This window comes from Dyella sp. AD56 (genome assembly GCF_002878475.1).
Lineage (GTDB): Bacteria > Pseudomonadota > Gammaproteobacteria > Xanthomonadales > Rhodanobacteraceae > Dyella.
This window is the reverse complement of record NZ_NRDP01000001.1, coordinates 1-461373: the sequence shown is the minus strand read 5'-3', so window position 1 is coordinate 461373 and position 461373 is coordinate 1. Positions and strand designations below refer to the sequence as shown.

Genomic DNA, 461373 nt, shown 5'->3' with positions numbered 1-461373 from the left:
TGGCGCGTTTGGGGCAGGTCCGACATCGACAGGAGGGGGATAGTGCACGCGGCCTGGCATTACTCGATAGCGAAACACGCGAGACGTTGGGTCGCAGGCGTTGGCGCCAGCCGCCACTAACACGCGCCGCGCTGGCGCTAGCGCTGAGCTTGGTATTGGTCCTGCACGTACTGTTTGTGCTGGCACTGTGGTACGAGATGAAGCCGAAGCCGCTGCAACTGGCGGTGACGAAGACCGATATCGGTCAAGCGTTGATCGTGCGTCTGATCGATCATCGCAGCGAGCCGCGCCCCGCGCAGGCACCTGAACCGCCTGAACTGCCCGCTCCGCCCCAAAAATCGGCTCCTCCGCGGCAAGTGTTGGCTCCCCGCGTTAGCCCAGTGACGCAAGAGAAGCCCCGTCGTGATGCCATGGTCGTGCAGGATCATGGAGCGTCGCCTGCGCCAGCAACCTCCGTGGCTACGCCTTCCGCCGTAAGTTTGTTCGGGAAAGATGGTTCGATCCGACTGCCATCAGCGACGGGAACCACCCCGGCAACAGCAAGCACGGATACCGGGCAGGCCAAGCCTGCGGATGATCGTCAGATCATGCAGCACGACAGCAACCGGATGCATTACAAGGCCACCCGTTTCGAGAAGTATTTTCCGCCACCGAACGAGACTGCCGGTGGTGCGGTGGGGCGCCATATAGGCGACGCGATCAAAGATATCGTCAAAAGCACTTGCGACCCCACCAAGAGAAGTACGGCTACCAACTTGCTGTGCGGCGTACCTCCTGTACCACCTTCGCCCATGAATAAGGATGAGCGCCTCAACCTGCCCCCGCATCCCCTGGCCGACAATCCGAACCCTCCCACGGTGCCGCCACTTTCAAGCTGTATTGCCGAGTACAAAGATGGCAAGCCGCTGTCGTACGGCTGCCCGATAGACACGCCTGATCTGGCCTTCAAGGCGGAGATGCGGGAGTGCATTGATCTTTATCGAGCGGGTAAGCGCCTCAAGACATGGTGCCCTCTGGATACGCCTAAGCGCGCGGCAGAGGAGTCGCCGCAGCCGGCGGATTCTTCGAGCGTTGGGGCGCATTGAGCAACGTCAGTTTGTTGCCAGTGCTTCTCGTATTTGTCTCGCCCGCTCCGCCGACCATTGTCGCCACCCCTCGGTGGCCAGCTCCTGCCGGGAGGTCTCTTCCCAGATCTCGGCAGCGATCAGCATGGCGTCGATATCGCTGGTCTTGAATAAAGGTTGCGGTGCCAACGCCGGCACGACGTTCTGTGCGCCTACGGGCACCCATCGCATGGGCGTCATGTCGTAAACCGGCGCCACCTGAAGTGGGTGGGGCCAGCCATCGCCGACGATGAAACTCAGGTTGCCCATGTGCATGTCGGTATTCAGCAGCAACTGGCCGATGGTGGCGATGTGGCGCACGTTGGCGACAGCCTCCGGGCGGAGTGCACCCCGCCTTTCCAGGTGTTCCACCGCTTGGATCCAGCCGTTGGGTGGCCCCTGGTAGTGGTAGCTGGTGGCCAGCGCGCGCAGGGACACCATGCCCCGACGGCCATGCGCGCCGATACGATCGAAGCGCGTCGTTTCCAGCCACATGCGATCGTCATGCACCCAGAGCTCAGTGGCTGCCGAGTCCAGCCCGTGGATGGCCATGACCTGCTGCGCCATGGCTTCGGTGAGCATGATGTCTCCCCAGCGCCGCGCAGCCGGGTCACCTGTCATGCGGGGAGAGAACTTCACCAGCACCGGGCGCTGTCGATCGCTTTCCGCAACGATCGCAGTGAACTTGGGCTGCTCGCCGTCTGCCGAGGCGCCCACCATGACGCCGTCGAGCACGAGGTCGGCACGCTTGGCGTACTCCGCTTTGCGATCACCAGTGGCGACAACGCTGTTCTCTATGTCGTGGAACGGGCCTAGCGACAGGTCGCCCCGCCAGTCCCACGGCACTTGCTGCGCAGCGGTGAGGATCTGGTCGTCCGTCCAGGACTGGATGTCCAACGACCAGCCATGCGCGTCGGCGTGTTCGCGCACCCATGCACGACCGAGGAAGCCCGCGGGCCGAAACGCATCCATGAACCAGGGAAGGCCTTGGTAGACCGGCAGGGTTTCGCTGAGTTGGGAGAGCCGTGCCCACCGCTGTTCGGTGCCGCTGGCATCCCAGGTCCACTGGCCGGCTTCGAGCGCCAAGAGATGGCCGAGGAAAACATCATCCCCCTCCTCGTTGCGCATGTAGACCGGCGACGGGGGCCTCTCGGGTCGGGCAAGCGCATATCCGCGGTTACGCTTGGATCCGAGGCGAACGAGGTTTGGGGTGTCGCTCAAAGCGCGCTGGAAGCTGCGCTCGCTGCCGAACTCGTCTTGGACCTTCTTGTATAGCTCTTGGGAGGACAGAGCTCCCCAGCGGGCCAGGGTGGCGGCGATCGGCGATGTTCGTGGCTGATTCACTGGCGGAATTGACCCACATTTATTCTGTTGTAAATCTGAAGCTTACGCGCTATTTGGCGGATATCTTTCGATGCACAACTTATTTATTCAGTTTTTATTTATAAAAAGAACGCCTTCACCTGGCGGAATACTTCGAGTTAATTTCCTTTTCAATCAAATCATTACGACACATTTGGCGAATATGATCGACGCTAACCAAAGAAAATTCAGCATCTGTTTATAAAAAAGCTAGCCCACGCGACGGCAAGGTGCTGTGGCGGTTGTTGCTAGACCTTGAACGACGGCGCCCGCGCCAGCGCCCAGACATCCACCCGCTGCACACCCGCTCGCTTCAGCATGCGCGCGCACTCCATGAGTGTTGCGCCGGTGGTCATGACGTCATCAAGCAGGACGACGTGTGCCGGCCATGCGGTGTGTTCCCGTGTGATGAAGGCGCCACGCACATTACGGCGACGCGCCACGGCGCCGAGCTCGGTTTGTGCCGCCGTGGGGCGCTGACGAAACAGCACGTTGAAACGCGAGGTGAGGCCAAGGTGTTTCGCCAGAGGTCGAGCCAGCTCCCGCGCCTGGTTGTAGCCACGCTCGCGCAGGCGCCCGATATGCAGCGGCACAGGCACGACCCACACGGGAAGCTCGGTAGGCGGCGGCTCACGCAGCCATAGCGACGAGAGCACGCGGCCGCACGCCAGATTCGCACTGAACTTGAAGCGCGATTCCAGCCGGTCCAGTGGCCACGCGTAACGAAATGGCACCCACGCCGTGTCCCACGGTGGTGGGCGGCGCTGGCACTGCCCGCAGAGTGCGGTGGGTTCGGGCAAAGGCAGGGCACAACGGGCGCAACAGGTGCGGTTGCGCGGGAGTTCGCGGGCACAGTCGCGGCAGAGATCCAGACCGTCGTTGCCGGCGCCGCCGCAGAGCAGGCATCGGCAAGGCAAAACGAAGCGTTGCAGTGAGGCGGCCAGGGGCCGCGCGAGAGAAAGCGCGTCCATGCGCGGGGCGTCAGGCCTTGGGCTTGAACATCGCCGCGTCGAGGATCGACCACAGGTGGATGATCCAACCCAGCCAGACGATCCACAGGATGGCCGCCAGCACGAACATCACCAGCGCGATCCAGAAACGGCCTTGCACCAGTTGACCCAGGCCGGGGATGAAGAAACTGCAGATGGCCGCGAGCACGTTGCCCGTGCTGCCTTGTCCCGCACTCATGCCGACAACTCCCGCTCGGTGAATGGCCCGATGGTAACGGCAGCCATACGTTCGCGCATCGTCAACCAACGCCAATCATTCAAAGTTGACAAGAAAGGCGCCGCTGTCAGACTGTCGCGCATCCCCAACCCCAGAGCTGTCGCCATGGCCCAACCGATCCGCCACGACTGGACGCGCGATGAAGTCGCCGCGCTGTTCGCGCTGCCCTTCAACGAGCTGCTGCACCGCGCGCACTCCGTGCACCGCGAACACCACGACCCGAATGCGGTGCAGGTGTCCACCCTGCTCTCCATCAAGACTGGCGGCTGTCCGGAAGACTGCGCGTATTGCCCGCAGGCCGCGCGCTACGACACCGGCGTGCAAGCGCAGAAGCTGATGAGTGTGGACGCCGTGTTGGCACGCGCGCAGGCCGCGAAAGACGCTGGCGCCAGCCGTTTCTGCATGGGCGCCGCTTGGCGCAGCCCGAAGGACCGCGACGTGGAGAAGGTTGCCGAGATCGTGCGCGCAGTGAAGGGCCTGGGCCTGGAGACCTGCGCCACGCTGGGCATGCTCAACGGCACGCAGGCCACCACCCTCAAGCAGGCGGGCCTGGACTACTACAACCACAACCTGGATACCGCGCCAGAGTTCTACGGCGAGATCATCCACACGCGCCAGTATCAGGACCGCCTGGATACGCTGGAACACGTGCGCGAAGCAGGCCTGAAGACCTGCTGCGGCGGCATCGTGGGCATGGGCGAAACGCGCGACCAGCGCGCCGGCCTGCTGCAAACCCTGGCCAACCTGCCGGAGCACCCCGAATCGGTGCCGATCAACCAGCTGGTGCAGGTGGAAGGCACGCCGCTCAACGGCACCGACGCGATCGACCCGTTCGACTTCGTACGCACCATTGCGGTGGCGCGCATCCTGATGCCGGCTTCGATGGTGCGTCTGTCCGCCGGCCGCCAGCAGATGGACGACGCGGTACAGGCGTTGTGTTTCTTTGCCGGCGCCAACTCCATTTTCTACGGCGAAAAGCTGCTGACCACCGGCAACCCGGACGTGGAGCACGACCGCCAGCTGTTCAAGCGATTGAACCTGCACGCGCTGGAAGTGGTGGAGACGTCCGCAACGGTACACGCGGATATCGTGGAGCATTGCGCGGCCTGAGTGCCGCGCGTTCGCGACGGTAGGAGCGCACGTGTGCGCTCCTACAAGATAACGGTGCCCCACCATGCGTACAGACCTGCTCGCTCGCCTCACCGCCCACGCGCAACAGCGCGAACAGGCCGGCCTGCGCCGTCGCCTGCATACAGTGACGCGCGCGAACGGCATGTGGGTGGAGCGTGATGGCCGTCGTCTGCTTTCCTTTTGCAGCAACGATTACCTTGGCCTGGCGCAACATCCGGCGTTGGTCGATGCACTCAAACGTGCGGCCGAGACTGATGGCGTCGGTAGCGGCTCGGCCCACCTGATCTGTGGCCATCGTTCCGCGCATGCCGCATTGGAAGAGGCGCTCGCCGAATGGACAGGACGCGAGCGCGCCTTGCTGTTCTCCACCGGCTACATGGCGAACCTCGGTGTGATGCAGGCGTTGCTACAACGCGATGACCTGTGCGTGCAGGACAAGCTCAACCATGCCTGCCTGATCGACGGCGCGCAGTTGGCCGGCGCAGAGCTGAAACGCTACCCGCATGCCGATGTGGAAGCTGCATCGCGCCAGTTAACCACGCGCCCGGAGCCCGGTGCGCTGCTCGCCACCGATGGCGTGTTCAGCATGGATGGCGATATCGCACCACTGCGCGAACTCGCCACGCTTTGCCGCCATGAGAACGCAACCTTGATGGTCGACGATGCGCATGGCCTGGGCGTGCTCGGTGCGCATGGCGAAGGCAGCGTCATAGACGCCGGGCTTTCCTCCTGCGACGTGCCCGTGCTGATGGCCACGCTGGGCAAGGCGCTGGGTTGCAGCGGCGCGTTTGTGGCCGGCTCCGCTGAACTGATCGACGGGCTGGTGCAGTCGGCACGTACCTATATCTATACGACCGCCATGCCACCCGCGCTCGCCGCCGCGACGCTGGCCGCCGCGCGGCTGGCGCAGTCCGAAAGCTGGCGGCGCGAGAAGCTCCGTGCGCTGATCGTCCATTTCCGTGCGGGCGCATTCCAGCTCGGCCTGCCGCTGATGCCCTCGCCCACGGCCATCCAGCCACTACTGCTAGGCGATGCGGCAGCGGCTCTGACGGCCTCCGAAGCGCTTGAGCGGGAAGGCTTTCTGGTTACGGCGATCCGGCCGCCGACCGTGCCGCAGGGCAAGGCCCGGCTACGAATCACGCTGTCTGCCGCCCATGAGGAAAGCGACGTTGGCCGGCTGCTGGATGCCTTGTCCCGGCTCCCCATGGCTCGCCCCGTATAATGGCGGTCTTGCCGTACCCATCCCCGCTTATGTCCATCATCAATCTTTCCGCCTACCGCTTCGTCAGCCTGGACGACCTACCGACGCTGCGCGAACGCATTCTGGAACGCTGCGAGGCGCTGGCGCTCAAGGGCACGATCCTGCTGGCGCCTGAGGGTATCAACCTGTTCCTTGCCGGCACGCGCGAACCCATCGACGCCTTCATGAGCTGGCTGCGCACTGATACGCGCTTCGCCGATCTAACGCCGAAGGAATCGATCTCGGATGCCGCGCCGTTCGGCCGCATGCGCGTGCGCCTGAAGAAAGAGATCATCACCATGCGCATGCCGACCATTCGTCCCGAAGGCGGACGCGCACCTTCCGTTGCGCCGGTAACGCTGCAACGCTGGCTGGCACAGGGGCACGATGATGACGGTCGCGAAGTTGTCCTGCTCGATACGCGCAACGACTACGAAACCGACGTGGGCCTGTTCCGGAACGCGGTGGACTATCGCATCGCCAGCTTCACCGAATTCCCCGCCGCTCTCGCCGCCGACCGCGCGCGCTACGAGAACAAGACGGTGGTGTCGTACTGCACGGGCGGCATCCGCTGCGAGAAAGCCGCGCTGCACATGCAGGACATCGGCATCGATCACGTGTATCAGTTGGAAGGCGGCATCCTGAAGTATTTCGAGGAAACCGACGGCACGCACTGGAACGGCGATTGTTTCGTGTTTGATGAGCGCGGGGCGGTGGATAAGGGCTTGGCGCCATCGGTTCTCTCTCCCCAACGGGAAGAGGGAGCAAATCAGGCATGAACCTCCATATCGAAACCCACGGCCACGGCGAGATCCCCGTGGTGATCCTCCACGGCTGGGCCATGCATGGCGGCATGATGGAGCCGCTGTGCGACGTGCTGGCCGATCGCTGCACTATGCATGTGGTCGATCTGCCGGGCCATGGCTATTCGAGCGATAGCACGTTGCCGCTGGAACCTTCCATCTGCGTGCAGGCTATTGCCGAGCGCACGCCGCCGGCGATCTGGATCGGCTGGTCGCTGGGTGGACTGATCGCGATGACTGCCGCCATCGAACACCCGCAGCATGCGCGCGCGCTGGGCGTCATTGACGGCACGCCCAAGTTCTCGCGCGGCGAGGACTGGCCCCATGGCAGCGATCCCAAGCTGGTCCGCCAGCTCGCAACGGACCTGGAAACCGACTACCACGGCACGCTGGAACGCTTTATCGCGCTGGAGGCGATGGGCAGCCGCGACCCGATGGCGGAAGTGCGTCACCTGCGCGCGCTGATCTTTCAACGCGGTGAACCCAACCTGCGCGTGCTGCAGGAAGGTATCCGCATTCTCGAAACCGCCGACCGTCGCGCCGACCTCGCTGCGCTCTCCGTACCGAGTGCGTGGATCGTGGGCCATCGCGACTGCATTGTGCCGCCCGCCGCCATGGCATGGTCGGCCGAGCAATCGCGCGGTAGCTACACGGAGATCGCGCATGCCGGCCACGCGCCATTCTTCGGCTATGCGGGCGACGTCGCGAACGCACTGACGCCGCTGCTGGACAGTTTTCAATGACCGACTCGCATTTCGACCGTCAGCAGGTGCGCCGTAATTTCGGCCGCGCGGCGAACACGTATGAGCAACACGACGCTTTGCAGCGCGAAGTGCAAACGCTGCTGCTCGATCGCCTGGGCTTCTACCTCGAAACACCCGAGCGGGTGATTGATGTCGGCGCCGGCACCGGCCGCGGCACGGCGTTACTGCGCAAGCGCTACCCGAAGGCGCAGGTGGTCGCGTTTGACCTGGCGCTGCCCATGTTGCGCGCCGCAAAGAAGAACATTAGCTGGCTAAAGCCGTTCCAACGCGTGTGCGCGGAAGCCACGTCGCTGCCGCTGCCTGACCATAGCGTGGACGTGCTGCATTCCAACCTGTGTTTCCAGTGGATCGATGACCTGCCAGCGCTGTTCGGCGAATGTGTGCGCGTACTCAAGCCCGGCGGCCTGCTGGTGTTCTCGACCTTTGGCCCCGATACCTTGAAGGAGCTGCGCGCGGCATGGGCCGAAGCCGACCAGCAGCCGCACGTGAGCCGCTTCCTCGATATGCACGACCTGGGCGATGCGATGATCAACGCAGGCCTACGCGATCCGGTGCTGGACGTGGATCGCTACACGCTGACCTACAGCGAGCCACGTCTGCTGCTCAAGGAACTGCAGGGGCTTGGCGCGACCAATGCCGACCGCGAGCGCGAGCGGCACCTGCTAGGCAAGAAGCACTACCAGCGCATGCTGGCCGCGTACGAAACCATGCGTGTGGATGGCCGCATCCCCGCGACGTGGGAAGTGGTGACGGCGCATGCATGGGGACCGCCGACGGGGCAGTCCCGTCGCATGGCCGGCGGTGGCGAGATGGCGAGTTTCTCCATCGACAGCCTGCGCGGTTCGCGTAGGCGCTGAATCGCGTAAGCGCACCAGGCAGCCATCTGCCGATGATCGTGCCGAGCAGATATCGCTGATCGCGCCAGCCTGCCGAACAAAGCTTTCCGCAATGCGGCTCGCTTTTGCAGTCGGGGTTAGCTAGATTTTCTTGCGACCGCGGGAGAGATTTCATGCGGCCAAGCGATGCAGGCCAATGGCTTGCATCCTTACACGACATCGAAACAGGGGAAAAACGTGAAGAAGATCCAGCTCGCCCTTCTGGGCGTGGTGCTTGTGCTGTCCGGTTGTTCGACCATGACACCGGCGCGATACTCCGTGTCAGTCGACAACGACATGATCCTCAAGACTTATCAGGGCAAGACCCTTAATCTCTCCACTCTGGAGGCACCTGCGAGCTACGACGCGAGCTGCCGGCTGATGGGACCCATCAAGGCCTCCGACGGCGTCACTATCCCCGAGTTCGTTCGGAAGGCTTTCAACGATGAGTTCAAACTCGCTGGCGTCTACGGCGACGGCAACGCCGTGCTCACTGGGCGCATGGACAAGATCGCGTTCTCTTCTAGCGCAGGGCTGACCAGCGGCTGGTGGGATCTATCCATGACGCTGAAGTCAAACAACGGACAATCGCTGGCCGTTGAGAACAAGTACGAATTCAAGAGTGGCTTCGACGCCATCACGGCCTGCAACCAGACAGCGCAAGCCTTGGGACCCGCCGTGCAGGACCTGATCAAGAAGGCGATCTCCGATCCCCGCTTCAAGACGCTGATGAATTGATGATCGAACCGCTGGAGGCCTTCTTGAAGGCCTCCAGCGAATTGCTTCCAGCCAGCTTTATGGTCTTGCCAAAGCCTGCCAGTGCTCCTACACCTGTTTGTAGCGGAAGCAGCTCACCGTGTGGTCGTTCACCATGCCCGTGGCCTGCATGAAGGCATAGCAGATAGTGGTGCCAACGAAGCGAAAGCCGCGCTTCTTCAAGTCCTTGCTCATGCGGTCGGATAGCGGCGTGCTCGCAGGCACGTCGCCCTGCCCAGTCCAGCGGTTGCGGATGGGCTTGCCGTCTACGAAGGACCACAGGTAGGCGTCCAGCGTGCCGAATTCGTCGATGACCTGCATCGCCGCAGCGGCGTTGTCGCGCGCGGCATACACCTTGAGACGGTTGCGCACGATGCCGGGGTCGAGCAACGCCTTCTCCAGCTCGCGATCCTTCATGGCAGCGACGCGAACAATGTCGAAGTCGTGGAACACGCGCCGATAGTTGTCGCGCTTGAGCAGGATGGTGCGCCACGACAAGCCCGCCTGTGCGCCTTCCAGGCAAAGGAATTCGAACAGCATCCGGTCGTCGTGCAGCGGTGCACCCCACTCGCTGTCGTGGTAGTCGTGCATGTCCTCGCTATTGCCCCAGGGGCAGCGCTGTTTTGCTTTCGTCGCCATATCGTCAATCCGCGGCTTCGTCGCCACGCTCCTTGCGAAAACCGATGATTGCACCTGCCGCCGCAGCGGCAATGGCGAGCCAGTGCCAGAAGGACAGCGCCGCATGCAGCCATGACATGCCCAACAGAAGGGCAATGGCCGCGATGGCAAACGTCCAGCCATGCTCGGGCCTGCGGAACAGCAGAAGCATGCTAGCTAACAACAGCAGCAACACACCCGCGAGTGTCGGCACCAACCGGAGCCATGAAAGCTCCCCGCTAGACACCATCGGCAAAAGCACGGACAGAGGAAACAGCATGCCGAGGAAAGCCAGTAGCCCTATGCAGGCCACGGCTACATTCCTTGAACGCGTTGCTGTCATGCCAATCGCCTGTAAGCTCGCGGGAGAGCCACGACGCTATCCCAGCCCCGCACGCGGGACAAGAGCAGCGTGTGATCTTCCACGCCATTTGCGGACTTCCATGACTCCAACGCCCTCTTCACGTGGCGCCGTGCTGGCCCTGCTTGCCACCATCATCATCTGGGCCTACAGCTGGGTGGTGATGAAGCAGGTGTTGCAGCATGCGGGGCCGTTTGATTTCGCGGCCATTCGCTATGTGCTGGGCGCACTGGTGCTGTTTGGCGTGTTGCTGGTGACGAAGCAGTCACTTCGCCCACCGCCGCTACTACCCACAGTGCTGATCGGCCTGTGTCAGACCACGGCGTTCCAGGGTCTGGGCCAGTGGGCGCTGGTCAGCGGTGGTGCCGGGCACGTCGCCCTGTTGGCGTACACCATGCCGTTTTGGGCGGTGCTGCTGGCATGGGTGATGCTGGACGAACGCCTCACGTCCCGGCGCTGGTTGGGCCTGGGCCTGGCGGCGATCGGGCTGACCTGCGTCATCGAGCCTTGGCATGGACTGGGTGGTGTTCGCAGCACCTTGCTCGCCATCGGCGCGGGCTTCGCCTGGGCCATGGGTACCGTGTTGAGCAAGCGCGTATTTCAGCGCCATGCGCCCTCCCCGCTTTCGCTCACGGCGTGGCAGATGTTGTTCGGTGCACTTGGCTTGGTCATCGTGACTTTGTGTGTGCCGCAGCGGCCCATCGACTGGACGTGGGGCTTTATCGGCGGCCTGGCTTACAGCGTGGTGTTCGCCTCGAGCATCGCCTGGGGACTGTGGTTGATCGTGTTGCACCGCTTGCCCACCGCCGTGGCCAGCATCGCCAGCCTAGGCGTACCCATCGTCAGTGTGCTGCTGGCCTGGGCGATCCTGCACGAACAACCCACCAGCATGGAAATCCTCGGAATCGCATTCATCCTGCTCGGACTGGTCGCCGTAAGCGGCATCCGCCTACGCGGCGTACGCGTCGCGAGGAGTTAAAATCCCACGTTTGCAACGATCGGGAGACCCCATCATGAACGTCAAGGACAGCAACGGCGCGGTACTCGCGGATGGTGATTCGGTCCTGGTCATCAAGGACCTGAAGGTGAAGGGTTCATCGCAGACGCTCAAGCGCGGCTCGGTGTTCAAATCCATTCGCGTGGATGAGGACAATCCGGAGGAGGTCGAATGTCGTGATGGGCGTTCGACGTTGGTGTTGAAGACGTGTTTTATCAAGAAGGTTTGAGTGGCGAGGGGTGGGTGCTCGCCGCACCGTTTCGATGAAACCGTCATCCCTGCGTAGGCAGGGATCCAGTAGCCGTGAGTGTGGTTGTCGCCTCGTGCGCTACCGCGATCAGGCCGCTTACGCAGCGGGCGTTTCGATCGTCTGCCGACGACGCGAAGCTAGTCCCGTGGGACGCTCGAGTCACTTTTCCTTGCTTGCCCACGCACGCGCAGGAGCGCGTGCGAACGGCGAAGCCGGCCCGAAGGGCGAAGGGCAGGATGCCCGGAGTAAAGAAAAGTAACCCAAAGAAATGGCCTGACTAACCAACGCCCGCAGCATTCCGTAGGGATAAGCCCGAGCGCTTGAGGAGGGTTGTTGCTTGGCAACCTTCGCCTCTACACAGCGAGTACTTCAATGCGCTTCGCAACGCGCCGTCGCTGAGAGGACTTAAAGCAGGCTTCGCTACGCTTCCCGATCGCTGAGGCTAGGGAAAGAGGACGCTACGCTTCCCTACTGCTGTGGAGAACTCGCCACATAACGGCATCGTCCGTCTGCCTTAGCTTTGTGCACTTGGAGCAGGAGCAACGCGACCTGCGAGTGCGATGTGCGGCGAAGCTGCACGAGCCGTCCGCTCGGCGCTTTTGACCATCGGGCCCCCTGTGTGGCGGTGAGGGGTGGTCGATCAGGCCCGCAGGGGGATCGGCAGGACGCCGATCCCTTTTCGCCAGGGCAGGAAGCCCTGTCGAAAAGCCCGGCCACCCCTCACGAACTGGCCGGCACAGCCGGCCAGCGCCAAGTGGGGGTGCCCTTTCTTTGGGTTACTTTCTTTGGGCAAGCAAAGAAAAGTGACTCGGCCTCCGGTAGGAGGGCGAAAGCCCGCCGCAGGCGAGCCAAATCGCGACGACGCGACAACCAAGCGATACAGAAACTGGATCCCTGCCTTCGCAGGGATCACGGCAAAGATGAAACGTCGAGGCGAGTGCCCACCCCTCACCCCAACCCTCTCCCCAAAGGGGAGAGGGAGCAGAACTGGAGCGACGCCCAACCTCACCAAGGCAACGCGTCGATATCCACATTGCCCCCAGTAAGGATCAACCCCACCCGCTTCCCCTTGAACCGCTCCGGCCGCTGCAACACCGCCGCCAGCACCGTCGCGCTCGATGTCTCCACCACGATCTTCAACTCGTTCCACAACAACTTCATCGCAGCGATCACTTCCGCGTCGCTCACCGTCGTCACCTCGACACGATGCATCTGCAGCGCCTCGAAGTTCGTTTCGCCGATCAGCGTGCGAAGGCCATCGCAAATCGTATCCGGCACAAAAGGCCCTACGCGTACACCAGCAGCGAGTGATCGCGCGGCATCGTCCGCCCCCATGGGTTCGGCGCCATGAATGAGCACTTGAGGCGCCACGCCATGCGTAGCGATGCTCGTGCCTGCGATCAACCCACCACCGCCGATCGGCGTCACCACCAAGTCAACGCCACCGGTCTGCTCCAACAGTTCGAGCGCTGCCGTGCCCTGCCCGGCTATCACGCGGGTATCGGAGAATGGGTGCACCAACTCAGCCCCCGTGGCGCGCTGCACTTCATCTGCTTTCGCTTCGCGCGCGGCCTGCGTCGCCTCGCAACGATGAAGGATGGCACCGGCGCGTTCGATGGCCTGGAGCTTCGTGCGCACGGCGCCGTCCGGCACGATTACATGCGCGGGAATGCCGCGCGTTGCCGCCGCCATCGCTAGCGCGTTGCCATGGTTGCCCGACGAATGGGTGACCACGCCCCGCATGGCCTGCTCATCATCCATGGACCAGACAGCATTGCAGGCACCGCGGAACTTGAACGCGCCGCCCCGCTGAAGGTTCTCGCATTTGAAATGAAGTTCCGCGCCGGTCAGCGCATTTAATACCGCGTTACGCAGCACGGGCGTGACTACGGCATATGGAGCAATACGCGCAGCGGCCTCCTGCACCTGTGCAAACGTCGGCAGGGCAGCACGATTCGATGAAGCGCTCATGGACCTTCGATCTCCACTCCACAGGAAAAACGGCGCTCGGCGCCGGGTTCGAGACGGATGACATCAGCGCAATCGGGACGATTGAACGCGTCCGCCCAGCTTTCCATGGGCTCGAGCGCCACCGAGCGACGAACATCGCGCGTCACCGTGTCGGCGGTGAACGCGAGCATGACGCCGGAAGGCTGCCATACCGCAATGGCGAGGCCACTTTCAGGGTCACGTAGTCGCGTACGTGCGCGGCCATCGGTGTCGCAACGTAGGTCGACGAATGCGTGATTGAGCTCGCGTGGACCGATCTTCTGCCACTGGCGAAAGTCGAGTTCGGGCCGCTCAGACAGCGGTACGCGAGCACCTTCACCCGCGATGGGAATGAACTCCTCGTCGGTACGCACCACGCTGTCAGCGGGAATCTGTAGTTCCCAACCCTCGATGGGCTGGTCCGATAATTTGAAATAGGGGTGCCAGCCGAAGAAACACGGCGCAGCATGCTCACCCACGTTGCGCATGACCGCCTCGATGGTGAGGCCTGCTGCGTCGAGTGTGTAGTTGACCGCCAGATCGATGGCGAAAGGGTAACCCTGGTGAGCCCCCGGGCGTATCGCCTGCGTGACGAAGCTCGCCCGCGCCCCCTGTGCGTCGGCGGCAAGCTCTGCAACATGGAAGTCGACGCCGCGCACGAAACCATGCCGTGCCGCACGCGAATCGCCCTCGACACCCGGTTGCAAATCGTGGGGCTCACCATCGAAGACATAGCGGGCATCGGCAATACGATTGGCAAACGGCACCATGATCGCGAAGCGGGAACTGGGCCGGGTGTCCAGCTCGCCGGCATCCCGATAGCCGTCGGCGATATTCCATGCGCCCCGCGACGATGGCACCTCAAAGCTCAGCAGGGTCGCTCCTCGGCGCGCAATGCGAACACGGCGCCCCCTGGCGATGTCGCTTAGCACCACGACGCCATGGCTGCCGACCAGCCCGCGTTCCGCAAGATACTCTGCCATAGAGCCTATCCTTGTCCTGCCGGGAAAGAACCGCATGTTAGCCTGAGTCCTCTTTCGCTTCCGCAGTCCCGGCCGTCACCATGATCCAACGCAACGATACGTCCTCTCCCCTGATTCGGCTCAGCGACTATCGCGCGCCCGCCTGGCGCGTGGCCAAGGTCGAGCTCACCTTCGATCTGGGCATCGACAGCACGGAGGTGACGTCGCGACTGCATCTGCAGCGTGACCCGACACAACAGGCAGCGCTGCGGCTGGATGGCGAAGAGCTGGAGCTGCTGTCGATCGCACTCGACGACCAGGCGCTTCCCGAGAGTGCATGGCGCTACGCCGACCATGTGCTGGAAGTGGATGGTGCCCGCGACGGCAGCGTGCTGGAGACCCGGGTGCGTGTGAAACCCGCAGCCAATACAGCGCTGGAAGGCCTGTACCTGTCGGGCTCGCGCGAAGCAGGCTTTCTGCTGACGCAGTGCGAGGCGGAAGGTTTCCGGCATATCACGTTCTTCCCCGATCGCCCGGACGTGTTGGCCAGCTACACGGTGACGCTGCGTGCCGATCGCGAACGTTTCCCGGTGCTGCTGGCCGGCGGTAATCCCGACGGCAGCGGCGAACTCGACGGTGGCCGCCACTGGGCGCGCTTCGTTGACCCACACCCCAAGCCGAGCTACCTGTTTGCGCTGGTAGCGGGGCGCCTGCAGAAGATCGAGCGCGATTACGTCACCGGCAGTGGACGCAAGGTGCGGTTGGTGATCTGGGCCGAGCCCGATGCCATTGGTCAATGCGGTTACGCGATGGATGCACTCGAGCGTTCCATGAGCTGGGACGAGGAAACCTACGGTCGCGAGTACGATCTCGACGTGTTCCACGTCGTCGCCACGCACGATTTCAACATGGGTGCGATGGAGAACAAGGGCCTCAACATCTTCAACGCGAAGTACCTGCTGGCCGATCCCGATTCGAGCACGGACGACGAGTACCGTGCGGTGGAAGCGGTGGTAGCGCACGAGTATTTTCACAACTGGAGCGGCAACCGCGTGACGTGCCGCGACTGGTTCCAGTTGTCGCTGAAGGAAGGTCTCACGGTATTCCGTGAGCAGCAGTTCTCGGCGGACATGAACTCCGCGCCGCTCAAGCGCATTGAAGACGTTGCACTGCTGCGACGTGCGCAATTCCCGGAAGATGCCGGTCCGCTGGCACATCCTGTGCGTCCGGCGCAGTACAGCGAGATCAACAATTTCTACACTGCCACCGTCTACGAGAAGGGCTCGGAGTTGGTGCGGATGGTTGCAGGCAGGCTAGGCCGCGAAGGTTTCCGCCGTGGCATGGATCTGTATTTCTCGCGCAACGACGGACGTGCCGCGACGCTGGAGGATTTCCTCGGCGCGCTGGGCGAAGCCAACGGCATCGACCTCACGCCCTATCTCGCCTGGTACTCACAGGCAGGTACACCGCGGCTCAGCGCGCGTGGTCGCTATGACGCGGCACAACACATCTACACGCTCACGCTGTCTCAGCACACCGCACCCACGTCCAACCAGCCGACCAAGCGCGCGCTACCGATTCCGGTGAAGCTGGCGCTGTTTGATCGCAACGGCCGCATGCTTCCGCTACGCATGGCGAACGATCCGGCCGATGCGGCCAGCGCCAATGAACGCGTCGTTGTGCTGGATCAGGCAGAGCAGTCATTCGTGTTCGAGCGAGTGACGGATGCTCCGGTGCCTTCACTGTTGCGAGGATTCTCCGCACCGGTGATCCTCGAATGCGATTACTCCCCCGATGAATTGGCGCTGTTGCTGCGCCATGACGTCGATGGCTTCAATCGCTGGGAGGCCGGCCAGCAGCTCGCGGCGCGCGCCTTCGACAACCTGCGCGATGGCGACACTACCGAAGCGCTCGATGCCTGCGCCCAGGCCTTGGCGGCCTTGTTTAACGACACCATCATCGATGATGCCCTGCTCGCCGACCTGCTCACGCCGCCGGGCGAGATCGAACTGGCCGAACGTGGGCGTTCGGTTGATCCATCGCATGTGCACGCCTTGCGCGTGAAACTGCAGGAACACCTGGCGCTACGTATTGGACGCGAAGTGCTGCAGCGTCGGTACGACGCGCTCGCGGCGCATACCAACATGGAACTCGATGCCGCCAGCCAGGCGCGACGTCGCCTGAAGCGGCGCGTACTGGACCTGATCGCGACCATCGATCCGTGGGGCGCACACACCCTGGCCACGCTGCAGTACGACAACGCGCCAAGCATGACCGACCGTCTTGCGGCGCTGTCGGTGCTGGTGCGAGGCAACGCACCGCAGGCACACGCCGCGCTGCTGCATTTCCGTGAGCGCTATGCGGACAACCCGCTAGCGATGGACAAGTGGTTCTCGGTGCAGACGCTGTTGCCGGGTGATGTCGTGCTCGAACGCGTGCAGTCGCTGCTACAGGATGGCGCGTTTACGCTGAAAAACCCCAACCGCGTCAACGCGCTGTTCGGCACGTGGGCACGCGGCAATCCGGATGGCTTCCATCGTGCGGACGGCAGCGGCTATCGCCTACTGGGCCACTGCCTGCAGCAGCTGGACGCGATTAATCCACAGGTGGCCGCACGACTTGCCACGGCCTTCAATGGCTGGCAGCGCCTGGAACCTATTCGCCACGCCGCGGCACGCGCCGCCATCGACGCGCTGGCTGGGCAGCCGAATCTCTCCCGCAATCTGGGCGAGATCGTGCGCAGCATGCAGCACGGTTAAGAGTCGCCAACAAAACGTAGCGAGCGGCCGTCAGGCGGGTGCGGGCGGCGCGCAGGAACCGGAGGGTACTTGCGCGTACATGAGGATTCCGAGCACCGACCGCACCCGTCTGACGGTCGCGCAGTAGTTTTGTTTGCGGCTCTAAGTCCTCTCCATAAAGAAGCGCCCGAGTGCTTACCGTCTTTGGACGGGGCACCCGGGCGTAATTTTGTTTCAACGAGAGGATGTACCTTGATGAAGCAGACTTGCCTTACCTACGGACACCCAACCCCTTGGATATCCGCTGACGCCAGCCACCGCGAGGGCGGCGGCTAGACCTTCAGGCGCTCCAGTTCGTCGCGCAATCGGTCCAATCGCGAAAGCAGGCGCGGGCGCAGGGCCTGGCGTTCGCTCTCGCTACGTTCTTCCAGATGATCCATGGCCATTTCAACGCGGCCAAGTTCGATCAGTAGATCGTGATGCGGGTAAACCGGTTGAAGATCGACGCTCAGTTCCATGACGTTACGCCCCCAAATCCATTGCCTTTGTCCTTCATGGAGGAGCGAAGCAACGGCCGTGCCAGCAACGTGACCGATATCACATTCATTTTGGGGATGGATCACGGAATGACGCTGTGCGTCACGAGGTGCCAACTCTCGGCACAAACGAGCGTTTTAGTCACTTCACGTTCACGCGTCGGGCGTAAATATCCCACTCAACACGCAGCATCAAACGGCTGCTGGTAAACCATTTCGGTTTCTGGCGCCCGGCAACACGGTCATCCTGGATTCCCCCTGTTCCTGAGACCGCCGGGCGCCAGATCTTATTCAGAGCGCTTGAAAGCTCTTCAAAGCTCAGAAAAGGCGACGGCGCCCCGAGGGGCGCCGTCTTGCTTCCTCTTCCCGGCACGCGATCGAACCCCTGTCGCTCGATCTCGGCGCGCTGAATCGCGCAGCTTCTGCCCGTGAAAAGTGCACCGGAGGCAAAGCAGAAAGCATGCCAACAGCTGAAGCGTCGTAACGGCGCTACCATAAGCGTCCACTTGGGTCCAAACCTGCGCTTTCAGGTCAGTTCTTATGCTTTTCCATCCGATTTCCTACGACGTGATCGTGGTTGGCGGCGGCCACGCCGGCACCGAGGCCGCATTGGCCTCCGCCCGCACGGGTGCGCGCACGCTACTTTTGAGCCATAACATCGAGACGATCGGCCAGATGAGCTGTAACCCAGCCATCGGCGGCATCGGCAAGGGGCACCTGGTCAAGGAAATCGACGCGCTGGGCGGTGCCATGGCGCACGCGGCCGACCTGGCTGGCATCCAGTGGCGCACGCTCAATGCATCCAAGGGCCCGGCCGTACGCGCCACGCGCTGTCAGGCCGACCGCGGACTCTACAAAGCCGCCATCCGCCGGCTGGTGGAAACCCAGCCGAACCTGGAGCTGTTCCAGCAGGCCGTTGACGACCTGATCCTGGAAGGCGGCCGCGTCACCGGCGTGGTCACCCAGATGGGCCTGGCCTTTCACGCTCGCGCGGTGGTGTTGACCGCCGGCACCTTCCTGGCCGGGAAGATCCATATCGGGCCGGCCCAGTACGCCGGTGGTCGCGCCGGCGACCCGCCCGCTAGCGCGCTCGCACAGAAGCTGCGTGAACTGCCGGTGGCGGCCGATCGCCTGAAGACCGGCACGCCGCCCCGCATCGATCTGCGCAGCATCGATTTCACCGGCCTGGAAGAGCAGCCGGGTGACAACCCGGCGCCGGTGTTCTCGTACCTCGGCTCGCGCGACGAGCACCCGCGCCAGGTGAGTTGCTGGATCACGCATACCAGCGAGCACACGCATGAGCTGATTCGCGGCTCGCTCGACCGCTCGCCGCTGTACAGCGGCCAGATCGAGGGCGTGGGCCCACGCTACTGCCCTTCGATCGAGGACAAGGTGGTGCGGTTCGCTGAGAAAACCTCGCACCAGATCTTTGTCGAGCCGGAAGGGTTGGATACGTTCGAGGTGTACCCCAACGGCATCTCCACGTCGCTGCCCTACGACGTGCAGCTGGCGCTGGTGCATTCGATCAAGGGCTTCGAGAAAGCGCACATCACGCGCCCGGGCTACGCCATCGAATACGACTATTTCGACCCGCGCGGCCTGCATCCGTGGCTGGAAACCAAAACCATTCCAGGCCTGTATTTCGCGGGCCAGATCAACGGCACCACCGGCTATGAAGAAGCGGGCGCGCAGGGGCTCATCGCCGGCCTGAACGCAGCGCTGGCTGTGAAGGGCGCGGCGCCGTGGTATCCGCGCCGCGACGAGGCTTACATCGGCGTGCTGATTGACGACCTCACCAGCAACGGCACCATTGAGCCGTACCGCATGTTCACCTCGCGCGCGGAATATCGCCTGCACCTGCGCGAGGACAACGCCGACCTGCGCCTGACCGAAACCGGGCATCGCCTCGGCGTGGTGCCGCAAGCGCGCTACGACGCCTTGCGCGCCAAGCGTGACGCGGTGGAGCGCGAAACGCAGCGACTCGGCGCCATCTGGGCCGCGCCGGCCAACGCGCTGGGCGCCACCATCGCGCAGCAACTGGGCATCACGTTGAGTCGCGAGACCAACGCGCTGGACCTGCTTCGTCGACCGGAGCTCGACTACGCAATGTTGACGACGGTGACCGGTATTGGCCCGGCGGTGGACGAGCCTGACGTCGCCGCACAGGTGGAAGTGCAGACCAAGTACGCCGGTTACCTCGAGCGCCAGCGCGAGGAGATCGCGCGGCAGCGCCGCCACGAACAGACCGCGATTCCCAGCAGCTTCGACTACGACAAGGTGCGGGGTCTTTCCGCCGAAGTGTTGCTCAAGCTCAAGCGCGTGCTGCCGGAAACTATCGGCCAAGCGGCGCGCATCAGCGGCGTCACGCCGGCAGCGATCTCGCTGCTATTGGTGCATCTCAAGCGCCGCGACGCGGCCTGATTCCGCTCATTCATTGCACCAAGATGCCTCGCCCGCATGGCATCATGCGGCCCTGACGGTTCTTCTCGGAGTACACCAATGGAAGTCTGGATCGGTCGGGACGGCGAACGGCACGGCCCGTACAAGGAAGTCGATGTGCGCCAGTGGCTGCGCAGCGGCCAGGTCAGCCCCGATGATCTGGGCTGGTATGAAGGCATGGCGGACTGGACACCGCTGTCGACACTGTTTCCCGACGAGCGCAGTGCCGAGCCGCCGGCGTTTTCTGCCACACCCCCGGCACCGCCCGCATACGCCGCAGCCCCCATCGCGTCGAACGGCAGCGCCGTTGCCGCGCTGGACGACTATGCCGGCTTCTGGAAGCGCGTGGCCGCTTACATTCTTGACGCGCTGGTGCTGTGGATTCCAAACACCATCCTGAGCACCATGCTTGGCGCGAGCAAGGCCGCCGAAGCATATATGCAGGCGAAGCTGGCCGCCGGCGATGACCCGCAAATGGCGCTGCAGGCGTTGGACGCCTACATGCATGCGCTGTGGCCCGCGCTGATCGCGCAGACCATCGTCTCGTGGCTGTATTTCGCGTTGTGCGAGAGCTCGGCCTGGCAGGGCACGATAGGCAAGCTCGCACTGGGCATCCGCGTCACGGACATGGATGGCAAGCGTATCGGCTTCGGGCGCGCCACAGGCCGCTATTTCGCCAAGATCATCAGTGCTTTCACGCTGTGCATCGGCTTCCTGATGGTGGCGTGGACGCAGCGCAAGCAGGGCCTCCACGACCTGCTCGCGCAGACGCTGGTGCTCAATGGTCGCGCCAAGGACGTTGCAACGAAAGTCCAACGTACCGACCAGGACAACAGCTCGTTCAACGCATGACATCGCGCGCCATACGACGCGAGGATGGTTTGATCATGCGACGCGCCGCCGTGAATGCACGGCGGCGCTGACGTCACGGGAACATTACGTTCACGCACTCGTCGCATCTGCGTGGCACGCTCTCCGAACCCACCATCAACAGCGCACAAATGGACGTCGATCCGTCTGCAGCCGTGCATTGCGTATGCATGCGCAGGTTATGACCTATGGCGGATGCGATCTACTGTGCAAGAGGCGCATGCTCTAACGCACAGGGGGCCGCGCACCAGGCAAGGTCATGGCCCAATCCCTCCCCGATTGCGGCTGGATTTACCAGTGCGACGACATCGTCGTCGAGCCGCGCGCGCACCGCCTTGAGAGGGCGGGCACGTCGATTTCCGTGGAGCCGAAGGCTTATGCGGTGCTGGTGGTTCTGCTGCAGCAAGCAGGCGAAGTCGTCCGCAAGGACGCGCTGCTTGACGCGGCGTGGGGGCATCGTCACGTCACCCCCGGCGTGCTGACTCGCGTCATTTCCCAACTGCGCCATGCACTCGGTGACTGCGCATCACAACCGCGTTATATCGCCACGGTGCACAGTCTGGGCTATCGCTTCATCGGCGACGTGCACCGCATGCCGTCCGCCGCATCTCCCGCCAACGAGCCGATGCCGGACGTGGCGAGCAACGACGACCTTGCGTCCGCTTTGGACGCGCCAGCACCTTCGCGCCGGCCGCCATCTCCGCAAAAACGCTGGGTGGCAGCCGCCATCACCTTGGCGGTAATCGTCGCCATGATGGCGGCCGCACACCTATGGCACACGCCCAATGGCCACCCGTCCGAGCCGCTGATGACCCCACGGCCCGCCCTTGCGGTGATGCCAGTCGCGCACGAACAGGAAGTGCGGCCGCTCCATCCGCACCACTGGCCGCGCTACCGCCGCATTGCCACGGAGTATCCCGGCGACCGCGACGATGTCCCCTCCGAACTCCGTGCTGCGGGCTATCTGGCGCTGCGCCCTGAACAGGCGCCCGCTGCGCGTCAGTAGACCTCGGCACCGACTTGCTATGATCGACGGCCCGACGGATCGCGAGCCGATCCGTCGTCTTGTCGAACAGGAATCGTCTCAGCCTCATGCTCAGCATCGAACAACGTATTGCCCAGGACATCGCCGCCAAGCCGGACCAAGTACACGCCGCGGTGGATTTGCTCGACGGCGGCGCGACCGTGCCCTTCATCGCCCGCTACCGCAAGGAAGCCACCGGCGGTCTCGATGACACGCAGCTGCGAATGCTGGAAGAGCGCCTGCGCTATCTGCGCGAGCTGGAGGAACGCCGTAGCGCGATCCTCGCCAGCGTCGAGGAACAGGGCAAGCTCAGCGATGCGCTGAAAAACGACATTCTTTCGGCTGATACCAAGGCCCGCCTGGAAGACTTGTACCTGCCGTACAAGCCCAAGCGTCGCACCAAAGCGCAGATCGCGCGCGAAGCTGGCCTGGAGCCGCTCGCCACGGGTCTGCGTGAAGACCCCACACAGACGCCGGAAGCCGTTGCCGAATCGTTCGTCGATGCGGAGAAGGGTGTGGCGGATGTGCGTGCTGCGCTGGATGGCGCCCGCGCCATCCTGATGGAGAGCATTGCCGAAGACGCCGGCTTGCTCGGCGAGCTGCGCGATTGGCTATGGGACAAGGGCCAGATTCGCGCAAAAGTGGTCGCGGGCAAGGAGAACGAAGGCGCGAAGTTCCGCGACTACTTCGATCACGTGGAACCGATCGGCAAGATTCCCTCGCATCGCCTGCTCGCGCTGATGCGCGCGCGCAACGAAGGCGTGCTCGAGCTGGAGCTGTCGCCCACGCTGGATCTGGAGCAGGGCCACGTTGAAGGCGAAGGCCGCGTGGCTGCACATGCCGGCATTCTCGATCGCGGCCGCGCCGCCGATGCGTGGCTGCGCGAAACGGTGCGCCTCACCTGGCGCGTGAAGCTGCATCTGCATCTCACGCTGGATCTGTTTGGCCGCGTGCGTGAAGGTGCGGAAGACGAAGCCATTCGCGTGTTTGGCGACAACCTCAAGGATCTTATGCTCGCCGCGCCGGCTGGCGCGAAAAGCGTGATGGGCCTGGATCCGGGCATCCGCACTGGCGTGAAAGTGGCGGTAGTCGATGCCACCGGCAAGTTGCTTGCCACCGACACCGTCTATCCGCACGAGCCGCGCAAACAGTGGGATCAGTCGATCCAGCGCATCGCGCTGCTCTGCAAGGAGCACAAGGTGGATCTCATCGCTATCGGCAACGGCACTGCGTCGCGCGAAACCGATAAGTTGGCTGGTGAAGTGATCAAGAAGCACACGGACCTCAAGCTCTCCAAGATCGTGGTGAGCGAGGCTGGCGCGTCGGTGTACTCCGCTTCGGAAATCGCCGCCAAGGAATTCCCTGATGTGGATGTGAGCCTGCGCGGCGCTGTGTCCATCGCGCGCCGCCTGCAGGATCCGCTCGCCGAGTTGGTGAAGATCGAACCCAAAGCCATCGGCGTGGGCCAATACCAGCACGACGTGAACCAAGTGAAGCTGGCGCGCGCGCTGGACGCGAAGGTCGAGGACTGCGTTAACGCCGTTGGCGTGGATGTGAACACCGCCTCTGCCGCGCTGCTCTCGCGCGTGGCGGGCCTCTCCGCCAGCGTGGCGGAAAATGTAGTGAAGCATCGCGATGCCAACGGCCCCTTCGCCAATCGCAAGGCGCTGCTGAAAGTGCCGCGCCTGGGCGACAAGGCGTTCGAGCAATGCGCGGGCTTCCTGCGTGTACCTAACGGCGACAATCCGCTCGATACGAGCTCGGTGCACCCGGAAGCGTATCCGGTGATCGAACGCATCATTGCCCAGTGTGGCCGCGAGGTGCGCTCCATCATCGGCGACACCAGTTTCTTGCGCGGCCTCAAGGCTGAGCAGTTCACCGACGAGACGTTCGGCGTGCCGACGGTGCGCGACATCCTCAAGGAACTGGAGAAACCCGGCCGCGATCCGCGCCCGGAGTTCGTGGCACCGAGTTTCGCCGAGGGCGTGGAAGACCTGAAGGACCTACGCCCTGGCATGGTGCTGGAAGGCCGTGTGACCAACGTGGCGGCGTTCGGAGCGTTCGTGGATATCGGCGTGCACCAGGATGGCCTCGTGCACGTCTCCGCGCTCTCGCACACCTTTGTGAAGGATCCGCGCGACGCGGTGAAGGCGGGCGATATCGTCAAGGTCAAGGTGATGGAAGTCGACCTGCCGCGCCAACGCATCGGCCTGTCCATGCGCCTGGACGACGAGCCGGGCCAGCAGGTCCGTGGTGCTCGCCCGGCGGGTGGCAACGATGCTGCTCCCCGTGGCGGTCAACGCGACAACCGCGGCCCCCGTCCTGGTGGCGGCACGCCTAAGCCGGCCCCTGTGCCGACCAACAGCGCGTTTGCAGACGCCTTCTCCAAGGCTAAGCAGCGCTAAGTAGCGACAGGGAAATCGGTTGCGGGGCGTAACGCCGATAGGCGGCGCCCCGCAACGCGATTGTCAGGACCTTGGACACTTGTTTCCGGGCGCCCATTTTGATGGCCCCGGCAGGTTCTTTCGTTCGCGGTGCGGCGCAGCATGCGCTGACGTATGGGCATGCATTACCGTAACGAGGAGATAACAAAGAACCGCCCGGTCCAAGGAGTGTTACCGACATGCCCCGTACTCGTACTATCGCAGGCGCCATCGCCGCCGCGCTGCTGATCAGCTCCCCGGCCTTCGCCGCCAAGTCCCAGTTCGACAGCGTTGTCGTGTTCGGCGACAGCCTGAGCGATGCCGGCAACATTTCCCTCGCCACCAACCCGGCCATTCAGCCGCCGCTGGAATTCACCACCAACCCTGGCGCGGTCACCGTGCAGAACGTGGCCGGCCATTACGGTTACAACCTCAGCGCCTCGCTGGCGGGTGGCACCGACTACGCCTGGGGCGGCGCCGGTGTACTGACCAATTCGCCGGGTACCCCGTCGGCCGTGCCGACCATCACCACCCAGGTGAACGCCTACCTCGCGGGCGGCAAGTTCGACAGCAAGGCGCTGTACTCCATCTGGGGTGGCGCCAATGACATCTTCTATGCAGCAACGGCCGCTGGTGCTGGCGCGACTGCGCAGCAGCTGATCCAGCAGAACGTAACCGCCACACTGGGCCAACTCGCCGCCAGCGGCCAGTACACCCAGGCGCAGATTGCGGCACTGACCCCGGCCATCACCCAGCAGGTGACGGCACAGGTAACCCAAGCCGTGCTGGCCAAGGCTGGCGTGTCCGGCTTCATGACCGCTGACCAGGCCGCTGGCTCCATCGCCGCCGCCGCCCAGCAGGAAGTGAAGCTGATCGGCCAGATGCAGGCCGCCGGCGCCAAGAACATCCTGGTGTTCAACCTGCCCAACATCGGCCTGACCCCGTCTGGCCTGGAGCAGGGCGCCAGCGCTGCCTCGTCGCTGACCAGCCTCAGCCTGGTGTTCAACGGCACGCTCAACGCGGGCCTGGGCCAGCTGGGCAAGGGCATCGTCCCGGTCGACACCTACAGCCTGCTCAACGAAGTCATCGCCAACCCGACCGCGTTCGGCTTCACCAATGTCACCAACGAAGCCTGCGGCGTGGGCTCGAGCTCCGTGCAGTGCGGTCCGCAGGGTTCGGGCCTGCCGTATACCTACGCACCGGGCACCAACCAGACCTACCTGTTCGCCGATGGCGTCCACCCGACCACCGCGGCTGACGTGATGCTGGGCCAGTATGTGGTCTCCATCCTCAGCGCACCGGGCTACGCCTCGCTGCTGGCCGAAGCGCCGCTGGCTTCGATCCAGGCCCAGAACCGCGCGATCCGCAAGCAGATGCTTGATGACGGCCAGGGTAGCGACACCCGCGTGTTCGCCAACGTCGACTACGGCGACCAGCGCTTTGACGGCAGCAGCAGCTCGCCGCGCACCAAGAGCAACAACGTCAACCTGACCATGGGCGCGGACGTGCGCTTCAATGACAACTGGTCGGGCGGTGTGGCCATGAACATCGGCCAGCACAATGCCGATTACGACGGCGGTGGCGGCTACAAGCTGCAGGACGTGTCCGGCCTCGGTTACCTCACCTGGCACCAGGGCGGCGGCTACGTTGGCGGTTACGTCGACTTCGGTCAGGACAACTTCTCCGACATCGAGCGCAAGATCCAGATCGGCTCCCTGCTCCGCACCGAAACCGCCAAGGCGGACGGTAACCATGTCGGCGCCGGCCTTACCGGCGGCTACTGGTTCGAGATCAACGCGCTGCGCACCGGTCCGTTCGCTACGGTCGAGTGGCAGACGGTCAAGGTCAACAGCTTCAACGAATCCAGCAGCGACAGTACCGCCATGTGGTTCGGTAGCCAGCAGCGCGACTCGCAGGTGTCCACCCTCGGTTGGCGTCTGGAAGGTCAGTGGCAGGCCGGCAACACCATGCTGAAACCGTATGCCGAGCTGGCGTGGAACCACGACAGCAAGGCGGATCCGCGCGAAGTGACCGCTGGCCTCAACGGGATGCAGGGCTCCTTCGCCCTCGTCGGCTTCACCCCGGATAAGACCTGGGGCACCGGCGACATCGGCCTGAGTGCACAGTTCAACCAGGCCCTCAGCGGCTGGCTCGGCTACAGCGGCCGCTTCGGCGACAGCAGCCAGAAGTACAGCAGCGTCAACCTGGGCATGAAGTACGCCTTCTAAGGTCCACGTTGGTTCTGCAGAAAAGCCGTCCGCGTGAGCGGGCGGCTTTTTTGTTGGGTGCGAAGCACATGCGATGCGCAGCTCCGCTGCACGAGCCGGCGGCTTGCCGCTTTTGACCTTCGGGCCCCCTGTGCGGCGGTGAGGGGTGAACGACAAGGCCCGCAGGGGAATCGGCAGGGATGCCGATTCCTTTTCGCCAGGGCAGGATGCCCTGTCGAAAAGTCCGACCACCCCTCACGAACTGGCCGGCTTCATCGGCCAGCGCCAAGTGGGGGTGCCCTTCTCTTTGGTTACTTTCTCTTGGGCAAGCAAAAGAAAGTGACTCGGCCTCCGGCAGGAGGTCGAAACGCCCGCCGCGTAGGCGGCCAGATCACCGCCACGCGACAATCAAACACCGGGGCTCTGGACCCCTGCCTGCGCATGGGTAACGGCTAAAGATGAAACGCTGAGGCGAGCACCCGACCTTTACCCCCTTTTCGGGGCTCACCCCAACCCTCTCCCCGAAGGGGAGAGGGAGAAGAGCGCGCCTTTCCGCCGACCCAATCGTTTGGACGTCCATACACCCAAACGCCAGACAAGAAAAAAGCCGCCAGCTTTCGCGGGCGGCTTTTCTCGAATTCGGAAACCGCGAGGGCTTACTTGCCCTTGCCGTTCGTCGCCAGGCCAAGAATGGTCTGCGCCTGCTTCTGCAGGCTGGCTGCTTCGTCGTCGGCCAGCTGCGAGCTCTTGCCGCCCTGGTCGTTGGTCTTCAGCACCAGGGTGCCATCGGAGATCCACGCCGCACGCTCGGTCGAGGTCGGCTTGGCATCCTTGCTGGACTTCTTCTGCTGCACGACCACCCACGGCTTGCCGTCCTTGTAGGCGTAATCGGTGCTGGTGAAGCCCTTGTCGCCGTAGTCGACTTCTTCGCGGATGAACTTCACATCACCGGCCTGGCGGAACACCTGCCAGCCACGCGATACCTTGTCTTCCAGCTTGGTGCCGCTGCTGATCTTCATGCCACCGATCTGCTTCTGCACGGAAGTGAAGGCTGCCAGCTCCTTCTCGCCCGGGGTCTGCTCGGGGAAGAGTTGCACATTCAGGCCGGTGGACGGCTTGCCATTGAGCACCGGCGTCTGCAGGCGCGGCTTATAGGTACGCTCGCCGTCGGTCAGCACGGCCTGGAGCACGTACACGCCAGCCGGGTTCACGTCAGCGGCATTGAACGGCAGCTCGAAGGAAATCGGCAGCGTATTGGCCGGCTCGACCGTCTTGGTCGCGAGCGGCTTGCTGTCCTGCTGGCTCACGTCGATCAGGGTCAGGTCAAGCTTGGCGGCCGCCGAAACGCTGCTGCCTTCGGGCACGGACACTTGCCCGGTGACCTGATTCGCCTGTGCCGGCGTCTGGGCGGCATTGCCACCTTCGGCGCCACCTTGGGACGACTGGGAAGAATTACCGCAGCCGGCGAGAGCCAAAGCGGCGACCGACATCAGCGACCAAACAAGACGGCGCATGGGAAACCTCTATCGAATGTCAGGGCTAGCGCGAGAACCAACAGGCGCCCAACACGCCTCGTGCTCTACACGGGGGAAGTTATCAGGATAGCCCAAAGGTAAGGCCTTGTAAAAGTTGGCTCCATGCGCTTGCGTATGCAAAAGCGAATGGCCGCCCAAATGGCCCGTGAACAAAAAGGGCGGCCCGGTCTGGGCCGCCCTTCGTGGTTGCATCGATGTCGCTTAGAAACGCTGCGAGTATTTCAGGTAGTAGAAACGACCGATGTCAAAGCCGCCGTAATACACGAACGAGCTGGCTGGCTTCGTGTACATGATGGGTCCCTGCTTATCGAACACGTTGTTAGCGCCGACCGAGATGATGCCCTTCCACGGCAGCGTCCAGCGGAACTGCACGTCATTGAACGTCGTGCTGCCCACGTGGCGCATCGGCGAGGCACCGTTGAACGGATCGACATGGTTCGGCTCGTTGCACTCGGTCGTGAACGAGCACTTCTCGGTCATGCCGGAGTAGTAACGCACCGTCCAGGTCGCGCCGAAGATGCCCTTGCTCCAGTCCAACGTCACGTTGGAGCGGGTGCGGAAGGTAACGCCGGCGCTGTTAGCCACGCCCACGAACGGCTGCACCTTGGTGGACGGGTTATCGTCCGCCTTGATGTTGAGGTAGTCGACGTAGGTGGTGTTCCAGCGAGCCACGAACTGACCGATCGATTCCAGCGAGAAGCGGTAGTTCACGCCGAAGTCGTAACCGGCTGTCTTCTCCCAACCCTTGTTGGTCAAACCGTAGTACATGTTGGTGATGGCGCCGGTGGACGGATCGCGCTGGAAGCTCGTGCAACGCGAAGCGATGCCGCCGGAGTAGCAGTCATCCAAAATGTTCTGCACGGTATCGGCCGAGATCAGGTTCTTGATGTCGATCCGGTACCAATCCAACGAGACGTCGAAGCCTTCGATGTAGTGCGGGCTGTAGATCATGCCCAGCGTACGGGTCGTGGCGGTTTCCGGCGTCAGGTTGGGGTTGGAGCCGTTGGTGAACTGGTAGTTCGACTGGCACGGATACGTGGTGCACGGCACCAGTGCCTGGCCAAGCTGGTGGAAGTTCGCAGCCACCGTCGGCTGGCCACCAAAGCCCGAACCGCAACGTGCCGCCACCGCCGGGTTGCCTTTGGCTGAGCCACGGGTGGCATCGCACGGGTCGATATACGACTCGAAGCTGCCACCGACGCCGCCGTAGAGGTCGGAAATGGTCGGCGCGCGGAAACCCTGTGCCCAGCTGCCGCGCACCAGCAGGTCATCAATCGGCTTCCACTTGAGGCCGAACTTGCTGTTGGTGGTGCTACCGAAGTTGTTGTAGTCGGAGTAACGCGTGGCCACGTTCACCGATAGCTCGCGGGCCATGGTCATGTCACGCAGCAGCGGCGCGTCCAGTTCCAGGTAGGCTTCATTCACCCGGTACTTGCCAGACGTGGTGGTCGCCGCCAGGCCCGAGCTGAGGCCCGCTTGGTTGAACGCGTCAGGCACGAAGCGACCTTCTTCTTCACGATACTCCACACCCGCAGCGATACCCAGGTCGCCACCCGGCAGCGAGAACCATGTGCCCGCGATGTTGGCGGTGTAGTCGACCGTGGTGGTCTTGCCGGTGTCGTGGTACTCGGGGAACAGGAACTTCTGCAGCGCCGGATCCGACAGCGAACCCGCACCCGCCTGACCGTAGGCCAGCAACGGATTCCACGGCACGCAGCCGGCAATCGCCTTGCCGTTGGTGCCGCAATGCACCTTGCCGTCCGAACCCAGGAACGACGGGCCCAGCGCCGAGCCGGCGTTCACCAGGTTGAAGTCGCCGTGGCCGATCTTCAGCATGTTATTGCGATTGGTCATCGCGCCCACGTCCCAGTTGAACGTGTGACCGCCTAGATCAAAGTAGCCTTCGAACCCCGCCGTCCAGCGATAGGTCTCCAGCTCGCTGTCGGTCGTACGGGGCATTTCCCAGCCGCGACGGGTGAAGTTGGCGGTCTTGCCCAGCGGATTGAAGTAACTGCCGGCATCCAGCGGTGTGCCGAACGAGCTCGACTGGTAGGGATAGCCCGCGATCTGCTGTTCCGTCTTGCGCTTGTTGTAGAGGAAGTCCGTCTTGAACGCGATGTTCTCGTCCAGGTTGTACTTACCCGCGACGAACAGCGAAGTGCGCTGGCTACCCGTCTGCAGCATCATCTGCTGGTTCGAGTTGGCGTACTGGTCCGTCGTCTGCGGGCGGTAGTTCGCGAAATTGCGCGTATCGCTACCCGGGGTCGGCACGCAGTTCGGGTACTTCTTGGTGCTCGCATTCAGCGGGCCGCACGGGGCGTTCACGAGGGCGCCGTACTGACTCACCGCACTCCAGCCGGCCGTCGGCTGCGGGTGGTTCGGGCCCGAGGGGTATTCGCTGAATTCGCGATCCTTGGCCCATACCGGGTCTTCCTTCACGTACTGCGCGCTCATCATGAGCGAGCCGCGGTCGTTGGCGGTGCCCAACGTGAAGTCGTAGATCTGCTTCTTGCCGTCGCCTTGGTCGTACTCGCCCACGTAGGCGTTTGCTTCAGCGCCGGTGTAATTGCTGCGGGTGATCACGTTCACCACGCCTGCGATCGCGTCTGAACCGTAGATCGAGGAACCGCCGTCCTTCAGCACTTCGATGCGCTCGATGGCGGACATCGGAATCTGGTTCAGGTCCTGCAGGCCGGTGGTGTTCGCGCCAAGACGCTTGCCGTTGACCAAAACCAGGGTGCGGTTGGGACCGATGTTGCGCAGGTCGACGTAGTAACCGCCTACGTTTTCACCCGAGGACAGCGCATTGGCGCGGCTGATCGGCGGCGAACCCACCTCCGTGAGGTTCTGCAGGACGTCGGCAACCGAGGTGAAGCCCTGGTTCTCCAATTGCTTGCGGTCGATCATGATGACCGGCTGCGCCGTTTCCACGTCGACGCGCGGAATGCGCGAACCGGTGACGGTGACGGCTTCCAGCTTCTTGGCTTCACCCGGGATAGGACCGGTAGCGTCCTGCGCCAGGACCGGCGCCGCCACCACGAAGGTACCTACGGACAGTGCCACACGCACGGCCACCGTAAGTTTATTATCAACTTTCTTGCGGAACTGCATATTTACTCCCCAGTAAAAGACGTCGGCCCCAACCGACGCCAAAAGGCCGCCTTGCTATGCAAGTGGCAGGTTCTGAAGGCGTTGCACCTCAGAACTTGCTGTCTGCCAGCTGAACAAGCCGGCGGATTCGTGATTACCAATTCGCAACCATTGCGTTCTTGATCTCGGTAGAAGTTGCTCCTTGTGAGCCACAACTACCAAGAACTTACGACCTTATGGGAAAATTCTTGCGAATGTCAACGCTTTCGTAACGCTTGCTTCACGTTGAGATTCGGTTTTCAAGGCCACGCTCCTACTCACAAGTCGCCATCCGCCAGGAAAATGCGATGAATATGCAAAAAATTTCGACCAACGAGTCCTCATCCACCTTCGCTGACCGCATCAAAGTGCTGATCCAGCGGGTGGGCAGCGTCACCGAGATCGCAAGGATGTGCGGGTTCTCCGAAGGTGTCGTGCGCAGCTGGCGCGACGGCAACACGGACCCGTCGCGCGCACGTTGCGTCACGCTGGCTAAGACCCTGGGTATTTCCCTGGTGTGGCTGGTGGCTGGCGAAGGGCAGATTCAGGTCACGGACACCATGGCCTCGGGCGAAGACCTGCCGAATGCGGAAGCATCGGCCAACCGCCATCGGTCCAAGCTGCGCACCGCGGCAGACACCCTGCATGCCAGCGGCCTGGCTATGGATCCGAGCCGCCTGAACACGGCGCTGCGTATCCTGCAGTCGGAGCTGGATCTGGCCGAGAGCCGCCTGACCTTGGCGGACAACGCCGACATGCTGGCTGACCTTTACGAAATCCTGGGTCCGGGCGGCAACGACGTCGACGCCACCGCCATGGTGTCGTTCAATCAGCGCCTGCACGAGCGCGTGAAGCGCGGCCGTCAGATCGTTGCATAAGGTGCTGACCGCGCTCCTGGCATAAAAAAACGGCAGCCGCCTGGCTGCCGTTTTTTATGGGGCGATGACCCGCCGCGTTACAGGCGGGCGATGTCGGCGATGGCACCGAATTGCGCCTTGAGCTGACCCAGCAGGGCCAGTCGGTTGGCGCGCACGGCCGGGTTGTCTGCGTTCACCAGCACGCTGTCGAAGAAGGCATCCACCGGCGCCTGCAACTGGGCGAGGCGCGTTAGCACCGCGGCGTAGTCGCCGGCCTGCAGTGGCGCCACCGTATCGGCGCGGGCTGCGTCGAGCGCGGCATGCAGTGCACGCTCGGCATCTGCCTCGAAATGAGCCGGATCCACCGAAGTGCCCACCGGCACGGCATCCGCCTCCTCAGCCTGCTTGCGCAGAATGTTGGCGACGCGCTTGTTGGCGGCGGCCAGGCTCAGCGCTTCCGACCGGCGGCCAAACTCGCCCACCGCACGCAGGCGGCGATCGAAATCGACCAAACTGGACGGTGACACGGCGAGCACGGCCTCGAACTGTTCGGTGGTGAAGCCCTGCTCGGCGTAATAGCCGCGCAGGCGATCAAGCACGAATTCCACCAGTTCGTCGGCAAGCACCGCCCGACGCTTGCCCGCATCGAGCGCGGGCGCTTTGCCGTCCTTGCCCGGCTTGAGGCCGGCCGCGAGCGCGGCTTCTGGCAACAATTCCAGCGCCTCGACGAAACTGCCGCGCAGGTCGAGCTCGAGACCGCCTTCGACCAGCGTACGCGCAAGACCGAGCGCAGCGCGGCGCAACGCGAACGGATCCTTGTTGCCGCTGGGCTTCATACCGACGGCAAAGATGCCTGCCAGCGTGTCGAACCGATCCGCCACGGCGAGCACCTGGCCAACCTTGCCAGCCGCGATGGCGTCGCCGGCGAAACGGGGCTGGTAGTAGCTGTCCAGCGCGTCGGCCACGTCCTTCGCCTCACCGTGGTGCGAGGCGTAGTAACGGCCCATCACACCCTGCAATTCGGGGAATTCACCGACCATACGGGTGAGCAGATCGCATTTGCTGAGTGCCGCCGCACGCGTCGCCGCGCCGGCATCCACGCCCACGCGACCGGCGATGATGCGAGCCAGCTCGGCCGCGCGCACGCTCTTGTCCCACAGGCTGCCCAGCGCCTGCTGGTAGGTCACATTCTTCAGCTGGTCCTGGTAGCTGGCCAGCGGCTCCTTGAGATCTTCGTCCCAGAAGAACTTGGCATCGGCGAAGCGCGGACGGATCACGCGCTCGTAGCCCTTGCGGATCTCCGACGGCTGCTTGCTCTCGATGTTGGCGATACCGATGAAGTGCTCGGTGAGCTTGCCGTCCTCATCGAACACCGGCACAAATTTTTGATTGGTCTCCATGGTGGTGACCAGGGCTTCCGGCGGCACGGCGAGGAACTCACGATCGAACGTGCATGCAATCGCCACCGGCCATTCGGTGAGGTTGGCGATTTCGTTGAGCAACGCGTCGTCGAGCTGCGGTACGCCACCGGTTTCCTTGGCTGCGCGGGCGACTTCATCGCGGATCTTCTGGCGGCGCTTGGCCGGATCGGCCAGCACCTTCGCCGCAGTCATCGCATCGAGCCAACTGTCGGCATCGGCGACATGCACCGGCTGCGTGTGCATGAAGCGGTGACCGCGTGACTTGCGCCCGCTGGTCAGGCCCAGCACGGACCCATCGACGATGTCCGAACCATGCAGGATCACCAGCCAGTGCGCAGGACGCACGAAGCTGTAATCGTGATCGCCCCAGCGCATGGGCTTGGGAATGGGCAGGCCCTTGAGCGCCTCGTCGACGATCTCCGGCAGCAACGCCGCGACGGGCTGACCCGGTTTCACCGCGCGGAACACGAACCACGAACCCTTATCGGTTTCGAGCTTCTCCAACTGCTCCACCGTGACGCCACACGACTGCGCAAAGCCTTGCAGGGCCTTGCTCGGCTGGCCATTCGCATCCAGCGCAGCGTTGACGGCAGGGCCACGACGCTCGAGGTTTTGCTCCGGCTGGTTCACCGCCACCGAAGGGATATGGACGGCCAAACGGCGAGGCGAGGCATACAGCTTGGCCTCATCCAGGCTGGCTTCAACACCACGCTTAGCCAGGCCGTCGCAAATGCCGCGTGAGAAGGCTGCGGCCAGTTCGTCCAGCGCCTTGGGCGGCAGTTCCTCAGTGCCCAGCTCAATCAACAGCGGCTTGGTGGCGGCGCTCATGCGGCCTGCTCCTTGAGGTTCTTCTTCAGGCCCGGGAAGCCGAGCTTTTCACGTTGTGCCACATAGGCCTCGGCCACTGCGCGGGCCAGCGTGCGCACGCGCAGGATGTAGCGCTGACGTTCGGTCACGCTGATGGCACGGCGGGCATCAAGCAAATTGAAGGTATGGCTGGCTTTCATCACCTGCTCATAGGCTGGCAACGGCAGGCCAACGGCGATCAGCTTGTTGGCCTCGCCTTCGCACACGTCGAACCAGCGCAGCAATTCCGGCACGTTGGCGTGCTCGAAGTTGTACGTGCTTTGTTCCACTTCGTTTTGATGGAACACGTCGCCATAGGTGACCGTGCCGTGCGGGCCTTCGGTCCACACCAGGTCGTAGATGTTGTCGACGTTCTGCAGGTACATGGCCAGGCGCTCGAGACCGTAGGTGATCTCACCGGTCACGGGACGACACTCCAGGCCACCGGCTTGCTGGAAGTAAGTGAACTGGGTCACTTCCATGCCGTTGAGCCAGACCTCCCAACCCAGGCCCCAGGCGCCCAGCGTGGGCGATTCCCAGTTGTCCTCGACGAAGCGCAAGTCGTGCACCAGCGGATCCAGGCCCAACTCCTTCAGCGAACCGATGTACAGGTCCAGGATGTTGTCCGGATTGGGCTTCATCACCACCTGATACTGGTAGTAATGCTGCAAGCGGTTGGGATTTTGGCCGTAGCGGCCGTCGGTAGGACGGCGCGAGGGCTGCACATAGGCCGCCGCCCACGGCTCGGGACCGAGCGAACGCAGGAAGGTGGCAGGGTGGAAGGTGCCGGCGCCGACCTCGGTATCGAGGGGCTGCAGCAAGACACAACCCTGCGCCGCCCAGTAGCGGTTGAGGGTCTGGATCACATCTTGGAAGGTGCGCGCGGACATGGCTTTCCGTGGGCTTGAATAAAGCGGGTTAGTATAGCCGGGACCGCATTCTCCGCTGGATTCCGGCGAAAAATGCCCACCAGGAGAGATCGCTGCATGGCCGCTTCGCCGCAATCCGTGTCCCTGCTCGGCCGCCATAACCGGCTGGTACTCGACGACATGCTGGCCACACTGGTGGTTGATGGGTATTTGCTGGCCGAAGATGCCAAGCAGGTCCGCATGGGATCCCGCAGTGGGCGCAGCACGGTGGAGCTGCATCCGTTGGTGCTGGTGGCGAATGCCAAACTGCCCAACCAGCGCGATCCGGGTCGCCCGCTGAGCCTGGAGGCACTGACCGAGTGGCTGGCACGTCACGCCCAGCTGCCGTACCTCAAGATCGACCCGATGAAGATCAACGCAGCCTCGGTGACCCAGGTGGTCAGCCGTGCTTACGCGGAGCGCCATCGCATCCTGCCCGTCGCTGTCACGTCGGGCGAAGTGACCTTCGCCACCTGCGAACCGTTCGATAACGGCTGGGCGCCTGATCTGTCGCACATGATTCGCCGCGACGTGAAGCGTGTGGTGTCCAATCCGATCGACATCAATCGCTACCTGGCCGAATTCTATGGGGTGCAGCGCTCCATCCAACTGGCACAGGACGCCAAGGGTCAAGGTACGCCGTCGGGAATTCTCAACTTCGAACAGCTGCTGGAACTGGGCAAGAGCGGCGAGGTTGGCGCGGATGACCGCCACGTTGTGCATATTGTCGACTGGCTGCTGCAGTACGCCTTCGAGCAACGCGCCTCGGACATCCACCTGGAGCCGCGCCGCGACGCAGGCCTCATGCGCTTTCGCATTGACGGTGTGATGCACAAGGTGTTCGAGCTACCGCCGCCGGTGATGACTGCGGTGACTGCACGTATCAAGATCCTTTCGCGCATGGACGTAGCGGAGAAGCGCCGGCCGCAGGATGGCCGCATCAAGACGCGCTCCTCAACCGGCCGTGAAGTGGAACTGCGTATCTCCACCATGCCGACGGCGTTCGGCGAAAAGGTGGTGATGCGTATCTTTGACCCGGACATCGTCGCCAAAGACTTCTCGCAACTGGGTTTCTCTGCGGAGGAAAACGACTCGTGGCGCACGATGGTCGAGCGGCCGCACGGCATTGTGCTGGTGACTGGCCCCACCGGTTCGGGCAAGACCACGACGTTGTATTCCACGCTCAAGCACCTCGCCACACCCGAACTGAATGTATGTACGGTGGAAGACCCGATCGAAATGGTCAGCCCCGAGTTCAACCAGATGCAGGTACAGCCGGCGATCGATCTGGACTTCGCGATGGGTGTGCGCACGCTGCTCCGACAGGATCCGGACATCATCATGGTGGGCGAAATCCGCGATCTGGAGACCGCACAGATGGCGGTGCAAGCCTCGCTTACAGGCCACCTCGTGCTATCAACGCTGCATACCAACGATGCGCCTAGCGCAATCACGCGCCTGCTCGATCTTGGCGTGCCGCATTACCTGATCCAATCGACGTTGACGGGTGTCGTCGCGCAGCGACTGGTGCGCACACTATGCGCGCACTGCAAACAGGAAACCGAGCAGGATCCGCACGAGTGGACCGCCCTTACACACGGCTGGTCGGTGCCTTTGCCCGGTAAGGTGTTCAAGCCGGTTGGCTGCCTGGAATGTCGCAACACCGGTTTCATGGGACGCACCGGTATCTATGAGATGTTGCCGCTGACGTCGCGGCTGCGTGGTTTGATTTCGGCACAGCTGGACCTGGGGCATTTTGGCCACGCAGCCCTGGCCGAAGGCATGCGCCCGTTGCGTATTTCCGCCGCAGCCCAAGTGGCCCGCGGAGTCACCACGGTGAAGGAAGTCCTGACCGTGATTCCACCGATTGAACATGGCACCGTCTGAAGCTGTCTAACCGTCTCACCTTGCACTCGTATCGCATGAAGCCTGTACTGATCATCCGCACCGGTCGCGCCCCTGATTCCATCCGAGCACGGCACGGTGATTTCCCTCATTGGTTTCGCCTTGGTGCGCAACTTTCTCCCGAGCGCATGCGCGTGATCGATGTAGAGGCAGGCGAAGAGCTACCGCCGCCGAGCCAAGTGGCCGGAGCGTTGATCACCGGCTCTGCTGCCATGGTCACGGAGCGTAGACCGTGGAGCGAGCGCACTGCAGGGTGGATCCGCGATGCCATGGATCTGGAGCTGCCCCTGTTCGGCGTGTGTTACGGACATCAGCTGATGTCGCACGCGCTCGGCGGCCGCGTCGACTATCTGCCCGGCGGCCGAGAGATCGGTACCGTATCGCTGAGCGTACTTGACGTAGCGAAGAACGACCCGCTTGCGAGCGCGTTGCCATCCACCTTCCGCGCGCACGCCACGCATGAGCAGAGCGTGCTCGAACTGCCCAAAGGCACGACGGTGCTGGCGAGCTCGGACCGCGATCCGAACCATCTCGTGCGTTATGGCAAGAACGCGATGAGCACGCAGTTCCATCCCGAGTTCAACGCCGACGTGATGCGCGCTTACATTCATCGCAAGCAGCACGACATGAAGCGCGAGGGGTTTGATCCGCACCACACCTTCAGGCAAGTCGCACCCACACCGCTCGCCCGTCGCCTGTTCCGTCAGTTCTCCCGACATCACGGATTGGCCACGGGCTGACGCGGTTGTCACGGGCGGGGTCTAGAATGATCTATAGGTGAGCCGGACGAATCCGGGCGCCGCCACACGGATAGACATTATGGGTCGACAACCGCATGTGCACCGAGCGTCCGTGATTGCGATACGCCTGGTCGACATCGCCGACACGATCGACCTCACCGCAGCGGAATCTCTATGGGTGCAGCAGGCGCGCACCGCTGCCGCGCGCAGCCGGTTGGCGACAGCGCCGCCCAAGGCAATGACGTTCGGCGTACCGCCAGTGGAACTCACACTTGGCGCCATTCAGGTCGACATTGCCGGACAAACGGTGCAGGCGACGGCGCTGGCAAGACTGTACGAATTCGGTGTGGCGGCCTTTTCCATCCGTGTGCCTGCCGATGACTTGCCATGGCCGGACTTCAGTGCACGCGTGAATGCGGTGGATGCATCGCTCGGCATCGCATCGGGTACCGACCTGTGGAACCGGCTGGTGGTGCAGATCACAGGCATCATGCGCCCGGCACTGTTGAGACCCAACCAAGCGCCGCTGCATGAGGACTATCTGCTAGGACTCGTGCATTCACTGGAGGGCGTCACCAGTACAGCGGCATTGCACGACGAGCTTGATTTGGTGCCCCTGCTAGCCGGCGAGTCCAGGCCACTTTCGGAGCAGGCGCGCCAGGAGTTGCTACGGCAGCGCTTCTCCTATTACACCGATGACCTCGCGGTGCTCACATGGGATCGTGCGTTCATCTATGAGCCGCGCGACGACTCGGACGTCGCCGATGTGCTTGAAGTCGCCAACGCGCAGCTACTGGAACTTCGTTATTACGACGAGCTGCTGGATGCTGAGCTGCCGCGCATGTACGACCTGGTGGAAGCGACCCATCACGTGGCGAACCCCTTTGCTGCACGGCGTTATGCAGACCTTGCTCGCCATCTCTACACGCTCGTGGCGGAAGTCACCGAGATAACGGAGAAAGTGGATAACGCGCTGCAGGTCACCGAGGACGTCTATCTTGCGCGCGTCTATGCCGCTGCGCTGGAGTTGTTTCGCGTTCCACACGTGAGCAAGGCGGTGGATCGCAAGCTGTCCATCATTCGCGACAGCTATTCGGCGCTTTACGAGGAAGCTTCAGGCAAGCGTGGCGAGCTGCTCGAGTTGGCGATCATCGCGCTGATCGTGGTGGAAATCGTGATTGCTGTTATCCGCCACGTCTAGCGAAAGGCTCATCGACCGCGGGGAGGCATGGGGAAAGGCGTGATCTTCTGGCCATCGCCAGCGTCGCGAATCACCAGTGCCCCCTTGCTCTCCACTTCTTCGATGCGCACGACAGACTGCATGGGCAAATGAAGTACGCGCGTATCTTTGAATTCCTCGCGTAGCTTTTCTTCGGTGGGATCCACCAGCAGCCCCTCTCCGACCGGCTCGAATACCAATTCGCCGACCTCGGTAAACCCCCAAAGGCTGCTAGAAGCCACATGCCGGGCATAGAGCTCGTAGCACTTGCCCAGGTGGAGGAAGGTCACCTTGTAGAGTTTCTTGTTGCGCATACGCCTATTTTAGCCGCGCAGGCGCCGTGCAATGGCGCCTCGTGAGAACAGTGCGAATACGAGGCCGAACAGGAAACCGGCGATGTGCGTCCACCAGACCACCGCGCCATAGCTCGGCCCGACGTAGCTGAAGAGCAGCTGCAACAGGATCCAGATGCCAATCAACAGAAAAGCCGGGACGCGTACGAACTCCAGGTAAAAACCGAGCGGCAAGACCAGACCCAGCCGTGCGCGGGGAAAAAGCGCGATATACGTGCCCAATACTGCCGATACAGCACCGCTGCATCCAATGATCGGAGAACGAATACCGACCAATGACAGCGCACCAACCAGATTGGCCACCATGCCGCCAAGTACAAACAGCAGCAGGAAACGAAACGAGCCTAGCGCTCGCTCTGCCGGCAGGCCGAAGATCACCAGAAAGAGCAGGTTGCCAAGCAAATGCAGCCAAGCGAGATGGATGAAAAGCGCGGTGAACAGCCGGAGCAGAGAGGGATCATGCAGCTGCGGCAGCAGCGGGGCCTTCGGATCGAAAATGTCCGCCGGCACCGTACCCCATTCCAACCACATCGACATGCGCTGTGGCCCCGGCATCAACGCCAATCCGACGAAACTGATCACGCATACGACGACCAGGAGCACGGTAGCCCACTGAACGTGTCGGCGGCGGTGGGTTTCGACATGGACAAACACAGAAGCGCTCCGCAGGATGCAGGCAGGGTTGACCTTGCATCATAGGCGATAAGTTTTTCCTGCACAGGGGAAACTCATACGCACCGGGTGCGATGACATCTCGATCTGTGTCGAGCGCTGACTTTCCTTTCGCGCAAAAACAAACGCCTTCCCGGATGGGAAGGCGTTTGAGGGATAAAGCCCCTGGCGGTGACCTACTCTTGCATGAGGATTCACACTACCATCGGCGCAGCTGCGTTTCACTTCCGAGTTCGGGATGGGATCGGGTGGGACCACAGCGCTATAGCCGCCAGGGAAAGGGTGGGAACAGCGCATAAATGCGCCAGTTCCGCAGAGGGTGTAAACGAGTGACAAGCGTTTGGTGAAATTCGAACTAGATGTTTCGTCGAGACGATAATGTCTGCGAAGCGTCTTGGGGTTATATGGTCAAGCCTCACGGCTCATTAGTACGCGTAAGCTCAATGCATTGCTGCACTTCCACACCGCGCCTATCAACCACCTAGTCTTGATGGTGCCTTAAGGAGACTCGAAGTCTCGGGAGATCTCATCTTGAGGCGCGCTTCCCGCTTAGATGCTTTCAGCGGTTATCGCTTCCGTTCGTAGCTACCGGGCAATGCCATGGGCATGACAACCCGAACACCAGCGGAACGTCCACTCCGGTCCTCTCGTACTAGGAGCAGCCCCTCTCAAATCTCCAACGCCCACGACAGATAGGGACCGAACTGTCTCACGACGTTCTGAACCCAGCTCGCGTACCACTTTAAATGGCGAACAGCCATACCCTTGGGACCGGCTACAGCCCCAGGATGTGATGAGCCGACATCGAGGTGCCAAACACCGCCGTCGATATGAACTCTTGGGCGGTATCAGCCTGTTATCCCCGGAGTACCTTTTATCCGTTGAGCGATGGCCCTTCCATACAGAACCACCGGATCACTAAGACCTACTTTCGTACCTGCTTGATCCGTCGATCTCGCAGTCAAGCACGCTTATGCCTTTGCACACAGTGCGCGATGTCCGACCGCGCTGAGCGTACCTTCGTGCTCCTCCGTTACTCTTTGGGAGGAGACCGCCCCAGTCAAACTACCCACCACACACGGTCCCTGATCCGGATTACGGACCTAGGTTAGAACGTCAAGCACTTCAGGGTGGTATTTCAAGGATGGCTCCACCGAAACTAGCGTCTCGGTTTCATAGCCTCCCACCTATCCTACACAGAAGAACTCAACGTTCAGTGTGAAGCTGTAGTAAAGGTTCACGGGGTCTTTCCGTCTTGCCGCGGGAACGCTGCATCTTCACAGCGATTTCAATTTCACTGAGTCTCGGGTGGAGACAGCGCCGCTGTCGTTACGCCATTCGTGCAGGTCGGAACTTACCCGACAAGGAATTTCGCTACCTTAGGACCGTTATAGTTACGGCCGCCGTTTACTGGGGCTTCGATCAAGAGCTTCGCCTTGCGGCTGACCCCATCAATTAACCTTCCAGCACCGGGCAGGCGTCACACCCTATACGTCCACTTTCGTGTTTGCAGAGTGCTGTGTTTTTGATAAACAGTCGCAGCGGCCAGGTTACTGCGACCCTCCAATGCTCAGTCACGCACGTGACCACATCGGAGGGCGCACCTTCTCCCGAAGTTACGGTGCCATTTTGCCTAGTTCCTTCACCCGAGTTCTCTCAAGCGCCTTGGGATTCTCACCCTGCCTACCAGTGTCGGTTTACGGTACGGTTTCTCTGTAGCTGAAGCTTAGTGGCTTTTCCTGGAAGCGTAGTATCAGTCACTTCGTCCAAAAGGACTCGTCTCGGTGCTCGGCATAAAGAGGGCCGGATTTGCCTAACCCTCATGCCTACCGCCTTTCCCCGGGACAACCAACGCCCGGTAGACCTAACTTTCTCCGTCCCCACATCGCACTACAGACAAGTGCTGGAATATTAACCAGCTTCCCATCGACTACGCATTTCTGCCTCGCCTTAGGGGCCGACTCACCCTGCGCCGATGAACGTTGCGCGAGGAAACCTTGGGCTTTCGGCGTGGGGGCTTTTCACCCCCATTATCGTTACTCATGTCAGCATTCGCACTTCCGATACCTCCAGCAAGCTTCTCAACTCACCTTCACAGGCTTACGGAACGCTCCTCTACCGCGCACACAAAGTGTGCACCCCGAGCTTCGGTGTATAGCTTAGCCCCGTTAAATCTTCCGCGCAGACCGACTCGACCAGTGAGCTATTACGCTTTCTTTAAAGGGTGGCTGCTTCTAAGCCAACCTCCTGGCTGTCTATGCCTTTCCACATCGTTTTCCACTTAGCTATAACTTGGGGACCTTAGCTGCGGGTCTGGGTTGTTTCCCTTTTCACGACGGACGTTAGCACCCGCCGTGTGTCTCCCGTACATTCTGTCCTGGTATTCGGAGTTTGCCATGGTTTACTAAGCCGCGATGGCCCGCTAGCCATAACAGTGCTCTACCCCCAGGAAGATTCATACGAGGCGCTACCTAAATAGCTTTCGAGGAGAACCAGCTATCTCCGAGTTTGTTTAGCCTTTCACTCCTATCCACAGCTCATCCCCATCTATTGCAACAGATGTGGGTTCGGTCCTCCAGTGCGTGTTACCGCACCTTCAACCTGGCCATGGATAGATCACTCGGTTTCGGGTCTACTGCCAGAGACTATGCGCCCTATTCAGACTCGGTTTCCCTTCGCCTCCCCTATACGGTTAAGCTTGCCACTGACAGTAAGTCGCTGACCCATTATACAAAAGGTACGCAGTCACCCTTGCGGGCTTCCACTGCTTGTACGTATACGGTTTCAGGGTCTATTTCACTCCCCTCTCCGGGGTTCTTTTCGCCTTTCCCTCACGGTACTAGTTCGCTATCGGTCAGTCAGGAGTATTTAGCCTTGGAGGATGGTCCCCCCATGTTCAGACAGGGTTTCTCGTGCCCCGCCTTACTCAATTTCATCTCTAATGCCCTTTCGCCTACGGGGCTATCACCCGCTATGGCCGGCCTTTCCAAACCGTTCGGCTAAAACACTAGAAACTTTTGGGCTAGTCCGCGTTCGCTCGTCGCTACTGACGGAATCTCGGTTGATTTCTTTTCCTCCGGGTACTTAGATATTTCAGTTCCCCGGGTTCGCCCTGCATGACTATGTATTCATCATGCAGTACTCCTTGCGGAGTGGGTTTCCCCATTCGGACATTGCCGGATCAAAGCTTGTTGCCAGCTCCCCGACACTTTTCGCAGGCTGCCACGTCCTTCATCGCCTCTGACTGCCAAGGCATCCACCGTATACGCTTGGTCGCTTGACCATATAACCCCAAGTCGCCTCGGGGCCGATAACGCATCACTTACGAGGTAATGATTATCGATGTCCAAACAACGCGTTCGCTTAATTGCCTCAACGACACATCTCGGTTCGGTTTCGAACCAAAACGCTTGTCACTCGTTTACTTTGTCAAAGAACACAAGAACGGCCACAATGCCGCCTCGTTTCTAAATCTTTATGTGTGCGCTGCCTTCATTTCACGTCGTGCCACCAAAATGGTGGAGCCAGTCAGGATCGAACTGACGACCCCCTGCTTGCAAAGCAGGTGCTCTCCCAGCTGAGCTATGGCCCCAAGTGATTCAGTGGTGGGTCTGGGAGGACTCGAACCACCGGCCTCACCCTTATCAGGGGTGCGCTCTAACCACCTGAGCTACAGACCCGGGAACCTTTGCATCAACAAAAAAACCTCGCCGACGACGTTACCGTCGAAGCGGGGTTTCTTTGAAGAAACCGACCAGGGATGGCCGGCCTTGCTTGTCGCGGCAAACATGCCGCGTGAAGCAATACTTCGCGTGAAATAAAGTGCAGGTGTCTTGTGTGGACGTCTTGCGGGGAGAAGATGTCGTTCTCGAAAGGAGGTGATCCAGCCGCACCTTCCGATACGGCTACCTTGTTACGACTTCACCCCAGTCATGAACCACTCCGTGGTCGTCGTCCCCCTTGCGGTTAGACTAACGGCTTCTGGAGCAACTCACTCCCATGGTGTGACGGGCGGTGTGTACAAGGCCCGGGAACGTATTCACCGCAGCATAGCTGATCTGCGATTACTAGCGATTCCGACTTCATGGAGTCGAGTTGCAGACTCCAATCCGGACTGGGATCGGCTTTCTGGGATTGGCTCCACCTCGCGGTATTGCAACCCTCTGTACCGACCATTGTAGTACGTGTGTAGCCCTGGCCGTAAGGGCCATGATGACTTGACGTCATCCCCACCTTCCTCCGGTTTGTCACCGGCAGTCTCCTTAGAGTTCCCACCATTACGTGCTGGCAACTAAGGACAAGGGTTGCGCTCGTTGCGGGACTTAACCCAACATCTCACGACACGAGCTGACGACAGCCATGCAGCACCTGTGTTCTGATTCCCGAAGGCACTCCCGCATCTCTGCAGGATTCCAGACATGTCAAGGCCAGGTAAGGTTCTTCGCGTTGCATCGAATTAAACCACATACTCCACCGCTTGTGCGGGCCCCCGTCAATTCCTTTGAGTTTCAGTCTTGCGACCGTACTCCCCAGGCGGCGAACTTAACGCGTTAGCTTCGACACTGATCTCCGAGTTGAGACCAACATCCAGTTCGCATCGTTTAGGGCGTGGACTACCAGGGTATCTAATCCTGTTTGCTCCCCACGCTTTCGTGCCTCAGCGTCAGTGTTGATCCAGATGGCCGCCTTCGCCACTGATGTTCCTCCCGATCTCTACGCATTTCACCGCTACACCGGGAATTCCACCATCCTCTATCACACTCTAGCTATCCAGTATCCATTGCCATTCCCAGGTTGAGCCCGGGGATTTCACAACAGACTTAAATAACCGCCTACGCACGCTTTACGCCCAGTAATTCCGATTAACGCTTGCACCCTTCGTATTACCGCGGCTGCTGGCACGAAGTTAGCCGGTGCTTATTCCTCAGGTACCGTCAGCCCCACCGGATATTAGCCGGTAGTATTTCGCTCCTGATAAAAGTGCTTTACAACCCGAAGGCCTTCTTCACACACGCGGCATTGCTGGATCAGGCTTGCGCCCATTGTCCAATATTCCCCACTGCTGCCTCCCGTAGGAGTCTGGACCGTGTCTCAGTTCCAGTGTGGCTGATCATCCTCTCAGACCAGCTAGCGATCGTCGCCTTGGTAGGCCATTACCCTACCAACTAGCTAATCGCACATCGGTTCGTCCAACCGCGCAAGGCCCGAAGGTCCCCTGCTTTCTCTCGTAAGACGTATGCGGTATTAGCGTAAGTTTCCCTACGTTATCCCCCACGTTTGGGTAGATCCCGATGCATTACTCACCCGTCCGCCACTCGCCACCCATAGAGCAAGCTCTACTGTGCTGCCGTTCGACTTGCATGTGTTAGGCATGCCGCCAGCGTTCAATCTGAGCCAGGATCAAACTCTTCACTTAAGTTTTCGACCTCATGACCACCCGAAGGCAACCACTCGATCTATCTTTCTGAAGCGTTAGTCCTAACCATAAAACGTCAAGCTTTTGAATTGACTCTTAGGTTAGACGCTTGCATATATGGACATTCAATCATCCACGCAAGACGCCCACACAAGTCACCTGCGCACACTGTCAAAGATCTCAATCACTTGCGGTCCGTTTCCGTTTCCGCTTCGGAACATTTCGTTCCGAGTGAGCCGCTCATCTTACATCGTTTTTCCTGTCCGTCAACACCTTCAGCGAAATCTTTTTGCTTCAGGCTTTTCGGCAGAACCCTGTGAGGAAGAGCTTCTCGTCAGGGCAGGAGCGGAATAATAGCGTGGCCCCCCCAGGGTTGGGAAGGGGGGGAAGCACGTTTTTTTTCACATTGATGACACACGCCCGCGTGTGGCGTTCGTAAGCGCACGTGCTACCAAGGTATTTCTGAAATTGAGCGCTCGTATGACAACGGGCCGAGGGCTTAAATGCGGTCGTCTCCGCCCTGGTTCACATGAAATCCAGGCCATGGAGCTCCGTGATCAGCGCCTCTCCTTATATGGAGTTCGCCATGATCGACGCGGCCCCTATACCGTTGCCATAGAAGTCAGCTCCGTCGGGAAGCCGAGTCTCAACGTGCTTTTCTGGCAGCCAAGAGCATCGTGCACGTAACAGGCTTGCATAGAGTGGCGAAGAAAACGGCCAGCGGATCCCGGCGAAGGACGCAGCCGCTATTGGGCGCTCCCTATCGGGGCTTTATGTCCCCGAGCGCCTGGGCGGGATGGTGGCGTGCATTGGCGCCCGAGTCGTGAACGTCGGCGCGGCCGGCTCGGCGTGGTGGTCGTTGGCCGCCAAGTCATGCCGGCATGGAACGCCGACATGATAGGGAATGAGGTCTTCGGGACTGAGCCTGTCCAGGATGTCCCACTCATCTTCGAACGGAATGAACTGCTGCATGGTGCTGCTCCTGCCTGGGTTGCCCACCTTTTCCGGCTTGCAGGAGCATCTAAACAAACGGCCCGGTCCGTACGATGACGGAATCGGGCCGTTTCAGGGCAACGCGAGGATCAGGATCAGTCGATTTCGATCATCTCGAAGTCTTCCTTCGTCGCGCCGCAGTCCGGGCAGGTCCAGGTATCGGGAACATCGGCCCAACGGGTGCCGGGCTCGATGCCTTCGTCGGGCAAGCCCAGGGCCTCTTCATAGATGAAGCCACAGACGACACACATCCATTTGCGCAGGGTGCCGGTTTCGTTGGTGCTCTGATTCATCGTGAACTGCTTGATATGGACAATAAGAGGTTCATTCTCGCAACTCCCCCGCCGATGCGAAAGCGTATGGCGCCGCTTTTCCAGGACTGATTGGCATGCATACAAAACTCCAGGGCCGAGGCCTTTATGTCATTACCGACGGCCCTCGCCGCGATCTGCTCGAAACCGTGGCGCAGGCGCTGGCCGGCGGGGCCCGGTTGCTGCAATACCGGGACAAGACGACCGATCATTCGCGCCGGCTCGATGAAGCCCGGGCGCTCCGTGCCCTATGCGCTGCCCGTGACGTCCCCATGATCGTCAACGACGACGTGGAGCTGGCGCGCGCGGCAGGTGCAGCAGGCGTACATCTGGGCGAAGACGACTGTAATGTAGCCGCCGCCCGCGCAGTACTTGGCGAGAGCGCCATCATCGGCGTGTCCTGCTACGACTCGTTGGAGCGCGCCCGCGACCTGGCTTCCGCCGGTGCCGATTACATTGCCTTTGGCGCGTTCTTTCCATCGCCCACGAAGCCGCATGCACGCCGTGCTTCGTTCGACCTGCTGCGGCAGTCCGCCGCGCTCGGCGTGCCGCGAGTGGCGATCGGCGGCATCACACCAGACAATGGCGGCTCACTGATCGATGCCGGCGCCGATTACCTGGCCGTGATCTCGGCCGTCTTCGGCGACCCGGACGTCCGCGGTGCCGCCGAACGCTTCGCCCAACTCTTCACTTCGCATTGAGATCCCCACGATGACCACCAATCACGAACTCTTCCAACGTGCGCAGCAACTGATGCCCGGCGGCGTGAACTCGCCGGTGCGCGCCTTCAAGTCGGTGGGTGGCGAACCATTCTTCACCGCGCGAGCGGATGGCCCGTATCTGTGGGACGTCGAAGGCAAGCGGTATATCGACTACGTCGGTTCGTGGGGGCCGATGATCGTGGGCCATAACCACCCGCACGTGCGTGAGGCCGTTGAGAAGGCGGTGAAGAACGGCCTCTCGTATGGCACGCCCTGCCCCGCCGAAATCACCATGGCGGAAACCATCACCCGCCTGATTCCGTCCATCGACATGGTGCGCATGGTCAATTCGGGCACGGAGGCCACCATGTCGGCCATCCGTCTGGCCCGCGGCGCGACGGGGCGCAACCTGATCGTGAAGTTCGAGGGCTGCTACCACGGCCACGGTGACAGCTTCCTGGTGAAAGCCGGCTCGGGCGCGCTCACTTTCGGCGTGCCGACCTCGCCCGGCGTGCCGAAGGCCAATGCTGACCTGACCCTCACACTCACCTATAACGACCTCGACGCCGCGGTGCGCTTGTTCGACGAGCACGGCCACGACATCGCCGGCCTGATCATCGAACCGGTGGCAGGCAACATGAATTGCATCCCGCCGAAGGACGGCTACCTGCAGGGCCTGCGCGAGCTCTGCACCAAGCACGGCGCGCTGCTGATTTTCGACGAGGTGATGACGGGCTTCCGCGTAGCGCTTGGCGGCGCGCAGGCGTATTACGGTGTGACGCCGGATCTAACCACCTTCGGCAAGATCATCGGCGGTGGTATGCCGGTGGGCGCGTATGGCGGTCGCCGCGACCTGATGCAGCAGATCGCACCGGCCGGTCCGATTTACCAGGCGGGCACGCTATCGGGCAATCCGGTGGCCATGGCGGCAGGCTTGGCCATGCTGGAGCTTATCCAAGCACCGGGTTTCTACGACCAGCTAGCCGCACGCACGCGCCTGCTCACCGACGGCCTTCAGGCGGTGGCGGACGGCGAAGGTGTGGCGTTCAGCACCAATCGGGTGGGCGGCATGTTCGGCCTGTTCTTCACCAAGGAAAAGGTGGACAGCTACGCACAGGCCACGGCAGCGGACACCACCATGTTCAACCGCTTCTTCCACGGCATGCTGGAACGTGGTGTCTATCTCGCTCCATCCGCCTTCGAGGCAGGCTTTGTCTCCAGCACCCATAGCGAGCAGGACATCGCCGATACGCTGGAAGCCGCCCGTGGCGCCCTGCGCGCGGCGCGTGCTGGCTGAGGTGACGCTGCGCTGCCTCCTGTTCGACTTGGACGAGGTCCTGGTGGACTACGACCGTTCGGTGCGCGTGAGTCATCTGGCTCACGCCATCGGCTGCGCGTCGGAGGCCGTACAGGAGGCGATCTACGGCTCGGGGATCGAGGATGCCGCCGATAGCGGCATGCTGACGGCGGCGTCCTATCTCGATGCACTCAGTGCACATCTCGCTCGCACCGTCACGGTGGACGCATGGACGGCCGCGCGCCGGGCTGCCACGCAAGTACGGGGCGACGTATTGGGACTAGCCACTGCACTAGCTACGCGGGTCACCGTGGCGATCCTTACCAACAACGGTGTGCTGATGGCGGAACAGCTGCCGCGGATCGTTCCGGCGCTGTTTCCACTCTTCGAGGGGCGTGCCTTCGCCTCGGCACAGTTCAGCGCCCGCAAGCCGCAGGCACAGGTCTACACGAGGTGCCTGGATCGGCTCGGCGTGCCAGCCAATGCGACGCTGTTCGTCGACGACAATCGAGACAACGTTGACGGCGCTCGTGAGGCGGGGCTGGTGGCGCATCACTATCGCGACCTCACCGGGCTGAAGACCGCGCTCGCCAACTTCAGCCTGATCTGATCCAGCCTTCCCGATGCGGGCGCTATGCTGCCTCCCATTGCGACAGGGAGCCCGCCGCATGAGCAAGCAACCGCCCTTCCCCTTCGATTCCGTCGTGGCACCAGCTACAAGCACAGGCTGGCGTGCCCGCTGGTTCCACATCATCTTCGGTCATGACGATGCACCGGGTCGCCTGTTCGACCTGATCCTGATCGTGGCAATCCTGTCGAGCATCATCGTCACCATGCTCGATACCGTGATGGACCGCACGCTCGGTTTGCGCATCTGTTCTACGTGTTGGAGTGGGTCTTCACCGTGGCGTTCACGCTGGAGTACGCGATGCGCCTGAGCGTGGTAGCGCAACCGCGGCGCTACGCCTTCAGCTTCTTCGGTGTCGTGGACCTGCTCGCGGTATTGCCGACCTACGTGAGCCTGATGGTGACAGGCAGCCAGTACCTGATCGTGATCCGGGCGGTGCGCATTCTGCGCACCTTCCGCGTGCTTAAGATGACGCGCTACGTCGGTGAGGCGGATCTGCTGTGGGGCACCCTGGTTAAGGCGCGACGGAAGATTTTCATCTTCATCAGCACGATCCTTACCCTGGTACTGATCTTCGGTGCGCTGATGTATCTGGTCGAGGGGCCAGAGAACGGCTTCACCAGCATCCCCCGCGCTATGTACTGGGCGGTGGTGACCATGACGACGGTGGGCTTCGGCGATATCACCCCGCACACCACCCTGGGTCAGATACTCACCTCTCTGATCATGCTGGTGGGCTACAGCATCATCGCGGTACCAACCGGCATCTTTGCAGCCGAACTGGCCGCGGGCATTCGTGACGCCCGCCAACATTCCGCTTGCCCGGCATGCAACCTACAGGCGCATGAGGTGGATGCGAAGTTTTGCCGGAGGTGCGGAGAATCGCTGGCGGGACCGATGCAGCCCAGCACCGCGGATGAACACGCAGGCCAGCAATAAGCGCAGAAACTTATTGCGCGAAGAGTGCACTTCTCCTGGGGAAGCGCACCGCCGACGGGTCGTTCAGCCCGCGATGAAACTGCGCAATGCGGTCTCAAGACGCTGCAGACCTTCGGTGACATCCTCGTCGCTAATGTTGAGCGCGGGCACGAAGCGCAGCACATCCGGACCCGCCTGCAGCACGAGCAGGCCGTGTGCCGCCGCGTGATCAAGGATGACGCCGGCTTTGCCCTTGTTCGCCTCATTGAGCACGGCACCGAGCATCAGACCACGCCCGCGCACCTCGTCGAACAAGTGCAGCGAGGCATTGATGCGCTGCAAGCCATCGCGCAAAGCCTGCGACTGGCGCGCGACATTGGCCAACAGTTCCGGTGAGGACAGCTTACGCAGCGCCACGCGCGCCACCGCAGCCCCCAGCGGGTTGCCACCGAACGTGGTGCCGTGCGCACCGAACTGCATCACGTCGGCCACCTTGGGGCCGGCCAACATGGCGCCGATGGGGAAGCCGCAGCCCAACGCCTTGGCCAGGGTGACGATGTCCGGCTTCACACCGTCTTGTACATAGGCGAACAACGTACCCGAACGCCCCATGCCGCACTGGATTTCATCCAGCACCAACAGTGCGTTGTACTGATCGCACAGTTCGCGCACGCGCTGGACGAACCCGGGCGCTGCCGGTAGCACGCCACCTTCGCCCTGCACAGGCTCGAGCATCACGGCGGCCACGTCGCCGTGTGCGAAGGCAGCCTCCAGCGCCGGCACGTCATTGAAGTCGAGATAGCGGAAGCCACCGGGCAGCGGCTCGTACCCCTCTTGATACTTGGGCTGCGCCGTCGCCGTCACCGCCGCCAGCGTGCGGCCATGGAAGGAGCCGCGGAAAGTGATGATGACGCGCTTGCCCGCCTCGCGCCCTTGCGACGTAGCCCACTTGCGCACCAGCTTGATCGCCGCCTCGTTGGCTTCCGCGCCGGAGTTGCAGAAGAACACGCGCTCGGCAAAACCGGAGGATGCCACCAGCTCTTCTGCCAGGCGCAACGGCGGCTCGCTGTAGAACACATTGCTGGTGTGCCAGAGCTTATGTGCCTGCGTGGTCAGGGCCTCGAGCAAGTCAGGGTCCTGATGACCCAGCGCGTTCACAGCGATGCCCGCGCCGAAATCGACGTAGTCGCGACCCTCTGTATCCCACACGCGCGCGCCTTTGCCGTGGTCCAGCACCACATCGCGCGGTCGATACACCGGCAGCCAGTAGCGCTTGCCGAGATCAATCAGGGATTGGGCGGACGGGTCTTGCGCGTGCATGTCGTACTCCGGGCATCGTCGCAGCCGACGACACCATGCTTGAGATGGGATGGGGTGGGGACACGTCACCAGGGGCGGCGTCCACGCATCGTAAGCCCTGGGGGGCGGCTTTGCACGATTGTCACGCCTCGCACAAACGCTGCTGCGTGCGGCCGCCTATGGCAGGCACGCGTATGGCCTGCGCATATCCGGGCCTGCCCTCGCTCGACAGCCCGCGAATGGCAGGTGTGACATTTCCCCTGTCCGCTGTAACTCGATTGATACAGCTCCCCGGAAACGGCGCTGCAACAGGTGTTAAGCACCGTTCGCGGCATCCATAAAGGGCGACCGCTGTAACGCCTTTAGCACGGTTCAAAATTGGCGGGGTGGTTCACGCACCCCTAAAACCCAAGGTTTTCAGCCCTTGTCCCGTGTTGGCACGGTGATTGCTCGCTTTACACCGTACAGGCGGGAAAGGGGGAAGGGCCAGCTGCGACAACGCGCCGAACACCGCGATACGGACTGTCTCGGCGACAGGATGGCAATGCCCTTGGATGGCCCAGGGCTACGTCGGCACGAAGCTCGCAGCTGGCAACCGGATCACTCACTCCCGCCCCAAGCTTGGCGGGAAGAACGTCGAAAAGCATTCCGCCGCAAGGCGGTCATGAGGGCGGTAACCCGGCAACCCCTGTGGCCGGGGCACCAATGGAAGCCCCCGACCCGACCCCTGCGGGTCGGGGGCCTTCCTTTCTTTTTCCAGCAGACAGCATTCCCCACGGTCGGCTAACCCCGTCCGGGGCGAGCGGCGGGTGCTTGCAATCGAGTGACTGGGCTGGCGCCCAACCAGTCATGCAGAAGCGAGCATCCGCCAATCGCCCCGGACGGGGCAGTCAGCAACGAGATCCGGGATGGCCCCTGCGGCCTATGGATGTCCGATCAGCGAAGCTCGTCGAGTGCGAGCTGGTGCTTCTTGCACAGGCGGTAGATGGTCACGCGCGACACCTTCAGCCGGCGCGCGCATTCGCTCACGTTGAAACGGCTTTCGCGCAGGCAGGCGATGACGGCGTCGCGCTCGGCCGCCACTCGTGTGCTGCCCAAGCTTGAGCGCGCCGCCTGCTTGGTCAGCACGTCAGCCAGGTCGAGGTCGTTGACGCCGATGAGCGCATCTTCCGCCACCACCGCGGCGCGCTGCACGCGATTGAGTAATTCGCGCACGTTGCCCGGCCAGGTAAAGTCCAGCATGGCGCGACGCGCGCTTGCGCTGAAGGCGCGTGCGTGGCTGGTGTGCTGCTCGCGGAACGCATCGAGGAACTTCTGCGCCAGCACTACCACGTCATCCTCACGCTCGCGCAGCGGGGGCATACGTAGGCGCAGCACATTGAGGCGATAGTAGAGATCCTCGCGGAAGCGGCCCTGCTCCACTGCCTTTTCCAGGTCCACGTGGGTCGCAGCCAGCACGCGTACGTCCAGCTTGATGAGTAGGCTGCTGCCGACGCGCTCCAACGTACCTTCCTGCAGGAAGCGCAGCAAACTGGTCTGGGCATCGAGCGGAAGATCGCCCACTTCATCGAGAAATACAGTGCCACCGGCTGCCGTTTCAAAATGGCCGATACGGCGTGCATTCGCACCGGTGAACGCGCCGCGCTCGTGGCCAAACAATTCGGACTGCACCAGGTTCGGCGGCAGCGCACCGCAATTGATCGCGGCAAACGGGCGCTCGGCACGTGCGGAAAGGCTGTGCAAGGCGCGCGCAGCTACTTCCTTGCCGGTGCCGGTTTCGCCAGTAATCAGCACCGGCAGCTCCACCGGCGCGTACTTGCGCACGCTCGCCACCACTGCACCGATGGCTGCACTACGGCCCGTCACGCCGACATCACCGGGATCGGCAGCGCGCGGCTGGTCGCCACCGATGCGGCCCAGCGCTTCTACCAGGCGTTCGACATCCACCGGCGTGGAAAAGTATTCGATGCTCGCTTCGAGGATGCGGTCGATCAACGGCTCGTGCGTCGGCACGTCGGGCGAGATAAGCGCCACCCACGGCAACCAGGGATGATCAGCCATGAGTTGCGCCATGGCGGGAGCAGACGCAGGGTCGCCATGCCGAAGGTCAGCCAGCGCTACCACGGTGTCGTTGTTACGCATGCCGACACCACCCTGGGTTCCGGCATCGGCCACGCGGATGATCCATCCCGCCGCGGCCAGCACTGCCCGCTCCTCACCGGCAGGCTGCCCGAACCAGACGACGCATCGCCTGGCTTCCTCCCTCAATACAGCCATGGTCCCTCCCCCAACCCCTCTAAGGGTTACAGGTATCGGCCGGTCGCTGCCACGTCCTATGGCACCCCCCGGCTACCACGCCCGTCGCACCAAGCTAGCCCGCGACCGCTACAAAAGTGTGATATGGGTCACACAATATACAACTCCGCTGGTCACGGTCACCCCACAAATGGCGCAAATAGCGTCGAACATGAAGCCGGAGGCTATCAGGCGAGCTAGCACCTATGGCCTAGGGGCCTCCTCGCCGGGCTGCGACCGGATTGGGGGTCCCAAACGCAGCGCTGTGATGCCGTCGCGCTTACCAGACACCCGTATTAGGCATGGATGCCCACGGCTCCTGCGGCGGGAGGTGCCCGTCCTGCAGCAACTCCACCGAAACCAGGTCGGGAGAGCGTACGAAAGCCATGTGTCCATCGCGTGGCGGCCGGTTGATGGTGTAGCCCATCGACTGCAGATGAGCACAGGTGGCGTAGATGTCATCCACGCGGAAGGCTAGATGGCCGAAGTTGCGGGCACTTCCATAATCCTCGGTCGAGCCCCAGTTGTAGGTCAGCTCGACTTCCGCCTCCGGTGAACCCGGCGCGGCGAGGAACACCAGCGTGAACTTGCCCGCGGCGTTTTCCATGCGGCGCATTTCCTTCAGGCCCAAGCCATCGCAAAAGAAACGCAGGCTTTCGTCGATGTCGCTTACGCGGATCATGGTGTGCAGGTATTTCATGGGGACCTCGGGGGCATGAATACGCCATCGTCGTACGTGAAGAAGCGCCGGATACGCAGCGCCATGTCGTCCAGCTCGATACGGCGAGAAGGAGCCGGCACGCCGTCGGCATACACCCGTAGCAAACCGTCCGCCACCCGTCGCGGCTGCACATGCAGATGAAAGTGTGGCACTTCCTGGCCACCGGCCTTGCCGTTGGACTGCCACAGATTGAGCCCGGGTGGGTGAAACGCTTCGCGCAAAGCGCGCGCCACACGCACACCCAACTGCATGACCTCGCCGGCCAATCCGGCGTCGATCGCATAGATGTCCTCGACATGCGCCTTCGGTATCACTAGCACGTGGCCGGATACGGCTTGACGAAGATCGAGGAACGCCAGCGCGCGCTCCGTCTGCGCGACCACGCTAGCGTCGAGACGACCGGCGACGATCTCGCAGAACGGACAAGCCATTGACCTTACCCCAGGAAGAGATCGGGCAGCGGCTCCTGCGAGGCATCCATGGCGTACCAGGTGAAATCGGTGACGCCCGCCTCGTGCAGCACCTCGTCATCGATGAGGAAGTGCCCGGCAAAACCCTTGGCCTCGCGCGTGAGCACCGCGTGCGCGGCGTCGGCGACGATGGTTGGCTTGCGACAACGCTCCAGCGGCACGCCCGGAATCATATTGAGCGCATCCGTGGCAATAATCGTGCGCGGCCACAGCGCATTGACGGCTATGCCCTTGCTGCCGAGTTCACCCGCCAGTCCGAGCGTCACCAGGCTCATGCCCATCTTGGCCAGCGTGTAGCCCGTATGCGGCGCCCACCACTTCGGGTCCAGCGACGGCGGCGGCGCCAGCGTGAGGATGTGCGGGTTGTCGGACTTGAGCAGGTGCGGCAGACAGGCTTGCGCGCAGAGAAAGCTGCCGCGCGCATTGACTTGCTGCATCAGGTCGAAGCGCTTCATCGGCGTCTCCGCCAACCCGGCCAGCCAGATCGCGCTCGCGTTGTTCACCAGGATGTCGATGCCACCGAAGCGTTCCACGGTCGCGGCGACGGCGGCCTTCACCTCGTCTTCTTCGCGAATGTCGCACTTGATCGGCAAGGCCTTGCCACCAGCGGCTTCCACTTCCTGCGCGGCGCTGAAGATGGTGCCCGGCAGCTTGGGATTGGGCACGCTGCTCTTAGCAACGATCGCCACATTGGCGCCGTCGCGCGCTGCGCGCAATGCAATCGCCAGACCGATGCCGCGCGAGGCGCCGGTGATGAAGAGGGTCTTGCCGGCCAGGCTGCTCATGAAAGTGTCACCTCGATCGTGGGTGAATCAGTGTAGAAGCGCGCAGTACGAGCGCAAGGTGCAGAACAGGCCAACCGGCGCACGCGCCAAGTTTCACGCGCGTTGGAAGCGCGGCAGGATATCCCGCAGATCGGCCAGCCGTTGTATGGGATCGGTGATCTCCAGCAAACGCTGCTGCTCGTCCACCTGCAAAGGCAACAGCTCCGACAGCCGGAAACCCAGCCAACTGGCGTCATCGTAGAGATCACGCGGCGCGTGTCGCCACTGCGGCGCCATGTTTTCGATCAGGCGCTCCAGGATCACCTGCAGCAACGCGAACTCCACCGGCACATTGTGGGTCGGCTCCGCCGGCCAGGGCTCCACATCGCCGCGCACGAGACCGTCGGAGCGCACCCGCGTGCGCACCACACGGAAGCGCTCATCGCCCTCGGCAAGAATGCCTAGCAGCCCATCTTCCCGGTTGTGGAAATCGACGATACGCGCCAGCGTGCCGATGGCGGCGGGCAATGCCGGCGCACCAGCCTCCTGTCCATCCAGGATCAGGCAAACACCGAACGAGGTCCCGGTGCGCGCGCATTCCCGGATCATGTCGAGGTAGCGCCGTTCGAAAATGCGCAGCGGCAGCTGGCCACCGGGATAAAGCACGGTGCCGAGGGGAAACAGCGGTAGGTCGAGGTAGGGGGACTTGGCGGCCATGCGAGGAGTCTAATCGCGCCAGCTCCCCTCCTAAAACAATAAGAAGGCGGTCAGGATTTGATCGCTTCGGCGAAACGGCGCGGCGCGCCTTCGAAACCGCCGTTGGACATGAAGACCACGTGATCGCCTGCGCGCACTTCACTACGCAGCGCGGCAATCAACGCGTCCACCGTCGGCACGGCGCTGCCTCGGCCGTTCAATGCGCCGGTCACGCGCCCCGCATCCCACGGAAGTTCAGGGCGATGCAGGAACACCACGGCATCGGCATCCGCCAGCGACGGCGCCAGCGCTTCGGAATGCGCGCCCAGCCGCATCGAATTCGAGCGTGGCTCCAGCGCTACCACGATACGTGCCTTGCCGACCTTGGCGCGCAGACCCGCCAGGGTCGTAGCAATAGCGGTTGGATGGTGTGCAAAGTCGTCATACACACGCACGCCATTCGCTTCGCCCACCACCTCCATGCGGCGCTTGACGCTCTGGAAGCTGGCGAACGCAGGCAACAGGGCGCGCGGATCCGCTCCGGCAGCGGTCGCTGCCGCCAGCGCGGCGAGTGCGTTCATCACGCTATGGTTGCCAAGCAGGGACCAACGGATCTCGCCGATCACCTCGCCACCGCGTCGTACCGTGAAAGCAGAACCATCGGCCTCGATCAGCTCAGCCTGCCAGTCACCCTGCCCGATGCCGAAGGTTTCCACCGGCGTCCAGCAGCCCATGGCCAGCACTTCCGCCAGGTGATGGTCGTGCGCGTTGACAATCAGACGCCCATTGCCTGGCACCGTACGCACCAAGTGATGGAACTGGCGCTGGATGGCTGCCACGTCGGGGAAGATATCCGCGTGGTCGTATTCAAGGTTGTTGAGGATCGCGATACGGGGACGGTAGTGCACGAACTTCGAGCGCTTGTCGAAGAAGGCGCTGTCGTATTCGTCCGCCTCGATCACAAATGGCTTGCCACGGCCCACACGCGCTGACACGTCGAAATTACCGGGTACGCCGCCGATCAGGAAGCCGGGCGACAGGCCCGCGCTTTCCAGCAGGTGCGCCAGCAGGCTGGTGGTCGTGGTCTTGCCGTGCGTGCCGGCCACAGCCAGCACCTCGCGCCCCGGTAACAGCGTTTCGCCCAGCCATTGCGGGCCGGAGATGTAGCGCAACTGCTCGTCGAGCATGTATTCCACAGCAGGATTGCCGCGCACCATCGCGTTGCCCACCACGACCAGGTCGGGCGCAGGCTTGAGGTAATCGGCCTTGTAGCCGTCCATCAGGCGAATGCCCAGCGCTTCCAGCTGTGTACTCATGGGTGGATAGACGTTGGCGTCGGAACCTTCGACGGTAAGGCCGAGCTCGCGCGCCAGCGCGGCGACGCCGCCCATGAAGGTGCCGCAGATGCCGAGGATGTGCAGACGCATGGGTAATCCGTTCGATGGAACATGGACGACGCCTTGCGCCGCCCCAAAAGCATCGGGCCGCCTTGCGGCGGCCCGGGACATTAGCCGTTCGCGGCGGCCGATTCGCTGGCGAGCGCACGCTTGACGCGCGCGGTTACCTCGTCGAGCTCACCCACGCCGTCGACCACCTGCAGCTTGCCGCGGCGAGCGAAGAAATCGGCCACCGGCGCCGTCTGCTCGGCGTAGACCTTCAGGCGGTCACGCACCACGACCGGATCATCATCCTTGCGGTGCTCGGCAGCAAAGCGGATTTCGCAGCGGCCGATAATCACTTCGTTGGGCACGTCGAGCTTCACCACGGCATCCAGCGGCTGGCCGATCTTGGCCAGCAGATGATCCAGTGCGTCGGCCTGGGCCAGGTTGCGCGGATAGCCGTCGAGGATGAAGCCACCCTTCACGTCATCCTGCGAGAGGCGCTCTTCGAGCATGGCCAGCAGGATGTCGTCCGACACCAGCTTGCCTGCATCCATCACGGCCTTCGCCTTCAGGCCCGTCGGCGTGCCGGCAGCCACCGCCGCGCGAAGCATGTCGCCGGTCGAGATGTGCGGAATGCCAAGTTCCACCTTCAGACGCGCAGCCTGGGTGCCTTTGCCCGAACCGGGCGGACCGAGTAGGACGAGTCGCATAGTGCTCCAAGGTATCCACGAACCGCGCACGCTGCGGGCCCGTCGGATGCAAGAAAAGTGGCGTTCAAATTAGCTTCTGCGAGCTTTGGCGTCAAACCGAGAAAGCAGGTGAAAAACGGCAAGTACTTGTTGCCAAAAGGGTTAACCATGACACGCGAATGTCACAGGGACGCCGCCGTCGGGCCGGATTAAGCTCTGCCGATCCCTTTCGAGGAAAGCGCCGTGTCCACACCACAGATCCATATCGTCACACTGGGTGTCAGCGACCTGGCCCGTTCACGCCAGTTCTACGAAGCATGGGGTTGGAAGGCCTCTTCGGCCAGCAACGACAACATCGTGTTCCTCAAAGGCAGCGCGGGCGTGCTTGCCCTGTACGGGCGCGAAGCCCTGGCCGAGGACGCGCTGGCGGAAGACCTACCAACGGGCTTTGCCGCCGTCACGCTGGCCCGAAACGCCGGGTCGAAGGAAGAGGTCGACGAATGGTTTACGGCCGCCCTCGCCGCTGGTGCGCGCGAACTGAAGACGCCGCAGGAGGCGTTCTGGGGTGGCTACTCCGGCTACCTCGCCGATCCCGACGGGCACCTGTGGGAGTTCGCATTCAACCCGTACTTCGTGTTTGATGGAAACGGCAACCTCGCCCTACCGGATTGAGAAACCCATGGCAGTGAAATCCAAGTCCAAGCCTGCAGGCCGTCTGCTCTACGCCCAATCTGGCGGCGTCACCGCCGTGATCAATGCCACCGCAGCTGGCGTGATCGACGCGGCGCGCGCCAAGGGCGTGCCCGTCTACGCCGCGCATAACGGCATTCTCGGCGCCCTGCGCGAAGAGCTGATCGATACGGGCAAGGAGTCGAAAGCCGCCATCGCCGCGTTGCGCCATACGCCAGGCGGCGCATTCGGTTCGTGCCGCTATAAGCTGAAGTCGCTGGAGGCCAATCGCGCCGAGTACGAACGGTTGATCGAGGTCTTTCGCGCGCACGACATCCGTTGGTTCCTCTACAACGGCGGCAACGACTCAGCCGACACGGCGCTGAAGCTCTCGCAGATCGGCAAAGCGATGAACTACGACATCCGCTGCATCGGCGTGCCGAAAACGGTGGACAACGACCTGGCGGTCACCGACTGCTGCCCGGGCTTCGGCTCGGTCGCAAAGTACACGGCCGTCTCGACGCTAGAAGCAAGCCTGGACGTAGCCTCCATGGCGGATACCTCGACCAAGGTCTTCATCCTCGAAGTGATGGGTCGCCACGCAGGATGGATCGCCGCGGCCGCCGGTCTCGCTGGCGAAGGCGCGGACGCACCGCCGCACATCATCCTGTTCCCCGAGCGCGCGTTCAATGAGGCGGCTTTCCTGGCCAAGGTGAAGGCGACGGTGGAGCGCGTCGGCTGGTGCACCGTGGTCGCCTCTGAGGGCCTGCTCAACGCGGAGGGACAATTCCTCGCGGAAGCCGGCACGCGGGACGCGTTCGGCCACAGCCAGCTCGGCGGCGTGGCACCGGTGCTCGCGGCGCTGGTCAAGGAGAAGCTGGGCTACAAGTACCACTGGGCCCTGCCCGATTACCTGCAGCGCTCCGCGCGCCACCTTGCTTCCAAGACGGACGCCGACCAGGCCTATGCCGTCGGCAAGGCCGCTGTCGACTACGCGCTGGCCGGGATGAACGCGGTGATGCCGGTGATCGTGCGCACCAACGATGCACCGTACCGCTGGAAGATCGAGCCTGCGCCGCTGTCGAAAATCGCCAATCGCGAGAAGAAGATGCCGGCAGGCTTCCTCACCCGCGACGGTTTCGGTATCACGGCGGCCGCCCGGCGCTACCTCTCTCCGCTGATTCAGGGCGAAGCGCCGCTGCCCTATGGCAAGAACGGCCTGCCGCAATACGTGACGCTGAAAAACGCCAAGGTTACGCAAAAACTGGAGCCGTTCGGCCGGTAGGCATCATCGTAGGAAACGCTCCAGGCTCACCTGATAGTCAGCGTGATCCTGGATGCTGTTGTGCCCGGCGTCCGCCACCACCTGCAACGCGGGCGTCTGCCGGAAAGCGTGGACCAGTACCAGGGTGCGTGCGGCAGGAACTACTTGATCATCCTCTGCCTGGACCACCAGCACAGGGCAGTGGATATCGTTGACGTAACGCCATGATTCGAAGCGATCGCGCATCAGCACGTTCACGGGCAACCATGGAAAGTACCCCTCAGCCACGCGCACCAGGCTGTCGAATGGCGTCACCAGCACGAGGCGCTCCACCGGTCGCTTCGCCGCCAATTGGACAGCGACGCCGCTGCCCAGGCTGCGCCCGATCACCGCGACCTGTTCATGGGTCTGCGCCGCGCGATCGAACAGGGCTGACGCATCAGCCATCAGCGCCGCCTCGCTCGGCTTGCCTCCGCTCGCGGCATAGCCACGATAGGGCAGCAAATAGATCGTGCGATCCGGAAACCAGCGCGCCAGCTCTTCGCGTGAATCCTCGATGCGTTATCCATTCCCACCGAAATAAAGCAGCGCCTTCCGCTGCCCGGGGTTCATGACCCAACCACGCAGGCGGACGCCCTCATCCACCAGTTCGAAATCGGGCGCCTGCTGCACGCGCCAAGTCGTTTCGGGGTGATAGATCTCCTGCCGCTGTCCCAGATAGAGGGACACGCAGATGCCCGCATAGAGCACTACGGCCAGCGCCACCAACCCCAGCATCGCCCGCAAGAACATGAACGCCTCCCCAAGGATCCCTGTACATCGGTTCAGATGGATAAGCCAAGGCTGAAAGCTTGCACGACGCCTACGAAAAAACACATTCGACGTTCAGACGCAGATTTTTACGATGTGCTTGCCCGATACATCTGACGCATGGCGACGGCGGGCACTCCGAGGATGATGCGATGAAAACCCTTTCCAGCGTGTTCGTAGCCCTGGCATTGCTCGCCAGCAGTGGCGTGGTGTCGGCCGACCCTGGGCACGATCATGACCGAGGCCGAGGCCATTACGACGATCACGGCCGCGGGCACGACCGTGACCGTCACGGCCCATGGGAGCATCGCTACTACAGCGATCGTGGCTACTACGGCCGTCCACACCGCTGGGAGCGCGGTTACCGCTATGACGGCCCGATGTATATCGTGAACGACTATCGTGGCTATCGCCTTGCACCACCACCCTATGGCTACCGCTGGGTGCGCAATGACAGCAATTACCTGCTCGTCTCGATCGGCGACAACATGATTCTGGACATGGTCATCCGCTGATCGACAGACGCCACCTGCCGCCCTCTATCGTGCGAATCGTTCATGCTCACCCGCGGCGCTCATCGCCATGCGAAGACACTGACGATTGCGGCTTACCTCCTCGGACGCTCCTTCGCTCGCCTCCCAAGTGCCATAGCCCTGCTTCCAAAGGGCTACCAAGGCCATAGGCAGGTGACCACCAGCTCGCCACGCCTGCTCCGCGAACGAGCAACCGCTGCGGTGTTCGCGAAGGCGTAACGCGCTTTCAGCCAACAGCTGCAGCGCCCCTGCGTCGTTCGGCCCGGTCATCATTTCCAAGCATTTGGCGTAGACCGGACGATCATTTACCTCGTCAAGGGCCAGTAGCGCCTCGACCATGCATTGCAGCGCGCCGCGCATGAAGGTCGGCGTTCCCGTCAGTGGGCGGCTCAGTTCCACCGCGCGCTGGTATAGCGGCAAGGCTTCTTGCCGCCCCTTGTGCCGCGCCCAGGCCAGCACGGCGCGGCACGCCTGCAAGCGAAGATCCGGGTGTTGTTCGATGAAAGGAGCCAGAATCGATTCGACCTCCTCCAAGCGGGAGGTTTGCGAGGTGCCGTGTCCCAGTTCTGCGCGACCCAGCGCGACCAGAGCGAAAGCGCGCGCGTAGGTCACCTCCTCGTTCTCGCAGGATCGCAGACGTGCCAGCAAGGCATCAGCGTCGGCGTAGCGTTCCAGCGCAGCCTTCCCCACCGCCATGCCGGCCATCTCACAGAGCAACTCGATGCACACCCCAAGCACGGCGGCAGAGTGCTCGACCTTCATCGTTTCGGACCACGCTATGTGCAACCCTCGCAACCTCAGGCGACGCTCACTGGCGTTAAGGGCGGACACCTGGACGATCTGCAGTTCGGTCTGCAGGAGTGCTGCCCTCCAGTTCGGCGCCAAAGGCGACGACGCCCCACCCCGGACCAACAAAGCTCGAGCTTCCTCCAGGCGCTCCAAACTCCATGCGTCGGATCGTTCACGCAAGACCACACGAAGGACGCTTTGGAGTTGCCAGGCCGCTTCGGACTGCGGCCGATCGTCGTCCGCGAGAGCGGCACGCAAAATCCCTTCGGCCTCGAGCAAGAGCGCTTCATCCACCTCGGGGCCGATAAGCGCACGCACACGACACGCCTCGCCTAGTTGTAGGCGGGCCGCTGTGCCACGCTCAGCCGGTGGAATGCCCAACAGCGCATGGATGCCGGCGTCCATCATGCCTGCACGAATGGCTTCGTCCGGCTCCTCGTTGGCTTCCGCAAAAAGCTGAAGGCCAAACACGCGCTTTGCTTCCACATCATCAGGGTGGCGCTGCAAATGCGCTTCCAGTGCTTCCAATGACGCAACGGCGCCATCATTACCCGCACGCGGCAGACTCATCTGAGTATCTGGAGATTTGCCAGTTGGCTCGCGCGCAGCCAGTTCGTCAGCACCCAGCACCTTGAAGGCAAATACAGCGGCCGACGTTTGCGCCCCCGGACAGGGAAGGCGCGCCCACAGAGGCCACTCGAGATTGCCTGGCAACTTGAAGGAAACGCCGTTTCCTTCGCCCGTATCGACGGCAGCCCGGATGACTGATCTCTGGTGTCGCAAAGCGTCACCAGCCGGCCAAGTAGCACAGGCGCCACCAGGCGAGTTAAGTGCGTTGAACACCCGCACGGGAAAGTCCCCATCTTGGTCAATGGGAGGAGGGGTAAAGGCTACTGCCGGTACGGCATCGTGATCACGTAGGGAAGCTTCCATCTCCGCTTCGCCTCCATGCGAAGGTAGCACTGGCGTCGATGCGTCAGGCGTCGACACACCGTCCCAGCCAAGCGCCAGCACGGCAATTTCCTTATCCCTAGACTGCGGTTTCCGCGCCATCCTGTTGCCCCGCGCACCTTTGCGTCTCCCACGCGACTGCAGCCAGATACCCAGCAAAAGCGCCACAAATACCGCGATCCACAGACCGCGCTCTTCTACCAACCAAGACATCGAGAACGGTCCTTCCGAATGGATGCTCCTTTGCCCTGTGCGACCGTTTGCGACACCACCACTGCGTGCGATCTCAGTGGCAGCGACCATCGTCAACGCAGGCGCCTTTGTCGTTGCCAAGACGTCAGGAGTGTTTGTCGATACCGAAGGCTCTTCCGCCGATATCGGCCCATCGGTCATATACGGGTGTTCCGAGTCTGCGGCCCATGGCGCAAAACGCAAACGCGACGCGGGCAGCGAGTGCTCCCGGGCGGCGCGCTTTCTCCTTGCTGGCAACGGCGGGCCATCGGCTATAGCCACTCCCGCCGTACCGCCGGCAGGAGCTGGCCGCACGGCAACCGGAGCTGTCTCGACGAAAGGCACCTCGAGAGGCAATACGGTGGCTCTCACATCGGCCCGTTTGACTCCCGAACATGCCACCAGCAGTGCGCAAGCCGACACGATCATGCCTCCGACCAGCGACTCTCGCCGCGCCACGGCCTCGCTGAGGCGATCGTAGACCGGCGACGCTCGCTTCACCTTGCTCAGAGCTCGTGCAGGTGGACGAACTCTGCTGCTGCATCGCGATGCGTCGCGATGACATTCTGGCTGACCCAACCGGGGAAGATGTTGGATCGGCTATTGGCGAAATTGCCGGCGCTGTACAAATACGGCAGGTGAGACCAGCAGCGATATCCCCTGGACTTCAACGCGTCGATCTCCCGCGTGGCCAGGTCAGCATTGGATAGACGGAAATAGATCGTGGGGTTGTGCGTGCGCAACGTGCCTTCGGCACCCGTAAGCATGGGCAGCAAGCCGCCACCACGATTGACCTTGATGAGATGCAATTTATCCAGTCGCAGGTTGTCCACAGATACCTCACGGCTGACTTCCTCGGACTGTTCATCCGAAGCCGCGAAAGTAACCGTCGCCCCTCCGCTCTCGCCAAGTGCGGCATGAACCGGATACACATTGCGAAGACCGTTGAGCGCCAGCGTGGAGCAAAGCTCAATGTGTTCATAGCGGCGCGGCTCGACCACATGCACCTGGCCGGTGTCGCCGACTAGCTTGGAGAGACACAGAGTATGTGCTCCATATTCCGCGCCGTACTCGAGGACGACCTGACCCTCGTCGATCAGTGCGCCAAGGGTATCGAGCTCCTGCTCGACCCATTCACCATAAGTGGACAACGAGCGCGCCACCGTGTCCTTGGCGCCATTGTCGAGCACAAGGCCGTACCGCGTATGCCAGAACGTCGGCTTTGCTTCGCGGTTGGATCCAGTGGGTGCACGTGCGGGTTTTGCAGAAGCCGGGATTGCGGCGGCAATGTCGGAATTAGCCTGTTCTTCGTTCATGACGTTCTCTTCAGAATACAAATGATGAATTTGACCCCGAGAGTATTGAGCGAAGAACCGCTCGAATTGATCTAAGGGATTTCTGAAAAGTGATGTAACGCCACCCATCCGTGTGGCGCGTCCGCCCACCTCATGTTCTATCGGAACGCTGTAGACCAGCGAGGCGATGAAGGGTCCCCAGAAGGGCTCATCCAGATCAAAGCCTATTCAGGGGCAATAGCAGGACTTCTCGGATGGCAGCATTTCCACGAGAAATGCCCCAGCGCTGCGCCGCACAACATAGAAATTCACATCCGTTGCCTATACTCACCCGAGACCGCCCCACAGGGGCGGCCGCCGTGTCGGGGTGCCGGTGGCGGCCCCGACCTATGTATTACCACTCATGGGGAGGCTCCGATGCTGCAGCAGTATGGCGTGTGGATCGTGCTGGCATGTGCGGTTCTGGCGGTTCTCTACGGCGCACTGTCCGTGCGCTGGATCTTGGCTAAATCGCCGGGCAACGCACGGATGCAGGAGATCGCATCGGCGATCCAGGAAGGTGCGAAGGCGTATCTCAATCGCCAGTACGCCACCATCAGTGGCGTAGGCGTAGTGTTGTTCTTCGTCATCGGCTTTGCCCTGGATTGGGGTACCGCGATCGGCTTCGCGATCGGCGCGGTGCTGTCCGGTGCGACCGGCTATATCGGCATGAACGTCTCCGTCCGCGCCAACGTGCGCACGGCGGAAGCCGCACGCCATGGCCTGGCATCCGCGTTGAACGTGGCCTTCCGCGGCGGTGCCATCACCGGCATGCTGGTGGTGGGTCTGGCCCTGCTGGGCGTCACGGGCTACTACGTGGTGCTGGGGCACATGGGCTACGAGACCATGCGCGCGCTGCATGCACTGGTGGGCCTGGCCTTCGGCTCGTCGCTGATCTCGATTTTCGCACGTCTGGGCGGCGGCATATTCACCAAGGGTGCGGACGTGGGCGCTGACTTGGTCGGTAAGGTGGAAGCCGGCATTCCCGAGGATGACCCGCGCAATCCTGCCGTGATCGCCGACAACGTGGGCGACAACGTGGGCGACTGCGCCGGCATGGCCGCCGACCTGTTCGAAACCTATGCGGTGACGCTGATCGCCACCATGCTGCTCGGCGGCGTGATGGCTGAGCAGACCGGTAGCAATGGGGTGTTGTATCCGCTGGTGCTGGGCGGCGCCTCCATCGTGGCGTCGGTAATTGGCACCTTCTTCGTGAAGGCGCGCGGCCCCAAGATCATGAACGCGCTGTACGCCGGCGTGGCGGTCTCCGCGGTACTGGCCGCCATCGCGTTCTGGCCCATCACGAGCCAATTGATGGGTGAATCCGCTTACGGAGTGAGCCGCCTGTACGGCTGCGCGATCATCGGCTTGGTGCTGACGGGCGCGATGGTGGTGATCACCGAGTACTACACCGCCACCGAGTACAAGCCGGTGCAGCACGTGGCGCAGGCGTCCACCACGGGGCACGCGACTAACATCATCGCGGGCATCGGCGTGTCGATGAAGTCCACCGCGCTACCGGTGCTGGCAGTCTGCGCGTCCATCTGGGGCGCGTATCAGCTAGCTGAGCTATATGGCATCGCCATCGCCGCCACGGCCATGCTGAGCATGACGGGCATGATCGTGGCGCTCGATGCCTATGGCCCCATCACCGACAACGCCGGCGGCATCGCCGAGATGGCCGAGCTTCCGCCGGAAGTGCGCGCAGTGACCGATCCGCTGGACGCGGTGGGCAACACCACCAAGGCGGTGACCAAGGGCTACGCCATCGGCTCTGCCGGCCTGGCGGCGTTGGTGTTGTTTGCCGACTACACGAATAACCTCAAGCAGCATCTCAACGTCACCGACTTCCGCTTCGACCTGTCCAACCCGTACGTGATCATCGGCCTGCTGATCGGCGGCCTGATCCCCTACCTGTTCGGCGCCATGGCGATGGAGGCCGTGGGCCGTTCGGCGGGCGCGGTGGTCGAGGAAGTGCGCCGCCAGTTCCGCGAGATCAAGGGCATCATGGAAGGAACCACCAAGCCCGATTACTCGCGCGCCGTGGACATGCTCACCAAGTCAGCCATCAAGGAAATGCTGATTCCCTCACTGCTGCCCGTACTGGTACCCGTGGTCGTGGTGTTTGGCTTCAAGTGGCTGGGCGGCCCCGAGGCAGGGGCACAGGCGCTGGGCGGCGTACTCATCGGCACCATCGTCACCGGCCTGTTCGTGGCCATCTCCATGACCACGGGCGGCGGCGCTTGGGACAATGCCAAGAAGTACATCGAGGACGATCATTTCGGCGGCAAGGGCTCGGACGCACACAAGGCGGCCGTGACCGGCGACACCGTGGGTGATCCGTACAAGGACACAGCGGGCCCAGCAGTAAACCCGTTGATCAAGATCATCAACATTGTCGCGCTGCTGTTGATTCCGCTGCTGTAACTGCAGGCGTTCGACACACCGGCCCCTTTCCGCCCAAGGAAAGGGGCCGGTGCGTTTTAGCCGCACCACGGCCCTGACTTTAGTCACGCGCGCCATGCCGCAGTGCCGGCCACACTCGGGCTTTCGGCCACTCACACCCAAGGACAACGCATGACATCCAAGACTCCGCTCTGGCTGGCACTCGCGCTGGGCATCACACTAGGCGGCATGACGCACGCAGCCGACACCATCAGCCCCGCCGCCAAAGATCCCAACCTCTGGCTGGAAAACATCGACGGCACTAAGCAACTCGACTGGGTCAAGCAACAAAACGCCACCACGGTGAAGAAATACGCCGACAGCGCTGAGTTCAAGCAACTCGATGCGCGTCTGCTCGAGGTGCTCGATTCGCATGACCGCATCCCCATGGTCAGCAAGATGGGCGACCACTTCTACAACTTCTGGCGCGACAAGGAACACCCCAAGGGGCTGTGGCGCCGCACGACGCTGGACGAATACCGCAAGGACAGCCCGGCGTGGGAAACGGTAATCGATCTGGATGCGCTCTCGGCCACCGAAAAGGAAAACTGGGTGTGGCACGGCGCCGAGTGCCTGAAGCCCGAATACCGCCGCTGCACTGTGTTTCTCTCGCGCGGCGGCGCGGACGCCAGCGTAATGCGCGAGTTCGACCTCAAGGACAAGCAGTTCGTAAAGGGCGGCTTCGAGCTTCCCGAAGCCAAGCTGAGCGTGGACTGGATGGATATCGACCACCTCTACGTCGCTACAGACTTCGGTCCGGGCTCCATGACCAAGTCGAGCTATCCGCGCATCGTGAAGGAATGGAAGCGCGGCACGCCGCTCTCCAGTGCAACCACGGTGTATGAGGCCAAAGAAGACGACATGTCGGTCTCCGCGGTGCGCGACCAGACGCCTGGTTTCCAGCGGGACCTGGTGACCCGCCAGATCGCCTTCTACGACAGCGAGACCTTCTTGCGTGGCAAGGACGGCAAGCTCACCAAGATCGACGTGCCCGACGATGCCAACGTCGATGCACATCGCGAGTGGCTGCTGGTGGAGCCGCGCAGTGACTGGACGGTAGGCGGCAAAACGTACAAGTCGGGCTCGCTGCTCGCCGCGAAGTTCGACGACTACATGGCAGGCAAGCGCGACATCACCGTGCTGTTCGAGCCCAGCGACACCACCGCACTCGACGGATACTCGTGGACGCGTCACCACCTGATCCTCAACGTGATGGACAACGTGGTCAACAAGCTCGAAGTGCTGACGCCCGGTGATGGCGCGTGGAAGCGTGAGCCACTGGGTGGCGCGCCAGCGCTCTCCACGATTGCTGCGGGTGGTGTGGACGACGACACCAGCGACGACTACTTCCTCACCGTGTCCGGTTTCCTGCAACCCACCACGCTCTACTACGGCACGCTTGAGCAGGGCGACGCGCAGGCCATCAAGCACAGCCCCAGCTTCTTCGATGCATCGAAGTACACGGTGAGCCAGCATTTCGCCGCGTCGAAGGACGGCACCCGTGTGCCGTACTTTGAAATCGCCTCGAAGAACCTCAAAGCGGATGGCAAGAACCCCACCCTGCAGTATGGCTACGGCGGCTTCGAGGTGTCCTTGCAGCCCGCCTATAGCGGCAGTGTCGGACGTGCCTGGCTCGAGCAGGGCGGCGTGTACGTCATCGCCAACATCCGTGGCGGCGGCGAGTATGGCCCGCGCTGGCACAAGGCAGCCTTGAAGGCCGACCGTTTGCGTGCCTACGAAGACTTCGCCGCGGTGTCGCAGGATTTGTTCCAACGCAACATCACCTCCCCGCAGCACTTGGGCGCGATGGGTGGCAGCAACGGTGGCTTGCTGATGGGCAATATGCTCACGCTGTACCCGCAGCTCTATGGCGCTGTCGTGAGCCAAGTGGCCCTGCTGGACATGCAGCGCTACACGCACCTGTCGGCGGGCGCCTCCTGGATCGCCGAGTACGGTGACCCGGACAAGCCGGCGGAATGGGCATGGATTCAGAAATTCTCGCCGTACTTCAACGCCAAGGCCGGGCAGAAGTACCCGCCGGTGCTGTTCACCACCTCCACGCGCGACGACCGTGTGGGCCCGGTGCACGCGCGCAAGATGGCCGCGAAGCTCCAGTCGCTCGGTTACGACGCCAGCTTCTACGAGAACATCGAAGGCGGTCACGGCGCGGCGGCGGACAACAAGCAGGCCGCTTTCATGAGTGCGCTGGGTTACACCTACCTATGGGATCACGTGAAGTAAGCGACGCTCCTGCGTACCATGGTGCGCTGGCATAAGCCGGCGCACCATGTGGGCCTGTTGACGCTATAGGTGTAACTCGCGTTGCTTGTCCGAGGTCGTTCAGTGGTAGCGCGCGGCGCAGCCCTGGCTGGTGGCCAGGGCAAGACGTGGGCTGCCGCTGGGCGGCCTCGGACAAACAACCCTCCGGGCCGGGTCTTTTTGCCCACCATACGGCGTCATCACTCAGTCGTGTACGGACGTACACTCCTTCACTCTTCCTTGTCTGGCGCGCAAAAAGATCCCGGCGCGAGTCACACCTATAGCGTCAACAGGCCCTTGCATGAGCAACCTCACGATCCGCCCCGAACTACGCGAATGGATTCTTTCCACCAGCCGCTCTGGCTGCAGCCTCAGCGACCTGCTGAAGATGCTCAAGGATGCCGGCTACGGTGGTGAGCAGAGCCGCCAGATCGTCGCCCGCGTGCTGAACTTGCCCTTGGCCGCGGTCATCGCCGCAGCGAAGAACAAGGTGGTCGGCGCACGAACCCGCCACCCGCAGGCGCCTTTGCAAACGGTCGGCGACCATCCGGTGAAGATCACCGTCAGCACCGATGCGCCAGTGGTGCGCGTGCTGGAGAACCTGCTTACGCCCGAGGAATGCGACGGGCTGATGGCCGAAGCGACACCCCGCCTGGCCCGCTCGCTTACCGTGGACGTTGACGGTCGTCACCAGACCGACCAGCGACGCACCAGCCAAGGCATGTTCTTCGGCATCGGCGAGACGCCCCTCGTGCAGCGGATCGAGCAGCGCATCGCCGACCTGCTCGCCATTCCCGTCAACCACGGCGAAGGCCTGCAGATCCTGCATTACCAGGCGGGCCAGGAATACGAGCCACATTTCGACTGGTTCAACCCCGAGCAGCCAGGCTTCTCCGCCATCACGGCGCGCGGTGGTCAGCGCATCGCCAGCGTAGTGATGTACCTCAACACGCCGGAGGAAGGCGGCGGCACGGCCTTTCCGCGCATCGGCCTTACCGTTACGGCCATGCGCGGTTCAGCCGTCTATTTCGCCTACGACACCGGGGACGAAGCGTCGCTGCATGCGGGGCTGCCCGTGATCAAGGGCGAAAAATGGATCGCCACCAAATGGTTACGGGAACGCCCGTACCAAGCCTAAGCACCGCCGAGGGCCCGTCTCACGCTGAACTGCAACCGGGCCACGAGGCGGCCAAACTGCTGCGATGCACCACCTTTTGCCGTAGAATTTCAAGTCTTTGCACTCACTACGCCTAAGGACACGCACATGGGTCTGCACCTCGTACCCGCCGGCCGCAAGGTTCCGGACGAAATCAACGTCATCATCGAAATCCCCAAGGATGCGGAGCCCGTCAAGTACGAGGTGGAGAAGGAAAGTGGCGCGATCTTTGTCGACCGCATCCTGTCCACGCCGATGCGCTACCCGTGCAACTACGGCTACGTCCCGGGCACGCTCGGTGGCGACGGTGACCCGCTCGACGCGCTGGTGATTCTGCCGTTGCCGCTGGTGCCGGGCTCGGTGATCCGTTGCCATCCGGTCGGCATGCTGAAGATGACCGACGAAGCCGGCAGCGACGAAAAGCTGGTGGTGGTGCCGGTCGAGAAGATCTTCGCGGGCTACGCGCATATCAAGGACATCAAGTCCGTCTCGGGCCACTGGCTTGAGCGCATTGGTCACTTCTTCGAGCATTACAAGGATCTCGAGAAGGGCAAGTGGGTAAAGATCGAAGGTTGGGTCGGCGCCGACGAAGCCAAAGCTGAGATCCTCAGCGGCATCGAGCGCTACAAGGCCGACAATAAGGCCTGAGTCTCACGCGCAGCATTAAAATGAAACGCCGCCCTCGGGCGGCGTTTTTTTGTGCCCTATGTCAGGTCGTTGAGGCATCCGCGGTTGCGGTGGCTGCCTGCCCCGGGAAGGAGCCGCCATCATCCATGCCAGTCACCCACCACATCACGGCGCTGGCCAGCAGGACGCCTAGCGCCAGGGTGGCGAGCACGGTGCTGAGAATCACATGTCCCTGGCGGGCGTTGTCTGGTGTCGACATGACGCGTCTCCTGGTGCCGATGTGATTATTCCAACGCGCGTGTCGTCCTTCCGATGACCGAGGCGTGCATGCCCAGTGTCTTTCAGGCAACGGAAAACGGCCGGGGTTCAAGCCGGCCGTCGGTCGCGTCGCAAAATACTTCGGCCAGGCACATCCCTGCGAAGCACATCGCGCGTTGTTCCGGCAGCCCTGTCGCTACCGGAACAACGCCAGCTCGTCGTCAGGCCTTGTGATAGACCTCAGAGCCTTGCTGACGGAACTCGGCGGACTTCTCCGCCATGCCTTCTTCCAGTGCGTTCTCTTCACCCGTGCCGTGCTCGGCCGCGTAGTCGCGCACGTCCTGCGTGATCTTCATCGAGCAGAACTTCGGACCGCACATGGAGCAGAAATGCGCGCTCTTGTGCGCATCTTTCGGCATCGTCTCGTCATGGAATTCCTTCGCCTTTTCTGGATCGAGGCCAAGGTTGAACTGGTCATCCCAACGGAACTCAAAGCGAGCCTTGGACAGTGCGTTGTCGCGCACCTGCGCACCCGGATGGCCCTTGGCTAGATCCGCCGCGTGTGCGGCGATCTTGTACGCAATGATGCCGTCGCGCACGTCCTGCTTGTTCGGCAGGCCCAGGTGCTCCTTCGGCGTCACGTAGCAGAGCATGGCCGTGCCAAACCAGCCGATCATCGCTGCGCCAATAGCGGAGGTGATGTGGTCGTAGCCCGGTGCGATATCGGTGGTCAGTGGCCCCAGCGTATAGAACGGCGCTTCGTGGCACTTCTCCAGCTGACGCTCCATGTTCTCCTTGATGAGCTGCATGGGCACATGGCCGGGACCTTCGATCATCACCTGCACATCGTGCTTCCACGCGATCTGCGTGAGTTCGCCCAGCGTGTCCAGCTCACCGAACTGCGCGGCGTCGTTGGCGTCGGCAATGCAGCCCGGACGCAGGCCGTCACCGAGGCTGAAGGACACGTCGTACGCCTTCATGATCTCGCAGATGTCTTCGAAGTGCGTGTAAAGGAAGTTTTCCTTGTGGTGCGCGAGGCACCACTTCGCCATGATCGAACCGCCGCGCGAGACGATGCCCGTCACACGCTTAGCCGTGAGCGGCACAAAGCGCAGCAGCACGCCCGCATGGATGGTGAAGTAGTCGACGCCCTGCTCCGCCTGCTCGATCAGCGTGTCGCGGAAGATCTCCCAGGTGAGGTCTTCGGCCACGCCGCCGACCTTCTCCAGCGCCTGGTAGATCGGCACCGTACCGATCGGCACCGGCGAGTTGCGGATGATCCACTCGCGCGTCTCGTGGATGTGCTTGCCGGTCGACAGATCCATCACGGTGTCGCCACCCCAGCGGATCGACCACACCAGCTTTTCCACTTCCTCGGCGATGCCGGAGGACACCGCGGAGTTGCCGATGTTCGCGTTGATCTTGGTGAGGAAGTTACGGCCGATGATCATCGGCTCTGCTTCCGGGTGGTTGATGTTGGCCGGGATGATGGCGCGGCCGCGGGCCACTTCATCACGCACGAATTCCGGCGTGATCAGCTTGGGCAGCGCGGCGCCGAACGACTCGCCCGGATGCTGGTTGCGCAGCGCGCTTTCATGCAGCGCCTCGATGCGCTGGTTCTCGCGGATGGCGATGTATTCCATTTCTGGCGTGACGATGCCCTGTCGCGCGTAGTGCATCTGCGTAACGTTGGCGCCGGCCTTGGCGCGATGCGGGGCGCGCGTCGCGGTGAAGCGGAAGGCGTCGAGCTTCGGATCGGTGGCGCGCTGGCGTCCAAAGGCCGAGCTCAGGCCAGTCAGCTGCTCGGTGTCGCCGCGCTCGGCGATCCAGGGCGCGCGCAGGGCCGGCAGGCCGGTAATCAGGTCCACTTTGTAGTCAGGGTCCGTGTACGGGCCCGAGGTGTCGTACACGGTGATCGGCGGGTTCTCTTCGCCACCGAACAGGGTAGGCGTCTGCGCCTGGCAGATCTCGCGCAATGGCACCTTCAGGTCGGGGCGGCTGCCCTGCACGTAGATCTTGCGCGAGCCCGGGATCGGGCGCGTCACGGCTTCGGAGAGTTCCTGCGCGGCGCGCGCGAGGTCATTGGGCAGGGCATTCATCGGCAAGATCCGTCGGGGCTAAAAGCCATGTCCCCAGAAGGGACGTGCTTTTGTTGAGGAGTCCGCACAGGGGTGTGCGGGGTGTTGCGAATGGATTCGCATACCAACAACAGAAGCGACGGCGCCCAGATATGCCCTAGGGCATACGGGCGAAGCTCCCTACAGCGGTACTAGCCGCATCAGGTTCGAAGGGACTCTCTCAGCCGGTTATTCCGGCACCCCCGCTTCACGCCTCTATTTGAGCACGAAGCGGAGGAGGCCGCGAGTGTGGCGGCCTCGGCGGACCCGGAAAGGGCTCCGATCAGCGGGGCAGATAGGCCCGCAGGAACATGTCCACACCGTCGCGGGCGGTCTGCTCCAGCTCCGCGGTGTAGGACTGCACGCACTCTTCGCAGCCGAACATGCGGCGCATGAGCATTTCACCCTTGATCAGGGAGATGAACTGGCCCGCGGCGCGGGTGATGTTGGCGATGTCCAGCTTGCTGTCGTCAACCGCCTGTTGCAGGAGCCGTTTCATGAGGCCCTGGGTGCGATCGGGACCTTCCTCCCACAGCAGCTTGCCGTAGCGGGGGTTGCCCTGACGGCAATCGCTGAGGATGGCGCGGAAGGTGCCGACGTTCTGGACGTCACAGTCGAGGCGCACGTGGTGGAGGGCGATGCGCTGCAGCGTCTCGCGGATGTCCTCGGCCGGATCGTAGTGGTAGGTGTCCTCGGGAATGAGGTCCTGGATACGGGCGCGGATGACCTCGCGGAACAGGTTGTCCTTGTCGCCAAAGTGGCTATAGACGGTGAGCTTGGATACACCCGCTTCCGCCGCCACGGCGTCCATGCTGGTGCCGGCGAAGGCGTTGCGGATGAACAGGGCCTTGGCGGCCTCAAGGATCGCCGCGCGCTTTTCCATGTCCTTGGGACGGCCGGGCCCCTGAGGCTTGGTCTGCGGGATCGTGCTCATGGCTATACCTTCACAAATGGCTTCACAAATGGGTAACGCCCGTTTAGTATACGCGGCGGTTTAGTTATTTTCCATGGCCAAGATACACGGCTTCGTTCATGTCGACCACTATCGCCGAACTTTCCCTTAGCCCAGCCTACCGCCTTGCTCAACGTGCGCTCGCCCTATGGCTTGAGCATGCGGCTGGAGGCGCGCGGCAGGCGGCCTTTTTTGGCGCGAACGGCCCTATTCGGGCTGGACGCAGTCGAACGGGCCCGTATCGCCCGATGGCTGGCCTGGCTGGAGGTGGCGGCGCAGAGCCGCGCCCTCGCCTCGCCGGCAGCTCGTATCCAGCGCCTTGACGCATCCTTGCATCAGGCTATGCAAGATGCATTAGCGCGCCTGCCCAGTCAGACGGCTGTCGCACACAAGGGGAACCATAGGCGCAGTGCCCGAGTGTTTTATGGCTAAGTGTCCGCGGACACCGCGCCACACATGACTTCCGTCAACCGAGTGCGGTGACTTCCGGCACTTCGTAGCGTATGGACGAGACTGCAGGCTTTGCACATTGTCGGAAGATGGCTAAGCGCTTATGATTTTTAGCCTTTTTCCGATTCAAATTGGGACGTAGCAACATGGCGATGAACTTCGAACAGGCGCGAGTGAACATGGTGGAGAACCAGGTGCGCCCCTGGGAGGTGCTGGATGCCCGCGTACTCGATGTGCTGGGCACCGTGCGCCGCGAGGATTTCGTTGCCCCGGAGCACCGCAAGCTGGCTTTCGCCGACCTCTGCCTGCCGCTGGGGCATGGCGAGGTGATGATGAAGCCGGTGCTTGAGGGCCGCGTGCTGCAGGCGCTCGAGTTGACGCCGAACGACCAAGTGCTGGAAATCGGCACGGGTTCGGGCTTCCTTACCGCATGCATGGCCAAACTCGCCGGCCACGTCACCAGCCTGGACGTTCATGCCGACTTCGTCACCGCTGCCGGCGCGCGCCTGGCAAATGCGGGCATCAGCAATGTGAAGCTTGAAGTGGGCGAGGCTGTGAATGCATGGCAGCCGACCGGATTGTTTGACGCGCTGGTAGTGACCGGCGCGGTGTCCCAGATTCCGCAGCGCTTCCTGGGCTGGCTGAAGCCGGGTGGCCGTATGCTGGTGGTGCGCGGTGAATCGCCGGTGCAGCACGTGCTACTGCTGACCCACGAAGGCAACGGCCGCTATCGCGAAGAGTCGCTGTTCGAAACCGACCTGCCGTATCTGAAGCACGCCGAGCCGCCGCGTCGCTTCGTTTTCTGACCTTATTTCCCTATACATGAGGCAACCCATGCGCTTGAAGCTTCTGACCCTTGCCCTGGCCCTGTCGGCGTTCCCGCTGGCCGGCCACAGCGAGGATTTGCTGGATGCATACCGAGAAGCCCGCGCCAATGACCCGGTGCTGTCGCAGGCGGAAGCCACGCGCCTTGCCATCGGTGAAGGCGTCACTCAGGCGCGTGCGTTGATGCTGCCGCAGCTCAATGGCAGCTTCGGCCTGACGCAGCAGTCGACCGGCAGCCAGTCCAGCAACGGCCTCATCGTCAGCGATACCGGCCATTCGCGCACACGCTCGGTGTCGGCCACGCTGACGCAGTCGATCGTGGACCTGAGCCAGTGGGCCAACCTGTCGGCTGCCAAGTCGCAGGCCTCTTCACAGGACTCCGCCTACGACGCCTCGCTGCAGAACCTGTACGTGCGCGTCACCACGGCCTACTTCGGCGTGCTGACCAGCCAGGATGCGCTGGTGTTCGCCAAGGCCAATGAAGACGCTTACAAGGAGGCCTACGACCAGGCCGACCAGCGCTTCAAGGTGGGCCTGTCCGCCATCACGGACGTCTACCAGGCCAAGTCGTATTACGAGCTGGCCAAGGCCCAGACGATCTCTGCGCAGAACACGCTCAACGACGCCAGGGAAGCGCTGACGCAGATCACCGGCAAGCCGGTAGGCGATCTGAAGAAGCTGCGTGAAGACCTGCCGCTGACGCCGCCGAATCCGGCCGACCCGAACACCTGGGTGCAGGCTGCGCTGCAGTCGAACGCCACGATTCAGTCCAACCAGTACACGGTCCAGGCTGCCGAACACAGCATTGATGCGGCACGCGCTGGCCATCTGCCGACGCTCGACGCGTCCGTGCAGCGTGGCAAGAGCACGAGCTGGTTCGAACAGGCCAGCGCAGCTGGCCTACGTGGCAACGGCCAGTACGGCACGACGGTCGGTCTTTCGGTGAACATCCCGATCTTCTCTGGCGGCGCCACCCAGTCCAAAGTACGTCAGTCGATCTACCAGCGTGACGAAGCGCAGGATTCCCTCGAATCCACCCGCCGCCAGGTAGTCCGCGACACGCTCAACTATTACCGCTCCGTGATTGCCGGCATCAGCCAGGTGGAAGCCAACAAGGCCTCGGTTGATTCCGGCCAGAAGGCATTGGAAGCAACGCGCGCCGGCTTCGACGTGGGCACGCAGACCATGCTGAACGTGCTCAATGCGATTCAGACGCTGACCCAGGCCGAGAGCAGCTACTCCCAGTCCCGCCACCAGTTGGTGCTGGATCAGTTGGAGCTGAAGCAGTCGGCTGGCTCCATCGACGTGAAGGACATGGAACTGGTCAATACGATGCTGCAGTAAGACAGCACCCCGCTACACGCAAGAATGACGAGGCCGGGCTAGTCCCGGCCTCGTTGCATTCGGCATTTGGATCGGCAGCCGCCTGGACGTCTATTCCTGTAGCAGGCCGTCGATCATCCCCATCACGCGCTTGACCGCGCCACGCTCGCTGTCGAACACGATACGAGCCGCCTCACCCATGCGTTTGCGCTGGGGCGGATCACGCAGGAGCTGGAGCAGGGCTGCGCCGAGATCCTGCGGGGTATTCACGCGCGATGCCCCGCCCTCGCCGATCAGGGTCAGCGTGATCTCTTCGAAATTGAAGGTATGCGGCCCCACCAGTACAGGGGTCGACAACGCGGCAGGCTCCAGTACGTTGTGTCCACCGATGGGCACAAGGCTGCCGCCGACGAACGCGAGATCGGAGCCCGCATAGAACGGCATCAACTCGCCCATCGCATCGATCACGAACACCTGGTGGGCGGCGGAGGGCACGCGATCAGCGCTGCGCGTCCCCACCGTAAAGCCCAGGCTGCGCGCCGAGCTTTCGACCAACTTGAAGCGCTCGGGGTGGCGCGGCGCGATCAGCAGCAACGCGTCGGGCAAGCGCGTGAGCACCTCCAGATGCGCCTCGAGCACGGGCAGCTCTTCACCTTCGTGCGTGCTACCAGCGATCCACACAGGACGCAGGCACCCCCATTGCTGGCGCAGTTCCTCACCCTTGCGCTCGGCGTCGTAGGGGACGGGCATGTCGAACTTCAGGTTGCCGGTGACCGTGATCTTCTCGCGGTCTGCGCCAAGTTCGCGGTAGCGCGCCGCATCGGTGCGCGACTGTGCAGCGATCTGATGCACGCATCGGAGCGCCTGCGCCACCAGGCCACCCATCGGCTTGTAGCCGCGCAGTGAGCGCTCGGAGAGCCGCGCGTTGACGATCATCAGGGGAATACTGCGACGCCGGCACGCAAAGTACAGATTCGGCCAGATCTCGGTTTCCACGATGATGGCTAGGCGCGGCCTTACCCGCTTAAAGAATCGCGAGACCGCAAACGGCAGGTCGTAAGGCAGGTAGACATGGAACACGCTGTTGCCGAACAACTGCCGCACACGCTCCGAGCCGGTGGGCGTGACCGTGGTCACCACCAACGGGGCATTCGGATAGTCCGCCTGCAAGGCTTTGATCAGCGGCTCGGCGGCATTGACCTCGCCCACCGACACCGCATGCACCCACAGGCTGCCTGTGAATCCAGGTGCTTCGAAGAAGCCGAAACGCTCGCGCCAACGCTTGTGGTAGTCGCCATAGCGCACGCCACGCGCCAATAGCCGCAGCATGATCAGCGGCGTCACCAGATACATGGCGAGGGTGTAGAGATAGCGCAACGGCAAGCCCATCGGATGCGGTGGGCCAGTATATCGGCTCGCGCCCCGCGTCCCCGTCATAGCCGTGCGGCAAGGAAATCACCGCGTGGCGGCTCGCCTCGCTTTCCCCACTTCCCTACAATGCTGGCGATGCCTGGCATGCCCCGTCCCACGTTTACCCGCTCCCTGCTCGCTCCGATGCACTGGCCCGCCTGGCTGGGAGTTGGCGTGATCTGGCTCATCGCCCACCTGCCGCGCTCGTGGCTGATGGGGCTTGGACGCGGCCTGGGCTGGCTGGTGCAACGCGTGCCCTCCCCTCGACGCCATATCGCAGAGGTGAACATCGGCCTGTGCTTTCCGGAATTGTCCGCAAAGGATCAAGCCGAGCTGGTGGATGCGCACCTGCGCGACATTGGCCTGATGATGATGGAGTTCGCCCTGGGATGGATGGGGAGCGAACGCGCCATCGCCAAAGTGCCGGTGACCATTGAAGGCCTGGAGCACCTCGAAACCGCACTGGCGCAGGGCAAGGGCGTGCTACTCGTAGGCGGCCATTTCTCGCACCTGGAGTTGTGCGCGCGACTGGTCTCCCAGCGCATCCGCATTTCGGGCATGTATCGCCGGATGGATTCGCCCGTGTTCGAGTGGGCCGTACTGCGCGCGCGGCTCGATTACGCGGAAGCCATGTTCGAGAAGGACGACATCCGCGGCACGGTGAAGCACCTGCGCAACGGCGGCACGCTCTGGTATGCACCCGACCAGGACATGCGCAGCAAGGACAACGTGTTCGTGCCGTTCTTCGGAGTATCAGCGGCCACCATTACCGCCACTCATCACCTGGCCCGGCTGTCGGGCGCGCGGGTGATCCCGTTCTACCATCGCCGACTGCCCGGAAACGCAGGCTACGCGTTGAAGTTGGGCGCACCGCTCGAACAGTTCCCAAGCAAGGACACGCTGGAGGACACCGCTCGCGTCAATGTCTGCATCGAAGACATGGTGCGCGCCGCTCCCGAGCAATACCTGTGGGTACACAAGCGTTTCAAGACCCGGCCCGACGGCGCGACATCGGTCTACTGAAGGCCCTACGTCGAACGACAGGGCGCGACGACAGATTGATGACAGTCTGTCCGTGTAAAAACATACGAATCTTTTTCCCACGATTCACCCCACATGACTTTCCGGCTGTTTCTGCGCTCGCTGCGCCAACGCCGCGATTGGCGTGGCTCGCCCTCAAAGTGCCTCGCCGCCGGCCTGAAATACATCGCCCGTAGTGCCCGCATGGCGCGTCGGCAAGCCTCATGGCTGGCCGAGCTGTATGGCTCGCCGCGATTGACCTCCATCCTCGCGCACGACCCTCGTCTGCACGAACGCTGGCACCATCACTACATCAATCGCCGCATGGGGCGAGGTGAGCGCTTGGCTATCATTAGCCAGCACTACCGCTTCGCCTTCCAGCAGCTACCGCAGGCGATGATCGATGACGTGTATTTGCACGGTCGCCATACGCTCGGCGCACTCACGCTGAAGGACGGCAGCGAATTGCTGCTGGAGCTGCGTCGCCCGACCGGCCGCAGTCGCGAAGGCGAGCTGGCGCTATGCCTCGCCAACACGCAGGGCCAGATCCTTTCGTCCGCCATCTTCAGCATCGCTGACGAAGGCAAGGCCCTGCTGATCGGCTGCCTGCAGGGCGCAGCCGCCGAGCTGGGCCGCGAAGCGGTGCGCGAACTCACCAAGCAATGCTACGGCCTGCGGCCGAAGAACCTGTTGTTCTCGTTGCTGCTGGCCTTCGGCTCGTTCACGGGCGCCACGCGGATCTACGGCGTGAGCAACCTCACGCATCCGTTCGCCGGTGAGGCCGACAAGATCAAGGCCGACTACGACAGCTTCTGGGAAGAATGCCAAGGCGTGCTGCAGCCGGACGGCTTCTTCGCATTGCCTATCTCGGAACCGGAACGCGACGAGTCGCAGGTGGAAAGCAAGCATCGCTCCGCCTTCCGTCGCCGCGAAATGCTTCGCCGCGAAGCCTGCGCGCGCCTGCTGGCGGCGCTGCGCGATCAGCCGCTGCCGTTGTCACAGGCCGCCTGACGCCGTTCGCCGCGACATCCCCGGCACGCACGCCGGGGATGTCTTGGTGACGCTTACTGCACGTTGACGAAGGCCTTCCAGGCCTTGAGCAGGTTATTGGCGTCCACTGAGCCGAGGCCCGACGCAAAACTCCAGCCCTGGCGCGCCGCGAACGCTTCCGTGGTCGCGTTGTACTTGCTGGTGCTGGTCGAAGTCAGACCCAACTGGATCGGTCCCAGGTACGAGTTCGGCAACGCACCGTAGTAGTAGCAGTCCGGCGTGACCACGTTGGGCAATTGCTGCACGCACTGTGTCGCGATGCTGCCCCGCGTGACATTGTGGAACACGCACTTGCTCGTGCCCTTGGTGCCATTGTCCGCATTGCACGCAGCCAGCGAGGCCGGCGGTGCGCCCTTCGCGCCGCCGTACTCATCCGAGGCGAGCACATACAGCGTCGGCGCAGCATTACCCTGGTTCGGCGACAGTCCCTTCGCCGCCAGCCCCTGGTCGATCAATGCCTGGATACCCGCAAACATCGGTGACGACAATGACGTACCACCGATCAACGCGGTGCTGCCGGTAAAGCCCGGCGTGCACGGGTACGCCTGTGCGCACACGATCACCCAGGTTGAACCGCCATAGGAACCGCCAAACAGCGCCACGTCTGGCACATCGCGCGACTGGTCCTTCGCCGCGTTATAGACCAGCCGCTGCCATACCGGTTTCGCATCCACCGACGATGGACCACCGCTGCCCGCTTCCGACGTGATGTAGTAGCCGTTCGGATCGAAGCTCAGGTACGCCTTGCAGAATGCCAACGACGTCGCGTAACCGAGCGACTTCGCCGCCACTTCGTTGCCGCACGACTGGTTCCACGGGATCTCCGGTACATACGACAGCGCCGAACCGTAGACCGCGTTGTACGTCGAGCTGAAGTACTTCTTCGTAGTGCCGTCGAGAATATCAGCCGTATCGGTACCGCCGACTACGGTGTCGTTCGGCGACGTGCCGAAGGCATTGGCGTCAATGCCCACACCATTGATGAAGCCGCCGTTGAAGCTCGGGTTGGAACCCGAGTCGCCGCTGGATACGAACACGGAAATGCCTTCCGCATCCGCCTGTGCCCACATCAGGTCGATGGCATGCTTGCTGGCCGCATCGGTAAAGCCTTCGCCGTAGCCATAGCTTGCGCTGATGACGTTGGGACGAGTGGTTCCGTTGATCAAGTTGGTCGCGGCGGTGAATACGCCACCAAAGAAGTTGCTGGAATTGGAATCGTCGCAACTGGCCAACCAGATGTTGGCACCAGGAGCCAACGCAGTGGACCACTCGGCATCGAGCAAGGCCTCGAAGTCGTCCTCGCCAGGAACAGCGATGGTCGGATCAATGCAATTGGTAAAGCCCGTGGCTTGCGGCTGGAACTGCTTGAACGTGCCGCCGTAGCTGGTCAGTGCAAACTGACTTACGAAGTTGCTCCAGTCACTCGGCACCATGGAGCTGTCTTCGACCAAGGCGATGGTAATGCCCGAGCCGGTCAGACCAGCTGCATAGAGCTTGTCGGTACCGTAGATCTTGGCCATGTCATACGGCACCAGGCCACGCGCACCGTTGGTGAAGTTCACCGCCTGCGGCGTCACGCCGATGGCATTCGTCTTCGGCTTTTGCACATCGAAGCGCTGCGTGCTGGCATTGAACTGCCCGTACGTCGGCTTGGTGTGCTGTGCCTGTGGGTGAACATCGTTGAGGCCGGCGACACCTACCACCACGCTCTGTAGTGCCTGCGGAATGCTGATATCACTGGCATTGGCAATGTGCGAGGCATTGTTGATCGTGTAGCGGTTCATCTGCGTGTGGAACGCCCGCTTGACTTGACCCGCGTTACCGCTGAAGTCGATCTGCGTCTTGTTGGCGTACACGCCGTTGACAGTGAAGCCCTGCGACTTCAGCCATCCGCTGACGGCCGCGATGTCCGCATCGGAAATGCCGAAGGTCTGGCCAAACTGCTCAGGCGTTACCCATTGGCGGAACTTGGACGACGACGGATCGTGTTGCGCAGCGATCAGCGTCTCAAGGGCGGCCTGCCGCTTATCACTACGCTGCAGGATCAGGTTCATATGGTTCATGGGGGTCGCGTCATCCACGGCTTTCGTGGCGACCGACTTGTCGACGATGCTCAGGTGGCTCTGCTGCAGTGTCGATGTCACGCGGCTATCGACGGTTTGCGTCACCCTGGACGCTTCCGCTGTGTTGAGGCCGGCGAGCGCTGCGTTCTGTGCAGTGCCCGATTGTGCCGACGCGATAATCGGCGTACCCGCAAGGACCAGGCTAATGGCCGCAAGCAGACTCAGGTGCTCGTGTTTCATGCAATGTCTCCGTGATGTGATCCATTGAGAACAAACAAGCTCCCCCTGTTCTGGTAAAGACCACCGATGCTTCCTTCCTACCCTCCTTCCCGATTCGCGCTATGCATCAGACACACACGCCCGTCGCGCCACCGTGCCGGCGACACGCTTCATTGCTGTACAGAAAAATCACCCTAACCCCGCACGGGAAAGGCATCCGTTGCCCATCCGCCGTGATACCCAACCAAGGACGGCGAGTGTAGAACGCGCATGCAATGCCACAACAAGAACAAACGCCAAAACGTGCTGTTCGGCGTGAACGATTCATCGAAACGATTCAAATCATGGCGTTGCCGCGTACTTCCGCGTTGTATCAACAACACACGGACCATGACCGTACTAACGCAACTTCATTCGTCCAAAGTTGAAATTGACGGTCGCTTCACGACGCAATGGCTTCATTGCTCAAGCGTTCTTCGATGCAAGTAATTCCGGCCATGCAAGAGCTTGCGTCTCGCTGTACCGCGATCTAAACGCGCACTGAATAACGCAGCACCGCGGATGACGCAAATTGCGCTACCAAACGCTTAGCGCGGTGCTTTCTTGGACTGTCGCTCGGCCTGTTCACGAGCCTCGTGCAACTTGGCGTATTTCAGGAATGCGTAGAACGCACCGGTAACGCTGGCGATAAACCCGGCCCAGCCATTAAGGAAGTAGCGCTTACCGATGTACTGGCGCAGAAAGAACACCGGCGGATAGAACACCATGCGCAGGCCGGTGAAGCGCTGCTGCTTGCGCAGTTTGTACGCCACCATACCGGTGGTGTAGCGGTTGATCTTCTCCACGCGGGTAGCGATGTCACCGTCGCCGTCGTTGACGAAATCGGCACCCCGAAGCGTTTTCACCGGGCCGTGCACTTCAACGGCGGCGTGCACCTCGACGTCGTTCATACCGCCGCGACGGCGGTCGAACAATCGCAGGTGTCCGTTGCGCCAGCTCCAGCGGTGCTGCACGGTCCAGAACATGCGCTCGCGACGCGGCAGGCGATAACCTGCATAGCGTGGCTCGCTCAGTGCGCGCTCGATCTCCTCGCGGGTGCCCGGCGAGAGAATCTCGTCCGCGTCCAGGTTGAGGATCCAATGGTGGCTGGCCATGTCGTAGGCGCGCTGCTTCTGCGGCCCGTAGTCATCGAACGGATGTACGGCCACGCGCGCACCATGCTTCCGAGCAATGGCGACGGTATCGTCCGTCGAGCCCGAATCGAGCACGACGATTTCCTCGGCCCAGTCCACCTCATTGAGGCATGCGTCAAGCGTGTCGGCGTTGTTAAAGGTAATGACCACCACAGACAGCGGCTCGCGCGTCATGCGGCCTCTCCCTGCCGCGCCGGAAACACGTAGAGCGCCGCGCACCAAAGGCCCAGCAACCAGGCAAACAGCAAGCCCCACCAGGCCGAATAGAACGCCAGGTGCGTGTTGAGTGGAAACAGCATCACGGCCAAGGCCAGCGTGACCGGGAATGCGCGCTCGCGAGCGCCCTTCCCCACGCGACGCCATGCACGAAGTGCGAGGCCAATAGCGGCGAGCCAGCACAGCATGCCAAGCACGCCGGTTTCGGTGAGCACTTCCAGCAACCACTGATGCGCGTGACACGCACCCTCGCCGGGCCCACACGCCTCGAGCGAAACCACGAAATGATCGTCAGAGGGTGCGTAGTGTGGATAGGCATAACGGTAGGCGCGGACGCCAACACCGTTGATGGAATGCGCTTCGAACATCGCGATGCTGGTACGCCAGATGTCTAGCCGCCCGCTCAACGCCATGTCCACCGACTGCCCCGAACCGCCCAGCGCCTGCAGCGAGCGATCCATACGCAACTGGAATCGCTCGGAGGTTTTCCAGGCGATACCACCGGCAAGCAGCACCACCACCACGAGGCCACTCGCGAGCGCCATGAAGCGAAGCGGTGAACGCGCGATGCGCCACGCGAAGCCCAGTGCCACCAGTGCGTAACACAGCCAGGATGCACGCGACCCCGACATCAGCACCGGCCCGAGCAGCAGGAAAAAAGCGGTGAGCACGCCCTTCGTTCCCCAGCGACGCTGCGCCGCCCACAACACAAAGGGCGCGAGCACCGACAGGCTGGGCCCGAGCTTCAGGTTGCCTGCGCCGAAGATCCCCGAGATGCGCTCAGGCTCCGCATGTCCCCCGAGGCTCCAGCCGGTCAGGATCTGCACCCATGCATCCAGCGCCCATAGCGCCAGCACCACGGCCACGGCCTGATACAGAGCATCAAGCTTGTCCTCGCGACGAATGGCGAAGCAGGCATAGAGGCCCAGCGGGGCATAGCGCAGCAACGAGGCCACCGTGCTCCAACTCTTGCCTGGAGCGACCGAATCCACGGCGGAGATGAGCGCCGCGCCAACGTAGCCGGCCAGCAGCCACAGCAACAGACGGGCGCCTTCATGCTCACGCAACGCAGCGGGATGTCGCACGAACAACATCACGGTGCCCAGCAGGCACAGCAACGTGCCTAGCTCGGCGCTGCGCCCGAAGGGCAGCAAGGCGATCACCAGCCAGAACGGCAACAGCGGAGAGCGCAGCCAGGCCTTCAGGGATGCAGCGATAGGACTCATGCGTGGGTCAACAAGGGCGATCCGCGCATTGTAGGTGAGCGCGTCGACCGGAGCGCTGCGTCAGGCGGCGGTGAGCTCGTCGTACAGGGCCAGCGTGGCCTGCTGCATATCGCTGAGGCGATAGCTCTGCAGCATCGGGATAGGCGGAGCCACGCGCAGCAGCTCGGCTGCGCGCTCAACCAGTCGCTCGCGGTCCGCTGGCGGCACGCGGCCGGCCGGGTACAGTTCGGCCAGCAGCTCGCCCACGCCGCCGTGCGCGTAACCCAGCACGGGGCGGCACAGCGACAGCGCCTCGATCACGGTGCGGCCGAACGACTCGGGTTTGTTCGACAGCTGCAGCACCAGCGAGGAAATGGCGTAGATGTCGCGCACGTCGCTGCGGGGTGGCGTCATCACCACCTGCGCGTCCAGGCCACGGGCCCGGACAAGGTTGCGCAGCTCGTCCACGTAGGCTTCGCGGCCTGGCTCGATCACACCCAGCAAGAGCAAGCGCACGTCGATGCCGCGACGCTTCAGCTCAGCGACTAGTTCGATGGCGTCGTGGTGGCCCTTCAGGCGCGTTCCACGTCCCGGCAGGGTCAGCAAGGGCGCGCCGGCCAGGGCCGGAAATTCGGCGAAGAACGCCTTGCGCCAGCCGTCGTCGGGCCGATGCCCATACGGAAAGGCGTCCGGATCGATACCCCGCGGAATCACCCGCACGCGGCCCGGTTCCAGCCACGAGTAATGGCTGAGCATGAAATCGCGCAGGGTCTGCGAAACGGCAATGACGCGCTCGCCCCGCAGCAGGATCGCGCTGTAGCGCCCCGGCGAATTGAGCCCATGCACCGTGGTCACGAAATGTGGCGCCGGCTTCATACCCTTGAGGGCCCACCAGCCCAGCCAGGCCGGCAGGCGGGACCGCGCATGCACGATGTCCGGCCGGAGCTCGCGCAGCAGCTTGCGCAACTGGCCTACCTTCATGAAGGTACCGAGCGACTTGCGGCCGATATCCAGGGTGATATGACGGCTACCCTCGGCTTCCAGCTGGGACACCATGCGGCCACCGGCAGAAATGACGATGGATTGATGCCCCGCCTGAACCAAAGCACGCGCAATCTCCAGCGCAGACCGTTCCGCCCCGCCCGAGTTCAGGGCGGGGATCAGCTGAACGATGGTCAGTGACCTCGCTGGTGTGGCGATTGCTGACATGATTTGTTCAAAAGGAGCCTTCATTCCTAGAGGCAAGCAGCAATCGTGCCTAAACCGGCGCGCTAGATTGTTTCAGTTGTAACGGATGGTGTTTGAATCAGTCCCGCAGCACGTAATGCGCGCCGCAATAAGGACATGTGGATTCACCGCCGTCCTCGACGATCGGCAAATAGACCTTCGGGTGGGAGTTCCACAGCGTCATGCCGGGCATCGGGCAGGACAGCGGAAGGTCCGAGCGCGTCACTTCGTAACGATTTTCGGCATTCGCCGGGATCAACGGGGCAGCCGCAGGGGAACGCGACATGGGGTCAAACTCCATCAGGACACCAGACCGCCCATGTTAGCAGGCCGGCACTGGAATCCGCCGACATAGGACATAGTGCTAGCGACCAATGTCGGGGGCCTTCGTAGCGGCCGAGAATGCCCATCGGCCCGAATCAGGCGGGGGGAATCGAAGGGCTCGCAATCCGACAGTCCGTGGATGGCGGGCGCGTGCCCATTCTCGTACAGAGATCGTCATGGACTTCGCCAAAATCGTCGGCCGCATCAAGGCCATCCTCGGCTCGCCACGGACCGAATGGCCCGTCATCGCCGCAGAACCCGCCACCATCGGCGGCCTCTTTCGCAACTACATCTGCATCGTCGCTGCGCTGCCTGTCGTCACCCAGTTCATCAGGGGCACCCTGATTGGTCACGGCGGCTTCGGCGTGCACGTGCACACCCCACTGGGCATGGGCCTGCTCGGCATGATCCTGCACTACGCACTGACCTTGGTGGTGACGTACGTGGCGGCTCTCATTGTCGACGCACTTGCCCCCACCTTCGGCGGCACCAAGGACCCGGTGCAGGCGCTAAAGACGGTGGCCTATGGCTGGACCGCGGGCTGGGTGGCCGGCATCGCCATGATCATTCCCTGGCTAGGCTGGCTGGTCGCCATCGCCGGCCTCATCTATGGCATCTATCTGCTCTATCTTGGCCTGCCGCACACCATGCGCTGCCCTACCGACAAGGCGGCTGGATACACCGCAGTCACCGTGATCGCCGGCATCGTGCTGAGCTGGATCGTTGCCCTCGTCGTGGGCGGAATTTTCGGCACGGCGGCGCTCACTGGTGCGTCGACCACCGGCATGCACGTCACTCGCAGCGATGGCACAACGGTAACGGTCGACCCGGACAGCGCACTCGGCAAGTTTTCCGCCATCGGCGCCAACACGGCTCGTGCCGCAAAGGATTTGGATAACGCGCAAAAGACCGGCGACGTAGCCGCGCAGCAGACGGCCATGGGTAAGCTGATGAGCGGCGACGGCAAGACGGCAGCGACATCGCTGTCACCCCAGACGCTGCAAGGCTTCCTGCCCGACGAGCTGGACGGTATGAAGCGCAGCGACTTCAACGCCCAACGTTCCGGTGCCATGGGTATGCAGATCTCCACGGCGCGTGCTACCTACAGCGACGGCCGCGTCCGCACTCTGCAGATGGAAGTGGCAGACGCGGGCAACGTGCGCGACATGGCCGCCGTGGCCAGTCCGGCAACACCCACCACGGAAGACCAGACTGACCGCAGCTACGATAAAACCTATACCGACCACGACCGCCTGGTGCACGAATCGTGGGATGTGCAGACCAAGAGTGGCGAGTTCAGCGTCGTGGTAGCCGATCGCTTCACGGTCAAGGCAAGCGGTAATGCCGAGGACATCGACGAACTCAAGCAGGCGGTGAACGACCTGGACCTGGGCAGGCTCGCCCTGCTGAAGAACGCGGGCATCGGCGATCACTGATCCCATAAAGAAAAAGCCCGCGCTCATGGCGCGGGCTTTTTCACTTACGACGTTCGTGCTTACTTAGCGGCGTCGGCCTTCGGCACCGATGCTTCGGTGGTGATGTGCACCTTGATCTCGTCGCTCACATTCGGCACGTAGGCACCCATGCCGAAGTCAGAACGCTTCAGCGTGGTGGAGGCGTCGAAGCCCACCGTCTGCACCTTCATCATCGGGTGCTCACCGCTCTTGTTGAGCGTAGCGTCCAGCGTCACCGGCTTGGTCACGCCGTGCACGGTGAGATCACCCGTGACCTTGTACTTGTTGCCACCAGCGGCCTGCACCTTGGTGCTCTTGAAGGTGATGGTCGGGTACTTGTCGGCATCGAAGAAGTCCGGCTTCTTCAGGTGCTCGTCGAGCTTCGACACGTGCGTATCGAGGTCGGTCAGCGGCAGGGTCACGTCGACGGAGGACTTGGACACGTCCTTGTCGTCGAACACGATGGTGCCGTCGCCGATGCCAAGGTTGGCGGTCGGGTTGGAGAAACCGAAGTGGTTCCAGCTGAACAGGACCATGGTGTGGCCCGGATCCATCTTGTAGGTCACCGGGGCGGCCTGGACGGACACGGCGGCGCTGACGAGGCCGGCGAGAACGAGGTAACGAAGTGCACGCATGGGTTGAATCTCCACAGGGTTGGGGGTTGGCGAACCGATGACGAACAAAGCGTCAGGCGATCCGGCAAGCTTCGTCGAACGAGAGGCGCGGGCTGCGCGGGAACAGGTCGCGGCTGGCATCGCCGTAGCCGAGGTTGACCAGGAAGTTGGACTTGACCGTGGTGCCGGCAAAGAAGGCCCCGTCCACGCCGGCACCGTCGAAGCCGGACATCGGGCCGCAATCCAGGCCCACCGCACGGGCAGCCATCATCAGGTAGGCACCCTGCAACGAGCCATTGCGGAACGCGGTGACATCGATCAGCGCCTGGTTACCCACGAACCAGCTGCGCGCGTCGGCATGCGGAAACAGCTGCGGCAGCTTTTCGTAGAACGCGTGGTCGGTGCCGACAATGGCAGTGACCGGCGCGGCCAGGGTCTTGGCACGGTTGCCGTCAGACAGGAAAGGCGCAAGCTTTTCCTTGGCCTCCTTCGACTTCACGAACACCACGCGCATCGGCGAGGAGTTGGCGCTGGTCGGACCAAACTTGGCGAGCTCGTAGAGCTGGCGCAGCTGCTCGTCCGTCACCTCTTTCGGCAGCCAGGCGTTGTACGTACGGGCCGTACGAAACAGTTGATCGAAGGCGGCCTCGGAAAGCTTCTCGCTCATGGGTATCCTTTGGGCATAGGGACGCAGCGCGCCGGGATCGGCGCAATGGCGTGCAGTGTAAGCGCGGTCGCGGGAAAACAGGACACAGGCCAATGAAACGAACTGTGCTGTCCAGGGAAACAATGCGGTGGACAGACGCATGCTGAAACTGCATGGCGATTGCTGGGTCATCACCGACGGCGCCGCCGGCAACCAGCGCCAGGCACTGGCGCTGGCCGAGATGCTGGGCATGCCGGTCCGCCACCTTCAGCTCGAACCCGCCGCACCCTGGTCCTGGCTGGCGCCCCGCCTGGCCCTGGGCGCGCGACTCGCGCTCGATGCCACCCAGCGCCGCCAGTTCGCCGCGCCCTGGCCGACCGTGGCCATCGGCTGCGGCCGTACTGCCGCGCTGTATACACGGTTGCTGCGCCCGCTAAGCGGGGGCACGTGCTACACGGTGCAGATCCTCGACCCACGCGTGGATCCCAGGCACTGGGACACAGTGATCGCCCCGCAGCATGATCAGCTCACTGGCCGCAATGTCATCCGTCCGCTGGGCTCGCTCAATCCGGTGGATGAGGTATGGCTGCAGGACGGCCGCGACGCGGACCCCGCATTCGCCAGCCTGCCCCAGCCCCGCGTCGGCGTGCTGCTGGGCGGGCCACGCAAAGGGGTGACCTTCAACGAGAGCTACATCGACCAGTTGATCCACGGCCTGCACGCACGACGTCGCCTGGAGGGTGGCAGCCTGCTGGTGATGGCGTCACGGCGAACACCTCCGGCGCTGGTAGAACGCATGCGCCAGGGGCTAGGCGATGTCCCCGGCCTTGTGTGGTCGGGACATGACGACGGCAGCAATCCCTATCCGGGTGTGCTGGGTTGGGCGGACCGCCTGGTGGTCACGCCCGACTCGGTCAACATGCTGTCTGAAGCCTGTGCCGCAGGTTGCCCCGTACATACGCTCGTGGTGGGCAGCCTGCCGGACAAACTCGAACGGTTCCACAAGGCACTGCGCGGAGCGGGCCTGTTGCATTCGCTCGACGCGACGGACACACCACCGGTCCCGCCGCTACGCGTGACAGCGGCCATCGCCGCCACGCTGCACGACCTTATCGCGCTGCGGCAGGGCGAAACGGACCGAGACTAGTCAGAACAAGAAACCCAGCTCCGCCGTCACTTCACGCACATGGGCACTTAGCCGCTCCAACTCACCATCTCGCGGCGCAAGGCGCGAACGCAGGTCGAGCGTGCAGGCGAGTGCGCGATGCAACAGCTCCGCATGTGCTTCGGCGAACAGACCCGCCTGCCGGCCGTCGAGCAGACCGGCATTTCGGCACGCTTCGATCAATCCGGCGTTGGCGGTGATGCTCAACAATGCAGGGCGTTCCGAAGCATGGGCGAGCACCAGCCCCTGCAAGGCAAACTCAATATCCAGCAGGCCGCCGTGCCCCTGCTTGAGATCGAACCACTGCGCATCCGAGCGATCGCGCTCTGCACGCCAGCGCTGACGCATGCTGCTGACTTCGTGCAATACCGCGGAGCGCTCACGCGGCACCGCCAGCACCTCGCGACGCACGACGGAGAGATCCGCATGCAACGAGGCATCGCCGGCGATCGGTCGCGCGCGCAACAGCGCCTGATGTTCCCAGGTCCACGCACGGCTCTTCTGGTACGCCTCGAATGCATCGAGGCTACTGACCAGCAAGCCCTTGGAACCATCGGGACGCAAACGCGTATCCACTTCGTACAAGCGCCCCGCGCGTGTCAACACGGTCAACCAGTTCATCACGCGCTGCGCGAGACGCTGATACCAGCGCGAACCTTCCAACGGGCGAGGGCCGTCGCTCATGGCGTGTGCGCGCTTGCCGTCGTAAACAAACACCAGGTCGAGATCGGAGGCAAATCCCAGTTCCTCGCCACCGAGGCTGCCGTAGCCCAGTACCGCAAAGCCGATCCCGTCGCCGGGCAAGCGGCCATGTTGTGCAGCCAGTTCACGCTCAGCCAGCGCGGTGACGGCCAGCACGATCGATTCGGCCAGCACCGCCAGGCGCCGTGCGGTCGCCACCGCATCCGCCCTTCCGTCACTGAAGGCCAGGCCCAGGCGGAACGCCACGCTGGCCTTGAATTCGTTGAGGCGCTCCAGTTCCGCTTCCGCCTCGCGATCGTCCAGCGTCGCCAGTACACGCGTGATCTCGGCACTGATGTCGGCCCGCTTGAGCGGCAGCTGATCGATCCGCGGGTCGAGCACGTCGTCAAGCAACAACGGTTGCACGATTACTCGCTCTGCAAGGAAAGCACTTTCGGCGAACAGCTTTGCCAAACGCAACCGCGCCGCTGGCTGCTCTTCAAGCAGAGCAAGGTATGACGAACGCCGCGCCACCGCTTGCACCAGTCGACACAGACGCAACAGACAGGCCACGGGTGCCATGCTGTTGCGCGCCACGGCGATCAATTGCGGCATCAGGCGATCGAGCTGCTCGCGCGAGCGCTGCGACATAGCCCGCACCGATGCGGCCTGTGAAAGCTTCACCAGCGTCTCGGCCACGTCCACGCCCGGCGCGAAACCCGAGGATTCCATTACGCCTGCGTCGAGCGTCTCCGTGCAGGCACGCTGCCACAACGCAACGTCGACCACCGGCGCCGTCGCGGTGCGGCCGCCCTGCGGCATCAACACTTCGGCGAATTCTTCGCTGACCTTCGCGCGATGTTGCGCGAGTTGCTCTTCCAGTTCTTCCCACGAAGCATGGCCCAGCCCCAGCGCAATGCGCTCTCGGCTGAGCGAGTCTTCCGGTATATCGTGCGTCTGCGCGTCGCGTAGCATCTGCACGCGATTCTCCACGCGGCGCAGGAATACATAGGCTTCGCGTAACTCACGTGCGCGCGCTGCGCTGATATGTCCACGCGCCTCGCAAGCCGTGAGCGCGGGAAGCAGGCCGCGCACACGCAGGCTGGGCTCGCGGCCGCCGCGAATCAGTTGCACCAACTGCACCACGAATTCGATCTCGCGAATGCCGCCGGGTCCCAGCTTGAGGTTATCGGCCAGATCCTTCCGGGCAACCTCCGCATCGATCAACGACTTCATCTCGCGCAATCCCGCGAAGGCGGTGTAGTCGAGATACTTGCGGTAGACAAACGGGCGCAGCAGATCCTGCAGCTGTTTGCCAGCGTTGCGATCACCCGCCACGGGGCGGGCCTTGATCCATGCATAGCGCTCCCAGTCGCGCCCTTCGCTCTGGTAGTACTGCTCCATCGCCGAGAACGGTAGGGCCAGACGGCCCGCATTGCCAAACGGCCGCAGGCGCAGGTCTACCCGTGCGCAGATACCGTCGACGGTGGGCTCGTTGAGCAGGCGCACCAATTGCCGGGTCAAGCGTACGAAGTACTCGCTATTGTCGAGCGATCGCGCACCGTCGCTTTGCCCACCGTGCGGATAGGCGAGCACCAGATCGATGTCAGACGAGAAATTGAGCTCACTGCCGCCCAACTTACCGAAGCCCACCACCACCATGCGTTGCAGTTCACCTTCATGGCCCCGGCTATGTCCGTAGCGCGCGACCAGCGCTTGCTCGGACCAGCGCAACGCCGATTCCAGCAGCACCTCGTACAGCACACTGGTCGCCGACAAGGTCTCGGGCAGTTCATCGAGACCATTTACGTCGCGGAAGACCAGACGCAGCGCTTCGGCATGGCGAAAGCGCCGCAGCTCCGTAAGACAGACGGTCTCGTCGGCCGAAAGTCGAAGCGCTTCGATACGTGCACTGGCATCGCTACCGGAACGAAGGCGCTCAAGGCCTTGCGGCGCAAGCAACTGCGGCTGCCTGAACCAGGTATCGAAAGCGAAGTCACTGGCGAGCAGCGTACGTCGGATGCGTTCGGCGACACCGGCGTCGTCGTGCAGCGGTACGCCCATCTGGCGACAACGCGCGATCAGCTCGCTGTAGCGATCGTCGATCAGCGCACGCAGTGCCGGGGATTCCGTGGGCTTGGTCATGACAGTCATCCGTCCATTCTGCCGCAGTGCCACATGTATTGCTGCGCCCGCACACGTTCAGCCTGCGGCGCAACATGACCGCTACGTGACCAGAGGCCGGGTTAGCGTGCACGTCCGCGGCGCGTGACGCGTTGCTCAAAGTCAAGCCATTCCGCCACGCGCCAAGGCGGCTCTCAACAAATGGTTCAGATCCGGGCCATTACATTCCTGTGTCCGAGCCATGACAGCCATCCACTAGGGTGCCATGACCCCGTCAACGACTCCGCCAGCGCCTCGCGCGCGCTCCATGTCCGCCCGCCTCGCGCTGATCGTCGCGTTGGGGGCGCTGTTCACGCTGCTGACCGGTGTGGTCGACGGCGGTATTGGCGTGAGTCCGACTCAGGCCCTGAGCCAACCGATCTACCTCATCGCCAATGCATTGCCGGGCCTGCTGTTTGCCTCGCTGCTGCTGGTGCTGAGCCGACGAGTGTTTCTTTCCTTCGGGCTCGCTTTCCTCACGCAGACGGTGGTCTATGCCGTCAATGCGCTCAAGGTGAGCAATCTCAATACGCCGCTGATGCCTGCGGATTTCCGCATGCTGGGCCAATTGCGGCGCGGCGGATTGAAGCTGCTGGGAAGCTATCTCCCAGCGAGCCCGTGGCCCTACCTCGCATTGGCAACCGCCGTCGCCGTCATCGTGATCGCGTGGCGCATCGAACCACCGATGTTCGCCCGGCGCACGCGCGGCAAACGGCTCGTCTCCGGCGTGGCCCTGCTCGCCCTGATCGGCACCCTGCTTGCCGGCATGCCGGGATGGATGAAGATTTACGGCGGACACCACCTGTGGCTGGAACCGTGGTCGGCTACCGCCACCGCCGAACACTCGGGCCTGGTCAGCTCGCTCATGATGTTCCACCTGAATCAGGGCCATGCGCGCAAGAAGCCCGACACGGCGGCGGCGCAACAGTTGATCGATCGCTCCGATGTCGCCCTGCGCGAACGGTTGCAGGCGCCTGTGCGCAACACCGGCGAAGCGCCCGACATTGTGGTGATTCAGAGCGAATCGTTCTTCGACCCGTCGATCATGAAGGGTTACGAGAACACCGACCTCACGCCGAACCTGCACCGGCTTGCTGCACAAGGCGAAAGCGGCCCACTGCACGTGCCCACCTATGGCGGCGGCACCATCCGCACTGAGTTCGAAGTGCTCACCGGTTTGTCGCTGCGCTACTTCGATGATCTGCAGTTCCCGTACTTGCAGATGAATCACAAAGTGGTCCCCAGCATGGTGCGCGTGCTGCGCTCCCACGGCTACGAGACCATCGCACTGCACGGCAATGATCCCGGCTTCTGGAACCGCACCACGGCCTTCCAGGCCATCGGCTTCGATCGGTTCGTGTCGCGCTCGTCCTTCCCGGCCAACGCCGCTTCGGACGGTCAGTACATGGCCGACAGCGCCATGACGGACGAGATCATGGCCCAGCTGAAGAACGCCGGCCCGCCGCAGTTCCTGTTTGCCATCAGCATCGAGGCGCATGGCCCCTACGACGTGCCGCCTGCCAACGCCGCCGAGCGCGACGCCATTCCCGTGCCCGAAGGCATCACTGGCAAGAACAAGCTGGAACTGCAGAACTACCTCTACCACATGCGGCACGCCGATCAGGAACTCGGCCGGCTGGCGGAACTGATCTCGCATCGCGAGCGCCCCACCCTGCTGTTGTTCTATGGCGACCACCTCCCGGCACTGACGGATACCTACCGCACCACCGGCTTTGTCGACGGCAAGGACATGCTCAGTCAGGCCGGCACCTGGTTGCTGATCGACCCGCGCAATCCGATGCAGGCAAAGCGCGAGTCGCTGGCCTCGTGGATGCTGCCTGGACGCCTGCTGGAACAAGCCGGCGTACACGACGACGCGTACTTCGCGCTGACCCAGGTGATTGCGCCGCAACTCGCTGCACTCACCCATGCTCCGGGTGCACCGCTGGAAGCGGAAGACCACTCCGAGCAACAGGAAGACGACGACATGGCCAACGTCGCCCTGCTCCGCATGAAGGGCAAGCTCGGCCCGATGCTGCCCAAAGCCGCGATGCAGACCGCTGGCTTGCTGGAAGATGCCCGGCTTTTCCCCGTAGGCGAGAACGAGCCAACCGGGGCCAACCAATAACGACATCCTAACGGACCTATTGGAATGGACGTCCAAACGAAATGAGCGCGGCGGCGGTTTCGCGGGTTTTTCAAGCGGTCGAAACCCGTTTTTCCACGCATGAAATAACGTGGATTCATCGATCTGTCTGCTCGCTTAAGGGAGACAGTTTCGTTCAGGTTCGGTAGAGCGATGGGCGTCTAGCTTGGATCCCAGCCAGGAAGCAACGCCTTCGCTGGCATCCCCACATTGGAGGTTCACCTCATGCGTAAGACCATGCTTGCCGCTCTCCTCGTCACCGCCGCTTCCGTCCTGACTGTCCCGGCGTTCGCGCAGGACGCCGCTCCGGTAGCGAAGACCGAAGCCAGCGCGACCACCGCGGGTGCGGCAGCGAAGGACACGGCCAAGTCGACCACCGACGCCGCCGCCACCAAGGCCACAGAAGCCGGCCACAAGGCTAAGCACAGCAGCCATAAGGCCAAGGCCGCCGCCACCGACGCCACCAAGACGGACGCCACCAAGGCAGACGCCGGCGCACCGGCCACGCCGAAGCAGTAAATCGTTCCGCACGAGTGAACCCAAACCCCCGGGAGGCGACTCCCGGGGTTTTTCGTGTTCGTGTATCAGAAGTCGTAGGAGCCCGAAAGAACTACGCTGCATCGCGTGCGCAGCGGCAAAAAGGTTTCGTTGAAATCCGGGGCGTACAAAGTGCGCGAAAAAAGATTCTTCACGCCTAGCGACATGCGCCAGTGATCGGTGCGATACGACACGTTGGCATCCACCTCGGCCTGCCCCGGCGAGGGGAAGTAAGTGGAGTAGTCCAGGCTTTGCCCGAACGAACGGCTGCGCGCCTGCACGCCGCCAGCGATACCCCAGCCTTTCAGTGCCTCGCTCTGGAACCAGTAGCTTGCCCACAGGTTGAAGCGCTGGCGCGGCGCGCCAGTGGGCGCAGTGCCGTCGTGGTTGCTGATCTCCGCATTGGTATAGCTGCCGGTGATATCGAGGCCCGGCATGACCCGTCCGGCGAACTCGACCTCCAAGCCCCTGTTGGTCTGCCCCGGTCCGAAGCTCGCGACGTTGGGGAACGTTTCGAGGAACAGGTAACTGTGGTCGAGCATGATGCGGTAGAGCGATACCGACAGCCACGCCTGCTGATGGAACAGGTTGAGCTTGGTACCCACCTCCAACTGGCGCGAAAGCGCAGGCACCAGCGGCCGCCCGTTCTCGCCGAGGTAGGACAAGGGCTGAAAGCCATTGCTCGTGCCAGCATAAAAGGCAACGTCAGGGGTGAGCTTGTAGACGACACCCGCGTTCGGCACCCACTTCGTGCGCCGCGGCGTCCACGGATTCCCCTGCATATCAGTAGTCGATACCTCGTAGTACGAACGACGCACCGCCAACAACATGTCCCAGTGCTCGCCGAGCGACAGCTGATCCTGCAGAAACAGGCCGCTGTTTACCGACCAGGGCGTGCCGGCGATGGGCACATTGTCTTCCGGCTGCATGACAGCGGATACACGCGGCAGAGCCGGACCTGTAAACAGGTTGTACGTATCCTCGTCATCGTGCACGAAATCATCGGCGTGTCCGACGCGCGAACGTGAGTAATCCATGCCCAGGGTGACCGTGTGCGTCACCGGCCCGGTACCGAAAACGCGGATCAAATCGTTCTGCAACGAGTAATAGGCGTCGCTGTACTTATAGGCTTCGGCTTGGGGGAATGCATCACCGGAAGGCGTGGGGTTGTATAGCGTCCAGCTTTGCGCATCGTTGCGCTGCTGGACAAATTGCCCGCGGCTACGCCAGGTCCATGCATGCCCCAGCTGCTGGTCGAGCAAGTAATACAGACGGTTGGTCTGGTACTCAGCGTAGTCGTAGGCATTGCCGGTCAGCAGACTGAACGGCGTGGCCGTGCCGACCGTATTACCCAATATCACGGCATGGTCGGGCATAGGCAGGCGATCGACAATGCGCTGCACGCCCACGACCAACTGCGTGCTTGACCCGGTCCATCCGATGGACGCTGCCAGATAGCCGCTGCGACGGTTGCGATAGCCCTGCGGCGAACGGTCAGCGTAATCGCCTGAGACCACCAGCCGATAGGTGAGTCCCGAGCCTTGCTTCAGCGGACCCGCCAGGTCCAGCGCTGCCTGCGCTCGCCCGTTCTCGCCCAGTGTGTAGCTAAGCTCACGCACCGGCTCGCTCTGCGGCTGCTTGGTGGTGACGTTGATCAGGCCACCAAAGCTGTTGCCATTGGAGTCCCCAAGGATGGTCTGCGGCCCCTTGATCACCTCCACGCGCTCCAACCCCACCAGCGGAGGAAAGTCGCCCGAGCCCACGTTGCTGTTGGGCATACCGTCGATGAGGCCTTCGCCGGTATTGAAGCCGCGGATCTGGAACAGCGGCAGGCCGCTCGAGTCTTCGGCGTATGACACGCCGGCCACATTGCGTACCACGTCCTGGACGGTAAGCGCCTGTTGCGAGGCCATCAGGTCGCGTGTCACCACGCTTACCGATTGGGGCACGTCGATCAGCTCAGCATCGTTGCGCGAGCCGACGCTGGTCAGCGACGCCTTGAAACCGACATCGCGCCCGACCAAGGCATCGGCCTCGACCGCCGTCAGCTCCTTGATCTCGTCCTGTGGGTCTGACGACGACGCTTTCTTTCCTGGCGCAGCGGGCGCGGTCACCACGACTGTGCCCTGACCGGTGAACTCATAGGAAAGGCCGGTCCCGTCCAATAGACGGGCAAGCGCGGCATCCGCCGTCAAACTGCCGGTGGCGCCCTGCGAACGGAAGCGTGCGACGGTGCTACCCGCGGTCAACACCTGCACGTTGGCCTGCTTGCCGAAAGCGATCAACGCCGTGGCGAGCGGCTGCACGGGAATCGCGAAATCGATGGAGTGCGCCGGCGGCGAAGGCTCCTGGGCGGCGCGCGGGCCAGCGAGGCAGCTGCCCGGCACGGCCAGACAGACCCACGTCAACAGGCTGCCGGACAGCAGCAGCGCCGCACCTTTCCTCATAGCCCCCGTTTCTCGCCGAGCGAAAGTCGCGAGTGTGACACGCGTCGGGGACGTTGTGTGTCTATGGCAACCGAATGAACGCTATCTTTCGAGGAGCTGTCAGTTCAGTCCACTGGGATCAATGTGGCGCCGCCTTGTTGCGCGTATCGGAAAGCACGGTTTCACCGCTGACGTTGCCCACCTGCAGCGGCAACACCTGCGGCAAGGCATGCAGCCAGTCGTCGATAGCATCGGCCCTGACGGTACCCGTAAACGTCAGCGAGTTCAGGTCGGTATCCGCAACACGCAGTGGCTGCGCGCGATAGCGATTGATGTTGGCCACCACCACCGACAGCGGCTCGTTGTCGAACTCCAGCCGCTGATTGCGCCAAGCCGCGGCATTGGCCGGATCACTGGCGGTGACGTTCATGGCCGCACGCGACGGATCATAGGTCACCGACTGGCCTGCCACGGCCTCCAGGCTATTGTGCGAGCCGCCGGTGGCATCAGCCACGCGCACGCGGCCCTCCGCCATGGCGAGGGTGACATAGTCGCCGGTGCGACGGACGTTGAAGGCCGTACCGATGTCCTCGATGGTCACGCCGCCCGCATGCACCACAAACGGCCGCCCCGCATCGTGCACAACTTCGAAATAGGCCTCGCCGGAGGAGAGATCCACTTCGCGCTGGCCATGGCTGAAGCGCGTGGTGAGACGCGTGGCGCCGCCGAGCGTAATGCGCGTGCCGTCATCCAGCACCACGCTGCGTTGCGTGGCAATGGCACTGGCATACGCCTGCGTGGTGACGCTGCCGGAGGTTGCATGCCAACCCACGTAGCCGCCCACGGCCAGTATCACGGCGGCCGCAGCCGCGGCCGGGATCCACCAGCGCTGCGGCGCCACCCGCGGCGAAGCGAACTCCGCCATCAACCGCTCGCGCGACACCTCACCCAGCATCTGCAGGCGCATGGCCAACTCGGTCACGCGCTCGAACGCCGTGAGGTGTGCGGGATCTTCATCGGTCCAGGCCAGCCATTGCGCGGTTGTCCGTTCCGTCGCAGCGGGATCGCGCAGTCGCACCCACCAATCGGCGGCGACGCGCAGGTTTTGTTCGTTCAATGTGTTAGCCATCATGGCATCTCCAGTTCGTCTACCCGCGCCCGGCAATGAGCCAGGGCGTTGGCGACGTGATAGCGCACCATGCGCTCACTAATTTTCATGGCCCGCGCGATAACGCTGATCTCGCAGCCGTCGATGACATGCATGACAAAAGCACGTCCGGTCTTGGCAGGTAATTCACGCAGCGCTTTGTAGAGCTCCTGCAATTGCCCCGTGGCATGCACATGGCGCTCAGGAATAGGCGCAAGGTGCAGGTCCTCGTCCGGAATCTCCACCGGATGCTCGGCACGCACCTGGCGCGCGCGCATCCGATCTACCGCCAGGTTTGAGGCAACGCGAAACAGATAGGCACGCAACGACTCCACCTGCTCGGGGCGATCCATGGTCACCAGGCGCACATAGGCTTCCTGCGCAACCTCCTGAGCATCGGATAACGAATTCAGGCGGCACTGCAGGAACGCCACGAGCGCACGGTTGTGCTCGCGGAACAGATCAGCGATGCGCAAGGCAAACGCCGGATCGAGATTCACGCCCGGATGGGTGGGCGCGGCTACAGGTCTATCCACTTAGGCTGCCCTGGTCACGTCGGCAAGCGGCGGCAAGGCTTCCATGGCTGCCGACGCCTCTGTCGCATCGCGCCACCACGTTACCGGGCGCAATGCGTCGTTCAACAGTTTCACTGCGTCCCAGCGTAATTCCGCGCGCGCCTGAACAAGGCGCGGCGCTTACTTTCCAGTTCCGCTTCCGTCCGGTGGTGCAACGTGGCCGGCATCAGGAACCAACCATCATCGATGGCGACGCCACCCTGCTCTAGCCAGTAGGCATCGTAATCGGAGAAGAGTCGTGCCCGCCCCAGCAACGGATGCGCCACGTTCCCCACGGCAAGGATACGCCGCAAGCCGCACTGACCTGCAAACGCATAGGCCAGCACCAGCATCAGCTGCTTCGGGCGCATGCCATGCATGTTCTTGGTGAGTTCGCGCACTACCTCGCGCGCATCCTCGCCAGACGGCCCCTGGATGCAGCCGATGGCCAGCGTATCGTCGTCGATGAGCGTCACCACCAGGCGATACAGCGTGCGGTCGTAGGCGTCGGTCAGCTCAAGGGTGAGCTCGCCCTCGCAATTCATATGCGCGGGAGCGCGCAGATGAAGCCCGACCTCGCTGCCGTCCTTCAGCGTGATGAAACCCAGGGTGGCCCGACCCTGCACGTAGACACCCTCAAAGAGATCCGCCGACCAACGCTCCAGCAACAGGCGATAGTGCGTCTGCACTGCACGCAAGCGGTCCGCGCGGTGCCAACGCCGATTCACGAAGCGGTGGTGATGGCGCTCCAGCAGGCGCGGATCCGCCTCAACGCAGGCGCGCAGCGAGGGATGCGAAGCCAGGAACGCCAGATACTGATGATGTCGCACCGGCATACCCAGCGCGCGCACCAGGTACTTGCCGGCCATCAAGGCCAACCTGCCCGGATCGTCGGACCAGTCGGTGCGTCCACACAGCGAGCGCCACCACAGCGACAAGCCGGGTTGGCCGTCCGTGGCCGGAAGTTCCCTGCGTCCAGTCACCTGCGGGCTGGTTATCCCCACCCACTGCAATTCGCGCTCCAGGGAGCGTTGCGCCGCGTAGGCGCAGCCGCTTGCGGCGAACACCAGATCGGCGTCCAGGGGTTCCTCCCCTGGCTGAAGATTCCGTTCGTTCAAGGCTCGCCAACCCGCTGATGACTGTGACATTAGTTAAGACGTGCGTGCGGGGGAAAACGGAAATGGCCGGGCGAAAAAATTTACGCTGAGGGTTGGCAACGCCCGCTACAGCTTCCGGGCATGGCCCCTGGGATAGGGCGGACTGACCGCTTCCATCCTGAGCGCCAGGCGGGGAAACACAGCCCCTTCACCCAAGACCTCCCAGGTGATGACCATCGCGCCCCGGCACCGCCGTTGGACGCGCCGGTCACAATCCGGCACCTTTGCCAGGTCGTAGATCCCAGCCATACCCATGAACCAAGGGTGGTTACAGATGGACAGCATCGCGGGCTATCGCATCGGGAACTGGCAGGTCGAACCCGCCCTGGGCCGAATCTCGCGCGATGGCGAACTCGTACGGGTGGATGCGCGCACCATGCGGCTATTGATGTGCCTCGCCGAGCGCGCTGGCCAGGTGGTGAGCATCGACGAACTGCTGGATGAGGCCTGGACCGGGGTCATCGTTACGCCCGATTCTGTGTACCAGGCCATCGCCACGTTGCGCCGACAGCTGGGCGACGATCCCAAGCAACCTGCGTACATCGCTAACGTGCCGCGTCTCGGCTATCGACTGATCGCGCCGGTGGAAGTGCTGCCCCACCCTCCGGCCACGGTATCCGCCGGGCCGGTGGTGGCGGAGCGCTTGCCGCAAACGCCCCGCCGTTCGACGCATCGCCCACTGATCATCGCGGTAGTTCTGCTGATCATCGCGGGGGTCATCGGCGGGTTAGCCCTACGACAAGAACGTCCCCACTCGTCAACGGCAACGGCGCAACCTCCTGCCCGCTCCGTTGCCGTACTACCTCTGCTGGATCTCACCGATGAGATGAACGAAGAGCCCTTCGCAGACGGGATGACCGAGGAATTGATCGACAGGCTGAGCCAGGTGCCTGGCCTGCGCGTGCCGGCACCCACCGCATCGTTCTACTACAAGGGCAAGCAATTCACGGTCAGCGACGTTGCGCGTGCGCTCGACGTCGCCTACGTGCTCGACGGCAGCGTACGCAAATCAGGCACCACCTTGCGGGTCGCGGCGCGCCTGGTGCGCGCCGATGACGGCTTCGTCGTCTGGTCGGAAACCTATGACCGCAGCTGGGACGACAAGCTGATGATCCAGGACGACATCGCCAGTGAAGTCGTCAAGACCCTGAAGGCTTCTATCGATGGGCCGCCTGCGGCGCTCCCGGATCAGGCCCAACCGCGGCCTCGAGCTGGATCTGTACCTTGATGTCGTCACCCACCAGGTCGCTGTAGCCGTCGATACCGAACTCGGAACGCTTGATCGTCGTCGCTGCCGAGAATCCGACGGAGGGCTGCTCCGATACCGCGTTGATGCCCACCTTGTTGAGCTGCAGCGGTAGTTCCATCGGATGCGTGACACCGCCCAGGGTCAACTCACCGTACAGAGTGCCGTGGGTGTCGTCCTTCTTCTCCAGCCGGGTACTGCGAAACGTGATGGTTGAATGGCTGAACAGGGGCATCCACTCCTTGTCGCCACGGATCTGCTGGTTCCAGTGGGCATCGCCCATGTCCAGCGTGCTGGTCGGCAGAGTGACGTTCACCTGCGACTTTGACCAATCCGCTTCGTCGAACGTGAACGTGCCTGGCGCCATCCTCAGCGTGCCGAACAATTGAATGAAGCCCTGATGCTCGATGGTGAACGATACCCGCGAGATCTTGGTGGCCACCGTATACGTCACTGGCATCGCATGGGCGGCACCTGCCATCAGCAACCACGCCGCCAGGGCGATAAATCGCAAACGTTTCATACGCACTCCTTTGAAGGGGAAATCGATTCGCTGCCGACCGGCCACGCCGTCGCCAACGAGTCACCTTGTAGGCGTCGCCCCGCTCCAAAGTCCTGATTCCGGCGCTGAATAGCCCTGAATTGTTCTGATACAGAGCTGCGGGCATGGCCTGCTGTCTGCCGGGTTTTCCGCGCCCAAAAGAAAACCCCGCACAAGGCGGGGTTTTCTGGTGTTGCGATGCCTGGAAGGCGTGGACTTAGAAGTCCATACCACCCATGCCGCCCATGCCGCCCGGCGCACCGTGCGAATGGCCTTCGTCCTTCTTCGGCACTTCGGTCACGGCCGCTTCGGTCGTGATGATCGAGCCAGCCACCGAGGCAGCGAACTGCAGGGCCGAACGGGTCACCTTGGTCGGGTCCAGGATGCCGAAGGCAATCATGTCGCCGAACTCACCGGTGGCAGCGTTGTAGCCGAAGTTGCCGTTGCCTTCCTTCACCTTGTTCAGGACGACGGACGGCTCGTCACCGGCGTTGGCGACGATGGCGCGCAGCGGGGCTTCCAGGGCGCGACGGGTGATGGCGATGCCCAGATCCTGGTCAGCGTTGGCACCCTTCAGGCCTTCGACGGCCTTGAGCGAACGGATCAGAGCGACACCGCCGCCCGGGACCACGCCTTCTTCCACCGCAGCGCGCGTGGCGTGCAGGGCGTCTTCGACGCGGGCCTTCTTTTCCTTCATCTCGACTTCGGTGGCAGCGCCAACCTTGATGACGGCGACGCCGCCAGCCAGCTTGGCCACACGCTCCTGCAGCTTCTCGCGGTCGTAGTCCGAAGAGGTCTCTTCGATCTGCGCCTTGATCTGGCTGATGCGCGACTGGATGCGCTCAGCTTCGCCAGCACCGTCGATGATGGTGGTGTTTTCCTTGGTGATCACCACGCGCTTGGCGCGGCCCAGATCGGTGATGGTGGCCTTATCAAGGGCCAGACCCACTTCCTCGGAGATCACCACACCGTTGGTGAGGATGGCGATGTCTTCCAGGATGGCCTTGCGGCGATCACCGAAGCCCGGCGCCTTCACGGCGGCAACCTTGACGATGCCACGGATGGTGTTGACCACGAGGGTGGCCAGCGCTTCGCCTTCCACTTCCTCGGCGACGATCAGCAGCGGCTTGCCGGCCTTGGCAACGGCTTCGAGCACCGGCAGCAGTTCGCGGACGTTGGAGATCTTCTTGTCGTGGATGAGGATGAACGGGTCGTCCAGTTCAACCTGCTGCGACTGCTGGTTGTTGATGAAGTACGGCGACAGGTAGCCGCGATCGAACTGCATGCCTTCGACGACGTCGAGTTCGTTCTCGAGGCCCGAGCCTTCTTCGACCGTGATCACGCCTTCCTTGCCGACCTTCTTCATCGCGGTGGCGATGATTTCGCCGATGGCGGAGTCGGAGTTGGCGGAGATGGTGCCGACCTGGGCGATAGCCTTGTCGTCAGCGGTCGGGTTGGAGAGCTTCTTCAGCTCAGCCACGGCAGCGGTGACGGCCTGGTCGATACCGCGCTTGAGGTCCATCGGGTTCATGCCGGCGGCAACGGCCTTGAGGCCTTCCTGGATGAACGCCTGGGCGAGCACGGTGGCGGTGGTGGTGCCGTCGCCAGCAACGTCGGAGGTCTTGGAAGCAGCTTCCTTGACGATCTGCGCGCCGATGTTCTCGTACTTGTCGGCCAGTTCGATTTCCTTGGCGACCGAGACGCCGTCCTTGGTGACGGTCGGAACGCCGAAGCTCTTCTCGATCACCACGTTGCGGCCCTTCGGACCCAGGGTGACCTTCACGGCGTTGGCCAGGGTGTTCACACCCTTGAGCATACGAGCGCGAACGTCTTCGCCGAAGCGAACTTCTTTAGCTGCCATAAAATTTTTGCCTCAAAAATTTTGATTAAAAATGGGAAAGCTCGCGACGGGGTTTCTACAGAGCGCGTCTGTCGCGCTTAAACCCCAGCGGACTCAAATTAGGCTTCGATGACAGCCACGATGTCGTCTTCCTTCAGGAAGACCAGCTCTTCGCCGTCAATCTTGATTTCCTGGCCGGCGTACTTGCCGAACAGCACGGTGTCGCCTTCGTTGACGGACATCGGGCGGACCTTGCCGTCTTCCAGGATGCGGCCGGTACCGGCAGCGATAACCTTGCCGCGGGTCGGCTTTTCGGTGGCGCTGTCGGGGATGACGATGCCGCCAGCGGAGACACGCTCTTCTTCGAGGCGCTTGACGATGACGCGATCGTGCAGCGGACGCAGTTTGCTCATGGGTGGGCTCCAGCTTCGGTTGAATGGTTGAACAGGATTCGGGACCCCGGAGCGGCGCCTATGTCGGCGCTGTTAGCACTCCCCGGAGGTGAGTGCCAATAATAACGACGCAAAAGCCCCCTGCAAGAGGCGTCCGTCCGATGGCTGAAACTTGGAATGGGGGAGCGGCCAGAGGCTTTCAAGAGCCGGGAGCGCCGAAATTCGCCTTTCTGCCACTATCGACACCCGGACCGGGACCGACCACCATGCCCGCCTGCACCCCATCGGGACCCACCCGTGAGCGATGAGCTGACGCTACGCCAGGACCTTGTCCTCCAAGGCGCCAAACTGGCCGCCTCCGGCCTCAGCCAGGGCACCTCTGGCAACCTAAGTGCCCGCTGCGGCGAAGGTTTTCTGATCACGCCCAGCGGCACACCGTATGAGGACATCACCCCCGAGGGCATCGTTCTCGTCGACCGCAACGGCCATTGGCCGGCAAGCCAGCGCCCTTCCAGCGAGTGGCGCTTCCACCGGGACATCTACCTCGCCCGCCCCGACGCCGGGGCGGTCGTCCATGTGCATCCGCCCTACGCCACGGCGCTGGCCATGTGCCGAAAGCCGATTCCGCCGGCCCACTACATGATCGCCGTGGGCGGCGGCGACTCCATCCGCTGCGCGGACTACTACACCTACGGCACCCAGGCGCTGTCCGATGCGGTGCTGGCCGCACTGGAAGGCCGGCTGGCCTGCCTGATGGCCAACCACGGCATGATCGCGCTGGGCAGCACGCTAGCGCAGGCCATGTGGCGGGCCGTGGAGGTGGAGAATCTGGCCCGGCAGTACGCGCTGTCCCTGCAGATCGGCACGCCGGTGCTGCTGACGGACCAGGAAGTGGCCGATGTGCTCGCTAAATTCGCCAACTACGGGATGATGTCGAGGTCCTAATGTCCGATACCGTCCTGCTCTGCTACTGCACCTGCCCCGACGTCGCCAGCGCGCAGAAGCTGGCCGAAGCCCTGGTGGGCGAACACCTGGCTGCCTGTGTGAACCGTATCCCCGCGGTGGCGTCCACTTATCGCTGGAAAGGCGAGGTGGTCACGGACAGCGAGGAGCTATTGCTTATCAAGACCACCGCCGCGCGCTTCCCCGCGCTGAAGGAACGGCTGGTCGCATTGCATCCCTACGAACTGCCCGAGCTGATCGCCGTTCCCGTGGCCGAGGGTCACCGCCCCTACCTGGATTGGGTGCGCGACCCGGGCTGATCCGCGGCCTGTTCACAATCTCAACGCGGTCTCGCCATGACCTCACCGTCATCCCCGCGAAGGCGGGGATCCAGCGGCTTTTGTCTCTGTGGCGCTTAAAGGCACTGGATCCCCGCCTTCGCGGGGATGACGGTGAGGGATGAATGTCGTTCCACTGCAAAGTCAAACGGAGGCCGCGAACAGGCTCCAACCAGCACCATCGGCAGCGCCCAAAGCGCGCGAGACATCTCATCCGCCGCGATTGACTAGACAGTCCACCGCGACTGTCCGTATCCGCGTCACGGGCGCGCCATCGCCACTGGTCAGCATGCCTCCCCATCACGGGAGGCGATATGACGTTCGAACTGGCAGTTTTCGATATGGCGGGCACCACGGTGCACGATCCGGATCTGGTCGTGCAGGCGCTGGGCGACGCGCTGGCACAGGCCGGCTGCAATGCGGCCGTGCCCGAACTGCGCGCCTTGATGGGCTACACCAAGCCCGCCGCTATCCGCAGCATGCTCGCCGCGCATGATCTGCCGGCAGACGATGCGCAGGTCGCTCTTGTACACGACGACTTCGTGCAACGCATGCTCACCTGCTACCGCACGCATGAAGCGGTGCGCCCTATGGCAGGCGCCGAGGACACGTTCGCCTGGTTGCATGAGCGTGGCATCAAGGTGGCGCTCAACACCGCGTTCTCGCAGGACATCGCCGAATGCCTGATCGAGCGCTTCGACTGGCGCGAACGCGGCCTGATCGATGCGGCGATCTCGGCAGATCGCGTGCCCCAGGGCCGCCCCGCGCCCGACATGATCCGTGCATTGATGGCCGAGTGCGGCGTCACCGATGCCGCGCGCGTGTTCAAGGTCGGCGATACCGAGGTGGACATTCGCGAAGGCCGCGCCGCAGCCTGCGGCCTGGTGGTGGCGGTGACCACCGGTGCGTACACCCGCGCCGAGTTGCTCACGTATCGTCCTGATGCAGTGCTCGATGGCCTGCAGGAGCTGCACGCGCTACTTGATCGTTCCGCCCCATCCCGCGTGGCCTGACGCCGGCCATGAATCCACTCTCCTCTTCCTCCGGGCCCACTTCCCGCTGGTCATCCAAGCTGTTGCCGCTTGTCGCCGGCATCGCCGCGTTCTGCGTGTATTCGTGCATGTACGCCTTCCGCAAGCCGTTCAGCGCGGCCAGCTATGAAGGCATGAGCTGGCTGGGCATCGACTACAAGATCTGGCTGGTGATCGCCCAGGTGCTGGGCTATGCACTGAGCAAGCTTTGGGGCATCCGCATGGTGCCGGAGCTGCAGCCTTCGCGGCGTGCGAGCGCCATCCTGTGGCTGATCGGGCTGTCATGGCTGGCCCTGCTGGGCTTCGCGCTGGCACCGCCTGTGCCGGGCATCGTGTTCCTGTTCCTCAATGGCCTGCCGCTGGGCATGGTGTGGGGCCTGGTGTTCGGTTACATCGAAGGCCGGCAGGCGACCGAGCTGATGGGCGCCATCCTCGCCTCCAGCTTTATCTTCGCCTCAGGCGTAGTCAAAGGGGTGGGCAAAGCCATGTTGCTGGCTGGCGTCAGCGATCACTGGATGCCGTTCCTCACCGGGCTCGTGTTCGTACCGCCCCTGCTGTTGTCGTTGCGCGTACTTACCCGTATACCGCCACCCAGCGCTGAGGACATTGCTGCACGCGCACCGCGCGGCCGCATGGATCGTGAAGCGCGTCGGCAGTTCATGCGTCGCTTTCTGCCCGGTCTACTGTTGATCGTGCCGCTGTACGTATTGCTGACTGTGCTGCGCGACTTCCGCGAGAATTTCGACACCGAAATTTTCCGCGACCTCGGCTTCGGCCGCAGCGCCCTGGTATTTGGCGAAGTGGATACGCCCATCGGCATCGGCGTGCTGATGCTCACCGCATCGCTGTCGCTGGTGCGCGACAACATGCGTGCATTCATGCTTAACCATGCGCTGATCGCCGCCGGCCTCTGTTGCGCTGCGCTGAGCACCCTGTTGTTCGCGCACCACCAGTTGCCGCCATTGACCTGGATGACGCTGGTGGGTTTTGGCCTCTATCTCGGCTACATCCCGCTCAACGGCATGTTCTTCGAACGCATGATGGCGACGTACCGCGTCGCCGGCACCGTCTCGTTCGTGATGTACCTCGCCGATGCCTCCGGCTACCTAGGCAGCGTTGCAGTGCTGCTGGTCAGACAGTTTCTCGCCCTGCAGCTCAACTGGACGCAGTTCTTCGAACGAGCCGTGCTGATCAGCAGCCTGCTCGGCCTCGTGCTTATCGCACTCGCCGCGCGCTGGTTCTGGTGGCATGGCCGCCAGAACGGACATGCGCCGGCACCGTTGTCACCTCTGAAGATGGAAAGCAGCCGTTTATGAGTAAGTCGCAAACACGCACCGCGATCGTGGTCGGTGCAGGCATTGTCGGGCTGGCCATGGCCCGCGCGCTCGCCGAAGCCGGTTACAAGGTCACGGTGTTTGATCGCCATGAGCGTTCGGTAGGCGCGTCGGTACGTAACTTCGGCACCATCTGGCCGATCGGCGTGCCCAATGGCTCGTTGTATGCGCGCGCGTTGCGTTCGCGCGAAGTGTGGCGCGAGTTCTGCAACGCCACCGGTACCTGGTCCGCGCCCAGCGGCAGCTTGATCGCCGCGTATCACGACGACGAGTGGGCGGTGATGAACGAATACGCGGCGATGAACGAGGGCATTCGCCCGTCGCGCACGCTCAACCCCGCGCAGGTGCGCCAACATGCACCCGGCGTCGTGGCAAACGGTCTGCGCGGCGCCCTGCTGAGCACCGACGAGCTCGTGGTGGATCCGCGTGAAGCCATCCGCAACCTGCCCGCATGGTTGGCCGAGCGCTACGGCGTGGAGTTCCATTGGCGCCAGGCCGTTACGCGCATCGAACATCCGTGGGTGTGGAGCGGCCGGCGTCGCTATGGCGCCGACCTTATCTACGTGGCCGGCGGTACGGATTTCGAAACGCTTTATCCCGAACTGTTCGAGCGCCTTGCAATCACCAAGTGCAAGCTGCAAATGCTGCGACTGGAAGCACAGCCCACGCCGTTCCAGCTCGGCCCGGTGGTATGCGGCGGCCTCACCATGGCCCATTACAGCGGCTTCCATGCCACCCCGAGCATCGGGCGCATGCGTGAGCGACTGTCCGAGCAGTACGCCGATCTGATCGCGCTAGGCATCCACGTGATGGCCGCGCAGAACGGGCTGGGCGAAATCACCATCGGCGACTCGCACGAATACGGCCACACGCACGAACCCTTCAACGAGAGCTCGATCAATCGCAAGATTGTCGACTATCTGCGCAGCGTGCTGGATCTGCCGAGCTGGAACGTCAAACAGAGTTGGCACGGCATCTACGCCAAGCTCACCGACGGAAAGCGCAGCGAGCTGGTGATCGAGGCAGAACCGGGCGTCACCATCGTCAATGGCATCGGTGGCGGCGGGCTGGGCATGACGCTTTCGTTCGGCCTTGCCGAGGAAGTGGTCAGCGGTCAGCTAAAGGCCGAGACCGCGACGCCGATGGTCGCCACCGCGCACTGAACATCAGCGCTCGCTGGTGGAAAGCACTAGCTGCACACGTTCCGCCGCAAAACAGGTCAGCCCGTACTGCACGGGCTGATTCTGTCCGTCCACATTGAGCGATTCGACTTCCAGCACGGGCAGGTCTGGCGATTGGTCCAGCACCATGCCCGTGGCGGTGCCAGCAAGACGCGCCGTTACGCGGGTGTAGCTGCGGAAGTAATCAGAGATGCCGAACTCCGCCAACGTGCGGCTCACCGAGCCCGTGCGCTGGAACACCTCGCCAAGGCGCGGAAAACGCGCCGCCGAGAACCATGCCTGGCCATGGTCGAGCACACGTCCTTCTGCGTAGGCAGATGACTCGATCCACCACGCCCGCTCCCCACGCGCCAGCGCCAGCGATTCGGCCACGCGCTGCGGCGGCATCACCAGCGCAGTACCCAGCACCTTATTGCCCGACGTCACGTTGAGGTTGTTCATGTTGCGGCTGAAGCTAGTGCGCCGGCCGATGGCGTAGTCGTAGCACTCCTCCCGCACGCGCAGCCCGCGCGCCGGATCGCCATGGATCGCACCGCGCTCCTCCAGCGCATCGAGCGCGCGCCGAACGGTATGTCGGTTCACGCGCAGCTGCCGTGCCAGTTCCAGTGCGGATGGCAACTTGGCGCCACCGCGAAGCTGGCCGCTACGGATCTGCTGCAACACTTGCTGTTCGATCTGTCGCCATACCGGCACATCGCATGAACGATCCGGCGGCTGGAAGAGGATTGCCATCATTCCTGCATTTTCCTGGCCCACACTGGCTGGCGGTGGTTGAGATCGGATAATGAGTATGGGTAAGCCAGTTTTCGGGGGGATGACATTGGCGCACGGTGATACATGGCGCATTGCGCGAGCGCGTCTGGTCCTGTCCGATCGGGTGATCGTGGGCGGCGCCGACATCCGCGGAGACCGCATCGAACGGCTCTGGGCCGGCGATGAGCTGCCGGATGGCGCCATCGATTTCGAGGGCGATTTCCTGCTGCCCGGCCTGATCGAGCTACACACCGACAATCTCGAGAAACACCTACTCCCACGCGCTGGCGCGGCATGGCCCGCCCTGCCGGCCATGCTCGCGCACGACGCCCAACTGGTGGCCGCCGGCATCACCACCGTGCTGGATGCGCTATCGCTGGGTGACTTGGAACAAGACGGCGGTCGTATCGACACGCTACGCAACGCCCTGGTCGCGCTTGACGAGGCGCGGGATCACGACCTGCTGCGCTGTGAGCACTACCTGCATCTGCGCTGCGAACTGAGCTGGCCGGGCCTGCTGGAGCTGGCCGAACCACTGATGATTCGCAAGGACCTGCGCTTGCTGTCCGTGATGGATCACACGCCAGGCCAACGCCAGTACCACGACGTGCGCCAGTACCGCACGTACTACGGCCGCAGCGGGATCAGCTGGAGCGATGAAGAGTTTGCCGCGGTACTGGCGGAACGCCGCGAACAGCAGAGCCAGCATCGCGACCTGCAGTTGGCCGGCGTGATGCGTCTGGCGCACCGCCATGGCCTGTTGGTCGCCAGCCACGACGATACCGACATTGCCCATGTGGACGAAGCCGTCGCCGTGGGCGCGCGCGTCAGCGAGTTCCCCACCACTCTGGAAGCTGCACAGGCAGCCCGGGAACATGGCCTGCACATCGTCGCTGGCGCCAGCAACCTGGTGCGCGGTGGCTCGCATGCCGGCAACGTTGCGGCGATCACGCTGGCGCGCGCGGGTTGCCTGGATATTCTTTCTTCCGACTACATGCCGACCAGCCTGTTGCAGGGCGCCTTCATCCTGCATGATCAAGCCGGCTGGACACTGCCCGAAGCGGTGGCGACGGTCACCAGCACGCCCGCTGACGTGCTGGGTTTCGGCGACCGCGGACGCCTTGGCGAAGGACTACGTGCTGACTTGCTTCGCGTGCGCATGCATCGCACACAATCCGTGGTCCGTTCCGTATGGGTCGCGGGCGCGCAACGGCTCTAGGCGCTACGGACGGCCAAACGTCTGCCATACGCCGTAGCTGACGCCGCGCTGTCAATGTTGCGGCCAGCATAAACATCGTAAGTTCTATCGCCACTGACGCGCATAGACAACGGGCAATAGTTGCCTAGTCCCAGTCATTCGCATTTCACCCGCCCTCCCTAGCCTGCGCCCATCGCAGCAATCGACCGGCCGACGCCGTTTGGCCATTTCACGTTTCGGGGAGACAGTCTTGAAGATCAATCCAATCACTTGCGCGGTGCTTGCCGCGCTTGCGGTCGCTCGTGTGTCTTATGCCGACGATGCCACGCCACCGGCAGCGCCGCCCCCGGCGCCGACTGCGGATGCATCTGTATCCACGCTCGGCGCGATCACGGTGACGGCGCAGCATGCCAACGAAGACATGCAGGATGTGCCGATCACCATGCAGGCGTTCACCGGAACGATGCTGAAACAGCTCCACGTCGACACCTTCGACGACATCATCCGGTATCTGCCCAACGTCACGTTCGCAGAGAACGGTCCGGGCCAGGGCAATATCTACATGCGCGGCCTCAGCACGGGTTTCCTGGGCAACCAGTCGAGCGCATCCATCGCGCCATTCCCCAACGTCGCTGTCTACCTCGACGACCAGTCGATGCAGTTCCCGGCACGCAACCTCGACGTCTACATGGTAGACATGGAGCGCGTGGAAGTGCTCGAAGGCCCGCAGGGCACGCTGTTCGGCGGCGGCGCTGAAGCCGGCGCGGTTCGCTACATCACTAACAAGCCGAACTTGGACAAGGTGAGCGGCAACGTGCAGGCGAGCACCGGCGTGACCGCTGGTGGTGACCCGAACAACTCGGCCAACGCCGTGCTCAACCTGCCCATCATCCCGGGCACCTTTGCGCTGCGTGGCGTGATCTACAACGACCATCGCGGCGGCTACATCGACAACGTGCCGAGCACGTTCACCCGCAACAACAACGATGGCGGCAACTTCTACGCCAACATCAAACCGACCGGCGGCCTGTGCCCGAACGGCCAGGGCACCAGCACCGGTTACTGCGCTGTGCCCGGCAGCCCGACAGCCAACAACAACTCCGTGGCGCAGAAGGACTGGAATCCGGTCGATTATCAGGGCGCCCGCGTGTCCGCGCTTTACAAGATCAATGACGATTGGAATGTGCTGATCGCGCAGAGCTATCAGGAGATGGATGCGCAAGGCCAGTCGTCGACCTATCCGATCGGTTCGGATGGCCAGAACCTGCAGCCGCTGCAGACCACCGCATTCGCGCCCGCCTGGGACAAGGACCGCAACTCCAACACCGCGTGGACCTTGAACGGCAAGATCGGTGACGTCTCGATGGTGTACACCGGTGGCTACACCGACCGTCACATCAGCGAACAGCAGGACTACACCAACTACGCCCGCGCCGCAGGCGGCTGGTACTACACCTGCTCCGGCGGCTCCGGCCTGGGCGCTGGCACCAAGCCGACTTGCTACTCCCCGATCGGCTACTGGAACGACCAGGTCAAGAGCACGCACCTGAGTCATGAGCTGCGCTTCAGCACGCCGGAAGAAAATCGCCTGCGCGCCATCGGCGGCCTGTATTACGAGGATTTCCAGATCCTCGACGACATGAACTTCAACTACAAGACCATCCCGTCCTGCACGCCGCCCAACCTGTCCTCGGCGCTTGCTGGCGGTGCACCGTGCGTGGCCAACGTGGTGCCTTATCCGGGCACGGCGAAGATGGACGCCAGCCAGCGAAGCGACAGCACGGCGTTCGGCGAAGATGAGCAGCGTGGCTACCGGCAGATCGCTGCGTTCGGCTCGGTGTCGTACGACATCATCCCCGAGGTGCTCACCGCCACTGCCGGCACGCGTTACTACCACTACTCCGAGTACCAGCGCGGTTCGCAGTACTCCACGGGTTCCAACTGCGTGAACGTGCCCAACGGCCAGTGCGTGGGCGGCGACGCCACCAGCATGACTGCAGAGAACCTCAACGCCGCATACCACGGCTTCCGTAGCCGCGCGAACCTGGTCTGGCACGTCACGTCCGACGCGATGGTCTACTACACCTTCTCGCAGGGCTTCCGCCCGGGTGCGTTCAACCGCACCACCAAGGATGTGGCCAAGGGACCGGACGGCCCGCAGTACAGCAAGCCGCTCAGCTACGCGCCGGACTCCCTCACCAATAACGAGATCGGCTTCAAGACCACGTTCTTCGACGATCGCCTGCTGCTCAACGGCTCGCTGTACCACATGAAGTGGGACAACGTGCAGATGCAGTTCTTCAACCCCCTGGTGCTCGGCAACACCACGTTCGGCGTCAACGGCCCGAACTACAAGGTGGACGGCGTGGAACTGCAGTTCGAGGGACGTGTCACCGACGGCCTGACGTTGATGGGCTCGGGCTCGTTCAACAAGTCCAAGCAGACCAATTCGCCGTGCCTGGTGGGCAACATCCCGAACACACCGTCCTACGGCGCGTGTATCACCCAGGTGCTTATCGCCGGCCAAGGCGTGCAGCCATTCGCGAACCCGTTCGGCGCTTCCGGCAGCGAGCCGGCCTTCTCGCCCCGCTCGCAGTTCAACCTGCGCGCCCGCTATGACTGGACCTTCAACGGCAACTACAAGGCCTTCGCCATGGTCGGCGCCAGCCATACCGGCTCCATGTACAACCAGCCGGCCACCTACCCCAGCGGCGAAGGCGTGCTGTACCCGACCACGGTGGACTTGCGCTACCTGCAGGCGGGCTACACGACCTACGACGCCTCCGTGGGTATCGCGAAGGATGCCTGGGACCTGTCGCTCTACGGCACCAACTTGAGCAACAGCCACGCCAGCGTGTTCACCTCGTCGGCCCAGTTCATCCAGTCACAGGTGCCCCTGCGCCCACGCGTGGTCGGCGTGAAGTTCGGATTCAAGTTCTGACATCTTGCCGTCGCAGATCGGCACATAGCATGGGGTGGGCCTAGGCCCACCCCTCTTCCGTTCTACCGTGGGCTTAGCCCCCCTCATCCGTTCTACCCATCGATAACGCATGAACGCCGTCGTAGCCGAGCCACCTCAGATGTCCGTCGAACAGCAAGTCCAGCGCGTACGCCAACTGCAGGGTATGGGGGAGCACGCGCAAGCGCTGACGCTGGCGCAATCCCTGTTGCCTGACGTGCCGGAGAACCGCGATGCGCTCCACCTTATCGCCCGAAGTCAGCGATACCTTGGACAAGTCGATGAAGCACTGAACACGCTCATCGATCTCGAACGGTGGCATCCCCATTTCAGTCGACTCCACGAGGAACGCGGCCACTGCTACGTCGTCCAGCGCGATGCTCCGCAGGCAATCGACGCACTGCTGCGCGCGGTCAACCTCAACCCCGCGCTGCCTTCGAGCTGGAACCTGCTCGAAGGCCTTTACCGCATGACCGGCGACCACGCCAACGCAGCCACGGCGGCCTCACACGTCGCAACACTCAAGCGCCTCGCGCCCGAAGTGGTGCAGGCCACCAGCCTGGTCTCCGACGGTGAGCTCACCCAGGCCGAGCAGCTCATCCGACCTTACCTGCAGCGCACGGGCCACGATGTCGAAGGCATGCGCCTGCTGGCGCGCATTGCCGCCGCGCGCGACGTGCTGGACGACGCCGACACCCTGCTCACTGCCGTGCTTGAAATCGCACCCGACTTTCATGCTGCCCGCTTCGACTACGCCAAGGTGCTGTTCGAGCGCCACCAGTACCAGCGCGCATGCGAGGAGATGGAGAAGCTGTTGGCCATGGATCCGCAGCACCTGGACTACCGCACCCTGCACGCCAGCGCCTGCGTCGGGCTGGGCGAGCACGAACGCGCGATCGGGCTGTATCGCGCCCTGCTGCGCGAAGTACCGGGCGCTGCAGACCTGCACCTGTCCCTCGCCCATTCGTTGAAGACGCAAGGCCAGCGCTGCGACGCCATCGATGCCTATCACGCCGCCATCGCGGCAAGGCCGCACTTTGGCGATGCGTACTGGAGCCTGGCGAATCTCAAGACGTATCGCTTCAGCGACGACGAGATCGCCCGCATGGCTGCAGGGGAAGCGGCAGCGGACACGCCAACCGTGGATCGCTATCACCTGTGTTTCGCACTTGGTAAAGCGTTCGAGGATCGTGGCGACCATGACGCTTCCTGGCAGCACTATGCCCGTGGCAACGCGCTCAAACGCGCGGAAAGCCGTTACCGTCCGGAGATCATCGAAACCAATACGCGCAGGCAGATCACCGTATGCACGCGCGAGTTCTTCGCTGCACGCGCCGGCGTTGGCGACCCCAGCCCCGACCCCATCTTCATCGTCGGCCTGCCGCGCGCAGGCTCCACGCTGCTGGAGCAGATCCTCGCCTCGCATTCGCAGGTCGACGGCACGCAAGAGCTCGCCGACATCCCCCGCATCGTGCTCGAACTGCAAGGACGCGAGCCGGACTTCGACGACCCGCGTTACCCGGCCGTGCTCGCCGATGTGCCCTTGGAAGCTTTCCGTGAGCTAGGCGAACGATACCTTCGCGACACTCGCATCTATCGCGGCAGCGCGGCCCGCTTCATCGACAAGATGCCGAACAACTTCCGGCACATCGGCCTGATCCACCTGATGTTTCCCAACGCGAAGATCATCGACGCGCGTCGCGAACCCATGGCCTGCTGTTTCAGCAACCTCAAGCAGCTATTTGCCAGCGGCCAGGAGTTCACCTACAGCATGGAAGATATCGCGCGCTACTACCGCACGTATCTCGACCTGATGGCGCACTGGGACAAGGTGCTACCGGGCCGCGTGCTGCGCGTACATCACGAAGACGTGGTGGACGATCTGGAAGGCAACGTTCGACGCATTCTCGATTTCTGCGAGCTTCCGTTCGAGGCTTCGTGCCTGGACTTCCACAAGACGGAGCGCAGCGTACGCACCGCCAGCTCGGAACAGGTGCGTCGCCCGATCTTCCGCGACGGCCTGGACCAGTGGACGAAGTACGCGCACCATCTCACTCCGCTTAAAGAGATGCTCGGCGACGCACTCCAGCGTTATCGCCCGGTTTGAGTTCGCTGCGCACCCACGAACACCACCAGGAACGTGGCCGGCTCGCTATCGCTGGCGTTGGCGCTGACCAGGTGGCGTGCGCCGGCCGGCTCGAACCAGTTCTCGCCGGCCGCGAACACGCGCAGCGGCTGGCCTTCAACTTGGTTGCGCACGTGACCTTGCAGCACATAGACGTAAGCATCGCGATCATGCGAATGCGGCTTGGATGATTCACCTGGCGCATAAGTGACACGCAAGGCTTCGATGAATTGACCTGGCGCGCGCGTCAACGCCGCCGTCAGCAGCGACTCGTCGTGCGTCGCCATGGCTGGCATCGTCAGGGCAAGCGCCGTTATCCAAACGAGAATGTGAGCGGCGCGCATGATCAGCGCACCGTGACAGCGGACTGCTGCGAGGGCAGCGCGGCATCCACATCTTCGCTACGGCGAAGCACCTTGCCCTGCTCATCCAGCACGATCACCGTGGGTACGTGCATCACCCGAAAGCGACGGAACAACGCGCCTGAGTCGTCCAGTGCCAGCGGCATGGCGATGTGGTGTTCGCGCTGGTAGTCGGCCAGTACTTCGCGACTGGCCCACAACCCTGAGGCGATGCCCAGCCACTGCGCATGGTTGTCGCGTGCCAGCACGTCAGCGCGTTCACGCGCCGCGCGGCAACTCTGCGCCAACGCCGGGCGACTCGTGGCGATGTATGACTCGCACCACGGCGAAAGGAATAGCAGCACTGTGGGCTTCCCGGCTTTCGCGCCGAAGGCCGGTAGCGACGCGCCACTCAGCGTTTGCACGTTGAATGCGGGCACGCGATCACCGACGTCGTAGTGCGGCTCGTCCTTCGGCGCGGCAGCCGAGGCCATCTGCGCCGATGAGCGGCTGCGTGCTTGCGCAAGCGCGGCATCCAGCTTGTCGTTCGCCTCGTGCCCTACGTACAAGATGCGGCCGTCGCGACCGATCACCACATGCTGAGGCGTAACGCGCAGATGAAAGGCTTCGCCCAGCGACCCATCATCGAACACGATCGGCATGCCAAGCCCCAACTGTTTCTGCGCCTTGCGTACTTCCTCGACGCTGTCATCGAAGCCCACATCGATGGCGATCACGGCCATATCGGGGCCGGCCTGTTCATAGGAACGCTCGAAGTGCGGCATCTGTTCGCGACACGGCACGCACCAGGTGGCCCAGAACTTCAGATAGACAGCTTTTTTGCCGTAGAGCGCCCCCAAGTCGATGGTTTGACCGTCGATAGTCTTGACCACCACGCGCGGCGCCGGTTGGCCAATCAGGCTGCGCCCGGCCATCTCAGCGCGTGACTGACCAGACTCAGAGGCATACGCCACCATGCAACACACGAGCAGACAAAGCAGGGCGAAGTAACGCACGGCGAGCATCCTTGGCTGGGAGAGCTCGCATGCTCCTCCGCTGCCCAACGGTCGGACAGGTCCAGTTGGCGCAGAAACGAGGGAACCAGCGTCAGCGCGGGAGGTGTTCGTGGAGCAAGCGCGCGAGAAGGCGTGTCGCTTCGTCCATGCGCGTGGCCGGTATACCGCCGAGACCGAACACCAAGCCGTTGGGCTTGTGCTCGCCGATGGCGTAATCGCCCAGCGCTTCGATACGCATATCTTTCATGGCGGCGTCCCTGACCAGCCGGCTCGCGTCGACCGGCCACCTCAGTTCGGCGGCGATATGCAGACCGGCGTCCGATGCCAGCGGGCGCAGGGCCTCACCGGCATGTCGCGACAGGCCTTCCAGCAAGGCGTCGCGGCGTTCCGCGTAGATGCGCCGCATCTTGCGCACATGTCGCGCGAGATGGCCTTCGGTGATGAACCAGGCCAGCGTGTCCTGGGCGAGCAGATCACTGTGGCGATCCACCAGTTGGCGCACTGCGCCCAGTGCCGCCATGGCCCAGCTCGGTGCCACGACGTAACCCTGGCGCAGGGTCGGAAACAGGCTCTTGGAGAACGTGCCGACGTAGAACACCGAGCCGTCGCGATCCAGCGTCTGCAGTGCGTCGAGTGGGCGCCCGCCGTATCGAAATTCGCCGTCGTAATCGTCTTCAATGATCACTGCGCCCTGTTGCCGCGCAAAGTCGAGCAAGGCCACGCGCCGCGCCGGTGACATCACCATGCCGGAGGGGAACTGATGGGATGGAGTGACATAGATAACGCGGGCGTCAGGTGGAGTGCGCTCCACGATGAGGCCCTCCTCGTCGATCGGCACGGGCGTCACGCGGGCGCCGGCGGCTTCGAAGGTCGCGCGCAACGGCGGATAGCCGGGATCTTCCACCGCGACCACCGTGTGGCCGGGCGTCACCAGAATGCGCGCCAGCAGGTCGAAGGCTTGTTGCGCACCGCCCGTCACCATGACGTTGGCCGCACTGCAGGTCACCGCGCGCGCAAACGACACATGCCCCGCAATCGCTTCGCGCAATGCCTCGCGCCCCTCGACGGCGTCGTAAACGGACATGGCTCGCGTGAGCGTACGCAAGGCCCGGGCGGACAGCTTGCGCCACGCCTCGAAGGGAAAGCGCGAGACATCGGGCATCCCCACGCGCAGGTCATAACGTGATGGTGGCAAGGCGGTCATGGGCGCCGGAGCGATCGCATCGCGCCAGCGTGGCTGCAACCGCATCTCGCCTCCAGCACTCGGCGGCGGAGCGCCCGCCTGCGTAGGGCCGGCATGCGCCACCACGTAACCCGCGCCTTGTCGCGAGACCACGTAGCCTTCACTGAGCAAGAGGTCGTACGCGGCCACCACGGTGTTCCGTGACACGTTCAGCGAGGTCGCCAGGGCTCGGGTCGAAGGCAGGGTCTGCCCGGTGCGCAGTCGCCCGTCCAGAATGGCCGCTCGCAACTGCCCATGCAGCGCCTGCAACCGGCCGCGCACGGGGATGTCCAACGGGAAAGCCAGGGGGTGGTCCATGCCGGCATCCGGGTGGGTTGACTGGTCCTAAAGAATTCCCTTGACCTGGATCTTTTTCAAGACCAGTGAAACCGGGACACTGCTCCACGTCATCTCACGGAGATCCGCCATGATCGAGCTGTACTTCGCCGCCACGCCCAACGGCCTGAAGATCAAGCTGTTCCTTGAAGAGGCAGGCCTGCCCTACTTCATCACGCCGGTGAGCCTGAGCAAGGGCGAGCAGTTCAAGCCGGAGTTCCTGGCCATTTCGCCGAACAACAAGATTCCCGCCATCGTCGACCATGCACCCGCCGGCGGCGGCGAGCCGCTGGCCGTGTTCGAATCCGGCGCGATCCTGCTTTATCTGGCCGAGAAGATTGGTCGGTTCATCCCCAAAGACACGGCCGGCCGCATGGAAGTGCTGGAGTGGCTGTTCTGGCAAGTCTCCGGACTGGGCCCAATGGCGGGCCAGGTCGGACACTTCAATGTGTATGCGCCGGAGAAAGTGCCGTACGCCATCGACCGCTATACGCGCGAGGTGGCCCGCCTCTATGGCGTGCTCGATCGCCAGCTGGCAGGGCGCGAGTTCATTTGCGGCGAGTTTTCCATCGCTGACGTTGCCTGCTACCCGTGGATCGTGCCGCACGAGGCGCACGGCCAGAACCTGGCGGACTTCCCGCAGTTGGAGCGCTGGTTCATCGCCATGTCGCAGCGCCCCGCCACGCTGCGCACGTACGAGGGTGTAGAGAACGCCTACCGGCCCAAGCAGGCGCTGACCGACGAGGAGCGCCGGGTGCTGTTCGGGCAAGGATCGAAACCTGAAGCGTGAAGTCTGCTGACAGGTTCTGACACTATGGGCGGCTAGCCTTCCATATCACAGACCACCTCTCACATTCGTCATTCCGGCGGAGGCCGGAATCCAGTTTCCGTAGTGGCAGGTTGTCGCGAGACCGATGATTGTCTTTCGCGAAGATCCAACGACTCTCTACTGGATTCAGGCCTACGCCGGAATGACGAGCAAGATCTACAGAGCCAAAACCATGAAAACCTCCGACATCGCCGCACTACTGTTGCTGGGAGCCATCTGGGGCGCCTCGTTCCTGTTCATGCGCATGGGCGCCGATGAGTTCGGCGGCATGGCACTGGCGGGCATGCGCGCCATTGGCGCGGCGATCTGCTCGATCCCGCTGCTGACACGTGTGCGGCTGGTCGAGATGCGTACGCATTGGCGCGATATCGCCATCGTCGGCATCGCCAATTCGGCGCTGCCGTTCGTGCTGTTCTCCTTCGCGGCAAAGAGCCTGCCCGCGGGTGTCTCCGCCATTTCCGACGCCATCGCGCCGCTGCTGGTGGCGCTGTCGGGCTGGATGCTGCTGGGCGAGAAGCTGAGCCCCATACAGGCCAGTGGCCTGGTGGTGGGCTTCAGCGGTGTGGTGTGGCTGGTGGCCGGCACCGTGGGTTTCAGCGGTGGCGCGCATGCGATGGGCTGGGCGATGGCCGCCTGCCTGGGTGCCAATGTCTGTTACACCTTCGGCGCGCACTACAGCCACCGCCGCTTGCGCAGTGGTGTCACGCCGCTCAGCGTCGCCACCGGAAGCCAACTGGCCGCCGCGCTGTTATTGCTGCCTTTCACCGTCTGGATGTGGCCCACCCAGACGCCGGGATGGGCGTCGTGGCTGGCCGTGCTGGGCCTGGCGGCTATCTGCACCTCGCTTGCCTATGTACTGTTCTATGGCTTGATGGCCCGCGTGGGCGCATCGCGCAGCATGGTGGTGATGTTTCTGATCCCGGTATTCGGCGTGATGTGGGGGCTGCTGTTCCTGCATGAGCCGGTGACGCTGGCGATGGGCGGCGGCTGCGTGGTGATCCTGCTGGGTGTGGCGCTGACCACCGGTCTGGTGGGGCTGCGTAACCGCAGCGGCACCCCGAGCGAAGTAATGACGGAACGCGCCTGAGCGGCGACGGTCTCTCTCCGGTGAGCCTGAAGGTGCGGGCTGCGCCATAATCCCCTTTCGCCCTGCGCCTTGGCGCGGGCTTCTCCCATGCCGGAGCCGCAATGCGCCTGATTCACCCCGGCCGGTTGGCCGCACGCTTCCTCACTCTGCTCTGTCTGCTGCTCGGTGCGCTGCCCGCGCTGGCGCAGGACGACCTTGACGGCCTGCTGCCGGTCACCGAAGCCTACAAGCTCACCGCCGATGCCTCCACGCCCGGCGTGGTGAAGCTGCACTGGACCATCGCGCCCGATTACTACCTCTACCGCGGCCGCATGAAGTTCAAGCCCGGCGACGGCGTGACGCTGGGCGACGCGCAACTGCCCGATGGCGAGAAGCACCACGACGAATACCTGGGCGATGTGGAGACCTACCACCACAGCGTCGACGCCACCCTGCCCTACACAGTCGCGGCCGGCACCACCGAGCTGAAGCTCAGCGTGCAGTACCAGGGTTGCCACGAGGTGGATCCGAAGATCTGCTACCCGCCGCATACCGAACAGCTCACGCTGCCGATCCCTGCGTCGGGAGCACCGGTAGCTGGCGCGGCCGACTCGCTGGGCGCTGCACTGGGCAAGCTGGGTTCCAACCGCGGCGCTGGCGATGGTGCCTCCCTGCCCGCCGAACAGGCCTTCCATCTGGAAGCACTGGCCAAAGACCGCCAGCACCTGTTGCTGCGCTGGACCATGCCCAAGGGCTATTACCTGTATCGCGACCAGACCGCGCTCAAGCTCAAGGATGCCGACCTCTCGCTGGCCAAGCCCGAATGGCCGGCTGGCGTGGAACACGAGGACGCGCACTTCGGCAAGACCACGGTGTTCTTCGACCAGGTCGAGCTGCCGGTCACCATCGAAGGGAATACCGCCAGCCTCAAGACGGTGAATCTGGAAGCCGGCTTCCAGGGCTGTCAGGACGGTGGCATCTGCTATCCACTGATGACGCGCGCGCTGTCGATCGACCTGAGCGGTGCAACTCCGACCAGCGGCACCGTCGCGGAGCCCGCGCCGGAGATGCCGCCGGCACGGACCAGCGAAGTAGGCCTGGGCATTGCGCTGCTGTATGCGCTGCTCGGCGGACTCATCCTCAACCTGATGCCGTGCGTGCTGCCGGTGCTTTCGATCAAGGTGGTATCGGTGATCGAAAGCGGCGAAAGCCCCGCGCGTCGCCGCAGCCATGCACTGACCTACAGCGCCGGCGTGCTGACCAGTTTCGTTGTACTCGGCGTCGCTGTGGTGGCGCTCGCCAAGGCCTGGGGCGCACAACTGCAATACCCGCTGTTGGTCGCCGCACTGTCGCTGGTCATGCTGACCGCCGGCCTGTGGATGTCCGGTGTGGTGCAGTTCGGCGGATCGCTCGGCAACGTCGGTAGTTCGCTGGCAAACCAGAAGGGCTGGCGAGGCGATTTCTTCGTCGGCGTGCTCGCCGTCGTGGTGGCCAGCCCGTGCACCGGCCCGTTCATGGGGCCGGCGCTGGGCTATGCATTTGCGGCACCGGCTGCACAAGCGATGCTGGTGTTCTTCACGCTGGGGCTGGGCCTGTGCCTGCCTTTCCTTGCGATCGGCTTTGTGCCCGCGCTGGCTCGCCTGTTGCCGAAGCCGGGCGCATGGATGGAGACGCTCAAGCAGGTGCTGGCCTTCCCCATGTATCTGGCGGCCGTCTGGCTGGCATGGGTGTTGGCTAACCAGCGTGGCGCGGACGCCGTGGGCTTGTTGCTGGTGGCCGCGGTGCTGCTCGCGATGACGCTGTGGTGGTTTGAAAAGAGCCGCTGGAGCGGTAGCGCCAGTCGTTCGTGGGTGATCGTGCTCGCCCTGCTCACCGCCATTCCGCTCTACGCCCTCGTCCGCCTGCCAGCAGCGGCGCCTGCCGCTCAGAACGCCGTGAGCGCGAACGGCACGGTGGCCTTCACCCCGGCGAAGCTGGCCGAACTGCGTAAGGCCGGCACGCCGGTATTCGTAGACATGACCGCCGACTGGTGCGTGACCTGCAAGGCCAACGAGCATGCCGTGCTCGACACCGACGCCTTCCGCGACCTGCTCAAGAAGACCGGCGCGGTCTACATGAAGGGCGACTGGACCAATGAAGATCCCGCCATCACCGCCTTCCTGCAGGAATACCACTCGCCCGGCGTGCCGCTCTATGTGGTGTTTCCCAAAGACGGTGGCCACGGCAACCGCCTGCCGACGGTGTTGACCTCTTCGCTGGTGGAAGAGGCCCTGACCAAGGCTGCGGGCACACCGGTCGCCACCAACCCATGATGAGTCGCAGCAATTGGATCATCCTGGGTGCCGCCGTTCTGGCCGCTGCTGCCGGCGGCTGGCTGCAACACGCCAGCCAGCGTGCCCGTGTGCCCGCTGGCGTACATGTGGCCGAAAAGGGCGAGATCGCCCCCGATCTGGCGCTGGCAGGGCTGGACGGTAAAGAACATCGCTTGTCCGAGTACCGCGGTCGCCGCGTGCTGCTCAACTTCTGGGCAAGTTGGTGCGGCCCCTGCCTGCAAGAAATGCCCGCATTGGTAAAGGCGCAGGCCAACGTCGGCGAACACGCCGACAAAAGTGGCCCGATCATCATTGGCATTGCGATGGACGACCCGGCGCAGGTGCGCGCATTCCTAAGCACCCACCCCGTGAACTACCCCGTCCTGCTGGGCAGCCTGGACAGCCCCAGCACGTCGCTTCGATTAGGGAACGTCGGCGAAGTGCTGCCGTACAGCGTGCTTCTGGACGAGAACGGCCACGTGCTGTTCAGTCGGCGCGGCATGCTGGACGCGGATGACCTCAAAGCCTGGGCCGCGCCAGCCGCGCCCTGACGCGGTTTTCACGGCCATACGTCGCCGCACGGTTTAACCTTGACTTCTCCTTCAAACATCGCCGAACTGCGCCGAACTGGACAACATCCGCCGGGGCGCGCACACTCCGCGCCGGACGCCGGCCTCGCCGGTGCAATCTGGATGCTGGCGTGGCGAAGGTTCTGGTCCTGCACGGGCCCAATCTCAATCTGCTGGGCGTACGTGAGCCGGAAGTTTATGGCCGCGACACCCTGGCCGATATCGACGCTGAGCTGACCCAGCGCGCGCAAGCGGCGGGACACAGCGTGGAAACGCTCCAGTCGAATGCCGAACACGCGTTGATCGACCGCATCCACCAGGCCCGCCTGGACGGCACGGCGATCATCCTGATCAACCCGGGCGCCCTCACCCACACCAGTATCGCCCTGCGCGACGCGCTGGCTGGCGTGGCGATCCCGTTCATCGAACTGCATCTTTCCAACGTGCACGCCCGCGAGGCCTTCCGTCGCCACTCCTATCTCTCGGACATTGCCGTTGGCGTGATCTGCGGCTTCGGCGCAGACAGCTACCGGCTGGCGCTGGATGCCGCCCTGAACCGGTTGGACCGCGCGGGCGCGTCCGCCTCCTGATACCGGGCTTTCTGCCCACGATTTTCCATTTCGGCCCCTCTGGCGGCCTCAACGAAAAGGTTTGAAACATGGACCTGCGCAAGATCAAGAAGCTCATCGACCTGCTCGAGGAATCCAACCTCGCGGAACTTGAGATCAAGGAAGGCGAAGAAGTGGTCCGCCTGTCGCGCGTGCCCAAGGGCACCGTGACGATGGCTCCCGCGCCGGTGGCCATGCAGCCTGCGCCAGTGGCCGCCGCGCCCGTCGCAGCACCTGTCGAAGCCGCCCCGGCTGAGGCTGCGCTGCCCGCCGGTCACGTAGTAAAGGCGCCGATGGTCGGCACCTACTACGCCTCGTCCAGCCCGGGTGCCGCCGCGTTCGTTAAGGTCGGCCAGCAGGTCAAGGCCGGCGAGACGCTGGGCATCATTGAAGCGATGAAGATGTTCAATCAGATCGAGGCCGACGTGGCCGGCACCGTGAAGGCCATCCTGCTTGAGAATGGCCAGCCGGTGGAATTCGACCAGCCGATGTTCGTGATCGGCTAAGCCCGGCCACCCTCTATGCCCATGCTCGAAAAAGTCGTCATTGCCAACCGTGGTGAGATCGCGCTGCGCGTGCTGCGCGCCTGCCACAGCCTTGGCATCAAAACCGTGGCGGTGCACTCCACCGCCGACCGCAACCTTAAGCACGTCGGCCTGGCCGACGAGTCGATCTGTATCGGCCCCGCGCCGTCCGTCGACAGCTACCTCAATATCCCGCGCATCATCGCTGCGGCGGAAATCACCGACGCCCAGGCTATTCACCCGGGTTACGGCTTCCTCTCCGAGCGCGCCGACTTCGCCGAACAGGTGGAGCAGTCCGGCTTCATCTTCATTGGCCCGACCGCCAATGTGATCCGCCTGATGGGCGACAAGGTGGAAGCCATCCGCGCGATGAAGGCCGCCGGTGTACCGTGCGTGCCGGGCTCGGGTGGTCCGCTCGGCGACAATGTGGAAGAGAACATCCGCATTGCGCGCGACATCGGCTACCCGGTGATCATCAAGGCCGCCGGTGGCGGCGGTGGTCGCGGCATGCGCGTGGTTCGCACCGAAGCGCACCTGGGCAACGCCATCACCATGACCAAGCAGGAAGCGAAAGCCGCTTTCGGCAACGATCAGGTGTACATGGAGAAGTTCCTGGAGAATCCGCGCCACGTGGAAATCCAGGTGCTCGCCGACGGCCAGGGCAACGCCATCCACCTGGGCGAGCGCGACTGCTCCATGCAGCGTCGCCACCAGAAAGTGGTGGAAGAAGCACCCGCGCCGGGCATCACGCCGGAATTGCGCGAGCAGATCGGCAAGGTGTGCGTGGACGCGTGCATCCGTATCGGCTATCGCGGCGCTGGCACCTTCGAGTTCCTGTTCGAAGACGGCCGCTTCTACTTCATCGAGATGAACACCCGTATCCAGGTGGAACATCCGGTGACGGAGCTGATCACGGGTATCGACCTGGTGCGCGAGCAGTTGCTGATCGCCGGCGGCGAGAAGCTCTCGATCCGCCAGGAAGACATCAAGATCAACGGCCACGCGATCGAATGCCGCATCAACGCGGAAGATCCGGATAACTTCCTGCCCTCGCCGGGTACGGTGAAGCGCTTCGAGGCACCGGGCGGTCCGGGTGTGCGCGTGGATACGCATCTGTACGACGGCTATCGCATTCCGCCGAACTACGACTCGATGATCGGCAAGCTGATCGTGCACGGCCCGGATCGCGAAACCGCCATTGCGCGCATGCGTCTGGCGCTTGCCGAAACGGTGATCGAGGGCGTGAAGTGCAACATCCCGTTGCAGCAGCGCATCATGGCTGACGTCGGTTTCCAGCAGGGTGGACAGAACATCCACTACCTGGAAAAGCGCATGGCCGAGCAGAAGGAAAAGGCCGCCACTGGCGGCTGATGCTTGACCGGCGAGCTGCTTCAGCAGCTCGCCGGCGTTGCCTTCGACGATGTCCGCACTACTCACTCTCCGCGAAGCCATCGACGCCATCACCGACGCGTTCGATGAAGGCGACGGCTGGGACCGTTACGCCTGGGTCTATATCCACGGCCACGTGACCGACCCCACCTGCCGGCTGTATCTCTCGCACGTTGCCGACGAAGACGACGCGCTGATCGCCGACCACGGCGAAGCCCTGCCGCCTTTCGCCGCGCAACACCATCTGCGCCATTTCCTCGAAGCAGCCGATTTCGCCGAGGTGCTGTTCGTGCAGCGCCGGCATCATCCATCGTCCACGCTGGACGACTTGGCTCGCGCGCTGGATCACTACCGCAAGCACGATAGCTTCCTCGGCGTTCCGCCGGAATCGCTGTAACCACGCGGGCTGGCGCCGTGCACCACGCCGGCCACATCGGCGACAATGCGCGCCTGAACCGCAGGATTATCCCCATGCCCTGGCTCGAACTCTCGCTCACCATCCGCGCCGATCAACAGCCTCGCGTCGAAGAAGCGCTGGATGACCTCGGCGCGCTGTCCGTCACGCTGCAGGACGCCGATGCGGAGACGCCGGACGAGCAAGCCATCTTCGAACCGGGCGTAGGCGAGTTGCCACTGTGGCCGACCATCACGCTCAACGCGCTGTTCGAGGCCGATACGGATCGCCGCGGCCTGGGCGAAGCACTGGGCGACTTGCTGCCCTGGCTGGAGCCCGACCACATCCAGTTCCGCGACATCGCCGACCAGGACTGGGAACGCGCCTGGATGGATCAGTTCAAGCCGATGCAATTCGGCCAGCGCCTGTGGATCTATCCGTGGAATATCGAGCCGCCGGCCGGTGAGGACATCGTCGTGGTGCGCCTGGACCCGGGTCTCGCTTTCGGCAGCGGCACGCACCCCACCACCGCGCTGTGCCTCGCATGGCTCGACAGCCTGGATCTGAAGGGTAAGAGCATCACCGATTTCGGCTGCGGCTCCGGCATCCTCGCCATCGCCGCGCTCAAGCTTGGCGCCGCCAGCGCAGTAGGCGTGGACAACGACCCGCAAGCTCTCACGGCCTCTGCGGACAATGCCGAACGCAACGAAGTGGCGGACCGCCTCGCGCTTTATCTACCGGAAGATTTCGCGGCCTCGGCCGCTCCTGCGCATCCTGCGCCCGCGGCACTAGCGCATCCCTGCGCGTCGCCTGCCGACGTCTTCATCGCCAACATCCTCGCCGGCCCGCTCGGCGAACTGGCGCCCACCTTTGCTGCTGCTGCCAAACCCGGCGCACCATTCGCCATCTCCGGCATTCTGCAAGGCCAGGAGGACGAACTGCTGGCACGTTACGCCGAGTGGTTCGACGAGCTCCGCGTGGAGGCACAGGAAGACTGGGTCCGCATCAGCGGGCGACGCAAGAGTGGCTGATAGAGCGGCTCTTGTTTCATCACGCTCCACATCACCGTAACTGAGTGACCATTCACGATCTGGGCTCATGCGCGGGTGATTTGTCGCGCGCGGTGCACTAGGCTTGCCGTCGAGCCCGATCATTACGGTCCGCATGTACGCCCAATGCCCCGACTGCCTCACCGTGTTCTCCGTGAACACGGAAACGCTTGCGCAGGCGCGCGGCGAAGTCGTGTGCGGACATTGCGATGCGATCTTCGACGCACTGGCAAGCCTCTGCGACCAGTTGCCGCCGGAACCTTTCCAACAGCTGCCGCCACGCACGCTGGACTTGCCGCCTCGGCTCGACCTCGCGGTCTATCGCCCACCTGCCGAGCTTCCCGCCGTCGCGGAGGCACCAGCTCCGCACGATGTGCTCGACGAGTTCGCCGACCTCGTGGTGGCACCGCGTTTCGCGCGCCGGCCGGAGAAAAAACGCCGCTGGCCATGGATCACCGCCTGTACGCTGCTGCTGCTCGCGCTGGCCGCACAGGTCGCCTGGGCCAAGCGCGACGTATTGATCGCCGACGATACTGCCGGCCCGCTGCTGCGCAACGCCTGCGCCACGCTGGGCTGCCAACTGCCGCCGGTGCAGGACACCTCGCGCCTGATCATGGTGGCGCGCGACGTACAGGCCCACCCCTCCGTGCCTGGCGCGCTGCTCATCACGACGAACCTGCGCAACGACGCACCGTTCGCGCAGCCGTATCCCACCGTATCGATCACGCTGTCCGATGCCAACGGCAACCGGCTCGCCATGCGGCGCCTTCGTCCCACGGAATATCTCAGCGACAACGCCGTGCTGCAGGCAGGCATACCGCCCGGCGGCAGCGCGGCGCTGATGCTTGAAGTGGAAGATCCGGGCGGCAAGGCTGTCGCCTTTGAATTCGGTTTCGAATAGCCATCCATTCGATCTATTGCCGAAAAAGTGCAAGTGAGCGCACGGTTCTTATCGTCAGTTTCCGCACAGGCACAGGTCGTGCCATCAATGCAAGTGCATGTCCATAGGACATTTTGTTTTTGAAGGCCAGATGCCCTCTTACGAACCGGGTACTTAAAATTCTCGGCACGCGAGGGTAAACTCGCTCCTTCGTCTTGTGCTGCACCCGGCGTTCCATGCGAGCCGCCGCCCGCGGTATTGCCATAAACATTGCGGTGGCCTACGTAGCCGCCGTGTCAGAACGTGAGGGGAAATGCCCGTGAACGCCGTAAGACTGCCTGCCAGCGAGTCTCCCAAAGAGACGTCGTCGCAGAGCGCCTTGAGCGAATGCGTCAGCCGCACCGTCCGCCGCTATCTCGCCGACATCGGCGATACGGAATGCGACGAGGGCCTGCACGCGCTCGTCATTCGCGAAGTCGAAGGCCCCCTCCTGCGCGAAGTGCTGGCCTGGCACGACGGCAACCAGAGCCGCGCCGCTGCGGTGCTCGGCATCAATCGCGCCACCTTGCGCAAGAAATTGGCCGCACACGGCCTGCTCTGAAGGGACGCCGCTCGCTCGCGCACGGAATCGCGCGACTGGATCGAAAGCCATGACCCTGCCCATTTCGATTCGTGCCGCATCGGCGGCCGACGAACCCCGCATCACGGAAGTGTGGGAAGCGGCAGTTCGCGCCACACATGATTTTCTTGCGGAAGAGGACATCATCTTCTTCCGCTCCTTCCTGCCGCATATCTTTGGACGGCTAAACGTGCGCGTGATCGAACGCGACGGCCACGTGGAAGGCTTTATCGCCACTAACGGCCACCACGTCGAAGCCTTGTTCGTAAACCCCACGCTGCACGGCCAGGGCCTGGGGCGTCGCCTGCTTGATCAGGTGATCACCGAGGCCCCCTCGCACCCGGCGTGGACCACCGACGTAAACGAGCAGAATCCGCAGGCGGTACGCTTCTATCGGCGCTACGGCTTCGTGGAGATGGGACGCTCCGAACTGGACGGCAGCGGGCGCCCATTTCCGCTGTTGCACCTGGTACTGCGCGCCTAAAGAAGGCCAAACCGCGCGCCCGAGAGCGCTGGGTCTATAATTGAGGTCTTTCCCTCTAGGAACATGCCTCATGTCCGCCGCGTCCCCGGCACCGATTCGCCGTGCCTTGCTTAGCGTCTCCGATAAACAGGGCCTGCTCGATCTCGCCCGCCGCCTGTCCGCCAAGGGCGTGGAGCTGCTTTCCACCGGCGGCAGCGCCAAGGCGATACGCGATGCAGGCATCCCGGTGAAGGATGTGAGCGAACTGACCGGCTTTCCCGAGATCATGGACGGTCGCGTCAAGACGCTACACCCCAAGGTGCATGGCGGCCTGCTGGGTCGTCGCGGCGTCGACGCCGGCGTGATGGCGGAACTGGACATCGCGCCGATCGACCTGCTGGTGCTCAACCTCTATCCGTTCGAGCAGACCGTGGCCCGCGCTGACTGCACGCTGGAAGACGCCATCGAGAACATCGACATCGGCGGCCCGGCCATGCTGCGCTCCGCCGCGAAGAACTGGAACGACGTGGGCGTGCTTACTTCGCCTGACCAGTACGACGACGCGCTGGCGGAGATCGAAGCGCACGGTAGCCTCTCGCGCGCCACGCGTTTCAAGCTCGCAGTCGCCGCGTTCAACCGCGTGTCCAACTACGACGGCGCGATCAGCGACTACCTCTCTGCACTCAAGCTCAACGACGACTTCGACGCCATCGCTGGCCACGACCCGTTCCCCGCGCAGACCAATGGCCGCTTCGTCAAGCTGATGGACCTGCGCTACGGCGAAAACCCGCACCAGCAGGCTGCGTTCTACCGCGACCTGTATCCCGCGCCGGGCACGCTGGCCACGTTCCGCCAGCTGCAGGGCAAAGAGCTCTCCTTCAACAACATCGCCGACTCTGACGCTGCGTGGGAATGCGTGCGCAGCTTTACCAAGCCGGCCTGCGTGATCGTGAAGCACGCCAACCCGTGCGGCGTGGCAGTGAGCCTTGACGGCATCGGCCACGCCTACGACCTGGCTTACCAGACCGATCCGACCTCCGCCTTCGGCGGCATCATTGCCTTCAACCGCATCGTGGATGCGGCAACCGCAAAGGCCATCGTTGATCGCCAGTTCGTCGAAGTGGTGCTGGCGCCGGGTTATGAAGACGACGCACTCAAAGTCTTCGCCAAGAAAGCCAACGTGCGCGTGCTGGAAATTCCGGCACCGGCCGATGGCGACCTCACCAAGGCACATCCGGGCAACGACTCCCGTCGCGTAGGCTCGGGCTTGCTGATCCAGACCGCCGACCGCGCGACGGTGAAGCCCGAAGACCTGAAGATCGTCACCAAGCGCGCGCCGACGCCCGCCGAGATCGACGACCTGATCTTCGCCTGGAAGGTAGCCAAGTACGTCAAGAGCAACGCCATCGTGTACGCGAAGAACCGCCAGACCATCGGCGTGGGCGCAGGCCAGATGAGCCGCGTGTACAGCGCGAAGATCGCTGGCATCAAGGCCGCCGACGAGAAGCTGGAAGTGCGCGGCTCGGTGATGGCATCGGATGCGTTCTTCCCGTTCCGCGATGGCATTGATGCTGCGGCTGCGGCGGGTATCAGCGCGGTGATCCAGCCGGGTGGCTCGATGCGTGATGCAGAGGTGATTGCTGCGGCGGATGAGCATGGTATGGCGATGGTGTTTACTGGGATTCGCCACTTCCGCCATTGATCGCGTTTGTGTCGTCTCTCCTTTTGGGGAGGGTTGAGGTGGGCGGTCAATCTGGTTTCGGCGGATTCGTGAATCCTGCGTGGATCGGGCGAGTGCGGCGCTGAAGGAACGCCTCAGGTCTACTCCCTCTCCCCTTCGGGGAGAGGGTTGGGGTGAGGGGTGGGTGCTCGCCTCATGGTTCCATCTTTAGCCGTCACCCCGGCGCAGGCCAGGGTCCTGAGCCTCGGTGTTTGATTGTTGCGTTACCGCGATCTGGCCGCTTACGCAGCGGGCGTTTCGCCCTCCTGCCGGAGGCCGAGTCACTTTTCTTTGCTTGCCCAAAGAAAAGTAACCCAAAGAAAGGGCACCCCCACTTGGCGCTGGCCGGTAAAGCCGGCCAGTTCGTGAGGGGCGGCCGGGCTTTTCGACAGGGCATCCTGCCCTGACGAAAAGGGATCGGCATCCATGCCGATCCCCCTGCGGGCCTTTTCGTCCACCCCTCACCGCCGCACAGGGGGCCCGGAAGGTCACAAGCTCAAAGCTGACGGCTCGTGCAGCTGCGCTGCACATCGCATCGCGGCAGCAGGTCGCGTTGCTCCTGCTCTAGGGCTCAAAGCCAAGGCAGAAGAGAAAGACGATCTCGTTAGGTGGCGCGTTCACCATACCGGTAGGGAAGCGTAGCGAAGCCTGCTTTAAGTCCTCTCCGCATCGGCGCGTTGCGAAGCGCTTGGAAGTACCCGCTGTGTTGAGGCGAAGGTGGCCAAGCAACACGATTCCTCAGCCGTTCGGGCTTATCCCATCGAAATGCCGCGGGCGTTGGCTTTACGGCCATTTTCTTTGGGTTACTTTTCTTTTGGGCCAGCAAAAGAAAAGTGACTCGAGCGTCCCACGGGGACTAGCTTCGCGTCGTCGGCATACGATCGAAACGCCCGCTGCGTAAGCGGCCAGATCGCTGTAACGCACGAGGCGACAGCCAATCACTGACGCCGCGGGATCCCGGTCGCCACCGGGATGACGGCCAAAGATGAAACGGTGCAGAGAGCACCCGACCTTTACCCTCTTTTCGGGGCTCACCCAAGAACAGCAAAAGAGCCCCTCAGCTCGCCACCTGCGCCTCCTCCGACCCACCACCACACTCAAGCTCCACCGGCCTCGCCGCATACTTCCGCGCCAACACCGCACACGTCATCAACTGAATCTGATGAAACAACATGATCGGCAACACGATCGTGCCAAGCGGATGCCCCGCGAACAACACCTTCGCCATCGGCACACCACTCGCCAAACTCTTCTTCGAGCCGCAGAACACAATGGTGATTTCGTCCTCGCGGCTGAATCCCAATGCGCGCGAGCCATACCGCGTGATTAGCAGCGCAATCGCCAGCAACACCGCATTGACCACCAGCAGGCCTCCAAGCACAGGCAGCGGGATCTGCTTCCACAAGCCCTGTAGTACCGCTGCGCTGAAAGCCGTGTAGACCACCAGCAGGATCGAACCCTGGTCGACGTATGACAGCAGCGCCCGATTGCGCTCGACCCACCGACCGATCCAACGTTGCGCTACCTGACCGGCTACAAACGGCACCAGCAGTTGCAGCACGATGGCACCAATGGAATCCCAGTTCATCCCATTCTGCCCGTGCGATTCCAGCATCACGCCGACCAGCAGCGGAGTGATAAAGATGCCGAGCAAGCTCGATGCGGAGGCCGAACAGATCGCCGCGGGTACATTGCCGCGCGCCATCGAAGTAAACGCGATGGACGACTGCACCGTCGACGGCAGCGTGCACAGGAACAGCACGCCCAGATAAAGCGACGGATTCACCAGCGGCTGCAGCACAGGGCGCAGCAACAAGCCCAGTACAGGGAACAGCACGAAGGTGCTGGCCAGTACGGTCAGGTGCAGGCGCCAGTGCGTCATACCGGCCACCACCGCTTCACGGGACAGCTTGGCGCCATGCAAAAAGAACAACAGTGCGATCGCCAGATCGGTAAGCACGTTGAACACGCTCGCCGTGGTGCCGCGACAAGGCAGCAGGCTGGCCAGCAGCACGGTGATGATCAGGGCGCAGGTAAAGCGATCGGGCAGGAAGCGACGCAGGAACATGGCCGTAGGGAACGCATCGGGGAATTGCCGCTATTGGACCGCTAGGTCATTGATAAATCAAATCGTTTTATCTGATTCACTGATACCATATAGGCATGAATATCAGCCTGCGCCAGCTTCGTGCCTTTCTCGCAGTGGCTCGCCAGCAGCATTTTCGCCGGGCTGCGGAGAGCCTGCATCTGAGCCAGCCCGCCGTGAGTCGCTACATCGCCGACCTGGAGGTCGAGCTGGGTATCCGTCTGTTCGACCGTACCACCCGCGAAGTGGTGCCCACCGACGCTGGCCGCTACCTGGAAAGCGCCATCGGCCGCGTGCTGGACGAACTGGAGGGCGTGCTTTCGCATGTGCACTCAGAAAGTGAGCGCAAGCGCGGCAAGGTGCACGTCGCGTCGGTCCCCACCCTCTCAGCAGGGCTGATGCCCACCTGCATTGCAGAGTGCGCCGCGCTCTATCCGGAGCTCACCATCCAGTTGCACGACCAGGCGCAGACCCTGGTGCTGGACAGCGTGCGCGGTGGCGAAGTGGATTTCGGCGTCGCCATCGATCCGCCCCTGACCGGCGAATTCGATACCGAGTTGCTGCTGCGCGATCCGTTCGTGCTGGTTTGCCGTCCCGAGCATCCACTGGCCCAACTGGACCGCGTGCCCTGGCGCAAGCTGCAGGGGCAACCGCTGATCCTGCTCGACTACTCCTCGGGCAGCCGCCGCCTGATTGACCACGCATTCGCCAGCCGCGGCATTGAGGCGAACGTTGTGCAACAGACCGGCCACACGCTCACGGCCTTCCGCATGGTGGAAGCCGGCTTGGGCATCAGTGTCAGTCCGGCGCTCGCTCCACCGCCGCCCACGCTGGCAACGCGCCCACTGACACCACAGGAAAGCCGCGAGGTGGTGCTGATCAAGCGCAAGCAACGCTCGCTGTCGCCCTTGGCCGCGCTGGTGTGGGAGCAACTGATAGCGTTGAGCAAGGGCGCACCACCCCTGTAGAACCACATCCGCCGCTCACGCTTCCTTGAATGCTCGCCGCCTAGCCTCGGCGTTTTCCACGAAGGCTTTCGCCATGCGCTATGAGCTCTACTACTGGACCAGCATCCAAGGCCGCGGCGAATTCGTCCGCCTTGCCTTGGAAGACGCAGACGCGGCCTACACCGACGTCGCCCGCGTGAAAGGCGATCACGCCATCATGCCGTTCCTGCGCGGCGAGCACCCTGGTGCCCTGCCCTTCGCACCACCGTTCCTTCGTGCCGGACGCCAGGTCATTGCGCAGACGGCGAACATCCTCGCTTTTCTCGCACCGAGGCACGGCCTGGTACCCGCGTCCGCAACTGGTCAGGTCTACGCGATGCAATTGCAGCAGACCGTTTCCGACATCGTCGCGGAAGTGCACGACACGCACCATCCGATCTCAGTCGAGGAATACTACGAAGAGCAACGCGCCGAGGCGCGCAAACGCGCGGCAGCCTTCTGCACGCAACGCATGCCGAAATACCTGGGTTACTTCGAGCAAGTGCTCGAGCGCGGCGATGGGCAACATGCCATCGGGCGCAAGCACTCGTACGTGGACCTGTCGCTGTTCCAGCTGATGTCCGGGTTGGACTATGCGTTCCCCAACACCATGAAGGGTCTACGCCGCCGCACCGCCCGACTGCGCGCACTACGCGGCCGCGTGGCGGCGCGACCGAACATCGCCGCCTATCTGGCGTCGGATCGACGCATTCCGTTCAATGAAGATGGCATCTTTCGCCACTATCCCGAGCTGGACGAAGGCTGAGGCTCAGAACACCGCGATGATGATGGCGCCGGTGACGATGAGCCCGCCGCCAATGGCCAGCGGCCAGCTCAGCTGCTCGCCCAGCAGCACGATGCCAAGCACGATGGCGATGGCAACGCTCAGCTTGTCGATGGGCGCCACCTTGCTGATCGGCCCCAGCTGCAGCGCGCGGTAATAGCAAAGCCACGAGAGACCCGTGGCGATACCCGAAAGCACCAGGAATACCCAGCTGCTCACCGGCAGGCCCGTCGGGCGTACCCATTCGTTCCTCAAACTCAAAATGCCGGCCGTCACCAACAGGATCACGATGGTACGAATGAAGGTGGCGAGGTTGGAGTTGATCCCCGCCACGCCCATCTTGCCGAACAGTGCCGTAAGCGCCGCGAAAAACGCCGAACCCAGCGCGAAGAGCAGCCAGCTCTCGCGCAGGTTCATGCCAGCTCGCTCGGCAGCGTGGTCATGCGCGGCTGACTAACCGCCACTGTCCTGGTCACTCGCCGGGCGGCTCTTGCCCCACTCGATGACCTTGTACATGACCGGCTTTACGTGCTCACCGGCCTGGTTCGTCCACGCGCCCTTCTGGTCGACCATATAGGTCTGCGGAATGCCGCCCTTGGGCGTCACCACGACCATATAGACCTGACCGCTGCGACTGTATTCCTGGATCGTCTGGTCGCCTTCGGTGCGCACCTTTACCTGCGGCGGCGCGTTGCCGTTCGGATCACGCGGCTGGGCGTCGGAGGTGGCCGGCGTGGTCGTGGCCGGCTGGCTCAACGTCGCTTCCGTGTCGGCAGATACCTGGCCGGATTTGGAGGCGGACGAGGCGGAGGACTTGGACGGCACCTTGGGTGCCGGCGGTGGCGGCGTGGCCTGCACACCCGGATCGTTCATGCCCGGCGGCGGCGGTGCCGGCGGGAACTGACTGGGAGACGACTGGGCAAGCGCATTCGACGCGACGGCCACACCAAGAACAGCGAGCAGAACAACGGGTTTCATGATGACGGCCTCCTGTGGGAAATGGAGCATAACAGCGCAAAACCGCATGGCTTGTGAAGCGGCCGTATGCCTCACCCAACGTCGTCGATGGACGACACGGGCCACACCAGCCCGGCCTGAACGGAGGGCGCCCTCAGCCCGGCACGCATGCGAGAATGCCGCATGGCCAAGCTCATTCTTATCGACGGTTCGTCGTACCTGTACCGCGCTTTCCACGCGCTCCCGCCGCTCACCAACTCGCAAGGCGAGCCCACCGGCGCCCTGTTCGGCGTAGTGAACATGCTGCGCTCTACGCTGAAGGCGAAACCCGATTACGTCGCCTTCGTCAGCGACGCCCCCGGCCCCACCTTCCGCAACCAGCTCTACGACCAGTACAAGGCCAACCGCCCGCCGATGCCGGACGATCTGCGCGCACAGGTGGAGCCCATGCTGGCCATCGTCGGCGCGCTGGGCTTTCCTATCCTGCGCGTGGGTGGCGTGGAAGCAGATGACGTGATCGGCACGCTGACCGAACAGGCGCATGCGCAGGGCATCGAGGTGGAAATTTCCACCGGCGACAAGGATCTTGCGCAGCTCGTGCGACCGGGCGTCACCCTGATCAACACCATGACCAACACGACCACCGACAGCGCTGGCGTGATGGAAAAGTTCGGCGTCGAGCCCACGCAGATCATCGACTTCCTTTCGCTCACCGGTGACACCGTCGACAACGTGCCGGGCGTGCCCAAGTGCGGCCCGAAGACCGCGGCCAAGTGGTTGGCCGAGTACCGCACGCTCGACAACCTGATGGCAAACGCCGACAAGGTCGGCGGCAAGATTGGCGAGAGCCTGCGCGCCGCACTGCCGCAGCTACCGCTGTCGCGCGATCTGGTGACGATCAAGATCGATGTGCCGCTGGATCAGTCCGTTGCCGAATTGAAGTTCCATGAACGCCACGTCGAGCAATTGCGCGAGTTGTATGCGCGCTATGAATTCAAGGCGGCGCTGAAGGATCTCGAGGCTGAAACCAACGGCACGGCAGGAGCACAACCCGCGCGCGACACGAGTTCGCCGAATGCCTCATCCGAGACCGGTCGCGCACAGGGCGCGCTCCTGCTGGAAGCCAGCACACAAGACCTTTCGATGGCCGGTCAGTACGAACTGGTGACCACGCAGGCACAGTTCGACGGCTGGCTGGCGAAGATCGCCACAGCGCCGCTGGTGTCGTTTGATACGGAAACTACCTCCATCGATTCGATGCAGGCGGACATCGTCGGCCTGAGCCTGTCGGTAGAGCCGGGCCATGCGTGCTACGTGCCGCTTGCTCACGACTACCCGGGCGCACCCGCGCAACTTTCGCGTGAGCACGTGCTCGCTACACTCAAGCCCTTCTTCGAGGACGCCAGCCGCCCGAAGATGGGTCAGCACGCGAAGTACGACATCAACATCCTGTCGAACTACGACATCCATCTGCAGGGACTCAAGCACGATTCCATGCTGGAGTCATACGTGTGGAACGCCACGGCGACGCGCCACGACATGGATTCGCTAGCCAAGAAATACCTCGACGTCGACACCATCAAGTACGAACAGGTGGCCGGCAAGGGCGCCAAGCAGATTCCGTTCTCGCAGGTGGACCTGGATACCGCCTGCCGCTACGCCGCCGAAGACGCTGACATCACGCTGCGCCTGCACCACGCCCTGTGGCCCAAGCTGGAAAGCGAACCGACGCTGCGCTCGATCTACGAGAACATCGAGATCCCGCTTATCCCCGTGCTCGCTTCGATGGAGCAGCGCGGCGTGCTGATCGACGTGAGCGAGCTGCGCATGCAAAGCCAGCAACTCGGCAAGCGCATGCTGGAACTACAGCAGGAAGCTTGGAAAAGCGCCGGCCACGAGTTCAACCTCGACTCGCCGAAGCAATTGCAGGCCGTGCTGTTCGACGAATTGGGACTACCGGTCAAGGTGAAAACACCCACCGGCCAGCCGTCCACCAATGAGGAAGCGCTCGAAGCCATCGCGGATGATCACGCGCTGCCGCGCCTGATCCTCGACTACCGCGGCCTCGCCAAGCTGCGCTCCACCTATACCGACAAGCTGGCGCAGATGGTCAATCCGCGTACGGGCCGCGTGCACACCAGCTACCACCAGGGCTCGGTGGCGACGGGCCGCGTGTCCTCGTCCGATCCCAACCTGCAGAACATTCCCATCCGCACCGAGGAAGGCCGCCGCATCCGCCAGGCTTTCGTCGCTCCGGAGGGTTGGGTGGTACTGGCGGCCGACTATTCGCAGATCGAACTGCGCATCATGGCTCACCTGTCCGGCGATGAAGGCCTGCTCAAAGCTTTCCACGAAGGCGGCGACGTGCACCGCGCCACCGCCGCCGAAGTGTTCGGGCTCAAGCCGGAAGAGGTCAGCGCCAACCAGCGCCGCGCCGCCAAGGCAATCAACTTCGGCCTGATGTACGGCATGAGCGCCTTCGGCCTGGCCCGCCAACTGGGCGTGGATCGCGGCGAAGCCAGCGACTACATGGCGCGCTATTTCGCCCGCTATCCCGGTGTGCATGCCTTCATGGAAGCCACCCGCCAGCAAGCTCACCGCGACGGTTACGTGGAAACGCTGTTTGGTCGCCGTCTCTATCTGGAAAACCTCACCGCACGCAATCAGGCGCTGCGCGCGGGCGCCGAGCGCGCCGCGGTGAACGCGCCGATGCAGGGCACGGCGGCCGACATCATCAAACGCGCCATGATCACCGTGCACGATTGGCTACAAACGCGCGCCGACGACGCTCACATGCTCATGCAGGTGCACGACGAACTGGTATTCGAAGTGCGCAAGGATGTGGTGGACGAGGTGCGCGCGGGTGTCATCGAGCGCATGTCCAGTGCGGCGACGCTATCCGTGCCGCTACTGGTGGAAGCCGGCGTGGGAGCCAACTGGGGTGAGGCGCATTGATCAAACCCCGCCGCCAAGTCGCCATGTAAAGCGACATCCATGATCGCTCGCCTTCAGATCGCGCCAGGGACGTCGGCACGTATCGCATGCCTTGCGAGTATCGGCGCGTGGTTGTGTTTGCTCACTGGCTCGTGGATGGCTTGGCGCAAAATGCTTGGAGATTCCGCCTGGGATCTCCTGCTGAGTGCGTGGAATTTCTTCGGAAACCTACTTGACCTGATGGTCGACGGTCGCTGGAGCGGTAACGCTTCCGTCTCCGGAGGAGTCCTTGAAATACTTTGCCTGGGATTGGCGACGGCAGGTCTGTGGCTAGCGCGGCGAAACCGGCGTATTCCGATGGCAAACATCGCCATCGGCCTGAGCGTCGCATTGCTTGGACTGGCCCTGGTTTCGATAGCGCTCCAGGTCGTGCTCTACGTTTGGCTAAAGGACGCGCACTGGCGTTGAAGGCCAGCCGTTAACATTTCATCAAATGAACCATCCCTAACCAAAATCGGCCTGACGTGTGCAACTTTTGCTCCGTCCTGCGTTCTTAGTTATCGGATGCACGCAACGGCGTCCTCGGGTTCGCCACCTCCCTGGACGAACCCAACCGGTCAGCAAACCTCTCCCCTGGGTTTTGCTGCCACCCCGGCCCCGAGGATTCCCCCCTAATCCTCGGGGCTTTTTTATGCCTGCTGCCCGGAACACCGAAGCGAAAGGACAGCGAGCACTCAAGCGGATAGGATTTGCGCCAACCAACCGTCGGGCCACACGGACCGCGGTCGGCACTGCTCAAGGGTCATCTCGGCGTGCAGATCAAGGGAAAAGTCACTTCATTCGATATCGCTCACTTGGCCGGGGTTTCCCAGTCCACGGTGTCGCGCGCGCTGCGCGGCAGTCCGCTGGTCAACGAGGAGACCCGCCGGCGCATCCAGGCGGCGGTCGATGAGCTGAACTACAAGGTCGACAAGAACGCCTCTGGGCTGCGCGCCAAGCACACCGGCACGCTCGCCCTGTTGCTGTTCGAGGACCCAACCGCCGACGAGTCGCACATCAACCCGTTCTTCCTGTCCATGCTGGGCTCGATCACGCGGGCCAGCGCGCAGCGTGGCTACGACCTGCTGATCTCGTTTCAGCAGTTTTCGCGCGACTGGCACGCCGACTACGCGGACAGCAAAAAGGCCGACGGCATCATCCTGCTGGGCTACGGCGACTACCTCGCCACCCGCGACAAGCTGCAGAAGCTGGTGGATCAGGGCACGTGCTGCGTGCGCTGGGGCGCCGTGCTGCCCGACCAGCCGGATGTCTCCGTGGGCTGCGACAATGTCAGCGGCGGCCGGGACGTCACCCTGCATCTGCTGGACCAAGGCTGCCAGCGCATCGCCTTCCTCGGCGACGCCTCCAGCCACTATCCCGAGTTCTTCGATCGCTACCGCGGCTATGCGCGCGCGCTCAACGACGCCGGCCTCGATGCCGAACCGTTGCTGCAGGTGAACGCCGAAAGCACCGAACAGTCCGGCTACAACGCTGCGGAAACACTGATGGCGCGCGGCGTGGCGTTCGACGCCGTGTTCGCCGCCAGCGACCTGATCGCCATCGGCGCCATGCGGGCCCTGGCCGACCACGGTCTGCGCGTGCCCGACGACGTGGCGCTAGCCGGCTTCGATGACATTCCGGTCGCCAGCTTCGTCAATCCACCGCTGACCACCGTGCTGCAGGACACCCATCTGGCGGGTGAGATCCTGGTCGACAACCTGCTGGCCCTGATCCGCGGCCAGCCGGCGGAAAGCGCGATGCTTCCTGCAAAACTGACCGTACGGAAATCCAGCCTCAAACCCCGCTGATGCCCCAGCTTAGTCGGCGTCGCTGTTTCAGGACGCCTCGGCTGCCGATAACTGCGCCGAAGGCTCTGCCACGCGCAGCGTGCACAAGCCAGCAACGACGAGGCTCGCACCGCCCATCGCCAACGCCCAGATCGGCTGACCGTGAAAGAACAGGCGCAGCAGCAGCCCCAACACGCTCGCCGCCAGCAGTTGCGGGATCACGATGAAGAAATTGAAGATGCCCATATAGACGCCCATCTTCGTCGCCGGCAGGTTGTCCGATAGCAACGCATACGGCAGCGACAGAATGGACGCCCACGCAAAGCCCACGCCCACCATCGACAGCAGCAACCAGTGCGGATCGCGGATCAGCAGGAACGAGAGCAGGCCCACGCCGCCCAGCCAGCAATTGACGAGGTGGCTTGCGCGCAAGCCCCACCGACGTACCATCCAAGGAATAACCGCCGCCGCGACAGCGGCAAAACCGTTGTAGGCACCGAACAGCACACCCACCCAATTCGCGCCCTCGTTGTAGAGCGCCGAATGCGTGTCGGTGGTGCCGTAATGCACCGACGTCACCGCGGCCGTGGTGTAGATCCACAGCGCGAACAGCGCGAACCATGAGAAGAACTGCACCACCGCCAGCCGCCGCATGGTTTCCGGCATACCGTAGAGATCGCCCATGACCTGTCGGAGCATGCCGCGGGTACGCGCCACCGACAGCCACGAGAACAGCGCGCCGAACAGAGCCAATCCGCCCGCGAGCAGATAGAGCTCCTTCTCCAGCCCGTAGTAGCGAATGGCCACCAACAACACGATGCCTGCCACGATCAGCGCAGCGCCGAGGCGCCATGCGCCCGAGGCTTCCGTCTCGCCCGCATCCACCGGATTGTCGGTAAAGGCCTCCAACTCACCAGGCGGGTACTCGCGCGTGGTCAGCACCGTCCACAACACCGATCCCAGCAGCACCACGCCGCCCAGGTAGAACGCGTATTTCACCGTGTCGGGAATGGCGCCCTCGCCCGCGACGTTGCTCACGCCGAGCTTGGCGAGCAGCCAAGGCAGCAACGAGGCCACCACCGAGCCCACGCCGATGAAAAAGCTCTGCATGGCGTAACCCACCGGGCGCTGGCGCGGCGGCAGCTGATCACCCACGAAGGCGCGGAACGGCTCCATCGAAACGTTGATCGAGGCGTCCATGATCCACAGCAAACCTGCCGCCACCCACAGCACCGGCGAATTGGGCATGCACAGCAGGGCCAGCGTGGTGAGCACCGCGCCGATCAGGAAGTACGGGCGCCGACGCCCCAGTCGCGTCCACGTGCGATCCGACAGGTAGCCGATGATCGGCTGCACCAACAGACCGGAGAACGGCGCCGCGATCCATAGCGCGGGAATGTCGCCAACATCCGCGCCCAAGGTCTGGAAGATGCGGCTGACGTTCGCGTTCTGCAGCGCAAAGCCGAACTGGATGCCAAGGAAACCAAAGCACATATTCCAGATCTGCCAGAACGAAAGTTCGGGCTTGCGCGTCATGGTGCGGAAGATCCCTGTGGCGCAGGCGACACCAGCATCGCTTCGACAGACGCATTGTTCACCGGGCCGCCCGCCCCACCTTGCTCGCCGGTGTAATGCGCGTTATGGCGCAGATCACTCATGTTGAACCCCTGGTCCAGACGGAAGCGGCAGGCCGCTCCTCCCTGGGCCATAAAGGTGGCGGTGGTGGAGCGCTGCATCCCCACACTATGCGGCATCACGACCGGCACGCGCTGTGGCGCTGCACCATCGCACGAGACGTCGAGCATCTTCACCGCCGCCGTCACGCCCGTATTGATGGGGCCGTGGTCGTTCGCGTAGTCGAACGAGACCGCGAAACGGCCGCTGCGCGCCGGAGCCCATGTCCAAGGCCCGTGTCCCGCCACACGCACTTCCTCACCCTTGCAGGTTGGCAGGCTGGGCAGTGATTCCAGACCACCATCACCCACACGTGTGAGTTGGAAGCACTGCCGCGTCACGCCCTTGGGCACCGTAAGGCTATCGTCGATAGCACCAACCCGGCGACCATCCAGATAGAGCACACCCTTGCCGGAGAAGCTGACCTGCCAGCCGTTCGGCGTATCGGCTACGGTTGGTGCATCTGGCATGTCGGGACCAAACAGCGGTGCGTCGGTACGCAGGAGCTTCGCGCCGGAGTGAATCGCCTTCAACTGGACGACGGTTTCGCCGCCCTCGCGATGTTGCGACTGCGCCACTAACAGGTCGCCATCGACCTTGGCGGGCCGTAGCAACGTGATGCGCTGGTCGCCAAGATTCAGCGTGATCCTGGCTTGCTGCCCAAACAGTGGAGCGAGCCATGAGGCCGGCAATTTCGGATCGATGCGGCCATCGTCGCCCACGCCAAAGACGCCGTTGACGACCATGTCGAGATAGCCCGCCACGGACCACAACTGCCGCGGCGAATTCACCACCGGGCCGCTGAGCTTGCCCTCGTCGACGTGCACCGCCTGCGAGACCAGCTCGTAGTTCTCCATATTGGACGAGGCAAGCGCGGCGCCGCGCAGCAGCGACTCCATCTCGTGCGCGATGCGCGGCGCATCGTTCACCGTGCGCGCGGCACGTAGTGAATAGGCGCTCACGAACGGCCAGATGGCGCAGTTGTGATAGACGGGCTGGTCCTTGCGCTCAGGCCAGATCACCGGACTGCCGGCCGACCACGCGGGATAGTTCGCCAGCGTCTGCTTCGCCCTTGTTGTATCGGCCACGCCGCTGGTCACGGCCAACGCGATAGCGAGTAGGTCGTAGCTATCGACCGGCATCGCCCCGGCTCCGATGTAGCTCATGTACATGCCGCGATCGGCGCGCCAGAACCGCGTATTGATCGCCTGCTTCAGCGCTTGTGCCTGCCCGCGATAATCGGCGGCGCCTGCGTCGTGTCGCTGCTCCGCCATCTGCGCAGCGAGCTTTAACGCCTGGTAGTGCAACACATTGGTGGACAGCGCGAAGGACTCGCCAATGAAGCGTACGTCCTTCTCCGTCCACGCTGGATAGGTTTGCTCGCGCCAATCAAGGAACGAGGTTTCACCGCGATACAGACCCAGCGCAGAGTCAAAGATGTAAAGGCGATCCTGCGCCAGCGTGTCCTTCAACGCCGTCCAGGTATCGTCAGCAAAGGCCTTGTCGTCGAGCAAGTGGCGCGCGCCGAGGAACCACACCACGCGATCGGTGCTGATCGGCCAGCTGCCACCGGAACCGGTGTCCTGCATCACGTACAGGCCCTGCGGCACGGAGGGCTCGCGCACGTCGGACAGCTTGAAGCGTAGCGAGTTGCGCGCGCGGTCCGCATCGATGCGCCACAGCGCGAGGTCGATGGAATACGACACGTCGCGCGTCCACACGTACGGCCACTTCTCGCCCGTGGCGTAGCACACGCATGGAATCTCCTGCCCGTGGTCGTAGGCGCCGTCCTTGATGGCGGACACCGCGTCGTGACTCAGGTCGTCCTGCGCCATGGCGAACAGGCCATCGAACAATGGGCTCGCAGTGTGGACTGTCATCTTCTGCGCGGGAATGGCGCGATCACCCGCGGGGGCGTGCAACACGAAACCACCATCGGCCTGCGCACTCATGCTGGCGACCTTGCCCTGCCAACTCACGTTGCCCTGCGGGGTGATCGCCTCTGCCTGCACAGCGCCGACAATCAGCCATGCCGCGCAGGCCAGCGCGATGCGAGTGCGATGCATGGAACGGCCGCTCACGGCTGCACCGCCTGCGTCGACAACTGGATGTTCTTAGCCTTGCCTGCTTCGATCTTCACGTAGGTCACCTCGCCAAACCGATCATGTCCACGTGTCCAGCCTTCGCCGCTCGACGCGCGCAACGCGTCGAGACTTGCGGCCTGCGGCAGCGCTGAACCATCGCCGCTCACCGTGGTGGAAGGATGGCCGTGGATGGCCAGCACATAGTCGTGCACCACGGGCTTGAAACTACCGACCGGTGCCGCGACACGGAAGCTCACCACCTCACCCTGACGACGCACGAACAACGACTGCAGGAAATACGCGCCCTTCTCGTAACCGTAGGTCTCGCCATCATCGTCATAGACGTCGAAATGCGTTTCGCTATCGGATGGGAATACCTGCACATCCAGCGCCGTCACCGGCTGCTGGCCGACGTAGTCCATCACCGGCTGCTGCGGGATGATGGCGCCCTCGCGTACGAACAGCGGGATGTCACTCCAGCTAGCAGCGTCAACGGCAAGCGTGATTTCCTGATTACCCTCGTACGCCTTGCCGTCGAACCAATTGATCCAGTGTCCCTGTGGCAGACGCAGGCGCTTGGTCGTCTGCCCTTGCTCCACCACCGGCGAGACCAGCAGGTAGTCGCCGAACATCCAGGCATCCACGCGATCCCGCTGCGCCGGGTCCTGCGGATAGGCGAACTGCAGCGGGCGTACCAGTCCCACGCCGTTCGCGTGCGCCTGGTATTCGTAACTGTAGATGTAAGGAATCAGCGAGTAGCGCAGGCGAATCGCGTCCGTCGCGGCTTTCTCCGCGATCGGGCCATAGACCCACGGCTGACGCTTCTGGCCGAAGTCACCGTGCACACGGAACACGGGCGTGAAGGCGCCAAACTGGATCCAGCGCGCATAGTTCTCGTCAGTGGGGCGAGGCGCCTTAAAACCGCCACCGTCCATCCCCCAATGCATCGCACCCACGTCAAACGCGGCGAGCATGCGCTGGCGCTGCGCGGCCATGCTGGCGAAGCCGCTCTGGATATCGCCCGACCACACGCCATAGGCGTAGCGCTGCGAACCCAGGTAGAAGTTGCGGTTGATCGACCACACGCGCTTGTCGCTGATAGCGCGCTGGCCGTCATACATCGCGCGCTGCATATTGAGGAACTGGGTATCGACGCCGCTATCGTCGGCTTCATCATTCCACCAGCCCACGATGCCGGTGTCGAACGAGTGCTTCAGCGCATCGTTGAAAAACCATGCACGCACTTCCGGCTTGTCGAAGTCCACGTCACGCACTGGCTTGTGCGAGAAGTAGTCAGGTGCTTCCTTCGACTGCGCCAGCCAATAGCCTCGCGCCGTCGCCTCGCTGCCTTCCACCGTGTTCACGTGCACACGCGGCTTCATGATGCCGGTCATGTGCATGCCACGCTGGTCCATCTGCTGTTTCAGCTTGCCGTCGGGACCGTCCGGGAATTTGTCGGTGTTCCAGCGAAACTCGCCCATGTCCTCGCCCCACGCCTTCCAGTCGAAGTCGAAGGTGAAGTTGTCGATGGGGATGTGCTTGGCGCGGTAGGTATCCACCAGCGTCAGCGCTTCCTTCTGGTCGATGCCCCACTGGCTGTTGGTAAAGCCCATGGCCCACTTGGGGAACATCGGCGAAGCGCCGCTGATCTGGCGCAGTTGGGCAAACAGTGCGTCGGGCTCACCGACGAGCAAGTAAATCGTGTGCACCGGCCGCTCCTGCGCATCCTGCGCTCGCGGCACTGGCACATCCGTGTGCGTCGCTTGCTGCTTTGACTGGATCTCGATATCCGTCGCGCTGAGATTGAACTGCGCCGGTTCCGCATCAGCGAGCACACCGTAACCGGCCGTGCTCCACACGAAGGGCGCTCCGGTGTGCCCTTGCTTGCCAGCAGTGGCGATCTGTTTGCCCTGGCGAATCAGATCGCCCGTTTCGGCATCAAACGCGTTAAGGCCGCCAATGCCGTACTGCGGATCGTCCTTGGCATGGCGCAGCGACCATCGACCATCCGTCGCGCGCGAAAGATCGGCACTGAGCAGAAGGTGGCCGGCTGCGTCTTCTATCTTCAGCTCCGCACGATGAGGATTCCAGCGCACGACAAGCCGATCCGAACGCAGGAACTGTTCGTCACCCTGCGTCTCGCGCTTCACGTCCACCGGTTCGAAGCTGGCCTGCTCATCGACCACCGGCGTGGCTGGCTCGCGTGTGCCGTCGATGCGCAACTGCACGATGCCCGGCGCCAGCAGGCGCAGCTCAACCTTGCCCTTGGGCAGGGTCAGTTCCATGCGGTCGGCGCTGGCATCGTTGCGCGCCGCCATGATCGCCGGCGTGGCAGTCATGGCGGACAACAGCGCCAGCGCGAGCAGCCTTGTACGCATCAGCGGATCACCACAGTGCTATAGGCAGGAAGTGTGAGGTTACCGTTGTCCAGCGCGGCTTGTGGCTTGGTAGTCATCAACACGGCGGCGTCCTTGGGCAGGAGATCCGCCTTAGGTTTCCACACCGCGGCCTTACCGGAAAGGTTATGCACCACCAACAGCTTCTGCTTGCCGTCGTTGCGCCAGTAGGCGAGCAGGCCCGGCTTGCCGGTAGCCAGCACAGTGAGGTCTCCGTCACGCAGTGCGCTGTTCTGCGCACGCCAGCCGATCAGCGTGCGATAGGTGGTGTACAGCGAATTCGGATCGTCCTGCTCCGCCTGCACGGACACGACGCCGCCCTGATTCACGCTTGACGGCTTCCAGCGCGATTCGCCCGGACCTGCCTCACGCGTCCAGCGCATCGGTTCGCGCAGGTTCTCGTCCGGCTTCTTGCCTTCCATGCCCAGCTCTTCGCCGTAATAGATATACGGCCGGCCCGGCAGCGTCAGCAGCATCGCCGCCGCCACACGCATGTGATCGAGGTTGCCCTTGAGGCGGCTCATCACACGTTCCTGGTCGTGGTTGGACAGGAACGTGGAATCGATGTGCGGTGTATCGCCCGCCACCTTGTATGCATCGACCGTGGCCTTGAGCAACGTCGCCAACGGCGCGGCGTTTTCGCTCTTGGCGCTGAGGATCATTTGCTCGGCCAGCGGGAAATCGAAGATGGAACCCAACGGCTTGAGATACGGCGCAAGCTCCTTGGGAGACTTGGCGCTCACCTCGCCCACCAGCGTGACGTTGGGATGCGTCTTGGCGAGTGCGTCGTGGTACTCGCCCCACCACTGCACGTTCTTCGCCAACGCATTGGGGTTGCCGACATCGGTCTTGAAGTCGACGTAGATGTGCTTGGCCGCATCCAGTCGGAAGCCGTCCACACCCTTATCCAGCCAGTACTGCCCCACCTTGACCATCTCGGCGCGAACCGCCGGGTTGTCGTAGTTGAGATCGGGCATGTGACCGCCGAAATCGCCGATGTACCAGCCCTCGTTGCCGGCGTGCCAGATCGGCGTGTCCGTGGCGCTGAGCGTTTTCAGGTTCGGCTGTTTGGACGTCCAGGTGTACCAATCGCGATGCGTGTCGCTGGGGTTCTGCGCTGCCACAAACCACGGGTGCTCTTTCGCCGTGTGGTTGATCACCATGTCCATGGTCACGGCGATGTCGCGCTTGTGCGCTTCGGCCACGAGCTTTTCGAGGTCAGCCGTGCTGCCGTACTGCGGGTTGATGCCGTAGTAGTCGGTGATGTCGTAGCCGTGGTAGCTCGGCGAGCTGTTGATCGGCATCAGCCAGATGCCACTGATGCCCAGCTGCTTGAGGTAATCGAGCTTGGCGGTGACGCCGTTGAGGTCACCGATGCCATCGCCATTGGTGTCGTACCAGGCGCGCACGAAGATTTCGTAGTAGACGCCAGAAGGCTGCGCGTTGGCCACCGGGGCCGGTGCGGCAGCTTGCGCGCGTGCGTCAGCGAGCGTGCCGGTGCCCAGTACAAGGGCCACGAGAAGAGCGAGAGGTTTAAACAGACGATTCCGCGACATGCCGTTCTCCATGCTGGGACGCTAAACCCAGTGGGGAACGGTACACGAATGCGGACTTCGCTTCGGACCGGTGACCGCCACGCCGGGCCTCGCGGTGTGTAAATGCTGCGCTGGCAGCACCCAAAAGCATCGCGCCGGCCCCTTGCGGGAGCCGGCGCGATCGTGGCTTACAACTTGAACTGCACGCCGAGGTAGCTGGTGCGTCCGAAGTACTGGATCGTACCGGTCTGCTGCGGGTTGCCGCCGAAGTACGTCCGGGTCGGCTGGTTGGTCAGGTTGAGCATCTGATACACCACCTTGAACTGGTTGGTGATGTCGTACGATGCCTGGAAGTCGTACACCGTCTCGGCCGCGAACGTCACGAGCTGGTTGGTAACGGCAACCTGCGTGTCGGACAGGAACGACGAGCGGTAGTTGCCCGACAGACGCGCCGAGAACGGACCGTAGTCGTAGAACAGCGCCGCGCTGGCCACACGCTTGGACAGACCCGGCAGGCCGACGTAGGTGGTCGGTCCACCCAGGTTGGTCGGGTTGCGCACGGTGCTGTCGGTCAGCGCAAAGTTCGCCTGCACACCCAGGCCAGCCCAGATGCCGGGCAGGAACTTGGTCTTCGAACCAGACAGTTCCAGACCCTTCACCAAGCCACCATTAGCGTTGTATGCCGTCTGGTACTCACCGTTGAGGTACGGCTTGCCGGTGGTCGGGTCAGTCGGCACCGTAATGCCGGCTGCAGCGAAATCGAAGTTGTTCAGGGTGACGTCCTGCACGAACGACTTCACGTCCTTGAAGAACACGCCTGCCGTGACCAAGCCCGACGAATCGTCGAAGTAGTGTTCGTAATCGAGGTCATATTGCGATGCACGCAGCGGGTCGAGCAGCGGGCTGGTGCCGCCCCACACGTTGTACTGTCCATTCGACACCCACGAACCCGAACCCGCCAGCATCTTGTCGATCGGCGGACGCGACAGCACCCTGGAGGCCGAGAAGCGCATCAAGTCGTCGTCGGTGAGGTGGTAGATCAGGTTGAGCGACGGCAGGTAGTCGGTGTACGTCTTGCCGACCGTGAGCGGCGCGTAGTTGTAGCTGGTATAGCCGTTGCCGTCGGTGATCGGAATGCCGGCGTTGTTGCCCACCTGCTGCAGGCCCGTGCTGTACTGCGACTGGTGCGACACGCGGATGCCGAAGTTGCCGGTCAGCTCGTGGCCGAACACGTTCTGCGCGTCGATATCGCCCATCAGGAAGATGTCGCGCGTCTTCTCGTCCACCTGGCCGCTCTGGATGTACGTCCAGCTATTGGCGTTGATGTCCTTCACCGGGTTGGCGGTGATGCCGTGCGAGGCGAGGATGGCCGGACCATTGAGCGTCAGGAAGCACGGGAAGCCGGAGAACTTGCCCTTCCAGCAGGTGACCTTGGCATCGCTGGCCGGGATGCTTAGCGGCGGCTCGCCCGCCACCGGCGAGGTGTTCCACTCCGAACCGTACACGTAGGCCTCGCGATCGGCGTTGTACGTGTGGTTGTTCATGTACACGCCAGCTTCGATCGCCGACAGCCACGAGCTGTTGGGCAGGTCGTACTTCACGCTGGTGCGGAAGGCTTTCATCTTGTCGTGGTAGATGTACGGATACACGCCGTAACGCGACAAGCCCATGTCGTTGACGTTGGTGTACAGACCCGGGTTACCGAACTGCGCCGAACCGATCTGGCCGCCGCGCAGCTGGTAGTTCATGGACTGCGCCATCAACTGTGGATTCGCCGTGCCCAGACCGGAGTACGGATCGGCCGTGGTGTCGACGTTGATCTCATTGCTCGACGCGCGCGACAGCGAGAGGTCGGCGTCGACGTGCCAGTTGCCGTGGTTCCACTTCAGGTTCAGGCCACCGGAGAAGATGCTGGTGTTGGTGGTGTAGTTGTCCGCCGTGGTCTCGTTGGAGAACTGATTACCGTACGAGCCATTCGTGCGCGGATCGGTGCCGGTGGTCGGGTTGCTGGACACCGTGCCGCCGACCAGCGTGCCGAGCGAGCTCCACGACGGGTTGGTGATCTGCGTGTTGTTGCCGTAGAAGTTCTGCGAGCGGAAGCCGTAGCCGAACGACTCGTTCTTGAACTTGGAGTAGAACGCGTCACCGGTGAGCTGCAGTTCGTCGGTGGGCTTCCACACGATGGTGGCGATCTCGCCGGTGCGGCGCTCTTCACCGCCGTTCTGCTGCAACTGAATACCTTGTGGCAGGTAGCCCGTCGCCGCACCCGGCTGCGAGTTGATCGAGTACTTCGAACCGTCCGAGGCTTCGCCCACGAACTGCTCCGCCACGTGCGGCTGGTACATCTGCGCCACGCCCAGGCCCACGCCCAGCGTGTTGTCGAGGAACTTGCCCTGGTAGGCCGCACTCAGGCGGTAGCCCAGCGCGTTGGCGCCGGCCACATCATGCGCCTGGCCGTCGTAGCTGCCGCGCGCATCGATGGCGAGGTTCTGCTCCTTCGGCGCTTCCAGCGGGTTCGCCGTTTCCATCGCGATGGTGCCGCCCACGCCGCCGGTGACCAGCGAAGCCTGCGAGGACTTGTACACCGTCGCCATGTTGATCAGCTCGGACGGGTACTGGTCGAACTGAATGTAGTTGCTGCCGCTGGTGGACGGCTGCTCGCGACCATCGAGCGTGGTCTGGATGAAGTTACCCGAGAGGCCGCGGATGTTGATCTGCGACGCCTGGCCGGCAATGCGTTCCGCGGAAATGCCCGGCAAACGGGTCAGCGCGTCGGCGATGGACTGGTCCGGCAGGCCGCCGATGTCGGCCGAGGTGATGACGTTGGTGATGGTGTTCGAGTAGCGCTGGTAGTCGATCGACTTTTCCATGCTCTGGTTGTAGCCCGTCACCGTGATGGCGCCCAGGCTCTTGGCCAGTTGCTGGTCCTGTGTCTCTTTCGACTTATCGTCTTTCTTGGCGTTCGGGTCGCTCTGCTGCGCAGAGGTGTCCTGCGTAGCAGGGGCGGTGGCAGGAGCGGCGGCAGTACCGGTCGCGTTCGCGCCCGTATCCGTCGGCGCCGCATGAATACTTGCCGTCAAACAAAGGCCGGACGCCAGCGCCAGGGCCAGCACATTACGTTTCAGTTCCACCGTCTTCCCCTCCCACGGGTTTGCACTTCATCTTTGGTTTTGTAGTTGCCGCGGCAGTCCCCACAGACCGCCGCGGGCTACGCGCCAGTGCAAGCCGAGAAACATCCGGAGGGCCCCGTCGCGTGGCGGCCATGGTAGGGCTGCAAGAAAAGGCAAAGAGGCCTATGCATACGTATTCATGGCCCGGTTTTTTTGTGCACCTTTGACAAAATTCTAATGGCAGCGCGTCGCACGCCATCCCGCGACCGATATCCGCTTACGGGCACTGCCGTGCACTGAAAGTGCGATAGCTCAGCGGTTTTCCCCGCACGCACACGCATCGCCTGCCACAAGATTTTCTTGCAGGAAACGAGCCTGCTGCATCGCAATATCCCGGTTTTTTGAATACGTATGCAAACGAAGCCTCCGCTTCGCACTCTGCCTTTAAGCTGCCCCCGCGCTCTGTTCGGACCTGTCGTCCTGCATGCGGCGCTCGCTATTGGGTGGGAACGGGAAACGCGAATGAGTCAGGCACCTTGGTGGCGCGGAGCCGTCACCTATCAGATCTATCCACGCAGCTTCATGGACACCAACGGCGATGGCGTCGGTGACCTGCCCGGCATCGTCGACAAGCTCGACTATGTCGCGAGCCTTGGCGTGGACGCGATCTGGATCTCGCCCTTCTTCCGCTCGCCCATGGCCGACTTCGGCTACGACATCGCCGACTACCGCGAAGTCGACCCGCTGTTCGGCACCAACGACGACTTCGACCGCCTGCTGGCCAAGGCGCATGCGCTGGGCCTGAAGGTGATGATCGACCAGGTGCTCAGCCACACCTCGGCGGAGCACGCCTGGTTCAAGCAGAGCCGCGAAAGCCGCGACAACCCCAAGGCCGACTGGTACGTGTGGGCCGATGCGAAGGACGACGGCACGCCGCCCAATAACTGGCTTTCGCTGTTCGGCGGCTGCGCCTGGCAGTGGGAACCGCGCCGCGGCCAGTACTACCTGCACAACTTTCTGACCTCGCAGCCGGACCTCAACTATCACAACCCCGAGGTGCGCAACGCGGTGCTCGGAGAGGTGAAGTACTGGCTGGACAAGGGCGTCAACGGCCTGCGATTGGACGCGATCAACTTCTGCTTCCACGACCGCGAGCTGCGCGACAACCCGCCAAAGCCCGAGGAAAAGCGCGTCGGCCGCGGCTTCAGTCCGGACAACCCGTACGCCTTCCAGTACCACTACTACAACAACACGCAGCCAGAGAACATCGCGTTCCTCGAGGAACTGCGCGCGCTGATGGATCAGTACGAGGATGTCGCCGCGATCGGCGAGATCTCCTCGGAAGACTCTCTCGCCACCACCGCCGAGTACACGTGCAACGGCCGCCTGCACATGGGCTACAGCTTCGAGTTGCTCACCGACGATTTCAGCGCGGACTACATCCGCGGCACGGTGAGGAACCTCGAGGCACAGATGCTGGAAGGCTGGCCGTGCTGGGCCATCTCCAACCATGACGTATCACGCGTGCTCACGCGCTGGGGCAATGGCGACGCCTCGCCCAAGCTGGCGAACCTGCTGAGCGCCATGGTGTGCTCGCTGCGCGGCTCGGTTTGCGTGTATCAGGGCGAGGAACTGGGCCTTACTGAAGCTCACGTGCCGTTCGAGTCGCTGCAGGATCCGTATGGCATCACCTTCTGGCCGACCTTCAAGGGCCGCGATGGCTGCCGCACGCCCATACCCTGGGACAGCGGCGTCAACGCCGGCTTCAGCGTCGGCGAGCCGTGGCTGCCGGTGCCCGCCGAGCATCGCGCGCTTGCCGTGACCCTGCAGGACGCCGCGCCGCAATCGGCCTTGAACGGCTTCCGCCAGTTCATGGCCTGGCGCAAGACCCAGCCCGCGTTGCGCTGGGGTGACATCCAGTTCATCGACACGCCCGAACCAGTGCTCGCCTTCACCCGCAAGCACGGCGACGACACGCTGCTCGCAGCGTTCAACCTGTCGAAGCAGCCGGTGGAATTGCCGCTAGCCGTGGGCAAGCTCAGCGCGGTCAATGGCCACGGGCTCAGCCAGGGCGCGGCCACCGCCGACGGCATCAGCCTGCCGGGCCACGGTGCGCTGTTCGCCAAGGTCGACTGAATATTCGCTTACCTCCCTCGACGGCGGCGGATATCCCGCGTGATGCCGCCGTCGACTTTTCCCTCTGCCTCGTGCTCCTATGATCGGTATCCCGATTCGTAGGAGCTTTCCATGCGTGCAGTGCTGATCCTTCTGGGCCTCGCCCTTCTGGCCGGCGGTATCTGGGTATTGGCCGGCCACGGCAGCTACCAGACCACGGACACGCTCGTGCAGATCGGTTCGGCCAAGGTCACCGCCACGCGCGACAAGGCCTTTCCGCAATGGGCGGGCATCGCCGGTGTCGCGGTAGGTGCGCTGCTGGCGCTGGCGGGTTTCCTCAAGAAGGGCTGATGTTCTCGACCGTCATTCCGGCCCCTGTCCCTTTTCGGGGTCCGCCGGAATGACGAGCGTGTAGGCTTGCGACATTCTTCCCCGCCCCGGGACACCGAACCATGGAACGACGCCATTTCCTGCGCCAGGCCGGTACGACGCTTGCTGTCGCATCCACCGCGGGGCTCGCCGCCTGTGCGGGACCGCGGGTGGAATCCCGGCCCACGACGACAGGTGGCACTTTTTCGCTGCCGCTGATCCGCGCCAGCACGGATCGCATCACCGGCATCTACGTGTGCACACGGCCCTATCGCGCGGAAGGTCCGCGCATCGAAACGCAGAAACTGGGCAAGAAAACCGTGGTGCACAACTACGGCCACGGTGGCAGTGGCTGGTCGCTGTCGTGGGGCTCGGGCACGCTCGCCTTGCAGATGGTGCAGGCCACGGGCACGAAGGAACTCGGCGTGATCGGTTGTGGCGCCATCGGCCTGACCACCGCCCTGCTGGCGCAGCGCGCGGGCCTATCGGTGCGTATTTACGCCAAGGCCTTGCCGCCGGATGTGTTCTCCATGCGCGCCTCCGGTTTGTGGACGCCCGATTCGCGCATCTGCGATGCCACGCATGCGCCCGCGTTGGCGGATCGTTGGGAAATGATGACGCGCATTTCCTATGCGCGATACCAGAGCCTGCTCGGCCTACCGGGCAAGCCGGTCGAATGGATCGATGGCTACTCGTTGTCCGACGCGCCGTTCGGCAAGTTCCATGGCGACGTACCGGACGAGCCCGAGTACGGCGAGTTCGGAGACCGTGTACGCGACCTCACGCCCCGCCCGGTCGAGCTGTCGCCAGGTAACCATCCGTTCCCGGAACCCTATGTGCGCCGTTACACGACGCTGATGTTCAACATCAGCAGCTATGCCAGCTACCTGATGAACGAATACCAGGCGGCCGGCGGCAAAATCGAGATCCGCGAGTTCGAACACCCCGAACAGTTGCAGCAACTACCCGAACACACGCTGGTCAATGCCACGGGTTATGGCGCCCGTGCACTGTTCAACGATGAATCAATGATTCCCGTGCGGGGGCAGACGGCGCGGCTGATTCCTCAGCCCGAAATCACCTACGGCCTGCGTGCACAAGACATCAGCGTGGTGCCACGCAGCGACGGCATCATGGTGCAAGTGATCGGTGATACCGGCAATTTCAACAATGCGGATATCACGCCACACCGCGAAACGTCAGAAGCCGCCGTGCGGGAACTGGCCGACGTCATGGCCAAGATGAAACGCGCCTGAAACGACATGCCAGGCTGAAAGCCGGCTGACGCGCGTTGACGCGACGCAGACGCCGAGCCACGGGCGGCGCGGCATACTTGCCGCTCGCCCCCGCACCACACCCAGGAGTCCCCCATGCTCGCCATCGCATCTGCCTTGATGAGCAGGCTCTCATGGCGCAGATGTGCCATGGCGCTGTTGCTGGCACTGCTTCCGGCCATGCTGTGGGCGCAGGCGACCATCCAGATCACACCGCTGCCCGAGGCCAAGCACGCCGCCGTCACCCCACTGGGCGCGACGGATCTCAGCGCCAGCGACGTGCAGCCCTGGCTTGATGCCGAGATGAGCGGCGTGATGCAGAAGGGCTCGGTGACTGGGGCGGTAGTCGTCGTGGTGCGGGATGGCCAGATCCTCTTTTCGAAGGGTTACGGCTACGCTGACCCAGACGAGAAGAAAGCGATCGACCCTGCCACCACGATGTTTCGCGTCGGCGCGATGTCCAGCGTAGTGACGTCGACGGCTGTCATGCAGCTGGTCGAGCAGCACAAGCTTGAGCTCGATGCCGACGTCAACCGCTATCTCGATTTCACCATTCCGCCGCGGGACGGAAAGCCGGTCACGCTGCGTGATCTGCTGACGTACACGCCCGGTTTTGAGGACGTGACCAAGGATCTCTACATCACTGACGCGAAGCTCGTCGACAGGGACGAGATGGGAATTCAGCGCGGGCAACGAGTGCCTGCGAGGATCTATCCGGCTGGTGATGTACCTGCGTATTCCACCTATGGGATGGGGCTTGCGGGATACATCGTGCAGCGGGCGTCGGGGCAGCGTTTCGACGAATATGCCGAGCGGCATATCTTCGAGCCTATGGGACTGCACCGCACAACGTTTCGCCAATCAAGGGCATTGTGGGCCGGTAAGTCGACTGAAGCCGATGTCGCTGGTTGGCCGGTATCCGCAACCAAGTTGATCATTCCAACACCCGCGCTCGGGCTTGCCATCAGTGCCGAGGACATGGCACGGCTAATGACTGCCTACCTGCAGTACGGACGTGCTGGCAATGCTCAACTGCTCGAACAGGCGACTGTGCAGCAAATGCTGGGATATCGAAAGACAACCATTCCCGGCCTGCCTGGCATGGCCCTCGGTTGGGCTCAAGTATCTTCGGGAGAGCCTGCCATGCTCGGCCACGCTGGTGATTTCGATAACTCCCACAGTCTGCTTGCGCTGATCCCCGAACACCACTCCGGCATCTTCATTGCGACGGCCGGTGGCGACGCGAAGCCGTTGCTGCGTCCCTTGATCGAACGTTTCTCCGATCGCTACTTCCCGCCATTGCCACAGCTGAAACAACCAACGCTCGGCACGGACAAGCAGCACGCTGCACAACTCACGGGCCGCTACACCTCCAGCATCACGTCGCAGAGCAATGTGCTTGCGCTACGCGACCTGTTTCACCAAGGCGAGATCAGCGTGGCTGCAGATGGCTCGCTCCTCGCGCCCATGTTCGGCGCAGCCCACTGGCGCGAGGTGAAGCCGTACCAGTGGGTTGACGACGGCTCGGGCCGCAGGCTTGCCGCCATCGTTGGCGACGGCAAGGTACGCATGGTTTCCACGGATGTGCTGTCGCCCACGGAAGTCTATCTGCCAGCCACCGGCGCCTCTCCCCACCGCGTTGCGAGCATGGTGTCACTACTTGTCACGATATTTGCCCTAATCGGATTGTCTTGGCCGGTCATGGCGTGGCTGGGTCGCCGCCACGCCTCGCTAGCGCCACCGGAGCAGGATGTGCGGTGGTATCGCCTCAGTCGCCTCACCGCCCTGCTCTACCTGCTGTTCGCTGGCGGTTGGTGTCTCATCCTGCCGCGACTGGGCATGCCGCATCTCGAGATGCGCCTGGCTTTGCTTTTCCTGGTCGGCTCACTGGCCGTGCTCGGTACCGTGCCCGCAGCCATGGAGACATGGCGCGCATGGCAGGGCAAGGTGTGGTGGCGCAGGATCAGCAGCACGATGCTGTTGCTGGCCTGCCTCGGCGCGATCGCTTTCATCGCCTCGTGGCACCTGCTGAGTTTCGATCCCAGCTACTGACGCGGCCCGCGCCTCCCGGCGGATAGGTGCCATTCGGGACCGATCCGGCCTCGCCCGCTACAATAGGCAGGATGGATGTCTCCCACCTGATCGACAAGCTCAACGACGCGCAGCGCGAAGCCGTCTGCGCCCCGCCCGGCCATTACCTTGTGCTCGCTGGCGCAGGCTCTGGCAAGACGCGCGTGCTCACCCACCGCATCGGCTGGCTCACGCAGGTGGAAGGCATATCGCCGTGGGCGATTCTCTCCGTCACCTTTACCAACAAGGCCGCCGGTGAAATGCGCGCGCGCCTGGATCAGTTGATTCCCGGCGGCACGCAAGGACTCACCGTAGGCACCTTCCACGGCATCGCGCACCGCCTATTGCGCCGCCACTGGCGCGAGGCAGGCCTGCCGGAAGGCTTCCAGATCCTCGATGCGGATGACCAGCAACGCATCATCAAGCGCGTGATCGCCGGCCTGGGACTGGATGAAGCGCGCTTCCCACCGCGTCAGGCTACCTGGCAGATCAACCAGTGGAAGGACGAAGGCAAGCGCGCGGACACCATCGAGCATCGCGATCATCCGATGACGCGCACGATGGTGCAGATCTACCAGGCGTATGAAGAAGCCTGCCGCCGCGCCGGACTGGTCGACTTCGCGGAGCTGCTGCTACGCGCGCACGAGTTGTGGCTGAACAACCCGGCCGTTCTCGAACACTACCGCGACCGTTGGCGTTACCTGTTGATCGATGAATTCCAGGACACCAACACGCTGCAGTACGCGTGGATCCGTGTGCTCGCCGGCCAGACCGGCCAGGTATTCGTGGTGGGCGACGATGACCAGGCCATCTATGGCTGGCGCGGTGCGAAGGTGGAGAACGTGCAGCAGTTCCTGCGCGACTTCCCCGGCGCGAAAACCATCAAGCTCGAACAGAATTACCGCTCCACTTCCACCATCCTCAAGGCCGCCAACAGTGTGATCGCCCGCAACGGCGGCCGCCTCGGCAAGCAGTTGTGGACAGACGGCGGCGAAGGCGAGCGCATCGCGCTTTACTCCGCTTACAACGAGCAGGACGAAGCGCGCTTCGTGGTGGAGCGCATCCGCGAATACGTGGCCGAGCACGGCCAAGCGCGCGACTGCGCCATCCTGTACCGCTCCAACGCACAATCGCGCAACTTCGAAGAACAGCTGATGCAGCGGGACATCCGCTTCCGCGTGTACGGCGGCCAGCGCTTCTTCGATCGCGCGGAAATCAAGGATTCGCTTGCCTATCTGCGCCTGTCCTCCAACCGTCACGACGATGCCGCCTTCGAGCGCGCGGTAAACACGCCGCCGCGTGGCATCGGCGATCGCACGCTGGACGTGCTACGCCGTCGCGCGCGCACCGAAAACAGTTCGATGTGGGACGCTGCCCTGAGCGAATTGAGCGGCGGCAAGGAACTGGCCGGCCGTGCAAAGAATGCGGTGAAGGCCTTCCTCACCATGATCGAGGAGATGGCCCGCGCCTTTGCCGGCACAGGCACGGGCGACGCGCTCGCGCTCGCCGAACAGATCGACCACGCCATCACGCACACTGGCCTGCGCGACTTCTACGAAAAGGACAGTCGCGGCAACGCCGAATCGCGTGTGGAAAACCTGGACGAACTCGTCAACGTGGCCAGCCGTTTCGAGCTGACACCGGATGACGAGGAAGCAGGCCTGAGCGAACTCGCTGCGTTTCTCTCGCACGCGGCGCTGGAAGCCGGCGAAGGCCAGGGCGAAGCCTGGGACGACTGCGTGCAGTTGATGACGCTGCATTCGGCCAAGGGCCTGGAGTTTCCTGTCGTGTTCCTCGTCGGCATGGAGGAAGGCCTGTTCCCCAGCCAGCGCTCCGTCGAAGACGAGGGGCGCCTTGAAGAAGAGCGCCGCCTCGCCTATGTCGGCATCACCCGTGCACGCGAACGCCTGTTCATCACCTGCGCCGAATCGCGCCGCATGCATGGTGTGGAAATGCTGGCGCGGCCCTCACGGTTCCTTGCCGAGATTCCGCCCGAGCTGATCGATGAAGTACGCCCGCGCGTGCAGGTGAGCCGGCCGCTGTATGGCGGCCGCCCGAGCGGCGGCTCCATCTCGCTGGAGGAGAGCATGCCGTTGAAGCTCGGCCAGCGCGTGAGCCACCCGAGCTTCGGCGAAGGCACTGTGGTGAGCGCGGAGGGCAGCGGTGCACATATGCGCATCCAGGTGAACTTCTCCAGCAACGGTAGCAAGTGGTTGGTCTACGCGTATGCCAACCTGACACCGTTGTAACCATCGACGGCGAACGACCATGAGCGACAAGCCATCGCTACGCGACAACCTCCGGCAACTGTTCGACGTGCAGCAGGGCATGGCGTTCGTCTATCGCCATTTGCCGTGGACGCATCGCTTGATGCAGGGTGCGTGGTTCGCGCTGCTGGCCTTGCTGGCCGCCAGCGCCGCGTATGGTCTTGGCCTGCTGCTGCATACCCAGCAGGCGTTCTGGGCTGCATTGACCGCCATCGCGGTCACACAACAGAACTACCTGGACACACGCTCGTCCTCGCGTGACCAGATCATCGGTGCTTTGGTGGGCAGCGTGGCAGGCTTTGGCGCGGTCTTGCTGCTGGGCGAGCACTACGGCGCCTATGTGGTCGGCATCGTGGCAGCTATCGGGGCCTGCTGGCTGCTGGGCGTGGGCAGCGCGGCACGGCTGAGCGCCAGCACCACCACCATCATCATGCTGGTGCCGCACACCGGTTCGTTCTGGCTGATCGCGCTCACTCGCGTAGGTGAGGTGGCGCTGGGTATCGCCTGCGCGCTTGCGGTGGTGGCCGTGGCCGAGCGCGTGCAGCACTGGTGGGTGGGGCCCGGTGAGTGAGCCGGATATGAACGCACGAAGCTTCGACCGGAACCGGCACCCCACGCTGGGGCTCCTTGTTTCCAGGCATCCGACACAGGCCACGCCATCATGAACACCCCCTCCGGAGACACCGCCGACACCGCCCGCGCACGCCTGGACCACGATATCTGCGTGCACATCTTCACCGCCTCGGCCGCCATGGTCGGTGTGTGCCTGACGGTGATCGGCATCCTTCGCGTGGTGATTTCGCTACGCAAGGAAGACTTGCTGGGCGACGACCTGCTCGCCGTCAATTCCATGCTCTACCTGGCATCCTGCCTGTTGTCGTACTGGGCACTGCGTACACGCAGCATGGGGCGCAACCATCGACTGGAACGCATCGCCGATGCGATCTTCCTCGTCTCGCTGGTATTCACGGCAATCAACGCAGCCTTTATCACCTGGGCGATCTCTGCCAGCTGACGGTGTGACTCGCGCGCCAGCACGCTAGCCATATCGACGTATGGCCAATCCCCAGCTCGCGCAGCTGGGGATTCAAACCTGAGGTCTTATTCCGGCAAGCGCGGCACGCCGTGCTCGCTACGCTCTTCCATCGCGATGGGACGGGTATCCAGTCGCGTGGAACGCGTGCTCTGCGGCAGCGGATCGACCGCCTCACCACGGGCAAGCGCCAGCGCATTGCGATAGCAACGCTGCGCCAGTGCAGCATCGCCTTGCCCGGCATGCACATCGCCGAGGGCCTCCCACGCGCCGCTGCTTGGCGACAGCGCAAGCGAGCGCTCCAGATACTGCGTGGCTTTGCCCCACAATTCCTGCCGCGCGCACATGCGGCCGAGTGTGAGCAGCAGTGCGGCATCGTTGGGGTGGGCATCAAGCCATGATTCGGCACGGCGCAACCGCGCCTCGATGTCATCACCGCCCAGCGCCCCATAGGTTTCGATCAACAGCGGCGACCACTCACGACGCAAGGCGGATTCCACCTCGTCCATGGCGGGCAGCATCATGCCGAACGCGGCAGCCTGGCGCGCATAGGCATCGATCGCCGACGGCACGCGGCGCTGCGCCTTAGGCAACTGCGACCACAGCGTGTTGAGTGCAGCGGCATCCGGAGCGCCGCGCAGCGATGCCGTGAGCACCTGTGCTTCGAGCGCCGCAAAGGTTTTTGTGCTGAGCGCACCGCTCTTCTGCAATGGCTCGAGCGCTTGACGCGCACGACGTGTGTCGCCACTGGCAAGCGCCGCCAGCGCCAGCTCGCGCCAGCCACCAGGAGTGAGGCTGCCGGCATCCGCATCGGCGGCCAGCAAGTTCACGGACTCCGACGGGCGGCCTTCGCGACGCAGTACGCGGGCACGCAGCACGCGCGCCGCGCGCGGTGCGACCTGTGCCGCCTCATCGAGCGTGGCCAGCGCGCGGCTGTTCTCGCCGCGTCGCGAGGTCGCTTCGGCCGCCGCCAGCAACGCGGGGCCGCGCAACACGTCCAGGCGCGAGGCGCGATGCAGATCGCGCTCCGCGTCGCCATGGCGACCTTCCATCAGCGCGAGCAGGCCTTCGCTCATCTTCTTGCGGCTCAGGCGACGATGGCGACGCGTGAACGCGCCGAACGGCCAACGCACCGCAAACCACACGGCACTGAGCACAGCCCAGGCAAGCAGCAGGATGACGATGGCGGCAAGCACGGTGGTCTCAGCCTGCCAGCCACGCAACTGCACCATCACGTAGCCTGGATCCTCGGCCACCCAGTGCCAACCGAAGGCGGCCAGCGCGGCCACGATCACCAGCAACAGAATCCAGCGCCACAACTTCATGGCTTGGCTCCGAGCGAGCTGCTGCTCGCGGGCTTCAGCGCATGCACGGCACGGAGGTTACGCAGTTCGCTAAGTGCCGCACCGAGCTGCACGGGTGCACCCGGGGACTCGGCCATCAACGCCGCCAGTTGCGTGCGCGCCTGCTGCACGGGTGCGGCACTGGTGTCGAACTGCGCAGCGATACCCGCGTCGGCACGCTTGAGCGCGGCAACGTAGGCATCGCGATCGGAGGCGAGCAAGGCGGCCTGCGCCTGTGCAAGATCAATCGAGGTCAACTCGCGCGCGAAGCGTGCATCGGCGACGGAAAGCGGGGCACCGTTCGTGCGTTGCACTTTCACCACGCCATTGAGCGCGCCCACGATGCGCGACCAGCTGCTTGGCGTGGTACCGGACGATGCCGTGTCCAGCGGTTTGAGCGGCAACTGCATCATCGACGCACGCAGATCACTCAGCGTGGTCAGCGACGCATCGAGATTGACCGTGCGGCTCTTGGCCAGCGCCTCGCGTTCCGCGCCCATGCTCTGGCGAAGGCCGGAGAAGGCGCCATCGTTGACGGCAGCGAGCGCCTGGTCGGCCAGCGCATACGCGGCGAGGGCGCCCTGCGCGTCATGGAACAGGTCGTAACGTTCCTTGGCCATGCGCAGCAGCGATTCGGTTTCATCGAGCAGCATGGCGTCGTGGCCGGACAGCGTCTTCTCGGACAGCTTGGCGACGGCATCTTCCAGATTGCGCGTGCGCTCGGCCTGGCTGAGCACTTCCTCGCGCAGTGAGCGGTTCACCTGGTCGGCGTCACCCAGGCGCTGGCGCAGCAGGTTGCGCTCGCTATCGCCCGCACTGGCGGCGCTTTGCAGCGCATCAACCTGTTGCCTGAGTCCGTCGAGCGCGGCGTTGCCCGCCACACTGCCCTGCTCCTGCTGCCACTGGCGCCAGCCCACATAGCCGGCGCCACCGACGGCAACCAGCGACAGTAGTAGCGCGACCGCCAGCGTGCCGCTGCCGCGACGCGCGGGCGGCGTGGCCCGGGCCGCGCGGGAAGAGGTGTCGGAACGCGCGCCCGCAGGCGCACCACTTTCGGGGAGGGAGTCGTCTTGGCTCATGCGAGACATGCTAACAGCCCGCGCCGGCCGCCTCGCATCAAACGGGCGTGAAAATCGCCGATTTCGCGGCAAATGGACTAAGGACGCGCTGCCGCGGCCAGCAGGTGCTCGGACAGCGCCGAATCCGCGATCACCACTCGCCGGAAGCCGGCCTCACGCGCCGCCACCGCGATGCGCTCGCTACTGGCCACGGCCACGCTGCGGCGTAGATGCGCAAACACATCCGCGGGCAGACCCTGCCTCAGATTGTCGAGCGCCTCCGCACTGGACAGCAGCACGCGCGCCTCGGCCGGCAGCCGCATCACCGCATCAAGCTGTCGACGCTGCCAGCGCGGCGCGCCACGACGATAGACGTGGACCTCACGCAAGTGCGCGCCACGTTCCGCCAGTTCGCCGCGCAGAACGCCACGTCCGCCCGGCGCGCCGATCAGGGCCACACGGCGACCTTGCAGGCCGGCAAGCGTGGGATGCTCGAGCAAGCCCTCGCTATCCTGGCTCCCCGCCGGAGCCAGCGCCGGGATGCCAAGACGCGCCAACGCCCTGGCCGTGCCCTTACCCACCGCCAGCACCGTGGCCCGGGTATCCAACGGAGTCAGCCGCGCGGCGAAACGCACGGCCGCCGGGCTGGTGAACACCAGCAATTCGTCGTCCAGTGCCGCTCGTAGCGCGGCGGCGACCTCCGATCCGTCCACACCACGCAGCGACAGGCCCGGTAACAACAGGGGCAGTCCACCCATGCGGCGTACCCTGCGCGCCATCGGCGAGCCGGTGCCCGCAGGGCGCGTGATGACCACGGCGCGCCCGTCCAGCGTGTGCTCGGCAGGGATCGGGGGTCGCGCAATCATGGGCCGCTCCGGGGAATGCCATGGAGTGTAACGGCCATGCGCCTGCGGATGGTCTGCCCTCGTGCGTACACTACCCATTCCCCCTTGGTTAGCACTCCCCATGAGCACCACCGAACGGCATACCCTGGCGCGCAAGCTGGTCAATTTCATGCGCGATGAAATCCCACTCGCGCAGACCATGGACCTGAACCTGCACGAATGCGACGAAGAGCACCTGGCGCTGGTCGCGCCGCTCAGCCCGAACATCAACGACAAGGGCTGTGCGTTCGGCGGCAGCCTGGTCAGCGTGATGACCCTCAACGGCTGGAGCCTGGTCGAGCTGGAGCTGCGCATGCGCGGGCTGGAGTGCGACGTGTTCGTGGGCGAATCCACGGTGCGCTACCTGGAACCGGTATGGAGCGACTTCGTGAGCGAGGCGCGACTGGCCGACGGTGCGGACTGGCGCACATTTTTCAGCACGCTGGCCACGCGCGGCCGGGCGCGCATCGAGGTGTCGTGCCGCGTGCCGGGCACCAGTGAAAAGCCTGCGGCAACGCTGGAAGGGCGTTTCGTGGCCAAGCGGCGGTCCCCCGACGCCGTATGAAATCGTGGGCTTCGGCGGGTACTTACCCCGGAGTCGCGCGGAGACTTTGCAAAGGCTCTTGGGCACAATGCTGGCCTCACCCAAGGGGAAGCCTCATGCGTCGCATCCTGATCCCGCTCGTCACGGTGTCCTTGCTTGCGCTCGGTGGTTGCGCCACCGACAAGCGCAACGATGCGCTCACTACCACGCTCAACGCCTATGCCAGCACGGTGCGCTGGGGCGATTTCAACAGTGCGTTGAAGTTCGTCGACCCCAAGGTGCTCGAGGCACACCCGATCTCACCGCTGGAGATGTCCCGCTACCAACTCTACAAGGTGAGCGGCTATGACGAAGGCAACGGCCCCGTGCCCAAAGGCCAGTTCGAGGTGCGCCAGACGGTGCAGATCAACCTGGTCAACGTGAACACCCAGTCCGAGCGCACGGTGACCGACCACCAGGTCTGGCAATACGACGAAGCCAGTAAGCACTGGTACTTGGAAAGCGGGCTGCCGGACATCAGCAGCCAGCCGTAAACCGATTCGGGGCCTCGGGCGGCGCGGCCCCGCGGCAAACCGTATAATCGCCCGTTCTGTTCACTTCACGCGGCCCATGGCCGCGTCTGCGGAAGCCCAACGAATGAGCGATGTCCTGCACAAGCTGCCCGAGTTCATCGGCCACAATCTGGCGCTCGCCGCGCTGTTCCTCGTCCTGCTGCTCGGCCTGATCGTCACGCAACTGATGGTGATGCTGCGCAAGTACAAGGAACTCACGCCAGCCAGCCTGACCCTGCTGATCAACCGGGAAGGCCCGCTGCTGATCGATCTTTCCGCCTACGCGGATTACGAGAAGGCGCACGTACCGGGCTCGCGCCACGTCGCGCTCAGCCAGTTCGATCCCGAGCACAAGGACATCGCCAAGGCCAAGGACGTCCCTGTGGTGCTGATCGATAAGGACGGCCGCGGCGCCAGCGACAAGGCTGCACAGCGTCTGGTCAAGGCCGGCTTCGCCAAAGTCTTCACCCTCGGCGGCGGCGTGCTGGGCTGGCAACAGGCTCAGCTGCCGGTGGCCAAGGGCAAGAACCCGGGTTGATGATGATTCGCCAGGGCGGGGGTGCAACACCCTCGCCCGTCGTGATGCGTCGGCCTCAAAGGCCGACGATGCCCGCCCGGTTGCCCAGTATCTGCGCCAGCACGTCCGGCGCGTAATCGAATGAATCGTAGTAGAGCCGTTCTTCCGGCAATCCCGCGCCGATAAAGAGCTTGCGCCCCGCGTCGATCATCGCCGGCGGACCGCTCATGTACACGTCGTAGCGAGAGAGATCGGGGTGATCCTCCAGCACGGCCTCGTGCACGAGGCCCATGCGGATGCCACTGGCCAGCGCCTGTTCTGCATCGGAGATCACCGCGTGGAAATGCAGGTCGTGCGCGACCGTGCTCCAGCGCTGCGCCTGCTCGCGCATGTACAGATCCGCGGCATGTCGTGCACCCCAGTACACATGCATCGGCCGGCGCGTACCCAGCGCAATGAAGTGATCGACGATGGCTTTTACCGGGGCAAACCCGGTGCCACCCGCCATGAAGATCATTGGCCGCTCGGCATCTTCGCGCGGCACGAAGGTGCCCAGCGGGCCTTCGATGCGCAGCACATCGCCAACTTTCAGCGTGTCGCTCACCCACGAAGTAAAGCCACCACCAGCCACGTGACGCACGTGCAGCTCGATGGTGCCATCGGCCTGCGGATGATTGGCGATGGAGAACGGCCGGCGGCGACCATCCTCCAGCAATACGTCGAGATACTGGCCCGGTAGCCAGTTGAGTCGCGCATCGGCAGAAGCAGGCTTCAGGTGCAGGCCGATCACGTCGGGCGCGAGCATCCATTTGCGCGACACGACCACGTCCAGTTGCCGTCGGACGATGTCCTCCACCGAGGTGACTTCGCGGGCCTCAATGGTGAGGTCGCTACGCGGCACCGCCTGACAGAGCAGGATCGCGTGCTGCGCCGGTGAGGTACCGCTCAGCGCCACGGGCGGGTTGCGTGGGTAATCGCAATGTCCAGCGATCAGCGTGGCCTTGCAGCTGCCGCACACGCCCGCACGGCACGAGTACGGCAAGGCGATGCCGGCCCGTTGGGCGGCTTCCAGCACGGTTTCGCCGGGCGCTGCCGGGAAATGGCGGCCGGTAGATTGAATAGTGACGGTAAACACTAGGGGTGCTCTGTTCTATGCAATGCGGGTGTCACCGGCTCTGTCTGCCCGCCGCTGCGTGTTGCGGCGGTGAAGGCAGGCTGGCCGCCTGTCGAAGCGACGCGGCGCGCAGCGGCGGGCAGACAGAGCCGGCCCTCCGGGTGATGTCCAGAAAGGCCGCAGCCCGCGGGCCGCGGCTTGCGCAGGCAACCAGCCTGCGCTGCTCCGCACCCCACATCCTGCGGCCTTTCTGGACATCATGCCACCCACATTGCATAGAACAGAGCACCCCAAACATTGTCGCGGGGTAAGCGTCAGCCGACAATGAGGGCCTTACTGCGGAGATTCAACCTATGACCATCTGGAAACAGGACACCTCGCTCGAGCGCATCAACGGCTGGAGCGCCAACACCATGATGGAAACACTGGGCATCCGCATCACCGAGATCGGCGATGACTGGCTGCGCGGCACCATGCCGGTGGACCACCGCACCCACCAGCCGTACGGCCTGCTGCACGGCGGCGCCTCGGTGGTGCTGGCTGAAACGCTGGGCAGCACGGCCGCCATGCTCACGCTGGATGCCACGCAGGAAGTAGCCGTGGGCCTGGACATCAACGCCAACCACATACGCGGCGTGCGCAGCGGCACCGTCACTGGCACCGCGCGCGTGGTGCATATCGGCCGCACCACGCAGGTGTGGGAAATCCGCATCGAGACGGATACCGGTGAACTGGTGTGCATCTCGCGCATCACCATGGCGGTGATCCCTGCACGCGTGGTAGCTCCGCGTTGAGTATCGAGGCGCCGTACGCATCACTCGATCCCGATCGCGTTCTTGATGCCGTGACCGCCTGTGGCCTGTGGCCGGACGGCAGGCTGCTTGCACTCAACAGTTACGAAAACCGCGTGTGGCAGGTGGGTATCGAGGACGACTCGCCCGTCATCGCCAAGTTCTATCGCCCGCATCGCTGGAGTGATGCGGCGATCCTGGAAGAACACGCCTTCGCCCGCGAACTCGCCGACGCAGATATTCCCGTCGTCGCGCCACTGGTGTTCGGTGGCCGCACCCTGCTGCATCACGACGGCTTCCGCTACGCGCTCACGCCGCGTCGTGGCGGGCGCGCACCGTCGCTGGAGTCGTCAGAACAACTGGAATGGCTGGGGCGACTGATCGCCCGTATCCATAGCGTCGGCGCACGGCAGCCGTTCGAGCATCGCGGGCGCATCGATCGCGCCACGCTGATCGAACAGCCGATGCGCGCAGTGCTGTCCTCATCCCTGCTACCGCCTTCACTGCACGCGAATTACCGCACAGCGGCGGAGCGCGTGGACCAAGCGGTCGCCCATCGTTTCGAGGCCGTGGGCCCCGTGCGCCAGCTACGCCTGCACGGTGACTGCCACCCGGGCAACGTCCTGTGGACCGACGGCGGCCCGCATTTCGTCGATCTCGACGACGCACGCATGGGCCCGGCGGTGCAGGATCTGTGGATGCTGGCCAACGACGACAAGGCGATGAGCGCCCTGCTCGACGGCTACCAGCAGATGCGCGATTTCGACTTCAGCGAACTGGCCCTGGTGCCCGCGCTGCGCGCGATGCGCCAGCTGCACTACGCCGGCTGGATCGCCGCCCGCTGGCACGATCCCGCGTTTCCCGCCGCGTTTCCCTTCGCCGCCGAACCGCGCTGGTGGGAGCAGCACATCGCCGACCTGCATGAACTGGCCGACGAACTCACCTAAGAAGTTCGCAGGTACAGCGAGCTGTACCTGCCCCAACGAACTGCCAAACCATCCAGGCAACACCCACGCCGCAATCCGCTAAGCTCCCGGCTTTCGACCCGGGGCCTCGCACGTGCGCATTTTCCTCTTCCGACTGATTGGCATCCTCGAAGTGGCGGGCGGCTTCTTCGGTTTAGTGAACATGCTGCGCCGGCTGCTGCCGTTCGGCACACACGACTCCATCGTCGCGCTGATCGGACTGGCCTTCTATGCGTTCGTGATGGTGGCCGGCGCGCTGCTGCTGGAAAACAGCGAGCGCGGCATCACCTTCTCCAGCTGGGCGCAATTGATGCAGCTACCGCTGCTCGCCACGCCCCTCATCAGCTATGGCTTCCACTGCGGCGCGTTCGTGAACATCTACGCCAGCCTGCACCTGCCGGTGCAACTGGGGCTGGACTGGCACGTCGGCAGCGAGGGCTTTCTGCTGGCCGTGGCCGGGCCATCGACGTCGCGCGTGGGCCTCAACTTGCTGGCCCTGTTGTCCTGGCTGGCGCTGCGCTTCCGCTGAGCGAAACCCCATCCGCAGCGCGGTATCGATGCCGCGCTGCGGTCGCGCACAGGGTGCGCTCCCACGAAAAACGGCAGAGCGGAGCCTCTCACCGGGTATCATGGGCGGATGAACAGCCCCGCTCCCCTCCCCGTCATCCGCCTCAAAACCGACCGCACGCCCGGCCACCCCTGGGTGTGGTCTGCCCAGGTGCACAAGCCTGAAACCCGCGTGCCGCCCGGCAGCGTGGTCGATGTGGAGGACGCCAAGGGCCGCTTCGTAGGCAGGGGTTTCTGGAACGGCCACGCGCGCATTGCGCTGCGCCTGCTGACCAGCGACCCGACTGAAGCCGTCGACGCCGGATGGATCGAGACGCGCATCGACCGCGCCGTCAACCTGCGCAAGGAGCTGTTGGAACTCGACCGCGTCAGCGATGCATGGCGTGTGGTGCACAGCGAAGGCGACGGCCTTTCCGGCCTGGTGGTCGATCGCTATGCCGACATCCTGGTGATCGAATACTTCGCCGCGGGCATGTGGCGCTTCCGCGAAGCCATCCACGCCGCGCTGCTGCGCCACTTTCCGGGTGCGCGCCTGTACTGGTTCGCCGAGAGCCATGTGCAGAAGCAAGAGTCCTTCGACTGTCGCTCGCCAGAAGCGCCTGCACCGGCGGAAGTACACGAGCACGGCCTGCGCTTCCACGCGGCGCCGGGCTACGGCCACAAGACCGGCTTCTTCGCCGACCAGCGCGAGAACCGCCATCACTTCGCGCGTCTCGCCAAGGGTCGCCGCGTGCTCGACCTCTGCTGCAACGCCGGTGGTTTCGCCGTGCATGCACTGGCGGCAGGCGCACAGTCGGCCACGGGCGTAGACATGGACCCGGGCATCCTGGAGATCGCGCGCGCCAATGCCGAGGCCAATGATGTGCCCGCTGTGTTCGAGGCCGCCGACATCTTCGACTGGCTGCGCGCGGCCATCGCGCGCGGCGAGCAGTACGACGCGGTGATCCTCGATCCCGCCAAGCTCACCCGCGACCGCAGCAAAGTGATCGACGCGCTGAAGAAATACTTCGCCATGAACCGCCTCGCGCTGGACGTAATCCCGCCCGGCGGCCTGCTGCTGACCTGCTCGTGCACGGGCTTGGTGAGCGAAGCAGACTTCCTGGAGATGCTGCGTCGCGTGGCACTCAATGCGGGTCGCGAGATTCAGGTACTGCACACGGCCGGCGCGGGCGCAGACCATCCGTTCCGCAGCGACGTGCCGGAAGGCCGTTATCTGAAGGCGGTGTTCTGCCGGGTCATGTAAGGGAGAAGTGACGTGCTCGATGTTGTTGATGTCATCCGCGATTACAACACCGGGCGCGATCCCGAACGGCTGCAGCGCAAGTACACCGCGATGCGGCACGATCCCTTTACCTTCCTGCGCGGCACCTGCCACCTGTTCTATGCGCAGTTGCCGCCGGCCAAGGCCTTCGACAAGGCACCGGCTACCTGGGTGTGCGGCGACCTGCACTTGGAGAACATGGGCAGCTACAAAGGCGACAACCGGCTCGTCTATTTCGACCTCAACGATTTCGACGAAGCCGCGCTGGCCCCGTGCACGTGGGAGCTCATTCGCCTGCTCACCAGCGTGCACGTCGCCGCCGCCAGCCTGGACCTGAGCCGCGACCAGGCCAACCAGCTCTGCCATCGCTTTCTCGACTCGTATACCAGTGCACTGCGACTGGGCAAGGCACGCTGGATCGAGCGCGATACCGCCGCCGGCATGGTTGGCGACCTGCTCGGCAGCCTGCGCGGCCGGTTGCGTCCACACTTTCTGGACGGCCGCACGGAGCGCAGGGGCAAGCACCGCAAATTGCGCCTGGATGGCCGCCGCGCCCTGCCTGTGACCGACAAGCAGCGCGAGAAAGTCACGGCGCTCATCCAGAAGATCGGCGCCAAGGAGTCCGATCCGGGCTTCTATACCGTGCTCGACGTGGCGCGCCGCATTGCTGGCACAGGCAGCCTTGGCGTGGACCGCTTCGCCATTCTTGTCGAGGGCAAGGGTTCGCCGGACGGCAACTACCTGCTGGACCTCAAGCAGGCGCTGCCGTCTTCCCTCGCGCCGCATCTGGACATCGCCCAACCCGACTGGGGCACGGAAGCCGAACGCGTCGTCGCCGTGCAGCGACGCATGCAGGCCATCTCGCCGGCTTTCCTGCGCGCCGTGAACATGGGACGCAAGTCGTACGTGTTGCGTGGTCTGCAGCCCACCGAGGATCGCGTCGCGCTCACCGACTGGCGCGGCAAGCTGGAACGCCTGGAGGGCGTGCTGGACGCCATGGGCAAGCTCTCGGCGTGGGCGCAACTGCGCAGCAGCGGCAGGCAGGGTTCCGCCACCGCCGACGAACTGATCGCCTTCGCCGAGAAGCGCCGCTGGGTCACGCAGTTGCACGAACTGGCGCAGGACTGCACACGCCAGGTTCGCCGCGACTGGAAGGCTTACTGCAAGGCCTATGACAAAGGCGCGTTCCCAACCTGAGGCACGCTCAGTCCAGGCTTCTGAGACGCCAACGCGTACACTGGCGACCTTGTGTCATCTGGAATCGTTATGTCCTTTACCGAAATCCTCCTGATCGTGCTTGTCGTCGCCGTGCTGGCCATGGTGGTGCTGCAGGTCATGAGTCTGCTGCGCGGACGTGAGGACGCCGGCCTCACCGCGCGCCTTGATGCGCTCAAGGACGACAACCGCCACCTGCGCGAAGCGCTGACACAGGAGCAGCGGGCCGGTCGCGGCGAGATCACGCAATCGATCGGTCAGTCGCTCGGCCAGTTCCGCACGCTGGTGCAGGAACAACTGGGCGGCATGAGTACGCAGCAGCAAGAACGCATCGGCCATTTCGGCCAGCGCCTGGACGTGCTTACCGAACGCACCGACACCGGCCTGCAATCGCTGGCACAACGCCTTACCGAAGATGCACGCCGCAGCCGCGAAGAACTCACGCTGACGCTCAACCGCTTCGGCGAGCAGCAACAGCAAGGCCTTGCCGCGCTTACCGCCGACAACGAGAAGCGCCTCAACGAAGTGCGCGCGACGCTGGAAACCAAGCTCAAGGCGATCCAGGACGACAACGCCGCGAAGCTGGAACAGATGCGCGCCACCGTGGACGAAAAACTGCAGACCACACTGGAAACGCGCCTGGGCCAGTCGTTCGCCCTGGTGTCCGAACGCCTCGAACAGGTGCAGCGCGGCCTCGGCGAAATGCAGAACCTCGCCGCCGGCGTTGGCGACCTCAAGCGCGTGCTTACCAACGTGAAGACGCGCGGCATCCTCGGCGAGGTGCAGTTGGGCGCCTTGCTGGAACAACTACTCACCACCGATCAGTACGACGCGAATGTAGTCACTATTCCCGGCAGCAATGATCGCGTGGAATTCGCCGTGCGCATGCCGGGCGCTGGCGAGAACGCGCAGCTCTATCTGCCCATCGACGCGAAATTCCCGATAGAGGACTACCAGCGCCTGCTCGACGCGCAGGAAGCCGCTGATGCCGATGCTGCCGCACTCGCCGGCCGCGCACTGGAAATGCGCGTGCGCGAAGAAGCCAAGCGCATCCGCGGCAAATACGTGGCGCCACCGCACACCACCGACTTCGCCGTGCTGTTCCTGCCCACCGAAGGCCTGTACGCCGAAGTGATCCGTCGCCCCGGTTTGTTCGAAAGCCTGCAACGTGACCACCACGTCACCATCGCCGGCCCCACCACCCTCACCGCCTTGCTCAACAGCCTGCAGATGGGTTTCCGCACGCTCGCCATCGCCAAGCGCAGCAGCGAGGTGTGGACTCTGCTCGCCGCAGTGAAGACCGAATTCGGCAAGTTCGGCACGGTGCTGGAAAAGACCCGCAAGAAACTCAACGAAGCCAGCAACGTGATCGAACAGGCCAGCGTGCGCACGCGCGCCATCGAACGCAAACTGCGCGGCGTGGAAACCTTGCCGGGCGAAGAAGTCCAGCAGTTGCTCGGCGACGCGCCAGCTATTGAAGACAGCGCGGACGACGACGTCGAGGTCTAAGCGTCAGGCCGACGCGCTGACGAGCGAACCGCCGCTGCTGCCGCCTTCCGCCAGCAGGGCGGTGGCGAGCGCGGTGACGGCAGATGCGAGCTGGCCGTTGGTGGTGGTGACGGCGGACTGCAAGGCGGATATCTCGGCCATGCTCCCCGCATCCGTCGCTCCCTTGTTCCGCTGATTGGCGGCGCGCAGTGCCTGCTCTTCCTGCGCAAGCATCTTTTGCAACTGCGCAATCTCGCGCTGCAGTGCCTGCACCGTCGGGCTTGCGGCGCTGCCGCTGCTGCCCGAATCCGCGGATGCGCCGGCGGCGGCACCGGCGCCCTTCACGGCCACGGTCGTCTTGCCCGATGCCGATGCATCCGTTGCCGTCGATGCAGCGGCCGACGAACCGCTGATGGTCACCGGGAGGGTGGAGGTGTCCAGATGGATGCCGATGCTCACGTGCGAATCCTTTTGTACGTTTACCGTGCCATCGACCGGCACCGAAAAAACTTGAGCCCGACAAGCGCTGGGCGCTAACCCCTTTTGGCCGCCTCCGTCGTTCCACTGTATGCATCGGCCATCGATGCCTGCCGGAGTCGTTGCCATGAACACCCTTGGGAAAGCGGTTCTCGCTCTCGCCACGCTCGCGGCCAGCGCGCACGCGAGCGCCGTGGGCCGCCTGGTAGACCTGACCGTCTACGACCGCACCACGCAGCAGGAGCTGCCGGTCTATCGCCATGACGGCCGCTACTACGTCGCCGGGCAACCTGGGCATCGCTATCAGATCCAGCTCCGCAGCCAGGAAGACTCCCGTGCGCTCGGCGTGCTGTCGGTCGACGGCGTGAACGTGGTGTCGGGCGACACCGCCGACTGGTCGCAAAGCGGCTACGTATTGCAGCCTTATGACGCCACCGATATCCAGGGCTGGCGCAAGAGCCTGTCCGAAGTGGCTGACTTCGTGTTCGCCGACGCCTCGCGCAGTTACGCCGCGCGCACCGGGCGTCCGGAGAACGTGGGTGTGATCGGCATGGCCATATTCCTGCCGCGGCGGATGATCCGGCCCATGCCCATGCCCATGCCCATGCCCATGCCCATGCCTACGCCCATGCCTGCGCCGATGAGCGCGCCGCAGGAGTCGATGACCAGCCGCCGGATGGCGGCGCCACCACCAGCACCAACGGCACCGATCGCTGAAAGTGCGATAGCCCCATCTCCCGCCAAAGCACTTCCCGGTGGCCCGCTGGGCACGGGACACGGTGCGCGGGAAACCTCGGAGGTGACCTATACGGATTTCGAACGCGCTTCATCCACGCCCAACGAGGTGATCACGGTGTACTACGACACGCGCGAACGGCTGATCGCCCAGGGGGTGATACCTGGCGACACCCCACCGGAACGGACACGCCCCGACCCGTTCCCCGGGCATTTTGTTCCCGACCCGCGTTGACATCGAAGCAACCTGCGTTCAACTCGCGGCCAGCCAAAACGTGACACCATCCGGCTCGTCACCGCGGATCTGTCACGCCATGCTGGAAGAACTGCACACCATCGTCTGCGAAGCCGAACAGGACCGCTCACTGGAGCGGCCTGAGCAATTGCGCGAACGTATCCACGTCATGGACCGGCTGGAAGACGTGCTGCTGTACGAGCCCGTCAGTGTTTCGCCAACGTGCAAGGCGACGATGGATGCGCTTCGCCACCGCGCACAGGTGCGGCATGCCGCGCTCGCCGATATCCAACGACACCTGTGTGACGCCGTCCGGCACGCCATCGTGCATGGTGCCGGCGTGCATGCACTAAGCGGATGGCTGCATCGCGACGACCTGCGCGAACCATGGGGCTACGACCATCTCGACGCGTTGATTGGCGATGTGCTGTCGCTCGAAGAACCGAGCTCCCCCATCGCATCGCTCGAGAACGACATGGTGTTCTACCAGCCGACGCCGGTGCGCCATGTGCTCGACATGATTCACCGTACGCGGCTGGGCGGCGACGACGTGGTGGTCGATCTGGGCTCCGGTATGGGTCACGTGCCGCTGCTGGTGTCGATCTGCACCGAAGCGTATGCCTGCGGCGTCGAGCGCGAGAACGCCTATGTGGAAAGCGCGCGCCGTGCAGCGGAAACCCTGCGGGTCGATCGCGCCACGTTCATCGCGCAGGACGCGCGCGATGCGGATGTATCGCGTGGCACGGTGTTTTACCTCTATACGCCGTTCACCGGCGGCATGCTGCGGCACATGCTCGACCGCCTCCACGACGAAGCGCGGCAGCGCAGTTTCCGCGTAGTCACGCTCGGCCCCTGCACACCTGCTGTCGCAGGTGAACCGTGGCTGCAGGCCGCCAGCGAACCCAACGCGGACCGCATCACCGTGTTCCGCTCCGTCGCTTGATCGGCAGGTAGCTCAGGCGCCGCCGAGCGGTGTAACCAGTTGCAGCCGTGCGTCGCCCGCGCCCACATCGCCTTCGGACATGGCATCCGGCGACTCGCTGGCCAACGCCTTGCCGATCCACGGTGGCGTCTGCCGCGGCCCTGGAATATAGGCCTCCCATTCGCCATAAGGATGCTTCTGCTGCGGCGCGCCCCATGCCCGCAGATTGAAATTCACCGGTACGCGCACGACCCAGTAGGGGTTGTCCTTGTCGGCACCACTTGACGGGGTGTTGAAGGTCCAGCCTCGTGCGGCTTGTAGCGAGGCATCGGTGAGCCACTTGCGGTAGCGTTCCATGGCCGCGTCCCGGTCGTACTGATCCAGGTTCACCTGCTCGGCAATGGCCTCTTGCACGGCACCGTCGCGCCCGACCCGCAGCACTAGGTAAACCGTACCGCTGACGCGCGCATTGATCGCGGCCTGCGGATAGAGCGGACGGGCACGATCCTTGGAGGAAACCTGATCGCTGCGCGCGCCCGGTTCACCGAACGAAGAACCTTCCACAGCCACCTTGAACTGGCCGTCCCCCAAGGGCTTAGCCACAACGCGAAGACTCATCTTGGTCTTCAGCACGTCCGTGATCGGTCCGGAGAGCTTGAACTCCCAGGACGAGACCGTCTTGCCGACTACCTCGACCACCACCGGAGGCAGCTTCTCGGGCTCGTCCAGGGCATAACCATGGAGTGATCCGTTGGGATTCACCTCGACCGTGCCCGTGACCAGCATGCCGACCTCGGCCGTCTTACGGACCTGACTGGCCGTCGCTGCATCAGTGACGCCCACCGCACCAGCAAGCAGCCAGCCACACAGCCAGACAACATATATGCGCTTCATAACCCCTCCTTGGTTTGGCGTGGAAGCAGTCTAGCCCGCCCACGACCCGGACATAAGGGAGCCCGGGATATTCCCTGAGCATCACAACCCACTGATCCCATTGGTTGCGCGCCCCCATGCGGGGCCAAATCTTGACGAGGGCGTTACACTGACAGGTCTGTAAGGCGTATCCGAAGGAACCCGCATGAGCGAGCGTCACGAACCGACCGAAGTCACCCGCGAACAGGCCGAGGAGGCCGTGCGCGTCCTGCTGCGCTGGTCGGGCGAAGACCCCAGCCGGGAAGGCCTGCTCGACACGCCCAAGCGCGTGGTGAAGGCCTATAAGGACTGGTTCTCCGGTTACACCACCGACCCGGGTGAGTATCTGCGCCGTACCTTCGAGGAAGTGGCCGGCTACGACGAAATGGTCGTGCTGCGCGACATCGAGTTCGAAAGCCACTGCGAGCACCACATGGCGCCGATCATCGGCCGCGCGCACGTCGGCTACCTGCCGACCAACCGTGTGGTGGGCATCAGCAAGCTGGCCCGCGTGGTGGACGCTTATGCGCGCCGCTTCCAGGTACAGGAAAAGCTGACCGCGCAGATCGCGCAGTGCATCCAAGACAACCTGCACCCGGCCGGCGTGGCGGTGGTGATCGATGCCAGCCACGAATGCATGACCACCCGTGGCGTGCACAAGCGCGGCGTGTCGATGATCACCAGCCAGATGCTGGGCGCGTTCCGCGATGACGCGCGCACGCGCTCGGAGTTTCTGCAGTTCATCGGCATCCACGGCGCGGGCCGTTGATGCAGGGACTGGAAGGCACCGACGCCGACGAGCGTCTGCAGGACGTACTACGTGAAGGCATCACCGCCGAGGATCTCCCGGCGGTGTTTCCGTTGTTGCGCGGCCGCTCGCTGCTGCGCGCCTTCAGCGCGCTGTTCCATGGCAGTGAAACCCAGGTCGTGCTGCGCCTGCTGGTGTTGCGCACACTGGGCGCACGCGCTCATGCGCCGGAATGGACACCTGCGGAAATCCGCGACCAACTCGCCTTCGTCGAGCCGGTGAAGCTGGAAACCGTGGTGCAGCGTCTGAAGGAACACGAGCTGCTCACCTGGGACAACGAGACGCTGCGCTATCGCGTGAGCCCGTTGGGCCGCAAGGCGCTGGCCGCCGTGTCCACGCTATTGGAATTCGAGCGCGACGACGAGGATGGCCTGGGCTACATCACCGCACAGCTTGCCGCGGGTCAGGCGGTTGGACGCATTTCCGCCGATGAGCTCGGGCATTTGCTGTCGCGCCTGTCGGAGCTGAAGGAAGATTTCGACCGCGCCGTGCTATCCGGCTCCGAGCACCGCATCCGACGCGCCGCCCAACGCCTCGACGCGGTGTGGACGTGGGTGGAGAAAGGCACGGAAGTGGTCAGCGCCATCGCCGACAGCGAGGACATCGATCCGGCTACGCATCGGCTCGCGCAGGCCGTGGGCCGCGCGCAGAGCTCGCTGCTGCGACAGGCGGGCGTATTCCAGCGCGAACTCAACAAGATCGACCAGCATCGCGTGCATCTGGGGCGTACGGGCCTGTCGTCGTCCGACCTCGTCGCGTGGCTGCGTTCGCTCACGCCGGACGCGCTGGCCCAACACGCGGACGAAGCCGCGCAGTTGCCTGTGCAGCCGCCCTTCCTGCTGGATCAGATTGCACTGGATGTGGCCGAGTACGAATTGCTGGAGCGCGAGCGTGCGGCTGCTGAAAACACCGCACTGCCGGATGCCGAAAGCAACCCGACCACCCATGACCTGCCCATCGATGAGGAAGATCTCTCGCCGCTGTTGACATGGCACGGCGAGCTGGCTGCATTGACCCAACCGATGGAACTCAGCGATGCCTTGCGCGGCGACGATTACGCGTTGAGTGCGTACCGACTCTCGCTGCTTGGACTCGTCGGCGACCCGGAGTCCTCGGCGCTGCAAGGCCCTACTGCGGATCTCGCGCGCCTACCGTTGAAGCTGGAAATCGAACCACGCCTGATCGATCCAGGCCTGGCGTTGATCGCGCTGGTAAGCGCGGGACGCCTGCACCCCCGCAAGGAAAAGACCACTGATGCATGACGAAACCGCCGCGCTCGTCGCGCGCCTGCTTTCACAACGCTGGCTGCCGCGTCACGACACACAGGCGCGCAAGGCGCTGCTCGACGAGGCGTTCCGCGAGGAACTAGATCGCCGCCTCGCCGCCGTGGGGCTGGAACTGCGCGAGCACCCCTATTCGGCTTACATCGGCGTCGCCGTGGCGCGCGCCAACGAAAAGCACGTGTTCGGCGGCAGCGACAGCTGGATCTCCAATACGCTGCAGTTGGACCGTGATGCTGTCGCGTTGCTGGTGGTGCTATGGGCGCTGATCGTGCTGCCCAAGCGCCAGCGCCAGCTCGAACGCCAGCAGGCCGAGGCCGATGCATCGCAGACGCTGATGTTCGCCGAGGGCAAGCCGATCTCGCGCGATGCCTCGCTATCACCCATCGTCGCCGAGCGCACCTTGCTCGCCGACTTCGGCGACAGGCTGGGTGGAAAGACGCGCGTCAACTTCAACCTGGGCCTGCTTTCCCGCCATGGTTTCATCGCGCGCCGCAAGGGTGAACTGGCCGAAGGCCCCTTGCTCGATCTCGTCTTCGATTACGAGCGCACGGCGCGACGCATCCTCGATGGCGCGCTGAGCGACCTGCTCGCCGGGCTTACACCGCGCGACGATATCGGCTCCGATGACGAACCGCTTTATGACGACACCGACGACGACGTGAATGAAATCAGCGAAGACAGCGAAGTGATCCACGATGTTTGATTTCCGTAGCCTCGAAGTCATCCACTGGGACTACTGGCAGCGCTTCAGCCTGCCGCTGGATACCAACATCGTCACCGTGGTCGGCCCCAACGGCTCGGGCAAAACCACCCTGCTCGATGCGTTGCGCACCCTGCTCACCATCGACTGTGCAGGCAACCGCGACTACAAGAGCTATCTGCGCCACAACGGCAAGCCATTCGCTTGGTTGCGCGCCCGCGTGGGCAACATACCGGGGCCGCGCGGCGAGCGTCCGTTCTTCCCGATCATGGACAGCGAAGTGACGCTGGCTGTGCGTATTCAGAAGAAAGGCGGCGAATGGCAGCGCCAATACGTCGTGATGGGCGGCGACGTCAGCGTGGACGAGATCGAAGCGCGCAACGACTTCATGGGCCTGCGCGAATACCGCGTGCGACTGGAAGGCGCGGGCCTCTCGCAGGCGATCCGCCGCGTGCTGACGCTGGAACAAGGCGCCACCGACAAGCTTTGCCAGTTGCCGCCCAAGTCGCTGCTGGATCTTGTTTTCGACGTCTTCGGCGACAAGGTCGTGCTGGAGGACTATCAGCGCGCGCGCAATGAACAAGCCGAAGCGGACCGCGAACTGCACGGGCTCGAACACCAGCTATCGCTGATTGGCGTAAGCCTGCAGGAAGCCGAAGGTCGCGTACGCTCCTGGCAGGAGTGGGATGCGCTCAAGCACGAGCACACCGATCTCGTCGCTGAAACATTGCCACGCACCGAGCTGGCGGAACTGCACAACGCCATCCGTGGCGCGCGGCCGCAGTTGCTCGGCCTCAAGCGCAAGTGTCGCGATCTTTCCGCACGCGACGTGGAACTGCAGCTGGGGCTGCAAACGCTCGATGCAGGCGAGGAATCACTGCGCGGCGAACAGCACATCGCGGACCAGTCCCGACAGCAGGCCAAGCAGCAGTTAGACGAAGCACGCCGCGCCGAAACCGAGAACGCCACTCTGCTCAAGCAGGAAGCGCATCTGCGCAAGCTGGTCGCCGAGCAGGACGGCGCCGATCACGAAAAACAGGGTAAGCAACTGGTCGAAGCACGCAGCCAGCTTGGCCGCCTGCAGAACGAAGAATCCCGCCTGCGCGAGCAGCTATCCACGCTCACGGCGCAGTTGGGCGCGTGGCGCCGGGGTCAGCGCTACACACCGGAGTTCGAGCAATCGTTCCGCCGCGCGCTGGACGATGCAAGCATCGGCCACAGCATGCTGAGCGAGATCGTGGAGATCACGGAGCCGCGTTGGCAGGCCGCGGTGGAAGCGGTGCTGGCAGGCTATCGCCACGTGGTGCTGCTGGATCATCCGCGCGATCGTGAAGCGGCATGGCGCCTGGGCGAACAACATCGCTACAAGCACTTCGTCGTCGCCGAACGCGCGCCGACTACGTCGCCCACGCGTGGCTCCCTGCTGGAAGTGGTCGACTTCACCGCGCCAGCGCCGGAATGGCTGCTGCGCCAGCTCGATCGCATCCGCCGCGTCGAGGACGTGGCCGATGGCGCGAAGCTGGGCAAAGAGCAGGACTGGATCACGCCGCAGGGCTATTTCCGCGAGCGTCGCGGTGGCCGCCATCTGGGTGTGGACGACGTTTACTTCGGCAGCGCCGCCCGCGAGCGTCAGCTGCGCGAGGGCGAAGACCGTCTGCAGCAGATCGAGAAGCAACTGCGCGCCATCGGCGACAAGCGCAAGACTTATCAGGAACAGGCCAGCGACGCGGAAAGCCTGCTGCGCGGTGCCAACGCCAGCGGCCAGTTGGCCGACCGCGCCGATGAATTCGCCGTCGCGCACGAAGCACAGGCTGCCCTGCAGGATGACGTGCAACGCTGTGCTGACAGCTACGCCGCCGCCGAGGCGCACTACGAATCGATGCGCGAGAAGCGTCAGCTGAATTCTCGCCAGCGCGATAACGAGGCGCGCGAACATCGGCAGGCACAGCAGCAACTCGCCGATACCGCACGCCAGTTCACGCAGGCACGCAACGAACAGATCGACCGTCTCAAGGCTTTCCGCCACAAGCGCAGCCACGTGCGTCCTGCCCACCGCACACGCCACGCCATGACGGAGCTGCGCGAACGCTATGAATCGCCCGCCGCTGCCCGTCGCGAGATCGATCGCATCGAGCGCCGCCTCAACGAGGGCCACTGGGAAACCGATGACGGCGTGCTGCCCTTGCGCGACAAGTACGCCAACGACCACGGCGGCCTCAAGGAAGATCTGCAGCGTCGCCGCGTGCACCTGGAGCGTGCGGGACGCATCACCAGCGAAGCGCGTGGGGCCTACCTCAACGTGCTGCGCAATACGGTGAAACGCTACGCGCGCAACCTGAAGGTGCTGGCGGACCTTGCCGGTATCGGCGTGGAAGTGGAGCTGCCGGAACTGTCGAACGAAGACCTCGCGCTGGCACAGGCCGGTCTCAACGTGCGCTTCGAGTTCGACAAGAAGGGCTGGATCGGCATGGACGACGGCGAGGCGTCGGGTGGTCAGCAGGTGATGAAGTCGCTGCTGTTGCTGGTGGCCTTGATGCGCGACGAAGATCGCCCCGGCGGCTTCGTGTTCATCGATGAACCGTTCGCGCACTTGGATATCTTCAACATCGACAAGGTGGGTGCCTTCCTCAAGTCCACCCGCGCCCAGTACATTCTGACCACCCCGGCCACGCACAACATCAACGTGTTCCAGCCCAGCGACCTGACCCTCGTCACCAGCAAGCGCCGCCCCGGCGCGACCTGGGCGCAACCCCTGGCCGTTCTGCGTCGCCGGACCGAAGCCGCATGATCGTGCGCCGGCCCATCCCTGCCTCCATACGGGCGGGTGTGACGCTGGCCGGCCTGCTGCTTGCGCCCCTGCTTGCATGGGCGCAAGCCACCCCCGCTGAGTACCTGCGCGAATTCGATACCGATGGTGACGGCCGGGTCAGTGAGGCGGAGTACGTGGCCCACCTGAGCGAAGGTTTCCATCGTCTCGACCGCAATGGCGATGGCGTACTGGAAGCTGACGAGTTGCCCGGCGGGCATGGCAAACCGATCACCCTCAAGCAGTTTCAGGACAACCTGCGCCGGCAATTCCACAAGCTGGACCGCAATCACGACGGTTACCTGGACGCGCGCGAACTGACGCAGCCACCGCAGAGCTGACGACTCGCCCCTGCGCGCTCCAAGGGGCGCCTGCCCGTCTTCCGCACTGCACACACAACGTCCCCTGCGATCGGCTATCGTGCGCCTCTTGCCGTCGGTCACGTCCATGGATCAGACAACCCAATCCGAGCTCCATCCCCGTCGCCGAGCCGCCTTGGCGTTCATCTTCGTTACCGTCGTGCTGGACATGCTGGCATTCGGGATTGTCATCCCGGTGTTGCCGCACCTGATCGAGCAACTCGCCGGTGGCGGCATCTCCAACGCGGCATGGTGGGTGGGGGTGTTCAGCACGGTGTTCGCCATCGTGCAGTTCGCTTTCTCGCCGATACAGGGGGCACTGTCCGACCGCTTCGGGCGCCGGCCGGTGATCCTGATTTCCAACGCGGGGCTTGCGATCGATTTCTTCGTGCTGGCCCTGGCGCCGACGTTGTGGTTGCTGTTTGTCGCCCGCGTGGTGCTGGGCATGACGGCGGCGAGCTTCACCACCGCGAATGCGTACATCGCGGACATCACGCCCAAGGAAAAGCGCGCTGCTGCCTACGGCATCCTCGGCAGCGCGTTCGGCCTGGGTTTCATCATCGGCCCTGGCCTTGGCGGCCTCCTCGGTGACATCCATCTGCGCCTGCCGTTCTGGGTGGCGGGTGGACTGGCGGCGTGCAATTTCCTGTATGGCCTGTTCGTGCTGCCGGAGTCCCTGCCCAAGGAACGCCGTACGCCCAAGTTCGAGATCCACAGCGCGCATCCGCTGGGTTCGCTCAAACTGCTCATGCGCTATCCACTGGTGCTGCGACTGGCGGTGGTGATGTTCCTGGTGTTTCTGTCGCACTACGTGTTGCAGACCACTTTTGTGCTGTACGCGGACTACCGCTACCAGTGGGGTCCACGCGCCGTGGGCTACGTGCTGATGCTGGTGGGTGCCTGCGATGGCCTGGTGCAAGCGGTGCTCACACGCAAGCTCGCACCCATTTTCGGCGAACGTCGCTTGATGCTGGGCGGCATGGTGTTTGGCATCGGCTCGTTCCTGGTGATGGGCCTGGCCAACACCGGAGCAGTGTTCCTGCTGGGCATCCCGCTGATGGCGCTATGGGGGCTGTCGCAGCCACCCATCCAATCGCTGATGACGCACGAGGTGGATCCACACGAACAAGGCCGCCTGCAGGGCGCGATTGCCAGCTTGCAGAGCTTCGCGGGCATCTTTGGCCCGTTCCTGTTCGCGCAGGTGTTCTCGTTCTCGATCTCGCCGGCCTCGCCGTTCCATCTGCCGGGACTGGCTTTCGTACTGTCTGCCGTGCTGCTTGCCATCGGCGCGTACATCGCCATGCGCGCGACGCGACAGGTGCAAGACCTCGCCAGGGCCGCCGCGCCCGTGCCGAACACCATTCCGGGTGAACCGTCCTCGGTCGTCCCATTGCAAGCTGCCATTACCCCCACCGAACCACCGGAGCAATCCCCATGACTTTGTCGATGTACCAGGCGTCCGTTCCTGTCTTCCTGCGTGCCTTGCAGAACCTGCAGCACGTGCTGCGCAAGGGCGAGGCGCACGCGGAGGCGCGCAAGTACGAATCCACCTTGTTGCTGCAGGGACGCCTGACGGTGGACATGCTGCCGCTGACGCGTCAGGTGCAGATCGCCACCGACATGGCCAAGAACGGTTGCGCCCGCCTCGCCGGCGTGGATCCGCTGAAGTTTGAAGACAACGAAACCAGCTTTGCTGAACTGCACGCTCGCGTTGAGCGCGCCATCGATTACATCAAGAGTTTCAAGGTCGACCAGATCGATGGCAGTGAGACGCGCGCGGTGACAATCAAGACCCGCAGCGGCGAGCAGCATTTCGAGGGCGAGGGCTATCTGCTGCACTTCGTGATCCCCAATCTGTTCTTCCACTGCACCACCGCCTACGCGATCCTGCGTGAGGCCGGCGCGGACCTGGGCAAGCCCGACTTTATCGGCAAGCCGTAAGCGTCACTGGCGCGAAGCCCGTCATTCCGCTGAACGCAGGAATGACGGGGCTTCTCAAGCGCGGCGCGGTACTTGATACCGGGGTCTTCCGCTCCCACTAGTGGGAGTTCAATTGCCCGGAGCCAACGTCATGACCGCCCCCACGCCCATCAAGATCGACTTCGTCTCGGACGTGGTGTGCCCCTGGTGCGCCATTGGCCTCAAATCGCTGGAACAGGCGCTAGAGAAGCTGGGCGATGACGTCACAGTGGAACTGCACTTTCAGCCGTTCGAGCTGAACCCGCAGATGGCGCCCGAGGGCGAAGACATCGGCGAGCATCTGGCGCGCAAGTACGGCAGCACGCCGGAGCAGATGCGCCAGAACCAGGAGGCCATCCGCGATCGCGGCGCCGCCCTGGGCTTCACCTTTGACATGAATAAGCGCAGTCGCATCGTGAACACGTTCGATGCGCACCGCCTGCTGCATTGGGCCGCCCTGAAAGGCAGCCAGGTCGAACTCAAGCAAGCCCTGCTGGCGGCCTACTTCACGCAGGGCCGCGATGTCAGCTCGCGCGATGTATTGGTGGACGTGGCCGCCTCTGTGGGGCTGGACGCCATCGAGGCGCGGCACGTACTGGACGAGAACCGTTATGCGCAGGACGTGCGCGCGCAGGAGCAGTTCTACCAGGCACAGGGCATCCGTGCGGTGCCCTCGGTGATCGTCAACGACCGCTACCTGATCCAGGGCGGCCAGCCGGCGGACGTGTTCGAGCAGACGCTGCGGCAGATCGCGGCCGAAGCCTGAGGGCTCACCCGATGAGCCCCTGCGGGTAAGGCGCCTGGGGCGGCCCTGGCATGCGAAAATACCCGGCCGCCGCCCTTGACCGCCCTGCCGCATGATCCGACTGACCGATATCAAGCTCCCGCTGGACCACGCCGACGGCGCCCTTGAGGCTGCCGTCCGCGCGAAGCTGGGGCTGGGCAAGGACAGCCTGCGCGGCTTTAGCGTGTTCCGCCGCGGCTATGACGCACGCAAGCGCGGCGGCATCCTGCTCATCTACACGCTGGACGTGGAGGTGGCCGACGAGGCCGATGTCCTCCATCGCCACGCCGATGACAAGCATGTGCAGCCCACGCCGGACACCAGCTACCACTTCGTGGCGCAAGCACCGCAGGATCTGAAGCAACGCCCCATTGTGATCGGCTTCGGCCCCTGCGGCCTGTTCGCAGGCCTGCTACTGGCGCAGATGGGCTACCGGCCGATCATCCTCGACCGTGGCAAGGCGGTACGCGAGCGAACCGTGGACACCTGGGGCCTGTGGCGCAAGCGCCAGCTCGAACCCGAATCCAATGTGCAGTTCGGTGAGGGCGGCGCAGGCACGTTCTCCGACGGCAAGCTGCACAGCCAGATCTCCGACCCGCATCATCACGGCCGCAAGGTACTCACCGAGTTCGTAAAGGCTGGCGCGCCGGAGGAAATCCTCTACGTCAGCAAGCCGCACATCGGTACTTTCCGCCTTGTGTCGATGGTGGAAACCATGCGCGAGACTATCCAATCCCTAGGCGGCGAGATCCGCTTCAGCGAGCGCGTGGACGATCTGCTGGTCGACACCGCCGCCGACGGTACGCGGCAGTTGCGCGGCGTGGTGCTGTCCAACGGCGAGCAGTTGTTGAGCGATCACGTGGTACTCGCCGTGGGTCACAGCGCCCGTGACACGTTTTTCATGCTGCACGACCGCGGCGTCTACATGGAGGCCAAGCCGTTCTCCATTGGCTTCCGCGTCGAGCACCCGCAGTCGATCGTCGATCAGGCGCGCTTCGGCCCGCAGGCCGGACATCCCATGCTCGGTGCCGCCGACTACAAGCTGGTGCACCACTGCAAGAATGGTCGCTCGGTGTACAGCTTCTGCATGTGCCCTGGCGGCACCGTGGTCGCGGCTGCATCGGAGCCCGAACGCGTCGTCACCAACGGCATGAGCCAGTACTCGCGCAACGAACGCAACGCGAACGCGGCCATCGTGGTCGGCATCGAGCCCAAGGACTTCGCTGCCTTTGACGACAGCGGAAGCCCCTTGGCTGGCATCGCGTTGCAGCGTGCGCTCGAATCGCGCGCGTACGAACTGGGTGGCCGCGACTACAGCGCACCGGGGCAATTGGTGGGCGATTTCATCAAGGGCAAAGCATCCACCGGGTTCGGCAACGTGCAACCCTCGTACAAACCGGGCGTGCATCTCACCGACCTCGCCCCCGCCCTGCCCGACTACGCCATCGAGGCGATCCGCGAGGCGCTTCCCGCCTTCGAGCGCCAGATCAAGGGTTTCGCCATGCACGATGCCGTGCTGACCGGCGTGGAAACCCGTACGTCCTCGCCGGTGCGCATCCGCCGGGGCGAGGACTATCAGAGCCTCAACACGCGCGGCCTCTTCCCCGCCGGCGAAGGCGCAGGCTATGCGGGCGGCATCCTCTCCGCAGCCGTCGACGGTATTCGTGTCGCGGAAGCAGTCGCCAAGGACATCAACACGTCCCGTTGACATGCCTTGGTGATCTGACCCCAGGCCCTCCGCGCCCTCCTCCCGGCACGGACATAATCCTTTGATATCGGCCGCTTAGGCGAAAAATCGCCGCGTTCGTGCGGTGCCGCGCGCGTGGATCACGTCCGCCGAGGCCCATGACCTTCGACCTATATTCGTAAGAAAAAGCTGATTTCGTCAGCTTTGCGTAAGTTACTTGTGATCTTATCGCAACAACTTGCTAACAAAGACGTAGCAAGTTGCGAACCTCAAGCTGATGCTTGTTTACCCGGCAACCGGGGACGTTGCAGGGCGTCAGCGCCAAAAAAGACCCAACCGTAGGGAGGCGGTCTATGAAACTCACTCTGTCGTACACCCGTAATTTGCTCGCACTGGCATGCTTGGCAGCACTCGCTGGCCCGGCCATGGCGCAAGATAATGCCGATACCGGCGCAGCCGACGCCAAGAAGGCGGCCAATCTCGAAACCGTGACCGTCACCGGTTCACGCATCTCCAACCCGAACGTGATCTCGCCCACGCCCGTCAGCGTGCTGACGGCGGCCGAGATCAAGGCCACGGGCGCCGTCAATATCGGCGATATCCTGACGACGCTGCCGCAGTTGGCAACCACGTTCACCATGGGCAACTCCACCCGCTACATCGGTACGGCCGGCGTATCGTTTCAGGATCTGCGCAACCTCGGCACCAGCCGCACGCTGGTGCTGGTGAACGGTCGCCGCTTCGTCGGCGCCAGCGCGGGCGACACCGCGGTGGACACCAATCTGATCCCCGCCGACTGGGTCGAGCGCGTGGAAATCATCACCGGTGGCGCATCGGCCGTATACGGCGCCGACGCAGTGACCGGCGTGGTCAACTTCATTCTGAAGAAGAACTACCAGGGCGCCAACCTGCACGCCCAGTTCGGCAGCTCCGAGCACGGTAATTTCAACAAGGGCATCGTCTCGCTTACCGGCGGCATGAACTTCGCCAACAACCGCGGCAACATCGCTGCCTCGGTGGAGCACTCCGAGCAGGACGAGCTCATGTTCCCGGACCGCTTCGGCAACAAGTCCTATGCGTCCATCCTGACCCCGGACGGTCCGTACGATTCAGCGCTGTACAACAACGCTGGTGGCTACACCAACGTAGCCGCCGGCACGTTCTCCACCGGCAGCTCGACCGCTATCAACAAGCGCTACGTGTTCAATCCGGATGGCTCGGTACGCCACCAGTACTTTGGCGGCCCGTATGACAACACCGGCCGCTGCAACGACTGTGACCGTCTCGATGCGAACCAGGTGCTGCAGCTGCAGCCGAAGTACAAGCGCACCACGATCAGCAGCGTCGCGTCGTTCGACATCACGCCCGAACAGCACCTGTATGCCGAAGGCACCTACAGCCATGTCGACGTGACCAAGTCCGGCCAGCCGGCCTTTGGTAGCGGCGCCAGCGCGTACACCATCACCCGTGACAACGCCTACATGACCCCGTCGTTGGCGGCCGTCATGGATGCGAACAACCTCAAGTCGATCAAGGTTGCACGCTTCGACCTCGATGCTGGCTTGCGCGGTGAAGACACCAAGCGCAACACCACGCGCGGCGTCATCGGTGCCAATGGTGTGATCACGGGTGACTGGGAATACGACACCTCCCTGGTCTACGGTTGGACGGACGAAACCCGTCACAACCTCAACAACCGCATCAGAGATCGTTTCAATGCCTCGATCGATGCGGTCAAGGACACCAACGGCAATATCGTCTGCCGTTCGACCCTCAATCCCAATTCGGTGAACCCCAACGCCGGCGGCGTGCTCGACCCGATTGCCCTGGGCGGCGGCTGCGTGCCGACCAGCATCTTCGGTGCGGGCGCAATCAACCCGAAGGCGGCGCAGTGGTTCAACACCACCACCACCACCACATCTCGCCTGACCCAGTTCGTGGGTGGCGGTACGGTGACCAACAACAACTTGTTCCAGATGCCGTTCGAGGCAGGCGCTGCCAGCCTTGCGACGGGCGTGGAATTCCGTCGTGAAAGCAGCCGTCAGATCACCGACCCGTTGGATGTGGCCGGCCTGACCTTCCTCAACGCGATTCCGCCGTCCAGCGGCGCGTACAACGTCAAGGAAGGCTATATCGAGACGGCCATGCCGTTGCTGTCGGGTCGTCCGTTCGCACAGAACCTGACGTTTGACGCCGCTGCTCGCTTCTCCGACTACAGCACCATCGGCCACACCAAGGCGTGGCGCTGGGGCCTGGACTGGGCCATCGACGGCAACATCCGCCTGCGTGGCACCGTGTCCAGCGCCGTGCGCGCACCGAACATCGGCGAGTTGTTCGGCGGCCAGTCGCAGAACTACTTCACCATCGTCGACCCGTGCTCGCAGAAGCAGTTGAAGAATGCGCCGAGCGAGGCCGTTCGTACCGCCAATTGCTTGGCGCTGGGTATCCCGCCCAAATGGACGTCCACCAACACGGCCACGATCGGCGGCATTTCGGGCAGCAACCCGGATCTGAAGCCGGAGCAGGGCCGCACGTGGACCGGCGGTCTCGTCTTCACGCCGGAGTTCCTGACAGGGTTTGGTCTGACCCTCGACTATTGGAACATCAAGCTGACCGACGCCATCAGCGCGCCCAGCGGCACGGACATTGCCAACCACTGTGTTGATTCCACCACCGGCATCAACAACGTGTACTGCACCAATGCTCTGCGTGGTCCGGATCACGAGTTGAACTTCATCAACTCGATCAACCAGAACATTTCCGCGCTCAGCACCTCGGGTATTGACCTCGGCACCTACTACTCGCACGAAATCGGTGCGGGCAAGTTGGGCCTCAACCTGGACGTGACCAAGGTCATCGCCTACACCGAGCATCCGTTCCAGGACGATCCGAGCAACACCGTCCAGTACAACGGCACCACCACCCTCAGTGGTGCGTTCCCGAAGTGGAAGGGCTCGCTGCGCGCGAATTACTCGCTGAACAACTGGCTGTTCAATTGGAACATGCGCTACTTCTCCTCGATGCTGCGCGTGAGCAACGAGAGCTATGAGTCCAATCCGTACCAGACCACGCCGATCAGGGCGGGTGCCGGCTTCTTCAACGACGCGAAGGCGAGCTACACCTTCGGGAAGAGCGGCTGGCAGGCGTATGCGGGCATCACCAACGTGTTCGACCGCGATCCGCCGGTGAACCTGTTCGGTTCGGGTGCATCCAGTGGCATCTACGACGCCATCGGCCGCGCCTACTACGCAGGCTTCAACTACAACTTCTGATCCTGGGTGGCAGCCCGGAGACTTGGGGTGGAAGGGCCGGCATTGCCGGCCCTTCTTTTTTGCATAAAAGGCCGGCTTTCGCCGGCCTTTTCTTTGCCTGCATGCAGGCGCCCCGCATGAACATGCGCGGCTGTACCCATCGATTCCTTCACGTCACCCGACACCATCAGCCGCTGCACGCCATGGTGTAGCCTCAGTCGGGAGCTCGTCAGAGCCCACACAATCGCACTACCCGTACACGCTATGTACAACCGTCGAGGAGCGTTTCCATGTGGTCCATTCGAGAACCCGTGCTCAAGCCCGTCGCGATCAAGAAGCTACGGCCCACCCAGATCACGGTCGGCATGCATGAGGTGAAGGAAAAACGCGCGCACTGGCGCCAGCTTCCGGACAAAGAGAAGGTGGGTTACCTCGGCCACCACATGATCCCGGTTATTCACGGCCCCAAGCAGCGCGACTACATCATCGATCACCACCATCTGGCGCGCGCACTGCTGGAGGAAGGCTGCGAACACGTCTTCGTGGTGACGGTGGCCGATCTCAGCACACTCAGCCAGGATGCGTTCTGGACTTTCCTGGATCACCACGCCTGGGTTTATCCCTACGATGCCAAGGGCAAGCGACGCGGTTACGACGAAATCCCGCGATCCGTTGAGCAGTTGGTGGACGATCCCTACCGCAGCGCGGCCGGCGAACTGCGACGCATCGGCGGCTACGCGAAGGATGCCACGCCCTTTAGCGAGTTCCTCTGGGCGGATTTCCTTCGTGGACAAGTGAAGCGGTCGCGACTTGAGAAGGATTTCAACGCTGCCATGAAAGAAGCCTACAAGCTGGCGCGAAGCCAGCAAGCCAAATACCTACCTGGCTGGTGCGGCCCCATCGGCAATTAGACGGCCAAAACCGAACGTTGGCGCGAGTCCGCCAATAGAAGAAACGCCCCCCTTTCGGGGGCGTTTCAAGGGAAAGGGCCAAGTTCAAGGGGAGGATCTTGGCCCCGTGCCACCCACGACGCATGGGGATGAAGTCTGGAGGCAAAACCAGATTACCTATTGTCACGGCGCGATTCTGTCGTCTTCTTCCGATCAGGTTGTCGCCCAAACGCTCGACCAAAGAAGTTCACTGCTATCCCTACCGCGGCCACGCAACTCAGAGCGATCCGATAGCCGCAGTCATGCGTTCCGGCAACAATATCTCTCGCCCCACATGCGCATGGAATGTTGTATGGGCCCGCGGTGACGCGCGCGACGAATTCGGGGATAGGCGTTGAGTATTCAGCTGCCGGGGTTCGTCGGGGTTTTCAGCAAGCTTGGAGTAGGGATTTCGGCGGATGGCCTTGCCATCCGCTTTTTTTGTCCCCTGCTCAAGGGCTTGGCCTCGATCGTCCAGAACGGACGCCCCTGGGCCAGCAGGCATGCGAGAATGGTCTACTGACGCGACGACTCGCGCCCCATCCGCTCCATGCTGACCGATACCACCAAAGACGCGATCCGTGCCGCCTATACGCGCCTCAAGGAAGGCCTGCCGGGCTTTCGTGCGCGCGCGTCGCAGGGAAAGATGATCGCCGAGGTGGCCAAGGCGCTCGCGCAGGAAGGTGGCTCGGCGGTGATCGAGGCCCCCACGGGTACCGGCAAATCGATGGCGTACCTCATCGCGGGTGTCGAGGTAGCACGCGCGCAGAAGAAGAAGCTGCTGATCGCCACCGCCACCGTGGCTCTGCAAGAGCAATTGGTCCAGCGCGATATCCCGCTTTATCTCAAGCTCAACGGCACCGAGGCCAAGGTGGCGCTGGCGAAGGGACGCGGCCGATATCTGTGCCCGCGCAATCTCGCCATGGCGAGCAACAGCCTCGATGAGACATCGCAGATGGGCCTGGGCTTCGACGCTGATCTGGCGTTGTGGACCAAGCCACCGCAGGAGCGCGACAAAAAGGCGCTGTCCAAGCTGATGGACCTGTTCGACCGTCGCGAGTGGGACGGCGACATCGATACCGCGCCCGAGCCGGTCAGCGACGTGCTGCGCCCCATGATCACCACCAGCGCCGGTGGCTGCACCAGCCGCAAGTGCGCGCATTTCATGCAATGCCCGTTCTTCGCCGCGCGCCGCGCCGTTGGCGACGCCGACATCATCGTGGCGAACCAGGACCTGGTGCTGGCCGACCTCACCATGCCGCGCGAGGAAGAAGGCTTCGGCGGCGTGATCCTGCCCAAGCCGGACGAAACGCTGTACATCTTCGATGAAGGCCACCACGTGCCGTCGAAGGCGATCGACCGCGGTGCGGCCGAGGTGTACATGAACGTCGCGGTGCGTCAGTTGAGCCGGCTCGGCCGTCAGATCCACGCGGCCTATTCACTCACCGACAAAGAAGTGATCGGCAAGCTTTCGCTCGACGCGGGCGACCAGAAGCTACAGGAACTCAGCAACTCGCTCGAAGAACTCGAAAGAGAAATTCGCCTCAGCTGGCTGCCTGCACCTAACGACCAAGAGCCGATGTATCGCGGCTCGCTGGGCCAGTTGCCGGAGGCCTGGGTGGAGCACGCGCGCGCGCTTTATGTGTTCACCGGCGAGGTCGAACGCTGGGTCGGCGCGGTGCGTCGCGCCGTGCTGGAAATGACTGAAGCCGGCCCCACCCACGAAGCACTTTCGCGCGAACTGGGTATGGCGCTGGAACGCATCGATCGACAGGTGCGTACGTGGCGGGCGTGGTCCGCCACCGATGGCGACAACGCACCGCCGCTCGCACGCTGGGTCACGCTGGGCGGTGACCAGCAATTGATCTGCCACGCCTCGTCGGTATCCGCGGGCGGGCTACTGCGCAGCATTCTGTGGGGCAACGCCAGCGCCGTCGTGATGACGTCGGCCACGTTGAGCGCGGGCGGCAACTTTCGCGGTTTCGCCGACGCCGTGGGCCTGCCCGACGACTCGGTAACGCTAAGCCTGCCTTCACCGTTCGACCTCGCCGCACAGGCACGGCTGGAAGTGCCCGCCATGCGTGCCCTGCCGGATGCACGCGAGGAACATGTGCAGGAGGTCTGCGACTGGCTGGCCGAGCATCTCGACTGGAATGCCGGCAACCTCGTGCTGTTCACCTCTCGCGTCAAGCTCGACAGGGTGCTGCAGAAGCTCCCCATCGAATATGTGCGCAAAGTGCGCGCGCAGGGTTCGTTAGGCAAGGCGCAACTGGTCGCCGAACATATTGCCGACGTTGAAGCAGGCAAAGGCAGCACGCTGTTCGGCCTCGCCTCGTTTGGCGAAGGCCTGGACCTGCCGGGCAAGCTGTGCGAAACGGTGGTGATCACTCAATTGCCGTTCGCCGTACCCACCGATCCCGTCGGCGCGACGTACGCGGAGTGGCTGGAATCGCGCGGCCGCAACCCTTTCATCGAAGTCACCGTGCCGGAGGCGACGCGACAGCTCACGCAGTACTGCGGCCGCCTGATCCGAACCGAGACCGACCAGGGTCGCATCGTGCTGCTGGACCGCCGTGTGGTACTCAAGCGCTACGGCGAGCGCATGCTCAAGGCCCTGCCCCCGTTTACCCGCGTCATCGAGAAAGTGGCATGAGCTTCCACGTTATTCGCGCCGCGGACATGCAGCCCCAGCCCTGGAAAAACGGCATGGGCGTGACGCGCGAGGTGGCACGTTTCCCCACCGATGCCGGCAGTGATGATTTCGTTTGGCGCATCAGCGTGGCCGACGTGAACAGCGCCGCGCCGTTCTCGACCTTTCCCGGCATCGATCGCCACATCGTGCTGCTCGATGGCGAAGGCTTCGTCATGACGCTGGATGGCGAGCAGCAACATGCCCTGACCACGCCACTGGAACCGTTCGCCTTTCCCGGCGAAGCGCAGGTGGACGTAACGATGGCGGGCGGTGCCACGCGCGACTTCAATCTGATGGTGCGGCGCGACGGTGGACTCGGTGACGTGCGCATCTGCCGGGACGCAGGTAGCCATGTGCCAGATCCGGATTGCGTGCTGATCTACGTTGCGCGGGGGTCTGTGACGACCATTGATGGCGATCTGCAGGTTGGCGATGCGTGGCTGCCCGATCGCTGCCCGTTCCAGCTTGGCGAGAACAGTGCCGTACTGATGGCCATGCTGCGGCGGCGCTGATCAATCCCACGCGCGCTGGTGGCTCCTCCGGAGCTCCACCACCGCGACGGCTATAGCGCTTATCATCACGTGGTTCCACCGCCTCCAAGGTGAGCCCATGGCTTTGCTGATCCTCGGTCTGGTGTTGTTCCTCGGTGTCCACTCCATCCGCATCTTTGCGAACGGCTGGCGCACGCGCCAACGCGAGCGCATCGGTGAAATGCGCTGGAAGGGGCTCTATTCGCTGGTGTCCATCGTCGGCTTCGTGCTGATCGTCGTGGGCTTTGGCCTCGCCCGCCAGCACCCGGTACTGCTCTACGTGCCGCCGCTGGCATTGCGACACCTCAACGCGCTTTTCACGCTACTGGCGTTCATCCTCGTCGTCTCCGCCTATGTCCCGCCGAATCATTTCAAGGCGAGACTGGGCCACCCGATGCTCGCCGGGGTGAAGGTCTGGGCATTCGGCCATCTATTGGCCACCGGTATGCTGCACGACGTGGTGCTGTTCGGTGCCTTCCTGGTCTGGGCCGTAGTGGACTTCGTGAGCGCACGGCGTCGTGACCGGGCAGATGGCGTCACGTATCCGGCCGGCACGGTTAAGGGCGACATCATTGCCCTCGTGGCCGGCATCGTCTTCTGGGCGGTATTCGCGTTCTGGCTGCACGGCTGGTTGATCGGCGTGAAACCGATGGGGTGAAATCAGTCATCTGGGCCGGCTTGGGCCGCTGCAGTAGAGTGGCCCCGTTTCCAACATGAGGATCGGGCCATGGCTGCCTTTCTGCTTTGGGTGTTGCTGCTGGTGTTCTGCTGGCCGCTCGCGTTGCTAGCGTTGGTGCTCTACCCCATTGTATGGCTGCTGATGCTGCCCTTCCGACTCGTGGGTATCACCGTCAACGCCGTCTTCTCTTTCCTCGGCGCCATGCTGATGCTGCCTGCGCGTGTGTTGCGCGGGCGCCCGGCCTGAGTGGACAAGCCGAGCGCACCCTCCTGCGAGCGCAACCGCGACCCCATTCTGGGAGCGTTGCGCGAGCATTTCGCCGATAGGCACAAGGTGCTGGAGATCGGCAGCGGCACCGGGCAACACGCAGTGCATTTCGCGGCGGCCATGCCCCAATGGCAGTGGCAATGCACGGATCGCACAGAGAACTTGCCCGGTATCCGGCAATGGCTGGATGAAGCCGCGCTGCCCAATACACCGCCCCCGCTCGCGCTGGACGTAAATGACGCGTGGCCCGCCGGCACGTATGACGCCGTATTCAGCGCCAACACCTTGCACATCATGAGCTGGGACGAAGTGGAGCTGCTATTCGCCCACCTCGCCGCGATCACTGAGACAGGCGCGAAACTCGCGATCTACGGCCCCTTCAACTACGGCGGTCGCTATACCAGCGAAAGCAACGCCGCCTTCGACGAATGGTTGCAGGCACGCGGCGTGCATATGCGCATCCGTGATGCCGAAGCGGTGGATACGCTGGCAGAGATCGTTGGTTTCGACCTGATCGATGACATCGCCATGCCCGCCAATAATCGTTTGCGGATCTGGCAACGCACCCGCTGAGCGGCTGAACCATTGGTATTTTCGCCGCGTTGGCGTCAGGATGCGTGCCATGAGGCGCTCCATCCCGCGCCCAACTCACGCCATGCGACCTTACGTACAAGCCATCGACACGCTGACGCCCTGCCCCTGCGGCAACAACGAGGGTTACGCACGTTGTTGCGGTCTGCTGCATGACGGCGCCGCGGCCACCACGGCGGAGCAACTGATGCGTTCGCGTTACAGTGCCTATGTACTGAAACGCGAGGACTACCTGCTCGACACCTGGCACCACAGCACTCGCCCGGCGCATCTCAAGCTGGCGACGCAACAGCCTGCGCCCACGTGGTTGGGCCTGACGGTGAAGCGACACGAAAGCGACGGTGACAGCGCCATGGTCGAGTTTGTGGCGCGCCTGCGCTATGGCGGCGGCAAGGCACAGCGCATGCATGAGATCAGCCGATTCGTGCGCGAAGATGGCCGCTGGTTCTACGTGGAAGGCGAGTTCCCCGAGAAATCCGGGGACTAAACGCCTAACGATTCGCTTGCAGTGTCAGGCTGAAAACGGAACAGCCGTTTCACCTTCTTCGTGACCGTTCGGCCCGAAACGTCGCTCTACCACTACGCCGCGACCGTCGTAGCCGATGGCAACGACCGTGCTCGCTCGCGTGCCATAGCGATCACCACGAATGAAGGCCGAAGACAGCCAGCGCTCGCGCTCCAGGCCCACGCCCGTATCAGGCAACTGATCGTCCGGGTAGCCTCGCGGATCAGCAAGCGCGGCGAACAACGGCGCGAACTCGTCATCGTGCCCCGCATCGATCCATTCACGCAGATGCTGCTTCAGCGCGCGTGTCTTGGGCCACGGCGTGTTGAAGTCTGCGTTGGAAAGACCATGCACGCCGGGCTCCACCGACTGCGCGCGCGAATCCGGGCGATTGCCGATATAGAACGCATGCGTCGCATCGAAGGTAAGCAGGTTGAACGGGCGATAGTCTGCCGCCGCGCCCAGCAGCGCTTTGGCGTGGGTCACGGCATCGTCATTGCCGGCGAGGTAGTCGAGCGATAGAAGGCCACGTGAGCGCCCGAGCTGCGGATCAAGCGGATCGCGCACATTGGTCACCACGCTGCAACGGCCATCGTCGGTTACGCCCAACCAGGTACCGCCAGCCTCCAAGTCCTTGCCAGCGACAATCGCTGGTTGCTCCCAGCGCGCCAGCGGCAGGCTGGGGCGCGCATGGAACTCGTCGCGGTTGCCGATCAACAGCAGACGCCAACGCGGATGTGCCTGCCAGGCGAAAGCGATCACACACATGGGGTCACTCTCCTCACGATAGCGGCACCAACCGAACCGATCGGCCAGTACCCAGTATGCACCCGGTCAAAGGGTCAGGCCCTTCCACGCAACGCCACGGCCGCGGCCCAGCGTGCCGCGACCTTGGGTGAGGTCATGCACACGGCGTCATCGGTGCGCGTGGTCACCGCGCGTTCCAGCAGTTGGATGTCTGCCTCGTGCTGGCGAGCCACGTGTGGATCCTCGAAGAAGATCGCGCGCTGGCAGCGACGTTCGAGCACCAGGTCGGCGATCTGTGCATCGCCACCCATCGGGCCGCTCTGGTAGCGCTCGACCCAGGGTTTGTCTGCCGGCCAACCGCGACTCCACGCCAGCTCGTTGAGGCGCTGACCGGTGGTGCCGGTGCCCACGCGATGAGTGAAGCGCGATAGCACATCGAAGTGCTCGGCAGCAAAGGCGAGCATCTGCGGCTTCATGGCATCGTGTGCAATGAGCGCGAGCGTCTGCGCTTCCAGTTCATGAAAGATATCGGCACCGGCATCCGGCGCGAAGCCTGCGTGGATGCGCTCCACCTCGATCCAATCGCGCGCGGTCGCCACGGTAGATATGAAGGGCTTCCCATGGATCACGCACTGACGCTTGAGCGCGATGGCCTCGGGGAAGATCGACGACGGATCGACCGGATCGATCAGATAGATTGCGCCGTCGAGCACACGATCGCCATCCAGCCCCACGACCTCGGCCACCAGTTTCATCAGACCACCCTCGCGGCCATACGGATAGCGGCGCAGCGGCAGATAACGATCCAGGTAGCCCGCCCGATGGATCGCATCGTACGTACGCCCCACCGCATGCAGCCCCAGATCCAGTTCGCGGATGCCCACTTCGCACGCATGCAGCCAGCGGAAAAGTGCGGCGTTGGCATGAGCGTGGTGAAGCTGGTTGGCGGCAAGGCCGAGACGCATAAGGTGTCACTCCATCAAGAGTTTGGCGTGCTGGCTTCGGGCAGCAGCAGGACCAGTTTGAAATCGATATGGCCAGCCGGCACCAGCGTCACCTGCGTGTACGCCACCTGGCCAAGCTGTGGATGATTGAACGTCCGGCGTCCACCTTCGCGCGCCAGCACGCCCTGCGCATTCCAGTAGCGTTCGAACGGCGGGCTCGCGCGACGGAGCACATCCACCTGTTCCGCCAGCATGGCATCGTCCGGATACAGCGCCGTGTCAGCGCGGAATTCGGCGACGACGCGTTGCGCGCGATCTTCCCAGTCGATGATCAGCTCGCGCGCCGCAGGATCAAGAAAGACGAAGCGCAACAGGTTGTCCTCGCCACTCTCCCGCCACGCGGCGAAGAGTTTGGCCGCTGGGGCATTCCAAGTACGGCGCCGCCAGTGACGATCCAGCAGATAGGCTGGCATGGGCTGAGCGGCCACCGCGCGTAGCAGTTCGTCCGCCGTGCCTGTGTCTTCCATCATGTGCGGCGAGGGATCGCGGCGACGCGCCAGCTCAAACAGGTAGGTGCGCTCAGCGGCCGACAGACCCAGCCCTTCGGCTAGTCGTGCCAGCGCGTCTGCTGAGAGCGCCACGTCGCGCCCCTGTTCCAGCCAGGTGTACCAGGTGGTGCTGATGCCGGCGCGCTGTGCCACTTCCTCCCGACGCAGGCCCGGCGTGCGCCGTCGCCCGCGTCCTTCGCCGAGCAATGCATCTGCCGCCACCGCTTCGCGGCGTGCGCGAAGAAACTGGCCGAGCAGGCGATGAGGATCGTTGGGCGTGTCCAGGGTGGTACCAGTCATACCGGGATAAGTGCACAACTTACACCGGACCATGGGCATCCGGACAATGCGCGCAGCACACCACAGGAGAGGAATGCATGAGCACGCCGCAACAGCGCTTTGTCGCCGAACAGTACGGACCCCGCGCGCAGGATTACGTGAGCAGCGAGGTCCATCGCCAGGGTCCGGACCTCGACCAGATCGAGGCCGAGCTGCGCGCCATGGCACCGGGCCGCGTGCTCGACCTGGGCTGCGGTGGTGGTCATGTCACTTACCGCGCAGCACCACTGGCCCGCGAAGTGGTGGCCTGCGATGTAACGCCGGACATGCTCGATGCAGTTCGGCGCACCGCTGTCGAGCGTGGATTGGACAATGTCACCGTGCACACGGCACCCGCCGAACGGCTGCCATTCGAAGACGGCGTATTCGATGTGGTGGTGGCGCGCTACACCACGCATCACTGGCATGATCGGGACGCCGGCCTGCGCGAAGCGCGGCGCGTGTTGAAAGTGGGCGGACGCGCAATCTTCATTGACGTGACCTCGCCAACATCCGCACTGCTCGACAGTTGGCTTCAGGCACTCGAGCTGCTGCGGGATATCTCGCACGTGCGCAACTATCAGGTAAGCGAATGGATCGGCGCGTTGGAAGCCGCAGGGTTCAGTGTGGATGGCATCACCCGTCGTCGCTTGCCGCTGCGCTTCGCCGACTGGGTCGCTCGCACTCAAACACCGAGCGTACACATCGATGCCATTCGCGCATTGCAAGCCGTGGCGCCTGAGGAGGTGCGGCAGCACTTCGCCATCGAAGCAGACGGTAGTTTCGTGCTGGATACCGTCACTCTCACCGCTTTCTGATCATCTCTTGCAGGAGCGCACTGGTGCGCTCCTGCAAGAGATCGCGTCAGGCGTGCGCAAGCGATACCGCATCAGCCGTCTGCAACAAGCGCACGATCGAACCCGCAGCTTCGCGACCGTCATAGACAGCGCGAACCACTAGATCGGCACCGCGTACATTGTCGCCACCCGCGAAGATCTGCGGATGGCTGGTCTGGTGCGGCAGCGCGCCGCCAGCTCCAGTAATGACGCGACCGGACTTGTCCAGCGCCACGCCATGCGAGCGCAGCCAATCCGGCGGACTCGGCAGGAAGCCAAACGACTGGATGACCACGTCCGCATCGATCACGTATTCGGAGCCGGGCACGTTCTGCGGGCGGAGCCGCCCCGTGCCGTCGTCCACGAGTGCCGTCTCCACCACGCGCACGCCGCGCACGTTGCTGCGCGAGCCACCGAGGATCTCAAGCGGCTGGCGCTGGAACAGGAAGTTCACGCCTTCCTCGCGGCTGTAGTTCACCTCGCGCGCCGAACCGGGCATGTTCGCCTCGTCACGGCGATAGACGCAGGTGACGCTGGCGGCGCCAAGGCGGATCGCCGTGCGGTTGCAGTCCATGCCTGTGTCACCGCCACCGAGTACCACCACGTGCTTGCCGCGGAAGTCGAAAGCCGGCGACGGCGACTCGTCGCGCAACAGGCGTTCGGTATTGCCGATAAGGAAAGGCAGCGCGTCATGCACGCCGTGCAGTTCGCGTCCCGGCAACTGCGCGTCGACATAGGTATAGGCACCGGTGCCCACGAACACCGCATCGTACTCGTCTAGCAACTGGCCGAATTCGATGTCACGCCCCACATGGCGGTTGAGCAGGAAGCGTACGCCCATGCCTTCCAGCAACTGGCGCCGCGTGCGCACCACGCCCTTGTCCAGCTTGAACGGCGGAATACCGAAGGTCAGTAGGCCGCCAATCTCACTCTGACTGTCATACACATCCGCTGCGATGCCGGCGCGGCGCAGACGATCAGCACAAGACAGACCGGCTGGTCCCGCACCGATGATGGCGACGCGCTTGCCGGTCTCGTGCACGGCGGAAAGATCGGGCTGCCAGCCCTGGCGCAACGCTTCGTCCGTCACCCAACGCTCGATGCTACCGATGGTCACCGCACCGAACGCGGTCTGCTCCAGCGTACAGGAGCCTTCGCACAGACGATCCTGCGGGCACACGCGGCCACAGATTTCCGGCAGCGGATTGGTTTCGTGCATCAGTGTGGCCGCTTCCATCAGGCGGCCTTCCTGCACCAGCTTCAGCCAGTTCGGGATGTAGTTATGCACCGGGCAGGCGTGCTCGCAGTACGGGTTACCGCAATCGATGCAACGCTCCGCCTGCGTGCCCGCCTGCTCCGAGCCGAAGTCGCCGGAAATCTCACCGTAGCCAAGCACGCGAATGGACACGGGCACGGTACGCGGTGTCTGTCGCTGGACGTTGAGGAACTGAAACGTCTTGTCGCTCATGCCGCGCTCCTCAGTTCATCAGCGAGCGCAGCCAGGCTTGCCGCCTTCGGTTTCACCAGCCAGAACTTGTATTGCAAGCCGCGGAAGTCCGCGAGGATGCGGCGCCCCCAGTCGCTGCCCGTCAGCTCCACATGCCGAGCCACAAGCCCGCGCAGGTGCTGCATGTAGTGCTCCATGCCTTCGGGCGAGATGCGCAGGATATCCACCAACTCGTGGTTGTAGCAGTCCACGAAGGTGCGCTCGATATCCAGCACGTAGGCGAAGCCACCCGTCATACCCGCGCCGAAGTTGAGGCCCACCTTGCCGAGCACGGCGACAACGCCGCCGGTCATGTATTCGCAGCAGTGATCGCCCGCGCCCTCCACTACCGCCAGCGCGCCGGAATTGCGCACGGCGAAGCGCTCACCCGCGCGCCCTGCGGCGAATAGCTCGCCGTCGGTGGCGCCATACAGGCAAGTGTTGCCGATGATGGACGCGTCCTGGCTGGCGAACGGCGAATCCGCCGGTGGGCGCACCACGATACGGCCGCCCGCCATGCCCTTGCCGACGCCATCGTTCGCCTCACCAACGAGGTCGATATGCACGCCGCCCGCGTTCCACGCACCCAGGCTCTGGCCCGCCGCACCACGTAGTTTGAGCTGGATGGGCTTCAGGTCCATGCCGTGGTCGCCATAACGGCGCGCCACTTCGCCAGACAGGCGTGCACCGATGGCGCGATCCGTGTTGAGAATGTCGAACGCGAATTCACCACCGGTACGGTCGATAATCGCGCCGCGCGTGGCCTCATCGATACGCGTCGCCAACGCCGCTTCGTCGCGCATCGGGTTGCGCGGCAACGTACAGGCAAAATCGACGCTCGATCCCAGGGTGCCATGGCCGAGCAGTGGCGCGAGATCCAGTTTGTGCTGGACGGGCGTGGTGCCATCCACCTGTTCCAGCAGGTCGGCGCGGCCGATGATCTCGCTCAGGCTACGCACCCCCAGCTTGGCCAGATGCGCGCGCACGTCTTCGGCGACAAAGCCGAAGTAGTTCATCACCATCTCGGGCAGGCCGGTGAAGTGCTCCTTGCGCAGCACGGGGTGCTGCGTGGCAACGCCGGTGGCGCAATTATTGAGGTGGCAGATGCGCAGGTACTTGCAGCCCAGCGCCACCATCGGCCCCGTGCCGAATCCAAAACTCTCCGCGCCGAGCATCGCCGCCTTGATCACGTCGAGCCCGGTCTTCAAACCACCATCGGTCTGCAGGCGCACACGGCCACGCAAATCGTTGCGGCGCAGCGTCTGCTGCGTTTCGGCCAGACCCAATTCCCACGGTGTACCCGCGTACTTGATGGAAGTGAGCGGGCTCGCGCCGGTGCCGCCATCGTGGCCGCTGACGGTGATCAGATCAGCACCCGCCTTCACCACGCCTGCCGCCACGGTGCCCACGCCTGCATGGCTGACCAACTTCACTGAAATCAACGCCTCAGGATTCACTTCCTTGAGGTCGTGAATCAACTCAGCGAGATCTTCGATGGAGTAAATGTCGTGATGCGGTGGTGGTGAGATCAGGCCGATACCGGGCTTGGCGTAGCGCAGCCGCGCAATGGTGCTGTCTACCTTGTGGCCTGGTAGCTGACCACCCTCGCCCGGCTTGGCGCCCTGCGCGATCTTGATCTGCAGCACTTCGGCGTTGACCAGGTATTGCGGCGTGACACCGAAGCGGCCCGAAGCGACCTGCTTGATCTTGGACATCTTTTCGGTGCCGTAGCGCGCGGGGTCTTCACCGCCCTCGCCAGAGTTACTGCGCGCGCCGAGGCGATTCATGGCAATGGCAAGCGCTTCGTGCGCCTCGGGCGACAGCGCACCCAGCGACATGCCGGCCGAATCGAAGCGACGCAGGATGCTTTCGGCGGATTCGACTTCTTCGATAGGCAGTGCCTCGCCCAACGGGCGCGGCGACAGCAGGTCGCGCAATGCCGACGGTGGACGATGGTCGACAAAATTCGCGTAGGCGCGATAGTCGGCCGGGCTGCCCGTGCGTACAGCCTTCTGCAACGTGCCAATCACGTCCGGGTTGTACATGTGGTATTCGCCACCGTACACGAACTTATAGAGGCCACCGGCGCGCAATGGCGAGGCGTCGCTCCATGCCTCGGCGGCGAGCACTTGCTGGTCATGCTCGAGTTCGGCGAAGCCCGCGCCGCCGACGCGCGAGGGCGTACCGGGGAAGCAGAGCTCCACCACTTCCGGCGAAAGGCCCACGATCTCAAACAACTGCGCACCGCGATAACCCGCCACCGTTGAGATGCCCATCTTCGACAGGATCTTCATCAGACCCTTGCGGATGCCGCGGCGGTAACTGCGACCGATCTCGAAACGGTCGCTGTCGATATGGCCTTCGCGCCCGAGCTCGAACAGGCTCTGGTAGGCCAGCCATGGATAGATCGCGGTGGCACCGAAGCCCAGCAAGCAGGCGAACTGGTGCGGATCGCGTGGCGTCGCTGTTTCCACCAGGATGTTGCATTGACATCGCAACGCCTGGTCGATCAGGTGTGCGTGCACCGCCCCAACCGCCAACAGCGAATGGATGGGCAGCAGGCCCTTCTGCGGATAACGATCGCTGAGGAACACCAACTGGCAACCCTCGCGCACCGCGTTCTCTACCTCGCGGCAGAGACGGTGCAGTGCAGCTTCCAGTCCCTCTTCCGGCGCGTACATCAGGTCGAAGCGCGGCGTGCCCGCGTACTGCGGAAGCGCGAGCAACTGGCGCAGCTTGCGTTGCGAGAGCACTGGTGAGTTGATCAGGATCTGCTTCGCGTTCTCCGGCGTGAGGTCGAACACGTTCGACTCCGGACCGATCTGCGTCACCAACGACATCACCAGCTTTTCGCGCAGCGGATCGATCGGCGGATTGGTGACCTGAGCGAAGCCCTGGCGGAATCGGTCGAACAGCGGACGCACCTGACGCGACATGGCGGCAATGGGTGTGTCGTCACCCATGGAGCCCGTGGCTTCTTGCTCCAGCTCCACCATGGCCTTGAGCACGGTTTCGCGCTCTTCGCGTGAGAGGCCATAGAGCTTCTGGTAGCGACGCAGTTCTTCAGTCGGCAACGGCTCGGCGGCAAGCGACGGATCGATCAGATCCGATTCCAGATAGCTCACGCCGGCACGCAGCCAATCACGAAACGGCGCGCGCTGGCGATTGATGTCGTCGATGTCGGCATCGCGTAGTAGGCGATGTTGCTTCAGGTCCACCGCGATCATCTCGCCCGGCGCGAGGCGGCCCTTGGCGACGACCTGCGACGAAGGCACGTCCCATAGGCCAGCTTCGGAGGCGACGATGAGGTGGTTGTCCGCCGACAATGCCCAGCGCGCCGGACGCAGGCCGTTGCGATCCAGCGTGCAGGCGGCGTAATGGCCGTCGCACATCACCAGACCCGCCGGGCCGTCCCACGGCTCGCAATGCAGCGCGTAGTACTCGTAGAACGCGGCAAGGTCTTCGTCGATACCCTCGCGCGCGGCGAAGGCGGGCGGCACGAGTACGCGCATGGCGGTCAACAGATCCAGACCGCCGGCGATCAACACTTCCAGCGCGTTGTCGAGGCTTTCCGAGTCCGAGCCCGTCTGGCGAACCAGTGGCCCGATGTCGGTCAGATCCAACAACGGCGAATGCAGGATCGATTCGCGCGACTGCATCCAGCGGCGATTGGCGCGGATAGTGTTGATCTCGCCGTTGTGCGCCAGCAAGCGGAATGGTTGCGCCAGGCGCCACTGCGGCGTGGTGTTGGTGGAGAAGCGCTGATGGAACACCACGGCATCGGCGCTCAACGCCGGATGCGCGAGATCAGCAAAGACCTCACGCAGCCGTCCGGGTGCAGCCATCGCCTTGTAACCGATGACCTGCGCGGACAGCGTGACCACATAGAAATGTTCGTCATTCACCAACGCGGTTTCGGCGCGCCGACGCGCGCGGAACAAGGCGCGTTCGAACACGCCATCGTCCATCGACGACGCAGGCTCCACAAAGATTTGGCGCACATGGGGTTTCGCTGCGGCTGCAAGCGGACCGCACGCCTCGGCATTCACGGCCACCTCGCGCCAGCCCGCTACGTGCAGGCCTTCCTCGCGCAGGTGATGTTCCAACGCCGACACGGCTGCATCGCCACCATGGGGATCAAGGAACACCACGCCTGCGGCAAAGCGCTCGCCGACCGCAATGCCCGCCTCGTCGGCCAGTGCTTTCAACCAGTCCAGCGGGCGATGAAAGAGCACGCCGCAGCCGTCACCGCTCACGCCATCTGCGTTCACACCACCGCGGTGGGAAAGTTTGGCTAGCGCATCGAATGCGGTATCCACTACCCATGCGCTCGCTCGGCCGTCGATCTGTGCCACCAGACCAAAACCGCAGCTGTCGTGCTCGAACGCAACGTCGTAAAGCGTCGCCGGACCTGCTTGCGCCATCTCGCCTCCCCAGGCCGATGGTGGGAGACACGTCGTCCCAACGGAGCCGAAGGCGCCGCTGTCACGCATCCATAGTGTGGGTTTGACTAAAGCACAGTTTGGTGCGTCGCGTCAAAGACATCTTTACGTCTAAATGAAAGTTTCAGATGGAAGTGTTTTCTTGTCTCGCGAGACAAATATCGCGATGCGGTGCGCGACGCGTCGATCCATAGTGGTGGCAGGCATGCGCGCCATCGATCGACACGGCGCGTACGACTTGCATCGCACAGGGCATACCAGTGATCGCATCAGCGTTGCGATGAAGAGCACATGACCAGGACCCGTGGGCGGCGTTGCCCGGCTCGCGCGCCATCACGGCGCTCTGTGATAATCAGCCGATGCCCATACCAGTCCTCCGTGCCCGCCCCCTCGTCTGCGCCATCTCCGGCGTCCTCGTCCTTGCCCTCGGCACGGCGACCCCATCTGCCTGGGCGCTGCAGGACAACAAGGCCAAGTCCGACAAGGCCGAGCAGGTCGATGCCCAGAAGAAGCTCTCGGACGTGCGCAGCAAGATGGAGGCACTGGCCAAGGAACAGGCCGAGACCGCCTCCAAGCGCGACAGCGCCACCGCCGAGCTAGCCAAGCAGGCCAATGCCGTGGCCGGCGCCGCCAGAGCCGTGCGCGACACCGACACCCAGCTGGCCACCAAGCAGAAAGAGCTGAGCGACCTGGAGGCCCAGCGCGCCGAGTTGCAGAAGAATCTGGAGGGTCAGCGTGCTGCCATCGCCGACCTGCTGCGCGCCACCTATGCGCTGGGGCGCGGTTCCGACCTGCGGCTGCTGATGGGTGACGACGATGTTGCCCGCATCGCCCAGGCGCTCGCCTACTCCAAGTATTTCCAGGAAGACCGCGTGGCCCGCGTGCAGAAGCTGATGGGCGACCTGGCCCACCTGCAGGATCTGGAAACCCAGATCACCGCCCAGCAGCAGGCCCTGCAGACGGCGCGCGCCGAACGCGCGACGCAGGCCAAGGCGCTGGAACAGCAGCGCTCTAGCCAAGCCAAGCTGGTGGCCGACACCGACGCCCAGTACAAGGATCAGGCCAGCAAGCTGGCCGCATTGAAGCAGAACGAGGCCTCGCTGAACTCGCTGGTGGCCACACTGCAGAAGGCCATCGACGAGGCCGCGCGTGAGGCCGAGCGCGCCGCCAAGGCGAATGAAGGCAAGGCCGCACCGCCTGTAGGCAAGGGCTTGGCGAATATCCGCGGTAACTTGCCCTGGCCCGCGCCCGGCCCGGTCAACACCTATGGCGCTGGCGTACTCATCAAGGCGCCGGGGGGTAGCGAGGTGAAGGCGGTAGCCTCCGGGCGGGTGGTCTATGCCGCCTTCCTGCGCGGCTACGGCATGCTGGTCATCGTCAGCCATGGCAGCGGCTGGATGAGCATGTACGGCAACAACGAGACGATCCTGCACGGCGTGGGCGATCAGGTCAGCGCTGGCGAGGCCGTCGGCACGGCCTCTGCCCCCACCGGGGTCAATACCGGTGTGTATTTCGAGCTGCGGCAGAACAACTCGCCTGTGGACCCGCGCACATGGCTGGGAAAAAAGGGTTAATCCGACATTGACGCCAGCTACGCAGCGTCGCACGCTAATCTCTGTAGCGTATTGAATTTTGGCGACATCCGGCGGTCGAACGGCCATGTGGTCCCGCCGCCGGGCCCGCCCCCACAAGCTTCACCGGAGTCCCCCATCCATGCGGTTTTCCACCTTGAGCCTGGCCGTTCTGCTGCTGGCGGCGCCGCTGGCGCAGGCGCAGACCGCGCCGACCACCAGCCAAGGCGCCAAGCCGACCACTGGTGCCTCGCCGGCCTCGGCCTCGTCCGTGCCCGACCAGGTGGACCTGGACGATGTGCGCAACTTCAGCCGCGTCTACGAGATCGTCCGCCAGGCTTACGTGGAGCCGGTGGACAACAAGACCCTGATGAAGGCCGCCATCAGCGGCATGCTCAGCGGCCTGGACCCCCATAGCGAATATCTCGACAAGGACGGCCTGGCCGAACTCAGCGAAGACACCACCGGCCAGTACGGCGGCCTCGGCATTGAAGTGCTGCAGGTGGACGGCACGCTACGCATCATCGCCCCTATCGACGACACCCCCGCCTCGCGCGCCGGCATCAAGCCGGGCGACACCATCGTGAAGATCGATGGCAAGACGGTGGAGCCGGAAAACATCGACGACATGTTCAAGGCATTGCGCGGTGACCCTGGCAGCAAGGTCACGCTTACCATCCTGCATGAGAAAAGCGACAAGCCCATCGACATGCCGCTGGTGCGCGAGAAGATCTCCGTCACCAGTGTAAAGACGCGCGAGATCGAACCCGGCTACGCCTATATCCGCATCAGCCAGTTCCAGGACGACACCGCACCTGACCTGGAGAAGAAGCTCGGCGAACTGATCCGCAAGAACGGCCCGCAGAAGGGCGCCATCCTCGACCTGCGCTCCAACCCGGGCGGCCTGCTCACCGCCGCCGTCGGCGTAAGCGACGATTTCCTCAACTCCGGCACCATCGTCACCACGCGCGGCCGCCTGCAGGATTCCAACCTCAGCTTCGAAGCGCACGCAGGCGACCTGCTCAATGGCGCGCCGATGGTGGTACTGGTGGACAACGGCACTGCGTCGGCAGCCGAGATCGTCTCCGGTGCGCTGAAAGACAACCATCGCGCACTGATCGTCGGTCGCCGCACCTTCGGCAAAGGCGTGGTGCAGACCGTACTGCCGCTGGACAACGACCACGCGGTGAAGATCACCACCGCGCGCTACTACACACCCAACGGCACCTCCATCCAAGCCGAAGGCATCAAGCCCGACATCGCCCTCGCCGATCTCGCGGTGAACAAGGCGGACAGCGCCCCCTCCCTGGTCAGCTCCGAAGCCGACCTGCCGAACCACCTTGCCAACGAGGATGGGACGTCGAAGGGCAAAGACATCGACAACGATGGCAGCGCGGAGAATGCCAAGCTGGCGACGCAGGATTACGCGTTGTCGCAGGCGTTGAATGTGTTGAAGGGGTTGGCGCTGAATCGCTCTACGTATGCTGTTCCGGCAGCGGCGCCGACGAAGCATTGATTGGCTAGTACCCGGTAACTCTGGAGTACACGGAACACCCACGCTTTTCTCCCTCTCCCCTACGGGGAGAGGGTTGGGGTGAGGGGTGGGTGCTCGCCTCAGCATTTCATCTTTGTCGTCATCCCTGCGAAGGCAGGGATCCAGTGACTTTTCGTGGGATTGTCGCGCTACGGCAATCTGGCTCGCCTGCGGCGGGCTTTCGACCTCCTACCGGAGGCCGAGTCACTTTTCTTTGCTTGCCCAAAGAAAAGTAACCCAAAGAAAGGGCACCCCCACTTGGCGCTGGCCGATAAAGCCGGCCAGTTCGTGAGGGGCGGCCGGGCTTTTCGACAGGGCTCCTGCCCTGGCGAAAAGGAATCGGCATCCATGCCGATCCCCCTGCGGGCCTTTTCGTCCACCCCTCACCGCCGCACAGGGGGCCCGAAGGTCAAAAGCGCCGAGCCCACGGCTCGTGCTGCTTCGCTGCACATCGCGCTGACTCGGAGAGGAATTGAAGCGGGCTTTGCTACGTTTTCCGAGACTGGGGCTAGATAGAGCTCGCGCTAGGCTTCCCCACCGCTGTGGAGAACTCGTTACCTAGCGGCATCGTCTCTCTCTTCCGCCCTGACTTTGCGCGCTAGAGCAGGAACAACGCCACCTGCGGCGATGCGATGTGCAGCAAAGCTGCACGAGCCGTCTGCTTGTTGCTTTTGATCTTCCAGGGCCCCGTATGAGGCGGCGGGCGGGTGGAGAAAAGGCCCGCAGGGGAATCGGCACGGATGCCGATTCCTTTTCGCCGGGGCAGGAGCCCCGTCGAAAAGCCCGGAACCCGCACGCGTACCTGGAGGGCAAAGCCCGGAAGGCGACTCATCCGGGGGGCCCTTTCTTTGGGTTACTTTTCTTTGGGCAAGCAAAGAAAAGTGACCCGGACTGCGGCAGCAGTTCGGAAGCCCGCCGCAGGCGAGCCAGGTCGCTATATCGCTAAAACCAAACACAGAGGCTCTGGAGCCCGGCCCTTGCCCCCTTTTGTGGGGTACGCCGGGATGACGACTAAAGATGAAACAGTGAGGCGAGCATCCAACCCTCTCCCCAAAGGGGCGAAGGAGCAAAAGCGCCAGCGGTAACCAAAACTAAAACCCGATCTCCGGCACCAATCCCGCCAAATGCCCCGCCAGCGGATCCTCCCGCCCCAGCAACTCAAACCCCTCGTACTCAAACCCAGGCGCCACCAAACAGGTGGCCAACGCATAAGCCCCCAACGGCCGCGCCGCCTGCCACGCCCCCGCAGGCACCACCGTCACCGATTGCATGCAGTCGTGCAGAGGCCCAAGCGTGCAACGCTCCAACCGGTTCGTTGCGGAGTGATAGATCAGCAACTCCAGCGGCGCGCCTTCGACGAAATGCCAGGCTTCTTCGGCATCCACGCGATGCCAGCTGCTGGACTGCCCCGCTTCGAGTAAATAGTGGATAGCGCTCATCGCATGGCGCTCGCCGCCGTCCGCGCCCTTGGGCGGATGGAAGCGGTGGTAGTGGCCACCTTCGACGTGCGGCTGCAACCGCAGCGAGGTTTTCAGTTCCTCGATGCGGGCGGCCGTGTCGCTCATACGGTCTTCTCAGTCTTGGACGGGTTGATCAGCCAGCGCACCGCCAACAGACCGAGCTCGTAGAGCAGGCACATAGGAATGGCCAGCATGATCATCGAGGTGATGTCGGGCGGCGTGATGAAGGCCGCGATGGCGAAGGCACCCACGATGGCGTAGCGGCGGGAGTTGCGAAGTTGCTCCAGGTTCACCACGCCAATCGCAGCGAGGATCACTACTGCCACCGGCACCTCGAAGCACAGGCCGAAGGCGAAGAACATCAGCATCACGAAGTCGAGGTAATGCGTGATGTCGGTCATCATCTCCACGCCCTCCGGCGTTACCGCCGTGAGGAAACGGAAAGCCGCCGGCATCACCAGAAAGTACGCGAACGCGCAGCCGAGGTAGAACAGGAACAGCGCCGCCACCAGCAGCGGGCGGGCGAGGCGTTTTTCATTCCGGTACAGGCCGGGGCTCACGAAGGCCCACAGCTGATAGACGATCATCGGCATGCTGATTAACAGCGCCACGTAGAACGCCAGCTTCAGCGGCGTGACGAACGGACTGGCTACCTCGGTCGCGATGAGATGTGCCCCTTGCGGCAGGCGTGCCACCAACGGCGCGGCCAACTCTGCATAAAGGCGGTTGGCGAAGGGCATGAGCACGGCGAGCACGATCAGCACAGTGACGATGGCACGCATCAAGCGCGAGCGCAGCTCGATCAGGTGCGAAAACAGGCCCTGTTCCAGATCGGACTCGGGACCGTCGAGTTCAGGCGCCGCCATGCGGAACTTCCTTGGTCGGGGTGGCGTCGGCGGTGGCAGCGACAGCCGTCTCCGGAGCGATCTCCGCAGCTAATGCCGGCTCTGCGGTCGACGGCGCCGGGCTCGACGGCACGCCAGAGGGGCGCATCTTGCGCAGCGTCTCGTCCAGCTCGGCTTGCGCGGCTTCGGCGCGCGATGCGGCTTCCTTGGCCTGACGGCGGATTTCTTCCACCTGCAGCTCGCGCTCCACTTCAGCGCGTACGCTGTCCCAGCCGGTGCGGATGCGACGCATGAATACGCCCGCCGTACGCGCTGCGTGCGGGAGCTTTTCCGGGCCGAGCACAATCAGCGCAATAAGCGCGAGCAATACCAGCTTGCCGAAGCTGATCTCGATCATGCCGATACGACCCGATTACTTCTGTTCGGTTTCGTGCTGGCTCTGGTTCTGCGTGCTGGCCGGCGGCGGATCGGCATGCAGGCGCTCGCCCGGATCAGCGGACTTTGACGCCTCGTCGCCATCCAGGCCCTTCTTGAAGTCGCGCACGGCGCCGCCCAGGTCGGAACCGATGTTGCGCAGCTTCTTGGTGCCAAAGATCAGCACGACCACGACCAGCAGAATAAGTAGATGGGTGATGCTCATGAAAAGGGACCTCAGGAAGGAAAGCGACGGAACGAAACTGTCACGCTGCCGCGCCGCCGCTCCACATCATCGCTGAGTGTACTCCTCAAGGCGATCCCTGAAATCGACCACCGGCCCCGGAACATTGCTCACGCCGCCCTCGAAGATGCGGCGCGGGGTGATGCCCTTGCCGTAGATGGCCTCGTTAGCGTCGTAGTCGATGCGCAGGGCCGAGCCGTCCAGGGCCACGCCAGCGAACAGGCCGCGCGAGCGGGAATAGGAGTAGATCTCGGCCTTGAAGTCGCTGTCGGTGGACGCCTGGGCGGTACGGCCCACCGGGCCGGCCGCAGCGGCGGCGTCTGCGCCTAGCGTGAATTTGCCGTTGACGATGCTATCCACACCGCGCTGGGTGCGGAACACCAGGATCACGTCGGTGGACGAGGCGCCAGCCTGGAAGCCCACGCTGCCGCCGGTCATGGTGATAAAGCTGGGGTTGGACCAGGTGCCGTCTGCACCCTTGACCGAAATCAGCCCCTCACCACGGCGCCCACCGAACACGAAGCCCACCTTGAGCAGGTCGGGGATCACGGCGATGGCCTTGGCTTCCTTCAGCAGGTCGGTCGGGATCGACTTGTCCGGCGCATCCATGATGTCGTGCAACACGCGCACGGCGTTCTGGGCGCGCACCAGCGGCGGATCCTCTGCGTGGGCAGCCATGGCCGGTACCAGCAGGACCAGGGTAGCGAGCAGCAGGCGATGCAGCGACGTTTTGATCATGACGACTCCTGTGCAGATATTCGGTGTGACGGCCTGCGGCGATACTCGCCACGGCGAGGCCGGAGGCTTGTGGCAGACTCTGCAGCGGTTCTCACCGTCAGTGCCACGATGCCACGCAGCCATGACTATACCGGCGTCGCCGGCCCATCCCGTGACCAGCCCGTTCAGGCTGCAGTGCTCTTGGTGAACCTCGGCACACCGGAAGCGCCCACCGCCAGCGCCGTTCGACCCTATCTCGCCGAGTTCCTGGGCGATCCGCGCGTGATCGACTATCCGCGATGGCTGTGGTGGCTGATCCTGCACGGCGTGATTCTGCGCGTGCGCCCTGCCCGCTCCGCGCATGCGTACCAACGCATATGGACGCCGCAGGGCTCGCCATTGCGCGTGGGCAGCGAGGCACTCGCGGCACGGCTGCAGGAGAAACTGTCCGAGGCCTGCAACGAGCCTGTGCGCGTGGCGTTGGCGATGCGCTACGGTCAACCGTCCGTCCCCGCGCAGATTGAACGACTGCAGCGCGAGGGTGTGCGCCGATTGTTGGTGTTGCCGCTGTATCCGCAGTATTCAGCCACGTCGACCGGCTCGGTGATCGACGCCGTCGCCGAGGCCATGCAATCGCTCCGCTGGCCACCGGAGCTGCGCTTGATCAACGACTACCACGACGATGCAGCGCACATCGAAGCGCTCGCGCGCAGCATCGAACAATGGTGGGCATCGCACGGACGTGGCGACAAGCTGCTGCTCTCTTTCCACGGCATTCCCGAACGTTACGTGCGCGAGGGTGATCCGTATCTCGAACAATGCCAGGCCACCACACGCGCCCTGCGCGAACGACTGGGTCTCGACGAGTCGCAATTGCTGCTGAGCTTCCAATCCCGCGTAGGACGCGAGCCGTGGCTGCAGCCTTATACCGACGCCACGGTGCGCGAGCTGGCTGCGAACGGCGTGCGGACACTGGACGTGGCCTGCCCTGGCTTCGCAGTCGACTGCCTGGAGACGCTGGAAGAGATCGCCATGCAGAACCACGACTTCTTCCGCGAGGCCGGTGGCCATGAGTTGCGTTACATCCCCGCGTTGAACGACTCGCCCGTGCAGGTCGACAGCCTCACCGCACTGGTCATGCGTCATGCGGGCGGCTGGAAGGAATTCGCACCGCGCTCCGGTGCCGCACAATGAGCGGTCCGATCGAACGCGAGGTGCGCCTGTCGCACCTGCGCCTGAGCGCGCAGGTCTGGGGCAACGAGGGCGCACCGCCACTGCTGGCACTGCATGGCTGGCTCGACAATGCGTGGAGCTACGCGCGCCTCGCGCCGCTGCTGGCCGAACGCTGGCAGGTGATCGCACTGGAACTGCCAGGCCATGGTCACTCCGACCACCTGCCACCCGGCATGTCCTATCACTTCGTGGACTACGTGCGCTCGGTGCTCGGTGCCATCGACGCGCTAGGACTGGAACGTTTTCACTTGATGGGTCATTCGCTGGGCGCCGGCATCGCCTCGCTGGTGGCTGCCGCCCAACCGGAACGCATCGACCGCCTGTTGCTCATCGAAGGCCTCGGCCCCATCGCGGATGACGGCCACCACACGCTGCGTCATTTCCGCGATGCCATGGCGAGCTCGGCCACTGGGCGCTCGTTGCGCGCGTTCCCGACCATCGACATGGCCATCAGCGCCCGCACCATGGCCAGTGGCCTACCGGCCGACCAGGCACGCCCCATCGTGGAGCGGGGCCTGCGCAAGACCGAACACGGCTGGCACTGGCGCAGCGACGCGCGGGTCAACCGCCCCTCCTCCATCCGGCTCGCAGAAACGCAGGTACACGCCTTGTTGCGTGGTATCGAAGCGCCAACGGCGCTGCTGCTCGCACAACCGGACACGCCCTATCTGCCCGGACTGCGCATGCGCGAGCGTGCCGATTGCGTGGGTGACCTCGCCATGACGCACATGGAAGGTGGCCATCATCTGCACCTCGAGCACCCGGATGCCGTCGCCGCGTGGGCAAATGCGCATCTGGATGGCCGCACAGGCTGAATCTATCGCAGCCTGACCGACGGCACATGCTCCTACGCCCAAGCGGCCTAGACTGTCGCCATGCGACATCTACAGCGCGCCAACTACGGCCAGCCCGAGCAACTACGGCAACTGGGCGGCCTGCAGGTCTCTGCGACGCCTTACGCAGGTGACAGCGCGTTGCCTTGGCATGAGCATGACGAGGCGTATCTATGCCTGGTTGCTGCAGGCGGCTACACACAACAGTCGAGCAACGACGAACTGGAGTGCCAGCCGGGCTTGCTGCTGACACATCCGCAAGGGCACCGGCATGCGAACCGCTTCGGTCCGTCGGGTGCACGCTGTATCAGCATTTTTCTCGGCGAACCGGCGAGCAATGGCGTGACACGCCTGTTGGGCGATCACCGTCCGCTACGCCTGCCGGATGCAGACCGCCTGCTCGCACGCATCGAGCGCGAATTGCGCGCGACAGATGACGCCGCCGCACTGGCGCTCCATTCCGCCGTACTGGAGCTCGTCGCCCTCGCCTGCCGCGCTGGCGACGAACGTCGTCCGGCGTGGTTGCAACGTGTGCTCGAGCGCCTGCACGACGATCCGCTCGCCGCGCCATCGCTGCACGAACTGGCCGCGCTGGCTGGCGTGCATCCGGCACACCTGGCTCGTAGTTTCCAGCGAGCCAAAGGTGTCTCGGTCGGTGAGTACCAACGTGGATTGCGCATCGTGCTCGCGCGGGAAGCGCTGATTGACAGCCACCGCTCCATCGCCGAGATCGCTGCCAGCACCGGCTTCAGCGATCAGAGCCACTTCGCGCGGGTGTTTCGCCGCACGACCGGTCTAACGCCTCGCGAATTCCGACAGAACTGCAAATCGCGTCCCGTTCCGTCAATGGCATCCTAGATCGGGTCCAGGCGCCCGGGCACCATGGCACCCAATCCCACGGAGCCATCACATGCCACTCTCCACTTCCCGCATCCATGGCCTTGCGTTGGCTTGCCTTGGCCTGTTCCCGGCACTGGCCATGGCGGCCTCCACCGGCGGCGATGCCACCGCATCACTGCAGGAACTTCGCCAGGCTTATGGTGGCGATCACTGGAACACCATCGGCTCGTTGTTGTTGGACGGCAGGCAGACCAGTGACGGCCTGACCGGCGAACTGCATACGGCGGTCGACTTGCGCACGGGTTATTACGCAAGCCGTCAGCGCAACGCCGTGTTTGCCAGCGCCGACGGCTACGACGAGGCTGGCCGCTGGCATCAGGACATCTCCGTTCTGGTGCATCCCTACGATTCGGATGAAGCGAAGGCCGTCGCGATCAGCGAGAGTTGGCTACGCCGCTTCGGTTTCCTGCGCACCGACGACACTCACTTCAATCCCCTCCCCGATGCCTACGAGAACGACCGCCGCTATATCCGCCTCGAAGCCACACCCCATGGCGGCCGGAGCATCACCTTATGGATCGACTCGGCCACGCATCGGCTTGATCGTGCAATGTGGAAGAGCTCCTTTCTGACGGTGACCCAGCGCTATAGCGACTATCGCGACGTCGCCGGACTGCAGCTTCCCTTTGATGTCCGTACGTCGGCGACCACCAACAGCGGCACCCAGGATGGAGACGAGCAGGAAACGGTGGAACGCTACCAAGCGCTACCCGCCGTCCCGGCGCAAGCACTGCAACGGCCTGACGGCACAGTGCGCGATGTAAGCATGCTGCACGGCGCCAGTCGCGCAGTCAGTCCCATGCAGTTGGAAGGCGGCGCCCTGCTGATCCACGTCAGTATCAACGGGAAAGGCCCGATGCCTTTCATACTGGACACGGGTGGTCACGCGATTCTCACCGATGATGCGGCGAAGAAACTTGGCCTCACCAGCACGGGTAAAGGTGTCAGCACCGGCTCGGGCCCGGGCTCGATGACAACCGCGTACACCCAGGTGCAGCACCTCACCATCGGCGACGCCGACGTCAAAGATCTGACCTTTCTGGTGATGCCTTACCCGTACTCATTCTATGAGCGGGGCACGCGCGAACCCATCGCCGGCATTCTGGGATTGGAGATCTTCGAGCGCTTCGCCGTGACCTTCGACTACGACAAACAGCAATTGATACTGCAGCCCTTTGATCATGGCCAGGCACCCGCAGAGGGCGAAGGTTCGCCAGTAACGCTGCGCTTTACGGACGATATGCCCTTGGTATCTGCATCCCTGGATGGCAAGCAGGGCATGTTCGGCGTCGACACCGGCAACTCGGGCTACACACTGGTGTTCCCGCAATGGGCAGAACGCGAAGGCCTAGCGACGCGCTACCTCAAAGGTGTCCCCGTATCCGGCGGGGGCGTGGGTGGAAGTTTCGTGTCGCGCTTCTCGCATGCGCGCTCATTGCAACTTGGCGACCAGCAGGTGAGCCCCGCACTGGCCCAGTTGACGCCGCCCGACGCGGGCGCGACAGGCAACCCCACCGAAGCGGGAAATATCGGCCAGGATGTACTGGCGCGTTTTACCGTGCACTTCGACTACCGCCGCCAGCGCATGTATCTGCAGTCGCGTGAAGTTGCCTCACATTGGCAGTACGCAACGGCAGGTCTGCGTGCCAACCGGAGCGCCGAGCAGCGCGATCGGCTGAAAGTAAGCTGGGTGGTACCTGACAGCCCCGCGGCAGCGGCTGGCTTGAAGCAAGGCGACGAGATCGTGGCCGTCAATGGCAAACCCGCCGCGGAGATCAGCAGCTACGATCTTCGCGATGAGGTGAATCACCGCGAAGAAGGTGCGCCCTTGTCACTCACACTCGCTGACGGCCGTATCCTGACCATGCGACTACGGGACATCGCACCGCGCTGAAGCGCATTTGAATCACGACGACCGACGGCGAACCGTGACTCCGGCTCGCCATCGGTCAACGGATACCTTAGGGCTTCGTGAGGCCCAATACATCGGTCCCCTGCTCGAACGTGATGTCCACCGGGATCTTCGCCTGGTCCAGTCGCTTGAGATCACCTGCGAGCGTCGCATCGACGTTGCCCATGCTATCGGTGAGCTTCTTGGCTGCGTCGTAGTCGCCATCACCCTGGATGGTGAGCAGCTTGGCGGAGAGTGCGTTCATTGCCGCTGTCATCTTGTCGAAGTCCACGCGGTAACGCCCGGTGGCGGGGTCGCGAGTGAATGCGCCCTGCTGCTGGAAGAAGTTGAAGCGCACCATGTTCGCCTTGGCGTGCGCATCGCTGGCGCCGAAGCGCACCGAACGTAAAATACCGGCGAGGAAGGTGACGTAGTTGTCCATCAACTTGGACTTATCCAGCTCGCCCTTGTCGGCCAGCTTAGTGACCATGTAGAGGCCAAGGATGTCGGCCTTGCCCTCCTCGAAACTCGAGGCCTGATCCTTCAATGCCGTGCGCACCATGCCCTTGCCGTCGAGCGTGTTCTTGATGCCCAGGCCATGCGCGACTTCGTGGAACATGGTGTTCTCGAAGAACGCATCAAAGGTGAGATGCGATTGCTGGTCGTCGGCAATCAGCTCCTTCGCGATGGGCAACATGATCTTGTCGAACTTCGCCTGCATCACGTTCTCCAGCTGCAAGCGGCGCGTGCCCTTCTTGAGCTGCACTTCCTCGTCATTGGGAAGATTGATGGCGATGGTCTTGGCGCCAACGTTGGCGTCACCGGCGTAATACACGGCAAAGTAAGCATTGAGGTCTGCGTCGGAACCCGGCTTCTCGGCCTTGTACTTGTCATCCACCGGCAGCTCGCGCTGCAGATCCGGCAGGTACTTGGCGAAGCGGGCAAGCTTGGTGCTCCACGCTTGATCCTTCACCAGCACGTAGCTTTCGTAGCTGGCCTTATAGCCAAACAACTGGTCCTCGTAGGTCTCAATGGGACCAATCACGATGTCGACGGGGTTGTTCTTCATCGACATCCAAGCGAAATCGCTGGGACGGTAATCGTCACTCAGCAGCGCGTCGGCACGCTTCTTCAGGTAGCCCGCGAATTCCTTGTCCGCTGACAGATCCGCCGCCTGACGCAGCAAGCCGGCAGCGCGTTCCAGATCAGCCTTATAGGCCTCGTGATAGGGCACGGTCACCAATTGGTTCTGCGCGTCACGACGCAACAGCGTGTAGAGCCCTGCTTTGTCCTTAAGGTCGGCCTTGTCGAACTCGTCCTTGGTCATGTCGGCCGGGTAGAACTGCGCCCCCGCCGGGCGCGGACCAACACCGGCAACAAACGGCTGGTCATTGTCCAGGCGATCCCACGGGCCGTAGTTGATCTCAGCGAAACGACGCGTGACCTCGTCGGGAATTCGCGCCATCAACGCGGCCTTGTCGCCCCACGACTGCTGCCAGTAGATGTCATTGGTGACGTCCGCCGCTTCGATCAGCAACGCGATCATCTGCTTCTGCTTGTCATCGAAACTGGAGAGGTCGGCGGTGAGCTTCACCGATGCATAGTTGGCGATGCGCTGCGCGGCGATGTCCTCATCAGTGGACGGCGGCGGCACGGCGGTTGCCGTGCTGGCAGGCGCTGGGGCTGTGGCCTGCGTGGCCGGCGCGTTGCTGTCGTGGGAGCTGCAGCCGGCCAGGATGGCGATGAGGCTCAGGGCGAGGAGGTGGCGGCGCATGGGCGTTTCTCGGCGGAGGAAAGCGTCATGGTAGCGCGGGGTGCGAGGGGCGCGTTGCGGGGTGGCGTTGGTACGCTGGCGCGGCCTTTTGCTTTGCTGTCTTCCTGGTGAGAACCAGGGGTCCCGTTTCCGTATCGCCTGTTTGTCACGCTACCGCGACCCGCAGCGATGCGATGTGCAGCGAAGCTGCACGAGCCGTCCGCTTTCGCTTGTGACCTTCGGGCCCCCTGTGCGGCGGTGAGGGGTGGACGAAAAGGCCCGCAGGGGGATCGGCAGGGATGCCGATCCCTTTTCGCCAGGGCAGGATGCCCTGTCGAAAAGCCCGGCCGCCCCTCACGAACTGGCCGGCTTCACCGGCCAGCGCCAAGTGGGGTGCCCTTTCTTTGGGTTACTTTTCTTTACTCCGGGCATCCTGCCCTCCGCCCTTCGGGCCGGCTTCGCCGTTCGCACGCGCTCCTGCGCGTGCGTGGGCAAGCAAAGAAAAGTGACTCGGCCTCCGGCAGGAGGTCGAAACGGCCGCTGCGTAAGCGGCCAGGTCGCCGTATCGCTAAAACCAAACACCGAGGCTCTGGATCCCGGCCTGCGCCGGGATGACGGCAATGATGAAACGGTGACGCGAGCACCCGCTCCCTCACCCCAACCCTCTCCCCGAAGGGTAGAGGGAACAGACCTGAGGCGTTCAGCGTGCCTCGCGCTTACCCAGCACCCGCTCTCTTCCCGGGATATACAAAAACACCCCCTTCAACATCAAAAGAAACACAACAAAACATCACCCCGAAATCGCCAACCTCTCCGACTGATACAACCGCACCGTCGCCAACACCCCAATCAACGCCGCCACCAAACTACCCGCCAGACACAAACCAAGCTGCTCCGTAGTCACACCATCACCGCGCAGCAACTGCATGATGCCCAAGTGCTGGCCCAGCAACGGCACCGCATACATCCAACCCTGCGCCTTGATAGGCATAGTGGAAAGCAGAATGCTCGGCAGCACCGGCACGAACATCAGCAGCGACAAGTAAGTCTGCGCCTCGCGATAGCTCTTGGCGAAAGCCGCAACCATCGATTGCAAAGCCGCCAGCAACGCAATCAACGGCACCATCAGCAACAACACTTGCCCACTGAAGCGCGGACCGAGATCCAGCTCCATACCGAGCCTCTCCGTCGGGATAAACGGCCCCACCACGCCAAACGCCAACAAGCTGATCAGCAGACTCGCCGCAGAGAACGTGCAGATCGCCGCCAGCTTGCCCGCGAGAATCTTCCAGCGCGGCACCGGATTGGCAAACAAGGGCTCGAGCGACTGACGTTCGCGTTCGCCCGCGGTGAGATCGATCGCCAGATACATGCCACCCATGAACACCGTGAGCACGAAGAAGTACGGCAGGATCGAGAACATCAGCGCCGCGCGCGCCTGCGCCGTGGCCTGATCGCGCCTGGCGGCTTGTACCGGCCACGCGGTGCTAGGCGAGAGCCCGCGCGACACTAGGCGCATGGCACCCTGCTGGCGTGCGTAGCCTTCCACCACTTGTGACACGCGCTCCAACGCGGCATTGGCATCGCGCTGCGAGGAGTCATAGATCAGCTCAACCTGCACGGCCTCACCCTTGCGCCAGGCGGTAGCGTAATCCGGCGAAATGCGCAGCACGACGTCGGCGTCCTGCCTGCGCACGGCGAGCTCCGGATTGTCGATCGACGTCTTGGGCACGATGCCATCCGCCTTCAGCGCATTAATCAGGTTCGGGGCATTCTCGGCACCAATGACAGGTACAGGCAGCGGTTTCTCCGCTTTATCGAACTGACGATTGAGTGTGATGTTGAGCAACATCACCAGGATCAACGGCCCCAGCAGTGGACCGGTGAGAAAGGCACTAATGATGGTGCGGCGATCGCGCAGGTTCTCCTTCACTTCCTTGAGGAAGACAGTAAGGAAGGCGCGCGTGCGAGTAGCCGGCGTAGTCGTCGTACTCATGCGGCGAGTCCTTCTTCGCTGCCGATGATCTTGACGAAGGCATCCTCGAGGTTCGACTCACCGGTCTGCTCACGTAACGCCTGGGGCGATTCATCGGCCACCACACGCCCGTTGGCGATGACTACGATGCGGTCGCACAGCGCCGCAACCTCTTGCATGATGTGGCTGGAAAACAGCACGCAACGCCCTTCGCTCTTCAGGTGCTGCATGAACTGGCGGAGTGCACGCGTCGCCATGACGTCGAGGCCATTGGTGGGCTCGTCGAGGATGACGTTGCGCGGATCGTGGATAAGTGCTCGGGCAATCGCCGTCTTCACGCGCTGGCCCTGGGAGAAACCTTCGGTACGGCGATCGCCGATATCTTCCATCTCCAGCGCCTTCACCAACGCTTCCCGGCGGGAGGCGATCACCTCCTCGGGAAGGCCATGCAGGCGTGCGAAGTAGTCAATGTTTTCGCGCGCGGTAAGGCGCTTGTATAAGCCTCGTGCATCCGGCAGCACGCCAAGCTGGCGTCGCACGGCGAGCGCATCTTCGGCGGCGTCGATGCCGTCCACCAGCACCCGCCCTCGATCGGGGTTCATCAGCGTATAGAGCATGCGCAGCGCGGTGGTTTTGCCGGCGCCATTGGGACCGAGCAAGCCGGTGATCTCACCATCGCGCGCGGTGAAACTGACGCCATCCACGGCTTTGACGGTACCGAACGCCTTGTGCAGATCTTTCACCTCGATCATGGCGTCGCTCCGTTGAAATCGATGAACATAGGTGTGGCCTGCAAGCGCTGTAGGCAGGAGGCATCTAGCGTCTTGGGATGGAGGTCTTCGATGAAGTGCTTCACCACTTGTGGCGCACAACCGGCATTGATCACGTTGTGACCCTGCCCGGTGAGCACCAGGTGACGCGCGTTGCTCAGGTTCTTCGCTACCTGGTCGCCATAGCGCGGCGGTGTGACGGGATCAAACTGGCCGGAGAACAGCAGCGTAGGGATGTCGGTCTTCAGCGGCTCGTGGAAGTCGGCGGGACGGGTGCCCTTGGGCCACACGGAGCAGGTGTTGCGCAAGGTATCGACCATGCGCGTGCCCAGAATGGTATGTGCGTCCGCATCGTTCGAAGCGAGCAGGTCGGCGTCCTCGCTGCAGATCACCGACAACTGCATGCCACCATTCATGGTGTCCGACAGATCACCCGACAACAGCTTGGCCTGCCCCAATAGCGGCCCCACGTCACCGTGCGCTGCTGCATCAATGGAAAGCGGCAACAACGAAGCCGTCAGCGGCGAGTACGCAAACATGCGCACCACACTGGACAACGAGTATTCACTCAAGGTGCGCTGCACGCTCTGGTAGGTCTGTGGGTCACGGAAGCTCACCTTGTGCGGATTCGCGCGCAGCGCATCGCGCAATTGATAGAGCGTCTGGTACGGATCGTTGAAGCGCTTGCGGCATGCGTCGTTCGCGGTGCATTGGGCGAACTGCGCCTTCAGGGCGTCGTCGAGATTGCGCGCGAAGTCCTGCCCCAGTACCAGCTCGTTGGGCACTACACCATCCAGCACGAGGCTGCGCACCGCTTTTGGATAACGCATGGCGTACTGCTGAGCCATACGCGTGCCGTAGGACACACCCACCAGGTCGAAGCTCGGCGAGCCCAGCGCCTTGCGCACATCTTCCAGATCCTGCGCTGCGATGGTGGTGGTGTAGTAGCGCGGATCGGCCGTGTCCTGAAGCTGCTTCAGGCAACGCTCGGTTTCCCGCTTCTGGCGATCGGCGCCGGCGACGATGTCGTCGGAGCCACCCTCGGTGCCTTCGCCTTCGTCCTTGCAGGTGAGCGGATTGGAGCCCCCGGTGCCACGCTGGTCCAGCAATACCACGTGGCGATGCGCGGTGAGCGGCTGCAGCGCGGCCGACACGCCCGGCCATGATTCCGTCGCGGCCTGGCCCGGACCACCGGCGAGCATCGCCAACATGTCTTTGCTGGCGACCTGCGCACTGCTTCTGATCACCGCGAGTTTGAGGTGGATCTTCCGGCTGGTCGGGTCATCGCGGTTCTCCGGCACCTCGAACGGTGCGCACCACGCGGCGGTCGACAGGCCGCTGTTGGGCTGGCTCAGTTCACACGGGGTCAGCGTCAGCGAGCCCAATTTCCACGTGGGCGGCTTGGCCGGTGTGGCCGGTTTGCCGGTGGATGTGGTCGCAGGCGGGGTATCCGCAAGAGGTTCGGCTGACGGGGGATGGAAGTGTCGCCACCCCAGAGCCGCCAGCGCGATGACCACAACGCCTATGCGAAAGGCGGTTCGGCCCTTGATTGCCATGAGTGCTCTCCCTCACTCCATTGGGTGTCTCGATACCGGCGCCACCGCAGGCGGTTCCGGCTCGAAGATCGATTCGATAGAAAGACCAAACAACCGCGCAATCTTGAAAGCCAGCGGCAGGCTCGGATCGTACTTGCCTGTCTCGATCGCGTTCACCGTCTGGCGCGAGACATCCAGGCGTTCAGCCAGATCGGCCTGCGACCAACCGTGGTCGCCGCGCAGTTCACGAATACGGTTGTTCATTCGCGGCGGGTCAGCCAAAAACTGATCCCCAGGATGGAGTAGGTCACGGTGGGCACCCTCACAGCACACTCCTTTTTAATTAGGGAGATCGTGTTGCCCACACGTTCCATGCTGATCCGCCAGCTGTCAAGCAACCTTGACACTTGGCGCAAGGTCACCCGGAAATCATGTAAAGCACGCCTTACATGCGCCGGCGATATCGGCCAGACCATCCCGGAACTTGAGCGATTCGCTAATAGGATCATTCCTAAAATGTGACGCAATTTGCACATTCCGCTCATCTCGAGCCCCGGATGTGACCCTCTGCGGCCGGCCCAAGTCATAACTATTTTTTAACGACAATCTCTCATTTCTGTCGAAATAGCCATTCCGGTGTGCTGCTGTCGGTTGGCACGGCGGTTGCTTAAGGGTCGGTAAGCACCCAGGCGTCGGCCACACGAAGCCGACCCGGGAGCCAAACAGCGCAATCGGGGGGCGATGTCCCAATTGGTCCGGAAGCGCGCAAGTCGTTGGTTTTCTTCCATTACGTCTGACAAAGGACATCGAATGAACAAGCTGCTCCTCTCCACCGCCCTGGTTGCCAGCGTCGCCGCTGCCGCCCTGGCTCCGCGTACCGCATCGGCCGTTGACGGCACCATCAACATCACCGGCAACATCAACACCTCGACCTGCCAGATCAACAGCGCCACCGGCCCGGCCACCATCGCTGTGACCCTGCCGACCGTTTCCACCACCGCCCTGACCGCTGCCAACGCCGTTGCCGGCCGCACGCCGTTCAACATCGTGCTGAGCAACTGCGGCAGCACGCTGACCAAGGCCACCACGTTCTTCGAGCCGGGCCCGACCGTGCTGTCCGACGGCAACCTGAAGAACAGCGGCACCGCCACCGGCGTGGAAGTGCAGCTGCTGAACAGCAACTTCACTGCCATCTCCCTGAATGCAGCCTCGGGCTCGCAGGCTGTGACGCAGGCCACCCTGGCCAGCGGCGGCGCGACCATCCCGTACTACGCCCAGTACTTCGCGAATGCCGCTGCCGGCGCCGGTACGGTGACCACCAGCGTCCAGTTCACGATGCTGTACCAGTAAGACCCGCTGCACCTCGTGCCGGGGCTCCTCGGGGCCCCGGCACAATCCTCGCCTTCCTCGGCGGCCCTGAATCCCACGAGGTTTTCCCATGAAGAAGTTCGTCTGTGCCGTTGGCGCGGGCTTGCTGGCCCTGTGCCTCAGCGCGCCCCAGGCTCAAGCCAATGTTCTGATCGGTGGCACCCGTGTGGTGTTTCCGGGCAAGGACGGTGAAGTGACCGTCCGCCTGACCAACAGCAATGATCATCCCGTGCTGGTCGAGTCGTGGATCGACCGTGGCGATGTGCATTCCACCCCCGATTCCGTGCAGGTGCCGTTCCTGATCACGCCTCCGCTGTTCCGCATGGAGGCCAACCGGGAACAAAGCCTGCGCATCGTGTTTACCCATGAGCCGCTGCCGGCCGACCGCGAGTCGCTGTTCTGGCTCAATGTGCTCGAAGTGCCGCCCAAGCCGACCGGCCCGCAGGCCGAAGGCCAGAATCTGCTGCAGCTTGCGCTGCGCTCGCGCCTGAAAATGTTCTACCGCCCGGCCGGCCTGGCTGGCGACCCGCTCAAGGCACCCGCCGCGCTGACCTGGAAGGTCGTAGCCGACGGCAAGGGCTATGCACTCAAGGTGCACAACCCCACGCCGTATTACGTCACCCTCACCGATGTGCAGGTCAACGCCGGTGGCGCCAATGAAGCCGCCGACATCGGCATGGTCGACCCCATGGGCGATCTCAGCCTGTCCCTGCATGGTGATGCGCCGAAGCCGGCCGCCGGCAGCGTGGTGACCTTCAGCGCTATCAACGATTACGGCGCGGGCGACCAGTTCAAGGCCACGGTGGCCCCGTGACCCATTCGCGCGCCCTCCACAGCCACGTGAGCAGCAACGGCCAGACCGTTGTCCGTCGCGCACTGCTGTGCGTGGCCATCGGCGGCGCGCTCCTCTCCTGGCATGGTGCCTCGCACGCCGCGGCAGCTGGCCCGGCGGCGACAGGCGCGGAAGGTTCTTCCGCTGTGGAAGCGGATTTCGATCGCAGCTTGCTCTCGGGTTCGGGCAACAACACCAACGACCTCTCGCGCTTCGAGCGCGGCAACGTGATCATGCCGGGCGTCTATCGCACCGACATCTATCTCAATGAAGTCTGGGTGGGGCGCGCCGACGTGCGCTTTGCCTCGCCAACGCCGGATGCCCCGGTACAAGCCTGCGTGACCAAGGCGCTGTTCGGCCAGATGGGCCTGCCGCTGCAGAAGCTCAGCGCCGAGCAACAGGCGAAGCTCGCCGACGGTAGTACCGCCTGCGTAGCCATCGGTGAGCTGATCGATGCCGCCACGATCAACTTTGACCAACCCAACCTGCGCCTGGACGTGAGCATTCCGCAGGCCTGGATGGGCGGCCATGCGCGCGGCTACGTGAGTCCCGAGAACTGGGACCAAGGCGTCAACGCCGGCCTGCTTAACTACAACGCCAACAGCTACCGCAACCACAGCAACGGCATCACGCAGACCTCGTCGTTCCTGGGCCTCAACGCCGGCATCAATATTGACGGCTGGCAGCTGCGCCATGACTCCACGCTGGTGGTGCAGTCGGGTGCTGCCGGCGCAGGCACGCAGTCGCACTGGCAGAACCTGGACACCTATATCCGCCATGACGTGCCGAGCCTGCGTGCGCAGTTGACCGTCGGCGACTCGTACACGCCGGGCGATCTGTTCGACAGCATCAGCGTGCGCGGCGCGCAGCTGACCACAGACGACCGCATGCTGCCGGACTCCATGCGCGGCTACGCGCCCACCGTGCGCGGCGTGGCCGAAACCAACGCCAAGGTCACCGTGCGTCAGAACGGTGCCGTGCTTTACGAAACCACCGTAGCGCCGGGCCCGTTCGTGATCTCGGACCTCTATGCCACCGGCTACGGCGGCGACCTGGTGGTCAATGTCACTGAGGCCGATGGCCGCGTGCGCACTTTTACCGTGCCCTATGCGTCGGTGCCGCAACTGCTTCGTCCCGGCGTCTACCGCTTCTCGCTGGTGGCCGGCGAGCTGCACGACTTGAACTTCCACTCCAACCCTGGCGTCGTCGAAGCCACCGTACAGCGCGGCTTCAATAACCTGATCACTGGCTACGCAGGCGTGGTGGGCACCAACGGCTACGACGCTGTCCAGATTGGCACCGCACTCAATACACGCTTCGGCGCCATCGCTGTCGACCTGACCGACGCTCGCACCCAGATTCCCGGCCAGTCCACGCAAAACGGCCAGAGCGTGCGCCTGAGCTACAGCAAGATTCTGCCGGATACGAATACCTCGTTGAGCGTGGCGACCTATCGCTACTCCACCAGCGGCTATCTGGGCTTGCGTGATGCGCTGACTCTGCAGGACATTGCCCGTGGCTATCGCTACGTGGACCCGACCACGCTGACCACCATCGATGGCGTGTCGACCACCAACCTGCTGACACCGGCCCAGCTGGCCGCGCTGCAGGGAAGCAACAACGGCAACTTCAGCACCTACACCAGTCAGCTGGACCGTCAGCGCAGCCGATTCGATATCACGATGAACCAGCGCCTTGGCACGCGTGGCGGCTCGTTCTACGTCACCGGTTCGGCCATCGACTACTGGAACCGCAACGGCACTGATGTGCAGTTCCAGGCCGGCTACAACAACAGTTTCCACCGGCTGAGCTACAACCTGTCGGTGACGCGTACGCGCGATGCCTATTCGCGCATGAGCAATGAGCTGTACGCCAGCTTCACGCTGCCATTGGGCGATGCCGTCCATGCGCCGAATTTCAGCGCCAGCTTCACCCACGACAGTACCGGCCACACGCTGGACCAGGCAGGCATCAACGGCACGCTGGGCCAGGACAACCAGTTCAGCTACGGCGCCACGGCCTCGCACGACAACGGCCAGGGCACCGGTGCCAGTGGCGGCAACGCCGGCACGGTGTATGCCGGCTATCGCAGCCCGTTCGCGCAGTTCAACGGCAGTGTGGGCTCGGGCAACGGCTATTCGCAGTCGTCGGTCGGTGTGTCGGGCATGGTGGTGGTGCATCCGGGTGGCATCACGTTTGGCCTGCCGGCTGGCGACACCGTGGCCATCGTCGAGGCCAAGAACGCGGAAGGCGCGCGCATCCTCAACTCGGCCGGCGTACGCGTCGATCGTTTCGGCTACGCGCTGATCCCGTACATGACGCCGTACAACCTCAACACCGTGCAGATCGATCCCAAGGGCCTGCCGCTGAACGTGCAGTTGGATGCCACCAGCAGCCAGGTGGCACCGCATGCGGGTTCGGTGGTGATGGTGAAGTTCAAGACCAGCTACGGCCGCACCGCCGTGCTGCGCCTGCGCCGCAGCGACGAACAGCCGATGCCGTTCGGCGCCGACGTGCTGGACGAACAGGGTCAGAGCGTAGGCGTGGTGGGCCAGGGCGGCATGGCGCTGGTGCGCGGCGTGCAGGACACCGGCAAGCTCAAGGTGCAGTGGACGCTGGACGACAGCGCACCGATGAGCTGCGGCTTCTTCTATCAGCTCAAGCCTGTGACCAAGGGTGACAAGAACAAGACGGTGGAAACGGTCAACGCGACCTGCACGCCGGTGGCCGACAGCAGGAGTTCTTCATGAAGCACCTTCGCCTGAGTGGCGCCCTGCTGTCGCTATTGCTACTCGCGCTGTGGCCGGCCGCTTCGTTCGCCGCCTGCTCGCTGTCCGGCAGCAAGGAAACGGTGAACATGGCGATCACCTCGCCCATCACCATCAACCCTACCTGGACCGTGGGCACGGTGATCGCTACCTCGGCCGTCACCACACCCAGCCCCAGCACCTCCAGCATCTCTTGCAACGGCAACACCTCGGTCGGCGTGTACAACTTGGTCAGTTCGCAGGGCGGCAGCGGCTCTACCGTGATTCCCACCGGCATCGCTGGTGTGGGTTACCAGATCCTGCATCCCGATTCGAGCTATACCCTGCCGCCGTATCCGTACGATTCGATTTCCTCTGGCAGCTACAACATGTCGGTGGCATCCGCGCTGCAGCTGGTGGTGACCGGCACGATCGCGCCAGGCACTACGCTCAATGCGGCCACGCTGGGTTACTGGCGTTTCGGTTCGACCCGCGTCGAGGACTTCGTGCTCACCAACAGCGTCACCTTCGTGGCGCCGACCTGCACAGTAACAACGCCCAGCATCGCGGTGACGCTGCCGACCGTGTCCAATACGTCGCTGCGCACGGTGGGTGCGACGTCGGGCACGACGCCGTTCACCATCGGCCTCAACTGTCCGTCCGGTGCAGTGGGCCGCAACATTGCGCTGCAGTTCGACACCAGCAAGCAGCCGACCGGCACCACCGGCGTGATCCAGCCCACCAGTGGCTCGGCCACCAATGTGGGCGTGCAGTTGGTGAACAGCAGCTACAACGCCATCACGTTCGGCACGCCAACCACCGTTGGCACAGCCGCGCAGGGCGCCAACAGCTTCACGTATTACGCCCGCTACTACGCACTGACCACTGCGGTGGGCGCAGGCAATCTCAGCGCCAGCGCCACCTTCACGGTGACCTATCCTTGATTCACACGCCGTGGCTCAGCCACGGCCTGAGTTGTACGTTCGCTCGCGCAACGGGCGAATGCACTTCCACCACGTCAAAAAGCGCAGGGTTGCACGGAACAACCCAATAGGGGGTATCTGAGGAGAACGCCGACATGGCTCGCTTCGCACGCCACCTATGCCTATTGTTTGCAGGAACGCTGTTGCTGGTCTGTCTCGGCCTGGCGCCTCGCGACGTTTCAGCCGCCACCTGCACACTCAGCCCTTCCGGCGCCACGCTGACCGTAGCTGCCGTGACCGTCAGCACCGGCACAGCCAACGGCACCAAGCTGGGCACTCCCGGCAACCTCGGCGTGACGTTCAGTTGCAGCGGCCTTTCTTCGGGACAGACCGCCACGCTGCAAGTGGGCGGCTTGGCATCGCGCGACGCCTCCGACCCTCCAGCCGGAGGAGGCATCAGCTTTGCGACCAACGTGCCGGGCATCGCCTTCGTATTGACTGCATCTCCCGTCCAGGCGTCGGACAACAGCTGTCTGCGCTGCGGGCCGGGTCAAACACCCGGCTGGGAAGCCGCCAGCGTGACTTCCGGACAGACCTCGACCTCAGTGACGTTCACCGGTCAGTTCATGAAAACCGGCAACGTGACGCCAGGCACCGTCAATAGCATTCAGTTGGCGCAGTTCTGGTGGTACATCTTCGGTGTGAGCAATAGCGTCGGGCCGATTGGCACACTCACGCTCGCCGCCACGCCAGTCAACATACAAGCATGCTCGGTGAACTCCGACTCGACCAACCTCAACGTGACACTGCCCACGGTCAGCACACAGGCCCTGCGCAGTGCCACGGCAGTGGCTGGACGCACCGGCTTCAATATCAACTTGACCTGCCAGGCGGGCGCCAACGTCTACATCACCATGGCTGCCTCCAGCGGCGCGGGCACTGCCACCGGCACTCTGCTCAGTAACGGCACCGCGGCTAACGTACAGGTTCAATTGCTGGACAAGAACTACAACCCCGTGTCGTTCAACACGTCCACGCTGATCGGTGCGGCGCCCTCGGGCACGCTATCGATTCCTTACTACGCGCAGTATTACGCGACGGGCGCGGCCACCGCGGGCTCAATAAAAGCCACGGCGACATTCACCATGACGTACCAGTGAGAGCCACGTGACAGCGGCTCTCAAGTTTGTCGAGAAAACGCCGATAAGTTAATCGTACGCTTGAGTGACCAGCTGCATGTGGACGTCCCCGGGAACGGAGGCGCGTACGTAGCCAGAAAAATAACTCACCAAGCGATCAGCACCCAGGCTGGAGGACTCCAGCGATTCCACGCTGACGGTATAGGCTTGTGGAGCCTTTGCCGAAAACGAAGCATCCGCGGTGCCACTGCAACCAAAGCGTGTGCGCGACGTATGGGCCATGCCTTGTGTGGCGGGCGCAGAGTCGGAGCCGCCCATGCTGCACGTCGGCGTTACCACCGCGCCCGAGAACGTGATCGTTCCGCCATCCGCATGCGCCAACGGCGCGCCTAGCGCCAAGGCGACGACGCATCCGATCCAGGTCTTGCGAGTCCAGCCCTTCATAAATGCCCCTTCCCGTACCCCCTGCGGAAAGCGGGGGTACCTGATGGGATCTATCGGCGTGGGTCACCGGGGCTTGATATCGGAATCCCGGGCGCACTCTCAGAGCGTGAACCAAGTCACACTTTTGGCGCATCCCACGAAGGGCGTACGTAGAACTACGTTGGGAAGTGGCGAAGGGCATCGCCGGGGCTGATCCGGTTAGCGGCCGGGCTCAGCCGAACTTGAGGGCCTTGTTAGGCAACGGTTTAGGAAACTATCCGCGATTCAACGTGAGGAAATGTATTTCTCGCGGCGGATATGCATCACCGGCAAACCGAAGTCCTTCAGGGCGGTAAAGGCCGCGTCGACCATGTTGGGGTTGCCGCACAGGTAGGCGATATCCCGCTCGGCGCTGGGCGCCAGCTCGGTCAGCACGTTCTGCACGTGCCCTGGGCGGTCGTTCGGACGGGGCTCTGCACGGGGCTGGCGGCTCAGGCAGCCGTAGAAGGAGAAGCCTGGGTTGGCCTGTGCAAAGGCTTCGAATTCATCGCCGTAGAGCAGTTCAGTTTCGTTGCGCGCGCCATACAGCAGCACCACTTCGCGGCCCTGCTTCACCAGCTCGGCGATCTGCGGAAGCATGGCGCGGTACGGCGTGACGCCTGTGCCGGTGGCCAACAGCAGGTAGCGTGCATTGGTGTCGCCCGCCTGCAGGACGAAACGACCGTACGGGCCGCTGGCGTTGATCTCGCCGCCGATCGGCAGCTCGCCCAGCAACTTGGTGGCCGCGCCGCCCTCCACATAGCTCACCGCGATTTCGATGCGCTGCACCGGCGAGGAGCCGTCGCCCACCGTGCCCACCGAATAGCTGCGCTTGGTGGCCGCACCGTCCTCGTAGTGGAAGTGGATCTGCAGGAACTGCCCCGGCGTGAAGGCCAGCGGTTGGCCGTCGGCGCGCTCGAACGCCATGTGCCGCACGGTGGGCGCCAGCATGGTGGAGTCGACGAGACGGAGCTGGAAATGATCGGCCATGGGTTTTCCGGGGAAACAGTGAGAACGCCGTTTGTGAACGGAGCGGTATGGGAAGCCACGTATAATAGAAGGCTGGCCCCTTCGGTGCAGCCCATGTCCCCCAGTTCCACACCCGCGCTGGTCGTCGAGAACCTGCGCAAGACCTACAGCAACGGCGTCGAAGCCCTCAAAGGCATCAGTCTCACGGTCCAGCCTGGCGATTTCTTCGCCCTGCTCGGCCCCAACGGCGCCGGCAAATCCACTCTCATCGGCATCCTGTCCTCCCTGGTGAACGCCACCAGTGGCGACGCGCAGGTGTTCGGCGTGTCAGTCAACAAGCAGCGTGGCAAGGCCATGCAGCTCATTGGCCTGGTGCCTCAGGAGATCAACTTCAACCAGTTCGAAAAGCCGTTCGACATCTGCGTCAACGAGGCCGGTTTCTACGGCATTCCGCGCAAGATCGCCGCCGAACGCGCCGAGAAGTACCTCAAGGAACTGCGCCTGTGGGATAAGGCCCAGCATCAGGCGCGCATGCTTTCCGGCGGCATGAAACGCCGCCTGATGATCGCCCGCGCGATGATGAACGAGCCCAAGTTGCTCATCCTCGACGAACCCACCGCTGGCGTGGACATCGAGATCCGACGCTCCATGTGGCAGTTCGTCAGCGGCATCAACGCCGCTGGCACCACGGTGATCCTCACCACGCATTACCTTGAGGAAGCGGAAACGCTTTGCCGCAACATCGCCATCATCGACCACGGCACCATCGTGGAAAACACCTCGATGAAGCGCCTGCTGGCTTCGCTGGACGTGGAAACCTTCGTACTGGACGTGAACCACCTGCCCGCCGAGCTACCCGCCATCCACGGCATCAGCCTGCGCCGCGTGGACGATCACACGATGGAGGCGGAGATGTCCCGCTCGCACGACCTCAACTCGCTGTTCGCCGGCCTGAGCGAGCGCGGCGTTACCGTGACGTCGATGCGCAACAAGACCAACCGCTTGGAGGAACTGTTCGTGCGACTCGTCGAGAACGGCCGTAAGGACACCACGGAGAAGGCCGCATGAACGCCGCTGGCAACCTCGTCGCACTCCACACCATCGTCCGCCGCGAGATCGTGCGCATCATGCGCATCTGGACGCAGACGCTGATCCCGCCGGCCATCACGATGACGCTGTACTTCGTCATTTTCGGCAAGCTGATCGGCAGCCGCATCGGTGAAATGCATGGCTTCACCTACATGCAGTACATCGTGCCCGGCCTGGTGATGATGAGCATCATCACCAACAGCTACGGCAACATCTCCAGCTCGTTCTTCGGCGCCAAGTTCAGCCGCGCCGTGGAAGAAATGCTGGTGTCGCCCATGCCCAACTGGGTGATGCTGCTGGGCTACGTCACCGGCGCAGTGGCGCGCGGCCTGGTGGTCGGCGCACTGGTGCTGTTGATCGCACTGTTCTTCACCGACCTGCATGTGGCGCATCCGATCATTACCTTCCTGTCGGTATTGCTCGGCGCCACGGTGTTTTCGCTGGCTGGCTTCGTCAACGCGGTGTTCGCCAAGAAGTTCGACGACATCGCACTGGTGCCGACCTTTGTGCTCACCCCGCTCACCTACCTGGGTGGCGTGTTCTATTCGGTGGATCTGCTGGGCCAACCCTGGCGCAGCATCTCCATGATCAACCCCATCCTGTACATGGTGAACGCGTTCCGCTACGGCGTGCTCGGCGTGAGCGACGTGCAGATCGGCGTGGCTTTCGCGGTGATGTTGGTGTTCGTGATCGGCCTGACCGCCGTGGCGCTGCACCTGCTCAAGCGCGGCGTGGGCATGCGTTCCTAACCGCAATATGCAGGAGCGCACAGCGTGCGCTCCTGCAAACGAACCAAAGATTGATCCATGCGCGTCAACAAATACATCAGCGAAGCCGGCATCTGCTCCCGTCGTGAGGCGGACGAACTACTACTCGCCGGCCGTGTCACCATCAATGGCGAAGTCGTCACCACCGGCGCGAAAGCACTGGAAGGCGACGAAGTGCGCGTGGATGGCGAGATCGTCAAGGCACGCATCCTCGCCGCCACACCGTCCGCCAAGCGCGCGGTGTACATCGCGCTGAACAAGCCGGTCGGCGTTACCTGCACCACCGACCAGACGGTGAAAGACAATATCGTCAATTTCGTCGACCACCAGGAACGCGTCTTCCCCATCGGCCGCCTGGACAAGGATTCCGAAGGCCTGATTCTGCTCACCAGCAACGGCGATATCGTCAACGAAATCCTGCGCTCGGAAAACAACCACGAGAAGGAATACCTCGTGGCCGTAAACAAGGCGGTGACCGACGAATTCCTGCAAGGCATGGCACGTGGCGTACGTATCCACGGCCAGATGACCAAGCCATGCAAAGTGCGCAAGATCGCCAAGTTCGGCTTCGCAATCGTCCTTACGCAGGGTTTGAATCGGCAGATTCGTTTGATGGCGGCGGAGTTTGGTTATCGCGTGACGCAGTTGCGGCGTGTGCGCATCGTCAACGTGAAGCTGGGGCATTTGAAGGTGGGGCAGTGGCGGAATCTCACCGATGCGGAGTTGAAGGGGTTGTTGCCTCAGCGGACGCAGTGGTAGTTGGCGTCAGGTTGCTCTTCTCCCTCGCCCCTTTGGGGAGAGGGTTGGGGTGAGGGGTGGGTGCTCGCCTCACCGTTTCTTCTTTGCCGTCGTCCCTGCGAAGGCAGAGATCGAGTTTCGCCAGTGGTCGGCTGTCGCCTCGTGCTTTATCGCGACCTGGCCGCTTACGCAGCGGGCGTTTCGATCGTCTGCCGACGACGCGAAGCTAGTCCCGTGGAACACAGCGGGTAGTTCGGAGCGCTTCGCAACGCGCCCTCGCGGAGAGGACTTAAAGCAGGCCTCGCTACGCTTCCCTACCGGTGTGGAGAACTCGCCACGGAACGGCATCGTCTTTCTCTTCTGCCTTGGCTTTGTGCACTAAAGCAGGAGCCACGCGACCCGCCGCGATGCGATGTGCGGCGCAGCTGCACGAGCCGTCCGCTTTCGCTTTTGACCTTCCGGCCCCCTGTGCGGCGGTGAGGGGTGGACGACAAGGCCCGCAGGGGGATCGGCATGGATGCCGATCCCTTTTCGCCAGGGCAGGAAGCCCTGTCGAAAAGCCCGGCCACCCCTCACGAACTGGCCGGCGCAGCCGGCCAGCGCCAAGTGGGGGTGCCCTTTCTTTGGGTTACTTTTCTTTGGGCAAGCAAAGAAAAGTGACTCGGCCTCCGGCAGGAGGTCGAAACGCCCGCCGCGTAGGCGGCCAGATCGACGCTACGCGACAATCGAGCGATAACGCTATTGGACCCCGGCCTACGCCGATGTGACGGCTAAAGATGAGACGATAAGGCGAGCACCCACCCCTCACCCCAACCCTCTCCCCGAAGGGGAGAGGGAGCAGAACTGGGGCTCTATGCGCGCACCGCGCATGACCATCCTCACCCCTCGGGGCCACGACACCACCACCAACCTCCGGCAGGGCCCCCACCTTCCCCCGTCTGCTACCATTCGCCCCGCCTGAGGTGACCATCGGCCAACCAGCCGATAGTTGAAACGGGAATCCGGTGCGGCGCCAAGGCGCCTATTCCGGAGCTGCCCCCGCAACGGTAGGCGAGTGCGATCCAGGGGATCGACGGAGCGACAGGAAGCCACTGTGCCGAGCGCATGGGAAGGCGTCGTTCTGGAAGACACATGTCTTCACCCGCGAGCCCGGAGACCGGCCTCGAGGTATGACCAGACTGGCGGTGGGCCATGTTGGGGAGCCGTGCATGCTGCACGGGTGCCTAGCCTTCTTCCGCCTGTCTTTTTTTCATGCAATCCGCGCGGGCAGGCGCGGTTGAGGAGCTGTGTTTTGGCCATCCGAATTTCCACGATCCGTCGTTCCGTGCTGGCGACGGCGCTGTTGAGCGTCATTTTTCCCGCGTTCGCTGACGACACGACCAACCTGGACGGCGTCGTTGTCACCGCTACGCGCACCGAGCAGACCCAGAACCAGACACTGTCGGCCGTCACTGTGATCGACCGCGCCGATATCGAGCGTCTGCAGCCAGCGTCGCTGGGCGACTTGCTGCGCGGTACGCCGGGCATGCAGATCGCTAACAACGGTGGCCCGGGCAAGTCCACCAGTGCGTTCCTACGTGGTACCGAGGCGGACCACGTGCTGGTGATGATCGACGGCGTCAAGATCGGCTCGGCCACACTGGGCCAGGCGGCTCTGCAGGACATTCCAGTCGATCAGATCGAGCGCATCGAAATCGTGCGCGGCCCGTTCTCCAGTCTTTACGGCTCGGAAGCGATTGGCGGCGTGATCCAGATCTTCACCCGTCGCCCGGAAGGTGCCTTCGTGCCGTCCTTTAGCCTGGGTGTAGGCAGCTACCGTGACCTCAACGGTTCGGCGGGCTTCGCTGGCAAGAGCGGCGATGGCTGGTACTCGCTGGAGGTGTCGCACGACCAGACCCACGGCATCAATTCGTGCCGTATCGGTGCGGCCGAAGTGGGCGCTGCGTGCTTCGCCGACCAGCCGGACAAGGACGGCTATCGCAATACCGCGTTGACTCTGCAGGGTGGTTACAAGTTCGACGAGCAGTGGGATGCGGACGTGCGCCTGTTCCGCAGTGAAGGCCACAATTGGTATGACGGCAATTACACCGACTCCGACAAGAGCGCCACGCAGGTGGTGGGTGGCCGCGTGCACTATCGCCCGGCCAGCAACGTCAAGCTGACGCTCAGCCTCGGCACCAGCGACGATTTCGAGAAGGATTATCTCCAGGGCGCGTACGTCAGTCGCTTCGACACGCATCGCGATGTCGGCACCGCGCAGGCGGACATTGGCTTCTGGGGCGGCCTGCTTAGCACGGGCTTCGACTGGCAGCGCGATCAGGTGGACAGCACGGCGGGTTACATCAACCCATTTACGCAGGCTCCGATCGACAGCCGCATCAACCGCGGCGTATTCGCGCAGTGGCAGCAGACCTTCGGCAGCCAGTCGGTGCAGGCCAGCGTGCGCCACGACGACAACAGTCAGTTCGGCAGCAAGAACACCGGCAGCCTGCTGTGGGGCTGGGACTTCACCCAGACCCTGCGCCTCACCGCCAGCTACGGCACGGCGTTCAAGGCGCCGACCTTCAACGACCTGTATTACCCGTACTACGGCAACCCGGACCTCAAGCCGGAAACGGCGCACAACATCGAGCTCGGTCTGCGCGGTAGCTATGGCTGGGGTTACTGGTCGTTGAATGCGTTCCGCAACAACGTGAACAATCTCATCACCTACGATGCCGCTACCCAGGCGGCAGCCAACGTGGACAAAGCACGTATCCGTGGCGCGGAAGGCGTGGTGAGCGGCCATGTCGCCGGCTGGCTGGTGACGGGTACGGCCACTTGGCTGGATCCGCGTGATGAATCCACCGCCTACGAAGGCAACCTGTTGCCGCGCCGTGCGCGCCAGACGGGTAATGTCGATATTGATCGCACCTTCGGCGATTTCAGCGTGGGTGGTACGTGGTTCGTGTCGGGTCGCCGTTACGACGATCTGGCCAACCAGCACCCGCTGGGCGCCTATGCGATCACCAATCTGCGCGTGGCCTACGCCATCTCTCGGGACTTCAAACTACAGCTGGCGCTCAATAATGCGTTCGCCAAGAACTACGAGACCGCCTGGTACTTCAATCAGCCGGGTCGTAACTACATGTTGACCCTGCGTTATCAGCCTGCGCAGTAAGCCATGACACCGGGCCCCGCACGGGGCCCGGTGCTGTTCCACGATGCATCGATCAGGAGAGCTTCCGTGAAAGCACTGTCGGTTTCCCGTTTCAACGCGCTCTGGCTGGTGCTGATGGCGGTGATGATCGCCACCCGCTTCAAGCACTTCGGCGACGTGCTGCACTTGCCCGATGCGTCGATGGCGGTGTTCTTTCTCGGCGGCCTGTACTTGCGTCACCACTGGACGTTCGTCGTGATGGTCCTACTTTCAGTCGCGCTGGACTGGGTGTCCATCAGCTTTGCGGGAGTGAGTGATTTCTGCATCACTCTCGCTTACTCGTTCTTGCCGTTGGCGTACGCGGTGCTGTGGTATGCAGGCCGTTGGTACGCACCACACATGGATCGACGCATGCTGTCGCTACTGGGTGCGTTCGGCGTATCGCTTGTCGCTGCCGTGTTGTCGTTTGCCATCTCCAACGGCTCGTTCTATTGGCTGGGTGGTCGCTACGCGCAGCCGCACATGACCGAATACGTGTCGCGCTTGTGGCTGTGGGGGCCGTTGTTCGTGCGTACCACCCTCATTTACGTGGCTGTGGCGCTGGTGCTGCATGCGCTGATTGAGCGGCTCGCGTCGTCTTCCTCTGAACACGGGAACGCAAAGATATGAACGAGCACCACGACGCATCGACCCCAGAAGAGCGCCACCGCGAGCGCATGCAGCGGAAGAAGGAGCTGGTGGATCGCAAGATTGCCCGCGCCACCATCGAACGCGGCGTGTTGGTAGTGAACACGGGCAACGGCAAGGGCAAGAGTTCATCTGGCTTTGGCATGCTCGCGCGTTCGCTGGGGCACGGCTTCCGTTGCGGCGTAGTGCAGTTCATCAAGGGCAGCTTTTCCACGGGCGAAGAAGCGTTCTTTCGTCGCTTCCCGGAGGAGCTCGACTACCACGTGATGGGCGAAGGCTATACGTGGGAAACGCAGGACAAGGCGCGCGACATTCAGGCGGCGGAAGCGGCCTGGGCCGTGGCGGCAGGGATGCTTGCCGATCCCTCATACGATTTTGTACTGCTCGACGAGCTCAATATCGCGCTGGTGAAGGGCTACGTCGATGTGGTGAAAGTATGCGATGCGTTGCGAGCGAGGCCACCGCAGCAGCACGTAGTGATCACCGGGCGTGGCGCGCCAGACGCGCTGGTCGAACTGGCTGATACAGTGACGGAAATGCGCGTGGTAAAGCACGCGTTTCAGGCGGGCATCAAGGCACAGAAGGGCATTGAGCTCTGACGCGTCGTCCGGGCGTGTCGAGTGGGTAAAGATCAGGAGTCATCGATGAGCGGCCAAAGCGTCTCGTGTCCCGCATTGCTGGTGTCTGCACCGGCGTCGGGGCAGGGCAAGACCTCGGTGACGGCAGCCCTGGCGCGCTGGCATACCCGCAATGGCAAGCGGGTGCGTGTGTTCAAGACGGGGCCGGATTTCCTCGATCCGATGGTGTTGGAGCGGGCGAGCGGCACACCGGTGTACCAGCTCGATCTGTGGATGAATGGTGAGGATGATGTGCGTGCGCGGCTGCATGAAGCGGCTGGCGCGGCGGACCTGATCCTTATCGAAGGCGTGATGGGCCTGTTCGATGGCGGCCTGTCCAGCGCCGATCTCGCGCAGCGCTTTGATGTGCCCGTGCTGGCCGTGATCGACGGATCCGCCATGGCGCAGACGTTCGGCGCGCTCGCGCTCGGGTTGGCGCGTTATCGCGAAGGCCTGCGCGTGCATGGCGTGGCCGCCAACCGGGTGGGCAGTGCGTACCACGCACAATTGCTTGCCGGCAGCCTGCCGGGCGATTTGCATTGGCTCGGAGCATTGCCGCGCGACGCGGCGATGGCGCTGCCGGAGCGGCACCTCGGCCTGGTGGCCGCCGCGGAGCTGAGTGATATCGATGCGCGGCTGGACGCACTGGCCGACGCATGGGCGACGCACGCCTCCGCCGAACTCCCTCCACCAGTGTCGTTTCCAACCGCCTCGCGCTCTGCCGTGCCGAAGACGTTGCATGGCGTCCGCATTGCTGTTGCACGCGATGCAGCCTTCTGTTTCCTCTATCCGGCCAATCTCGACTTGTTGCGCGAGGCCGGTGCGGAGTTGCGGTTCTTCTCGCCGCTGGCCGGTGAGGCGTTGCCTGCTTGCGATGCGGCATGGTTGCCAGGGGGCTACCCCGAGCTGCACCTGCTGACGCTTTCGCAACAGGACGCCTTGCGTCACGAGCTGCACGCACACGTGGAGGCCGGCCGCCCATTGCTTGCTGAATGTGGCGGCATGCTCTACGCGCTCGATTCGCTGGCGAGTGTCGATGGCTCCGCATTCCCCATGACGGGGTTGTTGCAGGGGCGTGCGCAGATGCAGTCGCGTCTGGGCGGTCTTGGTATGCAGTCCGTGGCGTTGCCTGAGGGCGAGCTGCGCGGGCATACCTTCCACTACGCCTTGGCGCAGATCGACGAAACACCTCTGGCCATGGCGAGTAATCCCGACGGCGGACCGAGCAGAGAAGGTGTGTATCGGCGCAAGCGTTTTACGGCGAGCTTCATGCACCTCTACTTTCCTTCCAATCCTGACGCAGCAGTAGCCTTGTTCCGACCATGATGACCGCGCTGGCCATGGTGTTGGCGGTACTGCTGGATGCGTGGCTCGGCGAACCACGGCGATGGCACCCGCTGGTGTGGTTTGGACGTCTGTCACGCTTCATTGAGTCTCGCTGCCACGCCGATCGGCGCATCGCCGGTGTTCTGGCGTGGGTGTTGGCCGTGCTTCCGCTGACGGCGGTGACATGGTGGTTCGATGCATGGTTTTTGCATAAGGCCTCGTGGCTGTCGTTCGCTTTCGAGGTGTTCGTGCTCTATCTCGTCATCGGTTTGCGCAGCCTCGCCGACCACGCCATGCCTGTTGCACGTGCGCTTATCGATGGCAACCTCGTTGGCGCCCGCGCTGCGGTGGGGCGCATGGTGAGCCGGGATACCGGTGTACTGGACGATGCGCAGGTTGCCGCGGCAGCGACGGAATCGGTGCTGGAGAACGGCAACGACGCGGTGTTCGGCGCGCTGTTCTGGTTTGCCGTGCTCGGCGCGCCCGGTGCTGTGCTTTACCGGTTGGCCAATACGCTGGATGCGATGTGGGGTTATCGCACCGCACGTTACGAGCGCTTCGGCTGGGCCGCGGCGCGCATCGACGACGTACTCAATTTTCTTCCGGCGCGGCTCACCGCGTTGAGCTATGTGCTGCTGGGTGATGCGACGGGTGCATGGCGCTGCTGGCGTACGCAGGCACCGCAATGGGATAGCCCCAATGCCGGGCCGGTGATGGCGTCGGGCGCAGGTGCTCTCGGGGTGTGCCTCGGCGGTGCGGCGCCTTACGACGGGGTGTGGGAACTGCGTCCAGCGCTTGGTGAGGGTGAGCCGCCTGACGCGCATGCCATCGTGCGCGCGTTGCGGCTGGTTCGGCGCAGCGTTGCCTTGTGGCTGGGTGTGATGGTGCTGCTAGGACTCGTGCGATGGGGCGCTGGCCATGCTTGAGCATGGCGGACGCCTGCTGCAAGCGGCCCGTACCTACGGCATCCCGCCAGATCGCTGGCTGGATCTTTCCACCGGCGTCAGCCCGTTTGCATGGCCTGTGCCGTCGGTACCCGCTTCGGTGTGGCAGCGGCTGCCCGAAGACGATGACGGACTGGTGGAGATCGCCTGTGCGTATTACGGCGCGTTGCACGTACTGCCTGTCGCCGGTTCGCAGGCCGCCATCCAGGCCTTGCCCGTGTTGCGTCCGCCGTCGCGTGTGGGCGTGATTGCGCCCGGCTACAACGAACATGCGCATGCGTGGCGCCGTGCCGGTCACATGGTGGATATGCTGCCTGCAAGCGCCTTGCTGGCTGACGTGTCGCGTTTCGATGTGGTCGTGCTAATCCATCCGAACAACCCCGGAGGCGATCGGTTCGATCCGGCGGCCTTGCGCGCCTGTCATCAGGCGCTGGCATCGCGTGGTGGCTGGCTGATCGTCGATGAGGCTTTTATGGACGCGACGCCGGGCGAGAGCCTGTGTGGCGAGACGTGGCGCGAGGGTCTGGTCGTGCTGCGCTCCGCAGGCAAGTTTTTCGGGATGGCCGGTGCGCGCGCGGGATTCGTCGCGGCGCAACCCGAGTTGCTTGAAGCGCTGCGCGACCGGCTGGGGCCTTGGACGCTCAGCGGGCCGACGCGTTTCGTGTTGAAGCAGGCGCTTGCCGATGTGGCATGGCATGCGGAGGCGCGCGAGTGGTTGCGCTCGGCCAGCGATCGCCTGGCGTCGATGCTGTCGCGTTATGGGATGGTGCCCACCGCAGGCTGCGCCTTCTTCCAGTGGTGGCAGAGCATGCATGCAGAATCCGTGCACGTGGCTTTGGCGCGGCAGGGCATCCTGACCCGGCTGTTCTCGACACCGGCCAGCCTGCGTTTTGGCCTGCCCGCCGATGCCGATGCTTTCCAGCAACTCGACGAGGCGCTGCAATCACTCAAGCGGGAGAAGCTGTCGCCATGACTGCCGGTGTGCTGATGGTGCAGGGCTGCACGTCCGATGCGGGCAAGAGCACGCTGGTCGCGGGTCTGTGTCGATGGCTTTATCGGCGCGGCGTGTCGGTGGCGCCGTTCAAGCCGCAGAACATGGCGCTCAATTCCGCGGTAACGGTGGATGGCGGGGAAATCGGCCGCGCGCAAGCAGTGCAGGCGCAGGCGGCGGGGCTGCTTCCGCACACCGACTTCAATCCGGTGCTGCTCAAGCCCGACAGCGACATTGGTGCACAGGTGATCGTGCATGGGCATGCCATAGCCACTATGGACGCGCGCCACTATCACGACTACAAGCGCATCGCGATGGATGCCGTACTGGCCTCGCACCAGCGGCTGGTGGATCGCTACGAGGCGGTGATCGTCGAGGGTGCCGGCAGTCCCGCCGAGATCAACCTGCGCGATCGCGATATCGCCAACATGGGCTACGCAGAAGCGGTGGACTGCCCGGTCATCCTTATCGCCGACATCGACCGCGGCGGTGTATTCGCACATCTGGTCGGTACGCTGGCGTTGCTCTCGGAAAGCGAGCGGGCACGTGTGGGCGGCTTCGTGATCAATCGCTTCCGTGGCGACATCGCCTTGCTGCAGCCAGGGCTGGATTGGCTGGAGCGCGAGACCGGCAAGCCGGTGCTCGGCGTGTTGCCTTATCTGCATGGCCTGCAATTGGAGGCCGAGGATGCCTTGCCGCGCGAGGCCGCCTTCAAGGCGAACGCCCGGCTGCGCGTGGTTGTGCCGGTCTTGCCGCGCATCAGCAACCACACCGATTTTGATGCGCTGCGTGCGCACCCGGATGTCGAATTTCAGTTCGTGGGTGCGAATGAATCGCATCCAGCGGCGGATTTGATCGTGTTACCCGGCTCCAAGAACACACGCGCCGATCTTGCGTGGCTGCGTGAGCACGGGTGGAACGAAACGCTGGCGAGACATCTGCGCTATGGCGGCAAGGTGATTGGCATCTGCGGTGGCTTCCAGATGCTGGGGGGATTCGTGCATGATCCACAGGGTATCGAGAGCACGCCGGGCTCGAGCAATGGACTGGGTTGGTTGCAGATGGAGACCACGCTGGAAGCACGCAAGCAATTGCGGCGCGTGGAGGGAAAGCTAGTCCTGGAGGGTGCAAAGGTGAGTGGCTATGAAATCCACTGCGGCGTCAGTCGCGGCGAGGCGCTAAGCCGACCGGCGAGCATCCTCGGCTCGGGCGAACTTGACGGTGCGCTGACGGATGACGGCCAGATCCTCGGCACCTACCTCCACGGGCTGTTCGACGAGCCGCAAGCGCTTGCGGCGCTGCTCGACTGGGCGGGCCTGCGGGGTGCCGTTCCACTCGACATGCATAAGCTGCGCGAAGCTAGCATCGACCGCGTGGCTGACGCCGTGGAGGCTCATCTGGACACGACGGCCTTGTGGCAATGGCTGCAGCCTTCAGGGGAGCCCTTGCCATGCGTACGTTGATTCTGGGGGGCGCCCGTTCCGGCAAGAGCGCGCTGGCTGAGCGTATGGCTACCGCATCGGGGCACGAGGTGGTCTATATCGCGACGGCGCAGGCGCACGACGCGGAAATGGCCGCGCGCATCGCGCACCACCGCGCACAGCGTCCCGCGCACTGGCTGAGCGTCGAAGAACCCCTGTCGCTGGCGGCCGCGCTGGAGGCGCATGCGCGCCCAGGCCGCTGTGTGCTGGTGGACTGCCTCACGCTGTGGCTCAGTAATCTGCTGGGTGACGCCGATAGCGAACGTTTCAAACAAGAGCACGATGCATTGCTGCACCTGCTGCCTTTGTTGAAGGGGCAGGTGCTGATGGTCAGTAACGAAGTGGGGCTGGGCGTGGTTCCCATGGGCGAGCTATCACGCCGTTTCGTCGATGAAGCCGGTCGTTTGCACCAGGCGCTCGCCGCCCAGTGCGAAAGGGTGCTGTTCGTGGCCGCCGGATTGCCGTTGCCCCTCAAAGGAAGCCTTGCATGAGCCAAGACTGGCTGACCGAACCGTGCTTCGCCATTGATGAGGCGAGCCGTCAGCGCGCGCTGGAACATCAGTCGCAGCTAACCAAGCCGCCGGGTTCGCTGGGTACGCTGGAGACCCTGGCCGTGCGCCTGGCCGGCATGCAGCATGTGGTGACGCCGTCGGTGCAGTCGGTGTGGATCAGTGTGTTCGCGGGCGACCATGGCGTAGCCGCCGAAGGCGTGTCCGCGTTTCCTCAGGTGGTCACGGGGGAGATGATCCGCAACTTCGCCAATGGTGGCGCGGCCATCAGCGTGCTCGCGCGCAGCCTTGGCGCCATGCTTGAAGTGGTGAACCTGGGCACGGTGAACGATCCAGGCGAGCTGCCGCATGTGCGCCGCGCGGTTATTGCCTCGCAGACGCACAACTTTTGCGAACGCCCCGCCATGAGCGCGGTGCAGTTGGAACTGGCGTTGCGTGCCGGCGTCGAGAGCGCACAGGCAGCGCAGGACGCTGGGGCAAAACTGTTTATCGGCGGCGAGATGGGCATCGCCAATACCACCTCTGCCGCGGCACTGGCCTGCGGCCTGCTGGGCGATTCCCCGGGTGCGTTGGCCGGCGCCGGCACGGGCCTCGACGCCAAGGGCATTCAGCACAAAGTGACGGTGATCGAGCGCGCGCTGGCGCTTTATCCGTCGGACGATGACGACGCGTTGGCCTGGCTGGGGCGCGTGGGCGGCTTCGAGATTGCCGCATTGTGTGGCGCGTACATCAGTGCGGCGCAGCGTGGCATTCCCGTGCTGATCGATGGGTTCATCACCACCGCCGCGGCGCTGGCGGCGGTACGCATCAATCCGTCGTGCCGCGCGTGGATGTTCTTTGCGCATCGTTCGCGTGAGCGCGGCCATGCGCGCCTGCTGTCCGTGCTGGAGGCCGATCCCTTGCTCGACCTTGGCCTGCGTCTGGGCGAGGGCAGCGGCGCGGCGATGGCGGTGCCGCTGATGCGTCTGGCCTGCGACCTGCACTCCCGCATGGCGACCTTCGCACAGGCGGGGGTGAGCGGCACATGATCGGCAAACATGTCGGTATCGATCTGTTGCGGCATGGCGATACGGGGCAGCGAAGTTATCGGGGTCAACTCGACGATCCGCTCAGTGCGCTCGGCTGGAGTCAGTTGCGGGCGGCCATCTTTGGGCGCAGTTGGGATGCCATCGTGACTTCGCCGTTGCGTCGTTGCGCGGAGTTTGCGCAGGATTTGGCGCGAGCGCGCCGCGTGCCGTTGCGCGTCGATCCGCGTCTGGTCGAGTACCACTTTGGCAAATGGCAGGGCGTGCCCATCGAGACCCTGGCGAAAGATCAGGGTGACGCGCTGGGCCGTTTCTGGAGCGATCCGGTGGCGCATCCACCGCCGGGTGGCGAGGCGTTCGCCGACTTCCGCGATCGCCTGTGCGCGGGTTTGAACGACGTGGCTGAGGCCGCGCAGACGCAGCGCGTTTTGGTGGTGACGCATGGCGGAGTGATCCGCTTGCTGCGTTGTGAAGCGGAAGGCCGTGATTTCGGCGAGATGGCCAACATCGACGTGCCGCATGCATCACTGCATCCACTGCACTGGGCCGCGCCATCCGGGGCGCAGGCTAGCGCCTGATGCGCGGTTTGTTCGCCGCCATCGGCTTCCTCACGCGTGTGCCGGTGCCGGCGCGCGTGTTTGATGGTACGGCTTCGCCGTCGGCGCAACTGGCGTGGTACCCGGTCGTTGGCTTGTTGATCGGCGGCGTGCTGTGGTGCCTGGGCTGGTTGTTGTCCGGGGCGCCACCGTTGCTGGCAGCAGGCCTGCTGCTTGCCGCCTGGGTGGTGCTTACCGGAGCGTTGCATCTGGATGGCCTGGCCGACAGTGCGGACGCATGGGTTGGTGGTCTCGGCGACCGCGAGCGCACGCTGACCATCATGAAGGACCCGCGCAGCGGCCCGATCGGCGTCACGGCCGTCGTGTTGGTATTGCTGCTGAAGTTCGCCGCGCTGGCAAGCCTTCCGCATCCTTCGGCGGCTTTGTGGCTGGCGCCGCTGTTGGGGCGTGCCGCGCTGACGCTGGCCTTCATGACGACGCCCTATGTGCGCAGCGGTGGGCTGGGTAGCGGCCTCGTCGGAGAATCGCGGGGTGCCTGCACGCTGGCTGTGTTGTTGACGGGGGTGTGCTGCCTGCTTGCCGGCTGGCTTGGCTTGCGCGCACTGATCGTCGCCGGGGTGGTTTTCACCTGGTGGCGATGGGCGTGCTGGCGTCGCCTCGGCGGTATGACCGGGGACACCTGCGGAGCGCTCGCCGAATTGAGTGAAATGGCCGTGCTGGTGGCGTTGGCGCTCTAGGTATCTGCGCAAATCGTTGAATTCGAGCCGTTCGCCTCGATAATGGTGGGCTGTCGCCGGTAAGTGATCTGGCGCGCGGCGACCGAGCCTCCGGAGTTTCCATGCCTATTTACGAATTTGAATGCAGCAGCTGCGGCCATCGTTTCGACCGCCTGCAAAAGATGTCCGATCCCGATCCGTCGGTGTGCCCTGCCTGTGATGTGGCCGAAGTGAAGCGCCGCCTGAGCGCGCCGGGTTTCCGTCTGGCCGGCAGCGGCTGGTATGAGACCGACTTCAAGAAGGACGGCGACAAGAAGCGCAACCTGGCTGGCGACGGCGGGGCAGCTTCGTCGGGGTCGTCCGGCTCTTCCGGTTCGTCCAGCTCGTCCAGCTCATCAAGTTCCTCTGGCACATCCAGTTCTTCAGGGTCATCCAGCTCATCCAGCGATAGCTGATCGAGCGAGCTGCCTGAACGGCGGATAGCCGTCCGGCATGTTTTTGCGATAAGTCGCAAGATATTCAAATCCGGTTGAAGATCCGCCCACTAGCGTGATGCCCCATCACAGCAAGGAGTGGGTGGATGTTCCGGACAAGAACGGGCTTGATGGGCGTAGCGGCGGGCCTGTTGGCCGGCCTGATGTGGGTATCCGCACCGGCCGTGCATGCACAGGGGCGGGACTCGATACGTTGCGGCAGCAACGACGGGCGTTTTCAACGTTGCCAGGTGCCCTGGCGCGACGCCGAGATCATCCGGCAGGAATCGAACAGCCCGTGCACGCGAGGCCAGACCTGGGGCGTCGATCGCGGCGGCCTGTGGGTGGATCGCGGTTGCCGTGGTCAGTTCGTCGAGATGGGCCGGGGCGGCGGCTATCGCCCACCGGATGGTGGCTACTACCCGCCGGATGACGGTCGTTACCCGCCGCCGGGTTATCCGCCGCCGGGTTACCGCCCGCCGGACAACGGCTGGCGGCCGGGTCCTGACTGGGATCGCGAGATCCGCTTCCAATGCGAGAGCAATAGCCACGAGTACCAGTTCTGCCAGGTAGACGTGGGCGGGCGCGGTGACGTGCGCCTGGTGAGGCAGCTTTCCGGCACCGGTTGCCAGGAGGGCTACAACTGGGGCTGGAATCGCGCTGGCGTGTGGGTTTCCAAGGGCTGCCGCGGCCTGTTCTCGATCAATCGTCGCTGGTAAGCGGCTAAAAACGGGCATCGGACGCGGTTGCACGCCGCGTTCGATGGCCGCCCCTGGGCATGCCGGTGTTAACATTCCGGGTCTTCTTGTCCACGCATCACGCCGCCCAGACGGCCCGGAGTTCCAAGCGCATGCGCACGCATTTTGCGGCCTCATCGATGAGGCACTGGTCGGTCAGACCGTCACCCTGTGTGGCTGGGTCAATACGATTCGCAAGCAAAGTCACGTGGCTTTTATCGACCTGCGCGACCACGAGGGCCTGGCCCAGGTGGTGATCGAACGCGAGAACGACGAAGCTTTTACCCTGGCTGACCAGATCGGCAACGAATACTGCCTGCGCGTCACCGGCACCATTCGCAAGCGCCTGTCGGTGAACGACAAGTTGCGCACCGGTACGGTGGAACTGTTGGCCGACAAGGTCGAGATTCTCAACGCCGCGAAGGATCTGCCGTTCGCGATGCACGAGAACCCCAACGAGGACATGCGGATGACTTACCGCTACCTCGACCTGCGCCGCCCCGACATGCAGAAGATGTTGCGCACGCGCATCAAGCTGGTGCAGGCGCTGCGCCGTTACCTCGACGCACGTGGCTTCCAGGACGTCGAAACGCCCATCCTCACCAAGGCCACGCCGGAAGGTGCGCGCGACTACCTTGTGCCCAGCCGTGTGCATCCGGGTCAGTTCTACGCGCTGCCGCAGTCGCCGCAGCTGTTCAAGCAGATCCTGATGATGGCCGGCTTCGATCGCTACTATCAGATCGCTCGCTGCTTCCGCGACGAAGATCTGCGCGCCGACCGCCAGCCGGAATTCACCCAGCTCGACCTCGAGTTCGCCTTCGTCGAAGAAAAGGACGTGCAGGATTTTGTCGAGGCGCTGATCCGCCACGTGTTCAAGGAAGTGGTGAACGTCGAACTCGATGAAGCGTTCCCGCGCATGACCTGGGCCGAAGCCATGCGTCGTTTCGGCTCGGACAAACCGGACCTGCGCATCGCGCTGGAACTGGTAGACGTGGCCGATGCGCTGAAGCACGTCGAATTCAAGGTGTTCGCCGAACCAGCCAACGCGCCGAACGGCCGCGTCGCCGCGCTGCGTGTGCCGGACGGCGCCAACCTGAGCCGCAAGGACATCGACGGGCTCACCGAGTACGTCGCCAGGTACGGCGCGAAGGGTTTGGCCTGGATCAAGGTGGACGATCTCGCCAAGGGCCGTGACGGCGTCAACTCGCCGGTTGCCAAGTTCCTCGACGACAAAGCGCTGGACGCGGTGCTCAAGGCGACGGGTGCGCAGTCGGGCGATATCGTGTTCGTGGGCGCTGGCACCTGGAAGGTCGTCACTGACTTCATGGGCGCGTTGCGCCTGAAGGTCGGCAAGGATCGTGGCCTGGTCGAAAACACCTGGAAGCCGCTGTGGGTCACCGACTTCCCGATGTTCGAGTACGACGAGGAAGAAAAGCGTTTCGTCGCGCTGCATCATCCGTTCACTGCGCCGAAGGTCGATGACATCGCCGACCTGCGCGCCAATGCTGCTATCGCGGTGAGCCGCGGTTACGACATGGTGCTCAACGGTAACGAGATTGGTGGCGGCTCCATCCGTATCCACCGCCCGGAGATGCAGAGCACGGTGTTCGATCTTCTGGGCATCGGTCCGGAAGAGGCCGAAGCCAAGTTCGGCTTCCTGCTCAAGGCGCTGAAGTTCGGCGCGCCGCCGCACGGTGGCCTGGCCTTCGGCATCGACCGCATTGCGGCGCTGATGGCGGGTACGGAATCGATTCGCGACGTGATCGCCTTCCCCAAGACCACCAGTGCGCAGGATCTGATGACGGATGCACCGTCGACGGTCAGCGACGCGCAGCTGAAGGAGTTGCACGTCAAAGTGGCGGCGGAATCCAAGTCGGCTTGATCAAGGCATGGGTGACGTGCGAGTCGCACGTACCTGACCCGCTAGTCGCGGGTCTGCGTCGCGGTCGCGCCGCAACTTTTCTTGCAGAATGGACTCTTCAGAATGACCGGGTTTTCCAACCCGGTCATTTCTTCCTACATCGATGAATGCCCCGCACACCCCATGACCGATCACGTCATTCTCCTGCACGGCCTGTGGATGCGCGGCTTTGCGCTCCTCATGCTGCACCGGCGGATGATGGAGGCCGGCTTCCGTGTTCATCGCTACGATTACATGAGCGTGGCTGCCACCCAGTCGCGCATCCTGGGCAGCCTGCAGTCGCGCGTCCAGGAGCTGGGGCAGGACGGACACACCGTGCATCTGGTTGGCCACAGCCTTGGTGGCCTGCTGGCCTTGCGCGCCTGTGCGGAGGGTGAACTGCCTCCCGGGCGCGTGGTCTGCCTCGGCTCGCCGCTCAAAGGCAGTGCGGCTGCGCGCCGTTTTGCCGGTATGGGGCGCGGCGGGGAGGTGTTGCTTGGCCACAACCGCGAATTGCTGGAATACGGTTTCGACCGCTGGGACGGTGAGCGCGAGGTTGGCGTGATCGCCGGCCGGGTGCCGTTGGGCCTGGGGGCGATGATGGGCCAGTTCGACAGCGACAATGACGGTTGCGTGACGGTGGATGAGACCTGCTTGCCGGGCATTGCCGATCACTGTGCCATCGAAACCAACCATACGGGCCTCCTGTTTTCGCAAGAGGCGGCGCGACAGGTCACGCAGTTCCTCCATAAGGGGTGTTTTGACCACCCGGAAGCCTGAGAAGGCCGCCATCTGGCGTGCTTTGGGATGGCGCTTGCCCGTCTGACACCCTGAAGCGATAGAATTCGCGGCTTGTCCGTCCACCAGCTTTGCAGGAAGTGTCATGGGTAGAGGCCCGTCCATCGAAGGTCGCAAGAACGCCGAAGACGCCAAGCGCGCCAAAGTGTTCACCAAGCTGATCCGCGAAATCACCGTCGCCACCCGCGCCGGTGTGCCCGACCCATCGCTCAATCCGCGCCTGCGTTCGGCCGTGGACAAGGCGTTGTCGGCCAATATGCCCAAGGACACCATTGAGCGCGCGGTCAAGCGCGGCTCGGGCGCCGACGGCGGCGCGGCGATGGAAGAACTGCGCTACGAGGGCTACGGCCCGGGCGGTATCGCGCTGATCATCGACTGTTTTACGGATAACCCGACCCGTACTGTCGCCGATGTGCGCCACGCGCTGACCAAGCATGGTGGCAACCTGGGCACCTCCGGCTCGGTGGCTTTCCAGTTTGCTCGTCTGGGTGAGTTGGCGTTCGCCACCAACGGCGACGAAGCCGCCGAGGAAAAGGTGCTGGAAGCCGCACTTGAAGCCGGCGCCGACGACGTGGTGAACGAAAACGGCGAAAGCACTGTGCTGTGCGCGCCAGAAAACTTCGAAGCCGTGCAGCACGCGCTGACCGCTGCAGGCTTGAATGCGCAGCATGCTGGCGTAGGTATGCGCCCGAGCAACCGCGTGCCGGTGCCGGAAGAGGCGCTGGAGCCGTTGCTCGACCTGCTGGAAAAGCTGGACGGGCTGGATGACGTCAGTGACGTCTCACACAACGCATTGCTGCCGGCCGAGGCCGCCAGCTAAATCACCGAGCCGTCCAGGCCCGGTGATACTTCGCCCATGACCCGCATCATCGGCATCGATCCGGGCAGCCAGCGCACGGGTGTCGGCATCATCGATGTCGACGCCAGCGGCAAGCTGTCCCATGTTTTCCATGGCGCGCTGGTGGTGGCTGGCGAGGCCACGTTTCCGCTGCGCCTGAAACGCATATTTGACGAGCTGTGTGACATCATCGCCGCCCATCGACCGGACGAGTGTGGCGTGGAGCGCGTATTCATGGCGCGCAACCCGGACTCGGCATTGAAGCTGGGGCAGGCGAGGGGCGCCGCGATCTGCGCGGTGGTCAGCCAGGGGATCGCGGTGCACGAGTACGCAGCGACGGAAGTCAAACAGGCGGTGGTCGGCAGCGGCCGCGGCGACAAGACCCAGGTTCAGCACATGATTGGTGTCCTGCTCGGACTCAAGGGCCCGTTGCAGGCCGACGCGGCGGACGCGCTCGCCATCGCGGTGACTCACGCCCACACGCGCGCAAGCCTTGCGCGCGTGGGCATTCCCCGTACCGCCTGGAGGCGTCGATGATTGGTCGTTTGCGTGGCACCCTCATTTCCAAGCAGCCGCCGTGGCTGATGGTGGAAGTGGGTGGGGTGGGCTATGAGCTCGAAGCGCCCATGTCTACCATTTACGACCTGCCGCCCACCGGCAAGGAAGTCATCCTGCTCACGCATTACGCTGTAAAGGAAGACAGCGTGGCGTTGTACGGCTTCATGCACGAAGCCGAGCGCAGCTTGTTTCGCAACTTGCAGAAGGTCAGCGGCATCGGCGCGAAAATCGCGCTCGCGGTGCTGTCAGGCGTGGCCACGAACGACTTTGCACGCCTGGTGCAGGCTGGCGACGTGGTGGCCCTGACCAAGATTCCGGGTATCGGCAAGAAGACGGCCGAACGCATGGTGGTGGAGCTGCGCGATCGCGTGGACGGGCTCGCAACCACCTTGCCCGGCGCTCACCCGATGACGAACGGCGCGCCGCTTGACCCGGCTGGCGAAGCCACCGTGGCGCTGCAGCAGTTGGGCTACAAGCCGGCGGAAGTGACCCGTCTGGTGCAAAAAGTCGCCGCCGAAGGCGACACCGCCGAAGCTATCATCCGCAAGGCGCTGCGCGCCGCACTAGGGAATTAAGACGTGACCCCGGATTCCGCACAAGGCATGTCCGACGCTGAAACCAAACGGCGCCTGGCCGCGCTCGCGCTCGGCGCGATCGGCGTGGTGTACGGCGACATTGGTACCAGCCCGCTGTACACATTGCAGACCACGCTCAGCCACGACGGCATGAAGCCGACGCCAGAGAGCATCTACGGCGTGCTGTCGCTGATCTTCTGGGCGCAGATCATCGTGGTGTCGCTGAAGTATGTGGTCTTCATCATGCGCGCCGACAACAAGGGTGAGGGCGGCATCATGGCGCTGCTCGCGCTGGCACTGCGCAGCGTGCGTGGCGATGCGCGTCAGCGCTGGCTGCTCGCCATCATCGGCATCTTCGGCGCCTCGCTGTTCTACGGCGACGGCGTCATCACACCAGCGATCTCGGTGCTGTCGGCGGTGGAAGGCGTCAAGGTTGCCGCCCCGAACCTTGGTCACTGGGTGGTACCAGTCACGGCCGTCATCCTGTTTTTCCTGTTTGCGCTGCAGCGCCATGGCACGGAGCGTGTAGGCAAGTTGTTCGGCCCGGTGATGGTGGTGTGGTTCATCGTGATCGCGTTGCTTGGCCTGCGCATGGTCGCTCACAACCCGCATGTGCTCTGGGCGATTAATCCCTACTACGGGGTGAAGTTCTTCTTTACCCATGGGCTGCAGGCGTTCATTGCGCTCGGCGGCGTGGTGCTGGCGCTGACTGGCGCGGAGGCGCTGTACGCGGACATGGGCCATTTCGGCAAGCGGCCAATCCGTCTCGCGTGGTTCAGCTTTGTGCTGCCCGCCTTGGTGCTCAATTATTTCGGTCAGGGTGCGCTGCTGCTCGACCACCCGGAAGCGATCGATAGCCCGTTCTTCAAGCTCACGCCCGAGCCGCTGCTGTATCCCATGATTGGCCTGGCAACCATTGCCACGGTCATTGCCTCCCAGGCCGTCATCTCCGGCGCGTTCTCCATGACTCGCGAGGCGATGTCGCTGGGCTATTCGATGCGCATGCCGGTGGTGCATACCTCGCGCGAAATGTCCGGCCAGATCTTTGTGCCGTGGGTGAACAACTTCCTGCTCATCATGGTGTTGGTGGCGGTGGTTGGCTTCCGCAGCTCGGATAACCTGAGCGCGGCCTACGGCATCGCGGTGACGGGCACGATGACCATCACCACCATCCTCGCGCTGATCGTGGCTCGTCGCCAATGGCACTGGAATCGCCTCACCGTCATCGTTGCGGGCGTGTTGCTGCTCGCCATTGACCTGTCGTTCCTGGGTGCCAACCTGATCAAGATCGAGTACGGCGGTTGGTTCCCGTTGGTGCTCGGCGTTGGCATCTTTATCGTGATGACCACCTGGCGTCGCGGTCGCGAGTTGGTGGTGCGCGAGATCAAGCAATCCGGCCTGGCGCTGGAGCCCTTCATCGAGAACATTGCTGAGCATCCGCCGCTGCGCGTGCCGGGTACGGCCGTGTTTCTTACCGCCAACCAACATGCCGTGCCACATGCGTTGCTGCACAACCTCAAGCACAACAAGGTGCTGCACGAGCGCAATGTGCTGCTGACCGTGGAAATGCTGGAGACGCCTACGGCCGACCCGGGCGAGCGCATCGAGATCACTGAACTTGGCGGCGATTTCTACGGCCTGGCGTTGCGCTTCGGCTTTGCGGAAGACCCGAATATCCCAAGCGCGCTGACCAAGTGTTCCAAGAAGGGTCTGCCGTTCGACATGATGGATACCACCTTCTTCCTGTCGCGCGAGAACATCATTGCGGATGCAAAGCGACCGGGCATGGCGTTGTGGCGCGACAAGCTGTTCGCCTTCATGGCTCGCAATGCGCTGCCTGCGACGGCGTTCTTCCAGATACCGGGCAATCGTCTGATCGAGTTGGGCGCCCAGGTAGAAATCTGATGAAAAGGCGTCTTCGGACGCCTTTTTCTTTGCAGGGCAAGGCGGGGCGGGCTTTTTTCCATGCCTGCGTCATCGTGCTCTGCCATAATTTCGCCTATGACCGAACACCGCATCGTCACCGCCGCCGCCCAGATGGACGACGAGGCCCTGGAAGCCTCGATCCGTCCCAAGCGGCTGGCCGAATACCTGGGCCAGCAGGCGGTGCGCGAGCAGCTGTCGATCTACATCGAGGCCGCAAAAAAGCGTGGCGGCGCACTGGACCACGTGCTGATCTTTGGCCCCCCGGGCCTGGGCAAGACTACGCTCAGTCATGTGATCGCCAACGAGCTCGGCGTCAACCTGCGTTCCACCTCTGGTCCTGTGCTGGAAAGGGCAGGGGACTTGGCCGCGCTGCTGACCAATCTCGAGCCGCACGACGTGCTGTTCGTGGACGAGATCCATCGCCTTTCACCCGTGGTGGAGGAAGTGCTCTACCCGGCGATGGAAGACTTCCAGATCGACATCATGATCGGCGAGGGCCCCGCGGCACGCTCGATCAAATTGGACCTGCCCCCCTTCACCCTGATCGGCGCTACCACGCGCGCCGGCCTGCTGACGGCGCCGCTGCGTGACCGCTTCGGTATCGTGCAGCGCCTGGAGTTTTATTCGCCCGACGAGCTCACGGCCATCGTGCGTCGCTCGGCGCGCATCATGGGTATTCCCTGTGAGCTTGAGGGCGCGCAGGAAATAGCCCGCCGTTCGCGTGGCACGCCACGCATCGCCAACCGCCTGCTGCGTCGCGTGCGTGATTACGCCGAGGTGCGGGCGGATGGTCAGATCACCCATGACGCCGCGCGTGCGGCGACGAACATGCTCAAGGTCGACGCCGAAGGGTTCGACGAGCTGGATCGTCGCCTGCTGTCCATCATCATCGAAAACTTCGACGGTGGCCCGGTGGGCGTCGAGTCGCTCGCGGCTGCCCTCAGCGAAGACCGCGGCACCCTCGAGGACGTGGTCGAGCCCTACCTGATCCAGCAAGGCTTCCTGGTGCGTACCGCGCGCGGTCGCATGGCCAGCGCCAAGGCTTGGCGTCACCTGGGCCTGACCCCACCGCCGCGGCAGCCCGTGGCCGCCGACCTTTTCATCGGTGACAGCTCCGATGTCTGACGCTATGCCAGCCAACGCCGGCAACCCGTTCCAGTGGCCGGTGCGCGTCTACTGGGAAGATACCGACGCGGGCGGGGTGGTCTACCACGCCAGCTATCTGCGTTTCATGGAGCGCGCCCGCAGCGAATGGCTGCGCGCCATGGGTATCAACCAATCCCTGGTCAAGGAAAGCACGGGGTTGGCCTTCCTGGTCCGGGAAATGCAGATCGATTTCCTCAGGGCGGCCCTGCTGGATGATGAACTGTCGGTAAGCGTGGAAATCAAAGAACGGCGGGCAGCCAGTATCCTTTTCGCCCAGACGATCCGCCGGGCGGACGGTGCGGAGCTGATCCGCGCGAAAGTACGCGTGGCGTGCGTCGACATCCACCGCATGCGTCCGGTGCAGATTCCGGCCGACCTCATCCCCGGCCTTCCCCCTAAAAATTAAGCACGTGCGCTGGAGAACCTTCAAGCAATGAACGGTGGACTGAACATTTTCAAACTGATCGCGGAAGCGAGCGTTCTGGTACAGGCCGTCCTGCTGGTCTTGCTGGTGTTCTCCTTCCTCTCCTGGGTGATCATCATCCGCAAACACCAGCAGCTGAAGAAGGCGATGGAAGAGGCGGAGGGCTTCGAGGAGCGCTTCTGGTCCGGCGCCGATCTCGCCCAGCTGTTCCGCGAAGTCAGCAACCGCGGCGCGGAAAACGGCGGGATGGAGAACGTGTTCGAGTCGGGTTTCCGCGAGTTCGTGCGTCAACGTCAGCGCCGCGTGCATGACCTGCGCATCGTTATCGAAGGCTCCGAGCGCGCCATGCGCGTGGCTGGTACCCGCGAGATTGGTCGCCTGGAGCGCAACCTGGAATTCCTCGCCAACGTGGGTTCGATCAGCCCGTACGTCGGCCTGTTCGGCACCGTCATCGGCATCATGGGCGCCTTCCAGGGCCTGGGTGAAATGAAGGACGTGACCATCGCTGTGGTCGCCCCGCACATTTCCGAAGCGCTGATTGCGACCGCTATGGGTCTGTTCGCGGCCATTCCTGCGGTGTGGGCGTACAACCGTTTCGCCAACAAGGTCGAGCGTGTGGCCTCGCGCTACGAAGTGTTCCAGGAAGAGTTCTCTTCGGTGCTGCAGCGCCAGATCCAGACCGACGAAGCGGCCTGAGCAGAGGAGCTAAGCGATGCGTAGCTCTATGCGCCACAAGCGCTTCAAGCTGAAATCCGAGATCAACGTCGTTCCCTACATCGACGTGATGCTGGTGCTGTTGATCATCTTCATGGTCACCGCGCCCATGATCAACAAGAACGTCGACGTCAATCTGCCGCAAGCGAACGCGAAGTCGCTGCAGGACAAGAAAGATCCGGTGATCGTCGTGGTCGACCAGAACGGCCAGTTGTACCTGACCATGGGCACGGAGAAGCGTCAGCCTGTCGATGCCGCCACCATGCAGACCAAGGTTGGCGCGTTCGTGAAGGCCAACCCGGAGGTCAGCGTGCTCGTGGCTGGCGATCGTGATGGCAAGTACGAAGGCGTGTACCAAGTGCTGGCCCAGTTGCAGCAGGCCGGCGTGGCCAAGGTCGGTCTGATGAGCGCGCCGGAGTCGGGCACCAAGAAATGAGGGCCGACTCCCCCAAGGGCACGTCCAAGGCGGTTGTCCTTTCCGCCGTTCTCCATCTAGGCATCGTGGGCTTCCTGGCCCTCGCGGTGGTGCCGTGCTCGTTCTACGAAAGCCTGTTCGAGACGCTGCACCTGCCGGCCGACTGGAACCCGATCACCTGCACCAAGCCGGTGTCCCTGCAGGGTGAAATCATCGAGGCCGAGCTGGTGGGCGTCACTGGCGCGCCGCCCCCGAAGTCGGCGAAGGTCAATAAGCCCGTGCCGGTCACCGTGCCGCCGCCGCCGAGCGTGCCACCACCGCCGTCGGAAGAAACGCCCAAGATCAAGACCTTGCCGCCTCCGCCAGAGCATCCGGATACGAAGGATCAGGAAAAGGTCGTCGCCGAAGGTATCCAGAAGGCAGAGGACGCCAAGAAGGAACAGGAAGAGAAGCAGCGCCAGCGCGCCGCCGAATTGGACGCCCAGGCGGCCAAGCACAAGGAAGAAGAGCAGAAGAAGGTCGACGAACTGTTCGCCAAGATGGACGCGGCGGACAAATCCGTGAAGCAGGCGCAAAGCAAGGCCAACCAGGCCAAGCAGCAGATGCAAGATCTGAAGAACGCGCAGGACAACGGCGTCGACAACGTGCCTTATGCAGCCCAGAAGCAGACCGGCAGCAACGGTCCGGACGCCGGGTTGCGCGCGCAATATCTCGCGGCGATTCAGAATTCGCTCAAACAGAACTGGGTCGGCCCGGATAACATGCCGACCAATCAGCAATGCCTGCTGCATATCGTGCAGTTGCCGGGTGGTCAGGTCGTCAGTGCCAAGGTCGACTCGAGCTGCCCGTTTGACGACGCAGGCCGCAAATCCGTCGAAGACGCGGCCATGAGGGCCAACGAGTTGCCATACAAGGGATTTGAAAGTGTCTTTAGCCGCACCGTTGATATGTACTTCAAGCCATAGGTGATGACCTGATGAAAAAGACTTCCCGTTATCTGGTCTTCTTGCTTGGCATCCTGGGCCTGCTGTTCGCGGGTCTGGTGTCCGCGCAGACCTCCACCCTCACCGGCACAGTGGAAGGCGTGACCAAGTCGGCTACGCCGATTGTCGTCGTGCCGTTCGCTCAGGCGGGTGGGGCACCGCTGCCCACCGACATCGCCGATGTCATGCGCAACGACTTCAACCGTTCCGGCAAATTCCGCTCGCTCGCCAAGAGCGAAATCGTGGAAACGCCGTCGAAGGGTGCGGACATCAACTTCGCCACCTGGCGCCTGCTCAAGCAGGACTACATCACCGTCGGCCGCATTAGTGACGCTGGCGGCGGCATGATGCGCATCGAGTACGAGCTATGGGACGTCAACCGTCAGCAGAGCCTGCTTGCCCAGGCGTACACCGCACCGGCCGGTGACCTGCGTGGCGTGGCCCATCAGATTGCCGATGCAATCTACGAAAAGATCACCGGCGTGCGTGGCGCGTTCTGGACCCGCATCGCGTATATCACCGCTGTGGGCCTGGGCAATAACACCACCTACTCGCTGATCGTCGCCGACTCGGACGGTTACAACCCGCAGGTCGTGGCCCGTTCGCGCGAGTCGCTGTTGTCCCCCTCCTGGTCGCCAGACGGTCGCAAGATCGCCTACGTGTCGTTCGAAAGCGGCAACTCGGCCATCTACGTGCAGGACATCACCACCGGTTCGCGCCAATTGGTCTCGGCCCGCGCCAAGGGCATCAATGGTGCGCCGAACTTCTCCCCGGACGGCTCGAAGCTGGCGTTGGCCCTTTCCTATCAGGGCAACCCCGAGATCTATTCGATGGACCTGGGCTCCCGCGCGGAGACCCGCCTGACCAACAACCTGGCCATCGACACCGAGCCGCGTTGGACCCCGGACGGCCAGAGCATCATCTTTACCTCTGACCGTGGCGGTAAGCCCCAGCTCTACCAGATGTCGGCGGGCGGCGGCGGTGCCGAACGCATCACCTTCCAGGGCCAGTTCAACGCCAACGCCTCGATCAGCTACGACGGCAAGCAGATCGCGATGGTGCAGGGCAACGGGAACGTGTATCGTATTGCTATCATGGATCGCAGTCTGGGTGGGCAGGTGCGCTTCATCTCGCCGGGTCCGATCGACGAAACACCGAGTTTCGCGCCGAACGCGAGTATGTTGCTGTACGCCGCATCCGAAGGAAGACGTGGCGTGCTGTACGCAGTGTCCGCAGATGGTCTCGTCCGTCAGCGCTTGGTACTGGCCGACGGTGACGTTCGCGAACCGGCTTGGGGTCCCTATCGTCAGCGATAAGCAGTTCATGTCGAGGCGCGAAAGCGTCACGGCAATGTGATCCGAGCGTGAAGGTCTAGGCCTCACGCCGGATCAAACAGCTTGCCCGCCGCGGCAATCCGTCGCGGTAGGCGGGGCAGGCGGTTGCGAGACAGCGCACTGCCGGCAGCAAAATGTCAAAATAACAGCCGGTTCACCGGCGAACACTGTCCCGAAACCGCAATCATCATTGACTGTCGGAACTCAAACCTGTTTGAAGGAACGTCCACCATGAATAAGACCGTTCGCGTCGCCCTGGTCGCCCTGCTCTGCGTTGGCGCGGCCGCATGCTCGAAGAAGCAGGAAGTCAAGCCGCAGCCGCAGCCGGAAGCGCCGATGACCACCCCGGCTCCGTCGACCGCTGGCAAGTACACCCCGGCTGATCTCGATACCGATGCCTGCCTGCGTCAGCGCGTTGTGTACTTCGATTTCGACAAGGACGAAATCAAGCCGGAGTTCCAGCAGATCATGGCGTGCCACGCCAAGTACCTGCAGGATCGCCCGATGGCGCAGATCCGTTTGGAAGGTAATGCTGACGAGCGCGGCACCCGCGAGTACAACCTCGGCCTCGGCGAGCGCCGTGGTAACGCGGTGTCCAGCGCCCTGCAGTCGAACGGCGGCTCGGCCAGCCAGATCAACGTGATCTCGTATGGCAAAGAAAAGCCGGTGTGCCGTGAGCACAACGAAGACTGCTGGAGCAAGAACCGTCGCGTCGAGATCGTCTACACGGCGAAGTAATGAAGAAGCGACTGGCTAATAGCTTCACGGCCAGGATGGGCATGGCGGGCGCAATCGCGTCCGCCATGCTTTTTAGTGTCCCGGTCCACGCACAGGATTCCCGCCTCAGCCTCGCCGATCGCGTGTCGCGGCTAGAGCAGCAGGCACAGAATCAGAACGGCACCACGCTGGTCAACCAAGTGCAGGCGCTGCAGTCACAAGTGCAGCAGATGCAAGGCCAGATCGAGGAACTGCAGCACCAGTTGCAGGAAGCCAACGACAAGAACAAAGCGCAATCCACGGATTTCGATTCGCGCCTGGGCCGCCTTGAAAGCGGTGCCGGTGCTGCGGGCGCCAATCCGGGGAATGCCGTTGCGCCGAATACCTCTGCACCCACAGTCATTGCCGCCCCGGTTGCTCCGCCGCCGCCAGCGGCAGGCACAGGCAAGGCTGCTGCAGGCGCGCCACCGGTTGCGACGGGCAAGGGCGCCGCGGGTGCCAACAATGCCGCGGTGCAGGCCGCCTACGACGACGCCTTCAAGTCGCTGCGCGCCGGCGACTACGTGAAGTCCTCGCGTGATTTTCGCAATTTCATCCAGCAGTATCCGGACAGCTCGCTGCTGCCGAATGCGTTCTACTGGCTGGGCGAGTCGTATTACGCCACCAGCAATTACCAGGTGGCGATGGAAGCGTTCCAGCATCTGGTCAGCCAATTCCCGCAGAGCGAGAAGGTGCCCGACGCGCTGCTCAAGGTGGGCTACAGCCAGATCGAACTCAAGCAGCTCGATGCCGGTAAGACCACGCTGAAGAACGTGACTGCGAAGTACCCCGGCTCCCGGGCTGCAGGCCTAGCCCAGGAGCGCTTGCGCCGCCTGCAGGCCCAGCCGGCCAACTGAGGCTGTTGTCGTGACTGGCAGTAACACGAACGTGGCTCCCACCACGTCGACGCAGGCGCCCGCTGAGCGCCTGCGCATTACCGAGATCTTCCACTCCATCCAGGGCGAGGCGGATGCCATCGGCTGGCGCACTGTCTTCGTGCGTTTGACCGGCTGCCCGCTGCGTTGCGTGTGGTGCGATACCGAATATTCTTTCTACGGTGGCGACTGGCGCGCGATCGACGACATCGTGGCCGATGTGGCCTCGCATGGCGCCAAGCACGTGTGTGTGACGGGCGGCGAGCCGCTGGCGCAGAAGCGCTGTCTGATCCTGTTGAAGCGGTTGTGCGACGCCGGCCACGACGTATCGCTGGAAACCTCCGGTGCGCTGGACGTGTCGCCGGTGGATCCACGCGTTCGCAAAGTGATGGACCTCAAGGCCCCGGATTCGGGCGAGGCCGCTCGCAACCTGTGGTCGAACCTCGAGCATCTGTTGCCGCACGACCAGGTGAAGATCGTCATCGCCAGCCGCGCGGATTACGAATGGGCGTGCGACGTCGTCGCCGAACACCGGGTCACCGAGCGCTGCATGGTGTTGTTTTCACCCGTGCACGGCGCCATCAAGCCCCGTGAGCTGGCGGAATGGATCATTGAAGACAAGCTCGACGTGCGTTTCCAATTGCAGCTCCACAAGCTGCTTTGGAACGACGAGCCGGGGCACTGACGCGCATCTGCGCGCAGCACGGGGCTGCTTGGCCCCGTCGCTGACGTCCCCCTAGAATTTCCGCGTGCCGGCCTGTGTTGCTGGTGGCGCTTGTCGGCCGGATCACCGGCCTGAACCTTTGAGTGGAAGTCATCCCATGTCTGAAACCTCTCCCCGCAAGGCCGTCGTGCTCGTTTCCGGCGGCATGGACTCGGCGGTCACCATCGCCATCGCCCGCGAACAGGGCTATCAGGTGCATGCGCTTAGCGTGGCCTATGGCCAGCGGCACAACGCCGAGTTGGCGGCTTCTGAGCGGGTGTCCGGCCTACTGGGCGCCGTCGAGCACAAGACGGTGTTCGTGGACCTGCGCACCATCGGTGGTTCCGCGCTCACCGCGGACATCGACGTGCCGCTCGATCAGACGGGCGAGCAGGGCATCCCGGTGACCTACGTGCCTGCCCGCAACACCATCATGCTGTCCATCGCCCTGGGCTGGGCTGAAGTGCTGGGTTCCGCCGATATCTGGTGCGGTGTGAACGCGGTGGACTATTCGGGCTATCCCGACTGCCGTCCCGCCTTCATCGAAGCCTTCGAGCAGCTGGCGAACGTCGCGACCAAGGCCGGTGTGGAAGGGGCGGGCATCCGCATCCATGCGCCGCTGATGCGCATGAGCAAGGCTGATATTGCCCGCGAAGGCCAGCGACTGGGCGTGGATTTCTCCGAGACGGTCAGCTGCTATCAGGCGGATGCCGAGGGCCGCGCCTGTGGCCACTGCGACGCCTGCCACCTCAGGGCCCAGGGATTCAGCGTCGCCGGTCTGCCCGACCCCACGCGCTATGCCTGAACGGGCCTCGCTTGTGCCGTGAGCCTCCAGCCCATAAAATATCGGGCTAGCTTTTGAAGTGTGGGCCGTTAGCTCAGTTGGTAGAGCAGTAGACTTTTAATCTATTGGTCGATGGTTCGAATCCATCACGGCCCACCAAATAAACGAAAAGACCCGCGGAAACGCGGGTCTTTTTTTTGTTCCGAGATAGCGTGGGCGTAGCTCAGCTCGCTTGCCGCCAGGTGGCGGGTGCCTGTTTCTGCGGGCTGGTGGAGTGGCGTTCCATGACCGGCATGCGTGGCAGGTCGAACCAGAAGGTGCTGCCGCGTCCGGGTTCCGAGCGCAGGCCGATGCGAGTGCCCAGCAATCGGGCGAGGCGTTCAGCGATGGCGAGGCCAAGCCCGTAACCGCCGCGCCGTTCGCTTTCACCGGCCTGCAATTGCACGAATTCCTCGAAGATGCGCTGCTGGTGGATCACGGCGATGCCTGGGCCGTTATCGCGCACTTCAATACGGATGGATTGGCCGCGGCGGCGCGCGGCGATGAGTACGCGTCCTGCCGGGGCATTGGCAATGGCATTGCTGGCCAACTGATAGAGCAGGCTGGCTGCGACGTCTGCGTCACCGTGCAACTGGTGACGGCTGCCTCGCCATGTGAGCGTGACTTGCTGCTGCACGGCTTCGTGATTGAGCGAGGTGCGATCGCGCATGAACAGCTCGGCGGCGGTGAAGCCGACAGGTTTCACTGCGATCACGCCGGCGTCGAGCCGGGAGATTTCCAGAAGCGCATCCAGCAGGCGCGTCATCGATGCAATGCTGCCGCGCATCTGCTGGAACAGTGACTGCTGCTCCTGGCTGGCATTCTGGTCGAGGCCAGCGGCGAACAGTTCCAGCGCCTGCAGCGGCTGCCGGAAATGATGGCTGACCAGGGCGATAAACTGCGATTTGCTGCGCGTGGCGGCCTGGCTCTGGCGCAGGCGATCCAGCGCCTCCACGGCGTTGTCGTGCTGCATCGCGCTCCAGTCACGGCGTTGTTCCTCCTGCAGTTCAGATAGACGCTGCAGGCTTTTGCGTAATTCAATGAACTCGGTGGCGGCCGGCGTATTGTCGAGCTGCGGGTGACGTGCATTGACCAACTCGTGCACCGCGTAGCGCACCTGTGACAGCGGCTCGAGTACGCGATGGCGAATGGATACACGCGCCAGCCAGGCGAGCACCAGTACACCTGTCGCGCATAGCGCGCCTAGCAGCCAGACCATGGCCTGTGCCTGGTGCAGGGGGTGCGTATCCACCTGCATGCTCACCCATGACGAGGCGCTGCCATGGGGTTGAACCTCACTGCGGTAGGTAGCGCCGTTGCCGGCGGTGCCGCTGCTCCACAGGGTGCCATCCGAACCGTGCCACTCCACTCGCACGACCCGATCTTCCTTGCCCTCCTGCAGGGTCCGGTCCAGCGCGGCCTGGGATGGGGCGCCGCTGGTGGCATCCAGTTCGCCCGCAAGCCGTGCCAGCCGCAGGCTGGCCGTGGCATCGACGCGTTCGGCCAGGTTGTGGGTCTGCTGCACGCACAGCGCCAGGATCAGCGCCAGGGCGGCGATGGTGCTGGGCAAAACCACATCGATGAACAGGCGGGGCAACACATGTGCGCGCGGTTCCATGCGTCATCCCTCCCCGACACAGCCGCACGCCGGCGGCAGGGGCGTACATCGCTCCTGGGGCCTTCGGTGCTGGCAAATGCAGATTGAAGACATGATCGCGCGGAATTCCGGCAGTCAGGGGATGAAAAAAACCATGAGGCGCGCCGCAGCGCGGAGTCGCCCTGATTGGCACTGTAAAGAAACGCTGCGAACCCTTCGATACCCACTTCGTTCTAGCGCGAGGCGCCATAGTGCGAATGGTCTATGGGGCCCTGAACGAGGGGACATGTTGCGATGCGAAATGCGCCGGCATGACGCCGGACGCATTTGGCGCTACCTTGCCACCCGCATGCCCACCCCTGGGCGAATTGGAGAACCCCATGTCCTCACGTTGTCGCTGGTTGGTCGCCGTTTCCTTGCTGGGTATGGCCAGTGTCGTTCTGGCGCAGGATATCCCCGCCAACATGCCCAAGCGCAAGCCGGGTCTGTGGGACATGCAGACCTCCGGCATGGGCGGCCAGCCCCAGACCACCAAGTTCTGCCTTGACGCGGACACCGACACGGCGATGTACAAGATGGGCACGCACATGAGCGGCCAGATGTGCAGCAAGTTCAAGATCGACGTGCAGGGCAGCAACAAGGTCGTGACGGACGCTGTCTGCAAGATCAATACGCCCAACGGCGCGGTCAACATGACCAGCCATAGCGAAACCACCTACCAGGGTGATAGCGCCTATTCGACCCAGGGCCACATCACCTACGACCCCGCCATCATGGGCCACGCCGACATGACCGTGACCAGCACGGGCCGCTGGGTGGGCCAGTGTGCGGCTGGCCAGAAGCCGGGTGACATGATCATGGCCAACGGCCAGACCCTCAACATCAAGGACATGCCGGGCCACTAAGGGGCGCGGCAGTCACGGAGAGCTGGGCGCCATCAACTGGCGCACCAGCGCCTCGTGCTCGGCATCGATCTTCTTGAGGCGAGCCTGCATGGCGGCGTCGCTGACCCATTGCGCGCTATAAGCGCGCCGGCGGTCGAGGTTGAATTCGATATCGGCGAAAGGCACCAGCGTCTCGTTGCCGGTGGGTGTGAAGCCGCTGATGTCGTGGATGAGGTGCAGCTTCGCCAGCTCGGCCTGGGCGTTCTTGCCCTTGGCATAGGAGGTGAGCGCCGCGGCGACGCGCTGGCGCAGATCGGCGGGAAGGTCCGTGCGAATTACCACCACGGCATGGGGAATCAGGCTGGACGTCCATAGCACGCGCAGGCGCGCGTACTGGTCGGGAAACCGTTCCGCGAATCGTTCGAGATCAGCGGTATTGTTGGTGGCGACGTCGGCCTCGTTGTTGGCGACGGCGAGTGCATTGTTCTGGTGGTTGTCGACGGTGACGTTGGCGAAGAACGTGTCCGAATCCAGCCGGCGGTTGGCGAACACCTGGGTTTCGGGCACGAGATAGCCGGAGACCGACAATACTTCGCCGCGTGCATAGCGCAGCTTGCCCGGCTGCTTGAACAGGTCGTCCAGGCTGCGCAGCGGCGAGTCCCTGGGCACGAGCAGCACCGAGTAGTAGCCACGCGAACCGTTGCTGCGCGTGAGCTGGGCGATCACCTGCATGCGATCGTGGATCACCGCGTCCAACGCGAGTCGGCCGGAGACAAAGGCGAAGTCCACGCGCTCCTCGGCCATGGCCTCGCCCAGTCCTTCATATGTGCTTACCGACAGGCTGCGGATGGGCAAGTGCAGCGTGTGGCTCAGGTCGTCGAGCATCGGGCGCCAGGCGGCCAACGACTCGGAGGGGCCGCCGATGGGCAGGATGCCGAAGGTCAGCCCGTTGATGTGCCCGGTGGCATGCGCCGGATCGGCACAGGCGGCCGTACCGCCAAACAGATTGAGCAGGAGCAACACCGCGACCCGCGCGCAGGCCAAGCGCACGCGGCTGGCGTTTCTGCGATAGCTTGCGATCCTTTCCTTTGACACGGCGTGATCCCCGAATAGATCAGAGCATCCCGGCGAACATGGGCTGGCGCTAGCGATAGTCCGTAAGGTGGGAGTACCCGGTCAGAGGCCGCTGATGCGTCGCGAAGCGACCACGGCTTCGACCCGGTTGCGTACATTGAGCGCCCGGAAAATGGCAGCAAGGTGAATTTTCACCGTGCCCTCGCTGATGCCGAGATCCCGTGCGATGAGCTTGTTTGGCTTGCCTTGCGAAAGCAGGCGCAGCACATCGATCTGCCGCTCCGTGAGCAATTTGCGCAGCCGTTCTTCCAGTGAGTCGGCAGCGCTGGACGCTGTTTGCGCGGCCACGGCTGCGGGTGTGGAGACCGGTCCATCGGCGCGCTCCTGCAAGAGCAGCGGAGGCACGTAGACGCCGCCCGACAGCACCAAGCGTACGGCGGATAGCATGATATCCGGCGAATAGGCCTTGGGAATGAAGCCCTGCACGCCCATGGCCAGCAGGCTTTTCATCAGCGCGCCGTCTTCGGAACCGGAGAGCACCATCACGGGAACCTGCGGGAGGTGCTCGATCACCTCGGCCAGATGCTCGCTGCCCTGCACGCCGGGCATGGCCAAGTCGATGAGCGCGAGGGATAGCGACGAGGCCTCCGGCGCATGAATCGCTGCGCGAAGTTCCGCCATGTCCATGGCAGTGACAAAGGACGTATCCGGCCCAAGCTCGGTCAGCTTGAGCTTGACACCTTCGACAATCAGTCGATGGTCGTCTGCGATCAATATACGCATGTCGTTCCCCATGGCGCCCGCGGCTCTTCCATTGCCGCACATCCGGCTTGCGCAACATAGCCCCACGCTGTGTGCGCGGCAACCTCAAAGAGCGTACGAACGACATAGTCTCAACGAGATATGGCCGGCCTGACGGTCGATCGCGAAAATTTACTTACCGCGATGGGGGTGTTGCTCAACGGGCGTCGTGCTTCGGTGAAGGTGAAAAACGGGTGGAGCGTGCAGGCTGACGTGTCGCATACCGAACACCGATTATCCCGGCACGATATGCGCGTTGCGCTACGTGCGACCAACCGGCCTGTGCCGGCGGCGTACTGCACTTAGCTCCTTTCCAACGTTTTGGAGCCTCTGGCATGCCGGGCATGATGCTCGTGCCGGTCGGCGGTTTGCCATGGATGGCCTCTTCTTCCCCGCACGGAGCGGGTTCCCCATTTCCATGCGGGTTGGCGCCCGCATGCTCCCAGGTCGGCACGACGGCGTATATCGTCGTAGACTTCGGCGGGCATCCCCGATCGGCACAGGGAGTTCCGCTCGGGGCCATGGAGCAACATGCAACAGGCTTTGACGGCTATCGACGCCATGCGGCTGCTGGAATGTTTCGCACCTTTGTTCGCCTATGGCTTACTGATCGACGAGCAGGCGGCAAGCCAGAATCTCTCCGACGACGAATGGCCGTCCGTACACGCTCGCGCACTCGCGCTGGTGGACCAGGGGCGTGGCGCGGCCTTCGCACGCGGTAAGCCGTTGGCCGAAGTGGAGTTGGCGGCGTTCGCCGCCGTGGCTTGGCTGGACGAGATCGCGGCCCGGCGCGGCGGGTGGGGCAGTGGGGTTGGCCCGTTGCAGCAGGTGCTATTCCGCACGGGAAGTGCGGCCACGGAATTCTTCGATCAGCTTGGCCGGCTGGACAGCGGCGAGGAAGAAGTGCGCGAGGTCTTCAGCATGGCCTTGCTGCTCGGGTTCTCTGGTCAGTACTACTACGAACAAGGTGACGGCGGCGAACTCGGCCGCATCAAGGCGCTGTATTGCCCGGCGGGCGCGAGTGCACTGGCCGTGTTGCAATCGCTACAGCGCGAGTCGGTGACGCCGCAGCCCTACATGACGCCAGGGTCGCCAGTGCTGCGCCTGCCGGGAACCTGGCTGGGGCGTCGGCTGGCGCAACTGGTGGCCACGCTCGTCGTGTTGTTGGTATTCGTCGCTTTCGTGGCGCCTGTTTTCAGCCAGGGTGTATCGGAGCAGGCATGGTTCATGGGCGGCATCATCGTGGCCGTCCTCGGTGTGGTCGGCTGGATAGGCGCGCTTGCCTGGCAATCGCTGGTGATGATGCGGGCGCATACACGCGTGGCGGACAGCACCGACTCCGGCTATGGCATCGGCAGTTTTTCCGCCGCGGTGAAGGATGCCGCCCGCCGTCTGCGCGGCGCGATTCTCCATCCGTTTCGTCGCCGCGGCCGATGGCGTCAGTTGTCCCGCCATCCCTGGTTGCTGTTCGTTGGTGACAGCGCCGCCGACGTACGCTCGTTGTTGCAGGCCGCTGCTGCTTCACCCCACGCGCGCGAACTGTCGCGCGCCAATGACACGCGACCGTGGCATTGGTGGGTGTTTCGCTCGCTGGTGGCGATCGAGCCTGGCCCGCGCCTGTCTTCTCCCCATGCGGCCATCGGCGACGGTGATGCGCCCTGGTCGAAGGCTCTGTTGCTGCTGGCGAAGGAGCGTCGCAAGTTGCCGCTGGATGGTTTGGTCATCTGCATGGCGGCACAGAGCCTGCGCGAATCGGAGGCTGCTGTCGCTATATACGCGGATCGCCTGCATCGACTGGCGGTCGAGGCCACGCGGCGTCTCCAACTGCAGCTTCCGGTCTACGTGGTGGTGACCGGCCTGGAGGCATTGCCTGGTCATGCTGCCTTTCGTTCCATGCTGCCTGCTTCGGTATTCCGTCGCGTGCTTGGATGGCGGCATGCCAGCCCTGTGCGTGATGGTGTGCTGGATGGACGCATGGAGGTGCAAGCAGACGCGGTGACTGAGCGACTGATATCCGCGGCGCTCGCCGTGCTGGCGATGGAGCGTGATCCGCACAAGCGGCGCGAGGCGTTTGCCTTCCTGCAGTCGCTGCATGGCGTGCAGCGTGGGCTACGCGGCTTCGTCGAGCGCTTGCAGGCCAACGAAGCCGGTGGCGAGCGTCGCCTGCACTGGCAGGGCCTGTACGTTACGGGTGGCTCGCGCAACGACGCACCGGGCGGCGATTTCGTCGACGATCTCTTCAATCGCTTCCTGCCGGCTGACCGCGTACTTGCCCGGCGCGTCGCTCCGAAAAGCTGAGCCGTTCAGGCCGTGGCGCGTGATCCGCTCCAGGCATCCATCAGCGCTTCGCGCAACTGCTCCGGCGACACGGGTTTGTAAAGCACGGGAATGCGCGCCGCCATGATTTCACGCAGCCGATCGCTGCGCGTTTCGCCGGTGATGAGCAGGCGCGGGAAGGGTGGATTGCCGTCGATCTGGTAATGCGCGTCCAGGGCGGCGAGCACATCAAGGCCGCTTTCACCGTCACGCAGACGCAAGTCGGAGATCACTATATCCGGCGGTTCATTCCATTCCTCCGCCGCCTGTAGCGCCTGTATGCGATCCTCCGCGACCGCTACTTTGCATCCCCAACTGGTAAGCAGATAGCGAATGCCGGAAAGGATGGCAGGTTCGTCGTCGATCACCAGCACGCGCATGCCGGACACGTCGGGCGACGATGGCGTGGCAGTTGCCGCCACGATTTGCTGCGCGGGGACTTCCGGCAGGTGAAAACTGAACACGCTGCCACGCCGCGGTTTGGACTTCAGCTGCACGCGCGTGTCGAGCAGTTCGGCCAGTCGCTGCACCGTGGCCAAGCCCAAGCCTAGGCCCCGGCGCCGGCTGACATCGTGTTCGTTGCCGTGGCACTCCACGCGGTAGAACTCATCGAACACGCGTACCTGGTGCTCCGGCGCGATGCCGATGCCGGTATCCCAGATGTCCACCCGCACCGTGCCGTCTTCGCGGCGGCGCGCCACCACCAACACGCCACCGCGGCTGGTATAGCGCAAGGCGTTGCTCACCAGGTTGTTGAGAATGCGCGAGAGCATCGTGCGGTCGCTGCGCACCCACAGGTCGGTCGTGCGCATGATCAGGCGCAGGCCATGCTGTTCGGCGATCATGCGGAAATTGCGGCTGACTTCCTGGAAGACTTGATCCAGTGGGAACTCGGCGATCTCGATCTGCATGGCGCCGGTTTCCAGGCGTGACAGGTCGAGCAGTTCGCTGAAGAGGTGGTCCAGTGCTTCCACGCACTCCTGGATATGCGCGATGCGGTCCAGGCGGATGGGGTCGCGTTCGTCCTCAGCGAGCGCCGAGGAGAACAGCGTCAAGGCATAGAGCGGCTGGCGCAGGTCGTGCGATGCGGCGGCGAGGAAGCGTGCCTTGGCGACGCTTGCAGCTTCGAGCGCGGCATTCTTGCGCGCTAGTTCAACGGTGGCATGTTCGATCTCGCTCTCCATGCCGCGCTGCACGTCGAACAAGGCCATCGCCGCGCTGTTGAAGCCCCGTTGCAGTTCGCCAATCTCGGTCAGGTCAGTAACTTCCACTTCGACGTGGCGGTCGCCGCGACCGAGCTGGTGCACGGCATCCACCAGCCGCCTTAGCGGGGCGCTGATCCAGCGAGCGGCCTGCCAGGCAATGATCGCCGCCAAGAGCAGGCTGATTGCCAGCGCCACCATGGCGTGACGCAGGCTGGCCTGCTGCATGGCGATGGCGTCGCGCAGGCTGACGTCCACCACGACGGACCCCAGCACGGGTTGGCCCGGGCGATCCGTATCCACGACGTCACGCACCACGGTCAGGCTTTCGCTGTTGTCGGCGCCGCTGCGTCCCAGGCTGTCAGCCAGGATTTCGCCGTCAGCGGCGCGGATCTGCACGCGGGCGACGTGGGGCAGGTCACCGATGGATTCAGCGATGCGCACGAGTTCGCGTCGTTGCATGTCACGCAGCGGCGCGGCAGTGACAGAAGCCGCCTGGGTCGCAATGGCATCGGCGGTGTTTTGCGCCATGCCGCGCAGGGTCATCAACTGCTGCGGCGCAAGCATCGCGACCAGCAGTGTTGCCGTCGCCAGGGTGGGCACGAGGGCGACAAGCGCAAGCCGCTGCATCAGCGAAGTGCGACGCCACCATTGCACCGTACGGGAATTGGCCCCTGTACCCATTGGATCCCCTAGGGATGCTCTGATCTATTCAACGTGGGTGTCACCGGTTCTGTTTGCCTGCCGCTGTGTGCTGCGTTGTTGAGGGCAGGCTGGTGACCTGTCGATACAGCGCGGCGCGCAGCGGCGGGCAAACAGAGCCGGCCCTGCGGGTGATGTCCAGAAAGCCCCCATGCCGCAGTGCGCAACTTGCCCAGGCAAACCAGCCTGGGCTGCGTCACGCCCTGCACCCTGCGGGCTTTCTGGACATCATGCCACCCGCGTTGGATAGATCAGAGCATCCCTTACACCCATCAAGCGTCAGGCGTGGTCAGCCTAGCGCGATTCACCGGGCCAGGCAGCAGGCCGACTGGTGTAGCCCGTAGGCTAGGGCTCCGATGTGGAGTGGGTCGGTGCGTTGGCCGGTGAGTTCCGATGCCGACGACGCACAATGCGCTCCACCAGCAGCGGGAGCAGGGCCAGCAGCGCGATGGCGGAGATCGGCATCCATACGCGGGGTTGCATCAGCAGGCCCAGCCCGAAGTGCCCATGGCTTTGCGCCAGCGCGTCCCCAAGACCTGCACCGATCGATGTCTCGAAGATCAGGGAGACCGTACCGCCCAGCCAACTGGCGCCCAGGAATAGCCACAGCGGGCAACGTAGCCAGGCCAGTGCCACCGTGATGAGGCCGAACGGCGCCACAGGCACGAAGCGCAGGAACATGGTGTAGGCCACCGGATGCCGCTCAAAGCCGTGATGCAGTTTGTCCACCAGGGCAGGAGGGTGCTTGCTGCCCGCACCGAAGGCGTAGCGGCTGGCCAGGAACAGGATCAGCGTGCCCAGCGTCAGCCCGATGGACGAGTAGATGCTGCCTTCCACCACCCCGAAAGCAAAGCCGCCGGCCATGATGATGATGACGGTGCCCGGCACGCCGGTGGACATGGCTAGCGTCAGCAGGCCGATGAAGGTGATCCGGCTAAGCCACGGGGCGGTGGCGATGTTGGCGCGCATCTGGGCCTGATGCTGCACCAATTGCTCGGGGTGCAGGCGATCCATCAGGCCTGAGCTGAACAAAGCGATGCCGGCGATGACCAGCAGAATCAGCGGCAGGGCGGCACGCAGGCGGCTCAATAGTGCTGTCCGCTCTGGCCATAGGCCGCCAGCACGGCGCGCGCCTGCTCGCGCAGGATGTCGCGCCGCACAGCAATGCCGCGCTTCTCGAGTTCGCCGATCCAGTCTGCGGGCAGCGGACCTTCGTCAAACTCCGTGAGTTCTTCCACGTCCTCGGCGCGCGCGCCGATCAGCAGTTCATCCACGCCGGCCCATACGGTGGCGCCGTAGCACTGGCAGCACGGCTGCGCGCTGGTGGCCAGGGAATAGTGGCCACCGTCCGCATTGAGGCGGAACGCTGCGAGGCGCTGTTGGGCGCTCATGTAGGCCATCATTTCCGCGTGCGCGACGGAGCACGTCTGAGGCACCACGCGATTGACTCCCACGGACACGACACGTCCCTGTCCATCGAACACCGCCGCACCGAACGGGCCGCCGTGGCTCCGCTCGACGTTCAGGCGCGAAAGTTCGATAGCGAGAGCCACGCGTTCCTCGTCAGTGACGTAGCGCTTGTTGGTGTCGACCACATCGCCGATCCACGGCGGCAGGGTCAGGTGAATTTGTTGAGGGAGCATGCAGCCTTCCTTGTGGTGCAGATGTCAGCCGGCCTGCTTGGTCCACGCGTCACGCAGCGTGACGGTGCGGTTGAAAACAGGCTTGCCGGCGGTGTGATCGATACGGTCGGCGACAAAATAACCCAGGCGCTCGAACTGGAATCGCTGTTCCGGGTCGACGTTCGACGCTGCCGGCTCCAGCCACGCCGTGACGATGCGCTTGGCCTCCGGGTTGATGTGCTCGATCCACGTCTTGCCGTCGGTCTCGTCGTCCGGGTCCGGCACGTTGAACAGGCGGTCGTACACGCGCACTTCGGTGGACACGCCATGCTTGGCGCTGACCCAGTGAATGGTGCCCTTCACTTTGCGATCGGCGCCCGGCATACCCTGGCGCGATTCGAGATCCAGCGAGCAGCGCAGTTCGACGACGTTGCCGTCGGCATCCTTCACCATCTCCTCGCACTTCGCGATGCCGACGCCACGCAGGCGTACTTCGCCTTCGGGTTTGAGACGGTGGAAGCCCTTCGGCGGCACTTCGGCGAAATCCTCGCGCTCGATCCACAGCTCGCGCGAGAACGGCACGCTGCGCGTACCGAAGCTCTCGTCCTTCGGATGATTGGAGAACGTGAGCTGTTCTTCGAGACCTTCCGGCAGGTTGGTGATCACCAGCTTGAGCGGATCGAGCACAGCCATGCGACGCGCGGCGATGGCGTCGAGGTCTTCGCGCACGCAGTTCTCAAGAATCGAGTAATCGATGATGCTGTTCTGCTTGCTCACACCCAGTCGTTCAATGAGCAAGCGCAGGCCACCCGGCGTGAAGCCACGGCGACGCAGGCCGCGCAGCGTGTTCATGCGCGGATCGTCCCAGCCGTCCACCAGATTCTCGTTCACCAACTGCGCGAGCTTGCGCTTGCTGGTAATCGAGTAGGAGAGGTTGAGGCGCGAGAATTCGATCTGTCGCGGCTTGGCCGGTTCCGTGCGGAAACCGCCTTCGCGCAGGTGCGTCCACAGCTCCGGATGATTGACCAGGTCGACCTTGTCGACGAACCAGTCGTACAGCGGGCGATGGTCTTCGAATTCCAGCGTGCACAGCGAGTGCGTGATGCCTTCCAGCGCGTCAGACAAGCAGTGCGCGTAGTCGTACATCGGATAGATCGGCCAGGCGTCGCCGGTGTTCTGATGGGTCACCTTGCGGATGCGATAGATGGCCGGGTCGCGCATGTTCATGTTGCCCGACGTCATGTCGATCTTCGCGCGCAGCGTCTTGGCGCCGTCAGCGAATTCGCCCGCGCGCATGCGCTGGAACAGATCGAGGTTTTCCTCCACGCTGCGATCGCGGAACGGCGAGTTGCGGCCGGCCTCAGTGAGGGTGCCGCGATAGGCGCGCATGTCTTCCGGGCTCAGATCGTCCACGTAGGCCACGCCATCCTTGATGAGCTTGACGGCGGCGTCGTAGAACACCTCGAAATAGTCGGAGGCGTGGCGCAGGTCGTGCCACTCGTAACCGAGCCAGCGCACGTCGTCCTTGATGCCCTCGACGAACTCCGGGTCTTCCTTGCCGGGATTGGTGTCGTCCAGGCGCAGATTGCACCAGCCGGTGAACTCGCGGGCGATGCCGAAGTTCAGGCAGATCGCCTTGGCGTGGCCAATGTGCAGGTAGCCGTTGGGCTCGGGCGGGAAGCGCGTGCGGATGGCGTGATGCTTACCGGCAGCCAGGTCCTCGCGGATGATCTGGCGGATGAAATCCCTTTGAACATCGGCGCGTTGTCCGTCGGCCTGCGGGGCAGCGGGCGAGGCGATGGGTTCAACGGCGGCGTTTTCGGTAGACATCGGAGCTAGGCTCGTGCGCGGTAGTGGAAACAGGTGAGTTTACCCTTTCCTTAGGTGGGGGTGTCCCGTCGACTTTTCAGTTGTCTGATCGGGCAGGAACTGGACGGCAAATGGCTGCGAACGGCTGTCTTCACCCCGCCAACACACCTCAAACAAGAACTTGCCCATGTGCCTCCGTGGAGCTAGCTTGAGCCCATGCGCATCGCCTACCGAGCCGAAAGCCTGATCGACGCCCATCTGGTGAAGGATGCGCTGGAGCGCGCTGAGATCCCGGCCTTCGTCTCAGGCGAGTATCTGACCGGGGCCGTGGGGCAACTGCCCGCCCTGGACTACGTTGCCGTGTTGGTTCCGGAGTCCAGCCTGGCTGCGGCGGAGCAGGTCGTGCGCGAGGTCGAGCAGGACCTCCGGGAGGCCCGGCTGGCGCTCAACGATCCCGACGAAGATCCCGACGCGCTGCAACCGGCCTTTTGCTGAGCAACGTCGCCCGGTAGCCATCCCCCTGCATGGATCCACGCCTGTCGCCGGTACGTCCGGGGATGCGCGTTATCCTGCCGTATTGTCCTCGACTTATCGGAGCACCGACTTTGGACGCCTCACTGCAACCGATTGCCTCGCTTATCCGCGCCGTTCCGGATTTCCCTAAGCCGGGGGTGATGTTTCGCGACATCACGCCTTTGCTGGCCGATGCGGGCGGTTTCGCGCGATGCATCGACGCGCTGGCCGAGCCTTGGCAGGGTAGTGGGGTGCAGGCCGTGTGTGGCATCGAATCGCGCGGGTTCATCTTTGGCGCTGCGCTGGCGCAGAAGCTGCACGCCGGCTTTGTTCCATTACGCAAACCCAACAAGCTCCCGCCACCGGTCGTGTCGGTGGATTACCAGCTCGAATACGGCATGGATCGCCTGGAAGCGCGCAATGACGCGTTGCGCCCCGGTGAAAGGGTATTGATCGTCGATGACGTACTGGCGACAGGCGGAACGCTCGCCGCCGCGCGCGCTCTGGTGCTCAAACTGGGCGCGCAGTTGGTGGGCGCGAGCGTGGTGATTGAGCTGGCCGAACTGCAGGGGCGCGAACGCTGGCAGCAGGACAGTACACCGCTGCACGCCTTGCTGCGTTACTAACGCAAGAGGCTCCACGCCTCGTTGATTTGCTCGCGGGCCGCCATCGCGGGCAAGTCGAACCGCCACGGGGGTCGCATGCTCGGTACAGGCACCTTCAAGCAACGGATGCCGCAGCACGCCGATGCCTTGCCCAGCCGTGCCCAGTCCATCGTGCCCTCCGCGTCGCATCATGTGCTGCACACATCGTTGCAGCCCGAGGCCTTTCCGGGTGCATACGTGCTTGTCGTCGGCATGGGGTGCTTCTGGGGTGCGGAGCGCCGGTTCTGGACCGTCCCCGGCGTGTTGAGCACGTCAGCCGGTTATGCGGGTGGCTATACCGCCCATCCTACTTACGACGACGTGTGCTCGGGGCGAACCGGGCACGCCGAGGTGGTGCGTGTGGTGTACGACCCACATAACGTCGATCGCGACGCCTTGCTACGCGTGTTCTGGGAAAACCACGACCCCACGCAAGGCATGCGCCAGGGCAGAGACGTGGGCACGCCCTTCCGTTCCGTTATTTATGTCTGCGACGTGCGGGAGTTGGCCGAGGCCGAAGCGTCGGCACAGCGCTTTCAGAGAGAGTTGGCGCGTGCCGGTTACGGCCTGATCACCACGGAAATCGCACTAACCGGCCCGTTCTATTTTGCCGAAGATCAGCATCAGCAGTATCTATCCAAGCACCCGGAGGGTGACTGCGGGCTGGGCGGTACCGGCGTGACGTATCCCAGGCTCTAGGCGATGGCGGCGGGCACCTGTCGTGTCACTGCGCAGGTTCCACGCTTTCCACGTAAACCAGCTCACAGGCGCCATCGCCGGTGTCGTCGCGCGTCATCGACGTGCGCCAGCGCCAGCCGCCGGGCCGGCTGGCATCGACCAGAAAGCCCTCCAGGTGGATGACTTCACCGGAGCGCACGCGCTCCAGCTCGCGACGCGCGGTGTCGTCGGCGGGAATCATGTGCATGTTGGCGCTCGACTGCTCGATCTCGCGTCGGGGAATGGGAAAGTGATCCACGTGCCAGTGATAGAACCGGTTCTCCTGGCTGATCTGCACTTGCGATAGCACCGCGCTGTCGGACATACGCCCCCAGCCCAGCGCCAGATCAAGCGGAGCAAGTGAAGCACCGGCGTCGAAGTGGTAATCCTCGCGAGACAGTACGCGCGCGGTGAGCTCGAAACGGGCGCGCGTGACCAGCGTGATGTCGCCGCGTTGGAGAGTGGTGCCTTCATCCAGGTCGACCTGTGTGGGCGCGTCTGGCGCGAGCACACCGGGACCATGCGCGATCGGGCGGTGGTGCCACCAGTGCACGCCGCCCAGCAGGGCGATCAGCAGTAACCCGATCAGGACAGCGCGCTGCATGGACGCGTCAGCGCCCCGATGAGCGTGCAGGTTTGGCGTCGGTGATATTCGGCTGCAGCAGGCCGGCGGGCAAGTCGCGGATCACCTCCGCAAAACGCTGCAGGAACGTCCCCATCGACGAGCTCTTGCGCCAGGCCAGGGCGATACGGCGGCTGGGCGGATGGCCCGCGAATTCCAGCAGGTGCACGTTGTCCGTACGGGCCACCGGCGGCTTGATGGCGAGTGTCGGCAAGAGCGTAATGCCCACGTTCGCGGCCACCATCTGGCGCAACGTTTCCAGGCTGGTGGCGCGAAAGCCCGAGCGCTCGCCTGCGCCGGCAAGCTGGCAGACTTCCAGCGCCTGGTCACGCATGCAATGGCCGTCTTCGAGCAACAGCAGGCTCTCGTCTTCCAAGTCGTCGAGCTTCAGCCGCTTCTGCTTGTGCGCGAGAGGGTGATTCTCCGGCACGGCAAGCACGAAGGGCTCTTCGAACAGGAATTCCGTGTGCAGACTTTCTTCGTGCAGCGGCAGTGCGAGGATGCCCACGTCCAACGAACCTTCGCGCAGCAGGCGGATGACCTGTTCGGTCTTTTCTTCGACCAACAGCAGCTCGAGCCTCGGGAACTGCTTGCGGACCTGCGGCACCAGATGCGGCAACAGGTAAGGCCCCAGCGTAGGGAAAATCCCCAGGCGCAACGTGCCCGATTCCGGATCGCGCGTGCGTTGCGCAATCGCCTTGATCTCTTCGATCTCCGACAACACGCCGCGAGCGCGGCGGGCGATCTCGCGTCCCGTTTCCGTCAGCAGCACCTTGCGCGGCGTGCGTTCGACCAGCGCCACGCCCAGTTCGTCTTCCAGCTTCTTGATCTGGGTGGACAACGTAGGCTGGCTGACGAAGCTCGCTTCGGCTGCGCGGCCGAAATGGCGGTGTTCGGCCAGAGCCACGAGGTAGTGCAGGTCGCGCAGGTTCATGGGTGGAACCTTCCATCAGATTGATAGTTGATGCCTATCATCATGGGGCTATTCATCGATCAGGGCAATGTAAAGCGATTGGCGTGCTCAGCCGGGTCGCAAAAGGGCGCGCTCATGCCTTCTGGCACTGTGTCCAAAGTCATGGCTGCACCTAGCGTGGAGGTTTGTCTTTCCCCAGGGGAGCTCCCTCGCATGCGTCGTTTCGTCCGCCCACTCGTTCTCACCGCGCTGGCCGCCTGCTGTGGCGCCGCCCTGGCCGCTCCCGCCGCCGATGATCAGCCCCACGGCCGGTTGCCGGCTTGGGCGCAGCCCGAGTCCTATCAGCTCGACTTCAAAGTCGATCCGCGCCAGCAGGATTTCTCCGGCACCACCGTCATCAAGGTCAAGCTGACGCAGGCGTCGGATCATCTGTGGCTGCATGGGCGCGAGCTGAAGATCGGCAAGGTCACCGTGACCGATGCAGGCGGTAAGGCGCACGCGGCGAAGTACGTGGAAGTGGCCCCGCAGGAAGGCGTGGTGCGCATCGATTTCGGCAGCACGCTCAAGCCGCAGGAGCTGACGCTCGCCTTTGACTACACCGCGCCGCTCAACCAGCAGTTGCAGGGTTTGTACAAGGTCAGCCACGAGGGCCAGCCCTACGCGATGACGCAGATGGAACCCATCAGCGCGCGCTTCGCCTTTCCCGGCTTCGACGAGCCCGGCTTCAAGACGCCGTTCGACATCCGCCTGACCATTCCCGACGACGAAGTGGGCGTGGCCAACACCAAGCAGGTGAAGGAAGAAGCCGCCGGTAAGGGCTGGAAGAAGCTCACCTTCTCCACCACCAAGCCGCTGCCGACCTACCTTGTCGCCTTTGGCGTGGGTCCGTGGGACGTGGTGAAGGGCCCCGACATTTCGCCGACCGCGGACCGCACCGATACGCTGGAATTGCGTGGTATCGCTGCCAAGGGCGAAGGCCATCGCATGCAGCACGTGCTGGGTGAAACGCCGAGCATCATCCACACGCTGGAGGACTATTACGGCTTCGGTTATCCGTGGGACAAGCTCGACCTGCTCGCCGCACCGGATTTCTCTGCAGGCGCGATGGAAAACCCCGGCCTGGTCACCTTCCGCGACTGGCTGCTGTTGATCGATCCGGACTCCTCGGCCAGCTACGTGCGCGGTTCGTTCAACGTCACTGCACATGAGCTGGCGCACCAGTGGACGGGCGATACCGTCACGCTCGCCTGGTGGGACGACCTGTGGCTCAACGAAGCCTTCGCCACCTGGATGCAGCAGAAGGTGACGCAGAAGGTGCATCCGGAATACCGCGCTGACCTCGACCGCGTGCGCGGTGCGCAGGGTGCGATGAACGGCGACAGCCTGGTTACCACGCGCAAAATCCGTCAGCCGATCACCGGCAACGGTGACATCGAAACCGCGTTCGACGGCATCACCTATCAGAAGGGCGCCGCAGTGCTCGGCATGTTCGAAGGCTACGTGGGTGAAGCCACGTTCCAGAAGGGCATGCGCGCGTACATCCAGGATCACAAGTTTGGCAACGCCACCGCTGATGACCTGATCGACGCCATCGCGAAAGCCGCCGACAAGGGCGACGACTTCAAGCAGGCCTTCAAGAGCTTCCTCAACCAGCCGGGCGTGCCCTACGTGCAGACCGAGCTGAGCCAGGACGGTGGCAAGACCGTGCTCAAGCTCAGCCAGAGTCGCTACCTGCCAGTGGGCAGCAAGGGCGATACGAGCCAGGTATGGGGTGTGCCGATGTGCGTGCGTTACGGCACGGCCAACGGCAGCAAGGTGAGCTGCGAGCTGCTCGACAAGGCCACCGGTTCCATGGTGCTCACGGACGCGAGCAAGGGCACGTGGGTGCTGCCCAACGCCAATGGCAGCGGCTACTACCGCTTCGCCATGGCGAAGAGCGACCTCACCAACCTCGGCAAGCAGATCGGCAAGCTCGACGATGCCGAACAGCTCGCCTACGCCGACGCTGTCTACGCCAGCTTCAAGCACGGTGACCTGGATGCGGGCGACATGCTTGTCGCGCTCAAGCCGCTGACGGCGTCCAAGACGCGCGAAGTGGCTGTCGCGCCGCTGGGCAGCTTCAACTGGATCTACCGCAACCTTGCACAGACCGATGCGCAGCGCGCCAAGCTCACCGCATGGGCCAAGGCCGCCTACCTGCCGCGCATGACCCAGCTCGGCTATCACCGCAAGGCGAACGAGGCGGACAGCGACTCCCTGCTGCGCAACACCCTCGCCGACGAACTCGCGTTGGTGGTCAAGCTGCCGGAAGTGCGCGCCGAACTGCTCAAGCAGGGTGACGCCGCACTGAAGCGCAAGGCCGATGGCCGCCTCGACCTCGCCGCCGCCGACCCTGACCTGATCGGCAGCGCGCTTGCCGTGGCCGTGCAGGAGCGTGGTAAGCCGGCGGTGGACGCACTCATCGCCGAACTGCCGCAGACCAGCGACCCGGCGCAGCGCAACGCCATCCTCGACGGTCTCTCGGAAGCGAACGATCCGGCGCTGACTCTGCAGGTGCGCAACTTCGCCCTCGACAAGAAGGTGAAGGTGGGTGAGATGGGCATGCTGCTGCGCGGCGGCCGCGATACCCGCACCGAACGCGATGCGGCATGGCAGTGGGCTACCACCAACTACGACAAGATCGTGGATCGCACCGGCAGCTTCTCCGGCGGCAGGCTTCCCGATCTCGTCGGCGGTGGCGGTTGCTCGCAGGACGAAGCCGACCGCCTGCAGGCCTTCTTCAAGGACCGCGCCAAGCAGGTGAGCGGCGCCGAGCGTGGTCTCGCGCAGGCAAGCGAAACCACCGTGCTCTGCCACGCGCTAGTACAGAAGCAGGACGCCGCAGCGATCCTGCGTTGAGTTAAGGGCTCCTCAAAGGCAGTGGAACCCCCGGCCGGCGACGCAAGTCGCCCGGTTTTTTTATGGATTGGACGTCGTCAGGTCAGGCGTCGTCCGCCACCTTCAACACCAGCTTGCCGGTGTGGCTGCCGTCGAACAGGCGGTTGAGCACGAGTGGTGCGTTTTCCAGGCCATCCGCCACGGTTTCGCCGGCTTTCACCTTGCCGCTTATGACCCAGCCGACCAGATCCTGCACGGCGCGTGCCTGGTCCTTGTAGTCGAAGGCGAGGAAGCCGCGCACGGTGAGGCGCTTGACGATGATCACGCCGTAATCGTCGGAAGACTTGCTGCCGCTCGCATAGTTGGCGATGAGTCCGCACAGCGCGACGCGCCCGCCATTGACCATGCGTGACAACACTGCACGCATCACGGGGCCGCCGACATTCTCGAAGTTCACGTGTACGCCATCGGGTGTCGCTTCGGCGAGTTTCTGCTTGAAGTCGTCGGCCTTGTAATCGACGGCGGCATCGAAGCCGAGATCATCGACCAGATGGCGACACTTCTCTGCACCGCCTGCGATGCCCACGACGCGCGCGCCGCGCAGCTTGCCGATCTGCCCCGCGATGGAGCCCACCGAACCGGCGGCTGCCGACACGACGAGTGTTTCACCGGCTTCGACGGGGGCAATCTCGGTGAGGCCGTAATACGCCGTGATGCCACTGAAACCGCAGGCGCCCAGCAGCGTGGGCAGCGCGACGGGCGGCTTGGGTGGCAGCTTCACCCAGTAACCCATCTTCTTCTCGTCAATCAGGGCGTAGTCCTGCCAACCCACCAGACCTTGCACGAGATCACCCACCGCATAGTGCGTCGACTTCGACGCCACCACACGGCCGATGCCTATGCCACGCATCACTTCACCAATGGCGACGGGCGGCATGTACTGCGGTATATCGCTCATCCACACTCGATTGGTGGGATCCATGGAGATGTACAGCACGCGCACCAGCGCCTGGCCGTCAGCCAGTTCGGCTACGGGTGTTTCGCGCAGGTCGAAGTTATCCAGACTGACAAGCCCTTCTGGGCGTGTTTTCAGCAGCAGTTGGCGATTCATGACGCTCATGGTGTTCTCCGGATCAGACGGCGCGCGCGCCGCCGTCAATGACGAGTTCCGCCGCGGTGACGAAGCGGCTTTCATCGGAAGCAAGATAGAGCACGGCGTAGGCGATATCTTCCGGGTCGCCCAAGCGGTGCATGGGAATGCCGCGTGTGAGTTTCTTCGTGGCCTCTTCTTCGCCCAGCTTGTCGAAGAACGGCTTGACGATGCCGGTGCGGATAAAGGCGGGATGGATCGAGTTACAACGCACGTCGATCCGCTGCCGCGTGCAGTCCATCGCTACCGATTTGCTCAGGCTCGCGACGGCGGCTTTCGAGGTGTTGTACGCGGTGTAGTCCGGATCGATCTTGAACGCGGCGAGCGACGAGATATTCACGATGGAGGCGGGCTGGGCGTCGCGCAGATAGGGCAGGGCGTGTTTGCAACCCAGCATCACGCTGTCCACGTTGACGGCCATCACACGGTGCCATTCCTTCAGCTCGATGCGCTCCACACCGCCGAGCGAGCCGATACCCGCGTTGTTGACCAGCACGGACAGGCCATCCATCGCTTTCGCCGCATCGGCCAGCGTGCGCTGCCAGGTGGCCTCGTCACTTACATCCTGCACGGCAGACCACGCCACCGTGGCGCCGTTCTCGCGGTTGATTTCAGCGGCGACGGCAGCCGCGCCATCGCCGTCGATATCGGTGAGGAACACCTTGGCGCCATGGCGCGCAAGCATGCGGGCCGATGCAGCGCCGAGGCCGCCCGCAGCGCCGGTGACGAATGCGCGCTTGCCGGCGACGCGTGGAGCAAGAGTTGACGTCATGCCGTGTTCTCCGGGATCAGACACTGAGATAGCCGCCATCGGCGTTCAAGATCGCGCCGGTGGTGTACGACGCGGCGTCGGATGCCAGATACAGCACTGCGCCCGCCATTTCCGACGGTTGGGCCACGCGGCGCATCGGCACGTGTGCCAGCGCCTGCTTGAGGATCGCCGGCGTGTTCACCAGCACCGAGGCGAACTTGGTATCGGTCAGGCCAGGAAGCAGTGCGTTGCAACGCACGCCTTGTTCGGCGCATTCAACGGCAAACGCCTTGGTCATGGAGATCACGGCGGCCTTGGTGATCGAGTAGATGCCTTGCTGGAACCCCGGCACCACGCCGTTCACCGATGCCACGTTGACGATGGAGCCACCACCGCTTTTCGCCATGAGCTTCGCGCCATAGGAGGACATGTAGAAGTAGCCGCGGATGTTCACATCGACTGTCTTCTGGAATATCGAGGGTTCCGTGTCGGTGATGTGCCCGAAGTACGGATTGGTGGCCGCGTTGTTGACCAGGATGTCGAGGCGGCCATGCTTGCCTTCCACCTGTGCATAGAGCGATTCGATCTGTTCCATCTCGCCAATATGGCAGGCGATGGCTTCAGCTGAGCCACCCTCGGCAACAATGCCGTCGACCACGGCCTGGCAGTCGGCCTGCTTGCGGCTGGAGACGATGACGTGGGCGCCGTGCGTGGCGAGCAGCTTGGCGATCTCGGCGCCAATGCCACGGCTGGCGCCGGTGACGATGGCGAGCTTGCCGGTAAGGTCGAAAGTGACGGGTTTGCTCATGGATAACAGAGTCCGGTGGAGTGGAAGTTCGGCACGGTCATATGGGCTTCAAGTGGCGGCTTGGGACGCGGGCTTACCGCAACGTCACCAGCTGTTCGTCGCGCACGCGTTCAAGATGTGGCCACGCGTTGTAGGTCATCAGGCTTGGCCCGCGCGAGCCTAGCCGGAGCCGCGTCACGCCCGTGTTCACGAGCGACCAGCTGAGTTCAAACGCCTTCGACGGATGCGCTTGCAGCAGCGCGCTGGCCATCACGGCGATGGGGCCTCCCGAGGTGAACGCCCAGATCGTGTTCGCGTCGCTTTCGGTCAGTTGCCGTAGAGCATCCAGTGAGCGCTGGCGAAAGCTGTCCCAGCTTTGGGTGTAGTCCGCATCGTGTTTGCCGCTGGTCCATCGATCGAGCGCATCGACGAACAGTTGCTGGAAGGAACGGTAGGGATCAGCTTCCTGCTTCATGGCGTCACGTAGGGCGCCGGGTGCTGCGAGTTCGGGCCGCAGACGGGCCAGCAGTTCGAGATGATCGACTTCGTCCAGGCCGGGTAGCACGATGGGTTGTGCGTCCACGCCTGCGGCCCGTAGGCAAGGTAACGCCGTGTCGCGATGACGGACGCGCGGCCCCATGGTGACGAGGTCGGGCTTGGCGCCGCACTCGGCAAACCATTCGCCCAGCAGTGTGGATTGCCGTTCGCCCAGTGGCGACAACTGGTCGTAGTCCTCGGCATGGAAGCTGGCCTGTCCGTGCCGGATCAACAGTAGTTCGCGCATGCATCAGTCCTTGGCGCGCATGAGTCGGCGGCAACGCATGCCCATGTACTTCGCTGCATCACCGAAACCCGCAAACTGCGGGTTAGTGGTCTGTCCCAGCGCGTAGCGGCGATAGATCTGCTGGATGATCACCATCAGGCGGAACAGGCCGAAGACTTCGTAGAAGCGCCAGCACGAGACATCGATGCCAGTGCGTTCGCCGTAGTAATCCACTACCTCGCGACGGGTGAGCATGCCCGCTTCGTGCGTGGGTTGGCGGCGGAATGACTGGAACACCGGATCGTCGTCGGCTTGCACCCAGTAAGCGAGCGAACTGCCCAGATCCATCAATGGATCGCCGATGGTTGCCAGTTCCCAGTCGAGCACACCGACGATATCGAGCGGGTTGTCCGCCGCGAGCACGACGTTGTCGAAGCGGAAGTCGTTGTGGATGACGCAACTGCCGTTGTCGTGTGCTGGCTGCTGGGCGTCGAGCCAGGCGATAACGTCGTCGCAGGGATCTGAGCCTTCCGTTGCGGCCTGCCGCCAGCGTTCGCTCCAGCCGGCGAGCTGTCGAGCGATATAGCCCTCGCCCTTGCCGAAGTCCTTGAGCTCCGGTTGCGTGGCATCGACCTGATGCAGTTCGATCAGTCGGTCGATAAAGCCCAGGCACAACGCGCGAACGCCATCGCGGTCGAGGCCTAACTCGGGCGGTAGGTCGCGGCGCAGGATGGTGCCATTCAATCGCTCCATCACGTAGAAATCCTGCCCGATCACGCTCTCGTCGTCGCAACGCGCGAGGATGGCCGGTACGTAGGGATAGCTGGCCTTGAGGGCGCCCATGATGCGTGCTTCACGCATCATGTCGTGCGCGGACTTTGCCTTGGCACCACGCGGCGGGCGACGCAACACGAGTTCGCGATGGGGGTAGTGCAGGAGATAAGTGAGGTTGGATGCCCCGCCGGGGAACTGCTTCACGGCGGGCGTGCCCTCCAGCCCGGCGATGTGCTGCTTCAGGAAGGCATCAACATGGGCGACATCGAAAGCATCTTCATCGCGCACGGCGCGTGCCTGATCGGGGATAGCCGTCATGCGTGATTCTCCGTGGACAACTGTGCTTTGGCTTCGAGTTTGGCGACCACGGCGCGATGCACTTCGTCAGGACCATCGGCCAGACGCAGCACGCGTGCATAGGCGTAGAGCCGCGCCAGTGGGAAGTCGTCGGTGAGCCCGGCGCCGCCATGGATCTGGATGGCCGCCTCGGCGGCCTGCTGAGCGACGGATGGCACCACGACCTTGATCTGGGAGATCAGGCTGAGCGCGGCCTTGGGGCCGTATTGGTCCAACGTCCAGGCAGTTTTCAGCGTAAGCAGCCGTGCTTGCTCGATGGCCATGCGCAGGTTGGCGACGATGTCGGCGTTGCCGCCTAGCTTGATCAGGGGCTGCCCGAATGCCACGCGCGACTGCGCGCGGTTGCACAGCAACGACAACGCCCGTTCGGCCGCACCCAGTGCGCGCATGCAGTGATGTACGCGCCCAGGCCCCAGTCGCCCCTGCGCGATCTCGAAGCCGCGCCCAGGGCCCAGGATCACGTTGGATGCGGGCAGCCGTACGTTGGCGAAATGCAATTCGCCGTGGCCAGAGGGCTCGTCGTAGTCGTGGAACACCGGAAGCATGCGCTCGATGTGCACACCCGGCGCGTCGAGAGGACAGATCACCATGCTGTGGCGCCGGTGCGGCTCGGCGTCCGGGTCGCTCAGCCCCATGAAGATCACGAAGCGGCAGTGCGGATGACCAAGGCCGGTCGTCCACCACTTGCGGCCGTTCAGCACGATCTCGTCGCCTTCCAGCATGGCGGTTGCCCGCATATTGGTGGCGTCGGAGGAGGCCACCTCAGGCTCCGTCATGGCGAACCCTGAGCGGATGTCGCCACGCAGCAAGGGCTCCAGCCATTGCTCGCGTTGTTGGGCAGAGCCGTAGCGATGCAGCACCTCCATGTTGCCGGTGTCTGGCGCGCTGCAGTTGAACACCTCGGGCGCGATAAACGAATGGCCCATGATTTCCGCGAGCGGCGCGTACTCCACGTTGCTCAGGCCGGGGCCACCTTCCAGATCGGGCAGGAACAGGTTCCACAGACCCGCGTCGCGCGCTCGCGTCTTCAACTGCTCCATCACGGCCGGCTGGCGCCATTGGCGATGATCGGCGCCACCGACGAGTTGCGAGGTGTAGACCGACTCGGCGGGGAGCACCTCCTCGCGCATGAAACGTTCCAGGCGTTCGGCAAGTGCGCGGGTGCGCTCGGAAGGGGCGAAATCCATAGTGGGTCTCCTCGATTCCTATGGAGGGTACGCCTCAGGTATCCGATAATTGAAATGAATATGCTTTATGGGTTGGCATTAACCTGGCTAATGGGTGTGAACCATGGAACGCGACAGTCGCATCGACCTGAATCTGTTCCGCGTCCTGGACGCGATCTACACGCAGGGCGGCGTCAGCGCAGCGGCACGCGTGCTGCACCTGACCCAGCCAGCGGTGACGCATGCCTTGCGTCGCCTGCGCGACCAACTGGGCGATCCATTGTTCGTCCGGCAGGGCAATCGCCTGCTGCCCACGGATAAAGTGCGCGCGATGATGCCCGCGGTGCAGGCGCACCTGAAAGGGTTGCTGGCCAGTACGCATGCGCAGCCCGTATTCGACCCGTCGCAGTTGCAGATGGAATTCGTCATCGGCTTTCGCGACATCCTCGAGTCGATTGCGCTGCCGCGATTGATGGCGAGTATCGGGAGCGAAGCACCAGGCGTGCGTGTGGTGAGCCGGCGCGTGGCGGCCGAAGATGTGGAACGCGACCTGGGCACGGGTGCGCTGGACCTAGCGGTGGATCGCCCCTTGCGCGCAGGCGAACGCATCTCACATCGGCGCCTGCTGGATGAGACGCTGGCGGTGGTGATGCGACGCGACCACCCACTGGCGAATCAACTGCGACGAAGCGACTACCTGGCGGCGCAGCACGTCACCGTGTCGCCGCTGGGTGAGTCGAGCGCGCTGGATACGCTGCTTGGCCAGAACGGTATGTTCCGCGAGGTGCGCATGGTGGCGCAGCACTACTTTTCGGCATGCCAGATCGCTGCCGCCAGCGACTTGCTGCTAACGGTGCCCAAGGCGTACGCCGACCATCTCGCGGTGCTGCTTCCCATTGCGCTACAGCCGTTGCCGGTTCGCATCCGTGCCATTCCCATCCTTGCCTATTGGCACGATTCCAAGGACGACGACCAGCCCCATCGCTGGTTTCGTGAACGTCTCGTCAAGTCGATCACCGGCGCGATGCAATCGACGCCACGATGACTTGCGGGTGCCACGGCAGGGAGCGCAGGATGAGCAGTACGGCGGGGCGCCTTCCCTGCGACCCACGCTGATCTGACTCCAAGACACGCCCGGCGGCTTTCCGCCGGGCGGTCCCCATGACGAGGTGCTCTTGCATGTCCGAGCAGTTGCCAGCCCCTGAGGTCGTCTACGACCCGACGGATCCGATGAACCGCAAGGAGCAGATGTTCCCGCGCCTGGACCCCTCCATGGTCCGGCGTATTGCCGCCTACGGGCAGGAGGAACACGTACCGGCTGGCACGGTGCTGTTCGAGCGCGGCCAGCGCGGCATCGACTTCTTCCTTGTACTGGACGGCATCGTCGAGATCTTCGATGTCGACAAGTACGGTCAGTCCAATGTCTTCACGATGTACTCGTCGCGGCAGTTCAGCGGCGAGATGAACATGTTCAACCGCCGCGCCGTGATGGCGTCCGCGCGTGTGGCCATGGACAGCCACATACTGCGCGTGCACTCGGATGATTTTCGCCGCATGGTGGCCGCGGAAGCGGACATCAGCGAAATCATCATGCGTGCCTTCATCCTGCGGCGCGTGGGTTTGATCCGCGCTGGCTTCGGCGGCGTGGTGCTGGTTGGGCCGGGACACAGTGCCGATACCTTGCGGCTGGAGCGCTTTCTTGTGCGCAACGGTTATCCGCATCGCCTGATCGACACGGAGAGCGAGCCCGAAGCCGACGGCTTTATCGAGTGTTTCCAACTCGCCCACGAGCAGCTTCCCGTGGTGATTTGCCCGGAGCGCTGCTTCCTGCAAAACCCGACCACTGCGGAGCTTGCCGACGAACTGGGAATTACCGAAACCATCGATCCGGATTTTGTCTATGACGTAGTGGTGGCCGGTGCGGGCCCCGCGGGGCTGGCCGCTGCCGTATACGCGGCGTCGGAAGGGCTATCGACCCTCGTGGTGGAAGGCGTAGCACCGGGCGGGCAGGCGGGCACCTCGTCCAGAATCGAGAACTACCTGGGCTTTCCCACGGGCATCTCGGGACAGGCGCTGGCAGGTCGCGCACAGGCGCAGGCACAGAAGTTTGGTGCGCGGCTGGCGATTTCGCGACAGGCATCCGGTATCGACTGTTCGGTGCAGCCGTATCGCATTGCTCTGGACGACGGCCAGAGCGTGCAGGCGCGCGTCGTCATCGTGGCGACGGGGGCGCGGTATCGCAAGCTGGATGTTCCCGGTTATGCACAGTTCGAAGGTGCGGGCATCCACTACGCCTGTACGGCGATGGAGGGCCAGCTATGCAAGGGTGGCGAAGTGGTGGTGGTCGGCGGCGGCAACTCGGCGGGGCAGGCGGCGGTATTTCTGTCGCGCATCGCCTCGCATGTGCATGTGTTGGTCCGATCGTCAGGATTGGCGGCCACCATGTCCGATTACCTTGTGCAGCGCATCCTGCGGTCTTCGTCGATCAGCTTGCATACGCATAGTGAGATCGTCGGGCTCGAAGGAGAGGGGCGCCTGGGCCAGGTGACATGGCAGCAGCGCGACACTGGCGAGCTGACCACGCGCCACGTCAACAACGTCTTCGTGATGATCGGCGCGGAACCGAATACCGATTGGCTGAAGGATTGCCTAGCGCTGGATGACAAAGGCTTCGTACTCACCGGCCGCTGTACTCAGGGTCATTTGCTCGAATCACCTTATGCCACCACCAAGCCCGGCATCTTTGCGGTGGGCGACGTGCGTTCCGGCTCGGTCAAGCGCGTGGCGTCGAGCGTGGGCGAAGGTTCGGTGGTGGTCCAGGCGGTCCATCACTATCTGGTGCCGACGCCGGTTTAAGTGGGTGCCTAAGGACGGCAAGGAGCGTGTCCTTGGCCCTACACTGTGGCTTTCTATCAGCGGAAAGCAGCGATGTCGCTTCAGTCGTTTCCATCGGTTGTCGTTTGCCGTGCAGGGCGCTGCGCGCATGGCTGAAGTGCGTGAGGCCATCCTGGACGCTGCGCGTGTACTGGGCGATCGACTGGAGGCGGAGTTGCTGCTCGTCCACGTTCTGGACAAGCCGCGTAGCTGGTTGATTGCGCATGCCGACGATGTATTGGATGAAGCCCAGTCTTCCGCTTTTTCCGCGCTGGTGGGGCGCCGTCGTGATGGCGAGCCGGTGGCGTATATCACCGGGCATCGTGGCTTCTGGACGCTGGAGCTGGAGGTCACGCCTGCCACGCTGATTCCGCGCCCCGAAACCGAACTGTTAGTAGAGCTCGCGCTGGCGCGGATGACGCCGCGCGCACGCGTCGCGGACCTGGGCACAGGCAGTGGCGCCATCGCGTTGTCCATTGCGCGCGAAAGCCCTGCGGCGAGCGTCGTCGCCACTGACGCGAGTGCCGACGCGCTCGCCGTGGCGCAGCGCAACGGTGAGCGTCATGGCATTCGCAACGTGCGTTTTGTGCAGGGCAATTGGCTCGCGCCATTGGCTGGCGAGCACTTTGAGTTGATCGTATCCAACCCGCCCTACATCGAGGCGGACGATCCTCATTTGGGACAGGGCGATCTTCGCTTTGAGCCGTCGTCTGCGTTGGCGTCCGGTGTGGACGGCCTGGAGGATATTCGCCGCATCGTCGCGCAGGCGCGTGATCATCTGGCGCCGGACGGGTGGTTGTTGATGGAGCATGGCTGGAATCAGGGCGCTGCCGTGCGCGAAATACTTTCGTCAGCGGGCTATCGCGACGTGCTCACTGTGCAGGATCTGGAGCAGCGCGATCGCGTGAGTGGTGGCATCTGGGGTTCGTGACGTCTTTGCGTCTGCTTGAAGTAAAGCCTTCAATCTTGCGACTCGTCATTCCGGCCTACGCCGGAATGACGATGAGGGAAATGAGTGCTCAAGCGAGATTTTGAGCAGGCTCCAAACAAAAACGCCGCGCTGAGCGCGGCGTTTTCATAGAGCTTCAGGATTCTGGCAAATCAGGCCGTGACCTGACTGCGCGTTTGCGTTTCCACCTGCGGAAAACGGGCATGGATGGCGCTGCGAATGCTGGGCAGGTCCAGACCGGCCATGGTGAGCACTTGCTCGCGGCTGCCGTGCTCCAGGTATACGTCCGGCAGGCCCAGGTGCAGGATCGGCTTGACGATGCCGTGCGCAGCCAGGCACTCCGCCACACCACTGCCCGCACCGCCGGCGACAGCGTTGTCTTCCAGCGTGACGAACGCATCGTGTGTGCGCGCCAGCTCGAGGATCATCGCCTCGTCCAGCGGCTTCACGAAGCGCATGTTTACCAGCGTGGCATCCATCTCGGCGGCGATTTCCGCAGCCGGGGCGAGCATGGCGCCGAAGCTCAGCAGAGCGAGGCCATGGCCGCGACGGCGCAGCTCGGCCTTGCCGATGGGCAGCGTTTCCAGCTCTTGCTGTAGCGGCACACCGGGGCCGGTACCGCGCGGATAGCGGATGGCTGCCGGGCCAGGATGCTCGAAGCCTGTGGTGAGCATCATGCGGCACTCGTTCTCGTCCGACGGCGCCATGATCACCATGTTCGGCAGGCAGCGCAGGTAGGTGAGGTCGAAGCTGCCGGAGTGCGTCGCACCGTCCGGGCCGACCACGCCAGCGCGGTCGATGGCGAACGTCACGTCCAGGTTCTGGATCGATACGTCGTGGATGGCCTGGTCAAAGGCACGCTGCAGGAAGGTGGAATAGATCGCCACTACCGGCTTGGCACCTTCGCAGGCCATGCCGGCGGCCAGCGTCACCGCGTGCTGCTCGGCAATCGCCACGTCGAAGTAGCGTTGCGGGTATTCCTTGGAGAAGCGCACCAGGCCCGAGCCTTCGCGCATCGCCGGGGTGATGCCCAGCAGGCGCTCGTCGGCGGCAGCCTGGTCGCACAGCCAGTCGCTGAAAATGTCGGTATAGGTCGGCTTGGACGGGCCGGACTTTTTCGTCAGGCCGGCCTGCGGATCGAACGGACCGACGGCGTGGTATTCGATCTGCGCTTGCTCGGCGGGCGCGTAACCCTTGCCCTTGGTGGTGATCACGTGCAGCAGTTGCGGGCCGGGCAGGCCCTTCACCGTACGCAGCGCCGCGAGCAATTGCGGGATGTTGTGGCCGTCGATCGGGCCGGTGTAGTGGAAGCCCAGTTCCTCGAACAGCGTGCTGGGCACGATCATGCCCTTGGCATGTTCCTCCCAGCGCTTGAAGAAGCGGCCAAAGAACGATTGCCGGGGAATCGCCTTTTTCGCGCGCTCGCGCAGCGCGTTGAGGCGACGGCTGGACATGGCGCGTGCGGCCATCTTGGTCAGCGCGCCGACGTTCTCGCTGATCGACATGCCGTTGTCGTTGAACACGACCAGCATGTCCGGTTCTACGTCGCCGCCGTGGTTGAGCGCTTCGAAGGCCATGCCGGCGGTCATCGCGCCATCGCCGATCACGGCGACAACCTTGCGGTGGTCGCCCTTGCGTTGCGCAGCGATGGCCATGCCGAGCGCGGCCGAGATCGAGGTGGACGAGTGGCCCACGCCGAACGTGTCGTACTCGCTTTCCTCACGACGCGGAAACGGTGCCAGGCCGTCCTTTTTCTTGATCGTCGTGATGCGGTCACGGCGACCGGTGAGAATCTTGTGCGGGTAGCACTGGTGGCCCACGTCCCACACCAGGCGGTCGTGCGGCGTATCGAATACGTGGTGCAAGGCCACCGTCAGTTCCACCACGCCCAGCCCGGCGCCGAAATGGCCGCCAGAACTGGCAACGGCTTCAATCAGGTACTGGCGCAGCTCTTCGGCGACGGCTGGTAGGTCGTCGTCGGCAACTTTGCGCAGGTCGGCTGGCGTCTCGATGGGCGCCAGATGGGGGTAGCGGGACAGGTCGTTCATTTGCGTATTGTTGGCCCTGTCAGGAGGCGGAGCAAGGGCGGCCGGATGAAAACTTGCGGACCCGTTCGTGCCGTGGCGCCGACATGGTTGTGGGAGTGCTACATCACGATGGTTCAGCCAGGGCCCTCACGCAAGTGAAGGCAAGGCTTTTGTCTACTTGCAGCTCAGGTGGATTGCCGCTCGCCTGCCGATGGACGGGGCGGCTGCGGTATCGGTGAGTATCGTCGCGCGGTGATACGCAGGACGTGTCACGGTCAGGTCATATGCTCGCGGCGGTCGCGCGGCAGATGGTTGACCAGGAATTCCATCTGGTCGGCCAGGATGTTGCGGTTGGACAGGATCAGGTGCTCCACCCAGCTTGGGCGGTAGGGCACCGCCAGCAGCGGCATGTTGGCTTGCTGGGGCGTGCGGTTGCTCTTCCGCAGGTTGCAGGCGAGGCAGGCGCTGACCACGTTTTCCCAGGTGTCCTTGCCATGCTTGGAAATGGGCAGGACATGGTCGCGAGTCAGATCGCCCCGGCTGAAGCGCTGCCCGCAATACATGCACAGATAGCGGTCGCGGGCGAAAAGAGCGCTATTGGTCAACGCTGGCGAGGGATCGATCGCATGGTCGCGGCAGTGGCCGGTGCTGGCGACGATGGGGTGCAGCGAAAGCATGCTTTGCAGGCCGCTCAGACGGTTCTGCCCGCCGTGGACGGTGATGCAGGGATCGCCCAGCGTCCAGGCGACGGCGTCGCGGACGTAGAGGCAAACCGCTTCCTGCCAGCTGATCCAGTCAAGAATTCGGCCGGCGGCATCCAACGACAGCACGCGGGTCGAATGTAGGTCGACAACGCGGCTAGGTACTTCCATCAGCATGCAAAACCGTCCTTCAACCCAGGGGAATGAACGTGCGGGCGCAGCAAATGCTCGTAACAAGGCCGAGGATAGACCAAATCCATGACAGAACACACGCAAATGACTGTCGGGGCAGGAGATAGGGACAGACTTTCGGGTGTTCTCGCGCCAGCGGGAGCGCTGATATAGTGGTCGTTCATCTGTAGACCCGAGGCCGGGTTTGGGAGGGGGAGCCTAGGTGGCTACCCCGGCGCGGCTGGGCAGAGGTAGTCAACGTGGCTGAAGTACTTTTCTACGAGCGTCCTGTTCCGCTCAACCGCACGGAACATAAGGATCTGCGCATCAAGCCGATCCCGAACCTGAAGTTCGCGAGCACCGTGCATTCGGTGCCGCTGACCGGTGTCGAGTTTCCTGCAGCCGCGCGCGACTTGCCGATCCTGTTCGGCGGCCTGACGGTCGACAGCGCCGGTCCGCTGGCCCTGCTTGGCCTGCGCGAGAACGAGAACCTGTTTATCAATGCCGATGGCCACTGGGAAGCGAATGCGTACATCCCGGCCTTCGTGCGCCGCTATCCGTTCGTGTTGGCCGAAAAGCCGGCTGGCGCGGAAGGCGACGATTTCACCGTGTTCCTCGACGAAGCCTATGAAGGTTTCAACACGGCCGAAGGCGAAGCCCTCTTCAAGGACGACGGCAGCGAGACCGAAGTGCTGAACAACGCCGTGCGTTTCCTCGGTGAGTACCAGCAGCATGTGTCGCGCACGCAGTGGTTCATGGAGCAGCTGCGTAAGCACAACCTGCTTGAGCCGCGGAACATCCGCCTCGAGAAGGACGGCAAGAGCATCAACCTCAATGGCCTGTTCGTGGTCAACGAGGAAAAGCTGCGCCAGCTCGACGAGAAGACCGCGCTCGAATTCCTGCGTGAAGGCGTGTACGGCTGGATCTATGCGCACCTGTTGTCGCTGGCCAACATTGATCGCGTGTCGCAGCGCCTTAGCGAGCGCGAGCAGAGCCTGGAAGCGATCCCCGCTTTGAAGAACTGATGGTCTTGACGTCACGGCGCCGACAGGTGCCGTGGCGTCCTTCGCCGGCGCGCCAGCGTCGGGCGGCTCCCTTCCCCCATGGTCCGGCAGGCCCGGACATCCTCACGTAGCCCACGCAGGGGCGAGCGATATGCTTGAACGTGGCGCCGGGTGTGCACCGTCATGGGTGCAATCCTCCATGCCGGGGCAAGCATGTCCGAGCAGAACAAACGCGTAGTGTTGTCCTATGTCGACGCGTTCAATCGCGCCGACCTCGATGGCGTGTGCGCCATGTTTGCGCCAGACGCGCTGATCTACGGAGCGTTGGGTTGGGGTGGCCTCGAGCGGGCGCGCCCGGTATGGGATCAGTTGATGCGTTGCTTTCAGATGAGCCTGGAAGTGGATGCGGTTGCCGCCGAAGGTGACCACGTGGTGGTGCGTTACACCGAGCGTGGCCGCTCGGTGCAGTCGTTTCTCGGCGGCCCCGTCACCGGCAGGGACTATGAGTTGCCGACCATGGAATGGTTCGTGGTGAAAGAAGGCCACATCGAACGCCGTTGGGGCGTTCGCGATACAGCGGCGATGTTTCGACAGATGGGCTTACCGCTGCCTTGAGCGCAGCCATTTAGTCCTCGTAAGTGAGGTGGGGGCGCCAGTCGGCGCCACGGCCTTCGGGCAAGCAGTCCAGCACGTTCCACAACGGCCAGATCGGATCGACATGGCGTTGATCCTGGCCCTCCTCGGCGGGTACGAACATCAACTCACTGCACCAGGTGTGGTGGATCTGTCCATCGCGCCGCAGGAAGACGTTGAGCGCGGGTAGCTGGCTGCCATCCGCGGTCTCGCCGTGATAGTCCGCGTTGTACGTGTTGTGCGCGGACGACAGCAGGTGCAGGTAGCGCCAGCCGCGTTCGCGTGCGAAATGGCGGATGCGTTGGATGGGCGACTTGGCAACTACTGCCACGTTCACGCGTTGGCGCAGGTGTGGCATCTCGCCGTCGAGCGCATCGAGGATCGACGAGCACGACGGGCAGGGCGCCGACATTGCGGGGCCAAACATGAAGCTATAGATGACCAACGTGTCCTTTCCCTCGGCGAACAGATCCGACAGGCGCGTCTGGCGCTCGATATCGGTGTCCAGCGGCGTGTCGCCTTCGTCGTCGAAGTGATAGTCCACCGGAATCACGCCGCCCAGGGGTAGCGCGCGCCGCAGGGCGGCGGTGGCTTCCGTTTGCCTGCGCAGCTCCATTTCGGCTCGCAGCAGCCGGTTCCGCGCGACGCGATAGGCATGGCTTTCGCCGGGAAATCGCACGTTGTGCAATGACTCAGTCATGACTGTCTCCCGTCATGCGGTGGCCGCGCTCCGTGCGGCCGAAGATGTGTCTCAACGTACAGGCTTGGCCAGTCGCAACAGGTCCGCGGCGTAGCCCGCGCTTTCGTAGACGGCCCGTGCGCGCTCGTTACCTGGAAACACGGCCAGCGTTACCAACTGGCAGCGATGTTCGCGCGCCCAGCTTTCCGTGTGATCGAGCAGCGCCCGACCCACGCCGCGCCCTTCGTAGGCTTGGGCGACGGCAAGATCCGAGATATGGCAGTTGCTGCGGCCGGTGAAATAGTCCTGCGTTTTTTGCAGGTGAACGAAGCCGACCGGCTCGCCATCATCATCCTCGGCCACGAACAGAAAGCTGTTCGCCGGTTGTTCGTCCAGATGGCGGCGGAGCTCGTTGCGAATGCCTTCGATGCACTCGTGGCGTCGTCGCCACGGAGGCAGGGTGAAATCCACGAAGCGGGGCACCAGGCTGAGAATGAAGTCGTCGTCGTCCTCGGCCAGACGAATCATGTACGTGGCATCGCTCATGCGGAAACAGCCGGCTTAGTGAGAGAAGTTTGTCGTTTCTACACCCAGTTGCAGAGCAGTGGTAGTCCCGGAGACGCGAAAAATGTTGGGCGCGGGGAGTGCTTGCCCCAAAGAAAAAGGCCCCTCCGTCAGGAGGGGCCTTTTCGGTGCATCACATCACGCAATGGCGGGGAGGGTATCCACGCCGGCCTCAATGGCGGCCTTGTGGGTCAGGCTGCGCGGCAGGATGCGGGCGAAGTAGAACTTTGCCGTGTCGCGCTTGGCCTGCTTGAACGCTTCCTGCTGGCTGCTGTTGGCCAGCGCAGCCACGTTGCGGGCCCACATGTAGGCGAGGGTGACGTAACCGGAGTAGTACAGGTAGTCCATCGCGGCGGCGCCCAGCTCTTCCGGATTGGCCAGCACGCGCTGGGCCAGGGCCAGGGTGAGGTCGGCCCATTCCTTGGTCTGCTTGGCGAGCGGAGCGATCAGGCTGGCCATGGCAGCGTCCTGCGCGTGCTGCTGGCAGAAGGCCTGGATTTCCTGCAGGAACACCTTGAAGCCAACGCCCTGCAACTGGAGGATCTTGCGGCCCAGGAGGTCCGCGGCCTGGATGCCGGTGGTGCCTTCGTACAGCGTGATGATGCGGGCGTCGCGCACGAACTGTTCCACGCCGTTCTCACCGATGTAGCCGTGGCCGCCGTACACCTGCAGCGCTTCCTTGGTGCATTCCTGCGCCAGTTCGGTGACCACGCCCTTGGCGATCGGGATCAGGAACGCGACGAGGTCGCTGGCCTGCTTGCGGGCTGCTTCGTCGGCACCGCGCGCTTCCACGTCGGTCTGCAGCGCGGTGTAGAACAGCAGCGTGCGCGAGCCTTCGACAAAGGCGCGCTGAGTGAGCAGCATGCGGCGCACGTCCGGCTGCACCAGCAGATTGTCGGCCGGCTTCTCCGGGAATTTCGGGCCCGACAGCGAACGACCCTGCAGGCGCTCGCGCGCATAGTTCAGGCTGTTCTGCAGCGCGCGCTCGGACAGCGCCAGACCCTGCACGCCCACGCCCAGGCGCGCGGCATTCATCATGGTGAACATGGCGGCCAGGCCCTTGTGCGGCGCGCCGATCAGGTAGCCCTCGGCGGCGTCGAAGTTCATCACGCAGGTAGCCGAGCCCTTCAGGCCCATCTTGTGCTCGATGGCGCCGGCCGCGGCCGCGTTGCGCGCGCCCAGCGAGCCGTCGGCGTTCACCTTGAACTTCGGCACGATGAACATGGAGATGCCACGGCTACCGGCCGGCGCATCGGGCAGGCGAGCCAGCACGAGATGGATGATGTTTTCGGCCAGATCATGCTCGCCGGCGCTGATGAAGATCTTGGTGCCGGTGATCTTGTAGCTGCCGTTCTCGCCGGGTTCGGCGCGGGTCTTCAGCAGGCCGAGGTCCGAGCCGGCCTGCGGCTCGGTCAGGCACATGGTGCCCGTCCAGCGGCCTTCGACGATCGGCTTGAGGTAGGTGTTCTGCTGCTCCTCGGTGCCGTGCAGCTCCATCGCGTGGCAGGCGCCTTCGGACAGCAGCGGGTACAGGCTCCACGACAGGTTGCCGGACTGGAAAATCTCGGTGGTCGCCGTACCCATCAGGTTCGGCAGCGCCTGGCCGCCGAAGTGCTCAGGCTGGGTCAGGCCGGTCCAGCCGCCTTCCGCAAACGCCTTGAAGGCTTCCTTGAAACCCTTCGGCGTAGTCACCGCGTGGGTGTCCTTGTCGAAATGGCAGCCTTCCTCGTCACCGCTGGCGTTGAACGGTGCCAGCACTGCTTCGCTCAGTCGACCGGCTTCCTCCAGCACGGCGTCCAGCAGGTCACGAGTGTGGCCATCGCCACCCTGCAGCTTGGTGAGCACGGCTTCTGCGCCCAGCACGTCGAAGAGGGCAAAACGCTGGTCGTCGAGGGGAGCCTTGTAGATCGTCATGGCGAAGTTCCTTCGTGGGTCATGCAGGCGCTGGGGTCAGCGCCAGGTATTGGGAATTCCCGGCACCGGCGACAGCCAGTCATTGCCGTGGAAACTGAAATCGCGGACTTCCTTTTCCTGCTCGGGCTTGGCGTTTGCGCTGCCGATCACGCTATAGGGCACGCTGCCTGCGCTGCCTTTCACGGCAGCCGCCTTGATCGCCGCCGTCATGTCGGGTGTGGGCAGGATGTCGATCTGGGTGACGTCAGCCGCAAAGGCCGGGATATCGAGGTCGAAGCGGGTGTGCAGGCGCACCGGCACGCTGTCCCCGACCTTCAGCTGGCCGTCGATGGAGTGGAAATCCATCGAGCCGTAGCTGTTGTTCTGAATGCGCAAGGTCATGCGCCACTGGCCATCGGGCCGGGTGGTCATTTCCTGGATGCTGACGGTTGGCGGGAACACGCTCTTCTTCGGCGGCCCGCAGGCCACCAGGCCCGCCACCAGCACGAGTAGCGCCAAACCACCGAGCAGTCGTTTCATGGATGCACCTCAAACGATTGTTTGAATATTAGCAGGAGGACGCCAGCGTCTGTCCACGGGGCAGATGCCGACACCGAGATCTCAACGTGTATGCGATCACGCCTGCGTGACAGAGTTCTGTTTGGGCAGGAGGTTCCCATTGCGCAGCGCAGCAGGCATCATCGCGGGCTCGTTCCCTACAGCATGCTGCTCATGACCCGACGTATCGTTGCCCGCCGTTCCCCCATCCATGGCAATGGCGTGTTCGCCGTTACCCCGATCAAGAAGGGTGAGGAAATCATCGAGTACAAGGGCACGCTGACGACCCATGACGAAGCCGATGTCATGTATGGCGATGGCGGCGAGACGGGGCATACGTTTCTGTTCACGCTCAACGACGAGTACTTGATCGACGCCAACCGCAAGGGCAACACGGCGCGCTGGATCAACCACAGCTGCGATCCGAACTGCCAGGCGGTGATCGAAGAAAGCGCCAACGGCAATCCGCGCAAAGATCGCGTGCTGATCGAAGCCATCCGCAACATCAAGCCCGGCGAAGAGCTGACCTACGACTACGGCATCACGCTGGACATGCCGCACACCGCGCGCCTGAAAAAGCTGTGGAAGTGCCTGTGCGGGTCGAAGAACTGCACAGGCACGTTGTTGAAGGCGAAGCGCTGAGGCGTGTCGTCGTCGCCCTGTAGGAGCGCGCGCCTGCGCTCCTACAGACGCTCCACGGCGCATCGCCGTGTTCGTCAGGCATCGTCGGGATAATCGATCCCGACCACCTCGACATTGAGATCCCCTGCTGGCCTTTGCCAAACCACCTCGTCGCCCACGCGCGCGCCGAGCAGAGCCTTGGCCACCGGCGAGACATAGCTGACTCGCCCGTGTTCCACGTCGGCTTCGTCTTCGCCGACGATGCGGTAGCGGGCTTGTCCTTCGTTGCTGTCGACGGTCACCAGCGCGCCGAAGGCGACACGTTCACGCGATTGCTGCGCCGGGTCCACCTCGATGGCGCTGCCCACGCGTGCGTTGATCCATTTGAGCTCACGCTCTACCTCGGCCAGTTCGCGTTGCTGCAGCAGCGTGTCCGTTGCCGTGCGCAACGCGTCGCGTCGCTCACGTAGCGCCACGAGTCGCTCACGCAGCTGCACGATGCCGCGTGGCGTCACGTAGTTGGGGTGTTCGCTCAGCGGGATATCCGGCAGCCGTTCGCCGACGGATTCGTCCGCATCCTTCACGAAGGAGCGGCTCATCGCATGCCTCCAGCGCGCCGTCGTTTCGGCGCGTCTACGCGGAAATACATGGCGGCGTGTCTGCCGCGCCTCAAGTGCAGGCGCACGGGCGCGACGCCGGTCGCACCCGTTCAGGCGATGGACGAACCGGATCAGTCGTCGTCAACGTGAGGCTTCCATGCTTCGCTAAGCTGCTTCTGCACCGGCGCAGGCACGGGCTCGTAGTGGCTCAAGTCCAGACTGTAGCGGCCACGCCCTCCGGTCATTGCCTTGAGCTCAGTGGGATAGTCGGTCAGCTCCGCCAGCGGCGCCTGCGCCTTGATGACGATTTCGCCGCCACGCAGGGAGTCGGTGCCCATGATGCGTGCGCGCTTGCCTGCCAGCCCACCGGTCACATCGCCCACGTTGGCCTCGGGTATGGCCACCTCCACGTCAACGATAGGCTCCAGCACGACCGGTCTGGCCTTGCCTACGGCGTCGAGAAAAGCCTTCTTGCCTGCGCTGATAAAGGCGACTTCCTTGGAGTCGACCGGGTGGTACTTGCCGTCGTAGACGGTGACGCGTACGTCCTGAATCGGATAGCCCGCAACCGCGCCCGCTTCCAAGGCCTGCCGGACACCCTTCTCGATGGCCGGCAAGAACTGGCCGGGAATGACGCCACCCTTCACCGCATCGACGAATTCGAAACCCGCGCCGCGATCCAGCGGCTCCACGCGCAAGAAGACCTCGCCGAACTGCCCAGCACCGCCCGTCTGCTTCTTGTGGCGGTGATGGCCTTCCGCACGCCCCGCAACGGTTTCTCGATAGGCGATGCGCGGCGGATGCGTGGTCACCTCAACGCTGTAACGGTCCTTCATGCGTTCGAGCATGATCTTCAGGTGTAGGTCGGACAAACCGCGCACCACGGTTTCGTTGAGTTCCTTGTGGTGCTCCAGGCGAAAGCAGGGGTCTTCCTCTGCCAACCGACCGATGGCCTGCGAGAGTTTCTGTTCCTGCCCCTTGTGCTTGGGTTCCAGCGCCAAGCCAAACATGGGTTGCGGGAAGCGCACAGGCGTCAGGTGAATGCGATCCTCGTCGTGCGAATCGTGCAGCACGGCGTCGAAATGGATCTCCTCCACTTTCGCCACTGCGGCAATGTCGCCGGGAATGGCTTGATCGATTTCCTCATGCGTCTTGCCGCGCAATCGGAACAGATGCCCCACCTTGAACGGCTTCTTGGTGTCGTCGATGAACAACTGCGTGTCGCGTCGCACGGTGCCTTGCCATACACGGAATACGCCGAGCTTGCCCACGAATGGGTCGTTGACGATCTTGAATACGTCCGCGATGACGTGTTGCGACGGATCAGCGTTGACGGTGATCTCTTCGCCATCGCCATTGAGAAACGGCGGCGGGTTGCCTTCGGCTGGATTGGGCAGCAGACGGTCCGCCAGTTCGAGGAATTCCTTGGTGCCTGCGCCGGTGCGGGCGCTCACGAAACAGATGGGTACTAGGTGACCTTCGCGCAGGCACTGCTCGAAGGCGTCATGCAATTCCTGCGGGCTCAGTTCCCCTTCGCCCGAGTCGAGGTAGTGACCCATCACGGTTTCGTTGATCTCTACCACCTGGTCAAGAATGCGCTGGTGCGCTTCGGTCAGCGATGAGATGTCAGTGACACCTTCGCTATGGAAGAAACAGTCGAGCACCTGCTTTCCGCCATCGGCTGGCAGATTCACCGGCAAGCACTGCGTGCCGAATTCCTCGCGCAGCGCGTCGACCAGCCCGGCTAGCCGCGCACCTTCGGTGTCGATCTTGTTGATCACCAGCACACGCGCGAGTTTGCGTTCGGCTGCGCGCTCCATCATGCGGCGCGTGCCGTACTCAATGCCGTTGGCGGCGTTGATCACGATGGCCACGGTTTCTACGGCGGCGAAGGCGGACAGCGTGGGGCCGCGGAAATCCGCGTAGCCTGCGGTGTCGATCAGGTTGATGTGGCTCTTGTCGAACGGAATGCTGGCGATGGCCGTGTCGATCGAATGGCGACGGGCCTTCTCCTGCTCATCGGTGTCGGACTGCGTGGAGCCGCGCTCTACCGAGCCTTGGTTCTGGATGACGCCGCCCGTGTGCAGCAGTGCTTCGAACAGCGTGGTCTTACCGACGCCGGCATGTCCGGCGAGCGCGATGTTGCGGATGTTTTCCGTGGTGTACGACACGATGCGACCCTCCCATGGCTGGGCGCGGAATCGTGCCGACGTGACCTGCGGCGCCGCACGAAGCCGCGCAAGCGGCTGACGATGGCGGGCCGTCATGGTCGTCCAGGCGTGCAGGACGCGGGGGCGGTCATGGCGGGTACGGCCGGGGTGGCCGTTCGCTTAGGCTTTCGCGATCGGCCTCGCGGGTCAAGTTGCAGTGCGGTGAAAACCCCTGTCTGCGGGAACCCCAGGGGCCGCCGCTTGTCTGCAGAAGTCTCCACCCCGCAAGGCGGGCCGGCATACGGCCTGCGCATTTCCCCGAGCCGAGAAGGGAATCCCCATCGAGCACACCGAGCAGGTCGAACACCATCGCTGGACGCCACCGGACACCACGTCGCGTGGGCTGGCGCCACTCGATGGACCCACGCGCGCGTTGCTGCATCAGTTGCGCTGGCGAAAAGCCCCACCTAACCGTGGGCGTCGCTGGCTGGCTTTGGGCATCGTGCTGGCGTTGCACGTGTTGTTCGGATGGTTTACCTGGCATGAAATGCAGGTGAGGACGGCGTCTGAAATCGCCCGCTATGAGCGCGCGGGCGCACTGCAGGTGCGTCTGATACCGCGTGCGGTAACCCCTTCCGGCCCGCCTGCGCCGGCGGAGTTGGTGCCGCCGCCACCGCCGGAGCCTGCACCGCCACCGCGCCCGGTCAACCGGCCGGTGATACATGAGCCGCCGGCGAAGAACGCCATGACGGTGAGCCTGCCGCCCGAACCACCCGCGCCTGCGACGTCCAGCCCGCCCGCGCCGCAGCCCACTCTTTACAACCCGAACGGGCAGGCCGCATTGCCTGCCACGGCGAGCACCGCACCATCCGTTCCGGAAGCGGGCTACGTGCAGAAGATGCCGCAGGGTGATTCGGCGATCATGCAGCACTCCACATCGGTGCCGTACAAGGCCACGCGGTTCGACAAGGATTGGGAGAAGACCAGCGGCAACGTCGTCCAGGATGCGCTCAAGCGGGCCAAGGACGACACCACCGTGAAGCACACCTTCCACGTCGCGCCCGGTGTGCGCATCCACTGCTCGATCTCCTTCGCCGCGCTTTCCGGTGGCTGTGGTGGCGATCCACCGGCACCACCGCCGCCCAATGACGGCGATATACGTATGAGCATGGCGCCCGCCAATCAGCTGGCACCGGGTTCTCCTGCGCCCAAGGTGCCGAGCGTGGAGGAGTGCATCGCCATCTATCGCGCCGAAAAGCCTTTGCCCTATGGCTGTCCTGTCGATACGCCGACGCGTTCGGTCGATGCGGAAATGCAGGAGCGCGCGGCGCATCCGGCAAATCAAGAGAGTCACTGAGCCGGACTTCTCAGAATGGCGGTGTCGCCCGTTACACTTCCGCCATGGAGAGGGAATCCGCAGGCCGACTGACCGTGTCATTACCATCGCCCAGGTCGGCGGCGGAGAGTGCGGCCGTCTATCGTCGGCGTCGTGCTGAGCGTCCACGCGATCGGTGGTTGCGCATTCTGGCGCTGGCCAGCGCGCTGCTGGTGCACCTCGTGTTCCTGTTTGGTGCCGTCCTTGGTTCGGCCTACGAGATGGAAGAGGTCAACGACGAGTCGCCGCCGCTGGTCGTGCGCCTCATCGAAAAGCCCAAGGAGGAACCGCCTCCGCCACCGCCCGTGCGCGGTACGCCGCCGAAGCAGGTAGGGCCGGTGCACAAGGGCAATGCGAGCAATGTGCCGCACACCGCACGCCAGAGCCGCTCCTCCACGCGCACCAGCAACGACCTGTCGCCCGTACCCGTGCCTGCGATGCAGACGCCGGTGGTGACCGATATGCCCAAGGCGACGGCGCCGAAGCCGGAGATCACCGCCGCGCCGCTGCCGCCGGTGACCGTGCCCAAGCCTGCGCCGGCCGAACAGTTGCAACCCGTGCCCGTTGCGCCGGAACCGCCGCAGGTGGCGATGGAAACGCCCGCCATCGAAAAGCCGGTGCCGCCGACGTTCCAGCCCGAGCCGGTGCGCAAGCCCCAGGCAGAGGGCAACCAACCTATGCCGCCGCCGGCGTCGCTGGCCATTCCGGAGGTGCCTGCGCAGTCGGCCCCCGTCGTGACACCGCCGACTATCGCGATGGAAAAGGCCGTGCCGACGGAAGCGCGTCCGAGCATCGCGCCGGTGCCACGCCCGGAAGCCCCCGCTTCGCCCGCTGAGCCCGAACTGCAGGCCGTGCCCCTGCCAGCACAGGCCGCACCGACCGTGAATCTGCAGCCGCAGCCGACCCCGATTGCACCGGTGGTGCCGAAAGAGCAACCGACCATTGAGTCGCCTGCCATCCGCGTGGCGGAAGAGCCTCAGTTGGAAGCGGTGCCGTTGCCGCCCAATCCTCAGCCGACCGTCGAGCATCCACAAGCCCCACATCTGGATGTCGTTGCGCCCAAGGCTGTTGCCTTGGACAACAAGCCGTCCATCGAGCGACCGCAGTTGTCGGAGACGCCGGCGGAGTCGACGCCAACACAGAGCGAAGCGTCCGCATCGAGCGCGCAGGCATCGTCCCAGAGCGCGTCCAGCGCGCAGACGAACACGGCAAGTAACGAGTCCAGCCCAACGTCCAGTGGAAGCGGTGAAAGCAGCGCGCCGAACGCAACGCCGCAAGGCAGCCGTAGCGGCACGCCAGGGCAGCCCAGCGGTGTGAGCCAGTCGCCCGGCGTTGCGGGCGGCAAAGGCCTCAATCTTTCGCTGCCGCCGGGCAATGGGAATGGCAACGGACAAGGTGGCAAGGGGCAGGGCGAGCAAGAGGGCGCGGTGGGTACCTACGTGCAGCTCGAGCCGCACGGCAATACCGAGGTCATGTCGCACGGCACGCCCAATATCGGCTACCAATCGACCCGATTCGAAAAGGACTGGACGCCCGAAGGCGAGAGCTCCATCGACACGGCGCTTCGTCATGCTGTCGAGAAGACCACGATGCGGCACACCTTCCACCTGCCACGCGGCGTGCGCGTGGAGTGCGTGGTAATGCCGTTGTTCCCCATGGCGCTGTTTGGTTGCGGCAACGGGGATGCACCGCCGCAGCCGGTGGACGATGTCGTCTACGACAAGATGAAACTCGCGCCGACCAATCCGCTGGTTCCGCCTGCGTCTGTCAGTGCCGCACCTACGATGGCGACAGTGAAACTAGACAATGCGGCTCAGTGTGCGGCAGCACGTGTTGCAGGCGGTCCGCTACCACCGGGTTGTCCGGCGGATACCATCACGATTCCCACCGGGCCTGCGCGCAGCAGTACGACGTGGGTTCCGGCGAGCGACCAGTTTCACTGACGCCATCGACATGCGCTGTTGTCTTACGTAGTTCGTCGGCAGTCGCCGCGGTAGAAGTTCGCTGGCGGCCCCTGTCGTCAATGATCAGGCTTTGGGCTTATTTGTTCGAGAGCCCACATAGTGAAGAACCATCTGATCGCCCTTCTGCTGCTAGCCAGTCTGACGTCTGCGAGCACCGTCGCGCATGCCAGCGATGAACTGAGCTGCAAGCTCCGTTTCGACCTGAGCAGTTGGTCGTTGATCTACAAGCACGTGAGTGGCAAGGGCATGGTTACGTGCAACAACGGGCAGTCGATGAAAGTGAAGCTGGAGGCCCGTGGCGGCGGACTTTCGGTGGGCAGCTCGCGGGTCGATGACGGCAATGGCGAATTCACCGCCCTGCATTCGATCAACGAAGTGCCCGGAACCTATGCCGACGTCAATGCGCATTCGGTCTTCAAAAGTGGTGATGCGCAGGTGCTCACCAAGGGAGTGGTGTCGCTGGCCATTGCCGGCGTCGGGCACGGCTTGGAAATGGGCATCACCGTGGGTGAGCTGACCATCAGCAGGGACGAATAGGCACACCAGCAGCAGACATGCGCGGTGACATGCCTGCCTTTCGCGTGGCACGTGGATATGAGTGGCGTTAGGTAGATCTACCTAAGCGTTGCTCGAAGATTTTCGCTATCGAGCCTCCGTATCGCACCGCATGCTCACATGGCGCCGCGCAGCGATGACAAAAGCACTCCCCCTTCGAGGTATTTATGCAAGCAGTACGCTGGTCCTGTCTGGTGCTCGTGCTTGGTCTGGTCATGAACGACCCCGGCCAAGCCCAGCAGAACACCCCCGCCACATCCTCCTCGTCGCAGGCCACGGGCGACTCCCGTGCATGGCCGCACAGTTTCGACATCGATGGAACGCATCTTGTGCTCCATCATCCGCAGCTCGAAAGTTGGAATGGCAACCAGCTCAAGGGGCGTCTCGCCGTTTCGGTGAAAACCGGTACGCAGGTGGATGCGGACGGCAAGTCGCATGATGTGCTGGACTACGGCGTGGCATGGTTCACTGCGCGCACCGTAGTCGACAAGACGCTGCGTCAGGTGACGCTGTCGAACGTCACCATCGACAAGGTGTCGTTCCCCACCGCGACGGACCAGCAGGCGCGCTATCAATCGTTGCTTCAGAACATCTCCCGTCGAGGCAATCAGGTGGCCGACCTGGACACCATGGAGGCATCGCTGGCGATCAGTCGTGCGCAAGGCGAGGTGAAGAACGTCGCCGTGAGCAACGATCCACCGCAGATCATCTTTTCCTTCAAGCCCGCCTTGCTGGTGCTCATCGACGGCACGCCGGTAACGCGTCCCACCGGTAAGGGCGGCGTGACCCGCATCGTCAACACCCGCTCCCTGCTGTTGCAGGACAATGGCCATTACTACTTTTTGTTCGCCAGCCATTGGATGAGGTCAGCGGCGCTGGATGGCCCGTGGACGCCGATGAAGGCACCTCCTTCGTCGGTGCTACAGGCCGCCGAAGCCGCCGAGAAGGCCAAGCAGGTCGATACGCTGGACAACCCGTCCGATGCGCTCAAGCAGGCGCTTGCTTCGGGCCAGTTGCCGGACATCGTGGTGCGCACGCAGCCGTCCGAGCTGATCATGGTGGACGGTGATCCGCAGTTCGAGGCCATCCCGGGCACGCAGCTCGCGTATGTCACGAATACCTCGGAGGACGTCTTTGTCGACCAGACCCAGGACTCCACCTGGTACGTGCTGATCTCGGGTCGCTGGTTCACCGCCAATTCGACTAATGGCCCCTGGCGTTACGTGGCAGGCAAGGAGCTGCCTGCGGATTTCGCCAAGATTCCGACCGACAGTCCCAAGAGTGCGGTGCTCGCATCCGTGCCGGGAACGCCCGAGGCGCGCGAGTCGCTGATCGCCAACAGCATTCCCCAGACGGCGACGGTGAACACACGCTCCACGCAGTTGCATCTGTCGTATGACGGCCCGCCGCAATTCAAGCCGATCGACGGCACCTCGCTGTCGTACGCATGGAATACGCCGGTGCCTGTGATACGCGTCAGCCCGGATGCGTATTACGCTGTGCAGAACGGCGTGTGGTTCACCGCGGCAACGGCGAACGGGCCGTGGTCGGTGGCGTTGGATGTGCCATCGGTGATTTATTCCATTCCGCCAAACTCGCCCCTGCACTACGTCACTTATGTTTACGTCTACGGCCACGCTGACGATCAGGTCTACGTGGGCTACTCACCGGGCTACTACGGCACGGTGAGCAGCGACGGCGTGGTCGTCTACGGCACGGGTTACGGATGCAACTCCTGGGTGGGCGACGTGTGGTACGGCTGTCCGGCCACCTACGGATTCGACGTGTCCTTCGGTTGGACGCCGTGGGCTGGCTGGGCATTCGGTTATGCCTGGGGCGCGGCGTGGGCATCGGCTTGGTATGGTCCGTGGTGGGGACCGTGGGGCAATTGGGACGGCGGTTTCTATCCCGGCTACTGGGGCGGCGCCATCTCAGCGGCGAACGTGTACGGCCGCTGGGGTAACAGCGTGGTTGCGGGGCGCGGCGCGGCATGGTCCAACCCGTGGACGGGCAACTATGGCGAAGCCGGGCGCGGCGGCTACTACAACACGGCAACGGGCGGTCATGGTTACGGTTATGCGGGGCGCAACACCAACGCTTACACGGGTATCACAACAGGGCAGGCGGGTGGCGTTCGCTACAACCCGCAGACCGGCCGTGTGGTGGCCGGGCAGGGCGGCGCTGCGGTGAATCCATACACGGGCAATGCCGTAGCGGGCGGACAGCACACGGCCGTGAATACGAACACTGGTCGTGTCACGCAGGCCGGTGGTGTGGCGGGTCGCACCAATGAGGGTGCGGGTGCGGCGGGTGCGTTCAACACCCAGGGCGCCGGCGGTGATGCACATGGCGCGGGTTATGCGAACTACAACCGCGAGACGGGGCAGGTGAATCACGGGGGCGTGGTCAATACGGACGATCATGTCTACGCGGGACACGACGGCAACGTCTACCGATACGATCCGGGCCAGGGCTGGCAGAAGGCAGGCCAAGGCGGCAACTTCGATCACGTCGCCACGCCGGATAGCGTCAATACCGAGCAGGACCGGATGGCGCGCGATCGGGGCGGGGATGGTCAATCGTTCGATCGCTCACAGCATCAGCAGTTCGACCGAGGCAACTACGACAATCGTTTCCACGGCCAGATGGGTGGGTTCCGCCCATCCTTCGGCGGAGGTCACTTCGGCGGCGGTTTCCATGGAGGAGGGTTCCGGCGCTAAGCCGGAACCCCTCGGCGGCATCCTGTGCTTAGCGCAGGATGCCGTCAGTCTTGAGTTTCGGAATCAGCGTCTGCGCCAATTCAGTCGTGGCCTTTGGGATGTTCTTGGTTCCAATGCCCTGCGTGGTCACGGTCCAGATGAGCTTCTCGGAACGTGGATCCCATACGCTGGTTTCCAGCGTCACCACGTCGTACTGCTGCACATCGGGCACCGAAGCCCACGCGCCGCCATACCAGCCATAGAAGCCGCCATACATTGGACCGCTGGGCGTCACGCTCACCTTCTGCTCCACGCGCTGCACACGTGTCACGAGCACAACCTGCGCGCCGCTGGATTTGACCAAATCACGCAGCCCGATGGCGCCGGTGGTGCCAGCGGGGATCTGCGTGTAGCTCGGCGCGGCCTGTATGCCAGCCGCCTGCAATTGCTGCGAGAAGGTGTCTTCGAAGACGTGGCGCATCGTGTCACTGCGAGAGATGCCCACAACCACCACGTTGGTAGCCGGCGGTCCCGGCCATGCCGGGTCGCGCCACTGATTAGTAATGCTGACGCTGGAACAGGCACACAGCACAAGACCGGTGGCGATGGCGAACAGACGCAACGCTTTCATGGCGATGGCTCCCTGGTGAAAGGCCCACCCCGACGGGTGGGCGGCAACAGGGATTGTGCGGCGACGATCGTGGAGACTTCGCGATAGCCGCGAAATCACCTCAAGGTGATGGCCGCAGCAGCGAGCCGAACGTCAGATAGACCGAACTGTGGCCGCCCTGGGCGTAGCCGTAGCCCAGGAACAAGGGACCGAGTGGGGTCTGGATACCCAGGAACATGCTGCCGGCGTAGATCAGCGAATCAAACCGCACCTGACTCTTGCTCTGCCAGGTATTACCGGCCTCCAGGCTGGCGCCGATATAGACGGGGGTTGAGAAGATCGCATCCATCTGCCCTGTGCGCCGGTACAGCACAGCGCGGCCAAGGAAGGATTGATCACCGTGCAGAGATCTCTCCGGATAGCCCGACAGGTTCAGGAACCCACCCAGGAAGCTCTGCGCTTCGAAGAACTGGTCCATCTGCTTGTCATGGTCCAGCGCGCTGCTTGCCCACATGCCAAGCAACAGGTGGTAGCGGGTCTCGGCCAGTCCGAAATCCGGTACCCAGTCGGCCTTCAGTTGCGCCACGTCGCCCGTCTGGTTGCCGCCCAGCCAAGGACGGTACATGTTGTAGGAGAAGTTGACGCGGGCACCCTTTGACGGGAACTGCGCGTCGTCCAGGCTATCCCAGTCCATGCCGACCTTGGCGAGGCTGTACTGCTGTTGTTCGCTGAAGAAAGCTTCCGGATTGCCGATGCGCAGATCGCCCTTGTCAGTGCCTCGCGTGTACGAGGCGAGTACACGCCAGTACGGCAGTGGCGACCAGCCCGTTTCGAAACCCAGGTAGTTGCGTTTGACGCGGTATTCGGCCAGTTGCTTGGAACCATCCGGCGTGAAGACGGGGAAATCTTCGTTGCGCACCAGGCCGTAGGGCATCACATACGTCGATGCGCCCTGGCCGAACGGCTGGTAGAACTCGGAGGCCAAGCCACCGATGCGGCCCATCCATAGTGTGCTGCGCCATTCGGCGCCAAGTTTGTTGATATTGGTGGCGTTTACTTCGCCGGAAATGAGGTACTCGCTGCGCCCGGCAAAATCATCATCCAACTCGAAACCCAGCTTTCCATAGACAGGCCCCCAGGGCTTATCGCGAGGAATGATCAGCAGGCCACGATTGCCGTTGTCGTCCTGAAGGCGATAGTCGATCTGTTGGTAATTGCCTTGTCCATAGATGCTGCCGATCTGCGCTTCCAGTTTGGTCGGATCGAAAGGTTTATCCACGTCTTTCGCCAAACGTTCGCCGACATACTGAGCGGTGTCGGTGTGGGTGCTATCCACCTTGAGGAAAGCCACCAGGCCAGGATCGAAGTTGCGGACACGATGTTGCGCGATGAATGCCGACCATTGCGCCGGGCTGACCGACAACGCCTTCAGGCGCGGCAGTGCGGCCTCCGCAGCGGCGTTGCCAATAGCGATGGCTTCCGCGCCACGGTTGAATTCCGCCGCACTCATGTTGCCCAGCGCCGGGGTGATCAGGATGTCGTCAGGGCTCAGCGTATCCAGCTGTCGCTGGGTCTTCTCTTCCATGAGTGCACTGACCATTTGGTTGAGCACAGCCACTGGATTGCTCAGCTCCGCCTTCGTCGCGAGGGGGGAGCCGACGTTGACGACGATGAGTTGCTGCGCGCCCATGTTGCGGGCGACGTCGATGGGCACGTTGTCCATCAGGCCGCCGTCGACCAGTAACTGGTCATCAATGCTGGTGGGCGCAAAGGCACCGGGCACCGACATGCTCGAGCGAATCGAGAGCGCAAGGTCGCCTGAGCCGAACACGACGGGCTTCCCGGCCACAATGTCTGTGGCTACGGCCCGGAACGGGATCGACAGCTGGTCGAAATCGTGGACGTTCCAGGTGGAAATCAGCAGGCGGCGCAGCAGCAATAGCAGCTTTTGTCCCTGCACCACGCCGGCGGGCGTGATGATGCGGCCATTCTTGTAGCCGACTTCGAAGTTAAGCAGATAGCGATAGTCGGCATCCTTGCGCCGCATGGGCAATTCCAGGCGCGCAGGGTTGTCCGAAAACAGGTCGCTCCAGTCCAGCGTGGTAACGATGTGGTCCAGTTCCTCCGGTGTGTAACCCGCCGCGTACATGCCGCCGACGATGGATCCCATGCTTGTGCCGGAGATGCGACAAACGGGTATGTGCTCGCGTTCGAGGACTTCGAGTACGCCGATGTGCGCCGCGCCGCGTGCGCCACCGCCGCCGAGAACGAGGCCGATGCAACGAGGAGTGGAGGCGGCTGGCGCAGATTGCCCAAAGGCGGGCACGGCGATGCACAGAGACAGCAGCACGACCAACGCGAACGCGCAACGCATCACCACCCCCAGTCAAGAGAACGGCGTTACCGTGGGGTAGCGCCGAAGTCAGGGCATCCTAAGTCAGAAAGCGGATCTGTGCGTCGGTGAAATTACTCAAGCGCACAGACGTGACGCCGCATGAAACGTCTATACGATTTCGTCACAAAGCTGTCTGCATGTGAGGAACGACAGGGCACTCCAGGCATGGGTGCCCAAAGAGAAACGGGGCCGAGTCGGCCCCGTCTGTTACAGCATGCGCAGCATTTCTTTCAGCAGCGGCAGTCGCCGCACGCGCACCGCACTTACGCGGAACACGGCGTTGGCGAGGGCCGGTGCCGCGGTCGGCATGCCCAGGAAGCTTGCACCGGTCGGGGCGCGGTCGCCGGGCACGAGGATCACGTCGGTGGTGTCGGGCAGCTGTGCCATGCTCGCCAGCGGATAGTCTTTCCAATTGTGCTGCTGGACCTGGCTGTCCTTGTAACTCACCGACAGGTTGAGCGCTGTGGACAATGCGTCGAGCGTGGCGCCAGCGACCTGGCCTTCGAGACCGGTCGGGTTAACCACGCGGCCGACATCGACCGCGCACACCACGCGTTCGATGTTGAGCTTGTCGCCTTGCAGCGATGCCTCCACCGCATGCGCCACGTAGGCACCGTCAATGTGCCAGCAGGCGATGCCAAGACCGTTCACCGTGCGCAGCCAGTTCTTCCACTCGATGCGATCGGCCACCAACTTAAGCACGTTGATCAGGCGACCGGTGTCGAGCGTGCGCCCATCACCCAACGGGATCATGCGCGGCTCACCGATCAGGCGCAGCCGGGTGACCAGCGGGTCTTCCTTGAGCGAGTGGGCGATCTCGTCGACAAAGCTCTCGACGGCGAAGGCGTTGCTTACGTGCGACGTGCCACGCGAGGGGCCGCGCAACATGGCCGAAGGCAGGGAATACCAGTCGCTGCGCAGGTTGGGCACGAGCCCCGCCGGCAACTGATGGGCGTCCACTTCAGACGTCCACAGGCGATTGTCGGGCACGCCACGCTGCGCCAGTGCCGAGGCGCTGGCCATGCGCTGATTCCAAGTGAGAATCTGGCGCTTGCCATCCAACGCCGCGCTGAACTTGTGCACAGTGGCGGAGCGGTAGTAGTCCTGCGTCAGGTCTTCGTCACGCGTCCACATCAGCTTGACCGGCTTCTCCACCGCCTTGGCGAGCATGACGGCTTCGGCGACGTAGTCGTGGTCCAGGCGGCGGCCATAGCCACCGCCGACACGCGGAACGCGGATGTCGATCTGCGCGGGCGACAGGCCCGTAAGGCGCTGGACGACCGCCCATGCCTGCTGTGGCGCCTGCGTGGGCACGACGAGGACAGCACGGTCCTTGTCGATCTTCACCACGCAGTTCATGGGTTCAGGCGTGGCATGGGCGAGCCATGGCTGCACGTAGGTCGCTTCGATGCGCCGCGCCGCTTTCTTCGCAGCACTATCGACATCGCCGTCGTTGCGCACACGTGCGGCCGGTTGGGCGTCCTTGTCGTTGACCACGTCGGCAGCCTGTTGCTCGAACCAGGCGCTGTTTTCGCTTTGTGCGCCGGGCTTCCAGTGCAACTTCAGCTTGGCGCGGCCCTGCAAGGCGGCCCAGGTATTTTCAGCGAGCACGGCCACGGCGGGCGAACGCACGGTCTGGCCGAGTGGAACGCCCGCTTCGGGCTTGATCTGCACCACCTTGACCACGCCCTTCACGGCGAGCGTGTCGGTGGTGTCCAGGCTGTCCACGCTGCCATCGGGCCATGGGCAATGCGACAGTACAGCCACCAGTGCTTCCGCCACATAGGTGTCGAGCGCATAGGCGGTCTGACCGGTGACGATGGCGCGTGCGTTGATGTCGCCGGCAGGCTGACCAATCAGGGTGTAGTGGTCGGGCGTCTTCGGCTGCACGGGTGAATCGGGCGGCTGGATCTTCGCCGCGGCATCGACCAGGGTGCCGTAGCCAAAACGGCGGCCGTCCGGCGCGACGACGCTGCCTTCCTCGCAACGCAGGCGATCGGCCGGCACACCGAGACGACGCGCGGCGGCCTGCATCAGCAGCCAGCGTGCGAGCGCACCAGCGCCGCGCAGGTCGGCCCATGCGGCCGGGATGGAGTCGCCCAGACCGCTGGTCTGGTGGCCATACACCCAACGCGGCTTGCCGTTGTCGTCGTCCACACCAAGGCCGAGCGGCACCACGCTGACGCGCGTCCAGTCGGCATCCAGCTCGTCGGCGATGATGCGCGCGAGCGAGGTGGAGGTGCCGGTGCCGGTGTCCGGATCACGAATACCGATGACCACATTGCCGTCCGCGTCGATACGGACGTACGCGCCGAGGCCATAGAGCGTATCGCCCAGCATCGATGGCGGAACAGGTGCGTCGGTGGCCTCTGCGAACGGAATGCCGACGATCAGCGCACCGGCCGTACCGGCGAGCACCTTGAGGAAATGGCGGCGCGAAAGCGGCATCTTGGATTCGTTGGCGTCGCTCATGCCTGGGCTCCCTTGGCGGCGCGCTTGATGGCGAGACGCACACGGGTCTGGCAGCCGCAGCGGCAAAGATTGGGCAACTGGTCGATGTCGTTGTCGCTCGGTTGCGGATGGCGAGTGAGCAGATCGAGCGAGGCCATCAACCAGCCTGGTGTGCAATAGCCGCAGCCGATGGCGTCTTCGTCGACGAAGGCCTGCTGCAGCGGATGGAGCTTGCCGTCGGCGGCGGCGAGGCCTTCGACGGTGGTCACCTTTTTGCCGGCCAACTTGACGACCGGCAGGCTGGTGGCTGACGCGAGCTTGCCGTCGACCAGCACGAGGTCATAGCCACCTTCGCCATGCTCGCCGCTGTACTTGGTGCCGGTGAGGCGCAGCACATCGCGCAGATACCACAGCAAGGGCATCTGGTCGTCGCCGGTGTGGCGATAGCTCCTGCCGTTGATCTCCAGGTCGACTCCCTCGCGCACCTTCTCGGGCACGACGGTGTTGCTTGTTCCGGGTGTCGGCATCTGGTCTTGCGCGTTCGCCATCGGTTCGGAGCTCCTTCGGAATCCACTCATTGTGGCATTGCAGCGCGGTCCTTAGGAGGCAGCCCGGCTGAACAGGCGTCGCCACACCAGGTAGACCGGGATGCCCGCGGCCATGATCAACAGGCCGATACCGGTGTTTTTGGGGCTGTTCTGCAGGCTCTGTACCACCACCAGGCCCACTGTGCCGATGAAGATCAGCGGAAGCACCGGGTAGCCGGGCACGCGGAAACTGGCCTGGTTACCCTCGCGCCGGCGATACCAGAACAGCGTGGCGACACCCACCGCGCAGGCGAGCCAGTCGCCAAAGGTGGCGTAATCGAGCAGTTGGCCGTAGCTGCCGGACAGCACCAGCACGATGGCCCAGCCCGAGAGCAGCAACAGGGCGACGTTGGGCGTGCGGTGCACCGGGTGCAGGCGCGCGACGCTGCGGAAGAACAGACCATCGTCGCCCATCACCTGCAGCACGCGTGCACCGGATACCAGGGTGATGTTGCAGAAGCCGAGCGTGGAAATCGCAATGCCGATGGCCATGACCTTGGCGCCCATGCTGCCGAACACGCGCTGCATCACGTCGGCTGCCGGGGTGTGGCTGGCGGCGAGACCGTCATGGCCAAGTACGGCGAGGTAGGCGAGGTTCACCAGCGCATATGCGGTGATCACCAGCACCATGCCGATAAAGAGCGCCCGGGGCAGGGTGCGCTGGGGTTCGGCCACTTCACCCGCCAGATTGTTGAGGTAAGTGAAGCCCGAATACGCAAACAGCACCGGCAGGGCTGCACCCATGAAACCGACGCCGGCGAATGCAGGATCCGGGGCCAGTACATCCTTACTGCCGGCACCGGCGAGGAATAGCCCGCACACCACCAGCGCTGCGACAGCCAGCAGCTTCAGCACAGTGAACAGGTTATGTACTTGTGCGCCGAGCTTCAGGCCGAACAGATTGATCAACGCCACGAAAGCCAGAGCGCCTGCGGCCAGCGGCGTGATCATGCTGGTCGGCAACCCGAATACCGCGGCGGCATAGCTGGCGAAGATGGTGGCCACCGCCGCGCTGGAGCCCGAATAGATCACCAGCAGCATGGTCCAGCCGAACAGGAACCCGGCCAACGGCCCGAAGGCCTCACGCAGGTAGACGTAGCTGCCGCCCGCATGGGGGCGACGGGCACCCAGTTCGGCGTAACACAGGGCGCCGATAAGGGTCAGCACGCCAGCGCCCACCCACACCAGCAGCAGAGCCAAGCCGGATTCCGTGCGCCCTGCGGCGATATAGGGATTCAGGAAGATGCCGCCGCCGATCAGTCCACCGACCACGATCAGGGCTGCATCCCACGGGCGGAGACGACGGACGTAGCCGCCGGACGTCGAGGTGTCGCTCATGGATGCTTCGCTGCAGGAAAGTGCGGCGAGCATGGCAACTGGGGGCGCCGGCAGCAAGCCCTGAAGGCCTTTTAGAGGCCGGAAACGAAAGGGCCGGCGCGAGGCCGGCCCTTCCAGTGCGAGTTACACACCCACGATCAAAACACTGTGAGGAATAGCGCCAGGTTAGTCACGTTGAGCGTGCCGATGCCCGCGCCAGGCTCGTACCCAGGTACGCCCTGGTAGAACCAGTTGTCGCCCGCCTTGATGTCATTGAAGGGCGAGAACGGTCCGTAGCTGAAGATGTTCTGGAATGCGTAGATTTGCGGATTCCACAGACCGACGCGGCCGTACGTTGCCTGCTTCAGCAGAGCACTGATGCCGTTGAGCTGCGGCGCCACGAAGCTGGTGCCACCTTCGCCGGTCAGCAGGCCGCTGCCATCCGTCGACGACACGAAGCTGTAGCCCGTTTCCGGATCGGCATTGAGCGAGATGTCCGGTACGTTGCGACCTTTGAAGTTCGCCGGCAGCGTGTAGTTGAAGCCGTTGGCCGGCTGGTACAGGGTCTGCTGCTTCTCGCTCTTGCGGATGCCCGAGGTAAATGCCTGGTAGCGCGGTCGCGACCAGAACACGCTCACACCGCCACCGCCGCCCGTCGAGAACACTTCGCTGGTGATATCCGCACCGAAGTTGGTCTTGAAGTAGCTGACGATGTAATCCCAACCCCAGATGCGCTCCTTGTCGAGCGTGGCCTTGGGGCCGCCGCTGAAGCTATAGGTGAAGGGCACGGTGGTGCCACCAGCCGTGGTGATGAGCGGATCGGAGCCTGGTGCGTCCGCCGTCAGCGGCGGCGGTACGGCGTCGGTCGGCAGGCCACCCAGGGCGCGCACGGTGTCGTAGGCGCCGGAATCGCCCGCTGTGGCGAACATCGAGATGCCCTGTGCGGCCGCTTCCAGGAACACTTGGTGGAAGGCGCGCAGCTCGTCGGTGTAATCCACGCCGCCATTCAACTGCGGGAAGTAGAAGATCTCCGGCTCACCCCAGCTCACCGACAGGCTATCGACCTTGTTATCGGACACGGCCTGATTGAACACGTCGAAGAAACCGGCGCTGGTGTTTGGTGCGTCATAGACGATGATGTCCGCCCACGGCGCCAGGCCGCCTGACTGTTCCACGTCCAGCGAGGTTTCGCCCGAGCCCGCAGCGGAGCCGAGCACGCCGCCGCCGTCCACGTGTACCTGGGTAATGCGGTTGGGTTTGACCGGGAGCCCGATGGTGCTCCAGTACGTATACGCGTCGGCCGGCACGAAATCCGCCAGCGTGGCGATACCGATGGTGGAGCCCTTGCCGTTCACGCCCGCCTTGTAGAGCGGGTTGATGTTGTAGCGGTTGGCCACATCACCCACGGTAAACGAGCCGGGTGTGCAGGTCGCCGTCGGGTTGCCGGTGCAGGGTGTCGTCGCTGGCGCGGTGGCCGCGGCCGTCCTGGCCATGGGGCTCATGGTGGAGGCGGAAGCGGGAGCCGACGGCTTGAACGCCGACACGCGACGCGAGTGATAACGCGCCTCGGTGCTGAGGCCGGAAGCGACGATCAGCGTGCTCGACAGGGACGAGGGCAGCGTTGGCGTGGCGTTCGGTCGATGGAACGTGGTGCCATCGGCATTGCGATAATCGTGAATAGACGTCTGGAAGGCCTTATTGAACTGGCCAACCGTGCCGCTCACCTTGATGGCCAAATGGTTGGGCAGCAGTTCCACCTGCTGCAAACCTTGCTGCTTGGCGAATGCCTGCACCTTGGCGATGTCGTCGGCCGACGCGCCGAAGCGGTCCGCGAACTGCGCCGTGGTGAGGAAGCGGCGGAAGGAAGGATTACCCTGGGTGACCGTGCTGTAGACGAAATTCTCTAACGCGTCCTGATTGCGAAGTCCCAGCACAAGCGTGACGTTGACCGTCTCGTTCGTGTTGCTGGGTCCAAGGTCTGCTGATGGCGAATTGCCCGCGGCCATCGCCACTGAGGTGGCGCCGCCGAAGAACAGTAAGCCGAGAGAGGCTGCGAGCGACTTGCGTTGCAACGTCGAGAGCATTGTGTTTTCTCCAGGGTGGAAAGGGCCCTGACCGCGGCGCTGTGACGACGGCCCTGTGCGTCGGCACGCTTTTCGGCATGGCCATAGACGGACGACATTGGACTCCCCAAAACCCAGTGCGCCCCCTGGAAATACATCCGCACTGGCGTTTCGAACTTAGCGCCGTCGACGTCATTCCGTGAAGTGTCCAGCGATTCGTAGGAATTGGCGAAAGCCGCACGGCAGCTCAATGTGAGCCGCAAAAAAATGCGCCTACACCTTTTGGCCTATATGCCTGTCTTAGCCGGAAAGAACGCCCGTTTGAAGCCGAAGGGGCATCTGCGTGTCTGAATCGTAGCTAACGTCAAGCCCTGGTCTGTCAGGAACTAGCCCGATATCGTGAAGTCCTTCGAATCGACGGGGCTGAGACGCAACAATCTGCGCCGTTGTGCGCCACAGGCGCGCCCAACCCATTGCACAAGGAAGAGTCGTTCATGAAAAGCATCAAGTTAGCCGCGGCTGCCGTGGTCTTCACCGTTGTCCCGGTTTTGGCAGAAGCGCAGGACGGGCAATTCTTCGTCAACGGAAGTGCCGGTCAATCCAACTACAGCGTTTCCGGGTGGAGTGGTGGTCATCGGGACAACACGGACACCCAGGGCGCGTTGCGTTTTGGCTACCTTTGGCACGCCGGTGCACTCGATTACGGGGTAGAGACGGGGTACGCCAATCTGGGCGAAGTGACAGCGCACGGGAGTTATAGCTACCTGGATGTCAACGGCTCGCCGGCACAGGCCAACTATCGCCAGTCGTTGTCCACTAAGGGCTGGTTGCTCGGTGGCAACCTCAAGTACAACTTTGGATCGTCCTGGTACCTGTCGGCGCGCGGTGGTTGGTTCCGGGCCAAGACCACCGGTACGGTCGACTCCACGGGTTTCAGCGGGGCGCGCTACTCCCAGACAGACACCCGCGGGTATGTGGGTGTGGGCGCGGGCTACAACTTCTCCAAGTCCTGGAGCCTGGGAGTGGGCTACGACTATTACGACCTGGGCGGCAGGTACTCGGACGCGCACGTTAATACGTATTCGGCTACTGCTGAGTTTCGCTTCTAACCTCGGGCGGCCGCGTGAGCGGCCGTCTTTTTGGGCCGGAGAGCCATTTGCGGCACAATAAAAGGGTTGTGCGTCGTGGACAGCCCTGTTTTCGACGCCCCGTTTCCCCGGAGTCGAAGCCATCGCCATGACCACCATCAAGCAAGACGACCTGATCCAGTCCGTAGCGGACGCCCTGCAGTACATCAGCTACTACCACCCCGTCGACTACATCACCAACCTCGCCGCCGCCTACGAGCGCGAGGAGTCGCCGGCGGCCAAGGACGCGATGGCGCAGATCCTGATCAATTCGCGCATGGCCGCCGAAGGCCACCGTCCGCTCTGCCAGGACACCGGCATCGTCACCGTCTTCCTCAAGGTCGGCATGAACGTCCGCTGGGACGCCACCATGTCGCTGGACGATATGGTCAACGAGGGCGTGCGCCGCGCCTACAACGACCCGGACAACAAGCTGCGCGCCAGCGTGCTGGCCGATCCGGCCGGCAAGCGCACCAATACCAAGGACAACACGCCGGCCGTCATCAACGTCTCCATCGTGCCGGGCGACACCGTCGAAGTGATCGTCGCCGCCAAGGGCGGCGGTTCGGAAGCCAAGTCCAAGTTCGCCATGCTCAACCCGTCCGACTCCATCGTGGACTGGGTGCTCAAGACCGTGCCGACCATGGGCGCTGGCTGGTGCCCGCCGGGCATGCTGGGTATTGGCATCGGCGGCACCGCCGAAAAGGCGATGCTGCTGGCCAAGGAATCGTTGATGGAACATATCGACATCCAGGAGCTGATCGCCCGCGGCCCGCAGAATCGCGCGGAAGAGCTGCGCATCGAGCTGTACGAGAAGGTCAATGCGCTGGGCATCGGCGCGCAGGGCCTGGGTGGCCTGACCACCGTGCTTGACATCAAGATCAAGGATTACCCGACTCACGCGGCCAATCTGCCGGTGGCGATGATCCCCAATTGCGCCGCCACCCGCCATGCGCACTTCACGCTGGATGGTTCGGGCCCGGTCGCACTGGATCCGCCGTCGCTGGAACATTGGCCGAAGCTCACGTATGACTCGAGCAAGGGTCGTCGCGTGAACCTCGACACCGTCACCCGCGAGGACGTCGCGAGCTGGAAGCCGGGCGAGGTGCTGCTGCTCAACGGCAAGCTGCTCACCGGCCGCGACGCCGCGCATAAGCGCATGGTCGACATGCTCAACAAGGGCGAGCCGCTGCCGGTCGACTTCAAGAACCGCTTCATCTACTACGTCGGCCCGGTTGATCCCGTGCGTGACGAAGTGGTTGGTCCGGCCGGCCCGACCACGGCCACCCGCATGGACAAGTTCACCGAGCAGGTGCTGGCGCAGACCGGCCTGCTGGGCATGGTCGGCAAGGCCGAGCGCGGCCCGGCCGCCATCGAGGCGATCAAGAAGCACCAGTCGGTGTATTTGATGGCTGTGGGTGGCGCCGCCTATCTTGTGTCCAAGGCGATCAAGGCCTCGCGTGTCGTGGGCTTTGCCGACCTGGGCATGGAAGCCATCTATGAGTTCGAAGTGCAGGACATGCCGGTGACTGTGGCGGTCGACTCGGCTGGCACCTCCGTGCACCAGACGGGCCCGAAGGAATGGCAGGCTCGTATTGGCAAAATCCCTGTGGTTGTCGCGTAAGAACCACACTTCTCCTTCTCCCCTCCGGGGAGAGGGAGCTATTCGTGCTATCCCATACGCATCCGCATTTAGCCATCCAAACGCCCATCGCGGCGCAGCGGTTGCATTCCGCCTGCTGCGGCGCAACACTGGCCAGATTGTTTTCCCCAACCACCAACGTAGGTACTCGTGAACCCGCAAAGCCCCGCGTCGCTTCCTGCTGACGCATCCTGGATCGTGATGAAGTTTGGCGGCACCAGTGTCGCTACCCTGCCACGCTGGCAGAACATCCGTGAGCTCGTTGCCAGCCGCCGCGCCGAAGGCGCCCGCGTGCTGGTGGTGGTGTCCGCGCTCACCGGCATCACCGACGCACTCAAACAAATGTGCGCGCAGGAAGACAAGGGCAAACGCATCGAGGCTGCCAAGGTGATCGCACAGCGTCATTACGACCTGCTCGATCACATGCAGCTGGCGGTTCCGGATACCCTCGGTGCTCGGCTTTCCGAGCTGGCAAAGCTGGCCAACGAAGGCCCCTCGCTGCTCGGCGAACTGGCCTGGTCGGCGCTGGTGCAGGCGCACGGTGAGCTGATGTCCAGCGCGCTCGGCGCGGCGTTCCTTTCCCACAGCGGCTTGAGCACGCAGTGGGTGGACGCGCGCGATTGCCTCTCGGCGATTGCGCTGCCCAACCAGAACGAGCGCACCAAGCTGCTCTCCGCCATGGTCGAGGCCAAACCGGATCCGGCACTGAACGCGCGCCTCGCCGCGCTGGGCGATGTCTTCATCACCCAGGGCTTCATCGCGCGTGAATCGCAGGGGCGCACGGTGCTGCTCGGCCGCGGCGGTTCGGATACCTCGGCCTCGTACTTCGGCGCGTTGCTGAAGGCGCAGCGCGTGGAAATCTGGACCGACGTGGCGGGCATGTTCACCGCCAACCCCCGCCAGGTGCCCAGCGCCCGCCTGCTACAGCGACTGGATTACGAAGAGGCCCAGGAAATCGCCTCCACTGGCGCCAAGGTGCTGCATCCGCGTTGCCTTTCGCCACTGCGCGAGCCACGTGTCCCGTTGTTGATCAAGGATACCAACCGGCCTGAGCTGGAAGGCACGCTGATCGGCCCGGAAGTGCGTGAGCATGCACCCAGCGTCAAGGCGATCAGTGCGCGCAAGGGCATCACGCTGGTGTCGATGGAATCGGTGGGCATGTGGCAGCAGGTCGGTTTCCTTGCTGACGTGTTTGCGCAGTTCAAGCAACACGGCCTGTCGGTAGACATGATCGGCTCGGCCGAGACCAACGTAACGGTGTCGCTGGACCCCACCGAAAACCTGCTCGATTCCGATGCGCTCGCCGCATTGGCCAGCGACCTGGCCAAGGTGTGTCGGGTGAAGGTGATCGCGCCGTGCGCGGCGATCACGCTGGTCGGTCGCGGCATGCGTTCGATGCTGCATACGCTGTCTGCCGTGTTGGCCGAGTTCGGCCAGCTGCGCGTGCACATGATTTCGCAGTCGTCCAACAACCTCAATCTCACCTTCGTGGTGGATGAGAATGTGGTCGACGAACTGTTGCCGCATCTGCACGAGTTGCTGATCACGGCGGGCGCACTGCGTACCGATGACAGCGCCCTGTTCGGTCCAAGCTGGCAGGCGCTGTATGGCACCGGCGAGGTATTGCCGCCGGCTGCGTCGTGGTGGCGCGAAGAGCGTCGTGCCGATCTGCTGAAGATCGGCGCGGGAGCCACGCCGCGTTACGTTTACTACCTGCCCACCGTTCGCCAGCAGGCGCGTGAATTGAAGACGCTGGACGCCGTGGATCGTCTGCACTACGCGGTGAAGGCCAATACGCATCCGGCCATTCTTAAGGCGTTGGCGGAAGAGGGCTTTGGCTTTGAGTGCGTGTCGCCGGGCGAACTGAAAGCCGTCATGGCCGTAGTGCCCGAGTCGGCACCACTGTTGTTCACGCCCAACTTTGCACCGAAGGACGATTACGCGTGGGCACTCACCACGCGCGCCACGCTGTCACTGGATTCGCTCTATCAGTTGGAACAGTGGGGCGAGCTTTTCCGCGGCAAGGAAGTGGTGCTTCGACTCGACCTCGGTCGCGGTCTGGGCCATCACGAGAAGGTGCGCACAGGCGGCAGTGGCAGCAAGTTTGGCCTGCCGGTGGAACAGCTGGACGCGTTCCTGCGCCTTGCCGATACGCACGGTGTTACCGTGCGCGGTCTGCATGCGCACCTTGGCTCGGGCATCCTCGATGACGCGCATTGGGGTGAGGTCTACGGTCAGCTGGCCAGTCTGGCCGAACGCATCGGCAGTGTGACTTTCCTGGATATCGGCGGTGGCCTTGGCGTGCCGTCGCATCCGGGCGAGGCGCGGCTCGATATCGGAGCACTCGACAAAGTGCTGCGCGAGGTCAAGGCGGCCTATCCGCACTACAAGCTGTGGATGGAGCCCGGTCGTTACCTCGTGGCCGATGCCGGCGTGCTGATCACCAAGGTCACCCAGACCAAGGGCAAAGGTAACGGCCAGATCCGCTACCTCGGCGTGGATACCGGCATGAACAGCCTGATCCGCCCCGCGCTGTACGAGGCCTGGCACGAGATCGTGAACCTCACGCGCCTGGACGAGCCCGCCACCTCGCTGTTCCAGGTGGTTGGCCCGATCTGCGAAAGCGGCGACGTGCTGGGCACCGACCGCCGCCTGCCGGAGCCGCAGGAAGGCGACGTCGTACTCGTGGCACAGGCGGGCGCGTACGGCAAGGTGATGTCCTCGCCGTACAACCTGCGGGATGAGGCGGAAGAGATCATCCTGGAGTGAGCCTCGCTTTTCTCCCTCTCCCCTCCGGGGAGAGGGTTGGGGTCAGGGGCGGGTGCTCGCGGCGACGTATAAAACTGGGACGCTTACGGATGAAGCGTATGAATCTGGATCGCGCCCGAAGCTTGCGGGTCGGTCAAACAGACGCGGAGCAGTTGCTCTGGCATCGTCTGCGTAATCGTCGTTTGCAAGGCTGGAAATTTCGCCGCCAACATCAGATTGACCAGTACATCGTCGATTTTTTGTGTCCGGATGCGGGCCTGATTGTGGAGTTGGACGGTGGGCAGCATGGCGATCAGATGGCTTATGACGACGCACGATCGAAAAAGCTATCCGGGATGGGTTATCGCGTACTGCGTTTCTGGAACAATGACGTACTAAAGAACACTGATAGCGTGCTCGAGGCGATTCTGGAGGCTTTGGCCAGCCCGACCCCTCACCCCGACCCTCTCCCCGGAGGGGAGAGGGAGCATGCAATGGAGACTGAGGCGTGACCACTAACATCAACCCCCGCCTGACCCAGGTATTCCGCTTCGTGCGGTGCAGCTACGCCGACGGCGTGGCTGAGCTGGTGTATGCCTTCGACCACGACGAGGAGCTGATCGAGCGCGTGCGTTTTCCGAACGCACCCGCGCTGCCGGTCAGCCATCAGGCCGCGTTCGACCAGGCGCTGAAGCTGCTTCACCTGATCGCGGGCGTGAGCTACTACAAGGCCGGTGTGCCGCCGCGCATCGACGTGGCCAGTGGTCCGCTCGATGACGCCACGGCTGACCTGCTCGATGCGCTGTATCTGCATGGCCTCGCCGAGTTTGCGTATCGCAACGGGCTGGACCTGCGTGGTCGGATCAATTTCCCGCGCGGCGGTGCAGTGCAGCCCGAGGCCAAGGCACTGGGTCTGCCGCATCGCACGCTGGTGCCCATCGGCGGCGGCAAGGATTCGCTGGCCGCGGTGGAAGCGATCAAGTCCATCAGCGGTGACGCGACGGCCGTATGGGTCGGCAATTCGCCGCTGATCGCCGCCTGTGCCGAGCGCACCGGTCTGCCCATGCTCAACATCCAGCGCGAACTGGCGCCCGGCCTGTTCGAGCTCAATCGCCTTGGCGCGTGGAACGGCCATATCCCGGTGACGGCGGTCAATTCCGCCATCCTCGCGGTGGCGGCGATCCTCTACGGTTTCGACAGCATTGCTTTCGCCAACGAGCGTTCCGCTTCCGCCGCCACGTTGGAATACGAAGGCCAGCAGGTGAACCACCAATGGAGCAAGGGCTACACCTTCGAGCAGTTGCTCAGTGACTGGCTGCACCAGCACGTCGCGGCCGATCTCGATTACTGCTCCCTGCTGCGTCCGTTCTCCGAACTAGCCGTGACCCGCGCGTTCTCGAAGCTGACGCCGTATTTCGACGTGTTCTCCAGCTGCAACCGCAACTTCAAGATTCTTGGCCCCAAGCCGGCGGATCGCTGGTGCGGTCAGTGCCCGAAGTGCCACTTCGTGTTCCTGGCGCTGGCGCCATTCCTTGCCAAGCCGCGCCTGCTGTCGATCTTCGGCCGCAACCTGCTGGACGACGAGAACCTCGCGCCCGGTTTCGATGCGTTGCTCGAGTATCAGAACCACAAGCCGTTCGAGTGCGTGGGCGAGGGCGCAGAAGCGCGTGCGGCGATGTATGCACTGAGCCAGCGTTCGGAATGGCAGGAAGATACGCTGGTGGCACGTTTCATCCGTGACATCCTTCCGCAGCTCGACGTGAGCGAGTTGGCGCTGGAGCCGTGGCTGGAGCCATCCACTGAACAACGCATTCCCACGCGTCTACAATCGGCGCTGGTGTTCTTCGCGTGACCCATTCGTCGCCGTTGCGTATCGCCGATCTCGCCGGCAAGCGAGTGGCGATCTGGGGATTCGGGCGCGAGGGCAAGGCGGCTATCGCCGCCATTCGCTCACGTCTCCCCGCGTTGCCGCTGACGTTGTTCTGCAGTGATGCGGAAGTCGCTGCAGCGAAGGCGTTCGATGCGACGCTGACGGTGCGCGGTGAAGAGCCCGACGCGGCGGCCCTCGCCGTGTTCGACGTGGTGGTGAAGTCCCCTGGCATTTCGGCGTACAAGCCCGCACTGCTGGCCGCGCGCGAGGCGGGCATTCGCGTGACGTCGGGAACCGCCCTATGGTTCGCGGAGAAGCCGGACGCGCGCGTCGTCGCCGTGACGGGCACCAAGGGCAAGAGCACGACGACGGCCCTGCTTGCGCATCTCGCCCGCAGCCTAGGCGTGCGTACCGCGCTGGCGGGCAATATCGGCATGCCACTGCTGGAATTGGTCGATGAGTCCGCCGATCTCTGGGCTATCGAGCTGTCGAGTTTTCAGACAGGCGAGGCCGGTCCGGTGGAGCTCGGTGTCATCACCAGCCTCTACGAAGAACACCTCGACTGGCACGGTACGCGTGAGCGCTACATCGAAGACAAGCTCAAGCTCACCGACGTATCGAAGCAGTTGTTGGTCAATACCACGCAACCGGCGCTGCTCGAGCGCACATCGAGTCATCCCCATCGCGTCGTGTTCGGCAATCCAGAGGGCTGGCATGTTGCGGACGGTTTCATTCGCCGCGGCGCGCAGCGCGTGTTCGATATAGCTAAGCTGCGCGCGCCGGGCGAGCACAACGCACTCAACGCCTGTGCGGCGCTCGCAGCGCTGGAAACCATGGGCTTCGATGCACTACAAGCCGCACCGTCGCTTGCGACCTTCCGCCCGTTGCCGCATCGATTGCAACCGCTGGGTGAACACGACGGTTTCCACTGGATCAACGACTCCATCAGCACCATGCCCCAGGCCGCACTGGCTGCACTAGATAGCCTGAAGGGACAGGCCGTGACCCTCATCGTGGGCGGGCATGATCGTGGGCTGGACTGGAGCGAGTTCGTTACGGCGATGAAGGGGCAAGCGCCGCATGCACTCCTGGCGCAAGGCGCCAATGGTCCGCGCATCGCGCGAGCGTTGCGTGAGGCCGCTGTGGCAGTGGAAGAGGTAAGCGATCTTGCAGCGGCCGTTGCACGCGCACGGGCATTGACGCCTGCCGGGGGAACCATCTTGTTGTCACCCGGTGCTCCCAGCTTCGACCAGTTCCACGACTATGCCGATCGCGGTCGCCATTTCGCTGAGATGGCTGGTTTTGATGCGCATGAGATCGTTGGCATCGAAGGGCTCGGTGTGAGCTGAGTGGGTTGGACGTGCGTGGCCGGGCACCATGCGCTTGAACCGATGAAATATGAAATGACCTGCACAAACTGCGCGGAGCTGACCACGTGCTCGAGATCCGACGAGATGACCTGACGAGCCGTGAAGTGGCGGCCCTGTTGCAAGAACATCTTGATGAGATGGCCGAATACTCGCCACCGGAAAGCATTCACGCGCTCGATCTGGATAGGCTCCGTCGACCGGAAATCACCTTCTGGACGATCTGGCAGGACGGCGGCCTGATGGGCTGCGGCGCCATCCGTGAACTCGATCCCACGCATGGCGAGATCAAATCCATGCGAACGTCGTACCGGCATCGCCGCAAGGGCGTGGCTGCCGTGATGTTGCAGCACATCCTCGATGAAGCCGCGCAGCGCGGCTATCAACGCCTGAGTCTGGAAACCGGCTCGCCTGCTGCCTTTGAACCGGCGAGGCAGTTGTATGCGCGGTTCGGCTTCACGTATTGCGGACCGTTCGGGGATTACGTGGAGGACGCGTACAGCGTGTTCATGACACGGGTGATCCAGCGTAGCTAGCGGGACCGGAGCCGCTCCCACACAGGACGTCACGTATTCGGAGTTACAAAAAAGCCACGCTTCTTGCGAAGCGTGGCTTTTCGTTTTCGTCGTGCCGATAACCTGTTACCAGATCTTCACGCGATCCGTCGGTGCGAGGTACAACGTTTCACCCGGCTTGGGCTGGAATGCGTCGTACCAGCCGTCGAGATTACGCACGGTCTGCGCGCGGAAGCGGCCCGGCGAATGCTCGTTGCCGATCACGCGCTGGCGCATGGCGGCGTCGCGGACCTTCTCGCGCCAGCTCTGGCCGAAGGCGAGGAAGAAGCGCTGGTCGCCGGTCAGGCCGTCGACTACCGGAGCCGGCTTGCCGCCAAGGGACTTGTGATAGGCGATGTACGCGACGGTCAGGCCCGATACGTCGGCGATGTTCTCGCCCAGCGTCTGCTGGCCGTTCACATGCAGGCCCGGCAATGCCTCATACGCGTTGTACTGCGCGACCAGCTTGTCGCCGGCGGCCTTGAAGTGCGCTTGGTCTTCCGGCGTCCACCAGTTGGCCAGATTGCCCTGCGCGTCGAACTCGGCGCCGAGGTTATCGAAGCTGTGGCTGATCTCGTGTCCGATCACTGCACCGATGGAACCGTAGTTCGCTGCGGCGTCGGCCTTCGGATCGAAGAACGGTGCTTCGAGGATGGCCGCGGGGAAGTTCAGCGCATTCTGCAGCGGCAGGTTCACGGCGTTGACCGTCTGCGGTGTCATCCACCATTCGCCGCGATCCACGGGCTGGCCGAGCTTGGCGAGCTGATGGTCGTACTCGTACTTTTCGGCGCGCTGCTGATTGCCCAGTGCGTCATCGGCGCGGATGTCGAGCTTGGTGTAATCACGCCATGTTTCCGGGTAGCCCACACTCACTCGGATGCTGGCGATCTTGGCCTTGGCCTTCTGGCGGGTGGCCGGCGTCATCCAATCGAGACGGTCCACACGCTCGTCGAACGCGGCGAGGATGTTCTTCACCATCTGCTCGACCTGCTGCTTGGACGAGGCGGGGAAGTACTCCTTCACGTAGATCTGGCCGACCGCGTCGCCCAGTGCGCCGTTGGTGCTGGCCACGGCGCGCTTCCAGCGATCACGTTGCTTGGGCGTACCGGACAGGGTCTGGCCGTAGAAGCCGAAGCTGAGATCGGCATACGCCTTGGGTAGCAGCGACGCGCTCTCGTTGAGTTCGTGGAAGGTGAGGTAATCCTTCCATGCCTGCAGCGGCTCGCTGGCGGTCAGCGCGGAGAGTGCCTTGATGGCCGGCACCTGCCATACGTCGACGATCTTCTGCTGATCGAGGCCGGCTGCCTTGAAGTAGGCGGCCCAGTCCAGGCCCGGCGCGTTCTTGGCGAACGAGGCCAGCGCCCACGGGTTGTTTGCCTTGTGGATGTCCTGGCTGTCGACGATATCGACCTGGGCCTTGGCGATCTTGGTTTCGAGATCGAGGATGGTCTTGGCCTTCGCGTCGGCATCGGCCACGCCTGCCTGCTTCAGCAGGGCAGTGATGTATGCCTGGTACTTGCCGCGCGTTTCCACCATCGCCTTGTCGTCGGACAGGTAATAGTCGCGCGTGGGCATGCCCAGACCGCCCTGCAACAGGTACGGGATGTTGCGCGAGGCGTCTTGCAGGCCGTGCGAGATGAACAGGCCAAACAGGTGCTCGGTGTGGAAGTTGGTGGCATTCACCGGATCCACGTCGGCACGCAGGCCATCACCCAGCACGCGGGCGAGGTCGGCCTTGCTGTTGATGGCGTCGATGGCCTTCAGTTCGGGCTGCAGCGGTTCGAGGCCGCGCTTCTCGATAGTGCCTTCGTCCATAAACGCAGCGTAGTAATCGGCAATCTTGCGCTCGTTGCTGCCCGCTGCCGGCTTGCTCTTGCCCGCCGCCTGGATCAGGTCAGCGTTGCGCTTCTCGGCCTTCTGGAACACTTCCAGAAAGATGCCCGTGCTGGAACGGTCGGCAGGAATCTCTGCCGTCTTCTTCCAGTTGCCGCTGGCGTAGTTGTCGAAGTCATTGCCCGGCAACACGCTGTGGTCGATGCCAGCCAAGTCGATGCCGCTGGCGCTGCGCGCCGCCGTGTGGGCCGGGGCCGGCTGGGTCGCCGTGCCCGCTGCGGCGCAGGTGGTGGCCATGGCAGCCGCCGTGAAAATCCAACGAAGTTGCCGCATGGGCGGTCTCCTGGGTGGGGAAAATAACAACGATAGTCCCAACGGGCACCTGGCAGGGCATGACCTTTGGCCTAGGAATGGAGTTTCCAGCCCTGCAAGAACTTGCTGGTGATGGGTTATTCTTTGCGTTCCCCCTGGGCCTGCTAGGCCCTGACACCAGCCAAGGAAGGCCGCTCATGGCGAACTCCGGTTCGATCGTAAATTCGCACGTGCTCGCGCAAGTGGCGCAGTGGCGAGATGCTTTTGCGTCGGCAGAGCCGTTTCGTCATGTGATCATCGACGACTTCCTCGAGCCTGCGTTTGTGGAAGCCCTGCTGACCCAGTTTCCCGATTTCGAACAGGGAAACTATGTGGGCGACGACGGTCGCCCCGGCGGAAAATCCACGATGGACCGCGTGCGTGGCCTCGGGGACGCCTACCGGCGCCTCGACGAGGTGATCCAGACACGCCAGTTTCTTGATTTTGTCGGCAATATCACGGCTATCCCAGACCTGATCTACGACCCGTTCTATCTTGGCGGCGGGACGCATGAGAATCGTCATGGGCAGGGTCTGCAGGCGCATATCGATTTCAACTATCACCCCAGTGAACGCTGGCATCGCCGGCTCAATCTCATCGTGTACCTCAATCACGAATGGGACGAGAGCTGGGGCGGCATGTTTGATCTTTACCGCGATCCCTATGCGGACCCTGCACCCCTGGTTCGCGTGGCGCCGTTGTTCAATCGTTGCGTGATCTTCGAGACCAACGAACATAGCTGGCATGGCTTTGACACGATCCTCCTGCCGGAGGACAGGCGTGACCTCAGCCGCAAATCGATCGCTTTGTACTTCTACAGCGCTGAACGCCCTGCTTTGGAAACAGCGGGCCGCCACACCACGCACTATGTCAACGCGCAGTTGCCAGAGCACCTGCTGCCGGGCCATACGCTAGCTGACTCCGACGTGTCGACGCTCAAGCTGCTGATTGCACAACGCGACGAACAATTGCGAGGGCTCTACGCAGAGAACTCGAAGCTTTTGCAGGCTCAGGACCAAGGCTTTGGCGGTCACTTGCTGTATCTGCTCAAGCGCTTGTACGTGCGCTATCGCCGCTGATTCCGGGGGGGACGGTGCCTCCCTTGCTCCGATGGACTCAGCGCTCGATGCGGTAGTTGAGCGACGCACGATTGAAGTCCGTTGCGCTCTGCGCCTCGAAATTCCAGCGCGCGTTGAAGTGGTAGCGCAGGGTAATGACCTGGCCTGGATCGAACAGGCCCACGCCATAGCTGATGTACAGACGCGGCGAGAGGTATTTGCCCATCGTGAAGGCGGAGCTGCCGTTGAGCGCATCGCTGCTGCTGACGCCGACATCGTCCAGACCCAAGCGCGAGCCGATGCTCTTGGCGAGCAGGTTGCCGGTAGCCGAACCCAACGCTTGTGCCGCCGCGCCCACCATGTTGCCTTCGCCACCCTTTACCTGTGACAGCGGCTTGCCAGTGATGAGGTAGGAGAGGGCATCGGACTGTTCCATCGGCGGCTGCGAGAACACCGTGAGCACCGGTCGTTGCGCCGTGCCTGCGATATTGAGGCCAACCTGTTGACCGTCGTCGATGGTGGCGTTGGGGTTGAGCTTGCGAATCGCGCGGATGTTCAGGCCGGGGTTGTCGATGGGCGTGCTGGCGAACAGCAGCTGGCCGCGATCGATCTGCAGGTTCTGCCCGTACGCTTTATAGGTGCCACTCACGTCGATCTGGCCCTGGCCGGTGGTTGCGCGGCCGGGGCGTTCACTGACCACCAGTTGGCCTTGCAGGCGACCGTCGAGCCCCATGCCTACGAGGTGGGTCTTGTTGCCTAGGTTGACTGTCACCGTGGCGGAAAGCGGCATCTGGCTGGCGGCTTCCTGCGGCTGCTTGTCGTCCACCACCACCACGTCGGGCGAGGCCTTGGTAGCTCCCGCGCCGGGTAGCTTGTCGAGATTCACGTCGGCATTGTCGAGCGCGACGCTGCCAGTGATGTCCAGACCCTTGTCGTTGTGAGTTACCGCGAGATCTGGAGAGATCGCGACCTTCGCGGCAGGAATGTCGACCGCCCGGAAGTTGCTGCCCTTGACGGTCAGCACGCTCTGCGCGTCCGCGCCAAGCGACGCCGTACCCGCCAGCGCAACGCTGCCGTCACCGGAATGCAGCGTGCCGTCGATGCGGAAATGCTGTGCATCGGTGGTGCCGATACTCACGTGCCCCTGGCTCAGTTTCAGCCCCATCGCGGGGATCTCTGCCGCGAAATCCGTCAGGTTGGCCTGGCCGCTGATGGCGGGAGCAGACAGTGTGCCGGCGAGATTGAAGTCGCCGTTCATAGCGCCCTTGGGGTTCACCACTTCGGTGGTGAAGATCTCCAGCAGGCGAAGATTGCTCACATGGATGCCGACGTGACCGCCGAGCGATTTCTGCGCGCCGCTGATGGTGACGTTGCCGTCCACGCGACCCGTGTTGGTCAGTCCTGCGTGCAGTTCGATCTGCTGGCTGGACGGACTGAGCTGAGCGGTGAGTGCCAGATTGTCGTAAGTGACGAGCGGCTGGTCAGTGCGGTCAGCGTAGGCGACAGAGCCGTGGGGCGAAGTGATCGATGCGTTGCCTGTGAGCGCGCCCGCCGTATTGCGGCGAATGCTGCCGTTGCCGTCGAGCGAACCCTCCACGCGCATGGGCACTTTGCTGGTGCTCACCGCGCTCATGATCAACGCAATGGGCAGGCCGTGCAGCCGATAGCTGGCATCGAGATTGCCGGCCTTGTCCTGCTTGGCAGCGGCGCACAGCAGCGGCTCGCCGGCAGTGAGGCACAGCTCGGACAGGTTGAGTGCGCCGTCGTTATACGAGAGCTGCGTTGACTGTTGCAGTCGCCAGCGGGGCAGGCCAGCGAGATCGATGTTGAGCGTGGACAACGAGCCGTTCCATGCCGAACCCTTGAGGCCGCCGCTCAGCGCCAGATCAGTGGAGAGTGGCGAGCCATGCGCGGCCAAGGTGAGGTTGTGCCGCTCCGCCGTGCCGTCACCCCGCACGCTGACCTGCGTGAAGGCCAGCCCGCCAGCGTTGACACCGCCTGCCTGTAGATCCAGCTTGCCGCCTGGATGGCTGATATCCGGCACGTTGGCGAGCAGGTGAAGCGTCTCCACATGCTGGCCGGCATAGCTCAGTGCGTTGCCTTGCAGGTTCGTGTCGACGGCAAGCTTGGGGTAGATGCCGCGTAGCTGGATGGTGCCCTGCAGTTTGCCGGCTGCTTCCGGCAGCCAGTCGCCCAACGAAGCAACCGCGAGCTTGATGGTGACGTCGTTCGCCTTGCCGGGCTTTGCATCGATAAGGGCATCACTGCCGCCGGAAACGAGATGTAACTTGCCATCCACCACGCCCTCGGGCGGCAAGTGCAGCTTGCCGTCGCCGTGCACGGTGCGGTCGCGCAGATGGCCGTCGAGCTTGCGGATCTCCAGTGTGACGTCCGGATGGCCCTGCGGTAGCGTGCCTTGCGAGGCGATGTCGAAATCCAGCGAACCGTTCCACTTGGCCAGCAGATGTCCGGGGTCGAATTTGTTGGCGACGGCTTCGAGCTGCCAACCCAACGCCGGCTGCAGCGTCAGCGTGCCCTTGGCCTGCAAGTCGCCCTGCGGTTGCTTGACGGTCAAAGCATGCAGGTTGATGAGCTTCTGCGTACCGTCGAGATCGAGTGTGACGTCTGCGAGCTTTCCTTCCGGGCCCAGTGCAAGCGCGCTTTCCGCATGGAACTGCTCGGCTGAACCCTTGGCGGTGAGCGTGCCATGGCTCATCAGGGGTTGCCCCGCCAACTCCTGTGGAAGCACGACATCCTTCCAGTCGAGCGTAAGGTCGGCGCTCAACGGCTTGGCCGAGAGCTGCACGACGCCATGCGCGTTGACGCTGCCCTGGAACTGCGGGGAGGCGATGCCGAGCTGGTCCAGTGTCAGCGTGTTGAGGTCGTCGCTAAAGCGCGCGCTCAGCGGCTGCAGTTTTACTTGGTAGTCGTTGAGTCCCAGTTGTCCGGTGACGGTGCCGCTGCGGCGATCACCCTTGCCGGTGAGTGCGACGGACAGGCCCGTGAGCGGGCTATCACCGAGGAACGGCTTGGGATCGAAGCGCGGTGCGTCAAGCGCTGCATTCCACGCGTAATCGCCAGCCTGGGCCATATCCAACTGCAGGCGGGCGGGCATGGGTAGCGTGAGCTGAAGATCCAGGTGTGCCTGCTTGCCATCGCCGTGCCCGACCAGCTCGCCGGCATACTCGGTGCCGCCGGCTGTCCAGGCGAAGCTGGCCTTGCTGTCGCCGCGGTAGGTGCTGCCGACGACGATGTTGCCGGTGAGATCGGCATGCCCATCCGGCGCGCGCAAAGCGAGTTGCCGCAATTCGATGCCGCTGCGGCTCGTCCAACTGCCAGCGAGGTCGAGCGAATCGGAGGCGAACACGGGTTGCCCCGCCTGCGTGATCTTCACCGTACCCACGTGCGCGCGGTCGAGCACCATGTCGAGCGGGGGCTGCCAGGAGAAACTGCTTTGGTTTTCCGGCTGGTCGGGCTCGCTTGGCGGCAACGCAACGTCCACGCCATCGACGTTGAGGTCGAGCACATGCAGTCGCTTGCGCAGCAGGGCAGGCACGCGCAAGTCCAGATGGGCCTTGGCTACCTTGACGTCCAATCCCTTGCCGTCCGCGTAGCGCAGGCCGGCGAGATCAAGCGGACCGACCAGACGTCCATCGGCTGATTGCACGCTGAGCTGGCCGTTGGTAAAGCCCTCCGCGCGCGCCAGCGCGAAACGCAGGCCCGACGAGGTACCGAGCAACCATGCGAAGAAGGCCAGCAGCAACAGCAGCAGTGTGAGTAGCGACAGCAATGTCCAGCGCAGCCAGCGGCGGCGTGGGCGCGGTGTGGGGACGGCTGCGGTATCAGTCATGACATCGTTGCTCACAGATCCGGGCCGATCACGACGTGCAGTTCCACGCCATGGTCATCCGCGTTGTGCACCGGCGTGCCCAGATCCACCCGGATCATACCCACGGGCGAGAGCCAGCGAACGCCCAGGCCCGCGCCGATCTTCGGACGATAGTCGGTACCGTTGAACGCATTGCCCGCGTCCACGAAGGCTGCCATGCCCCATTGGCGGGTGAAGTAGTGTTCGACCTCGGTGCTGCCCACCAGCAGGTTTTTGCCGCCGATTACGCGACCATAGGAGTTCTCGGGACCGATGCTCTGGTAGCCGTAGCCGCGCACTGAGCGGTCACCGCCGGCGAAGAAGCGCAATTGCGGCGGCAGGTCATCGAAGTTGTTGGTCCAGGTGGCGCCGGCCGATGCGCGCAGGATGAGGCGGTTGTTGCCCCAGAACGAGTTGATCCATTTGCCGTCGGCGATGACCTGGCTGAAGCTGGCATCGGACAGCAGCGAACCGACGGTGCTGCGGGCGGTGAAGGTCAGCGCCCAGCCGTTGCGCACGAAGATGGGGTTGTCGCCGGATTTGCGCGACAGCGTCGCCTCCGGATAGAACAGGTTGCTCCGACCGTGCTCGAGCCCCGGCGTGCTGTCCGATTCGCCGGCCTTTTGGCCCACCGTGAACGTGCCGTCCAGTGCGTGCACGCCGATAGTGCGCACCCAGCCGTACCATTCACGCGTTTCGTTAGCCACGAGCTCCAGTGTCTTGGACTTGGAGGTATCTGTGTTGGAGTCGCGATACGTGGCGCCGTAGTTGAAGCTGCGCTGGTTGGGGCCGGGCATGGGCACCGTGTACAGCGTCGACACGGTCTTGAGCTTCTGCGCAAGGATGATCTCGTTCTTCCACTTGTGGCCGCTGCGGTTCACCCAACGCCGTTCCATGCTGGCGCGTGCACCGACGCCGGTGTCGGTGCCGATGAACGGGCCGCCGCTGTAGATGGTGCGCTTGGCCGGTGACAGCTCCACTTTTACGTCGACTACGCCGTTCTTCTTGTCATCGATGTCGGGCAGTACGTTCACTACGGAGAAGTAATCCGCTCCGTTCAAGGCCTGCTGAAGCTGCAACAGCTTGTCCTGCGCGAAGTAGTCGCCAGCCTTGAAAGGCACGTAGCGCTGCAGGAAGCCATCCTTGAACTGCGAGCCGTCGAAATGCACGTCGCCGAACTTGTAGCGCGAGCCGGCATCCCACGCGAGCTGGATCACAGCGCTGCGCTCGCCGCGATTCACTTCCACACGATGAGTGACGAGCTTGGCGTCAAGGAAGCCATTGGCAGTGAGCGCTCCGCTGAGTGCATCGCGCGAGGAGTCGTACTCGCCGTCGTTAAGCGTCTGGCCCTTGAGGTTCTCGATGGCGCGCTGAGCACGGCGGATGGCCGGGATCTTCGCTGCGACCGGGTCGAGCTTGATGTTCACCGTCGTCACCGTCACCGGCGTTCCGGGTGAGACATGCAACGTAACGCGCCAGTTCTCACCCACCGGGTCGAGCTGGCCCTGCACGTTGGCTTCGTAATAGCCGTAGGGCTGCAGTGCCGTCTTGGCCTGGTCGAGCGATTGCTCGTACAGGCGGCGCACCTGCGCCTCGGTCACGTCGCGATTGGCGTACTGCGAGATATCGACGCCCGAGCTCACCGCGAGTTTGAGCGGGTCGTCCACGCCGTCCACCACCAGTTGTACACCGGCATGCGCGAGCACCGGTATGAACAGGAGCAGTGCGAGAAGGCGTCTGGTTATCTGCATGTGTCGTTTGGAGCGTCCTTGTCTCATTGTCCGTCGTGCGGACAGGGCCGTGCAGAGTATCTATCAGGTGAAATGTCTGGGATCTATCAACGCCGCCTCAGCGAGTGGCCCTGAAGATGAGCGGAAGCATGCGCCAGGATTCAGGCTGCTCTGGCGCGTCGGCGCAGAAGCCTTCGTTCGGATCGTGACAGAAGCCTATTTCTGCACGGCTGAAGCCGGCGTTGCGGATCTGCTCCAGTATGTCCCACCCGAAATGGTGGAACGTATAGATGCCGCCATGTCGCAATCCATCGCCATGGTATTCGGGAGGGTATAGATGCTCGATGTCACCCGAAGCAGTCGGCCGGCCGCGAAGCACGGATTGCTCCTGCTCCATGAAGAAGGGGATGGTGAATAACATGACACCGCCGGGCTTAAGCACGCGTGCTGATTCGAGCAATGCGGCTGGAGTGTCGTAAACGTGCTCTAGTACGTCGCTGTGACCAAGCAGATCGAGTGAGTCGCTGGCATAGGACATGGTTGTGATGGATTCGTGCCGTGTGATTCGCCAGCGCCACCAATGTGTGGACCATGCGTAGCGGCGCCCGCTTCTACGGTCTTCGCCGAGATACTCCGAGCCCTGCAACCCGGGTATCAACGCGTGTGCGCGCCGGTATAGCAGCGTTGTCTTTTCGAGCAGCGCGCCCGTGCAGTGACGCGTGGAACCAGACCGGGCGGCGCATGCGAGCATGGAGGAAAGCACCAGACGCTGTCGCGTAGTCATGCGGCAATGCCTGCATTTCAGCCCTTCCCGTAGGTTGTGGTGTGAATCGCCGGTGAAGGTGGTGCCTGTATTGCAAGCTGTGCAGAAACCCTGATAGCTCAGTTCATTGCGTAGCAGATGGGCTGCGCGGGTGATGTCGGCCTGAACTTGTTGTGCGGCATCAGCAAACTCATTCTTTCCTTCGAACCACCGTACCGTAGCCATTACTGCATTCCATTCGTGGTCATGAGATTCCATGATCCCGGTAAATCGAGATCAGCCGGCCTTATCGCCGGCCTTGTGCGCGATCCATGCACCGATGACGGCGGACACGTACGGAATGGACTGGGCGCCAAGGATGAACATCCACAGCGTGCCTTCCACGTAGTGCGTGCCGAAGCGCTCGCCCATGCCGATGATGCAGCAGACCAGCGCGATGGCCATGAGGAGTTCCTCACGCACCGGCGCGAACGCGGCAAAATTGCTGCCGCCGAGGCGCCGGCTCTTGGCCGTGACCACGAACGAGGTCTTCTCGCGTGTCAGGCCATGCAAGATGCCGCGTGCAATGGCGTGCGACAGGCTCATGCTCGCCAGCGATGCCATCAGCGTGTCGTACCAACTGCATGGGACGCGGGCGCGATACAGCACGATGCCGAAGATGGCCTTGGCGAAGAAGAAGCCGATCACCGGGATCAGGAACAACTGCATCGGCAGGGCGAACACGGTCGGGAAGGCCACCATGCCGGCGGTCCAGAAGATCGCCATCATGGTGAAGATCAGGTGCAGCGCATCCGCGAACCAGCTGAACCAGCCGGTGAGGAAGTGGAAGCGCTGGCCGCCGGAGAGCGGGCCCTTCTTGGTCATCCAGTCCCAACGGCCCTTGAGGATCTGCATGGCGCCGAAGGCCCAGCGGTAACGCTGGCTCTTGTACGCCTTGAAGTCCGCGGGGGTGAGGCCCTTGCCCATCAGCTCGTCGACGTAGACAAGCTCGTAGCCGGCGTGCATCAGGCGTAGGCCGAGCTCGGCGTCTTCGCAGATGGTCCATTCCGACCAGCCGCCGGTGCCTTCCAGCGCCGAGCGACGCACCATGGTCATGGTGCCGTGCTGGATGATGGCGTTGCGCTCGTTGCGATGGTGCATGCCGATGCGGAAGAAGCCGTCGTATTCCCACGCGGTCATGCGGCGGAAGCGGTTGTGCTCGAAGTCGCGGTGCGCCTGCGGGCACTGCACCACGGCCACCTTCGGGTCGTGGAAGTAACCGGTCAGCGAGGCCAGCCAGTCTTCGCGGACTACGTAGTCGGCGTCGATCACCGCAACCACGTCGGCGCGCGGGTCGGTTTCCTTCAGGCCGAAGTTGAGTGCGCCGGCCTTGAAGCCCGGCCACGGTTCCAGGTGGAAGAAGCGGAACTTCGAGCCCAGCTTCTCGCAGTACTCCTGCACCGGCTTCCAGATCGCCGGGTCCTTGGTGTTGTTGTCGATCACCAGGACTTCGAAATTCTCGTACTTGAGCTCGGCCAGCGAGTCGAGGGTGACGAACACCATTTCCGGCGGCTCGTTGTAGCAAGCCAGGTGGATCGACACGAACGGCTGCTTTTCCACCGGATCAGGCGGCAGCAGGCCGGCATGCCGCACCCAGCCGCGGCGCCACAGCACTTCGGTGAACTCGAAGCCGTTGATCAGCAGGATGGCGAGAATGGCGATCTGGGCCGGGAACAGCAGCACCAGCATCGTCCAGTCGATCCAGCTTAGGTAGAAATTGAACGGCAACGTGGCCGACCACACGATCAGGCCGCAAGCCAGCTGGATCAGCGCGCAGAAGAAGAGGCGGCCCATCAGCTTGAAGCGGCTATAGCGGCTGGCGAACCAGATCATCGGCAGCAGCGCGAGCAGGCTCGCGGCCAGCGCCTTCCACGGCCACATGACGTCCTCGGTCACCGGGCCGGTGAACGGGAATTTCTGCTGGCGATCGGCGTTGAACATGCCCCAGTACGCTTCGGTGCGACCCGACAACGCTTCCTTCCAGGGCTGGTCGAACGCCTCCATCACGTAGTAGTCGATGTTCTCGCGCTTGGCCACGTTGAACCACGTGCGCAGGAAGATCGCTTCGTTGGAGACGGACGGGTCCGCGTACTTGAAGCGATCACCGTTGGACGGCCAGCCGACTTCGCCGATGACGATGGGCTTGCCGGGATACATCTGCTTGAGCGCTTCGTAGCTACCCAGCACATCGGCCACCGCCGGAAAGGCGTCCAGGCCCTTGCCCTGGCCCGTGACCGGGATACCGTTCCAATAAGGGAACAGATGCACGGTGATGAAGTCCACGTGCTCGGCGAGTTCGGGATATTTTTGCCAGGTGCCGATCGGCTCGGCGATGGTCACGGGCTGATGGATGGCCGCGCGCACACGATCAGCGTAGGCCATCAGCTGCTCGGGCGGGACGTCGTTGCGGTACAACACCTCGTTGCCCACGACCACGCGGTTGATCGAGTTGGGGTAACGCCGCGCCTGGGCGATCAGCGTCTCGACTTCCTTCTCGTTGTTGTCCAGGCGACGGTCGATCCACGCACCGGCCATCACCTGCAAGCCTTCCTTCTCGGCCAGCCGATAGACCTGAGGATTCTCCAGGGTGGAGTAGGTGCGGATGCGCGAGGTATAGCGCTTGAGCAGCTTCAGGTCGCCGTCGATTTCATCGTCGGAGGGGAAATCGTTCTTCAGCGGGTTCTGGTAGCGCTGGAATGCCGACAGCGCGAAGCCGCCAATCGGGCCTTTCCAGTCTTCCGGGCCGTTGGGCAGATTGCTCCACCACCAGAGGCCGATGTTCATGGCCGCCACGATCAGGGCGAGCAAGAGAGCTGCGAGCAACGGGTGCCGGCTGTCGTGGTTTGAGTCTGTCTTCATATTCCAAGTGCCTCGCGCCGGGAGCTGTTTGCGCGCAGGGCAAGGAAGAGCGAGGGAGTGTACGTCGGTACACGACCGAGTGATGACGCCGGCCTGTGGGCAAACAGACCCGGCCCGAAGGGTTGCGCTTGAGCGGTCGTCAGGGCGCCGCGCGCGGCTTGACCTGCCAGCCAGGCAGGCGCAGCGCCACGCACTGCGCCCTGGCGACCGCTCAAGCGCAACGCGAGGTACTTGGAATATGAAAACAGACTCTTTGTGGCGCTCAAAACGATCCCCGTGGCTGCCTCACACGAGGCCGAAAAGCCCGCTGAGCTTAACCATGGAGTGCTTTTCGCTCAATAAAGACGGTGTCGCATGGTCAGCCCGAGGTCAGGCCCTAGGCGGTTCGCACGGGGAAACAGGCGGGTTGTTCAAATGTCGTGATGACGCCGGTCGAGCAGCGACTGCTCTACATCTCGCCCGGCAAATCACCGGTCCCGCGGCTCTGCAGGTCGAGGCTGATGCTTATTTGAGCAGCGAGCGCAGCATCCAGGCGGTCTTCTCATGCTCCTTCAGGCGGCCGGTCACCATGTCGGCGGTGCCTTCGTCGCCGACGCCATCGGCTACCTTGATGGTCTGGCGGGCCGTATGGGCAGCCAATTCATGGCCTTCGACCAACTGACTGACCATGTCCTTCCAGTCGGGAACGCCGGCTTCTTCTTTGATCGAGGTGAGCTTGCCGAACTGGCTGTAGGAGCCGGGGGCGAATACGTCCAATGTGCGGATGCGCTCGGCTACCTCGTCGGCGGCCAGCCACAACTCGTTGTACTGGGTCTCGAACATCGAATGCAGGCTGTTGAAGTGCGGCCCGGTGATATTCCAGTGGAAGCTGTGGGTCTTCAGGTAAAGCGAATAGGTATCCGCCAGCAGCTTGGACAGGTGTTCGCCGATCTGTTCCCGGTCCTTTTTGGCGATGCCGATGGAAATGCTCATGACGTATTCCTTGAGAGGGTGGGGATGGAACTTGCAGCCAGACTAGTGAGCGGGCGCCATGCGGTGAAATGAATCCTTCCGATGTCGGCGATAGCTCAGGGCTATCGGCACCGGCATGTCGGGCTACTCAAGAACTGGGGATGTCGGGGCGCGGCACCCACCTTGGCGCGTCTACCTGCCGCCCCGCGTGCCAGGTCGGAAATGAGGAAACAGCGCTTGCGAAGCCTTCACCGGTTATCATGTGCGGTCCGATGACCCCGACTGCATCCCACGCCGCCTCCACCGACGCGCGTCTGCGTTCGCTGCGCCAGGCGCTCGACGACGTTTCCAGCCGCGACTACGGCCGTTTGCTCGGCCGGTGGCGTGAGCTCACGCGCCGCTTCGACGAGAAGAAGCTGACCGCGCTGACCACGGACATCGAGGCCTCCATGGCCAGGCGCAAGGCACGCGCCGACGCCAAGCCGGCGATCCGCCTCGACGAGTCGTTGCCCATCACCGCGCGCGCCGACGAGATCGTCGAGCTGATCCGCAAGCACCAAGTGGTGGTGATCGCCGGCGAGACCGGCTCGGGCAAGACCACCCAGCTGCCCAAGCTATGTCTGGCCGCCGGACGTGGCGAAGCGGGCATGATCGGCTGTACCCAACCGCGCCGGCTCGCGGCCCGCTCCGTGGCACGCCGCGTCGCCGAGGAGCTGGCGACCCCGTTGGGCGAACAGGTGGGTTTCCAGGTGCGCTTCAACGACCAGGTGTCCGATCGCACCCTGGTCAAGTTCATGACCGACGGCATCCTGCTCGCCGAAACCCAGGGCGACCCATGGCTGAGCGCGTACGACACCATCATCATCGACGAGGCGCATGAGCGCAGCCTCAACATCGACTTCCTGCTGGGCTACCTGAAGCGGTTGGTAGCGAAGCGTCCGTCGCTCAAGATCATCGTCACGTCCGCCACCATCGACACCGCGCGCTTTGCTGAGCATTTCAGTGGCGCCCCCATCGTTTCGGTGGAGGGGCGGACCTATCCCGTGGAAGTGCGCTGGCGCTCTGTCGACGACGTCGCGGCGCGACGTGGACAGAGGGCGGGCGATCTGCAGCAGGGCGGCGCTGACCACGTGGCAGCGGTGCTGGACGAGATCACCCACGACGATCCGCGCGGCGACGTGTTGATCTTCTTGCCCGGTGAGCGTGAGATCCGCGACGCGCATCTGCTGCTGTCACGACGCCTGTATCGCGAGACCGAAGTGCTGCCGCTGTATGCGCGGCTTTCGGCGGGCGACCAGGATCGTGTGTTCAAGCCCGGTCCCAAGCGGCGCATCGTACTTGCCACCAATGTGGCGGAAACCTCGCTGACGGTGCCGCGCATCCGCTACGTCGTCGATTCCGGACAGGCTCGTGTTAAGCGCTACAGCCAGCGCAGCCAGCTCGAACGCCTGCACATTGAGCCCGTGTCGAAAGCGGCGGCAGACCAGCGCAAGGGGCGCTGTGGTCGCGTTGGCCCAGGTATCTGTTATCGCCTGTACGATGAGGCGGATTACGAAAGCCGCGCTGCTTACACCGATCCCGAACTGCTGCGCTCGTCGCTGGCCAACGTCATCCTGCGCATGCTGTCGTTGCAGTTGGGCGAGGTGGACGAATTCCCCTTCCTCGATGCGCCCGATCCGCGCGTGGTCGCCGACGGCTATCGGCGCCTGGCGGAAATCTCCGCCATCGACGATGCGAGAAAGCTCACTGCCATCGGCCGCACCGTCGCCAAATTGCCGATCGACGTGCAGCTCGCGCGCATGTTGGTGGAGGCACAGGAGCGCCATAGCCTGCGCGAGCTGCTCGCCATCGTGTCGTTCCTCAGCATCCAGGATCCGCGCGAGCGCCCGGCGGACGCCCGCCAGCAAGCCGACGCCGCGCATGCCGCGTTTGCCGATCCGAAATCCGATTTTGTCGGCGTGCTCAACCTCTGGCGCGAGTACGGCAAGGCGCACGAGGATCTGACCCAGTCGAAACTGCGCGACTGGTGTTCGCGCCACTTCCTCAGCTTCATGCGTATGCGTGAATGGCGCGAGCTGCATCGGCAGTTGTTGCTGGTGGTGCAGGAGCTGGGATGGAAGCTCGAAAGCACTTCCCCTTCTCCCCTTGCGGGAGAGGGAAGGGGAGAGTCCCAAAAAGGGGGCAAGGGTCCAACCTCGCGGGGCTCCTCAAAGGCCCAAGCTGTTGCTGCCAAGAAGCAGCAGGCTAGGCAGGATTCGCGCGAGCACCCAACCTCTACCCGCTCTTCGGAGCTCACCCCGGTCCTGTCCTCAGAAGGGAAAGGGAGTGAAGACGAAGCCGCTCGCCAGTTCGAAGCCATCCACCGCAGCCTCCTCGCCGGCTTGCCTACCCAGGTCGGCCACAAGGACGAGAAGGGCGTCTATCGCAGTACGCGCGAACGCCGCTTCCAAGTATTCCCCGGTTCGGCGCTGTCCAAAGTGCCGCCCAACTGGATCTTCGCCGCGCAGATTCTCGATATTGGTGGCCGTGTGTGGGGCATGATGTGCGCTCGCATGGAGCCGCTGTGGATCGAGCAGCAGGCCGCGCACTTGCTGCGTTCCTCTTGTCGGGATCCGCACTGGTCGCGCAAGCGTGGGCACGTCGTTGCGTACGAACAGGTCAGCCTGTTCGGCCTCACTCTGGTCGAGCGTCGCCCGGTGACGTTCCAGAAGCAGGATCCCGTACTCGCGCATGACATCTTCCTGCGCGAAGCCCTCACGCGCGGCGACATCGATGCGCGCGCCGACTTCATACGCGCCAATCAGCGCGTGCTGGAAGATGCACGCGGTATCGAAGCCAAGCAGCGCCGGGAAGGTCTGCTGCGCAGCGAGGACGAGCTGGTCCGTTTCTTCGAAGGCAAGCTACCGCAGGACATCGCCGACAGTCGTGCGCTCGATGCGTGGTATCGCAAGGCGCGTCCAGCCGAGCAAGCGGCGCTGCGTTGGTCGCTGGATGACGTCATGAGCGGCGGCGCGGGATTGGACCCGAAAGCCTTTCCGGCGTCGCTGGAGGTTCCACCACAGAAGTACCGCCTCGAATACCGCTTCGTCCCTGGCGACGATGCGGATGGCGTCACCCTGCATCTGCCGCTCGCCATGTTGAACGCGTTGCCCGCGGCACGCTGCGAATGGCTGGTGCCGGGATTGCTGGCCGAAAAGGTGACCGAACTGATCCGTGGTCTGCCCAAAGCGCTGCGACGCAACTTCGTGCCCGCGCCGGATTTCGCGCGTGCCTTCGTGGAAGCCGAGACGCCGCGGGACGAGTCGCTGACCCGGGCGCTTGCCGTTTTCCTCAAGCGAGCCACGGGCGTGGATATTGCTGCCGCCGAATTCGACGCGGTGGAGCTGCCCGTGCACTTCCGCATGCGCTATCGACTGCACGACGAGAACGGCAAGACGTTGGCCACGGGCCGCGACTTGGCCGCGATACGCGCGCAGTGGGAAGGACAGGCGCGCGAAGCGTTCTCGCGCAAGACGGACATCGAGCTGACTCGCGAAGACATCGCCAGCTGGGATTTCGAGGCGATTCCCGCACAAGTACGTTCCACGGGTGGCCTGCTGGCGTTCCCTGCGCTGGTCGATCTGGGTGATGCGGTGGCGCTGCGCGTATTCGAGCGCAGCGACGAGGCGCGCGAGGCGCACGTGCTTGGCGTGGTCCGTTTGTTGCGCAACGCGCTCGCCAGCGACATGAAGCAGGCGCGTCGACGTTTGCCGGTTGGCAATCCGTTGGCGCTCAAATATGCCCCGCTGGGCGGCGTGGATGGTCTTCGCGAGGATCTCGTGGAAGGCGGCTTCCAGGATCTGCTTGAGCGCCATGCGCTGGACGTGCGTACCGCAGGGGCCTTTGAGGCATTGCATACGCAGGCCGCGCGCGAACTGTTCGGTGCGGCGGTAGAGCGGCTGAAACTCGCCGAGCCCATCATCGAGGCTCAGGCCGAGCTCAAGCCGTGGCTGCAGCCGCCGCTGATGGGGTTTGCACGCGCCAGTTACGACGATCTGCGCGAACAACTGGATGCGCTGCTTACGTCAGGATTCCTTCGTGAGCTGCCGACGTCGCGGCTCGCGCACTATCCGCGCTACCTGAAGGCCATGCGTCTGCGCGCCGAACGCTTGCAGCAGGACCCTGCCAAAGACCAGCAGCGCATGTTGCAGGTGCTGCCGTTCTGGCGGGATTACCTCAAGCATCGCGCGGCAGGAACCGGCGACCTGGACGAATTGCGCTGGCTGATCGAGGAATGGCGCGTGTCGTTGTTCGCGCAGGAACTGAAGACGCCGGAGCCGGTGTCGGCCAAGCGCCTGACTCGCGCGCTGGAAAACCTTGCCTGACACTCACGTGCTTTCTGCAGGAGCGCACGGTCGCGATCCTGCAGAAAGAGGCTTACGAATTACTTCACGCGGCGAACGGTAGCGTTGTCGTTGCAGCCGTCCACGGCCATCATCCAGTTACCCATCAGTGAGCGACGGATGGTCACCTTCGGGTTATCGGCGCTCAAGCAGGCGATCTTGGTGCCGTCGGCCTGTTGCCACACCTGGCCATTGTCGAGGGTGTACTGGCCATTGCCGTTAAAGCCGATGAAATGACCCTGCACATGGGCGGTGATCGGACCGGCCTTTTCGCTGGTGGGATAGAACACCGGCTTGCCGCTTTCGTCGACCATCTTGGTGACGGACTTGCCGTGGCCGCTAAGCCAGCCATCGAGGTTCTTGAGCTCGTCTGGCGAAAGCTTGTCCAGGCCGGCTGCCTTGAACTCATCCGGCGTCATGCGCTGCTGCAGCGGCACGTATTGGTCGGCGGCGAAGGACACCGCGGGAACGGCTAGGGCGACACTCATCAGCAACGGCAGCAGGCGGGCCAGACGCATGGGGTAATCCTCTCGGTACCTAGGGAATAGAACATCGCGGGCGCAGCATACACGGCATGAACCATGGGTTCATACGCGGGGCAGGCGAAGGCTGCGGGCAGGCCCTAGAATAGACCTATGGTTCAAGCCGCCCTCAACGCAAGCTCGGGTCTCGCCGAGTGGCGCGAACGCGCCGGCAGCGTGCCGCCCTTGTTGGGCGAGGCGCTGGATACGTGCGCGCTGTTGCCGATGAGCCAGGCCGAGTGCGTCGACGTGTTGGAACTGCTGGCCATGCTTGGCTGCGACAGCCAGACCCAGACGGCCGCCTTGTGGTTCGAGGTGTCGCGTATCGATCCCGCGCTCTGGGCACTGCGTGAGCCGCAATTACCACCGGAACTGCAGCGGCTCGTCGGCGGCCAGGTTGCGGCGGAGCGCGTATGGGCGTTGCATGCGCAGCATGGCGCCGACCACGGTGCGGAGGGTTTGCGCCGCCTGTTGCTGGCGATCATCCGCGACCTGCGTGTGGTATTCATCCTGCTGGCCCGGCAGTTGGCACGCATGCGTGCAGCCAGCACCCTGCCGGACGCCGAGCGACAGGCGCTTGCGCGGCTTACGCGGGACATTCACGCGCCGCTGGCCAACCGCCTGGGCATCTGGCAACTCAAATGGGAGCTGGAAGACCTCGGCTTCCGTTACTTGCAGCCGGAAACCTACAAGCGCATCGCGCGTCTGCTCGATGAGCGCCGCGTGGATCGCGAAGAGTTCATCCGCGAGTCGCTGTCCACCTTGCACAGCGCGCTGGAGGCGGCGGGTATCCGTGCGGATCTGGCCGGGCGTCCGAAGCACATCTATTCGATCTGGAAGAAGATGCAGCGCAAGGCGCTGGAGTTCTCCGATCTCTACGACATCCGCGCCGTGCGCGTGTTGGTCGATTCCATCGGCGACTGTTATGGCGCACTTGGCGTGGTGCACACGCTGTGGCCGCATCTGCCGGGCGAGTTCGATGACTACATCGCGCGGCCGAAGGGTAACGACTATCGCTCGCTGCACACGGCGGTAATCGGTCCGCGCGGCAAGACGCTGGAAGTGCAGATTCGCACGCACGAGATGCACCGCATCAACGAACTGGGCGTGGCTGCTCACTGGCGCTACAAGGAAGGCGGTGCGGGCGACAGCGAGTTCGAGGCGAAGATCGCCTGGATGCGCCGCTTGTTGGAGCCGCGTCCGGACAGCGAGGGCGATCTCGCTGCCGAACTGCAGACCGAACTGCTCGAAGATCGCGTCTACGTACTCACCCCGAAAGGCGAGGTGGTGGATTTGCCGCGCGGCTCCACCGTGCTGGATTTCGCTTACCACGTGCACACCGAAGTGGGTCACCGTTGCCGAGGCGCCAAGGTCAACGGGCGCATCGTGCCGTTGACCTTCCAGCCGGCGAGCGGCGATCGCATAGAGGTGCTTACCGCGAAGGCGGCCGAACCCAGCCGGGACTGGCTGTCCGCGCATCATGGCTACCTGCATACCTCGCGTGCGAAGGAAAAAGTACGCACGTGGTTCCGCCGCATCGCGCACGACGCCAACGTCGCCGCGGGTCGCGCGATCTTCGAAAAAGAGATCAAACGGCTGGCGCTGGCGGCGGCCGATATCGGCAAGCTACCCGCGCATTTCCACCTGAAGACGCACGACGAGTTGCTCGTCGCGTTGGCTCTCGGCGAAGTCGCGCCGGGCCAGATCGCCCGAGCACTGCAGGAAGCCACAGCGCCGGCACCCTTACCCTCTTCACTACCCGCAAGCGCAGCGCAGGCGCGGCAGGCGGTGCGCGACCAAAGCGCGCTCAGCATCGAAGGCATTGGCAACTTGCTCACCACGCTGGCGCGTTGCTGCCAGCCCTTGCCGGGTGACCCCGTGCGCGGTTTCGTCACGCGCGGTCGAGGTGTGTCGGTGCATCGCGCCGATTGCCCCAGTCTGGTGCGTCTCGCCCGGCGCGACCCGGACCGCGTGATCGAAGTGGAGTGGGGCAAGGCGGCTGCGCAGGCCTACGAGGTGGACATCGAGCTGCGTGGCTACGACCGCAAGGGCTTGCAGAAGGACGTGACCAGCCTGATCAGCAACATGGGCACGCACATCATTGCCTCGTCCAGCCGGGTATTCGCGCAGACGGGCGAGGTGGAAATGCGCTTTAGCCTGCGTGTGCGCGATTTCGAACAACTCTCGGGCTTGCTGAGCCGGCTGGTGGCGCTACCTAACGTGGTCGACGCGCGACGCGTCGGCGGTGCCTGAACGTTGAGCGTTATTGCCCGGGTGGCGGGCCGGCGCGATGTTAAGCTGCCGATGGTAGATCTCACTCTCGTGAACCCATGAACGGACGCAAAGACCACAACGACCGCGGGTCGGCCGGACGCACCGAGCCCACCCTTGGCAATCTCGATAACCTGGATGGCGAGAAGCCCCAGTCCAGGGAGGACGTGGGTCTGCCCAAATTCTCGCTCGATCCGGACATGGTGCGGCCCGCTCCGCCGCCGCCGTCGCAACGCCGGTCCAAGCGTCGCGGCTGGCTGGTGCCGGTCGCATTGCTTGTAGTTATTGGCGTAGGCACGTCGCTGTGGGTTGGTCAGGACAAGCTGCGCGGCCTGGTGCCCAACACCGAACTGGACGGCATTCTGGGTCGCGCCGAAACCGCCTTGCAGCAAGGGCACCTTGACGGCACTGACGGTGGCAGCGCACGCGAGCTGTTCGAGGCTGCACGCGCCCTGCAGCCGGACAACGACCGCGCTCGTGACGGTTTGCGTAACGTGGGGCAGGCAGAGATTGCCCGCGCCGACGCGGCTTTGCAGGCGCACAAGCTCGACGAGGCTGACCAAGCGCTCACTGCCGCACGCGAACTGCTGGGTGGCGGTAGTGATGTGGATCGCCTGACCCAGGCGGTCGCCGCGGCGCGCAATGGTGCTGTGCCGACCGATCACCTGATCGAACAGGCTGACCTGGCTTTCGATGCCGGTAAGCTCGATGGCGACGGTGGTGCCGGCGATCTTTATCGTCGCGTGTTGGCGGCCGATCCCAACAACGCCGTGGCCAAGCATGGCCTGGACAAGGTGGGCGATGCGCTTGCCGCACAAGTACACAAAGCACTCGACACGGGTGACCGTGCCACGGCCTCGTCGCTGGTCGATCGTCTGGCCGTGCTGCTACCGAACTATGCGGAACTCCCTGCCTTGCGTGCAGCGCTGGTGCAGGTGAGCCAGCAGGACAACGGTGCGCTCGCCGATGCGATCAAGCAGGGGCAGGATGCGTTGCGCGAAGGTCGTGTCACCGGCCAGGGCGATGACACGGCACAGGCGCGTTTCAAGGCAGCACTGGCGATTGATCCGGACAATGCCGATGCGAAGGCCGGCATGGGACAGGTGGCGCAAGCCTTGATCGTGCAGGCCAATGCGGCGCTGGACCATGGCGACAACGCGCATGCCCACGAACTGCTCGATCAGGCGATTGCGATCGCACCGCACTCGGCGGATCTGGCTGCCGCGCGTGCGCGACTGGGCGAGGGCCGTAAGTCCAATGCCACTCAGGTGGCCAACGACATCGCCAGTGATGTTCCGGCGGGGGACAACGGCGACGACCTGCAGCATCCGCCGCTCACGCCGCAACAAAGCGCCGAACTGGCACGCACCATCCAGCGTGCGGATGCCGCCGCTCGCCAAGGCAACCTGATGCTGCCGCCGGGCGACAGCGCTTACGACCTGTACCGGCAGGCGCTGGCGATGGACGGCAACAACCCAGTGGCACGCCAGGGGTTGGAGTCATTGCCCGGGCTGGCCATCAACCAATTCAACCAGTCGCTCGCCAGCGGCAATCTCTCGGCGGCCGGCAATCGCCTCGCTGACCTCGCGGATCTGTCACCGGGTAACACGAACCAGGGCGTGCTGCGCGATCGCTTGGCGGGTGCGTGGATGGATCAGGCTGAGCAGCAACTGCAGAACGGTGATCGCGCCAGCGCGACGCAATCGCTGGACAGTGCACGCAAGCTGGCGCCCGGCAATCCGCGTCTCGCGTCGTTGATGGCGCGACTGCAGTCGGGCGGTTAAGGGTGCAAGCATGACCGTGTTGGTTTTTGGGGCCAGCAGCCAGATTGGCCATTTCCTGCTGCCGCGGCTGCGTACGCGCGGCGAATCGGTGATGGCGCTCAGTCGCAAGGCCCGTCCGGGTCAAGCCGGCATCCATTGGTTGCAGGGGGAGCTTCCCGGGCAGGTACCTGCCGTAGGGCAACCCACCGCAGTGATCAGTTTTGGCCCGCTCAAGTCCTTCGCGGAATGGCTGGCGTCGGCAGGGTTGCCTGCTTCGACGCGCGTCATCGCCACCAGTTCGATGAGCGCTGAGTCCAAGCAGGCCTCGGATGTGCCGGCTGAGCGCGTGCTATCGCAGACATTGCGCGATGGCGAAGCCGCTATCGCCGCAGCCTGTGATCGGCAGGGCATGCCGTGGACCATCTTTCGGCCCACCATCATTTATGGCGCCGGCATCGATAAAAGCCTGACGCCTATCGCGCATCGCGCCAGCCGCTTGCACGTGTTCCCGCTGCCAGCGGGGCGCGGCATGCGCCAGCCGGTGCACGCGGACGATATTGCCGCTGCCGTGGTGGCCGCGCTGGATCATCCCGAGTCGGCAGGCCGCGTCCTGCCGCTGGGCGGTGGCGAGCGACTCACCGCAGGCGAGATGTTTGCGCGCGTGCGCCGCAGCTTGTCCACACCGACGCTGCCGGTGCCGATTCCGGCTGCGTTGTTGCGACTGGGTCGGGGCGTCGTCCCACGCCTGCGAGGGCCGCTGACCCGCCTGGAAGCCGACCTGATCGCCGATAACAGCGAGCTGCAACGGTTGCTAGGCGTCTCACCGCGTCCATTCAGGCCCGACGCCAGCTGCTGGATGCCCCAGCCGCCACTGTAGGCCTGATATTCCGACGGGCGCCTCCCCGGCGCCCGATCCGCGCCATAAACCCCGGCCTGCGTTCAGATGCCCGCCGGGAAGCAAGCCCTATGATCCCGGGGTCTTCCCGTTCAGGATTCTCCTTACTTGGACTTCATGACCCGCCTTCGCTCGATCTTCAGTGCCGTCTGGCCCTGGATCCGCATTCCGTTCTGGGTCTGCATGGGAGTGCTGTTCGGCTTCGTGCTGCCGTACTCGCTGGTGCTCAACAAGCGTGTGCAGGATCGTTTCAACGATCTGGTGTTTGCCGTGCCTACGCGCATCTACGCGCGACCGCTGCCGCTGGCGGCCGGTACGCCGATGACGCCAGGCACGCTGGAGCTGGAGCTGACCTTTGCCGGCTACGGCAACGATGGCCGCGCCGAAGTCGCCGGCACTTGGTCCAAGCAGGGCAGCACCTACACCATCTCCTCGCGTGGCTACGCCGGACCGGACGGCGGTGAACTGCCCAAGCGGATTCGTGTTGCGCTGGGCAAGGGGCAGGTGGCTAGCGTGAAAGACGCGGTCACCGGCAAGCCGATCGAGCTGGCTCACATCGATCCCGCGCGCATCGCCACGGTGTACGGCTCGCAGCAGGAAGAACGCCGCATCGTGCGCCTGGCCGACGTGCCGCCGCTGTTGCTGTCGGGTCTGCAGGCGGTGGAAGACCGCGACTTCAAGCATCACTTCGGCATCGACATCTCGGCCATCATCCGCGCTACGTTCGCCAACCTGCGCGCTGGCCATACGGTGCAGGGCGGCTCCACGCTCACCCAGCAGCTGGTGCGCAACTTGTTCCTTGATCGCGAGCAGCATTACTCGCGCAAGTTCAACGAAGCGCTGATGTCGATCCTCATCGAGATGCACTACGACAAGAGCCGCATCCTTGAGGCTTACGTCAACGAAGTATTCCTCGGCCAACAGGGCAGTCAGGCAGTGCACGGCTTTGCCGCGGCCTCGGAGTTCTACTTCGGTCGCCGCATGGAAGACCTCAAGCCGCAGGAAATGGCCTTACTGATCGGCCTGGTAAAGGGGCCGAGCTACTACGACCCGCGCCGCTATCCGGACCGCGCGTTGTCGCGACGCAACCTGGTGCTCGATCAGTTTGTGGATACCGGCCTGATCACGCCGGAACAGGCCACGGCCCTCAAGGCGACGCCGCTGGGCATCGTCACCAACGGCCAGCTGCCGCACAACCGCTTCCCGGCCTTCATGGAACTGGTGCGTGCGCAGATCACTGGCGATTTCGACGACGAAACCCTGTCCAAGGGCAATCTGAGCATCTTCACCACACTCGACCCGGCGGCGCAGTTGTATGCCGAGCAGGCCATCACGACGACCACCGGCGGCCTAGGCAAGCGCGGCGAAGCGGCACAAGCCGCGGCGGTGGTGACCGAAGCACAGACTGGCGCCGTGCTCGCCATCGTCGGCAGCAAGATTCCTGGTGACCAGGGCTTCAACCGTGCGCTGGATGCGCGGCGCCAGATCGGCTCGCTGGTAAAGCCGCTGGTGTACCTCGTTGCGTTGACCAACCCCGAGCGTTGGAACCTTGGCAGTCCGGTAGAGGATTCGCCGATCAGCATGCGCCAGCCCGATGGCAGCTACTGGACGCCCAAGAACGACGAGGGCGATGTACACGGCGCGGTGCCGATGGTCGATGCGCTGGTGCATTCGTGGAACCTCGCGACGATCAATCTCGGCATGAGCGTGGGCGTGTCGCGCATCAAGGCGTTCCTCGAATCGTTCGGCCTGACCGACGTGAATCCGAGTCCTTCGCTATTGATCGGCGCGGTGGATATGTCGCCGCTGCAGGCGACGCAGCTCTACCAGTACATCGCCGCCGATGGCCATGCCTTGCCGCTGCTGGCGGTGCGCGGCGTGGTGGATGCGAACGGGCAGACCGTCAAGCGCTACGAAGTAAAGACGGGTGCGGGCGAGTACCAGCCGGCAGTGCGTCTGGTGACGTGGGCTATGCAGCAGGTGGCGCGCTCGGGTACGGCGGCGTCGATCGGCAGTTCCGGGCTGTCCTACCTCAACGCGGCAGGCAAGACCGGCACCAGCAACGACATGCGTGACAGCTGGTTCGCGGGCTTCACCGGCGATCACCTTGCGGTGTTCTGGATGGGCCGCGACGACAACAAGCCGAGTGGTCTGTACGGTGCGACGGGCAGCCTTCGCGCATGGCAGGAGTTGTTCAAGAAGCTGCCGACACGTCCGCTCTCGGCGGCTCCGGGCGAGGGCCTGGAAATGGCCTGGATCAATACGTCTGACGGCAAGCGCTCGGAAGTGGGCTGCGAGGGAGCGCGTCAGGTGCCGGTCGTGGCCGGTACACTGTCTCAGGATGCCGAAGGCTGCTTCTGGCAGCACGTCGGCAATTTCTTCAGTGGCGGTGACGCGTCTCCCGCGCCGGCTTCTTCCGCCCCCATCCGGGATTGATCATGCTTCGTCGTAGCCTTCGCCTTTCCGCCGTTCCTGTGTCGTTCGCCGTGCTGTTGCTGGCGGCGTGCACCCAGCCCGCCGCACCGTCGCAGGCCACGCGCCCCACCGTGTCCGACGAGCAGATGCTGGCGGCGATTCATGCGGCCGGTGACAAAGAGAAGTCGGTGATCGACGTGAACCCGTTGCGCGATCCGGGCGTGGCGGCTTTGCAGGATGCCGCCGAAGGCGACCTGCGCGTGGGCAAATACAACGACGCAGCCGCCAAGCTAGATCAGGCGTTGAAGATCAGCCCCGATTCGCCGGACCTGCTGCAGGATCGCGCTGAGCTCGCGATCCGCCTGAAGGATTACGCGGGCGCTGAGAAGTTCGCGCACCGCTCGTGGGAGCTGGGGCCTAAGCTTGGGCCGTTGTGCGCTCGTAATTGGCAGACCATCGCCGAGTTGCGCCAGCGCGCCGGTGATGATGCCGCTGCGGCGACCGCGACCAAGGGCGTGGCGGAGTGCCATAAGGAAGGCATGCAGCGCTACTGAGCCCTGCATGGTCTGGCAGGAGCGCACATATGCGCTCCTGCACAGAAGAGGGCGGCCGGATCAGCGCCGCCGCTCCTCCATCAATCCCACCAGATTCCCGTCCGGATCGCGCAGGAAGGCCAGCCACAACGTGTGGTCGGACAGTTCCGCCGTCGCCTGCGGTTCGCGTTCGCCCACGGCACCGCGATCGAGCAGGGTGCGGAACTGGTGCTCGATGTCCCCGACCTTGAAGTACAGAACGGAATTGCCGCCCACGCTGCCGGCGCCCTGCGGCGTGGACAGCATCAGGCGTACGCCGCCGGCGTCGAGAAACGCCAGGTTTGTGGCAGGCCGGAACAGAAAGGGCAGTTCGAGGATGTCGCGGTAGAACGCAAGCGCAGCGTCGACGTCACTGACGGTGACGGCGATCTGGCCGATGCCGCTGACCTGTGAAGACATGGCAAGGCTCCACGATGGAGGTCTGCTGAGTCTATGACATTCGCGGTCGAGCCCGGCGTCGGCGATACTTTGCGGATGATCGATCACGAGGATGTCGCCGCGCTGCTGGGTACGGAAGGCCCGTTTGCCCGCGAGCTGCCTAATTTCGCCCCGCGCGCCGCCCAACAGGCGATGGCGCGCGCAGTGCAGCACGCCATCGCCGAGCGCGAGACGTTGATTGCGGAAGCCGGTACGGGTACCGGCAAGACCTTTGCGTATCTCGTGCCCGCGCTGCTGTCGGGCGAACGCGTGATCGTCTCCACGGGTACCAAGGCGCTGCAGGACCAGTTGTACTTCCGCGACCTGCCGCGCGTGCGTTCGGTGCTGGATACGCGCCTCAAGATGGCCCTGCTCAAGGGGCGCTCCAATTACCTGTGCCTTTACCGCCTGGACCAGACCGTGCGCGAGGGCGCCACGTTCGACCGCACACAGGCATCGCAGCTGGCGGCGGTACGCGCGTGGTCAGCGCGCACGCGCCGCGGTGACCGGATGGAGTTGGCGGAGGTCCCGGAGGAGTCGCCGCTGTGGCCGCGCGTCACCTCTACGCCGGAAAACTGCCTGGGTGTGGAATGTCCTTTCTACGACGATTGCCATGTGATCAAGGCGCGTCGCGAAGCGCAGGAAGCCGACCTTGTCGTGGTGAACCATCACCTGCTGTTCGCCGATCTCGCGCTCAAGCAAGAAGGTTTCGGCGAGATCCTGCCGGGCGCCAGTGCGTTCATCCTCGACGAGGCGCACCAGATTCCCGAGCTGGCCGGGCAGTTCTTCTCGCAAAGCATCAGCGCACGTCAGCTCACCGATCTGGCGCAGGACAGCCTGGCCGAATGCAACGGCGTCACCGGTGCGATCGGCCTGGTGCCGGAGCCTGTTGAAGCCATGCAGGACGCTGTGCGCAAGCTGCGTCTGGCGATGGACGCCTTGCCCGAACGTGGCCCGTTCCATCAGTTGGAAAGCAAGCGTGATATCGGCGATGCGTTGCATGAGCTTCGCGAAGTGCTGGCCGCGCTCACTGACGTGCTTGCTTCGCAGGCCGAACGGTCGCGCGGCTTCGCCAATGCGCATGAACGCGCTGCGTTGATCAGTGAGCGGCTCGACCGCATCGCTGAGCGCGGCAGCGAACGCGATGTGCGCTGGTATGAACTGTTTCCGCGTGGCTTTGCACTGCATGCGACGCCGCTGGATCTGGCAGCGCCCTTGCGAGCGATGCGCGCGCAGACACAGGCCGCGTGGATCTACACCTCGGCCACGCTGTCGGTGTCATCCAGCTTCGATCACTTCGCGCGCCAGTTGGGATTGGACGAACCGCAGACGCTGCAGGTCGAGAGTCCCTTCGACTACGAAAAGCAGGCGCTGTGCTATCTGCCTGCAGGATTGCCCGACCCGTCCGCACGTGACTACACCGATCGTGTCATCGAATCCGTGCTGCCGGTGTTGCATGCCTCGCACGGCCGCGCCTTCTTGCTGTTTACGTCGCATCGCGCCCTGCGCCGTGCCGCCGAGTTGCTGCAGGAACGCGTGCCCTGGCCGCTGTTCGTGCAGGGCAGTGCGCCGCGTCATCGGCTATTGGACGAGTTCCGCCACAGCGGCCACGGCGTGTTGCTCGGCGCGGCCAGCTTTTGGGAAGGGGTAGATGTGGCAGGCGAAGCGCTCAGCGTGGTGGTGATCGACAAACTGCCGTTCGCCTCGCCTGACGATCCCGTGCTGCAGGCGCGCCTGGAAGCGCTGGAACAGTCGGGCATCAATCCGTTTATGGGCTGGCAGGTGCCCAGCGCTGTCATTGCGCTGAAACAGGGCGCCGGACGCCTGATCCGTGATGTGCATGATCGCGGCGTGCTGGTGCTGTGCGATCCACGCCTTACCACCAAGGGCTACGGACGCCTGTTCCTCAAAAGCCTGCCTGCCATGCCGCGGACAAAGGAATTGGCTGAGGTGCAGGCGTTCTTCGACGACGAAGTATCCGCCACCGCGTAGGTGATACAGGCACTGGTTTTTGTCACTTGCCGGGACGACCATAGAACGTCCATACCGGAGGAGTGACGAACATGGCCAAGGTCATCGGTTTCGGAGGCATCTTCTTCAAGGCACGCGATCCCAGCGCACTCGCAGAATGGTATGCGCAGCATCTGGGATTGCCGGTCGAAGCGTGGGGCGGCGCTCGCTTCGATGATGAGCCGCGGCAGCCCGGCTACACCATGTGGTCGCCGTTCGCCGCCGACACCAAGTATTTCGCGCCCAGCACCCAGCCGTACATGATCAACTTTCGCGTGGATGACCTGGACGGCCTGCTCGCCCGGCTGCGGGACGCTGGCGTGACGGTGGACGATCGGGTGGAAGACAGCGAGTACGGCCGCTTCGGTTGGGCCATGGATCCGGAAGGCACTCGCATCGAACTTTGGCAGCCACCGTCCTGACGCTTACCCGTCCGGTCGCGCAGCAAGCTCGCGCAACACCTGCGCCGTGTTTTCGTTGGCTGGCACAAAGGCTTCCAGCGCAAGTTCGGCGAGCGTGACATCCATCGGCGTGCCGAACACCGTGGTCGTGCTCAACATCGATAGCACCGTGTCGCCCATGGCCAGTTCCATGGGAACGGCGATATCACCGCGGATGATGTCGTGGGGTGCCGTATCGCCGCCGGGATAACCCTGCAGTTCGTGCAACAGGGAAACCAGTCCGGGATCGTTCGTGGCATCGATCTGATGGCGCAGTCGATCCAACAGATGTGCGCGCCAGATCGGCAGATTACGGATGAAGGGCGCCAATCCGTCGGGATGCAAGCTCACGCGCAGCACGTTGATGGGTGGCTTCAGCCATTGCGGCACGAGTCCCATGAGCAGACGTTGCGTGGCTTGATTGCTTTCGATCAGGTTCCAGTGCCGGTCGACGGCCAGGGCGGGATAGGGTTCCAGTCCCTTGAGTAGCAGACGGATCGAGCCCAACACCGTGGCGAACTCAGGATCGGCGATGCCGCGTTCGAGATAGGCCGGCGCAAAGCCGGCGGCTACCAGCAACTGGTTGCGCTCGCGCAGTGGAATGTCCAGGTATTCGCACAGGCGCATGATCATGTCCCGACTGGGTTGCGAGCGGCCTGATTCCATAAAACTCAGATGCCGCGTGGAGACTTCCGCGCCGCTAGCGAGATCAAGCTGGCTCAGGCGACGATGGCGTCGCCATTCGCGCAGCAGATCACCTACGGGACGTTGCTTGGCGGCCACGGCATGCATGCGTTTGTCCTTATGGATTAGCTTGATTCATCGTCGACCTGCCGCATCGATGATTTCATGATGCGGCGGTCTCGCCGTGCGGCAAAAGTCATGCACTGGCATGGGTGCCAATGAATGCCTGCATGTCTTCGAGCAGGCGGCGCTTGTGGGTATGGAACATGCCGTGCGGCGCGTCGGCGTATTCCAGCATCGTGCATCCCTTGACCCGGCTGGCAATCGCGCGGCCGCCGGTGACAGGCTCGCTAGCGTCACGTAGCCCGTGGATGACCAGCATGGGCACGTCGATGCCGGACAGTTCATCACGCATGTCGGTGCTTACGCGTAGGCGGAAACATCCGGTGGCGGCGTGCAGCGATGTGTTCAACATCATGTCCACGGTGCGTCGGATCATGCCTTCCGAGGTGCCGGTTTCGGCAGGCAGATAGAAGTCGTCTGCGCCCTCTGCGAGCCATTGGGCGTAGTCCTCGCGGATGGCGGCAAGTGCGGGCTCGAAGAAGGAGAGAGGTAGCTGCTTACCGTCAGCGTCGAGATAGCACGGCGCCGTTGGCGAGAGCAGGATGACGCGCGCGATCCGCTCACTGCCATGCCGCGACAGCAGGCGGATGCATTCGGCCGTCCCCATGGAGTGAGCGACCAGGGTCAGCTCGCGCAAATCGAGACATTCGATCAGTGCAGCCAGATCGTCGGTGAGACGGTCATAGTCGTAACCATTGCCGGGTCGGTCGGAGCGCCCGTGGCCGCGGCGATCCATGGCAATGGTGCGCATGCCCAGTGCATTGAAGTGCAGCATGTGTGGCGCCCACATCTGTGAATCCAGCGCCCACGAATGGACGAACAGCACGGGTTTGCCATGACCCCAATCCTCGTAGGCCAGGGTGACGCCATCGTTGGTGGTGAAAGTAGGCATGTCGATATCTCCGGAGGGCGCGAGCGGCATTGACCGCCCGCGCAAATGGGTTAGATGGTCTGGGGAACCTTGTCGAGGAAGCCGAACACCTGGCGGATGCGGCCGTCTTCCAGCGAGGCCACGTCGAAGCCGATCACCAGGGGCTCGACCGCGCCGGGCGAGGCGAGATGCCATTGGAAGCGCACCGTGTCGTGGTGGGCATCGACCGTTCCCGCCAAGGCGAAGCGGTGGCCCGGGAACATGTTCTGCACGGCAGCGACGGTGGCGTCGATCGCTTCCCAGCCTTTGGCGTCCACCATCGGGTCGGTGTAGCGCGCGTGTTCGGCATAGGTGTCTTCGATCAAGCTGCGGCGGCGCAGGGCGTCGGTTTCGTTCCAGCTGGCGATGTAGCGTTCGGCGAGGGTGTGGGCGTTCGTGGTCATGGTGGCTTGCTCCGTTCGTTGGTGTGGGCTCAGCTTGCGGCCCGCCCTGCACGGAAGCGATTACCTGCCGGGTAATGACTTGCGCCCGGCTTTTGCCACAACTCGTTGCTGGATTGGCCGCGCACGGCCGGCGGGTTCGCACGCGCAGCGGTTGTCATGCAGGCTCCGATACAAGGGAATCTGTCATGGGTCATTGGATGAAGGGATGGACCGCCAAGGTGCTTGGCGTGGGTCTGCTGGCGCTACTGATGTTGATTCCGCTATGGCGAGTGCAGTCGCTGGTGGAAGAGCGGCAAGGCATGCGACAGGCCGCCATCGACCAAATTGCGCAGGGTTGGGGCGGTGAGCAGGTGCTGGGTGGCTTGGTGCTTGCCGTGCCATCGCATCAGATGACGACGCTTCCTTCCGGCGAAGCGCGCGACATGACGGATACGACGTACGTGCTGCCGGACGCGCTGAGCGTGGATGCCGGCATGGCGGTGGACAAGCGACGCTACGGTATTTACGACGCGCCAGTGTTTGCCTCGACCGTGCAACTGGATGGTCGCTTTACCGCCGAAGACATCGCGCAGGCGCGCCAGATGGACGGCTCCCGCTGGGAGGATGGCAAGGCCGAGCTGCGCCTTGCGGTAGGTGATCTGCGCGGCTTGCAGGAAGTGAGCGAGCTGCGGATCAATGGCAAGACGCAGCGCTTCCAATCATCCGCCGCAACGTTTGGCGGTTCCTCGTCCATGGTGATCGTGCCGATCGATCTGACGGCCGTGGGCGACCAGCCGGTGGAGTTTTCGGTGAAGCTGCGTCTTGCTGGCACGCAGTCGCTGCAATGGCTTCCGCTGGCGCGCACCACGGATGTGAAGCTGCATGCACCCTGGCCGGACCCGAGCTTTATCGGCGCTGCGCTGCCGGTGGAGCGAACCGTCAAGGCCGATGGTTTCTCCGCACGCTGGCATATGCTCGATCTCAACCGTAAATTTGGCCAGACGTGGCACGCGAGTGATGCGCGCGTCGACACGGCCGTGCACGATGCGGCGTTTGGCGTGGCGCTGTTCCAGCCCGTCGACGTGTATCAACGCAACGTGCGCGCAGGGAAGTACGGCCTGTTGTTCATCACCATGACGTTCGTGGCGTTCTTCCTGTTCGAAGTGCTCAAGCGCCTGCGCGTGCACCCCGTGCAATACCTGCTGGTGGGCGCGGCGCTCGCCTCGTTCTACGTGCTGTTGCTGGCACTGTCCGAACAGATCGGCTTCGGACCTGCTTACGCCGTGGCGGCGGCCTCGGTTGTACTCATCATTGGCGGCTATGCCGGGGCCGTGCTGGGCGCGCGCCGGGCCGGCATGTGGCTGGGTGTGGCGTTGGCGCTGGTCTACGCCATGCTCTACGTAGTGCTGGCCGCCGAGCAGTACGCCTTGCTCATCGGCGCCATCGTGCTGGTGCTCACCGTGGCCTTGCTGATGTATCTGACCCGCCGCATCGACTGGTATGCCAGCATGCCGGCGGCGGCCGGGCCGGCTATCATGGAGCAGCCATGAAATTGCTCGCCATCGAAACCTCTACCGAAGCCTGCTCCGTCGCGTTGATCCACGGCGACGAAGTGATCGCGCGCAGCGAGATCGCTCCACGCCGACATGCCGAACTGGTGTTGCCGATGGCCGACGCGCTACTGGCGGAGGCCGGGCTGGGGCGCCACGCGCTCGACGTGATCGCCGTGGGCCGCGGCCCCGGCGCCTTCACCGGCGTGCGCCTGGGCATTTCGCTGGCGCAGGGCATGGCGCTGGCGCTGGACGTGCCCGTAGTGACAGTGTCGTCGCTGGCAGCCTTGGCGCTGGAAGCACCGGAAGACGATGCTGACATTCTGGCTGTCATCGATGCCCGTATGGGCGAGATCTATGCCGCCAGTTACCGTCGTGACGATAACGGCGGACTCGTCGTGCTCGACGAGGAACGCGTTTGCACCCCGGGCGCACTGAGCCTTTCGCCGTCCGCTGCGTGGCACGTGGTGGGTACTGGCTGGACGACCTACGAAGACGTTCTGCGTCCGCGCCTCACTGGGGCGCTGCGTTCCGCCGAGGGTGCGCGTTACCCGCAGGCACGCCATGTTGCTGAGCTCGCCGCGCGCGAATTTTCGGCTGGCCACGCGCATGCACCGGAGCACGCCCTGCCGGTCTATCTGCGCGATAAGGTCGCCCTGACGCTGGTGGAGCAGGGCAAGGCCTGACCCCGGCTATCGGTTCAGGCGCTGCGCGCAGCGCGGGTGGCTGCGTGCTTCAGGTCCGCGTCTAGCTTGCGGGCCTCGCACTGGATGCTCTGCGCGTTCTTGATCGCGGGCAGCAACCCGGGAAAGCGCTGTTCGACCTCTGCGCAGCGCGTGGTGTTGAGCATTTCCACGCCACGGCGTTCACTGCGAATCAGACCGGCTTCGCGCAGCGCGCGGAAGTGCTGCGACAGGGTGGACTTGGGAATGCAGCGATCCTCCATCTTGAGGAAGGCCGAGCAAGTGTTGGCGCTGTCCGCACAGGACAACTGCCAGTAGATGGCCGCGCGCACGGGATCAGACAGCGCATGCAAGATGCCTTCTACGGTCACGTCGTCGAGGGAGGGGTGGGTCAGGGGCCTCATGTGCTCATTTTAGCAGCACTTGAAAACTAGTTCATAAGTTCGTATGTTGCGAACTATGGGAGTAGGAACTCCCAAACCCTCTTTCCTCCCAACTGAACAGGTTCCCGTCATGAGCAAGCTCAAAGGTAAAGTGGCTGTTGTTACTGGCGCATCCAAGGGCATCGGCGCGGCCATCGCTAAGGCCCTGGCCGCCGAAGGCGCCTCCGTCGTGGTGAACTACGCCTCCAGCAAGGCCGGGGCAGACGCCGTGGTGGCCGAGATCACCAAGGCCGGCGGCAAGGCCGTCGCCGTAGGCGGCGACGTTTCCAAGGCGGCGGACGCCAAGGCGCTTGCCGATGCGGCGGTGTCCAGCTTCGGCCGCCTCGACATCCTGGTGAACAACTCCGGCGTCTACGAGTTCGGCGCGCTTGACGCCATCACCGAGGAACACTTCCACAAGCAGTTCAACGTCAATGTGCTCGGCTTGTTGCTGACCACGCAGGCGGCAGCCCGTCACATGAACGACGGCGGCAGCGTGATCAATATCGGCTCGCTGGTCACGCGCATCGTGCCCGCGGAAAGCGCGGTATACACGGGCACCAAGGGCGCGGTGGACGCCATCACCGGCGTGCTGGCCCGCGAATTGGGTCCGCGCCAGATCCGCGTCAACGCGGTGAACCCGGGCATGGTTGAAACCGAGGGCACGCACGCAGCCGGTTTCATCGGTTCGGACTTCCATCAGGGCGCTATCGCACAGACGCCGCTGGGCCGCATTGGTCAGCCGGACGACATCGCTTCCATCGTTACTTTCCTGGCTTCCAGCGATTCTTATTGGCTGACCGGCGAACAGCTCTACGCCGGCGGCGGCATGCGCTGATCCGACAAAGCTGGACCTTGTTGCGCACCCCGGTGTGGGCCGGGGTGCGCCTTTTTGCATGCGCAGGATTGACGATACTGCGACGATGATCGGCCTTCCTTTTCATGTGGCGAGGGGCCCATGTCCAGTCAGCCCGATAACGGCATCATCCAGTTCCGCTCGGCCTTCGATGTGACCACAACCATCGACAATATCCGGCAAGCGCTCGAATCGCACGGCATCACCGTGTTTGCGCACATCGATTTCAGTGGTGATGCAGCTCGCGCTGGGCTAACTATGCAGGGCGAACAAATGTTGATCTTCGGCAACCCCAAAGCCGGTACTCCGTTGATGCAACAGGTTCCGCTCGCCGGCTTGGATCTGCCGCTCAAAGTCCTGGTGTGGAGCGACGGTCAGGGCGCGACATGCGTTGCCTGCAATGCGCCGGAGTACATCATTGCCCGGCACGGTTTGCCTGAAGCGATGACTGCCAATCTGGCAGGACCGCTGCCGCTCCTGAAGCAGGCGGTGGCAGGCTGAGCCGCTTGGTCAATCCAGGCGTTCGACAAAGCGGACGTTAGCGATCCAGTTCGCCTGTCGCCTTGCGAGTTTCGAGCCCACATCCTCTTCACTGAAGCTCGCCGACCGATGATGCAACAGGGCGGGATCCACATTGCCTAGCGTGTTGACGTTGACCACGGCATAGAGGCGATCGTCGACCGTGCAGGTCACCAGCGGAACCACGCCACATTGGCGGCAGATGTGGAAATTCGCGGTGCTTGTGCCAAATGCGTAGTGGTTCACCGCCGCCGGGTCGCGCACGCTGATGCGCAGGAGCCCATCAGGTACGGACGTCCATACCGCACCATGCTTCGTGCAAAAGGAACAATCGCAAGCACGCGCCGGGATCTCTGTGGGATCGGGTTCCCAGTCGAGCGTATAGGCGATGTTTCCGCAGTGGCATTGTCCGTGGAACTGCATATCGGCATCCGTCGTCGATGGTGCTGGCGACAGCAAGCGTAATCGATCAGGCGCCTTACAGCTGTCCGATCACCAACTGCACCAGCAGGCTGCTCACCGACACCGCGGCCCACACGCCCAGGCCCAACAGGATCGGACGTGCACCGGTCGACGCCATCTTGCGCAGGTTGGCGGAAAGGCCAATGGCCGTCAGCGCCACGATGATCAGGAACTCTGCGGCCATATGGAGCATCGGCTGGATAGCGACAGGAATAAGGCCCGCGGTGCGCGCGCCGGAAGCCACCAAGAACCACAAGATAAACCAGGGGAAGATGCGGGCCAGGCTGAAATCGCTGGCGCCCTGCTTCTTCTGCTTCCACGCGGTGGCGAAGGCGAGGATCAGGCAGATCGGGATGATCAGCGTGGCGCGGGTGAGCTTGACGATGGTGGCGTAGTCGCCCGCCTGCTTGCTGAAGCTGTAACCCGCGGCCACTACCGACGAGGTGTCGTTGATGGCCGTACCGGCCCATAGGCCAAAGCCAAGGTCCGACAGGTGCAGCACATGGCCGAGCAGGGGGAACAGCAGCACAGCGACGAGGTTGAACAGGAAAATGGTAGAGATCGCGAACGCCGTGTCGTGTTCGTCCGGCTTGATGATGGGCGTCACCGCCGCAATCGCCGAACCGCCGCAGATCGCCGTGCCCACGCCGATCAGGATCTTCAGCTTGTCGTCCACCTTGAGCATGCGGCCAAGCAGCCATGCGGTGAGGAAGGCCACCGTCATGGTCACCAACGTGACCGACAGCGACTCGAGGCCGGTCTTGGCCACCTGGTCCAGGCTCAGGCCAAAGCCCAGCGCGATGATCGACCACTGCAATACCTGCTTGCCGGCGAACTGGATGCCAGGCGTGAACGTGCCGCCGGGCGCGGCCGTGTTGCGTACCAGGATACCCAGCACGATGCCGAATACCGGACCACCGATCAGTGGCGCGACCTTACCCAGCCCCAGCGCCACGAGCGCAATGACTACGGAAAGCAGCAGGCCGGGGACGCGCTGGGAAAGGGTGGGGGCGGCGGGGCTGGCGACGGCGGTGGCGTTCATGGCGTTCTCCTGCAATGCCGCCATTGTCCGTTTCGTCGATCATCAAGAAAATTTTGAATTATTGATGATTGTTATAAGATAAATTGATGATCAACATCAGCCCGCGCCAGTTGGAGGTGTTCGTGCAGATCGCACGCCTCGGCAGCGTGCGCGCGGCGGCCGAAGCCCTGCACCTCACCCAGCCCGCCGCCAGCATGGCGCTGGCGGAGATGGAGCGGCAGTTGGATGCTGCCGTCTTCGCCCGCGAGCGCGGGCGCCTGCGCCTCAACACGCGTGGCCGGGAATTGCTGCCGCTCGCGCAGGAGTTGCTGGAGCGCTATGCCGAGTTTGGCCGCGTGGGCAGTGGCGGCGTTGATGAACTGGGTGGCGAGCTGCGGATTGGGGCGAGCAATACCGTGGGCAACTATCGCGTGGGCGAACTGTTGGGCGAGTTCGTGCGCGCGCATCCGCACGTGTCGGTGCGTCTTCGCGTGTCCAACACGGCGGAGATCGTGGCGGCCATGCTCGATCACGTACTGGAGCTGGGCTGCGTTGAAGGGCCGGTTGCGCACCCTTCACTGGAAGTGCGTTCCTGGCGCGATGACGCCCTGGTGGTGTGCACCTCGCCTGATCATCCGCTCGCGCGTAAACGGCGACTGGAACCCAAGGACTTTGCCGGCGCGCGTTGGGTGTTGCGCGAGCCGGGGTCAGCCACGCGCAGCCTGAGCGAGCGAGCGCTGTCGTCTTTACCCGCCGGGGATACCGTGCTGGAACTGGATCAGGCCGAGGCGATCAAGCAGGCGGTGATTGCCGGTCTAGGTATTGCCTGCCTGCCTGAGGTGGCCGTAATCGATGCCGTCGCCGCCGGACGATTGAAAGTGCTGCATACGCCGTTCCTCGACCTGCATCGCAAGCTGTCGCTGCTATTGCATCGGCAGCGCTATCGCGGGGCGTTGATCGAGGCATTCCTCACCAGCGCGGGTTGACCGATCCCGCGGCGAAAAAATCAGCCGAGGATCTCGGCCAATAGCGCCTCGGCTTCTTCGTGCGTACGCGAGCGGAGGATGCGCGGCGCCTGCGAACGAAGCAAGCCATGGTCGAGATCGATAAGGCGGTCGCGAACGTGCAGCAGCTGGCTGGGGTGCATGCTGAACTCGCACAGGCCCAAGGCCAGCAGCAAGGCAGTGAAGTTGGTGTCGCCGCCAATTTCGCCGCACAGGCTTACCGGCTTCTTCGCCCGGCGTCCTTCCGTGATCACGTAGGCGAGCAGGCGCAACAACGCCGGCTGCAGCGGGTTGTAGATGTTGTCCAGTGCATCGTTGCCACGGTCGGCGGCCAGCACGTACTGCGCAAGGTCGTTCGTGCCGATGGCAAGGAAGTCGGCGTGCTCGAGCAGCGCGCGCACGTTGATAGCGGCGGCCGGTACTTCGATCATTGCGCCGAGCTGCAATTTTTCCGGCAGGTCGATGTTCTCGCGCTTCAGGTCCTGACGGGCCAGCTTGAACAGCGTACGCACGGCGATCAGTTCGTCTGGTTGCGTCACCATCGGCACCAACACGCGCACCGGGCCGTAACAGGCGGCTCGCAGGATCGCGCGGATTTGCGTGGTGAACACGGCGGGGTAGCGTAGCGACAGGCGTACGCCACGCACGCCCAGCGCGGGGTTGTCTTCGCCGCGTATCACCAAGCCCGCGGCATCGGCCTTGTCGGCGCCGAGGTCGAGCGTGCGGATGGTGACGGGCAGGCCGCCCATGCCGAGCACCAGATCGCGATAGGCGATGAACTGCTCGTCTTCGGTGGGCAGTCCCTTTTGGCGCAGGAACAGGAACTCGGTGCGGTACAGGCCGACACCGTCCGCGCCGCGCGCACGCGCCATGGCGATATCGGGCGGCATTTCCGCGTTGGCATACAGGCGGATGTCGACGCCGTCGCGCGTGCGCGTGGGTGCGTTGGCCAGGGTCGCGAGGCGGCGGCCTTCCAGCGCGGCTTCACGCTGCCACGCGCGATAGCGGGCGAGATCCTGCGCGGTGGGATGCACCACGGCTTCGCCGCGTTCCGCATCGAGCAGGATCAAGTCATCGTCGTGGATGGTCGACAGCGCATCGCGCGCACCGACCAGCATCGGCAGGTCGAGGCTGCGCGCAAGAATGGCGCTGTGCGAATACGGGCTACCGGAACTGGCGACCACGCCGAGCAGGCCACTGCCGGCAAGGTGGGCCATGTCGGCGGGGGCGATGGTGTCGGCGATGAGGATCTCGCCCACGCGCGCCGCCAGCTTGCGCTCTTCGCGGCTGGTCTGGCGTTGCAGAGCGGAGATGACGCGGCTGATGACCTGGTCGACGTCTTCCTTGCGCGAGCGCAGGTAAGGATCGTCCATCGCTTCGAACACGGCCGCGAGGCGATCGCGCTGCTTCTTCAGTGCGGCGCCCGGACGGTAGTGGCCGATGCGCACCAGATCGTCCAGTCCGCGCAGCAGTTCCGGGTCGTCGAGCAGCAGGCTATGCGCGTCGATGAACTCGTTCACTTCGCGAGCGAGTGCACCGTGCAGCTTGCCGCGAAGTTCGCGCAATTCTTGGCGAGCTGTATCAAGCGCGCGATGAAGGCGCTCCAACTCGACGTCTACTTCGTCTTCGGCGAGCGGGCGGGTATCGACCAGATAACGGCTAGGCTGCACCAAGCGGGCACGGCCGAGGGCCATGCCTTTTGCTGCGGGGGTGCCTGTCAGTATCTGTCTCATATCGGCCTTCCGTGGTGGAACGGCCGAGCTGGCCGCGCGTGACGCCGGCATCCCGCCAACGCGTGGATTCCTGATAAGAAAAGATGGCACGACGTAGCCAACCGGGCCGTGAATACGGCCTCAGGGTGACGCATGCATGTCATCTTTTCTCTGCCCACTCAGGCTCCTTCGTCGAACTTGCGATCGAACAGGGCGGCGACGGCATCGACGGCGGACTGCTCGTCCGGCCCTTCGGCGCGAACCGTCAGTGGCGTGCCGATACCGGCTGCCAACATCATGACGCCCATGATGCTCTGCGCGTTGACTTCGCGGCCCTTGCTCACCAGCCACACGGTGGATTTGAAACCCTGCACCAGCTGCACGAGCTTGGCCGAAGCCCGGGCATGCAGCCCCAGTTTGTTGGAGACGACAATTTCTTTTTCAAGCATGGTCGATGAAGATCCCTCCGCGGCCCCCGCTGGCGGCAATCTCCGCCAACTCATCCAACGGTTTTTCTGCGTAATTGAGTACGCGCAACAGCATCGGGAGGTTGAGTCCCGATACGCAGCGCAACCGCACCCCGAGTGAGCTCAGCGACAGCCCGATGTTGCAGGGCGTAGCGCCGTACAAATCGGCGAGCACCAGCACGCCGCTGCCCTCGTCGAGCTCCCGCGCGTGTTTGGCCGTGAGCGTACGCATCACGTCCGGATCCGCCTGCGGCGGAACTTCGACAGCTTCCACCCGCAGGGGCAGCTTGGGTAGCACGTGGTGAGCGGCAGAGATCAGCGCCTGGCCGACCGCCTCGTGCGTCATCAACAGCACGCCGACGCTCATGACGGCGTGCCGGTCCGATGAAGTGCTTTGGACAGCATGGCTATCACTCGAGTTCACGATGGAAGGTAAGCACGCCGCTACGCAGCGTGCGGTAATGGGCGGCCAGTTTTTCAACGAGGTACACCGAACGGTGTCGGCCGCCGGTGCAACCGATGGCGATGGTGACGTAGCTGCGGTCATCGGCTTCGAAACGTGGCAACCACGTATCCAGCCAGCGCGCTGTGTCGGCGAAGTATTCGGCGACCATCGGTTGCGTATCCAGGTAGTCGCGCACGGCTGCGTCCTTGCCCGAGAGCGGGCGCAGCCTGGGATCCCAATGGGGGTTTGGCAGGCAGCGCGCGTCGAACACGAAGTCCGCGTCCAGGGGCAGGCCTCGGCGGAAGGCGAACGACTGGAACATCAGCGTCAGCCCTTCGGTAGCTTCGGCATAACCCGTCGCAATGAGTCGACGCAGCTGATGCACGTTCAGATCGCTGGAGTCGATGACCTTGTCGGCAATGGCCGATAGCGGGCGCAACAAGCGCCGTTCTTCGGCGATCGCGTCGGCGAGTGACAGGCCGCGGAAGGAGAGTGGGTGGCGACGTCGCGTTTCCGAATAACGCTTGATCAGCACGTCGTCGCGGCAATCCAGGAAAATCAGATGCGTGTGCACGCCGACAGCGGCCAGCTCCGACAGCATGGCGGGCATACGCTGCAGGTCTTCACCCGGGTTGCGTACGTCCACACCAACCGCGACGTTGCGGCGCTTGCCTTCCACATTGAGGCTCACCGCCGCCACGAGTTGTGGCAGCAGGACGGTGGGCAGGTTGTCGACGCAGTAGAAGTCCAGATCTTCCAGCGCGCGCAGCGCCACGGTCTTGCCGCCACCGGACATGCCGGTGAGTACGATCAGGTGGATGGCGTCAGGGTGCCGGATAGTCGTCTCTGTCATGGGTCACCAGGGAGGCAGTCGACGCATCTGGTGCGCCTGGCGGTCGATGAAGGTCTGGGCGGGGTCGATGCCCTTGCTCTTGAGCACGTGGTTGCGCACGGCCGCCTCGACCAGCACGGCAAGGTTACGACCAGGGGCTACGGGAATGGTGATCATGGGCACCGGCACCTCGAAGATCTCGCGGTGGCCGATGTCGCCGGTAAGGCGTGTGAGTCCATCGGTGTCTTCCCCATCGCGCAGAGGTTTGAGATGCACGACGAGGCGAAGGTATTTGGAAGGCTTGACCGCGGTGTGACCGAACATCTCGCGCACGTTCAATACGCCAAGACCACGAACTTCCAACAGGTCCTGCAACAGTTCGGGGCAGGTGCCGTCGATCACGTCCGGTGCGATCAGGGTGAATTCGGTGGCATCGTCGGCCACCAGGCGGTGGCCACGGCTGATCAGGTCCAACGCAAGTTCGCTTTTGCCTGATCCTGATTCGCCGGTGATCAGCACGCCGATGGAAAACACCTCGAGGAACACGCCGTGCAGAGTGATCTTGGGCGCGAGAATGCGTGCCAGGTGGTACTGCATCCAGGTCAGCAGCTCGTGGCCGCGCTTGGAGCTGATCCACAAAGGCGTGTTGGTTTCTTCCGCCACCTCGCGCAGGTCGGTGGGGATGGGCTGATCCTTGGTGACGATCATCGCCACGGGCTGATAGGCGGCGATCTTGTTGATCGCCTCCCAGCGTTGGCGCGAATCCAGGCTGTCGAGGAAATTCAGTTCCTCGGTGCCGATGATCTGAATCTTGTTGGGATAGATGACGTTGAGATAGCCAATCAACGACGGGCGGCGCGTGGTGGTCGCAGCCTGCTCCAGCACGCGCGACTCGCCGCGCATGCCGGAAACCCAGCGCAAAGCCATGCGCTCGTGAACACTGTCGTAGAGTTGTCGGGCGGTCAGCCGGTCCAAGCCATGTCCTTTCTGCAGCCAAAAGAAGGGGGCTGCACGGACATTGTGCCAGTTCGCGCCGTCGGGCGCCTTGGATCGGGGGATTCGGAGGGGGAGAGGGCCCGCCCGGAGCACGGGCGGGCCGGGGCGGTCAGCCGTACAGGCGCTCGTCGCGGACGGCGCGCTGATGCTTATCGCTGATCTTCTCGCGGTGCTTGCGCAGCTGTGTCACCAGCTTGTCGAAGAGGACATCAATGGAGACGTACATGTCGTTCTCAAGCGCTTCGGCGTGCAGGGTGCTGCCCGTGACGCAGAGCGTGCCTTCAGCTCGCTGCTGCAGTTTGTTCACGGAAAGAACGATGCTCAGGCTGAGAATTCGTTCGTCGAGGCGGGTAAGGCGGTCGAGCCGGCTGTTCACGTGATCCCGAAGGGCCGGGGTGACTTCAATCTGCTGACCGCTGAGCTGAACTTGCATGTTGCGCCTCCTTCAGTACTGCCGCAGGTGCGGCTGGGGTCGATGCACCGGTCGCTTATGTCGTGGCCGACACACCTTTTGAAAGCCCTAGTTTTCCGATGGGATTTCCGGCCTCCTCACCAAGTCGGGAAAGTCACTATGCACCTCTGAAGCTTTCTTCGCGTTAGAAAGACCTTCACGGCCCTGACATGACAGGTTCCCTTCGGATCGTCTTACCTCTGATTATGGGGACGCCTTTTTTGCCGCCAAGTTCCCGAGGCGCTTTGCCACAGTGGACGGGCAGGCCCGTTCAGCCAGCGCGCTGGCGCTCGCTGGAGCTGGGAATGCGCATGGCTTCGCGGTATTTGGCGACAGTGCGTCGGGCAACCTGAATGCCCTTGCGGTGCAGTTCCTCCGCGATAGCCTGGTCGGACAGCGGCTTGCGCGGGTCCTCGGCATCGACCAGCTTGCGCAGCATGGCCTGGATGGCGGTGGCCGACGCACTGCCACCGTCTTCGGTGGACACGCCGCTGGAAAAGAAGTGCTTGAGTTCGAACGTGCCCCGCGGCGTATGGATGTACTTGCGGGTAGTTACACGTGAAATCGTTGATTCGTGCATGCCCACTTCCTCGGCGACTTCGCGCAGCACCAGCGGGTGCATGGCTTCAGGGCCGTAGTCGAGGAAGGCGCTTTGGCGACGCACGATGGCTTCGGCCACCTTGAGCAGCGTTTCGGCGCGTGATTCCAGGCTCTTGATAAGCCAGCGTGCCTCCTGCAGCTGCCCGCGCATCCAACTTGCGTCGGTACCGCGGGCCTGCGCGATCAGGCCGCAGTAATGCTGGTTAAGACCCAGGCGGGGCTGGCAATCGGGGTTGAGACTGACACGCCAGCGACCGACATCCTTGCGCGCGTAAACGTCGGGGGCGACGTACTCCACGGGCGTGACGTCGAGCGCAGCGCCGGGACGCGGGTCGAGGCTGCGGATCAGCACGGCGGCGGCGGCGGTGTCGTCCTCGTTCGCGCGTAGCTTGCGGGCAAGGCGCGCGATGTCGTTGCGGGCGAGCAGTTCGAGTTCGGCATCCACGATGCGCAAGGCGAGCTCGCGCTGAGGCGTGTCGGGGGCGAACTGCTGAAGTTGCACGGTAAGGCAATCACGCAGATCCACGCTTGCGACACCCGTGGGGTCGAAACGCTGCAGCATGTGCCGCACGTATTCCACTTCCGCCTGCGTCGCTCTAAGGTCGGCCGGCAGGGCCGCGGTGAGCGACTCCATGCTCTCGGTGAGATAGCCGTCCGGATTGAGTGCATCGATGAGCACGGCCGCAATGGTGCGGTCGCGTGCACTCATGTGCGTGAGGTTGAGTTGCCAGAGCAGGTGTTCCTGCAGCGTTTCCGCTGCGGCGCTCTGCGGCTCGAAACCGTCCTCGTCGGGATTGCTGTTGCGCGAGGAGCCGCTGCTGGCGGAAAAGTCGATGGGGTCGTCGCTGCCACCATCGACATAGGCGTCGCCCCATTCGGGGGCCTCTGCATCGTCAACGGTATCGCTGCTGGTCGAGCTCGCCGAACTCGTCGGGAGCGGCTCCATCGGCTCGCGCTCTTCGCCGTCCAGCTCGTCCGGATTGTCATCCGAAAATTCGAGCAGCGGATTGCTTTCGGCGATCTGCCTCAGTTCGGCCTCCAGCTCAAGCTGCGACAGTTGCAGCAGACGGATAGCCTGCTGCAACTGGGGGGTCAGCGTGAGCTGTTGATTGAGGCGAAACTGCAGTCCGGGTTTCATGCCAAGCGGTCGGGATGAATGTGAAGGTCATCCTAACTCTTGCCCCCGGGGTCGGCCATAGGTCGAAGGCGGAATCGCGTACTACCTCAGGTTTATCTCCGAGGTTTGTGCGTGGGTATGCCCTGTTCCGCAACCGTTACAGGCGGAACTCGCGGCCGAGGTAAACCTCGCGGACCTTCTCGTCAGCAAGAATGTGCGCAGGCGTGCCGCGGGAGAGCACTTCGCCATCATTGAGGATGTACGCGCGGTCGCAGATGCCCAGCGTTTCGCGCACATTGTGGTCGGTGATGAGCACGCCGATGCCGCGCTCCTTGAGGTGGCGCACGATGCGCTGGATTTCGCCCACTGAAATGGGGTCCACGCCTGCAAACGGTTCGTCCAGCAGCATGTAGCGCGGGTGCGCTGCGAGTGCGCGCGCGATTTCCACGCGTCGGCGCTCGCCACCGGAAAGGCTGATGCCCTTCTGGTCCGCGATGTGCGAGATCTTCAGTTCGTCCAGCAGGCTTTCCAGCTCGTTGGCGCGGCGCTTTTCGTCCCAGCCTTCGCGAAGCTCGAGCACCGCCTTGATGTTGTCGGACACGGTAAGGCGGCGGAACACTGAAGCTTCCTGCGGCAGGTATCCAATACCGAGCTTGGCGCGCTGGTGCATGGGCAGGCCGGTGATGTCCTGCTTGTCGAGCTTGATCACGCCGGCATCGGCTTCTATCAGGCCCACCACCATGTAGAAGCAGGTGGTCTTGCCCGCGCCATTGGGGCCGAGCAGGCCGACCACTTCACCCTCGCGAATGGAGAAGGCGAAGTCACGCACGACCTGACGTGCCTTGAAACTTTTTTTTTTGCAGACCTTCAGCAGAAAGCATCGATCAGTGGGCCTCGGCCGGCTTGGGTGCGGCAGCGGGTGCAGCAGCAGGTGGTGTAGCGGGCGCGGCGTTGGGGTGGCAGGCTGGGGCAGCCACCTGACTGGCGGGCGGCGGTGTGGTGCCGGGCTTTGCCTTGGGCAGAATGACGCCGTGCACCAGACCGTCACCGCCGGCTTCGCCGGTGATCAGCGAGGTTTGCGTGTTATAGGTGAGCTTGTCGCCATGAAACTCGCCACGGCCCTGCTGGCGCACCACGGCATTGCCGGTGAGCACCGCGATGCCGTTGATGTTGTCGTAATCCAGCTGGATGGCATCACCCTGCATCAGATTGCCGCAGTCATCCAACTGTTCGATATGCGCAAGGACGCCAGGACTGCTCGTCACCACGGCACGCGATACCTGTGTGTCGTTATCCAGATAAAGCTTGGCGACAGCACCGGTCATCTTCATCGTGCCCTGCGTGGCCACGACGTTGCCAGTCAGCGTGGTGACCGTGTTGGGCGCGTTGAATCCGTCCATGGTCTTGGACGAGAAGTTCATCGGCTGATTGCGGTCATCCTGCTTGGCCAGCGCCGGCTGCAGGACGAGCAGCCCCAGGACCAGCAGGGCGAGGTGCAGCTTGAGACTTCTTGGGTCGCGGCGGAAACGAGCCGGTGACTTCATCGAACAGCTCCAGATGATTGGTGTTGAGGTTGGCACGCATGCCGACCCCGTTAAGTGTACGTGGGCCTTGCTTCATATGCGCTGGGGCGTCGGTCACCATGAGGTTGTCCTTGGGCCAGGCGGTGACGTCGGTGGTGTGCATTTCCGTCATGGGGGTGTCCGCGAAGGCGGCTCGGTGCATGTAGACCGGGCCTTGCAGCTTCAGCAGGGTGCCGCTCTTGTCGACCCAGGCATAGAGCGACTTGCCCAGCCACGGCGGCACGCCGGGGTCGTTTGAGGGCATCGTGAAATCGGGAGTGTTGATGTAGAGCGAATCGTCGTTCTCCCTTCGCTCCAGGTGCGGCGCCACCATCTGGAAGCTGGGCAGGCCGTCGACGTCGTACGACCACAGTTTGAAGTTGGTGAGGATGTAACCCGAGCGCGGAGGCCCCACGAAGTCGCTGACCTTGGGCGATGGGGCAATCCACTGCTGCAGCATGTAGGCCGCGCCGGTGGCGATAGCCATCACCACCGTGGCCACGGGCAGGCTCCGGTCGCGCAGGTAAGTGCGCAAACTCACTGCCAGCGCTCCCGTTCGGCGGCCGCTTTGCCCTGAGCCTGCAGGACCATGTCACAGACTTCGCGCGCCGCACCCATGCCGCCGCCCAGGTGGGTGCGCCAGTGGGACTGTTCGGCAACCCAGGGGTGGGCGTTCGCCACAGCCACGGCCAGGCCGACCATGCGCATCGGCGGCAGGTCAGGCAGGTCGTCGCCGACGAAGGCTGCCTGCTCTGGCGTCAGGTTCAGTGCCTCCAGCAATTGCTCGAGGCTGGCGCGCTTGTCGCCCTGGCCCTGGTAAACGTGGGCGATGTCCAACTCCTCGGCACGCAGCGCCACCGGGTGGCTGATGCGGGCGGAGATGATTGCGACCTGCACGCCGTTGGCCATCAGGCGCTTCAGGCCGAGGCCGTCGTGCACGTGGAAAACCTTGGTTTCGTGACCGTCTTCGGCGTACCACAGGCGGCCGTCGGTCAGGGTGCCGTCCACGTCGAACACGACGAGGCGGATCTTGGCGGCGCGGGCAAGGACGTCTGCGGGGATATCAGCCAGATACATGGGCGGGGTCGGCAATGAGGCGAAGGGAGGGCGATACCGTCAAACGCCGGGCGGGCCGGACGGTGGACGCCGTAAAGGAAAGCAGCCGAACCTTTCGATCAGACCACACGGGCGCGGAGCAGATCGTGAATGTTCAGGGCGCCGACTACCTGCTGCTGGTCGTTGACCACCAGTAGCGCGTGGATCTGGTGCTTTTCCATCAACTGGGCGGCCTCGATGGCGAGCTTGTCAGCACCGATGGTCTTGGGGCCGCGGGTCATCAGTTCCGCTACGGTCGCGCCGCGTAGGTCGAGATCATCGTCGTCAAGCGCGCGACGGAGGTCACCGTCGGTGAACACACCCAGCAGGTGGCGGTCCGCGTCGACCACGGCGGTCATGCCCAAGTGCTTGCGGGTCATTTCCACCAGCGCCTGCGTGAGCGACGCATTGGGTGCCACCGCTGGGATGCCTTCGCCCGTGTGCATGACGTCGCTGATGTGCAGCAGCAGGCGGCGTCCCAGGCTGCCCGCCGGATGCGAACGGGCGAAGTCTTCCGACGTGAAGCCGCGCGCTTCCAGCAAGGCGATGGCGAGGGCGTCACCCATCACCAGCGCTGCCGTGGTGCTGGCGGTGGGGGCCAGGCCCAGCGGACACGCCTCGGCGGCAATGCTGGCGTCCAAGTGCACACTCGCCTGGTCGGCCAGCGAGGAGTTGGCGTTGCCGGTAATGGCGATCAGGGGGATACCCTGACGTTTGATTACCGGCAGGATGAACAGGACCTCGTCGGTTTCGCCCGAGTTAGACAGCGCAAGCACCACGTCCTGCGGCAGGATCATGCCGAGGTCACCGTGGCTGGCCTCGCCCGGATGGACGAAGAAGGCCGGCGTGCCGGTCGATGCCAGGGTGGCCGCGATCTTGCGAGCGACGTGGCCCGACTTGCCCATGCCAGTGACCACTACGCGACCGGCACAGCCCATGATCAGGCGGCAGGCCTCCACAAACTCGGGGCCGACACGCGGTTCGAGCGCGCGGATGGCTGCAGCCTCGGTGGCGATCACGGTGCGGGCGCTCTGCACGATGGCATCAGCATTGATCGCGTGCTGTTTGGCTGGGGCGACGTGGGCGTTCATGCGTCCTCGAAAGTCTGCCGGATTTCCGCCATGACCCTGAACGGGTTGTCCATGGATGGAAAATTCCGATTAATCATTATGTTATGCGAAATGGACGGCTTGAAGGAGGCGGGCGCCATCATCACGTGTCGTTTCTGCGACAGAGGTTTTCCATTAACATGGCATATTCGCATTTTAACGTCATAGTCGGTGACATTGGATTCGGTTCCTGTCCGGATCGATGGCACTGACCCCTATCTGTAAGTGGAAAAACCATGGACGCTGCCACCATCCAGGCAATGATCGAACAAGGCCTGCCTGGTGCGCAGGCTGCTGTGAGCGGCGACGACGGCGTGCATTTCGAAGCCGAAGTGGTGGCGGAGCAGTTCGCGGGCAAGTTGCCGCTGGCCCGGCATCGCCTGGTTTACGCGACCTTGGGGGATCTCATGGGCGGTGCGATCCACGCGCTGGCTCTGAAGACGCTGACTCCTGCGGAGGTCGCGGCGCGCCGTTGAGGCTGCGCAGCGCCCCGTGCAATCGATTTCGTAAGGATATTTAATGGCCAAGATCCTGATCAGTGGCGGCGAGCCGCTCCACGGTGAGGTGGGTATTTCCGGTGCCAAGAACGCCGTGCTGCCGATCCTCGCTTCCTGTTTGTTGGCCGATGAGCCGGTGGCTATCAGCAACGTGCCCCACCTGCACGACGTGACCACCTTTATCGAACTGCTCGGCCAGATGGGCACGCAGCTGGTGCTGGACGACCGCATGAAGATGCACGTCGACCCGCGTTCCACGGACAAGTATTTCGCCCCGTACGACCTGGTGCGCACCATGCGTGCGTCCATCCTCGTGCTCGGCCCGCTGGTGGCTCGCTTCGGTGAGGCGGAAGTGTCGCTGCCTGGCGGTTGCGCGATCGGTTCGCGCCCGGTTGATCAGCACATCCGCGGCCTGCAGGCGCTGGGTGCCGAGGTGGTCGTGGAAAACGGCTACATCAAGGCCAAGGCCAAGCGCCTGAAGGGCGCCCGGATCTCCATGGACATGGTGACCGTCACCGGCACCGAGAACATCATGATGGCCGCTGCGCTTGCGCAGGGCACCACCATCATCGAGAACGCGGCACAGGAACCGGAAGTGGTCGACCTGGCGCATTGCCTGATCGCCATGGGTGCGCAGATCGAAGGCGCCGGCACCTCGACGCTCATCATCCACGGCGTCGAGCGCTTGCACGGCGCTGAGTACGAAGTGCTGCCCGACCGCATCGAGACCGGTACGTTCCTGGTCGGCGCTGCCATGACCGGCGGTAAGGTGCGTGCCCGCAACGCTCGCGCCGATACGCTGGATGCCGTGCTGGCCAAGCTGGAAGAGGCCGGTGCGCAAATTTCCACTGGCGCGGACTGGATCGAGTTGGACATGCGCGGCCGCCGCCCGAAGGCGGTGAACATCACCACCGCGCCGTACCCGGCGTTCCCGACCGACATGCAGGCGCAGTTCACCGCACTCAACTGCGTGGCCGAAGGGGTGGGCGTGATCACCGAAACGGTGTTCGAGAACCGCTTCATGCATGCGCTGGAACTGCAGCGCCTGGGCGCGGACATCCGCCTGGAAGGCAACACGGCCATCATCAAGGGCGTGGAAAAGATGAGTGGCGCGCCGATCATGGCGACGGACCTGCGCGCGTCCGCCTGCCTGGTGCTGGCAGGCCTGGTGGCCGAGGGCGATACCACCGTCGATCGCGTGTATCACATCGATCGCGGCTACGAGAACATCGAAGAGAAGCTGGGCGTACTGGGCGCAAAGATTCGTCGACTGCCGTCGTAAGCGGCAACGCACTGCCCAAGAAAAAGGCCGCGAAAGCGGCCTTTTTCGTTTCGCAGGAGCACCGTCGCCGGATTACGGCTGCTTATAGCTCACCAGCTGCAACTCAAGGTTGCCGCCGTCGCTTTGCGTCAGCTTCACTGGCACTGGGTACTTCTGCGGGGCATACCACGCGCTGAAGACGTTCTCGTCGCCGCTGCGGACCACGCGTTCCGTCTGGAAGCTGCCGGCAGGCACCTTGACGGTGTCTTTGCCGGTCACCTTGAACTCTTGTGTTTCCACATTGCGCTTCACCGCCACAGGCAGTGCCACGGACTGCTTGCCGGTGCGCAGCGCCAGGCCAATGGCGTACGGCGTGGTGTTGCGATCCACCATGCCGGGCGCGCTTGGGTACGTCATCGGGCCCTTGCCTTCGTCGACCGTCACCTGACCTCCGGTCCAGTTGACCTCGGTATGGCGCTGCTTCTTCTTGAAGCCAGCGTCCATGTTGTAGTCGTAGCTGACGGTTTCAGGGGCGTCGTTGTTCCAGCGGAATTTGGTGGTTTCCGAGGAATTGGCGCCCAGGGCGGCGGCGATACCTGCCGTGCCCTTGATCTGGTTGCTGTAGACCCACTGCTCGTTGCCGGTGGACTTGAGCGTGATCACGGCTTCGCCGATGACCTGTCCACCCTGCGATACCTGGTAGGTCGCCGTGAACGGAGCCGGTGCGGGCGCGGCGGCGAAGGCGGCCGTGGTGGAGAGCGCCAGCGCAAGGCCGGCGGCGAACATGCGGAGAGAGTTGGATGCGGTCATGGGGACCAAAGTCTACGTGTTCATCCTGAACGACTTGTAGAGACGCGTCGGACGCTCAGTCAACCAATGTGCCGTTTCGCAGTTGCAGCGGCGCACTGATTAACGTGCCGTCGAGTGCTACTCGATCGGGCGCAATCAGGTCCAGGCGCTGATCGGCCATGAGCGTCAGCACGGCGGGCAACAACTGATGTTCGTAGGCGAGCAGACGCTGGGCGAGTTGATGTTCGTCGTCGCCCGGCTGGATCGTTATGCGGGCCTGCGCGATCACCGGGCCACCGTCCAGTTCGGCCGTCACGTAGTGCACGCTGGCGCCGTGTTCGGCATCGCCGGCTTCGAGCGCGCGCCGATGCGTGTGCAGGCCGCGATACTTGGGCAGCAGGGATGGGTGGATGTTGATCATCCGGCCGACCCATGGCGCCAGTGCTTCGCCGTCGATAATACGCATGAAGCCGGCCAGCACGAGTACCTGCGCGCCGCTGGCATCGAGCTGGCGGAACAGTTCGAAGTCAAAATCGCGACGCTTGGCGAATGCCTTGGGATCCAGCGTGAACGTGGAAATGCCCGCGTCTTTCGCCAATTGCAATGCACCGGCGTGGGCTTTGTCACTGCCGACCACGACGAAGTCGATGGGCAGTTGTCCCGCGTCGCGCGCGGCGATCAGGGCTTGCAGATTGCTGCCGCGCCCAGAGGCGAGCACGGCCACGCGAAGACGCTGAGTTGTCACAGGCTTAGCCGATGTGGACGCGCTCGTCGCCCTGGGCAGGAACGATTTCACCGATCACCGAGCTCTTCAGGCCGTGCTTGGCGAGCAGTTCGCTGGCGGCGCTCACGGCGTCGCGCGGCAGAATGACGGTGAAGCCCACGCCGCAATTGAACGTGCGCCACATTTCCTCACGCGCCACGTTGCCTTCGCGCATCAGCCACTCGAACACGGGCGGCAACACGATGGCGGAGGCGTCGATGGCGATACCGAGGTTTTCCGGCACCACGCGGATGATGTTTTCTTTCAGGCCGCCGCCGGTGATGTGTGCCATGCCATGCACCGGCTGATTCTTCAGCAGGTCGAGCATCGGCTTCACATAGATGGTGGTGGGCGCCATCAGGGCATCGGCCAGCGTGACGCCGCCGAGGTCGAGGTCCAGCGGGTTGCCAGCGCGCTCGAGGATCTTGCGGATCAGCGAGTAACCGTTGGAGTGCGGGCCGGAGGAAGCCACGCCCAGGATTACGTCACCGGCGACGATCTTCTCGCCACTGAGCAACTGCGATTTCTCCACCGCGCCAACGGTAAAGCCGCCCAGGTCGTATTCGCCCGGCGGATACATGTCCGGCATTTCTGCTGTCTCGCCGCCGATCAGTGCGCAGCCAGCCAGTTCGCAACCCTTGGCGATGCCGCCGACCACGGCCACGGTGGTGTCCACGTCCAGCTTGCCGGTGGCGAAGTAGTCGAGGAAGAACAGCGGCTCGGCACCCTGCACCAGCACGTCATTGACGCACATGCCCACCAGATCGATGCCGATGGTGTCGTGGCGGCCCAACTGCTGGGCGAGCTTCAGCTTGGTGCCCACGCCATCGGTACCCGAGACCAGCACCGGCTCTTTGTATTTGCCGGACAGATCGAACAGACCGCCAAAACCGCCCAGGCCACCCATGACTTCGGGGCGGGAGGTGCGCTTGACCAGCGGCTTGATGCGTTCGACAACAGCATTGCCTGCGTCGATATCGACGCCAGCGGCGCGGTAGGTGAGGGCGTCGGACATGGGGGCAACCCGGCGTTGGGAAACGTCGGATTGTAGCAGTGTAGGTGGCCACTTTCCCGGGCCCGGACCCTGAACCGGGATGTCTTCGATGGACGCTGCCGGGCGGATTGGGCAGACTTCCTGCGTTCCCCACCGGATATCGCTCCCCATGCGTCTGTCCCGCCTGCTGCTCATCTGTTTCTTGCTGGGCCTCGCCCCGCTGCTGTCCGTGCATGCGCAGGGGCAGGTGTCGCCCTATACCGTGGTCGTTTCCGTGGCGGATACCAGCGACACCGCCCGCAACGCCGCCTTTGGCGACGCCCTGGCCCAGGTGCTGGCGCGTACGTCGGGGGGGCAGGACCTGAGCAGCAAGCCCGGTTATGCCGACGTGCTCAAGGGGGCGTCCGGTATCGTCCAGCAGTACCAGTACCAGCGGGCCACCACGGGCATGGCCCTGCAGGTGACCTTCGATCAGGCCGCCGTGCAGCGCGCGGTGGCTCAGATGGGCGTAGCCAGCAGCGGTTCGCGTCCGCCGGTGCTGCTGGTGGTGCGCGACGAGGACGGCAGCGTGCTTACGCACGACGCCTTGGCCACCCTCACGCAGACGTTGGCCGCCAAGGGCTACAGCACGGTGCTGGCCGACCCCGCGAAGACCGGGGACACCCCGAACCTGACCAGTGCGGAACCCGACCAGGTCGCTGCGTTGGCTCGCCAGTACAAGACCGGCCTGATCCTGCTCGGCCAGATGCATGGCAACGCCGCCGACTGGGCGCTGGTATCGGGCGGCCCGCAGCAGAAGTGGACCACGCAGGGCGCCAATGCCGCCGCCGTGCAGACCGATGCAGGCAACGGCTTGGTCGACCGACTTGGCAAACAGTTGAACGTGATCGGTTCGGCCACGGTCGACGGCAAGCTCTGGGTGTCGCAGGTCAATTCGGCCATGGATTACGCCAACCTCGTAGCCGTGCTTCGCGACGATCCGAATGTCCGTCAGGTCACCACGTTGAGCGCACAGGGCGATGGCATGCTGTTCGCGATCAAGGCGGCCTTGCCGATGGATGCGCTGGCGAACAGCCTTGCGGCAGGCGGACGCTTGCTGCGTGGGGATTCGCACAGTGATGCTGACGCCAGCTTGCGCTGGGTCCGCTGATCACGCGCCGCGAACGGCGTGTCATCCGTGTGCCGGTTAGATCCGGCACACGGCTTTTGTTTCCGACCTCATGGGATGAGCCATGTCGATGACAGCAGACAGCTCCCGCCGTTGGCAGATGCTCGCGATTGCTGCGGCTATTTTTTACGTGTTCTGGCTGCTCGCGCCGGTGCTGATGCCGTTTGCCTTCGCCGCCATGCTTGCCTACCTGGGTGACCCGCTGGCTGACCGCCTGCAGCGATTTGGCATGGGGCGCACGCTGGCGGTGAGCATCGTGTTCATCGTGCTGCTGCTGTTGACGATCGGTGCGCTACTGCTGTTGATTCCGCTGATCTCGCGCCAGGTCGAGAACCTGGTGTTGAACATTCCGCACTACGTCGACTGGGCCCGGACTACCGCGCTACCGTGGCTGCAGGCCAAGTTGCATCTGGACCCGAGCGCGTTCGACACCGACCGTCTGGTGCAGCAGATCAAGGACCACCTGGGTTCGATCGGCAATGCCGCGTCCGTGCTGCTCGGCAAGATCTCCCGCTCCAGCGTCGGCGTAGTGATGTGGCTGACCAACGTGGTGTTGATCCCGGTGGTGGCGTTCTATCTGCTGCGCGACTGGGACCGGCTGGTGGCCTGGGTCGACAGCATGTTGCCGCGCTCCGTCGAGCCCACTATCGCCCACCTCGCGCGTGAGTCGGACAACGTGCTGGGTGCGTTCGTGCGTGGCCAGTTGCTGGTGATGCTGGCGCTGGGCGTCTTCTACGGCGGCGCCTTGACACTGATGGGGCTGTCGGTCGGCCCGCTGATCGGTATGATCGCCGGCCTGCTCAGCTTTGTGCCGTACCTGGGCTTCATCGTGGGCTTTGGCTCCGCGTTGATCGCCGCGATGGTGCAGTACGGCGATTGGACCCATGTGCTGATGGTGGTGGGCATCTTTACCGCCGGCCAGTTGCTGGAAGGCTATGTGCTGGTGCCTCAACTGGTGGGTGACAAGATCGGCCTGCATCCGGTGGCGGTGATTTTCGCCGTGCTGGCAGGCGGTTACCTGTTCGGCTTCCTTGGCGTGCTGTTGGCACTGCCGGCCGCGTCGGTGATCCTGGTACTGCTGCGTTATCTGGCAGAGCGTTACCGGCAGAGCGATTTGTATAAAGAGGAGGGCGAGGGCGATCCCTTGCTCACCGAAGTGGATGTGGTGGTTGAGACCTCTGCCGGGGAGGTGAAAACCCGGACGACCGTCGATCAAGAAGGCAGCAAGAAGGACGCAGTACCCCCTCCATGATTCCGCAGTTGCCGCTCGCCTTGCGCTGGCCCCGCCGCCAGCGTTTCGAAGACTTCCATCCCGGTAGCAACGTTGTGACGCTGACTGCCGTGGAGCAGGTCGCCTACGTGCCGGGCACGCCGTGGCTGTATCTGGCTGGTCCTGCCGGTAGCGGCAAGAGCCATTTGCTGGTGGCGTCCTGTCAGGCAGCTGTCCAGGATGGTCGCACGGTGCAGTACCTGCCTTTGGCAAGTATTGGCAACAAGGCGGCCGCCATCCGTGGCGTGGCAGGTAGTGAGTTCCTTGCACTGGACGATCTGGGCGCCATTGCCGGCGATCGTGAGGCCGAGCACGCCCTGTTCGACGTCTACAACCGGGCCAAGGCCGAAGGCGCTGCGTTGCTGTTTTCCGCCGAAGCGTTGCCGACCCAATTGGGTCTTGGTCTGCCTGACCTCCGCTCGCGCCTTGGGGCTTTGCAGCAGGTGTTGCTCAAGCCACTGGACGATGCCGAGCGCCGTGCAGTGCTTCGCCAAGAGGCAACCACTCGCGGTATCGAGCTGGACGACACGGTGCTGGACTGGCTGTTCACCCGCTATAAGCGTGATCTCGGTGCACTGCTCGATCTGCTGGACCGCATGGACCAGGCATCGCTGGCGGCAAAGCGACGCATCACGGTGCCATTCCTGCGTGAGTTCCTGCGCGACACCGAACCGGGCGCCTGAAACCTCTTCTAACGGTGGCAGGCATAAAAAAAGGCGCCCTAGGGGCGCCTTTTTTTGAGCGGCCTGTGTTTCTTCAGGCCATCAACAACCGCGGCGTGGCATTGGCGCCGATCGCATCGACCATCGCCTGCGCCACATTGAGGTTGCCGGCAACGATGTTGCCGCTTTCCGGGATGCCGTCGCGACCGGCGAAGTCGCAGTAGCGACCACCCGCCTCACGCACCAGCAGAACGCCGGCGGCCATGTCCCACGGCTTCAGGCCGATCTCGAAGAAACCGTCGTAGCGGCCGGCGGCCACGTAGGCCAGGTCCAGGGCAGCGGAGCCGGAGCGACGGATGTCCTCGGCCTGGCCGAGCATGGCACGCGTCATATCGAGCTGAGCATCCAGGTGCGAACGCTGACGGTACGGGAAGCCGGTGGCGATCATCGAGCCGCCCAGGTTGTCGCGCTTGCCTACGCGGATGCGTCGGTCGTTGAGGTAGGCACCATCACCCTTGCTAGCGGTGAATAGCTCATCGCGCAGCGGGTCGAACACCACCGCGTACATCGGCTCGCCCTTGTCGAGCAGGGCGATGGAGACGCAGAAATGCGGAATGCCGCGCAGGTAGTTGTGCGTGCCGTCGAGCGGGTCGATCACCCAGGTCAGCGGACCCTTGCCAATGGCGCCGCTTTCCTCGGCGAGGAAGCCGTGCGTCGGGTAGGCGCGCTTGAGTTCCTTGACGATTTCGGCTTCGGCCAGGCGGTCCACTTCCGAGGCGAAGTCCATGCGCTGCTTTTCGACGATGTTGAGTCCGTCGATGCGATTCATGTAGCGCAGGATGATGTTTCCTGCGGAGCGCGCGGCGCGCACCGCGACGTTGACGGCGGGTCTTGGCATGGCTTCGGCTTTCAAAAGAACGGGGTTTCGGCGGCAAAGTCTAGCAGAGACGGCGGGCCGGGTCAGGCCGGGCAGGCGGGTGCGGAACGGGTCGGGTTTGACAGGACGGCCGGACATTTCCAAGCTTTGCGCCCGTTTCACAAGTTTCCCGGTCCCCATGAGCGCTGATTCCGACCTCGCCGCCCGCATCCGCTACGTGCTGGTGCGCACCTCGCATCCCGGCAATATCGGTAGCGCAGCCCGCGCCATCCGCACCATGGGCTTCGACCGAATGGCGCTGGTGGCGCCGCACCGTTTCCCTGACCCGGAAGCCTCGGCGCTCGCTGCGGGCGCGGACGACGTGTTCGAGAACGCCATGGTGACGGAAGGCCTGGTCGACGCGCTGGCGGGTACCAGTCTGGCGCTGGGGCTTTCGGCCCGTCGCCGCGGCGTGGACCTGGAGGAGATCACCCCGCGCGAGGCGGCCACCCGGGCGTTGGCTGCCGCTGCGCGCGGCGAACAGGTGGCGCTGGTGTTTGGCAACGAACGCACGGGGCTGGAGAACGAGGAGCTTGCGCGCTGTCACGCCATGGTGCGCATTCCCAGCGTGGATGATTTCAGCTCGCTCAATCTCTCGCAGGCTGTGCAGGTGATGGCCTACGAGCTGCGCGTGGCGTCGCTGGGCGACGTCGCCGCGCCGACGCGCGCCGATGCCGAACCGCCGGCCGATGCGGCGCAGATGGAACGCTTCTTCGAGCATCTGGCGCAGATGCTGGACGACATCGAATTCCATAAGGGCCGCGCACCGACGACCATCATGTTGCGCCTGCGCAAACTGTTCCAGCGGGCGCAGCCCGATGAGCGCGAACTGCGCGTGATGCATGGCATCTTCGCCGACGCACAGCGCATGGCGCAGATCGCCAGTGGCAAGGACAAGTCATCGAAGGGCGAGTGACGCATCGCTCGCCGCCGGCGCTAGGCGTGCGTCCGGTGGTCAGAACCCGTCTTCGTCTACGTCGATCTTCGGCTGTGGCGTGATCAGCAGTTTGTCGATGCGCGCGCCATCCAGGTCCACGACTTCCACCCGAAAGCCGCGCCAGTCGAAGGTTTCGCCGGCCTGAGGGATATGCCCCAGTACCGCCATCACCATGCCGGCGGCCGTGCGGTACTCGTGCTCTTCCTCGCCGGGCAGTGCATCGACCTTCAGCAGTTCTCGCAGGTCGTCGGTCGATAGCGAGCCGTCCAGCAGCCAACTCCCGTCGTCGCGGAGGGTGATCAGCGGGCTTTCTGCCTTGTCGTTGCTACCCAACTGAGTGGCACCCACGATGGCGGCGAGCAGATCGTTGAGCGTCACCAGGCCCACGATATCGCCGTATTCGTCGACGACCAGCGCAAGCTGGGTTTCCGCGTCACGGAACTCTTCCAGCAGGTCGAGTGCACGCGCCGTGGCGGGCACGTACAGCGGTTTGGACAGCTGTCCGAAGATGTCCGGTTTGCCCTCGGCGAAACCGCGAAGCAGGCGCTTCACTTCCACCACGCCGGGAATGTCGCTTTCGTCCTGGCGGTAAACCGGATAGCGGGAATACGGTGTAGTGCGCAGGATTTCCGCGTTCTCTTCGAACGGTGCCGCGGCATCCAGCCAGACAATGCGCGTGCGCGGCGTCATCACGCTGTCCACTGCGCGGTCACCCAATCGCAGTACGCGATTGACCATGTTGTGCTCGTCGCGATCCAGTATGCCGTGTTCGGCACTTTCCGCGACCAGCAGCCGGATTTCTTCTTCAGTCGCGACGTCGCTACCGCGTCCTTTGACATTCAGCATCCGCAGCAGGAGGCCGCTGGTGACATTGAGCAGCCATACGAACGGGGCCGCGATGCGCGACAGCACCATCATCGGCATGGATACATAGCCGGAGATCAGCTCCGGCGCGGAGAGTGCGAGTCGTTTGGGCACCAGTTCGCCGATCACGATCTGGATAAAGGAGATCAACCCAAAGCCGAGCACCAAGCCGATGACTTTGGCGTAGGGCTCCATCCAGGCTGCCCGGCCGCCGTGGATGGCAGTAGCGATGTGGTCGCCCAGCGCATCGCCGGCGAGGGCACCGGTGACCAGAATCACCAGGGTCATGCCCACCTGCACAGTGGATAGGAAGCGCTCAGGCGCTTCGGCGTTGCGCAGGGCCATGCGGGCCCGGCGGCTGTCGCCGCGGGCCATATGCTTCAGGCGCGTCTTGCGCGAGGCAACCAGAGCCATCTCCGACAACGCGAAGAAGCCGTTGCACAGAGACAGCAGGACGACAGTGGCGATTTCGGTCAGCATCGGGGCCGCCGGCCGGGAGTAAGGTCGCGAATGGACATGAGACGCAGTGTAAGGCCTAAGCCGGACCAGATTCGTGACAGCCCCTTGGAGTCCAAGAGCCCTCCCCATGGGATGGGTTGGGGCCTTGATGCGGCGCGGCAGGGGCCTCCTGTAACATACGCGTCATTTTCCGCCCTCCGCACCCCAGGCAATAACCGCATGTTTTCATTGCAAACGATTTTCGGCAAAGGCGACAAGTTCTATGGCCTGCTCGAGCAGAGCGCCGAAGCAGCGCAGGAAAGCGCCAAGGCGCTACACGACCTGGTGACGCGCAAGGATCACGCACCCGTGATGGCCGCCTTTGCCGCTGCGCGTGCCAGGGAGAAGGCGCTGGCGGGGCAGATCAGCGAGGAACTGGTGAATACCTTCGTCACTGCGCTCGACCGCGAGGACATCGAGGCGCTCAACTCGGCGCTCTACAAGATCCCCAAGACCATCGAGAAGTTCGCCGAGCGCTACGAGATTGTCTCTGACCGCATGAATGATGTGGACTTCGGCGCCCGTGCACTCGTGCTGGAGCGCGCCACGGCGGTGGTCTCGGAAATGATCGGCGAACTACGCCGCGGCCTGCGTATCGACCCGGTGAAGAAGCTGCAGGACCGCCTGCAGACGCTGGAGTCGGAAGGTGACCGCATGTTGCTCTCGCCGTATCGCACGCTGTACGTGGAAGGTGGTGATGCCATGCGTGCGATGTTGGCGAAGGATTTGTTCGAGCTGCTGGAAAAGGCCATCGATAAGTGCCGCGATGTCGGTAACACCGTTTATTCGATCGTCTTGAAGAACTCCTGAGGCCGGCACGATGACGTTCTCCCTTTCGTGCCGCCCGGCGTCGTTCCGGGCCGTTGCCGAGGTGCGCGCATGAGCATTGGCCTCGCCATTGCGGTAGTGCTGATCGCGCTGGCATTCACCTACATCAATGGTTTCCACGACACCGCCAACTCCATCGCTACGGTCGTGGCGACCAAGGTGCTGACGCCTGGGCAGGCGGTGATGATGGCGGCGATCACCAACCTGATCGGCGCGCTTTGGGGTACGGCTGTCGCCAAGACCATCGCGGCTGGCTTGCTCAACAGCCATGTGGTCGATGCGGGTCCCAAGTTGCTGATTTGCGCTTTGCTTGCGGCAACTGTGTGGAACCTCATTACGTGGTGGCGGGGCCTGCCGTCCAGTTCCAGTCATGCCCTGATCGGTGCGCTGGTGGGTGCGGCTATCGCGGCATCCGGAGACAACTTTGCTTCGGTGATCTGGTCCCAGGGCGGCGACCATTGGTGGAATGGTTCGGGCGTCATTCCAAAAGTGATCGTGCCGATGGTCATTTCTCCGCTGGGTGGCTTCGTTATCGGTTTCACTGTGATGGGTTTGCTCTATGCGTTGCTGAGCTGGTTCGCGAGTCGCGTAGGGTTTTTGCGCCGCTTTGGCCGCACGCCTTTTGTGAACAGTTTCTTTGGCAAGGCGCAGATTCTGTCGGCAGGTGCGATGGGTCTGGCACATGGCTCCAATGACGGTCAGAAGAGCATGGGCATCATCGCCCTGGCATTGGCCGGCGCTACCGCCGCCGGGCAGTTCGAAGGCATTCCCGATTGGTTGGGCTTCCTGCGTATTCAGGGCACGGCAGGGGGTGGTTTCGACGTGCCGATGTGGGTGGCCGTGGTGTGCGCATTGACGATGGCGGCCGGTACTGCGGGCGGCGGCTGGCGCATCATCAAGACGTTGGGTCACAACATGGTGAAGCTGCATCCGATCAACGGGTTCGCAGCCGAAACCAGCTCAGCCACGGTCATTCTTATGGCCACGCACTTTGGCATTCCGGTATCGACCACGCACAACGTGTCGGCGTCGATCATGGGTGTGGGCGCGGCCAAGCGCTGGAACGCCATCCGTTGGTCGGTGGTGGAGCGCATGGTGTGGGCGTGGATCCTCACCCTACCGATCACTGCACTGTTGGCTTACGGCTTGGTGCGGCTGTCTGCACTCTTCTGAGCCAGCTCTGGCAGGGGCGTAGCCTATGCGCTCCTGCTTCTGGGATTTACAGCGCGTCGCCGCCAGCGGCGACGATGCGCTCCAGCTGATCCCCCAGTTCACCCAGCTCTTCGATCAGTCGCTTCAGCTCCGCGACGTCCAGCAGCTCATATGGCCGGTTCTCGCACAGGTGCAGGTACGGTGAGCCGTCCAGGTCGGCCACGGCAAGAAACCCCTTACGCTGTTCCCAGTTGAAACGCAGACAACGGCGCGGATCGGCCCCTGCCAGCGGGCCGACAGGTGTGGAAATGCGCAAGTAGCGTCGCCCCGATTCGTCTTCGAGTTCTGCGAGATAGATGCCCTGGTGCCGGTCGTGCGGCAGGCTCAGGTCGAAACTGATGAGATAGGGATCGTTGTGGCGCAGCGCGTGCATGCTGCCGATATGGGAACGCACGGCTTCGAAGTGATGCATGGTGCGATCTCCTTGGCAGGCGAATCCGGCCTCGCTACTGTGCCACGACCCAGTGTAAAGAGCCTGTTGAAGATCATGGACAAACCCATGAACGAAGCGCACGCACGCATTTTTGCGGCCATTGCCGCCATCCCACGTGGCCGTGTGGCCAGCTATGGCGCCATCGCCGCGCGCGCGGGCTTGCCAGGGCGGGCCAGGCTGGTCGGTCGGGCCTTGGGTGAAGTACCCGAAGGTATGGAGCTTCCGTGGTTTCGCGTGATCCGCTCCAGCGGGCAGATCGCGTTTCCGGCGGGAAGCCGGGGTTTTCGAGAACAAAGCCGGCGTTTGAAAGCGGAAGGTGTCGAGGTTAAGAACGGTCGCGTGCCGCTTGCCACTTTCGGCCTGGACGCGGACCTCGATCGCGCGCTCTGGGGTATGCCGGGCTGAGGGAAAGGTAGGCCACACCCGTTTTGTGGATGTTATGAACGCGGTCGGGCCGAGAACCTCAGGCTGTGCGACGCATCCGACATTGAACAGGCTCTTGGTGGCAAGGGACATTTGCTAGCATTCACCGATGCTTCCCTCGCCCCTAGATATTCTTCACAGCGTTTTTGGCTACACCCAGTTCCGCGATCAGCAGCAGGCCATCGTCGACCAGTTGATCGATGGCGGGGACGCGCTGGTGCTCATGCCCACGGGTGGCGGCAAGTCGCTCTGCTACCAGATTCCCGCTCTTGTACGGCAGGGCACGGGCATTGTGGTGTCGCCCTTGATCGCGCTGATGCAGGACCAGGTGGATGCATTGCGCGAAGCGGGCGTCGCCGCGGCCTATCTCAACTCGAGCCTGAGTGCGGATGACCAGCGGGAAGTAGAGCGTCGCCTGCTCGAGGGCGAACTGAACCTGCTTTATGTCGCCCCGGAGCGCCTGCTTAGCTCACGCTTCCTGGGCCTGCTTGAACGCACGGAAGTGGCGCTGTTCGCGATCGACGAAGCGCACTGCGTTTCCCAATGGGGACACGACTTCCGGCCTGAATATCGAGAGTTGGCGGTGTTGCACCAGCGCTTCCCTCAGGTGCCGCGCATTGCGTTGACCGCGACGGCGGACGAGCGCACGCGCGAGGAAATCGTAGAGCGACTCGCCTTGCAGAAGGCGCGTCAGTTCGTTTCCAGTTTTGATCGGCCGAACATCCGTTACCAGGTCGGGCAGCGCCACAACGCGCGTCGTCAGCTGATGGAGTTCCTTGAGCGGCATCGTGGCGAGACCGGCATCGTGTACGCACTCAGTCGCCGCAAGGTGGACGAAACGGCTGCGTGGCTGTCTGAAGCCGGTATCGAGGCGTTGCCGTACCACGCTGGACTCGACGCTGCCACGCGCAATGCCAACCAGCGCCGTTTCCTGCGCGAGGACGGCGTGGTGATGGTGGCCACGGTGGCGTTTGGCATGGGTATCGACAAGCCTGACGTGCGTTTCGTGGCGCATCTCGACCTGCCTCGAAGCATGGAAGGCTATTATCAGGAAACCGGGCGCGCGGGTCGCGATGGCCTGCCATCCGACGCCTGGATGATCTACGGTCTGTCGGACGTGGTGACGATGAGTCAGATGATTGCCCAGTCCGAGTCGGCCGATGAGCGCAAGCGCGTCGAGCGCCAGAAACTGGAAGCGCAGTTGGCTTATGCGGAGACCACGCAATGTCGCCGCGAACTGTTGCTCGCTGCCTTTGGCGAGTCGTTCCACGGGCCGTGCGGTAGTTGCGACAACTGCGTTGAACCACCCAAGACCTGGGATGCGACCGTGCCCGCGCAGAAGGCGCTTTCCGCCGTCTATCGCAGCGGGCAGCGCTTCGGCTCGGGGCATGTCATCGGCATTCTTCGTGGCGATGACAGCAGCCGTATGGGCGAGTTGGGCCATGACCGCCTGTCCACTTTCGGCATCGGCGCCGATATGGACGAAAAGCAATGGCGCTCGGTATTCCGGCAACTGCTGGCCATGGGTTTGCTCGAAGCGGATGCCGAAGGCTTCGGCACGCTGCGTCTGACCAAGACGAGCCGCGACGTGCTGGTGGGCAACCGTCAGGTCCGGCTGCGTGAAGATGCCACACCCACAAGGGCATCACGCAAGCGCCGGGACAGCAAGGTAGTCACGGGTAGCAGCTTGGGTGTGGAGGCTTACGAACAGCCGCTGTGGGACGAGCTGAAAAAGTTGCGTACACAGTTGGCCAAGCAGCACGGCGTGCCGCCGTATGTGATTTTCCATGATGCGACCTTGCTCGCGATGCTGCGCGCCTTGCCTTCGAACGAGACGGAACTGGCATCGATCAGTGGCGTAGGCGAGGCCAAGCTAAAGCGCTATGGGCGGGACTTCTTGGCGGTGATCAACGCGCAGGAGTGAGCGCTCCACCTTTGTGGGTCATGGCGGCTCAGCCTGCCAGCTGCCAATGCGTTCCTTCAGCCGACACACGCGAATGTGCCAAGGCGAGTTCCGGGATGAAGCGCCACTGCGCCAGTTCGCCCGGCAGGCGTGCCTGCGGGCAAGCCATGCGTGTGGCGATCAGGGCGGCTTCGGCGGTTTCGTGGCGGCCGATTTCCTGTTCTTGGCATAGGGCTCGCCACTGGCGGCCGTGGCGAATGATGCGGAACAGGCCGGATTTCGACGGATGAACGTATTGCGCCAGCATGGGACGGACAATCTTCTTTCGACAGATGCTGCATAGCCTGCCTGCGGCGGATGACTCCTCTGTGATTCCGTCGCGACGGTTCTGTGGCGGCCATGCTGCGTTTCCATGGCGCTTGTCACCTATATCATCAGCGCGTGAAAACGCGGTTCATCGCGGGCAAAAATCTTCATGAGTTTGCGTGGCTTGCGTCAGGCGGGTCATTTCATGGGCGCGACTGGTCCGGAAAGCTGCCGGGCGACGCGGAATCGCGAAGCGCATCGGGCAGGTGCCATCGAAAGAGCTCACGATCGCCCAAGGCCCAAACGTCGCCTCCCTGCCACGAGAACGCCAAGGCGTGCACATTGCTTTTCGAGGGTGATGCATCGAGCTGAGCGGGCGTCCGTGCCTGCGCGATATCCCACATCGCCAGGCGGGGGCCGCTATGCCTGGGGCCGTTGGAGCCGAGCACTAGGTATCGCCCGTGGGCAGACCGCGCCGCCGCGGCCAGCACATCCATGGGGCCGAGCAATGCAGACAGCACGTGGCCGTCGTTGAGGTCGACAACGTGCATGCCGACGATGCGGCCATGGGGCGCCACGGTGCCGTGCAGCGACGATGGCAGCTGACTGTCATCGTCCGGCGTCAGGACGAAGCCCGTGGCGATCCAGCCGGCTTCGGGGGAGCCTAAGGGCGTGGGTACCCATTGAGCGACGCCGGTGGCGTCCTGGGGATCGGGCGTACCGAACCGCTGTGGCAGCGCCAGTGCGCGCAGTACGCGGCCGGTCGATGCATCGAGTTCGGCTATGCCTGGCTGATCTTCCACCCAGAAAACCTTGGCATCGCGCCAGCGGACCGGCCAGATCAGCGTGTTGCCCTTCATGCGCACGCTCATCATCGACTGGCGTGCCGACGCAAAGGCAGTGTGGAAGGGCCACGTATCGTCGGTGGACGATGGCGGCGTGTCCGGTCGCATGACGGTGAAGTACTCGTGCCCGAGTTTGTTCTTGTCGTCGCCTGCGCCGCCGATAAGGCTGTCGTAGTCATGGCGAAAAAAGGTTGGCAGTTGATCGCCCGCCAATTCCCAGCGAGGGTTCTGCAGATCACTGCGCTCGATGCCGCTCCAGTTCACCGTGTGGCGGATGAGGCGATGCGCGTCGACGTCATAGGCGATCAGCGCGCGAGGTGTGTTGCTTTCAGCGGCGCCGTCGAACCAGGCCGTGCGTCCATCGGCGCTGAGTGAGAGGCGGTTTGTCCCCTCGGCGCCACGCCAGACGTTCTCGACTTTCCATTCGCCGTTCGCCTCGTGAAAACGCCATACATGCTGCCACCAGCCGCTGTCGTCGGACATTTGTGCACTCACGAGCAGGTCGCCATCGGGCAGCGTCAGCAGGTCGTGGGGGTAGAGCAGCGAGCGTGGGCCGGTGACCAGCGTGTCCCAACGTATCGCCTGTGCCTTGATGATCGGGCCGTCGGTGGTTGGGGCGCGGAGCACCAGAGGCGGTACTGCGTCGGATGGCTCGACGGGCTTCACCCATGCCAGCGGTGTGCTCGCGATCTCCATGTTGTTGGGAAGGCTCGCCAGGGCATCGCGCACGGCGAGGAAAACTGGCGCGGGTACGATGCCGTCGCTGACGACGCGGGCCGGTGGTGAACTCAGCACGTTGAAGTTGGCCAGTTGCTTGAACAGGCCTGCATTCGGATTGGGATAGTTGTCGTCGCGAGAGATATCCACCACGGTGGCCGGGTGCCCGAACATCGCAGTGACATCCAAGAGCCTGATGGTCAGCGTGCTGTCGTGTTTGTCGGATAAGACGCGGCTGCGCTTCAGCGTGGCATACCAGCTGGCGTAGGTGACGCGAAATACATCGAGGCTCATGCGGTTCTGCGGCACGGAATCCACGCGGGCACGCTCTTGTGCAAGCCGTTGAGTCATTTCTGCCGGCGTGATGACTCCTTGCGATACCGCGAGTTGCAGGCGAGGCAACGTGAAGTGATCCACCAGGGCGTCGCGCAGATCCGGGCGGCGTGACAACAGCACCCGATCCCAGCCTTCGGGCAAGTAGGCGAGGGGGCCGTTTTCGGCTTCCGCGGTGAACGTGCCAAACGAACTCAGCGCCCGTTGCACGATGGGCTGGACGCTGTCGTAAGGGGCGTCGACCCGCAGCAGAACCTCACCGGCGACCCGGGTGTCTTTGGCGCTGTCCCACACCAGAATCTGTTCTTTCCGCCGCGCGGCGACCGTGGCGTTGTCGCTGAAGTCAGCGGCCGGTGCGATGCGCCAGTGCAGGCCTTCCACGGTTGTTTGCGGCGCGGTGGCTGCAACAGCCTCGTGTGCAGCGGCCATCGCAAACAGCCCAGCCAGCGTCCTTGCCATGCGCTTCATCGTTCCGAGCTCCTAATCCGTGGCTTCCTGAAACGCGAACGGCCCGCATCGCTGCGGGCCGTCGCGATAGTCCCTTGCGGGCTATGTTACTTGCGCTGCGCAGCCGTGGCGTCGCGGGTGGCGCGGAACTCGGAATCCTTGCTCCAATCCGGCCAGGTGTCGGAATTGGCCAGGTCGCTGCCGAGCTTGTAGAGGATCTGCAGGTCGCGGGCCATGCCGGTGAACGGCCAATCGGCCTGCCACTCGTCCGACGGCTGGTGGTAGTGCTTGGCGACGTACTCATCCTCGGCGGCCTTGCCGGCTGCGAGGCCGCCATCCTCCCAGTCATTGCCCGAGCCGAACGAGATCGCCGGCACGCCGCGCTTGGCGAAGGAGAAGTGATCGGAGCGGAAGAAGTGACCGGCTTCCGGCTTCGGATCCGGCGAGTACACCAGGTTCCACTGCTTGGCGGTGGTGGTCAGTTCGTCGAGCAGGTCGAGCTTGGCGCTGCCGGAAATGGTGAAGTTGCGCGCCGGGCCGTGCGGGTCGAGCGCATCCATGTTGATGTCGGCCACGGTGGTGGCGAGCGGGTAGAGCGGTTTGGAGGCGTAGTACTCCGAGCCCAGCAGACCCTTCTCCTCGGCGGTGACGTTGAGGAACACCACCGAACGTTCGGGCTTGGGCTGGCTGGCGAAGGCGCGGGCCAGTTCGATCAGCCCGGCAGTGCCGGTCGCGTTGTCCACGGCGCCGTTGTAAATCTTGTCGCCCTTGGCGTCGGGCGCGCCGATGCCAAGGTGATCCCAGTGCGCGCTATAGATCACCGTCTCGTTCGGGCGCTTGGTGCCTTCGATACGCGCCACGATGTTGTGCGAGGTGATGACCTTGGCGTTGATTTTGTAGTTGGCCGAGAAGGTCTCGCCCTTCAGCACCACCGGCTTGAACTCGCGCGTCTGCGCCTGCTTCTTCAGTGCCTCGAAATCCAGGCCGGCGGACTTGAATAGATCCACCGCCACGTCACGCTGGATCCATGCTTCAACCGGCGTATGCACGCTGGCGGGATGGTCGCGCACCACGTCGAACTGGGTGTTGGTGTTGGAGTTGGCCACCGTTGCCCAGCCGTAGGAGGCCGGCGCGGTCTCGTGAATGATCAGCATGCCGGCAGCGCCCTGGCGTGCGGCTTCTTCGTACTTGTAGGTCCAGCGGCCGTAGTAGGTCATGGCCTTGCCGCCGAAGTCGCCCACGCCGGTTTCGAAGTCCGGGTCGTTGATCAGCACCACGGCGATCTTGCCGTGCAGGTCTACGCCCTTGAAGTCGTCCCAATTGCGCTCCGGCGCCTTGACGCCGTAGCCGACAAACACCAGCGGGGCGTCTTTGATCGCCACGGCCTTGGAGCCATCAAGCGCCGAGCGTATGGCGATTTCCTTGCCCTGCGTCAGCGGCTCGTTCTTGCCGTTGACGGTGAACGACAGCGACGGCGTACCGGCGATGTCCGATTGCAGCAACGGCACCGCCTGCGTCCATTCACGCTTGCCGTTCTTCAGATCACCACCCGGCTGTACGCCGGCCGCCTTGAACTGGGCGATGACGTAGTCGATGGTCTTGGTTTCGGCCGGCGTGGCCGGGCCGCGTCCTTCGAAGGCGTCGGACGAAAGCGTCTTGACGTCCTCCGAGAGGCGATGCGGGTCAATCGTCGGGGTAGTCGGTGCGTCGGCGGCGAACAGGGCCGACGTCACGGACAGGGCGAGCAGGGATAGGGCCAATCGCTTCATGGACAACACCTAGCGTGGAAACGAGTCTCGATAGTAGAGACGGCCGCGGCCGTCGGTCCATAGCTGGTCATGGGAGCGCGAGAGGCGGATGGTTTGAGGTGCTTAAGAAAAACCCTCAAAAACAGGCCTCCGATGGCCTTGATCGTGACTTTCTTCACCCCGTTGAGGCCAAATTTAAAAAAAAACTGCATTTTTTCCGTCTTGCAGCTTGGCGTAACGGGCTGGCATGCCATACATTCCGCATGCCGAGAGGCATCAAACACCACCTCATATCGATTACCACGGGGAAATGTATGGCGAAGGCAAAAGCAGTAGCAAAGAAGAAGGCCGCACCGAAGGCAGCTCCGAAGGCCGCCAAGGCGGTCGTGCATAAGCCGATCAAAGACGCACTGGGCAAGTCCGGCCTGGTCGCTCACATCGCTGAAATCAGCGGCGTGGTCGCCAAGGACGTGCGCGCCGTGCTGGCCTCTCTCGAGGGTGCCGTGACCGGTTCGGTGCACAAGAAGGGTGCCGGCCACTTCACGCTGCCGGGCCTGCTGAAGATCACCGCCGTGAACGTTCCGGCCAAGCCGAAGCGCAAGGGCGTCAACCCCTTCACCAAGGAAGAGCAGTGGTTCGCTGCGAAGCCCGCCACGGTGAAGCTGAAGATCCGCGCGCTGAAGAAGCTCAAGGACGCCGCTCTCTGAGCGTGACGTTGCACTAGAGCTTGTACGTCAGGTGCGGCCTTCGGGCCGCACCTGAGTTTTAGGGAAGCGATTTGCGGCGGGTTTTCCGGCTGATTGCCTCCGAAGCATCAATGCCTGTCGGTGCCGATGACCCGACCCGTTTGCGGATCCAATTGCAGAGCTACGCTCTTGCCTGCCGGGTTATCCGCCCTGGCCATCCACACGCCATTCTTGTAGTCGACGTCGCGCACGTGGGTGTAGCCCTGCGTCGACAGCTGCGCCCTGATGTCCGCTTCGCTCAGACGCGGCACCTGCTTGTCGGGAAATACCTCGCCCGTTCGTGGATCGATGCGGAGATCCACGCTTCGGTCATCGGCGCTGCGAGCCTTGGCTGTCCACATGCCCTCATGGAACGCCAGGTCGTGCACCTTGCGATAGCCCTGCTGTTCGAGCTGGGCTTGTACCTGATGCTCGGTCAGCGCCTCCTGTGCCATAGCGATACCAGTGAAACCCAGGGCGACGGTGATGGTCAGGGAAGCGAGCTTCTTCATGGGACATACCTCGTTACTTGGGGAGTCCGAGTGTTGGTTCCGCAAAAACAACTTGCGGTGAACACTTCCGGACCGCCGGCTGAACCAGGGCATGGCCGGGCCACACGTTTTGTTGAGGCTGGCGGGTTCATGCTTTCGTCGTGCGTCAAGTTCATAGTGGCCGCTGGCGCCACGGTGGCGCCTGAGCGAGGCCGTCGCCGGAGGGCGCGGCGGCGCAATCGAAAAAGATCACCCAAAGAGGGCATGACATGGCTACCCCGAGCGATCTTCCGTTGAGCCTGTACAAGGCCAACACCGAGTTTCAGCTGCGCGTGAACAAGTTGGTGATGGAGAACTGGAAGAAGTGGCTGGAGCTGTCCACCCGTGCGATGGACGACGGTATCGCCGAACAACAGGCGCGGGTCGAACACCTGATCAAAGCGCAGGATTGGGCGGCGCTGGCGTCGATGCCGGCCGATACCTTCTGGCGCCAACTGCAGCAGCGCATGGGCGATGCCAGCGTGACCAATCAAATCGCCGCCAACGTGCAGGCGCATTTCGCCAAGGGGCTGCAGGATGCCGTCCAGACGTGGCAGAAAGACACGGCCAGCGCGCTGGGCAGCGTGGGTGATATGAGCCTGTCCGAGCCGTGGAAGGACATCCTGTCTCCGTGGGGCAAGTTCCATCCGACGACCTGACATGCCCTTCGGCGCCCGGTGAGTCGTCCCGGGCGCCACGTCGCGTTCTATCCGCGAGCCTTGCCTCGCCCCTGTCGTTTCGCGAACCGTCCCGCTCCGTTCTGCACATTCCATCGCGTTAGTCGCCACGGTGGCCGTGTTCAACTGCGCCGCTGCTTGCGTAACGAGGCCGTGCAAGTCCGGATCGTGTCCATCGGGCAGGGACACATGGAATCTGGGTTTTCCAAAGAAACCCGGTGTTCCCCGTCTTGTCACACAGGTTTAGTTAGCTAGAGGACTTCGCCCGACGACGATGGCGCCTGCCGTGTCGCGGGCTTGGGTGGCGAACGGTTAAAGCGTGGACTGGCCATGGCTCAGCAGGGGCTGGTCTGCAACATGTCGGTCGATAACGGAGACGGTGTGCGGGGAGCGCGTAACAAGGGTAGGGCATGGCGCCGTGCATCGCCTTGGGGCGGCTCGGTGGCGGGCTTGTCTGTCCGGCGCATGGATGCATCGTGCGCGCAGCTGCCGCAGCCATCAGCGGCTGGTTGCTGATGCGCTACGCGGTGTATTTCTGTCCGGCACCGGCGAGCGCACTGGCGGCCCTCGGGCGTGACTGGTTGAGCAGAGAATTGGCCGCCCATGGCGTTCCTGGCATTCCGCTTACCCGTTGGAACGCGATGCTGACCGAGGTACGGCGTTACGGCTGGCATGCAACCTTGCGATCGCCGTTCACGTTGTCGCCCGATGTCGACCTCAACGATTTGCGCCAGGTGCTGCAGGTGGTTGCGCGGTCGCATGCGCCGATCAACCTGCCGCTGCGTTGCGCCCGCCTTGCTGGCTTTCCGGCACTTCGCCCCGCGAGTGACTGCAAGGCGGTGAATGCACTGGCCGCTGCTTGTGTTGAAGCGGTCGAGCCGCTGCGGTTGCCGCTGGCGGAGACTGATTTTCAGCGTCGAGCCTCTGGGCTCGATGCCATCGAAACCCATTATCTAGGCCGTTACGGGTATCCCTACGTGTTTGAACGCTATCGTTTTCACATGACGCTGTCGGCTCCGGCTTCCGTGGAGGAAGAGCGAGCACTGCAGCGCTGGCTGTCGCTGCGTGCGTCGATGCTGCCGACGGCCCGCCTCGACGCACTGACGCTCTGCGTCGAATCATCGCCGGGCGCGGCTTTTGAACCATTGGAGCGAATCGCGCTGCAAAAGGTCTCCGCTGCCTGATGGTTGAACGCGGGTGTAGTTCGGCACGGGACCCGCGAGTTCGACCTACATGCCGTAGAAGCGCCACCATGACTCACGCCCGCTTGACGGGCAGGCGAGGAATCTCGAATCGAGGCTGGAAGCGATCGAGCTACGCGAGTTTTCCGGGCGTGGCGGGTTCAGCGGGTCGGCTTTCCTGGTGGCATGTCCTGGGAGCGCGCCATGAAAAAGACCGTGTGGATCGTGGTCGCCAACCGGGGTGTTGCGCGGCTATTCCAAGCCCGTCAGGCGACGGGGCCATTGGAGGAATTGGAAGCGTTCATTCATCCTGAGGCGAGGCTCCGCGACCGGGATCTAGTGTCCGACCGACCGGGGCGTGGCTTCGAGCGATCCGGCCCTGGGAGTCACGCTGAGGAGCCTGACAGCACGGTGGCCGAGGTGGAAACCGGTAACTTTGCGTTGGAGCTGTCCAGATTCCTGCTCAAAGGGCGCAACGAGGGTCGGTTCGATGCATTGATCCTGATTGCCGCGCCGGCATTCCTGGGCTCGCTTCGGGATCGTCTGGATGACCAGATAAGGGATCGGATCTTGCAGGAGGTTGCCAAGAATCTGGTCCACCTGGACGCCGTTGGCGTGAGGGGGTATCTGCCTGAGCGCCTCTATTCGTCGGTGGATACCCGCGGATAGGGCGTCTCGCGTATGCGTGAGTCAACGGCCGCCATAGCATCGTTATATTTCACGCTTGCAGATCATCGACAGCAGGATGGAACATGGTCACGGCCCGATGCCGAAATGTTTGACCCATTACACATTTGCAGTGATGGGCTGCGCTACGATAATGCAGTTAGCTAGCCGGGGCGTACTACTTCGCCTTCACGTTCCGCCCGATGTCATCGGCCGCTTGCGCCAATAGCCCGGCGCAAGCGAGGGGAATACCAAACAGGGGGATGCCATGCTGGACGCACCGTGGACTCATCCGTGGTTCCGCCGCATCGGTATGGCTGTTTCGTATGGGGTGCTGATCTATCTGGTTCGCCAGGTTGCGATCACACACTTCGTGTTGCTGACCGGCGTGCATTTCACCGTGCTCTTGCTCACGCGTTATCGCGATTGGCCGGTGTTGGTGGCGGGTGAAGTGGCGGTACTGGTCCCCGTTACTATCGAGTGCGTCAACCAATGGGGTTGGGGAATTCCCTGGGCGATCTTCAATGTCATTCCTGCCATTGTGATTATGGCGCCTGTCGTGTGGTTGGTGCGCGAGCGCTGGCCGATCATGATCTCGCGCCACGCACTGAACATGGGCGCTTTGCTCGGCTGTGCGTTAGTGCTGTCATTTCTCATGACGGGCTACAACATTGCGTCCATGATGGTCATGCACTTGCCGCCGGGCTATGTCGCGCATTTCGACAAGCTGGGCGTTGAATGGGTGCTAGGCAATTACCTGGGCATTCTTGCAGTGACGCCCACCGTGTTGTTCGCCTATCAATTGTTCAAGGGTGCTGGCTGGCGCGAGCTGGGGGCACGTTTGCTCGATAACCGCGCGGTGCTCGACAGTATTTTCTTGGTTGTCCCTGCGCTGGTGTTGCTGGTGTGGATCGGACTGGAGTCCGCCCATGTTCGTCAGATCGCGCAGGTCGCCATGTTCCTTCCCATTGTCTGGCTGGCCATGCGCCACGGCTGGCAAGGAGCGGCGATCGGCGGTACCGCGGCCAGCTTGGCCGTGATGGCGCTGATGCCGGCCACCTACGACCAGCAGACCATGCAGGCAGAGGCCATCGTCGCCTTCGCCATTTCGTCCATGTTGCTGCTGGGAGCGCGCATTGGCGCCCTGAATCAGCATGCCGAACAAGAGCGTATGGACGTCCGCATGGCGCTGGCGCTTGCTCAGCGCAACGTCCACATTGGCGAGATGCAGTTGCGCACGACATCGCTGGCGCTTGAGCAGATTCGCGAGACTGTCCAGGCCAGCTTCGCGATGATGATGTCGCGGATCCGTCACTTGCAGCCGACGATCGAGGACCGCAGCTATCACCGTCAGGCCCTGGTCGCGCAAGACCAGCTGTTCCGCTTGGCGGATAGCCTCTATCCGGTGTCCTGGCGTGAACGTGGTTTGCCTGCGGCGCTCCGCGAGGGTGCCATCCCTCGTGCGCTTGACGAAACCGGTGTGGGTTATGGGTGTGATCTGCGTGGCCCATTAAGCCGGTTGTCGCAAACGCTGCACTTGGCGATCTATCGCCTGGTCGTCGAGGTGGTGGCTGATGCCTGCACCAAGCGAAACATCAGTGAGATTGCCGTGCGCGTCCGTTGTGGCGAAAAGGCCGGCCGACGCTGGGCGCTAGTGAGCATCAATCTCCGTGACCGGGCCGAAGCGGCTTCCCATGTACGCTGGGATGAACTTCTTCCGCGTGTGATGCGATCCACCAGCGGCATGGGGTGGTCCGGCATCCGTGATCGTGCGATGACCTTTGAAGGTGACGCGCGTGAGCACCTGCTCGCCAATGGGCGCCGCATCAGCCTGCTGCTGCTCGACCCGATCACGATCAGCGGCGTTTGATGCGCCGCTGATCGTTGTTCCTGCTGCTTACTGGATGTGCGTGCTGCATGTTGCCGGATCGCCCGAGCAAGCGGCGGCTGCCCTGAGTTGCATCGTGCCATCGCTCAATGGGGTGGCCGTCACCGTCGTCGCACTGTCCTGATACACCGTCGTGGGTGTGCTGGTCGGCGTTGCTGTGGTCGACACAGCAGGAGCCTGCTGCGGAGTGGCGACCAGTTGCGAGAAAAGGCCGACCGGCAAGGTGATGAACTGTCCGTTTGCCGAGCCCACGGCGCCGAGCACGTTGCCGTTCAGGTCGTTGATCTGGACGAACTGAATGCCGCCGAGCGTAAAAGTGTAGGCATGGAAGCTGGGACTGCTGCTGACGTCCGAAGCGTTCGGCCAGGATTGGCCAAGGCCGGAAGCGGGCGGCTGGTCGGCGAAGGCGGCCCCCGACAAGGCGAGAGCCAGCACGCCAAAAAGGCATGCGCGGGACGAGAGGGCTTTCAACATAACGGACCCCTTTGCTGGTGATGTGCTCAGGTATTGAGCATCGGCTCGAATGTATCACCAACTTCGTCACAGACCTTGTGACTGGTGGCCTAAAAAGGGCCCCATTTGCCGGAAACGCGTAAACAAAAATTGCGATTTATGCCAAGCACTGGCTTTGACAAAAACTGCTAATGAAAAGGGTGTCTGGTTTATCGATTTACCCTTGGCATCGGGGTCCATGGATATTGGGGGCGCATGTCTGGAAAGACGGTTGAAGAGATATATGAAGTGGCGTGGTGGCAAGAAGCGGATCACGCAGGCGTACCAGATATGAAGGCTCGGGTTTTCGGAGGTTGTACTACACGCTATGCCGTGTGTTGATTAACGACCAGGTGCAGGTGAATGCTATTTCGCTCACGCATGTTGGCGCGAGTGGATATCGGTCGCGGGGATATTTCTTTCGAGTGAAAGTATCCGGCTGCAAAATCCCATTGCACTCCAAAACCCTGCTTGGCTTTGAATGGATACATTGGATATTAGCGACCGATTTTCTCCAGACCTTCAGAGCGAAGTGCTTGCTCGACAAGGCGAGAAGGCATGACGAATGCAGAGGGAGGCAGCCTGCGCATAAGGACGTGGGTGTGATTCGTTCGTGCAAAACAAGAAAGCCCGCTTCTTGCGAAGCGGGCTCTTGAAAACATGGTGGCCGGGGACGGAATCGAACCGCCGACACGGGGATTTTCAATCCCCTGCTCTACCAACTGAGCTACCCGGCCGAAATGCCTGCAAGCATCAGAGATGCTGCGTGGAGCCGCGTATTAAATCGGAAGCAGGCCGATTCGTCAAGACTCCGTACCCGGGGCGACATAGCCTTCCGGCTGTATCACGTCACCGCCAAACAGGAATTTCTCCATTTCGGCGCTCAGAAACTGGCGCGCCTTGGGTTCCAGCGGATTGAGGCGGTACTCATTGAGCAGCATGGTCTGGTGGGCTAGCCATTGCTGCCACGCTTCCTTGGATATTTCGGCGTAGATACGTTGCCCCAGCGGACCGGGCCAGGGGGCGAAGTCCAGGCCTTCGGCATCGTGGCCGAGCTTGGCGCAGTGAACGATACGACTCATGCGATACGGCTCATGGTTGGGTTCATAGATTCTGTAGCAGCGTGCGAACGGGAGCGGGTAAGCCAAGTGCGACTCGGTCGCTGGCGCTGCACCAGCGCAGGCTGGAATTATCGGCTATGCGCTGGTGTGCTGTCGCCTCGTCGAACAGCAAGGGTTCGACGTTGAGGCGGTAGTGGCTAAAGATGTGGACGAAGGGCGGCAGCGATTGCGCATCGTCGATCTTCGCGAGCGACTCGGCAGCGCGCCAGGCGTGGTCGTGGTCGCTCGCTTCCGGAAGGCTCCACAGGCCCGACCATACGCCTTGCGGGCCACGTCGCTCGAGCAGTACGCGTCCTTGGGCGTCGCGCAGGATCAGCATCACCGTGGCACGCGTAGGCACTGTTTTGCTGGGTTTGGCGGTGGGCAATTGAGCGGTAAGGTCGTCCCGCTTGGCAACGCAATCGCTCGCGAGTGGGCAGGCATCGCATTGCGGTTTTGAGCGCACGCATAGCGTAGCGCCAAGATCCATGATGGCTTGCGTGTAGTCGGCCGTGCGCTCGGCGGGAGTCAGTGCGTCGGCATGCTGCCAAAGCACTTTTTCCACGGCGCTTTGTCCGGGATGTCCATGAATGCCGAGATATCGGGTAAGGACGCGCTTCACGTTTCCATCGAGGATGGGAAAGCGCAGTCCGTGTGCCTGCGCAAGAATCGCTCCCGCTGTCGAGCGGCCGATGCCCGGGAGATCCGCCAACGCTTCGAAATCACGCGGCAATTCTCCGTGGTGTTTTTCTACGCAGATCTGCGCCGCGCGTTGCAGGAATCGCGCACGGCGGTAGTAGCCGAGACCCGACCACAGCGCGAGTACAGTGTCTTCCTCGGCAGCGGCAAGATCACGTAGCGTCGGCAACGCAGTGACGAAGCGCTGGAAATACGGAATGACCGTTACCACCTGCGTCTGCTGCAGCATCACCTCCGACAGCCACACGCGATACGCGTCGCGCGGATGCTGCCAAGGCAGATCCCTGCGGCCGTGTTCGTCGAACCAGGCCAGGAGTGCGGTAGCAAATGGATTCATGGCGACTTGCGTGCGGGCGCGGTTTTGGATGGCGCGGGTTTGGCGCTGGCCGGCTGGGCGGGTGGCGGTGCGCTGGACGAGGAGGCTGGCACATTGGTGCCGGCCTGGATGGTGAGACCTTCGATACTGACGCCGCCGGTATCGATGTTGGCGATTTCGGCGTGACCGTTGCCGGGAGGTACGGCAAGGCGTGGGCCGTCGTCGTGATCCAGTTGCGACCACCATGCGGCCAGGGCCAGGGGGGGAATCTGCAGATCGGCGTGGTTTTCAGGGCCATCGAGTTTCACCGCGAGCATCAGCGGGTTGCTCTGGTCGGCGGGCGTCAATGCGACGGATACGTTGTATTGCTCCGTATCCGCGTGATCGAGCTTGCCGACCAACTGTGCTGAAGCATCCGCCGCGCCATGCCAGCGTGCGCTGCCGATGAGACGCAGCGTCAGCGCAGTGCTGTGCGTAAGAGTGAGTCCGATGTTATCCAGCAAGAGCGTGCCGCCCTTGATGCTGGGCGTGACCGACAGACGCAACTGTGTGGGTATGCCCTGTGCGTCCTTCGCCGTGATGGTGAGCGGGAAGGGATGGTTGGCAGCAAGGCGCCCTGCGTCCAGTTCCACGTCACCCAGCAGCATCTGGTTGCCGCGCACGAGGCTACCGCGCGTGATGTGTATGCCTGCGTCGATGCTGGGAATGGAGGAGGGCGCGGATGCCGGTCCGGAAGGCAGGTCGTCCAGCCAGGATTGCAATGCGTCCAGATCCACGCGTGGCGAGTCGATCCGCATCTGTGAGATCACCGTGTCTCCATGGACCAGCGTGCGCCATGGCAAGGCGAGCGTGCCACGCGCGGCGAGCAGGATCGGCATGTTCGCGTTCTGCGCGCTCAGCGTGATGCCTTCCAGTTCTAATGCTGGGCGAGGGAACAGTGCCGGCGTGGCGGGACTGGCCAGGCTCAGCTCAAGGCCGGCGTCGCGGGCCTGCTTCTGCAGCATGGCCGTAATGCGCTCCGGCTGGAGCAGCACGTGCACTGCAATGAGTGCGACAGCAACAAGCAGCAGCGTAGCGCTGCTCAGAATAATCAAGGAGAGGCGGAGCCAGCGCGGCACCGGTCGGCTCCCCTCAGCCCTGGCTCAGCGAGGCGGGAAGCAGGCCATCGACATAAGCCTCGGCGTCGAACACGCGCAGATCCGTCGCGGCTTCGCCGAGGCCCACGTAGCGGATCGGCAGGCCGAACTCACGTGCCAGTGCGAACACCACACCACCCTTGGCCGTGCCGTCGAGTTTGGTAACGACCAGGCCGCTCACGCCCACGATCTGGCGGAACTGACGCACCTGGCTCACAGCGTTCTGGCCGGTGTTGCCGTCGATGACCATCAGCACCTCGTGCGGTGCGTCAGCGTCGAGCTTCTTGAGCACGCGAGCGATCTTGCCCAGCTCGTCCATCAGACCACCCTGCGTGTGCAGGCGGCCGGCGGTGTCGGCGATCAATACGTCGGCATTGCGCGAGCGAGCGGCCTGGAGCGCATCGAAGATCACGCTGGCAGAGTCGGCATCCTGACCCTGCGAAATCACCGGCACGTCGTTGCGCGCGCCCCAGGTCTTGAGCTGTTCGACCGCAGCGGCGCGGAAGGTATCACCCGCGGCGAGCAGAACCTGATGTCCTTCGTCGCGATAGCGACGAGCAAGCTTGCCGATGGTGGTGGTCTTGCCAACGCCGTTGATGCCCACGGTGAGGATCACGAATGGCTTGACGCCATCCACGGCCAACGGCTTTTCCACCGGGCGAAGCAGGGTGATCAGCTCTTGGCGCAGAGCGGTCAGCAGCGCACCGGCGTCGGCGAATTCGCGCTTGTGCATGCGCTTGCGCAGGTCTTCCACCAGCGCCGTGCTGGCCTCGACACCTACGTCGGCGGTGATGAGTGTGGTTTCAAGCTCGTCCAGCAGATCGTCGTCGAGCTTGGGGTGACGCGTGAATAGCGAGGACAGTCCGCGTGCGAACGCGCTGCCGGACAGGCGCTCACGCCAGCTACGCTTGGACGGTGCGGCCGCCTCGGCTACGGCGGCAAGTTCGGTGGCTTCGTCCTCGGCCAGCTCCTCGGGGGCGGTCGGGGCTTCGGTCAGCGCTTCGTCCAGTACGGGACCGGCATGATCAAGCGAAGTGGCATCCGTGTCGTGCGCAAAACCCGCAGCTGGGGCGCTCTCCGCCGCAGGTGCGGTCGGCTGGCCCGGTGGGGTCTCGGCGGGTTTCTTCTTCCAGAACTTGAGCATTGCGGCGGCGATTCAAAGACAATGGCCGGCATGCTACCACCCCCACCCAAACTCACTGCTGAGTCCTGCTGTCGATGAAGGCGGCGTCCGGACGCGTCCGCATTATCGGCGGACACTTGCGCAATTCGCGCCTCGATGTTCCCGATCTCCCCGGCTTGCGGCCCACGCCTGAGCGCGTGCGCGAGACTCTGTTCAACTGGCTGGCTCCGGTGATTGCCGGTGCGCGGTGCCTGGATCTGTGCGCGGGTACCGGCGCGCTGGGTATCGAGGCGCTTTCTCGCGGTGCTGCTGGTGTGCAGTTCGTTGAGCGCGATGCCAAGGTGGCGCAAGCTTTGCGGGCCAACCTAGTCCGGTTGAAAGTGGAGGGTGGACAGGTGGCCGCGATCGATGCTCAGGCCTACCTGCAAGGGTCGGCCCAACCGTTTGGGTTGGTGTTCCTCGATCCACCGTTTGCACTCGATCTGTGGACATCGCTGGCGCGACGGCTGGAGGAGGGCGGCTGGCTTACGCCGTCGGCGTGGATTTACGTGGAATCGCCCCGTCAGGCGGTGCTCTCGCTGCCGGCCCCATGGGTGCCGCACCGGGAGGGGGCGGCTGGCGACGTGCGTTACGCGCTCTATCGCCGGACTTCCTGACCGTCGCGTATGGATAGGGGCAACGTTTACAGACTCTAGGCGGGCGCGGCGAACGGGCCTAAGCTAGCCGCCCCTCCGCTGACAGTGCCTCGTCACGTGAACAAGCCGCCGGTCAACCAGCGCCTCGCCGTCTATCCGGGTACCTTCGACCCGATCACCAATGGTCATGCTGATCTAGTGGCGCGCGCAGCGCCGCTGTTCGAACGCATCATCGTCGCGGTGGCAGAAAGCCCCAACAAGGGTCCCGGTTTCAGCCTCAACGAGCGCATCGCGTTGGCGAGGCTGGCCTTGGCTGACCTCAAGAATGTCGAGGTACGCGGTTTCGATGGCTTGCTTGCGCACTTCATTGAGGAAGTGGGTGCGGGCGTCATCATCCGCGGGCTGCGCGCCGTTTCGGATTTCGAGTACGAGTTTCAGCTGGCCAGCATGAACCGCCATCTGATTCCGCAGGCCGAAACCCTGTTCCTGACGCCCGCCGAGCAGTACAGCTTCATCTCGTCCACGCTGGTGCGTGAGATTGGACGTTTGGGTGGCGATATCACGGGTTTTGTACACCCAGCCGTGCAACAGGCCATGCGCCAGCGCTGGCGTTGAGCTCGTTTTTGCCCGAGCAGCGACGGCTCGCCGCGGCTGCGTGAGGCGCCCGAGGTACTCAGTGACGCCGTACGCAGGCCAGTGTCAGGCCGGGGCGGGCTCGTGTATCCTCGCGGGCATCCTGCGGACAGGACAGTCGCTCGCCGCGGGCCAGGGGTACGGAAGGTTCACGTGGTCGCCCGGCTGCCATGGAACCCGAGCTGGGCTCCCGGTCCAATAAGGCCCTGTCGCATGACGGGCCGGTAGGTCAGTCATCCAATGGATCCCGTGCCCCGATTCCACCATCCAAGGTGACCACCATGTACAAGTACGCTCTCCTCGCCGCCCTCGCGATCACCGGCCTCGCCGCTTGCAGCCAGCAGGACGAATCCGCTCAGCAGCAGCCGACCGAACAGGCCGCCGCGGTGACCAAGCCGACCGATCCGAACGACTCCAAGGCGTGGAACGCCTACCTCGGCCAGATCGTCCAGAAGAACATGCAGGGCATGACGGCTGACCGTCCGTTCCCGTACCTGGTGCCGGCCGGCGACAGCGACGACGCCAACGCGCTGCGCCAGCGTCAGCTTGAGCAGGTGCAGGACACCGTCGCCCGCGGCGTGCTGCCGGGCAACATGCTGGTGTTCGCTGGCCCGGATTCGGGCAAGACCTCTGAATTCGTGAGCGACGCCTTCAAGGACGCCAAGGCGGGTTCGTTCAAGGACGTGATCGTGCTGGTGATCGGTGATGCCGCCGACAAGGACAAGGTGTCCGCCGTCCTGCAGCCGACCGGTGCCACCGTGCGTTACGTGAACTGGTAAGTCCCGGTTTACGAAGTTATTTCGAAGCCCGCGGCACGCAAGTGCCGCGGGCTTTTGTTTTTCCAGAGCGCATCCATCTTGGTATTTCTTGCGGCGCATCACCGGCGCCCAGCATGTAAACTCAACGAATGTCCCTGAAAATCCTCGATACCTGCGTCAATTGCGACGTCTGCGAACCAGCTTGTCCGAACAAGGCCATCTCGCTGGGCGAGGAGTACTACGTGATTGATCCGTCGCTGTGCACCGAGTGCATCGGTCACTACGACGAACCGCAGTGCGTGGATGTATGCCCGGTCGAGTGCATCATCATCGACCCTGCGCACACCGAGACGCACGATCAGCTTGAACTCAAGTACCGCCACCTGATGGCGCTGGGTGGCGATGCCCCGGCGTCAGCGGTCGATGCATCCACAAAGGACGACGCATGAAGCATCCGTTGAACTGGCGCGTGACGCTGCTGGCCCTGCTTGTCTCCTCCAGCGTTGCCTACGCCGACAACCGCCCCGCTAACGCTCCCGCACCTGCCAACTCCCCGCACCTCATCACGCAGCGTCCCGGCTATGCCGGCATCGCCAGCGCGAACTTCCATGCGACCGACGCCGGCCTGGAAGTGCTCGCCAAGGGCGGAAACGCGTTCGATGCAGCGATTGCTGTGGCATCCACGTTATCCATCGTCGAGCCGGAAAGCTCGGGCATCGGTGGCGGCTTCATGGCGGTGCTGCATCGCGCATCCGATGGCAAGGACATCTTCATCGACGCGCGCGAAACCGCGCCGGCCGCGGTGAATACCAAGGACTACCTCGACAAGAACGGCGAGCCCAATCGCGATACCGCGCTTAACGGGCCGCTTTCCGCGGGCATCCCTGGCGAACCCGCCGGTCTTGCGTGGCTGGCCAAGCACTACGGCAAGCTGCCGTTGAAGGATTCGCTGACGCCGGCCATCCGCCTGGCGCGCGACGGCTTCCAGCCGGACGGTCGCCTCATCAACGCCATTAGCGAGCGCCAGGAAGACATCAATCGCTGGCCGGCCTCCGTCGCCAAGTACCTCCCGAATGGCAAGCCGCCGGTCGCCGGGCAGACCTGGCGCGATCCGGATCAGGCTCGCACGCTAGAGATCCTGGGCGAGCAGGGTGCAGATGGTTTCTATCGCGGTGAGGTTGGCAAGAAGCTGGTGGACACCGTGCGCGCCGCGGGCGGCAACTGGACGGCAAAGGATCTGGAGAGCTACCAGGTCAAGGAGCGCACGCCGATTGTCGTGGACTACCGCGGCTATCGCGTAGTCACCGCGCCGCCGGCTTCGTCGGGTGGCGTGGCGGTGGCGGAGATTCTGAATATCCTTTCCGGCTATGACCTGACCAAGCTGGATGAAGCGCATCGCACACATCTGGTCATCGAAGCCATGCGCCGCGCGTTCCGTGATCACAATGATTATCTCGGCGATCCGGACTTCGTGAAGATGCCGCTCGACATGCTGCTGTCGCCTTACTACGCGGCGGGTCTGCGCATGACCATCCTGGCCGATAAGGCCACGCCGTCGTCGATGCTGCCGGCCAGCATCAGCGTTGATCCGGGCATGCACACCACGCATTTCTCCGTGATCGACAAGGACGGCAACATCGCCTCGATCACGCTCACCGTGAACTACACGATGGGCTCCACCTTCGTTGCCGCCGGCACCGGTGTGCTGCTCAACGACGAGATGGACGATTTCGCACTGGTGCCGAACAAGCCCAACGTCTATGGCTTGCTGGGTAGCGCGGCGAATGCGCCGGAGCCGGGCAAGCGCATGCTGTCGTCGATGACGCCCAGCATCGTGTTCGGCGCCGATCGTGTCGGCGTGATCGGTTCGCCAGGCGGTTCCACCATCATCACGCAGGTGCTGGAAGGCATCCTGGCCTTTATCGACGGCAAGGACGCACAAGGCATCACCGCCCAGAAGCGCTACCACCATCAATACATGCCCGATCGCGTCGACGTGGAAACGGGTGCGTTCGATCCAGCCACGGCAGAGGCGCTGACCCGCATGGGCCACACGCTCAAGGATCGCAGTCCCTGGGGCTACATGAACGTGGTCACCTGGGATCTGAAGACCAACAAGCTCGATGCGGCCAGCGATCCGCGCCGTGAGTCGGGCCTGGGCAAGGTGCAGTAAGTCATGGAGCTCTGGTCCCTCACCGGTAATTCGCAGAGGCTAGACGGCGGCGCCATGTTCGGTAATGCACCTAGGGCACTGTGGTCGCGCTGGATCACGCCGGATGCGGAGAACCGCATTCCGCTTTCGTGCCGCTGCCTGCTGGTGAAGAATCTGGACGGCAAGAACGTATTGTTCGAAACCGGTATCGGTGCGTTTTTCGAGCCAGCGTTGCGCGAACGATACGGTGTGCTGGAAGACCGCCACGTGCTGTTGGAATCGCTCGCACAGGCCGGGCTCACGCATGAAGACATCGATGCGGTGGTGTTGTCTCACCTGCACTTCGATCACGCGGGTGGCCTGCTTGCAGCGTGGGAGGAAGGCCAGTCACCGCGGCTACTGTTTCCAAATGCCACGTATATCGTTGGTGCAGAGCACTGGCGCCGCGCACTGAAACCGCATCCGCGCGATCGCGCGTCGTTCGTGCCGGAACTGCAGCCCCTGCTCGAAGCCAGTGGCCGGCTCGAACTGGTCGACGGTGCTCACTCCAGGGCGCTCAGCGAATCGGTACGCTTCAGTTTTTCAGACGGCCATACGCCCGGCCTGATGTTGGCGGAAGTGGGCGGCGTGGTCTTCTGCGCCGACCTGATTCCGGGGCGCTTCTGGGTGCATCTACCCATCACGATGGGCTACGACCGCTTTCCGGAAAAGCTGATCGAAGAGAAACGCGCTTTTCTGGATGACAAGCTGGCGCGCGGCGTGCGCCTGTTCTTTACTCATGACCATGATTGCGCCGTAGCGCGCGTCGTGTGCGACGAACGCGGGCGCTACGGTACCGCCGACGAACAACGAGAAATGCGGGAACACGTGGCCTGAGCAGCCGCCATCGGGGAGGGGGACGATCATGCAGCTTTGGTTGCAACGCGTACTGGGTGGACTGTTGCTCTTGGCGGGCACGGGACTGGTGGTGACGACCGAGCAAGGCTTGCTCGACAATCGTCACGCGTCCGATCGTCATGGTGGACAGATTGTGGACCTGGGTGACGGTGGTTCGTCGGACCGGGGACATCATGGCAACCTCGTACGTGTCGCTGGCCCCATTCGCGTGGTGGAAGACCCCTTCGATCCTGAGTTCGGTCAACGTGCGCGTGCGCCCGTGATGATCCGTCACGTCGAGATGTTCCTATGGCGGGAAATCCGCGTAGGCGGCGACGTGCATTACGAACTGGATTGGGTGGATCGCCCGATCGACTCGCGTCGTTTTGCACAGTCCTCTGGTCATGTGAATCCCGAGCGGTTCCCGATCGAAGGCAAGCAGTTCGATGCAGGACAGGCGCGCGTCGGCAACTTCGCCATGTCTCCGCCGCTGCTTCATGCGTTGCCGGGTGGCGCACTCATCACGCCCGTCATCAAAACCTTGCCGGTGAATCTGGCAGCAAGTTTTTCCCTCAATGGGAATTACTTCACCACCAGCGCGCATCCTGAGCAACCCCGGTTGGGCGATCTGCGGGTGAGTTGGGAGGCCGTGCCGCCGCAGGTCGTGACCGTGTTTGCGCAGATCAATGGCGACGAACTGGTGCCGGCGGCGAGTGCCATCGATGGCAAGGGCTTCGACGTTCAGATAGGCGACCGCCAGTTGGTGGACGTGGTGCCCGATGTTCCGCTGCCGCCGTCCTACGTCTGGCTGCGCCGCATTGCCGCTGTGTTGTTGGCGATGTTTGGTGCGTTGCTGCTATTGCCTGAGCGCCCGCGTACCCATCATGACTTGCTGCTCGCTGTGGGCAGTGGCTTGCTACTGGTGTCTGCGGTGGCTTGCGTGATGTGGTTGGGGACGGATATGGCGATGGGTGGGGTTTGGTTTTTGGTGGCGTTGGTGGGGATGGGGGTGGCGGTTTGGAGGTTGCGGGTGACTGCTGAGTGAGGGTGGCTTTTTCTCCCGCTCCCCTCGGGGAAGAGGGTTGGGGTGAGGGGGGTGCTCGCGTCACCGTTTGATCTTTGCCGTCATCCCGGCGAAGGCCGGGATCCAGGGTCTCGGTGTTTGATTGTCGCGTTGCAGCGATCTGGCTCGCCTGCGGCGGGCTTTCGACCTCCTGCCGGAGGCCGAGTCACTTTTCTTTGCTTACCCACGCACGCGCAGGAGCGCGTGCGAACGGCGAAGCCGGCCCGAAGGGCGAAGGGCAGGATGCCCGGAGTAAAGAAAAGTAACCCAAAGAAAGGGCACCCCCGCTTGGCGCTGGCCGATAGAGCCGGCCAGTCCGTGAGGGGTGGCCGGGCTTTTCGACAGGGCATCCTGCCCTGGCGAAAAGGAATCGGCATCCCTGCCGATCCCCCTGCGGGCCTTTTCGTCCACCCCTCACCGCCGCACAGGGGGGGGGAAGGTCAAAAGCGCCGAGCCGAAGGCTCGTGCAGCTTTGCTGCACATCGCGCCGTAGTTGGTCGCGTTGCCGCGAATGCCGCCCCGCGAAACAGCAGCCTCAGCCGCTCACGCCACCTGCGAGTCAAACTTGCGAATGAAGTCCCGCACTTGCGGATACACCATCTGCCGCCAGCGTCGACCGCTGAAAATGCCGTAGTGGCCCGCACCTTCCACCACTCGGTGTTCGCGGCGGTCAGTTGCGATGCCGCTGCACAGGTCATGGGCTGCTTCGGTCTGGCCGATGCCGGAGATGTCGTCCAGTTCACCTTCGACAGTCAGCAACGCGGTGGTCTTGATGGCGGAGGGCTTCACGCGTTCGCCTGACACATCCCACAGGCCGCGCGGCAGCAGGAACTGCTGGAACACGGTGGAGATGGTGTCGAGGTAGTACTCGGCTGGCATGTCGAGCACGGCGTTGTATTCGTCGTAGAACTTGCGGTGTGCCTGCGCGTCGTCCTCGTCACCGCGCAGCAGGTTCTCGTAGAAATCCCAGTGCGAGTTGAGGTGACGGCCGGGGTTCATGGCGATGAAGCCGGCGTGCTGCAGGAAGCCGGGGTACACCTCGCGGCCGCTGCCGGGGTAGTTCGGCGGCACGGTATGGATCACGTTGCCGCGGAACCAGCTGAGCGGGCGGTTGGTCGCGAGGTTGTTTACGCCGGTGGGGTTGCTGCGCGGCTCGATCGGGCCGCCCATCATGGTCATGCTGAGCGGGGTCTTTTCACCGCGTGCGGCCATCAGAGAGACCGCGGCAAGCACCGGCACAGTCGGCTGGCACACGGAAATCACGTGCAGTCGTTCGGCGCCGATGTGGCGGATGAATTCTTCGATGTACGCCACGTAGTCGTCGAGATGGAACGCGCCGTGGCTGGCAGGCACCATGCGCGCGTCAACCCAGTCGGTGATGTACACCTTGTGGTCCTGCAGCAGGGTGCGCACGGTATCGCGCAGCAACGTGGCGTGGTGACCGGAGAGTGGCGCCACGACCAGTACGGTCGGCTCGCTCTTCAACCTCTCGATGGTGTCCGGATCATCGCTGAAGCGTTTGAAGCGCTTGAGCTGGCAGAAGGGCTTGTCCAGCACCACACGTTCGATCACGGCAATGTCCTGGCCGTGCGAAGTGACCTGCGGCAGGTTGAAGGCCGGCTTCTCGTATTCCTTGCCCAGGCGGTGCATCAGTTCGTAGCCGGCGGCCAGTCGCTGCGCACCGGGCAGGTGGGACATGGGGCTGGTCACGTCGCTCAGCATCTTCGCGCTGGCTTCGGCGTAATGGCTCATGGGGCCGAGGAAGGCGCGTTGCCACTCGTGGATCTGATAGAGCATGAGACGGACCGGGCGGAGTCAGAGGGAATCATCTTACCCGGTTTGGCGGGTGCGTGCTGCGCTGCCGCATCGTCTCGTGCCTGATGAATCAGCTGCTTACGTGCGACGACAGAGCAGCAGCACTTCGTCGACCCCGGTCGATGGCACCAGCCCGGGCTGCCAGCTCAGCGGCTTCTGCAGGCGCAGGCCGATGGGCATGAATACCCGGTTGTACCACCACAGCGCGCGCTCCCTGTGCTGGGTGAGGTACTTCTCGCCGAGGGCGAGCAGGGTGGGTGAAGAGGGCTGCATGCCATAGACGGCGCTTTGTTCGATGCGCCAACCATGCGTGGCCAGTCGGGCGGCAATGTCCCCCGGCTCGTACCGGCGATAGTGGCCGACGAAATCGTCGAAGCTGGTCCATGCATCCGCATGCAACGGCACCGACAGCAACAGTGCGGCGCGCGGATCGGCCACGCGCGTAAGTTCGCTCAGTGCGCCGTCGTCATCGACCACATGCTCAAGGATGTCGAGCGCGCACACCAGATCGAAGCTGGCGTCGGCATACGGCAGGGCGGTGATGCTTCCCCGCGTCGCCATGGCGTTCCGCGTACGCAGTGCCGCGATGGCCGCGCCGCTGAGGTCCATGAAGCAGGTGTCATCGAGTGGAAGGCGTGGACGCAATCCCGGCGCAACCTCAAGGCGGCGCGGTGCCTGCGCCACCAGCTTCGATACCAGCGGCCAAGTATTGAACCGGTTCGGCTCAACCAGCCGTGCGCCGGACCAGAGCGACTCGTAGAAGCTCCGGTTGATGCGATTGACGTTTTCTGCGCGAGAGCGCGTCGGCGCGAGAGTAGGCATGGGCGAAGTTTCGCGCCCGGATGGCTGAGCGGGGCGTGAAAGTCAGCGGATGCAGCGCAATTCGGTGCGTGCGATCACGTCGTGCATCGCACGTTTTCGTGGATCGAATGCAGCTACGGCGAACCACACGGCCCATGCCACCAGGACCGACCATCCGGCGCCGCGCGTGCCGACAAGAGGTGCGAGTGCGAGCAACAGCATGGGCGCGGCGGCTACCAGTAGTCGCACGATGGCTTGCACTGGGCCGATGCGCAGGCCGTCAGCATTGGTCACGCGGATGCGCCACGGGCGCATGCCCAGCGTTTGTCCGCCGCGCAACCACGACGCGAGGAAGTACGCCGACACCACCAATGCCTGCAGCGGCTGATACCACCAGGCGATATGCGCATGCCCGTCGGTACTGACCACGGTGCCACCGGTAACGCGTTGGCACACGTAGCCCACCACCATCACGATCGCCACCACGGCGAGCAGGTCATAGAGCAGGGCAGTCAGGCGACGCCACAGCGGGCAATACACGTCGGTTGCGGTGATGGCATTCATCGAAATGGATGTCGTTGGGCGTGGAGTGCTTGCGCATGGCGAGGCAGACGGCGAGCATCGCCTCCATGCAGCACGAAGAACCCAGTATCGCCGAAGCCGACCGTCGTAGCATCGATGCCTTTATCGAGCGCGTGTGGTCCGAAGACGGCTTGTCGGATCGCACGCTCGACGCGTATCGCCGTGACCTTGAAGGCCTCGCCCGCTGGCTGGGGACGCAAGGGCAGAGCTTGCACAGCGCGCGGCGCCACCATTTGTCGGCCTACCACGGCAGCCAGCCGGTGGCCGTGCGCTCACTGGCTCGGCGGCAGTCGTCGTTCCGCCGCTACTACGCGCACGTCGTGCGCTCTGAGCCGGGTTTCGAAGATCCCACCTTGCTGATCGAGCGTCCCAAGATGCCACGCAGCCTGCCCAAGGCCCTGGCCGAGCGTGAGATCGAAGGGCTGCTGGATGCACCCGACGTCGGCAGCACATTGGGGCTGCGCGATCGGGCCATGCTGGAATTGATGTACGCCTCGGGCCTGCGTGTGTCCGAACTGGTCGAGCTGCCACTGGCGTCGCTCAATCTCCGTCAGGGCGTGGTGCGTGTCACCGGCAAGGGTGGCAAGGACCGTCTGGTGCCCATCGGAGAAATGGCCGCGGAGCGCATCGAGGCTTATCTCGCCGCCGCACGCCCGGTGCTCGCCAAGGGACGTCAGCCGGCAGCGCTTTTCCTGAGCAATCGCGGCGAAGGCATGACCCGGCAGATGTTCTGGACGCTGGTGAAGCGCTATGCGCTGGTGGTGGGCATCGTGCCCAAGCGCATCTCACCGCACGTGCTGCGCCATTCCTTTGCCACGCATCTGCTCAATCACGGGGCCGACCTGCGTGCGCTACAGATGCTGCTGGGCCACAGCGCACTGAGCACAACCCAGATCTACACCCTGGTAGCGAAAGAGGGCCTCAAGCGCCTGCATGCCCAGCATCACCCTCGGGGTTAAGCGGTGCGCCGCTGTGTCAAACGGCCCACATACCCGTTCATGTGCCTGTGAGAGAATGGGTTTTCCCCTGCGCCCCGACGGGGCGGCATGTCGATGAGGTTCGCGATGTTCAAGAAATGGTTGCTGGCGCTGTGCGTCGGTGGATTGGCCCTCAACGCCTGTGCTGCGCCCGATGGCGCCGCTGCCGCTCCCGAAGCCGCCGTACGCAAGGCGCTGCTCTCGTTGGTGCCCAACGCGAACATCGATTCGGTTCGCCCAGCACCGATGCCGGGCTTCTATCAGGTCATCGCCTCGGGTCATCTGGTCTACGTCTCCACCGACGGCAAGTACATGCTCAATGGCGATCTGATCGACCTGAGCAAGAAAAAGAACATCACTGAGGATGGCTGGGCGGATTTCCGCAAGGCCGAACTGGCCAAGGTGCCGGCGGCTGACCGCATCGTGTTTGCGCCGGCCAATCCGCGCTATCGCGTCACTGTCTTCACGGACGTCAATTGCGCCTACTGCCGCCAGTTGCATGAGCACATCGCGGACTTCAACAAGGCCGGCATCGCCGTGGAATACATCGCCTGGCCGCGTGAAGGCGTAACCAACGAGGCGGGCAAGACCACGCAGACCTACAACGAGATGGTTTCGGTGTGGTGTGCCGCCGACCGCAAGGCTGCCTTTTCGGCCGCCAAGCTGGGTAAGGCACCGAAGGCCACCAACTGCCCCAACCCGGTGAAGGACGAGTTCGACCTAGGTGTGAAGCTGGGGGTTACCGGCACGCCGACCATCATCGGTGAAGATGGCAGCATGCTCGGCGGCTACGTGACGCCGGACCAGCTGTTGCAGGCGCTGAAGACTGGCGGCTGAGCCCAGCCCCCTTCCGTATTCTGCAAAAACAATCGGTTGGGTCATTCCGGCGGCTGGGCGCAAGCGCAAGCCGCCGGGGTCCTCAGGATGCTGCGTCGCGGCAGTCTTGATGCTCCTTAGGGTACAATAGGCGTTTTCGCCTACCTCCCGTTCCCCGCATGATCGCACTCGACGGGCAGAGCGCCCTCTCTCCTTTTCGTCTCGAACGTCTGAACGCACGCCTGGAGGCCATTCATCGTGGCACTCGGGTGCAGGCGTCGTGGTTCGTTTACTTCATCGACGCCGACCGCACGCCGGAGGGCGAGCAGCATCGTCGCCTGCTGGAAGTGCTGGAAGCCAAGGAGGGAGCGCCGGAGGCCGCCTCTTTGTGGGTGGTTCCGCGCCTAGGCACGATTTCGCCCTGGTCCAGCAAGGCCACTGACATCCTGCATGGCGCCGGTTTCGACGTGCGCCGCGTGGAGCGCGGCACTGCTTGGCAGGTCGCCGGCTTGCCTGCTGCCGGCACCGCAGAGCACGACGCCGTACTGGCTGTGTTGCACGACGCGATGACGCAGTCCGTGCTGACCAGCCTGGATCAGGCCAAGGGCCTGTTCCTCGGTGGCCAGCCGGGTCCTATCGTCCACATCGCGCTAGGCGGTGACGCCAAGGCTGCGCTGGACAAGGCCAACAAGGAATTGGGTCTGGCACTGGCCGACGACGAGATCGAGTACCTCGTCGAGCGCTACGCCGAGCTGGGTCGTGACCCGAGCGACGCCGAACTCTTCATGTTCGCGCAGGCCAACTCCGAACATTGCCGCCACAAGGTGTTCAACGCCAGTTGGACGCTGGATGGCGAGGCTCAGGACAAGAGCCTGTTCGGCATGATCAAGAACACTCACCAGCATTCGCCGGCCCATACATTGTCCGCCTACAAGGACAACGCGGCCGTGATCGAAGGCTTCGAGGGCAAGCGCTTCTTCCCGGATCACGACGGCGTGTGGCGCGCGCATCCGGAGCAAGTCGACTACGCGATCAAGGTGGAAACGCATAACCACCCGACTGCCATCGCACCGTGGCCGGGCGCTGCAACCGGCGCCGGCGGCGAGATCCGCGATGAAGGCGCGACCGGCCGTGGCGCCAAGCCGAAGGCTGGCCTCACCGGTTTCTCCGTGTCTGACCTGCGCATTCCGGGCCTGCCGCGTCCGTGGGAAGTGGATCGCCCGCTGCCGCCGCACATGGCTACCGCGTTCGAAATCATGCGCGACGGCCCGCTGGGCGCCGCTGCGTTCAACAACGAATTCGGCCGTCCCGCGCTGGGCGGCTATTTCCGCACCTACGAACATGAAACCGGCGAAGCCGGAGTGCGTCGCGGCTACGACAAGCCGATCATGATCGCTGGCGGCCTCGCCAACATCCGCTCCGGCCACGTGCAGAAGCGCGACGTGCAGCCGGGCAACAAGGTGATCGTGCTGGGTGGCCCGGCGATGCTGATCGGCCTTGGCGGCGGCGCCGCTTCGTCGGTTGCGTCGGGCACGTCCAGCAAGGAGCTGGATTTCGCCTCCGTGCAGCGCGACAACGCCGAGATGGAACGTCGTGCGCAGCAGGTGATCGACAGCTGCTGGGCACGTGGCGACAAGAACCCCATCGTCAGCGTGCACGACGTGGGCGCGGGTGGTTTGTCCAACGCCATTCCCGAGCTGCTCAACGACGCCGGCGTGGGCGGTCGCATCGACCTTTCCCGCGTACCGTGCGATGACCCGTCACTCTCGCCGATGCAGGTGTGGAGCAACGAATCGCAGGAGCGCTACGTGCTCGCGATCGGCGTCGATGATCTCGCCGAGTTCGAGGAATACTGCAAGCGCGAGCGTTGCCCGTATGCCGTGGTCGGTGACGCCACCGCCGAGCGCCGCCTGGTGGTGAACGATCCGCGCACCGACACGCTGGTGATCGACCTGCCGATGGATGTGCTGTTCGGCAAGCCGCCGCGCATGCATCGCGACGCCAAGCGCCTGAAGCCGCGCGTTGATCTGGTGCCCGACCTTACCGGCATCAGCATGGACGAAGCGCTGATGCGTGTGCTGCGTCTACCTACGGTGGGCAGCAAGAGCTTCCTCATCACCATCGGTGACCGCACCGTGGGTGGCCTGAATGCGCGCGACCCGATGGTCGGTCCGTGGCAGGTACCGGTGGCCGATTGCGCCGTCACCATCACCGACTTCGACGGCTACACCGGCGAGGCGATGGCGATGGCTGAGCGTGCGCCGGTGGCGCTGCTCAGCAGCCCGGACGCCGCGCGCCTCGCTGTCGGCGAAGCCATCACCAATCTCGCCGCCGCGCCGATCGCTTCGCTGGGCGAAGTGCGTCTGTCGGCGAATTGGCAGGCCGCCGTGAATTTCCCGGGCGAAGATGCCGCGCTGTTCGACGCCGTGAAGGCTGTCGGTATGGAGCTGTGCCCGGAACTGGATATCTCCATTCCGGTCGGCAAGGACTCGCTGTCCATGCAGACCGTGTGGAAAGACGGTGACACCACGCAGCGCACCGTCTCGCCGGTGTCGCTGGTCATCACCGGCTTTGCGCGCGTCACCGACGTGCGTCGCACGCTGACGCCGCAACTGCGCCTTGATCACGGCGATTCCGAACTGTGGTTGCTCGACCTCGGCGCATGCCGTGATCGCCTGGGTGGTTCATCGCTGACGCAGGTGTTCAATCGTGGTGGCGGCGTGCCGCCAGATCTGGACGACCCTAAGCGTCTGAAGTCGTTCTTCGACCTCGTGCAGGAAGCCAATGCGGGCGGCCTGTTGTTGGCCTATCACGATCGCTCCGACGGTGGCGCCATCGTGACCCTGCTAGAGATGGCGTTTGCCGGTCGCTGCGGCCTGGAAATCCATCTGGACGGTTGGGCAGAAGCCACGCTGCGCGCGATGTTCAACGAAGAACTCGGCGCCGTCGTGCAGGTTGCCACCGCCAACCGCGAAGCGTTCGAGTCGCTGCTGGTCAAGCATGGCCTGACCAGCATGGCGTATCGCATCGGTCGTCCGAAGGAAAAGCTGGGCATCAAGCTTTTCCAGAACGGCGACACGCTGTTCAAGTGGAACTGGCGCACGCTGTTCCAGGCGTGGAACGAAACCAGTCACGCCATGCAGCGCTTGCGCGACAACCCGGTTTCCGCCGATGCGGAGAACCAGTGGCGTTTGGACGATGCCGACCCCGGCATCACGCCGAAGCTCACCTTCGAGCCGCACGAAGACATCGCTGCACCGTATATCGCCAAGGGCGCGAAGCCGCGCGTGGCGGTGTTGCGCGAGCAGGGCGTCAACGGACAGGTGGAAATGGCCGCCGCGTTCACGCGTGCTGGCTTCGAGGCCGTGGACGTCCATATGTCCGACCTGGCCAGCGGCCGCATCAAGCTGGCGGACTTCCGTGGTCTCGCCGCGTGCGGTGGCTTCTCCTACGGTGACGTGCTCGGCGCGGGTCGTGGTTGGGCCACGTCCATCCTCTACAACGAATATCTGCGTGCCGAGTTCAGCACGTTCTTCGCCGACGCTTCGCGTTTTGCGCTGGGCGTGTGCAACGGCTGCCAGATGATGAGCCAGCTCAAAGACATCATCCCTGGTGCCGCGCACTGGCCGAAATTCCTGCGCAACGCGTCGGAGCAGTACGAAGCGCGCGTCGCCACGCTGGAAGTGCTCGATTCGCCGAGCATCTTCTTCAAGGGCATGGCCGGTTCGCGTATTCCGGTAGCGGTAGCGCACGGCGAAGGCCGCGTGAGCTTCCCGTACAGCTGCAGCCCGGCCAAGGCAGGTGCTGCGGCGCGCTACGTCGATAACCGCGGCAAGCCGACCGAAGACTACCCGCTGAATCCCAACGGTTCGCCGGGCGGCCTTGCGGGTTTCACTGCCGCGGACGGCCGCGTGACGATCCTGATGCCGCATCCGGAACGCGTGTTCCGCAGCGTGCAGATGAGCTGGCATCCGGAAAAGTGGGGCGAGGATTCGCCGTGGATGCGCATGTTCCGCAACGCACGGGTGTGGTGCGGCTGATGTCGTTTCGCCGCGCTAGGTATCCCTAGCGTGGCGACGGTCGCGCGCTGGTTCGTGCGGACACTTCCGGCAGCGGTGTGGACCTGTGTGGTCGCGCTGTTGCCCTGGTGGATGGGCTTGTCGCTGGTGGTGTTGTCGGTGCTTGGCGCGGTGCTGTTCGACCGGCGCATCGTTCACTACGCGGAATTGTGTCGTCGTGCCCTACGCTGGGGTTTGCCGGGTCTGCTGTTCGCGGTACAGCGCGCGCTGGGCGGTGACCTGATCGCCTGGGGCGCGGCACTGCTTGGTGCGCTGGTCGGTTTTTCGCTGGTGGTGTTGATGGAGTCGCTGCTCGATCACCGCGTGCAGCGGACCACGCAAGCTAAGGTCTCACCCGAATGGAGTGAGCTGGCCATGGCATCCGTCGGGCCACCGGCACACATCATCGAACTGGCGTGGGCGCGTTGGCAGGAGGCCGCGGGCCTGTTCGCGGATGCCGCCGGGCCAGCGCGGTTCGAGTCCACGGGTAAAGGGCGTGGACGTTACTTATTCGCGCAAGGCAAGGTTATCGACAAGGCTAGCCCGCGCTACTGCTTCAGCCCTGGCGGTCGATGGTTTGCCGCAAACCTGCCGGGCGGACGCGGTGAAGTACTGTGGGACACGCGGAGCGGTCACACGCACCGCCTGATGGGATGGCAGCTCAGTGGCTGGGAAGGCGAGCAGCCATGGTTGGCGCGGGGTAGCAACGGTGTGCCGACCGCTTTGCACGAAGTGTTGGGACAAGAGTCGCGGCGGTAAATGCCGGAATCATCCCTCGACGTACTGGACAACGCATAGTGGTGGTTGTGAATACCGACGTATCTTCTTCCTTGGTTTCCGTGTTGCCGGTCAGCGTGATCGTGGTGGCGGCCGACAGCGGCCCCAGCCTGCGCGATTGCGTACGGCGCGTGCTCGCGTGCGACGTGCCGCTGGAGATGATCCTGGTCGACAACGCCTCGTCCGACGGTATTCCGCAGGCGATTGCGCGTGCGCACCAGAACGACACGCGGCTGCGTGTGATCTACAACCACGCCAATCTCGGCTTTGGTCCGGCGATGAACCGTGGCGCCGCGCAATCGCAGGGCAAGTCGCTGCTCATCCTCAACCCCGATTGCCTGATCGACAACGACATCCTGCAGCGCCTGCTCGGCATGCTGGCGGCCAATCCGCGCGCCGGTGTGATCGGTGCAGTGGTCTGCGATGAGGACGGCACGCCAGACCCGGCCTCCCGGCGCCGCGACCCGCTGATGCGTCGCGCGCTAAATACGCTGTTCAAGCGTGCAGGTGAAGGCATCAACATCGATGGTCCGATCCCGCACGAACTGATCGAGGCCGAAGCTGTGTCTGGCGCCTTGATGCTGATGCCGCACCGCGTGTTCGACTACCTCGCCGGTTTCGACGAAGACTACTTCCTGCATTGCGAAGACCTGGACCTGTGCCGCCGCGTGCGCGATGCCGGCTACCGGGTGCTGCTGGCTGGTGATGTGCGCGTGCTTCACGGCAAGGGTACGTCCAGTCGCCACCGTCCGGTGTTCGTCAGCCGGCACAAGCACCGCGGCATGTGGCGCTGGTTCCGCAAGTTCGATCCGGATGCGCGCAAACCAGTGGTCGCAGCCACCGTATGGCTGGGTATTTGGTCGCACTTCCTGTTGCAGATTCCCGGCCAGCTCTGGCGACTGGCCAAGCGCAAGCGTTCGAAGGACGCCGCGTGAGCGAACCCCGCACGCGCACATCCACGGCAGCCACGCTTGGGCTGGTTTCCGTCACGGCGGTCTGGGGCTCCACCTTTTTCCTGATCAAGGATCTGGTGGGCCGCATGGCGGTGGCCGATTTTCTCGCCGTGCGCTTTCTTATCGCCGCATTGTCGATGGCCTTGCTGTTCCACCGCTCGCTGTTTCGCCTGAGCCGCCGCGAGTGGTGGCAGGGTGTGGCGCTAGGGGCGATATACGGCATCGCGCAATTGCTGCAGACCTCCGGGCTGGAACACACCTCGGCCAGCATCAGCGGTCTCGTTACCGGCATGTATGTCGTTTTCACGCCGTTGCTCGGCACCGTGCTGCTGCGCCAGCGCTTGCCGCCCGTGACATGGATCGCTGTGCTGCTTGCGGTGGGTGGCCTTGGCCTGCTGGCGCTGCATGGTTTCAGTATCGGCTACGGCGTGTGGCTCACGCTCGCATCGGCGGCGCTGTATGGCCTGCATATCGTGGGGCTAGGAGCATGGTCGCGCCCTGGCAGCGCCTTTGCGCTATCGACAGTGCAGATGCTCGTGATCGCCGTGACCTGCCTGCTGGCGACACTGCCGTCAGGCCCCTCGTTGCCACCCGATACCAGTGCGTGGGCAGCCGTTATCTATATGGCGTTGGTGGCCGGCGCGGGCGCGATGCTCGTGCAGACCTGGGCGCAAGCCCATCTTTCACCCACGCGGGCGGCCATCGTGATGACGCTGGAGCCGGTGTTCGCCGCAGGTTTCGCCGTGACCTTCGGCCATGACGCATTGACGTGGCGGATGCTGGTTGGCGGTGCGCTGGTGCTGGCGGCGATGTATCTGGTCGAACTGGCGCCGCGCAGTAGTGCGGTGAAAGCGGAAGGGCTGCACCACGAAGTCTAAGCACCCTATGGCGGGCGCCGGTTTAGTCCTTGCGCTTGGGCGGATGCGGCTGCATCGCGAGGCGCACCAGGTAGACCACGATCACGACGTTTGCGACCAACGCGCCGAGCTTGAGCCACGCGAACTTGTGCACGGTCTCGTACAGCTCCAGCGGGATCAGCGAGCCGGTGGCGATCACCGTGAACCATTCGGCCCAGTGCTTGCGCAGCCATAAGCCGGTGCCTTCGGTAGCGAAGATGGCTGCATAGGCCAGCGCCACCAAGCCAATCGCGACGAACTTGCTCGGGCCCAGTGATTGCAGCAGTTCCACCAGCCGCCAGCGCAGGCCGTTGCTGTCGGTCAGGGACAGGTGCTCCAGCCAGTGCACCAGCTTTTCGAAGTTCTGCTCACGGTCCAGATGGAAGGCGAAAGCCGCCACCAGGATCAGGCACACGGTCTTCACCGCCTTGTAGATGGCGATGATGCGCAGGCCGAGGCTGTGCTGGGCTTCGATCTCCGACGACGGCTGGAGATGCGGATGGTGGTGGGCTTCGGTCATCGGGAGTCGCGGGGGTAACGAGCAGTCATGATCACCGCGTGATCATGAAGGGTCGCGCACCGGTTGCCCAGTCCCGTTCAGAGACAAGAAAGGCCATACCCCGCTGGAGCATGGCCTTGGGCCGATTCCAGGCTGGGCAGAATCTTAGAGTTGCTAACAAAACGTAGCGAGCGCCCGCCTGACGGTCGCGCAGTAGTTTTGATGGCGGCTCTCAGCAGCAGCGCCCGCCGGTGCCCTTGTAACGGGCGATCTGGCGCTCCCTGAAAAACTCCTTGTAGCTGGGCACCGGGCGCTCCGGGTGATGATCGCGCAGGTGCTTCACGTACACGTCGTAATCCGGGATGCCGCAGCAGAGGCGGGCGGTTTGTACCGCCCACTTCCGGATCGCCTGCAGCTTCGCTTTCATGGTCGAGCCCTCAACGGGTGGTCACCGAGCCCAACGCAACGTACGGTTCTTCGTTCGCGGTGGGATGGTTGATGCCCCATGCCTTGACCATCGCACGGATAGTGAAGCCCAGCATGGCCAGGATGAGCAACATGAAGATGCCCGTCAGCGCGGCATCGACATAGTTGTTGGTGACGATGCGCTGCATCTCCTCCACCGTCTTGGCAGGCGCCAGCAGCTTGCCGTCGGCGGCGGCCTGCGCGTACTTCTGCGCGGCGGCGGTGAAGCTGATGGGGCCGCTAAGCTTCTCCCAGCCCGCGGTGAGCGTGCATACCACCAGCCAGATCGCCGGAATGCCCGGCACCAGCACGTAGCGCTCGCGCTTGAGCTTCACCGTGACCACGGTGGCCAGCATCAACGCCACGGCAGCCAGCATCTGGTTGGCGATACCGAACAGTGGCCATAGCGTGTTGATGCCACCCAGCGGATCGACCGCGCCCTGGTATAGGAAGTAACCCCACAGGCCTACGCAGATCGCGGTGGCGAGCAGGTTGCCCGTCCACGATTCGGTGTGTTGCAGCGGCTTGTGGACGAGGCCAGCGATCTCCTGAATCATGAAGCGGCCCACGCGCGTGCCGGCATCGACCGTGGTCAGGATGAACAGCGCTTCGAACAAGATGGCGTAGTGGTACCAGAACGCCATCATGCCCTCGCCCGGGATGATGCCGTGCAGTAGCTGGGCCATGCCCACCGCCAGTGTCGGTGCGCCGCCGGCGCGACTGAGCACACTGGACTCGCCGATGTTCTTGGCGGTGTTGAGCAACTCATCCGGCGACACCACGAAGCCCCATTGGCTGATGGCGGTGGCCGCCGACTGCGCAGTGGTGCCGATGAGTGCGGAAGGCGAGTTCATCGCGAAGTACACGCCCGGATGCAGCGACGCCGCTGCAATCAGCGCCATGATGGCGACGAAGGCCTCCATCAGCATGCCGCCGTAGCCGATCATGCGCGCTTCGCCTTCACTGGCGATGAGCTTGGGCGTGGTGCCCGAAGCGATGATCGAATGCCAGCCCGACACCGCACCGCACGCGATGGTGATGAACAGGAACGGGAACAGATTGCCCTGGAATACGGGGCCGGTGCCATCGATGAACTTGGTCACCGCCGGCATCTGCAGCGTCGGCGCGGCCAGGAAAATGGCCAGCGCCAGCAGCAGGATGGTGCCGATCTTGAGGAAGGTGCTGAGGTAATCGCGCGGCGCGAGCAGCAGCCACACCGGCAGCACCGAAGCGCAGAAGCCGTAGCCGATCAACAGCCAGGCGAGCGACTTGGCGTCGAAGTCGAACACGGCCGACCAAGTAGGCGAGGCGGCGACGTGCGAACCAAACCAGATCGAGCCCAGCAGCAGGATCAGGCCGACGATCGACACCTCAAGAATCTTGCCCGGACGCAGCCAGCGCAGGTAGATGCCCATCAGCAGCGCAATCGGGATTGTCGCGGCCACGGTGAACGTGCCCCATGGGCTGTGCGTGAGTGCCTTGACCACCACCAGCGCGAGCACCGCCAGCACGATCATCATCAGCACCAGCACGCCGAACATGGCCACCACGCCAGCCACCGTCCCCAGCTCGTCGCGCAGCATGTTGCCGAGCGAGCGGCCATCGCGGCGCACCGATAGGCCAAGGATCATGAAGTCCTGCACAGCACCGGCGAACACCACACCGAACAGGATCCACAGCGTGCCGGGCAGATAACCCATCTGCGCCGCGAGCACGGGGCCTACCAGTGGGCCGGCGCCGGCAATGGCGGCGAAGTGGTGGCCGAACACCACCCACTTGTCGGTTGGCACGTAGTCCAGGCCGTCATTGCGCAACACGGCAGGCGTGGCCCGGGTGGGGTCCATGCGCAGCACTTTGTCGTTGATGAACTTGCCGTAGAAGCGATAACCGATCACGAAGACCGCGATGCTCGCGGCCACCACCCAGATCGCGTTGATCGGCTCACCACGGCGCAGCGCGACTACGCCCAGGCACCAAGCGCCGACGATGGCGATGGCGGCCCACAGGATCTTTCCCGCGGGGCTTGGTTTGACGACGGCCGTAGACATTCGCGTTGGCTCCTGGGAAGTCCCCCGCAAGGGTCGTCCCCAGTGGCACTGGGGTCAACGCCATTATGGACCCACGTGCATTAGCCATTGGTCGAATGCGTGTGGCGCGCCCGCTTGTGCGGCAGTGCAGCGTCGAAGATCAGGCGAGCTGGGTCGGGCGGATTGCGGCAGCCAGTGCCTTCGCTAACTGCTGACCGTGCAATGGCTTGCGCAGGAAGCCGTCCATGCCCGCCTCGCGCGCCCGTGTTTCCTCATCGCCGCCGGAGCGCGCGGTAATGGCGACCATCGGCAGATGTTCGCCCTCCTGCTCGCGCGAGCGCACCAGACGCGCCCACTTGAAGCCATCGACACCGGGCAGATCCAGGTCGACCAGGGCGGCGTCGTAGTTTTGGCTTTCCATCGCCTGCAAGGCACGCAAGCCATTGGGTACGTGGTCGATCTGGTGGCCCTGGGCTTCCAGCAGGCCGGTAATCACGGCGGCCACGGTCAGGTCGTCCTCCAGCAGCAACAGGCGCAGGCTGGGGCCGCCGCTTGCCACGGCTTCGGCCACGGTGGTGTCGACGTGCCCATCCACGGCGGGCAAGGGCAGATCCACTCGGAACGTGCTGCCCTTGCCCAGGGTGGATTCCAGGCTGATCTGTCCGCCCATCAAAGCCGTCAGCTCACGGCAGATGGCTAGACCCAAGCCGCTGCCTGAGCCGCGCTGCGGGCTGTCCAACTGCTCGAAGCGCTTGAACAGGCGCGCCTGATCGGTCGGGGAAATGCCAGGGCCGGTATCGCTCACCGTATAGCGCAGGTCGCCCGCGGCCATGTCCAGCGCGAGGCGGACCTCACCATGCTCGGTGAACTTCAATGCGTTGCCGCTGAGATTGAGCAGGATCTGCTTGATGCGCACGGCATCGCCCAACACCTGCATCGGTACGTCGTCGGCCACTTCCACGCGCAGGGCGATGCCCTTGCTCACGGCGCGGCCGCGCTGCAGCTCGGCCGCGTCGCGCAGCAGCGAGCGCGGATCGAACGGCGCGGGCGTAAGTTGCAGTCGCCCCGCTTCGATGCGCGCCAGGTCGAGGGCATCATTCACCAGCGTCAGCAGCACTTCGCCAGAGCGCTGGATGGTCTGCACGTAGTGCTTTTCGGTCGAGCCCAGCGGTCGGCTCAGCAGCAGCTCGGCCATGCCCAGCACGCCGGTCATCGGCGTGCGGATCTCGTGACCCAGCTCAGCAAGAAAGCGTGTCTTCGCCTCGCTCGCGGTTTGCGCGAGACGATGCTGTTGCGTCACCAGTTCCAGTTGCATGCGCTGGCGCTGACGGCGGCGCAGCGCGAGCAGCACGGCGGTAAGGATCAGGCCGATCAGTAGCGCGTAGGTCAGCCATGCCCACCAACGCAACCATGGCGCCGTGTCGACGTGCAGGTGCAGTGGAGCTGGCAGTTCGCCCCATATGCCGTCTGGGCCTGCCGCCTGCACCCGCAACTGGTAATCGCCGCTGGGCAACTGGGTGAAGCTGCGTTCGGCGCGGTGGCCGGTACTCACCCAATCGGTGTCCAGCCCGTCAAGGCGGAAGCGATACGTATTGCGTTCGGGCGCGATGTACGAAACGGCACGGGCGGTGATGGTCAGGTCACGGTCGTCCCAGTTCAGGCGCCAATGATCGTTCGTGCCATCGAGGCGTTGCGTACGGCTGCCGCGTCGCACGCTGACGCCTTCAAGGCCCACGTGCGGTATGCGCGAGGATTCATTGATGCTGTCGGGAACGAAGCCAAGCACGCCGCTCTCCGTCGCGGCATAGACGTAGCCGTCTGCCCCTTCAGCGATGCTGACATTGGTGAATTGTCCGTCCGGCAGTCCTTGGTCCAGGCCGAATTCACGCACTCTGTCGGTGTGCGTGTCGTAGCGCCACAGGCCGCTGCGCGAGAAAAACCAGACTCGCCCAGCCTTGTCACCGCGGATGCTGAGCACATCGGAAATGGGGTGCTGCAGATACAACGGATACGTGGCCAGCAGTTTGGCCTGGCCGCCGTCCAGTTGGTAATGGCCGAGGTTCTCGCCGTCGAGCGTCCATAGCTGTCCGTCTCGCAGGTCGATCTGGCCGATGTTGCCCTGGCGCACGCCGGCCACGAAACGCGCCCGCACGTCGCCCGGTTCCCAGCGCAACAGGCCCGCGGCGGTGGCGACCCATAGCGCATGGTCGAACCAGCGCAGATCACTGATGCTGGCCTCCTCGGCTTTGGGATCGAGCAGCAAGGGGCGCATGCGCTTGCCATCCGGGGCGACCGCGATCACGCCATCGGGCTTTTCGAAGTAGGCCGTGCCGTCGTCGCCGAACTCGACGCGCTCGGGCCTTCTCCCTTCGAGCTCAGTGACCTTGCCATGATCCAGCAGGTAGGGCGTGCTGACCGAGCCGAACCACAGCCGCCCCGTGGCGTCCTCCGCCATGCTGTAAACGTTCTTGCCTTGCGGCATGTGGAACGGCAGGTGTTCGACCTTGCCGGTGGACAGGTCGATCCGGTCGATCGCTCCGTTCTTGCCGCCCACCCACAGGTGGTTGTCCTTGCTCGCCGCCACCGCGTTGTAGATGCCCGGCACCAGGCTCTCAGGGGCTTCCGGTATATGCGTGAAGAACCGCATGTCGGCCCAGTCGGGCGGCAGGTAGCTCAAGCCGTTCATGGTGCCGATCCACAAGCCGCCTTCCTGATCGAGCACGAGGCTGTAGACGTTGCCGTCGGGCAGGCCGTGCCGGAGCAGGGGACGTGCCTGCACATGCTGGAAGTGTCCGTCGGCCTGGCGCACGTACAAGCCGTCGTTGAAGCCCACCCATAGCCGACCCGTGCGGTCAGTGGCCGTGGAGGACACCTCCTGCTGCGGCAGCTCGTCCGGCGCTACCAGGCTGGCGACGCCATTCTCGCCAAGCGCGTAGAGCCCAAAGCTGGTGGCGATCATCAGCGTGCCGTTCTCGCGTCGCAACGCGTAGGCGCGCAATGGTTTGTCGCGATATTCGTTGTCCGGACGCTCGAACGGCAGGTGGCGGATGCGCCCGTCCGGCAGGATATGGTCCACGCCGCCTTTCGCGCCCACCCATACGCTGCCATCGGCATCCGCCAGCAGCGCGTAGATCACGTCCGATACAAGGCTGTCCGGATCGGCAAGGTTGCTCCGCACGTGGTCGAAACCGCGGCCATCCTTGCGCATGTGGTCCAGGCCCGCATCGAAATGCCCGACCCACAGCGATCCATCCGTGCCCTGCGCCAGTGCCGTCACATCGTCACTGCTGGGGGAGGTGTTGTCGGCCGGATTATTGCGCCAGTAGTGGAAGTTCTCGTGGGCGGGGTCGTAGCGCACCAAGCCTTCCTGCCCGCCGCCCCAGAGCTGGCCGCTCGCATCGACGAACAGGGTGGCCAGCGGGGATGCCGGGATCGAGCCCGAGTCGCGCGGATCGTGCCGCCATATGCGGAATCCACCGCCGCCATAGCGGGCAACGCCGGATTCTGTGGACACCCACAGGTAGCCGTTGTGGTCCATCGCCAGCGCATCGATATTGCTGCTGGGCAGGCCCTCGGGTATGCCGTAATTGCGGAAGCTCGGTTCCGTCCACGGCATGGTGGCCGGCGCGGACACGGCCAGCGCGGCCTGAAGGATCAGCGCTACCAGCACCACGTGGCCTCACGGCTGGGGCGGCCACACGCCCGCGCAACCGGCAACGCCGGGCACAGAAACACGGATGGCAGCGTGGATGGCGGCACGTCAATTCCCCAGGGATGTGCTGAAGCAATGAGAGGATTCTCCCAGAGGGCGGGAGCCAGGATGTGAACAGCGTCGCGTGGCGGCGCTGATGGAATCATCACGCGGCTTAACCGGCGATCTGCCGGCGTTGCTGGTATAAGTCGCCGCATCTGCCGGAACAGCCCGCGGGCCACCCCAGCTCCAGTCCGGCACCCGGTCCCGACGAGGTTTGCATGATCCGCGAAATCCTGAAGATGGGCGACCCTCGCCTGCTGCGCGTGGCTCCGCTGGTGCCCGACACGATGATCGGCAGCGCCGAACTCGACGCACTGATCGCCGACATGTTCGACACCATGCATGACGCTGGCGGTGTGGGCCTGGCTGCGCCGCAGATCGGCGTGGACCTGCAATTGGTGATCTTTGGCTTCGACAGTTCTGAGCGCTATCCGGATGCGCCGGCCGTGCCGCGCACCATTTTGCTTAATCCGATGATTACGCCGCTGTCGCAGGACATGGAGGAGGGCTGGGAGGGCTGCCTCTCCGTGCCGGGCCTGCGCGGCGCGGTAAACCGATACACGCTGATCCGCTATCAGGGCGTGGACCCGAAGGGTGTGCTGATCGATCGCACGGCGGAGGGTTTTCATGCGCGTGTGGTGCAGCATGAGTGCGATCACTTGATCGGGCGGTTGTATCCGTCGCGGATCACGGATTTCAGTAAGTTTGGGTTTACTGAGGTGTTGTTTCCGGGGATGGATCCGGGGGCGGACGAGTAACGCTCCGCAGTTTTTCTCCCTCTCCCCTGCGGGGAGAGGGTTGGGGTGAGGGGTGGGTGCTCGCCTCGTGGCTTCATCTTTAGCCGTCATCCCGGCGTAGGCCGGGATCCAGTTTCGTCAGTGGTCGGTTGTGGCTTCATGCGATCCCGCGATCTGGCCGCCTACGCGGCGGGCGTTTCGACCTCCTACCAGAGGCCGAGTCACTTTTCTTTGCTTGCCCAAAGAAAAGTAACCCAAAGAAAGGGCACCCCCACTTGGCGCTGGACGGCTGCGCCGGCCAGTTCGTGAGGGGCGGCCGGGCTTTTCGACAGGGCTCCTGCCCTGGCGAAAAGGGATCGGCATCCTTGCCGATCCCCCTGCGGGCCTGATCGTCCACCCCTCACCGCCGCACAGGGGGCCCGACGATCAGAAGCGACAAGCAGACGGCTCGTGCAGCGGAGCTGCACATCGCGTCGCGGCAGGTCGCGTTGCTCCCGCTTTAGCGCGCAAAGCCAAGGCAGACGGACGATGCCGTTACGTGGCGAGTTCTCCACACCGGTCGGGAAGCGTAGCGTCCCCTTTGTTTCGCCCCAGTGGAGGGAAAGCGTAGCGAAGCCTGCTTTAAGTCCTCTCCGCGAAGGCGCGTTGCGAAGCGCTCCGACGTACCCGCTGTGTAGAGGCGAAGGTTGCCAAGCAGCAACGCTCCTCACCCGTTCGGGCTTATCCCCGCGGAATGCTGCTGGCGTTGGCTCGTCAGGCCATTTCTTTGGGTTACTTTTCTTTGGGCAAGCAAAGAAAAGTGACCCGGCCTCCGGCAGGAGGACGGAAGCCCGCGGCAGGCGAGCTAGATCACCGTATCGCTAAAACCAAACACCGAAGCTCTGGACCCCGGCCTATGCCGGGGTGGCGGCAAAGATGAAACGCTGAGGCGAGCACCAGCCCCTCACCCCGACCCTCTCCCCGAAGGGGAGAGGGAGCAGAGCAGGCCGCAGCAAACTAAGAAGAACCCCAACCCATCCGTCAACCCGTTGCCATTCCTCACGAATCCGGCAACCCTACGCGCTGGCCTGCCTCCCGGCAGGTCCGACGTATCCGTGCCGCAAGGCGGCCACAGGGGACCCATCACATGACCGGACGACTTTCGTGAGCGGCAATCTTTCCCAAACCGAATCTCGCAAAGAGCTGACCGTCCGCGGTCTCATCCTTGGCGTCATCATCACGGTGGTATTCACCGCCGCCAACGTGTTCTTCGGTCTCAAGGCCGGCCTCACCTTTGCCACCTCGATTCCGGCGGCGGTGATTTCCATGGCCCTGCTGCGTGGATTCAAGAATTCCACCATCCAGGAAAACAACATCGTCCAGACCATCGCGTCGGCGGCGGGCACGTTGTCGTCGATCATCTTTGTGCTGCCCGGCATGATCATGATCGGCTGGTGGGCGGATTTCCCGTTCTGGACGTCGTTCGCTGTCTGCGCGCTGGGCGGCATCCTGGGCGTGATGTATTCGATCCCCCTGCGCCGCGCGCTGGTGACGGATACCGACCTGCCGTATCCGGAAGGTCTGGCCTGCGCCGAAGTGCTCAAGGTCGGCAGCGGTGACGATGCAGACGCGGACAGCGTGGAAGAAGGCCGTGCCGGCCTGCTTGCCGTGATGTGGGGCTCCATTGTCTCGGCGGTGTTCGCCGTGGTGGTTGCCACGCAGGTGTTCGCGTCGGACTTTGTGCGCAACTTCCGCGTCAACGACAAGGGCGGGGTCAGCGGTTTCGACTTCAATCTTTCCTTCGCGCTGTTCGCCATCGGCCATCTGGTTGGCCTGTCGGTGGGTATCGCGATGCTCATCGGCGCGATCATCGGCTGGGGCTGGGGCGTGCCGCATTACTCGGTGCTGGGCGATATGTCCGCCTCGGTAGCCGATCTGGCCAACACCACCTGGAGCCACAAGGTGCGCTTCGTTGGCGCTGGCGCCATCGGCGTGTCGGCCATCTGGACGCTCGCCAAGCTGGTGAAGCCGGTGATCACAGGCCTGACCTCGGCCATGGCCGCCTCCCGTGTGCGCAAGGCCGGCAACGCCGATTCGCTGCCGCGCACCGAGCGCGATATCCCGATCGGCATCGTGGGTCTGATCACGCTGGCCTGCTTTATTCCGATCGGGTGGTTGCTCGGCTACTTCGGCGAGACGGCTGGCCTGGGCGATCACGTGGCCGTGCTCGCCATCGGCGGCGTGGCCTTCGTCGTGCTGATGGGCTTCTTCGTCTCCACCGTGTGCGGCTACATGGCCGGCTTGATCGGTTCGTCCAATAGTCCGCTGTCGGGTGTGGGCATTCTCGTGGTCATCGCCGCGGCGCTGCTGCTGGTGGCGTTTGTAAAGCCGCATGTCGGTCCGGAAGAGGGCAAGGCGCTGGTGGCGTTCGCGTTGTTCATCACCTCGGTGGTGTTCACTGTGGCGGCCATTGCCAACAACAACCTGCAGGATCTGAAGACCGGTCAGCTGGTGGACGCCACGCCGTGGAAACAGCAGGCAGCGCTGGTGATCGGCGTGATTGCTGGCGCGGCGGTGATTCCGCCGGTGCTGGACTTGCTCAACAAGGCTTACGGTTTCGTCGGTGTGGCCGGTGCGGGCCCGCACGCGTTGCCGGCACCGCAGGCCGGTTTGATCTCCGCACTCGCGCAGGGCGTGATCACCAACAACATCGACTGGAGCCTGATCATCACGGGTATCTGGATCGGCGTGGCGATCATCATCATCGACGAAGTTCTGCGTCGCACCACCAAGCGTCTGAGCATGCCGCCGCTGGCGGTGGGTCTGGGCATCTATCTGCCCACGGTCAGCACGCTGATGGTGGTGGTGGGTTCGGTGGTCGGCTGGTATTTCGACCGTCGCGCCGATCGCGCGAAGAAGCCGGAAACCACCAAGCAATTGGGCGTGCTGCTCGCCTCTGGCCTGATTGTCGGCGAGAGCGTGATCGGCGTGGTGATCGCCTTCATCGTCGGCTTCTCCGGCAAAGCCGCGCCGCTGGCGCTGGTGGGTGAGAACTTTGGCGAGGCGGCACAGTGGATCGGCGGCATCGCCTTCGCCCTGATTGTGCTCTTCATGTACCTGTGGGTGGCCCGGATGGCTAAGCGCCTGAGTAGCAAAGCCTGAACCGCCCGGTCGCGCCCAGCCTGAAGCGGGCGCGACCAAATGTCATGCCTACATGCCACGATCGAACAGGAGTGCGCCCTGACCGGCTATCCTAGACGGTCGCAGCTTTAGTGTTGCGCGACGGTCATGTGGAGGCGGTAAACGCGTGGTGGAGCAGACAGGGGCGGAGGCCCCGATTCCCGGTGATGTGCTTGCACGGCCAGGCCTGATGGCCCGGTTGCGCAGGCTTGCCGGTCCGCTGCTTTCGGTGGCCATGCTGTGCCTGGCGCTGTGGGCGCTGCGCCATCTCGCCAGCGAGGTGAGCTACCGCGAGGTGGCTCGCTACGTCCACGGGCTGGAAAACTACCGCCTCGCGCTGGCCGTGCTGCTCACGGCGGGCAGCTACGGCGTGATGATCCTGTACGACTGGTTCGGGCTGAAGTACATCGGCAAGCACCTGCCGGGTGCACAGGTCAGCCTCATCTCCTTCATCAGCTACGCCTTCAGCAACGCGCTGGGCATGGCGTTGCTGATCTCCGGCTCCATCCGCTATCGCTTCTACATCCAGGCCGGTCTGTCCACGGCGGAAGTCGCGAAAGTGGTGGTCTACACCACGCTTAGCTTCTGGCTCGGTCTGAGTGCGCTCACGGGCGTCACTTTGCTGCTGGTACCTGTGCCGCCCTCTTTGCCGCTGGCGAGCTGGCGCATCCCTGTCGCCATTGTGCTCACACTGGTTCCGCTGTTGTGGATCGCTGGCAGCCGCTTGCTTGGACGTCCCTTGCGCCTGTGGCGCTGGCGCGTGAGTTTGCCGAGCACACTGGTCGCTACGCGGCAGGTGTTGGTGGGCGCGGTGGATTGGGGCTTGGCCGCCTACGTGCTGTACCTGTTGATGCCCAACCAGGTGGACACGGGATTCGGCCACTTCCTGGCGATCTTTGTACTGGCGCAGATCGCCGGCCTGATTAGCCACGTGCCCGGCGGCCTGGGCGTGTTCGAGGCCGTGATGCTGGCCGGCTTCGGCGCGGAAGGAAACCAGGGCCTGGAAGCGCCCATCCTCGGCGCACTGGCGGCCTACCGCCTCATCTACTACTTCCTGCCGCTGTTTGCCGCCACCGTGGTGGTGCTGTGGCGCGAAGCGCGCGGCCTGCGCCAGAAGACGCTGCTGGCGCCGTGGTTCACCGCCCTGCTGCCGCCGTTCTTCGCTGGCCTCACCATGGTGTCGGGCGCGGTGCTGCTGTTCTCCGGCGCCACGTCGGCGCTGCCGGCGCGCATGGCGATCCTGCGCGACATGTTGCCGCTGGCCGTGCTGGAAGTGTCCCACTTCCTCTCCAGCGTGGTCGGCATGATGCTGCTGATCCTCGCGCGCGGCCTGCAGCGTCGACTCGATGCCGCTTACGTGCTTACGTTGGTCCTGCTGGTGCTCGGCGCGGTGCTGTCGCTGCTCAAGGGCATCGACTACGAAGAAGCCACCCTGCTGTCCGTGCTGGCGTTGGCGCTGGCGCCGGCGCACCGCTTGTTCTATCGGCGCGCGTCGATGTTCAGCGCGAGCTTCTCGTGGGGCTGGATCATCGCCATCGTGGCGGTGCTGGTGTGCGCCGGCTGGCTTGTGGGCTTCAGCTACAAGCACGTGGAATACAGCAAAAATCTGTGGTGGGAGTTCAGCTTCTATCACGGTGGTGCACCCCGTGCGTTGCGTGCGCTGGTAGGTGCGGCGGCGGCGGGCCTGCTGTTTGCGCTGGCCAACCTCATCCGTCCTGCGCGCCCCAATCTGCACCTGCCAAACGAAGATGACCTGCAGCGTGCATTGCCGCTGATCAAGAACTTCACCTCGGCGCAGGCACACCTGGCCCTGACGGGTGACAAGACGTTGCTGTTCGACGCCGACAACCGTGCCTTCATCATGTACGACGTGGAAGGTCGCAGCTGGGTGGCGATGGGCGATCCGGTGGGCGAGGACGAAGGCGCGCGCCGCGAACTGGTATGGACCTTCCGCGACCAGTGCGAACGCGCCGGTGGCTGGCCGCTGTTCTATCAGGTGCGGCCGGACGATCTCGACCTGTATCTGGAAGTGGGTATGAACTTCCTCAAGATCGGCGAGGAGGCACGCGTCGACCTTACTGGCTTCAACCTCGACGGCAAGTCCAAGAAGGTGTTGCGCAACACCATCAACAAGCTCACCCGCGACGGCATGCGTATGGAGATCGTGCCGGCCGACGCGGTGACCGCGTTGATGCCGCAGCTAAAGAAGATCTCCGACGCCTGGATGCGCGACAAGGGCGTGCGCGAAAAGGGTTTCTCGCTGGGCACCTTCGACCCGCGTTACCTGGAGCGCACGCCCATGGCGCTGGTGTGGCAGGGCGAGGAACTGGTGGCCTTTGCCAACCTGTTCCTCACCGAGAATAAAGAAGAAGCCTCGCTCGATCTCATGCGCCACCTGCCTGATGGCACGGCCGGCGTCATGGACTTCCTGTTCATCAGCCTCATGCAGTGGTCCAAGCAGGAAGGCTACCGCTGGTTCAATCTAGGCATGGCCCCGTTCTCCGGCTTGCAGAATCGCCGCAGCGCACCGCTGTGGAGCCGCCTTGGCGCCATGCTGTTCGGCCGTGGCGAGAAGTTCTACAACTTCCGCGGGCTGCGCAAATACAAAGACAAATTCGATCCCGTGTGGGAACCTCGTTACCTGGCGGTGCCTAACGGCATCGCGCTTCCGCTGGTGTTCGCCAACGTGGCGAGCCTTATCTCGGGTGGATTGTCGGGCATGGTGCGCCGTTGAAACGATTCTGGAAGTGGACTGCTCTCGTCGTACTGGTGGCCGCTGCCGGTGGCTTGTGGATGTGGCAGCCGTGGCACCACGCCAGCATGGACGAATCGCTCGTGCAGGTACCCGCGCAGCCAGGCGTTACGCCGTTGGCCGGGCGGCAGGACGTGGTCGCCATCTTTTATTCCGGTGACGGCGGCTGGCGCGACCTGGACCAGTCGCTGGGCAAGATCATTGCCTCTCACGGCATTCCGGTAGAGGGCGTGAGTTTGCTGCAGTACTACTGGCGCAACAGAAGCGCAGAGGACTCCGCAGCAGACCTCGATGCGTTGATCACGCGCACGCTGGCGCAGAACGGCAAGAAGCGCATCTGGCTGATCGGCTTCTCGTTTGGCGCCGATGTGCTGCCCACCATCGTGAGCAAGCTCAGCCCGGAAGGACGCGCGCACATCGCCCAGATCGTGCTGCTCTCGCCCAGCACGGACGTGAACTTCGAGATCGAGATGGAAGGCTATATCTCGGCACGCGAAGGCAAATGGAAAACCTGGACGCAGGATTTCTTCCAGTGGGTCAATCCAGTCAAGCACTATGACGCCATGCCGCCGCTGGAATCCCTCGGCGGCCATCCGCCCGTCGTGTGCTACTACGGCATCAAAGACAAGGCCGACACCATCTGTGCCGATCCCAAGCTGCCGTCGTGGGTGAAGGTGTACGAGAAAACCGGCGACCATCACTTCGACTACAACTACGAAGGGCTCGCGCAGCAGATGATCCATGAGCTGCCAGCGAGTGAGTAACCGGTCACATGCCGTACCGGGCGGGGTGCGACAACCGCACCGGCCCTCACGCATATAGGAAAACTCCTACTTTTTGCCGGGCCGACCCTCCGTAACATGTCAGCCTTCGCTGTCGCCCGGCAGCCAAGGACGGCATGCACGATGCCAGGAGGGTTTCATGATCATTTGGGGAAGCGGCGGTGGCGTATGCATCGCCGGCGATGCGGGCATGCGGGATTGCCCGGTCTGCCAGAGCGCGCAGCGCTTTGATCTCACCGTCAGCTACCGCTACGCGCACATCTGGTACGCGTTCAGTTGGGTCACCAGCAGGCGGTATCAGGCGGTGTGTTCGCGCTGCCACAACGGTGTGGCGCTGACCAAGCAGGAGTTTCAGAGCCGCGTCAGCAAGGACCCGATTCCCGTCATGCGTCGCCGTGGCTGGCTGTTGATTCCGGCCCTCGTCGGTCTGGTCATCGTCGTGGGCGCCGTGCAGGAAAGACGGCAGGGTGATGATGTGGCCGCATCTATCGCAGCGCCACACGCAGGGGATATCTACTTCGCCGACTTGTCCAAATTGGTGAAGGGTTTTGACCAGTCACCGGCTTACGGTGCGTTGAAACTGGTTTCCGCCGATGGAAACATGCTGACCTTCATGGCGGCGAAAACGGCCTACAACAAGAAGCGGAGCGTAGAGAGCGACGTGCGCAGCGGAAAGGCCGGGACAGACGACTACTACGATCGGGACGAGCCCATGACGCTGTCCACCGATCAGCTTCGACAACTGCAGAGCAACCGCGTCATCTACGACGTCAATCATGGTGCGGATACGCCGGTCGCGGGCACCACGTCGAAAGCACCAGGCGGACCCGCAACGGCATCCGCATCGTCGACGGGCCATGGCGGTCCATCACTGGCTGCGGATTACAGCCGTGCCGTCATGCAAGCAGTGCAGACGAACTGGATACGGCCCGACAACACGCCAGCCTCGTCCTGCAAGGTGCGGGTCACCCAGCAACCCGGCGGACATATCACGGGCATCGACATTGAGTCTGATTGCCCTTATGACGAGGCAGGCAAGCGCTCCGTCGTCAATGCCGTGCGGCGTGCAGATCCACTGCCTTACCAGGGTTACGAGAAGGCATTCCAGTCCACCATCGTGATCACCTTTGCGTCGATGTCCGACGCCTCGCAGCCTTAGTTGGCATCTTCACTTATTCATGCCCGCGCGACTGCGCAAAGGAACGACGAGAGCCTATGAGCGTCGCCATTCACAACGAACATGTCATGCGTACCACCGCCTGGATCAGAAAGCTGATGTCCTTAGCAGGAACGGCCACGCGTGGAGCCATGATTGGCGTTGTCTGCATGTTGTTTATCTGCATCACTATTACAGGCGCTCATGGCACCCTCTGGTGGTTGCCGAGCCAACTCGTCGTCGCCGTATCGCTTATTTGGCTGCTATGGGTGTTCGCCGCAACCAGCGTTCGGCGGTTGCATGACCTTGGCTATAGCGGCCACTGGTTCTGGCTACTGCTGATGCCCGCCGTATCGCAGTGCGTAACGATCTTGCTTTGTTGTCTGCCCAGCAAAAAAATCGATAACGCGTTTGCTCTGGATTCGTGTGAAAGCAACGAGGTAGCGCTTCCACGTTGGCAGCGCGTCGTCCTCTGCTTGATCTTAGTCTGGGTGCTGTTGGCCGTCGTGACGGCCGGAGCTGACCGTAGTTCGACCGCTCAGGAACGTTGCCTTGACCTTCTCGTTATAGGTGCGCTCCCGCTCTACGTGCTTTGGCTGCCTTGGTGGTTGTGGATAACCATCAGGGATCGCCGCAGCACTGACCCGTCACGGTTCTGGCTGCGGCGTCTGGTGATAGGCGTATCCGTCACCTGGTTGATGGCGGTGCTTTGTATCGCACTGAGCGCTGAGCTGGACTCGTTGAGCGAAGCGGTGATCATGCTGTTGCTCTTCGGTGTCGCGCCCGTGTTGATCGTGTGGCTTGCTTACTGGCTCTTGCGGAAATATCTGGCGAGCCGACGCGCTCCCTAGCGGTACGCGCCATGCGTTTCGTTGCCGTGTTCGGCACCACTGCGCTGTACTGGGTTGTGCTGCAGACGGAGCTTGATATTGCGCGCGAACAGCGCAAGCACGAGCCCAGAGGGCTCGGTGCGTTGTAACGGTTACCACCGCGCTCGATTTACTGCGGCAGCGGCACCGACTGCACATCGAATGGCACGTGGCGGGGAATCGCGGCGTCGTCGTCTTTGTGCGCAAACAAGAGGCTGTACTTCGACTCGATGAAATACACGCGGCCGTTGGCAATCACGCCCGACGACGGATCGTTGAGTCCGGCCACCAGCGTCACTAGCGAAGCGGCGCGGTTGCCCGACAGCGTGGCCAGCGTGATTTGTCCGCCGTAAGGGCCGTCATGCCCAAACGCGTTGCTTTCGAAGATCACCAGACGGTCGTGTCCGGCCGAGCGCACCGCGTCGGCATTCTTCAACGTGCGCGGCATGTCGATGCGAGTGACGCCCCCGGCGCTGCCGTCTGGCTTCATGTCGATACGCAGCAGGTAAGGCGCGGCAGTCACCGTGCTCACGTAGATGTGGTTGCGGTCGATGGCGATGCCGTTGAGTTTGAAACCCTCGGTACCGGCGTTGAAGGAGGCATCCTGCTTCCATAGCTCCAGTGCGCTGTCGCCATCTCGCCAGCGGAAGATGCGGGGCTGCAGCGAGTCGGTGATGTAGAGGTTGCCGTGATCGTCCTGCGTCAGGTCGTTGCAGTAGCCCTTGTCCGGTAGCTCGTAGCTGGCACGCGGCGCACCCGTCGCAAGGTCGTAGCTCTTCAGTGCGCTGGGGTTCGTAGGCACCGTGGTGTAGCCGAGCGTGCCGGAGCAGACCCACAGCAGGCCGCGACGGGTATCTACCAGCACACCCTGTCCATTGGACAGACCGTTGGAGCCGGGCGATACCAGCACGTCCGGCTGGTCCGATCCGGGCGCGATGCGCGCCACAGCCCCTTGGCGCCAGCTACCGACGTAGAACGATCCGTCCGGTCCCACCGCGATGCTTTCGGGGTACCAGTCCGCGGGCAGCGGGCGGGTCGATGGCGCCGCATCGGCGGCATGGCTAGCAGCGGTAAAGGTCAGCGCGCAGGCCAGGGCAAGGCGGCGCAGCAGGGTGGTAGAGGTCATCGGTGGCTCCCTATGGCGAATGGCAGGGATTGTGGTTCGCCACTTCTGCTCTATAAATGCGCTTCTTCTTTCTTCACTCCACAGTGAGACTTTGGAATGGATCGATTGACCAGCATGGAAGTGTTCGTGCGCGTGGTGGAGAAGGGGAGCTTTGCGGCGGTGGCCGACGAGCGGGGCCTGTCCACCACCATGGTCGCCAACCACGTGCGCGCGCTGGAGCAGCAGCTCGGCGCGCAATTGTTGGAACGCACCACGCGCCGCCATCACCTGACCGAGATCGGCGCGGCCTATCTGGAGCGCTGCCGCGACGTGCTCAGCAGCGTGCAGGCCGCCGATCAGGTGGCCGAGGCCTTGCGCGCAGAACCACAGGGCACACTCCGCGTGACGGCACCGGTGACCTGGGGCGCGCACCGCCTGATGCCAGTGGTTGGCGAGTACATGGCGACGTACCCCGCCGTGCAGGTGGAGCTGACGCTCAACGATCGCGTGGTCGATCTGCATGATGAAGGTATCGACGTGGCGTTCCGCTCCGGGCCGCTGCACGACGATGCGCTGGTGGCGCGGCCGCTGGCGCCGTCGCGCATGTTCGTCGTCGCCAGTCCGGGTTACCTGCAAGCTCACGGCGTGCCGAACGAGCCCGATGATCTGCAAGCGCATGCGTGCCTGGGCTTTACGGCATGGGGGCGCGATCACCACTGGCGGTTCACCAAAGGTGACCAGTACGTGGACCTTCCCGTGCGCGGGCCGCTGACCTGCAACAACGGACAGGCCCTGCTGACGGCCGCACTATGCGGCGTGGGCGTGGTGGTGCAGGCAGACGTGCTGCTGTCGCCATCGATCGCCTCTGGCGGACTGGTTCGACTGCTGCCGGACTGGGAGCTTCCCGTGCGCCATCTGCATATCGTGCGCCGCCGCGAAACGCGGCCGACAGCCAAGCTGCGCACCTTCGTGGACTTCGCATTGCAGAGGTTGGGCTGATGGACGGAGCGACATACCGCATGGAAGCGCGACGCAATACGGGTATCGACCTGCTGCGCGGGCTCTCTATCCTGCTGGTGGTGCTACACCACATCGGCTTGCGCATTCGCCTGCGTAAAACCGGGCTGGCTGACTTTTTGCCGGAGAAGCTGCTCAGTGCGCTCAATTTCAACGGTTACGAAGCGGTCTTCATCTTCTTCGTCATTTCCGGTTTCCTGATCACCAGTAACACGTTGCGTCGCAGCGGCACGCTGGCGAACATCGATCTGCGTGCCTTCTATGTGCGCCGCTTTTCGCGCATCGCGCCTTGTCTATTGTTGTTGGTTGCCGTGCTCAGCGGGCTGCATCTGCTCGGGGTGCAGGATTATGTGATTCAGCGGGAGGGGCAGTCGTTGCCGCGCGCCATCGTGGCGGCATTGGGTTTCCATCTGAACTGGTACGAAGGCATGACGGGCTATCTGCCCGGTGGCTGGGACGTGCTGTGGTCGCTGTCCATCGAAGAAGTGTTCTACCTCGGCTTTCCCATCGTTTGCTTGCTGACGCGTCGCGCGTGGGTACTGGTACCGATGTTGATCGTGCTCGCCATCTCGCTGCCTTGGACAAAGGCAGCGTTGGCCGATAACGAGATCTGGCAGGAGAAGGCTTATCTGCCGGGTATGGCCGCTATTGCCACGGGTGTACTCGGTGCCCTGGTCTGGCATCGCTGGCAGCAGGTGCCTCACGTTGTGGCATCGGCGCTTGGCATCGTCGGTGCCGTGGGCCTCTACCTGGTGATGTTCGAAGGCAAGTTCTTGTGGCAGGTGATGCATGACGGTTACATGTTGTTGCTTACCTGTTCCGCCCTGTGCCTGGTGCTGGCCAGCGCATGGGCGCAAAGCCGTCATGCGCCATGGCGTGGGCTCAACTGGCTTCGTTCGTGGGGGCGCTTGAGCTACGAGATCTACCTCGTCCACATGTTTGTCGTGTTCGCGGTGGTGCGCCTCTACAAGGCGACAGGTAGCGATATCGCGCACGGCTATCTGTGGTATTTGCCGGCGTTGCCGCTGTGTTGGTTGCTGGGTAAGGGGATGGAACGCTACATCTCGACGCCCGCAGAGCAATGGCTTCGTTCACGCTGGCTGCACAAGGTGACGCCGGTACAAGCCGTCGCGACAGGCTAAAAGGAATAGGCCAAAAAGCCTCGTTTTAAGGGTTTTGCTCGACGCGAAGCGTTGAGGTTGTTGCGCCAGTTCGCATCTTGAGCGCCTACAACCGAAAAGCATGTAGGCCTGTCACGCAGGGAACAGCGACGCTGTTGATGACCATGGAGACTCGCGCACTCTCGTTGACGGGAGTGCGACTCAGTGGACTGCAGAGCGGACGACAGTATCGACGAAAAATTCGCACGCGCTTGGCGTGCAAACCAGCCCATGCTACTGCGGCGAGCACGCCGCCTGGCGGGTGGCCATTTGGATCGTGCCGATGAGTTACTGGCGGCTACGGCGCTGAAGGCGCTGCAGTACACGCGGCACCGACCGAACTTCATCGAGCGGCCCAAGGGTTTTCTGTTTGTCGTGCTGCGCCATGTCTTTGTCGACGGCGTGCGCCGTAGCGCGCGCGAAGGTCTGGTGTTCGATGGGAGTGTCGATGTGTATGGCGAGCCTGCCGGGATGGGAGATGCCTTTGCGCCGTCGGCCATGCAGAAGCTCGAAGTCCAGCAACAAATCGCCTGCATCGAGGCGGCGCTGCGGGCGATGAGTCCCGCTCAGCGACGCCTGTTTGCCTTCCGCTTTATCGATGATCTGCCGTATCCACAGATCGCCGAGCGTCTGGGTATCAATCAGCCGCTGCTGCGCAAGCGCGTGCAATTGATCCGTGATCGCCTGCGCGCGGAGATCGGGCGTGCGGCCATACCGCGCGATGAAGTGGGCGTCGCTGTGTTCACAACAGGCGATGCCCGTCGTTATGAAAAGGGCAGCGGTTCTCGCCGCCACGTGCCTTCACCGTCGACCGAAGGAAAAGACCATGGCTGACCCTCAAGTCAACGCCCAGATTACCGATGCCGTCACGCAGACAAACGTGAAAGTGGTAGCGGAGGCGCCGGCTCAGGCTATCGCCGCGCTCTATCAGGTCGCGAGCCATTCGGCAGGGCTTTCGCTGCAGAACGCAGTGCATAGCCAGCAAGCCCTCAACCAGATTTCCAACGCGGTGGTGTCGCGAGCGGTCGCGATGATCATGTCGATCGCAGAGAAACCATAGACGTGCTTCCGGACCGCGAATCGACTCTGGCGTAGGGGAGGGGAATCGAGATGGCCTTCTGGTCGAAATGGATCTCGGGTAGCCGGACACCGCGTGCGGCATCCGGGGAGGACGACGGTGGCAACACCGGTGGGTCGGGGCCCGCACCCGCGCCCGTGCAAGCGCCCGCGCCGGCACCTGCACAGACGCAAGCACCAGCACCAGCACCAGCACCAGCACCAGCACCAGCACCATCTCCCGCGCCTGCTCCTGCGCCACCTGCTCCGCCACCGTCGAATGTGCGCACGCTCATGACCGAGCGGATGCTGCAACAGAACCCGACGCCACCGGATACGGATGCGCTGAATCCGTCGATTGTGCAGGCGGTGCAACTGAGCAATGCGGAAACGGCAGGCTATGCCGCGTCACAGATCGCGCTAGGCCCGGACATGATGATCAGTCAGGCATCGGGTTTGGTGGCGCAAGCGGCAGCGAGCTATTTCGACGGTGTGAGCAAGCTGGTGCTGGCGAGTCAGGGCGTGTTGCTCAAGCAAATGACTCAGGCATTGGCGGAACAGAAATTGGTAGAGGCCGGCGAAGACGCGCTAGGCATCGTCGCTACGGATTTGTTGATGGCCGCGGCGGCAGCGGTTGCGGCGGCAGCCGGCGCGATGGAGGCAGAGTCCGCGAGTTTCGCCATCGACCGCATCGATCAGAGCATCGCCAAGTACAGCAGCATGCTCGCTGCACGCAAGGCGCCACCCACGCAGTAAGGAACCGGTACCTGGTGCCACCTGACATCGCGAGGAACTTCCATGGCTTACTTCAAATTATCGTCGCCGGTCCCGGTGCACGACTACCCTTACGACTTTCATAGTCATCTGACCGGCATTCTTCCCGTTCGTGGAAAGGACGAACCGTCGCTCGTTCGTTGGTTGTCCGGTTCAGACGGCGATGCTGGCGAGGTGGCGCTGTTCCAACAGGCCTTGTCGTACATGCTCGCGGCCAATCCGTTCGACTACCTCACGCGGCGTGCCGACCGGACAAGCTACGAGCGTGGCGAATGCGCGGCGGAGAACATCTACATAGCGTGCGTACTGATCGCGCAACGGATGCGCCCCTACGAAAGCGTGGCAGAGTTGCCGGTGACCGACCCGCGGTTGTATCGCGCCGCGCAGGAATCGGTGCGGGCGGCCATGCTGAGCCCTGGCGAGGACCGCACGTGGGTGGCTGCGCTGGCGCGCTACTTCAACGGCAAGATCTATTCGAGCAACAAGTTCACACCGTTCGACGATGCCTACAAGATGCGGTCGGTGCTGACTGACCAGGTGAACGATGCGGAGAAGAAGCCGGACGGCGTGAAGTTCGGTAAGAAATACGAGGACTTCATTGTCGGCACGCTGAAGTACCTCAAGGGGAAGGGGATCAAGCACATCCAGATTCCCGCTGGCGCAGGTGACATCGATATCCTCGACGCCAAAGTGGAGGAGTTCAACGACGACGAGAACACGCAATACCGCGTGCTCGTGCATACGCCATCTGCCTACATGAGTGCGAGCAGTCTTGCTGCTGACTTGGCGAACATCCTCAAGAAGCTCACGGACGATAAACTGAAGTGCACCATCGGCATTGATCTGCTTGGGGTGGAAAACCGTGTCGCTAACTACGATGCCTTGTTCGACTTTCTGCGCAAGCAGAAAGGGGTGCTGACAGAGGCGCTCAAGAGCAAACATTCGAAATCCATCGTCGTGCATATCCATAACGGCGAAGGTGCGAGCTCGGCAGCCGATCATCGTTCCATGATCGGGTACTACCTGGCGTACGGAGACCCTGCGCCCGACGCCGATTTCTACAAGGCACTGGCTTGCTATATCGGCCGTTGCGCCCAGTCCGCCACGGAGCGCCGTGCCACCGAGAGCGCGGGAACGCGCGGCGCACCTGGTTACGGTGTGGGTATCTTCTCGCGCCTTTTCGACGAGCTGTTCCTGAGCAGCTCGTTGACGCACCGGGGATGCCAATTGCGGCGTTTCGATATCAACGGCGAACGCAGCCGCGAATTGGCAGCCTACAACGCGAAGCGCAGCGTGATGGCCCTGAGCGAAATGTTCGACTCGCCTGTCGAAAAGGGCGGCAACCAGACTTGGTATGCGCTGCTCGCGGGCGATGGGTCGCCGTACACCTTCCGCCTTGGCCACGATTACTACTATCGGAACTTCGTGGCCGCGAAGTACCCCGTTCTCGCGTTCGATACCAATCTCGGGAGCAACGCGATCACGGGCGCGGCAGCCTTGTTCAAATCAGCGGAGTCGTACCGCATCAACAAGGGCTTCAGGCATCTGGACGGCTACATTGATACCGATGTGCTCGCGGCGGTATCCGCCTCCATTACCTATATGTCCAGCGATTCATTGAACCAAGAGCAGATCAACTACTACGTGGACCTGAGCAAGAAGCTCGGTGATATGAAGGATGTGTTGGCGGATGTCCAGGTCGCGGAGACGATCAAGGGCTTCCTGAAGGGTGCCTTGGGGCCGCTGGGGTATTTCGTCGCCGATTATCACTACGTCAACTTTGCGAAGCTCGTGGTCAGCGTTGTTGGGGAGTCGACGGAACCGTCCGTTCGGTATCAGGCGCTGGCGCGCGTGAACTCCATTTTCCTGAACTGGCGCTCGTATCTGTTAGGGGCCGATGGCCAGGGCGTCGAGCACAGCGATATCCAGGACGAGTTTGTGCGCATGGTGATCTTGATTGCCTACAACCTGCTTCCAGTGGGCCAGACGGTATTGGCGTCGGACACGGTGCTGACCCTGCAGCGGGTGATCCTTTCGATGGCCGATGCCTATTGGCTGCAAACCATCGGGTCGCTCGCCGGCGAGCGTGCGTGGGGCAAGCGCAACATCGAGGCGCTGGAGGGCTATCAGGCGCCGTCATCGGTGGTGAGCCTGCGACGTGGCAAGCAAGATCCGGGTCAGGCCGCATAGCGGAGGGCATGCCATGACAACCGCATCCGGCGACGAGATCGTCGATGACTTCTACCAGCGAGGGATGGGCGAGCTGACCAGCGCGCGCAGGGAAGCGTCTTCGCCAGCGCCTTCCTCGCCACCCAGGCAACGAGCATCGTTGGCGTTGCCGCACAAGTCGACGGTCACTCCTGGCGATCCAGGCAAGCGGCCAAAGCGCTCTCGCGAGCAGCGCTTGGTGCTGGCGCTGGCCCGCCTGCTCGCCGCACGCACGCGATGAACGCCATGGCCGGAGACCTGCTCATGACCGGGATAGACCAGGACAAGATCGAGGGTTTGCGTGAGCTGATCAAGTTGTTGCTCGCGCTGACAAAGGCGGAGCGGCCACGTGCGATCTATCCCTATCCGCCGTTTGCGCCGCCACAGCCCGCGTCGCCGGCGCCCCCTCCACCAGGAACCAGCGAAGGCGGCATGAACCTGGTGCGTGCCGCGGAGATTGTGGAGCGTGGTGGCGCGCATGCGCTGGACGCGATTCGCAAGGGTACCGAGGAGGCACGCAAAGCACTGCTTCGACTGGCGGAGCAGCGCGATCTTGAGCAGCAGGCAGTGGAGCAGGTCGTTGAATCGTTGACGACGCTGAAAGCCTTGCAGCACCGACACCGGCATCAGGGCGAAGGCGACACGCCGCAAGCGCCGCCACAAGCGAACGAACACGCCGCGGGTACGACACCGCAGCACGCGCAGAAAACGGGCGGAAAGCGCAAACGTTGATTCACGCCGGCCCGCCGGGATCGTTTCACTTTCATGTACGGGAGCACCGTACCTAACCAGAGGAGCAACGACATGCCTATCCCCATTCCTGTCAACTCGCAGATCACCGATGCGGTCACCCAGTCCAACGTGAAGGTGATTGCCGAAGGCCCTGCCATGGCCATGGGTTCGATCTTTCAAACCATGGCGCATTCCACCAGTGTGCTTTACGAGAACGCGGTGACATCGGCACAGCAGCAGAACACGCTGTCTCAGGCCTCGGCCAACCAGGGTGTGATGCAGATCTACAGCCTGGATACCACCGCGACGGCGGCGGCCACGGAGAAGGTGGCGCAGGGCGGCGTGGCGGACAACCTCACCAGCCTGCTGTCGGTGATGAACGCCTTCAGCAACCAGTGACACCAACGCGCACGGCGTGCGCTGTGCGTTCTTGCATTTCTTTCGCGGCTTAGCCGCTTCATTGAATGGAGTTGAGTCATGACTGTGAATAGCCAGATCACCGATGCCGTTACCCAGACCAACGTAAAGGTCGTCGCAGAAGCGCCGGCCATGGCCATGGGGTCGATCTACCAGACGATGGCCCACTCTACGGGCATCCTGTTCGAGAACGCCGTGGCGCAGCAGCAACAGCAGAACACGCTGTCGCAGGCAGCGGCCAACCAGGGTGTGATGCAGATTTACAGCCTGGATACCACGGCTACCGCCGCCGCCAGCGAGAAGGTGGCGCAAGGTGGCGTGGCAGACAACCTGACCAGCCTGCTGAGCGTTCTGAACTCTTTCCGTAGCGGCTGAAGCGATCGGGCTGGCGGGACCGGACGGGAGCGCCTGTCCGGCCCGCCGAGGTGGGCGTGACGATCACGTTCCCGTTATCCGATGGCAGGCAGGTTACGAGGCAGCAGAACAAGATCCCGGGTTCCGTGGGGGCGGAAGGCGATTTCCGCGGGCAGCCGGGCGTGAATAGTTGTTATCCGGGCCGGTGCAGCCTGCATCGTGGACGATGCGCCGCACCTGCCATCAGGGGGCATTAGGCATGCAACTGGCTACGCGGCACGCGTCGCGTACGGCTGTGCGCAGCAGCCGTTCGACAGTCTTGGATGTGGATAGTCGCCGCGCGTTGCTTGCGCGGTCCGAGTTGTTTGCGGGCCTTCCTGCCCCGGTGCTGGATGAGTTGGCGGGACGTTCGAATGCGCGTTATATGGACAGCGGCGAGCTGGTGTTTCGTAAGAACGATTCGGCTGACTTCGCCGCGTTAGTAGTGGAAGGCGTGGTCTACGCCATTCTGTATGGCCCGGATGGACGCGAACTGATCGTGGACATGGCGGGCTCCGGGCAGGCCATTGGTGAGGCCGCGCTGCTTGGCGCAAGCTGTCATCACTTTACGGCGGTCGCGGCGGGCATGGTGACCGTGCTGCTGCTCAGGCGCGTGCATCTGGCTGGGTTGCTGACCGAGCCGCAGTTTCTGCATCGCGTGATGCTTCTGCTTGCGGGGCGGGTAAGCCGCACGGCGAAGGCATTGGAGACAATGTGTCTGTACAGCCTGGAATCGCGGTTGGCGCGCTATCTGCTGGACGCGACGGAACGAAGTGGGCGCGAACGTGGTGTGGCTCAGATCGAGCTGCCACCCACGCAAGGCATTCTTGCCTCTATGCTCAATGCGAGCCGACCCAAGTTGAACGCGCTGCTGCAGGGCTGGCAACGTGCGGGATTGATCAGTCGCGAGCGCAACGTGCTTTACGTGCACGATTTCGAACAGCTGCGACTCAAGGCCTGCGCGCCGGAGCGGCGGCTCTAAATCTCCATCAGATCGCGGCCGACGATGATGCGGCCCTTGAAGTGTGGTGCAACGGCATCACGCCATACTTCCTCTGGTACCGGTGGATTTCCTCCCGGCACGAAGTGATTGAGCACCAGCGTCTTCACGCCGGCTTCGGTTGCGATGCGTCCGACCTGTTCGGTCGTCGTATGGCTGGCCAGCAGGTGCTCGCGCAGACGGGTGGCGTTCGGTTCGGTGGCGATGAGTTTGTCGAGTGCAGGGAGATACATCACCTCGTGCACCAGAACATCGGCGCCGCGCGCGAGCGCCACGAGGTTTTCCGACGGTCGGGTGTCGCCCGAGAACACGATGCTGCGGTCGGGACAGTCAAAGCGGTAGGCGAAGGCCGGTTCCACGGGCGGATGCTGCACGAGCGCGGCGGTGACCTTCACGCGCGCATCCTGCATGACCAGCCCCGGGCCAGTGAGTTCGTGCGGCCGGATAAGTGGTGCCAGCGGCGGGCGGCCTTCGTCGGCAACGCGGGTGCGGATGTCGTAGTCGTTCATGGCGAGGAACAACCGCGTCATCTCGGCTAGCGGCGGCGGTCCCCATGTGTCAACTGGCGTATGCAGTGGGCCCGACCATGCCAGCCACAGCAGGTTGCCGTAGTCCGCGTTGTGGTCGGAGTGCTGATGGGTGATGAAGAGATGGCGGATCGACCCGAGGTTTAGCCCTGCCTTCACCGTTTGGCGCGCTACGCCATTGCCGCAATCGATCACATAGGTCACCCCGTCCACCACGATGGCGCTGGCAGGGGCTGCGCGGTCCGCCTTAGGCGTGGGGCCGCCGGCTGTGCCGAGCAGGATCAGACGAGAGCGGGGCGATGTATCCGCACGGACGCGCCATGGTGATAGCGCACCCGCCGCGATGGCGAGCCCGGTGGCCTGCAACAGGCGTCGACGCGAGAAGCGGAGTGTGGAAGGTGGCGACATGACGATGTGGTTAGCCATCGGGAGAGGCCAGTATGTCAGCCTGGCGTCGCACGTTCACTCGTCAACGCGTGGCGCAGGCCGGTGGCCTGCGCCGTATAACGAAGCCGGGATTCAGCGATAACCGTTGATGGTGTCGCGCAGCTCGATGGCGGCCTTTCGCGCCGCCTGGGCGAAATCTTCGCCGTTGCTGGCGTAGAGGATGGCGCGCGAGGAGCTGATCATCAGGCCGGTGCCGTTCGCTGTGCGGCCATGCTTGAGCACGGCCTCCACATCGCCACCCTGTGCGCCGATGCCGGGGACCAGCAACGGCATATCGCCGACGAGGGAGCGCACCTTGCCCAGTTCCTCCGGCCATGTGGCACCGGTCACCAGGGCGCAGTTGCCGTTGGCGTTCCAGTCGCGTGCGATGGTTTCGGCAACGCGCAGGTACAGCGGCAGGCCACCGCAGTCGAGCGCCTGGAAGTCCGCACCACCCGGATTGGACGTGCGGCACAGCAGGATCACGCCCTTGTCGGCGCGCTCCAGAAACGGCTGTGCGGAGTCGCGGCCCATGTAGGGGTTCAATGTCACCGCGTCGGCCTTGAAGCGATCAAATGCCTCGGTGACGTAGTGCTGTGCCGTGCTGCCAATGTCGCCGCGCTTGGCGTCGAGGATGACCGGCACGTTGGGATGCTTGTCGTGGATGTGCGCGATCAGGCGCTCTAGTGCATCTTCCGCACGCAGCGCGGCGAAGTGCGCGATCTGCGGCTTGTAGGTGCAGACGACATCGGCCGTGGCGTCGACGATGTCGCGACAGAATTCGAACACGGCATCTGGCCGGCCCTTGAGGTGCGCGGGGAACTTTGCCGGTTCCGGATCGAGGCCAACGCAGACGAGGGAGTTGTGGTTAGCCCAGGCCTGTTGCAGGGATGGCATGAAGTGCATCGATTTTCTCCAGGGCTTACGCGACGGGGGAAAGGTCCAGCCATCGCTGTAGTGCGGTCACGATTTCTTTGGACTGTCGAGATTCTGCGCGCATCGTGGGCGTCTTGTGTCCCAACAGCACCACCGGATCACCGTGTGGGTAGGTCAGACTGATCGTTTGAATGGACCACAAGGGGCCAACGGACCCACCACGCGGCGCGAACACCTTTACGTCCAGGCCGGCAGGGCGCTTCAGCGGAAATGCCTTGGAGCGATGACGTCCCGACGCGATGTACTCCACGATGGTGACGCTGTCGCTTGTCCTGCACAGACGAATCGTTCGCCGGACGATGCCGTCGAAAAACACGAAAGGCATGAGCAGCGCCAGGGCAAACAACAACGCCGCGCCGGACACCGCGACGCTGGCGCCTGCGCTCAGGTTTACCCCGGCATCATGCCGGTGAACGACCAGCCAAATGAGTGCGATGGGCACCAGCCCACCAATCACCAGGCTGCATAACCACATAAATGCCGCAGCGACATAATTTCTGCCGTCCATAGTCAGCTCCTGCGCGGTGCAGGAGCTGACCCGGTAGCCCAGCAGATGCATCGAAGGATGCTTTACGCGAGCTTCTTGTACTTCACGCGGTGCGGCTTGGCAGCCTCATCGCCGAGACGACGCTTCTTGTCGGCTTCGTACTCGTTGTAGTTGCCGGGGAAGAACTCCACGTGCGAGTCGCCTTCGAACGCGATGATGTGCGTGGCGATGCGGTCGAGGAACCAGCGGTCATGCGAAATGACCACGGCGCAGCCCGGGAACTCGAGCAGCGCGTCTTCCAGTGCACGCAGGGTTTCCACGTCCAGGTCGTTCGACGGTTCGTCGAGCAGCAGCACGTTGCCGCCCTGCAGCAGGGTCTTGGCCATATGCAGGCGACCGCGCTCACCACCAGACAGCTGGCCAACGATCTTCTGCTGGTCGGTGCCCTTGAAGTTGAAGCGGCCGATGTACGCGCGCGACTGGATCTCGAAGTTGCCGATGGTGAGGATGTCCGAACCACCGGAGACTTCCTGCCACACGTTGTTCTTCGGATCGAGCGCATCACGCGACTGGTCGACGTAGGCGAGCTTGACCGTGTGGCCTAGCTTCACTTCGCCCGAGTCCGCCTGCTCCTTGCCCATGATCATCTTCATGAACGTGGATTTACCGGCGCCGTTCGGGCCGATCACGCCGACGATGGCGCCCGGCGGGATCTTGAACGACAGGTCTTCGATCAGCACGCGGTCGCCGAAGGACTTGTTGACGTTCTTGAACTCGATCACTTCCTGGCCCAGGCGCTCGCCCGGCGGAATGAAGATTTCATTGGTTTCGTTGCGGCGCTGGTACTCGACCGAGTTCAGCTCCTCGAAGCGGTTAAGACGCGCCTTGCCCTTGGACTGACGGCCCTTGGCCGCCGAGCGCACCCACTCCAGTTCCTTTTCGATCGCCCTCTGGCGCGACTTTTCCTGCGAGGCTTCCTGCTTGAGGCGGGCGTCCTTCTGCTCCAGCCACTCGGTGTAGTTGCCCTTCCACGGAATACCGCGGCCGCGATCAAGCTCGAGAATCCACTCGGCCGCGTTGTCGAGGAAGTAGCGGTCATGGGTGACGGCCACGACGGTGCCCGGGTAGTTCTGCAGGAACTGCTCCAGCCAATCGACCGACTCGGCGTCCAAGTGGTTGGTCGGTTCGTCGAGCAGCAGCATGTCCGGCTTGGACAGCAGCAGGCGGCACAGTGCCACGCGGCGCTTTTCACCACCGGACAGCGGGCCGATCTTGGCGTCCCACGCCGGCAGGCGCAGCGCGTCAGCGGCCACTTCGAGCTGGCGCTCCAGCGCGTGCGCGTCGTTCACCGCCAGGATGTTTTCCAGCTCCTGCTGTTCCTTGGCGAGCTTGTCGAAGTCCGCGCCTTCTTCACCGTAGGCGGCATAGACCTCTTCCAGACGCTTCTGGGCGTCCAGGATGACGGAGACGCCTTCTTCCACGGCCTCACGCACGGTCTTCTCGGGATCGAGCTCCGGCTCCTGCGCGAGATAGCCAACCTTGATGCCCGGCTGCGGACGGGCTTCACCCTGGAAGTCCTTGTCGACGCCGGCCATGATGCGCAGCACCGTGGACTTACCCGCGCCGTTCACGCCCAGCAGGCCGATCTTGGCGCCGGGGAAGAAGCTCAGCGAGATGTCCTTGATGATGTGGCGCTTCGGGGGAACGATCTTGCTGACCCCGTTCATGGTGTAGATGTACTGCATGGAACCTCCGGCGGCGTGCAGAGCGCCGGCTGAAGGGCAGGCGGTGCGATTCAGAGTGGGTGTAAACCACTCATTATAGCGGCCTTAGAGCCTGTTCACGATCTCCGCGTAGCCCGCGTTGCTCTTGAGTGGCCCCCCAGGCGGGAGTGCGTGGCGCCGGGCCTGCCTGGTGGGCAGGTCAAGCCGCGCTCCCGCCCGGGGGCCACTCAAGAGCAACCCTTCCTCGCTCCTCAGAGCCGGCGCCATCCATGGCGCCTCCCCGCGTGCGGGCCGGGTCTGTTTGCCCACAGGGCGGCGTCATCACTCGGTCGTGTACGGACGTACACTCCTTCGTTCTTCCTTAGTCCTGCGCGCAAACAGCTCCCGGTGCGGGCCACGCGGAGATCGTGAACAGGCTCTTAGGGTCGCTCCGGTGACGTGTGCCCCGGTACGGCGGCCGATCTGCCCGCCTTTCGCCACCCCGTGCCCGGGGAACCGCAGCCGCCACCGGCAGGCTGGTGTTTTCCCGGGAGAAGGCCCTCATGGCAAGGAGCACCGCGCTGGCGCCGCAGGGCTGGTTGCAGGTGGCAGCCACGCTGGATGAAGCGGCGGCGGTATGGGCCGCAGGCCACGGCCGCTGGGCGGTAACCGCGCACGAATTGGTCTGCTTTGGCGTGAAACAGGCGCGCGCCTGCCTGTTTGGTGGATGCATGCTGGCGTTGCTGCTCGCCACCTGGGCCTGGTACCCGGCGGATGTATGGCTGGCCCGTTACGACTTTCTGGTGCTCGCGGCGCTGGCCTTGCAGGTGGTGCTGGTGGCGTCGGGCCTGGAAACACGCGATGAGGCGAAGGTCATCCTGTGTTTCCACGTGGTCGGCACGGCGATGGAAGTGTTCAAGACAGCGATGGGCTCGTGGGTCTACCCCGAGGCTTCGCTATTACGCATCGGTGGCGTGCCGCTGTTTACCGGTTTTATGTATGGCGCGATAGGCAGCTACATCGCGCGGGCCTGGCGGTTGTTCGCGTTTCGCTTTATCCGGCATCCGCCGTTCGTTGCCACGGTATGGCTCGCGGTGGCGACCTACGTGAACTTCTTCACGCATCACTTTCTGCCCGATCTACGTTGGCTCTTGTTCGCTGCGCTGGCGGTGTTGTTCGGGCGAACGTGGATCCTGTTTCGCATTCGGCATGCGTACCGGCGCATGCCGCTGCTGTTGGGATTCGTGCTGGTGGCCTCGTTTATCTGGATAGCGGAGAACCTCGGCACGTTTGCGGCGGCATGGCGCTACCCGACGCAACGTCACGGCTGGGAGTGGGTGCCACTCGGCAAATTGGGCGCGTGGTTGCTGCTGATGGTGATCAGTTACGTGCTGGTATCGGCAGTGGCGCGTCGGCGACGCCGTCCTTAGGGTTTGGCGGTGTCGAACAGCGCGCTGACCGTGCGCGTGTGCAACGATGCGGCATCAAAGCCCTCCGGCAGCATGCCGGCGATTTCCAACATCACCGCGCCGTGCAGCGCGGCCCAGATCTGGTGACCAAGGATGGCCGGATCGGCTGCGACGGTGCCTTCGGCGATCACCACTTCCACGTGGGCCGAAATGGTGCGCCACATGCGTTCGTGGGCTTGGCGATACGCGGGATCGTCCCGCTGGGTTTCCGGGTACTCGAACATCAGCCGGTACGTGGCCGTGTTCTCGCGGGCGAAAGCGATATAGGCATCGCGCACGGCGCGGCTGCGCGTGCGGCCATCGCCGGGGGAATCGAGTGCGCGTTCCAGCGCTTCGGAAAAGCGGTTCAGGCCGCGCGCACGCACGGCCGTAATGATGTCTTCCTTGTTGTCGAAGTAGCGGTAGGGCGTCATGGTGCCCACGCCCAACTCGCCAGCTAGGCGCCGCATGGTGACGGCGCCGGGGCCTTCTTCCACGTATAGCCTTGCGGCCGCCTCGCACAGACGTTCACGGAAGGATTCGGTTTCCTGTTCGCTCAGTGCGCGGGGCACGTCAGTGGTCCTTCACGTCCAGCGTCTTGCGGAAGAAGGTCAGCGCATCGTCGTTGATCTGCTCGTGCACCTTGACGCGGTCCACGCCCGGCGGGTCGATGCACAGCTCGTTGATCTCCTTGGTCAGCACCGGTGCGCACGGGGTAAGAAACACCCAGTGATCGGCCTTCGGCACTTCCTTCACACCGGCCAGGGTGTGGATCAGCGGCTGGATATGGCGCGCGTTGGCTTCGGGTCGCAGCACGTGATCGTTCTGGCCGTAGTACAGGTAGATCGGCGCGCTTACCGTGTCGAAGCTGTGCGTATCGAAGATCAGGCTAAGCGGCGCCATCACAAAGGCGGCCTTGACGCGTGGATCGGCGGTATCGCCGTAGCGATTCAACTGGCTTTGCCTCTGCTGCATCAGCTGGCGCAGGGTCAGGCCGGATTTCGTCGCCTCGGTCTGGAACTCGGCCAGTTTGCCGCAGACGTTGTCGTCTTTCGGGTAGCGGGCGCAGAAGTCCACGAAGCGGGTGAAGTCAGGTTTGGCACCGACGACCATCAGGCTGGTGTAACCGCCGGCGGAGAAACCCGCCACGCCGATGCGCGCCGGATCGATCAGGGTTTTCCAGCGCGGATCGGCCAGCAGAGTGGAGATGGTCGACTTCACTTGTACCGGTCGGCCAGCCAGCACTTCGATATGGCCGACGCCGCTGGTGTCTTCGAAGTCATCCTTTGGATGGTTGAGCGTGGCCACGATAAAGCCGTGGCTGGCCAGGAAGGTCGCCAGATCATGGTGGCCCAGGCGCGAACCGCCGTTGCCATGCGAAATCACTACCAGCGGCTTGGCACCCGGAATGGCAGGCGCATCCGGGATGGCGGCGACGTTGTACGGGCCCATGGCCGTGGTGCCGTGCATGGGCTGTGGTGAGGGGTAGAACACGTACCCATCGGTGAGTTTGCCACTGACCGGGTCATTGATCTGGATAGGGGCGATGCCCACACCCGTGACACTGGAGGCCAGGGCGGCCAGTGGCAGAAACAGGGTGAGGATCAGGGCAAACCGATAGAGCGCGAACAAGGACAACGGGCGCGCCTTGGCGCGCGGCGGCATGGTGGGCATGGCGAAAGTCCGGTGGCTTAGGTTGCGTGCAACGTACGGTACATTGTACGAAATGAGGCCGCAAGTACGCCCGAGGTGGCCGCAATAGCACATGACGGCTACAATTTCGCGTTCTAACCCTGCAACCACCCCAACGAGGTCAGGATGTTCCCGAAGCACGAGACGATCGCCGGTTACGACAATGAACTGGCACAGGCTATGGCCGACGAAGCCCGCCGTCAGGAGGATCACGTCGAGCTGATCGCTTCGGAGAACTACGCCAGCCCCCGCGTGATGGAAGCCCAGGGCAGCGTGCTCACCAACAAGTACGCCGAAGGTTATCCGGGCAAGCGCTATTACGGTGGCTGCGAATTTGTGGACGTGGCCGAGAAGCTTGCCATCGACCGCCTCAAGCAGCTGTTCGGCGCTACCTATGCCAATGTCCAGCCGCATTCGGGTTCGCAGGCTAACCAGGCCGTGTACCTGGCGCTGCTCAACCCGGGCGACACCATCCTCGGCATGAGCCTGGCCCACGGCGGCCACCTTACCCACGGCGCCAAGGTCAACGTCTCCGGCAAGTTGTTCAACGCCGTGCAGTACGGTGTGAACGAGCAGGGGCTGGTGGACTACGACGAAGTCGAGCGTCTCGCCGTCGAGCACAAGCCGAAGATGATCGTCGCCGGCTTCAGCGCCTACTCGCAGGTGATGGACTGGGCGCGTTTCCGCGCCATCGCCGACAAGGTCGGCGCCTACTTGTTCGTGGATATGGCGCACGTCGCCGGCCTGATCGCCGCAGGCGTGTACCCGAACCCGGTGCCGCATGCGCACGTTGTCACCTCCACCACACACAAGACCCTGCGCGGCCCGCGCGGCGGTTTCATCGTGGCGAAGGACGCCGGCGAAGAGATCGAGAAGAAGCTGCAGTCCATCGTGTTCCCCGGTATCCAGGGTGGCCCGCTGATGCACGTCATCGCCGCCAAGGCCGTGGCCTTCAAGGAAGCGCTGGAGCCGGAGTTCAAGACCTACCAGGCACAGGTGGTCAAGAATGCTAAGGCCATGGCCAAGACCTTCATCGAGCGCGGCTACAAGATCGTCTCCGGTGGCACCGAAAACCATTTAATGCTGGTCGACCTGATCGGTCGCGACGTGACCGGCAAGGAAGCGGAAGAGGCGCTGGGCAAGGCGCACATCACCGTCAACAAGAACGCCGTGCCGAACGACCCCCGCAAGCCGTTCGTTACCTCGGGTCTGCGCGTGGGTACGCCAGCCGTCACCACCCGCGGCTACAAGGAAGCGGATGTGGTCGAACTGACCGGTTGGATCTGCGACGTGCTGGATGCGCCGAACGATGACGCTGTCATCGCCAAGGTGCGTGAGAAGGTCACGGCGCAGTGCCATACGTTCCCGGTGTACGGCTGAGGCCGGGAAACAAGCGAAGGGGTTGAGAAGTGAATAAAGGCGTTCTTTCCGTACTCTCACTTCTCATGCCGCGTCGCTAGGCCATGCATTGCCCTTTCTGCCAGCACGAAGACACCCGCGTGATCGACTCACGCCTGACCGAGGACGGCGCCACCGTGCGCCGTCGTCGTGAGTGTCCGAAATGCAATGAGCGCTTCAATACCTTCGAAACCGCTGAACTCAAGCTGCCGACCATCGTAAAGAGTGGTGAGCGGCGCGAGTCGTTCGATGAGCACAAGCTGCGCGTGAGCTTTGAGCGTGCGTTGCAGAAGCGGCCCGTACCGACGCATTCCGTGGACTCCGCTGTGCGCGAGATCATCAATGACCTGCGTCGTTGCGGTGAGCGCGAGGTGCCATCGCGGCAGCTCGGTGAGTTGGTGATGCGCGAGCTGAAGAAGCTCGATCAGGTGGCGTATGTGCGCTTCGCTTCTGTGTATCGGAAGTTTGAGGATGTGCAGGCGTTTCGCGAGGAGATTGAGAAGCTGGAGCGCGATTTGCCTGAGTTGGAGGCGCTGCAGTTGTCGTTGTTGGGTGAGAGTGTGGCGCGGCGCAAGAAGTCCTGAGTTCGCGTTTTTTTCTCTCGCCCTTTTGGGGGCAGTTTTGCGAAGCCGTTCCGGTAGGGGCGGCTTTTTTGTTGGTGGTTGGTTTGGGTCGATGCTCGCGGAGCTTGGCTCTTTCTTTCTCCCTCTCCCCTGCGGGGAGAGGGTTGGGGTGAGGGGTGGGTGCTCGCCGCATTGCTCCAACTGAGCCGTCATCTCGGCGCACCCCACAAAAAGGGGGCAACGGCTGGGGTCTAGTTTCTGTATCGCTTGGTTGTCGCGTTGCGGCGACCTGGCTCGCCTGCGGCGGGCTTCCGAACTGCTACCGCAGTCCGGGTCACTTTCTCTTGCTTGCCCAAGAGAAAGTAACCAAAGAGAAGGGCACCCCCACTTGGCGCTGGCCGGTGAAGCCGGCCAGTTCGTGAGGGGC

Annotated in this window: 395 protein-coding genes, 4 tRNA genes, 3 rRNA genes, 1 other RNA gene, 2 pseudogenes and 2 riboswitches (1 of these 407 only partly in view); of the genes and pseudogenes, 231 read left to right on the top strand and 174 right to left on the bottom strand. The window is 63.5% G+C overall.

Annotated features, from left to right (window positions below; translation table 11 throughout):
- On the top strand, nt 1-1085 hold the 3' portion of the coding sequence (locus DyAD56_RS02025; RefSeq protein ID WP_233202248.1) for a hypothetical protein. Its footprint begins 1 nt before the window's first position; the window shows 1085 of its 1086 coding nt (coding positions 2-1086); its start codon straddles the left edge of the window (only 2 of its three bases are visible, at nt 1-2); its stop codon occupies nt 1083-1085.
- A gap of 6 nt (nt 1086-1091) precedes the next feature.
- On the opposite strand, the gene DyAD56_RS02020 is transcribed toward DyAD56_RS02025, so the two are convergent.
- The 3 genes from DyAD56_RS02020 to DyAD56_RS02010 form a co-directional block, all read right to left on the bottom strand.
- Nucleotides 1092-2231 carry a HipA domain-containing protein gene (locus DyAD56_RS02020; RefSeq protein WP_102301043.1) on the bottom strand — a complete coding sequence of 380 codons (1140 nt, stop codon included), beginning with the start codon at nt 2229-2231 and terminating at the stop codon, nt 1092-1094.
- A 482-nt stretch (nt 2232-2713) separates the two neighbouring features.
- The gene (locus tag DyAD56_RS02015; RefSeq protein ID WP_102301042.1) at nt 2714-3436 is read right to left on the bottom strand and encodes a ComF family protein; all 723 of its coding nucleotides are present in this window, start codon (nt 3434-3436) and stop codon (nt 2714-2716) included.
- A gap of 10 nt (nt 3437-3446) precedes the next feature.
- Nucleotides 3447-3653 (bottom strand): hypothetical protein, encoded by a 207-nt coding sequence (locus DyAD56_RS02010; RefSeq protein ID WP_102301041.1) that lies wholly within the window; start codon nt 3651-3653, stop codon nt 3447-3449.
- 144 nt (nt 3654-3797) lie between these two features.
- Here DyAD56_RS02010 and bioB point away from each other — a divergent pair, with 144 nt between their 5' ends.
- The 6 genes from bioB to DyAD56_RS01980 all read left to right on the top strand — a co-directional run bounded on the left by bioB (nt 3798) and on the right by DyAD56_RS01980 (nt 9243).
- A complete protein-coding gene (gene bioB / locus DyAD56_RS02005; RefSeq protein WP_102301110.1) occupies nt 3798-4802 on the top strand; it encodes a biotin synthase BioB in 1005 nt (334 codons plus the stop codon).
- A 64-nt stretch (nt 4803-4866) separates the two neighbouring features.
- Entirely contained in the window at nt 4867-6045 is a 1179-nt protein-coding gene (bioF, locus tag DyAD56_RS02000) for an 8-amino-7-oxononanoate synthase (protein WP_102301040.1), read from the top strand.
- Between the two features lie 29 nt (nt 6046-6074).
- Nucleotides 6075-6842 (top strand): sulfurtransferase, encoded by a 768-nt coding sequence (locus tag DyAD56_RS01995; RefSeq protein ID WP_102301039.1) that lies wholly within the window; start codon nt 6075-6077, stop codon nt 6840-6842.
- Nucleotides 6839-7609, top strand: coding sequence for a pimeloyl-ACP methyl ester esterase BioH (bioH, locus tag DyAD56_RS01990; protein WP_102301038.1), 771 nt, complete (start codon nt 6839-6841; stop codon nt 7607-7609). The genes DyAD56_RS01995 and bioH overlap by 4 nt, the downstream gene beginning before the upstream one ends.
- A complete protein-coding gene (gene bioC, locus DyAD56_RS01985; protein ID WP_102301037.1) occupies nt 7606-8487 on the top strand; it encodes a malonyl-ACP O-methyltransferase BioC in 882 nt (293 codons plus the stop codon). Before bioH ends, bioC begins: the two co-directional genes overlap by 4 nt.
- A gap of 216 nt (nt 8488-8703) precedes the next feature.
- A complete protein-coding gene (locus tag DyAD56_RS01980) occupies nt 8704-9243 on the top strand; it encodes a lipoprotein (protein WP_146010413.1) in 540 nt (179 codons plus the stop codon).
- A gap of 87 nt (nt 9244-9330) precedes the next feature.
- On the opposite strand, the gene DyAD56_RS01975 is transcribed toward DyAD56_RS01980, so the two are convergent.
- Both DyAD56_RS01975 and DyAD56_RS01970 read right to left on the bottom strand, forming a co-directional pair.
- Complete coding sequence (locus DyAD56_RS01975) at nt 9331-9900, bottom strand: DNA-3-methyladenine glycosylase I (protein ID WP_102301035.1); 570 nt, start codon at nt 9898-9900, stop codon at nt 9331-9333.
- 4 nt (nt 9901-9904) lie between these two features.
- A complete protein-coding gene (locus DyAD56_RS01970; protein WP_102301034.1) occupies nt 9905-10231 on the bottom strand; it encodes a hypothetical protein in 327 nt (108 codons plus the stop codon).
- Nucleotides 10232-10361: 130 nt separating this feature from the next.
- Here DyAD56_RS01970 and DyAD56_RS01965 point away from each other — a divergent pair, with 130 nt between their 5' ends.
- Nucleotides 10362-11258 (top strand): DMT family transporter, encoded by an 897-nt coding sequence (locus tag DyAD56_RS01965; RefSeq protein WP_102301033.1) that lies wholly within the window; start codon nt 10362-10364, stop codon nt 11256-11258.
- Nucleotides 11259-11292: 34 nt separating this feature from the next.
- Complete coding sequence (locus tag DyAD56_RS01960; RefSeq protein ID WP_046970745.1) at nt 11293-11505, top strand: alkylphosphonate utilization protein; 213 nt, start codon at nt 11293-11295, stop codon at nt 11503-11505.
- Between the two features lie 1026 nt (nt 11506-12531).
- Here DyAD56_RS01960 and DyAD56_RS01955 read toward each other — a convergent pair.
- Together DyAD56_RS01955 and DyAD56_RS01950 are read right to left on the bottom strand one after the other, a co-directional pair.
- Entirely contained in the window at nt 12532-13497 is a 966-nt protein-coding gene (locus DyAD56_RS01955) for a pyridoxal-phosphate dependent enzyme (RefSeq protein ID WP_102301032.1), read from the bottom strand.
- A complete protein-coding gene (locus DyAD56_RS01950) occupies nt 13494-14498 on the bottom strand; it encodes an aldose epimerase (RefSeq protein WP_102301031.1) in 1005 nt (334 codons plus the stop codon). The genes DyAD56_RS01955 and DyAD56_RS01950 overlap by 4 nt, the downstream gene beginning before the upstream one ends.
- Nucleotides 14499-14578: 80 nt before the next feature.
- Here DyAD56_RS01950 and pepN point away from each other — a divergent pair, with 80 nt between their 5' ends.
- Entirely contained in the window at nt 14579-17236 is a 2658-nt protein-coding gene (gene pepN / locus DyAD56_RS01945; protein ID WP_102301030.1) for an aminopeptidase N, read from the top strand.
- 4 nt (nt 17237-17240) lie between these two features.
- Here the strand turns inward: pepN and DyAD56_RS01940 are convergent.
- A non-coding RNA gene (locus tag DyAD56_RS01940) (sX9 sRNA) lies at nt 17241-17317 on the bottom strand.
- Nucleotides 17318-17547: 230 nt separating this feature from the next.
- The gene (locus DyAD56_RS01935) at nt 17548-17733 is read right to left on the bottom strand and encodes a hypothetical protein (RefSeq protein WP_102301029.1); all 186 of its coding nucleotides are present in this window, start codon (nt 17731-17733) and stop codon (nt 17548-17550) included.
- Between the two features lie 558 nt (nt 17734-18291).
- Here DyAD56_RS01935 and mnmG point away from each other — a divergent pair.
- The 5 genes from mnmG to DyAD56_RS01910 all read left to right on the top strand — a co-directional run bounded on the left by mnmG (nt 18292) and on the right by DyAD56_RS01910 (nt 26735).
- Entirely contained in the window at nt 18292-20172 is a 1881-nt protein-coding gene (gene mnmG, locus DyAD56_RS01930; RefSeq protein ID WP_102301028.1) for a tRNA uridine-5-carboxymethylaminomethyl(34) synthesis enzyme MnmG, read from the top strand.
- Nucleotides 20173-20250: 78 nt separating this feature from the next.
- Nucleotides 20251-21042: an RDD family protein gene (locus tag DyAD56_RS01925; protein ID WP_102301027.1), complete on the top strand. Its 792-nt coding sequence runs from the start codon at nt 20251-20253 to the stop codon at nt 21040-21042.
- 277 nt (nt 21043-21319) lie between these two features.
- Entirely contained in the window at nt 21320-22066 is a 747-nt protein-coding gene (locus tag DyAD56_RS01920; RefSeq protein WP_102301026.1) for a winged helix-turn-helix domain-containing protein, read from the top strand.
- Between the two features lie 86 nt (nt 22067-22152).
- Nucleotides 22153-24489, top strand: a complete 2337-nt coding sequence (locus DyAD56_RS01915; protein WP_102301025.1) for a Tex family protein — start codon at nt 22153-22155, stop codon at nt 24487-24489.
- Nucleotides 24490-24707: 218 nt separating this feature from the next.
- Nucleotides 24708-26735 carry an autotransporter domain-containing protein gene (locus tag DyAD56_RS01910; protein ID WP_102301024.1) on the top strand — a complete coding sequence of 676 codons (2028 nt, stop codon included), beginning with the start codon at nt 24708-24710 and terminating at the stop codon, nt 26733-26735.
- A gap of 635 nt (nt 26736-27370) precedes the next feature.
- Here DyAD56_RS01910 and DyAD56_RS01905 read toward each other — a convergent pair.
- On the bottom strand, nt 27371-28228 hold the full coding sequence (locus tag DyAD56_RS01905) for a YbaY family lipoprotein (protein ID WP_102301023.1): 858 nt from the start codon (nt 28226-28228) through the stop codon (nt 27371-27373).
- 222 nt (nt 28229-28450) lie between these two features.
- Nucleotides 28451-31360, bottom strand: coding sequence for a TonB-dependent receptor (locus DyAD56_RS01900; protein WP_102301022.1), 2910 nt, complete (start codon nt 31358-31360; stop codon nt 28451-28453).
- Nucleotides 31361-31686: 326 nt separating this feature from the next.
- Here DyAD56_RS01900 and DyAD56_RS01895 point away from each other — a divergent pair, with 326 nt between their 5' ends.
- The gene (locus DyAD56_RS01895; RefSeq protein WP_102301021.1) at nt 31687-32256 is read left to right on the top strand and encodes a helix-turn-helix transcriptional regulator; all 570 of its coding nucleotides are present in this window, start codon (nt 31687-31689) and stop codon (nt 32254-32256) included.
- 77 nt (nt 32257-32333) lie between these two features.
- Here DyAD56_RS01895 and glyS read toward each other — a convergent pair whose 3' ends face one another.
- Both glyS and glyQ read right to left on the bottom strand, forming a co-directional pair.
- Complete coding sequence (gene glyS / locus DyAD56_RS01890) at nt 32334-34484, bottom strand: glycine--tRNA ligase subunit beta (RefSeq protein WP_102301020.1); 2151 nt, start codon at nt 34482-34484, stop codon at nt 32334-32336.
- Entirely contained in the window at nt 34481-35392 is a 912-nt protein-coding gene (gene glyQ, locus DyAD56_RS01885; RefSeq protein ID WP_102301019.1) for a glycine--tRNA ligase subunit alpha, read from the bottom strand. The genes glyS and glyQ overlap by 4 nt, the downstream gene beginning before the upstream one ends.
- A 96-nt stretch (nt 35393-35488) precedes the next feature.
- On the opposite strand from glyQ, the gene DyAD56_RS01880 reads away from it, so the two are divergent.
- From DyAD56_RS01880 to DyAD56_RS01870, 3 genes are all read left to right on the top strand, one after another.
- Nucleotides 35489-37297: a GspE/PulE family protein gene (locus DyAD56_RS01880; protein WP_102301018.1), complete on the top strand. Its 1809-nt coding sequence runs from the start codon at nt 35489-35491 to the stop codon at nt 37295-37297.
- Between the two features lie 35 nt (nt 37298-37332).
- Nucleotides 37333-38055, top strand: a complete 723-nt coding sequence (locus DyAD56_RS01875) for a glutamine amidotransferase (RefSeq protein ID WP_102301017.1) — start codon at nt 37333-37335, stop codon at nt 38053-38055.
- Between the two features lie 112 nt (nt 38056-38167).
- On the top strand, nt 38168-39256 hold the full coding sequence (locus tag DyAD56_RS01870) for a hypothetical protein (protein WP_233202247.1): 1089 nt from the start codon (nt 38168-38170) through the stop codon (nt 39254-39256).
- An 8-nt stretch (nt 39257-39264) separates the two neighbouring features.
- Here DyAD56_RS01870 and DyAD56_RS01865 read toward each other — a convergent pair whose 3' ends face one another.
- The 9 genes from DyAD56_RS01865 to DyAD56_RS01825 all read right to left on the bottom strand — a co-directional run bounded on the left by DyAD56_RS01865 (nt 39265) and on the right by DyAD56_RS01825 (nt 47001).
- Nucleotides 39265-39588, bottom strand: a complete 324-nt coding sequence (locus DyAD56_RS01865; RefSeq protein WP_102301016.1) for a DUF1820 family protein — start codon at nt 39586-39588, stop codon at nt 39265-39267.
- 9 nt (nt 39589-39597) lie between these two features.
- Nucleotides 39598-40281: a rhomboid family intramembrane serine protease gene (locus DyAD56_RS01860; RefSeq protein ID WP_102301015.1), complete on the bottom strand. Its 684-nt coding sequence runs from the start codon at nt 40279-40281 to the stop codon at nt 39598-39600.
- A gap of 181 nt (nt 40282-40462) precedes the next feature.
- A 5S ribosomal RNA gene (gene rrf / locus DyAD56_RS01855) occupies nt 40463-40575 on the bottom strand.
- A 128-nt stretch (nt 40576-40703) separates the two neighbouring features.
- Nucleotides 40704-43582: ribosomal RNA gene (locus DyAD56_RS01850) — 23S ribosomal RNA — on the bottom strand.
- Between the two features lie 233 nt (nt 43583-43815).
- Nucleotides 43816-43891: transfer RNA gene (locus tag DyAD56_RS01845), tRNA-Ala, on the bottom strand.
- 11 nt (nt 43892-43902) lie between these two features.
- Nucleotides 43903-43979, bottom strand: a tRNA-Ile gene (locus DyAD56_RS01840).
- A gap of 191 nt (nt 43980-44170) precedes the next feature.
- Nucleotides 44171-45715 (bottom strand): 16S ribosomal RNA (locus tag DyAD56_RS01835).
- The 16S, 23S and 5S rRNA genes sit together here with 2 tRNA genes alongside, the layout of an rRNA operon.
- Nucleotides 45716-46486: 771 nt before the next feature.
- The gene (locus tag DyAD56_RS01830; protein ID WP_102301014.1) at nt 46487-46687 is read right to left on the bottom strand and encodes a hypothetical protein; all 201 of its coding nucleotides are present in this window, start codon (nt 46685-46687) and stop codon (nt 46487-46489) included.
- Nucleotides 46688-46803: 116 nt separating this feature from the next.
- Entirely contained in the window at nt 46804-47001 is a 198-nt protein-coding gene (locus tag DyAD56_RS01825; RefSeq protein WP_102301013.1) for a rubredoxin, read from the bottom strand.
- 95 nt (nt 47002-47096) lie between these two features.
- Between DyAD56_RS01825 and thiE the strand changes: the two genes are divergently transcribed.
- The 4 genes and pseudogenes from thiE (at nt 47097) to DyAD56_RS01805 (ending at nt 50584) form a co-directional block, all read left to right on the top strand.
- A complete protein-coding gene (gene thiE, locus DyAD56_RS01820; RefSeq protein WP_102301012.1) occupies nt 47097-47720 on the top strand; it encodes a thiamine phosphate synthase in 624 nt (207 codons plus the stop codon).
- A gap of 10 nt (nt 47721-47730) precedes the next feature.
- Nucleotides 47731-49017 carry a glutamate-1-semialdehyde 2,1-aminomutase gene (hemL, locus tag DyAD56_RS01815; RefSeq protein WP_102301011.1) on the top strand — a complete coding sequence of 429 codons (1287 nt, stop codon included), beginning with the start codon at nt 47731-47733 and terminating at the stop codon, nt 49015-49017.
- Nucleotides 48986-49627, top strand: coding sequence for an HAD-IA family hydrolase (locus DyAD56_RS01810; protein ID WP_233202246.1), 642 nt, complete (start codon nt 48986-48988; stop codon nt 49625-49627). The genes hemL and DyAD56_RS01810 overlap by 32 nt, the downstream gene beginning before the upstream one ends.
- A 58-nt stretch (nt 49628-49685) precedes the next feature.
- Nucleotides 49686-50584, top strand: a pseudogene (locus tag DyAD56_RS01805) (ion transporter).
- A gap of 63 nt (nt 50585-50647) precedes the next feature.
- On the opposite strand, the gene DyAD56_RS01800 reads toward DyAD56_RS01805, so the two are convergent.
- From DyAD56_RS01800 to DyAD56_RS01765, 8 genes are all read right to left on the bottom strand, one after another.
- Nucleotides 50648-51883, bottom strand: a complete 1236-nt coding sequence (locus DyAD56_RS01800) for an acetylornithine transaminase (RefSeq protein WP_102301010.1) — start codon at nt 51881-51883, stop codon at nt 50648-50650.
- A gap of 915 nt (nt 51884-52798) precedes the next feature.
- Nucleotides 52799-54139: a sigma-54 dependent transcriptional regulator gene (locus tag DyAD56_RS01795; RefSeq protein WP_102301009.1), complete on the bottom strand. Its 1341-nt coding sequence runs from the start codon at nt 54137-54139 to the stop codon at nt 52799-52801.
- A gap of 298 nt (nt 54140-54437) precedes the next feature.
- Nucleotides 54438-54857: a VOC family protein gene (locus tag DyAD56_RS01790; protein WP_102301008.1), complete on the bottom strand. Its 420-nt coding sequence runs from the start codon at nt 54855-54857 to the stop codon at nt 54438-54440.
- Entirely contained in the window at nt 54854-55309 is a 456-nt protein-coding gene (locus tag DyAD56_RS01785; protein WP_102301007.1) for an HIT family protein, read from the bottom strand. The genes DyAD56_RS01790 and DyAD56_RS01785 overlap by 4 nt, the downstream gene beginning before the upstream one ends.
- Nucleotides 55310-55314: 5 nt before the next feature.
- Nucleotides 55315-56133: an NAD(P)-dependent oxidoreductase gene (locus tag DyAD56_RS01780; protein ID WP_102301006.1), complete on the bottom strand. Its 819-nt coding sequence runs from the start codon at nt 56131-56133 to the stop codon at nt 55315-55317.
- A 93-nt stretch (nt 56134-56226) separates the two neighbouring features.
- Nucleotides 56227-56829, bottom strand: coding sequence for an LON peptidase substrate-binding domain-containing protein (locus DyAD56_RS01775; RefSeq protein WP_102301005.1), 603 nt, complete (start codon nt 56827-56829; stop codon nt 56227-56229).
- Nucleotides 56830-56879: 50 nt separating this feature from the next.
- Nucleotides 56880-58235: a UDP-N-acetylmuramate:L-alanyl-gamma-D-glutamyl-meso-diaminopimelate ligase gene (gene mpl / locus DyAD56_RS01770; RefSeq protein WP_102301004.1), complete on the bottom strand. Its 1356-nt coding sequence runs from the start codon at nt 58233-58235 to the stop codon at nt 56880-56882.
- Nucleotides 58236-58315: 80 nt separating this feature from the next.
- Nucleotides 58316-58900, bottom strand: coding sequence for an adenylate kinase (locus DyAD56_RS01765; protein WP_102301003.1), 585 nt, complete (start codon nt 58898-58900; stop codon nt 58316-58318).
- Between the two features lie 222 nt (nt 58901-59122).
- Here DyAD56_RS01765 and DyAD56_RS01760 point away from each other — a divergent pair, with 222 nt between their 5' ends.
- Both DyAD56_RS01760 and DyAD56_RS01755 read left to right on the top strand, forming a co-directional pair.
- On the top strand, nt 59123-59551 hold the full coding sequence (locus tag DyAD56_RS01760) for a VOC family protein (protein ID WP_102301002.1): 429 nt from the start codon (nt 59123-59125) through the stop codon (nt 59549-59551).
- 7 nt (nt 59552-59558) lie between these two features.
- Nucleotides 59559-60833, top strand: coding sequence for a 6-phosphofructokinase (locus DyAD56_RS01755; protein ID WP_102301001.1), 1275 nt, complete (start codon nt 59559-59561; stop codon nt 60831-60833).
- Nucleotides 60834-60836: 3 nt separating this feature from the next.
- Here the strand turns inward: DyAD56_RS01755 and DyAD56_RS01750 are convergent, their stop codons facing one another.
- Entirely contained in the window at nt 60837-61259 is a 423-nt protein-coding gene (locus DyAD56_RS01750; protein ID WP_233202245.1) for an alpha/beta hydrolase, read from the bottom strand.
- A gap of 114 nt (nt 61260-61373) precedes the next feature.
- The gene (locus DyAD56_RS01745; RefSeq protein WP_102300999.1) at nt 61374-61604 is read right to left on the bottom strand and encodes a hypothetical protein; all 231 of its coding nucleotides are present in this window, start codon (nt 61602-61604) and stop codon (nt 61374-61376) included.
- 170 nt (nt 61605-61774) lie between these two features.
- Between DyAD56_RS01745 and DyAD56_RS01740 the strand changes: the two genes are divergently transcribed.
- Nucleotides 61775-62137, top strand: coding sequence for an RcnB family protein (locus tag DyAD56_RS01740; protein ID WP_102300998.1), 363 nt, complete (start codon nt 61775-61777; stop codon nt 62135-62137).
- 24 nt (nt 62138-62161) lie between these two features.
- Here the strand turns inward: DyAD56_RS01740 and DyAD56_RS01735 are convergent, their stop codons facing one another.
- Complete coding sequence (locus tag DyAD56_RS01735) at nt 62162-63514, bottom strand: hypothetical protein (RefSeq protein WP_102300997.1); 1353 nt, start codon at nt 63512-63514, stop codon at nt 62162-62164.
- Nucleotides 63515-64632: 1118 nt separating this feature from the next.
- Nucleotides 64633-65442: a hypothetical protein gene (locus tag DyAD56_RS01730; RefSeq protein WP_102300996.1), complete on the bottom strand. Its 810-nt coding sequence runs from the start codon at nt 65440-65442 to the stop codon at nt 64633-64635.
- Nucleotides 65443-65838: 396 nt separating this feature from the next.
- Between DyAD56_RS01730 and DyAD56_RS01725 the strand changes: the two genes are divergently transcribed.
- From DyAD56_RS01725 to ppa, 4 genes are all read left to right on the top strand, one after another.
- A complete protein-coding gene (locus DyAD56_RS01725; protein WP_102300995.1) occupies nt 65839-67887 on the top strand; it encodes a sodium-translocating pyrophosphatase in 2049 nt (682 codons plus the stop codon).
- Between the two features lie 207 nt (nt 67888-68094).
- The gene (locus DyAD56_RS01720) at nt 68095-70146 is read left to right on the top strand and encodes a prolyl oligopeptidase family serine peptidase (RefSeq protein WP_233202252.1); all 2052 of its coding nucleotides are present in this window, start codon (nt 68095-68097) and stop codon (nt 70144-70146) included.
- Between the two features lie 319 nt (nt 70147-70465).
- Nucleotides 70466-71302: a 2OG-Fe(II) oxygenase gene (locus DyAD56_RS01715; protein ID WP_102300993.1), complete on the top strand. Its 837-nt coding sequence runs from the start codon at nt 70466-70468 to the stop codon at nt 71300-71302.
- A 126-nt stretch (nt 71303-71428) separates the two neighbouring features.
- Nucleotides 71429-71968 carry an inorganic diphosphatase gene (gene ppa / locus DyAD56_RS01710; RefSeq protein WP_102300992.1) on the top strand — a complete coding sequence of 180 codons (540 nt, stop codon included), beginning with the start codon at nt 71429-71431 and terminating at the stop codon, nt 71966-71968.
- A gap of 61 nt (nt 71969-72029) precedes the next feature.
- Here the strand turns inward: ppa and DyAD56_RS23790 are convergent, their stop codons facing one another.
- The 3 genes from DyAD56_RS23790 to DyAD56_RS01700 form a co-directional block, all read right to left on the bottom strand.
- On the bottom strand, nt 72030-72206 hold the full coding sequence (locus DyAD56_RS23790; RefSeq protein WP_158241225.1) for a hypothetical protein: 177 nt from the start codon (nt 72204-72206) through the stop codon (nt 72030-72032).
- Nucleotides 72207-72426: 220 nt separating this feature from the next.
- Nucleotides 72427-74304 (bottom strand): phosphomethylpyrimidine synthase ThiC, encoded by a 1878-nt coding sequence (gene thiC, locus DyAD56_RS01705; protein ID WP_102300991.1) that lies wholly within the window; start codon nt 74302-74304, stop codon nt 72427-72429.
- A 139-nt stretch (nt 74305-74443) separates the two neighbouring features.
- A riboswitch (TPP riboswitch) is annotated at nt 74444-74537 on the bottom strand.
- A gap of 68 nt (nt 74538-74605) precedes the next feature.
- Complete coding sequence (locus tag DyAD56_RS01700; RefSeq protein ID WP_102300990.1) at nt 74606-75256, bottom strand: TetR/AcrR family transcriptional regulator; 651 nt, start codon at nt 75254-75256, stop codon at nt 74606-74608.
- Nucleotides 75257-75870: 614 nt separating this feature from the next.
- Here DyAD56_RS01700 and DyAD56_RS01690 point away from each other — a divergent pair.
- Both DyAD56_RS01690 and DyAD56_RS01685 read left to right on the top strand, forming a co-directional pair.
- Nucleotides 75871-76530, top strand: a complete 660-nt coding sequence (locus tag DyAD56_RS01690) for a protein-L-isoaspartate O-methyltransferase (RefSeq protein WP_102300988.1) — start codon at nt 75871-75873, stop codon at nt 76528-76530.
- Nucleotides 76531-76558: 28 nt separating this feature from the next.
- Nucleotides 76559-77893, top strand: a complete 1335-nt coding sequence (locus DyAD56_RS01685) for a TolC family outer membrane protein (protein ID WP_102300987.1) — start codon at nt 76559-76561, stop codon at nt 77891-77893.
- Between the two features lie 90 nt (nt 77894-77983).
- Here DyAD56_RS01685 and waaA read toward each other — a convergent pair whose 3' ends face one another.
- Nucleotides 77984-79261, bottom strand: coding sequence for a lipid IV(A) 3-deoxy-D-manno-octulosonic acid transferase (waaA, locus tag DyAD56_RS01680; protein ID WP_199178856.1), 1278 nt, complete (start codon nt 79259-79261; stop codon nt 77984-77986).
- Nucleotides 79262-79387: 126 nt separating this feature from the next.
- On the opposite strand from waaA, the gene lpxL reads away from it, so the two are divergent.
- Entirely contained in the window at nt 79388-80305 is a 918-nt protein-coding gene (lpxL, locus tag DyAD56_RS01675) for an LpxL/LpxP family Kdo(2)-lipid IV(A) lauroyl/palmitoleoyl acyltransferase (RefSeq protein WP_233202244.1), read from the top strand.
- A 93-nt stretch (nt 80306-80398) separates the two neighbouring features.
- Nucleotides 80399-81313 carry a DUF535 family protein gene (locus DyAD56_RS01670; RefSeq protein ID WP_102300985.1) on the top strand — a complete coding sequence of 305 codons (915 nt, stop codon included), beginning with the start codon at nt 80399-80401 and terminating at the stop codon, nt 81311-81313.
- Nucleotides 81314-81366: 53 nt separating this feature from the next.
- Here DyAD56_RS01670 and DyAD56_RS01665 read toward each other — a convergent pair whose 3' ends face one another.
- From DyAD56_RS01665 to DyAD56_RS01645, 5 genes are all read right to left on the bottom strand, one after another.
- Nucleotides 81367-83655, bottom strand: coding sequence for a protease pro-enzyme activation domain-containing protein (locus tag DyAD56_RS01665; protein ID WP_102300984.1), 2289 nt, complete (start codon nt 83653-83655; stop codon nt 81367-81369).
- A 566-nt stretch (nt 83656-84221) separates the two neighbouring features.
- Nucleotides 84222-85001: a glycosyltransferase family 2 protein gene (locus DyAD56_RS01660; RefSeq protein ID WP_102300983.1), complete on the bottom strand. Its 780-nt coding sequence runs from the start codon at nt 84999-85001 to the stop codon at nt 84222-84224.
- Nucleotides 84998-86269 carry an O-antigen ligase family protein gene (locus DyAD56_RS01655; RefSeq protein ID WP_102300982.1) on the bottom strand — a complete coding sequence of 424 codons (1272 nt, stop codon included), beginning with the start codon at nt 86267-86269 and terminating at the stop codon, nt 84998-85000. Before DyAD56_RS01655 ends, DyAD56_RS01660 begins: the two co-directional genes overlap by 4 nt.
- 60 nt (nt 86270-86329) lie before the next feature.
- On the bottom strand, nt 86330-87457 hold the full coding sequence (locus tag DyAD56_RS01650) for a glycosyltransferase (RefSeq protein ID WP_102300981.1): 1128 nt from the start codon (nt 87455-87457) through the stop codon (nt 86330-86332).
- 97 nt (nt 87458-87554) lie between these two features.
- The gene (locus tag DyAD56_RS01645) at nt 87555-87761 is read right to left on the bottom strand and encodes a zinc-finger domain-containing protein (protein ID WP_074548296.1); all 207 of its coding nucleotides are present in this window, start codon (nt 87759-87761) and stop codon (nt 87555-87557) included.
- Nucleotides 87762-87975: 214 nt separating this feature from the next.
- On the opposite strand from DyAD56_RS01645, the gene DyAD56_RS01640 reads away from it, so the two are divergent.
- Nucleotides 87976-89235 (top strand): Yip1 family protein, encoded by a 1260-nt coding sequence (locus tag DyAD56_RS01640; protein WP_102300980.1) that lies wholly within the window; start codon nt 87976-87978, stop codon nt 89233-89235.
- A 59-nt stretch (nt 89236-89294) separates the two neighbouring features.
- Here the strand turns inward: DyAD56_RS01640 and DyAD56_RS01635 are convergent, their stop codons facing one another.
- Both DyAD56_RS01635 and DyAD56_RS01630 read right to left on the bottom strand, forming a co-directional pair.
- Nucleotides 89295-89888: a YceI family protein gene (locus tag DyAD56_RS01635; RefSeq protein ID WP_102300979.1), complete on the bottom strand. Its 594-nt coding sequence runs from the start codon at nt 89886-89888 to the stop codon at nt 89295-89297.
- Between the two features lie 52 nt (nt 89889-89940).
- A complete protein-coding gene (locus tag DyAD56_RS01630; RefSeq protein ID WP_102300978.1) occupies nt 89941-90534 on the bottom strand; it encodes a malonic semialdehyde reductase in 594 nt (197 codons plus the stop codon).
- A gap of 139 nt (nt 90535-90673) precedes the next feature.
- Here DyAD56_RS01630 and DyAD56_RS01625 point away from each other — a divergent pair, with 139 nt between their 5' ends.
- Nucleotides 90674-91660, top strand: coding sequence for a mitochondrial fission ELM1 family protein (locus DyAD56_RS01625; protein ID WP_102300977.1), 987 nt, complete (start codon nt 90674-90676; stop codon nt 91658-91660).
- Here DyAD56_RS01625 and glnE read toward each other — a convergent pair whose 3' ends face one another.
- Nucleotides 91661-94513, bottom strand: coding sequence for a bifunctional [glutamate--ammonia ligase]-adenylyl-L-tyrosine phosphorylase/[glutamate--ammonia-ligase] adenylyltransferase (gene glnE / locus DyAD56_RS01620; RefSeq protein WP_102300976.1), 2853 nt, complete (start codon nt 94511-94513; stop codon nt 91661-91663).
- A gap of 277 nt (nt 94514-94790) precedes the next feature.
- Here glnE and DyAD56_RS01615 point away from each other — a divergent pair, with 277 nt between their 5' ends.
- Together DyAD56_RS01615 and DyAD56_RS01610 are read left to right on the top strand one after the other, a co-directional pair.
- Nucleotides 94791-96650 (top strand): LTA synthase family protein, encoded by a 1860-nt coding sequence (locus DyAD56_RS01615; RefSeq protein ID WP_102300975.1) that lies wholly within the window; start codon nt 94791-94793, stop codon nt 96648-96650.
- A gap of 243 nt (nt 96651-96893) precedes the next feature.
- Nucleotides 96894-97187, top strand: a complete 294-nt coding sequence (locus tag DyAD56_RS01610; protein WP_102300974.1) for a hypothetical protein — start codon at nt 96894-96896, stop codon at nt 97185-97187.
- 65 nt (nt 97188-97252) lie between these two features.
- Here the strand turns inward: DyAD56_RS01610 and DyAD56_RS01605 are convergent, their stop codons facing one another.
- The 4 genes from DyAD56_RS01605 to DyAD56_RS01590 all read right to left on the bottom strand — a co-directional run bounded on the left by DyAD56_RS01605 (nt 97253) and on the right by DyAD56_RS01590 (nt 102450).
- Nucleotides 97253-99652 carry a TonB-dependent receptor gene (locus DyAD56_RS01605; protein ID WP_102300973.1) on the bottom strand — a complete coding sequence of 800 codons (2400 nt, stop codon included), beginning with the start codon at nt 99650-99652 and terminating at the stop codon, nt 97253-97255.
- Nucleotides 99653-99770: 118 nt separating this feature from the next.
- Nucleotides 99771-100760 (bottom strand): FecR domain-containing protein, encoded by a 990-nt coding sequence (locus DyAD56_RS01600; protein ID WP_233202243.1) that lies wholly within the window; start codon nt 100758-100760, stop codon nt 99771-99773.
- Complete coding sequence (locus tag DyAD56_RS01595; RefSeq protein ID WP_102300971.1) at nt 100760-101314, bottom strand: sigma-70 family RNA polymerase sigma factor; 555 nt, start codon at nt 101312-101314, stop codon at nt 100760-100762. The genes DyAD56_RS01600 and DyAD56_RS01595 overlap by 1 nt, the downstream gene beginning before the upstream one ends.
- 110 nt (nt 101315-101424) lie before the next feature.
- A complete protein-coding gene (locus DyAD56_RS01590) occupies nt 101425-102450 on the bottom strand; it encodes a DUF535 family protein (RefSeq protein ID WP_158241224.1) in 1026 nt (341 codons plus the stop codon).
- Between the two features lie 313 nt (nt 102451-102763).
- On the opposite strand from DyAD56_RS01590, the gene DyAD56_RS01580 reads away from it, so the two are divergent.
- Nucleotides 102764-103717 carry a winged helix-turn-helix domain-containing protein gene (locus tag DyAD56_RS01580; RefSeq protein ID WP_102300968.1) on the top strand — a complete coding sequence of 318 codons (954 nt, stop codon included), beginning with the start codon at nt 102764-102766 and terminating at the stop codon, nt 103715-103717.
- Here DyAD56_RS01580 and DyAD56_RS01575 read toward each other — a convergent pair.
- From DyAD56_RS01575 to groES, 3 genes are all read right to left on the bottom strand, one after another.
- A complete protein-coding gene (locus DyAD56_RS01575; RefSeq protein WP_102300967.1) occupies nt 103647-104258 on the bottom strand; it encodes a YceI family protein in 612 nt (203 codons plus the stop codon). The two genes, DyAD56_RS01580 and DyAD56_RS01575, sit on opposite strands and share 71 nt — an antisense overlap.
- 235 nt (nt 104259-104493) lie before the next feature.
- Entirely contained in the window at nt 104494-106137 is a 1644-nt protein-coding gene (groL, locus tag DyAD56_RS01570) for a chaperonin GroEL (protein ID WP_102300966.1), read from the bottom strand.
- A 98-nt stretch (nt 106138-106235) separates the two neighbouring features.
- Nucleotides 106236-106529, bottom strand: coding sequence for a co-chaperone GroES (groES, locus tag DyAD56_RS01565; RefSeq protein WP_102300965.1), 294 nt, complete (start codon nt 106527-106529; stop codon nt 106236-106238).
- Between the two features lie 276 nt (nt 106530-106805).
- Between groES and DyAD56_RS01560 the strand changes: the two genes are divergently transcribed.
- From DyAD56_RS01560 to DyAD56_RS01540, 5 genes are all read left to right on the top strand, one after another.
- The gene (locus DyAD56_RS01560) at nt 106806-107453 is read left to right on the top strand and encodes a class II aldolase/adducin family protein (RefSeq protein WP_255409181.1); all 648 of its coding nucleotides are present in this window, start codon (nt 106806-106808) and stop codon (nt 107451-107453) included.
- Nucleotides 107453-107770: a divalent-cation tolerance protein CutA gene (gene cutA / locus DyAD56_RS01555; protein WP_102300964.1), complete on the top strand. Its 318-nt coding sequence runs from the start codon at nt 107453-107455 to the stop codon at nt 107768-107770. Before DyAD56_RS01560 ends, cutA begins: the two co-directional genes overlap by 1 nt.
- 332 nt (nt 107771-108102) lie before the next feature.
- Nucleotides 108103-108801, top strand: a complete 699-nt coding sequence (locus DyAD56_RS01550) for an HAD family hydrolase (protein WP_102300963.1) — start codon at nt 108103-108105, stop codon at nt 108799-108801.
- Nucleotides 108802-108809: 8 nt separating this feature from the next.
- Complete coding sequence (locus DyAD56_RS01545; RefSeq protein ID WP_102300962.1) at nt 108810-110135, top strand: DUF5690 family protein; 1326 nt, start codon at nt 108810-108812, stop codon at nt 110133-110135.
- A complete protein-coding gene (locus DyAD56_RS01540) occupies nt 110132-111316 on the top strand; it encodes a TIGR03364 family FAD-dependent oxidoreductase (RefSeq protein ID WP_102300961.1) in 1185 nt (394 codons plus the stop codon). Before DyAD56_RS01545 ends, DyAD56_RS01540 begins: the two co-directional genes overlap by 4 nt.
- Before the next feature lie 3 nt (nt 111317-111319).
- On the opposite strand, the gene phnF is transcribed toward DyAD56_RS01540, so the two are convergent.
- Complete coding sequence (gene phnF / locus DyAD56_RS01535) at nt 111320-112069, bottom strand: phosphonate metabolism transcriptional regulator PhnF (RefSeq protein WP_158241223.1); 750 nt, start codon at nt 112067-112069, stop codon at nt 111320-111322.
- Between the two features lie 55 nt (nt 112070-112124).
- On the opposite strand from phnF, the gene DyAD56_RS01530 reads away from it, so the two are divergent.
- The 3 genes from DyAD56_RS01530 to DyAD56_RS01520 all read left to right on the top strand — a co-directional run bounded on the left by DyAD56_RS01530 (nt 112125) and on the right by DyAD56_RS01520 (nt 118351).
- Nucleotides 112125-113306, top strand: a complete 1182-nt coding sequence (locus DyAD56_RS01530; RefSeq protein ID WP_233202242.1) for an alpha-D-ribose 1-methylphosphonate 5-triphosphate diphosphatase — start codon at nt 112125-112127, stop codon at nt 113304-113306.
- 229 nt (nt 113307-113535) lie between these two features.
- On the top strand, nt 113536-116226 hold the full coding sequence (locus DyAD56_RS01525; protein ID WP_102300958.1) for a TonB-dependent receptor: 2691 nt from the start codon (nt 113536-113538) through the stop codon (nt 116224-116226).
- 109 nt (nt 116227-116335) lie between these two features.
- Nucleotides 116336-118351, top strand: coding sequence for a tetratricopeptide repeat-containing sulfotransferase family protein (locus tag DyAD56_RS01520; protein ID WP_233202241.1), 2016 nt, complete (start codon nt 116336-116338; stop codon nt 118349-118351).
- Here the strand turns inward: DyAD56_RS01520 and DyAD56_RS01515 are convergent.
- The 3 genes from DyAD56_RS01515 to DyAD56_RS01505 all read right to left on the bottom strand — a co-directional run bounded on the left by DyAD56_RS01515 (nt 118336) and on the right by DyAD56_RS01505 (nt 121266).
- Nucleotides 118336-118656 (bottom strand): cupin domain-containing protein, encoded by a 321-nt coding sequence (locus tag DyAD56_RS01515; protein ID WP_233202240.1) that lies wholly within the window; start codon nt 118654-118656, stop codon nt 118336-118338. The two genes, DyAD56_RS01520 and DyAD56_RS01515, sit on opposite strands and share 16 nt — an antisense overlap.
- Nucleotides 118657-118715: 59 nt before the next feature.
- Entirely contained in the window at nt 118716-119726 is a 1011-nt protein-coding gene (locus tag DyAD56_RS01510; protein WP_102301104.1) for a redoxin domain-containing protein, read from the bottom strand.
- 91 nt (nt 119727-119817) lie between these two features.
- Entirely contained in the window at nt 119818-121266 is a 1449-nt protein-coding gene (locus DyAD56_RS01505) for a PLP-dependent aminotransferase family protein (RefSeq protein WP_102300956.1), read from the bottom strand.
- Between the two features lie 109 nt (nt 121267-121375).
- Between DyAD56_RS01505 and DyAD56_RS01500 the strand changes: the two genes are divergently transcribed.
- The 13 genes from DyAD56_RS01500 (at nt 121376) to purH (ending at nt 133688) form a co-directional block, all read left to right on the top strand.
- On the top strand, nt 121376-122074 hold the full coding sequence (locus DyAD56_RS01500) for a glutathione S-transferase N-terminal domain-containing protein (RefSeq protein WP_102300955.1): 699 nt from the start codon (nt 121376-121378) through the stop codon (nt 122072-122074).
- 211 nt (nt 122075-122285) lie between these two features.
- Nucleotides 122286-123200: a DMT family transporter gene (locus DyAD56_RS01495; RefSeq protein ID WP_102301103.1), complete on the top strand. Its 915-nt coding sequence runs from the start codon at nt 122286-122288 to the stop codon at nt 123198-123200.
- Nucleotides 123201-123301: 101 nt separating this feature from the next.
- A complete protein-coding gene (locus tag DyAD56_RS01490) occupies nt 123302-125491 on the top strand; it encodes a protein-disulfide reductase DsbD (protein WP_102300954.1) in 2190 nt (729 codons plus the stop codon).
- Complete coding sequence (locus tag DyAD56_RS01485) at nt 125491-126042, top strand: TlpA disulfide reductase family protein (protein ID WP_233202239.1); 552 nt, start codon at nt 125491-125493, stop codon at nt 126040-126042. Before DyAD56_RS01490 ends, DyAD56_RS01485 begins: the two co-directional genes overlap by 1 nt.
- Nucleotides 126043-126191: 149 nt before the next feature.
- Nucleotides 126192-126650, top strand: a complete 459-nt coding sequence (gene aroQ / locus DyAD56_RS01480) for a type II 3-dehydroquinate dehydratase (RefSeq protein ID WP_102300952.1) — start codon at nt 126192-126194, stop codon at nt 126648-126650.
- A gap of 68 nt (nt 126651-126718) precedes the next feature.
- Entirely contained in the window at nt 126719-127174 is a 456-nt protein-coding gene (accB, locus tag DyAD56_RS01475) for an acetyl-CoA carboxylase biotin carboxyl carrier protein (RefSeq protein ID WP_102300951.1), read from the top strand.
- Nucleotides 127175-127195: 21 nt separating this feature from the next.
- Entirely contained in the window at nt 127196-128563 is a 1368-nt protein-coding gene (accC, locus tag DyAD56_RS01470; RefSeq protein WP_102301102.1) for an acetyl-CoA carboxylase biotin carboxylase subunit, read from the top strand.
- Between the two features lie 49 nt (nt 128564-128612).
- Entirely contained in the window at nt 128613-128978 is a 366-nt protein-coding gene (locus tag DyAD56_RS01465; RefSeq protein ID WP_102300950.1) for a hypothetical protein, read from the top strand.
- Nucleotides 128979-129052: 74 nt separating this feature from the next.
- A complete protein-coding gene (gene prmA, locus DyAD56_RS01460; protein ID WP_102301101.1) occupies nt 129053-130006 on the top strand; it encodes a 50S ribosomal protein L11 methyltransferase in 954 nt (317 codons plus the stop codon).
- A 133-nt stretch (nt 130007-130139) separates the two neighbouring features.
- Nucleotides 130140-130925 (top strand): zinc-ribbon and DUF3426 domain-containing protein, encoded by a 786-nt coding sequence (locus tag DyAD56_RS01455; RefSeq protein ID WP_102300949.1) that lies wholly within the window; start codon nt 130140-130142, stop codon nt 130923-130925.
- Nucleotides 130926-131217: 292 nt separating this feature from the next.
- Nucleotides 131218-131505, top strand: a complete 288-nt coding sequence (locus DyAD56_RS01450; RefSeq protein WP_046970233.1) for a helix-turn-helix domain-containing protein — start codon at nt 131218-131220, stop codon at nt 131503-131505.
- A 49-nt stretch (nt 131506-131554) separates the two neighbouring features.
- Nucleotides 131555-132007, top strand: coding sequence for a GNAT family N-acetyltransferase (locus DyAD56_RS01445; RefSeq protein ID WP_199178855.1), 453 nt, complete (start codon nt 131555-131557; stop codon nt 132005-132007).
- 70 nt (nt 132008-132077) lie between these two features.
- A complete protein-coding gene (purH, locus tag DyAD56_RS01440) occupies nt 132078-133688 on the top strand; it encodes a bifunctional phosphoribosylaminoimidazolecarboxamide formyltransferase/IMP cyclohydrolase (protein WP_102300948.1) in 1611 nt (536 codons plus the stop codon).
- Nucleotides 133689-133987: 299 nt separating this feature from the next.
- Here the strand turns inward: purH and DyAD56_RS23785 are convergent, their stop codons facing one another.
- Both DyAD56_RS23785 and DyAD56_RS01435 read right to left on the bottom strand, forming a co-directional pair.
- A complete protein-coding gene (locus DyAD56_RS23785) occupies nt 133988-134134 on the bottom strand; it encodes a hypothetical protein (RefSeq protein WP_158241222.1) in 147 nt (48 codons plus the stop codon).
- A gap of 629 nt (nt 134135-134763) precedes the next feature.
- Nucleotides 134764-135774, bottom strand: a complete 1011-nt coding sequence (locus DyAD56_RS01435; protein WP_102300947.1) for a bile acid:sodium symporter family protein — start codon at nt 135772-135774, stop codon at nt 134764-134766.
- 95 nt (nt 135775-135869) lie between these two features.
- On the opposite strand from DyAD56_RS01435, the gene DyAD56_RS01430 reads away from it, so the two are divergent.
- Together DyAD56_RS01430 and DyAD56_RS01425 are read left to right on the top strand one after the other, a co-directional pair.
- Nucleotides 135870-136760, top strand: coding sequence for a LysR family transcriptional regulator (locus DyAD56_RS01430; RefSeq protein WP_102300946.1), 891 nt, complete (start codon nt 135870-135872; stop codon nt 136758-136760).
- A gap of 73 nt (nt 136761-136833) precedes the next feature.
- Nucleotides 136834-137544, top strand: coding sequence for a glutathione S-transferase (locus tag DyAD56_RS01425; RefSeq protein WP_102300945.1), 711 nt, complete (start codon nt 136834-136836; stop codon nt 137542-137544).
- Nucleotides 137545-137547: 3 nt separating this feature from the next.
- On the opposite strand, the gene DyAD56_RS01420 is transcribed toward DyAD56_RS01425, so the two are convergent.
- Nucleotides 137548-137979, bottom strand: coding sequence for an EamA family transporter (locus DyAD56_RS01420; protein ID WP_102300944.1), 432 nt, complete (start codon nt 137977-137979; stop codon nt 137548-137550).
- A gap of 36 nt (nt 137980-138015) precedes the next feature.
- Nucleotides 138016-138540 carry a DUF2782 domain-containing protein gene (locus DyAD56_RS01415; protein WP_102300943.1) on the bottom strand — a complete coding sequence of 175 codons (525 nt, stop codon included), beginning with the start codon at nt 138538-138540 and terminating at the stop codon, nt 138016-138018.
- A 162-nt stretch (nt 138541-138702) separates the two neighbouring features.
- Here DyAD56_RS01415 and polA point away from each other — a divergent pair, with 162 nt between their 5' ends.
- From polA to DyAD56_RS01400, 3 genes are all read left to right on the top strand, one after another.
- Nucleotides 138703-141474 (top strand): DNA polymerase I, encoded by a 2772-nt coding sequence (gene polA / locus DyAD56_RS01410; RefSeq protein WP_102300942.1) that lies wholly within the window; start codon nt 138703-138705, stop codon nt 141472-141474.
- A gap of 135 nt (nt 141475-141609) precedes the next feature.
- Nucleotides 141610-141921, top strand: coding sequence for a hypothetical protein (locus DyAD56_RS01405; RefSeq protein ID WP_146010411.1), 312 nt, complete (start codon nt 141610-141612; stop codon nt 141919-141921).
- Nucleotides 141922-142271: 350 nt separating this feature from the next.
- A complete protein-coding gene (locus DyAD56_RS01400) occupies nt 142272-143300 on the top strand; it encodes a LacI family DNA-binding transcriptional regulator (protein ID WP_102301099.1) in 1029 nt (342 codons plus the stop codon).
- 27 nt (nt 143301-143327) lie between these two features.
- Here the strand turns inward: DyAD56_RS01400 and DyAD56_RS01395 are convergent, their stop codons facing one another.
- From DyAD56_RS01395 to DyAD56_RS01375, 5 genes are all read right to left on the bottom strand, one after another.
- Nucleotides 143328-144815, bottom strand: coding sequence for an MFS transporter (locus DyAD56_RS01395; RefSeq protein ID WP_102300940.1), 1488 nt, complete (start codon nt 144813-144815; stop codon nt 143328-143330).
- Nucleotides 144812-147019, bottom strand: coding sequence for a Six-hairpin glycosidase-like protein (locus DyAD56_RS01390; RefSeq protein ID WP_102301098.1), 2208 nt, complete (start codon nt 147017-147019; stop codon nt 144812-144814). The genes DyAD56_RS01395 and DyAD56_RS01390 overlap by 4 nt, the downstream gene beginning before the upstream one ends.
- An 11-nt stretch (nt 147020-147030) precedes the next feature.
- Nucleotides 147031-149415: a TIM-barrel domain-containing protein gene (locus DyAD56_RS01385; RefSeq protein ID WP_102300939.1), complete on the bottom strand. Its 2385-nt coding sequence runs from the start codon at nt 149413-149415 to the stop codon at nt 147031-147033.
- Nucleotides 149415-150989, bottom strand: coding sequence for an alpha-amylase family glycosyl hydrolase (locus DyAD56_RS01380; protein ID WP_102300938.1), 1575 nt, complete (start codon nt 150987-150989; stop codon nt 149415-149417). The genes DyAD56_RS01385 and DyAD56_RS01380 overlap by 1 nt, the downstream gene beginning before the upstream one ends.
- Nucleotides 150990-151156: 167 nt before the next feature.
- A complete protein-coding gene (locus DyAD56_RS01375; protein WP_146010410.1) occupies nt 151157-154099 on the bottom strand; it encodes a TonB-dependent receptor in 2943 nt (980 codons plus the stop codon).
- Nucleotides 154100-154600: 501 nt separating this feature from the next.
- Between DyAD56_RS01375 and DyAD56_RS01370 the strand changes: the two genes are divergently transcribed.
- The 7 genes from DyAD56_RS01370 to DyAD56_RS01340 all read left to right on the top strand — a co-directional run bounded on the left by DyAD56_RS01370 (nt 154601) and on the right by DyAD56_RS01340 (nt 163188).
- Nucleotides 154601-156214 carry an alpha-glucosidase family protein gene (locus DyAD56_RS01370; protein ID WP_102300936.1) on the top strand — a complete coding sequence of 538 codons (1614 nt, stop codon included), beginning with the start codon at nt 154601-154603 and terminating at the stop codon, nt 156212-156214.
- A 111-nt stretch (nt 156215-156325) separates the two neighbouring features.
- A complete protein-coding gene (locus tag DyAD56_RS01365) occupies nt 156326-156544 on the top strand; it encodes a hypothetical protein (RefSeq protein ID WP_102300935.1) in 219 nt (72 codons plus the stop codon).
- Nucleotides 156545-156645: 101 nt separating this feature from the next.
- Nucleotides 156646-157818 (top strand): FAD-dependent oxidoreductase, encoded by a 1173-nt coding sequence (locus tag DyAD56_RS01360; RefSeq protein ID WP_102300934.1) that lies wholly within the window; start codon nt 156646-156648, stop codon nt 157816-157818.
- 114 nt (nt 157819-157932) lie between these two features.
- Nucleotides 157933-159888: a serine hydrolase domain-containing protein gene (locus DyAD56_RS01355; protein WP_102300933.1), complete on the top strand. Its 1956-nt coding sequence runs from the start codon at nt 157933-157935 to the stop codon at nt 159886-159888.
- Nucleotides 159889-159959: 71 nt separating this feature from the next.
- Nucleotides 159960-162155 carry a DNA helicase II gene (gene uvrD / locus DyAD56_RS01350; RefSeq protein WP_102300932.1) on the top strand — a complete coding sequence of 732 codons (2196 nt, stop codon included), beginning with the start codon at nt 159960-159962 and terminating at the stop codon, nt 162153-162155.
- A gap of 19 nt (nt 162156-162174) precedes the next feature.
- Entirely contained in the window at nt 162175-162744 is a 570-nt protein-coding gene (locus tag DyAD56_RS01345) for an FUSC family protein (protein WP_102300931.1), read from the top strand.
- A 90-nt stretch (nt 162745-162834) separates the two neighbouring features.
- Nucleotides 162835-163188, top strand: a complete 354-nt coding sequence (locus tag DyAD56_RS01340; RefSeq protein ID WP_102300930.1) for a hypothetical protein — start codon at nt 162835-162837, stop codon at nt 163186-163188.
- An 86-nt stretch (nt 163189-163274) separates the two neighbouring features.
- Here the strand turns inward: DyAD56_RS01340 and DyAD56_RS01335 are convergent, their stop codons facing one another.
- The 3 genes from DyAD56_RS01335 to DyAD56_RS01325 form a co-directional block, all read right to left on the bottom strand.
- On the bottom strand, nt 163275-164531 hold the full coding sequence (locus DyAD56_RS01335) for a heme biosynthesis HemY N-terminal domain-containing protein (RefSeq protein WP_102300929.1): 1257 nt from the start codon (nt 164529-164531) through the stop codon (nt 163275-163277).
- A complete protein-coding gene (locus DyAD56_RS01330) occupies nt 164528-165628 on the bottom strand; it encodes a uroporphyrinogen-III C-methyltransferase (protein ID WP_102300928.1) in 1101 nt (366 codons plus the stop codon). Before DyAD56_RS01330 ends, DyAD56_RS01335 begins: the two co-directional genes overlap by 4 nt.
- A gap of 77 nt (nt 165629-165705) precedes the next feature.
- Nucleotides 165706-166473: a uroporphyrinogen-III synthase gene (locus DyAD56_RS01325; protein WP_102300927.1), complete on the bottom strand. Its 768-nt coding sequence runs from the start codon at nt 166471-166473 to the stop codon at nt 165706-165708.
- Nucleotides 166474-166573: 100 nt separating this feature from the next.
- Between DyAD56_RS01325 and DyAD56_RS01320 the strand changes: the two genes are divergently transcribed.
- The 3 genes from DyAD56_RS01320 (at nt 166574) to DyAD56_RS01310 (ending at nt 168124) form a co-directional block, all read left to right on the top strand.
- Nucleotides 166574-167056, top strand: coding sequence for a YiiD C-terminal domain-containing protein (locus DyAD56_RS01320; RefSeq protein WP_102300926.1), 483 nt, complete (start codon nt 166574-166576; stop codon nt 167054-167056).
- A gap of 95 nt (nt 167057-167151) precedes the next feature.
- Entirely contained in the window at nt 167152-167568 is a 417-nt protein-coding gene (locus DyAD56_RS01315; RefSeq protein ID WP_102300925.1) for a hypothetical protein, read from the top strand.
- A 103-nt stretch (nt 167569-167671) separates the two neighbouring features.
- Nucleotides 167672-168124: a rhodanese-like domain-containing protein gene (locus tag DyAD56_RS01310; protein ID WP_102300924.1), complete on the top strand. Its 453-nt coding sequence runs from the start codon at nt 167672-167674 to the stop codon at nt 168122-168124.
- 55 nt (nt 168125-168179) lie between these two features.
- On the opposite strand, the gene DyAD56_RS01305 is transcribed toward DyAD56_RS01310, so the two are convergent.
- Nucleotides 168180-169238, bottom strand: a complete 1059-nt coding sequence (locus DyAD56_RS01305; protein WP_102300923.1) for a 2Fe-2S iron-sulfur cluster-binding protein — start codon at nt 169236-169238, stop codon at nt 168180-168182.
- A gap of 332 nt (nt 169239-169570) precedes the next feature.
- Here DyAD56_RS01305 and DyAD56_RS01300 point away from each other — a divergent pair, with 332 nt between their 5' ends.
- The 6 genes from DyAD56_RS01300 (at nt 169571) to rmuC (ending at nt 175525) form a co-directional block, all read left to right on the top strand.
- On the top strand, nt 169571-170011 hold the full coding sequence (locus DyAD56_RS01300; protein ID WP_102300922.1) for a hotdog fold thioesterase: 441 nt from the start codon (nt 169571-169573) through the stop codon (nt 170009-170011).
- The gene (locus tag DyAD56_RS01295; RefSeq protein WP_102300921.1) at nt 170008-170955 is read left to right on the top strand and encodes a serine/threonine protein kinase; all 948 of its coding nucleotides are present in this window, start codon (nt 170008-170010) and stop codon (nt 170953-170955) included. The genes DyAD56_RS01300 and DyAD56_RS01295 overlap by 4 nt, the downstream gene beginning before the upstream one ends.
- Nucleotides 170956-171067: 112 nt before the next feature.
- A complete protein-coding gene (locus tag DyAD56_RS01290) occupies nt 171068-171502 on the top strand; it encodes a hypothetical protein (RefSeq protein WP_102300920.1) in 435 nt (144 codons plus the stop codon).
- 108 nt (nt 171503-171610) lie between these two features.
- Entirely contained in the window at nt 171611-172783 is a 1173-nt protein-coding gene (locus DyAD56_RS01285) for a class I SAM-dependent rRNA methyltransferase (protein WP_102300919.1), read from the top strand.
- A gap of 12 nt (nt 172784-172795) precedes the next feature.
- Complete coding sequence (locus DyAD56_RS01280) at nt 172796-173998, top strand: DUF2252 domain-containing protein (protein ID WP_102300918.1); 1203 nt, start codon at nt 172796-172798, stop codon at nt 173996-173998.
- A gap of 69 nt (nt 173999-174067) precedes the next feature.
- Complete coding sequence (rmuC, locus tag DyAD56_RS01275; protein WP_102300917.1) at nt 174068-175525, top strand: DNA recombination protein RmuC; 1458 nt, start codon at nt 174068-174070, stop codon at nt 175523-175525.
- 3 nt (nt 175526-175528) lie between these two features.
- Here the strand turns inward: rmuC and DyAD56_RS01270 are convergent, their stop codons facing one another.
- Complete coding sequence (locus DyAD56_RS01270) at nt 175529-175963, bottom strand: hypothetical protein (RefSeq protein ID WP_102300916.1); 435 nt, start codon at nt 175961-175963, stop codon at nt 175529-175531.
- A gap of 145 nt (nt 175964-176108) precedes the next feature.
- Between DyAD56_RS01270 and DyAD56_RS01265 the strand changes: the two genes are divergently transcribed.
- Both DyAD56_RS01265 and DyAD56_RS01260 read left to right on the top strand, forming a co-directional pair.
- Complete coding sequence (locus DyAD56_RS01265) at nt 176109-176951, top strand: hypothetical protein (RefSeq protein WP_102300915.1); 843 nt, start codon at nt 176109-176111, stop codon at nt 176949-176951.
- A gap of 79 nt (nt 176952-177030) precedes the next feature.
- Nucleotides 177031-177894 carry a hypothetical protein gene (locus tag DyAD56_RS01260; protein WP_102300914.1) on the top strand — a complete coding sequence of 288 codons (864 nt, stop codon included), beginning with the start codon at nt 177031-177033 and terminating at the stop codon, nt 177892-177894.
- Between the two features lie 12 nt (nt 177895-177906).
- Here the strand turns inward: DyAD56_RS01260 and DyAD56_RS01255 are convergent, their stop codons facing one another.
- Nucleotides 177907-178767, bottom strand: coding sequence for an energy transducer TonB (locus tag DyAD56_RS01255; RefSeq protein ID WP_233202238.1), 861 nt, complete (start codon nt 178765-178767; stop codon nt 177907-177909).
- A gap of 184 nt (nt 178768-178951) precedes the next feature.
- Between DyAD56_RS01255 and folE the strand changes: the two genes are divergently transcribed.
- The 17 genes from folE to DyAD56_RS01170 all read left to right on the top strand — a co-directional run bounded on the left by folE (nt 178952) and on the right by DyAD56_RS01170 (nt 198597).
- Nucleotides 178952-179554, top strand: coding sequence for a GTP cyclohydrolase I FolE (gene folE, locus DyAD56_RS01250; RefSeq protein ID WP_102300913.1), 603 nt, complete (start codon nt 178952-178954; stop codon nt 179552-179554).
- The gene (locus tag DyAD56_RS01245) at nt 179554-180855 is read left to right on the top strand and encodes a hypothetical protein (protein WP_102300912.1); all 1302 of its coding nucleotides are present in this window, start codon (nt 179554-179556) and stop codon (nt 180853-180855) included. Before folE ends, DyAD56_RS01245 begins: the two co-directional genes overlap by 1 nt.
- A complete protein-coding gene (locus tag DyAD56_RS01240) occupies nt 180848-181579 on the top strand; it encodes a hypothetical protein (protein WP_102300911.1) in 732 nt (243 codons plus the stop codon). The genes DyAD56_RS01245 and DyAD56_RS01240 overlap by 8 nt, the downstream gene beginning before the upstream one ends.
- Nucleotides 181572-184364 carry an AAA family ATPase gene (locus tag DyAD56_RS01235; RefSeq protein ID WP_102300910.1) on the top strand — a complete coding sequence of 931 codons (2793 nt, stop codon included), beginning with the start codon at nt 181572-181574 and terminating at the stop codon, nt 184362-184364. Before DyAD56_RS01240 ends, DyAD56_RS01235 begins: the two co-directional genes overlap by 8 nt.
- Nucleotides 184361-184723 carry an EF-hand domain-containing protein gene (locus DyAD56_RS01230; protein ID WP_102300909.1) on the top strand — a complete coding sequence of 121 codons (363 nt, stop codon included), beginning with the start codon at nt 184361-184363 and terminating at the stop codon, nt 184721-184723. The genes DyAD56_RS01235 and DyAD56_RS01230 overlap by 4 nt, the downstream gene beginning before the upstream one ends.
- 106 nt (nt 184724-184829) lie before the next feature.
- Complete coding sequence (locus tag DyAD56_RS01225; RefSeq protein ID WP_102300908.1) at nt 184830-186179, top strand: TCR/Tet family MFS transporter; 1350 nt, start codon at nt 184830-184832, stop codon at nt 186177-186179.
- Nucleotides 186176-186682 (top strand): DUF1993 domain-containing protein, encoded by a 507-nt coding sequence (locus DyAD56_RS01220; RefSeq protein WP_102300907.1) that lies wholly within the window; start codon nt 186176-186178, stop codon nt 186680-186682. Before DyAD56_RS01225 ends, DyAD56_RS01220 begins: the two co-directional genes overlap by 4 nt.
- Nucleotides 186683-186812: 130 nt before the next feature.
- Entirely contained in the window at nt 186813-187466 is a 654-nt protein-coding gene (locus DyAD56_RS01215) for a DsbA family oxidoreductase (RefSeq protein WP_102300906.1), read from the top strand.
- A gap of 91 nt (nt 187467-187557) precedes the next feature.
- The gene (locus DyAD56_RS01210; RefSeq protein WP_102300905.1) at nt 187558-189192 is read left to right on the top strand and encodes an NAD(P)/FAD-dependent oxidoreductase; all 1635 of its coding nucleotides are present in this window, start codon (nt 187558-187560) and stop codon (nt 189190-189192) included.
- Nucleotides 189193-189524: 332 nt separating this feature from the next.
- Nucleotides 189525-192443: a TonB-dependent receptor gene (locus DyAD56_RS01205; RefSeq protein WP_102300904.1), complete on the top strand. Its 2919-nt coding sequence runs from the start codon at nt 189525-189527 to the stop codon at nt 192441-192443.
- A 269-nt stretch (nt 192444-192712) separates the two neighbouring features.
- Complete coding sequence (locus DyAD56_RS01200; RefSeq protein ID WP_102300903.1) at nt 192713-193333, top strand: ParB-like protein; 621 nt, start codon at nt 192713-192715, stop codon at nt 193331-193333.
- A 568-nt stretch (nt 193334-193901) separates the two neighbouring features.
- On the top strand, nt 193902-196004 hold the full coding sequence (gene dinG, locus DyAD56_RS01195; RefSeq protein WP_102300902.1) for an ATP-dependent DNA helicase DinG: 2103 nt from the start codon (nt 193902-193904) through the stop codon (nt 196002-196004).
- Nucleotides 196001-196555 carry a HutD family protein gene (locus tag DyAD56_RS01190; RefSeq protein WP_102300901.1) on the top strand — a complete coding sequence of 185 codons (555 nt, stop codon included), beginning with the start codon at nt 196001-196003 and terminating at the stop codon, nt 196553-196555. Before dinG ends, DyAD56_RS01190 begins: the two co-directional genes overlap by 4 nt.
- A gap of 97 nt (nt 196556-196652) precedes the next feature.
- Nucleotides 196653-197231: an NnrU family protein gene (locus DyAD56_RS01185; protein ID WP_102300900.1), complete on the top strand. Its 579-nt coding sequence runs from the start codon at nt 196653-196655 to the stop codon at nt 197229-197231.
- Between the two features lie 69 nt (nt 197232-197300).
- Nucleotides 197301-197498, top strand: a complete 198-nt coding sequence (locus DyAD56_RS01180) for a hypothetical protein (protein WP_102300899.1) — start codon at nt 197301-197303, stop codon at nt 197496-197498.
- Nucleotides 197499-198092 (top strand): DUF938 domain-containing protein, encoded by a 594-nt coding sequence (locus DyAD56_RS01175; protein ID WP_102300898.1) that lies wholly within the window; start codon nt 197499-197501, stop codon nt 198090-198092.
- A gap of 82 nt (nt 198093-198174) precedes the next feature.
- Nucleotides 198175-198597 carry a YchJ family metal-binding protein gene (locus DyAD56_RS01170; protein ID WP_102300897.1) on the top strand — a complete coding sequence of 141 codons (423 nt, stop codon included), beginning with the start codon at nt 198175-198177 and terminating at the stop codon, nt 198595-198597.
- A gap of 24 nt (nt 198598-198621) precedes the next feature.
- Here DyAD56_RS01170 and DyAD56_RS01165 read toward each other — a convergent pair whose 3' ends face one another.
- The 3 genes from DyAD56_RS01165 to DyAD56_RS01155 form a co-directional block, all read right to left on the bottom strand.
- Nucleotides 198622-199383 carry an NRDE family protein gene (locus DyAD56_RS01165; protein ID WP_102300896.1) on the bottom strand — a complete coding sequence of 254 codons (762 nt, stop codon included), beginning with the start codon at nt 199381-199383 and terminating at the stop codon, nt 198622-198624.
- A 74-nt stretch (nt 199384-199457) separates the two neighbouring features.
- Nucleotides 199458-200327, bottom strand: coding sequence for a methylglyoxal synthase (locus tag DyAD56_RS01160; protein WP_102300895.1), 870 nt, complete (start codon nt 200325-200327; stop codon nt 199458-199460).
- 14 nt (nt 200328-200341) lie between these two features.
- Entirely contained in the window at nt 200342-201154 is an 813-nt protein-coding gene (locus tag DyAD56_RS01155) for a helix-turn-helix transcriptional regulator (RefSeq protein WP_199178854.1), read from the bottom strand.
- Nucleotides 201155-201231: 77 nt separating this feature from the next.
- Between DyAD56_RS01155 and DyAD56_RS01150 the strand changes: the two genes are divergently transcribed.
- On the top strand, nt 201232-201990 hold the full coding sequence (locus DyAD56_RS01150) for a methyltransferase domain-containing protein (protein ID WP_102300893.1): 759 nt from the start codon (nt 201232-201234) through the stop codon (nt 201988-201990).
- Between the two features lie 46 nt (nt 201991-202036).
- Here the strand turns inward: DyAD56_RS01150 and DyAD56_RS01145 are convergent, their stop codons facing one another.
- Together DyAD56_RS01145 and gltB are read right to left on the bottom strand one after the other, a co-directional pair.
- A complete protein-coding gene (locus DyAD56_RS01145) occupies nt 202037-203476 on the bottom strand; it encodes an FAD-dependent oxidoreductase (RefSeq protein ID WP_102300892.1) in 1440 nt (479 codons plus the stop codon).
- Nucleotides 203473-207918, bottom strand: coding sequence for a glutamate synthase large subunit (gltB, locus tag DyAD56_RS01140; protein WP_102300891.1), 4446 nt, complete (start codon nt 207916-207918; stop codon nt 203473-203475). Before gltB ends, DyAD56_RS01145 begins: the two co-directional genes overlap by 4 nt.
- A gap of 377 nt (nt 207919-208295) precedes the next feature.
- Here gltB and DyAD56_RS01135 point away from each other — a divergent pair, with 377 nt between their 5' ends.
- Both DyAD56_RS01135 and DyAD56_RS01130 read left to right on the top strand, forming a co-directional pair.
- A complete protein-coding gene (locus DyAD56_RS01135; protein WP_102301096.1) occupies nt 208296-209510 on the top strand; it encodes a peptidoglycan DD-metalloendopeptidase family protein in 1215 nt (404 codons plus the stop codon).
- 139 nt (nt 209511-209649) lie between these two features.
- Nucleotides 209650-211023 carry a S41 family peptidase gene (locus DyAD56_RS01130; protein WP_102300890.1) on the top strand — a complete coding sequence of 458 codons (1374 nt, stop codon included), beginning with the start codon at nt 209650-209652 and terminating at the stop codon, nt 211021-211023.
- A 1109-nt stretch (nt 211024-212132) separates the two neighbouring features.
- Here DyAD56_RS01130 and DyAD56_RS01125 read toward each other — a convergent pair.
- From DyAD56_RS01125 to DyAD56_RS01105, 5 genes are all read right to left on the bottom strand, one after another.
- Nucleotides 212133-212606, bottom strand: a complete 474-nt coding sequence (locus tag DyAD56_RS01125) for a cupin domain-containing protein (RefSeq protein WP_102300889.1) — start codon at nt 212604-212606, stop codon at nt 212133-212135.
- Nucleotides 212603-213367, bottom strand: a complete 765-nt coding sequence (gene tatC / locus DyAD56_RS01120; protein WP_102300888.1) for a twin-arginine translocase subunit TatC — start codon at nt 213365-213367, stop codon at nt 212603-212605. The genes DyAD56_RS01125 and tatC overlap by 4 nt, the downstream gene beginning before the upstream one ends.
- Entirely contained in the window at nt 213354-213743 is a 390-nt protein-coding gene (tatB, locus tag DyAD56_RS01115) for a Sec-independent protein translocase protein TatB (protein WP_102300887.1), read from the bottom strand. The genes tatC and tatB overlap by 14 nt, the downstream gene beginning before the upstream one ends.
- A gap of 15 nt (nt 213744-213758) precedes the next feature.
- Nucleotides 213759-213986, bottom strand: a complete 228-nt coding sequence (gene tatA / locus DyAD56_RS01110) for a Sec-independent protein translocase subunit TatA (protein WP_102300886.1) — start codon at nt 213984-213986, stop codon at nt 213759-213761.
- A gap of 66 nt (nt 213987-214052) precedes the next feature.
- Nucleotides 214053-214742, bottom strand: a complete 690-nt coding sequence (locus tag DyAD56_RS01105; protein ID WP_102300885.1) for a lipid-binding SYLF domain-containing protein — start codon at nt 214740-214742, stop codon at nt 214053-214055.
- 108 nt (nt 214743-214850) lie between these two features.
- Between DyAD56_RS01105 and hemH the strand changes: the two genes are divergently transcribed.
- The 4 genes from hemH to DyAD56_RS01085 are packed head-to-tail and all read left to right on the top strand — an operon-like array spanning nt 214851 to nt 219581.
- A complete protein-coding gene (hemH, locus tag DyAD56_RS01100; protein ID WP_102300884.1) occupies nt 214851-215915 on the top strand; it encodes a ferrochelatase in 1065 nt (354 codons plus the stop codon).
- Nucleotides 215912-216769, top strand: coding sequence for an alpha/beta hydrolase (locus DyAD56_RS01095; protein ID WP_102300883.1), 858 nt, complete (start codon nt 215912-215914; stop codon nt 216767-216769). The genes hemH and DyAD56_RS01095 overlap by 4 nt, the downstream gene beginning before the upstream one ends.
- A 60-nt stretch (nt 216770-216829) precedes the next feature.
- Nucleotides 216830-217645, top strand: coding sequence for a helix-turn-helix transcriptional regulator (locus DyAD56_RS01090; RefSeq protein ID WP_102300882.1), 816 nt, complete (start codon nt 216830-216832; stop codon nt 217643-217645).
- A gap of 52 nt (nt 217646-217697) precedes the next feature.
- A complete protein-coding gene (locus tag DyAD56_RS01085) occupies nt 217698-219581 on the top strand; it encodes an aspartyl protease family protein (protein WP_102300881.1) in 1884 nt (627 codons plus the stop codon).
- A 67-nt stretch (nt 219582-219648) separates the two neighbouring features.
- On the opposite strand, the gene DyAD56_RS01080 is transcribed toward DyAD56_RS01085, so the two are convergent.
- The 5 genes from DyAD56_RS01080 to DyAD56_RS01060 form a co-directional block, all read right to left on the bottom strand.
- Nucleotides 219649-221352, bottom strand: a complete 1704-nt coding sequence (locus tag DyAD56_RS01080) for a Zn-dependent hydrolase (protein WP_102300880.1) — start codon at nt 221350-221352, stop codon at nt 219649-219651.
- 769 nt (nt 221353-222121) lie between these two features.
- A complete protein-coding gene (locus DyAD56_RS01075) occupies nt 222122-223327 on the bottom strand; it encodes an ABC transporter permease (protein ID WP_102300879.1) in 1206 nt (401 codons plus the stop codon).
- On the bottom strand, nt 223324-224058 hold the full coding sequence (locus DyAD56_RS01070; protein ID WP_102300878.1) for an ATP-binding cassette domain-containing protein: 735 nt from the start codon (nt 224056-224058) through the stop codon (nt 223324-223326). Before DyAD56_RS01070 ends, DyAD56_RS01075 begins: the two co-directional genes overlap by 4 nt.
- Entirely contained in the window at nt 224055-225632 is a 1578-nt protein-coding gene (locus DyAD56_RS01065; RefSeq protein ID WP_102300877.1) for an alpha/beta hydrolase, read from the bottom strand. The genes DyAD56_RS01070 and DyAD56_RS01065 overlap by 4 nt, the downstream gene beginning before the upstream one ends.
- 12 nt (nt 225633-225644) lie before the next feature.
- Nucleotides 225645-225875: a helix-turn-helix transcriptional regulator gene (locus tag DyAD56_RS01060; protein WP_199178853.1), complete on the bottom strand. Its 231-nt coding sequence runs from the start codon at nt 225873-225875 to the stop codon at nt 225645-225647.
- A gap of 546 nt (nt 225876-226421) precedes the next feature.
- On the opposite strand from DyAD56_RS01060, the gene DyAD56_RS01055 reads away from it, so the two are divergent.
- The 5 genes from DyAD56_RS01055 to DyAD56_RS01035 all read left to right on the top strand — a co-directional run bounded on the left by DyAD56_RS01055 (nt 226422) and on the right by DyAD56_RS01035 (nt 232641).
- Nucleotides 226422-226961, top strand: coding sequence for a fimbrial protein (locus tag DyAD56_RS01055; protein WP_102300876.1), 540 nt, complete (start codon nt 226422-226424; stop codon nt 226959-226961).
- 88 nt (nt 226962-227049) lie between these two features.
- On the top strand, nt 227050-227793 hold the full coding sequence (locus tag DyAD56_RS01050; protein WP_102300875.1) for a molecular chaperone: 744 nt from the start codon (nt 227050-227052) through the stop codon (nt 227791-227793).
- A complete protein-coding gene (locus DyAD56_RS01045; RefSeq protein ID WP_102300874.1) occupies nt 227790-230561 on the top strand; it encodes a fimbria/pilus outer membrane usher protein in 2772 nt (923 codons plus the stop codon). The genes DyAD56_RS01050 and DyAD56_RS01045 overlap by 4 nt, the downstream gene beginning before the upstream one ends.
- A complete protein-coding gene (locus tag DyAD56_RS01040; RefSeq protein WP_102300873.1) occupies nt 230558-231502 on the top strand; it encodes a fimbrial protein in 945 nt (314 codons plus the stop codon). Before DyAD56_RS01045 ends, DyAD56_RS01040 begins: the two co-directional genes overlap by 4 nt.
- Before the next feature lie 134 nt (nt 231503-231636).
- Nucleotides 231637-232641, top strand: a complete 1005-nt coding sequence (locus DyAD56_RS01035; RefSeq protein ID WP_102300872.1) for a fimbrial protein — start codon at nt 231637-231639, stop codon at nt 232639-232641.
- Nucleotides 232642-232689: 48 nt separating this feature from the next.
- Here the strand turns inward: DyAD56_RS01035 and DyAD56_RS01030 are convergent, their stop codons facing one another.
- Both DyAD56_RS01030 and DyAD56_RS01025 read right to left on the bottom strand, forming a co-directional pair.
- Nucleotides 232690-233064 carry a type 1 fimbrial protein gene (locus DyAD56_RS01030; RefSeq protein WP_102300871.1) on the bottom strand — a complete coding sequence of 125 codons (375 nt, stop codon included), beginning with the start codon at nt 233062-233064 and terminating at the stop codon, nt 232690-232692.
- Nucleotides 233065-233328: 264 nt separating this feature from the next.
- On the bottom strand, nt 233329-234072 hold the full coding sequence (locus DyAD56_RS01025) for an FAD-binding oxidoreductase (RefSeq protein ID WP_102300870.1): 744 nt from the start codon (nt 234070-234072) through the stop codon (nt 233329-233331).
- Nucleotides 234073-234165: 93 nt separating this feature from the next.
- On the opposite strand from DyAD56_RS01025, the gene DyAD56_RS01020 reads away from it, so the two are divergent.
- The 34 genes and pseudogenes from DyAD56_RS01020 (at nt 234166) to DyAD56_RS00855 (ending at nt 264735) form a co-directional block, all read left to right on the top strand.
- Nucleotides 234166-235119 (top strand): ABC transporter ATP-binding protein, encoded by a 954-nt coding sequence (locus DyAD56_RS01020; protein WP_102300869.1) that lies wholly within the window; start codon nt 234166-234168, stop codon nt 235117-235119.
- Nucleotides 235116-235889 carry an ABC transporter permease gene (locus DyAD56_RS01015; protein ID WP_102300868.1) on the top strand — a complete coding sequence of 258 codons (774 nt, stop codon included), beginning with the start codon at nt 235116-235118 and terminating at the stop codon, nt 235887-235889. Before DyAD56_RS01020 ends, DyAD56_RS01015 begins: the two co-directional genes overlap by 4 nt.
- 57 nt (nt 235890-235946) lie before the next feature.
- Entirely contained in the window at nt 235947-236666 is a 720-nt protein-coding gene (gene rluF, locus DyAD56_RS01010; RefSeq protein WP_102300867.1) for a 23S rRNA pseudouridine(2604) synthase RluF, read from the top strand.
- A gap of 492 nt (nt 236667-237158) precedes the next feature.
- A complete protein-coding gene (locus DyAD56_RS23780; RefSeq protein ID WP_158241221.1) occupies nt 237159-237305 on the top strand; it encodes a hypothetical protein in 147 nt (48 codons plus the stop codon).
- A 283-nt stretch (nt 237306-237588) separates the two neighbouring features.
- A riboswitch (cobalamin riboswitch) is annotated at nt 237589-237825 on the top strand.
- A 111-nt stretch (nt 237826-237936) separates the two neighbouring features.
- Nucleotides 237937-239805: a TonB-dependent vitamin B12 receptor gene (gene btuB / locus DyAD56_RS01000; protein WP_102300865.1), complete on the top strand. Its 1869-nt coding sequence runs from the start codon at nt 237937-237939 to the stop codon at nt 239803-239805.
- A gap of 114 nt (nt 239806-239919) precedes the next feature.
- Complete coding sequence (locus DyAD56_RS00995) at nt 239920-240453, top strand: hypothetical protein (protein WP_343125284.1); 534 nt, start codon at nt 239920-239922, stop codon at nt 240451-240453.
- Nucleotides 240450-241070: a cob(I)yrinic acid a,c-diamide adenosyltransferase gene (gene cobO, locus DyAD56_RS00990; RefSeq protein WP_102300863.1), complete on the top strand. Its 621-nt coding sequence runs from the start codon at nt 240450-240452 to the stop codon at nt 241068-241070. The genes DyAD56_RS00995 and cobO overlap by 4 nt, the downstream gene beginning before the upstream one ends.
- 45 nt (nt 241071-241115) lie before the next feature.
- On the top strand, nt 241116-242414 hold the full coding sequence (locus DyAD56_RS00985; RefSeq protein WP_102300862.1) for a cobyrinate a,c-diamide synthase: 1299 nt from the start codon (nt 241116-241118) through the stop codon (nt 242412-242414).
- A complete protein-coding gene (gene cbiB, locus DyAD56_RS00980) occupies nt 242411-243340 on the top strand; it encodes an adenosylcobinamide-phosphate synthase CbiB (protein ID WP_102300861.1) in 930 nt (309 codons plus the stop codon). The genes DyAD56_RS00985 and cbiB overlap by 4 nt, the downstream gene beginning before the upstream one ends.
- Complete coding sequence (gene cobD, locus DyAD56_RS00975; protein WP_102300860.1) at nt 243333-244331, top strand: threonine-phosphate decarboxylase CobD; 999 nt, start codon at nt 243333-243335, stop codon at nt 244329-244331. The genes cbiB and cobD overlap by 8 nt, the downstream gene beginning before the upstream one ends.
- On the top strand, nt 244328-245812 hold the full coding sequence (locus DyAD56_RS00970; RefSeq protein WP_102300859.1) for a cobyric acid synthase: 1485 nt from the start codon (nt 244328-244330) through the stop codon (nt 245810-245812). The genes cobD and DyAD56_RS00970 overlap by 4 nt, the downstream gene beginning before the upstream one ends.
- A complete protein-coding gene (cobU, locus tag DyAD56_RS00965) occupies nt 245800-246321 on the top strand; it encodes a bifunctional adenosylcobinamide kinase/adenosylcobinamide-phosphate guanylyltransferase (RefSeq protein WP_102300858.1) in 522 nt (173 codons plus the stop codon). Before DyAD56_RS00970 ends, cobU begins: the two co-directional genes overlap by 13 nt.
- Complete coding sequence (cobT, locus tag DyAD56_RS00960) at nt 246318-247367, top strand: nicotinate-nucleotide--dimethylbenzimidazole phosphoribosyltransferase (RefSeq protein WP_102300857.1); 1050 nt, start codon at nt 246318-246320, stop codon at nt 247365-247367. Before cobU ends, cobT begins: the two co-directional genes overlap by 4 nt.
- A complete protein-coding gene (locus DyAD56_RS00955; RefSeq protein WP_102300856.1) occupies nt 247364-247942 on the top strand; it encodes a histidine phosphatase family protein in 579 nt (192 codons plus the stop codon). Before cobT ends, DyAD56_RS00955 begins: the two co-directional genes overlap by 4 nt.
- Complete coding sequence (locus DyAD56_RS00950; RefSeq protein ID WP_102300855.1) at nt 247939-248658, top strand: adenosylcobinamide-GDP ribazoletransferase; 720 nt, start codon at nt 247939-247941, stop codon at nt 248656-248658. Before DyAD56_RS00955 ends, DyAD56_RS00950 begins: the two co-directional genes overlap by 4 nt.
- 101 nt (nt 248659-248759) lie before the next feature.
- Nucleotides 248760-249092, top strand: coding sequence for a zinc ribbon domain-containing protein (locus tag DyAD56_RS00945; protein ID WP_102300854.1), 333 nt, complete (start codon nt 248760-248762; stop codon nt 249090-249092).
- A gap of 125 nt (nt 249093-249217) precedes the next feature.
- On the top strand, nt 249218-249829 hold the full coding sequence (locus DyAD56_RS00940; protein WP_233202237.1) for a DUF3011 domain-containing protein: 612 nt from the start codon (nt 249218-249220) through the stop codon (nt 249827-249829).
- Nucleotides 249830-249965: 136 nt separating this feature from the next.
- Nucleotides 249966-251729: pseudogene (gene aspS, locus DyAD56_RS00935) on the top strand (aspartate--tRNA ligase); the annotation flags it as partial.
- A gap of 162 nt (nt 251730-251891) precedes the next feature.
- Nucleotides 251892-252527, top strand: a complete 636-nt coding sequence (locus DyAD56_RS00930; RefSeq protein WP_102301093.1) for an alpha/beta hydrolase — start codon at nt 251892-251894, stop codon at nt 252525-252527.
- A 103-nt stretch (nt 252528-252630) separates the two neighbouring features.
- Nucleotides 252631-253365 (top strand): YebC/PmpR family DNA-binding transcriptional regulator, encoded by a 735-nt coding sequence (locus DyAD56_RS00925; protein WP_102300852.1) that lies wholly within the window; start codon nt 252631-252633, stop codon nt 253363-253365.
- 36 nt (nt 253366-253401) lie between these two features.
- Complete coding sequence (gene ruvC / locus DyAD56_RS00920) at nt 253402-253920, top strand: crossover junction endodeoxyribonuclease RuvC (protein ID WP_102300851.1); 519 nt, start codon at nt 253402-253404, stop codon at nt 253918-253920.
- A complete protein-coding gene (gene ruvA / locus DyAD56_RS00915; protein ID WP_102300850.1) occupies nt 253917-254516 on the top strand; it encodes a Holliday junction branch migration protein RuvA in 600 nt (199 codons plus the stop codon). The genes ruvC and ruvA overlap by 4 nt, the downstream gene beginning before the upstream one ends.
- A 27-nt stretch (nt 254517-254543) precedes the next feature.
- Complete coding sequence (locus DyAD56_RS00910) at nt 254544-256421, top strand: potassium transporter Kup (protein ID WP_102300849.1); 1878 nt, start codon at nt 254544-254546, stop codon at nt 256419-256421.
- 96 nt (nt 256422-256517) lie between these two features.
- Nucleotides 256518-257567 (top strand): Holliday junction branch migration DNA helicase RuvB, encoded by a 1050-nt coding sequence (gene ruvB, locus DyAD56_RS00905; protein WP_102300848.1) that lies wholly within the window; start codon nt 256518-256520, stop codon nt 257565-257567.
- On the top strand, nt 257560-257994 hold the full coding sequence (gene ybgC, locus DyAD56_RS00900) for a tol-pal system-associated acyl-CoA thioesterase (RefSeq protein WP_233202236.1): 435 nt from the start codon (nt 257560-257562) through the stop codon (nt 257992-257994). Before ruvB ends, ybgC begins: the two co-directional genes overlap by 8 nt.
- Nucleotides 257995-258021: 27 nt before the next feature.
- Nucleotides 258022-258708, top strand: a complete 687-nt coding sequence (gene tolQ / locus DyAD56_RS00895) for a protein TolQ (RefSeq protein WP_102300846.1) — start codon at nt 258022-258024, stop codon at nt 258706-258708.
- 16 nt (nt 258709-258724) lie between these two features.
- Entirely contained in the window at nt 258725-259162 is a 438-nt protein-coding gene (gene tolR / locus DyAD56_RS00890) for a protein TolR (RefSeq protein ID WP_102300845.1), read from the top strand.
- On the top strand, nt 259159-260106 hold the full coding sequence (locus tag DyAD56_RS00885; protein WP_102300844.1) for a cell envelope integrity protein TolA: 948 nt from the start codon (nt 259159-259161) through the stop codon (nt 260104-260106). Before tolR ends, DyAD56_RS00885 begins: the two co-directional genes overlap by 4 nt.
- Nucleotides 260107-260117: 11 nt before the next feature.
- Nucleotides 260118-261440: a Tol-Pal system beta propeller repeat protein TolB gene (gene tolB / locus DyAD56_RS00880; protein WP_102300843.1), complete on the top strand. Its 1323-nt coding sequence runs from the start codon at nt 260118-260120 to the stop codon at nt 261438-261440.
- Between the two features lie 249 nt (nt 261441-261689).
- Nucleotides 261690-262196 (top strand): peptidoglycan-associated lipoprotein Pal, encoded by a 507-nt coding sequence (pal, locus tag DyAD56_RS00875; protein ID WP_074550438.1) that lies wholly within the window; start codon nt 261690-261692, stop codon nt 262194-262196.
- Nucleotides 262196-263071, top strand: a complete 876-nt coding sequence (gene ybgF / locus DyAD56_RS00870; protein ID WP_199178852.1) for a tol-pal system protein YbgF — start codon at nt 262196-262198, stop codon at nt 263069-263071. The genes pal and ybgF overlap by 1 nt, the downstream gene beginning before the upstream one ends.
- Nucleotides 263072-263081: 10 nt before the next feature.
- Nucleotides 263082-263774, top strand: coding sequence for a 7-carboxy-7-deazaguanine synthase QueE (gene queE / locus DyAD56_RS00865; RefSeq protein ID WP_102300842.1), 693 nt, complete (start codon nt 263082-263084; stop codon nt 263772-263774).
- A gap of 136 nt (nt 263775-263910) precedes the next feature.
- Nucleotides 263911-264597, top strand: coding sequence for a 7-cyano-7-deazaguanine synthase QueC (gene queC, locus DyAD56_RS00860; RefSeq protein WP_102300841.1), 687 nt, complete (start codon nt 263911-263913; stop codon nt 264595-264597).
- A 62-nt stretch (nt 264598-264659) separates the two neighbouring features.
- Nucleotides 264660-264735: transfer RNA gene (locus tag DyAD56_RS00855), tRNA-Lys, on the top strand.
- Between the two features lie 64 nt (nt 264736-264799).
- On the opposite strand, the gene DyAD56_RS00850 is transcribed toward DyAD56_RS00855, so the two are convergent.
- On the bottom strand, nt 264800-266233 hold the full coding sequence (locus tag DyAD56_RS00850) for a HAMP domain-containing sensor histidine kinase (RefSeq protein WP_102300840.1): 1434 nt from the start codon (nt 266231-266233) through the stop codon (nt 264800-264802).
- 359 nt (nt 266234-266592) lie between these two features.
- Between DyAD56_RS00850 and DyAD56_RS00845 the strand changes: the two genes are divergently transcribed.
- Nucleotides 266593-267117 carry a DUF3617 family protein gene (locus tag DyAD56_RS00845; protein WP_158241220.1) on the top strand — a complete coding sequence of 175 codons (525 nt, stop codon included), beginning with the start codon at nt 266593-266595 and terminating at the stop codon, nt 267115-267117.
- A gap of 12 nt (nt 267118-267129) precedes the next feature.
- Here the strand turns inward: DyAD56_RS00845 and phnD are convergent, their stop codons facing one another.
- Entirely contained in the window at nt 267130-268191 is a 1062-nt protein-coding gene (phnD, locus tag DyAD56_RS00840) for a phosphate/phosphite/phosphonate ABC transporter substrate-binding protein (protein WP_233202235.1), read from the bottom strand.
- 81 nt (nt 268192-268272) lie between these two features.
- Nucleotides 268273-268953: a response regulator transcription factor gene (locus DyAD56_RS00835; RefSeq protein WP_102301090.1), complete on the bottom strand. Its 681-nt coding sequence runs from the start codon at nt 268951-268953 to the stop codon at nt 268273-268275.
- 549 nt (nt 268954-269502) lie between these two features.
- On the opposite strand from DyAD56_RS00835, the gene DyAD56_RS00830 reads away from it, so the two are divergent.
- Complete coding sequence (locus tag DyAD56_RS00830) at nt 269503-271269, top strand: type VI secretion protein IcmF/TssM N-terminal domain-containing protein (protein ID WP_102300838.1); 1767 nt, start codon at nt 269503-269505, stop codon at nt 271267-271269.
- Between the two features lie 5 nt (nt 271270-271274).
- On the opposite strand, the gene DyAD56_RS00825 is transcribed toward DyAD56_RS00830, so the two are convergent.
- The 4 genes from DyAD56_RS00825 to DyAD56_RS00810 all read right to left on the bottom strand — a co-directional run bounded on the left by DyAD56_RS00825 (nt 271275) and on the right by DyAD56_RS00810 (nt 276643).
- Entirely contained in the window at nt 271275-273173 is a 1899-nt protein-coding gene (locus tag DyAD56_RS00825) for a hybrid sensor histidine kinase/response regulator (protein WP_102300837.1), read from the bottom strand.
- Nucleotides 273174-273536: 363 nt separating this feature from the next.
- The gene (locus DyAD56_RS00820; protein WP_102300836.1) at nt 273537-274280 is read right to left on the bottom strand and encodes a VTT domain-containing protein; all 744 of its coding nucleotides are present in this window, start codon (nt 274278-274280) and stop codon (nt 273537-273539) included.
- A complete protein-coding gene (locus DyAD56_RS00815) occupies nt 274277-274834 on the bottom strand; it encodes a nucleoside deaminase (RefSeq protein WP_102300835.1) in 558 nt (185 codons plus the stop codon). The genes DyAD56_RS00820 and DyAD56_RS00815 overlap by 4 nt, the downstream gene beginning before the upstream one ends.
- Nucleotides 274835-274858: 24 nt before the next feature.
- Entirely contained in the window at nt 274859-276643 is a 1785-nt protein-coding gene (locus tag DyAD56_RS00810) for a glutamine--tRNA ligase/YqeY domain fusion protein (RefSeq protein WP_102300834.1), read from the bottom strand.
- Nucleotides 276644-276838: 195 nt separating this feature from the next.
- On the opposite strand from DyAD56_RS00810, the gene DyAD56_RS00805 reads away from it, so the two are divergent.
- From DyAD56_RS00805 to msrA, 3 genes are all read left to right on the top strand, one after another.
- Complete coding sequence (locus DyAD56_RS00805) at nt 276839-277117, top strand: DUF2007 domain-containing protein (protein WP_102300833.1); 279 nt, start codon at nt 276839-276841, stop codon at nt 277115-277117.
- Between the two features lie 122 nt (nt 277118-277239).
- Nucleotides 277240-277761, top strand: a complete 522-nt coding sequence (locus DyAD56_RS00800; protein ID WP_102301089.1) for an adenine phosphoribosyltransferase — start codon at nt 277240-277242, stop codon at nt 277759-277761.
- 75 nt (nt 277762-277836) lie between these two features.
- On the top strand, nt 277837-278478 hold the full coding sequence (gene msrA, locus DyAD56_RS00795; protein WP_199178850.1) for a peptide-methionine (S)-S-oxide reductase MsrA: 642 nt from the start codon (nt 277837-277839) through the stop codon (nt 278476-278478).
- A gap of 25 nt (nt 278479-278503) precedes the next feature.
- Here msrA and DyAD56_RS00790 read toward each other — a convergent pair whose 3' ends face one another.
- Nucleotides 278504-279100, bottom strand: coding sequence for a hypothetical protein (locus DyAD56_RS00790; RefSeq protein ID WP_102300832.1), 597 nt, complete (start codon nt 279098-279100; stop codon nt 278504-278506).
- Nucleotides 279101-279107: 7 nt separating this feature from the next.
- Nucleotides 279108-280052, bottom strand: coding sequence for a DNA-binding transcriptional regulator OxyR (gene oxyR, locus DyAD56_RS00785; protein ID WP_102300831.1), 945 nt, complete (start codon nt 280050-280052; stop codon nt 279108-279110).
- 192 nt (nt 280053-280244) lie between these two features.
- Between oxyR and DyAD56_RS00780 the strand changes: the two genes are divergently transcribed.
- On the top strand, nt 280245-282929 hold the full coding sequence (locus DyAD56_RS00780; RefSeq protein WP_102300830.1) for a M1 family metallopeptidase: 2685 nt from the start codon (nt 280245-280247) through the stop codon (nt 282927-282929).
- Nucleotides 282930-283011: 82 nt separating this feature from the next.
- On the opposite strand, the gene DyAD56_RS00775 is transcribed toward DyAD56_RS00780, so the two are convergent.
- The 6 genes from DyAD56_RS00775 to DyAD56_RS00750 all read right to left on the bottom strand — a co-directional run bounded on the left by DyAD56_RS00775 (nt 283012) and on the right by DyAD56_RS00750 (nt 288677).
- On the bottom strand, nt 283012-284028 hold the full coding sequence (locus DyAD56_RS00775; RefSeq protein ID WP_102301087.1) for an NADP-dependent oxidoreductase: 1017 nt from the start codon (nt 284026-284028) through the stop codon (nt 283012-283014).
- Nucleotides 284029-284041: 13 nt separating this feature from the next.
- Complete coding sequence (locus DyAD56_RS00770; RefSeq protein WP_102300829.1) at nt 284042-284830, bottom strand: SDR family oxidoreductase; 789 nt, start codon at nt 284828-284830, stop codon at nt 284042-284044.
- Between the two features lie 16 nt (nt 284831-284846).
- On the bottom strand, nt 284847-285617 hold the full coding sequence (locus tag DyAD56_RS00765; RefSeq protein WP_102300828.1) for an SDR family oxidoreductase: 771 nt from the start codon (nt 285615-285617) through the stop codon (nt 284847-284849).
- Nucleotides 285618-285690: 73 nt separating this feature from the next.
- Entirely contained in the window at nt 285691-286380 is a 690-nt protein-coding gene (locus DyAD56_RS00760) for a histidine phosphatase family protein (RefSeq protein WP_102300827.1), read from the bottom strand.
- 3 nt (nt 286381-286383) lie between these two features.
- A complete protein-coding gene (locus tag DyAD56_RS00755) occupies nt 286384-287451 on the bottom strand; it encodes a phosphotransferase family protein (RefSeq protein ID WP_102300826.1) in 1068 nt (355 codons plus the stop codon).
- Nucleotides 287448-288677, bottom strand: a complete 1230-nt coding sequence (locus DyAD56_RS00750; protein WP_102300825.1) for an acyl-CoA dehydrogenase family protein — start codon at nt 288675-288677, stop codon at nt 287448-287450. Before DyAD56_RS00750 ends, DyAD56_RS00755 begins: the two co-directional genes overlap by 4 nt.
- 103 nt (nt 288678-288780) lie before the next feature.
- On the opposite strand from DyAD56_RS00750, the gene DyAD56_RS00745 reads away from it, so the two are divergent.
- From DyAD56_RS00745 to prmC, 3 genes are all read left to right on the top strand, one after another.
- Nucleotides 288781-289701 (top strand): LysR family transcriptional regulator, encoded by a 921-nt coding sequence (locus DyAD56_RS00745; protein ID WP_102300824.1) that lies wholly within the window; start codon nt 288781-288783, stop codon nt 289699-289701.
- A gap of 134 nt (nt 289702-289835) precedes the next feature.
- Nucleotides 289836-291512 (top strand): cyclic nucleotide-binding domain-containing thioredoxin-disulfide reductase, encoded by a 1677-nt coding sequence (locus DyAD56_RS00740; protein WP_102300823.1) that lies wholly within the window; start codon nt 289836-289838, stop codon nt 291510-291512.
- Between the two features lie 127 nt (nt 291513-291639).
- Entirely contained in the window at nt 291640-292461 is an 822-nt protein-coding gene (gene prmC, locus DyAD56_RS00735) for a peptide chain release factor N(5)-glutamine methyltransferase (RefSeq protein ID WP_102301086.1), read from the top strand.
- Between the two features lie 170 nt (nt 292462-292631).
- On the opposite strand, the gene dxs is transcribed toward prmC, so the two are convergent.
- Both dxs and DyAD56_RS00725 read right to left on the bottom strand, forming a co-directional pair.
- Nucleotides 292632-294527, bottom strand: a complete 1896-nt coding sequence (dxs, locus tag DyAD56_RS00730) for a 1-deoxy-D-xylulose-5-phosphate synthase (protein ID WP_102300822.1) — start codon at nt 294525-294527, stop codon at nt 292632-292634.
- 254 nt (nt 294528-294781) lie between these two features.
- Nucleotides 294782-295384, bottom strand: a complete 603-nt coding sequence (locus DyAD56_RS00725) for an HNH endonuclease (RefSeq protein ID WP_102300821.1) — start codon at nt 295382-295384, stop codon at nt 294782-294784.
- 254 nt (nt 295385-295638) lie between these two features.
- Here DyAD56_RS00725 and DyAD56_RS00720 point away from each other — a divergent pair, with 254 nt between their 5' ends.
- Together DyAD56_RS00720 and DyAD56_RS00715 are read left to right on the top strand one after the other, a co-directional pair.
- The gene (locus tag DyAD56_RS00720) at nt 295639-296403 is read left to right on the top strand and encodes a SapC family protein (RefSeq protein ID WP_102300820.1); all 765 of its coding nucleotides are present in this window, start codon (nt 295639-295641) and stop codon (nt 296401-296403) included.
- A gap of 192 nt (nt 296404-296595) precedes the next feature.
- On the top strand, nt 296596-296997 hold the full coding sequence (locus DyAD56_RS00715; protein WP_102301085.1) for a nuclear transport factor 2 family protein: 402 nt from the start codon (nt 296596-296598) through the stop codon (nt 296995-296997).
- 10 nt (nt 296998-297007) lie between these two features.
- Here DyAD56_RS00715 and DyAD56_RS00710 read toward each other — a convergent pair whose 3' ends face one another.
- The 4 genes from DyAD56_RS00710 to DyAD56_RS00695 form a co-directional block, all read right to left on the bottom strand.
- Entirely contained in the window at nt 297008-297715 is a 708-nt protein-coding gene (locus tag DyAD56_RS00710; RefSeq protein WP_102300819.1) for a DUF899 family protein, read from the bottom strand.
- 51 nt (nt 297716-297766) lie between these two features.
- Nucleotides 297767-298240 (bottom strand): GNAT family N-acetyltransferase, encoded by a 474-nt coding sequence (locus tag DyAD56_RS00705; RefSeq protein ID WP_102300818.1) that lies wholly within the window; start codon nt 298238-298240, stop codon nt 297767-297769.
- Nucleotides 298241-298396: 156 nt separating this feature from the next.
- Nucleotides 298397-300172, bottom strand: a complete 1776-nt coding sequence (locus DyAD56_RS00700) for an acyl-CoA dehydrogenase C-terminal domain-containing protein (protein WP_102300817.1) — start codon at nt 300170-300172, stop codon at nt 298397-298399.
- A 36-nt stretch (nt 300173-300208) separates the two neighbouring features.
- Complete coding sequence (locus DyAD56_RS00695) at nt 300209-300691, bottom strand: hypothetical protein (RefSeq protein ID WP_102300816.1); 483 nt, start codon at nt 300689-300691, stop codon at nt 300209-300211.
- Between the two features lie 192 nt (nt 300692-300883).
- Here DyAD56_RS00695 and DyAD56_RS00690 point away from each other — a divergent pair, with 192 nt between their 5' ends.
- The gene (locus tag DyAD56_RS00690) at nt 300884-301351 is read left to right on the top strand and encodes an SET domain-containing protein-lysine N-methyltransferase (RefSeq protein WP_102301084.1); all 468 of its coding nucleotides are present in this window, start codon (nt 300884-300886) and stop codon (nt 301349-301351) included.
- Between the two features lie 74 nt (nt 301352-301425).
- Here DyAD56_RS00690 and DyAD56_RS00685 read toward each other — a convergent pair whose 3' ends face one another.
- A complete protein-coding gene (locus DyAD56_RS00685; RefSeq protein WP_102300815.1) occupies nt 301426-301929 on the bottom strand; it encodes a GreA/GreB family elongation factor in 504 nt (167 codons plus the stop codon).
- A gap of 131 nt (nt 301930-302060) precedes the next feature.
- The gene (fusA, locus tag DyAD56_RS00680; protein ID WP_102301083.1) at nt 302061-304100 is read right to left on the bottom strand and encodes an elongation factor G; all 2040 of its coding nucleotides are present in this window, start codon (nt 304098-304100) and stop codon (nt 302061-302063) included.
- A gap of 412 nt (nt 304101-304512) precedes the next feature.
- On the opposite strand from fusA, the gene DyAD56_RS24465 reads away from it, so the two are divergent.
- The 4 genes from DyAD56_RS24465 (at nt 304513) to DyAD56_RS00660 (ending at nt 310693) form a co-directional block, all read left to right on the top strand.
- Nucleotides 304513-305436 carry a hypothetical protein gene (locus DyAD56_RS24465; protein ID WP_304529228.1) on the top strand — a complete coding sequence of 308 codons (924 nt, stop codon included), beginning with the start codon at nt 304513-304515 and terminating at the stop codon, nt 305434-305436.
- A gap of 158 nt (nt 305437-305594) precedes the next feature.
- Nucleotides 305595-307397, top strand: coding sequence for a hypothetical protein (locus DyAD56_RS00670; RefSeq protein ID WP_233202233.1), 1803 nt, complete (start codon nt 305595-305597; stop codon nt 307395-307397).
- A 120-nt stretch (nt 307398-307517) separates the two neighbouring features.
- Complete coding sequence (locus DyAD56_RS00665) at nt 307518-307955, top strand: hypothetical protein (RefSeq protein ID WP_102300813.1); 438 nt, start codon at nt 307518-307520, stop codon at nt 307953-307955.
- 185 nt (nt 307956-308140) lie between these two features.
- Complete coding sequence (locus DyAD56_RS00660) at nt 308141-310693, top strand: hypothetical protein (protein ID WP_102300812.1); 2553 nt, start codon at nt 308141-308143, stop codon at nt 310691-310693.
- Between the two features lie 28 nt (nt 310694-310721).
- Here DyAD56_RS00660 and DyAD56_RS00655 read toward each other — a convergent pair whose 3' ends face one another.
- The 6 genes from DyAD56_RS00655 to DyAD56_RS00630 form a co-directional block, all read right to left on the bottom strand.
- Nucleotides 310722-311303 (bottom strand): hypothetical protein, encoded by a 582-nt coding sequence (locus DyAD56_RS00655; protein WP_102300811.1) that lies wholly within the window; start codon nt 311301-311303, stop codon nt 310722-310724.
- Between the two features lie 100 nt (nt 311304-311403).
- Nucleotides 311404-313656: a patatin-like phospholipase family protein gene (locus DyAD56_RS00650; RefSeq protein WP_102300810.1), complete on the bottom strand. Its 2253-nt coding sequence runs from the start codon at nt 313654-313656 to the stop codon at nt 311404-311406.
- Nucleotides 313657-313884: 228 nt separating this feature from the next.
- Nucleotides 313885-316149 carry a molybdopterin cofactor-binding domain-containing protein gene (locus tag DyAD56_RS00645; RefSeq protein ID WP_102300809.1) on the bottom strand — a complete coding sequence of 755 codons (2265 nt, stop codon included), beginning with the start codon at nt 316147-316149 and terminating at the stop codon, nt 313885-313887.
- On the bottom strand, nt 316146-316676 hold the full coding sequence (locus tag DyAD56_RS00640) for a (2Fe-2S)-binding protein (protein ID WP_102300808.1): 531 nt from the start codon (nt 316674-316676) through the stop codon (nt 316146-316148). Before DyAD56_RS00640 ends, DyAD56_RS00645 begins: the two co-directional genes overlap by 4 nt.
- Nucleotides 316677-316727: 51 nt before the next feature.
- Nucleotides 316728-318053, bottom strand: coding sequence for an amino acid permease (locus DyAD56_RS00635; RefSeq protein ID WP_102301081.1), 1326 nt, complete (start codon nt 318051-318053; stop codon nt 316728-316730).
- 137 nt (nt 318054-318190) lie between these two features.
- Complete coding sequence (locus tag DyAD56_RS00630; RefSeq protein WP_102300807.1) at nt 318191-320116, bottom strand: S53 family peptidase; 1926 nt, start codon at nt 320114-320116, stop codon at nt 318191-318193.
- 473 nt (nt 320117-320589) lie between these two features.
- On the opposite strand from DyAD56_RS00630, the gene DyAD56_RS00625 reads away from it, so the two are divergent.
- From DyAD56_RS00625 to DyAD56_RS00595, 7 genes are all read left to right on the top strand, one after another.
- Nucleotides 320590-321204 carry an outer membrane beta-barrel protein gene (locus DyAD56_RS00625; RefSeq protein WP_102300806.1) on the top strand — a complete coding sequence of 205 codons (615 nt, stop codon included), beginning with the start codon at nt 320590-320592 and terminating at the stop codon, nt 321202-321204.
- A gap of 127 nt (nt 321205-321331) precedes the next feature.
- Nucleotides 321332-322846 carry a fumarate hydratase gene (locus tag DyAD56_RS00620; protein ID WP_102300805.1) on the top strand — a complete coding sequence of 505 codons (1515 nt, stop codon included), beginning with the start codon at nt 321332-321334 and terminating at the stop codon, nt 322844-322846.
- Nucleotides 322847-323014: 168 nt separating this feature from the next.
- The gene (locus tag DyAD56_RS00615) at nt 323015-325633 is read left to right on the top strand and encodes a bifunctional aspartate kinase/diaminopimelate decarboxylase (RefSeq protein ID WP_255409177.1); all 2619 of its coding nucleotides are present in this window, start codon (nt 323015-323017) and stop codon (nt 325631-325633) included.
- An 89-nt stretch (nt 325634-325722) separates the two neighbouring features.
- Nucleotides 325723-326124 (top strand): endonuclease domain-containing protein, encoded by a 402-nt coding sequence (locus tag DyAD56_RS00610; RefSeq protein WP_102300803.1) that lies wholly within the window; start codon nt 325723-325725, stop codon nt 326122-326124.
- Nucleotides 326121-327464: a UDP-N-acetyl-alpha-D-muramoyl-L-alanyl-L-glutamate epimerase gene (murL, locus tag DyAD56_RS00605; protein WP_102300802.1), complete on the top strand. Its 1344-nt coding sequence runs from the start codon at nt 326121-326123 to the stop codon at nt 327462-327464. The genes DyAD56_RS00610 and murL overlap by 4 nt, the downstream gene beginning before the upstream one ends.
- A 14-nt stretch (nt 327465-327478) precedes the next feature.
- Nucleotides 327479-328831, top strand: a complete 1353-nt coding sequence (gene murD / locus DyAD56_RS00600; protein ID WP_102301080.1) for a UDP-N-acetylmuramoyl-L-alanine--D-glutamate ligase — start codon at nt 327479-327481, stop codon at nt 328829-328831.
- Between the two features lie 86 nt (nt 328832-328917).
- Nucleotides 328918-329385, top strand: a complete 468-nt coding sequence (locus tag DyAD56_RS00595; RefSeq protein WP_233202232.1) for a GNAT family N-acetyltransferase — start codon at nt 328918-328920, stop codon at nt 329383-329385.
- 105 nt (nt 329386-329490) lie between these two features.
- On the opposite strand, the gene DyAD56_RS00590 is transcribed toward DyAD56_RS00595, so the two are convergent.
- Nucleotides 329491-331569 carry a M13 family metallopeptidase gene (locus tag DyAD56_RS00590; protein WP_102300801.1) on the bottom strand — a complete coding sequence of 693 codons (2079 nt, stop codon included), beginning with the start codon at nt 331567-331569 and terminating at the stop codon, nt 329491-329493.
- A 176-nt stretch (nt 331570-331745) separates the two neighbouring features.
- On the opposite strand from DyAD56_RS00590, the gene DyAD56_RS00585 reads away from it, so the two are divergent.
- Nucleotides 331746-332666, top strand: coding sequence for a 2OG-Fe(II) oxygenase (locus tag DyAD56_RS00585; protein ID WP_102300800.1), 921 nt, complete (start codon nt 331746-331748; stop codon nt 332664-332666).
- 37 nt (nt 332667-332703) lie between these two features.
- Here DyAD56_RS00585 and DyAD56_RS00580 read toward each other — a convergent pair whose 3' ends face one another.
- The 5 genes from DyAD56_RS00580 to DyAD56_RS00560 form a co-directional block, all read right to left on the bottom strand.
- Nucleotides 332704-336495, bottom strand: coding sequence for a translocation/assembly module TamB domain-containing protein (locus tag DyAD56_RS00580; protein WP_102301078.1), 3792 nt, complete (start codon nt 336493-336495; stop codon nt 332704-332706).
- A gap of 11 nt (nt 336496-336506) precedes the next feature.
- Nucleotides 336507-338264, bottom strand: a complete 1758-nt coding sequence (locus tag DyAD56_RS00575; protein ID WP_102300799.1) for an outer membrane protein assembly factor — start codon at nt 338262-338264, stop codon at nt 336507-336509.
- A gap of 97 nt (nt 338265-338361) precedes the next feature.
- Entirely contained in the window at nt 338362-339264 is a 903-nt protein-coding gene (locus tag DyAD56_RS00570; RefSeq protein ID WP_102300798.1) for a methyltransferase domain-containing protein, read from the bottom strand.
- A gap of 18 nt (nt 339265-339282) precedes the next feature.
- Nucleotides 339283-341904 (bottom strand): glycosyltransferase family 2 protein, encoded by a 2622-nt coding sequence (locus DyAD56_RS00565; RefSeq protein WP_102300797.1) that lies wholly within the window; start codon nt 341902-341904, stop codon nt 339283-339285.
- Between the two features lie 504 nt (nt 341905-342408).
- Entirely contained in the window at nt 342409-342876 is a 468-nt protein-coding gene (locus DyAD56_RS00560; RefSeq protein ID WP_102300796.1) for a Dps family protein, read from the bottom strand.
- A 251-nt stretch (nt 342877-343127) separates the two neighbouring features.
- On the opposite strand from DyAD56_RS00560, the gene hrpA reads away from it, so the two are divergent.
- Nucleotides 343128-347219 (top strand): ATP-dependent RNA helicase HrpA, encoded by a 4092-nt coding sequence (gene hrpA / locus DyAD56_RS00555; RefSeq protein ID WP_102301077.1) that lies wholly within the window; start codon nt 343128-343130, stop codon nt 347217-347219.
- A gap of 59 nt (nt 347220-347278) precedes the next feature.
- Here hrpA and DyAD56_RS00550 read toward each other — a convergent pair whose 3' ends face one another.
- Nucleotides 347279-347755, bottom strand: coding sequence for a hypothetical protein (locus DyAD56_RS00550; RefSeq protein ID WP_102300795.1), 477 nt, complete (start codon nt 347753-347755; stop codon nt 347279-347281).
- A 117-nt stretch (nt 347756-347872) separates the two neighbouring features.
- Between DyAD56_RS00550 and DyAD56_RS00545 the strand changes: the two genes are divergently transcribed.
- From DyAD56_RS00545 to DyAD56_RS00525, 5 genes are all read left to right on the top strand, one after another.
- Complete coding sequence (locus tag DyAD56_RS00545) at nt 347873-350011, top strand: bifunctional (p)ppGpp synthetase/guanosine-3',5'-bis(diphosphate) 3'-pyrophosphohydrolase (RefSeq protein WP_102300794.1); 2139 nt, start codon at nt 347873-347875, stop codon at nt 350009-350011.
- Between the two features lie 77 nt (nt 350012-350088).
- Entirely contained in the window at nt 350089-351813 is a 1725-nt protein-coding gene (locus DyAD56_RS00540) for a hypothetical protein (protein WP_102300793.1), read from the top strand.
- Between the two features lie 10 nt (nt 351814-351823).
- Nucleotides 351824-352669 carry an NAD-dependent epimerase/dehydratase family protein gene (locus DyAD56_RS00535; RefSeq protein ID WP_102300792.1) on the top strand — a complete coding sequence of 282 codons (846 nt, stop codon included), beginning with the start codon at nt 351824-351826 and terminating at the stop codon, nt 352667-352669.
- A gap of 135 nt (nt 352670-352804) precedes the next feature.
- Complete coding sequence (gene mrcB, locus DyAD56_RS00530; protein ID WP_102300791.1) at nt 352805-355123, top strand: penicillin-binding protein 1B; 2319 nt, start codon at nt 352805-352807, stop codon at nt 355121-355123.
- Nucleotides 355120-355656 carry a tetratricopeptide repeat protein gene (locus DyAD56_RS00525; RefSeq protein ID WP_102300790.1) on the top strand — a complete coding sequence of 179 codons (537 nt, stop codon included), beginning with the start codon at nt 355120-355122 and terminating at the stop codon, nt 355654-355656. Before mrcB ends, DyAD56_RS00525 begins: the two co-directional genes overlap by 4 nt.
- Before the next feature lie 60 nt (nt 355657-355716).
- Here DyAD56_RS00525 and DyAD56_RS00520 read toward each other — a convergent pair whose 3' ends face one another.
- A complete protein-coding gene (locus DyAD56_RS00520) occupies nt 355717-356094 on the bottom strand; it encodes a VOC family protein (RefSeq protein WP_102300789.1) in 378 nt (125 codons plus the stop codon).
- A 75-nt stretch (nt 356095-356169) separates the two neighbouring features.
- Between DyAD56_RS00520 and DyAD56_RS00515 the strand changes: the two genes are divergently transcribed.
- Nucleotides 356170-358104, top strand: coding sequence for an ATP-dependent DNA helicase (locus DyAD56_RS00515; RefSeq protein ID WP_102301076.1), 1935 nt, complete (start codon nt 356170-356172; stop codon nt 358102-358104).
- Between the two features lie 71 nt (nt 358105-358175).
- The gene (locus tag DyAD56_RS00510; RefSeq protein WP_102300788.1) at nt 358176-358544 is read left to right on the top strand and encodes a VOC family protein; all 369 of its coding nucleotides are present in this window, start codon (nt 358176-358178) and stop codon (nt 358542-358544) included.
- Nucleotides 358545-358547: 3 nt separating this feature from the next.
- On the opposite strand, the gene DyAD56_RS00505 is transcribed toward DyAD56_RS00510, so the two are convergent.
- The 3 genes from DyAD56_RS00505 to DyAD56_RS00495 form a co-directional block, all read right to left on the bottom strand.
- Nucleotides 358548-359354: a helix-turn-helix transcriptional regulator gene (locus tag DyAD56_RS00505; RefSeq protein WP_102300787.1), complete on the bottom strand. Its 807-nt coding sequence runs from the start codon at nt 359352-359354 to the stop codon at nt 358548-358550.
- Nucleotides 359355-359442: 88 nt separating this feature from the next.
- A complete protein-coding gene (locus DyAD56_RS00500; protein WP_102300786.1) occupies nt 359443-360261 on the bottom strand; it encodes an alpha/beta hydrolase in 819 nt (272 codons plus the stop codon).
- Between the two features lie 50 nt (nt 360262-360311).
- A complete protein-coding gene (locus tag DyAD56_RS00495) occupies nt 360312-360683 on the bottom strand; it encodes a nuclear transport factor 2 family protein (protein WP_102300785.1) in 372 nt (123 codons plus the stop codon).
- A gap of 185 nt (nt 360684-360868) precedes the next feature.
- On the opposite strand from DyAD56_RS00495, the gene creD reads away from it, so the two are divergent.
- Nucleotides 360869-362212 carry a cell envelope integrity protein CreD gene (gene creD / locus DyAD56_RS00490; protein ID WP_102300784.1) on the top strand — a complete coding sequence of 448 codons (1344 nt, stop codon included), beginning with the start codon at nt 360869-360871 and terminating at the stop codon, nt 362210-362212.
- Complete coding sequence (gene tsaB, locus DyAD56_RS00485; RefSeq protein ID WP_102300783.1) at nt 362209-362898, top strand: tRNA (adenosine(37)-N6)-threonylcarbamoyltransferase complex dimerization subunit type 1 TsaB; 690 nt, start codon at nt 362209-362211, stop codon at nt 362896-362898. Before creD ends, tsaB begins: the two co-directional genes overlap by 4 nt.
- A 14-nt stretch (nt 362899-362912) precedes the next feature.
- Here tsaB and DyAD56_RS00480 read toward each other — a convergent pair whose 3' ends face one another.
- Nucleotides 362913-363299: a helix-turn-helix domain-containing protein gene (locus DyAD56_RS00480; RefSeq protein WP_102300782.1), complete on the bottom strand. Its 387-nt coding sequence runs from the start codon at nt 363297-363299 to the stop codon at nt 362913-362915.
- 109 nt (nt 363300-363408) lie between these two features.
- Between DyAD56_RS00480 and DyAD56_RS00475 the strand changes: the two genes are divergently transcribed.
- Nucleotides 363409-364155, top strand: a complete 747-nt coding sequence (locus tag DyAD56_RS00475) for a glucose 1-dehydrogenase (RefSeq protein WP_102300781.1) — start codon at nt 363409-363411, stop codon at nt 364153-364155.
- Between the two features lie 120 nt (nt 364156-364275).
- Complete coding sequence (locus tag DyAD56_RS00470) at nt 364276-364674, top strand: DUF302 domain-containing protein (RefSeq protein ID WP_102300780.1); 399 nt, start codon at nt 364276-364278, stop codon at nt 364672-364674.
- Nucleotides 364675-364683: 9 nt separating this feature from the next.
- On the opposite strand, the gene DyAD56_RS00465 is transcribed toward DyAD56_RS00470, so the two are convergent.
- Nucleotides 364684-365115 carry a hypothetical protein gene (locus DyAD56_RS00465; RefSeq protein ID WP_102300779.1) on the bottom strand — a complete coding sequence of 144 codons (432 nt, stop codon included), beginning with the start codon at nt 365113-365115 and terminating at the stop codon, nt 364684-364686.
- A gap of 55 nt (nt 365116-365170) precedes the next feature.
- A complete protein-coding gene (locus DyAD56_RS00460) occupies nt 365171-366196 on the bottom strand; it encodes a YeiH family protein (protein ID WP_102301075.1) in 1026 nt (341 codons plus the stop codon).
- Between the two features lie 86 nt (nt 366197-366282).
- On the opposite strand from DyAD56_RS00460, the gene DyAD56_RS00455 reads away from it, so the two are divergent.
- The gene (locus DyAD56_RS00455) at nt 366283-367161 is read left to right on the top strand and encodes a LysR family transcriptional regulator (RefSeq protein WP_102300778.1); all 879 of its coding nucleotides are present in this window, start codon (nt 366283-366285) and stop codon (nt 367159-367161) included.
- Nucleotides 367162-367181: 20 nt separating this feature from the next.
- On the opposite strand, the gene ptsP is transcribed toward DyAD56_RS00455, so the two are convergent.
- The 12 genes from ptsP to DyAD56_RS00395 all read right to left on the bottom strand — a co-directional run bounded on the left by ptsP (nt 367182) and on the right by DyAD56_RS00395 (nt 377547).
- Complete coding sequence (ptsP, locus tag DyAD56_RS00450; protein ID WP_102300777.1) at nt 367182-368912, bottom strand: phosphoenolpyruvate--protein phosphotransferase; 1731 nt, start codon at nt 368910-368912, stop codon at nt 367182-367184.
- Between the two features lie 158 nt (nt 368913-369070).
- Nucleotides 369071-369340: an HPr family phosphocarrier protein gene (locus tag DyAD56_RS00445; protein ID WP_102300776.1), complete on the bottom strand. Its 270-nt coding sequence runs from the start codon at nt 369338-369340 to the stop codon at nt 369071-369073.
- Nucleotides 369333-369725 carry a PTS fructose IIA subunit family protein gene (locus DyAD56_RS00440; RefSeq protein WP_102300775.1) on the bottom strand — a complete coding sequence of 131 codons (393 nt, stop codon included), beginning with the start codon at nt 369723-369725 and terminating at the stop codon, nt 369333-369335. The genes DyAD56_RS00445 and DyAD56_RS00440 overlap by 8 nt, the downstream gene beginning before the upstream one ends.
- Before the next feature lie 43 nt (nt 369726-369768).
- On the bottom strand, nt 369769-370656 hold the full coding sequence (rapZ, locus tag DyAD56_RS00435) for an RNase adapter RapZ (protein ID WP_102300774.1): 888 nt from the start codon (nt 370654-370656) through the stop codon (nt 369769-369771).
- Between the two features lie 3 nt (nt 370657-370659).
- Nucleotides 370660-371610 (bottom strand): HPr(Ser) kinase/phosphatase, encoded by a 951-nt coding sequence (hprK, locus tag DyAD56_RS00430; protein ID WP_102300773.1) that lies wholly within the window; start codon nt 371608-371610, stop codon nt 370660-370662.
- Between the two features lie 130 nt (nt 371611-371740).
- A complete protein-coding gene (raiA, locus tag DyAD56_RS00425) occupies nt 371741-372064 on the bottom strand; it encodes a ribosome-associated translation inhibitor RaiA (protein ID WP_102300772.1) in 324 nt (107 codons plus the stop codon).
- Between the two features lie 289 nt (nt 372065-372353).
- On the bottom strand, nt 372354-373820 hold the full coding sequence (locus DyAD56_RS00420; RefSeq protein WP_102300771.1) for an RNA polymerase factor sigma-54: 1467 nt from the start codon (nt 373818-373820) through the stop codon (nt 372354-372356).
- Between the two features lie 136 nt (nt 373821-373956).
- Nucleotides 373957-374673 (bottom strand): LPS export ABC transporter ATP-binding protein, encoded by a 717-nt coding sequence (gene lptB / locus DyAD56_RS00415; RefSeq protein WP_102301074.1) that lies wholly within the window; start codon nt 374671-374673, stop codon nt 373957-373959.
- 10 nt (nt 374674-374683) lie between these two features.
- Nucleotides 374684-375220 carry a lipopolysaccharide transport periplasmic protein LptA gene (lptA, locus tag DyAD56_RS00410; protein ID WP_233202231.1) on the bottom strand — a complete coding sequence of 179 codons (537 nt, stop codon included), beginning with the start codon at nt 375218-375220 and terminating at the stop codon, nt 374684-374686.
- A 13-nt stretch (nt 375221-375233) separates the two neighbouring features.
- Nucleotides 375234-375902, bottom strand: coding sequence for an LPS export ABC transporter periplasmic protein LptC (gene lptC, locus DyAD56_RS00405; protein ID WP_102300769.1), 669 nt, complete (start codon nt 375900-375902; stop codon nt 375234-375236).
- Nucleotides 375899-376438, bottom strand: a complete 540-nt coding sequence (locus tag DyAD56_RS00400) for an HAD-IIIA family hydrolase (RefSeq protein ID WP_102300768.1) — start codon at nt 376436-376438, stop codon at nt 375899-375901. Before DyAD56_RS00400 ends, lptC begins: the two co-directional genes overlap by 4 nt.
- A gap of 98 nt (nt 376439-376536) precedes the next feature.
- Complete coding sequence (locus tag DyAD56_RS00395) at nt 376537-377547, bottom strand: KpsF/GutQ family sugar-phosphate isomerase (protein ID WP_102300767.1); 1011 nt, start codon at nt 377545-377547, stop codon at nt 376537-376539.
- Nucleotides 377548-377801: 254 nt separating this feature from the next.
- Between DyAD56_RS00395 and DyAD56_RS00390 the strand changes: the two genes are divergently transcribed.
- On the top strand, nt 377802-378041 hold the full coding sequence (locus DyAD56_RS00390; RefSeq protein ID WP_102300766.1) for a BolA/IbaG family iron-sulfur metabolism protein: 240 nt from the start codon (nt 377802-377804) through the stop codon (nt 378039-378041).
- A gap of 43 nt (nt 378042-378084) precedes the next feature.
- On the top strand, nt 378085-379344 hold the full coding sequence (gene murA / locus DyAD56_RS00385; protein ID WP_102300765.1) for a UDP-N-acetylglucosamine 1-carboxyvinyltransferase: 1260 nt from the start codon (nt 378085-378087) through the stop codon (nt 379342-379344).
- 72 nt (nt 379345-379416) lie between these two features.
- On the opposite strand, the gene DyAD56_RS00380 is transcribed toward murA, so the two are convergent.
- From DyAD56_RS00380 to purM, 3 genes are read right to left on the bottom strand one after another with little or no spacing between them, the layout of a single operon-like run.
- On the bottom strand, nt 379417-380133 hold the full coding sequence (locus DyAD56_RS00380) for a DUF3108 domain-containing protein (RefSeq protein ID WP_199178849.1): 717 nt from the start codon (nt 380131-380133) through the stop codon (nt 379417-379419).
- Nucleotides 380134-380188: 55 nt separating this feature from the next.
- The gene (gene purN / locus DyAD56_RS00375; RefSeq protein WP_102300764.1) at nt 380189-380857 is read right to left on the bottom strand and encodes a phosphoribosylglycinamide formyltransferase; all 669 of its coding nucleotides are present in this window, start codon (nt 380855-380857) and stop codon (nt 380189-380191) included.
- Between the two features lie 4 nt (nt 380858-380861).
- Nucleotides 380862-381890, bottom strand: a complete 1029-nt coding sequence (gene purM, locus DyAD56_RS00370) for a phosphoribosylformylglycinamidine cyclo-ligase (RefSeq protein WP_102300763.1) — start codon at nt 381888-381890, stop codon at nt 380862-380864.
- A gap of 148 nt (nt 381891-382038) precedes the next feature.
- Between purM and DyAD56_RS00365 the strand changes: the two genes are divergently transcribed.
- From DyAD56_RS00365 to hda, 3 genes are all read left to right on the top strand, one after another.
- Nucleotides 382039-383019 carry a DUF2066 domain-containing protein gene (locus tag DyAD56_RS00365; RefSeq protein ID WP_102300762.1) on the top strand — a complete coding sequence of 327 codons (981 nt, stop codon included), beginning with the start codon at nt 382039-382041 and terminating at the stop codon, nt 383017-383019.
- Between the two features lie 82 nt (nt 383020-383101).
- Nucleotides 383102-384289, top strand: a complete 1188-nt coding sequence (locus DyAD56_RS00360; protein ID WP_102300761.1) for an AI-2E family transporter — start codon at nt 383102-383104, stop codon at nt 384287-384289.
- On the top strand, nt 384286-384990 hold the full coding sequence (hda, locus tag DyAD56_RS00355; RefSeq protein ID WP_102300760.1) for a DnaA regulatory inactivator Hda: 705 nt from the start codon (nt 384286-384288) through the stop codon (nt 384988-384990). Before DyAD56_RS00360 ends, hda begins: the two co-directional genes overlap by 4 nt.
- Nucleotides 384991-385063: 73 nt before the next feature.
- Here hda and DyAD56_RS00350 read toward each other — a convergent pair whose 3' ends face one another.
- A complete protein-coding gene (locus DyAD56_RS00350) occupies nt 385064-385867 on the bottom strand; it encodes an inositol monophosphatase family protein (RefSeq protein ID WP_102300759.1) in 804 nt (267 codons plus the stop codon).
- A 157-nt stretch (nt 385868-386024) separates the two neighbouring features.
- On the opposite strand from DyAD56_RS00350, the gene DyAD56_RS00345 reads away from it, so the two are divergent.
- Entirely contained in the window at nt 386025-386801 is a 777-nt protein-coding gene (locus DyAD56_RS00345; protein ID WP_102300758.1) for an RNA methyltransferase, read from the top strand.
- A 39-nt stretch (nt 386802-386840) separates the two neighbouring features.
- On the opposite strand, the gene DyAD56_RS00340 is transcribed toward DyAD56_RS00345, so the two are convergent.
- Complete coding sequence (locus tag DyAD56_RS00340) at nt 386841-388166, bottom strand: hemolysin family protein (protein WP_102300757.1); 1326 nt, start codon at nt 388164-388166, stop codon at nt 386841-386843.
- Nucleotides 388167-388364: 198 nt separating this feature from the next.
- Here DyAD56_RS00340 and DyAD56_RS00335 point away from each other — a divergent pair, with 198 nt between their 5' ends.
- Both DyAD56_RS00335 and DyAD56_RS00330 read left to right on the top strand, forming a co-directional pair.
- Entirely contained in the window at nt 388365-388994 is a 630-nt protein-coding gene (locus tag DyAD56_RS00335) for a pit accessory protein (protein ID WP_102300756.1), read from the top strand.
- A 69-nt stretch (nt 388995-389063) separates the two neighbouring features.
- The gene (locus tag DyAD56_RS00330) at nt 389064-390185 is read left to right on the top strand and encodes an inorganic phosphate transporter (protein WP_199178848.1); all 1122 of its coding nucleotides are present in this window, start codon (nt 389064-389066) and stop codon (nt 390183-390185) included.
- 46 nt (nt 390186-390231) lie between these two features.
- Here the strand turns inward: DyAD56_RS00330 and DyAD56_RS00325 are convergent, their stop codons facing one another.
- Complete coding sequence (locus DyAD56_RS00325) at nt 390232-390636, bottom strand: hypothetical protein (protein WP_102300755.1); 405 nt, start codon at nt 390634-390636, stop codon at nt 390232-390234.
- 87 nt (nt 390637-390723) lie between these two features.
- Here DyAD56_RS00325 and DyAD56_RS00320 point away from each other — a divergent pair, with 87 nt between their 5' ends.
- Nucleotides 390724-391062, top strand: coding sequence for an MGMT family protein (locus DyAD56_RS00320; protein WP_102301071.1), 339 nt, complete (start codon nt 390724-390726; stop codon nt 391060-391062).
- 127 nt (nt 391063-391189) lie between these two features.
- Complete coding sequence (recQ, locus tag DyAD56_RS00315; protein ID WP_102300754.1) at nt 391190-393004, top strand: DNA helicase RecQ; 1815 nt, start codon at nt 391190-391192, stop codon at nt 393002-393004.
- A 28-nt stretch (nt 393005-393032) separates the two neighbouring features.
- Here the strand turns inward: recQ and DyAD56_RS00310 are convergent, their stop codons facing one another.
- The 3 genes from DyAD56_RS00310 to DyAD56_RS00300 all read right to left on the bottom strand — a co-directional run bounded on the left by DyAD56_RS00310 (nt 393033) and on the right by DyAD56_RS00300 (nt 397400).
- On the bottom strand, nt 393033-393290 hold the full coding sequence (locus DyAD56_RS00310) for a hypothetical protein (RefSeq protein ID WP_102300753.1): 258 nt from the start codon (nt 393288-393290) through the stop codon (nt 393033-393035).
- 202 nt (nt 393291-393492) lie between these two features.
- Nucleotides 393493-395652, bottom strand: a complete 2160-nt coding sequence (locus tag DyAD56_RS00305; protein WP_102300752.1) for a hypothetical protein — start codon at nt 395650-395652, stop codon at nt 393493-393495.
- Nucleotides 395653-395738: 86 nt separating this feature from the next.
- Nucleotides 395739-397400 (bottom strand): M28 family metallopeptidase, encoded by a 1662-nt coding sequence (locus DyAD56_RS00300; protein WP_102300751.1) that lies wholly within the window; start codon nt 397398-397400, stop codon nt 395739-395741.
- A gap of 293 nt (nt 397401-397693) precedes the next feature.
- Here DyAD56_RS00300 and DyAD56_RS00290 point away from each other — a divergent pair, with 293 nt between their 5' ends.
- Nucleotides 397694-398086, top strand: a complete 393-nt coding sequence (locus DyAD56_RS00290) for an HU family DNA-binding protein (RefSeq protein ID WP_102300749.1) — start codon at nt 397694-397696, stop codon at nt 398084-398086.
- A gap of 107 nt (nt 398087-398193) precedes the next feature.
- On the opposite strand, the gene DyAD56_RS00285 is transcribed toward DyAD56_RS00290, so the two are convergent.
- The gene (locus DyAD56_RS00285) at nt 398194-398616 is read right to left on the bottom strand and encodes a PepSY domain-containing protein (protein ID WP_102300748.1); all 423 of its coding nucleotides are present in this window, start codon (nt 398614-398616) and stop codon (nt 398194-398196) included.
- Between the two features lie 248 nt (nt 398617-398864).
- Between DyAD56_RS00285 and DyAD56_RS00280 the strand changes: the two genes are divergently transcribed.
- The 4 genes from DyAD56_RS00280 (at nt 398865) to DyAD56_RS00265 (ending at nt 403028) form a co-directional block, all read left to right on the top strand.
- A complete protein-coding gene (locus tag DyAD56_RS00280) occupies nt 398865-399293 on the top strand; it encodes a phasin family protein (protein ID WP_102300747.1) in 429 nt (142 codons plus the stop codon).
- A gap of 494 nt (nt 399294-399787) precedes the next feature.
- Nucleotides 399788-400495, top strand: a complete 708-nt coding sequence (locus DyAD56_RS00275; protein WP_158241219.1) for a DUF1045 domain-containing protein — start codon at nt 399788-399790, stop codon at nt 400493-400495.
- A 201-nt stretch (nt 400496-400696) separates the two neighbouring features.
- Nucleotides 400697-401161: a host attachment protein gene (locus DyAD56_RS00270; RefSeq protein ID WP_158241218.1), complete on the top strand. Its 465-nt coding sequence runs from the start codon at nt 400697-400699 to the stop codon at nt 401159-401161.
- A gap of 265 nt (nt 401162-401426) precedes the next feature.
- Nucleotides 401427-403028: an MASE1 domain-containing protein gene (locus tag DyAD56_RS00265; protein ID WP_102300744.1), complete on the top strand. Its 1602-nt coding sequence runs from the start codon at nt 401427-401429 to the stop codon at nt 403026-403028.
- Between the two features lie 27 nt (nt 403029-403055).
- Here DyAD56_RS00265 and DyAD56_RS00260 read toward each other — a convergent pair whose 3' ends face one another.
- The 6 genes from DyAD56_RS00260 to ftsY form a co-directional block, all read right to left on the bottom strand.
- Nucleotides 403056-403520, bottom strand: a complete 465-nt coding sequence (locus tag DyAD56_RS00260) for a hypothetical protein (protein ID WP_233202230.1) — start codon at nt 403518-403520, stop codon at nt 403056-403058.
- Nucleotides 403521-404199: 679 nt separating this feature from the next.
- Nucleotides 404200-404275: transfer RNA gene (locus tag DyAD56_RS00255), tRNA-Phe, on the bottom strand.
- A gap of 66 nt (nt 404276-404341) precedes the next feature.
- A complete protein-coding gene (locus DyAD56_RS00250) occupies nt 404342-404620 on the bottom strand; it encodes an oxidative damage protection protein (RefSeq protein WP_102300743.1) in 279 nt (92 codons plus the stop codon).
- 22 nt (nt 404621-404642) lie between these two features.
- Entirely contained in the window at nt 404643-405674 is a 1032-nt protein-coding gene (mutY, locus tag DyAD56_RS00245; RefSeq protein ID WP_102300742.1) for an A/G-specific adenine glycosylase, read from the bottom strand.
- On the bottom strand, nt 405671-406771 hold the full coding sequence (locus DyAD56_RS00240) for an AsmA family protein (protein ID WP_102300741.1): 1101 nt from the start codon (nt 406769-406771) through the stop codon (nt 405671-405673). Before DyAD56_RS00240 ends, mutY begins: the two co-directional genes overlap by 4 nt.
- 13 nt (nt 406772-406784) lie before the next feature.
- Nucleotides 406785-407933: a signal recognition particle-docking protein FtsY gene (gene ftsY / locus DyAD56_RS00235; protein WP_102300740.1), complete on the bottom strand. Its 1149-nt coding sequence runs from the start codon at nt 407931-407933 to the stop codon at nt 406785-406787.
- 74 nt (nt 407934-408007) lie between these two features.
- Here ftsY and rsmD point away from each other — a divergent pair, with 74 nt between their 5' ends.
- The 7 genes from rsmD to DyAD56_RS00200 all read left to right on the top strand — a co-directional run bounded on the left by rsmD (nt 408008) and on the right by DyAD56_RS00200 (nt 414011).
- The gene (gene rsmD, locus DyAD56_RS00230; RefSeq protein WP_102300739.1) at nt 408008-408568 is read left to right on the top strand and encodes a 16S rRNA (guanine(966)-N(2))-methyltransferase RsmD; all 561 of its coding nucleotides are present in this window, start codon (nt 408008-408010) and stop codon (nt 408566-408568) included.
- A gap of 96 nt (nt 408569-408664) precedes the next feature.
- Complete coding sequence (gene coaD, locus DyAD56_RS00225) at nt 408665-409162, top strand: pantetheine-phosphate adenylyltransferase (RefSeq protein WP_102300738.1); 498 nt, start codon at nt 408665-408667, stop codon at nt 409160-409162.
- Nucleotides 409163-409461: 299 nt separating this feature from the next.
- The gene (locus DyAD56_RS00220; protein WP_102301069.1) at nt 409462-409959 is read left to right on the top strand and encodes a hypothetical protein; all 498 of its coding nucleotides are present in this window, start codon (nt 409462-409464) and stop codon (nt 409957-409959) included.
- A gap of 128 nt (nt 409960-410087) precedes the next feature.
- Complete coding sequence (locus tag DyAD56_RS00215) at nt 410088-410387, top strand: YfhL family 4Fe-4S dicluster ferredoxin (RefSeq protein WP_102300737.1); 300 nt, start codon at nt 410088-410090, stop codon at nt 410385-410387.
- Entirely contained in the window at nt 410384-412111 is a 1728-nt protein-coding gene (ggt, locus tag DyAD56_RS00210) for a gamma-glutamyltransferase (protein WP_102300736.1), read from the top strand. The genes DyAD56_RS00215 and ggt overlap by 4 nt, the downstream gene beginning before the upstream one ends.
- Before the next feature lie 3 nt (nt 412112-412114).
- The gene (locus DyAD56_RS00205) at nt 412115-412966 is read left to right on the top strand and encodes an MBL fold metallo-hydrolase (RefSeq protein ID WP_102300735.1); all 852 of its coding nucleotides are present in this window, start codon (nt 412115-412117) and stop codon (nt 412964-412966) included.
- 28 nt (nt 412967-412994) lie between these two features.
- Nucleotides 412995-414011: a TMEM43 family protein gene (locus tag DyAD56_RS00200; protein ID WP_102300734.1), complete on the top strand. Its 1017-nt coding sequence runs from the start codon at nt 412995-412997 to the stop codon at nt 414009-414011.
- Nucleotides 414012-414572: 561 nt separating this feature from the next.
- Here the strand turns inward: DyAD56_RS00200 and phaZ are convergent.
- The 3 genes from phaZ to DyAD56_RS00185 form a co-directional block, all read right to left on the bottom strand.
- On the bottom strand, nt 414573-415826 hold the full coding sequence (gene phaZ, locus DyAD56_RS00195) for a polyhydroxyalkanoate depolymerase (RefSeq protein ID WP_102300733.1): 1254 nt from the start codon (nt 415824-415826) through the stop codon (nt 414573-414575).
- A gap of 96 nt (nt 415827-415922) precedes the next feature.
- Nucleotides 415923-416666, bottom strand: a complete 744-nt coding sequence (locus tag DyAD56_RS00190; protein ID WP_102300732.1) for a methyltransferase domain-containing protein — start codon at nt 416664-416666, stop codon at nt 415923-415925.
- A 42-nt stretch (nt 416667-416708) separates the two neighbouring features.
- Complete coding sequence (locus tag DyAD56_RS00185) at nt 416709-417209, bottom strand: RDD family protein (RefSeq protein ID WP_199178847.1); 501 nt, start codon at nt 417207-417209, stop codon at nt 416709-416711.
- Between the two features lie 65 nt (nt 417210-417274).
- On the opposite strand from DyAD56_RS00185, the gene xerD reads away from it, so the two are divergent.
- The 6 genes from xerD (at nt 417275) to DyAD56_RS00155 (ending at nt 425686) form a co-directional block, all read left to right on the top strand.
- Entirely contained in the window at nt 417275-418186 is a 912-nt protein-coding gene (gene xerD / locus DyAD56_RS00180) for a site-specific tyrosine recombinase XerD (protein WP_102301068.1), read from the top strand.
- A gap of 105 nt (nt 418187-418291) precedes the next feature.
- A complete protein-coding gene (locus tag DyAD56_RS00175) occupies nt 418292-419041 on the top strand; it encodes a DsbC family protein (protein ID WP_102300730.1) in 750 nt (249 codons plus the stop codon).
- A gap of 158 nt (nt 419042-419199) precedes the next feature.
- A complete protein-coding gene (gene purL / locus DyAD56_RS00170) occupies nt 419200-423060 on the top strand; it encodes a phosphoribosylformylglycinamidine synthase (RefSeq protein ID WP_102300729.1) in 3861 nt (1286 codons plus the stop codon).
- A 30-nt stretch (nt 423061-423090) separates the two neighbouring features.
- A complete protein-coding gene (locus tag DyAD56_RS00165) occupies nt 423091-423837 on the top strand; it encodes a hypothetical protein (protein WP_102300728.1) in 747 nt (248 codons plus the stop codon).
- Between the two features lie 47 nt (nt 423838-423884).
- Complete coding sequence (locus DyAD56_RS00160; protein ID WP_233202229.1) at nt 423885-424790, top strand: glycosyltransferase family 2 protein; 906 nt, start codon at nt 423885-423887, stop codon at nt 424788-424790.
- Nucleotides 424787-425686 carry a DMT family transporter gene (locus DyAD56_RS00155; RefSeq protein WP_102300727.1) on the top strand — a complete coding sequence of 300 codons (900 nt, stop codon included), beginning with the start codon at nt 424787-424789 and terminating at the stop codon, nt 425684-425686. Before DyAD56_RS00160 ends, DyAD56_RS00155 begins: the two co-directional genes overlap by 4 nt.
- A 22-nt stretch (nt 425687-425708) precedes the next feature.
- On the opposite strand, the gene DyAD56_RS00150 is transcribed toward DyAD56_RS00155, so the two are convergent.
- The 4 genes from DyAD56_RS00150 to DyAD56_RS00135 form a co-directional block, all read right to left on the bottom strand.
- Nucleotides 425709-426224, bottom strand: coding sequence for a DUF2127 domain-containing protein (locus DyAD56_RS00150; RefSeq protein WP_199178846.1), 516 nt, complete (start codon nt 426222-426224; stop codon nt 425709-425711).
- 211 nt (nt 426225-426435) lie between these two features.
- A complete protein-coding gene (locus tag DyAD56_RS00145) occupies nt 426436-426630 on the bottom strand; it encodes a YbdD/YjiX family protein (RefSeq protein WP_102300726.1) in 195 nt (64 codons plus the stop codon).
- A 10-nt stretch (nt 426631-426640) separates the two neighbouring features.
- Nucleotides 426641-428716, bottom strand: coding sequence for a carbon starvation CstA family protein (locus tag DyAD56_RS00140; RefSeq protein ID WP_102300722.1), 2076 nt, complete (start codon nt 428714-428716; stop codon nt 426641-426643).
- 139 nt (nt 428717-428855) lie between these two features.
- Nucleotides 428856-432368 carry a hybrid sensor histidine kinase/response regulator gene (locus tag DyAD56_RS00135; RefSeq protein ID WP_102300721.1) on the bottom strand — a complete coding sequence of 1171 codons (3513 nt, stop codon included), beginning with the start codon at nt 432366-432368 and terminating at the stop codon, nt 428856-428858.
- A 299-nt stretch (nt 432369-432667) separates the two neighbouring features.
- On the opposite strand from DyAD56_RS00135, the gene def reads away from it, so the two are divergent.
- From def to DyAD56_RS00105, 6 genes are all read left to right on the top strand, one after another.
- Nucleotides 432668-433207, top strand: a complete 540-nt coding sequence (gene def / locus DyAD56_RS00130) for a peptide deformylase (RefSeq protein ID WP_102300719.1) — start codon at nt 432668-432670, stop codon at nt 433205-433207.
- A gap of 1122 nt (nt 433208-434329) precedes the next feature.
- On the top strand, nt 434330-436327 hold the full coding sequence (locus DyAD56_RS00125; protein ID WP_102300717.1) for an oligopeptide transporter, OPT family: 1998 nt from the start codon (nt 434330-434332) through the stop codon (nt 436325-436327).
- Between the two features lie 145 nt (nt 436328-436472).
- Entirely contained in the window at nt 436473-439079 is a 2607-nt protein-coding gene (mprF, locus tag DyAD56_RS00120; RefSeq protein ID WP_233202228.1) for a bifunctional lysylphosphatidylglycerol flippase/synthetase MprF, read from the top strand.
- Nucleotides 439076-439861 (top strand): AcvB/VirJ family lysyl-phosphatidylglycerol hydrolase, encoded by a 786-nt coding sequence (locus tag DyAD56_RS00115; RefSeq protein WP_102300715.1) that lies wholly within the window; start codon nt 439076-439078, stop codon nt 439859-439861. Before mprF ends, DyAD56_RS00115 begins: the two co-directional genes overlap by 4 nt.
- A gap of 157 nt (nt 439862-440018) precedes the next feature.
- Nucleotides 440019-441038 (top strand): cell envelope integrity protein TolA, encoded by a 1020-nt coding sequence (locus tag DyAD56_RS00110; RefSeq protein ID WP_102300714.1) that lies wholly within the window; start codon nt 440019-440021, stop codon nt 441036-441038.
- A 56-nt stretch (nt 441039-441094) separates the two neighbouring features.
- A complete protein-coding gene (locus DyAD56_RS00105) occupies nt 441095-441886 on the top strand; it encodes a DUF805 domain-containing protein (RefSeq protein ID WP_102300713.1) in 792 nt (263 codons plus the stop codon).
- A 148-nt stretch (nt 441887-442034) separates the two neighbouring features.
- On the opposite strand, the gene DyAD56_RS00100 is transcribed toward DyAD56_RS00105, so the two are convergent.
- Nucleotides 442035-443030 (bottom strand): hypothetical protein, encoded by a 996-nt coding sequence (locus DyAD56_RS00100; protein WP_102300712.1) that lies wholly within the window; start codon nt 443028-443030, stop codon nt 442035-442037.
- 96 nt (nt 443031-443126) lie between these two features.
- On the opposite strand from DyAD56_RS00100, the gene DyAD56_RS00095 reads away from it, so the two are divergent.
- From DyAD56_RS00095 to DyAD56_RS00050, 11 genes are all read left to right on the top strand, one after another.
- A complete protein-coding gene (locus DyAD56_RS00095; protein WP_102300710.1) occupies nt 443127-444008 on the top strand; it encodes a LysR family transcriptional regulator in 882 nt (293 codons plus the stop codon).
- The gene (locus DyAD56_RS00090; protein WP_102300709.1) at nt 444008-445168 is read left to right on the top strand and encodes an acyltransferase; all 1161 of its coding nucleotides are present in this window, start codon (nt 444008-444010) and stop codon (nt 445166-445168) included. Before DyAD56_RS00095 ends, DyAD56_RS00090 begins: the two co-directional genes overlap by 1 nt.
- Before the next feature lie 183 nt (nt 445169-445351).
- Nucleotides 445352-446020: a sigma-70 family RNA polymerase sigma factor gene (locus DyAD56_RS00085; protein WP_102300707.1), complete on the top strand. Its 669-nt coding sequence runs from the start codon at nt 445352-445354 to the stop codon at nt 446018-446020.
- Entirely contained in the window at nt 446013-446246 is a 234-nt protein-coding gene (locus DyAD56_RS00080; RefSeq protein WP_102300706.1) for a RebB family R body protein, read from the top strand. Before DyAD56_RS00085 ends, DyAD56_RS00080 begins: the two co-directional genes overlap by 8 nt.
- A gap of 290 nt (nt 446247-446536) precedes the next feature.
- Nucleotides 446537-446998, top strand: coding sequence for a hypothetical protein (locus DyAD56_RS24040; protein ID WP_233176169.1), 462 nt, complete (start codon nt 446537-446539; stop codon nt 446996-446998).
- A gap of 42 nt (nt 446999-447040) precedes the next feature.
- A complete protein-coding gene (locus DyAD56_RS00070; protein WP_102300703.1) occupies nt 447041-449206 on the top strand; it encodes a hypothetical protein in 2166 nt (721 codons plus the stop codon).
- A gap of 13 nt (nt 449207-449219) precedes the next feature.
- Complete coding sequence (locus DyAD56_RS23485; protein ID WP_146010408.1) at nt 449220-449465, top strand: hypothetical protein; 246 nt, start codon at nt 449220-449222, stop codon at nt 449463-449465.
- A gap of 23 nt (nt 449466-449488) precedes the next feature.
- Complete coding sequence (locus DyAD56_RS00065) at nt 449489-449956, top strand: hypothetical protein (RefSeq protein ID WP_146010407.1); 468 nt, start codon at nt 449489-449491, stop codon at nt 449954-449956.
- 72 nt (nt 449957-450028) lie between these two features.
- Nucleotides 450029-450355, top strand: coding sequence for a RebB family R body protein (locus tag DyAD56_RS00060; protein ID WP_102300700.1), 327 nt, complete (start codon nt 450029-450031; stop codon nt 450353-450355).
- A 78-nt stretch (nt 450356-450433) separates the two neighbouring features.
- On the top strand, nt 450434-450748 hold the full coding sequence (locus DyAD56_RS00055; protein ID WP_102300698.1) for a RebB family R body protein: 315 nt from the start codon (nt 450434-450436) through the stop codon (nt 450746-450748).
- Nucleotides 450749-450986: 238 nt separating this feature from the next.
- Nucleotides 450987-451748 (top strand): Crp/Fnr family transcriptional regulator, encoded by a 762-nt coding sequence (locus DyAD56_RS00050; protein WP_158241217.1) that lies wholly within the window; start codon nt 450987-450989, stop codon nt 451746-451748.
- On the opposite strand, the gene DyAD56_RS00045 is transcribed toward DyAD56_RS00050, so the two are convergent.
- The 4 genes from DyAD56_RS00045 to ettA form a co-directional block, all read right to left on the bottom strand.
- Nucleotides 451745-452701, bottom strand: a complete 957-nt coding sequence (locus tag DyAD56_RS00045; RefSeq protein WP_102301064.1) for an MBL fold metallo-hydrolase — start codon at nt 452699-452701, stop codon at nt 451745-451747. The two genes, DyAD56_RS00050 and DyAD56_RS00045, sit on opposite strands and share 4 nt — an antisense overlap.
- 111 nt (nt 452702-452812) lie before the next feature.
- On the bottom strand, nt 452813-453625 hold the full coding sequence (gene pyrF, locus DyAD56_RS00040) for an orotidine-5'-phosphate decarboxylase (RefSeq protein WP_102300695.1): 813 nt from the start codon (nt 453623-453625) through the stop codon (nt 452813-452815).
- 16 nt (nt 453626-453641) lie between these two features.
- Nucleotides 453642-454214: a hypothetical protein gene (locus DyAD56_RS00035; RefSeq protein ID WP_146010406.1), complete on the bottom strand. Its 573-nt coding sequence runs from the start codon at nt 454212-454214 to the stop codon at nt 453642-453644.
- A gap of 11 nt (nt 454215-454225) precedes the next feature.
- Nucleotides 454226-455887 (bottom strand): energy-dependent translational throttle protein EttA, encoded by a 1662-nt coding sequence (ettA, locus tag DyAD56_RS00030; RefSeq protein ID WP_102300692.1) that lies wholly within the window; start codon nt 455885-455887, stop codon nt 454226-454228.
- A 521-nt stretch (nt 455888-456408) separates the two neighbouring features.
- Here ettA and DyAD56_RS00025 point away from each other — a divergent pair.
- On the top strand, nt 456409-457275 hold the full coding sequence (locus DyAD56_RS00025; RefSeq protein WP_102300691.1) for a DUF817 domain-containing protein: 867 nt from the start codon (nt 456409-456411) through the stop codon (nt 457273-457275).
- Here DyAD56_RS00025 and DyAD56_RS00020 read toward each other — a convergent pair.
- Nucleotides 457272-457865, bottom strand: a complete 594-nt coding sequence (locus DyAD56_RS00020; RefSeq protein WP_102300689.1) for a TetR/AcrR family transcriptional regulator — start codon at nt 457863-457865, stop codon at nt 457272-457274. The genes DyAD56_RS00025 and DyAD56_RS00020 overlap by 4 nt on opposite strands.
- A 1-nt stretch (nt 457866) precedes the next feature.
- Entirely contained in the window at nt 457867-458967 is a 1101-nt protein-coding gene (locus DyAD56_RS00015) for a hypothetical protein (protein ID WP_102300688.1), read from the bottom strand.
- 144 nt (nt 458968-459111) lie between these two features.
- Between DyAD56_RS00015 and glyA the strand changes: the two genes are divergently transcribed.
- Together glyA and nrdR are read left to right on the top strand one after the other, a co-directional pair.
- Entirely contained in the window at nt 459112-460365 is a 1254-nt protein-coding gene (glyA, locus tag DyAD56_RS00010; RefSeq protein ID WP_102300686.1) for a serine hydroxymethyltransferase, read from the top strand.
- Between the two features lie 83 nt (nt 460366-460448).
- Nucleotides 460449-460967: a transcriptional regulator NrdR gene (gene nrdR / locus DyAD56_RS00005; protein WP_102300685.1), complete on the top strand. Its 519-nt coding sequence runs from the start codon at nt 460449-460451 to the stop codon at nt 460965-460967.
- Nucleotides 460968-461373: the final 406 nt, after the last annotated feature.

What these genes read in the sequence shown, in the direction of transcription:
- DyAD56_RS02020 (WP_102301043.1), bottom strand. Translation starts at nt 2,231, where the DNA reads ATGCGCAACGAGGAGGGGGATGATGTTTTCCTCGGCCATCTCTTGGCG.
- DyAD56_RS02015 (WP_102301042.1), bottom strand. Translation starts at nt 3,436, where the DNA reads ATGGACGCGCTTTCTCTCGCGCGGCCCCTGGCCGCCTCACTGCAACGC.
- DyAD56_RS02010 (WP_102301041.1), bottom strand. Translation starts at nt 3,653, where the DNA reads ATGAGTGCGGGACAAGGCAGCACGGGCAACGTGCTCGCGGCCATCTGC.
- bioB (WP_102301110.1), top strand. Translation starts at nt 3,798, where the DNA reads ATGGCCCAACCGATCCGCCACGACTGGACGCGCGATGAAGTCGCCGCG.
- bioF (WP_102301040.1), top strand. Translation starts at nt 4,867, where the DNA reads ATGCGTACAGACCTGCTCGCTCGCCTCACCGCCCACGCGCAACAGCGC.
- DyAD56_RS01995 (WP_102301039.1), top strand. Translation starts at nt 6,075, where the DNA reads ATGTCCATCATCAATCTTTCCGCCTACCGCTTCGTCAGCCTGGACGAC.
- bioH (WP_102301038.1), top strand. Translation starts at nt 6,839, where the DNA reads ATGAACCTCCATATCGAAACCCACGGCCACGGCGAGATCCCCGTGGTG.
- bioC (WP_102301037.1), top strand. Translation starts at nt 7,606, where the DNA reads ATGACCGACTCGCATTTCGACCGTCAGCAGGTGCGCCGTAATTTCGGC.
- DyAD56_RS01975 (WP_102301035.1), bottom strand. Translation starts at nt 9,900, where the DNA reads ATGGCGACGAAAGCAAAACAGCGCTGCCCCTGGGGCAATAGCGAGGAC.
- DyAD56_RS01965 (WP_102301033.1), top strand. Translation starts at nt 10,362, where the DNA reads ATGACTCCAACGCCCTCTTCACGTGGCGCCGTGCTGGCCCTGCTTGCC.
- DyAD56_RS01960 (WP_046970745.1), top strand. Translation starts at nt 11,293, where the DNA reads ATGAACGTCAAGGACAGCAACGGCGCGGTACTCGCGGATGGTGATTCG.
- DyAD56_RS01955 (WP_102301032.1), bottom strand. Translation starts at nt 13,497, where the DNA reads ATGAGCGCTTCATCGAATCGTGCTGCCCTGCCGACGTTTGCACAGGTG.
- DyAD56_RS01950 (WP_102301031.1), bottom strand. Translation starts at nt 14,498, where the DNA reads ATGGCAGAGTATCTTGCGGAACGCGGGCTGGTCGGCAGCCATGGCGTC.
- pepN (WP_102301030.1), top strand. Translation starts at nt 14,579, where the DNA reads ATGATCCAACGCAACGATACGTCCTCTCCCCTGATTCGGCTCAGCGAC.
- DyAD56_RS01935 (WP_102301029.1), bottom strand. Translation starts at nt 17,733, where the DNA reads ATGGAACTGAGCGTCGATCTTCAACCGGTTTACCCGCATCACGATCTA.
- mnmG (WP_102301028.1), top strand. Translation starts at nt 18,292, where the DNA reads ATGCTTTTCCATCCGATTTCCTACGACGTGATCGTGGTTGGCGGCGGC.
- DyAD56_RS01925 (WP_102301027.1), top strand. Translation starts at nt 20,251, where the DNA reads ATGGAAGTCTGGATCGGTCGGGACGGCGAACGGCACGGCCCGTACAAG.
- DyAD56_RS01920 (WP_102301026.1), top strand. Translation starts at nt 21,320, where the DNA reads ATGGCCCAATCCCTCCCCGATTGCGGCTGGATTTACCAGTGCGACGAC.
- DyAD56_RS01915 (WP_102301025.1), top strand. Translation starts at nt 22,153, where the DNA reads ATGCTCAGCATCGAACAACGTATTGCCCAGGACATCGCCGCCAAGCCG.
- DyAD56_RS01910 (WP_102301024.1), top strand. Translation starts at nt 24,708, where the DNA reads ATGCCCCGTACTCGTACTATCGCAGGCGCCATCGCCGCCGCGCTGCTG.
- DyAD56_RS01905 (WP_102301023.1), bottom strand. Translation starts at nt 28,228, where the DNA reads ATGCGCCGTCTTGTTTGGTCGCTGATGTCGGTCGCCGCTTTGGCTCTC.
- DyAD56_RS01900 (WP_102301022.1), bottom strand. Translation starts at nt 31,360, where the DNA reads ATGCAGTTCCGCAAGAAAGTTGATAATAAACTTACGGTGGCCGTGCGT.
- DyAD56_RS01895 (WP_102301021.1), top strand. Translation starts at nt 31,687, where the DNA reads ATGAATATGCAAAAAATTTCGACCAACGAGTCCTCATCCACCTTCGCT.
- glyS (WP_102301020.1), bottom strand. Translation starts at nt 34,484, where the DNA reads ATGAGCGCCGCCACCAAGCCGCTGTTGATTGAGCTGGGCACTGAGGAA.
- glyQ (WP_102301019.1), bottom strand. Translation starts at nt 35,392, where the DNA reads ATGTCCGCGCGCACCTTCCAAGATGTGATCCAGACCCTCAACCGCTAC.
- DyAD56_RS01880 (WP_102301018.1), top strand. Translation starts at nt 35,489, where the DNA reads ATGGCCGCTTCGCCGCAATCCGTGTCCCTGCTCGGCCGCCATAACCGG.
- DyAD56_RS01875 (WP_102301017.1), top strand. Translation starts at nt 37,333, where the DNA reads ATGAAGCCTGTACTGATCATCCGCACCGGTCGCGCCCCTGATTCCATC.
- DyAD56_RS01865 (WP_102301016.1), bottom strand. Translation starts at nt 39,588, where the DNA reads ATGCGCAACAAGAAACTCTACAAGGTGACCTTCCTCCACCTGGGCAAG.
- DyAD56_RS01830 (WP_102301014.1), bottom strand. Translation starts at nt 46,687, where the DNA reads ATGCAGCAGTTCATTCCGTTCGAAGATGAGTGGGACATCCTGGACAGG.
- DyAD56_RS01825 (WP_102301013.1), bottom strand. Translation starts at nt 47,001, where the DNA reads ATGAATCAGAGCACCAACGAAACCGGCACCCTGCGCAAATGGATGTGT.
- thiE (WP_102301012.1), top strand. Translation starts at nt 47,097, where the DNA reads ATGCATACAAAACTCCAGGGCCGAGGCCTTTATGTCATTACCGACGGC.
- hemL (WP_102301011.1), top strand. Translation starts at nt 47,731, where the DNA reads ATGACCACCAATCACGAACTCTTCCAACGTGCGCAGCAACTGATGCCC.
- DyAD56_RS01800 (WP_102301010.1), bottom strand. Translation starts at nt 51,883, where the DNA reads ATGCACGCGCAAGACCCGTCCGCCCAATCCCTGATTGATCTCGGCAAG.
- DyAD56_RS01795 (WP_102301009.1), bottom strand. Translation starts at nt 54,139, where the DNA reads ATGGCTGTATTGAGGGAGGAAGCCAGGCGATGCGTCGTCTGGTTCGGG.
- DyAD56_RS01790 (WP_102301008.1), bottom strand. Translation starts at nt 54,857, where the DNA reads ATGAAATACCTGCACACCATGATCCGCGTAAGCGACATCGACGAAAGC.
- DyAD56_RS01785 (WP_102301007.1), bottom strand. Translation starts at nt 55,309, where the DNA reads ATGGCTTGTCCGTTCTGCGAGATCGTCGCCGGTCGTCTCGACGCTAGC.
- DyAD56_RS01780 (WP_102301006.1), bottom strand. Translation starts at nt 56,133, where the DNA reads ATGAGCAGCCTGGCCGGCAAGACCCTCTTCATCACCGGCGCCTCGCGC.
- DyAD56_RS01775 (WP_102301005.1), bottom strand. Translation starts at nt 56,829, where the DNA reads ATGGCCGCCAAGTCCCCCTACCTCGACCTACCGCTGTTTCCCCTCGGC.
- mpl (WP_102301004.1), bottom strand. Translation starts at nt 58,235, where the DNA reads ATGCGTCTGCACATCCTCGGCATCTGCGGCACCTTCATGGGCGGCGTC.
- DyAD56_RS01765 (WP_102301003.1), bottom strand. Translation starts at nt 58,900, where the DNA reads ATGCGACTCGTCCTACTCGGTCCGCCCGGTTCGGGCAAAGGCACCCAG.
- DyAD56_RS01755 (WP_102301001.1), top strand. Translation starts at nt 59,559, where the DNA reads ATGGCAGTGAAATCCAAGTCCAAGCCTGCAGGCCGTCTGCTCTACGCC.
- DyAD56_RS01750 (WP_233202245.1), bottom strand. Translation starts at nt 61,259, where the DNA reads ATGGCTGATGCGTCAGCCCTGTTCGATCGCGCGGCGCAGACCCATGAA.
- DyAD56_RS01745 (WP_102300999.1), bottom strand. Translation starts at nt 61,604, where the DNA reads ATGTTCTTGCGGGCGATGCTGGGGTTGGTGGCGCTGGCCGTAGTGCTC.
- DyAD56_RS01740 (WP_102300998.1), top strand. Translation starts at nt 61,775, where the DNA reads ATGAAAACCCTTTCCAGCGTGTTCGTAGCCCTGGCATTGCTCGCCAGC.
- DyAD56_RS01735 (WP_102300997.1), bottom strand. Translation starts at nt 63,514, where the DNA reads ATGAGTCTGCCGCGTGCGGGTAATGATGGCGCCGTTGCGTCATTGGAA.
- DyAD56_RS01730 (WP_102300996.1), bottom strand. Translation starts at nt 65,442, where the DNA reads ATGAACGAAGAACAGGCTAATTCCGACATTGCCGCCGCAATCCCGGCT.
- DyAD56_RS01725 (WP_102300995.1), top strand. Translation starts at nt 65,839, where the DNA reads ATGCTGCAGCAGTATGGCGTGTGGATCGTGCTGGCATGTGCGGTTCTG.
- DyAD56_RS01720 (WP_233202252.1), top strand. Translation starts at nt 68,095, where the DNA reads ATGACGCACGCAGCCGACACCATCAGCCCCGCCGCCAAAGATCCCAAC.
- DyAD56_RS01715 (WP_102300993.1), top strand. Translation starts at nt 70,466, where the DNA reads ATGAGCAACCTCACGATCCGCCCCGAACTACGCGAATGGATTCTTTCC.
- ppa (WP_102300992.1), top strand. Translation starts at nt 71,429, where the DNA reads ATGGGTCTGCACCTCGTACCCGCCGGCCGCAAGGTTCCGGACGAAATC.
- DyAD56_RS23790 (WP_158241225.1), bottom strand. Translation starts at nt 72,206, where the DNA reads ATGTCGACACCAGACAACGCCCGCCAGGGACATGTGATTCTCAGCACC.
- thiC (WP_102300991.1), bottom strand. Translation starts at nt 74,304, where the DNA reads ATGAATGCCCTGCCCAATGACCTCGCGCGCGCCGCGCAGGAACTCTCC.
- DyAD56_RS01700 (WP_102300990.1), bottom strand. Translation starts at nt 75,256, where the DNA reads ATGAGCACGATCCCGCAGACCAAGCCTCAGGGGCCCGGCCGTCCCAAG.
- DyAD56_RS01690 (WP_102300988.1), top strand. Translation starts at nt 75,871, where the DNA reads ATGGCGATGAACTTCGAACAGGCGCGAGTGAACATGGTGGAGAACCAG.
- DyAD56_RS01685 (WP_102300987.1), top strand. Translation starts at nt 76,559, where the DNA reads ATGCGCTTGAAGCTTCTGACCCTTGCCCTGGCCCTGTCGGCGTTCCCG.
- waaA (WP_199178856.1), bottom strand. Translation starts at nt 79,261, where the DNA reads ATGGGCTTGCCGTTGCGCTATCTCTACACCCTCGCCATGTATCTGGTG.
- lpxL (WP_233202244.1), top strand. Translation starts at nt 79,388, where the DNA reads ATGCCCCGTCCCACGTTTACCCGCTCCCTGCTCGCTCCGATGCACTGG.
- DyAD56_RS01670 (WP_102300985.1), top strand. Translation starts at nt 80,399, where the DNA reads ATGACTTTCCGGCTGTTTCTGCGCTCGCTGCGCCAACGCCGCGATTGG.
- DyAD56_RS01665 (WP_102300984.1), bottom strand. Translation starts at nt 83,655, where the DNA reads ATGAAACACGAGCACCTGAGTCTGCTTGCGGCCATTAGCCTGGTCCTT.
- DyAD56_RS01660 (WP_102300983.1), bottom strand. Translation starts at nt 85,001, where the DNA reads ATGACGCGCGAGCCGCTGTCTGTGGTGGTCATTACCTTTAACAACGCC.
- DyAD56_RS01655 (WP_102300982.1), bottom strand. Translation starts at nt 86,269, where the DNA reads ATGAGTCCTATCGCTGCATCCCTGAAGGCCTGGCTGCGCTCTCCGCTG.
- DyAD56_RS01650 (WP_102300981.1), bottom strand. Translation starts at nt 87,457, where the DNA reads ATGTCAGCAATCGCCACACCAGCGAGGTCACTGACCATCGTTCAGCTG.
- DyAD56_RS01645 (WP_074548296.1), bottom strand. Translation starts at nt 87,761, where the DNA reads ATGTCGCGTTCCCCTGCGGCTGCCCCGTTGATCCCGGCGAATGCCGAA.
- DyAD56_RS01640 (WP_102300980.1), top strand. Translation starts at nt 87,976, where the DNA reads ATGGACTTCGCCAAAATCGTCGGCCGCATCAAGGCCATCCTCGGCTCG.
- DyAD56_RS01635 (WP_102300979.1), bottom strand. Translation starts at nt 89,888, where the DNA reads ATGCGTGCACTTCGTTACCTCGTTCTCGCCGGCCTCGTCAGCGCCGCC.
- DyAD56_RS01630 (WP_102300978.1), bottom strand. Translation starts at nt 90,534, where the DNA reads ATGAGCGAGAAGCTTTCCGAGGCCGCCTTCGATCAACTGTTTCGTACG.
- DyAD56_RS01625 (WP_102300977.1), top strand. Translation starts at nt 90,674, where the DNA reads ATGCTGAAACTGCATGGCGATTGCTGGGTCATCACCGACGGCGCCGCC.
- glnE (WP_102300976.1), bottom strand. Translation starts at nt 94,513, where the DNA reads ATGACTGTCATGACCAAGCCCACGGAATCCCCGGCACTGCGTGCGCTG.
- DyAD56_RS01615 (WP_102300975.1), top strand. Translation starts at nt 94,791, where the DNA reads ATGTCCGCCCGCCTCGCGCTGATCGTCGCGTTGGGGGCGCTGTTCACG.
- DyAD56_RS01610 (WP_102300974.1), top strand. Translation starts at nt 96,894, where the DNA reads ATGCGTAAGACCATGCTTGCCGCTCTCCTCGTCACCGCCGCTTCCGTC.
- DyAD56_RS01605 (WP_102300973.1), bottom strand. Translation starts at nt 99,652, where the DNA reads ATGAGGAAAGGTGCGGCGCTGCTGCTGTCCGGCAGCCTGTTGACGTGG.
- DyAD56_RS01600 (WP_233202243.1), bottom strand. Translation starts at nt 100,760, where the DNA reads ATGGCTAACACATTGAACGAACAAAACCTGCGCGTCGCCGCCGATTGG.
- DyAD56_RS01580 (WP_102300968.1), top strand. Translation starts at nt 102,764, where the DNA reads ATGGACAGCATCGCGGGCTATCGCATCGGGAACTGGCAGGTCGAACCC.
- DyAD56_RS01575 (WP_102300967.1), bottom strand. Translation starts at nt 104,258, where the DNA reads ATGAAACGTTTGCGATTTATCGCCCTGGCGGCGTGGTTGCTGATGGCA.
- groL (WP_102300966.1), bottom strand. Translation starts at nt 106,137, where the DNA reads ATGGCAGCTAAAGAAGTTCGCTTCGGCGAAGACGTTCGCGCTCGTATG.
- groES (WP_102300965.1), bottom strand. Translation starts at nt 106,529, where the DNA reads ATGAGCAAACTGCGTCCGCTGCACGATCGCGTCATCGTCAAGCGCCTC.
- cutA (WP_102300964.1), top strand. Translation starts at nt 107,453, where the DNA reads ATGTCCGATACCGTCCTGCTCTGCTACTGCACCTGCCCCGACGTCGCC.
- DyAD56_RS01550 (WP_102300963.1), top strand. Translation starts at nt 108,103, where the DNA reads ATGACGTTCGAACTGGCAGTTTTCGATATGGCGGGCACCACGGTGCAC.
- DyAD56_RS01545 (WP_102300962.1), top strand. Translation starts at nt 108,810, where the DNA reads ATGAATCCACTCTCCTCTTCCTCCGGGCCCACTTCCCGCTGGTCATCC.
- DyAD56_RS01540 (WP_102300961.1), top strand. Translation starts at nt 110,132, where the DNA reads ATGAGTAAGTCGCAAACACGCACCGCGATCGTGGTCGGTGCAGGCATT.
- phnF (WP_158241223.1), bottom strand. Translation starts at nt 112,069, where the DNA reads ATGATGGCAATCCTCTTCCAGCCGCCGGATCGTTCATGCGATGTGCCG.
- DyAD56_RS01530 (WP_233202242.1), top strand. Translation starts at nt 112,125, where the DNA reads ATGGGTAAGCCAGTTTTCGGGGGGATGACATTGGCGCACGGTGATACA.
- DyAD56_RS01520 (WP_233202241.1), top strand. Translation starts at nt 116,336, where the DNA reads ATGAACGCCGTCGTAGCCGAGCCACCTCAGATGTCCGTCGAACAGCAA.
- DyAD56_RS01515 (WP_233202240.1), bottom strand. Translation starts at nt 118,656, where the DNA reads ATGGCGACGCACGACGAGTCGCTGCTGACGGCGGCGTTGACGCGCGCG.
- DyAD56_RS01505 (WP_102300956.1), bottom strand. Translation starts at nt 121,266, where the DNA reads ATGGACCACCCCCTGGCTTTCCCGTTGGACATCCCCGTGCGCGGCCGG.
- DyAD56_RS01500 (WP_102300955.1), top strand. Translation starts at nt 121,376, where the DNA reads ATGATCGAGCTGTACTTCGCCGCCACGCCCAACGGCCTGAAGATCAAG.
- DyAD56_RS01495 (WP_102301103.1), top strand. Translation starts at nt 122,286, where the DNA reads ATGAAAACCTCCGACATCGCCGCACTACTGTTGCTGGGAGCCATCTGG.
- DyAD56_RS01490 (WP_102300954.1), top strand. Translation starts at nt 123,302, where the DNA reads ATGCGCCTGATTCACCCCGGCCGGTTGGCCGCACGCTTCCTCACTCTG.
- DyAD56_RS01485 (WP_233202239.1), top strand. Translation starts at nt 125,491, where the DNA reads ATGAGTCGCAGCAATTGGATCATCCTGGGTGCCGCCGTTCTGGCCGCT.
- accB (WP_102300951.1), top strand. Translation starts at nt 126,719, where the DNA reads ATGGACCTGCGCAAGATCAAGAAGCTCATCGACCTGCTCGAGGAATCC.
- accC (WP_102301102.1), top strand. Translation starts at nt 127,196, where the DNA reads ATGCTCGAAAAAGTCGTCATTGCCAACCGTGGTGAGATCGCGCTGCGC.
- DyAD56_RS01465 (WP_102300950.1), top strand. Translation starts at nt 128,613, where the DNA reads ATGTCCGCACTACTCACTCTCCGCGAAGCCATCGACGCCATCACCGAC.
- prmA (WP_102301101.1), top strand. Translation starts at nt 129,053, where the DNA reads ATGCCCTGGCTCGAACTCTCGCTCACCATCCGCGCCGATCAACAGCCT.
- DyAD56_RS01455 (WP_102300949.1), top strand. Translation starts at nt 130,140, where the DNA reads ATGTACGCCCAATGCCCCGACTGCCTCACCGTGTTCTCCGTGAACACG.
- DyAD56_RS01450 (WP_046970233.1), top strand. Translation starts at nt 131,218, where the DNA reads ATGCCCGTGAACGCCGTAAGACTGCCTGCCAGCGAGTCTCCCAAAGAG.
- DyAD56_RS01445 (WP_199178855.1), top strand. Translation starts at nt 131,555, where the DNA reads ATGACCCTGCCCATTTCGATTCGTGCCGCATCGGCGGCCGACGAACCC.
- purH (WP_102300948.1), top strand. Translation starts at nt 132,078, where the DNA reads ATGTCCGCCGCGTCCCCGGCACCGATTCGCCGTGCCTTGCTTAGCGTC.
- DyAD56_RS23785 (WP_158241222.1), bottom strand. Translation starts at nt 134,134, where the DNA reads ATGGATGCCGATCCCTTTTCGTCAGGGCAGGATGCCCTGTCGAAAAGC.
- DyAD56_RS01435 (WP_102300947.1), bottom strand. Translation starts at nt 135,774, where the DNA reads ATGTTCCTGCGTCGCTTCCTGCCCGATCGCTTTACCTGCGCCCTGATC.
- DyAD56_RS01430 (WP_102300946.1), top strand. Translation starts at nt 135,870, where the DNA reads ATGAATATCAGCCTGCGCCAGCTTCGTGCCTTTCTCGCAGTGGCTCGC.
- DyAD56_RS01425 (WP_102300945.1), top strand. Translation starts at nt 136,834, where the DNA reads ATGCGCTATGAGCTCTACTACTGGACCAGCATCCAAGGCCGCGGCGAA.
- DyAD56_RS01420 (WP_102300944.1), bottom strand. Translation starts at nt 137,979, where the DNA reads ATGAACCTGCGCGAGAGCTGGCTGCTCTTCGCGCTGGGTTCGGCGTTT.
- DyAD56_RS01415 (WP_102300943.1), bottom strand. Translation starts at nt 138,540, where the DNA reads ATGAAACCCGTTGTTCTGCTCGCTGTTCTTGGTGTGGCCGTCGCGTCG.
- polA (WP_102300942.1), top strand. Translation starts at nt 138,703, where the DNA reads ATGGCCAAGCTCATTCTTATCGACGGTTCGTCGTACCTGTACCGCGCT.
- DyAD56_RS01405 (WP_146010411.1), top strand. Translation starts at nt 141,610, where the DNA reads ATGGCTTGGCGCAAAATGCTTGGAGATTCCGCCTGGGATCTCCTGCTG.
- DyAD56_RS01395 (WP_102300940.1), bottom strand. Translation starts at nt 144,815, where the DNA reads ATGACGCGCAAGCCCGAACTTTCGTTCTGGCAGATCTGGAATATGTGC.
- DyAD56_RS01390 (WP_102301098.1), bottom strand. Translation starts at nt 147,019, where the DNA reads ATGCATCGCACTCGCATCGCGCTGGCCTGCGCGGCATGGCTGATTGTC.
- DyAD56_RS01385 (WP_102300939.1), bottom strand. Translation starts at nt 149,415, where the DNA reads ATGCGTACAAGGCTGCTCGCGCTGGCGCTGTTGTCCGCCATGACTGCC.
- DyAD56_RS01380 (WP_102300938.1), bottom strand. Translation starts at nt 150,989, where the DNA reads ATGTCGCGGAATCGTCTGTTTAAACCTCTCGCTCTTCTCGTGGCCCTT.
- DyAD56_RS01370 (WP_102300936.1), top strand. Translation starts at nt 154,601, where the DNA reads ATGAGTCAGGCACCTTGGTGGCGCGGAGCCGTCACCTATCAGATCTAT.
- DyAD56_RS01365 (WP_102300935.1), top strand. Translation starts at nt 156,326, where the DNA reads ATGCGTGCAGTGCTGATCCTTCTGGGCCTCGCCCTTCTGGCCGGCGGT.
- DyAD56_RS01360 (WP_102300934.1), top strand. Translation starts at nt 156,646, where the DNA reads ATGGAACGACGCCATTTCCTGCGCCAGGCCGGTACGACGCTTGCTGTC.
- DyAD56_RS01355 (WP_102300933.1), top strand. Translation starts at nt 157,933, where the DNA reads ATGCTCGCCATCGCATCTGCCTTGATGAGCAGGCTCTCATGGCGCAGA.
- uvrD (WP_102300932.1), top strand. Translation starts at nt 159,960, where the DNA reads ATGGATGTCTCCCACCTGATCGACAAGCTCAACGACGCGCAGCGCGAA.
- DyAD56_RS01345 (WP_102300931.1), top strand. Translation starts at nt 162,175, where the DNA reads ATGAGCGACAAGCCATCGCTACGCGACAACCTCCGGCAACTGTTCGAC.
- DyAD56_RS01340 (WP_102300930.1), top strand. Translation starts at nt 162,835, where the DNA reads ATGAACACCCCCTCCGGAGACACCGCCGACACCGCCCGCGCACGCCTG.
- DyAD56_RS01335 (WP_102300929.1), bottom strand. Translation starts at nt 164,531, where the DNA reads ATGAAGTTGTGGCGCTGGATTCTGTTGCTGGTGATCGTGGCCGCGCTG.
- DyAD56_RS01330 (WP_102300928.1), bottom strand. Translation starts at nt 165,628, where the DNA reads ATGAGCCAAGACGACTCCCTCCCCGAAAGTGGTGCGCCTGCGGGCGCG.
- DyAD56_RS01325 (WP_102300927.1), bottom strand. Translation starts at nt 166,473, where the DNA reads ATGATTGCGCGACCCCCGATCCCTGCCGAGCACACGCTGGACGGGCGC.
- DyAD56_RS01320 (WP_102300926.1), top strand. Translation starts at nt 166,574, where the DNA reads ATGAGCACCACCGAACGGCATACCCTGGCGCGCAAGCTGGTCAATTTC.
- DyAD56_RS01315 (WP_102300925.1), top strand. Translation starts at nt 167,152, where the DNA reads ATGCGTCGCATCCTGATCCCGCTCGTCACGGTGTCCTTGCTTGCGCTC.
- DyAD56_RS01310 (WP_102300924.1), top strand. Translation starts at nt 167,672, where the DNA reads ATGAGCGATGTCCTGCACAAGCTGCCCGAGTTCATCGGCCACAATCTG.
- DyAD56_RS01300 (WP_102300922.1), top strand. Translation starts at nt 169,571, where the DNA reads ATGACCATCTGGAAACAGGACACCTCGCTCGAGCGCATCAACGGCTGG.
- DyAD56_RS01285 (WP_102300919.1), top strand. Translation starts at nt 171,611, where the DNA reads ATGAACAGCCCCGCTCCCCTCCCCGTCATCCGCCTCAAAACCGACCGC.
- rmuC (WP_102300917.1), top strand. Translation starts at nt 174,068, where the DNA reads ATGTCCTTTACCGAAATCCTCCTGATCGTGCTTGTCGTCGCCGTGCTG.
- DyAD56_RS01265 (WP_102300915.1), top strand. Translation starts at nt 176,109, where the DNA reads ATGAACACCCTTGGGAAAGCGGTTCTCGCTCTCGCCACGCTCGCGGCC.
- DyAD56_RS01260 (WP_102300914.1), top strand. Translation starts at nt 177,031, where the DNA reads ATGCTGGAAGAACTGCACACCATCGTCTGCGAAGCCGAACAGGACCGC.
- DyAD56_RS01255 (WP_233202238.1), bottom strand. Translation starts at nt 178,767, where the DNA reads ATGAAGCGCATATATGTTGTCTGGCTGTGTGGCTGGCTGCTTGCTGGT.
- folE (WP_102300913.1), top strand. Translation starts at nt 178,952, where the DNA reads ATGAGCGAGCGTCACGAACCGACCGAAGTCACCCGCGAACAGGCCGAG.
- DyAD56_RS01245 (WP_102300912.1), top strand. Translation starts at nt 179,554, where the DNA reads ATGCAGGGACTGGAAGGCACCGACGCCGACGAGCGTCTGCAGGACGTA.
- DyAD56_RS01240 (WP_102300911.1), top strand. Translation starts at nt 180,848, where the DNA reads ATGCATGACGAAACCGCCGCGCTCGTCGCGCGCCTGCTTTCACAACGC.
- DyAD56_RS01235 (WP_102300910.1), top strand. Translation starts at nt 181,572, where the DNA reads ATGTTTGATTTCCGTAGCCTCGAAGTCATCCACTGGGACTACTGGCAG.
- DyAD56_RS01230 (WP_102300909.1), top strand. Translation starts at nt 184,361, where the DNA reads ATGATCGTGCGCCGGCCCATCCCTGCCTCCATACGGGCGGGTGTGACG.
- DyAD56_RS01225 (WP_102300908.1), top strand. Translation starts at nt 184,830, where the DNA reads ATGGATCAGACAACCCAATCCGAGCTCCATCCCCGTCGCCGAGCCGCC.
- DyAD56_RS01220 (WP_102300907.1), top strand. Translation starts at nt 186,176, where the DNA reads ATGACTTTGTCGATGTACCAGGCGTCCGTTCCTGTCTTCCTGCGTGCC.
- DyAD56_RS01215 (WP_102300906.1), top strand. Translation starts at nt 186,813, where the DNA reads ATGACCGCCCCCACGCCCATCAAGATCGACTTCGTCTCGGACGTGGTG.
- DyAD56_RS01210 (WP_102300905.1), top strand. Translation starts at nt 187,558, where the DNA reads ATGATCCGACTGACCGATATCAAGCTCCCGCTGGACCACGCCGACGGC.
- DyAD56_RS01205 (WP_102300904.1), top strand. Translation starts at nt 189,525, where the DNA reads ATGAAACTCACTCTGTCGTACACCCGTAATTTGCTCGCACTGGCATGC.
- DyAD56_RS01200 (WP_102300903.1), top strand. Translation starts at nt 192,713, where the DNA reads ATGTGGTCCATTCGAGAACCCGTGCTCAAGCCCGTCGCGATCAAGAAG.
- dinG (WP_102300902.1), top strand. Translation starts at nt 193,902, where the DNA reads ATGCTGACCGATACCACCAAAGACGCGATCCGTGCCGCCTATACGCGC.
- DyAD56_RS01190 (WP_102300901.1), top strand. Translation starts at nt 196,001, where the DNA reads ATGAGCTTCCACGTTATTCGCGCCGCGGACATGCAGCCCCAGCCCTGG.
- DyAD56_RS01185 (WP_102300900.1), top strand. Translation starts at nt 196,653, where the DNA reads ATGGCTTTGCTGATCCTCGGTCTGGTGTTGTTCCTCGGTGTCCACTCC.
- DyAD56_RS01180 (WP_102300899.1), top strand. Translation starts at nt 197,301, where the DNA reads ATGGCTGCCTTTCTGCTTTGGGTGTTGCTGCTGGTGTTCTGCTGGCCG.
- DyAD56_RS01170 (WP_102300897.1), top strand. Translation starts at nt 198,175, where the DNA reads ATGCGACCTTACGTACAAGCCATCGACACGCTGACGCCCTGCCCCTGC.
- DyAD56_RS01165 (WP_102300896.1), bottom strand. Translation starts at nt 199,383, where the DNA reads ATGTGTGTGATCGCTTTCGCCTGGCAGGCACATCCGCGTTGGCGTCTG.
- DyAD56_RS01160 (WP_102300895.1), bottom strand. Translation starts at nt 200,327, where the DNA reads ATGCGTCTCGGCCTTGCCGCCAACCAGCTTCACCACGCTCATGCCAAC.
- DyAD56_RS01155 (WP_199178854.1), bottom strand. Translation starts at nt 201,154, where the DNA reads ATGACTGGTACCACCCTGGACACGCCCAACGATCCTCATCGCCTGCTC.
- DyAD56_RS01150 (WP_102300893.1), top strand. Translation starts at nt 201,232, where the DNA reads ATGAGCACGCCGCAACAGCGCTTTGTCGCCGAACAGTACGGACCCCGC.
- DyAD56_RS01145 (WP_102300892.1), bottom strand. Translation starts at nt 203,476, where the DNA reads ATGAGCGACAAGACGTTTCAGTTCCTCAACGTCCAGCGACAGACACCG.
- gltB (WP_102300891.1), bottom strand. Translation starts at nt 207,918, where the DNA reads ATGGCGCAAGCAGGTCCGGCGACGCTTTACGACGTTGCGTTCGAGCAC.
- DyAD56_RS01135 (WP_102301096.1), top strand. Translation starts at nt 208,296, where the DNA reads ATGCCCATACCAGTCCTCCGTGCCCGCCCCCTCGTCTGCGCCATCTCC.
- DyAD56_RS01130 (WP_102300890.1), top strand. Translation starts at nt 209,650, where the DNA reads ATGCGGTTTTCCACCTTGAGCCTGGCCGTTCTGCTGCTGGCGGCGCCG.
- DyAD56_RS01125 (WP_102300889.1), bottom strand. Translation starts at nt 212,606, where the DNA reads ATGAGCGACACGGCCGCCCGCATCGAGGAACTGAAAACCTCGCTGCGG.
- tatC (WP_102300888.1), bottom strand. Translation starts at nt 213,367, where the DNA reads ATGGCGGCGCCTGAACTCGACGGTCCCGAGTCCGATCTGGAACAGGGC.
- tatB (WP_102300887.1), bottom strand. Translation starts at nt 213,743, where the DNA reads ATGATCGAGATCAGCTTCGGCAAGCTGGTATTGCTCGCGCTTATTGCG.
- tatA (WP_102300886.1), bottom strand. Translation starts at nt 213,986, where the DNA reads ATGAGCATCACCCATCTACTTATTCTGCTGGTCGTGGTCGTGCTGATC.
- DyAD56_RS01105 (WP_102300885.1), bottom strand. Translation starts at nt 214,742, where the DNA reads ATGATCAAAACGTCGCTGCATCGCCTGCTGCTCGCTACCCTGGTCCTG.
- hemH (WP_102300884.1), top strand. Translation starts at nt 214,851, where the DNA reads ATGCCACGCAGCCATGACTATACCGGCGTCGCCGGCCCATCCCGTGAC.
- DyAD56_RS01095 (WP_102300883.1), top strand. Translation starts at nt 215,912, where the DNA reads ATGAGCGGTCCGATCGAACGCGAGGTGCGCCTGTCGCACCTGCGCCTG.
- DyAD56_RS01090 (WP_102300882.1), top strand. Translation starts at nt 216,830, where the DNA reads ATGCGACATCTACAGCGCGCCAACTACGGCCAGCCCGAGCAACTACGG.
- DyAD56_RS01085 (WP_102300881.1), top strand. Translation starts at nt 217,698, where the DNA reads ATGCCACTCTCCACTTCCCGCATCCATGGCCTTGCGTTGGCTTGCCTT.
- DyAD56_RS01080 (WP_102300880.1), bottom strand. Translation starts at nt 221,352, where the DNA reads ATGCGCCGCCACCTCCTCGCCCTGAGCCTCATCGCCATCCTGGCCGGC.
- DyAD56_RS01075 (WP_102300879.1), bottom strand. Translation starts at nt 223,327, where the DNA reads ATGAGTACGACGACTACGCCGGCTACTCGCACGCGCGCCTTCCTTACT.
- DyAD56_RS01070 (WP_102300878.1), bottom strand. Translation starts at nt 224,058, where the DNA reads ATGATCGAGGTGAAAGATCTGCACAAGGCGTTCGGTACCGTCAAAGCC.
- DyAD56_RS01065 (WP_102300877.1), bottom strand. Translation starts at nt 225,632, where the DNA reads ATGGCAATCAAGGGCCGAACCGCCTTTCGCATAGGCGTTGTGGTCATC.
- DyAD56_RS01060 (WP_199178853.1), bottom strand. Translation starts at nt 225,875, where the DNA reads ATGAACAACCGTATTCGTGAACTGCGCGGCGACCACGGTTGGTCGCAG.
- DyAD56_RS01055 (WP_102300876.1), top strand. Translation starts at nt 226,422, where the DNA reads ATGAACAAGCTGCTCCTCTCCACCGCCCTGGTTGCCAGCGTCGCCGCT.
- DyAD56_RS01050 (WP_102300875.1), top strand. Translation starts at nt 227,050, where the DNA reads ATGAAGAAGTTCGTCTGTGCCGTTGGCGCGGGCTTGCTGGCCCTGTGC.
- DyAD56_RS01040 (WP_102300873.1), top strand. Translation starts at nt 230,558, where the DNA reads ATGAAGCACCTTCGCCTGAGTGGCGCCCTGCTGTCGCTATTGCTACTC.
- DyAD56_RS01035 (WP_102300872.1), top strand. Translation starts at nt 231,637, where the DNA reads ATGGCTCGCTTCGCACGCCACCTATGCCTATTGTTTGCAGGAACGCTG.
- DyAD56_RS01030 (WP_102300871.1), bottom strand. Translation starts at nt 233,064, where the DNA reads ATGAAGGGCTGGACTCGCAAGACCTGGATCGGATGCGTCGTCGCCTTG.
- DyAD56_RS01025 (WP_102300870.1), bottom strand. Translation starts at nt 234,072, where the DNA reads ATGGCCGATCATTTCCAGCTCCGTCTCGTCGACTCCACCATGCTGGCG.
- DyAD56_RS01020 (WP_102300869.1), top strand. Translation starts at nt 234,166, where the DNA reads ATGTCCCCCAGTTCCACACCCGCGCTGGTCGTCGAGAACCTGCGCAAG.
- DyAD56_RS01015 (WP_102300868.1), top strand. Translation starts at nt 235,116, where the DNA reads ATGAACGCCGCTGGCAACCTCGTCGCACTCCACACCATCGTCCGCCGC.
- rluF (WP_102300867.1), top strand. Translation starts at nt 235,947, where the DNA reads ATGCGCGTCAACAAATACATCAGCGAAGCCGGCATCTGCTCCCGTCGT.
- DyAD56_RS23780 (WP_158241221.1), top strand. Translation starts at nt 237,159, where the DNA reads ATGGATGCCGATCCCTTTTCGCCAGGGCAGGAAGCCCTGTCGAAAAGC.
- DyAD56_RS00995 (WP_343125284.1), top strand. Translation starts at nt 239,920, where the DNA reads ATGGCGGTGATGATCGCCACCCGCTTCAAGCACTTCGGCGACGTGCTG.
- cobO (WP_102300863.1), top strand. Translation starts at nt 240,450, where the DNA reads ATGAACGAGCACCACGACGCATCGACCCCAGAAGAGCGCCACCGCGAG.
- DyAD56_RS00985 (WP_102300862.1), top strand. Translation starts at nt 241,116, where the DNA reads ATGAGCGGCCAAAGCGTCTCGTGTCCCGCATTGCTGGTGTCTGCACCG.
- cbiB (WP_102300861.1), top strand. Translation starts at nt 242,411, where the DNA reads ATGATGACCGCGCTGGCCATGGTGTTGGCGGTACTGCTGGATGCGTGG.
- cobD (WP_102300860.1), top strand. Translation starts at nt 243,333, where the DNA reads ATGCTTGAGCATGGCGGACGCCTGCTGCAAGCGGCCCGTACCTACGGC.
- DyAD56_RS00970 (WP_102300859.1), top strand. Translation starts at nt 244,328, where the DNA reads ATGACTGCCGGTGTGCTGATGGTGCAGGGCTGCACGTCCGATGCGGGC.
- cobU (WP_102300858.1), top strand. Translation starts at nt 245,800, where the DNA reads ATGCGTACGTTGATTCTGGGGGGCGCCCGTTCCGGCAAGAGCGCGCTG.
- cobT (WP_102300857.1), top strand. Translation starts at nt 246,318, where the DNA reads ATGAGCCAAGACTGGCTGACCGAACCGTGCTTCGCCATTGATGAGGCG.
- DyAD56_RS00955 (WP_102300856.1), top strand. Translation starts at nt 247,364, where the DNA reads ATGATCGGCAAACATGTCGGTATCGATCTGTTGCGGCATGGCGATACG.
- DyAD56_RS00945 (WP_102300854.1), top strand. Translation starts at nt 248,760, where the DNA reads ATGCCTATTTACGAATTTGAATGCAGCAGCTGCGGCCATCGTTTCGAC.
- DyAD56_RS00940 (WP_233202237.1), top strand. Translation starts at nt 249,218, where the DNA reads ATGTTCCGGACAAGAACGGGCTTGATGGGCGTAGCGGCGGGCCTGTTG.
- DyAD56_RS00930 (WP_102301093.1), top strand. Translation starts at nt 251,892, where the DNA reads ATGACCGATCACGTCATTCTCCTGCACGGCCTGTGGATGCGCGGCTTT.
- DyAD56_RS00925 (WP_102300852.1), top strand. Translation starts at nt 252,631, where the DNA reads ATGGGTAGAGGCCCGTCCATCGAAGGTCGCAAGAACGCCGAAGACGCC.
- ruvC (WP_102300851.1), top strand. Translation starts at nt 253,402, where the DNA reads ATGACCCGCATCATCGGCATCGATCCGGGCAGCCAGCGCACGGGTGTC.
- ruvA (WP_102300850.1), top strand. Translation starts at nt 253,917, where the DNA reads ATGATTGGTCGTTTGCGTGGCACCCTCATTTCCAAGCAGCCGCCGTGG.
- DyAD56_RS00910 (WP_102300849.1), top strand. Translation starts at nt 254,544, where the DNA reads ATGTCCGACGCTGAAACCAAACGGCGCCTGGCCGCGCTCGCGCTCGGC.
- ruvB (WP_102300848.1), top strand. Translation starts at nt 256,518, where the DNA reads ATGACCGAACACCGCATCGTCACCGCCGCCGCCCAGATGGACGACGAG.
- ybgC (WP_233202236.1), top strand. Translation starts at nt 257,560, where the DNA reads ATGTCTGACGCTATGCCAGCCAACGCCGGCAACCCGTTCCAGTGGCCG.
- tolQ (WP_102300846.1), top strand. Translation starts at nt 258,022, where the DNA reads ATGAACGGTGGACTGAACATTTTCAAACTGATCGCGGAAGCGAGCGTT.
- tolR (WP_102300845.1), top strand. Translation starts at nt 258,725, where the DNA reads ATGCGTAGCTCTATGCGCCACAAGCGCTTCAAGCTGAAATCCGAGATC.
- DyAD56_RS00885 (WP_102300844.1), top strand. Translation starts at nt 259,159, where the DNA reads ATGAGGGCCGACTCCCCCAAGGGCACGTCCAAGGCGGTTGTCCTTTCC.
- tolB (WP_102300843.1), top strand. Translation starts at nt 260,118, where the DNA reads ATGAAAAAGACTTCCCGTTATCTGGTCTTCTTGCTTGGCATCCTGGGC.
- pal (WP_074550438.1), top strand. Translation starts at nt 261,690, where the DNA reads ATGAATAAGACCGTTCGCGTCGCCCTGGTCGCCCTGCTCTGCGTTGGC.
- ybgF (WP_199178852.1), top strand. Translation starts at nt 262,196, where the DNA reads ATGAAGAAGCGACTGGCTAATAGCTTCACGGCCAGGATGGGCATGGCG.
- queC (WP_102300841.1), top strand. Translation starts at nt 263,911, where the DNA reads ATGTCTGAAACCTCTCCCCGCAAGGCCGTCGTGCTCGTTTCCGGCGGC.
- DyAD56_RS00850 (WP_102300840.1), bottom strand. Translation starts at nt 266,233, where the DNA reads ATGGAACCGCGCGCACATGTGTTGCCCCGCCTGTTCATCGATGTGGTT.
- DyAD56_RS00845 (WP_158241220.1), top strand. Translation starts at nt 266,593, where the DNA reads ATGTCCTCACGTTGTCGCTGGTTGGTCGCCGTTTCCTTGCTGGGTATG.
- DyAD56_RS00835 (WP_102301090.1), bottom strand. Translation starts at nt 268,953, where the DNA reads ATGCGTATATTGATCGCAGACGACCATCGACTGATTGTCGAAGGTGTC.
- DyAD56_RS00830 (WP_102300838.1), top strand. Translation starts at nt 269,503, where the DNA reads ATGCAACAGGCTTTGACGGCTATCGACGCCATGCGGCTGCTGGAATGT.
- DyAD56_RS00825 (WP_102300837.1), bottom strand. Translation starts at nt 273,173, where the DNA reads ATGGGTACAGGGGCCAATTCCCGTACGGTGCAATGGTGGCGTCGCACT.
- DyAD56_RS00815 (WP_102300835.1), bottom strand. Translation starts at nt 274,834, where the DNA reads ATGCTCCCTCAACAAATTCACCTGACCCTGCCGCCGTGGATCGGCGAT.
- DyAD56_RS00810 (WP_102300834.1), bottom strand. Translation starts at nt 276,643, where the DNA reads ATGTCTACCGAAAACGCCGCCGTTGAACCCATCGCCTCGCCCGCTGCC.
- DyAD56_RS00805 (WP_102300833.1), top strand. Translation starts at nt 276,839, where the DNA reads ATGCGCATCGCCTACCGAGCCGAAAGCCTGATCGACGCCCATCTGGTG.
- msrA (WP_199178850.1), top strand. Translation starts at nt 277,837, where the DNA reads ATGCTCGGTACAGGCACCTTCAAGCAACGGATGCCGCAGCACGCCGAT.
- DyAD56_RS00790 (WP_102300832.1), bottom strand. Translation starts at nt 279,100, where the DNA reads ATGCAGCGCGCTGTCCTGATCGGGTTACTGCTGATCGCCCTGCTGGGC.
- oxyR (WP_102300831.1), bottom strand. Translation starts at nt 280,052, where the DNA reads ATGAACCTGCGCGACCTGCACTACCTCGTGGCTCTGGCCGAACACCGC.
- DyAD56_RS00780 (WP_102300830.1), top strand. Translation starts at nt 280,245, where the DNA reads ATGCGTCGTTTCGTCCGCCCACTCGTTCTCACCGCGCTGGCCGCCTGC.
- DyAD56_RS00775 (WP_102301087.1), bottom strand. Translation starts at nt 284,028, where the DNA reads ATGAGCGTCATGAATCGCCAACTGCTGCTGAAAACACGCCCAGAAGGG.
- DyAD56_RS00770 (WP_102300829.1), bottom strand. Translation starts at nt 284,830, where the DNA reads ATGACGTCAACTCTTGCTCCACGCGTCGCCGGCAAGCGCGCATTCGTC.
- DyAD56_RS00765 (WP_102300828.1), bottom strand. Translation starts at nt 285,617, where the DNA reads ATGAGCAAACCCGTCACTTTCGACCTTACCGGCAAGCTCGCCATCGTC.
- DyAD56_RS00760 (WP_102300827.1), bottom strand. Translation starts at nt 286,380, where the DNA reads ATGCGCGAACTACTGTTGATCCGGCACGGACAGGCCAGCTTCCATGCC.
- DyAD56_RS00755 (WP_102300826.1), bottom strand. Translation starts at nt 287,451, where the DNA reads ATGACGGCTATCCCCGATCAGGCACGCGCCGTGCGCGATGAAGATGCT.
- DyAD56_RS00750 (WP_102300825.1), bottom strand. Translation starts at nt 288,677, where the DNA reads ATGGATTTCGCCCCTTCCGAGCGCACCCGCGCACTTGCCGAACGCCTG.
- DyAD56_RS00745 (WP_102300824.1), top strand. Translation starts at nt 288,781, where the DNA reads ATGGAACGCGACAGTCGCATCGACCTGAATCTGTTCCGCGTCCTGGAC.
- DyAD56_RS00740 (WP_102300823.1), top strand. Translation starts at nt 289,836, where the DNA reads ATGTCCGAGCAGTTGCCAGCCCCTGAGGTCGTCTACGACCCGACGGAT.
- prmC (WP_102301086.1), top strand. Translation starts at nt 291,640, where the DNA reads ATGGCTGAAGTGCGTGAGGCCATCCTGGACGCTGCGCGTGTACTGGGC.
- dxs (WP_102300822.1), bottom strand. Translation starts at nt 294,527, where the DNA reads ATGAACGACCTGTCCCGCTACCCCCATCTGGCGCCCATCGAGACGCCA.
- DyAD56_RS00725 (WP_102300821.1), bottom strand. Translation starts at nt 295,384, where the DNA reads ATGCTGATGGAAGTACCTAGCCGCGTTGTCGACCTACATTCGACCCGC.
- DyAD56_RS00715 (WP_102301085.1), top strand. Translation starts at nt 296,596, where the DNA reads ATGTCCGAGCAGAACAAACGCGTAGTGTTGTCCTATGTCGACGCGTTC.
- DyAD56_RS00710 (WP_102300819.1), bottom strand. Translation starts at nt 297,715, where the DNA reads ATGACTGAGTCATTGCACAACGTGCGATTTCCCGGCGAAAGCCATGCC.
- DyAD56_RS00705 (WP_102300818.1), bottom strand. Translation starts at nt 298,240, where the DNA reads ATGAGCGATGCCACGTACATGATTCGTCTGGCCGAGGACGACGACGAC.
- DyAD56_RS00700 (WP_102300817.1), bottom strand. Translation starts at nt 300,172, where the DNA reads ATGACGATCTACAAGGCTCCCCTCGACGACCAGCGTTTTGCCCTCTTC.
- DyAD56_RS00695 (WP_102300816.1), bottom strand. Translation starts at nt 300,691, where the DNA reads ATGAAACGACTGCTCGGTGGTTTGGCGCTACTCGTGCTGGTGGCGGGC.
- DyAD56_RS00690 (WP_102301084.1), top strand. Translation starts at nt 300,884, where the DNA reads ATGACCCGACGTATCGTTGCCCGCCGTTCCCCCATCCATGGCAATGGC.
- DyAD56_RS00685 (WP_102300815.1), bottom strand. Translation starts at nt 301,929, where the DNA reads ATGAGCCGCTCCTTCGTGAAGGATGCGGACGAATCCGTCGGCGAACGG.
- DyAD56_RS00660 (WP_102300812.1), top strand. Translation starts at nt 308,141, where the DNA reads ATGCAAGCAGTACGCTGGTCCTGTCTGGTGCTCGTGCTTGGTCTGGTC.
- DyAD56_RS00655 (WP_102300811.1), bottom strand. Translation starts at nt 311,303, where the DNA reads ATGAAAGCGTTGCGTCTGTTCGCCATCGCCACCGGTCTTGTGCTGTGT.
- DyAD56_RS00650 (WP_102300810.1), bottom strand. Translation starts at nt 313,656, where the DNA reads ATGCGTTGCGCGTTCGCGTTGGTCGTGCTGCTGTCTCTGTGCATCGCC.
- DyAD56_RS00645 (WP_102300809.1), bottom strand. Translation starts at nt 316,149, where the DNA reads ATGAGCGACGCCAACGAATCCAAGATGCCGCTTTCGCGCCGCCATTTC.
- DyAD56_RS00640 (WP_102300808.1), bottom strand. Translation starts at nt 316,676, where the DNA reads ATGGCGAACGCGCAAGACCAGATGCCGACACCCGGAACAAGCAACACC.
- DyAD56_RS00635 (WP_102301081.1), bottom strand. Translation starts at nt 318,053, where the DNA reads ATGAGCGACACCTCGACGTCCGGCGGCTACGTCCGTCGTCTCCGCCCG.
- DyAD56_RS00630 (WP_102300807.1), bottom strand. Translation starts at nt 320,116, where the DNA reads ATGCTCTCGACGTTGCAACGCAAGTCGCTCGCAGCCTCTCTCGGCTTA.
- DyAD56_RS00625 (WP_102300806.1), top strand. Translation starts at nt 320,590, where the DNA reads ATGAAAAGCATCAAGTTAGCCGCGGCTGCCGTGGTCTTCACCGTTGTC.
- DyAD56_RS00620 (WP_102300805.1), top strand. Translation starts at nt 321,332, where the DNA reads ATGACCACCATCAAGCAAGACGACCTGATCCAGTCCGTAGCGGACGCC.
- DyAD56_RS00610 (WP_102300803.1), top strand. Translation starts at nt 325,723, where the DNA reads ATGAAGCGTATGAATCTGGATCGCGCCCGAAGCTTGCGGGTCGGTCAA.
- DyAD56_RS00590 (WP_102300801.1), bottom strand. Translation starts at nt 331,569, where the DNA reads ATGCGGCAACTTCGTTGGATTTTCACGGCGGCTGCCATGGCCACCACC.
- DyAD56_RS00585 (WP_102300800.1), top strand. Translation starts at nt 331,746, where the DNA reads ATGGCGAACTCCGGTTCGATCGTAAATTCGCACGTGCTCGCGCAAGTG.
- DyAD56_RS00580 (WP_102301078.1), bottom strand. Translation starts at nt 336,495, where the DNA reads ATGACTGATACCGCAGCCGTCCCCACACCGCGCCCACGCCGCCGCTGG.
- DyAD56_RS00575 (WP_102300799.1), bottom strand. Translation starts at nt 338,264, where the DNA reads ATGCAGATAACCAGACGCCTTCTCGCACTGCTCCTGTTCATACCGGTG.
- DyAD56_RS00570 (WP_102300798.1), bottom strand. Translation starts at nt 339,264, where the DNA reads ATGGAATCTCATGACCACGAATGGAATGCAGTAATGGCTACGGTACGG.
- DyAD56_RS00565 (WP_102300797.1), bottom strand. Translation starts at nt 341,904, where the DNA reads ATGAAGACAGACTCAAACCACGACAGCCGGCACCCGTTGCTCGCAGCT.
- DyAD56_RS00560 (WP_102300796.1), bottom strand. Translation starts at nt 342,876, where the DNA reads ATGAGCATTTCCATCGGCATCGCCAAAAAGGACCGGGAACAGATCGGC.
- hrpA (WP_102301077.1), top strand. Translation starts at nt 343,128, where the DNA reads ATGACCCCGACTGCATCCCACGCCGCCTCCACCGACGCGCGTCTGCGT.
- DyAD56_RS00550 (WP_102300795.1), bottom strand. Translation starts at nt 347,755, where the DNA reads ATGCGTCTGGCCCGCCTGCTGCCGTTGCTGATGAGTGTCGCCCTAGCC.
- DyAD56_RS00545 (WP_102300794.1), top strand. Translation starts at nt 347,873, where the DNA reads ATGGTTCAAGCCGCCCTCAACGCAAGCTCGGGTCTCGCCGAGTGGCGC.
- DyAD56_RS00540 (WP_102300793.1), top strand. Translation starts at nt 350,089, where the DNA reads ATGAACGGACGCAAAGACCACAACGACCGCGGGTCGGCCGGACGCACC.
- DyAD56_RS00535 (WP_102300792.1), top strand. Translation starts at nt 351,824, where the DNA reads ATGACCGTGTTGGTTTTTGGGGCCAGCAGCCAGATTGGCCATTTCCTG.
- mrcB (WP_102300791.1), top strand. Translation starts at nt 352,805, where the DNA reads ATGACCCGCCTTCGCTCGATCTTCAGTGCCGTCTGGCCCTGGATCCGC.
- DyAD56_RS00520 (WP_102300789.1), bottom strand. Translation starts at nt 356,094, where the DNA reads ATGTCTTCACAGGTCAGCGGCATCGGCCAGATCGCCGTCACCGTCAGT.
- DyAD56_RS00515 (WP_102301076.1), top strand. Translation starts at nt 356,170, where the DNA reads ATGATCGATCACGAGGATGTCGCCGCGCTGCTGGGTACGGAAGGCCCG.
- DyAD56_RS00510 (WP_102300788.1), top strand. Translation starts at nt 358,176, where the DNA reads ATGGCCAAGGTCATCGGTTTCGGAGGCATCTTCTTCAAGGCACGCGAT.
- DyAD56_RS00505 (WP_102300787.1), bottom strand. Translation starts at nt 359,354, where the DNA reads ATGCATGCCGTGGCCGCCAAGCAACGTCCCGTAGGTGATCTGCTGCGC.
- DyAD56_RS00500 (WP_102300786.1), bottom strand. Translation starts at nt 360,261, where the DNA reads ATGCCTACTTTCACCACCAACGATGGCGTCACCCTGGCCTACGAGGAT.
- DyAD56_RS00495 (WP_102300785.1), bottom strand. Translation starts at nt 360,683, where the DNA reads ATGACCACGAACGCCCACACCCTCGCCGAACGCTACATCGCCAGCTGG.
- creD (WP_102300784.1), top strand. Translation starts at nt 360,869, where the DNA reads ATGGGTCATTGGATGAAGGGATGGACCGCCAAGGTGCTTGGCGTGGGT.
- tsaB (WP_102300783.1), top strand. Translation starts at nt 362,209, where the DNA reads ATGAAATTGCTCGCCATCGAAACCTCTACCGAAGCCTGCTCCGTCGCG.
- DyAD56_RS00480 (WP_102300782.1), bottom strand. Translation starts at nt 363,299, where the DNA reads ATGAGGCCCCTGACCCACCCCTCCCTCGACGACGTGACCGTAGAAGGC.
- DyAD56_RS00475 (WP_102300781.1), top strand. Translation starts at nt 363,409, where the DNA reads ATGAGCAAGCTCAAAGGTAAAGTGGCTGTTGTTACTGGCGCATCCAAG.
- DyAD56_RS00470 (WP_102300780.1), top strand. Translation starts at nt 364,276, where the DNA reads ATGTCCAGTCAGCCCGATAACGGCATCATCCAGTTCCGCTCGGCCTTC.
- DyAD56_RS00465 (WP_102300779.1), bottom strand. Translation starts at nt 365,115, where the DNA reads ATGCAGTTCCACGGACAATGCCACTGCGGAAACATCGCCTATACGCTC.
- DyAD56_RS00460 (WP_102301075.1), bottom strand. Translation starts at nt 366,196, where the DNA reads ATGAACGCCACCGCCGTCGCCAGCCCCGCCGCCCCCACCCTTTCCCAG.
- DyAD56_RS00455 (WP_102300778.1), top strand. Translation starts at nt 366,283, where the DNA reads ATGATCAACATCAGCCCGCGCCAGTTGGAGGTGTTCGTGCAGATCGCA.
- ptsP (WP_102300777.1), bottom strand. Translation starts at nt 368,912, where the DNA reads ATGAGACAGATACTGACAGGCACCCCCGCAGCAAAAGGCATGGCCCTC.
- DyAD56_RS00445 (WP_102300776.1), bottom strand. Translation starts at nt 369,340, where the DNA reads ATGCTTGAAAAAGAAATTGTCGTCTCCAACAAACTGGGGCTGCATGCC.
- DyAD56_RS00440 (WP_102300775.1), bottom strand. Translation starts at nt 369,725, where the DNA reads ATGAGCGTCGGCGTGCTGTTGATGACGCACGAGGCGGTCGGCCAGGCG.
- rapZ (WP_102300774.1), bottom strand. Translation starts at nt 370,656, where the DNA reads ATGACAGAGACGACTATCCGGCACCCTGACGCCATCCACCTGATCGTA.
- raiA (WP_102300772.1), bottom strand. Translation starts at nt 372,064, where the DNA reads ATGCAAGTTCAGCTCAGCGGTCAGCAGATTGAAGTCACCCCGGCCCTT.
- DyAD56_RS00420 (WP_102300771.1), bottom strand. Translation starts at nt 373,820, where the DNA reads ATGAAACCCGGACTGCAGTTTCGCCTCAATCAACAGCTCACGCTGACC.
- lptA (WP_233202231.1), bottom strand. Translation starts at nt 375,220, where the DNA reads ATGAACTTCTCGTCCAAGACCATGGACGGATTCAACGCGCCCAACACG.
- DyAD56_RS00400 (WP_102300768.1), bottom strand. Translation starts at nt 376,438, where the DNA reads ATGTATCTGGCTGATATCCCCGCAGACGTCCTTGCCCGCGCCGCCAAG.
- DyAD56_RS00395 (WP_102300767.1), bottom strand. Translation starts at nt 377,547, where the DNA reads ATGAACGCCCACGTCGCCCCAGCCAAACAGCACGCGATCAATGCTGAT.
- DyAD56_RS00390 (WP_102300766.1), top strand. Translation starts at nt 377,802, where the DNA reads ATGGACGCTGCCACCATCCAGGCAATGATCGAACAAGGCCTGCCTGGT.
- murA (WP_102300765.1), top strand. Translation starts at nt 378,085, where the DNA reads ATGGCCAAGATCCTGATCAGTGGCGGCGAGCCGCTCCACGGTGAGGTG.
- DyAD56_RS00380 (WP_199178849.1), bottom strand. Translation starts at nt 380,133, where the DNA reads ATGACCGCATCCAACTCTCTCCGCATGTTCGCCGCCGGCCTTGCGCTG.
- purM (WP_102300763.1), bottom strand. Translation starts at nt 381,890, where the DNA reads ATGTCCGACGCCCTCACCTACCGCGCCGCTGGCGTCGATATCGACGCA.
- DyAD56_RS00365 (WP_102300762.1), top strand. Translation starts at nt 382,039, where the DNA reads ATGCGTCTGTCCCGCCTGCTGCTCATCTGTTTCTTGCTGGGCCTCGCC.
- DyAD56_RS00360 (WP_102300761.1), top strand. Translation starts at nt 383,102, where the DNA reads ATGTCGATGACAGCAGACAGCTCCCGCCGTTGGCAGATGCTCGCGATT.
- hda (WP_102300760.1), top strand. Translation starts at nt 384,286, where the DNA reads ATGATTCCGCAGTTGCCGCTCGCCTTGCGCTGGCCCCGCCGCCAGCGT.
- DyAD56_RS00350 (WP_102300759.1), bottom strand. Translation starts at nt 385,867, where the DNA reads ATGCCAAGACCCGCCGTCAACGTCGCGGTGCGCGCCGCGCGCTCCGCA.
- DyAD56_RS00345 (WP_102300758.1), top strand. Translation starts at nt 386,025, where the DNA reads ATGAGCGCTGATTCCGACCTCGCCGCCCGCATCCGCTACGTGCTGGTG.
- DyAD56_RS00340 (WP_102300757.1), bottom strand. Translation starts at nt 388,166, where the DNA reads ATGCTGACCGAAATCGCCACTGTCGTCCTGCTGTCTCTGTGCAACGGC.
- DyAD56_RS00335 (WP_102300756.1), top strand. Translation starts at nt 388,365, where the DNA reads ATGTTTTCATTGCAAACGATTTTCGGCAAAGGCGACAAGTTCTATGGC.
- DyAD56_RS00330 (WP_199178848.1), top strand. Translation starts at nt 389,064, where the DNA reads ATGAGCATTGGCCTCGCCATTGCGGTAGTGCTGATCGCGCTGGCATTC.
- DyAD56_RS00325 (WP_102300755.1), bottom strand. Translation starts at nt 390,636, where the DNA reads ATGCATCACTTCGAAGCCGTGCGTTCCCATATCGGCAGCATGCACGCG.
- DyAD56_RS00320 (WP_102301071.1), top strand. Translation starts at nt 390,724, where the DNA reads ATGAACGAAGCGCACGCACGCATTTTTGCGGCCATTGCCGCCATCCCA.
- recQ (WP_102300754.1), top strand. Translation starts at nt 391,190, where the DNA reads ATGCTTCCCTCGCCCCTAGATATTCTTCACAGCGTTTTTGGCTACACC.
- DyAD56_RS00310 (WP_102300753.1), bottom strand. Translation starts at nt 393,290, where the DNA reads ATGCTGGCGCAATACGTTCATCCGTCGAAATCCGGCCTGTTCCGCATC.
- DyAD56_RS00305 (WP_102300752.1), bottom strand. Translation starts at nt 395,652, where the DNA reads ATGAAGCGCATGGCAAGGACGCTGGCTGGGCTGTTTGCGATGGCCGCT.
- DyAD56_RS00300 (WP_102300751.1), bottom strand. Translation starts at nt 397,400, where the DNA reads ATGAAGCGATTGGCCCTATCCCTGCTCGCCCTGTCCGTGACGTCGGCC.
- DyAD56_RS00290 (WP_102300749.1), top strand. Translation starts at nt 397,694, where the DNA reads ATGGCGAAGGCAAAAGCAGTAGCAAAGAAGAAGGCCGCACCGAAGGCA.
- DyAD56_RS00285 (WP_102300748.1), bottom strand. Translation starts at nt 398,616, where the DNA reads ATGAAGAAGCTCGCTTCCCTGACCATCACCGTCGCCCTGGGTTTCACT.
- DyAD56_RS00280 (WP_102300747.1), top strand. Translation starts at nt 398,865, where the DNA reads ATGGCTACCCCGAGCGATCTTCCGTTGAGCCTGTACAAGGCCAACACC.
- DyAD56_RS00270 (WP_158241218.1), top strand. Translation starts at nt 400,697, where the DNA reads ATGAAAAAGACCGTGTGGATCGTGGTCGCCAACCGGGGTGTTGCGCGG.
- DyAD56_RS00265 (WP_102300744.1), top strand. Translation starts at nt 401,427, where the DNA reads ATGCTGGACGCACCGTGGACTCATCCGTGGTTCCGCCGCATCGGTATG.
- DyAD56_RS00260 (WP_233202230.1), bottom strand. Translation starts at nt 403,520, where the DNA reads ATGTTGAAAGCCCTCTCGTCCCGCGCATGCCTTTTTGGCGTGCTGGCT.
- DyAD56_RS00250 (WP_102300743.1), bottom strand. Translation starts at nt 404,620, where the DNA reads ATGAGTCGTATCGTTCACTGCGCCAAGCTCGGCCACGATGCCGAAGGC.
- mutY (WP_102300742.1), bottom strand. Translation starts at nt 405,674, where the DNA reads ATGAATCCATTTGCTACCGCACTCCTGGCCTGGTTCGACGAACACGGC.
- ftsY (WP_102300740.1), bottom strand. Translation starts at nt 407,933, where the DNA reads ATGCTCAAGTTCTGGAAGAAGAAACCCGCCGAGACCCCACCGGGCCAG.
- rsmD (WP_102300739.1), top strand. Translation starts at nt 408,008, where the DNA reads ATGAAGGCGGCGTCCGGACGCGTCCGCATTATCGGCGGACACTTGCGC.
- DyAD56_RS00220 (WP_102301069.1), top strand. Translation starts at nt 409,462, where the DNA reads ATGTACAAGTACGCTCTCCTCGCCGCCCTCGCGATCACCGGCCTCGCC.
- DyAD56_RS00215 (WP_102300737.1), top strand. Translation starts at nt 410,088, where the DNA reads ATGTCCCTGAAAATCCTCGATACCTGCGTCAATTGCGACGTCTGCGAA.
- ggt (WP_102300736.1), top strand. Translation starts at nt 410,384, where the DNA reads ATGAAGCATCCGTTGAACTGGCGCGTGACGCTGCTGGCCCTGCTTGTC.
- DyAD56_RS00205 (WP_102300735.1), top strand. Translation starts at nt 412,115, where the DNA reads ATGGAGCTCTGGTCCCTCACCGGTAATTCGCAGAGGCTAGACGGCGGC.
- DyAD56_RS00200 (WP_102300734.1), top strand. Translation starts at nt 412,995, where the DNA reads ATGCAGCTTTGGTTGCAACGCGTACTGGGTGGACTGTTGCTCTTGGCG.
- phaZ (WP_102300733.1), bottom strand. Translation starts at nt 415,826, where the DNA reads ATGCTCTATCAGATCCACGAGTGGCAACGCGCCTTCCTCGGCCCCATG.
- DyAD56_RS00190 (WP_102300732.1), bottom strand. Translation starts at nt 416,666, where the DNA reads ATGCCTACTCTCGCGCCGACGCGCTCTCGCGCAGAAAACGTCAATCGC.
- DyAD56_RS00185 (WP_199178847.1), bottom strand. Translation starts at nt 417,209, where the DNA reads ATGAATGCCATCACCGCAACCGACGTGTATTGCCCGCTGTGGCGTCGC.
- xerD (WP_102301068.1), top strand. Translation starts at nt 417,275, where the DNA reads ATGCAGCACGAAGAACCCAGTATCGCCGAAGCCGACCGTCGTAGCATC.
- DyAD56_RS00175 (WP_102300730.1), top strand. Translation starts at nt 418,292, where the DNA reads ATGTTCAAGAAATGGTTGCTGGCGCTGTGCGTCGGTGGATTGGCCCTC.
- purL (WP_102300729.1), top strand. Translation starts at nt 419,200, where the DNA reads ATGATCGCACTCGACGGGCAGAGCGCCCTCTCTCCTTTTCGTCTCGAA.
- DyAD56_RS00150 (WP_199178846.1), bottom strand. Translation starts at nt 426,224, where the DNA reads ATGACCGAAGCCCACCACCATCCGCATCTCCAGCCGTCGTCGGAGATC.
- DyAD56_RS00145 (WP_102300726.1), bottom strand. Translation starts at nt 426,630, where the DNA reads ATGAAAGCGAAGCTGCAGGCGATCCGGAAGTGGGCGGTACAAACCGCC.
- DyAD56_RS00140 (WP_102300722.1), bottom strand. Translation starts at nt 428,716, where the DNA reads ATGTCTACGGCCGTCGTCAAACCAAGCCCCGCGGGAAAGATCCTGTGG.
- def (WP_102300719.1), top strand. Translation starts at nt 432,668, where the DNA reads ATGATCCGCGAAATCCTGAAGATGGGCGACCCTCGCCTGCTGCGCGTG.
- DyAD56_RS00110 (WP_102300714.1), top strand. Translation starts at nt 440,019, where the DNA reads ATGATCATTTGGGGAAGCGGCGGTGGCGTATGCATCGCCGGCGATGCG.
- DyAD56_RS00105 (WP_102300713.1), top strand. Translation starts at nt 441,095, where the DNA reads ATGAGCGTCGCCATTCACAACGAACATGTCATGCGTACCACCGCCTGG.
- DyAD56_RS00100 (WP_102300712.1), bottom strand. Translation starts at nt 443,030, where the DNA reads ATGACCTCTACCACCCTGCTGCGCCGCCTTGCCCTGGCCTGCGCGCTG.
- DyAD56_RS00095 (WP_102300710.1), top strand. Translation starts at nt 443,127, where the DNA reads ATGGATCGATTGACCAGCATGGAAGTGTTCGTGCGCGTGGTGGAGAAG.
- DyAD56_RS00090 (WP_102300709.1), top strand. Translation starts at nt 444,008, where the DNA reads ATGGACGGAGCGACATACCGCATGGAAGCGCGACGCAATACGGGTATC.
- DyAD56_RS00080 (WP_102300706.1), top strand. Translation starts at nt 446,013, where the DNA reads ATGGCTGACCCTCAAGTCAACGCCCAGATTACCGATGCCGTCACGCAG.
- DyAD56_RS24040 (WP_233176169.1), top strand. Translation starts at nt 446,537, where the DNA reads ATGACCGAGCGGATGCTGCAACAGAACCCGACGCCACCGGATACGGAT.
- DyAD56_RS00070 (WP_102300703.1), top strand. Translation starts at nt 447,041, where the DNA reads ATGGCTTACTTCAAATTATCGTCGCCGGTCCCGGTGCACGACTACCCT.
- DyAD56_RS23485 (WP_146010408.1), top strand. Translation starts at nt 449,220, where the DNA reads ATGACAACCGCATCCGGCGACGAGATCGTCGATGACTTCTACCAGCGA.
- DyAD56_RS00065 (WP_146010407.1), top strand. Translation starts at nt 449,489, where the DNA reads ATGACCGGGATAGACCAGGACAAGATCGAGGGTTTGCGTGAGCTGATC.
- DyAD56_RS00060 (WP_102300700.1), top strand. Translation starts at nt 450,029, where the DNA reads ATGCCTATCCCCATTCCTGTCAACTCGCAGATCACCGATGCGGTCACC.
- DyAD56_RS00055 (WP_102300698.1), top strand. Translation starts at nt 450,434, where the DNA reads ATGACTGTGAATAGCCAGATCACCGATGCCGTTACCCAGACCAACGTA.
- DyAD56_RS00050 (WP_158241217.1), top strand. Translation starts at nt 450,987, where the DNA reads ATGCAACTGGCTACGCGGCACGCGTCGCGTACGGCTGTGCGCAGCAGC.
- DyAD56_RS00045 (WP_102301064.1), bottom strand. Translation starts at nt 452,701, where the DNA reads ATGTCGCCACCTTCCACACTCCGCTTCTCGCGTCGACGCCTGTTGCAG.
- pyrF (WP_102300695.1), bottom strand. Translation starts at nt 453,625, where the DNA reads ATGCACTTCATGCCATCCCTGCAACAGGCCTGGGCTAACCACAACTCC.
- DyAD56_RS00035 (WP_146010406.1), bottom strand. Translation starts at nt 454,214, where the DNA reads ATGCATCTGCTGGGCTACCGGGTCAGCTCCTGCACCGCGCAGGAGCTG.
- ettA (WP_102300692.1), bottom strand. Translation starts at nt 455,887, where the DNA reads ATGCAGTACATCTACACCATGAACGGGGTCAGCAAGATCGTTCCCCCG.
- DyAD56_RS00025 (WP_102300691.1), top strand. Translation starts at nt 456,409, where the DNA reads ATGGCAAGGAGCACCGCGCTGGCGCCGCAGGGCTGGTTGCAGGTGGCA.
- DyAD56_RS00015 (WP_102300688.1), bottom strand. Translation starts at nt 458,967, where the DNA reads ATGCCCACCATGCCGCCGCGCGCCAAGGCGCGCCCGTTGTCCTTGTTC.
- glyA (WP_102300686.1), top strand. Translation starts at nt 459,112, where the DNA reads ATGTTCCCGAAGCACGAGACGATCGCCGGTTACGACAATGAACTGGCA.
- nrdR (WP_102300685.1), top strand. Translation starts at nt 460,449, where the DNA reads ATGCATTGCCCTTTCTGCCAGCACGAAGACACCCGCGTGATCGACTCA.